The organism is Actinophytocola gossypii (assembly GCF_025165815.1).
Classification (GTDB): Bacteria; Actinomycetota; Actinomycetes; order Mycobacteriales; family Pseudonocardiaceae; genus Actinophytocola; species Actinophytocola gossypii.
Window position 1 is genome coordinate 1 of record NZ_JAFFZE010000004.1, and the last position, 461,373, is coordinate 461,373.

Here is a 461,373-nt window from a genome sequence, read left to right on the forward strand (position 1 = left end):
GGTCCCGGGGTGGTGCGCCGGTGGCCACCCCGGTGTGTGGTGGGGGGGGCGCCGCACCCCCCGCCCCCCCCCGACCGGGTCAGACCCCGCTGGCGAACAGGTGGGCGAAGTTCGCCTCGTAGGCTTCGTAGAGGTTCTCGATGTTGGTCTGGATCATCGCCTCGTCGTTGCGGCGCAACGAGGTGTGGTTCCAGTTGGGGCTCCCGGTGAACACCCAGCGCGCGTCCCGCTCACCGTCGAACTCGGCGTTGATCAGGAAGTACTTCGAGTGGATGCGCCCCGGCAGCGCGGCGGAGTTCTCCAGCGCGCGCAGCTCGATGCTCGGGTCGGCCGACAGCGTGTCGAGCACCTCGGCGTCCATCAGGCCGTGCACGATCCGCACCTCGCAGCCCTGGCCGGACAGCGCGACCAGCCGCCGCGCGATCCCGATCCGGTAGGTGTCCCACTCGGACATTCCGATGTCGATGGTCGAGCCGTCGTCGCAGGAGACCTTGCCGAGGATCTCCAGCACGTGGTCGCCTTCCGCGCGCGGGAAGAAGTACGCCCGCACGGCGCCGCCCGGCATGCCGGTGCTGGTCGTGCGGTAGTAGTCGTCGGTGGCGCGCTCGGCCGCCAGGTCCTCGAAGTAGGCATCGTAGGCGCGGTAGAGCTTTCGGTTGCCCACCAGGGTGGTCGCGTTGTTCCAGTAGGTCCGCGAGTTCAGGTCGGTGAAGTTCGCCGAGGACTGGACGACCACGTCCGACGCGCCACCGGTGCGGGAGAACAGGTAGAACTTGTTGTGCTGGCCCTTGGTGCCGATGCAGGACGAGGTGTTGCCCTCCGGCGAGACCCGTGAGCAGACGTGCATCCACGAGTCCCGTGACTTGTCGGTGCCCAGCTCGGCACGCAGCGCCTCGGCGGCGGGGGTGGTGTCCTGCCAGCCGTCGAGCACGAGCTGTACGTCCACACCACGACGGTGCGCGGCGACCAGTTCGGTGGCGAAGTCCATGCCGGCGTCACCGGAGACCACGAAGTGGGCGATACGGATCCGCGAACCGCTCGGCGCCTGGTGGACCAGGTCGCAGATCTGCCGCACGATCGCCGTCGGGTCACCGCCGACCGGGTCGTTGAACACCGCGCCGGTGCGTACCGGCTCGGTCGGGGCGTCCCGGCAGGGGCGCGGGTCCTCCTCGGCGCCGGCGGAACCGGCGGCGGGCACCGTCGCCAGCGTCGCGACCAGCGCAATCGATAACAGCAAACCTTTGACACGCATGAGTTTTCCTTCCGTCCGGGCATACGACCGTCGGAGTAGGTGTGGTTGGTGCGCGCGAAGGCTCGCGCGATCGTTGAACACTCAAGTTAACGTTACTTGAGGTGATTGTGAGCACGTTACGTCCGCCGTCGTGACGGCGTCAAGGGCCGTGGGTTGTCGGTACCGGTTCAGTCCGAAGTGGTCTTTGACAGGGTCGCAATCGGGAGTTAACGTTCACGGCACTTCAATTAGCGCTCACGTGAACGTTCATCCCGTGGCGCCCCTATCTTCATCAGGAGCTGACACCCTTGGGTAGTCCCACCACTGACGCGGACACGGCCATCGCCGGTCATCTGCGCCGGGCGATGCTCGACGCGGACCCGGCGTTGTCCCGGTACAACCCGCTGTCCCGGATCCTCGTGTTCGACCAGTTCAACAGCGGAACCCATGGCTGGACCGAACTGATCGGCAACCACGACGGCGAGGGCAACCTGGACACCGTCGACGACCACATGCGTGATTTCCGGCCGCCGCAGCTGAGCTCGTGCACGTTCTTCGACGTCGGCACGCACGGCGCGATGACCGGCACCTACGCGCTCAAGGTCGCCACGCGTCCGGTCACCGGCCACACCGCGGTGGCGATCCGCCGGCTCACCATGGCCAAGAAGGGTCGCGTGCAGTTCGAGACCTACTTCACTTACAAGGCGGAGGCGGCCTCCGAGGAGAACGGGGCATCGACCCAGGCCGGTGCCGGTGAGTGGGACGGCAATATCCACCCCTCCGAGCAGCAGTTCGGCGCGTTCACCATCGCCACCGACATCTGCGACGACCGCGGCGAGCGCTACCACACGGTGATGCGGTACCAGAACACCGATCTGGACAACAGGTTCACCCGCCGCTGGATGTACCCGGTGGTGCCGGAGCCGACTCCGCGCGAGCACCTCGAGGGCAAGGTGAAGCTCGGTCCGACCGACGACTTCACCGCACCGAACCCGCAGGACTGGAAGCCGGTCGGCGAGTCGCAGTCCTTCTGCTACAACGAGGTGCCGACCAAGGTCAACTGGCACTACCTGCGCTGGCAGATCGACACCGAGGCACGGAAGAACATCGAGCTCCAGGTCAACGACCGCGTGTACGACCTGCGCGACGTCCCGGTGCCGGTGTACGAGGAGCGTTACGACTCCCTGGACAACCTCCTCAACTTCTACGTCAGTGCCCGTACCCACACCGGAGTCCGGAACTTCCTGTTCCTGGACTCGGTGCTCGTCTCGGTGGATTGGTAGGTCCTCATGCGACAGTCGCAAGCCGCGGTGCTCGAACGATACACCGTTCTGAACGGGGACTTCAGGACCGAGCCGTACGAGACCGGTTGGGCCACCGAGGCGCGGTGGTTCGTGCGGGTGCTGGAGGCGTCCACACCGGATACCAAGGTGGTGCTCACCACTCAGGTGTCCCCGGACGGCCTGCACTGGTGCGACGCCGAGTGCCCGGAACAGGTTTCCGAAGGCGAGGGAATGGTGTCCTGGCCCGTACGCGAGTTCGGGCAGTGGTTGCGGATCCGGGGATCCGTCGAGGGGGCCGACCGATCAGTGAAGGTACTGATCTACCTAACGCTCAAAGACTGAGCATTGGAGACTCAAAGTGACCAGGTACGACCGGCGTAGCTTCCTGAAGATCAGCGGCATGGGCCTGGCAGGCGCATACCTGGCCGCCTGCAGTGTCGGCGGTGGCGACGAGACCGCCGCCAAGTCGGCCCTGCGGGCGGCGTTCAGCCAGCCCATCAACGACCTCGACCCCCACGGTCCATCCAGTGTGGACGAGGCGACGTTGCTCGCCGGCCGGCTCATCTACGACACCCTGGTGCGCCGCAACGGCGAGAAGCTGGAGCCGGCGGTCGCCAAGTCGTGGGAGCAGCCGGACGACAACACGTGGGTGTTCGCCCTTCGCGACGACGTGAAGTTCCATGACGGGACGGCGCTCACGGCCAACGACGTCAAGGCCTCGCTGGAGCGGGTGAAGGCCGCCAACACCGCGCAGTCCACGCTGTGGGCCACGGTGACCTCGGTCGAGGCCACCGACGAGACCACGCTCACGATCACCACCGAGCGGCCGCTCGGCACGATGTTGGTCAACCTCTCGCTGATGTTCATCCTGCCCTCGGCCAAGATGAACACCGAGGGCTTCTTCGCCAAGCCGATCGGCAGCGGGCCGTTCAAGGTCGAGTCGTTCACCCCGGCCGACGAGCTGGCGCTGACCTCGACGGACCACTGGAGCGGCACGCCGAAGCTCAAGGAGGTCTCGCTGCCCTACCTGCCGGAAACCTCCAGCCAGATCACCGCGCTGCGCACCGGCGACCTGGACATCCTGTGGCCGGTCCCCCCGGACCAGCTGCGTGAGCTCGAGGGCGTCGAGGGCATCAAGCTGGAGACGGTGCCGAGCTACGTCTACTACTTCAACTGGTTCAACTGCGGCAAGCCGCCGTTCGACGACCCCAGGGTCCGCCGGGCGATGTGGCGTGCGGTCGACGTCGCGGGGATCGTGCGGAACCTTTTCGGCGAGGGCGCCGAGGTGATGACCGCACCGATCCCGTCGACCGTGTTCGGTCACGCCGAGCAGGAGCCCTACACCCACGACCCGGACGCGGCCAAGCGGGACCTGGCCGCGGCCGGGCTCGGCAGTGGCTTCAGCACGTCGCTGATGTGGTTCAGCGACACCGGACCGCTGGCCGACGGTCTCGCCCAGGCGATGATCTCCGACTGGGCCAAGGTCGGCGTCACGGTGGAGCCGCGGAACCTGGAGAAGGCGGAGTGGTTGCGCCGGCTCAACGAGAAGGAGTTCGACATGGAACTCCAGACCAACACGGTCACCACGGGGGACGCGGACTTCACCATCGGCCGGCTCTACGACTCGGCGGCCGACCGGATGGGCTACCGCAACCCGGCGCTGGACGGCATCCTGCACCAGGCACACGAGAGCTCCGAGGAGAGCACCCGCAGCGACCTCTACGCCCAGGCATGCAAGATCGTCTGGGATGACGCCGTCGGTATCTTTCCGGCAGCACTGATCAGCACCTACGGTCTGCGCAGTACGGTGCAGAACTTCGAGCCTGCCCCGAGCAACCAGCCTGACCTGCGCGGCGTCACCGTCGGCTGAGAAAACGGAACGAGGGAGGGTCAATGGTCGATTCTCGGCGGGTCACGCTCAAGGACATCGCGCTGTCGCTCGGGGTGTCCGTGAACACGGTATCCCGGGCGCTGACCGGCAAGGACAGCGTCAGCGAGGCCACCAGAACACGGATCAAGGCCGAGGCCGAGCGTCTCGGCTACGTGCCAAACCCCATGGCCCGCTCCCTCGTCCTCGGCTCGGCGATGACCATCGGCCTGGTCATCACCAACCCGTCGAACCCCTTCTACGCCAGGCTGATCAGCGCGATCGAGCACCGCGGCCGGGGGCATGGCTACTCGCTCATGCTGCTGGTCACCGAGGAGAGCCCGGACGGCGACCAGATCGCCGCCCAGACCCTGCTGCGGTGGGGCGTGGACGGTGCGCTGATCGTGCCGGCGGTCCAGGGCGACGGCGAGCACTGGGAGCGGCTGCCGGAGTCCGGCATCCCGCTGGTCTGCCTCAACCGGGACCTGCCCGAACTGGACCTCGACTGCATCGGCGTCGACTACGAGCAGGGCGCGTACACGGCAGCGCGCCACCTCGTGGACTCCGGCGCGCGGACGTTGTGCCTGCTGGAGGAGGACCTGCCGATCTCGCCGGTGGCCGACCGGACGGCCGGTTTCCTCCGCGCGCTCACCGAGACCGGTCTCGCCGGCGGACCCGACCGGGTGCACGCGGTGCCCACCCGGCGCCGCGAGTCGTTGGCCCTGCCGTGGGAACCGGCCGACGCCTACCACCTCGCGCAGGAGATCGTGCGCGGCGGCCGGCTGCCCGACGCGATCATGGTCGGCAACGACTACTTCGCGCTCGGGGTGTACCGCGCGCTCACCGAGGCCGGCCTGCGGGTCGGTGCGGACGTACTGGTCGGCGGGTTCGGTGACCACCCGTTCGCCGCCTACCTGAACCCGTCCCTGACCACCGTGGCGCTGCCGGCGGCGGAGATCGGCACGACGGCCGTCGACCTGTTGCTGCGACGGATGAGAGGACACGACGACCATGACCGGGCGGACAAACGACGACTCCCCGCCGAGCTCGTCGTGCGCACGTCGAGCCGGCGGGGCGAACAGGTGCTGGTGACATGATCCACTACCTCGTACGCCGGCTGGCGCAGAGCGTGCTCCTGCTGTTCGGCGCCATCACCATCGTGTTCCTCGTGCTGCGGGTCATCCCCGGCGACCCAGCCGCGCTGATCCTCGGCAGCCAGGCGACCCAGGCCGACCTGGCCGCCAAGCGCGCGGAGCTCGGCCTGGGCGATCCGCTGCTCCTGCAGTACGTGCGGCACCTCGGCGACGTCGTACGGCTGGACTTCGGTGACTCGTGGCGCCTCGGCGGCGACGCGTTCGCCGCGGTGATCGACCGGCTGCCCGCGACGATCACCCTCGCCGGGTTCGCCCTCGGGTTCACCCTGGCACTCGGCTTCCCGCTGGGCGTGTACGCCGCGCGGCACAAGGGAAAGCTGGCCGACCGGGCGGTGTCGTACTTCTCGCTGACCGGACAGGCGCTGCCCGCGTTCTGGGTCGGCATCATGCTGGTGCTGATCTTCTCCAGGACGCTGAACCTGTTGCCCGCCACCGCGGACGGCTCGGCGGTCGCGCTGGTGCTGCCGGCGTTCACGCTCGCCCTGCCGTTTCTCGGGTGGCTGGCGCGGCTGGTGCGCAACGGAACGCTGGAGGAGCTCGGCCGCGACTACGTCCGTACGGCGCGGGCCAAGGGGCTCTCCGAGCGGGTGGTGTTCAACATCCACGTGCTGCGCAACACGCTCACCCCGGTGGTCACCGTGCTCGGGCTGATCCTCGGCCACTTCATCGCGGACGCGGTGATCATCGAGCAGGTGTTCGCGTGGCCGGGCATCGGCTCGCTGATGATCGAGTCGATCCAGAACCGGGACTACGCGGTGGCCGAGGCGGCGATCATCCTGATCGCGGTGTTCTACATCGGACTTAACCTCCTGGTCGACCTGCTCTACTTCGCCCTCGACCCGCGCGTCACGCTGGAGACGGTATGACACCTGTGACCTCCAAGCCCTCCGTGCTGCGGCGGTTCGGGGTCGGCCCGGTCGTGGCCGCGACCGTGCTCGTGCTGTTCGTGCTGATCGCCGTGTTCGGCCCGATGCTGTTGCCCTACGACAGCGTGACCACCAGGGTCGGTGACCGGCTGCTGCCGCCGTTCAGCACCGCATCCGACGGCACGTTCGCGTTGCTGGGCACCGACCAGAACGGCCGGGACGTGCTGCGCCAGGTGATCGCCGGCTCGCGGGTGTCGCTGCTGGTGGGGATCACCGTGGTGGTCGTCGGAGGCCTGATCGGTCTGGTACTCGGACTGGTCGCCGGCTACTACGGCCGCTGGCTCGACGCGGTGATCTCCCGGATAGGCGACATGCAGCTCGCGTTTCCCAGCATCCTGCTGGCGATCCTGCTCGCCGGGGCGCTCGGACCCAGTCTCACCAACGTGATCGTGGCGCTCGCGGTGACCCGCTGGGTGATCTTCGCACGGGTGGTGCGCGGCTCGGTGCTCACCACCCGAGGCCGGGAGTTCGTCGAGTCCGCGAAGGTCATGGGAGCCGGTGACCTACGGATCCTTCTGCGCTACATCCTGCCCTCGTGCATGCAGCCGCTGCTGGTGGCCGCGACCGTGCAGGTAGGACTGACCATGGTCGCCGAGGCGGCGCTGAGCTTCCTCGGACTCGGTGTCCCGCTGGACCAGGCATCGTGGGGGTCGACGATCGCCAACGGCCGCGACTACCTGGCGAACGCGTGGTGGATCGCCGCCGTTCCCGGCCTCGCGTTGACGCTCGTGGTCATCTGCATCGGCCTGCTCGGCGACCGAGCCGGCGACGAGTCCGACCCGGCCAGGGAAGTGGTGGCCCGATGAGTGAACGTGCGAGCGAGTCGATGTCAGACGGTGCGCTGCTCGAGGTGTCGGAGCTCGCCGTGGCGTTCGGCGACCTTCGTGCGGTCCGGGGAGTCTCCCTGACCGTCGAGAAAGGACAGACGCTGGCCATCGTCGGCGAGTCCGGCAGCGGCAAGAGCATCACCTCGCTCGCGGTCATGGGACTGCTGCCCGCGCAGGCGAAGGTGGTCGGCGGCGGCATCACTCTCGACGGGGTGAGCCTGCTCGACCTCGCCCCCGACGAGCTGCGCCGGCTCCGGGGCGAGGAGCTGGCGATGATCTTCCAGGACCCGCTCAGCGCGTTGAACCCGTCGCTGACCGTCGGCTACCAGATCGCCGAGATGTTCCGCCGGCGGCGCGGCGCCTCCCGCGCGGCGGCGAACGAGCGCGCGGTCGAGGCGATGGCCGAGGTCGGCATCCCGGACGCGGCCGGTCGTGCCCGGTCCTACCCGCACGAGTTCTCCGGCGGCATGCGCCAACGGATCATGATCGCGATGGCGCTGGCGCTGGAACCCCGGCTGCTGATCGCCGACGAGCCGACCACCGCGCTGGACGTGACCGTGCAGGCGCAGATCCTTCGACTGCTCCGCGAACGGCAGCGCGCCGGCCTGGCGATGATCATCATCAGTCACGACCTCGGCGTGGTGGCCCGCACGGCGCAGTCGGTGATCGTGATGTACGCGGGGCAGGCCGTCGAGTCCGGCACGGTCGCCGAGGTCTACGACGCGCCCGCCCACCCGTACACGCTCGGCCTGATGGCCGCCAGCCCGTCGGCGCGGACCAGCCGGCGGGGAATCCGCCCCATCGACGGCAACCCGCCGGACCAGGCCGCGTTGCCGACCGGGTGCGCGTTCCACCCGCGCTGCCCGTTCGCGCGCGAGCGGTGCCGCACCGAGACGCCGCCGCTGCGCCGGCTCCCGTCGGGGCGGGCCAGCGCATGCCACTTCGCGGAGGAGGTGCTCGCCCATGACCGAACAGCCGGTGCTTGAGCTCGTCGACCTGGTCGCCGGATACCGCACGCGCCACGGCCTGCTCGGCAAACGCGGCCTGGTCCGCGCGGTGGACGGGGTGAACCTGACCGTCGGCGCCGGGGAGACGGTGTGCCTGGTCGGCGAGTCCGGCTGCGGGAAGTCCACTGTGGCCAGAGCGGTGGTGAACCTGCTGCGCCCGGTGTCCGGCGAGGTCCGCTTCGCCGGCCGGTCGCTCGCCGGCATGGACCGCCGCGAGCTGCGGGCGATGCGCCGTGAGGTGCAGTTGGTCTTCCAGGACCCGTACGCGTCGCTCAACCCGCGGATGACCGTGCGCGAGCTGATCACCGAGGCCTGGCGGATCCATCCCGGCATCGTGCCGCGTGAGCGGTGGGACGCCGAGGTCGCCGAGCTGCTGGAGCGGGTCGGGCTCAACCCGGCGCACGCCGCGCGTTACCCGCACCAGTTCTCCGGCGGGCAGCGGCAGCGGATCTGCATCGCGCGGGCGCTGTCGGTGCGGCCGAGGCTGATCGTGTGCGACGAGGCCGTGTCCGCGCTCGACGTGTCGATCCAGGCCCAGATCCTGGCGCTGCTCGGCAAGCTGCGCGACGAGCTCGGGGTGGCGTACCTGTTCATCACGCACGACCTCGGCGTGGTGCGCCACTTCGCCGACCGGGTCGCGGTGATGCACCTCGGCAAGATCGTGGAGACCGGCGAGACCGAACAGATCTACTCCTCCCCCGCCCACCCGTACACCCAGGCACTGATCTCGGCCGCGCCCAGCGTCGACGACTGGCGCGACCGCGGCGACGACGAGATCATGCTGCGCGGTGACGTCCCGTCGCCGTCGAACCCACCGGCCGGCTGCCGGTTCCACACGCGCTGCTGGAAGGCCGACGAGCGGTGCCACACCGACGAACCGGCGCTCGAACAGCGCGGTGTCGGTCACCCGGTCGCCTGTCACTACGCCTCGGTGGACACCGGGCTGAAGGCCGAGACCCGGCCCCGGTGAACCCGGCACCCGCTTGCGGAACAGGTTTGCCGGGACCACCAACTCCGCGGCGGTCGGTGTCGGATGTGCAGGTTCGGCCACGAACGACGCGATCTCGTCGAGGGATGGACGGGGCAGGAGCGGAATGGTCAGTTCGTTCGCCACCGCCCGGAGCTAAGCCAGGATCTGTCGAAACGACACCGAGCTATTCGCTCATGCGAACAGCATTGCGGTTCCTGAGCCGGGAACGGTCAGGGGTAGCGTTCCCGGCATGGCACCCGCACCCCGGCTCACGCTCGGCGAGCTACCGCCAGCTGCGCAGGCGATCGCGTCGGCGACGACCGACGCGGTCGAGGCCGCGCAGGCCGGCGACACGGCCGCGTTCGACGACGCCAGCAGCCGCCTCCTCCTCGGCGACCCCGAGCACGCGCGGGTCATCCTCGGCGACACCGTTCGGCTGCTGCTGGAGGAGGTCCTCCCGGACGGCGTGGACGGCGACGACCTCCGCGACATCATCGGCCGCAGTGCCCGGTCGGCGGCGCCGTGGTTCCCCAGCGTCGACCCAGGGGTGATGGTCGTCGTCCTCAGCGGCGCGCTCGGGATCCATCCGGACACCCCGCCAGGCCCCGGCACCGGGGAGGATCGGCCGCCGGAACCGGACGACCCGTGGGACGCGGTCCCACCGCGACCATCGGCAGCCGCGGTCACACAGCACGCCGTCGTCCTCCTCGCCGACCTGCTATCTGTGCGCGGCCGCCCGCTACGCGGCTATCTGGAGGCCGCGTTCACCGAGATGGCGCGGCGGGAGACTGTCGAGCAGCCCTGAGCGACACCGGGCGCCACTGTCGGCGTCGGGGGTCAGGACGCCGACCAGCCACGGCACCAACGCCTCCCCTAGGCGTTTCATGCCCGGCAGGGCGTCCGCGTCGTCCTTCGCGCTGTCGACACCGACTCAGACCGCAGTCATCCGGCACGTCTCGTCACGGAGCCCCTCCCGCGGCGGCAGCGCGGCTCCAGCACCGGCACCTGCCACTGCGCGGCCGTCAGGTCGCGTCGTGCTCCAACACACGCCGCGCCGGCACAGGCATGGCTGACCTGTAGTTGATCACGCCGTTCTGGTGCAGGTGATGTCGCCGCAACCTCGCCGCGGCCTGGCCAAAGCCGCTTCCGCGTCGCGGCGAGCTGATGGAAGCCCTCGCCGGGCTGGTTCTGACGCCGCGACGGTCTCGTCACGGTTCTCCGGCGCGAACAGCTACACGCCCTTCCGGAATCGCGCGACCTGCATCCTCCGGTCGCAAGGATCGCAACGAATCAGACCACGCAATGCGTGCGCTCCAGCTTGGCTCGCCCTCGTATCCCACCAGCCGTGCGTGACCGGCGGAGCAACTGCACCTGGGTGAAGTCATCGACCGGCACAATCTCCGGATGGGTCTGTCGGCGGGGACGGACGATTCGATCTGGAGCGGATTCGCGGAACCGGATCACGTGTCCGGTGCCACGTCATCCGGGATGTTCGACGGGACCGCCTAGCCGTGGTGCGAGGTCGGCTGTCACGGGTGATGTGTGCGGCGTCACGTCGCGTGCTGTCACGTTCGGCGAGTCCGCGGTGTCTTGGGAGGCATGTCCGCACACAGCACACCATCACACCAAGGTTGTCGTGATCGGCGGTGGCTACGCCGGAACACTCGCGGCCAACCGGCTGCGGATGCGCTCCGATGTGGACATCACGTTGGTCAATGCTCAGCGACGAGGTCCGCCTGGTCGTCGACAGCGCGGCGCGAATCGAGGGCCCGCCGCCGGTGGAGTTGGCGTCCGGGCGTGGGCTGGCCTACGACTACGTCATCTACCCGGTCGTTGCTGGCGAAGGACGTCACGTTCACGGCGGACGGTGGCGGCAAGACCCCTGCGGCACCCATCCCGGTGGTTGGCGCGGAACCGGTGGCCGCCCACGCTGGCCGTCTACCGAGAAGACCGCCTGGACGACGTGTTCCTGATCGAGATCGCCGACGACGAGATCACCAACCTGTACGTCTCCGCAACCCGGACACGCTTCGCACGGCACGGGTGCCACGCCGGATCAGCCGCGGGCTCCCGAGCTGTAACCGAGAACCACGCTACGAACAGGAAGCACGATGTCGACCGTTGATGTCCACACTAGACTCCGGATTCGCTCCATTGCCTTCTGGTGCGCCACTTTCGTCGTCGTCTTCGAACTGATTGCCGGAGCGGCGTGGAACCTCTGGACGATCGAGTGGATCGAGGTCCAGTTGAGCCACCTCGGCTACCCGGACTACTTCGCCTACGTGCTGGGCGTGTGCCATGTCGGTGCCGCCGTCACGATCGCCGTGCCCGGGTTCCCACTGCTCAAGGAATGGGCGTACGCGGGGGTCGCGTTCATGTGGTCGGGTGCCGTGGTGTCGCACCTGGCACGGGGTGACGGCCCGGAGTCGTGGGGTGCGCCGCTGATGTTCCTGGCGTTCGCCGTCGTGTCGTGGGCGTTGCGCCCCGCCGAGCGCCGTCTCCCGGATACCAGGCTCCGGCAGGGGCGTTCGGACCGGGACGAGACGCAACGGCGGGCTGTCCGTCCGCGCGCCTGGGCAGTGTCGATCGGGCTCGTCGTCGTCCTGTCCGCCTTCTCGCTCCTCACGCTTCCCGCGGCGGAGGAGCTCACTAGCGAGTGGGCGGTCGAGCGCGGCTGGGTCGAGGAACAACCCTGAAGAACACCGAAACACGAGGAATGCCATGAGCACCAACAAAACACGCACCAGGACAGCGTCCATCGCGGTTGCCGCCGTGGCGATCGCCACCGCGACACTCGGCGGCTGCGCCGCCGCCCGTGGCGAGTCGCGGGGAACGGCGGGAGAGCGGGTCGAAATCCTCGAGCTCAAGGTCGAGAACACCCATTATCAGGCAGTCGATCTCGCTCCGCCCGGGGTGAGCCTCGGCGACCTGGACGTCTTCGCGGGCACCGCGCGGAAGGACGGGCGCGAGGTCGGGCGGGGCGGCGGCTCGTGCCAGACCATCCACGTCGAGGGCGACGACGTCTCGATGCAGTGCGTCCTCACGATGGAGCTCGAGCGCGGCTCCGTGACGATGCAGTCCGTCTGGACACGAGGCGAGAACCCGCTCGACATGGCCATCACCGGCGGCACGGGTGACTATCGCACCGCGCGGGGCATCGTTCGCTTCTGGGACATCGCGACGCCGAACGAACGAGTGCGTGCCGAGATCATCCGTTGAGGCCGCAGGGTGCGGCGGTAGAGCCGGGAACATCGCGATCCTGCGCCCGCAGGAGACGCTGTCCAACGCAGAGTTGTCGCCCGCGATGATGAAGGACTGCGAATCGGCGCTGGGGCGGCGAACCGGGTGGAGCGGTGGTGGTGGGTGGGGAGGGGCGCCGGGAACGTTAGGCCCTGGAACGTGGGCCAGGCCTCGACGAGGACCGGAGTGGCACCGAGCCGGAAGTCGCTCCGGAAACAGGCTGGTCGCGCCCGTGACCAGCACGACACACCAGCCAGTCGTTGTCGCGCCGGTGGGCAGGCCGCCGCCGTGACCGACCACGTCACGGGCGAGTGATACACGAAAGGAGGATGCCCGGCAGACGCTGGAGTCCGGTTGGCGGCCGACTTCCCCCATCGGTATCCTCTGCTCACTTGAACATGGATGTCATTCCGCTTATCTCCTGGAGCACCTGACCGTGAAGATCGCCTTCGTCGGCAAGGGCGGCAGCGGCAAGACCACGTTGTCCTCGTTGTTCGTCCGTCACCTCGCCGACCGTGGACTGCCGATGCTGGCAATCGACGCCGACATCAACCAGCATCTGGCCACCGCGCTCGGTGCCAGTGCCGAGCGGGCCGCCGCGTTGCCTACGCTCAGCGCCCACCTGCCGCTGATCAAGGACTACCTGCGCGGGGACAACCCGCTGATCACCTCGACCGAGGCCATGGTCAAGACCACGCCGCCGGGCACCGGTTCGCGGCTGCTGACCGTGACCGGCGAGAACCCGATCTACGCGGCGTGCGTGCGCGACGTCGGCGGGTGCCGGCTGGCGGTCACCGGTCCGTTCACCGAGGAGGACCTGGGGGTGGCCTGCTACCACTCGAAGGTCGGCGCGGCCGAGCTGCTGCTCAACCACATGGTCGACGGGGCGGGCGAGTACGTGGTCATGGACATGACGGCGGGCGCGGACTCGTTCGCGTCGGGCCTGTTCACCCGGTTCGACCTGACCGTGCTGGTGTGCGAGCCGACGATGCGCAGCGTGGGGGTGTACCGCCAGTACCAGAGCTACGCGGCCGACCACGGCGTGCGGATCGCGGTCGTGGGCAACAAGGTCTGCGACGCCGAGGACCTGACCTTTCTGCGTGCCCAGCTCGGCGAGGACCTGCTGTGCTGGGTCGGCCGGTCGGACTTCGTGCGCGCGTCGGAACGCGGGGAGGGCCGGCCGTTCGAAGAGCTCGAACCCGACACCGCCGCGGCTCTGCACACCATCCAGCACGAGTTGGACGCCGTCACCAGGGACTGGGACGCCTACCAGGCGCAGGCCGTCGCCTTCCACCTGCGCAACGCCCGCGCGTGGGCCAACGACCGGGTCGGCGAGGATCTGGCGCGCCAGGTCGATCCCGGGTTCGTGCCGCGCCCGCCCGTGCCCGCGAACGTCGGGTGACCACCGGCCTCCGGCTCGGGATCTTCCTGCTGGCGGGGCGGTTCCCCGGCCAGGACGACGGGGCCGCGCTGCGGCGTGCGCGGGACGCGGTGGTGTGCGCCGAGGCGGCGGGCTTCGACGACGCGTGGATCGCCGAGCACCACTTCATGTCGTACGGCACGTGCCCGTCCGCGGTCACGTTCGCCGCGCACGCGCTCGGGGCGACCTCGCGCATCGGGTTGGGCACGGCGGTCAGCGTGCTGTCGACCACGCACCCGGTGGCGCTCGCCGAGCAGGTCGCCCTGCTCGACCACCTCTCCGACGGCCGGCTGTGGCTCGGGGTCGGGCGCGGCGGCCCCTGGGTGGACCTGGAGGTCCTGGACACCGGGCTCGCACGGTACGAACACGGATTCGCCGAGGGCCTGGACCTGCTGGTGCGCGCCCTGACCCAGCCACGTGTCGCGGCCGACGGCGACCACTTCGCCTTCCGCGAGGTGACCATGGTGCCGCGCCCGCGAACCCGGCCCCGGCCGCCGGTCGTCGTGGCCGCCACCTCCGCGCCGACCGTGCGGCTCGCCGCGGAGCGTGGCCTGCCGATGCTGCTCGGCCTGCACATGACCGACGACGAGAAGGCCGCGATGGTCGAGCAGTACGACGCCGCGGCGCGCGATGCCGGACGCGAACCGGCTTTCGTGCCGCACATCTCGGCGATGCTCGCGCAGGTCGCGGACGACCGCGAGCGGGCACGAGCCCAGGTACGCGCCGCGCTGCCCGGCTGGCTCGCCGACGGCCTGGCCGGGTACCTGCCGATCAACGGCAAGCCCCGGCCACGCCGCGACCCGGTTGCCTACACCGACCTCCTCTGCGACCTGCACGCGCTGGGCGCACCCGCCGAGTGCGCGCGGCGGGTCCACGACAGCGCGGACCGCACCGGCATCCGCCACGTCATCCTCATGGTCGAGGCACGCGGCGACCACGCGGCGACCATGGAGAACATCACCCGCCTCGGCGCCGAGGTGCTCCCACTCCTGCGCGGTTGACCTCAGCAGTCACGCAGCTCCGGGCTCTGGTTGAGCAGCTGCCCCCTCGGCGAGACGAACGCCCGGTACCGGTCGCTGTCCACCGCGACCGGTGTGAACGCGGCGACCCGGTGGCAGTTCTGGAACGCCAGCTTGACCCCGTGGTGCCGCTCGAGACCGCCGCGGATGGCGTCCGAGGCCAGCGCCCGCAGCAGCTGACCGCGCTCGGCCTCACTGGGCGGCGGAATCTCGTTGTCCGCGAAGTCACCGCCCCCGGCCCGCAGATCGGCCACCACCGCGTCGATCACCTTCCACGCATACGGGAGGGAGTCACGCACGCACGCGACGAACTCGGCGTCGGCGACCTCACCACGCTCGGCACGTTCCAGGAGCTCCGCAGGTACATCGAGCGACATGACAACGACCTCCACAATCTGTCAGACGACTACTTCCAGTGCTACTTCTCGTCGCCACCCGCGACAAGGAACCAGGCGCAGGATCACCGGTATGGCCCAGCGCCCGCCCACCAACCGCAAGTGAGAACGATTATCATAACGGTTATGGCCGCTGAACCCCGCCAGGACGGCACCCGCCGCGCGTTCGACGACGCCGGCACCGACTTCACCGCACTCGGACACCACCTCTGGAACCCCATCGGCGCCGCGACGGTGGCCGTGGCTCGACTCCGTCCCAGGTCCTCGACGCGTGTTGCGGCACCGGCGCCTCGGCGATCCCCGCAGCGGAACTGGTCGGTACGGCCGGGCCACGGCGCCATGTCTCGGCCTGATCGATGACCCACGCCGGTGTCGCGTTGGGACTCCCGTGAGGGGCTCGGGAGCGGTCTTGAAAGCCGGCATCGCCGTGGCGCCGCCACCGGTTGACCCACTTCGGCGCGCAGGCGCGGGAGATGCCCATTTCTGCTGCGACGTGAGCGATCGGTCGAGTTCTGCACCTGTCGACCAGTCGCCGTCGGCCCTCCACCCTGAGGGGCGCGTTTCCGTGTGTCCCACCTTGTTCTTCTCGCTTGCCATAGATTGAACTATGGTACAACTAGTACGATAGTTCAACTACTGGTGGTGAGGTGTGACGAGCATGGGACAGCCGGCGCGCGCAGGGGGGCGCGAGTGGATTGGTCTTGCGCTGTTGGCGCTACCGACCATGCTGCTGGGGCTCGATGTGACGGCGCTCTACCTCGTCGTTCCGAGCCTGGCCACGGACCTGAATCCGACCGCGACGGAGACGCTGTGGATCATGGATGCCTACGGCTTCTTCATCGCGGGCTTCCTGATCACGATGGGGACACTGGGCGACCGGATCGGACGGCGCCGGTTGCTGATGATCGGGGTGGCGGCATTCGGCGCGACGTCGGCCTTTGCGGCTTTCGCCCCCAGCGCCCCATGGCTGATTGTGGCGCGGGCCTTGCTCGGAGTGGCCGGCGCAACGCTCATGCCCTCGACGCTGTCGCTGATCAGCACCATGTTCACCAACGGTCGGCAACGGGCGTTGGCGATCGGCGTGTGGGCAACGATGTTTGCCCTGGGGATGGCCGCCGGGCCGGTCGCGGGCGGGGCACTGGTCGCCGGCTTCTGGTGGGGCGCAGTCTTCCTCATCGCCGTGCCGGTTGCGGTGCTGGTGCTGGCTGCTGCGCCGGCGCTGCTGCCGGAGTATCGGACCCCTGCCGGCCGTCTCGACCTGCCGAGCGTTGGGTTGTCCCTCGCGGCGATGCTGCCGATCATCTACGCGATCAAGCATGCGGCCGCCCACGGCATCGACATCCAGGCATCGGCCGCCGTCCTCGTCGGTGGCAGCGCCGCAGTCGCGTTCGTCCGTCGTCAGCTGCGCCTGAGCGAGCCGCTGCTGGACATCAAGCTCTTCACCAGCCGGGCCTTCTCCGCAGCCCTGTCCGTCTTGTTGATCGGCCTGGTCGGTTTTGGCGGGGTGATGTTCCTGGTCACCCAGTATCTGCAGCTCGTCGCGGGCCTCTCGCCGACGACGGCCGGGCTGTGGATGGGTCCGCCCGCACTGGCCATGTTCATCGGAGCCATCGGAGCCCCGCTCATGGCCGGTCGCGCGGCACCTGGCGTCATCATGTCGGCCACCTTGGCGCTGTCGCTGTCCGGATACGCCCTGCTCGCCCTCGCAGGGACCGACAGCAAGCTGAGCGTGATCGCTGGATTCGCCTTCGTCTACCTCGGACTCGGGGTCATCGCCGCACTCGGTACCGACATCGTCGTGGGGGCGGCACCAGCGGAGAAGTCCGGATCAGCGGCCGCACTCTCCGAGACCGTTCAAGAACTTGGCATCGCGGTAGGGGTTGCACTCCTGGGAAGCCTCACCACCGTGATCTACCGAAGCAAGGCCGAGGCCCCGTCCGAGCTGTCCCCATCCGCGGCCGATACCTACAGCGACAGTCTCTCCGGAGCCTCATCCCTCGCGCACCAGTTGCCGGCCTGGGCTCTCGACCACGCACGAGCCGCGTTCACCAGCGGACTCAACACCGCCGCCGCGGTAGCCGGCATCGCCGTAATGGCTGCTGCGCTGGCCTGCTTTACGACACTGCGACACCTCCGGCCCCTCGGCGACGCCGACCGTGCGGCGGAGCCGGTAGCCTGCGACGAGCAGGAGCGGCGATGACTGTTGAGCAGGAAGATGACGGCTGAACACGACACTGGCGATGGGCGCAAACTGCGCGGTCAACGTCGCCGGGCCCAGATTATCGAGGCGACGCTCGCGATCGTGCGCCGCGACGGCGCCACCGGGGTCACTCACCGCACCGTCGCCAAGGAGGCGGGGATCACCACCAGTCTGACCCTGTACTACTTCGCGACCCTAGACGACCTGCTGGTCGCCGCCCTGACCAGCGTCACGGACGAGTACACCCACCGCATCCGCCAACTCATCGAGTCCGAGGACGAGCCACTCGACGGCCTCGCCCACCTCATCGCCGAATCCGCCGGCCCGGGCCGGGAGCGGGCGCTCGCCGAGCGGGAGCTGTCGACCCTGGCGGCCCGCCGGCCCGCCCTGCGCCCCGTAGCGCGACGCTGGCGCGACAACGTCGCGGAGCTTGCCCGGACACAGACCGACGACCCCGATGCGGTTGAAGCCGTCGTCGCCCTGTCCGACGGCCTGTGCGCAGCCATCCTCCTCAACGACGAGGAGGCCGACCCGAACCACATCCGCGCTATCCTCGGCAAAGCACTACGGCGAACTCGCCAATAACCTGTTGCTGCCACCAGCGAGTCCCCACCGGCGTCAAGAACGTCCTGCCCCGCAACAGCTAGCCGCCAGAGCCACTGCCGTTCACGTGTTGGTAGCCACGGTGATCACATACTTCCGCTGGTGCTGCCTTTACATTGAATTTTCCAGAGCCAGCAGGTCACTCGTTCGGAGGCACCTTGTGACGAATCGGACATGCAGCATGAACACCGTTCGACGAAAACTGGGGGCTAGTTTGGTTGCCGTTCGTCGACATTGAGTCGAACCGGCAGTTGCGGGCGCCCGAATGGGGGCACATAGTCGCGCTAGTGCCGCATGTGAATTTCGGTATCACCGTTGCTAACCCTAACGAAAGAGCAGGGATAGAATCCCAAGGAGTCAGCAGGGACGCCGTAGGTCCTTCGGCGCAATTGGAGCAGCGATTACCGCACTGTCCCTCTGCGTAACGATCATTTCACCGGCGTCCGCTCGGACTGACCAGATAACTCACCGCACGTCGAAGGCGTCCGAAACCGCAACAACTTCCCAGGTGCCGAACGTGCCGCGGTGCACCGGATTCGAATGGCGTCGAGTGAGCAGCACAACGATCAGGATCTGGGCGTCCCACGACGTCATCGACGGGTTCCGGCCAGCAGATGATACTGGTGGCGAGGGTGAGGAAGCCGTGGTGGATGTCGGTGCGGCGCTCCCAGCGTTCGGCGAGGCGCCGGAACTGGTGGAGCAGGGCCAGGGTCTGCTCCACGACCCAGCTGACCGGTTGGTTGTTGTCGCGGGTGCCGCGCCTGCTGATCAACGGCCGGATGCCGCGTTGGCGGAGCAGGCGGCGGTATTTGAGGAATACCAGCGGGGGAAAGCACGTTCCCAGCATCGACGAAAGGGGAACGGACATGACCGAGCAGGCAGTGGACTTCAACACCCAGGTGATCGACACGTTCCGCGCCAACGGCGGCGTTGTCGGGGGGCCCTTCGAGGGCAAGCGGCTGGTGCTGATGCATCACGTCGGCCGCGTCTCCGGCCGCGAGCGGGTCGCACCGCTGGTCGCCGCCAGCGACGGGGACGCCTACCTCGTGTGCGGCTCCATGGGCGGCGCCCCGCAGGACCCGGCCTGGGTCGCCAACATCGAGGCCGGACCAGGCACGACGACCATCGAACTCGGCGACCAGACGCTGCGGGCGCGCACCACCGTCGTGCGGCCGACGTCGGCGGACTGGCCTCGGCTCTACGGCATCTGGTCGGCGTACTGGCCCGACGCCGCGGAGTACGAGACTCGCACGTCCCGCAAGTTCCCCATTGTCCGGCTCGAGCCGGTGGACCCGTCGTAGAACTCGGTGCGGTCCGCCGCTCTTGACGTCTCCCGTCGACAGCGGGCTATGGTGGGATGCCTTCCCTCGAACACGACCGGCGGCGTGCGCGCGGGTATTTGGGAGCGCTCCCGAGGGAGGGTCATCTGTTCGTTTCTGACCGCGAGGGGAACGACATGGCACGTGTACTGGTTCTGACCGGCGACGCCGCCGAGGAGCTCGACTCGATGTACCCGGTCTTCCGCCTGCGCGAGGGCGGTCACCAGGCGGTCGTCTCCGCCCCGACGACCCGGCCGGTGAAACTGGTTGTGCACGACTTCGAGCCGGACTGCGACGCCTACACCGAGAAGCCCGGCCACCTGCTGCCCGTGGACCTGGCGTTCGCCGACGTGGCGCCGGAGGACTACGACGCGCTCGTCATCCCGGGCGGGCGCGCGCCGGAGTACCTCCGCACCGACGCCGACGTGGCACGGATCGTCCGGCACTTCTTCGACCGAGGGCTCCCGGTCGGCACGATCTGCCACGGCCCGCAGGTGCCGGCCGCGCTGGGTCTCCTGCGGGGCCGGACCACGGCCGCCTTCCCGCCGCTGAAGGCGGATGTGGAGTTCGCGGGCGCCATCTTCGTCGACGGGCCGGACGTCGTGGACGGGAACATGGTGTCGTGCAGGGGCTGGCCGGATCTGCCCGAGTGGTCGCGTGCCTTCATGGCGGTGCTGGAGAAGGCGGCGCTGGCGACCTGACGGCGCGGTGATCGACAACCGGACGCCGGCCCGTCGTCGGGCCGGCGTCCGGCGCCGTTGGGGGAAGGAGCGTCAGGCGACCGTGCAGGACGCGCCGTTCAGCGTGAACGACGCCGGCTCACCGGTGTCGCCGGTGTGGCTGGCCTGGAAGCCGTGCTGACCGACGCGCCGGGCGCGATGCCCGGGTTGTGCGTCACGTTCCTCGCCGTCACCTGTACGGACGTGGGTGAGTAGTTCGCGTTCCACCCGGAGGTGATCGTCTGGCCGGCCGGGAGGGTGAAGATCAGCGACCACCCGTTCACCGCGCTGGTGCCGGTGTTGGTGATCGTGATCTCCGAGGTGAGGCGCCGTTCCAGGCGTTGACCGTGTCGGTGACCCGGCAGGCGCCCGGCTCGGGGTCGGGATCCGGGTCGGGGTCGGTGGTCTGGAACTGGGTAATGAGCCGCCACACCTCGCCGGAGGCCCACGTCTGCCAGCCTTGGCCGCCACCGGCGATCGGGGCCGGGTCGCCGCCGCCGAAGCTGAACTGGTTGCGGTTGGCCGACGCGCCGAGCGTGTCCGCTGCGCTCGCTGGTGTCGCGGACAGCACGAGCCCGGCCGCCGCGACGCCCGCGGTGGCCAAGGCCGTTGTGACCGCTGTCGTGATGGCGGCGGCGACGGCTCTGACCCGTCCGTGCCGCGCGGGTTTCCGGTGGTCATGGCAATCCTCTTTCGCCGTGGTCGTTAGTAGGGCGAGTTGGTTCCCGCGCCGTGTTCCGCGCGGTCCGCGGCCGGGATCTGGGTTGATGCACCCGGTCACCGCCCCGTCCGCACCACTGCCCGGACGGGTGAGATGCCGGAAGGGGCCAGCCAACTTCCTCCTCGGCGCTTGGGTGCGCGATGCGGCGGCTACCAGGCCCACATTGGGCGCGTTCCACAGCGTTACCGACTGATTACCATGTGTCATCACACGGGCGTTGCGTCGCTGGATGGGCTGGTCCGGGCTTTGCCAGGTGGGATTCACGGGCGAGAGGGAAGCCTCGTCGTGCGATGACAAAGGGCGGTTGCTGAAACCGTGGTGACAGGGAGGGAATCTCAAGGTGCGCGGAAAACTGTGCGGATCATCGACATGAACTCCTACGGCACTTTCGGCCGCCAGCTACGGCTTCAACGCCTGCACAAGCACACCGACGAACGACTGTTCATCGTGCCGATGGACCACTCGGTCACCACCGGGCCGATCAGCGGAGGGGGCGGGCTGAGCGCGCTGGTCCGTCAGATATCCGCGAACGGCGCGGACGCCGTGGTACTGCACAAGGGCACCGCGCGGCAGGTGGACCACCGGTGGTTCGCGGGCACCTCGCTGATCGTGCATCTCAGCGCCAGCACCGTGTGCGCCGCCGACCCCGACGCGAAGTACCTGGTCGCCTCGGTGGAGGAATCGGTTCGTCTCGGCGCGGACGCGGTCAGTGTCCACGTCAACCTCGGCTCGCGGGACGAGCGGCAGCAGATCAGCGACCTCGCGCTGGTCGCCGATCAATCCGACCGCTGGGGCGTGCCCCTGCTGGCGATGATGTACCCCAGGGGGCCGAAGATCGACGACCCGGGCAACCCCGAGCTGATAGCGCACGCCGCGACCGTGGCGGCCGACCTCGGAGCCGACATCGTCAAGCTCCCCCCGCCCAACTCCGTCTCCGACCTGGCCGACGTGGTGGACGCCTGTCCGATTCCGGTCGTCGTCGCCGGCGGCGCCCCGCGCGGTGATCTCGACCAGCTCGTGTCCTACGTCGACGGCGTGATGATGACCGGCGCCAGCGGAGTCGCCGTCGGCCGCAACATATTCCAGGCACCGGACGCCACGGCCGCCACGCGCCGGGTCGCCGAGTCGGTGCACCGGGTCGCGGAGGCCATTCCGCCGGCCCGCATGGCTTCATTGCAGACCAACATCGGGTGATTATCCGTACGCACGAGGAGCACTTGCCGTGAAACTCTGTTGGCTCGACGTCCGCCCACTTGCCGAGGCGAAGGCCGCCGTCATCCAGGAGGCGCTGCACCACCGGTTCGACGCGGTCCTCAGCGACGACCCGGCGGACCTGGTGCCCCTGCCGCCCACCGTGCGGCGGGTGTTGTTCGCCGCACGCGGTGACATCCATCGACAGCTCGACGACGTCGACCTCGATGCGATCGACGTCGTCGTGGTCGACCCTGGGCGGCACGGTACGACCGCCGCACTTGCCCAGCGGTACCCGGCGGTGCGGTTCGGCGTCTTCGTCGAGATCGTGGACGCACCATCGCTCGAACTGGCGTGCCAGGCGGCGCGCACCGAGCAGTGGAGCGTGCTGCGATTCCGCGACCCGACGAAGATCCCGTTGGAGATCGTCATCGCCGCGGCCGCGGGCGCCGAGGGCAGCATCATCACCGTGGCTGAGGACGTCATGGAGGCGGAGATCATCTACGGCGTCCTCGAACACGGTTCCGACGGTGTGCTGCTGGCCCCGGACGCCGTAGGCCAGGCCGCCGCCCTCAAGGCCGCCGCACAGGACGCGCCGAGCGAACTGAAACTGGTCGAACTGCGGGTGACCTCGACCAGCCACGTGGGCATGGGCGAGCGGGCCTGCGTGGACACCTGCACCTACCTGCGCCAGGACGAGGGAATCCTGGTCGGTTCGCACTCCAAGGGAATGGTGCTGTGCGTGAGCGAGACCCATCCCCTGCCGTACATGCCGACCCGGCCGTTTCGGGTGAACGCGGGTGCCATCCACTCCTACACGCTCGGCAACGACAGCAGGACCAACTACCTCAGCGAACTACGCGCGGGATCGAAGGTTCTCGCGGTCGATGTCCAGGGCCAGACCAGGCTGGTCACCGTGGGCCGGGTCAAGATCGAGTCCCGGCCGCTGCTCGCCATCGACGCGGTGGCCGCGGACGGCACCGAGGTCAACCTGATCGTCCAGGACGACTGGCATGTCCGTGTGCTGGGTCCTGGTGGGAAGGTGTTCAACTCCACCGAACTGGAGCCCGGGGACATCCTGCTGGGTTACCTGCCCACGCAGGACCGGCACGTGGGATACGCCATCGACGAGTTCTGCGTGGAACAATGACCGGGGCGCCACAACAGGTCTTCGACTTCCACGTCCGCCTGCTGCCGTCCGAGGGTGCACTCGAACGTCTGCTGAACGCCTTGGACCGCAACGGAATCGACCGCGCCGTGGCCTGCGCCGCCGGCATGATCCGCCCGGATGTGCTGTCCCGGCAGCTGATCGAGGGAGGCCATGTCCGGACCAGCGCGAACAACGACGCGGTGCTCGCCGGCTGCGCCGCGTCCAACGGGCGGTTGGTGCCGTTCTACTTCGCCAACCCGCACGACCCGGTCGAGCTGTACCAGGCCCGCGCCGCGGAGTTCCGAGGTCTGGAGATCTCACCCGCGGTGCACGGCGTCGAGCTGACCGACCAGCGGGTCCACCAGTTGGTCGAGGTCGCGGCGGCACACCGCCATCCGGTGTACGCGGTCGGCGTCCAGCGCGCCGGGTGCGGCGTGGCCGAGTTCGCCAAGCTCGCACGCCAGTTTCCCGACCTGCCGTTCGTGCTGGGCCATCTCGGTATCGGCCAGATCGACTTCCACGGCGTGAACCTGATTCGCGACGTGGACAACGCGCTGGTCGAGACCTCCGGCGGCTATTCGAGTGTGGCCATGGCCGCCGTCGAGCGACTGGGCGCCCACCGAGTGCTGTTCGGCAGCGAGTACCCGATGCAGGATCCGAGCCTGGAACTGCTCAAGATCCAGGTGCTCGGACTCGATCAGCCGCAGTTGGAGCTGGTGATGTCCGGCAACGCCCGCCGGCTGCTGGGAGAGGAACAGCCGTGACGACACAGGAGTTCGCGACCACGTCCCCCGACGACCTCGATCCGCTGCCGCCCGGCCTGGGCGGGTGGGACTCGGCGGAGGCGTTGGTCGCCCAACAGGACGAGCAGTTGGCGGTAGCCCTGGAGTGGGCCGCCCGTTCACCGTTCTACCAGGCGAGGTTCGACGCCGGGGTGACCCCGCGCAACCGGGTCGACCTGGCGGCATTGCCACTGACGACCAAACAGGACCTGCGCGACAACTATCCATTCGGGATGCTCGCGGTTCCCATGCGGCGGTTGGCGACCTACCACGAGTCCAGCGGGAGCGCGGGGACTCCGACCGCGTCCTACTACACGGCCGAGGACTGGGTCGACGTCGGGGACCGCTACGCCCGCAAATGGGTCGGCATCACCGCCGCGGACATGCTGCTGGTGCGCACTCCCTACGCACTCATGATCACCGGCCACATGGCCCAGGAGGGGGCACGCGGCAGAGGCGCGACCGTGGTTCCCGCCGACAACCGGTCGTTGCTCATGCCCACCTCCAGGGTGCTGCGTCTGCTGCACGACCTGCCGGTCACGCTGACCTGGTCACTGCCGACCGCGACCCTCATGTGGGCACGCGCGGCCGGGCTCGCCGGGCTGCGGCCCGACACGGACTTTCCCGAACTGCGTGCGTTGTTCGTCGGCGGCGAACCACTCAGCAGCGCTCGGCAGGCCAGGATCAGCCAGCTGTGGGGCGTTCCGGTCGTCAACGACTACGGATCCACCGAGACCGGGCCGCTGGCCGGACAGTGCCGGCACGGCACGCTGCACCTGTGGGCCGACCGGGCGATCTTCGAGGTGTACGACCCGGTCAGCGGACGGATCACCGCGCAGGGCCGAGGGCAGCTCGTGGTCACCCCGCTCTACCGCCAGGCGATGCCGTTGCTCCGGTACAACGTCGCCGACCAGGTCGAGATCTCCTACGAGGACTGCCCGTGCGGCTGGCGGCTGCCGTCGGTGCGGGTGCTGGGCCGGGCCGGTTTCGGGTACCGCGTCGGCGGCCGGCTCGTTCAGCAGGTGGACATCGAGCAAGCGGTGTTCACGTTGCCCGCGCGGCACGAGGTCATGTTCTGGCGGGCACGTGTGGTGCCCACCGGCCTCGAGGTCCAGATCGAGGTTCCCGACCGCGAGCGCGAAGCCGCCCGCGCGGCGCTGCGGACCGTTCTGGAGCGTGACCTCGGTGTTCCGGCCCAGGTCGACGGTTGTCCGCCCGGCACGTTGGTGTCCGACCGCGTGTTGACCGAGATCGAACGAACAGCCAAGCCACGCGCGTTGTTCGACAACGGCGAGGACTGGGATGAAGCGCTGCAGTAGCCGACACCGACGGGAGATTTCGCGTGACCACGACAAGCTCCGCTCCTGGGCACCTGAACTTCGAGGAGCTGTACCAGAACGACTCGGCGGCGAACGGCGACATTCCGTGGGACATCGGGCGCCCGCAGCCGGTGCTGGTCGACATCGTCGAAGCCGGGGAGGTGCGGGGAGACGTGCTCGACATCGGCTGCGGCCTGGGCGACAACTCGATCTTCCTCGCCGCCCGGGGCTACCGGGTCACCGGAGTGGACGTCGCGCCGAGCGCGCTGGCCAAGGCGCGGGAGCGGGCCGGGGAGCTGGACATCGACTTCCGGGTCGGTGACGCCACCGAGCTGGCGGGGCTGGAAAACCGGTTCGACACCGTCATCGACAGTGCGCTCTACCACTGCCTGACCGAGGAGGACCGGCACAGGTACCTCGATGCGCTGTACCGCGCGGCGCGGCCTGGCGCGGTCCTGCACGTGTTCTGCTTCTCGGAGGCCCTGCCGGCCTCGATTCCGGGTCCGTTCCGGATCAGCGAGCGGAACCTGCGGGAGACGGTCGGTCGCAGGTGGACGATCACGCGCCTGCGACCGGCCTTCTACGACACGTCGCCCCCTCAGGAGGCGTTCGCCAGGGTGGTGGACGCGGCGTTGCCGGACGCCAGGTCGCGGGCGGACGCGCTGGCCAAGGTGCCGACGGACGGCCACGGCGGCACGCGGAAGCCCATCTGGCAGCTGGCCGCCACGCGCGGGTGAAACGTCGCCGAGAGCGCCGCTGTCCCCCGTGAGGACTACAGAAGTGTCCACGCCAAGGGGATTCGTGGCGCCACGGTCTCCTCATAGGTTTCGTCGTCGTCGCCGGGCGACGACGACAGGGCGTCGCCGGCACGCCGAGAACCTGGAGGGCGAGGGCGTTGAAGACGATGCAACGGTCAGCGGGAACCGGTATCCCCCGGAGGTCCGCCAAGGTGGTGATCGCGGTGGCGCTCACCGTCGCCGCGGTGGCCGCCTGTGACGTCGCCGCGGAGGAGGACGCGGCTAGTGAGGACGCACCACCGGTCGTCGACGAGGCGGCCGACGCGCCGCGCGTCAGTTGGGGCACGTGCCCGGAGTTGGCCGAGGGCGCCAGTCGCGACCCCCGGCTCACCTGCGGAACGGTGGAGGTTCCGCTGGACTACCGCAACCCCGGTGGCGAGAAGATCGAGGTGGCCGTCTCGAAGCTGCCGGCGGCGAAGTCCCGCGACCGCCGCGGTGTCCTGCTGCTGAACCCGGGCGGCCCGGCGTTGCCCGGGCTGGACACACCGGGTGCCGTGGCGCCGACCCTGCCGCCGTCGGTGCTGGCGGCCTACGACCTGATCGGCTTCGACCCGCGCGGGGTCGGGCACAGCACCCCGCAGAGCTGCGGCCTCGACGACCCGTCGCTCGCCGGCCTCTTCCCGTACCCGGCCGCGGACGGCTCGATCACCGCGAACGTCGACGCCGCCCGCACCGGCGCCGAACGGTGCGCGACGAACGCCGGCGAGAAGCTCCGGTACTTCACCACCGCCAACACGGCCAGGGACATGGACCGCATCCGCGCGGCGCTCGGTGCGGAGAAGATCTCCTACTGGGGTCAGTCCTACGGCACCTACCTCGGCGCCGTCTACGCCGCACTGTTCCCGGATCGCGCCGACCGGGTGGTGCTCGAGGGCAACGTCGACCCCACGAAGGTCTGGGCCAACGCGAAGGACAACTGGGGCAAGGCCATGTCGGAACGCTTCCCCGACGCGGCCGAGGTCGCCGCGGCGCAGCACGCCACGCTCGGGCTGGGCGACACCGTCGACGAGGTCACCCAGACCTACCTCGCACTCGCCGACCGCCTCGACCGCACCCCCGCACCCGTCCCCGACACCCCACTGGCCCTGACGGGTTCGATGCTGCGCACCGTCACCTACAGCCTCCTGCTGAACAACGAGAGCCTCCCGATGCTCGCGCAGTTCTGGAAGGCCGCCGTCGGGCTGGCCGACGGCACGCTCACCGAGGCGGACGGCCAGGTGTTGGAGCAGGTGTTCGCCTCGCCGCCGCCGACCCCGGGCGTGCCGGCCGACAACCAGGCCACCATGTTCCTGGCACTGACCTGTGGCGACGCGCGGTGGTCCGACGACGTCGACGAGTACGCCCGCCGCACCGCCGAGGACCGCGCGGCCTGGCCGCTCACCGCGGGGATGCCCGCCAACATCTGGGCGTGCGCGTTCTGGCCGAAGCCGATCGAAGAACCCGTCCGCGTGACCGACGAGGGACCGCGCAACACGCTGATCCTGCAGAACCGCAGGGACAACGCCACACCGTGGGAGGACGGCCTCGGGCTGTACGAGGTCCTCGGCGAGCGAGCGGCGTTCGTCGGCGCGGACAACGGCGGGCACTACGTCTACAACGAAGGCTCCACGTGCGTGGACGAGGCGACGGTGACGTTCCTGACCACCGGCCAGCTCCCGGACGAGAAGGTCTACTGCACCGACGTCGCCCCTCGGTGACCTTGGTCGCTGGACGGGGAACTCCTGGTGGCTCGGCCGAGCCACCAGGAGTTCCGCCAGCATCAGGCGCCGGGACGGCGACGGGCCGGCCGGGGGCGGCGGGCCGGTTCGTCCTCAGGCACGAAGTAGTCCGGGTAGCGCTCCTCGAACGCCTCAAGGTGGTCGAGGACCAGGCGGAGGTGCCGGACGAGCACGGCCTCCGCGGAGCCGCGTTCCCCGGTCAGCGCCCCGTCCACGAGCCGCATGGTCGTGTTCACCCCTTCACCGCGCCGGTCAGGCCGCTGATGATTCGGCGTTGGAAGATGGAGAAGAAGACGAGCGCGGGGATCATCGACAACGAGACGAACGCCAGCACGCGCGCGGTGTCCACCGAGTACTGCGTCGCGAACGCCTGCACTCCCAGTGGGAGGGTGTACAAATCGTTGTCGCTGAGCAGGAACAGTGGCAGCAGGTAGCTGTTCCAGCTCGCCACGAAGGCCAGGATCCCTACGGTCGTCACGCCGGGCAGGGACAGTGGAACCACCATCCGGACGAAGAAGCCGAGGCGGCTCGCGCCGTCGATGAGTGCGGCCTCCTCCAACTCCTTCGGGATGGCTCGGAGAAACGGCACCAGGATGATCACGGTGGTCGGCATGGCGAACGCGATCTGCGGCAGGATGACCCCGGCCAACGTGTCGGTCAGTCCGAGGTCGCGCACCATGATGTAGAGCGGGGTGATCGCCACCGTGACGGGGAACATGAGCCCCGCGGCGAAGAGCGAGTACATCAGGTGCTTGGCCTTGAACGGGTAGCGGGCGATCACGAAGCTGGCCATGAGACCGAGCACGACGACCCCGACCGTGGTGCCGACCGCCGCGATCACCGAGTTGGCGAGCTGCTGCCAGAAGACCTCGCCGGTCAGCACGCCGATGTAGTTGCCGATCTCCCAGGGGTCTGGCAGGCCGGCCGGCGACCGGATGATCTGGGAGTTCGTCCGGAACCCACCCAGAATGATGTAGACGGCGGGCGCCAGACAGAGGCCGACCAGGGCGAACGCCACCAGGTAGGCGGCCAGGCTCCCTCGCCCGCTCACCGCCGGGTGGTCGTCACCGCGAGTGCGGGATGCGACAGCAGTGGACATCAGGCCACGCCTTCGGTCAGCGCGCCCTCGGTGTCACGGCGCAGCACGTATCGCTGATAGACGAGCGCGATCACGAGCGAGATCAGGAAGATCACCACGGCGACGGCGCTGCCGTAGCCGTACTCGCCGGAGATCCGGCCGTTGGCCACCATGTACGTCGCCATCGTCGACGTCCCCGCGATGTCGGCCACGTACTGGCCCCAGATCACGTACACCAGGTCGAACACCTGCAGTGAGCCGATGATGGACAGGAACGCCCAGATCCTGATGGTCGGACCGAGCAGCGGCAGCGTGATGTGCCACTGCGTCCGCCAGTACGACGCGCCGTCGATCGCGGCCGCCTCGCGTAGCTCGTCGGGGATCCCCTGCAGGCCGGCGAGCATGAGGATGACCGCGAACCCGATGTACTTCCACACCAGGATCAGCATCAGCGACCAGATCGCGACGTCCGGATCGGCGAGCCAGTCCATCGCCAGGCCACCGAGGCCGATCCGGTCGAGCACGTCGTTGACCGCCCCGGTGGGGTGCAGCATGAGGCTGAACCCGATCGCGACGATGACCTCCGAGATCACGTACGGAACGAAGATCAACACTCGGATGAGGTCGCGCCCGCGCATCTTCCGGTTCAGCAGCAGGGCGATCCCGATCGCCGCCGGCCCCTGCAGGATCAGCGACATGACCAGGATGAACCCGTTGTGCCACATCGCCTCCAGGAACGCGTTGTCGGTGAGGATCAGCTCGTAGTTGCGCAGGCCGACGAACTCGGTGGGGATCCCGTAGCCGCTCCAGTCGAAGAAGCCGTAGTACCCGGCCATGAGGACGGGCACGATCACGAACGTGACGAAGACGACGACCCCTGGGCCGGCGAGCAGCGCGATCTCCGCCCACCGGCGCCAGGGCACCCGACTCCGAGCCGACCTCCTGGTCACGTGGTCGTCCCTATTCCCGCTCGGCCGCCGCGGTGATCGCCGCGACCAACCCAGCGGGATCCGTCTCCCCGGTCAGCAGCTCCACGACCGCCTGGTTCAGCACGGTGCCGACCTGCTGGCCATAGTTGGTGTCCAGGAAGTCCGACACGTAGGTCGCCTCGTTCAGGGCTTCGATCATCTGCTTGTCGTAGTCGTTCCGCACCACGTCCTGGGCGTCGACGTGCAGCGGTATCGAACCGAACGCGGTGTAGAAGCTCTCCTGGTTCTTCTCCGAGTTCATCAGCGCGAGGAACTCGGCGCACAGCGTCTTCGGCGCACCGGCCGAGCAGGAGAATCCACCCTTGCCACCCATGAGCGCCGTCGCGTCACCGTGGCCGGACTGCACCTGCGGGAACGGGAACCAACCCAGGTCGGGAAGCGGTTCCTGGTTCGGGGTGAGGTCCTTGACGACGCCGGGCTCCCAGGAGCCCATGAGCTCCATGGCGGCCTTGTGGTTGGCGAGCAGGCCGGCCGAACTGCTGGCGCCCTGCTGCGCGGACGTGTTCAGGAAGCCCTCGTTGAACGGTTCGAGGGCAGCCAGGTCGACGACGTCCTCGGCCGCGTTCTCGTAGCACGGGTCGGAGAAGTCCAGCGACTCGTTCGTCGCCTCCAGGGTGTCCGCCGAGCACTCGCGCAGCGCGAAGAAGTAGTACCAGTGTGCGGCGGGCCAGGCGTCCTTGCCACCGAGCGCGATCGGGGTGATACCCGCGCCCTTGAGCTTCTGGATCGCGTCGGCAAGGTCGTCGACCGTCTTCGGCGTCTCGGTGATGCCCGCCTGCCGGAACAGGTCCTTGCTGTACCAGATGCCACCGGGCTGCACCAGCTGCGGTGCGGCCAGCAACCTGCCGTCGAGGGTGAGCGCTTCGTACGGTGCGTCGCCGAGCTTCTCGCGCAGCTCGGCGGAATCGACCGCGCTGCCGGTGAGGTCGAGGAGCTGGTTCGCCTCGGCCATGTCCCGCATCTTGCCGCCGCCGCGCTGCAGGAAGACGTCCGGTGCGTCACCGGAGTTCAACGCCGTCTGGAGCTTGCCGTCCAGTTCCTCGTTCTGGATGTGCTGGGCCTCGACGGTGACGTTCTCGTGCGTGGCCTCGAACTCCTCGGCCACGCCGTCGAACCAGGCCAGACCGGCCTCGCCGGTGTAGTTGGTCCAGACGGTGAGGGTGTACGGATCGCCCTCCTGGTAGTCGCTGGCTTCCGGACCTGTCGAACAGGCCGACAGCGCGAGGGCTGCCGCGACCGTGCCTGCCAGAACGACCTGCGTCCCGGAGCGGTACCTGCGTGGCATCATTGACGACTCCCTTGTTGTCGCGGCGATCAGGTCAGCTGGAGTTCAGCTGCGAGGTAGGAGTGCGGCGGCAACTCGACGAGCAGGCCGCGCGGATGCTCGCGCACGCCGTCGAACACGACGGGTGCCACGGCGGACGGACTGTGCGGGGTGTTGTGCGACGCCGGCGTCGGTGCGGTGAGAATCCGTGCGCCTCGACACCGTGCGGTGCGTCCGCGCAGGTCGAGCACGACCTCGACCGGGGAGCCGATGTCCAGGTTGGCCAGCGAGACGAGCGCGCTGTCGTCTCTGGTCGAGGCCGTGACGGAGACGAGGTCGAGCTGTCGCCCGTCCGACTCGACGGTCGGCACGTCGCGCAGGTGGACGTCCAACGACGCCGCGTCGTGGTGGCCCGTGCTCATCTCGAACACGTGGTAGGTGGGCGTGCGCACGAGCACGCCGGACTCCGGATCGGTGAGCAGCACCGCCTGGAGCACGTTGACCGTCTGGGCGATGTTGGCCATGACCACCCGGTCGGCGTGCCGGTGGAAGGCGTCGAAGTGCACCGCGGCCACCAGGGCGTCGCGCAGCGTGTTCTGCTGGTACAGGAACGCCGGATCGGTGCCCGGCTCGACGTTCCACCAGGTGCCCCATTCGTCGACCACGAGCCCGACCTTGCGGTGCGGGTCGTAGCGGTCCATCACCGTGCTGTGCCGAGTGAGGTACTCCGCCATGACCGAGGCGCGGGACAACGCGACGTACCATTCGTCGTCGGTGAAGCGGGTCGCCGCGCCCTTGTCCGACCAGGAACCGGTCATCGTGTAGTAGTGCAGCGACAGCGCCTGGAACGGCCCCGCCGGCGCGTCCGGGTCGGCGGCCAGGTCGTCGAACGAGCGCATCATGGTCTCGGTCCACTCGTAGTCGCCGTCGCTCGGGCCGACGGCGATCCGGTAGACCTTGTTGTCGCCCTGGTCGCGCACGAACGTCGAGTAGTGGCGGGCCAGGGACGCGTACTGTTCGGCGCGCATGTTGCCGCCACACCCCCAGGCCTCGTTGCCGATTCCCCAGAACGGGACGCGCCACGGCTCGTCCCGCCCGTGTGCCCGGCGCGACGCGGCCATCGGCGAGTCGTCGGCGCGGGTGAGGTATTCGACCCACTCCGCCAGCTCGCGTACCGAGCCGGAGCCGACGTTGCCCGACACGTACGGCTCCGCGCCCAGCTGCTCACAGAGATCGAGGAACTCGTGGGTGCCGAAGGAGTTGTCCTCGACGACGTCGCCCCAGTGGCCGTTCACCATCCGCGGCCGCCGCTCGCGTGGCCCGACGCCGTCGCGCCAGTGGTAGGTGTCGGCGAAGCAGCCCCCCGGCCACCGCAGGTTCGGGATCCGCAGTGCCCGTAGCGCCTCGACGACGTCCGAACGGACGCCGCGGACGTTCGAAACTTTCGGATCCTCGCCAACCCAGAACCCGCCGTGGACGCACCTGCCGAGGTGCTCGGCGAAGTGACCGTACACGTGCCGGGAGATGACCCGACCAGGCAAGTCCAGATTGATGATCGCCGTAGTCGTCATGTCGCCTTCCGGTGGGGACAGGGGCCGCGACGCACTTCGAAAGTTTCGCTAGTTTATCGTTATACTTTCGACGGAACAGAGTCGCGACTAAACACCCCGTCGTCAAGCCGGGGACCGCACATCGTCGCCGTTTCGTGACTGATCGACATACGCTCCAGCACCCGGGCTGAGAGAGTGACCGTCATGGGACGACGCACCGTCACGATGAACGACGTGGCACGCGAGGCCGGCGTGTCGGTGATGACCGTGTCGAACGTGCTCAACGACCGGTCGAACGTCGGGCCCGAGACTCGGCAGCACGTACTGGAAGTCGTCGACCGGCTCGGCTACGAGGTCAACCTGACCGCCCGACGCCTCCGATCGGGGCGGACCGGCACGGTCGGCCTGATCGTGCCCAGGTTCGACCTGCACTACTACGGCGAGTTGGCGTCCCTGATCTCGGACGCGCTGGCGGCGGACCGGATGCACCTCGTCGTCGAACAGTCGGGCGCGAGCCGGGAACGCGAGCTCTCCGCGCTCTCGCTCGCCCGGCTCCAGCAGTACGACGGCGTCCTGCTCAGCGCCGTCGGGCTGGACATGGCCGACCTGGACCGGATCCACCCGGATCTGCCGATCGTGCTGCTCGGCGAGCAGGACGTGCCGGACCGCTACCACCGCGTCCACATGCGCAACGTCCCCGGAGCGCGACTGGCCACCGAACACCTGATCACCCGCGGCGCGCGCCGAATCGCGGTGCTGGGCGGCAAACTCACCGCGCCTCGCCAGGAGATGGCGACCCATCGCGCGAACGGCTGGTCCGACGCGCTCGCCGACGCGGGTCTTGATCCCCGCCCCGACCTCGTGATCCCACTCCAGGACTATTCGATCGCGGAGGCGCGAGCCAGGATCACCGATGTGCTGGCCGCCGGGCTGGAGATCGACGGCGTCTTCGCCGTGACGGACGAGGTCGCGATCGGCGCCCTGGCCGGCCTCCACGATGCCGGGTTGCGGGTTCCGGATGACGTCCAGCTCGTCGGGTTCGACAACCTCGACATCTCCGCGCACCTCACCCCCGGCCTGACGACCATCGACCCCGATCGCCCCACGATGGTGGCCGAGTCACTGCGCCTGCTGCGCCGACAGCTCGAGGACAAGAACGCCGCCCCGGAACACGTCGTCGGCACCGTCTCGCTCGTGATCCGGGGCAGCACCAGGAACTAGGCCGGCGGGTCGGTCATGCGTACACGTCGGGGAGCCGGCCGAGGACCCGTTCGAGCGCGGGTCCGATGACCTCCAGCTCGGCGTCGGTGAGCGCGTCGATGAAGTAGCGCCGAACGGCGGCGACGTGCGCGGGAGCGGCGGCGACGATCGACGCCCGGCCCGCGTCGGTGAGCCGGACCATCGACCCGCGGGCGTCCTCGCCGCACTCCTCACGGGCGACCAGTCCGCGCTTCTCCATCCGGCTGACCTGGTGGGAAACCCGGCTGCGCTCCCAGCCGACCATCCGGCCGAGGTCACGCGCGCGCACCACCCCGTCCGGGGCCTCCGACAGCGGCACCAACAGCGTGTACTCGGCCCCGGACAGCCCCGCGTCCCGAACCAACTCTCGCTCCAGCGCGGCGATCAGCCGCTGCAGCACGCCGATCACCCCGCGCCACGCACGCGCCTCCCGCTCGTCGAGCCAACGCGTCTCAGCCATCCGCGAAGGCTACCAGGGATGTTGACATGTCATCGAAAGTCGCATAGACGTAGACACGTCAACAAAATGAGGAGCAACCCGATGAGCGACCTCGTGCTCGGCCTCGACACCTTCGGTGACGTGCCGGAACAGGCCGAGGCGATCCGTCAGGTCGTCACCGAGCCGACCCTCGCCGACGAGGTCCGCGCCGTGCTCGCGCGTTTCCCCGGCTCCCCGCGCGGCCGCACCGTCGCGCGCGCTCGCGACCGGCCGGTCGCGAGCCGGTAGTCCAACCACCGACCACAACGACCGCCACGAAGGACGTGCGAACGATGACCAGCCCTCCGACGACGAGTTGGCCGAGCCTGCGGGTATCGGACTGGACCCCCACCCGCGAAACCTTGCACATGTGGACCCAGATCGTGGGCAAGATCCGCATGGCCCACGCTCCGCTGGTCAACCACTGGTGGCAGGTGACCCTGTACGTCAGCCCGCGCGGGTTGACGACCTCGGCCATCCCGCACCGCGCGGGGGCCTTCGAGATCGAGTTCGACTTCCTCGGCCACCAGCTCGAGATCCGCGACAGCGACAGCGGCACGCGGAGCCTTCCGCTTCGGCCGATGCCGGTCGCCGAGTTCTACGCCCGGGTCCTCGACATGCTCGACCGGCTCGGGATCGAGGCACCGATCCGGCCGCACCCCAACGAGGTCGAGCCGGCGATCCCGTTCGCCGAGGACCACGAACACACCGCCTACGACGGCGAGGCGGCCGCGCTGTTCTGGCGACAGCTGCTGCAGGCGAACCGGGTGATCGGCGAGTTCCGGTCGCACTTCGTCGGCAAGGCCAGTCCGGTGCACTTCTTCTGGGGAGCGATGGACCTCGCCTGCACCCGCTTCTCCGGGCGGCCGGCCCCGCCGCACCCCGGCGGCGTGCCCAACTGCGGGGACTGGGTCATGGTTGAGGGCTACTCCCGGGAACTGTCCAGCTGCGGGTTCTGGCCCGGCGGTGGCGATGAAGGCGCCTTCTACTCCTACGCCTACCCCGAACCCGACGGGTTCGCCGACCAGCCGATCGGCCCGGAAGGCGCGTACTTCAGTACCGAGTTCCAGCAGTTCCTGCTGCCCTACGAGGTCGCCCGCGCCGCGCCCGACCCCGACCGCGCCGTCGCCGAGTTCCTCCACACCACCTACGAAGCCGCCGCGAACCGCGGCCGCTGGGACCGCTCCGCGCTGGAGGACGACCCCTTCCGGTGGCGGCGTCCAGAACCCGCGATCGACTGACGCCACCACCGGCCACCGATGGCCGGTTCGTGGCCTGGCGTCACGTACTCCCCGGACTCGATCATGCGGCTCGGGTCGCCGGCGCGCGGCGACGTCGGGAAGGGGAGCCAGGAGTGAGTACCAATGGGCCGGGCGGGGTTTCCGGCTCGGGTGAGGCGTGGGCCGGTGGGGTCGTGCGCGTTCTGTCCATCGACCTCGGAACGTCCAACACCGTGGCGGTGCTGTCCGCCCACGGCAGGCCGCCTCGGGTGGTCGATGTGGACGGTGCCTCGACGATGCCGTCCGCGGTGTTCGCCGCGGACGGGGGACGGCTGGTGGCCGGCCGGGAGGCGCTCCGCCTGGCGAGAACGGCGCCCGCCCGGTTCGAGCCCAACCCCAAGCGCCGCATCGACGAGGGGAACCTCCTGCTCGGCGACGCCGTGGTGCCGGTGGCGACCGCGCTCGCCGCGGTGCTCGGCAAGGTCGTCGCCGAAACCGGTCGCCAACTCGGCGGGAGCATGCCCGACCAGGTTCGGCTCACCCACCCCGCCCAGTGGGGCTCCGCGCGCCGCGCCGTCCTGCTCGACGCCGCCCGGCAGGCCGGCATCGACACCGATCTCCGCCTGGTGCCGGAGCCGGTCGCGGCGGCGGCGCACTTCGCGTCGGTGACCGGGCGGGTGCTCGTGCCGGGGCAGGCGCTCGCGGTCTACGACCTCGGCGCCGGCACGTTCGACGTGGCGGTGGTCGGTGCCGGGCAGCAGGGGCTGACGGTGCTGGCCGAGTCCGGGTTGACCGACCTCGGCGGCCGGGACATCGACCAGGCGCTGCTCGACCACCTCGGCCGGCAGGTGGTCGAGCGGGACCCGGACGGGTGGCAGCGGCTCGTCACCCCGCGGTCGGCGGAGGACCGGCGGGCGGCGCTCGTGTTGCGCGATGACGTCCGGGTCGCCAAGGAGGTGCTGTCCGAGCATCCGCAGACCGAGGTCGCGTTGCCGGAGCCGTTCGGTTCCGTGCTGATCACGCGGACCGAGTTGGAGACGCTGATCCGGCCGGGCCTGTGGCGCAGCGTCGAGCTGTTGGGGGCGACCACTCGCGGCGCCGGCCTGGACGTGCACTGGCTGACCGGCGTGTACCTGGTCGGCGGGTCGAGCCGGGTCCCGCTCGTCGCCACGCTCATGGCGGAGCGACTGGGGGTCGTCCCGACTGCCCTCGACCAGCCGGAGACCGCCGTCGCGCTCGGTGCGCACCAGGTCGACCTCAGCGGTGGCGGGCCGTTCACGCGGCCGACCGCCGCCACTCGTCTCCCCCAGGCTCATCAGCACGGGCTGGCGAACCCGGCGTTCAGGCGCGGGCCGCGCCGGGCCGCCGTGGTCGGCGCGCTGACCACGGTGATCGTCGCCGCGGTCGTCGCGGTCATCGTGCTGGCGCCGTGGCGGTCCGACTCCTCGTCGTCGACCCCGGACCCGTCCGCGCAGGACGCCGGCCCCAACGGGAAGTTCGGTTTCCACTGGTCACTGACCATGGAGGAGGCCGGGATCTTCGAGAGTCTGTGGGTGACGGACAGCAGTGTGGTGTTCGGACACTGGCAGGGCCTGACCGCCTACGACGTCGAATCCGGCACGGAACTCTGGTCCTGGGACTTCCCCGAGGGCGGCCACATGTGCAACATGAGCCAGTCCGTCACCGAGAACGGGCTCGGCGCCGTCATCTACGGGCCGAGCGGGGAGGACGGCGAGGACCTCTGCCACAACCTGCAGACCATCTCGCTGGAGACCGGTGAGCCCAACTGGGACGAACCCGTCTCCCTGGTGGCCGAGGGTTCCGACGCGACACTGGACAAGCTCGGCGGCATGGCGCTGTCCATCAACAGCGACATCGTCACCGCGCCCTACGCCGGCACCGCGTCCGAAACCGAGAACAGCACGGATGTGACCTGGGTCGACACGGAGAGCGGCGAACGCCTCGGGGCGACCGACGACGGCATCGCGCACCTGGACATCGGGTGCGGGCTGTCCGGCTACGCACACGCCTCGCCGGAGGGCATCATCGCGATCGCGACGTGCCCCAACGGCACGCCGATGGTGATGCAGCGGAAGACCGACGACCCGCGGTGGGTGGCCGCGACGAGGCTGGACGGCTGCGGCGAGATCTCGAACCGCACCGAAAGTGCCTTCATCCGCCAGGGCGGCTCGGAAGGTGACCTGGTGGTCGGTTGCTACCGGGGCGGATCCGTCCTGGGACACCTCACCCGGAGCATCGACGGCAGCGTCTTCCGGCCGGTCCCCCTCGACGGCCTGGCCACCGGCACGATCGTGAGCGCGGGCGGCGCGGCGCATCCACTGCAGAACCTCGTGACCGGGAAAGGCAGCGTGTACCTGCCCAGGGGCGAGGGCAGCACCAGCGACGGGGTGGTCGCGGTGACCGAGAACCACTCCTCGTGGGAGTACGCGTTCCGGGACACGACCGAGGTGCGGCTGATGGGCGTCGACCAGGACGCGGTGACGGTCATGGTGGTCACGCCGGGTCCGGCCGCGTTGTACACGATCTCGGGGCCGAACGAGATGGCGGAGGCTCCCGAACTGGCTCCCGACGTGGCCGACGAACTCGTCGACGCGGAGCGTTCCTACCGGGTCGGCGACTACCTCGTCTGTGGCTTCCGCGACCTCAGCAACGACCATCCGGTCATCGGCGTGGTGCGCATGGTGGAGTGATTTCGTGATCGAGGTCACACCGGGACTCAAGGTGCACTCCAGTGGTCATGGTGCAAAATTGCACCATGACCGGGATGGTGCAATGAACCTGCGCGAGGAGCGGATGGCCTCGACCGCTACCCGGCTCGCCACCCTGGCCCGGCAGCTGACCGTCGAGCACGGGCTGTCGGGGTTCACCGTCGACGAGGTGTGCGAGCGGGCCGGCGTGTCGCGGCGGACGTTCTTCAACTACTTCGCCAGCAAGGACGACGCCGTCCTGGGGCTGTCGGCGCGTGGGGACACCGCGGCGAAGGAGGAGCGCGAGACACGGTTCCTGGCGGGTGGGGACCCGACGAGCGACCGGACCTCGGCTCGGCTGCTGGACGACCTCGCCGAGTTGGCCATCGACCGGTGGACCAGTGCGGAGGTCACGGTCGAGCACGTTCGTGAAGTGCAGGCGGTCGTGGAGCGGGAACCACGGCTGCTGACCCGGTGCATCGAGCGGGTGCTGGCCGACGAACGGGTCGACATCGAGCTCGTCGAGCGCCGGGAAGGGCTTCCTGCCGGCGACCTGCGGGCCGCTACCGCCGTGTCGATCATGAACGCGCTGGCCGGGGCGACGTTCCGGGAGTTCCTCGCACCGGCCAACACCGACAGCCTCGCCGACATCCTCGCCCGTCGCCTCGCGGCGGCACGCGCACTGCTCAGCCACGACCTCGAACGGACGTCATGACCACCACCGAACCCGCACCGCTGCTGCTGACCCAGCGGCGCATCTGGATCATCTTCAGCGCGCTGATCGCGGGCATGCTCCTCGCCAGCCTCGACCAGACGATCGTGTCGACGGCGATGCCGACGCTGGTCGGGCAGCTCGGCGGGGTCGAGCACCAGGTGTGGATCACCACTGCCTATCTGCTCGCGACCACGATCGTGATGCCGATCTACGGCAAGTTCGGCGACGTGCTCGGCAGGCGGCGGCTGTTCCTCGTCGCCATCGCGCTGTTCACGCTGGCCTCGGTCGGGTGCGCGTTCGCCGACGACTTCTGGACGTTCGTCGTCTTCCGCGCGCTGCAGGGGCTGGGCGGCGGCGGGCTGATGATCCTGTCGCAGGCGATCATCGCCGACATCGTGCCCGCCAACGAGCGCGGCAAGTACCTCGGCCCGCTCGGTGCCATCTTCGGGCTGGCCGCGGTCGGCGGACCGCTGCTCGGCGGGTTCTTCGTCGACCACCTCACCTGGCGCTGGGCGTTCTACATCAACATCCCGATCGGGATCGCCGCCTTCGTCATCGCGTTCGTGGCGTTGACGCTGCCGGACAAGAAGGCCACCAAGCCGATCGACGTCCTCGGGGTCGTCTTCCTGTCCATCGCCACGACGTGCCTGATCTTCTTCACCGACTTCGGTGGCGACAACGCGCACGGGTGGAGCGCGCTGTCGACGTGGTCGTGGGGCACGGGTCTGGTGGTCGCGGCGGTCGCGTTCGTGCTGACCGAGCGGCGGGCGGCGGATCCGATCATCCCGCTGAGCCTGTTCCGGAACCGGATCTTCGTGAACGCCACGGCGATCGGTCTCGCGCTGGGGCTCGGCATGTTCGCCGCGATCAGCTTCGTGCCGACGTTCCTGCAGATGTCCTCCGGCACCTCGGCGGCGGCGTCGGGTCTGTTGCTCCTGCCGATGATGGTCGGCCTCATCATCACGTCGGTGCTCTCCGGCGCGTTGATCACCAAGACCGGCCGGTACCGGATGTACCCGATCCTCGGCACGGTCGTCACCGCGGCCGCCATGATCGCGATGACGTCACTCGCCGCGGACACGCCGATCTGGCTGGTCTGCTCGTACCTGTTCGTGTTCGGCGCCGGGCTCGGCCTGATCATCCAGGTCGTGGTGCTGGTCGTGCAGAACGCGGTGCCCGCGTCCGAGATCGGCACCGCGACGAGCACGAACAACTACTTCCGCGAGGTCGGCGGCGCGCTCGGCGTGGCGGTCTTCGGCACGATCTTCACCACGCGCCTGACCGAGAACCTCACCAGCGCGTTCACCGAGGCGGGTGCCTCGGCGAGCGACGCCGCGTCGGCCACGGCGACCCTCGACCCGACGGTGCTGAACCAGCTGCCGGAACCGGTGCGCGACCAGGTCGTCACGGCATACGCCGACGCGCTCGCACCGGTCTTCTGGTACCTGCTGCCGTTCATCGGGGTGGCGTTCCTGCTGTCGTTGTTCCTCAAGCAGATCCCGCTGTCGGACGTGGCCGGCCTGGTCGCCCGCGGCGAGGCCATCGGCGGCGAGGAGGCCGAGCGCAGGGAGGCCGAGATCCGCACGGAGACCACGAGGTAGGTTTCACTTCCGACCGACGGGAGCTGGGTGGCGTGGCACGTCTTCATGTCGGCTGCGCGATGTGGACCCACAAGGCGTGGCCAGGGCGGTTCCTGCCGCGGTCGCTGCCGGCCGGGGAGCGCCTGCGGGCCTACGCCGGCTGGTGCAACGCGGTCGAGGGCAACACCACCTTCTACGCGACCCCCGCCAGAGACACCGTCGCGGCCTGGGCACGGCAGACCGACCCCGGCTTCCGGTTCGTGGTCAAACTGCCCAAGGCCGTCACGCACGAGCGCCGGTTCACCGGTGTCGAGACCGAGATGCGGGCGTTCCTGGACGCGATCGAACCCCTCGGCGACCGGGCGGTCCTGTGGGTGCAGGTGCCCGGCTCGTTCGGCCCCTCGGACGTCGACGCCCTCGGCCGCTTCCTGCGCCGGCTCCCCGCCGGCCGCCGGCGCGCCGTGGAGGTGCGCCACCCCGGGTTCTTCACCGACGCCGCCTCGACGTCGCTGCTGGAACGAACGGTCGCCGACGCGGACGCCGAGTGGGTGCCGTTCGACACCACGGTCTTCTTCCGAAGCCCACCGACCAGCGACGCCGAGCAGGACGCCTGGGCGAAGAAACCGCGACTGCCGCGACGCACGCGGGCGCTGACCGACCGGCCGATCGTCCGGTACCTGGGCCGGGACTCGGTCGAGGAGACCGTCGAGGGGTGGCGCCCGTGGACCGAAGTGGTCGCCGCCTGGCTGCGCGAGGGCCGCTCGCCGACGGTCTTCGTACACACCCCCGACAACGACGACGCCCCGGCACTCGCCCGCCACTTCCACGACGACGTGCGAGCACTGGTACCCGGCCTCGACGCACTGCCCGAACCGGAACCGCTCGAGCCGGCGACCCTGTTCTGAACGTCCCGCTGTCCTGGTGGGCGCGGGGAAACCGCCGACGACGGGGGTGGCGCCCGCCGCCCGCGTCGATGACGCCGGTGAGCCGCGCCTGGCGGTGCGGAGCCGATCCACGCGATCCTGGCTCGTACCACCGAGGCGACCGCGAAGGGGTCACACCGATGACGGTTTCTTTCCTTCTGTCTCCGGAGCAGGAACAGCTCAAGGCGGCCGCCCGCGGCTTCGCCCGGGAGCGGCTGCGAGACCTCGCCGCGGCAACGCGGGCCGAGCGTGATCCACGGACTCGGGCGCTGCTGTCCCGACCGGTGTTCGAGAACGCCGTCGCGGCGGGATTCCTCAAGGGCCTGATCCCGGTTCCGTTCGGCGGGAACGCGGCCGGTGGTGTCGACGCCGCCATCCTCATCGAGGAGTGGGCGGCGGAGAGCCCCGACTTCGTCATCTCGATGGCCGGCCCGCTGATCGCGCTGGCGCCCGTCTACCAGGTGGGCACCCCGGCACAGGTCAAGCGCTTCGTACGCCCCTTCCTGGTCGACTCCGGCGCGCCACTGGCGGCCATGGCCTTCAGCGAGCCGGACGGCAGCGCGAACTTCGACGCCGAGGGACGCTGCCAAGGGATACGCACCACCGCGGTCCCCGACGGCGACGAGTGGGTCGTCAACGGGCGCAAGGCCTGGGCGTCGCACCTGTGCGGCTGGGACGGCGACGGCCCGGACGTGATGACCATCGTCTGCCGCACCCCCGGCGGCGTATCGCTCGTCGTCGCCGAACGCGAACACCTGGCCGGCCGGATCGAGGTGGAGGAGTACTACGACCTGCCCGGCCTCAAGGGCTGTCTGACCACCCGCGTCCGGCTCACCGACGTGCGCGTTCCGCTGGGCAACCTCCTCGGCGAGGAAGGACAGGGAGTGGACCTGACCCGGGACGCGTTCCTTCCCAGCGGCGCGTCGATCGGCGTCTTCGCCACCGCCGCCATGCGGCAGGCCTTCGACGTCGCCCACCGGTTCGCCAGCACCGAGCGGCGCGGCGGCCCGGTGCCGATCATCGAGTACCAGGCCGTGTCCGACGTCCTCGCCGATGCCAAGGGGAAGATCGAAGCCGTCCGGTTGCTGGCCTGGCGAGCGCTGGACGCGGTGCTGTCCGGGCATCCCAGCGGCCCAGAACTCGCCCTGCACGCCAAGGTCTTCGGCTCCGAGACCGGCGTCGCGGTCGTCAACGACCTCGTCAAGGTCATCGGCGTTACCGCGTACGACGAGGGGTTCCCGATCGTCCGCCACCTGATGGACGCCCTGTCGTACCCGGTCATCGAAGGGAGCAACGTCGGCGTGCGGCGCAGGCAGTTGCAGACGCTGTTCCGCACCCCGGGCTACGACCCACTCGCCGCCTCGGGCATGGCCTGAACGCCGCGCACGATGTCCACCTGGCCTTCCGCCACGGCTACCGCGTGGCCAGGCGGCGTTCACCCGCCCGTGCCTATGATCCGGCCGACCCGGGAGGTTGGCGGTGGAGTTGCGGCACCTGAACGCGTTCCTGGCCGTCGCCGAGGAGTTGCACTTCGGGCGGGCGGCCGCCCGGTTGCACGTCGCGCAGCCGTCGCTGTCCGCGCACCTGCAGCGGCTGGAGCGTGATGTCGGGGTACGGCTCGTGGCCCGCAACTCCCATGACGTGCGGCTCACGCCGGCGGGGACGGCGTTCCTGCCGCTCGCCAGGGACGTGGTGGACCGGCTGGCGCGGGCCGCGGAGACCGCGCGGGCGGTGGACGCCGGGCGGGTCGGCACGGTCCGCGTCGGCTACAACTTCCCGGCCGGCCAGCGGATCCTGCCCGACCTGCTCGCCACGCTGGGCAGGCGGTACCCGGCGGTCGACGTCGACCTGGTCGAGCTGCGGACCGGTCCGCAGCTCGCCGCGTTGATGGACGGCCGGCTGGACGTCGCGATGGTGTACGGCCGGCCCGCGGGCACCGAACTGGCCAGCAGGCTGCTGCTGCGGGTGCCGCTGGTCGCCGTGGTCGGCACCGGACACCGGTGGGCTGGGCGGGAGCGGGTGCCGTTCGGCGAGCTGGCGACCGAGACGTGCGTGTTGTTCCGCCGCGCCCAGTCCTCGGCCATGTACGACGCCATCCAGTCCGCGGCGAGGACCAGCGGCATCCGGCTGACCGTGGCCGAGGAGGTCGACGACCCCGGCGCCACCGCGATCCTGGTCGCGGCGAAGCCGATCGTCGGGTTCGCCTCGGCGTTGCGCGGCCGGCTCGCTCCTGGTGCGCGGACCGCGGCGGTCGCGCTGTACGACCCGGTGCCGATCCTGGAGCTGCACGCGGTGTGGCGCACCGACCGTGGTCCGGCGGTCGACGCGTTCGTCGACTGCCTGCCGCCGTCACTTCAGCCCTGACCGGACGAACGCCTGCACGATGTGCCGCTGCAGCACCAGGTACAGCACGAACACCGGCAGGCACGCGAGCCCGGCGGTCGCCATCAGCGGACCCCAGTCGTTGCCCTCGGTGCCCATGAAGCTCCGCAGCCCCAGCTGCACGACCGCGTTGCCGCGCTGCAACACCATGGCCGGCCAGAAGTACTCGTTCCACGCCGTGATCACCAGCAGGATGCCCAGTGCCGCGAGGGCGGGCCGGATCACCGGCACCACGACCGTCCACAGGATGTTCCAGGACGAGCGGCCGTCCATCCTGGCCGCGTCGAGCAGTTCCTTGGGGAAGCCGGCCAGGTGTTCCCGCAGCAGGAGCACCCCCAGCGCGGAGCACAGGTTCGGGATGATCACGCCGGCGAGCGTCTCGAGCAGCCCGAGGCGGGCGAGCAGGACGTAGTTCGGCAGCATCGTCGCCTGGAACGGCACCAGCCAGGTGCCGACGAACATCAGGTACAGCGTGCGCCGCAGCGGAAAGGTCCACGCGGCGAACGCGTACGCGGCGAGCAGCCCGACCAGCAGCTGACCCGCGGCGCTCAGCAGCGCGACGATCGCCGTGTTGGCCAGCATGCGGGCGACGTCGTTGTTCGCGAACGCGGCCGCGTAGTTCGCCGTGGACAGTGGCCACGGCAGGATCGTGAGCGAGTGCACGTCGCCCGGCGCGCGCAGCGAGGTGGCGTAGAGCCAGTAGATCGGGAACGCGCACGCGATGCTCAGCACCGTGAGCACGACGTGGCCGGTGATCCGCCGCAGGCGGGTGTCAGTCGTCATGGTGCGTCAGCCGATCCGCGAGCCGGGTCAGCAACGCGGCCACCACGATGAAGCCGACGAAGAACAGCACGCCAGCCGCGGCCGCGAGCCCGGCGTCGTGGCTGCGGAAACCCAGCTCCCACAACAGGTAGTACACGTTCGTGGTCGCGCCGACCGGGCCGCCCTGGGTGAGCGTGTCGATCAGCGGGAACGTCCACTGCGCGGAGAGGAGCACGGTCATCAGGCCGAGGAACGCCAGCGTGGGCGACAGCAGCGGCAACGTCACCCACCGCGTCACCTGGCCGGGCGTCGCGCCGTCGACCCGGGCCGCGTCGCCGTAGTCCGGGTTGATGCCCGTCATCCCGGCCCACACGACCAGCACCGCGAACCCGACGACGTGCCAGCCGGTGATCACGATCAGCGACAGCTGCGCGGTCGAGGTGGTGTTGAGCCAGTTCAGGTCGGTGCCGAGCACCCGGTTCACCGCACCGGCCGACGGGTCGAGCAGCCACTGCCACACGGCCGCGCCGGCGACCGGGGCGACGAGCATCGGCGCGAACACCAGCGCCCGGTACACGGCCTGCGCCCGGCCGCGGATCCGGCGGACCAGCAACGCGACCACGACGGGGATCGCCACGGTGAACGGCAACATCCCGGCGATCACCTCGACCGTGTGCCACACCGCCTCGCCGAGTTCGCCGGTGGTGAGCAGCCGCTCGTAGTTGGCGGTGCCGACGGCGGCCATCGGTGAGGTGGGAACCAGGTTCCACGAGTGGAACGACAGGTACGCCGTCTGCGCGAGCGGCTGGTAGGTCCACACGACCAGCAACGCGACCGCGGGCGCGAGGTAGGCGTACGGCACGATCCCGCGGCGCAGCCGGTGCCACCCGGAGAGCCGGACGGCGGGCACCGTCCGGCTCACGGGCCGGGTGACGACCTCGAAGGTGCCGGTCACCATGTGGCGATGACCTCGCGCATGTACCGGAGTCGTTCCGCCGAGGACACGTCGTACACCGTCGTGGCCCGCGAGACCGGCACCGCGGTGGCGACGATCTGGTCGCCGAACACGTCGATGCGGGTGAAAGCCGAGTCGGCGGCCGCGCGCAGCCTGCCGCGCGGCGGAACGGGGGCCACGCCGTAGGCGAGCGCCGGGCCGACCCACACCGGGATCCCGGCGAGCGCGCCGGCGCCCGTGTGGTGGGCGTGGCCGGTGACGACGAGCCGCACGTCGGTGCCCGTGAGCACGGCGGCGAGGTTCTCCGCGTTCCGCAGGCGAAGCAGGTCGACGGACGGCACCGGGGACCGCAGCGGCGGGTGGTGGCAGACCAGGACGCTGCCGCGCTCCGCCGGTTCGGCCAGTTCGGCGGCGAGCCGGTCGAGTTGGCCGGTGGACAGGTGCCCGTCGTGGCGTCCCGGCTCGCTCGTGTCGAGCACGACCACCCGCAGCCCGCCGATCGTGACGACCGTGTCGTGTTCCGCCGTGGACGGTGCGGTACCGAGCAGTTCGGTGTGGAAGGCGGCGCGGTCGTCGTGGTTGCCCATCACGTACACGACCTCGGCGCCGACGCTTGCCGCCGCCGGTTCGACCAGGCCACGCAGCCGTCGGTACGCGGCCGGGTCGCCGTTGTCGGTGAGGTCACCGGTCAGCAGGAACGCCGAGGCCGGCAGCGCGGCGGCCTCGATCGTGTCGAGCGCGGCCGCCAGGTGCGCGGTGGTGTCGACCACGTCGTGCATGAGCACGCCATCGGGGAGGATGTGCGGGTCCGACAGCTGGACGAGGGTGAGGTCGGGGCCGGTCACCGGTCACCGTCCGGCAGCAGGTCGGACACCTCGTCCTGCTTGGCCCGCAGGGACTCCGCCGGGTCGGCGCCGTGGAAGACCGCGTTCTCGACGGCCTCCATCATGCCGTCGCGGATCTGCAGGTAGCTCGTGCCCGGCATGGACACCCACGGCTCCATGCGGTCGAGCTGGGCCAGGTTCGGCCGCAGGTAGGGGTTCTCCTCCGCCCACGACTTCAGCCCGTCCGGGTCGTCGACCAGGCCGGTGCGCAGCGGGAGGTACCCGATCTTCTCGGCGATCGTGGTGTACGCGCGTTCGCTGGTGAGGAAGGTGATCAGCTCCCACGCGGCCCGCTGCTTCGCGGGGTCGGACGCGAACACGAACAGCGCCGCACCGGAGTTCGTGGGCACGGCCTCCCTGCCCGTGAAGCTCGGCATCGCGGCGGCGCCCAGGTCCCACTTTCCGGTCGCGCCCTTGAGGAACGTGCCCTGGATGGCGCTCGACTCGAGGATCATGCCGAGGTCTCCCCGGGAGAACGCCTCGACGGCCTGCGTCTGGGTGAGGTTCGGCATGAGGCCGTCGGTGACGAGACCCTTCATGGTGGTGACGGCGTCCACCGCGGGCTGCTCGGCGAACGTGAGCCGCGTGCGGTCCTCGGAGATGACGCGGCCGCCGTTCGACCGGACCAGGGCCTGGAAGCACCAGTCCTTGGCGGCCTTGGTGAGGCAGTCGACGTAGGCGCCGCCCTTGCCCGTCGCGTCCGTCACGGCCTTCGCGGCGGTGGCCACCTCGTCCCAGGTGGACGGTGCGCGCTCCTGGTCGAGACCGGCCTCGGCGAAGAGGGTCTTGTTGTAGTACAGCATCGGCGTGGAGAACACGAACGGCACGCCGTACGTCTTGCCGTTCCAGTCACCGAGGGTGCGGGCCGAGTCGGCGTAGGGGTGGGTGTCGCCGTCGAAGTTGGCCCGCACGGCGTCCGTGCCGACGAGGTCGTCCAGCGGGGCCGCGTTCAGCTCGTTGATCGCGAAGTCCAGGTCGGAGAAGCCGAGCTGGACCACGTCCGGCGCGTGTCCGGCGGTGAGCTGGCTCTGCAGGCTGGAGATCGTGTCGGTTGCCGGGTTCGCGCTGTTGCCCTGCGGCTTCTGCGCGGTCACGTCGATGTTCGGGTGCGCCTGCTCGAAGGCGTCGATCAGCTCGGTGAACGTGTCGGTCCACGGTCCGGCCTGCCCGAAGTTGTAGCTCTCGAGCACGATCGACACCTGCTGGTCGGATGCCAGTTCCGGCACGCGGTCGACGGGTGCGGCCGGGTCGGTGCCGCCGATGCCGCAGCCCGCGACGACGAGCGTGGCGGCGACGCACAGGGTTCTCTTCACGCGAAGTTCCTTTCCGGTGTGGCGATGTCGGCGGTCCGCCAGACGAGGCGGCCGCCGGTGCCGGGGTCGAAGAGGTGGAGGTGTTCGGGGCGGGCGGTGAGGCCCACACGGTCGCCCGCGGCGAGGCGCAGCGGTCGCGGGCCGCGGACGGCCAGCGTGTGCGTGCCGGCGCGGCAGTGGGCGACCTCGTCCCCGCCGAGGTTCTCGACGGCGGTGACCACGGCCCGGATGCCGGGTTCGCCGGTGAGCGTGAGGTGCTCCGGGCGGACACCGAGCAGCACGTCGCGTCCCGGGGTCGTCGCGTCGATGCCGAGTGGCAGGTCGAGGTCGGTGGCCCGGACGGTCAGGCCGCCGTCGGTGGCGACGACCGTGGCGGGGACGATGTTCATCGCCGGTGCGCCGAGGAACGTCGCGACGAACACCGACGCTGGTTCGTCGTACACCTCGGCCGGCGTGCCGGCCTGCTCGACCCGGCCCTGGTCGAGCACCGCGACGCGGGTGGCCATCGTCATGGCCTCGACCTGGTCGTGGGTGACGTAGACGATGGTGGCGCCGAGCGCGCGGTGCAGTTCGGCGATCTCCGCGCGGGTCGTGGCCCGTAGCCGGGCGTCCAGGTTGGACAGCGGCTCGTCCATGAGGAACGCGCCGGGGTCGCGGACCAGCGCGCGGCCGAGCGCGACGCGTTGCCGTTGCCCGCCGGACAGCTCCCTCGGCTTGCGGTCCAGCAGCGCCGAGAGGTCCAGCGCGCCGGCGACCTCGGTGACCTTCCGCCGGATGTCGGCCCGTGACCGGCGGCGGGCGCGCAGCGGGAAGCCGATGTTGCCCGCGACCGAGAGGTGCGGGTACAGCGCGTAGCTCTGGAAGACCATCGCCACGTCCCGCCGCTGTGGTGGCACGGTGGTGACGTCGGTGTCGTCGAGCAGCACCCGGCCGGCCGTCGGCGGCAGCAGACCGGCGATCATCCGCAACAGCGTCGACTTGCCGCAACCGCTCGGGCCGAGCAGCACCAGCAGTTCGCCGTCGGCCACGTCCAGCCAAACATCGTCAACGGCGGTGACCGACCCGAACCGCCGGGTCAGTCCCTGCAGTCGCACACGGCTCACGGCCCACCTCGTCTCCTCCGGGATCGAACGGGCTCCACCGCACCAGCGGCCGGTGGCCACGTGATGAACAGCGGGAGCCTGCTACCCGTGGACACGGCCTCACCTGCGGCGATAGGAAACGGCGATCGGAAAAGCCGATCGCCCGATCCGGCTAGCGCACCGCGTAGGCGGCGGTCACGGAGGCGGAGCCCGACAGCCGGACGACGAGGTGGTGGTCGTCGATGCCGATCAGGTCACCGGGGAGGTCGTCGGACAGGCCCGGGCCGTTCCGGTCGACGGCCCACGTGACGCGGTTGTCGGTCACGAAGACGTGGTCGCGCCAGACCGCCCGCGCGGTCGTGGCGCCGTTCTCGGGGCCTGGTGGCTTTCCCGAGTGCGGACGTCGAAGGCGATCACGGTGCTGTGGTCTGTCGTGCAGGAGGACCGGGCGCCCCAGTCCCAGCCCAGGCGGGTGTTCTCCGTGCCGGTCGACACGTCGATCATGATGGCCGCGTCGCGGTCGGCGCCCGGGCGTACACGAGCGTGACGTCACCTGTCGGCCCGTGGCGGCGTCGAGCCCGACGACAGCCGAATCGGCGGCGTCCTGGTCGGGTGACAGCGCGCTGATCTCGCCGAGGACCCGGTCGCCGGCCACGAACCGGGGCCAGGCGTCCTGGGCGTCCCACCGGAGCGCGGGAGCTATTGGTCCTGGCGAGGCGGGCCGGGGCTTCCGACCGCGCGGTCGACGGGTTCCTTCGCTGACTTCCGCCGGGACCGGACCAGCAGCAACAGGGCCACCGCGACCATGGCGCCACCAACCCACAGCACCACGGCGTCGGACGCGCCGAGGAGCTTGAGCGCCGACGCCGCCAGCACGATCAGCAGGGCCGACCGGATCAGTCCGGCGGGTGCTCGGGACGACAACCGCGCGCCGAGGTAGACGGCGGGCAGGGCGCCCAGCAGGAGTGCCCCGGTCAGGTGGAACTCGACGTCACCGAACAGCAGGTGGCCCAGCGCGGCCGCGCCCACCAGGGGGATGGCCTGCATCAGATCCGTGCCGACCAGCCGTGCCATGGTCAGGCCGGGGTAGAGCAGCATCAGGGCGACGATGATCAGGGAGCCGGAGCCGACGCTGGTGACCCCGACCACCAACCCACCCACCACCCCCACGAGGACGGTGGGCACCGGCCGGACGGTGACGGCGGCCGGCTCGCGCACGCGGACCCGTTCGATGATCGCCCGCACCACCACCGTCGACACGGCGAGCAGCAGCGCTACGGCCAGACCGGCGCGGATCACGGACTGCAACGACGCCGGATCGGTCAGCACGCGCAGCAGGAGCACCGAGCAGAACGCCGCCGGCACCGAGCCGTAACACAGCAGTCGCACCAGGCGCATGTCGACGGTGCCGCGCCGCTGGTGGACGGCCGCGCCGACCGGCTTCATCGCCACCGAGGCCAGTAGGTCGCTGGACACCGCCGTGAGCGGGTCGACCTTGAAGAACAACACCAGGATGGGCGTCATCAACGCTCCACCGCCCATGCCGGTGAGCCCGACGACGAAGCCGACCAGGACGCCGGCGAGCACGAGGTGCCAGTCCATCACGCACCCGCGCCGGCGTTCGGGCGTTCAACCTGGGTCGACATGGTTGACCAAGCTAACTCACGACGCCGCGGGGGGCGGCGGCGGGCGACCCGGCCAGGTTTCTTGCCGCACGGGCTCCGGGTGCGCTATAGGTTGAGGCGACGGGAAGTGCGGGCGACCCTGGTAGGCCGAGGTTCCCATGCCATCACTGGTGCTGGTTCACGGTTTCTGGCACGGCTCCTGGTGCTGGAGCCAGGTCCTCGCCCACGTGGTGGCCACCGGTCACCGGGCCGTCGCGGTCGACCTCGCCGGGCACGGGCTGTATGCCCGCCGCCCACGCTGGTTCACCGCACGGCGGTACGACGCGGCGGCGGTCGACACCGAGGTGTCACCGCTGGCCGGGGTGAGCCTGGACGACGCGGCCGCGTTGTTGACCTCGCAGCTCGGGCTGGTCGGGGGTGGCGAGCCGGTCACGGTGGTCGCGCACAGTGCGGCTGGTCCCGTGCTGACGCGGGTGGCCCAGCGGAGGCCGGACCTCGTCGCGCATGCGGTGTACGTCTCGGCCTACATGCCGGCGTCGGAGGTGCCCGCGGCGGCCTACACGCGGGTACCCGAGGCCGCCGACGGCCGGGTCGCCCCGTTGTTGCGCGGCGACCCCGCCCGGACCGGCGCGCTGCGGCTGGACCTCGCCACCGACGACGCCGACTACCGGAAGCGGCTCCGGGAGGCGTTCTACGGCGACGTGAACCCGGCCCTCGCCGAGGCCGCCACCGGCCTGCTGACGCCGGACGGGCCGATGGGCGTCATGCTCGGCACCACCACCCTCACCCGCGACGGCTGGGGGTCCGTGCCGCGCACCTACCTGGTCTGCACCGGCGATGTGGCGCTCGGACCGGCGCTGCAGACGAGGTTCGTCGCCGAGGCCGACGCGGCCTTCCCGGACAACCCGACCTGCACCGTCAAGCTCGACGCGTCCCACTCGCCGTTCCTGTCCGTGCCTGAGGAGCTGGCCGACGTCCTGGCCTCTCTCGGCTGACCCGGACCGGCGGTCAGGCGTCGTCGGAGGCGAGTTTGGCCAGCAGCTCCAGCAGGATGCCGTGTTCGCCCGGCGTCAGGGCGGCCGTGTCGCGCACGGACAGGGTCGCCAGCAGGGTGCGGGCCAGCTCGGGGACGGCGGTCGCGGCGTCGCCCGGCACCTCGGACTCGTGGAGCACCGCGGCGTACACGGCGTCGCGCATGCGGTCCGCCAGTCCCGCGGTTCGTGGGCCCTCAGGCGTGGACAGCAGGCTGAGGGTGGTGCCGACGGAGGCGGTGTGGATCATCGTGGCGGCCTGTTCCGGGGGCATCCGGAGGCGGCCCGCCTCGGCCAGGCGTTCGAGGATGCCGACGAGGATGCGGTCGCCCTCGCGGGCCGCCGGTCGTTCCTCGGCGTTCGGGGTGCCGTACATCAGGCGGTAGAACGCGGGGTGTTCCAGGCCGAAACCGACGTGGTCCGCCCAGCCTCGGCGGAGGTCGGCGAGGGGGTCCGCCGACGGCTCGCGGCTGCGCTTGGTCTCGAGGTAGCGCCGGAAGCCGTCCGCCGCGACGGCCTCGAGCAGGGCCTTCTTGTCGCCGAAGTGGTGGTAGACGGTCGGTGCGGTGATCCCGGCCGCCTGGCACACGTCCCTGATCGAGAACCGCTCCGCGCCGGTGTGTTCCAGCAGCTTGGCGGCGGCGTCGAGGATCTCCTGCCGGGTGTCGGTCATGTAGTGACCATATAGAACCCCCTTGCCTTCGCTGTAACCGTGTTATATACCTAACGACGATATAGCGATTCATGTAACGGCGATACCCCAGTCGGCAGGAGACGTCGGTGACAGACGAACCAGCACCCGAGAGTTCGGCGCACACGCGCCGTACCGTCCTGAAGTCCACCGCGGCGGCCGCGGCCGGAACGGTCGTCGCCTCCCACCACACCTCCGTCGCCTCGGCCGAGACCGCGCACACGGGCGGGGCGCGGACGCGGGTCACCCTGTCGGTCAACGGGGAGCGGCACCGGATCGCGATCGAACCGAGGGTGACGCTGCTCGACGCGCTGCGGGACCGGCTCGGCCTCACCGGCACCAAGAAGGGCTGCGACCGGGGCGAGTGCGGCGCGTGCACGGTGCTGGCCGACGGCGAGCGGATCAAGTCCTGCCTGACCCTGGCCGTGATGCGGCAGGGCGCCGAGATCACCACCGTGGAAGGGCTGACCAGGGGCGACGACCTGCACCCGGTGCAGGAGGCCTTCATCCGGCACGACGCGTTCCAGTGCGGTGCCTGCACCCCCGGCCAGATCATGTCCGCCGTGGCCTGCATCGACGAGGGCCACGCGGGCTCCGAGGCGGAGATCCGCGAGTGGATGAGCGGCAACCTCTGCCGCTGCGCGGCCTACCAGAACATCGTGGCCGCCGTCGCCGACGCGGCCGAGGAGGGGCGGCGATGAGGAACTTCGGCTACACGGTCGCGCGGACACCGGCGGACGCGGTGCGCACCGCCGCCGGCATCGCGAACTCGACGTTCGTGGCGGGCGGGACGGACCTGCTGAACCTGATGCGGGACGGCGCGGAGACCCACGACCACCTGGTGGACCTGAACCGGCTCGACCTGGACGACGTCACCCTCGACGGGCAGACGTTGCGGATCGGGGCGCTGGCCAGGATGCGCGGCGTCGCCGAGCATCCCCGGGTGCGGCGCGAGTTCCCGGTGCTGTCCGAGGCGCTGCTCGCCTCGGCGTCCCCGCAGGTGCGCAACATGGCCTCGATCGGCGGGAACCTGTCGCAGCGGACCAGGTGCGGGTACTTCCGCGACCCGGGATCGGCGTGCAACAAGCGTGACCCAGGGAGCGGCTGCCCGGCGGTCACCGGACGCAACCGCGGTCACGCGATCCTCGGCGGCGGCGACCACTGCATCGCCACCCATCCCTCGGACCTCGCGGTGGCGCTGACCGCGCTGGACGCGACAGTGCGCCTGCTCGGCCCGGACGGCGCCCGGTCGGTCCCGATCGCCGACTTCTACCTCCTCCCGGGAACCACCCCGGACCGGGAGACCGCGGCGCGTCCGGGCGAGCTGATCACCCGGGTGGACGTGCCGCGCACCCGGGTCGCCGCCGACTCGCGGTACCTGAAGCTGCGCGACCGGGCCACCTTCGAGTTCGCCGTCGTGTCGGTGGCGGCGGCGCTGCGGACGAGGGGCCGCGTCGTGCGGGACGTGCGGCTGGCGTTCGGTGGCATCGGTACCCGCCCATGGCGGGACACCCGGGTCGAGGCCGCTCTGCTCGGCCGGCCGCTGACCGAGGCGGCGATCGGCGAGGCGGGGCGCGTTCTGGTGCGGGACGCCGATCCGCGCACGGAGAACGGGTTCAAGGTCGAGCTCGTCCAGCGCGCGCTGGCGAGCGTCCTCAACGAGCTGGGAGGCAAGCGATGACCGGGCTGGTCGGTCGGGGTGTGGCGCGGGTGGACGGCCGGGCGAAGGTCACCGGCGCGGCCCGCTACGCCGCGGACCACGAGATCCCCGGAATGCTGCACGGCCACCTGGTGCTCAGCACGGTGGCGCGCGGGGAGATCACCGAACTGGACACGAGCGCGGCGCTGGCGCTGCCCGGCGTCGTCGCGGTGCTCACCCACCGGGACCTGCCGCCGCTGCGGGTGCCGTCCTTCCCGTACCTCAAGGGTTTCGTGCCGATGCAGGACACCCGGGTACACCACAGCGGCCAGCCGGTCGCCCACGTGGTGGCCGAAACCCCGGAACAGGCGCGGGAGGCGGCGAACCTGGTGCGGGTGCGGTACCGCGCCGAGCGGCCGACCGCGCACCTCGCCCACGCGCTCGACGAGGCGTTCCTGCCGCCGCTGTTCCGGGACGAGCCGAACGAGTTCGTCCGGGGTGACGCCGGCGCGGCGCTCGAGGCGGCGGCGGTGCGCGTCGAGCAGGACTACAGCAGCCCGATGATGCACCACAACCCGATCGAGCCGCACAGCTCCACCGCGGTCTGGGACGGGAACTCGCTGACGCTGTACGAGAGCGCGCAGGGCATCGTCTTCACCCGCCGGGTCGTGTCGATCGCGTTCGACCTGCCGGAGGCGAACATCCGGATCATCTCCCCCTACCTCGGCGGTGGCTTCGGCGCCAAGGGCCCCACCTGGTCGCACACGCTGCTCAACGCGGCGGTCGCGCGGGAGGTCGGCCGGCCGGTGCGGGTCACGCTGACCCGCGCGCAGATGTACACGATGAACGGCCACCGCGCCGAGTACCGCAGGAACCTGCGGCTCGGCGCCACCCGGGAGGGCAGGCTGACCGCGATCGTCGACACCAGCACGGCCCAGCTGACCCGCACCGACCACGGTGTCTACAACACCAGCGAGTCCACGCTCCGCCTGTACGACTGCCCGAACGTCCACGTGCGACAGCTGGGGGTCCGGCTGGACCTGCCGTCGTCGAGCTACATGCGCTCACCGGAGACGACCGCCCACTTCGGACTCGAGACCGCGCTGGACGAGCTGGCCCACGAACTCGGCGTCGATCCGGTGGAACTCCGGATCCGCAACCACGCCTCGGCCGACCCGCACTCCGGCGAACCGTACTCCAGCAAGCACCTGCTGGACTGCTACCGGATCGCGGCCAGGGCGTTCGGCTGGGCGCGGCGGGACCCGCGGCCGGGGTCCATGCGGGACGGCAACGTCCGCGTCGGCTGGGGCATGGCCACCGAGACGCACACGTTCTCCGCGATCCAGTCCAACGTCGAACTCACCGTCGACGTGGACGGGCGGGCGACGCTGCGCGCCGCCACCCAGGAGATCGGCACCGGCACGTACACGGTGATCACCCAGGTCGCCGCCGACGAGCTCGGCATGCCGCTCGAACACGTCACGACGCTGCTCGGCGACACGGCCTACCCCGACGCGGCCCTGTCCGCCGCGTCGGCGACGGTCGCCAGCGTGATCGGCCCGGTGTCCCAGGCGGCGCAGGACGCCCGGAAGGCCGTGATCGCGCTCGCCGTCGCCGACCCGCGCTCCCCGCTGCACGGGGTGCCGGCCGAGGACGTGGTGGCCGAACGCGGGTACCTGTTCGCCCGAGGCGACCGCGGCCGCCGGGACAGCTACCGCGGCGCCCTGGCCCGCCACGGCCGCCCGGTCATCGTGACCGGCAGCCGGCTGAACAGCTCTGGGCACTCGTACGGCGCGGTGTTCGTCGAGGTCCGGTTCGATCCGCGACTCGCGACCCTGCGGGTGAGCCGGGTGGTCACCGCCTACGACCCGGGCCGGGTGCTCAACCACCGGACCGCGCACGGGCAGGTGATCGGCGGCGTGACCTGGGGCATCGGCTTCGCGTTGATGGAGCACACGATGGTGGACCCGCACACGGCCCGGGTCGTCAACCCGAACCTGTCCACCTACCTGGTGCCGGTCTCCGCCGACACACCCTCGGTGGAGTCGTTCTTCGTGGACCGGCCGGACAAGGGCAGCACCGCGCTCGGCGCCCGCGGCTTCGGCGAGACCCCGGGAACCGGGGTGCCCGCCGCGATCGGCAACGCGATCTTCCACGCCACGGGCCGCCGACTACGCGACGTCCCGTTCACCAGGGACAAGCTGCTGTGACCGTCCGGTAGGTCACCCGACGGGTTCGGCCACGATGAGCTGGAACCGCTCGAAGGTCAGCTTCACGGTGTTGTGCCGGGCGTCGACGGTGCCGAGCGAGGCGTCGGTGAACGGGTCGGTCAGGCGGTACCTGCCCCGGCCAAGACCGCGCAGTTCGACCTCGCCGTCCCACTGGTCGGCGTAGAACGCGTAGTGCAGGGCGCGGTCCTTGGCCACGACGTGGGCTTCGGGCTTGTCGAAGCCGATGTCGTACAGCTCGCCCCGGTACTCGCCGGTGGACAGCATGTTCTTCCGGTACAGGTCCACCCACTTGCGCCAGCGCACCTCCTTCTCCGGGGTGAGCACGTACGGGTCGTCCGGTGACGCCGCCGGGTAGGTGAACTTGGTCGACAGCACCGCTCCGACGCCGTAGCTGGACGCGAAGTCGTCTCCCCCGTCGCTCAGCTCGACGTGGTCGCCGGAGTAGCTGCTGCCCGCACCCATCAGCGCCTTCATCGTCTTGCCCTTGGTGCGGACCTGGTACGACGACAGCGGATCCGAGGACGGGTACTGGTCGACATAGGGCAGGTTGTGGAAGGCGAACGCCGTACCGCACGGACACAACTCGACGACGGCGTTCCGGTCCGCCTCGTGCACGGCCTCGTACACCAGCTTCCAGAACCGGGCCACGCCCTCGGTCGACTCCTCCGGCCGGGCGTGACCGTGCGCGGGGTTGTGGCAGGGCACGACGGCGTTGAGGTGCTGGCCGTCGATCTTGAGGCCTTCGTAGCCCCAGTCGCGGATGAACGTCCTGGCCTGCCGGACGAAGTGGTCGATCGTGGGCTGGTACGCCGGGCACAGGGTCCAGGCGTCCCACCAGGTCACCTTCTGCTTCTCGCCCTCGCTGTCCAGCAGCAGCATGTCCGGGCGCTCCCGGTACAGGTCGCTGTGCGGATCGGCCGCCAGCGGTGCCCACCACAGCCGCGGACGCAGACCGGCGTCCCGGATCTGCTTGGTGAAGGCCCGCATGTCCTGCTCGCCGCGCGGGAACTTCTCCTCGTTGATGTCCCAGTCGCCCTCGTTGGTCTGCCAGCCGTCGTCGAGCACGGCCCATTCGAGGCCGACCGCACGCACCTTGGGCAGCGTGCCGACGACCTGCTCGACGGTGAAGTCGCGTTCGTAGCCCCAGGCGCACCAGATCGGGGCCACCGCGGACCTCGGGGACTCGGGGGCGCGCTGGTCGATGTCGGCCATGTACTGCCGATAACGCTGGAGCGGCACGAAGTGGTCCCGATGGCCGGCCGTGAGGAATGTGGTGTCGGTGGTGAGCCGCCGGCCCGGGCGCAGCGTAAGACGGGTGTCGCCCTCGACGGCGATGCTGGCGCCGGCGGCCGTCCGGCGCACGGGCATCCGCAGGATCCGCGCCACCGGTTCGACGTGCCCGACGGACAGGCCGGCGCCCCGGCGCCAGACGGTCGCCAGCGGAGTGCCGCCGCCGTAGTCGGAGGACACCATGCCCAGCGAGTTCTCCTGGGCGAAGTCGTCGGTCACCGGCTGCACCCAGTCGCGGCGGTCCTCGTGGGTGGTGCCGGAGAAGGTGTAGAAGCCGCCCTGCCGTTCCAGCAGCTCGTGTGCGCCGTTGCGCCAGCCGGTCACGTTCAGCTCGTCGCCGGACAGGTTGGTGTAGGTCACCGTCATCACGATCATGCCGGGCAGGCGCCGGTACGAGGTCAGCTCGACGGTCTTGCGCACGCGGTCGGCGGAGTCGCCCCGGATCGTCACCCGGACCGCGGCGCCGTGCCGGGGGTGCCAGGTCCGGTGGGTCCGGTGGCCGCGGTAGCTGAACGCGTCGATCGTGGTGTCGCCGAGTAACAGGGCCTCGCTCGCGTCGAAGCGCGTGACGGCCGTGCCCTCCAGGGCGACCCGGCTGCGCAGCTGGTCGTCGAACTCCAGGGTGATGGAGGTGTCGCCGACGCCGACGAGGTCGGGCTCGTGATCCGGGGTCGCGGCCGCTGCCCCGGCGCCGGTCAGGGCCGGAAAAGCGGCCAGGCCGGCTCCGCCGAGCGCCACCTTCAGTACGGTTCGCCGGTTCAAGTCGGCCATGTCAGGCTCCCTTCGTTGTCGCCGGATACGTCTCGCCGGGCACGTCCGCCAGTTCGTCCGCGCCCTTCCGCTCGTCGCTGTAGATCATCAGGGTCGAGCCGCCGATCGCGAGCACGATGCCGATCGCGGCGTAGATCGACGGCAGGGTCTGGTAGATGGCCAGGGAGAGAACGACGGTGAGCACCGGGGCCAGTGCGTTCGTCGTCGGCGCGACGATCGTCGCCTTGCCCCGGCTCAGTGCCATGACCAGGAACAGCGCGCCGATCGCGTTCAGCACCTGCGTCCCGGCGGTGAGCGCGGGCGCCTGCCAGGGGAAGCCGCCGGGGAACCCGCCCATCATCAGGAGCGCCACCGGGATCAGCAGCAGTCCGCTGATGGTCATGTAGGCGAAGGTCGTCCCGTCGTTGACGCCGACCGTGGCGGCCTTCTTCATGTAGTAGGCCTGGACGCCCCAGGCGACGAGGATGCCGATCGCCAGCAGCAGCCAGGGGCCGGTGGAGACGTCGCCGCTCACGTCCGAGACGTTGAACAGCACGAGTGCCGCCAGCGCGGCGAGCAGCCCGATCACCGACAGCGTCGTGAGTCGCTCGCGGAGCATGGCGATGGCCATCAACGCGGTGACGGCCGGGGACAGCGCGATGATCGGGAAGATCAGGTAGGCGGGGCCGATGGTGAGCGCCTGGAAGAGGGCCAGTTGGCCGCCCGCCCCGGTCAGTCCGACGATCAGCCCGTAGAAGGCGGCGATGGGCCGGCGGTCGAAGGTGACGCCACGGAGACCGAAGTAGGCGGGGATGAGCATGGTCAGTGCCCAGATGATGTAGACCATCTCGTCCGGGTAGCCGTACTCGGAGGTCGGCAGGCTGGACAGCGCGCCCCACGTGCCCCAGAAGGCCACCAACAGGCCGGCATAGACTATCCAGCTTCTACTGTTCTTCATCGTCTTCTCCCAACGACGGGCTGGGTGCGGATCGCAGGCGCAGCAGCGCGGTGTCGCCGAGCGGTTCGGCGCTCAGCTTCGCGGCGTAGATCGCGGCGCCGATGTGGGGTGGGTGGAGCGGGTCGCGCGGTTCGTACGCGGCGTGCCGCCCTTCGAGTTCCTTGTGGAAGGTGTCCACGATGGACGATCCGGCGGTGAACACGCCGCCGGAGTGGGAGACCGGCACCGGCCGGTCATCGGGGAAGCCGAGCCGCACACGGGCGGTGTCCACCGTGTCGACCAGTTCCCGCGCGGCCTCGGCGAGGATCTCGCCGGCGTGCCGGTCGCCCTGATCGGCCGCGGCGACGACCACCCGGCTGAGCGCGGCGATCCGGCTGCGGTCGCCCTGCCAGCGGTTGAGCACCACGTCGACCAGGTCGAGGTCGTCGTGCAGGTCGAGGTGCTCGCGGACCAGGGTGTGCAGCGGGCCGGGGGCGAGGCGTCCGTCGCTCATCTTCGAGAAGCGGGCGAGCCCGCGGATCCCGATCCAGTAGGCGGAGCCCTCGTCGCCGAACAGCTCTCCCCAGCCGCCGACGCGGGCGGTGCGGCCGTCGTGCTCGCCGTAGGCGATGGACCCGGTGCCGCTGACGACGTTGATCCCGTCGGCGCCACCGAGCGAGCCGGCCCAGCCGCAGACCATGTCGTTGCCGCAGGTGTAGCGGTCGTGGCCGAGGGCGTCGCGGGCGGCCGTCTGGAGGGTGGGGATGTCGCCGCTGGCCTCGCCGTAGGTTGGCAGCCCGAAGAAGGCGTGCCGGACGCCGTCGGGCGTCGTGCCGGCCTCGGCGCACAGTGCCGCGACGCCGTCGCGGAGGACGCGGCCGACGAGGTCGATGCCGACCGAGAAGTAGTCGGTGGACGGACCCCGTACCTGCGCGGCCACCTCCCCGCCCTCGGTCACGAGGCAGAAGGCGGTCTTCGTGCCGCCCCCGTCGACTCCGAGGAACATGGTCACTCCCCTCCCGCGGACACGAGGTCGGCCGGCTCAGTCGAGTGGATGGATGGTGACGCCTCGCACCACACGGTTCACCTCCTGCGCGGGGAACGGGTTGTCCGGCGTGTGTCCGAGGTGGAGGGAGGCGTGCAGCGCGATCGTCTGCGGGAAGAGGGCGTAACAGAGCGCCGACGTCGCGTCGTCCAACCCGTCGAGCCCTGGCAGGTGCCAGAGCGACGAACCGTCCACAGCGGACAGTGCGACGACCTCGGCCGGCGCGGCCGCGCGGCGCAGCTCGTCGACCAGGTCGAGGTCGTAGCGCCGGGTGTAGGGGTCGCTGGAGACGTAGACCACGGCGAGCGTGCGGTCGTTCAGCACGGCCTTGGGCCCGTGCCGGAAGCCGAGGGACGACTCGGCGTGCGTCTGCACCTGGCCCGCGGTCAGCTCGAGCAGCTTGAGCGCCGACTCGCGGGCGAGGCTCCGCAGCGGGCCGCTGCCGAGGTAGACGAAGCGCTCGTAGCCCGCCGTGACCAGCGACCGTGCCCGGTCGGCGATGCCGGGCAGCGCGCGCTCGGCGGCGGTGGCGAGCTGGTGGACGGTCTCGTCGGCCGTGCCGCCGGTGAGCACGAGCTGGATGGCGAGCGCCATGCTCGTGAAGCTCGACGTCATCGCGAAGCCCTGGTCGTTGGCGGCGGCGGGCATCAGGAGCACCAGCGAGGACGGCGCGTCCGCGTGCTCCCGGGCCAGCTGGCCATCGGGGTTGCAGGTGACGACGAGGTGGTGGCACTCGGTCAGCACCTGGTCCGCGAGCCGGGTGGCGGCGATCGCCTCCGGGCTGTCCCCCGAGCGGGAGAGCGAGACCAGCAGCGTCGGCACGTCGTCGCCGAAGCAGCCGTGCGGGTCGGCGACCAGGTCCGTGCTGGCGACGGGCTCGACGCGGTGGCCGAGCCGGCGGCGCAGGGCCGGCGCCACCACCTCGCCGGCGTACGCGGACGTGCCGGCGCCGGCGAGCACGATCCGCAGGTCGCGGCGGTCGAGCAGCGGGCGGAGGAAGGCGGCGTGGTCCTCGGCGAGGGTCGAGGCCGTCTTCGCGACCTCGCGCCAGAGGGCGGGCTGTTGGGCGATCTCGCGGGCGGTCCAGCCCGCTCCTCGGCTGTCGAACTCGCCGGGTGAGTAGCCCAGGATCTGCTCCATGGAGATCGCGTTCCTCCTCGCCGCACTGCGGGATGGTCTACTCGGCGAACGTAAGCGGTATGAAAGTGGCTTGTCAATGGGCCACATCCGGTATGACCTGGTTCTCCGTGAGTGACCGAACGGACAACCGGTATGGTTCTGGTATGACCGTTGCGAGGACGCCGCTCCCCCGTGGCCTGTTCGCCGACGACGCGCTTCCGCTGTACGAGCGCACCGCCGCGCAGCTGCTCGACGACCTGCGCGCCACCTCGGCCCGGGCCGGCGACCGGCTGCCGTCCGAGCGGGCGCTGGCGACCCGGTACGGGGTGTCCCGGGTGACGCTGCGGGCCGCCCTCGCCGAGCTGGAGGCGCGTGGTTTCGTGCGGCCGACGTCGTCGCGCGGGTGGTTCGTCGTCGAGCTCGACCAGACCGCCGAACCGCCGGTGGCACCCGCCGCGACCCCCCAGGTCCAGGGCTTCGCCGACTACGCCCAGGTCAACGGGTTGACGGCGAGCAGCCGCGTGCTCTCCGCGACAGTTCGCCCGGCGACGGTGCCCGAGTCCGAACACCTCCGCGTCGCCCCCGGCGCCGACCTGTTCGACCTGCACCGGCTGCGGTTCCTCGACGACCTGGTGGTCGTGCTCGAGCACAACCGGCTGCCGCTGACGGTCTGCCCGGCCCTGGCCGACACCGACTTCAACGCCGCCTCGCTGTACGCGACCCTGCGTGCGGCGGACCCGCCGCAGCTGCCCAGGGTCGCCGACTACTCGGTCGAGGCCCGCCACCCGACGCCGAGGGAGATGGAGCTGCTCGAGACCGGCGACACGATGCCGATGCTCGTCGCGACCCAGCTGACGTTCAACCAGGAGGACCGGCCGATCGAGCTGACCGTCCAGGTCTACCGGGGGGACCGCTACCGGTTCCGGGCCTCCATCACCAACCCGAGCTGATCCCCTCCGCGTGGCATGATGATCATCGATATCGACCGGAGGGAAACCACAGTGAAGCGAGTTCTGACCACGGGTGCGGTCGCGTCGGCCGCGCTCGGCATGCTGCTGGCCGGGGCGGGCACGGCGTCCGCGCAGGACCCGTACGCCAAGTACGCCACCGAGTCCGCGTGCTCGACCGCGGGCTTCCAGTACGTGCTGTCCGGCAAGGCGACCCGGTACGACTGCACCGGCCCGCACGCCGGCCCGGCGAGCCAGAAGTACTGGCTCTACCTGCTCTGATCGCGCGTCGGGTCACCGCTCGCCCGGCAGGCCGCGGTCGCCGGGCGGGCGCGGCGCGTTCAGCTTGAGGACGACACCGAGCATCCGGATCGCGAAGCAGATCGCGGCCGCGACCAGCGCCGCCGGCAGCCCGTAGATCCCCAGGTGGATGGCGGCGACCGTGAGCGCCGCGGCGACCAGGGCCGGGATCGCGTACAGGTCGCTGCGCAACACGGTCGGAACCTGCCGGACCAGGGTGTCCCGGATCGTCCCCCCGCCCACCCCGGTCACGGCGCCCAGGATGATCGCCGGACCCACCCCGAGCCCGAACGCGACGGCCTTGCTGGCCCCGATCACCGCGAACACGCTCAACCCGATCGCGTCCAGCACGTTGATCGGTGTCTCCAGCCGGTCCAGCCACTGGCTGAGCGCGAACGCCACCAGCCCACCCGCCACGGCCAGCGCCAGATACCGCCAGTCCCGGAAGGTGGCCGGCGGCACGTCGCCGACCAGCACGTCGCGGATGATCCCCCCACCCATCGCGGTGATCACCCCGAGCGTGACCACCCCGACGATGTCGAGCTGGGCGGCCCGCACCGCGGTCAGCGCACCGTTCAGCCCGAAGGCGAAGGTGCCGACCAGGTCCAGCACCAGCAACAACGGCAGTTCGGTCGTCATGGCCATCGGTCACCCCTCCGGATCGCTCCGGCACAGCATCGCGTCGCGGCGAGACCCGGAGGGGGTTGACACGCCCGGTGGCTCAACCGCCGCCGCGGTTGCCCGGGGCGCCAGGACGGCCGGGGCCCGGTCGGCCGGTAACCACGAATGGCGCCGACGGCTCCGACCACTCCGACCACTCGCCGCCGCCCTCGGCGCGGACGAAGGCCCGGTACCGGCGGGGGCGGACGTCCTCGAACACCGCCGAGAGCCGGTCGGGGCCGACCGTGGTCGAGGCCGCCCGGCGTCCGGCGCTGTCGCGCAGCACCACCTCGTACCGTTCGACCCGGCCGCCCGTCTCCGGCGCGGACCAGGTGACCGTCACCGTCTGCCCGTCCACCCGACCGACGACGTCGGTGGGTGCGCCGGGCACCGCCGGGACCTCGACGGAGAAGACCTTCGGAGCGCTGCGGGTCACGTTGCCCGCCGCGTCCTCGAGCACGACGTACCACTCGTACGCGACCCCCGGCGACACGCGGGTCATCGTCACGCTCACCGGGTCGTCGCCAGTCGTCCGCCGAGTGTCGCCGACCTGCGTTGGCGTGCCGGCGGCGACGGTGAACGAGCTGGTGGTGAGCGTCCGCGTGGTGCGGCCGCCGAGGTCGAGCTCGAGCACGTAGTTCTCGGTGTCGTGGCCGTGCAGGCCGGGCACCGCACCCGGAGCGAGGTCGTGGTGCCACGGCCCGTCCGAGGAGGTCGCGTCGAGCAGCGGCGAGTAGGTGTTGAAGTACATCAGCCCGTTCTCGGCGTCGACGCTGACGTGCTTGAGGAACTCCTGCCCGCCGTAGACGCGGCCCTGGTAGTCGGTGAGGACCCCGTAGGAGGTGCCGCCGGGCGCGTTCTCCGTCGCCGCCACGCCGGTTCCGGTGACGTGGCCGCCGAGCGTCAGCACGACGTTGCCGTACGGCTTGACGAGCTGGTCGAGCACGTGCGGGTTCGACCAGTTGTTCGCGCCGAGGTTCACCGAGTTGTGGATGGCCAGGATGACCGTCGAGTCCGGGTGGGACTCGATGACGTCCTTGGCCCACGCGATCGCCGGCTCGTCGCCGTTGTCGATCGAGAAGTACCCGACGGTGAGGAACAGCAGCTTCGCGCCGTGCACCTCGCCCTCGTAGAAGTAGTTGTCGATGTCGTGGCTGCCGCCGAAGGTGAACGGGCTGCCATCGAGGCTCGCGGCCAACCGCTCCATCGGGTAGTACTCCGGCAGCAGCACGCGGTTGTTCCTGGCGTCGTCGTAGTCGTGGTTGCCCCAGGAGATCAGGTACGGGATCTCCGCGTCCTCCCAGGCCCGGACCGCCGGCTCGGCGTTCGCGAACTGGTACTCCTGGGACAGGTATGGCCGGTTCACCAGGTCGCCTGCCTGCACGACGATCTCGGTCTTGCGCTTCTTCGCGACGTCGGCGACGTACTCGAACTGGTCGACCATCAGCTCGGGCGTCGCCTGCGCGTACAGCTGGGTGTCCGGCACGTGGTCGAACGCCCAGTCGTAGTCGCCCGCGTCCGGCAGCGCGGTGAAGTCGTGGTCGTCGCCGGTCGGCATCTCGGTGAGGCCGCGCCAGACGAGGATGTGCATCCTGCGCTGCTCCACCGCGTGTTCGTCGGCCCGCGCGGTCACGTCGAGGGTCACCTCGCCGCCCTCGGCGTTCGACCCGGAGTCCTTCAGCAGCCACCGGCCGGCGCCGTGGTCGTAGACCCAGGCCGACACCGTGCGGGTGTCGCCGGTACCGCGCCAGGTGACGTGGAACGACTTCGCCTCGGCCTGCCGGCCGGTGAGCGAGACCGCGTAGATCTGGAACGGGTTCTCGTCGTCGCCGACGGTCGTCGGCGACAGGTCACCGGTGGTCTCGCCGCTGGTCGGCGTGAGTGCCTCCGGCGTGCGGTCGGTCGTCGATCCGGTGCGCACGACCGTGTTCGACTCGTCCAGCGTGAGGAGTTCGTGGGCGTGGAACGTCGCGTCGACCACCTCGCGATCGCCGGTCCGCGGGGTCGCGGTCAGGGTCACGTCGCCGCCCGCGGCGCTGTCGGCGTCGTCGCTCAGCTCGGGTTGCGCGGGAGCGGAGGTGTCGGTGACGGTCAGGCGCGTCTCGGCCGAGGCCGTGCCGCCGTCCTCGGCGGTCGCGGTGAACGCCACCGTCCGCTCGCCGAGGGCGTTGACCGGCACCTCGACGGAGAACGCGCCCGCGGCGACGCTCGTGCCGAACACCTCCTCGCCCGCGACCGTCGCCACCAGGGTGGAGCGCTCGCTCACCGTGCCGGTGACCGGCACGAGACCGGCGTCGAGCTCGGTGCCGGCGGTCGGGGTGCCGATGACCAGCGACACGGGGTCCTCGGCCCGGTCGGCCAGCGCGCCGACGCGCACCGCGTCGCCGAAGAGGTTGTCGTAGCGGAACTTCTCGAAGTCGGGGGTGAACGCCTTCCCCGAGATCTGCACCTCGTCGATCGAGCCGGAGAACGGTGCCGCGAGGCTGCCGTCGGCGGTCGCGTAGTCGCCGATGGTCGTCGGCACGTCCGGGTCGGAGTAGGTGGTGCGGTACTCCAGGAACTGGCTGTGCACCTCCTGGCCGTCGACGAACACCGAGTAGGTCATCCCGTCGTAGGTCTGGGTGACCAGGTGCTGCTTCCCCGGGGCCGGCAGCTCGGCGCGCGGCCCGACGTCGAACGGGCTGAACTCGAAGCTGTTGCCGGCCAGGCGGTTGCCGAGCTGCTTCGTCTCGGGCACGACGCCCTGCCAGAACGTCGTCCGGCCGGTGCCGTCGGCGTTCTCCTTCGCCACCATCGGGCTGTTGCCGGTCAGCGCGGCGAGCTGGTCCTCGGTGAGGCTGTAGAGGGTGCTGACGGTGAACCGGTCGTGGTCGCCGCCGACGTCGCCGGGGTACTGGATCCGCGCGTCGCCGAACACCGATCCGGTGGTGCCCGCGCCGGTCGTCGTGGTCTCCAGCCGACCGCCGATCACCGTTCCGGTGTGCCGGCCCGTCGAGTCCGGGACGCGGTCGCCGCCCTCGCTCGCCGTGTCGAGGTGCTCGACGAGCGCGTACCCGTCGCTCCACACGTCGGCCGGGTCGTTGGTGTCGTCGCCGCCGCCGAAGTACGCCCAGACGGTGGTCGCCGACCGCGCCGGGAGCGCGGGCAGCTTCACCCAGAGGACGGACGTGCCGCCGGGTCGCCAGGTCTCCACCTCGTGGGACAGCGGGGCGCCGTTCTCACCGGCGACGGTGAGCTGGTCGGCGGCGACGTCGGGGGTCGCGTCGAGCGTGACGCGGACCGGGGTGTCGGTGAGGTCGCCGCGGGTGTCGTTGTTCACCGTGATCGGCTGCCGGAACTCGGCCTCGGCGTCGGCCCAGGCGATCGCCGAGCCGTCGGTGGTCACCAGGCCGCCGAGCTCGCGCAGGCGGTGTTCGAGCGCGGTGAGCTTGGCCAGGTTCGAGACCGCGGTGCGCTGCGCCTCGGTCAACGAGTCGACGTCGGCACGGGCGCGGGCGACCCGTTCGGCGTCCCCTCGGGTCACCTGCTCGACCGAGGGCAGCGCGTCGATCCTGGCGACGACCGGCGAGATCTGCCGGTCGATGCCGAAGCTCTCGAACACGCGCGGAGATCCCTCGTCGCGGATGTCGTAGAGGTCGACGGTCAGGCGGCCGTCGGTGACCGAGACGGCGGCGAAGTTCTCGGTGGCCCGCTCGCCGGTGCGCTCGAACAGATTGAGATAGGCCTCGAGGTCGATCCCGCCGCCGACCTCGGTCGCCTGCCGGTAGTGCTTGGCCCCGGCGGTGTTGGGCAGGAAGAAGATCGTGCCGTCGGGGTCGACGGAGTACTCGATCCGCTTGCCGTTGACGATCTCGGTGATCACCTCGGTCTCCGCCGGCCGTGCGCCCTCGACGCCGTTCGGGTCGGAGACCAGGGCCTTGGTGCGGCTGATCACGTGGTCGTGGCCCTGCAGCACGAGGTCGATGTCCAGCTCGTCGACGAGCGGCACGAGCACGTCGCGCATGGCGATGATCTCGCGGTCGTCGAGGTGGGTCGCCGTGGTGTAGGCGCCCTTGTGCATGCTGAGGATGATCCAGTCGGCGCCGTTCTTCCTGGCCTGGCGGACGTCGGTTCGCAGCCAGTCCAGCTGCGCGTCGGACACCGCCTGGTCCGGGTCCTCGTTGGTGTTCAGCACCGCGAAGTGGGCGTCGTTGTAGTCGAACGAGTAGTACGCCCCGTGGGCGGTGTCCTGCCTGTTCGGGGTGGCGAGCGAGAAGTGGTCGACGAACGCGTCCTGCGCCTCGTCGTGGTTGCCGGCGGTCGGCGCGAAGGTCGTCGACAGCAGCGTCTCCTCCGCCGCGGTCATGATGTCGACCCAGTCCTGCTCGACACCACCGCGCTCGACGAGGTCGCCGCCGTGCAGGATGAACTCGGCGCCGGGCACGTACTCCAGCGACTTGGCCATGGTCGCGGCGGACAGCCCCGCCTCGTCCTCGTTCTGCGACTGGGTGTCGGTCAGGTCGACGAAGGTGAAGTCGTCCTCGCCGTCGCTGGTCTGGAAGGTGCCGGTCGGGCTCCAGATCTGCGCGTCCGGGCTGCCGAGCCGGTAGTAGTACCGCGTCTCCGGGTCGAGTCCGGTCGCGACCGCCTTGAGCAGCTGCTCACCCGAGCGGCTGCGCGACGCCTCGGCCGGGAACTCCAGCGTCTCGCCGTCCGGAAACTCGCGGTCCGCGCTCACCCGCACGACCGCGTCGCCATCGACCGAGGAGTACCAGCTGAAGCCGCGCCGGGTCTTGCTGTCGCCGTGGAACGTGGTCGCGATCCGGTTCGGCGCCTGGTCGTCGGTGACGAACTTCGGCACCGGGTGCCCGAGGGCGGCGTCGAACGTCCAGTCCGAGCCGAAGTCCCAGTCGACGCCCTCGTAGGTGGCCTGCTCGCCGAGTGCGGCGGCGGTCGTGTCCGCGCCGTTCTGGTCGTCCGCCCGACCGGTGACCGTCGCGCCGCCGACCCGGATGGTGTCGAGGGCGAGGTTGTCGGCCAGCGAGGCGACCCGGTAGGGGTCCCCGCCGACGTAGCCGAGGATCCGGCCGGCGAAGTTCGCGGTCTCGCCCTCGTAGGCGATGCCACCCGCGAAGGCCACGTTGCGTTCCACGACGATCTCGTTGCCGTTGCCCGGATACGCGACCACGAGGGCGGCGTTCACCCCGCGCACCCCGCCGGGCTGGTCGACGGAGAGCTCGGCGGCGACGAGGTTCTCGGTGACCTCGGTCGTGCCCGTCGCGTACGCCACGACACCCGCCGGCATCTTGTCGGCGCTCATCGACCCGTCGACCCAGTTGTTGCGGATCGTGCTGGCACCGTGCGCCTCCGCGGTGATGCCGGCGACCTTCTCCGCGGCCCGCGCGGTGAGCCGGGCGTCGACGACGCTCACGCCCTCGACGGTGCTGTCCCGGAGGACGACCGCGACGGCGGCGACGAAGCCGGTGCCCTCCCCCGCGTCGGCGGTGACGCCGGCGAGCGTCAGGTCGCGGATCGCGGCGCCGTTCGCCGTGCGGATCAGGCCGAGCCGGTCGGCGTGCTCGGCGCCCGCGGTGCTCGGCGCGTAGCTGAGCCCGGTGATCGTGTGGCCGGCGCCGTCCAACTCGCCCTCGAACAGGTCGATGCCTCCGAACGGCTCCCGGCCGGTGAAGTCGAGGTCGGTGGTCAGCCGGTAGGAGCGGTCGCCGGTGTACTTCGGGTTGCCCGTGTTGAGCTCGGTCGCGAGGAACTCCAGGTCCGCCTCGCTGCCGAGTTCGTAGGGCACCTCGGGCGTGCCGGCGCCGAACAGGCTGTAGGCGTCGCTGGGCACCGGGTGCCCGAGCGTGTCGTCCCACTGCCACTCGTTGCGGAAGTCGAAGCCGAGGGCCTCGTAGGTGGCCTGCTGGGCGAGCTTCGCGGCGGTGACGTCCGTGCCGTGCTGGTTGCGGACGCCGGGGCCGGTGACGGTGGCGCCGCCGACGGTGATCGCGGCGTTCGCGAGGTTGTTCTCGGCGGTCCAGCCCCCGTAGGCGGTGTAGCCGACGATGCGGCCGAGGAACCCGTCGACGCGGCCCTCCCCGGTGATCGACCCGGAGAGGGCGACGTTGCCGGTGAACGTGCCGCTGTTCGGGGTGCCGGGGTAGGCGACGACGAACCCGGCGTTGTTGCCCTTGGTGCCGTCCGCGCCGCCACCGGTGCGCATGGTGAGGTCGACGGCGACGAGGTTGTTGGCGAAGAGGGTGTCGCCCTTCGCGTAGGCGGCGAGGCCGCCGGGCATCTCGTTGGCCGTGATGTCGCCGGTCACCCGGTTGTCGGTCACGGTGCCGCCGTTCAGCTCGGCGAGCAGCCCGCCCGCCTTCTCCGCGCCCGCCGCGGTGAGGTCGGCGTCGAGGACGCTGGTGCCGGTGATCGTCGCGTTCACGCCGTAGACGACCAGCCCGGACACGAAGCCCGCGTCGTCGCCGTTGTCGGCGACCGGCCGTTCGACGACGAGGTCGCGGATGGTGCCGTCGGTCAGGTCGCGCACCAGGGCGCGGGTGTTCCGGTTGGTCTGCCCGTCGTCCGGATGGGTGCCGTAGACGATGTCGCTGATCGTGTGGCCCGCGCCGTCGAGGGTTCCGGTGAGCGTGTTGATACCGGGGAACTCGGCGCCGCCGAAGTCGATGTCGGCGGTCAGCACGTAGCTCGCCGAGGCGTACGACCCCGGGTCCTCGTTGATCGCGGTCGCGGCCGCGAGCAGGTCGTCGCGGGTGGCGATCCGGTACGGGTCGCGGTTGCTGCCGGACCCGTCCAGCTCCAGTTCGGCGGCCGAGGCGGTCGGGGTGACGCCGACGACGATGAGCCCGAGTACGGCCAGAACCGTGACTAACGGACGGACGAGACGGTCGGAACGGGTGGGCATGACCATCCAGGAGGTAGTCGGTCGCGTCGCGACCCGGAGACAAGGGCCTCCACAGACAAGTTGTCCACTGTGAACCGGCGCGAGCGGGACGGTGAACGTCGGCGCTACCGCTGGTGAACGTCGGTCAGGTGGCGGACTCCCCCGTCCTGATGTCCTCGCCGCTGCGCCAGAACTGTGTGCGGGCCCACAGGCCGAAGACGGTCCACCAGCACCCGTCCGGTCGGGGTTCAGGCCGTGCAGGCGCGCCTGCGGCAGCTGTCGAAGACGTCGACGGCGTTGTCGCCGAAGTCCTCCCAAGGCCGGCCGGACGCGTCGGTGCCCAGCTGGGTGAACAGTGGCACGGCCTCGGCGCCCCGGTCGGCGCTCACCAGGCCGTACGCCGCCCAGCGCTTGTCGCTGTTCGCGTACACCCCACCGCCGCCCGCCGGAGTGGCCAGCCAGCGCTGGATCACGTCGAGCGCGCGGTGGACCCTCTGGTCCTTCCAGATCTTCTCGTTGTAGTCCTCGTAGTCGTACGCGGCCTGGACGACCAGGAAGGCGAGCGACGGGGACGCGGCGGCGGCCCGCTCGGCGAAGGCGAACAACGCGTCGTACGAGCCGGGCCCGTCCGGTGACAGGTACATCAGCGCGAACTCGTGTCCGGTGCGGTGCAGCGGGTCGCGGGCCTGCAGCTCACGCCAGATCGTGCCGAACGCGTTGTTGTCGTACCCCCGGCCACGCGCGAGCGTGACCAGCGTGCACCACGGGGTCGGGTCGTCCGGCGCCAGCTCGGTCGCCTTCAACGCCGCCGCCTCGGACCGCAGCACCATCTGGTTGAACGCGTCGTGCTGGTCGGCCCGCGTCTGCTCGCCCGGCCTGTTGCCGCGCAGTTTCCAGGCCAGCCAGAAGAGCCCGTGCGCCTCGACGACCGCCAGGTGCCGGTCGCCACCGGTCTGGGCGCGCCACGCCTCGAGCCAGGTGCCGTCGTCGGCGGCGGCCTCGCCGAGGGCGTGCACCGCGGCGGCGCGCATCGCCCAGTCGCCGTAGGAGCGGTTGAGCAGTTCGGCGGCCGGGCGCCAGTCGCGGGCTCTCGCCGCGGCGACCGCCGAGGCGATCACCGGGACCGGCCTGCTGAGGTCGGTGCTCAGCGCGTTCTTGGGCGGCATCCCCCACCGGGTGACGTCAACGGCCGGCAGGTCGGGTAGGCCGGGCACCATCTCGGCCGGGTTGACCGTGGGGTCCACCTGGTGGATCAACGCGATCAGGTCCTCGTGGGGCGCGCCCTCGATGTACGCCTTGACCGACAGGCCATGGCGCTTCGCCTCCTTGCGGAATGCCATCAGGACGCGAGTCCTCGTTCCGAGTAGCAGTGCCACGATGTCCTTGCCTTCCGTGTGGTCGTCCCGCCGAGTCCAGTAGTGCGCGCAGGCCGGCCGTGTCGGGCCGGTCGGCGACCGCCGCGTCGACCAGGTCCGGCAGCGGAACCCGGTACCGCTCGTCCAGGCGCATCTCGCCGACGGACGGCCACGACTCCCGCCACACGACGGCGCCCGCGTCGGTGAGGGTCGTGACGACCGCGCCGAACAGTCCTTCCCGGACGATCAGCCTGGCTCGCTCGCGACGAACCCTGGGGGCCTCGGGCTGATCCGTCGGACACAGCTCGGTCAGCAGGCCGGCGTCGAGCGCGTCGAGCAGCGTGTGCGGGGACGGCGGTCGCCCGGTCAGCCGGGCCGCGGTGGCCAGCACCTGGCCGGTGTGCTCGGTCAGCGAGGCGATGCCGCCGACGCGGACCAGGGTCGGCCAGTCGACGCGCCGCTTGGTGCGTGCCTCGGGCACCAGGGCGTCCAGGAGCGCGGCGTCGAGCAGCGGCAGCGGGTCGCGCAGCAGGCCGAGCGCGCTGCCGGCCGGAACCCGCATCGTGCCGGGGGCGCGCAGCGCGTCGATGGCCGCGATCCGCTCGCTCATCGGCGGGTGCGTGTCGTCCGGGTCCGCCTCGTGCGGCGGGTTGGCGCGCAGTTTGGCCAGCTCGTCGTGCAGCGAGGCACGCAGCCTGCCGTAGCCGCCGAACGGGTCGGCCGGCAGGTAGCCGGCGGCCCAGCCGGCGACCAGGTGGTTGTTCAGGAACGCGTCCCACGAGCCGGCGATCGGCGCCAGCTCACGGAAGGCCGCGACGGTGGCGGCCGAACCGACCGCGACGGCCGCCGCCTGGTCCGCCGCGATCTCCTGGCGCCTGCTCAGGGATCTGGACGCGCGCAGTGCCCGCGCGGCGGCGTGCCGGAGCAGGAAGTGCAGTGCCCGCTGGAGGTAGTCGTTCCGGTTCACCGTGTTCATGGTGTGCGCGAAGGCACGCCGGCTGCGGTAGGCGACACCGGCGAACCGGGTGTCCCGGTTGCTGTAGTGCGCGAGCTCGTGGGTCAGCACCGCGGCGAACTGGGCGGCGCTCAACCCGGCGAGCAGCGGGGCGCCGATGAACAGGTGTCGCCGGGTGGAGATCAGCCCGAGCAGCCGGGTGTCCTCCACGACCCCGGCGTTCGCCTCCGCGGTCAGGTGGATGTCGTCCGGCGGTGCGGTGCCGGCCGCGGCGGCGAACCGGCGGACCAGCGCCCACAGCTCCGGTTGCTCGTGCTCGCGCACCGGCACGCCGTGCACCGGGGTGTCGATCTTCGCGGCCAACACCCACAGGCCGCGGCCGAGCACCAGCACGGTCGGCACCACGCCGATCGCGATCTTCACCGCGGTGACCGGCGAGACGGTGAACGCGTAGACGTTGAACGCGACCAACGCGCCCATGACGAGCAGCATCGCCGCCGGAACGACGCTCACCAGCAGCACCCACGACACGGTGCGCGACAACAGTTTCACAGTGGCTCCTCCGCGGCCGCCGGCAGCGTGGCAGCGCCCGGTACACGGCCGGCACACGTGCGGAATACGAGCGGCGGCGCTCCTTGACGTGGCGCGCACCACCCACTTAACCTGTCGCCCTGCGCAGGGTTGCAGGATACCGCGAAGGGGCGGACACCATGAGCCTTCGGGACGTAGCTCGGCAGTTGGACGGCGTGTTGTCGGAGTCGAGCCGGCGCGCGCTCAACCTGCTGCTCGCCGACCCGCACGAGATGGCCAAGCTGTCGGCGGCCAAGGTCGCCGAGCGCCTGGGAGTGCACGAGACGACGGTGATCCGGCTGGCCCGCCAGCTCGGCTACAGCGGTTACCGGCAGCTGCGCGACGACCTCAACCGCAGCGCCGAGGACGACGCCCGCCGCGACCTCGCCGCGCTCACCAGTGCCGACCGGGCACGGTCCCGCGGCGAGACCGCGTACACGCTGGCGTCGCTGGTGAGCGACGAGGTGGCCGCCCTGCAGCGCCTCGTCCGGCTGGTCCCGCAGGAGCAGGTCGACGCGCTCGCGAGCGCGATCATCGCCGCCGGGCGCACCTACCTGTTCGGGCCGCCCTACGCGCGGTCCACGATGGAGATCCTCGAGCGCAGGCTGCGCAGGCTCGGCGTCGCCGTGGTCTCGCTGCCGATGAGCGGCAGGCTGCTGGCCGAGCACCTCACCGCGCTCGGCCAGAACGACCTGGTGCTCTCCTTCGTCTACCGCCTGCCCTCCCCCCGGCTGGACCGGATCAACGGGTACGCGGCCAGCGTGCGCGCCACCACCGCGGTGATCGCCGACGAGGACGGGCTGTCCTACCAGCCCCGGCCCGACCACCTGATCGTCGCGCCGCGCGGGCCGAGGGACAGCCAGCGGTCGCAGGTCGTGCCGATCGTGCTGTCCTACGCGCTGCAGGCCGCCCTGCACCACCTCGCCGCCGACCGGGTCGAGGACACGCTCCTGCTCCTCGACGACATCGCGAAGGTGGTGGGCGACGATGAGCCGTCCCACGGTGCCTGACGGTCCGGGCGCGGTCGAGTCGATCCGCGCGGCGATGGAGTCGGCGGAGCACCTCGACGAGCCGGCCCGGTGGAGTCCACGGGGGTTCCGCCTGGCCAACCTCCTCGGCGCGGGCGTGCTCACCGCGTTCTCGGCGTGGCTGCTCTTGGCCTCCCTGTCCTACGCGTTCCAGGTCGGCGGGCAGCCGGGGCCGGGGTTCTTCCCCCGGCTGGTCGCCGGTCTGCTGCTGGTACTCGGACTCGTGTGGTTCGGCACGACGCTGGTCCGCGCGCCGGACGTCACGGGGGTTTCCGAGGGACCGCCGGACCGGCCGACGCTCGTGCGGGTCGTGGCCGCGCTGGCCGTCGTGACCGCCGCGGCCTTCGCGCTGATGACGCTCGGCTACCCACTGACGATCGCGGCCGCGGTCGCCGCGCTGGCCCTGCTCGCCGCGGCCACCGTCCGGACCGCGGTGGTGACCGGGGTGCTGTTCGCCGTGACCTCGTTCCTGCTGGTCACCACGCTCCTCGGCATCCAGCTGCCGCTCGGCGTGCTCCGGCCGTTCCTGGTCTTCCTGCTCTGACCCGCCACCAAGAGGGATATCACCGTGGATACCTTCGCACAGCTGCTCGACGGCCTCGGCGCCGTCCTGCAACCGGGCAACCTCCTCTTCGCACTGGCGGGCTGCCTGATGGGCATGGTCGTCGGGATCCTGCCCGGCTTCGGCCCGCCCGCCGCGATGGCCCTGCTCCTGCCGGTGACCTACGTGGTCGGCCCGGTGCCGGGGATCATCATGATCGCGGCCATCCTGTACGGCGGCATGTACGGCGGCACGATCACCGCCGTGCTGATGAACGTCCCCGGTGAGCCGTCCTCGGTGGCGACCACACTGGACGGTTACCCGATGGCGAGACAGGGGCGCGGCGGCGTGGCGCTGGTGATCGCCGCCGCCGGGTCGTTCGTCGGCGCGACCATCGGCATCATCGGGATGGTCCTGGCCGCTCCGCTCGCCACCGCCGCGCTGTCACTCGGCGCGCGGGACTACTTCGCCGTCGCGGTGGCCGGGCTGGCGCTCGTCGTCGGGCTCGCGGGCCGGAGCCTGGTCAAGGGCCTGGCCTGCGCGGTGATCGGGCTCGTCATCGGACTGGTCGGGCTCGACCCCGTGCTCGGCACGCCCCGCTTCACCGGCGGCGTGCCAGAGCTGTTCGACGGGTTCGACATGATCGCGGTGGTCATGGGACTGTTCGGCCTCTCCGAGATGCTGGTGGGGCTGGAGAAACGGGTGACCGGCGGGCGGGTCGCCGAACTGGGGCGGATCGCGCCGACCCGCGAGGACTGGCGGCGCTCGGCCGGGCCGTCCCTGCGCGGCAGCGTCATCGGCTTCTTCGTCGGCCTGCTGCCCGGGTCGCCGGGCACGGCCGCCACGTTCAGCTCGTACGTGCTGGAGCAGCGACTGTCCAAACGGCACCGCAAGGAGTTCGGCTCCGGTGCGGTGGAAGGGGTAGCCGGTCCGGAGTCGGCCAACAACTCGCTCGGCATCGCCACGATGGTGCCGATGTTCACCCTCGGCATCCCGTCCTCGGTGACGATGGCGATCATGATGGGCGCGTTCGTCGTGCACGGCCTCACCCCGGGACCGCTGCTGTTCCGCGACCACCCGGACATCGCGTGGGCGATCATCGCCAGCCTGCTGGTGGGCAACGTGATCCTGCTGGTGCTGAACATCCCGCTGATCCGAGTGTGGCTGCTGATCCTGCGCATCCCGTTCCCGGTGCTGTTCCCGATCGTGGTCGGGCTGATGGTGCTGGGCTGCTACGTGGTCACCGGCACCGCGGCCAACATCCTCGTACTGGTCGGCGCCGGAGTACTGGGGTACTGCCTGCGCAAGCTCGACATCCCGTTGGCGCCGATCGCGCTGACCATGGTGCTCGGGCCGATTCTCGAGTCCAACCTGTCCCGCGCGTTGCTGCTGTCCGACGGCGACGTCACCACTCTGGTCGGCAGCCCGTTCTCGGCCACGCTGCTCGCGCTGGCCGTGGTGGCGGTGCTGGCCCCGGCGGTGCTGCGCACGGTGCGGCGGGCCCGTCCGGCCGCGCCGGAGACGACCGAACGACAGAAGGAGCCGCGATGAGGCGGATCGTCGCGTTGGTGCTCGCCGTCGTGCTGACCTGCGGCGGGTGTGCCGCGCTGCGGGGCAGCACCGTCGGCTACGGCGACCCGGCCGACTTCCCGCGGGACCAGCCGGTGACGATCCTGTTGCCGTTCACCGCGGGCGGCTCGTCGGACCTGCTGGTGCGGGCGCTGGCCCCGTTCCTCGCCGAGGAGCTGGGCGTCGAGGTGATCGTGGAGAACCGGGTGGGCGCCGGCGGCCAGGTGGCGATCACCCAGCTGTCGATCGCCCCCGCCGACGGGTACACCATCGGCCTGACGAACCTGCCGTCCACTTTGGCCTACCTCAACCCGGACAAGGTCGCCTCCTACGACCGGTCGAGCTTCACCCCCCTGGCCGGCGTCAACCGCTTCCGGGGCATGCTGACCGTCGCGGGCGACGGCGGGTGGCGGACGATGGCCGACCTCGTGCGGTCGGCGAAGGAGCGCCCCGGCGAGCTGACCGTCGGGGTGGACGGGCTGACCGGCGACGACCACATCGCCGCGCTCGAACTGGAGCATGCCATCGGCGCCGACCTGAAGATCGTGCCGTTCGACAGCGGCAGCGAGAAACTGATCGCGCTCGTCGGCGGCGAGGTCGACCTCTCGCTCGGCACCGTGCCCACGTTCGAGGCGCAGCTGTCCACCGGTGAGCTGCGGGCCCTCGCCGCGCTGGACGACGAGCCGATCCCCGGCTACGAGGACGTGCCGACCGCCATCGACGCCGGCTACGACCTCGTCTGGGACTCCTACAACGTGCTGTCCGCACCGGCCGGGCTCGATCCGGTCGTCGCCGACCGGTTGGAGTCGGCGATCGAGGCGGCGAGCGCGGCCGCCCTGGCGGATCCCGCCTTCGTCGACCAGATGGAAGCGGGCGGGTACGTGTTCGGGTTCCGGCCGGCCGACGAGGTCGCCGGTTTGTGGGCCGACCTCGAGGACAAGTGGGACGACCTCATCCCGCTCGCCCGCGCACAGTCATGATCTCTCCACGGGAAGGAACGATGTTGTCGGCACGTATCACGACCGAGCTGCTCGAGCTGGGCGCCAGCACGGTGTACGAGGGTTCCGGCCTCGACTGCTGGGTTGATCCCGGGCTGCGGCCCGTGTGGCGCGGCGCCCGCCTGGCCGGGCCCGCCTTCACCGTCCGCGCCGCCCCCGGCGACAACCTCGCGGTGCAGCTCGGGGTCCGCGCGGCGCCCGCGGGTTCGGTGCTCGTGGTGGACGGCGCCGGCGAGCGGGTCGGCTACTGGGGTGAGATCCTGACCGAGATCGCCGTCCAGCGTGGACTGGCCGGGCTGGTCATCGACGGCACCGTCCGGGACGTCGACGAGATCGAGCGGACCGGCTTCCCCGTGTTCAGCCGGGGCGTCGCGATGCGGCACGCCGCGAAGCGCGACCGGGGCGAGCTGGGTGGCGTGCTCGACCTGGCGGGCCGGCGGGTCCGCCCGGGTGATGTCGTGGTGGCCGACACCGACGGCGTCGCGGTGGTCCCGCACGAGCAGCTGGACGCCGTGCTCGCCGGGGCGCGGACCCGCGCCGAGAAGGAACGGACCCGGATCGCCACGATCCGTTCGGGGGTCATCCCCGAGACGACCGCCGAGGAGGGGTACTGATGGCGACACCGCTCGACCGTGGCCTGTGGGGGATCCTCGCGACCCCGTTCCTCGACGGCCGCGTTGACGACGCGTCGCTGCGCCGCGAGGTGGAGCTGTTCACGTCGATCCCGGCCGCCGGGATCGTCGCGCTGGGCGTGTTCGGCGAGGGGGCGTCGCTCGACTCGGCCGAGCAGCGCCACGTCGTCGCCACCGTCGTCGAGGCGGCGGGCGGGCTGCCGGTCGTGGCCGGGGTCTCCGCGCTGCGCACCGCGCCGGTCGTCGAGCAGGCCCGCACGGCGGTCGACGCGGCCGGCGGGCGGCTGGCCGCGCTGATGGTGCAGGCGAACTCGCCGAAGGCGGACGTGCTGACCGCGCACCTGCGTGCCGTGCACGACGCCACCGGCGCCGGCATCGTCCTGCAGGACTACCCGGTCAGCAGCGGGGTCACGGTGCCGACGCCGGTGCTGCTCGACGTCGTGGCCGCGTGCCCGTTCGTCGTCGCGGTGAAGGCGGAGTCGCCACCCGTCTCGGCCGCGATCGCCGCGATCGCCCCGCACGTGGCGGTGCCGGTCTTCGGCGGCCTTGGCGGGGTGGGGCTGCTGGACGAGCTGGCCGTCGGCGCGGCGGGCGCGATGACCGGCTTCTCCCGCCCGGAGGCCCTCGCCGCGGCGATCGGGGCGTGGGACACCGGCGGCATGCCGGCGGCCGAGGCGGCGTTCGCCCGCTGGCTGCCGCTCGCGAACTTCGAGGCACAGGCCGGGATCGGGCTCGCGCTGCGCAAGGAGGCGTTGCGGTTGCGGGGGATCTTCACCTCGTCGGAGGTCCGCGCCCCCGCACCGGCGATGCCGGACGCCCTGCGGCCGGTACTGGACATGCACCTCGCCAACCTCACGGAGGAGACGGCCTGATGGACCTCGGACTGAACGGACGCGCCGCGCTGGTGCTCGGCTCCACCTCCGGCCTCGGCCGCGCGGTGGGCGAGGCGCTGGCCGGGGAGGGCGCCAGGGTCGCGTTCTGCGGCCGGCGCGCCGCGCTGGCGCGGGAGACCGCGGCGGCGCACGAGGAGGCGGTCGGCATCGAGACCGACCTGACCGACGCGGACTCGGTGCGCGCCGCGCTCGCGAGCGCCGAGCGGGAGCTGGGTCCGGTGGACGTGCTGGTGCTCAACTCCGGCGGGCCGCCGCCCGGCAGGGCCGAGGACCTGACGGCGGAGGCGTTGACCGCCGCGTTCACGTCGATGCTGCTGCGGCAGGTCGAGCTGGTGAACGCCGTGCTGCCCGGGATGCGGGCGCGCGGCTGGGGCCGGATCGTGGGCATCGGGTCCAGCGGGGTGCAGGCCCCCATCCCCGGGCTGGCGCTGTCGAACACCCTGCGCGGCGGCTTGGCGGGGTACCTGAAGACCCTCGCCGGCGAGGTCGCGGGCGACGGGGTGACCGTCAACATGGTGCTGCCCGGCCGGATCGACACCGACCGGGTCGCGAGCCTGGACCGCGCGGCCGCGGATCGGCAGCGGCTCGACGTCGACGTCGTGCGGGAGCGGTCCCAGGCGCTGATCCCGGTCGGCCGCTACGGCCGGCCGGAGGAGTTCGCCGCGGCGGTCACGTTCCTCTGCGGGAACCCCGCGTCCTACATCACCGGAGAACAACTGCGATGCGACGGAGGCCTCGTTGCCGGCTACTGACCTGAAGATCCAGCTGGGCACCGCCCGGACCGACGACACCCGCGGCACCCGCGCGGTGGTGGTGAGCCCGCGCGGGCTGACGGCGGTGGCCGACCTGGCGCCGGGCACGTTCGCCGACGCCCGGGACGTGATCGAGCGGTTCGGCGCGGCCGAGCTGGCGGAGCTGACGGCCGCCGCCCCGGAGTCGGCGTTCACCGAGGTGGGCGCGACGGTGTTCACCGCGCCGATCCCCCGCCCTCGGATGATCTGGGGTATCGGCCTGAACTACCGCGAGCACGCCACGGACCTGTCGGAGGTCGCGCCGAGCGAGGAGCCGGCGTCGTTCATCAAGGGCGACCACACGGTCATCGGTCCCGGTGACCCGATTCCGCTGCCGTGGCAGAGCGAACGGGTGACCGCGGAGGCAGAGCTGGGCCTGGTGATCGGTTCGCTGTGCCGGGACGCGAGCGTCGAGGACGCGCTGGACCACGTCTGGGGCGTGACCACGGTCCTCGACCAGACCGCGGAGGACATCCTGGCCAGGAACCCGCGTTATCTGACGAGGTCGAAGAACTTCCCCGGCTTCTTCTCGTTCGGCCCGCTGATCACCCCGACCGCCGACGTGGGCGACATCCTGGAGGTCGAGGTCCGCACCCTGGTCAACGGGAACCTCCACCGCGCCAACACGACGGCGAACATGATGTTCCCGCCGGCGGAGCTGGTGAGCTTCCACAGCCAGGTCATGCCCCTGTTCCCTGGCGACATCCTGTCGACGGGCACGCCGGGGGCGGTCCGGATCGAGCCGGGCGACGTCGCGGGCTGTGTGATTCCCGGGGTCGGCGAGCTGTACAACCCGGTCGTGGGGCGCCGATGACAAGCGAACATTGGCGCAATTCTGCGTGATATTCCGTGCTAAGAACTCGTTCACGGCGATGAAAGCCCGGCGAAAATCGCCGGGCTTTCTTTTTTGCCCTTCACGGAATTAATCGAATTTTTCGTTCCGGAAAGGGTTGCCATGACAGAACCGGGCTGCTTCCAAGATCCGATGCTAGTCGCGCGGGCCTGCCAGGACCAGGCCGACGGCCACCGGTACCGCCCCGACCGCTCCGGCTTCGTCGCGATGGCCTGGCACCTGCGAAGAAGTCGGACGGCTGGGACCTCAACACCGGCGACTTCCACTCCTACTCGCACAAGTCCTGGCTCGACAGCCTGCACGACCTGCTGCCCGGCGACGCCCTGCTCAAGAGCGGCCACATGGATTCGAGAAGTGGGTCAACCCGAACGACCACACCGACGGCGCCTGGGTCCACTCCGAGAACACCCACGGCCAGAAGACCAACCACAACATCAACTCCTGGTCGGAGATGACGACCTACCGTGGCATCCGCTACGACAAGATCGTCGACGAACCGACCGGGATCGCCTCGGTGTACGGTGCTGGACGACGGCCGGTTGACATACTCGGGCCGTCGACGTGAGCGATGGGGATCGGACCCAGCGCACGGTCACCTCGACCGGCACGCTCGGGTTCGTGCCGGTGGCGATGGCCACGCTGAACTTCAACACCGTCGTGGTCATCGCCCCGAACGGGCGGCTGTACCGAGTGGACATCAGATCCAACAAGACCGATCTGCGATTCGACCCACCGGTGTTCATCAAACGCCAACGACATGAAGGGATCCACCACCGTCGACACCCGAGGCTGGGTCCAAACCCTCCTCTCCACCCAGCCCGGCACGGTCACCTGATCGGTACCGGGGTGAGCGGGGCCGCACCGGCGAGCACCGCGCACACGTTCTCCGCGGCCCGCATCGCCATGGCGGTGCGGGTCTCGGTGGTGGCCGAGCCGAGGTGGGGGGCCAGCGCCACGTTGTCCCGCTCCAGCAGGCCGGGGTGCACGTCCGGTTCGTGCTCGAAGACGTCGAGCGCCGCTCCGGCGATGACCCCGTCGGCCAGCGCGGTCGCCAGCGCCGCCTCGTCCACGACCGGGCCGCGGGTGGTGTTGACCAGGAACGCGGTCGGCTTCATCGTGGCCAGGGCGTCCGCGTCGATGAGGTGGCGGGTTCCTTCGGTGAGCGGGCAGTGCAGGGACACGACGTCGGCGGTGGCCAGCAGGTCGGCCAGCGGCAGCCGGGTGGCCGACAGCTCCCGCTCGACCGGAGCCGGTGCGGGATTCCGTCCGGTGTAGACCACACGCATCCCGAAGGCGAGCGCGCGCCGGGCCACCGCGCGGCCGATCTGGCCGAGGCCGACGATGCCGAGGGTCTTGCCCTGCAGACCGGAGCCGAGCATGAACCCGAGTTGGAAGGACCACGGCGTCCGCGCACGCAGCAGCCGCTCCCCCTCCCCCAGCCTGCGGGTCACCGCGAGCAGCAGGCCGAACGTCAGGTCGGCGGTGGCGTCGGTGAGCACGCCGGGGGTGTTGGTCACCTCGACGCCCCGGGCACGCAGCGCCGGAACGTCGAGGTTGTCGAAGCCGACGGCCACGTTCGCCACCACCCGCAGGCCGGGACCGGCCGCGTCGGCGACCTCGGCGTCGATCCGGTCGTTGAGCGTCGCCACGATCGCCGCCGCGCCGGGTACCGAGGTGAGCAGCGCGCCTCGGTCGAGCGGGCCCGGGTCCGGCGGGGTCCACACCGGGCCGGCCGTTCGCAGCCGGTCCAGCACCGGGTCGGGCAGGGTGGTGGTCACGACGACCGGTCCGTTCATCGGGGCGCCGCCGGACGGAGGTAGCCGACCTTGGTCCTGGTGTAGAACTCCTTGGCCGTGTCGCCGTTGGAGAACGCGCCCATGCCGCTGCCGCCGATCCCGCCGAACGGCACGTGCGGTTCGCTGGCGGTGCCGTGGTTGACGTGCACCATGCCGGTGTCCGCCCCGCGCAGGAAGGTCAGCGCGACCTCGAGGTCCGTGCTGAACACCGACGCGGCCAGCGCGTACTCGCTGTCGTTGACCACCGCGACGGCCTGCTCGACGCCGCTGACCCGGAGCACCGACAGGACGGGCCCGAAGATCTCCTCCTGGGCCACCACCATGTCCGGCGTGACCCGGTCGAGCACCACCGGCACGTGGTACGGGCCGTCGGCGGGCACCGGACGGTCCGCGCTGACCCGGACCGCGCCCTCCTCGATCCCCCGTCGCACGTAGTCGGCGACGATGTCGCGTTGGCGGTCGCTCACCAGCGGGCCGACGGCGGTGCCCGGATCGGTGCCGGGACCGACGGTCAGCGCGTCCACTCTGGACACCAGCGCGGCGACCAGCTCGTCGGCGACCGCGTCCTCGACGACGACCCGGCTGATCGCCGTGCACCGCTGCCCGCTGCACTGCATGGCGGCCGACACGATGTCCCCGGCCACCGCGCCCAGGTCGTCGGCGCTGTGCACGTAGGCGGCGTTCTTGCCGCCGAGCTCCAACTGCACCGGGGTGAGGTTCCGGCCGGCCAGCTCGGCGATTCCCCGGCCGACCGACGTCGACCCGGTGAAGCTCACGCCCCGGACGCCGGGGTGCGCCACGAGCGCGGCGCCGACCACGGATCCGCTGCCGCACACCACGTTCACCGTGCCGGCGGGCACGCCCGCCTCGATCAGCAGCGCGACCACGGCGAGCGCGGACAGCGGGGACTCCCCCGCCGGCTTGACCACCACCGTGTCCCCCGCGGCGAGCGCGGGCGCGATCTTGCGGACCGGTGCGACGATCGGGAAGTTCCACGGGGTGATCGCGGCCACCACCCCGACCGGCACCCGCTCGGTCACCACCAGCGAGCCGGGCTGGTCGCCGGGAATGGTCTGGCCGGACATGCGCGGGGCGTCGCCGGCCGAGTACTCGATCTCGGCGGCGGCCCGTTCGACCTCGCCCCGGGACTCGCCGATCGGCTTGCCCATCTCGGCGGTGGCGAGCGCCGCGAGGCGTTCCTTGTGCTCCCGCAGCAGCGCCGCCCAGCGCAGCAGCACGGACCCGCGCTGCCGGCCGGACGTGCCAGCCCAGGCCGGACCGGCGGCGGTGGCGGCCGCGACCGCCGCGTCCACCTCGGCCGGGCCGGCGTCCGGTACGGCGGCCACCACCGCGCCGGTGGCCGGGTCGGTCACCTCGGTGGTGGCGCCGGTGACCACCGCCTCGCCGCCGATGAGCAGTGCGGGTCCGCCGCCGGCGGTCGGCAGGAGATCGAGGAAGCCGGTGCTCGTGGTCAGGTCGGTCAGGTCGGTCATGTCAGGAGTCCTCTCGCTCGACGTGCCGGACGGTGATCGCGTCGACCCACGGCCGCTGCCAGGTGTCGGCGGCGATGGCGGCCATGGAGCGCTTCTCGTTGGCTTCGATGGCCGCCGCGCCCTCGATCGCCCGCGCCACCTCGCCGCGGGGAACGAACACCACGCCGTCCCGGTCGCCGACCACGACGTCGCCGGTGTCCACACTGGTGCCCCGGATCGAGACGTGCCCGCCGATCGCACCCGGCCCGTCCTTGTAGGGGCCCTGGTGCGACACGTCCAGCACGAAGATCGGCAGCTCCAGCTCGGACAGCTCGTCGAGGTCACGCGCCGCGCCGTCGAGCACGATGCCACCGAGCCCGCGCTTGACCGCGTAGTGGCAGGCGAGGCCGCCGATCAACGCGCGCTCCCGGTCGCCGCCGCCGGCGATCACCAGGATCTCCCCCGGCTGCGCGACGTCGAGGGCCAGGTGCACGGCCAGGTTGTCGCCCGGCCGGGTGTGCACGGTGAGCGCGGTGCCGAGCAGGGTCGGCACCTTGCTGATCGGCCGCAGTCCCGGTGCGCCGCCGACCCGGCCCTGGCCGTCCGAGATGGCGGCGGTGGGGAACCTCCCCAGCGCTGCGACCTGGTCGTCCGGCACGGCCGTGCGCGGCCGGGAGTAGAGCACGCACTCCGACATGCGTTGTCCTCCTTCGTCGAGGGGTCAGGTGAGCACGAGGCTCAGTTGCGGCCAGAAGGTGATCACCACGAGCGCCACCAGCGCGGCCGTGAGGAACGGCAGGTTGGCCCTGGCGACGGTCATCGCCGGGAGCCGGGCGATGCTCGACGCGATGAACAGCGAGATGCCGATCGGCGGGGTGACCAGCCCGACCATCAGGTTGAACACCAGGACGACGCCGAAGTGGACAGGATCGATGCCCAGTGCCATTGCGGTGGGCAGCAGCAGCGGGGTGAAGATGATGATCGCCGCGTTGCTCTCCAGGAACATGCCGAACACCAGCAGGATCACGTTGACCAGGATCAGGAACGCCACCGGACCGAGGTCGCCCAGCGTCGCGGTGAGCGCGGTGGGGAAGCCGGTCCGCACGAACACCTGCCCGAGCACGGCCGCCGCCGCGACGATGAACAGGATCACCGCCGAGTTCAGCGCGGCGCCCGCGAACACCGCCGGCAGCCTGCGCAGGTTCAGCTCCCGGTAGAACACGGTGGACACCACGAGCGCGTAGAGCACGGCGACGGCCGCCGACTCGGTCGCGGTGAACCAGCCGGTCATGATGCCCGCGATGATGATGACCGGCATGAGCAGGGCGGCGATCGAGTCGCGCACCGCGAGCAGCGCCGCGCGGGCGGGCACCCTGTCCTGCTTCGGGTACTTCCGCCGGATCGCGAGCACCACGACCATGCCGGCGAGGACCAGGGCGAGCAGCAGGCCGGGCAGGATGCCGGCCACGAGCAGCGGCTTGATCTTCTGGTTCGCCGCGATCGCGTAGACCACCAGCGGGATGGACGGCGGGATGATCGGGCCGAGGATCGACGCGGTCGAGGTGAGCGCCGCGCTGAACGACCGGGGGTAGCCCTGCGCGGTCATGCCGGGGATCATCGCCTTGCCGATCGCCGAGGCCTCGGCCGCCGCCGACCCGGAGATGCCGGAGAAGAGCACGTTCGTGCCGATGTTCACCACGCCGAGCCCACCGGGCATCCGGCCGAACAGCAGCGACGCGAAGTCGATCAGTCGCCGGGTGATGCCGCCCGCGTTCATCAGGGACCCCGCGAGCAGGAACAGCGGGATCGCGGTCAGCGGGATCGAGTCCGCGCCCGCCGTGGTCGTCTGCGCGAGCAACGCGGCGGACGGCACGTCCAGGGCGAAGAACACGAACACGAGCCCGGCACCGAGGAACGCGTAGGCGACCGGGACGCCGAGCAGGATCATGGCGAACAGGACGACGAGGAGCAGGATTCCGCTGGTCACGAAGCACTCCTCTCCGCACCGGACCGGCCGAACCACTCGGCGACGGCACTGGCGAGCACGATGGCGCCGGAGAGCGGCGCGGGCAGGAACAGCACGGCCATCGGCAGCTCCAGCGCCGGGGTCAGGTGCCCCGCGGTGGCGACGAGCACGATCACGCCGCCGATCAGCAGGGCCGCGCAGCTGACCACCACGACCGCCTGGATGACGACGTTCATCACCGCGGCCCGCCGGTGCCCGCCGCGCCTGCGCACGGCGTCGAGCACGGTGGTGATGCCGATGTGGCTACGGGTCCGGTAGGCCAGCGCGGCGCCGACGAAGGTCAGCCACACCATGAGGATCCGGGTGACCTCGTCGGCCCACACGAACGGGCTGCGGAAGGCGTAGCGCATCAGCACCTGCAGCAGCAGGACGAGGGTGATGCCACCGAGCGCGGCGGCCACGAAGGTGCCGAGCGTGCGGTTCACCCAGCCGGTGAAGGTCGCCTCGTCGTCCTCGAAACCTCCGCGGGGCGTCTGCTTCTCGTCGCTCATCGGGACACCACCCGCCGGTAGAGGTCCTCGACGACCGGGCCGGCCTCGGCGGCGAGGCTGGCGGTGCGTTCGCGGAACGCCTGGCGGTCGGGTTCGACGACGGTCATGCCGTCCTCGGCGAGCTTGTCCACCAGCAGCTTCTCCTGCGACCGCACGTAGTCGAGCAGCCCGGTCCGCACCGCGCCGGACGCGGCGGTGGTGAGGATGTCGCGCTGCTCGCCGGTCAGCCGGTCCCACGCGTCGTCGCCGATGGACACCGCGGTCGGCTCGATCACGTGCCCGGTGAGGATCAGCGTGGACTGCGCCACGGACAGGCCGGCGGAGTCGATCGTGGTGAGCGGGTTCTCCTGTCCCTCCAGCGCGCCCTGCTCCAGCGCGGTCAGCACGTCACCGAAGGCCATCGGGGTCGGGCTCGCGCCGAGCTCCGCCCAGGTGCGCAGGATCATCGGGTTCTCCGGCACGCGGATGCGCAGGCCGGCGATGTCGGCCGGGGTGGTCGCGCGCTCGTTGAGGGTCAGGTGCCGGGCCCCGCGTGGCCACCACGAGACGACCCTGGTGCCGGTGTCGGCGGTGATCCGGTCGGCCACCCGCTCGCCGAGGTCACCGGTGTAGACGTCCATCGCCTCGTCGATGTCGTCGAAGAGGTAGGGCAGGACCAGGAACTGGCCCACCGGGGTCATCTGGCTGTAGACGCCGGACCCGCCGACCCACATGTCGACGGTGCCGAGCCCGAGTCCTTCCAGCGCCTCCGCGTCGTCGCCGAGCTGTCCGCTGGGGTAGACCTCGACGCGCAGCGAGCCGTCGCTGGCCTCGGCGATCTCGTCGGCGAAGTCCTGCACGGCGACCGCGTTGGCGTCGGTGGCCGACCAGGCGTGGCCGAGGACGAGGGTCGTCGGGGTGTTCCCGTCCGCCGTCCCGCACGCCGAGGCGGCGAGTACCGCCGTGGCGAGCAGGACGGCTGGTATGGCTTGCCGTTTCCTGAACATCGTCGTTCCTTACCGGGGGCAGAGCTAGGGAGCGGGCGTCGCGACGCCGAGGTCGGCGGCGAGCGCCGCGAGTGAGGACCAGGTCGACGTGCTGATCGGCACGCCGTGCCGGTCCGCCAGGCGTGCCGCGCGTTCCTCGGGTTGGCCGGGGAGCGACACGGCGTCGAAGCCCTCCGCGGTCGGCAGCTCGCCGACCCACCCGAGGAACTGTTCGAGCGCCTGACCGTGACGGTCGATTCGGTCGGTGAACCGCGAGGCGAAGAACGCGTGTCCGACGTTCTGCGGGCGGTCCCAGTGCAGGTACATGTCGCCGATGTCCGGACCGGACGCCCCACCGGCGAGCACCCCGCAGAGCAGGTCGATCACGAGCGCCAGCCCGGAGCCCTTGGGGCCGGCGAAGGGCAGCACCGCGCCGTCGAGCGCTTCGGCGGCGACGGTGGTCGGCCGACCCTCGGTGTCGACGCCCCAGCCGAGCGGGATCGGCTCGTTCCTGCTGTCGGCGAGAATGATCTTGCCTCGGGCCACCGCGCTGGAGGCGATGTCGAGCACCACCGGCTCGCCGCCGGGTCGCGGCACCGCGATGGCCACCGGGTTCGTGCCGACCGCGCGGGTGCGCCCGCCGTGGTAGGTCATGGTGACCGGCGCGTTGGACATGGCCACGGCCAGGTAGCCGTCGCGGGCGGCGCGGCGCGCGTAGAAGGCCATGGTGCCGCAGTGGTTGCTGTGGTGGGCCGTGGCGCTGCCGATGCCGTACTCGTCGGCCAGCGCGCACGCGGCGTCCATCCCGGCGGTCGCCACGTAGGCGCCCATCGCGTTCCGACCGTCCACTGTGGCGCGTGCGCCTTCGGTGCGCACGACCGGGTCGGCGAGCGGGTCCACCATGCCCTCGCGGACCCGCCGTACGTAGATGGGCAGCCGGATCAACCCGTGCGACGCGACGCCGTGCCGGTCGGCGTCGACCAGGTTCTCGGCGACGAGCCGCGCCGCGCGCTCGGCGAGGCCGGCCGCGCGCAGGATGGCGACGGCGTAGGCGACCAGGTCCGGCGCGGGCAGGCGGACGGAGGTGGGGTCGGCGCTCACGCCGCCGCCCGCAGCAGGTCGGTCAGCTCGGCGGCGGTCGCGATCCTGGGGTTGGCGCGGGTGTTGTCGCTGCCGAGCGCGATCTCCACGATCGGCGCGAAGTCGTGCTCGCCGACCTGCCAGTCCCGCAGCCGGGTGGTGAGCCCGACGTCGGCGCGCAGCGTGCGGACCGCGTCGGACAGGCGGGTCGAGCCGGGGGCGAGGCACCGGGCCAGCTCGGCGTGCCGGGCGGGCTCGACCTCCTCGTTGAACGCGCACATCTCGGGCAGCATGTGCGCGACCGCGACGCCGTGCGGGATACCGTGCGCGGCGCCGAGTGGCACGGCGAGCGCGTGGGCGAGGCCCAGCCTGGTGTAGTTGGCCGCGAGCTCGGCGATGCAGCTCGCCGCGAGCATGCCCATCCTGGCGTCGAGGTCGGCCGGGTCGGTGACGGCGGCGCGCAGGTGGGTGCCGATCAGGGTCACCGCATGTCGTGCGTGCCCTTCGGAGATGGGGTTGTTCCACACGCTGCCGTAGGACTCGATGGCGTGGCCGAGCGCGTCGAAGCCGGTGGCCGCGGTGATCGCGGGCGGCAGTCCGACGGTCAGCTCGGGGTCGAGGACGGCCAGGGTCGGCATGACCCGCAGGGAGGCGATGCTCACCTTGCGGCGGCTTTCCGGGTCGCTGAGCACGCAGAACCGGGTGACCTCGCTGCCGGTGCCGGCCGTGGTGGGGATCGCGATCACCGGCACCGGCTGACTGTCCACCTTGTCGGGTCCGACGAGGTCGAGCACCGGGCGTCCCGCGGTGGCGGTGGCCGCGGCCGCCTTGGCCGCGTCGAGCACACTGCCGCCGCCCAGCGCGACCACCACGTCGTGCCTGCCGGCGCGGATCGCCTCGGCCGCCAGGTCCACCGAGGTGGTGGTCGGGTCGGACACGATTCCGTCGAACACCACGGTGGACGCGCCGCCCGGGAGCGTGGCGAGGACTGTGTCGACGATCCCGGCGGTCCGCAGACCCGCGTCGGTCACGAGGATCGGGTTGGTCACGTCGTAGCGGTCGAGTTCGGCGGCGAGCCCGGCGATCGCGCCCGCACCGCCGACGATCCTGGTCGGCAGCTCGTAGTCGAACCTCCGCGACGACGAGCGTTCGCGCAGCACTGAGCTGTTCATCGGAGCTCCTCAACTCTCGACGGGCAGGGGGTACCCGGCCGACACGTGTCCGGCCCGGTTTCGTATGAGTTTTGTCCTTTATGGACTTATGGCCTACCCGACGTCGGACGCGAAGCGGCCCGCCGCGCGCTCGGCCTTGATGTGTTCGACCATCAGTTCCTCGCCCCGCTGGAGGTGGTGGACGAGTGCGTCGATAGCGCCGTCGACGTCGCGCCTGCCGATCGCGGCGGCCACCGCCTTGTGCTCGGCGAGGTTCTCCTCGATCCGTCCTTTGTAGCCGGTCGAGAGGAAGTGCCTGCCCCGGTCGATCTGCCGCTCGACGATGCCGTAGAAGCCGATCACCCTGCTGTTCCCGGTGCAGGCCACGATTTTCTTGTGGAACTCGTTGTCGCGCTGGAAGTACCTTGGGTAGTCGGCGACCTCGATCGGGTCGTCGAAGCCGTCGAAGAAACCGGCCAGCTCACGCACGGAGTCGGCGTCGTCCCCGGCGAACAGCTGACGCAGGCCCATCGGCTCGAGCGCCTTGCGCAGTTCGAACAGCTCGCGCAGGTCGTGCTCGTCGAACCCGGCGATCTCCCACCCGGTGCCCCGGTCGCGCGGCGTGACCAGTCCCGACGCGGCGAGCCGCTGCAACGCCTCGCGCACCGGGGTCCGGCTCACGTCGAGCCGGGCGCTCAGCGTGCGGTCGGTGACCACCTCGCCGGGCTTCAGCTCACACCGCACGATGGCGTCCTCCAACGCCTCGAACACGCGGTCGGTCAGGCTCACCACCCGCTGCGGCTTGATCGACAGTCCGTCCTGCATAGGGCCAGTATGCACGAATACTGGTATACCAACAAGCCCGGATCCGGAATGGACATGACCTGTCCTGCGACGATGGCCCACCGATCGGAGCGACCGAAAGCCGACGGCACTTCCAACCGTCGCCCAGCTGCTCGTGGCCAACCCCTGGTCGCGCCGCGACGAGTACAGTTCGTCCGACGACGCCGCGGAGGCGCGCCGGCCGGATGGAGGTCTCCACCACGGAACAGGTCCGCGAGCCGCCGGTCCGACTCGTCGCCGCCGACATCGTCGAGCAGGTCGTCGTGGACCCGGGTGATCGCACCCAGCACACCGAGGTCGACCCGAAGGGGAAAGCCCGCCATCCGCGCGTACCCGGCGATGAGAAAACACAGTTCCGTCCCGGCCGAGCGCAGCGCTCCGCCCACGTGCGTCCGCCGGACCGGATCGTCCACACTGGGCTCCACGGTCGGCGCGATGATTGCGTCGTAGGTCGCGACATATGTGCTCGCCCGGAACGCACCCGAGGAATCCGTCCGGCGAACCCGACGGACCGCGGCAGAGCGCGCAGGTCGTGACCGGCGCGGGTGGCGGCGGATCGTCGTTCACCTCGTCGTGGCTATCAGGGTACGTGCCGTCCGCCTCCGGCGGTTCACTCCGACGAACCGGTTCGGGCGCGCCGGAACGGGTAGTGCGGCCCGAACGGGTTCCTGGTTCGCTCACTGGCGGTCACGACGATCATGGAGGTGAGTGGTTCTCCGAATCCGGTGGCTGAACCTCGGCTTCCGGTCTCACCTCGTCCGCGTACCGGCGGTTAGCTTCGTTGTACGAAGTGGACACCGGAATTTCGGGAGATGGTGGGAAACTTGTGGGACGTCGTGGTCGTCGGCGCAGGTCCGTGCGGGGCGAGTGCGGCGCGGGTGGCCGCCGAGGCGGGGTGCCGGGTGCTGTTGCTCGAACGCGCCGAGATCCCGCGCTACAAGACCTGCGGCGGCGGGCTGATCGGGTGTTCGCAGCGGTTCCTGCCGGCGAACCTGAAGGTCACGGTCCACGACGAGATCGAGGCGGTCACGTTCGGCCTGCGGGGCCGGTGGGAGCGCACGATGAGCTCCACGGGCGCGGCGCGGTGCCGGATGGTGTTCCGTGACGAGCTCGACGCCGCGTTGACCACCGCGGCGGCCGAGGCGGGCGCCACGGTGCGGGACCGGACGCCGGTGCTGGCGGTCGAGGACGAGGACGGCGCGGTCGCCGTGCGCACCGGTGACGGTGTGCTGCGCACGCGCGTGCTCGTCGGGGCCGACGGGAGCGCGAGCCGGGTCGGCAGGCACCTCGGTGTGCGGTGCGAGCAGGTGGATCTGGCCCTCGAGGTCGAGGTGCCGGTCGACCGGTGGACGGCGTCGCGGTGGCGGGGCCGGATGCTGCTGGAGTGGGGGCCGCTGCCTGGCTCGTTCGGCTGGGTGTTCCCGAAGGGCGACATCTGCACGGCCGGCGTGGTGGCCGCCAGGGGGCGGGGCGAGGCGACGAAGTCCTACCTGCGTGAGTTCCTCGCCCGCCACCGGCTCGACCACGTCACTCCCGTGCACGACACCGGGCACCTGACGCGGTGTCGTGCCGTCGACTCGCCGCTCGCGCGGCACCGGGTCCTGGTCGCCGGGGACGCCGCCGGGCTGTGCGACCCGTGGTCACGGGAGGGGATCTCCTTCGCGCTGCGATCCGGGGTGCGCTCCGGCGAGGCCGCGGTGCGGGTCGCGCGGGCCGAGACCGACGCGGACCTGGCGGAGGCACGCGACGGGTACGGGGCCGCGATCCACCGCACGCTCGGTGCGGAGATGCGCGCCTCCCGGCAGGTCATGGACATCTTCACCCGGCATCCCGGCTTCCTGCACACCGCGCTGACCGCCGTTCCGCCGGTGTGGCGCGGGGTCGACGCCTATCTGACCGGCACCACCTCGATCCCCGAGCTGCTGGGCACCCGCACGGCCCGCGCCGCGCTGACCGCCGTCCGCGCCATCCCCTGAGGAAGGAACGCCAGCCATGGCAACACAGTCCGACCGCCGCACCCAGACGCCGGTGGCGATCATCGGCACCGGGTGCCGGGCGCCCGGCGGGGTGACGTCCGCGCAGGAGCTGTGGCAGTTGCTGCTCGACGGCCGGGACGTGGTGCCGGGTTCGGACCCCGGCCGCCGCTGGCGCGACGACGAGCGGGTGGTGCCGGCCGACCTCGCCGGCGCGGACGCGTTGCGCGGCGGCTCGTTCCTCGACGACGTCGACCTGTTCGACCCGGGGTTCTTCGGGATCCCGGTGCAGGAGGCGCCGAGCGTCGACCCGCAGCACCGGCTGCTGATGGAGACGACCTGGGAGGCGCTGGAGGACGCCGGCGTACCGCCGCGATCGCTGGCCGGGTCGCGTACCGGGCTGTTCGTCGGCATCTCCGGCGCCGACTACGCCAAGCGGTTCACCCTCGCTGACTTCAACATCTACCACGGCATCTCCGCGATCCCGTCCGGCGCGCCCGGCCGGATCTCCTACATCCTCGACGTGAACGGCCCGTCGATCGCGGTCGACGGTGCGTGCGCGTCCTCGCTGATCGCCGTGCACCTGGCCTGCCGCGCGCTGCACGACGGGGACACCGACCTCGCGCTGGCCGGCGGGGTGACCGTGCAGCTGGAATGGGGCGGGCTGATCGGGTTCGCCCGGGCAGGTGCGTTGTCCGCGCGCGGACGGTGCGCCGCCTTCGACGCGGCCGCGGACGGGTTCGTGCGCGGTGAGGGGTGCGGCATGCTCGCGCTCAAGCGGCTGGCCGACGCCCAGCGCGACGGCGACCGGGTACTGGCCGTCATCGAGGGCACCGCGATCAACCACGCCGGGCGGGTCCAGGGCGTCACCCAGCCGTCGCGGCCGGCACAGCGCGCGGTGGTCACGGCGGCGATGGACGTCGCCGGCGTCACCCCGGACGCCATCGGATACGTGGAGGCGCACGGCACCGGAACGCCCGTGGGGGATCCGATCGAGTTCGGCGCGTTGTCGGACGCGCACGGCTCGTCGACCACGCCGTGCGCGCTGGGAGCGCTCAAGACCAACATCGGACACCCGGAGAGCGCGGCCGGCGTGCTCGGCCTGATCAAGGCGGCGCTCGCGGTGCGGAACGGGCTCATCCCGGCGAACCTGCACTTCACCCGGTGGAACCCGGAGATCGACGCGGAGCGCACCCGGTTCTACGTGCCCACCGCCACCACGCCCTGGGCCGGCGGCGGGCGGCCGCGCCGCGCCGCGGTGTCGGCGTTCGGGGTGACCGGCGCGAACGCGCACGCCATCGTGGCGGAGGCACCGCCGGCGCCGGAGCGGACCGACCACCGACCGGCGCCCGAGCGGCCGGTCGTGCACGCGGTGTCGGCGGCCTCCCGGGGCGGGCTGGCGGCCACCTCGGGCAGGCTCGCCGAGCACGTCGGGTCGGCGCTCCCCCGGCCCGAGGACGTCGCGCACACGCTGGCCACCCGCCGGAGTCACCTGTCGACCCGTGCCTGTGTGGTCGCCACCGGCCGGGCGGAGCTGGTGGACGGCCTGCGCGCGCTCGCCGAGGGGCGGGAGCACCCGGCCGTCGTCGGCGGGGACACCGGCGCGTCCGGCATGCCGGCGTGGGTGTTCTCCGGCCACGGTGGACAGTGGGCCGGCATGGCGCGTGACCTGCTCGACCGCGACGCCGCGTTCACCGGTGTGGTCGACCGGCTCGACCCGGTGGCCGTGGCGGCGGGTGTGCCGGTGCGGCGGCTGCTGGAGTCCGGCACGCACCTCGAGCAGATGGACGTGGTGCAGCCGGTGGTGTTCACCGTGCAGACCGCGCTCGCCGCGATGTGGCGGGCGTGGGGGCTGCGGCCGGCCGCCGTGGTGGGGCACTCGATGGGCGAGGCGGCGGCCGCCGTCACGGCGGGCATCCTGTCGCCTGAGGACGGCATGCGCATCACCCTGCTCCGGTCGTCCCTGCTGCAGCGGGTGGCCGGCGGGTGCATGGTCGCGGTGGCGTTGCCGGTGGACGAGGTGGAGCGCGACATCGCGGACGTCGCGGGGGTGTCGGTGGCCGTGGTGACCGCGCCCGCGTCCACCGTGGTGGCCGGTGACCAGGAGACGGTCGGGGAGCTGGTGCGGGGGTGGCAGGACCGGGGTGTGTTCTGCAAGCGGATCGCCGTCGTGGTCGCGGCGCACTCGCCGCAGGTGGACCCGATCATCGACGAGATCGCCGCGCGGACGTCCTGGCTGGCGGGTGCCGAGCCGGAGGTGCCGTACTACTCGACGTCCGCGGACCCGCGCGCGCCGGTCCTGTTCGACGGCGCGTACTGGGCGCGGAACCTGCGCGCGCCGGTCCGGTTCGACCTGGCGTGCCGGGCCATGGTCGAGGACGGGCACCGGGTGTTCCTGGAGCTGTCCCCGCACCCGCTGCTGACCCAGGCGGTCGAGGAGACCGCGTCGGCGCTGCGCGCGCCGGTGACCACGGTGCCGTCCCTGCTGCGCGACGAGCCCGGACTCGCGGCGATGTGCCGGTCGGCGGCGGCACTGCACGTCACGGGTGTGCCGGTGGACCTCGACGCGGTCAACGGTGGCGGCCTGCCGACGACGCTGCCGCCGACCGCGTTCGACCGGTCCCGGTACTGGCAGGAGCAGCCGCGTGGGTCCAGGGGCACGGTCGGACACATGTGGCTGGGTGAGCGCACCGCCGTCCCGGACCAGGACGCCGAGGACCGGACCCGGCACGTGTGGAGCGCCGACCTCGGCACCGACCGCGTCGACTGGCTGCGCCAGCACACCCTGCGCGGCACACCGCTGGTGCCCGGTGCCGCGCACGTCGAGCTGGTCCTGGCGGCGGCGACCGAGCTGCTGGAGTGCGCGGTGGACGAGGTCTGCCTGACCGATCTCCGCTTCGAGGGGATGTTGCCGGTGACCGGCTCGGTGCCGCTGCGGGTCACCGCGACCCGGACCGGGCGGCGGGTCGCGGTGGAGGTCGTGCAGCACGGCGGTGGCGGCTGGGACCGGGTCGCCGCCGCGACCGCCACCCGGTGCGAGGAGGCGGCCGAGTCCCGGCCCGCGCTGGAGGTTCCCGAGGCCACGCGGGGGCCCGAGGACCTGTACGAGGGTTTCCGCTGCATCGGGCTCGACACCGGGCCGGCGTTCCACTCCATCACAGCCGTCGCCGGCGACGGGGTGACGCGGCTGTGCGTGCCGGAGGAGGCGACGGTCCGCACGGGCGCGCCGAGGGTGCACCCGGTGCTGTTCGACGGCTGTGTGCTGTCGGTGGCCGCGCTGCTGTTCCAGGACGACGACTTCCTCGCCGACAACGTGGACATGCCGTGGCTGCCGGTGCGGATCGCCGAGGTCGTGTTCGCCGGGGATCCCGGTCGGGTCGTGTGGGTCCGGGCGTCGCTGCGCCGGGACGGCTCGGACGCCGCGACCGGACGCGCCGACCTGCACGACGAGACCGGGCGGTGGCTCGGCGCGCTGGAAGGCGTCGAGCTCGTCCGGAGCACCGGCGGGCGGTCGCCGGTGAACGACACGCTGTTCGAGATCACCTGGCAGGTCGCCGAGCGGGCCGACGTGCCAGCCGGGACCGGCGACTGGGTGCTGGTGCGCGAACCGGGTGACCGGGTGGGCATGGCGGACGGGCTCGCCGCCGCGCTGTCGGACCTCGGGCGGCGGGTCGTCGTCCGGGACGACGCCGACGATCCGGCCGCCACCGACGTCGTCTGGTGCGCCACCGGGGACCTCGGGGACCTCGAGCGGGTGAACCGGGTCGCGACGATGCTGCGTGAGCACGCCCAGCGGGCCGAACCGCCCAGGGTCTGGCTGGTCAGCGTCGACGCGCGGCCGGTACTGGACGGCGACCAGGTCGCGCCGGGGGTGTGCGCGCTGCGCGGGCTGCTGCGCGTGGCGGCCATCGAACAGCCGCAGTCCGCGGTGACGTGGATCGACGGGACGGTCACCGACCTCACCGACGTCGCGGCCGAGTTGGCGGCCGGGTCGCCGGAGACGGAGGTCGCCTGGCGGGCGGGCCTGCGGTACGTGGCCCGGATGACGCGCGCCCCGCTGCCACCCCGGCCACCGCGCACCGCCGGGGAGGTCGACGCGGTCGCGGGCGAGGGCGAGTACGTGCTGAACGCCGACGAGGACGGCGGCCTCGAACGGGTCCGGCTGGTCGGCGTCGAGGCACGGCCCGCGCCCGGACCGGGGCAGGTGCTCGTGCGCGCCGAGGCGGTCACCATCCACTTCCGGGACGTCCTGATCGCGCTCGGCATCTACCCCACCGACGACGGGTCGCTGCCCCGGCTCGGGTCGGACGTGGGTGGTGTGGTGGCCGCGGTGGGCGCGGGGGTCGAGGACCTCCGGCCGGGCGACCGCGTGGTCGGCGTGGTGCCCGAGGGGACCGGCACGATGGCGTCGCACTGCCTCACCGCGGCCGACCTGACCGTGCGCGTCCCGGACTCGCTCGCGACGGTCGACCTCACCCCGTCCGTGCTGACCTACGTGACGGCCTGGCACGCGCTGCACGACCTCGCGCGGCTCCGCGCGGGCGAGACCGTGCTGGTGCACTCGGCCGCCGGCGGCACCGGGCTGGCCGCGGTCGCGGTGGCCCGGCTGCTCGGCGCCACCGTCATCGGCACCGCTGGCACCGAGGCCAAGCGGCGCCACCTGCGCGAGCACGGTGTCCGGCACGTGTTCGACTCCCGCACCCTGGACTTCGCCGAACAGGTGCCCGAGGTGACCGGCGGGCGCGGCGTCGACGTCGTGCTCAACTCCCTGACCGGCGCGGCCATGCGGGCGTCGCTCGGCCTGCTCGCCCCCACCGGGCGCTTCGTCGAGATCGGCAAGCGCGACCTGTACGACGGCGCACGTGTCGACCTCGGCACGTTCCGGCACGGCATCACCTACTCGGCACTCGACCTGGTGCTCACCGCCACCGAGCAGCGACCGGTGTTCCTGGCGGCGATCCACCGGGTCGTCGCCGAGCTCGCGGCGGGTCGGCTGCCGCTGCTGCCCAGCACCGTCGTGCCGGTGACCGAGGCCGCCGACGGGTTCAAGCAGCTCGCGTCGGGCGCCCACATCGGACGGATCGTGCTCGAGTTCCCGCCGGCCGGGCACCGGATGCGGGTGCACGCACCCGCCAGGGACGACGCCGTCCGCCCCGGCGGCGCCTACGTCGTCACCGGCGGCACCCGCGGTCTCGGGCTGGAGGCGGTCAGGTGGCTCGCGGCCGGCGGCGCGGGGCGGGTCGTCATCGGCGGCCGCGGTGACCCCGCCCCCGAGGCCGCCGACGCCATCCGCGCCGCGGCGGCCGCCGGGTGCGTGGTGGAGGTGGTCCGAGGTGACCTCGCCGACCCGGACACCGCACGCCGGCTGGTCGCCGCGGCCGGCCCGGACCTGCGCGGCGTCCTGCACACCGCCGTGGTGCTCGACGACGCCCCGCTCACCGAGCTGACAGCGGACCGGTTCGAACGCGTGTGGCACCCCAAGGTGACCGGCCTGGTGAACCTGCACGAGGCGACCAGGGACCACGCGCTGGACTGGTTGGTCGTGTTCTCCTCGATGACCGCGATGCTGGGCAACGCCGGTCAGGCGAACTACGCCGCCGCCGGCGCGTGGGTGGACGCCTTCGCCCGGTGGCGCCACGACCGTGGACTGCCCACCCTGTCGGTGGACTGGGGCGCCTGGGGCGAGGCCGGCCGGGCGACCCACCTCGCCGCCAGGGGACTCGACACGATCGGCACCGCGGAGGGGTTCGCCACGCTCGAGACGCTCCTGCGGCACCAGCGCGTGCACACCGGGGTGTTCTCCTACCAGCCGGACGCGCTCTTCCGCGCCTTCCCGCACGCGGCGGACAGCCCGCTGCTGGCCGAGCTGACCAGCGGCACGACCGCGCGGGGCGCCGGCACGCCGGCCTTCAGCCTGCACACGGAGGAACCGGGACCGGCCAGGGCACAGCTCGTGCAGGAGGCGGTGGTGCACACGCTGGCCGTGCTGCTGGGCACCCAGCCCTCCGCCGTGCCCGCGCACGCGAAGTTCACCGACCTCGGCCTGGACTCGCTCCTCGCGGTGGCCCTGACCCGGCGGGCGAAGACCGACCTGGACATCGTGCTGACCCCGGCCGAGGTGTGGGCGCACCCGTCGCCGGCCGAGCTGGCCGCGCACATCGACTCGACGCTCCAGGGTTGAGCCGCCGTCAGACGGCTCGGCAGAGCAGGGCGTCCGGGGTCTTCCAGGAGCCGATCCGCCCGGTGTAGGCGACGCCGGCGACGTACTCGTCCTTGGCGCACTGGCCCTTGTAGTGGCCGGACGCGAACTCGCCGCCCGGGTCACCCGCCGGGCGGTTGTCGCCCCGGTCGAACCAGACCGTGCGGCCGGACCGGCCGAGCGGGGTGGCGGACTTCCCGCACAGCGCCGAGGAGAACGCGGCGCCGCGCACGCCGTACCCGACGAGGTAGTGGTCGGCCGGGCACTCGACCTTGGTGTACCCGGGCGCCCAGTCGCCGTCCACATGGGACTGGTCGCGGACCACCGTGTACCCGGTCGGCGCGGGCCAGGATCCCGTGCAGAGCCCCCGGTTCCCGGTGTGCGCGAGACCGATCAGCCGTTGGCCGTCCGGGCAGGCTCCCTTGCGGGCGCCGGAGTCCCAGTCCGGCATCGCGCGCACCGCCCTCGACTGCTGGAAGTCGGCGTGGTCCAGGTTCAGCATCGACCAGTTCTCCCCCGCCGGCACCGGCCCGGTGCGACCGGGTGCGGTGACCAGGCGGGTCCAGGCGTCGCCGCGCCAGTCGTCGTACACGTCGATGCGGTTGCCCTCGGTGTCCCACGCGAGCAGCGACCAGCCGTCGCCGGAGCCGCCGGTGTGGAAGCCGACCGCCGGCCAGTAGGCGAAGCCGGTGTCGGTCGCCACCAGGTAGTCGACGAAGGTCTCGAACCAGGCGCGGTCCTTGGCGTTGGTGGTGTTGCGGCCGACGCCGAACTCACTGATCCACAGCGGCGCGGTGAAGTGCTCGCCGGTCTCGGCCGAGACGTAGAACGCCTGCCGGTACAGCACGTCCCGCAGCTCGTCCGGGCCGAGGTCCCGGTACCGGGGGTCGGTGGTCTCGCCGATGCCGGTCGCGCCCGAGTGGTTGGGGCCGGTGTAGCCGTAGAAGTGCGCGGAGTAGACCAGCTTGCCGGAGTCGACGAGCGTGTGGGACAGCGTGCGGGCCGGCTCCAGGGTCGGCCTGCCGTGCGGGAACCCGTCCACCGGGATGCCCGTCCAGTTGATGCCCTCCACGATGATCAGCAGGTCCGGGTTGGCCTCGATGAGGATCCGGTCGCCGAGCTGTTGACTCGCGCGCTGCCAGTCCTTGTCGTTGCCCCAGCCCCAGTTCGGGTCGTCGAGGATGTCGCGCCGCACCTCGTTGTACAGGTCCGCGCCGACCACCCGGTCGTTGTCGGCGTAGCGGCGGACCATGAACAGCCAGTCCTCCTGCCACTGCCGCTCGGACTGGCTCGTGTTCCACCGCTCGTTGCCGTCGAGGCCGCAGCACCAGCGGGACGTCGTCGTGTGGTTGTTCAGGATCACCGCGAAGCCCCGCGCGGTCAGCCGCTCGACCACGGCGTCGTACACCCGCAGCGGGGTCAGCCCGCTCAGCGCGGGGTTGGCCGGCAGGTCCGGCACCGGACCGGTGTCGTGGATCATCTCGTTGGAGAACGGCAGCCGCACGCTGTTGAGCCCCAGCTCGACGAACCCGTCGATGATCGTGTCCAGCGGGACGCGGTCGAGGCCGAGCGGAGTCTGGAAGGCCTGCTCGCCGGCGTGGTGGTTCGCGGGGTCGCGCACGTCGCCGGACCCGGTCCAGGTGCCGCTCGCGCCGTGCCAGTTGGCGGATCTGAGCTTGAACCGGTCGCCGTTCGCGTCCACCACGTACCGGCCCCGGGTGCTCAACGGACCGACCCAGGTGAGGTCGGTGTCGGCGACGGCTGGGGCGGGGAATGCGAGGACTCCTGAGGACAGCAGGACGGCGAGCAGCGCGCTGGCGAACCTCACGCTCCGAGCGTATCGGGGTGCGGTGCGTGATTCGAGCCCGTCACCCGAAGTTCCTGGCCCGCCCGGTTACACTCCCCCGCGAGTGCCTGGCTCGACGACGTTCTGAGCTACCCCGTGTCAGCCGGCACCCGGCAGTCGGGGTTGCATGCACGTCCGCGTGCGCGGATGTGGCGGAGCGGCGTCCACGTGCCGGGCATGCGCGCGTGGCGAACTGGGAGGTTGGTCAGGCGTGTCGTGGCAGGAGGGGCTTCGCGAACTCGACGAAGCCCTCGCATCAGGACGGATCTCCGCGGACGAGTACCGGGTCCGCCGCGACAAGCTGCTCACCTCGGCCGTCACCCCCGGCGACGAGACCGAACGGACCCAGCAGGTCGGCCGCTGGCAGGCGAACCACCCCGGTACCACACCCGGTTCGACAGCAGCGGACGGCGAGGAGACGCAGGTCGTTCCCGGGGTGCCGACGCAGTCCGGGCTCGGCGGGCAGCCGCCGCGGCCCGCGCCCGGCGGGTACCCGGGCCAGTACGGGTCACCGCCCTGGGACCAGGACCAGTCCCCACCGTGGGGCGGGCAGGAGTTCCCGCCGCTCGCCCCGACCACGAGCCCGGACTGGATCCGGCAGGGGCCCGAGGTGTTCGCGCCCGAGACCGGGTCCAAGGGCGGCCGCGTCCTGCTGCTCACGGCCCTGATCGTGGTGCTGGTCGCCGGTCTCGGGGTCGGCGCGTACTTCATGTTCTTCGCCGGCGGTGGCCAGGAGCAGGCCGGCCCCGGCACGACCGGTGGACAGACCACGACCGCGCCGACCACGACGCAGCCGCCGAAGGACGACCTGTCCACCGCCGAGCTGCCCGGCAAGACGGAGGACCACAGCGGCATCACCACGTTCGCGGACGCGGCGGCCAGCAACTTCCTGACCGACGACGAGATCGCGATCTACCAGGAGGCCGGGGCGGGCAAGAGCCGGTTGGTCGCCTCGACCACCGACGACGAGGTCCACACGCTGATCTTCACCACGCAGGCGTCGTCGGCGGACGCGGCCGAGACGGCCAGCGGGAAGCTCGCCGAACAGCAGATCGTCTACGGCATGACCGAGTACGCCGACGCGCCGGCCAACGTCGAGGTCGGCGAGTTCCCGGGGAACGACACGACGCCGGCGACGATCCGCGCGCACTACCAGTTCCGGGAGACGATCGTCCGGATCCAGGTCAACGGTGCCGAACTGGACGCCGTCACCGCCGTGTTCGAGGACCTCGTCACCGCCCAGCTCGAGGTGCTCGATGCGAACGACTGAACCGACCCGCTCGGTCGCGTGCACCATCGTCGCCCGCAACTTCATCCCGGCCGCGAAGGTGCTCGCCAGGTCCTATCTGGAGCACCACCCCGGGGCGGAGTTCGTGGTGGCCGTCATCGACGGCGTGCGGGACACCGACGCCGAACCGGGCGTGCGCTTCGTCGGCCCCGACTTCCTCGACCTGGACCGGTCAGAGTTCCTGCGGATGGCGACGTCCTACACCCTCGGCGAGCTGGCCGGTGCGGTCAAACCCCTGCTGTTGCGCAGGCTCCTCGACCAGGCGTCGGCCGTCGTGTTCCTGCAGCCGGACATCCAGGTGTTCGCCCCGCTGACCGACGTCGAACAGCTCGCGGCCGACCACCACATCGTCCTGACGCCCCGGTTCACCGAGCCGCTCCCCCGCGACGGCAAGGAACCGAACGAGGCCGCGGTCATGGGCGCCGGCATGTTCGACCTCGGGTTCATCGCGGTCGGTCCCGGCGCGAAGCCGTTCCTGGACTTCTGGAAGGACCGCACCCGCCAGGACTCCATCGACGACCCCGGCGCGCAGCTGTTCGTCGACCAGCGCTGGGTCGACCAGGTTCCGACCCTGTTCGAGCACACGATCCTGCGCGACCCCGGTGTCAACGTCGCGTACTGGAACCTGCACGAGCGGCCGCTGACCCGCGGCACCGACGGGCGCTACCACGTGGGCGCGGATCCGTTGCGGCTGTTCCACTTCAGCGGCTACCGGCCGGACCGGCCCTGGCTGCTCACCCAGCACTGCCAGGACCGGCCGCGCATCCTGCTGTCCGAGCACCCGGAGGTCAGCCGGCTCTGCGACGCCTACCGAGGGGAGCTGCTGGCGGCCGGCTACGAGAGCCCCGAGGACGCCGAGCCGTACGGCTACGACCGGCTCGCGGACGGCACCCGCGTCACCACGCCGATGCGGCGGCTGTTCCGCAACACCTGGCTGGCCGCCGAGCTCCCGGACGCCGAGCACACCCTGTTCCGGCGGGCGACCGACGAGGTGCCGCCCCATCCGTTCGGGGAGGACGGCGGCGCGGCGTTCCGGCGCTGGCTGAGCTCACCCAGCTCTCCGCCGGAGGTGGCGACCGGCCTCAACCGGCTGACCATGCTGGTGTGGGCGCACCGGCCGGACCTGCAACGTGCCTTCCCGTGGCCGTGCAACGCCGACGCCGCCGCGTTCCGGACGTGGTGCCACACCTACGGGGTCGAAGAGGAGGTCATCCCGGACTGGGCGCTGCCCACCAGCCCGACCCCGGTCCGGGCACCCGACGACGTGTTCGGGGTGAACGTCGCCGGCTACCTGACCGCCGAGCTGGGCCTCGGCGAGATGGGGCGGATCATCCACGACGCCGTCGTCGACGCGGGCGTCCCGGTGGCCTCGGTGGTGGAGGACCACTCGCTGGCCTGCCGCAGCGACCTGCCGCCGCCGGACACCGCCGGCCGGCCGCGGTTCCCGGTCAGCCTGATGACGGTGAACTCCGACCAGACCGAGCTGCTGCTGGCGAGCTATCCGGAGGTGGGCCACGAGCGCTACCGCATCGGCCTGTGGGCCTGGGAGCTCGACCAGCTGCCGACCTGGCAGCGCGGCGGGTTCGAGTACGTCGACGAGGTCTGGACGATCAGCGAGTTCTGCCGGGAGGCGTTCGCCAGGCACTCGCCGGTGCCGGTCAAGGTCGTGCCGGTGCCGGTGCCGGATCCGGGCGTCCCGGAGCGCGGGCCGCGGCCGGCGGGCAAGCCGACCCAGTTCTTCTTCGCCTTCGACTTCAACAGCACGGCGCAGCGCAAGAACCCGTGGGGCGCGGTCGCGGCGTTCCAGCAGGCGTTCCCCGGCCGGGACGACGTGCGGCTGGTCATCAAGACGACCAACGGCAGGCTGCACCGGCCGGCGATGGAGCGGCTCGTCCGGACCGTCCAGGGTGATCCCCGGATCGAGGTGTTCGACCGCTACCTCGGCGTCGCCGAGCTGGCCGCGCTGTACCGCGACAGCGACTGCTACGTCTCCCTGCACCGCAGCGAGGGTTTCGGCCTGACCGTCGCGGAGGCGATGGTGCGGGGCATGCCGGTGATCGCGACGGACTACTCGGGCACGACGGAGTTCTTCACCGGCGAGGTCGGCTGGTCCATCCCGTACCGGACGGTGGACGTGGGGCCGGGCTGGTTCCCGTACCCCGAGGACGCCACCTGGGCCGAGCCCGACCTCGCCGCGGCGGCCGCGGCCATGCGGGTGGTCGCGGACAACCCGGCCGAGGCGCGGCGGCGGGGCGTGGCGGCCAGGGAGCACATCCTGCGCACCAGGTCGGTCGCGGCGGCCGCGTCCTGGATCCGAACCGAGCTGACGAACGCCTACGAGACCTGGCGCGCCGACCACGTCGCGCCGGACGACACCGCCACCACCGGGAAGTACACATTGGACACGGCACGAGCGGCACTGCACTGGCGGGCCGACCCCGAGGTGGCGTCGCGGACACCGCTGGCGCCCGCGCTGCGGCGGGTCGTGCTGCGGGCCGTCGACCACTACGACGCGCACCAGCGCACGATGCTCGCCGCCGTCGTCGACGACACCCAGGACGCGATCAACCAGGTCGGCGAGGACGTCGAGCGGTCGCTGACCCGGCACGACGAGCGGATCGACGGCCTGCGGGCCCAACTCGACCAGGTCGCCCGGATCGTCGACGGTCTGGTGCGCCGCTCCGGCCAGCCGAGGGAGGGGTCGACGTGACAGAGCTGGAGGCGGTCCGCACCACCTGGGAGCAGCTCGGCTCGACCAACCCGTACTGGGCGGTGCTGACCGAGAACGACTTCCACGAGGGCGAGGCACGGGCGGAGTTCTTCGCCACCGGCCGCACCGAGGTGCGGGAGATGCTGCGGCTGCTCGAGGACCGGGGCCACCGGCCGGGTGGCCACGCGGTCGACTTCGGCTGCGGGGTCGGCCGGCTGAGCTTCGCGCTGGCCGAGCACGTCGACGAGGTGACCGGTGTCGACGTGGCCAGGTCGATGCTCGACGAGGCGGTCACCAACAACCCGTTCGGCGACCGGGTCCGGTTCGTGCACAACGAGAGCCACGACCTGCCGTTCCCGGACGACTCGGTGGACCTGGTGGTCAGCTCGATCACCCTGCAGCACATTCCGCCGAGCCTGAGCATCCGCTACCTGATGGAGATGGTGCGGATCACCCGGCCCGGCGGACACCTGCTGTTCCAGCAGCCGAGCCACATCCCCGCTCCGGTGCCGATCCCCGCCGAGCAGTGCCGCGCCACGCTCGCCGTCGTCAGGGCTCCCGGCACGCTGGTCGCCGACGAGTGCGGGTACGTCCGGGTGTCGGTGCGCAACGACGGGACCGAGACCTGGCCGGCCGGGCAGCTGCTGAACGTGGGCAACCACTGGTACCGCGACGACATCGCCGTGCGGTGGGACGACGGGCGGGCGAGCGTGCCGTGCCCGCTGGCTCCCGGGGAGTCCGGCGAGGTCACGCTCCAGGTGACCGCGCCGAGCGCCGGGGGCGACTACCAGCTCGGTGTCGACGTGGTCCAGGAACACGTGGCCTGGTGGTCGGACCGCGGCACCCGGATCGTGCGGCACCCGGTCACCGTCGAGGCGTCCACGGCCCCACCGCCCCCGCGACCGGAGGCGCCGGGAGCCGCGGAGCAGGTGGCGCCCGCGCCGAAGGTGAGCGGCATGCAGATGCACGGCGTGCGCACGGAGCTGGTGTGCGGGCTGCTCCGGCAACTCGGCTGCACGGTGCTCGACGCGCTGCCGGACCGGCGGGCCGGTGACAACTGGGCGAGTTACTTCTACGTGGTCGAGGTCGGCGAGTACCGCCTCGAAGTCGACCCGTAGCGGCCATGGCCGAGGGACCGACCGGAGGGAACGACGTCCGGGGCGTCCTCCCGCCGGTCCACGAGTCGCTGCTGCCCTCCGCGCATCCGCTCTACCGCCCGAGGCACGCCGGCCGGCAGCTGCTCGCCCTGGTCTGCGCCGCCGTGTTCTTCACCGCGCCGGTACTGGCGATGGCTCTCGGCGCCCGGCAGGCGGAGTTCGAGAACCGGAAGCTGACCGAGTTCCCCGGCCTGGCCCAGGGCTGGGGGTTCCTCACCGGCCTGACGCCGTGGGCCGCGGACAACCTGCCGTTCCGCGCGGACGCGCTCGCCGCGGCCGACTGGGTGAGCCGCGAGCTCTTCGGTGAGCCACCGGCGTTCGACCGGGCCGGCCCCGACGTCGGCGTTCTGCCGCCTGCGGGGCCGGGCGAGCGGGAGGACCCGGAGGCGCTCGCCGTCCCGGACGTGATCGAGGGCGACGACGGCTGGCTGTACCTGGGCGACGACATCGTCAGCCGGTGCGACCAGGCTCAGCCGGTCGACGAGACCATCGCGCGGCTGCGCGCGCTGCGCGACGGTGTCGAGCGGTCCGGTCGTCGGTTCGTGCTGATCGTGGGGCCGGACAAGACCACGGTCGTGCCCGAGTACCTGCCGGACCACTACGTCGGGCAGGCGTGCGCCGAGGAGGTCGCCGACGAGTTGTGGCGGCGGCTGACCGAACTCGACGCGGTCGACCTGCGCGACGAGCTGCGTGCCTGGGGCGAGCGACTGGGCAGGCCGGTCTATCCGAGGCTCGACGCGCACTGGTCGGACGAGGGCGGGATCGTGCTGACCAACCGGCTGGCCCAGGCCGTCGAGCCCGGGGTGAGCGAGGGCTGGAAGATCGACCCGGTCGGCTCCTGGGAGACCTCGGCGGACCTGCCGCCGCTGATCGGCCGCTCGGGCCTCGCCCAGGGCCACACCTACGCGCTGCGCCCCGACGGCCGGACCGACCTGACCAGGGACCTTCCGTTCGAGTTCGCCAGCCCGGTGCGGATGGACACGGCGTCCGGGCCCGGCACCGTGGACACGTCCGTCGGCTACCTCGGGGACTCGTTCACGCTGCGCGCGCTGCGGTACCTGGCCGCGGTGTTCGGCGACCTGACCGCCCTGCACTACGGGGAGGTGGGGCGGGACGCCGGGCGCTCGGCCGGCCGGATGCTGGCCGAGCACGAGGTGGTCGCGGTCCAGATCGTCGAACGGACGCTGGCCTCCGGCAACAGTGTGCTGCTCGACCCAGAGGTGGTGGACGGCATCACCGCCGAGCTGGCCGCCCGGCCCCTGCGCTGACAGTCGTGGTCAGCCCTGCCAGGGAAGGACGTTGCCCCAGCCCCACTCCGGCATCGGCTCGTCCTGGTTCGGCTTCGCGCCGGGGCGGGAGAAGATCACCGCCATCCGGGTGCCCCATTCCAGGTAGCCGACGAACGCCGAGCGGAACTCCGGATCGTCCGGCAGGCCCACCTCGTCGGCGGTCTCCTGCAGCAGCGCCACCCACCGCCGGCGCTGCTGCTCGGTGATGCCCCGGCCGAGGTGCTTGGCGACCATGTGCGGGTGGCCGCCGCGGTGCTCGGAGTACACGCGCGGGCCGCCGAAGACCTCGCCGACCCAGGCCGCGACGTGCTTGGCGTGGTCGGGGTCCATGCCGGCGAACAGCGGCGCCAGCAGTTCGTCCTGTGGCACGCGCTCGTAGAACACCTGAAACAGCTTCTCGATCGCGTCCGCGCCGCCGGCCCACTCGTACAGCGTCGGGACCGCGTCACCGATCTCCACCGGCGTGTAGTGGCGCATCTCCTGGATGTCGTCGACGAAGCCGCGGATCTGGGCGAAGAACGGCGGGAAGTTCGGGCCCTTGCGGAAGCCATCCAGGTGGTCGTGGGTGGAGGTCCAGGTCAGCCGGACCACGTAGCTCTCCGGCTCCTCCTCGCAGCGGGTCAACTCGATGCCACGGCACTCCGGCGCCGCGGCCAGGTGCGCGGCCGCGCGGCGGTAGGCGTCCTCGAACTCCGCGGAACGGTCCGCGGGAACCCGGTATCGGATGTACTCGATCGTCACCTTCGCAGTCGAGCACCGGGGGTCTCGTTCGGCAAGTGTGCGGTCCGTGAACGTTGTGCGAACACCGCCCGCCAGGCCGCGACGACCACGACGAGCAGCACGAGGCCGAGGATCACCACCGTGACCGGGCGGCCGAGCACGTACCCGGGATCGCCCGCCGAGTAGGCCAGGGTCTGCCGCAGCGACACCTCGAGCGTGGGCTGCAGGACGACCGCGAGCACGAACGGGGCCATGCCGAATCCCGACCGGCGGAGCAGGAATCCGAGCAGTCCGGCGACCAGCATCACCACCACGTCGAACATCGAGTTGCTCTCGGCGTACACGCCCACGACGCACAGTCCGATCACGAACGGCATCAACGCCTGGGGCGGCACGGACAGCAGGCGGGTGAACAGCCCCACCAGCGGCAGGTTGAGCACCAGCAGCATCAGGTTGGCGATGTACATCGCCGCGATCACGGTCCAGAACAGCTCGGGCTGGTCGTTGACGAACGTCGGGCCGGGGACGATTCCGTTGAGCAGCAACGCGGCGAGCACCAGCGCCATGGTCGGCGCGAACGGGATTCCGAGCGCCAGCAACGGAACGAACGCCGCGCCGGCGGCCGCGTTGTTGGCCGCCTCGGGACCGGCGACGCCCTGCACGGCCCCCTTGCCGAAGGTCTCGGGTCTTTTGGCGAGCTTCCGCTCCGCGACGTAGGAGGTGAACGTGGACAGCACCGCGGCCGGACCCGGCACGAGGCCGAGCAGGAAGCCGATCACCGATCCGCGCAGCGCCGCGGGCGCCGCCTCGCGGGACTCCCGCCTGCTGGGCAACAGTTCCCTGAGCTTCGGGGCGCGCACGGGTTCGGGTCGCCACCGCCGGCCGGCCACCGTGAGCGCCTCCGCGACCCCGAACACGCCCATGATCAGCGCGATGAAGCTGAATCCCTCGGCCAGGGTGCTCGAGCCCATGGTGAACCGCAGGTCGCCGGCGGCCGGGTCGATGCCGACCGTGCCGACCGCCAGGCCGGCGCAGATCATCACCACGGACTTCGCGGTGGAACCGGTGGACAGCGCGGCCAGCAGCACCAGCCCGGCCACGCACAGCGCCAGGTACTCCGGCGGGCCGAGCTCGACCGCGACCTCGCTCAGCCACGGCGCGAACAGCATCAGCCCGACGATCGCCATGGTGCCGGCCACGAACGACGACACCGCCGCGATCGTCAGCGCGGGGCCCGCCCTCCCCCGCTTGGTCAGCTGGTGCCCGTCGAGCGCGGTGACCACCGAGGACGCCTCGCCGGGCACGTTGAGCAGGATCGAGGTCGTCGACCCGCCGTAGGTGGAGCCGAAGTAGATGCCGGCGAACAGGATCAGCGACCCGGCCGGGCCGAGTTGCGTGGTCATCCCGAGCAGCACCGACATCGCGCCGATCGGCCCGATCCCGGGGAGGACGCCGACCAGCGTGCCGAGCACCACCCCGACGACCGCGAGGACGAGATAGGTGGGGTCGGCGAACGCGGCGAAGCCCGCGCCGAGGTTGTCGAACATCTCGCCCATGTGTCGTCCTCTCTCGCTCAGACCAGACCGAGCGTCCCGGCCGGCAGCGGCACCCACAGCCAGCGCACGAAGATCAACCAGGTGGCCGCCCCGAAGGCGACGCCGAGGAGCACGGCTCTGCTCCACCGCCGTACGCCCATGACCTTGGCGATCAGGACCAGTGAGACCGACAGCGTCACGACCATCCCCACCGTGTCGGCCAGCAGCGGCACGAGCAGCGCCGCGAGCAGCACGCCGCCGACCCGCCACCAGCTCACGTCGGCGTCGGGGTCGGGCTCGGGTTCGTTCTCGGGTTCCTCGTCGGGCGTGGCGGCCCGGCGGTGCCCGACGAGGACCGTGACGCTGGCGAGGACGAGCACGATCGCCACGACGAACGGGAAGAAGCCGGCTCCGCTCTCCGCCGGGGTGCCGAGCCCCTCGTCGAGGGCCAGCACCCCGTACAGCACGCCGAGCACCAGCAGCGCACCGGCCGCCAGCACGTCCTGGCTCATCCTGGGGAACCGCATGCGCTCAGGGGGCGAGCAGGTCGGCCGCCTCGGCCGCCTTGTCGGTCAGGCGTTTCTTCGCCGTCTCCCCGTCGGCGCCGCTGACGACCAGGCCGAGGTCGGTGGCCGCGGCGGTGAACTCGGGGCTCTGGATGGCTGCGCTGAACACGTCGCTGAGCTTGGTCCGCACGTCGTCCGGCAGGTCCGGCGGGGCCACCACCACGTTGTAGGCCTCCCACTCCAGGTCGACGCCCTGGTCGGTGAAGGTGCGGATGTCGGGGGCCAACTCGACCGACTCGGCGGTGGCGATGCCCAGCGCGCGCAGCTTCCCGGACTCCAGCTGCGCGACCGCCCCCGCCAGCTGCATGACGCCCACGTCGAGGTTGTCGCCGAGCAGCGCGGTGGTGGTCGCCTGGTCGCCGTCGAACTTGACGTGCCGGAACCTGGTCCCGGTCAGCTGCTCGAACTTCTCGGCCGGGATCGCGTAGTTCAGCGGGCCGTCGCCCATGGTGATGGACTCGGGGTTGGCCTTGGCGGCGGCGACCAGGTCCTCGATCCCCTGGTACGGGGAGGAGGCCGGCACCACGAACATGATCGGCGACGTGGTGACCTCGCCGAGCACGGTGACCGTCTCCGGGTCGTAGGAGACCTCCTCGGTGTGCGGGATCAGGGTGAGCGGCCCGTCCGGCACGATGCCGACGGTGTGGCCGTCCGCGTTGGCGTTGAGCACCGCCGTGGTGCCGACCGAGCCCGCTCCCCCTTCCCGGTTCACGACCTGGACGCGCCGGCCGAGCTCGTTCTGGTCGTTGACGACCTCGACCAGCGCGCGGGTGGTGGTGTCGATGCTGCTGCCGGCCGGGTACGGAACGATGACCTGCACGTCGCGCGTCGGGAAGGTCCCGCCGCCCGGCGGTCCGCCGCACGCGGCCACGACGAGCGCGCCCGCCGCGACGACCGAGCACAGCGCGACGCGGCGCGGCACTGGACGAGTTGTCATGAGACACCTCCTGGGTGCTGTTCGGCGTCCGCCGCGATGGCGGCCGCCGCGATGATCGGGTCGTGCCAGTCGGAGTCGCCGAAGTCGTAGGCGTCCCGGTGGAGCCGTTTGAAGTACCGGTGGGCGCTGTGCTCCCAGCTGAAGCCGGTCGCGCCGTGGAACTGGACCACCGCCGCCGCCGTCTCGCGGGCCAGGTCCGCGGCGCGGCTCTTGACCACCGAGGTCATCAGCGCGGCGTCGGGGCGTCCTGCGTCGTGGCTGTCGGCGGTGTACCAGACGGCGTCGGTGATCGTGGTCCACGCGACGTGCAGCTCGGCGAGCTCGTGCTGGACGGCCTGGAAGGAGCCGATCGCCCGGCCGAACTGACGGCGCAGGCGGAGGTGGTCGAGGGTGGTGCGCAGGGCGGCGCCCGCGGCGCCGACGAGGTCGGCGGCCACCAGCACGGTGAGCCGGTGCACGATCCGTTCGAAGGTGGCGTCGTCGTCCCAGCGCACCCGCTCGGCCGGCACGTCCGTCAGGGTCACCTCGGCCGCGCGCATTGCCGGGTCGACGGGCTCGACGCCGTGGGTCGACACCCCCGCCTGGGCGGTTTCGACGACGAACACGGCGGGGCCGTCGCCGGTGCCGGCCGCGACCAGGAGGACGTCCGCGTCCTCGGCGTGGTCGACGATGCCGGCGTCGCCGTCGAGCCGGCCGCCGGCCGTGGCGGTGACCCCGATGCCGTGCCGGTCCCACGACCCACCCTCGGCGCGCAGGGCGGTGCTGCCGACGAGTTCGCCCGCGACCATGGGCGCGAGCCAGCGGGCACGTTGTTCCGGGTCGGCCGAGGTCGCGACGACGTCGCACGCGGCAACCGCCGTCCCGATGCTCGCCGGGGCCAGGCCCGCCCCCAGCGCCTCGGCCACGACGGCCTGGTCGAGCAGGCCGAGCCCGAGGCCGCCGTCGCCCACCGGGGCCGTCACGCCGAGCCACCCGAGGCCGGCGGCCGCGCGGCACAGGGCACCGGGCGCCGGGCGGGGGTCGCCGGCGTGGTCGGTCAGCCACCGCCGCACGGCGACACCCATCGCCACCTGCTCGTCCGTGAGCTCGAAGTCCATTACGCACCGGTCCGCTCCGTGGGGTGCCACACAGTCCACAACGGACCGACCCAGTACGTCAAAGACGTGAAGCCAACCGGACCCATTGCGTTCCACAATGAGTCGATCCTGGCCGATACATTGACGAACGCAATGGATCGTGCTTCGTTTTGCTCTTTGACGCACTACGACACCGGTGCACAGGATGTGCCGCATGGATCTTCGATACTCGTCGGCGGCCGAGAAGTTCCGGCGCGAGATCCGTCGCTGGCTGGCCGAGTCCGTTCCGGCGGAGTGGCGCAGGCCGGGCTTCTGGATCGGTCTGGACGGCGGCGACGAGTCCGTCGACCTGCGACGCCGCTGGGAGCGGAGCCGGTTCGAGAACGGCTTCGCCGGCGTCGACTGGCCGGTCGAGTTCGGTGGGCGCGGCGCCGACCAGGAGTTCCGCGCGGTGCACGACGAGGAGATGGCCAGGGCCCGGGCACCGATCGGGCCGTTCCTGGGCCTGACCTACCTCGGCACGACGCTGCTGGGGCCCACCCTGCTGCGCTACGGCACCGAGGAGCAGAAACGCCGGCTCCTCCCCTCGATCCTGTCCGGCGCGACGATCTGGTGCCAGGGCTTCTCCGAGCCGGAGAGCGGGAGCGACCTCGCGAGCCTGTCCACCACGGCCCGCCGCGACGGCGACGACCTGGTGGTCTCCGGGCAGAAGGTCTGGACGTCGATGGCGGGGGTGGCCGACGCGCTGTTCGCGCTGGTCCGCACCGATCCCGCGGCCGAGCGGCACCGCGGCATCACCTTCCTGCTGATCGACCTGACCCTGCCGGGGGTCGAGGTCCGGCCGATCCGGCAGATGTCCGGGTCGTGGGAGTTCGGGCAGGAGTTCCTCGACGACGTCCGCGTCCCGGTCAGCGGGAACGTGGTCGGGCGGATCGACGACGGGTGGACGGTGGCCGGGTACCTGCTCTCGGTCGAGCGCAACGCCTCACCGGTCAGCCACTACGCGGAGTTCCGCCACGAGCTGGACGACGTGGTCGCCGCGGCCAAGGTCATCCGCAAGGACGGCAGACCGGCCGTGGAGCACCCGTCGATCCGGGCCGGCATCGCCCGCTGCCGGGCCGACCTGGAGCTGCTCCGCGTGCGCGGCTACCACACGATGACCAGGGTGGCCAGGGGCGAGGACCTCGGCGCGGAGGCGTCGGTCACCAAGCTGCTGTGGTCGCGGACCAGGCTGGCGATCGCCGACCTCGGGGCCGACGTCCTGGCCGCCGGCGGACAGCGGGGCGCCGGCGAGGCCTTCGCGCACCTGCGCTGGCGGCACCTGCACGTACGCGGCCAGCGGATCGCCGGCGGCACCGCCCAGATCCAGCGCACGATCGTCGCCCGCCAACTGCTGGACCTGCCCCGATGAGCGGCACCGAGGTCGGCTCGGGCACCGTGCTGTTCGACCTGGTCGACGGGGTCGGCACGGTGACGCTCAACCGGCCGGAGCGGCGGAACGCGATCTCCTGGCAGCTCGTCGAGGACCTGCTCGCCGCCCTCGACCGGGCCGGCTCGGCGCGCGGCCTGCGGGTCCTGGTCGTCACCGGCGCCGGCTCCGACTTCTGCGTCGGCGCCGACCTCGCCCGGGTCGGCTCGGACCACCAGGGCGACCAGGAGACCCGCACGCTGCGCGGCCGCTCGGCGGAGGACGACCTCGCGCGGCTGACCCACGCCTCGACCATCGTCGAGCTGCTCACGTCGTTCCCCCGGCCGACGATCGCCGCCGTCGACGGGGCGTGCGCGGGTGCCGGGCTGTCCCTCGCGCTGGCCGCCGACTTCCGGATCGCGGCCGAGCGCGCCGTGTTCAACACCGCGTTCGTCAGCGCCGGGGTGTCCGGCGACCTGGGCAGTGCCTGGCTGCTGACCCGCGCCGTCGGCGGCGCCCGCGCCAGGGCGCTCCTGCTCGACCCGGGGAAGCTGACCGCCGCGCGAGCCGCCGACGTCGGCATCGTGACCGAGGTCGTGGCCGACCTGCGGACCAGGGTCGACGAGCTGGCCGGCAAGCTCGCCACGCAGGCGCCGAGGGCGATGCGGTACGCGAAGCAGAACCTGGCCGACGCCGCGCTCGCCCCGCTGTCCGACTACCTGGGCCGGGAGGCGCCCCGCATGGTCGACTGTGCCCGCGGCGCCGACGCGCGGCTGGCCGCACGGGCGTTCATGGAGGGGCGCAGGCCGGTCTTCACCGAGGAGTAGGAGCAGCATGACCAGCCCACTGGCGGGAGTCCGCGTCGTCGAGTTCGGCCACTACATCGCGGCGCCCGCGGCCACCCAGCTGCTGTCCGACCTGGGCGCCGAGGTGGTCAAGGTGGAGCCGCCGACCGGTGACCAGGCGCGCGGCATCGGCGCATACGGGGAGGGCATCGTCCTCGCCTACAACCGGGGCAAGCGGTCGGTGGTGCTCGACCTCAAGCTGGCCGAGGACCGCGACGCCGCCCTGGAGCTGGTCATGGCGGCCGACGTCGTCGTGCAGAACCTGCGCGCCGGGACCATGGCCCGCCACGGGCTCGGCCCGGACGACGTGCTGCCCGCGCACCCCCGGCTGGTGTACGTCTCGGTCAGCGGGTTCAGTTCCAGGAGCCCGTCGGCGCGCCGACCCGGCCTGGACATCGCCGCGCAGGCCGAGAGCGGCCTCATGTCGGTCACCGGGGAGCAGGACGGTGATCCGCTCCGGGTCGGGATCCCGATCGCCGACGTCGCCGCCGGGCACGCGGTCGTGCAGGCCGTGCTGGCCGCGCTGCTGCGCCGCGAGCGCACCGGCCGGGGCGGGTTCGCCGAGGTGTCCCTGCTGGACGCCGCGATCCACCTGCAGTCGGCGATGTGGGGCGAGTGGCACGTCACCGGCCAGGAGCCGCGGCGCAAGGGGAACGGCCAGGCGACCGTGGCCCCGGCCGCGGACCTGGTGCACACCGCGGACGGGTGCATCGTGCTGTCGGCCTACACCCCGGAGCACTTCGCGCGGCTGTGCCGGTTCATCGGCAAGGAGTGGATGACCGGGGACCCCCGGTTCGCCGACAACCCGGCCAGGGTCGCGCACCGGGCGGTGCTGCTGGCCGAGATCCAGCAGGTGCTCGGCACCATGCCGACCACGGAGTGCCTCGCCCGGCTCGCCGACCACGGCCTGGTCGCCGCCGCCGTGCGCGGGTACCAGGAGGTGGCCGCCGCCGAGGACGTGCGCGCCAGCGGCGTGCTGACCACGGGGATCGCCCCGGACGGCACGCGCTACCCCGTCCCGTCACTGCCGTTCCGCCTCGACGGGGTCGAGCCGGCGGCGGACCGGGCGGTGCCCCGGCTCGGCGCGGACACCGACACGCTCCCCGGGCGCTCGCCTTGACCGGGCAGGCGAGGCGGGCCTTGGATCGCGCCATGAACGTGCGCGAGCTGGAGTGCTTCCTCGCCGTCGTGGACCACGGCAGCATCACCCGGGCCGCCGCCGCGCTCTACCTGGCGCAGCCGTCGCTGTCGCAGGTCATCCGCAGGCTGGAGGCCGACCTCGGCGTCGAGTTGTTCCGCCGGGTCGGGCGCGGCCTGACGCTCGCCCCGGCCGGCGAGGCACTGGTCGGGCCGGCCCGCCAGGTCCTCCGCGACCTGCACCAGGCGCGCCAGGTCGCGGAGGGCTACCGCGGCCTCGAGCGCGGCCGGGTCGACGTGGCGATCTCCGCGTCGCTCACGTCGAGCTTCCTGGCCGCGTGGGTGGGGCACTTCCGCCGCCGGCACCCCGGGCTGACGGTCCGGCTCATCCAGCACGACGGCGACTCCGACGACATCGTCGCGCTGATCCGGTCCGGTGAGGCCGAGCTGGCCTACACCGTCTCGCCGGTGTCGCGCCAGGGCATCGACTGCGTGCACATCGGGGAGGGCGAGGTCGTGCTCGCGCTGCCACCCGGCTGGCGCACCGAGTTCCCGGACCCGGTCCCGGTCGCGCTGCTCGACGGCCTGCCGATGATCGTCGACCGCGGGTTCGGGCGCACCTACCTGGAGTCCGTCCGCGACACCCGGGGGGTCGAGCCGGCCGTGGTCGTCGACGTCGCCGAGCCGGCCGGGCTGGTACCGCTGGTCATCGCCGGCGCGGGCGCGGCCCTGCTGCCGATGCGCCAGGCGCTGGACGCGCGGCGCCGGGGCGCGAACCTACGCATGATCGACCCGCTGACCTCGCGGATGATCTACGCGATCACGCCCGCCTCGCCGCTGTCCGCGCCGGCCAGGAGGTTCCTCGACCTGAGCAGGGAGAACCTGGACCGGTGGCGCCGCGCGGTCGCGACCCGCACGGCCAGGGGCATGACGCTGCTCGAGGCGGCGGTCGACGCCGACGGCGTGATCGAGGCCGCCTACCAGCGCCTCACCGAGACGCCGGTGGCGCCCGGCTGACGGGTCACCGGTCGAGGTCCGCCCGAGGGCCGTTCGGCTGGCGCTGGCGGCCGTCGACGACCTGGCGGGCGACGGCGGCGACCTCGTCGGTGGGCAGCTCGCGCTCCCCCTCGGCGGTCACCAGGTGCACCAGCGGGTAGATCCCGCGGGCGAGGTCGGGGCCCATGGTCGCGATGTCGGTGTCGGCCGCGTCGTACAGCGCCTCCAGGGCGACGGTGATCGCGTCCTGCTCGCTGAGGTCGTCGCGGTGCATCTTCTTCAGGCACCCGGTGGCGAACAGCGAGCCGGAGCCGATGGAGTGGAAACCCTCGTGCTCCTCGGTCAGGCCGCCGAGCGGGTCGTAGCTGTAGATGCGCCCGATGCCGGCCTCCGGGTCGAAGCCGGCGTACACCGGGACGACGGTGAAGCCCTGCATGGCCATCGTGATGTTCTGCTTGACCATGGCGCCGAGCTTGTTCGCCTTGGCCTGCAGGGAGAGGCGGACGCCCTCCAGCTTCTCGTAGTGCAGCAGCTCGACCTGGAACAGCCGGGCCATCTCGTAGGCGAGCGACGCGGTGCCGGCGATGCCGACGCAGGAGTACTCGTCCGCGGAGTAGACCTTCTCGGCGTACCGGTAGCCGACCGTGGTGCCGCTGGTCGCCTGGCGGTCGCCGGCCATGATCACGCCGCCGTCGAAGCGCATCGCCACGACCGTGGTGCCGTGCGGCACCTGCTCGACGAGGTCCGGTCGAGGGCCGACCTGACGGGTCCAGGGCAGGACGTCGGGCTGGATCCTGCTCGCCAGATCGGTGAAGGACGAGGTGGACATCGACATCAGGTCCCTGATCTGGTCACGCCGGTCGTTGGCCCCTGCCGCCATGTGCCTACCTCTCCCACGAAAACCTGCCGTCACCTCACATTATCGGAGATCGCTCCGGCTGCCCAACGTCCGGGAGCGCGATCCGCCAGGATGGAGCGCATGAGCGTAGTGAAGATCAACGCGTTGACGGTCCCCGACGAGATGCGCGAGACGCTGGAGCAGCGGTTCGCCGCCCGCGCCGGCACCGTGGAGAGCGCCGACGGCTTCGAGTGGTTCGAGCTGCTGCGCCCGGTGGCCGGCACGGACCAGTACCTGGTCTACACCCGCTGGCGCAGCGAGGAGGACTTCGAGAACTGGATGGCGGGCATGGGCCAGGCCGCCCACCGCGGCGGCGGGCAGCCGGCCGCCGCCGACTCCTCCGCGTGGACCTTCGAGGTCGTCGAGCAGACTGGCCCGAAGAAGGCGTAGGCAGCTCACCTTGGGGGCGCACGTGCCGTTCGGCACCGACGGAGCACACCGCCGGATCGAGAGGGCTCGCGACGAGGGGCACACGTCGCTCGACCTCGGGAACCTGTGGCTCACCCAGGTGCCACCGGAGCTGGCGGAGTTACCGGACCTGGCCGAGCTGCACCTCAACGGCAACCGGCTCGCCGAGGTGCCCGCGTGGCTCGGCGACCTCACCGGGCTCAGCACCCTCGACCTGAACGACAACCGGCTCTCCGCGCTGCCGCCGGAGCTCGGTCGGCTGCCGCTGGCCGACCTCCGGCTGAACGGCAACCGGCTCACCGAGCTGCCCGACAGCCTCGCCACGGCGACCGGCCTGACCAGACTCGACCTGGACAACAACCGGTTCGACGGGGTACCCGACTGGCTGGGCGGGCTGACCAACCTCCGCCGTCTCGACCTCGGGCGGTGCCGCCTCACCCGGGTACCCGACTGGTTGCGTGGCCTGCGACAGCTCACCGAGCTGTGGCTCAACCACAACCGGCTCACCGACCTGCCCGACTGGGTCGGCGAACTCACCACCCTCACCAGCTTCCACCTGAACGACAACCGGTTCGCGATCCTGCCGCCGAAGCTCGGTGACCTGACCGGCCTCACGATGCTCGGCCTCCAGGGCTGCGGTCTGGAATCGGTCCCCGAGTGGGTGGCCGGGCTCACCGGCCTGCGAGAGCTGGGGTTGGCGGACAACCGGCTCGTCGAGCTACCACCGTGGTTCGGCGACCTCACCGCGCTCACCACGGTCGAACTGCACAACAACCGGTTCGAGGTGGTCCCGCCGCAGCTGGCGGCACTGCCCCAACTGTCCAACCTCGACCTCGGCTGGAACCGCCTCACCGAGCTACCCGACTGGTTCGCCTGCCTCACCCACCTCACCGAGCTGCACCTGCGCTACAACAGGTTCAGGGAGGTCCCGGCGGCCGTCCGTGCCCTGACCGGGCTCACCACGCTGAGCCTCAACGGCTGCCGGATCGACACGTTGCCGGACTGGCTGACCGACCTCACCGGGCTGAAGACGCTGTGGCTCAACAACAACGACCTTTCCGCACTACCCGACCGGATCGGCCGGCTCACCAACCTCGACCACCTGTCCGTCGGCAACAACCGGCTCACCGACCTGCCGGAGGGCATGGCCTCCCTGAGCGAGCTGACGCGGCTGTGGGTCGACGGCAACCGGCTCACCGAGGTGCCCGGCTGTGTCGCCGCGCTCACCGGGCTGACCTCCCTCGGTATCGGTGGCAACCGGATCACCGCGCTTCCGGAGTGGCTGGGTGGTCTCACCGAACTCGACCTGCTGCGACTCGACGGCTGTCAGCTCGTCGAGGTGCCGGAATGGGTGCGTGGCCTGCGTCGGCTCACCAAACTGCACCTCGCCAACAACGCACTGACCGAGCTGCCGGAGTGGATCGGCGACCTGTCCGGCCTGACCCACCTGTGGCTCGACGGCAACCCCCTGTCCGCGCTGCCGGACGGACTCGCCGAGTTGTCCGGGTTGACCAGTCTCTCCGTGCGGAACTGCCAGCTCACCGAGGTGCCGCGCTGGCTGCCCGGTATGACCGGTCTCGACCAGCTGACCCTCGACAACAACCCCTTGGGCACGTTGCCGGACACACTGGGTGAGCTGGTCGGGTTGACCGCGCTCGACCTCACCGAGTGCGGCCTGACCGAGGTGCCCGCGTGGTTGCGACGGCTGACCGGCCTCACCGCGCTGACGCTGAGCAGGAACTCCCTGACCGAGCTGCCGGAGTGGATCTCCGAACTGAGCGGCCTCGTGGCCCTGGTCGTCGATGGCAACGAGCTGTCCTCGCTACCGAGGTCGATCACGGCGCTCACCGAGTTGACCATGGTGTGGTTCGACGACTGCACGGGTGTCGAGCGGCTCTCCGGCCTCCCCAAGCTCCACTCGCTGAGCCTCGCGCGATGCGGTCTCACGGAGCTGCCGGAGTGGACGCGATCCCTGACCGACCTCACCACCCTGTTCCTGCACGAGAACTCGCTCACCGAGCTGCCGGAGTGGATCTCCGAACTCGACGGGCTCTCCACGCTGTGGCTCAACGAGAACCAGCTGACCGGTCTGCCCGACCGCATCGGCGACCTGACCGGCCTCACCTCGCTCCGTCTCGACGACAACCGGCTGTCCAGCCTGCCGGGGAGCTTCGGTGCGCTCACCGGTCTGAACGAACTGCCGCTCGACAACAACCGGCTCGTCGCGCTGCCGGACAGCGTCGGCGATCTCTCCGGTCTGACCACGGTGAACGTGAACGGCAACCAGCTGACCGAGCTGCCGGACGGGCTCAGCGCGCTGACCAGGCTGCGGGTGTTGCACGCCAACAACAACCAGCTGCGGACCCTGCCCGACTGGCTGCCGGAGCTGCCGAACCTGACCCAGGTCTCGGTCAGCGCCAACCCGCTGGTGAGCCCGCCACCGGAGATCGCGACCGCCGGGTCGGAGTCGCTGATGGCGTTCATCCGGGCACGCCAGGAGGGCAGCGCCGAACAGTGGCTGTCCAAACTGCTCGTCGTTGGCGAGGGCGGGGTCGGCAAGACGTCCGCGGTGCGTGCCCTGGCCGGTGACCCGCACGACCCGGACGAGCCGTCCACCCACGGCCTGATGGTCAAGGAACTGACCGTCCCGCACCCCGACCACCCGGACGTCCACATGCGACTGAGCGCGTGGGACTTCGGCGGCCAGCAGATCTACCACGCCACCCACCAGTTCTTCCTGACCAACCGCTCGCTGTTCCTACTGCTCTGGAACTCCCGGCTCGGCTGGGAGCAGGGCAAGCTCCGCTACTGGCTCGACATCATCGCCGCCCGCGCGCCCGCGTCGCCCGTCGTGCTGGTGGCCACCCACCTCACCGACCGGCCGGTGGACCTGCCGCTGTCCGAGCTGCGGCAGGAGTACCCGAACATCGTGGACAGCCTCGCGCTGGACAACGCGACCCGCGCCGGCGTCGACGCGTTGGGTGCCAGGCTGGCCGAGTGCGCCGCCCGGTTGCCGCTGATGGGGTCGCAGTGGCCGGTCTCCTGGCTCGCGGCGGCCGACGCGGTCCGGGGCGCGGAGGAGAACCACGTCACGCCCGATCGGATGTGGGAGCTGATGGCCGGTGCCGGTGTCCGCGACCCCGACCAGCAGCGGTACCTCGCGGTCGCCCTGCACGAGCTGGGCGACATCCTGTACTACAGCGACGATCCCGAGCTGTCGCAGATCGTCGTACTGCGGCCGGAGTGGGTCAACGACCACATCAGCAGGGTGCTGGACAGCGACCGGGTCGCCGCCGGGCACGGGCTGCTGACCCGGCGCCACCTCGACGAGCTGTGGTCCGGGCTGGACCGGGGGTTGCGGGACCACTTCCTCGGCATGATGGACAAGTACGACCTGTCCTACCGGATCGAGGGTGGTCGGACCGGCGACGTCAGCCTCGTCGTCGAGCGGCTGCAGTGGGACCCGCCGGACTACCAGCCCGAATGGGACGAGATCGGGCGGCGCGACAACACCCGCGAGATCCGCGTCCTGTACCGGCTGAACACGATGCCGCCCGGGATTCCCACCTGGTTCATCGCCCGCTCGCACCGGTTCAGCCGGGCCATGCACTGGCGGACCGGCGCGCTCCTCGGCCACGGCGACGGTCAGCACCTCGCGCTGGTCCGGGCGAACCGGCACCGCAACACCGTCGAGCTGGCCGTGCGCGGTCCGTCGCCGGTCGGGTTCTTCTCCATCCTCGACGACGGTCTCAACCTGACCCTGGAACGGTTCCCCGGCCTGCACATCACCCGCCAGGTGCCGTGCCCGTGCCGGGACCACGAGCCGGTGCCGTGCCAGGAGCTGTTCGACTACGAGGACCTCCGCACCCGGATGAACCGCACGCCGCCCCGGGACGAGATCGAGTGCCGGAAGTCCTACGAGTTCGTGTCGGTGCCGCAACTGCTGCTCGGGCTCGCACCGTCCGAACGGGACGTCGCGCGGACGGGTCTGGAGCAGATCACCGCGGCGCTGGCGCGGATCGACGACAAGCTCGACGCCCAGGGCATCTACGTGCAGCGGATGTTCCTCAAGCTGCAGCGGCTGGCCCAGACCCAGCAGGAGGCACGCTGTCCCAGCGTCTTCGCCATCGTGCCGACCGGGAAGCGGAAGCTCGCCGGGTCGGCGTACGAGATCCGGCTGTACTGCGAGGAACCGGGTGCCTGGCACCGCCTCCCCGACCGCGCGGGCTGCTACCCGATCACCCAGCCGGCGGAGTGGTTCCGGAAGGTCGGCCCCTACCTGCAGCACCTGATGGTCGCGCTCAAGCACGTGGCCCCGCTGGCCGGCCCGGTGCTGGGCGTCACCGTCGACAAGCTCGACGAGCAGGTCAAGGCCGACTGCGACCTGATGAAGGAGCTGGTGTCCCAGCTACCCGACGAGATCCGGCACGAGCCGGAGCTGTCCATCATGGACGCCGTGCAGACCGGCCCGGCGGCCAGGGCGGTGCACGACGCCGACTTCCGCGCCCTCCAGGCGATGCTGACCAGGCTCGACCCGGACCAGGAGTGGGGCGGCCTGTCCCGCACGACGACCCCCGAGGGCCTGACCCTGTACCTGTGCGCCGACCACGTCGCCGGCTACCACCAGACCGGTCGGTGAGTACCGGTTTCGCTCGGAGCGGAAACCGGCGTCGCCGGTGGCGCGGCGGTGCCAGGATGGGCGCATGGCCGACATCCTGCCCTTTCGCCGGGAGCGCGATCCCGAACCGGCGTCCGACCCGCTGTGGCGCGAGGCGCTCGGCGCGACCCTGCGCGCGGCCAGGGAGGAGCAGGGCGGGCGGCTGGTCGACGTCGGTGAGCGGGCCGGCGTCTCGCCGCAGTACCTGTCCGAGATCGAGCGCGGGCGCAAGGAGCCGTCCAGTGAGATGATCGCCGCGGTGACCGGTGCGCTCGGGCTCACCCTGGACGACCTGCTCCTCGACATCGCCACGGACGTGCGGCGGCGCCGGGCCGCCCGGCTCGCGCTCCGGCGCCGTCCCACGAGGACGACCGGGCCGGAGCTGCTCGCCGCGTGAGGGGTCAGGCCCGCTGGTCGAGGACGTGGTCGGCGAGCCCGTAGGCGACGGCGCCGGCCGCGTCGAACACGCGGTCCCGGTCGGTGTCGTGCCGCAGGTCCGTGACGCTCCGACCGGTGTGGGCGGACAGGATCTCCTCCAGCTGCGTGCGCACCCGCACCACCTCGTCGGCCTGCAGGATGAGGTCGGGGATGGTGCCCCGGCCCTGCGCGGCGGGCTGGTGCAGCACGACCCTGGTGTGCGGCAGCACGGCCCTGCGCCCGGACTCGCCAGCCGCGAGCAGCACCGCCCCGGCCGCGACGGCCTGGCCGACGCACGTCGTCGCCACCGGCGCCTTGATGTAGCGCATGGTGTCGTACAGCGCGAGCATCGCGGACGGGTCGCCGCCCTCGGAGTTGATGTACATGTCGATCTGCTGCTCCGGGTTCTCCGCCTCCAGGTGCAGCAGCTGGGCGATCAGCGCGTTCGCCACGCCGGAGTCGATCCCGGTGCCGAGGTAGACGATCCGCGAGGACAGCAGGTGCGAGTAGACGTCCATGATCCGCTCGCCGCCGACGGTGCGGGTGATGACGTTCGGGATGGTGTAGGTGCTCATGCGGTGACTCCCAGTCCCAGCTCGTGCGTGCGCACCGGCAGGACCTGCGCGAGGTCGCTGACGATGTGGTCGATGAACCCGTACTCGCGGGCCTGCTCGGTGGTGAACCAGCGGTCGTGCAGCGAGTCGGCGAACACCCGGTCGATCGGCTGCCCGGTGTCCTCGGCGATGATCCCGAGCACGGTGTCCCTGGTGTGCCGCAGGTCGTCGGCCTGCACCTCCACCTCGACCGCGGAGCCGCCGATGCCCGCGGAGCCCTGGTGCATCAGGACGCGGGCGTGCGGGAGCGCGTACCGCTTGCCCGGCGTGCCGGCGGACAGCAGGAACTGCCCCGCGCTGCACGCCAGCCCGAGCGCGAGCGTCGCCACGTCGCACGGCACGAGCCGCATGACGTCGCGGATCGCCAGCATCGACGGCACCGACCCGCCCGGCGAGTGGATCCACAGTGCGACGTCCTTCTTGGGGTCCTCGCCGGCGAGGGAGAGCAGCTGGGTGGCGAGGACCGTGCCGTTGTCGTCGTCGAGTACGCCGTCGAGCACCAGCACACGCTGGCTGAGGAACCGTTCCCGCAGGCGGTGGTCGAACAGCGGGGGCCTGTCGTCGTTCGTCATGGCCCCGACCCTGCCGTCGGGGCGCGGTCGTGCGCCGCTCGTGCTGCTGTGAGCGGATCCGCCCACAGCGGACCGAGGTCTTGACGGCCTGTCCGACACTCGGTTCAAGTGGACTAGTGGTTCAGCCATTTCGGCCTACCGAAACGAGGTCCCCATGGAAGGCACCGAGCACCGTCCCTCCGGAATCCGTCGGCTGCTCGCCGTGTTGGCCGTCAGCGCCACGCTGATGGCCGGCCTGGCGGCACCGGCGAGCGCGGCGGCCGAGCGGCACCACCGGCCGTGGTTCACGTCGTGGGCGCAGTCGCAGCAGCGGCTGTCCGACACGGTGTTGCGGAACCAGTCCGTCCGGATGGTCACGCACCTCAGCCAGGGCGGCAGGGCGCTGCGCGTCCGGATCCAGAACACGTTCGGCACGACACCACTCACGGTCGACGCCGCCACCGTCGCGCGCAGCGACAACGGGCCGGCGCTCGTGGGTCGTGCCCACGACGTGACCTTCGACGGCCGCCGGGCGGTCGTGGTGCCCGCCGGTGGCGAGGTGTGGAGCGACCCGGTCCGCCTGGTCACCGAGGCGCAGGACGACGTGGCGGTGTCGATGTTCGTCGCCGGCGAGGCCAGGCCGGGTGAGCACGTCAGCGCGTTCCGGCGGAACTACCTCACTCCGGCGGGCGCGGGCGACCACACGTCCGACCCGTCGGGCGCCGCGTACACCCGGACGGTCGAGTCCACGTACCTGGTCAGCGCGGTCGACGTGGCCGACCCGAGGCTCAGGGGCACGCTCGTCGCCTACGGCAGCTCGGTGGTCGACGGCACCGGCAGCACGAACTGCGGTCCCGGCTGCACCGAGCTGGGCACCAACCGCCGGTGGACCGACGAGCTGGCCCGCCGGATCACCGCCGAGTTGCCCCGGCACGGCCGGTTCACCGTCGCCAACGCGGGCATCGGCGGCACGACCAGCTCCGCCGAGTGCTCGTCGACCCCCGACGACGTCGACGGGCTGGACGCCGTCAGCCGGCTGGAACGCGACGTGCTCGCCCTGCACGGCGTGACCGGCGTCCTGTACTACTACGGCACCAACGACCTCGCCCACGACTGCACCGCCGAGCAGATCGTGGACAGCTACCGGGACGTGTTCGCCCGCCTGCACCGGGAGGGCATCGACGTGTACGTCACGCCGATCACGCCGCGGCCCGGCTACACCGACCAGCAGAACGTCCACCGGCACGGGGTCGGCGGGTTCGTCCGGCACGGCGGCGACTGCACCGGCACCTGTGACGGCGTGCTCGACTTCGACCAGGTGCTCATGGACCCGGTCCGGCCGAACAGCATCTACCCGCCCTACGACACCGGCGACGGCATACACGCCAACATCGCCGGCCAGCAGGCGATCGCGGACTACGTCTCGCTGCCGATGATCACCGGCTGACGCGCCCGGTCAGGGCTTCTTCGGCAGGCGGGGGCCGGGGCGGCCGAGGCGGGCGTAGGCGTCGGCGACCGAGGTGAGGCCCTGCACGGCGACCTCCTCGGCGTGGGTGAAGTCCGCCTCGGTGCCGGCCCTGGCGAGCAGGGCGCCGGTGGTGAGCCAGCGTTCCCGCGCGGTGCGCAGCAGGGCCGCCGCCTGCTCGTCGTCGACCTGGTCGGGGGTGACGACGGTGTCCTCGACGTAGTGGCCGAGCTGGTGGTAGCGGGACCGCGCGGCCACTTCCTCGTCGTTGCTGCGCAGCGCGCGCCTGCGGCGGCCGGTCAGCACCGGCGTCAGCGCGCCGGCGGCGACCAGCAGGACGGCGAGTGCGATCCAGACCCAGGTCATCGGGCCGCCTCCTCCAGTTCGGTGAGCTCGCGTTCGACCTCGGTCAGATCGGCCGGGGTGCGGGCCGACTCGACCTCGCCCAGCAGCAGAACGTACCGCTCGGCCAGGTCGGCCTGCCTGCGAGCGGCGGCCGCGTCGGGCGGGCGCTCGGGGTGCAGCACGGTGTCGGCCAGGCGGTTGAGGCGGGCGTTGACCTTCTCCGTGCGGGTCCTGGCCTCGGCGGCCCGCGTTCCCTTCCGCCCGGCGAGGCCACCGGCCGCGCGCAGCAGCACGAACAACGCGACAGCGCCGGCGATGATCCCGCCGAGCGCCAGGGCGACCTGCCACGCCTGCAGCGCGTCGGGGGTGGGCGGCGGGGGCACGACCACGCCGCGGCGCGGCACGCCGTTCGGGCTGTCGCGCATCGTGTACTGGTCGAAGGCGTACACGTACTCCTCGACCTCGGCGAACCGGTCGGTGTCGGTGACCCGGAAGTGCGTGCCGAGGTGGACCGCGCCGACCACGCCGGACACGTAGTCCTCCTCCTCGACCGGGTTGTCGGCGTTGACGAACTCCGGGCCGACGCAGTACTCGGCGGCGTAGTCACCGTCGTCGTCGAAGGCGTAGAGGATGACCACGGAGGTGGCGACCAGGTCGGCGATCGCGGCGCACCGCTCCGCGCGCGGGTCGGTCCTGGCGGTCCGGTCGTCGCGGATCTCGCCGGCGAGCAGCACGAGGACGATGGCGCGGTCGCCGATCAGGTCGCGGGCGAGTTCCGCGTCGATGATCCCCGGCGCGCCCGGCTCCTCGTACACCGAGGTGTCGCGCAGTCCGGCCACGACCTTGCTGACCTCGTCGGGCACCGGCTCGGGTGGCTTCGCGGCGCCGAACACCAGGAAGCAGACCGCGACGCCGAGCGCGACCGCGGCGTAGAGCCAGCGCGGGACGCCCAGCCAGCGTTTCGCCCTCATCGGGCCTTCTTCCGGGTGGCACGGCGACGTTTGCCCTTGCGTTCGGTGTCGGCGGGAGGCGCGACGGGTTCCGGTTCGGTCAGCGCCAGGCCCTCCTCGGCGATCCGGCGGACCTCGACCATCGCCGCCGAGGTGTGCGCCTGGTCGTAGAGCAGCCGCGCGCTGGCGTGCCGCTCCGCCGCCGCGGGATCGACCGCGCCGGCGTCGCTGATCGCCGCCATGGCCGACGCGCTCTCCGCGCGCAGCGCCCGTTCCTCGGCGGCGGCCATGGCGGCGGCGCGGGTGCGGTGGCGCAGCATGCCGGCGCCGCCGAGCACGACGGCCGAGCCGACGAGCACCCAGGGGGCCAGCGCGGAGACCGCGCGCTGGACGTCGAAGGGTTGGGGACGTGGTTGGGGTGGCGGCTGCGGGTGGCCCCAGGCGGTTTCGGTGAGCAGCAGGTCCAGCCGCTCGACCGTGCGGGCCAGTACGCGGTTGCCGTTGCCGGCGGCGGTGAGCATGGACAGGTCGGCGTCGCCGTAGACGAACGCCCGGGCGGCGAGCGCCTTGCGCTGGTCGGGGGCGACGATGTCGAGCCAGTCGCCGTGCAGCACCAGCACCACCTCGTCGGGGAACGCCTTGCCGAGCGGGGTGGCGTAGTCGACCACCGGCCGGCCGGGGGCGAGGCCGGGGAACGCGGCGATCCGGACGTTCAGGTCGTGCTCGTCGGCGGCGTCCTCCGCGACCCAGTCCTCGATGGGCTCCTCCCGGCCGGGCGCGTTGTGGATCCGGTCCTTCCGCAACGCCGCGATCAGCTCGGCCACCCGGCCCGGGGGCGCCGGCACCGGGTCGGGGTGGTGGTACTCGACGTTCTCGGCGGCGTCCGGCGAGTACCCGCGGCCGAGGCGGGCGAACACGACCAGGCGTTCGGTGATGACCCGGGTGGCGACCGTGGTGCGCAGCTCGGCCAGGTCGGCGGGCAGCCGGTGGTCGAGTGTGGCCCCGCCGCCGAACATGGTGACGTCCAGGCCGGTGACGAGGACGACGGGGACCTCCCGGTCCAGCGCCCAGTCCAGGATTGGTTCGCGGACCAGCTCGTAGTACCGGCTCTCGTCGTTCTCGTCCCGGTAGAGCTCGTAGTCGACGTAGGGCAGCACGACGAGGCGGCCGTCGGTGCCCAGCTCGGCGCGCACGCGTGCCTCGTCGAAGCGGGCGACGGTCCCGGGTGCGCGGATGATCCGCTCCCCGGCGTTCAGCGCCGTGATGATCGGCTCGACGTCGAGCCTGCCGTCCGGCTGGGCGGCCGCGGTGGCCGGCCCGAGGCCGAGGGCCACGAGCAGGCAGGCGATGGTTCCGGTCACGCGCACGGGCGAAGCATGCCAAACGGCACGGGCGCGGTGATCACGCAGTCCGGGTGTCCCGCCGCAGGTCGGCGAGCGCGGTGCGCACCAGGTCGACGGCGGTGGGGCCGGTCGAGGCGTGCGGGGACAGCCGCACCTGGTCCGGTCGGACGGTGGCCGCGATGTCCACGCGCGCCAGCGCGGCCGCCACGTCCTCGACGGGGTGTCCGGGAAGGCGGAAGGACAGGATGCCGGCCCGCCGGTCGGTCGCGGACACGATCTCGGCGCCGGCCGACCGCAGCACGTCGTCCAGCTCGGCCACCCGGTCGGCGATCCGGCGGGAGACCACGGCCGGCCCGAGCTCCTCGACCAGTTCCAGCGCCCTGGCCAGCGCGCCGGCGTTGACCAGGCTGAGGTTGGTCACCGACCAGGACCGCGCGCCCGGGGCCGGCTCGTGCACCTCGTCGTCGAACACGGCCGGGTCGCGGACGCCGGTCCAGCCGGAGAGCAGCGGGTTCATCCGGTTCAGGGCCCGGTCGGACAACACCGCGAAGCCGGTCCCCCAGCCGGCGCGCAGCCACTTCTGGCCCCCGCACACGAGCACGTCCGCGACCGCCCACGGCTCGTCGACGACCCCGACCCCCTGGATCCCGTCCACCACCAGCAGCCGGTCGCCAACGACCTCGCGCAGCGCGGCGAGGTCCGCCCGGTACCCGGTGCGGAAGTCGACCGCGCTCACCGACACGACGGTGGTGTCCTCGGTCAGCGCGGCGGCGACCGCCTCCGGCGTCATCCGGCCGCGTGGCGGGCGCAGCCGGCGCACGGTCAGCCTGCCCGCCTGCTCGGCCCGCACCCAGGGGTAGGTGTTGGCCGGGAACTCGGCCGCCGACACCAGTACCTCGCCGGCCGGGACGGCGAACGCCGCCTGGAACAGGCCCTGGCTGGTGTGCGGGAGCAACGCCACCCGGTCGTCGGCGGCACCGCACAGCCGGGCCACCGCCCGCCGGGCCCGCAGGTCCTGGGTGGTCAGGTCGTCCACGGTGGACGGTCCGGCGCTCGCCATCCGGCCGAGCAACGCCGCGCTCTCCTCGAGCACCGCCCGCGACGGCGGCCCGACCCGCGCGAAGTCGAGGTACCCGGGCGCCTCGTCGAACTGCTCCCGCCAGACGTCACCCACGCCGAGGAACCCTAGCGAGGGGTCACCACGGCGACGGGGCACGGGGCGTGGTACATCGCCGCGTGGCTGACGGAGCCGAGCAGCGCCCGGTGGACGCGGCCGTGCCCCCGGTCGCCGACGACGAGCAGGCGGGCCCGTTCGGAGCGTTCCACCAGCGCCCGCGCCGGCCGGTCGCCGACAATGTCGGTGCGCACCGGGACGTCCGGGTGCCGCCGTCCGCCGAGGAGCCGATCGGTGACGTCGTCGGTGACCGGTTCCTGGTCGGGTGCGCGGTCCCAGACGCCGGCGGCGGCGAGCACGTCGAGCGGCCGGTCGGACCGCGCGTGCACGGCGTGCAGCGGGCACCGGTGCCGGGCGGCGAAGTCGAACGCGAACTCGACGGCCGCGTCGCTCGCCCCGGTGCCGTCCACGCCGACGACGACGGGCGCGTCGGCCGGCGGCGCGGGGGCCTGCTCGGTCGCGGCCGCGTGGCGGACCACGATCACCGGCCGGTCGGTCTCGTGCACCAGTTCGGCGGCGGTGGAGCCGAGCAGCATGCGCGGCAGCGCGCCAAGGCCGGTCGCACCGAGCACCAGGAGGGCCGCGTCGCGGTCGGCGGCCGTCTCGGCCAGGGCGGTCGCCGGGCGACCGTCCTGGTAGGACGTGGCGACGGTGATCCCGGGGACGCCCGCGCGCAGTTCCTCGCCGAGCGCGCTCAGCCGTTCCTCGGTGTGCTGGCGGACCCGCTCGTCGCTGAGCAGGACCGCCGGGTCCCACGCGGTGACCATCGGGGTGCCCCAGCTGGGCGCGGTGACCGGTCCCCAGCCGTGGGCGACGGTCGCGACCGGCAGCGGCTCGGCCTGCAGGACCAGCAGCGGACAGCGGCGGGTGGCGGCCTCGGCGGCGGCCCACCACACCGCCTCGCGGGCCTGGTCCGAACCGTCGAAGCCGGCGACCACGCCGCCTCGTTCGTCCTGTGCAGCCATCGGCGTTCCTCCGCTCGGGGCCTGCCTACCCACTACGCGACGGAGGAAACCCCGGGTTCACCCCCGGCACGACCCCGGCCGGTCAGGTGAACCGTGCGCGGACGTGCTCCGCACGCGCACGTCGCCGGGCCGCGATGTCCCGTTCCCGCACGCCGGTCTCCGTGAGAACCGCCTTCGTCCGCTGCTCGATGCCGTCGAGCCTGGGTTTCGTCAGCTCGTGGTTGCCCAGTCCCCGGATGGCGTCGAGGCCGACGGACTGGTGAGCCGGGAGCATCCGGTTCACGTCGAGGCCGCACGACCGGACCCGGCGGAGCGCCTTGGCCACGTCCCCGTTCGACTTCGCGCCGATCAGTCTCCGCGCCGTGCTGATCGCGTTGAGCAGCCGCCGGCACGAGCGCCGGAGGTGCTTCTCGCGCCGAAGGCTCGCCGACATCGACCGGTACTCGGCGTCACCCCGTTTCAGTCCCTTGTGGACAACGGCCGTCAGCTTGGCCTCCACCCTGGGTGTCCGTCGCTCGATCCGCTTGACGGCGCGGGAACACCGCCGGAGTTCCCGCCACAGCGGGGCCTTCCGCTCGAAGGTCACCGCGTCGCCGTTCAGCAGCGAGTTGACGAACCTGCTCCGGTCCCGCCTCCGGGGAGTGCCGCCGAGGTCGGCCTCGGCGCGCTCCCGGCGGAGCCGTGCCTCGGCGAGGTCCTCGCGCAGCTCGTTGAGCTGGTCCCGCAGGCGCCGCGCCGCGAGTTCGTACCGCGCCTCCATGTGACCTCCTCGACGGCGTCCCGCGTCACGGGTCGACGAGTGATCCCGCCGGGCGGGGTGGCGAGCCCGGCAGCGGGGTGCTGTCAACGTACCGGACCTCGTACACCCGCTCGACGAACTTCCAGCCGTCCGGACTGCGCCGGTACCGGTCGTGGTAGAGCGCGTGGTTGGCGTGTGAGGCGCCGTCGTGCAAGCGGCCGAACTCGACCACGAACACCCGGCCGGTGGCGGTGTCGCCGTCGATCCGCAGCGCGCCGGGGTGCACGGTCTGCACGAAGAACTCCCAACGCGCCTGGGCCCGCTCGATCCCGGCGCGGATGGTCTCCCGGCCGACGAACTCGATGCCGGCGTGCGGGATCCGCCAGGCTCCGTCCCGGGTGAACAGCGACGCGAAGCGGTCGTAGTCGTGCGTCATGCCGGCGTCGGTGAACTCCGCACGCAGGGCCTCCAGCTCGACGCGGTCGGCCACGGCCTGGAAGTGGTCCACGGGAACGTCCTCCTCGGTGTCGTCTCCTCGGTGTCGTCTCACCGGTACGACGGCGCGGGCCCGCGGACTGTGAGCCGGTACCGGTTCCGGGGCCGGCCGATACAGGGCCGCCCACCTGCCGCGCTGCCGCGAGTTCACCAGAACACGAGCCGATTCTTGTAGGTTTCCACCGTGGCGGTTCTGACGGCCATGTCGAGTACGCTCCGTTCGCACCTGCCCTGGTCAGGTGCGTGCTGATCAAGGAGGAGGGCTTCGTCGCGTGTTCAGTCGTGTCGCCATCGTCAACCGTGGTGAGTCCGCGATGCGGCTCATCCACGCCGTCCGGGAGCTGGCCGCGCAGACCGGGTCACGGATCGAGACCGTCGCGCTGCACACCGATGTCGACCGCACCGCCACCTTCGTGCGCGAGGCCGACATCGCCTACGACCTCGGCCCGGCCTCGGCACGCCCGTACCTCGACCTGAAGGCCCTGGAGCGGGCGCTGGTGGACACCGGCGCCGACGCCGCCTGGGTCGGCTGGGGCTTCGTCGCGGAGGACCCGGCGTTCGCGGAGCTGTGCGAGCGGGTCGGGGTCACGTTCGTCGGGCCGAGCGCCACGGCCATGCGCAAGCTCGGCGACAAGATCGGCGCGAAGCTGATCGCCGAGGAGGTCGGCGTGCCGGTCGCGCCGTGGAGCCGCGGCGCGGTCGAGACCCTGGAGGACGCCACGCGGGCGGCGGCCGAGATCGGCTACCCGCTGATGCTGAAGGCGACCGCCGGCGGCGGCGGGCGCGGTATCCGGGTGATCACCAGCGAGGCCGAACTGGCGGACGCCTACGAGCGGACCAGCCAGGAGGCGGCGCGGGCGTTCGGCAGCGGCGTCGTGTTCCTGGAGCGCCTGGTCACCGGCGCCCGGCACGTCGAGGTCCAGGTGATCGCCGACGGCACCACCGCGTGGGCGCTCGGTGTCCGGGACTGCTCGGTGCAGCGGCGCAACCAGAAGGTCGTCGAGGAGTCCGCGTCGCCGGTGCTCAGCCGCGAGCAGGCGGACGAGCTGAAGGCGTCGGCCGAGCGGCTGGCGGTCGCGGTCGGCTACCGGGGCGCGGCGACCGTCGAGTTCCTCTACCACCCCGGCGACCGGCTGTTCGCGTTCCTGGAGGTCAACACCCGCCTGCAGGTCGAGCACCCGATCACCGAGGCGACCACCGGGTTCGACCTGGTCAAGGCGCAGCTGCACGTGGCGTCCGGCGGCCGGCTCGACGGCGAGCCGCCGGTCGAGCGCGGGCACGCCATCGAGGCCCGGCTCAACGCCGAGGACCCCGACCGGGACTTCGCGCCCTCCCCCGGCCGCATCGCCCGGCTCGACCTGCCGGCCGGGCCGGGCATCCGGGTGGACACCGGGGTCAGCGAGGGCGACACCATCCCCGCCGACTTCGACTCGATGATCGCGAAGATCATCGCTTACGGCCGGGACCGCGACGAAGCGCTCGGCAGGCTGCGCCGGGCGATGGCCCAGACCAGGGTGATCATCGAGGGCGGCGCGACGAACAAGAGCTTCGTGCTCGACCTGCTCGACCAGCCCGAGGTGATCGACGCCAGCGCGGACACCGGCTGGATCGACCGGGTCCGCGCCGAGGGCAGGCTCGTCTCGCACAGACACACGGCGGTCGCGCTGGCCGCGGCCGCCATCGACGCGTACGAGGAGGAGGAACGCGCCGAGCGGCAGCGGCTGCTGTCCACCGCGTTCGGCGGGCGCCCCCAGGTACGGCACGAGAGTGGCCGGCCGCTGGACCTCAAGCTGCGCGGGACCGGCTACCGGGTGCGGGTGGCACGGGTCGGCGCGCACCGGTTCCGCATCGGCGTCGAGGCGGGCGACGTGGTGCGCACCGCCGACGTCGAGCTGGACCGGGTCGACCGGCACACCGGGCAGATCGCGGTCAACGGCGCCAGGTACCGGCTGGTCACCGGCACGCACGGGCCGATCCACCTGGTCGAGGTGGACGGTGTGACGCACCGGGTCAGCCGGGACGAGGGCGGCGTGGTCCGCTCCCCGGCGCCCGCGCTGGTCGTCGCCACCCCGCTGGAGGTGGGCGCCGAGGTCGAGGCGGGCGCGCCGGTGCTGGTGCTGGAGAGCATGAAGATGGAGACGGTGCTGCGGGCGCCGTTCAAGGCACGCCTCAAGGAATGCGTCGTGTCCGTCGGCAGCCAGGTGGAGACCGGCGCGGCGCTGCTGCGGCTGGAGCCGCTCGCCGACGAGACCGACGCCGAGGACGACACCTCGGCCGGGTCGGTCCAGCTGGACCTGCCCGCCGAGCCGGCGGAGGTACCGGCGGTCGAGCGCGTGGCGCGCGGCCAGGAGGACCTGCGCGGCCTGCTGCTCGGCTTCGACGTCGACCCGCACGACGAACGCCGGGCACTCGACGACTACCTCGCCGCGCGCCGCGCCGCCACCGAGGACGGTCAGCGGCCGCTGGCCGAGGAACTCGGGCTGATCGACGTGTTCGCCGACCTCACGGAGCTGAGCCGCAACCGGCCGGCGGGCGAGGACGGCGGCGACAGCCACGTGCACAGCGCGCGGGAGCTGTTCCACACCTACCTGCAGAGCCTCGACGTGGAGCGGGCCGGGCTGCCGGAGGCGTTCCAGGCCAAGCTCGCCACCGCGCTCGGGCACTACGGCGTCACCGAGCTGGACCGCACGCCCGAGCTCGAGGCCGCGGTGTTCCGGATCTTCCTCGCCCAGCAGCGGGCGGCCGCCGACGCGGGGGTCGTCGCGGCGCTGCTGCGCGCCTGGCTGCGGGAGCCGCCGCCGGACGAGGCGCTGCGCGAGCCGGCCGGACTCGCCCTGGAACGGCTGGTGGCCGCGACACAGGTCCGGTTCCCGGTGGTCGCCGACCTGGCGCGCGGCGTGGTGTTCGCCTGGTTCGGCCAGCCGCTGCTTCGCCGCGAACGCGCCCGCGTCTACACCCAGGTCCGCAAACACCTGCGGCACCTGGACGCGCACCCGGACGCACCGGACCGCGCCGAGCGGATCGCCGAGATGGTGCGCAGCACCGAGCCGCTGGTCCGGCTGCTCGGCCAGCGGCTGGTGCGCGGCGGCACGGACAACGCCCGGGACAACTCCGTCATGCTCGAGGTGCTGACCCGCCGGTACTACGGCAACAAGGGCCTCACCGGCGTGCGCACCGCGGAGGTCGCCGGGTGCGTGTTCGTGGTCGCCGAGCGCGCCGGTTCGCGGCTGGTGTCCGCCGCGGTGAGTTTCGACGCGCTGGGCGACGCGCTGCGCGGGCTGGCGGAGCTGGCCGGCGGCGAGGACGCGATCGACGCCGACATCTACCTCGCCTGGGAGCGGCAGCCGGAGGACTTCGACGCGATGGCGGCCGCGCTGCACGAGGTCATCGGCGCCGTGCCGCTGCCGAACCAGGTGCGCAGGCTGACCGCCACCGTCGCGGGCAGCGGCGGCGCGGTCATGCACCACCACTTCACGTTCCGCCCGTCGACGGTCGGGATGACCGAGGAGCGGCTGATCCGCGGCCTGCACCCGTACATCGCGCAGCGGATGCAGCTGGAGCGGCTGGGCAAGTTCGACCTCACCCGGCTGCCGTCGTCGGACGAGGAGATCTACCTGTTCCGGTGCGTGGCGCGGGAGAACCGGTCCGACGAGCGGCTGGTCGCGTTCGCGCAGGTGCGGAACCTGACCGAGCTGCGTGAGCACGACGGCCGGCTGGTCGCGCTGCCCACGGCCGAGGACGCCATCGCCACCTGTCTCGACTCGATCCGCCGGGCGCAGGCCGGCCGGCCGTCGCGGAAACGGTTCAACACCAACCGGATCGTGGTCTACGTGTGGCCGCCGAGCGACATCACCCGCGCGGAGCTGGAGATGATCGCCGACCGCGTGCTGCCGACGACCGCGGGCGCCGGGCTGGAGGAGATGCTGTTCATCGCCCGGCAGCGCGACCGGCGGACCGGGGAGCTGACCAAGGTCGCCGTGCGAATCTCCTTCGACGCCACCGGCGGCACCGAGCTGACCGTCGGCGAGCCGTCCGACGAGCCGGTCGAGCCGCTGGACGACTACCGGCTGAAGGTGCTGCGCGCGAGCAGCCGCAACACGGTGTACCCGTACGAGCTGACCGGTCGGCTCGGTGAGTTCGTCGAGCACGACCTGGACGAGAACCACGCGCTGGTGCCCGTCGACCGGCCGAAGGGCCGCAACACCGCGGCGATCGTCGCCGGTGTGGTGACCACGCCGACGCCGAGGCACCCGCAGGGCGTCACCCGGGTCGTGCTCCTCGGCGACCCGACGAAGTCGCTCGGCGCGCTGTCCGAGCCGGAGTGCCGCCGGGTGATCGCCGCGCTGGACCTGGCCGAGCGGATGAGCGTGCCGCTGGAGTGGTACTCGCTGTCCGCGGGCGCCCGGATCTCCATGGACTCCGGCACCGAGAACATGGACTGGGTGGCCGCGGCGCTCAAGCGGATCGTCGAGTTCACCCAGGACGGCGGCGAGATCAACATCGTGGTCGCCGGCATCAACGTCGGCGCGCAGCCGTACTGGAACGCCGAGGCGACGATGCTCATGCACACCAAGGGTGTGCTGGTGATGACGCCGGACTCGGCGATGGTGCTGACCGGCAAGCAGTCGCTGGACTTCTCCGGCGGAGTGTCGGCCGAGGACAACTTCGGCATCGGCGGCTACGACCGGGTGATGGGCCCGAACGGGCAGGCGCAGTACTGGGCGCCGACGCTGACCGCGGCCCGGGACGTGCTGATGGCGCACTACGACCACACCTACGTCGCGCCGGGCGAGGAGGCGCCCCGGCCGGCGCCGAGCACCGACCCGGCGGACCGCGACATCTCCGACTTCCCGCACGCGACCGGCGACTTCACCACCGTCGGCGAGATCTTCTCCGCCGCGCACAACCCGGACCGCAAGAAGCCGTTCGACATCCGGACCGTGATGCGCGCGCTGGCCGACCAGGACCACCCGGTGCTGGAGCGCTGGGCCGGCATGGCCGACGCGGAGACCGCGGTCGTCCAGGACGTGCACCTCGGCGGGATGCCGGTGTGCCTGCTGGGCATCGAGTCGCGGTCGGTGCCCAGGCGTGGGTTCCCGCCCACCGACGGCCCGGACACCTACACCGCTGGCACGCTGTTCCCCCGGTCGTCGAAGAAGGCGGCGCGGGCGATCAACGCGGCGAGCGGGAACCGGCCGCTGGTGGTGCTGGCGAACCTGTCCGGCTTCGACGGCTCGCCGGAGTCGATGCGCAAGCTGCAGCTGGAGTACGGCGCCGAGATCGGCCGGGCCATCGTGAACTTCCGAGGGCCGATCGTGTTCTGCGTGATCTCGCGGTACCACGGCGGGGCGTTCGTGGTGTTCTCCAAGGCGCTGAACCCGAACATGACCGTGCTCGCGCTGGAGGGCTCGTTCGCCTCGGTGCTCGGCGGCGCCCCGGCGGCGGCGGTGGTGTTCTCCGGTGACGTGGACACCCGCACGGCGGCCGACCCGAGGGTGCGGGACCTGGAGGCGCGGGTCGCGACGGCGGCCGGCACGGACCGGGCGACGCTCGCCGCCGAGCTGGACGAGCTGCGCGCGTCGGTGCGGGCGGAGAAGCTCGGCGAGGTGGCCACGGAGTTCGACCGGGTGCACAGCATCCGGCGCGCGGTCGAGGTCGGCTCGGTCGACGCGGTCGTCAGCGTGGCCGAGCTGCGTCCACGCGTCATCGACGCGATTTCCGGAACTCCTGCCACGGAGGCGTGACCAAAGACGACGAGGTCGGTCCTGTTCCGGTTCGGCAAGAGCCAGGACCAGGACCGACACCCGCATGCTCGCCAACGTATTTCCGGAAGATCACTGAAACTTTTTGACAACTCCACGGAGTCAAACCCATACTCCTCGCGACCGAAAGATGACCGAAGGGTGCGGCCTCGACGAGGAGGAAGCATGACGAAGGGCAAACCCGCCACGAACCCGCTGAGCCGCAGGAGCTTCATCGTCGGTGCCGGGACCGTGGCACTGACCGCGTCCTCGGTGATGCTGCCCGGCATCGCCCACGCCCAGACGATCCGGGACAACCAGACCGGCAACCACAACGGCTACTTCTACTCGTTCTGGACCGACGCCAACGGCACCGTCTCGATGACGCTCGGCGGTGGCGGCAACTACAGCACCTCGTGGCGCAACACCGGGAACTTCGTGTGCGGCAAGGGTTGGAGCAACGGCAGCCGCCGGAACGTGAACTACTCGGGCAGCTTCAACCCCTCCGGCAACGGCTACCTGTGCCTCTACGGCTGGACGTCGAACCCGCTGGTCGAGTACTACATCGTCGACAGCTGGGGCAACTACCGGCCGACCGGTGAGCACCGGGGCACGGTCAGCAGCGACGGCGGCACCTACGACATCTACCGGACGATGCGGTACAACGCCCCGTCGGTCGAGGGCACCAAGACGTTCCCGCAGTTCTGGAGCGTCCGGCAGCAGAAGCGGGTCGGCGGGAACATCAACACCGGCACGCACTTCGACGCGTGGAGCCGGGCCGGGATGGGCCTGGGGAACTTCGCCTACTACATGATCATGGCGACCGAGGGGTACCAGAGCAGCGGGAATTCCAACATCACCGTTCGGTGATCCCGCTGCCGTGAAACGGGCCCGGTGCGGAGATCCCGCGCCGGGCCCGATCCCTGTCCGCGTCGCGGTCAGCCGGTGAGGACCGGGGTCTCCCAGTCCCGCCACTCCCCCAGGTTCCCCGCCTTGCCGCTCGCGATCCGGAACGTGCCCGGCGCGCTGCCGGTGCCGAACAGGAACTTCTGGATGCTCTGCCGCAACGGTCCGCGCCACTCCGACCGGGCGGCGCAGTGGGTGCCGTCCTGGACGTCGGACCAGTAACTGATGTTCTCGCCCGCGCCGAGCGCCTGGTAGACCTCCGCGCCGCCCAGCGCGGCGACGCTGCCCGACCTGGCCGCCAGCCAGTCGATGTGCGGGTTCTCCATCACGAACAGCCCGCGCGGCGCGATCATCCCCACGACCTCGTGCGTGTCCACGGGAAGCGCGGCCGGGTTGTCGGTGTAGGAGCCGAACGCGTCGCCCAGCCACGGCTGCTCGCCGTACGCGCTGCTCAGCGGCTGCGCCCCGGACTCGCCGGGGATGCCGCGGAAGATGGGCAGCCCCGCGCTCCCGGACTCGATCGGCATGGTCAGGTCGATCCGCTGGTCGAACGCACCGGCCACGAACGCGCCCTTGCCGTACCGGGAACACCCGGTGACGCCCATCGCGTCGGCGCGCAGGACGGCGCCGCCCGACTGCTCGACGACGTCGATGATCCGGCTCACGCCCCAACCCCACGCGGCGAGCAGGCCGGTGCCGCTGGTGGAGCCGTAGAGGTCGTAGAACGCGCCCTGCTTGTTGTTCCGGGGCGTGCCCTCGCGGCCGACTGCGAGCGGGTCGTAGCTGATCACGGCGGCGCCCGCGTCCCGGATGGTCGCCGTGTCCGCGCCGAACCCACCCACGACGACCACGGCCGGGAACGGACCGGAACCGCCGGGCAGCTGGACGCCGGCCGAGAAGCCGGCGGTGCGGCCGTTGTGCGACACGTTCACGGTGATGCTGGTGCTCGAGACGGTCCCGGTGACGCTGGTGGGTCTGCCCGGCTTGTCGCCGTAGACGTGGCGCTCGGCGAGCTCCCGGATCTCCGCGCGCCGGCAGGTCCACTCGGACTTCGCGGTGACGCGGGTGCCGTCGAGCTTGGTGAACGGATCGGGAAGCCGCGCGTCGGCGGGGAACGAGCCGGGCAACGTCACCTGGCAGTCGGCGCCGTCGTCCTCACCGGGCCAGGCCGGTGCCGCCGAGGACGACCCCGTCCCGGTGACCGCGAACGCGGTCACGGCCACCACCCCGACGAGCGCCGAACGAATCGTGGAACGGCGCGATCTCCTGATCATCAGGAACTCCTTTCCGAGTATCCGCACCGTGTTCTCCGAAATTTCCGGCATATACCGAGAATTGTAGGGCGACCTGCGCCGAACGGACTTTCGCCGACGGGTTCGGAACTTTCCCGGAACTGGTTCTTCAGTGTTCGCCGACCGGAGGGGGTGTTGTTCAGGTTTGTCCGGAAGGGTCGCTTCGGCCGGCCACGGCGGCCGGCGCCCACTCCCCGACGACCATCGGAGAACAGGCATGTCGAAAACGCGAGAAGGCAGGACCCGCCGCGGCACGCTCGCGGCCGTCGCGGCCCTCGCCGGGGCGGCGGCACTCGTCACCGTCCCCGGCGCGGCGGCGAGCACCACCGCCGCGCCCACGTGGCACCAGAGCTGGAACGAGACCGCCTACCGCGGCCAGGTCGAGGTCGTCCGCACCCCGCGCGGGCCCGCCGACCCCGACGTCCTGACCGGCACCGTCTTCGTCGACCACGACCGGGACAGCGCCAGCGACCGGCGGGAGCGCGGCCTGGCCGGCGTCGAGGTCTCCAACGGCCGCGACGTCGTCACCACCGACCGGCACGGCCGGTACCGGCTTCCCGTGTACGACAACATGACGGTGTTCATCACCCAGCCGGCCGGCTACCAGGTCCCGGTGGACGAGCACAACGTCGCCCAGTTCCACTACAACCACCTGCCGGCCGGCTCGCCCCCGCTGCGCTACGGCGGCATCGCCCCCACCGGGCCGGTGCCCGACGCGGTCAACTTCCCGCTCGTCCGCAGCCGCGACACCGGCTCCCGCGAGCAGCACTGCGTCATCGCCGGTGATCTGCAGACCTACGACCGGACCGAGGTCGAGTACGCCCGCCGCGGCGCCATCCGCGACCTGTCCCGGCGCCACGACTACGAGGGCTGCGGCAGCCTGTTCATCGGCGACGTCGTCGGCGACGACCTGTCGCTGTACCCGGACGTGAAGGGCCTCACGGCGCTCACCAACGGGCCGGCCCGGTTCCTGCCCGGCAACCACGACCTCGACTTCGACGCCGCCACCGCCGAGCACTCCTTCGACACGTTCCGCGCGGAGCTCGCGCCGGCGTACTACTCCTACGACGTCGGCGACGTGCACGTCGTCGCGCTGAACACCGTGCGCTACCCGTGCACCCCGGACGTCGACAACGCCGACGGCCTGCGCCCCGGCTGCGACGACCCGGTGAACGACCCCAGCTACAACGGCCGCCTCGACGAGGACCAGCTGCGGTGGCTGGAGCGCGACCTCGCGAAGGTCGACGACGACAAGCTCGTCCTGGTCGCGAGCCACATCGGCCTGCTGAACTTCGCCGACGAGGGCAGCGCCATCCACCAGGTCGACCAGGTCCGCGAGGTGTACGACCTGCTCGCCGGGCGGAAGGCGGTGGCCGTGTCCGGACACAGCCACTCGATCGAGAACATGCGCACCGGCGACCTGGTCAAGGGCTGGCAGGACCTGTTCGGCGTCGACGGGCTCCCGTTCCCGCACATCACCGCCGGCGCGATCTCCGGCGACTGGTACTCCGGCGAGCTCACCGAGGACGGCTACCCCACCGCCATCGGCCGGGACGGCGGGCGACCCGGCGTGGTCACCCTCGACATCCGGGGCGACGAGTTCCGCGAGCGGTACTCGGTGACCGGCGAGCGCGACCGGGTGCAGACCCAGCTCGGCATCAACAGCCCCACCTACCGCGACTGGTACGTCGAGCGGCAGGCGTGGAACGACGACCGGGAGGGCCCGGCGCCGGAGCTGACCGATCCGCTGGTGGTGGACCGGGCCGACCTAGCCGGTCGGACCTGGCTCACCACGAACTTCTGGATGGGCTCCACCGGCGCCGAGGTCAAGGTCCGCCTCGACCACGACCGCCCCCGCGAGGCGGTGCGCACCCAGCCGATGCGCGGTGAGGACCAGCGCATCGGCCCCGAGTGGTCCGACCCGCACGCGGTGGCCCAGCAGCTCGTGCACGGCGGCAGCCTCGCCGACCGCTCCATGCACCTGTGGCGGTTCGAGCTGCCCGCCGACCTCGCTCCAGGCGGGCACCGCGCGGTGGTCACCGCCACCGACATGCACGGCCGGACGTTCGTCGACGTCCTGCGCTTCCAGGTCGTCGAGCAGCGGTAGAAGGCGTCTCCGGTGCGGTGGTGCGGCAGGATCCTGTCGCACCACCGCACCGAGCCGTCGCGGGTACCTACGCTCACCGCATGGTCGGACGTGTGGTGGTAGGTGTGGTGGCGGCGCTGACGCTGACCGCGTGTGGCGACGATCCCCTGCCGGCGGCCGCCGACGGCACCGACCTCGCCGCGTGCTCGGACGGAAGCTGCGAGGTCCTGGTCGACTCCGGCGACGTCCTCGACATCACCGAGTTCGGTCGAGTCGAGATCACGATCGAGGACGACATGCTCGAAGTCGCGAACCGCACCGACGACGGCCAGGGGAACCGGTCGGAACTGTCCGCCGGCGGCGCCGAAGGCCGACAGCTCCAGCTGAACAACCAGATGTTCACCGTGGTCGCCGTCAAGGACAGCCAAGGCGTCCTACGCGTCGGTGGCTGACCGGCCGGATCTCCTGTCCCCGCCGTCGGGTCCCCTTGCTCCTACGCTACCGCCGGAGTTCCTGCCGCTGCCGCTGCCCTTTGCTCCTGGCTCCTTGCCGCCACCTCCTTGCCGCCGCCCTCTTGCCGCCGCCTCCTTGCCGCCGCCTCCTTGCCGCCGCCCTCTTGCCGCCGCCCTCTTGCCACCGCCCTCTTGCCACCGCCCCCTAGCCGCCGCCCCCTAGCCGCCGCCCTCTTGCCACCGCCCTCTTGCCGCCACCCCCTAGCCGCCTAGCCGCCACCCTGGCCACCTGTCCCCTGTCCCTGGCCCTGCCCTCGGTCCCCTTCCCTGCCCTTGTTCCGTGTTCCTCCTGCGGCGTCCCAGCGGAAGCCGCGCGCAACTCCCGAGCGATAAAATCGGACATCAATATAGTTACTAATTACTACTTCATCCGGGCACCGGCGATGTTCGACCCGTTGGCGATAAGCTCGCGGTGAGTCCGTGAGGTACCGCCGCCCGGGCTCTCGGCTTGTCCCGAACGAGGACGCTGGGCCACACCCGTTCCGTCGGGCCAAACCGAGAGAGTGGGCGACCACCGCATGACCGACCTGATCATCGCCGTCGCGCTGTGTGTGGCGTGTTCCATCGCCTACGCGGCGGCGGCGCTCATCCAGGCGCGCTACGCCCGGCTCACCGTCGTCGAACTCGTGCGCGTGCCCCAGGTCTGGATCGCGTTCGGGCTCAACGGGCTCGGCGCGGCGCTGCACGTCACCTCGCTGGCGTTCGGGCCGCTGTCGTTGATCCAGCCGCTCGGCGTCCTGACCCTCGTCATCGCGGTTCCGCTCGCGGCGATGACGGCCAAGCGCCGGGTGACCCGGCTCGAGCTGAGCGGCATGGCCAGCACGGTGGTCGGGCTCGCCGGGCTCACGCTGATCATCACCACCGCGGGTGACGCCGAGACGCTCACCTCCACCGAACTCGTCGGGCTCCTGGTCGCCACGACCGTCGTCGTGGGGGCGCTCGGGCTGCGCGGGCGCCGACCGGGGGCGTCCGGGCTGTGGGAGGCGGTCGCGGGCGGCATGGCGTACTCCGTCTGCTCCGCGCTGTGCCAGACCGTCGTGGTGACCGTGGGCGACGACGGCGCGGGCGTCCTGCTCCGGCCGATCACGATCCTCGCGATGGTCGGCATCGCCGTGTTCGCGGTCGTCGCGACGCTGCTCACCCAGCGCTCGTACCGGCACGGGCTCGGCGCTCCCCTTGCGGTGACCAACCTCGTGAACCCCGCCACCGCCACCACCATCGGCGTGGTGCTCCTCGGCGAGACCCTCGCCACCAGCGAGGTGGAGCTCGTCCTCGCCGTCGCCTGCGCGCTGCTCAGCGCCTACGGGGTGGCGCAGCTGGCCCGTGCCCGGGACGTCACCGCCGTCCCCTCGCCGGCACCGGTACCGGAGATCGTCCCCACGGAGGTTGTCGGCCGTCCGTGACGGAACTGTCACGAACCCGCCGGGTCGCCCGCATACGGTCACGTCGCCACACAACGTGACCGGAAGGACGTTCGATGCTCCGTGGATTCGCCGTTGCCGCCTGCGCGGGTGTGCTCGTGCTGGGGCTGGTCGCCGCACCGGTGAGACCGGCCACCGCCGGCACACACTCGGTCGGCACGGTCGTCTACACCCTCGGCGACACCGCGTTCCAGGTGCCCGAGTTCCACACCCTCGACCCCGAGACCGGCATGCCGGGCGAGGTGGCCGACCTCGAGCTGACCGCCGTCGTGCACTACCCGAAGCACCTGCGCGGCCAGCACCCGCTCGTCGTGCTGTCCCACGGCATGTGGGAGACCTGCGCCGACCGCGCGGCCGGCGAGGCGTGGGACGACGCGTTCCGCCAGGTCACCGGATCCGACGCGGTCGAGGACCCGGTGGAGCTCGAACGGCTCTACGCCATCATGGGCGAGGCCCAGGAAAGCCTGACCCGGTGGCCCTGCGAGCCGGGCACCCCGCCGATGCCCAGCTACCGGGGCTACGACTACCTCGGCCGCGCCCTCGCTCGCCAGGGCATCGTCGCCGTGTCGATCAGCGCCAACGGCGTCAACGCGGGCGAGCTGGGCCAGCCGGCCGACATCGCCAGGGCCGAGCTGATCGACGAGCACCTGCGGATGTGGCGCGACCTGGTCGCCACCGGCGGCGGGGAGCTCGCCGGCCGCTTCACCGACCCCGACACCGGACGGCCGGCGCACGTCGACTTCACCGGGCGGATCGACCTGACCAACGTGGGCACGGTCGGGCACTCCCGGGGCGGCCGCGGCGTGATGCGGCACGCCGCCGACAAGCACCGCGCGGACTGGCCGGCGGGCGTCGAGGTCAAGGGGGTCGTGCCGCTGGCGCCCGCCTCGTACTACGCGCCGGACCCGGACGCGCCGGAGAACCTCGACTACCGGGTGACCGACATCCCGTTCGCCGCGATGACCGGCGGCTGCGACTACTCCACCTACGGCGGCCCCGACTACGTGGACAACGCGCGCGGCCGCAACACCGTCCCGATCTACCTGTGGGACGTGCACGGCGCGAGCCACAACTTCCTCAACACGCAGTGGTCGCCGAGCAGCGGGCAGGTGATGGCCTACGACGACGTGCAGCGGGCCGACGACTCGCTGAGCCCGTCCAGGCCGCGGCCGGGCCACTGCCTGGCCGACGGGGACCGGGTGGACCGGCAGCTCACCGAACGCCAGCAGCGGCTGGTCACCGCCGCCTACGTGACCGCCTTCTTCCGCCGCCACCTCCTCGGCGACACCCGGTTCGACCCGATGCTCACCGGCCGGGAGCACCCGCTGGACCGGATCACGCCGGTCGACGTCGAGGCCGTGCCGCCGCGCTGACGCCTCATCCGCCGACCAGGCCGGCCTCCCGGGCGAGGAGGCCGGCCTGGGTCCGGTTGCGACAGTCCACCTTCACCAGCATCCGGGACACGTAGCTCTTGACCGTCGACTCCGACAGGTGCAGCTCACCCGCGATGTCCGCATTGGACATACCCCGGCCGAGACAGGCCAGCACGCCCAGCTCGCGGTCGGTCAGCCCACGCAGCCTGGACCGGGCGTCCTCGTCCCGCCGCCGCCCGGCGACCGACGCGTCCACCAGCCTCGCGGCGGCGGCCGGCGACAGCACCGTGTGCCCGGCCGCCGCCACCCGGACCAGCTCGACCAGGTCCTCCGGCGGCGTCGACTTCAGCAGGAAACCCGCCGCGCCGGAGCCCAGGGCACGCAGTACGTAGCTGTCCGCGTCGAACGTGGTCAGCGCGACCACCCGCGGCGGCGACGGCAACGTCGCGATCCGGTCGATGGCGGCCAGGCCGTCCACACCGGGCATCCGCAGGTCCATGAGCACCACGTCCGGGCGGTGCCGGACGACGGCCTCCACGCCCTCCGCGCCGTCGTGCGCCTCGGCGACCACCTCGACGTCGGCCGCCGCACCGAGGATCACCCGCAGGTGCGCGCACACCATCGGCTCGTCGTCGACGACGACCACGCGGATCATCTGGCGTCCTCCCGCGTCGGTACGTAGGCCGGCAGTGTCGCATCGACCTGGTAGCCGCCGCCCGGTTCGCGGCCGGCGCGCAGCGTCCCGCCGACCAGCTCGACCCGGTGGGCGAGGCCGAGCAGGCCGGCGCCGGAGCCGCTGGCGGCCAGCGCGGGGTCGGGCGGGCGGCGGGCGGCGTCGTTCCCGACGCGCACGGTGACGCCGTCGCCCCGGTAGGCCAGCGCCACCGTCACCCGCGCTCCCGGCGCGTGCTTGCGGGCGTTGGTCAGCGACTCCTGCACCACCCGGTACACGGTTCGGAGCACGGTCGGCGAGATCTGGTCCGGGTCGCCGTCGGCGGTGTGCGACACCTGCTGGCCGGCCGCGCGGGCCTCGGCGACCAGCGTCGCCGGATCGGGTGCGGCGGGTTCCTCCGGCCGGTCGGCGCGGGCCTCCCCCGCCTCCCGGAGCACCCCGACCAGGTCACGCAGCTCGGCCAGCGCCTGGGTGCCGGCCCGCCGGATGTCCTCGGCGGCGTCGCGCACCGCGGGTTCGGTGGACGTGGTGCCGAGCGCCCCGGCGTGCAGGACCACCAGGCTCAGCCGGTGGGTGACCACGTCGTGCATCTCCTCGGCGAGCCGCCGCCGTTCGGCCGCCCTGGCCCGCTCGGCGAGCAGCAGCTGTTCGCGCTCGGCCCGCTCGGCGCGCTCGCGCAGGGAGTCCACCAGCTCGCGGCGCGCGTTCAGGTACAGCACGGCCAGTGCCGGCAGCACCGTGTTGACCACCCCGAGCGGCGTGACGTCCCAGCTCGGGTCCCATGGCCGGGTGCCGAGCAGGGTGAGCAGGGCGATCAGCCCGAACGCGCGGCGGCGGTCGGTCAGCCGGACCAGGTTCACGATGATCGCCGGCGTGGCGAACGGCAGCGCCGAGTACACCGCCGAGGTGTCCGACACCAGCATGGCCACCGCCACGGCCACCGCCCACGACGCGACCCATACCGGGAAGCGGGCGAGGAACAGCAGCGACACGTCCACCGACAGCCCCAGCAGCAACGTCCACCCGGCGTCCGCCGGGCCGAGACCGTGGACGAGCAGGTCCAGGGCGCCGAAGATCACGACAGCCGCGATCAGCCAGAACCCGTCGCGGCGGGTCCGCCACAGCGGAAAGGCCCAGCTCCGGTCGTCCACGTCCGACACGCTAGCGGCGGTCGAGGCGTGCAACCTTCGTGGATCCCGGTGTCCACCTTCGCCGGTTCCGCCGGGACGGCGCCGTGCGGTGCACTCGGGGCCATGACGAACTACTCCAGGCGAACCGCGTTGCTCGCGGGCACGATCGGCGCCACGGCGGGCGGGCTCACGCTGGCCGGCGGCGGCGCACAGGCGGGCCGCGGCCGGCGCGGCACCACGACGTTCGTCGTCGTCACCGGCGCGAGCGGCACCCCGGGCGGCGTCGACGAGCTGTCGCTGCGCGGGCACCGCACCGTCGGCGTCGGCCTGCCGGGGCACGGCGCCACCGACGCCCAGTTCGCGCACGACTACCAGTGCCCGCAGGACCCGGCGTCGCTGGCGACCCGGCCGTCGCCGATGGCCGGCGTCGGACTGGACGCGTACACGGCGGCGGCGGTGGAGGTGGTCCGCACGGTCGCCGAGTACGGCCCGGTGGTCCTCTACGGCGGCAGCATGGGCGGCGCCACGCTGAACCGGGTCGGCAACGCGGTGCCGCACCTGGTCGACCGGATCGTGTACGACGCGGCGTTCTGCTGCGTCGACCTGGCGTCCCCGGACGAGTACCTGGCCACTCCCGAGGGGTCGACCAGCCTGGCCGGCAACCTCGCCGCCCTGGTGGTCGCCGACCCCACGGTGATCGGCGCGCTGCGGGTCAACTACCGCACGGCGGACCGGGAGGCGCTGGCCGGCCTGAAGGAGACGATGATGGCCGGCGCGAGCGACGCCGAGTTCTACGCGATGCTCGCGTCCCTGCAGCCCGACGAGTCACTGACCGTGGGCGCGGAGGACTCCCGGGTCGAGGCCCACACCTGGGGCCGGATCCCGCGTACCTTCATCCGGCACACCGCCGACCGGATGATCCCGCTCGCGCTGCAGGACCGGATGATCGCCGAGGCGGACCGGCTGACCCCGCACAACCGGTTCGACGTGCACACCGTCGACGCCCCGCACGCGGCGACCGCGGCTCAGTTCGCCCGGATCGTGGACATCCTGGACAGGCTCCCGGAGTGCCGCCGCTGAGCCGCTACCCGACCCGCCGCGGGCGGTCCGACGCGGGCCACACGTACGGCAGGTCGTCCGGAACGTCGGGGAACAGCGGCCGGTAGTGCTCGGGTGCCTTGCGCACCAGGGCCGACCGGTGGCTGCGGTGCAGTGCGGGGTCGCCGAGCCAGGGCGGCAGCTCGCCCGCCTCGGCCAGCTCGGCCTGGGTGCGCACGACGTCCGAACCGAGGTCGCGGCGCAGTGTGACCGCGCAGGTGTCGGCGTGTCCGCGCGCGGTCCAGCCGGCACAGATCACGAGGCCGTAGCGGACCAGGGCCTCCTCGTAGCCCGCCCACATGGCCGCCGCCGGGTGGTGCCGCCAGCCGTAACCGGGCACGGTCAGCGCGCGCAGCACCTGGATCGCCTCGACCCGCTGCTTGCCGAGCCGGAGCTGGTCGAGGGCACCGGCGGTGTCCGCGAAGTCCGGGTACGGCAGGAACGTCTGCACGTCACCGCGCCGGTGGCTGGCCCCAGCCGGGGCGGGGCGGAACGCGCGGGCCGATCACGGCGCCGACGACCGACAGGGCGGTCCCCGCCACCACCAGCCACGGGCCGGCGGCGAGCTCGTCGAGGTGCTCGCCGCTGTCGGTCAGGACGAGGAGGCTGATCACGTGGTAGAGCAGGCAGAGTCCGGCGAGGACGGCGATCAGCGCCCTGGTCGGGCCGGTTCTGCCCTCGCCGAGGCTCTTCCTGGTCAGTCCACCCCGCCGGCGGACGCTGTCCCGGTCGCGGAGAGTGCCGAGCGCCCACATCGACGGGGCGATCACGGCGAGCGCCAGCGCGATGAAACCGCCGGGGCTGAAGTAGAGGTCGAGCCACCGCTGCTCGCCGGTCAGCTCGGTCGCGCTCGCCGCCCCCATCGACTCGCTGAAGTCGAAGAAGGTCACCTCTCCGAACCAGGGCAGCGCGAGCAGGCCGACCGCGGCCAGGATCGCCCCGAGCAGGGCCGGGATCGCCCCCCAGCCGGGCAGCGTCAGCGGCGGCTCCGGGAGGGGTGGCTGCGGAAGGGGCGGCGTGAACGGCCCCACCTGGTACTGGCCCTGCGGCTGCCCCGGCCACGGCTGCTGGCCACCGGGCTGGGCGGGCCGCCAGCCGGGCTGTTGTCCTGGATGTCCCTGACCCCCGTACGTCACGACCTCGAACCTAGCCCCTCCCGGAACCGGGCGCCCGTAGGCTGGCGGCGTGCGCCGTTCCGTCCGCTCCCCGCTGCCGCAGCGCCACGGGCTCGACGCGGCGCGGCTGCGGCTGCCCGAGGACGGGCCGTGGCCGACGGTCCGGGCGTACCTGGTGGCGCGGCTGCCCAGGGTCGACCCCGCGCGGATCGACGCGATGCTGGCCGAGCGGCGGTTCGTCGGCGCCGACGGGCCGGTGGGCGCCGACACCGCGTACGCGCCTGGCACGTTCGTGTGGTTCCACCGGGACCTGCCCGACGAGGTACCCGTGCCGTTCGAGGTCGGGATCGTGTACCGGGACGAGCACATCGTGGTCGCCGACAAGCCGCACTTCCTGTCCACGATCCCCCGCGGCCGGCACGTCACCGAGACCGCGCTGGTGCGGCTGCGCCGCCGGTTGGAGCTGCCGGCGCTCGTGCCGGCGCACCGCCTCGACCGCCCGACCGCCGGGCTCGTGCTGTTCGTCGCGCGGCCCGAGCTGCGCGGCAGGTACCAGACGCTGTTCCGCGACCGGCGGGTCAGCAAGGAGTACGAGGCGGTCGCGGCGCACCGTCCCGAGCTGACGCTGCCGACGGTGGTGCGCAGCCGGATCGTCAAGGAGCGTGGCGTGCTCACCGCCCAGGAGGTACCGGGCGAACCGAACGCCGAGACCCGCGTCGAGTTGCTCGACCAGCGCGGCGGCCTGGCCCGGTACCGGCTGCTGCCGACCACCGGGCGCACCCACCAGCTGCGGCTGCACCTCAACGGCCTCGGCATCCCGATCCTCGGCGACACCTTCTACCCGGCCCTGCTCGACCGGCCGCTGGACGACTTCACCCGCCCGCTGCAGCTGCTCGCGAAGGTGCTGGAGTTCGACGACCCGCTGACCGGGGAACGGCGCCGCTTCGAGAGCCGCCTGCGGCTCGCCGCCTGGCACTCCCCCGCCGACTGGTAGGCGGACCGCCGTCGTCACGTCCGGTCGGTGGTGAGCACGGTGGTCCGAACGTCCGGCCGCGCCTCGGCCGGGACGGCGGGCCGGGCCTCGCGGGACTCGTCCGTTGCGCAGGAGCACACCAGCACCGGGCCGCTCGACGACCGGATCCGCAGCGAGCCGTCCGCGGTGACGCTGACCACGACGGTCGCCGTGCGCTCCGGCTGCTGGCGCGGCACGGACGGGTCCTGGCGGCCGATGTGGTCGCGGGTGCGGCGGTGGAACGCGACCAGGCCGATCAGCGCGGCACCGGCCAGCCACAGCATCCCGAGCAGGAAGTAGCCGAGCGACAGGTCACCGGTGAACGCGGCGCCGACCGAGTTCTGCATGGCGCCGTAGGTCGGCAGCAGGCTGAAGCCGTCCACCCCGGTCGACGGGGTGATGATCGGGTTCTGCACCATCACGTCCACCAGGCTGATCATGATGATGAGGAACATCCCGGCCAGCTCGGTGCGGAACACCACGCCGAGGAGGATGCCGATGCCGCCGTAGGTCAGCCCGCTCAGCACCAGGCTCAGGTAGAACGGGACGAGCAGCTCCGGCATCCAGAACAGCATCAGCACGCTCGTCGCGTACAGCGACACGACGGCGGCGGCCAGCCCGAGCGCGAGGAGCTTCGCCACGAGCAGCGCCGACCGCGCGTAGCCGGCGAGCACCAGGCGCCGGTCGAAGTCGCTGGACCGGCGCACGGCCGAGAACATCATGAACCCGATGATCAGCGTCACCGCGTTCATCGCCCCGGAGATCATCGACAGCTGGTTCGCGTCGAGCTCCACGACCCGGCCGGTCACGTCGTGGTGGAACGCGATCGGGCCGCTGGGGATGATCATGTGCACCAGGGTCAGCCAGATCGGGATGAACGCGACCACCAGCGCCAGCGCGACGCGGTTGCGCCCGTGCTGGGCGATCTCGTACCGGGTGGCGTCGCCGAGCGAGTCGTTCCAGCTCATCCCGCGGTCACCACCGTGGCCGGCACCGTGCCGTTGAGCGTGGACTCGGTGATCGCCGGTTCGGCGAGCTGCCCGTTCCGCAGCCGGCGCAGCCGGTCGAACCGGTCGATGTCGTGGGCGATGTGCGAGATGATCAGCACCGTCCGGCCCTGGTCGCGCAGCTCCTCGGCGATGGACCAGAAGTTGAGGTAGTTGTCCCAGTCGAATCCCTGGTACGGCTCGTCCATCAGCACGACGTCCGGGTCGTGCATGAGCGCGATCACCAAGTTCAGCTTCTGCCTGGTGCCGCCGGACAGCAGGCCGGCGCGGGTGCCGCGGTGCTGGTCGAACCCCAGCCGCTCCACCAGTTCGTGCGCGCGCAGCAGTCCCGGTCGCCGGTAGGCGCGCTGGAAGAACCGCAGGTGCTGTTCGACGGTGAGCTCGTCGTTCAGCACGATCTTCTGCGGGCAGTAGCCGAGCGTGCCGCCGTAGATGATGTCGCCCCGGTCGGCCGCCAGCTCACCGGCGAGGATCCGGAGCAGGGTCGACTTGCCGGCACCGTTCTCGCCGATGATCCCGAACAGCTCGCCGGTGCGCAGCTCGAACTCGACACCGGTGAGTACCGGCCGGCCGCGGAACGCTTTGTGCAGGTCCACCACCCGCAGTGGGTTCATGCTCAACTCCCTGGAAGTCTCGGAAAGGTACGGGTCGGTCAGTACAGGGCCAGGCACCGCAGCCAGCCGCGGTCGCCGCCCTCGGCGGTGAGCAGGGCGGCGAGCACGCCGGTCGCACCGCACAGCAGGTCCGGGCCGAGCCGGGCGACGTCGTCGAGCCGCTCGCGCAGGTACCGGCACAGGTCGTCGCGCAGTGTCGCGGCCTCCGGCAGGCCGGCGTGCCGCGCGAACGCGTCCGCCACGAGCAGCACCCCGGCCGCGCCGTGACAGATGCCGAGCGGATCGTGGTCGAGGTGGAGGTCCGGGTCGTACCGCTCGCACAGCGTCCGCATCGCCGCCTCGGCGTAGGCGCTCACCGCGAGGCCGCCATCGCCGCCGCCATCGCCGCCGCCGTAGCCGCCGTAGCCGCCATCGCCGGCTTGGCCGGCGTCGAGCAACGCGCGGCCGGCCACCCACAGCGCCCAGCTCACGCCCGGCGTCCCGTAGCACCAGCCATGCCGGCGCGCGGTCCGGACCGGCATGGCTGGTGCCCGGCGTGGCCAGGACACGATGCCCTGGTCGTCGGGCGCTCCCCCGGCGGCGAGCCACGTGGCCAGCCGGTGGACGGCGTCGGCGGTCCGGTCACCGGGTGGTAGGTGCGGCAGGGCGAGGCCGAGTGCGGCGAGTGGCCCGGCGACGCCGTGGGCGAGGCCGGTGACCACGCCGCCCTGCGCCCAGCCGACCAGCGGGTGCCCGGCGTGCGCGCCGATCCGGAAGCCGTCCGGGCCGGTGGCGGCGAGGGCGACGAGGTGCGCCAGCGGCGGCGCGAGCCGCTCCCGGTCGACCGGGCCGGTGCCGGCGAGGTGGGCGAGCAGGACCCCCGCCGGGCCGCCGACCAGGTCGTAGTCGGCGAGCCCGACGTTCGTCGTGCGCCACCGGTGGGTGGCGCGGGCGATCGACGAGCCGGCCCGGTCGGCGGCGCCGGCCGCGCCCGGGTACCGGTCGGCGACGAGTCGTAGCCCGGCGAGCAGGGTGCCCGTTCCGCCGAACAGGCCGAGCCCGCCGCCGCAGCGGGTGCCCCGGCGCAGCCAGGCGTCCACGGCCGGGGTGTCGCCGACGAGCGTCGCGAGCACGACCGGCCCCAGGTCGGGGCCGGCCGTGTCCGCGTCGGCACTGGCCGTCCAGGGAGCGAGCACCAGTTCGGCGGCATCTGTGAGATCCGACGTCGGTCCCGTCCGTACCGGCATGACCCGCTCCCCTTCCGGCTCAGCTCAGCAGTGCCAGTACCAGGAGTGGTTGCCGCAGCCGAAACTGCACAACAGCAGCGACGGCGTCTGGGCTTCGGACGTCATCTCGGTCTCGCTGATCCGGGTGTCCAGGTGCGACACCAACTCCTCGAGCTCGTTCAGCTCCATCGTGGGCTGCATGGTGATCTCCTTTCGGGGGTTGCGGTAACACCAACCACCGGGTCTCCCGGTGGCGCTTCTCGGGATCAGCGCGCGGCCACGGCCGGCGCTCCTGGTGGTGCGGTGGAACGGGACCGCGCCGGGCTCCAGGCCCTGGCCACCTCGTCGGCGAGCCGGGCCGGGCCTGCCGCGTGCGGCAGCCGGAGGAGGAGCTGCGCGGCGACGCCCGCGCCGTCGCGGTCGCGTACCGGCAGGTGTTCCGGGGCGGGCAGCATCTCCTCCAGCACGACCGAGGTGACCGCGGGGTCGGCGAGCAGCCGGTCCAGCGCGCGCAGCGCGGCGATGCCGTCCAGGTCGACCGGCCGCGCCCGGCCGGCGCCGTCGGCACGCAGGAAGTTCCAGCGTGGGGCGCCGGTGGCGGTCCGCAGCCGGGCGAGTTCGCGCACCCGCGCGGCGAACGGCAGGTCGGCGCGCGGCAGCCGGTCCCGCGCGACCACCACCGACCGGGGCGCGAGCACGAGGCCGCCGTCGACGACGATCCGCGGCACCCGTTCGCGGCCGGGGAACGCGGTGGTGTGGTCGGCGGCCACGAACGGGGACGCCAGCTCACCGACCGGTGCCGCCGAGGTCAGCAACGCCAGCACCACGTCCCAGGGCGACGGCGGCACCCGGGTGGCGTGGCAGACCGGCCACAGTGGACGGCCGGCCGGATCCTCGGCGACCATCCGTCCGCCGTCGCGGCGCACGGTGATCTGCCCGAGCGGCAGGAACCGCCCGCCCGCGACGTCGCCGGCGAGGTAGGTCGACAGATCGGCGTCGCCGGTCCAGTTCGGGGTGTAACGGGGGCGGCGAACGGTGTTCGCGCCCCGGGCGCCCTGCGGCGGCACGAGCACCTCGACCAGCTCGACGCCGCAGCGCGCGGCCACCTCGTCCGCAAAGGACCGATAGTCGTCCACATGGGACATGTCGGCGTGCAGGGCGCGCAGCGCGTCGGCGAACCGGGCGTCAGCGACACCGGCCGGGAGCACCGCCTCCAGCACGGCGAACGGCTTGCCGTCCGGCAGCGGCCGCACGAGACAGTCGACCGGCCACGGGCGGGGCGCGGCGGCCGGGGCGCCGATCCGGTCGAGGACGGCGGCGGTGATGTCGACCTCCTCGTGCCCGGCGTGCTCGCCGAGCCAGTCGCACAGCCGCTGGTACGCGGTGCCGGGTTCGGGTTCCGGCCAGGCCGGGTGGCGCCGGTCCGGCTGGCTCGGATGGCGTCCGTCGAGGAACCGGGCGACCAGCTCGGTGACCGGGCGCGGGTGGGCGTCGACGAGGTCGAGCACCGGGTGCGCCGCCACGGGCCGGGTGAGCAGCGCCTGCACCCGGCCGGCCTGCGCGACCAGGTCACCGAGCCGGCCGAGCGCGGCGACCGGGACGTGCCCGCCGCCGCGCCGGTACACGTCCACGAAGCCGGACCGTTCCGGCTGGGGTCGCGCTTTCGGCTCGGCCGTCCACCCGAGCAGGCGGGCGGTGGGCCGGGTGGAGGCCTGCACGATCCCGAGCCGCACCAGGTGGTGCAGGAAGTCACGGGCGACGTCCGTCCGCGACTCGTCGCCGGCGGCGAGCAGGGCGACGACCTCCCTGGTCCGCACCGCGCCGGTGCCGAGCGCGTGCCGGACCGCCTCGACGGCCGGGGTGCGGCGCACCCGGACGCACCGGGTGCCGACCGGGTTGTCCGGGTCGGGCACCCAGCAGCACAGCCGGTCGTCGCTGACCCAGTGCAGCGGGGTCATGGACAGCGAGGCGTCGGGGAGGGCGTCGCCCGCGGCCAGGTCGCGGCGGTGCGCGCCGATGTTGTCGACGACGTGCACGGCGTGGTCCCCGACCCGCGCGTCGACCAGCAGCCGGTCGGCCGCGCCCGGTCCGGCCTGGACCAGCGCCACGTGTCCGAACCAGCCGCGCGGGGTGGTCTTGCCGGCGGCGCGGGCGAGCAGCCGCAGCAGGTAGTCGGCGCGTTGCCGCATCCGCTTGCCGGCCCAGGCCGGGTCGTCGACGAGCCGCGTGGCGATCTCGGCCGGCAGGTGCGGGGCGGCGTCGGTGACCGCCCGCAGCGCGGCCGGGCAGCCGGTGACCAGGTCCCAGGGCAGGGTGGCGAGCCGGGCGCGTTCGGCGGTGAGCGCGTTGTCCAGGCGCCGGTCCTCGGCGCGCAGGTCCCGGGACCAGGCGGCGGCGCGCAGCAGCTCGCCGGTGAGCCCGTCTGGTCCGTCGAGCGCGGCGTTGACGACGGCCAGGCGGCGGCAGGCGGCCTCGTCGACGGGATGCCCGCGCAGCAGCGTCCGCCGGGTGGCGACCGCGAGACCGCGCACCGGGCCGGGCAGCTCCGGGTGCGGCACCAGTTCCCCGGTCAGCCGCGCGGCGAGGCGGGCGGCGAACGCGATGTAGTCCACCTCGGACCGCTGCCGGTCGCGGATCCGGTCGAACAGGTCCGGGTTCCCCGCCCTGGCGAGGACAGCGGCGGGGACGGCGGCGACCCGCAGCAGCCCGGCGGGTCCGGCCGGTTGGCCGTCAGCACGCATCGCCGTGCACCCGTTCGCCGGCCAGCAGGGCTTCGGTCAGCATGGCCTGCCGGCCGAAGCCGAGGGTCGCCCGGTTCCAGTGGAACACCACGTACCAGGCGGCGGCCTCGGGCAGGGCGCGGACGTCACCCGTCTCGTCGATCACGGCGGCGGCCCACGCCGGGGCGAGGGGGGTGACCTCGGCGGCGTGCCGCTCGGCGAGCGCCCGGTCCTCGTCCGGCAGCGCGGCGAGCAGCTCGTCCGGGTGCCGCCACCGGCGGCGCAGGTCGCGGCGCAGGTCCTCGTCGGCCGGCGTGCGTTCGACGTCGGGCGGGACGAGCCGGCCGGCCGCGGCCACCCCGGCCCACACCTCCCGCTCGGCGCCGAGCAGGCCGAGCCCGTCGAGCACCGGGCGCAGCATGGCCAGCGACAGCGCCCACGCGGGCGCCGGGCAGGCCAGGGCGTGCCGGTCGAGCCAGGTCGTCGCGTCGGCGGTGAACAGCCGGTGCACGTGGTCCATGGCCGCCGCGCCGCCGAACCGGTGCGTCTCCGGCACGTAGGTTCCCGGTTCGGCGCCGCCGACCAGGCCGTCCGCACGCCAGGCGGGCACCAGGCGGTTCAGCTCGGACCGGACGAACGCCGCCCGGCCGGGCGTCGGCGCGAACCGGACGCGCAGGCCGGGCGGCTTGTGCATGAAGAAGAAGTCCTCGACGATCCGCCGGTCACGCCAGTCCCGCACGAGCGCGGCCAGCTCGGTGTGGAGCTCGCGGTGCGGCGCTCGGCCCGGCGCGAGCCCGAGCTGCACCCAGCGGTCGGCCGCCGGGCCGTGCCGCCACGGCGGGCGGCGCGCGAACAGCTCGTCCACGGGTACCGACATCTCGTCCTCCAGCACGCGGGTCGGGTCAGGGGGTGTTCGGGTTCTGGACCATCAGCCAGCCGCTGTCGCACATCCAGGTGCCCGGTGTCAGCGCGCCCATCTGCTGCCCGGCCATGCCGGCCTGGTTGCAGTGGAGCTGGGTGCCGAAGTAGAAGACCGGGACCCACTGTGGTTGCGGCGCGGCGGTCGCGGTGGTGGCGGCGCCGACGGTCAGCAGGCAGGCGAGCGCGGACGTGACGATGGTCTTCCGGAGCATGTGCTTCCTCCTTGTCGTGTTTCTCGGTCCTTCTCAGTGCTCGCGCGAGCAGACGAGCTCGGCGAGGTCCGTCAGCACCTGACGGACGTCGGGGGGCACCGGCGCGATGAACAGGGCGGCGATCGCCTGCTCGGCGCGGGTGCGGAGCAGGCGCTCGACCGAGGCGTCGGCGCCCGTGGACCGGATGATGTCGCGCAGCACGGCACCGCCCGCCTCGTCGAGGTGCGGGTCGCCGTGCAGGTCGCGAAGCGTGTCCCGGTCGCGCCGGGCGGCCCGTTCCCAGGTGAGCGCCATCAGCACGGTCGGCTTGCCCTCGCGCAGGTCGTCCAGCACGGGCTTGCCGGTGCGGCCGGGGTCGCCGAACACGCCGAGCAGGTCGTCACGCAGCTGGAACGCCTCGCCGAGGGGGCGGCCGTAGGCGGTGCAGGAGCGCAGTACGGCCGGGTCGGCGCCGGCGAGGGTCGCGCCGACCTGCAGCGGGCGCTCGACGGTGTAGCCGGCGGTCTTGAGCCCGATGGTGCGCCAGGCGCGGGAGAGCCACTCGTCGTCGCCGGGACGTTCGAGGTCGAGGTACTGGCCGGCCATCACCTCGGTGCGCATGGTGTCGAGCACCGGCCGCGCCTCGGCCAGCCGGGCCGGCGGGAACCCGGCCGCGTGCAGCAGTTCGTCGGACCAGACCAGGCACAGGTCGCCGACGAGGATCGCGGCGTTGACGCCGAAGCGCTCGGCGGCCGTGCGGTCGACGCGCTCCCGGTACAGCTCGGCGAGCCTGCGGTGCATGGCCGGGCGGCCGCGGCGCAGGTCGGAGGCGTCCATGATGTCGTCGTGGATCAGGGTGAAGGAGTGGAACAGCTCCAGCGCGGCGCCCGCCCGCGCGATCGGGGGCGCGTCGGGGTCGCCGCCGCCGGCGAGCCAGCCGCAGTGGCAGAACACCGGCCGGAGCCGCTTGCCGCCGGACAGGGACTCGCGGACGGCCGCGACGACCGGGGGCAGGCACTGGTCGGGAGCACCGGTCTCCTTCGCAGCGAGGAACTCGGCGAGCACCGCGTCGACCCGGGTTCGGACGGAGCCGGTTATCCGTTCGGCGGCCGCGATGTCGGGACCGGGCACGGTGCTCGTCATCATTCCTCCGTATTCGTTCCGCCATTTCCGCAAACGAACGTAACACCGGGTTGACGACGGACGGAGAACGAATACGGATCAGGTGCCGATGCCCATCATTAGCGGGGCGGTAATCACCGGAAAGAGCTGTGGATGCGAGTACTCGGCACTCTCCGTGTCAGCCGGGAACCCCCGGACGTGAGTGTTCACTGAGCGCCACCCGGGTAGTCTCTCTGCGTGACAAGTCCTCGTCAGCCTGGTGAGGACCAGGCACCCGAAGCGAGCCGCCCCACCCTCCGAGTGAACATGGCCGGGTCGCACGCATTACCCCTTGAGCACCCTCCGGCGACCATTCAACAATTGCCGCCACAGCTATTCACGACGTATTCCGTCGATTCCCGAAAATTCGGAGGCACCCGCGCGATGACCGCCCCTCTCCCGCCGCCCCACCCCACCACTCTGACCCGGGTGCGTGACCTGGCCGACCTGCGCGAGCTGGCGGCCGAGGACCTCCCCGGGCTCGCCGAGGAGATCCGCGAGCTGCTGGTCGCCACGGTCACCCGCACCGGCGGGCACCTCGGCCCCAACCTCGGGGTGGTCGAGCTGACCATCGCGCTGCACCGCGTGTTCGACTCGCCGGACGACGCCGTCGTGTTCGACACCGGCCACCAGAGCTACGTGCACAAGATCCTCACCGGCCGGCACCCCGAGTTCGCGCTGCTGCGCCAGCCCGGCGGCCTGTCCGGCTACCCGAGCCGCGCGGAGTCGCCGCACGACCTGGTGGAGAACTCGCACGCCGCGACCGCGCTGTCCTACGCAGACGGACTGTCCAGGGCGTTCGCCAGGGGCACCGGGCACCGCCGGCACGTGGTGGCCGTGGTCGGCGACGGCGCGCTCACCGGGGGCATGTGCTGGGAGGCGCTGAACAACATCGCCACCGAGGGCCACCCGGTGGTCGTGGTGCTCAACGACAACGGGCGCTCGTACGCGCCGACGGTGGGCGCGTTCGGCCGGCACCTCGCCGACCTGCGCGGCGACACCGGCAGGTTCCGGCTGTCGGTGTTCGAGAACCTCGGCCTCGGCTACGTCGGCCCGGTCGACGGGCACGACCTGGACGAGCTGGAACGGGCGCTGCGCAAGGCGCGGGCGCTGTGCCGGCCGGTGGTCGTGCACTGCGTGACCAGCAAGGGCCGGGGGTACGAGCCGGCGGAGACCGACGAGGTGGACCGGATGCACGCGGTGTCCCCGGCGGCCACCGCTCCCCCGGCGGAGCAGGCCCGGCCGAGCTGGACGTCGGTGTTCGCCGACGCGATCGTCGAGCTCGGCGGGCGGCGGCCGGACCTGGCCTGCCTCACCGCGGCCATGCTGGCGCCCACCGGCCTGCACCGGTTCGCCGAGGCGTTCCCGGACCGCGCCTTCGACGTCGGCATCGCCGAGCCGCACGCCGTCACCTGCGCCGCCGGGCTCGCCATGGGCGGGATGCACCCGGTCGTGGCGGTGTACTCGACGTTCCTCACCCGCGCCATCGACCAGGTGCTGATGGACGTGGCGCTGCACGAACTGCCGGTGACGTTCGTCCTCGACCGCGCCGGGGTGACCGGCGACGACGGCCCGAGCCACCACGGCATGTGGGACCTGTCCCTGCTCCAGGCGGTGCCCGGGCTCCGGGTGGCCGCGCCGCGCGACGCCGCCCGGCTACGCGGGCTGCTCGCCGAGGCCGTGGCCGTCGACGGGCCGACCGCGCTGCGCTTCCCGCGCGGGCGCACCGGTCAGGACGTGCCGGCGCTGCGCGAGGTGGACGGCGTCGACGTGCTCTACGAGTCCGACCGGGCCGACGTCCTGCTGGTCACCGTGGGGCCGATGGCCGCGGCCGGGGTTCGGGCCGCGCTCAAGCTCGCCGACCAGTGCGTCGGGGTGACCGTGTGCGATCCGCGCTGGGTGAGCCCGCCGAACCCGGTGCTCGTCGACCTGGCCGCTCGGCACCGGCTGGTCGTGTCCGTCGAGGACAACCTGCGGGTCGGCGGGGTGGGCACGCGGCTCGCCCAGGCGATCGCCTCGGCCGGGGTGCGCACGCCGGTGCACGCGCACGGCCTGCCGCCCGAGTTCCTTCCGCACGGCCCGCGCGCGGACATCCTGCGCCACCACCGGCTCGACCCGGCGGGTCTGACCAGGATCGTGGCCGGGCTGCTGGACGGCGCCCACGACGGGGTGCCCTGGGTCCCGTCGCAGCGCGACCGGGAACGCGCGGTCCGGGGCTGAGACTCAGAGCGAGCGGTCCCACCACCACGAGAACGCGGGGAACGGCAGTGGGGCGGGGTTCGGGTCGTTCGGCTGGTCCCGGACGGAGGTCGCCGGCGTGCCGGGTGCGCCCGCCAGGTAGCGGGGCACGGTGGCGGCCCAGTCGATGTTGCCCCGGATGGCGTGGCCGAGACCGTCGAGGTAGGTGCGCAGTTCCTCGCTCGCACCGGTCCGCGCCCGCTCGCGCAGGTCGAGCAGGCGGAGCAGCACGCGGTCGCGGATCGACACCGCGGCGTCGAGCGCGGCGGCCGGATCGAGCCGGTCGTGGTGGCACAGGACGGTGATGATGTTCTGGTCGGTGTGCGTCTCGGTCATCTCCTTGTGGAACGACTGCAGGTCGTTGTCCAGCGCGGCGACCAACTGGGTCATCTCGGTGACCGCGCGGACCGCGGGCGAATCCATTTCCGGGGGCGGAACCTCGATCGCGTTGGCGATTTCCAGCAATGCGGTCGTGGGCGGACCGCCGGAACTTCCCAACCGCATCGTCAGGTATTCCGGAAGGGTGGGCATCCGGCCGGCGGCCCGGTTTCCGACCTGCCACGCCACGTTCTGCAGCCAGTGCCGGTGGGCGTCGGTGAAGCGCCGCGTCACGGTGCCGGAGACCTGGTCGCGCATGCGGGTGACGATCGTGTGCAGGGCGGCGGCGTAGGGCTCGGCCGGCGCCGCGCCGGACTCCACCGTCCGTTGCACCTGGCCGGCCATCGGCAGGAACCGGGACGGGTCGTCACTGCACGGGCCGTCGTCGCACCAGGCGTCGTCGAAGGCGAAACCCCAGTACACCCACAGGACGGCGGTCAGCACGTGCTCGGTGGGGCCGGTTGGGGCGAACCTGGCGTAGAACTCAGCGCTGTTGCTGCCGATCAGCCGGGCACGCTCGCGGGCGGTCCGGTGCACGCGGACGTCGTCGATCCACTCGATCGCCCGCCGTTCCAGTTCCTCGGCATCCGGGTGCACGGCCTCGGGAAAAGGACAGAAGAATGGCGGCGGGACGACGTCGGCGTGCATTACGGTCACGGCATGCTCCATTTCCGTTCGGTTGGTGGTGGTGCCATGCTAGGCAGGATCGGAGCACGCAGCAGTGCTGTCACTCGAAGACATGACCGCTGCCGCGCGGATAGTCGCGGGACGTGACGCGAATTCGCCCCGCCGGTGGCTGTAATCACCGGCGGGTGTATTTTCTCGGAGGTGAAGTACATGCTGCTGATCTACGACTGCGACAGTGCGCCTGGCCCGGGCGACCCCGGGTTCGCCGACGCCGCGGCGCGGGTGGTCGCGTTCGCCGACGAGTGCCGCCGGCGCGGTGTGTTCGTCGCCGGGGACCCGTTGCGCGGCGAGGACACCGCCACCACCGTCAGCGTGCGCGAGGGCCGCGTCATGGTCACCGACGGGCCGTTCGCGGAGACCCACGAGCACCTCGGCGGCTTCTACGTCCTCGACTGCGCCGACCTCGACGAGGTTCTGGAGCTGGCCGCGCGGTGCCCGTTCGCCGAGTGGGGCTCGATCGAGGTCCGGCCGCTCGCGGTGGGGCCCGGTTCGTGACCTCACCGGCGCACCCGGTGGAGCGGGTGTTCCGCGAGCACCGCGCCCGGCTGCTCGCCGCCCTGGCGCGCGTGCTGGGCGACGTCGAGCTCGCCGAGGACGCGCTGCAGGACGCCTGCGCCCTCGCGCTGCGCCACTGGACCCCGGCCGTGCCGGACGACCCGGTCGCGTGGCTGCTCACCGCGGCCCGCAACCGGGCGGTCGACCGCCTGCGCCGGGATCGGGTCGGCCGGCGGAAGGAGGGCGAGCACCCGGCCGAACCGGTGCCGCCCACCCTGCCGGGAGACCGGCTGGTCGAGGTCGGCGACGAGCGGCTCAGCCTGGTCTTCACCTGCTGCCACCCCGCGCTGGCCACCGAGGCGCGGGTCGCGCTCACCCTGAACGCGGTCGTCGGCCTGACCGCGGCCGAGATCGCCAGGATGTTCCTGGTCCCGGAGGCGACGCTGGCGCAGCGGCTCGTGCGGGCCAAGCGCAAGATCCGCGACGCCGGCATCAGCCTCGCCGTGCCGGCCGACCACCTGCTGCCCGAACGGCTCGCCGGCGTCCTCGCCGTCGTCTACCTGATCTTCACCCGGGGCTACACCGCCGGCACCGACGAGCGGCTGCGCGCCGAGGCGATCCGGCTCGCCAGGCTGGTCGCCACCCTGATGCCCGACGAGCCGGAGGCGCTGGGGCTGGTCGCGCTGCTGCTGTTCCACGACTCCCGCGCCGCCACCCGGCACGACCCGGCCGGCGACGTGGTGCTGCTCGCCGACCAGGACCGCGAGCGCTGGGACCACGCCGAGATCGCCGAGGCCATGCGGCTGCTCGACCTGGCGCTGCGGCACGAGTCGGTCGGCCCCTACCAGCTGCAGGCGATGATCGCCGCACTGCACGCCGCGGCACCGACAGCGGCGGCCACCGACTGGCCCCGCATCGCCGCCCTCTACGCCGAACTGCTCGCGGTGGCCCCGTCGCCGGTGGTGGCGCTCAACCACGCGGTCGCCGTCGCCATGACCGACGGCCCGGCGGCAGGCCTGGCACTGATCGACCGGATCGACAACCTCGACGGCTACCACCTGCTGCACGCCGCCCGCGCCGACCTGCTCGCCCGGCTCGACCGCCGCGAGGAGGCCGCCGCCGCGTACCGGCGCGCGCTCGAACTGGCCGCCGACCCGGCCGACCGCCGGTTCCTCGACGGTCGGCTCGGGGCGTTGCGTGCTCAGGCCGGCACCGGCTCCCAGGACGCCCGGCCGAGGTAGGCCAGCATCCTGGTCTGCTCGTCGGCGTCCTCGGGCGGCGTGCGCTCCGGCCCGAAGAACCCCGGACGGCGCACCACGTGCGCCCGCGCCCAGTCGAACGCGACCGCCACCAGCACCGGGTCCAGCTCGACCCGGGCGCCGACCGCGTGGCCGACGTCCCAGGTGTGCGCCACGGTGTCGGTCAGCAGCAGCGTCACCACCGCCGCCAGCGGCACCTCGCCGATCCCGGTGATCGACGTGACCCGGGCCAGCGCCGCCGGGGTCAGCGCCGGCACCGACTCCGCCCGCGCGGCCCGCCACGTGCCGACCGGGTCGGTCCCGGCGAGCACGCCGGGGCGCGGCGAGCCGGGTGCCCCGGTCCGTTCGGGGTCGGGCGATTCGGTTGCCCACGCCCGCATCTGGCGCTGCCCCCACACGACGTGCCCGACCACGTCCCGCACGGTCCACTCGGCACACGCCGACGGCGCGTCCCACCGGTCGGCCGGCACCGCCGCCACCACCGCGTCGAACCCGTCCTGCGCCAGCCGGTACTGCTCCAACAACTCCACTGTGATCCCTTCCTCGAGAACCGACGTTCCGAGGACGAACGACGACCGCCGGACTCGACAGCGGCGGGTAGAGTTTTTTTCCGAGCCGGGTCGGGGCCGACGCTCTGGGGGATCCGTGCGCGCCGAGGACTACTCTCCCGCCAGGAAACGCCTGATCCTCGCGGTCGCCGGCGTTCTGGTGGTGGTGATCACCACGCTCGGGGTGCTGCGGCTCATGCCGTCGGCGGACACCCCCGCGCCCGCCGCGGCCGACGAACCGCCGCTCACCTCGGCCGGGGTGGCCGACGACTTCCTGACCGAGTTCGCGTCCGGGCGGGCCACCGCCGCCGGCGCGCTGACCGACGACCCCGAGGCCGCGGCCACCCAGCTCGCGCACGTGTGGCGCACGCTCGCGCCGGACTCGGTCGAGGCCGAACTCACGGCGGCGGTGGACCAGGCGGGCATCGCGCGGTTCACGCTCACCTGGCACCTCGGCCCCGGCCGCGACTGGACCTACGAGAACGTGCTGCACCTGGTCGCGCACGGCGACACCTGGCGCGTCCGGTGGGCCCCGGCGGTCGTGCACCCCCGGCTGCCCGCCGGGCACGGCCTGGTGGTCCACGACCGTACCGGCGCCCCCTCGGTGCGCGACCGGACCGGGAAGCCGCTGCTGACCTGGACCGACGACGGGCCCGCCGCGGTCCGTCCCGCGGTGGCGCCGCTCCTGCTGCCCGGCATGGGCCGGGTCGCGAACGGCCGCGGCGGCGGGCAGGCGTGGTACGTGGCGGTGGTGAACCAGCGGGGCGACGAGGTCGCCGTCGTGCACGGACGCCGCACCCGCGCGCTCACCGCCACCCTGAGCCGGCGGGTGCAGCGGGCGGCGCAGGCCGCAGTGGACGCGCGCTCGCTGCCCGCCATGCTCGTCGCCATCCAGCCGTCCACCGGGGACGTGCTCGCCGTGGCGCAGAACGGGGCCGCCGGCGACGCGCCGGTCGCGCTGAACGGGCTCTACCCGCCCGGCTCGACGTTCAAGGTCGCGACGGCCGCCGCGATCCTCGAGTCCGGGGCGGCCGGTCCGGACACGGTGCTGCCGTGCCCCGGCGAGGTGACCGTGGGCCAGCGGACGGTGCACAACGCCGACTTCGCGCTCGGCGACGTGCCCCTGCGCACGGCGTTCGCGCACTCGTGCAACACCACGTTCGCCGCGCTGGCGGCGGACCTGCCGCCGTCCTCGCTCGCCGGGGCCGCCGACCGGCTCGGGCTCGGCGCCGACTTCGGCATCCCCGGCATCACCACCGAGGCCGGCAGCGTGCGGCCGGCGGCCGGCGGCGCCGAGCGGGTGGAGAACAGCATCGGGCAGGGCACGGTGCGGGTCAGCTGCTTCGGGCTCGCCGTGCTGACCGCCACCGTCGCGTCCGGACAGGCGGTGACCCCGAGGCTCTGGCGCGAGCTGGACACCAGCGTCAACGCCGGCTACCAGGCGCCGTCGCCGGACGTGGTCGCCGCGCTGCGGGCGATGATGCGGGAGGTCGTGAGCGCCGGCACGGGTTCGGCGCTGGCCGGGTACGGAGAGGTGGCCGGCAAGACCGGCACCGCGCAGGTCGGCGACGGGTCGCGGGCGCACGGCTGGTTCGTCGGCTACCGGGGCGACCTCGCGTTCGCCACGCTCGTGCTCGACGCGTCGACGTCGGCGCCCGCGCTCGAGGTCACCGGAGCGTTCCTCGCCGCGACCGGCTGACGCGGCGGATCTGGTGTGGAATGGAGCCATGGCGCTCATCCCGCGGCTCCCGCACCCCGTCGAGATCGTCCGCGCGACGGTCCAGGTCGCCGGGACGGCCGTGTCCGTGCCGGGTCGGCTGCTGGCGTTGCTGACCGCGGCCGAGGAACTGGTGGCCCGCGCGAACCAGGCCGTCACCGACACCGAGGACGCCGTCGCGCACGCCCGCCGGGTGATCGTCGCGGCCGAGACCCAGGCGACCGCGATCGACCCGGTGCTGGCCTTCGCCAGGGAGTTCAGCGAACACGAGGTGCACGCGGCGATCAAGCTGGTCGACGAGCTACCCCGCCTGGCCCGCCACCTGAACGAGGACGTGCTGCCGATCCTCACCACCCTCGGCCAGATCGGCCCCGACATGCACGAGCTGCTGGAGGTCGCCAACGACATGCGCCAGGCCATCCTCGGCATCCCCGGGTTCGACTACCTCCGCCGCCGCGGCGAGGACAAGGACGAGGCGAAGGACGAGGCACAGGAGTAGCTCGCTGCCGGCCGGGTAGCCGGGACGGCATGGGAACGCGTGCGGTGGTGATCTCCGAGTTCGGCGGGCCCGAGGTGCTGGAGCTCCGGGACGTCGAGCGGCGGTCGCCGGGGCCCGGGGAGGTGCTGGTGCGGGTGCACGCCTCCGGGACCAACCCGGTGGAGGCGAAGATCCGGCAGGGGGTCGCGATCCCGGGCCTGCCGCTGCCCACCGTGCTCGGGGGTGACGTGTCGGGGGTGGTCGAGGAGGTCGGCGACGGGGTCTCGGACCTCGACCCGGGGGACGAGGTGTACTACACGCCGGAGCTGACCTCGGGGTCCGGGAGCTACGCCGAGTACGCGGTGGCGTCCGCGGCGATCGTGGCGCCGAAGCCGGCGAACCTGAGCCACGTCGAGGCGGCCGCGATCCCGCTCGCCGGGGGGACGGCGTGGGAGGCGATCGTGCGGCGGTTGGCGGTGCGGCCGGGCGAGACCGTGCTGGTGCACGCCGGCGCGGGCGGTGTCGGGTCGTTCGCGGTGCAGTTCGCGGTGGCGGCGGGGGCTCGGGTGCTCGCCACCGCGGGGCCGGACAACCAGGGGCTGCTGCGTGAGCTCGGCGCGGTGCCGATCGACTACACCAGGGCCGACCCGGTCGAGGTGGCGCTGGAGCACACCGACGGCGGCGGGGTCGACGCCGTGCTCGACCTGCTCGGTGGGGAGAACGTGGTCGCGAGCGCGACGGCCACCCGGCCGTTCGGGCGGATCGCGACCGTGCTGGCGCCGTCGGGTGAGCTGGCGCCGCTGTACCAGCGCAACCAGACGCTGCACGGGATCATGCTGACCCGCGAACGGGAGCGGCTGACCGAGATGGCACCGCTGTTCGAACGCGGCAAGGTCCGGTCGATCGTGGCCGACGTCCTGCCGCTCGACGACGTTCGGCGCGCCCACGAGCGGCTGGACTCCGGCCACGGCGCCGGGAAGACCATCCTGCGCATCGGCTGATCGGCCATTCAGCCCTTCCCGTTCCCAGTTTGTTGATTGTCTTCCCACTGTTCGCGTTTGCTCAGGGTGTAGTCCTCACACCGTGTGCGGCCTCCCGGAGGGCGGGGTGCCGCACGCGCCCTGCACCCGAGGAGACTCGTCATGCATCCGAGATGGGCAAAAAAGCTCGTCAGACCCGCCCTGACCGTCGCGGCGGCCGCCGCCGTCGGTCTCGGGTTCGCCGCTCCGGCCAGCGCGGCCGAGGGGAAGGTTCTCGGCACCGACGCGCCCGGCGTGATCGAGAACAGCTACATCGTGGTCCTCGAGGACACCGCCGAACCGGCGGCCGTCGCCGCGAAGCACGACGCGCGGGTGACCCACACCTTCGAGGCCGCGCTGCACGGGTACGCGGCCACGATGAGCGAGGCCGACGCCAAGCGCACCGCGGCCGACCCCGCCGTGGCCTACGTCGAGCAGAACCGCGTGGTGGCCGCGCTGGAGACCCAGCCCAACCCGCCGTCCTGGGGCCTGGACCGCGTCGACCAGCGGTCGCTGCCGCTCGACAACAGCTACACCTACCCGAACACGGCGTCGAACGTCACCGCGTACATCATCGACACCGGCATCCGGACCTCGCACCAGGACTTCGGCGGCCGCGCCAGCTGGGGCACCAACACCGTCGACTCGAACGACACCGACTGCAACGGGCACGGCACGCACGTCGCCGGCACCGTCGGCGGCTCCGCCCACGGCATCGCCAAAGAGGTCGACCTGGTCGCGGTCAAGGTGCTGAACTGCCAGGGCTCCGGCACCCTCGCCGGCGTCACGGCCGGGGTCGACTGGGTGACCCAGAACGCGCAGCTCCCCGCGGTGGCGAACATGAGCCTCGGCGCCCAGGGCAGCAACGCGTCGCTGGAGAACGCCGTGCGCAACTCGATCAACGCCGGCGTGACCTACGCGCTGGCGTCCGGCAACTCCTCGGCCAACGCCTGCAACTTCACCCCGGCCCGCACCCCGGAGGCGATCACGGTCAACGCGACCACCTCCACCGACGCACGGGCGTCGTTCTCCAACTACGGCACGTGCACCGACATCTTCGCCCCCGGCCAGGGCATCACCTCGGCCTGGAACACCAGCGACAGCTCGACCAACACCATCAGCGGCACCTCGATGGCGGCCCCGCACGTCGCCGGTGCCGCGGCGGTCCACCTGGGCGCGAACCCGTCGGCCACTCCGGCGCAGGTGCAGGCGGCGCTGAAGGACGGCGCGACCAAGGGCGACGTCACCAACCCGGGCAGCGGGTCGCCGAACAACCTGCTGTTCGTCGGTGCGGGCACCGACCCCGACCCCGGCGACCCGGACGAGCCGGGTGAGCCGGAGCCGTGCGAGGGCACGACCGCGTGGAGCGCCACCTCGCTGTACTTCTTCGGCGACCAGGTGAGCTACGGCGGCCACCTGTGGATGCTCAGCACGTTCTTCTCCTACGGTGAGGCGCCGGGCAGCGGCAACGCCTGGTTCGACCTGGGAGCCTGCTGATCCGAGCCGGCCACGGCGGGCGCTGGACTCCGGTCCGGCGCCCGTCGTCGTCGGTCATGGGCCGTGCGCGAGGATGGGCGCATGATCGAGACGCTGGCCCTGGTACTCGGTGGACTGGTCGTGGTGATGGCGACCCACGCGCTGGCGAACCGGACCGGATTGCCGTCATCGGTACTGCTGGTGCTGGCCGGGATCGCGTACGGATACCTGCCGTTGCCCGGCGCGAACCTCGCCCTCGACCCGCACGTCGTGCTCTACCTGCTCATCCCGCCGCTGCTGTACGCGGCCGCCCTGCAGTCGAGCCTGCTGGAGCTGCGGAAGAACGCGCGGACGGTCGTCGGGCTGTCCGTGTTCCTCGTGGCGGTGACCGCGTTGGCCGTCGGGGTCGGGCTCAGCGCGGTGGTGACCGCGATCCCGCTGGCCGTCGCGATCGCGATCGGCGCCGCGGTCGCGCCGCCGGACCCGGTGGCGGCGCTGTCGATCGGCAGGCGGGCGGGGCTGCCGCCGCGCCTGATCACCATCGTCGAGGGCGAGGGGCTGCTCAACGACGCGACGGCGCTGACCATCCTGCAGGTCGCGGTGGCGGCCTCGGTGAGCCACACGTTCTCGCTGGGCGGGGCAACCGGCGAGTTCCTGTTCGTCGCGGCGGGCGGGTTGGCCGTCGGCGCCGTGATGGCGCTGATCGTCGCGCAGCTGCGGCGGTGGACCACGGACACGCTGATCGACAACGCGCTGTCGCTCGGCACGCCGTTCGCGACGTTCCTGATCGCCGAACAGCTGCACGTGTCGGGCGTGCTCGCGGTCGTGGTGGCCGGGCTGTGGCTCAGCCACCGCAACCCGTACCTCCAGTCCGGCGGCGCGCGGCTGCAGAACCGCGCGGTGTGGCGGTTCGTGGAGTTCCTGCTCGAGGGGTACGTGTTCGTCCTCATCGGCCAGCAGCTGCCCGCGGTGGTGCGCGGGCTCAGCGAGTACAGCCCGGGCACCGTGGTCGTCGCCGCGGCCGTGACCGTCGGGGTGGTGCTGCTGGTGCGGCCGCTGTGGCTGCTGGTCAGCGCGCACCTGCCGGCACGCATGCACGCGCGGCTCGGCGGGGACCCGAAGCCGGGTAACCCGTCGCTGTCCGGGCGGGAGCTGCTCGCGTTGAGCTGGGCCGGCACCCGCGGGGTGATCACGCTGGCGGCGGCGTTCTCCCTGCCGGCGGACACACCCGCGCGTGACCTGCTGCTGTTCTGCGCGTACGTGGTGGTCATGATGACGCTGATCGGTCAGGGCCTGACGTTCGCGCCGCTGCTGCGTCGGCTGCGTCTTCCCGGAACCTCGGCCGCCCGCGCCCTGGTCCGCAACCAGGCCAGGACGGCGGCCCTGCGCGCGGCACTGGTCCGCCTGGACGACCTGGTCGAGAACGATCCGGACCTGGGCCGGGCCGCGATGCCGCTGCGCCGGGCGGCGGAGCTGCGGCTGGAGCGGTACGAGGAACGGGTGACGCTGCTGTCCGAACTGGAGGACGACGAGCTCCCGGTCGACAACGACTACCGCCGGGGCCTGCGCCTCCGCCGCGAGATGATCACCGCGGAACGCGAGGAACTCCTGTCCTGGCGCGAATCGGGCCAGCTGCCGGACGCCGACCTGCGGATCCTGGAACGCGAGCTGGACCACCAGGAGAGCATCCTGCCGCCGGGGGAACCCGGCCACTGAGCGTGTCTCCTCCGGTTCGCACTGTTGACGGCGGGCACCGCTTCGTCGACTATTGGCGAGCACTTACCTACTCGTGAGTAGTGTGCGCACGCCGTCAACGATGCCGGGAGAGAACCATGCCTCGCCGTCTGCTCGCCGCCGTGACCGCCACCCTGACCGCCGCCCTGACCGTGGTCACCGGGTCCTCGGTCGCGGTGGCCGCCGAACCGCCGTTGGACTACGTCGCCCTCGGGGACTCCTACAGCGCCGCCTCGGGCGTCCTGCCGCCCGATCCGACCGCGCCGCTGGTCTGCCTCCGCTCCAACCGCAACTACCCGCACGTGATCGCGGCGGAGACCGGCGCACGGCTCACCGACGTCACCTGCGGGGCCGCGGAGACGCGGCACTTCACCACCGCGCAGTACCCCGGCGTCGCCCCGCAGCTCGACGCCGTGGACGCGGACACCGATCTGGTCACCATGACCATCGGCGGCAACGACAGCGGCGTGTTCATCGGCGCGATCCTGGCCTGCGGGGCGGCGGGAGTGGTCACCCTCGGGCACGGCAGCCCGTGCGCCGACCGCTACGGCTCCTCCTTCGAGGACACCGTCCGCACCACGACCTACCCGGCGCTCGTGTCGGCGCTCCGGGCTGTCCGGGACAAGGCGCCCGACGCGGAGGTCGCCATCCTCGGGTACCCGTGGATCCTGCCGGAGACCGGCGGCTGCTTCCTCAGGATGCCCGTCGCCCGAGGGGACGTGCCGTACCTGCGCTCGCTGCAGGCGACCCTGAACGACGCGGTCGCGCGCGCGGCGGCCGCGACCGGCGCCACCTACGTCGACCTCGCGGCCGCGTCCGACGGGCACGACGCGTGCCAGCCGCTCGGGGTCCGCTGGATCGAGCCGGTACTGCTGGGGACGAACCCGGTCGTCGTGCACCCGAACGCGCTGGGCGAGGCGCGGATGGCCGCCGAGGCGATGCGGGTGCTCGGGCTGGGGTGACGCCGGCTCAGCCGGGCCGGCCGTGCGAAGGCAGGTGCCGGACGGTGACCAGGGCGACGTCGTCGCCGGGGGGTTCGGAGCCGATCAGGGCGGCCATGATCCGGCTGCACACCTTCTCCGGATCCCCGGCGAACACGTGCTCGCGCAGTCGCTCCAGCTGGGCGTCCAGGTCCACGTTCCGGCGTTCGATCAGCCCGTCGGTGTAGAAGGCGAGCAGCGCACCGGGCGGCACGTCGAAGGTCGCGGTCAGCCGACCGGTGACGGCCAGGTCGTAGCCGACCGGCGGGCCGACCGGGGCCGTCAGGAAGGCGGGCGGCGCGTCGGGCATCGCGACCACCGGCGGCAGGTGCCCGGCCAGGGACAGCTCCATGCGGTGGGTCACGGTGTCGATGACCGCGTAGGCGACCGTCGCCATCGTGCGGTTCTCGAAGTAGCTGGCCTTGCGGTCGAGCTTGCCGAGCACCTCCCCCGGGTCGTCGAACTCCAGCGCGTACGCGCGCAGGGCGCTGCGCAGGCGACCCATCACGATCGCGGCACGCAGTCCGTTGCCGACCACGTCCCCGATCACCACGCCGAGCCGGTCCCCGGGCAGCCGGAACACGTCGTACCAGTCACCGCCGACCCCGCTCTGCGGGCTCGGGACGTAGCGGGCGGCGAACAACCAGTCCCCTGTGGATGGCAGGCGGCTCGGCAGGAGGCTCTCCTGCAGCATGACCGTCGCCGCCCGTTCGGCGCGGGCGTGGTGCGCGTGCACGTCCATCGCGAGGCGGTCGGCCACCAGCTGCAGCAGCTCCACGTCCTCGTCGGTGAACGGCCTCGACGTGGTGCGGCCGACGTGCAGCACGCCAAGCACATCGCCGTGCGCCACGATCGGCGCGCCGGCCATCACCCGCAGCCCGTGCTCCCAGAGCAGGGGGTTGGTGACCGTGGACTCGTCGACCCGCTCGATCCGCACCGGCCGCCGCTCGTGCGCCACGCGACCGGCGAACCCGGCGCCGATCGGCACGTGCACGCCCTGGAAGACCTCCGCCTCCAGGCCGACCGTCGCCCTGGCGACCAACTGGTCCCCACTCGCGTCGACCAGCAGGACGGTGACCGTGTCGGCCTCGAACAGCTCACGGACCCGCCAGAGCAGGACCGCGAGGAGCTTGTCCAGGTCGAGTTCCATCAGGGTGCTGTCGGTGATCGCCTCCAGCACCAGAACACGGCGCTCGGCGACCTGACCGGCTTCCATGTCGTCGTCCATTAGCCACCCCTCGATCACGCGATGCCCCGATGCCGCGGAAACGGGGGTACCGGAACGATACCGCCATGGCTCAGACCCGGCGGCTCAGCGCCACGGTGAGCACGCCGGCGACCACCACTCCGAGCAGGCCGACCCGCAGGCTCGACAGGTCGGCGATCAGCCCGACGAGCGGCGGCGAGGCCAGGAAGCCGACCCGCAGCAGCCAGCTCACCACGGTCAGCCCGAGCCCGTCCGGCAGGCCGGGCAGCTCGTCGGCCGAGTGCATCGCGGCCGGGATCAGGGTGGCGACGCCGAGACCGGCCAGCGCGAAGCCGGCCAGCGCGGTCCCGATCGACGGGAACCCCAGCGCGACCCCCATCCCCGTCGCGGTGAGCAGCCCACCGACCCGCACCACGGTCCGCTGGCCGAACCGGTCCACCGCGCGGTCCCCGGTGAGTCTGCCGACGGTCATCGCGCCCTGCAACGCGACGAACGCCAGCCCGGCGGTGGCCGCGGAGGCGTTCAGCCCGGTCAGGTAGAGCGCGCCCCAGGACGCTCCGGCGTCCTCCACGATCGCGCCGCACATGGCGAGTACGCCCAGCGCGGCGAGCATGCGCACGGCGGTCCCGCGCAGCGACCGGCCGCCGGTGGTGGTGGCCGGGGTCGCCGGCGCCGGCTCGCGTTCGGCGTCCTCCGGGCCGGGCAGCATGAACCGGAGCGCGACCACGGCGACCGCGCTGAACAGCACCGCCGTGCTCGCGAGGTGGACACCGAGCGGCAGCCGCAGCCCGGCGGCGGCCGAGCCGAGTAGGCCGCCGAGGACAGCGCCGACGCTCCACAGGCCGTGGAACGAGTTCACGATCGACCGGCCGTAGCTGCGCTGCACCCGCAGCCCGTGCGCGTTCTGCGCCACGTCGATCACCGCGTCGAGCGCGCCGAGGACGAACATCACCGCCGCGAGGGCGAACCAGGTCGGCGCGACCGCGACCAGGGTGGTCGCCGCGGCGAACAGCACGATGCCCATCGTCGCGACCCGCGAGGACCGGAACCGGCGGATGGCCGCGGAGGCGAACAGCCCGGCCACCAGCGCGCCGAGCGGCATCGCGGCGACCACCGTGCCGAGCACAGCGTTGCTCATCCCCAGCTCGGTCTTGAGCTGCGGGTAGCGCGGGACGACGTTGGCGAACAGCGCGCCGTTGGTGAGGAACACGGCGGCGACCGCGACGCGCGCCCGGCGGGCCGCGGGCGCCGGCGGGCGTCGGGGGGCGGACTCGGTGGTCGACAACGCGGTCCCGTCTGACGGTGGGCGGAGCGGGCCAGGCGGGGCCCCGACCAGGGTATGGGTTCTCCGCCGGATTGGGCTGTGGTCCGGGTCTCACCGCCGCTTCTGGCGGGTACACCCGGATCACTCCGTCGGGCCGGGCCAGCGGGCGCTGAGCAGTTCGGGCACGGGGACCGGACCGGGCAGCGCCCGCGCGCGCGTTGGCGTGAGGCCGTTCAGTGCCACGGTGATGAGTCTCCGGCGGGCCGAGTACGCGGCTTCGAGGAGGTCCGGGTCGTCGAGGTCGCGAAGTTGCTCGACCGGCGGCGATCGGGCGAGTTGCTCGATGAGCAGGATGACGTCCACGCCCGTCACCTCCGGCCGGAGTACGCCCGTGCGGTGCGCCTCGGCGATGATCGCCGGAACTCCGCGTCGGCACGGCTCGTGATCGCGGCCAGCGACGGCGGCGGGGTGATCAACTTGCCGAGCGCGGAGCGTTTCCTTCCGCTCTAACCTGATTCTGCGGAACGATTCACTCCGCACAAAGCCGGAGGAGAGGGATCGATGTCAGCCGATCGAACGGTGCTCGTCACGGGCGCGACGGGGAACCAGGGCGGTGGCGGAGTAGCGCTGGCGCTGCCCGCCGGCCGGCCGGCGGGCATTCGGCGATGAGGGCGGTGATCGCCGATCGTCCGGGAGGGCCGGAGGTGCTCCGCTTCGACCCCGAGCTGCCCGATCCGGAGCCGGGCACCGGGCAGGTCCGCATCGCGGTCGAGTACGCCGCCATCACGTTCATCGACACCCAGCGGCGCGCCGGTCGTGCTCCTGGACCCGCTGCGACGTTCCCCGCGGTACTCGGCAACGGTGTCGGCGGGTTCGTCGAACGACTCGGACCCGGCACCGATCCGTCCTGGGCGGGCGCTCGCGTGGTGAGCACCACGGGCGGCGCTGGCGGGTACGCCAGCCTCGCCCTCGCCGACATCGCCGACCTGCACCGTGTTCCCGAACCGCTCGACCTCGCCGACGCGACCGCATTGCTCGCCGACGGCCGGACCGCGCTCGCCCTCCACGACGCCGCCCGCGTCCGCGCGGAGGAGACCGTCGTCATCACGGCTGCCGCGGGAGGCGTGGGCGGCATCCTGGTCCAGCTCGCCACGTCGGCCGGCGCCGTCGTGATCGCCCTCGCGAGCCCCGACAAACTCGACCGTGCCCGCGGCCACGGCGCACCCATCGCCATCGACTACCGCGAGCCCGGCTGGCCCACCGACCTCCGGGCCGCGGCCCCGCACGGCGTCGATGTGGTCTTCGACGGCGTCGGCGCCAGCACCACGGACGCCCTCTTCCCGCTCGTGCGCGCGGGCGGCCGCTACCTCGCCCACGGGGCGGCGAGCGGCACCTGGGGCGCGATCGAACCCGACCGCGCCACCGCCCGAGGAGTCGGCGTCATTCCACTCGCGGCGATCGGAGGCGGTCCGGACGACATGTTCGCCTATACGGAGCGAGCACTCGACCTCGCCGCCCACGGCACCATCCACGCCACCATCGGCCAGACCTTTCCCCTCGGTCAGGCCGCCGAGGCGCATGCGGCGATCGAGGCACGCACCACCATCGGCAAGACACTGCTCCTACCGAACGCCTGATCGGTCCCGCCCGAAGGCCCGCGACCGGCGATCCCGCCCGCTATGGTATGCGCCGTGGGGGAGATCGTGGTGGTCGTCCGGGACACCGGAACGACGTGGGTGGCGCAGACCGCCGAGACGATCCGCGCGGCCGGGTGTCTGGCCGGCATGGTCACCGGGCCGGTCGCCGACGCCGAACGGGCGCTGCTGTCCGGGCTCGTCGACCGGCTCGCGGTCGTCGACGATCCGACCGATCCGACACAGCTGGCCGACGCGGCGCGGGAGATCGCGGCCGGGCACCGGCTCGGCGCGCTGTACTCCTCCTCCGACGGTGCGGTCGTGGCCGCGGTGCGGGCCGCGGAGCTGCTCGGGATCGGGCGCACCCCGTCGGCGGGACTGGCCACCGCCCGCAACAAGTACGCCGCCCGCCGCGCCATGGCCGAGGCCGGGCTGCCGACGCCGCGGTTCGCGTTGATCCACGACGCGTCCGAGGCCGAGACCGTCGCCGAGGCGGTGTCGCTGCCGGCGGTGGTCAAGCCGGTCACCGGCGCGGGCAGCCACCTGGTCGAGCGGGTGTCGACGGTTGCCGAACTGGCCGCCGTGTACCGGACGATCGCCGACCGGCTGCTCGACGTCCCACAGCTGCGCCACCTCTACACCGCCCCGGTCGACGGGCTCGACCCCAGGACCACGTTCCTGGTGGAGGGGATGCTGCGCGGCCACGAGTACTGCCGGGACCTCGTGGTCCGGGACGGCGAGGTCGAGCTGCTCCCGCTGGTGGACAAGTTCCTGGTCGACGAGCGGTTCTTCGAGCGCGGGTTCATCAGCCCGCCGCTCGGCCTCGACCCCGGTCTGGAGCGGGACATCGACGCGGCGGTGACCGACGCGGTGCTGGCGATCGGGCTGGACAACACGGTCGCGTGTGTCGAGGTCATCGTGGACGAGGTGCTCGGTCCGACCGTGGTGGAGGTCAACTGCCGGCCGGGCGGGCAGTTGATGGGCACGCTCTACGACCTGCGTACCGGCGTGAACACCGCGGCCGAGGTGATCGGGCTGGCGCGTGGCGTGCCGGCGGCGCGCACCGAGCCGAAGCTGCCGATCCCGCTCGGCACCCTCACGTTCTTCCCCGAGGGCACCGGGCGGCTGCGCGCGGTGCACGGGCTCGACGACCTCGCCGAGCTGCCCGACGTGATCCGGGTCGTGTCGTCGGTCGCGCCGGGTGACCTGATCACCGACGACTACGAGATCTTCGCGGTCAACGTCGTCGTCGCGGGGTTCGCCGACGAGGACGACCTGGCCGGCGTGTACGCCGAGGCCGCGAAGCTCGTCCGGTTCGACCTCGACCCGCTGTAACGGATCGGCGTGAATCCTTGCCGCCGAGCGCCGTCGCGCGGTTAGAGTGCGCGGGCGGACCGGCTCCACTGGCGGAGCCGGCTGGGGCGGGAGGTCTGAAGAGGTGCACGGTTTATCGACTCCGGAGCGGCTGCGGATCGCCGCCCACGTCGCACTGCTGCACCGCTCGACCGGCAAGGACTCCCTCGCCGTCGCCGTCCGGGACCACGTCGTCCGGGTGACGCTCGACGCCGGGACGACGTTCGACGCCCTGCTCACCCAGATCACCGAGAGCGACCCGAGCGGGCACGTCGACGACCGGGTGCCGGAGGAGCCGACCGACCGGCACCAGGTGCTGCTCGACGCCGCGCTCGCCGCGCCGGGCACCCCGCTGGCCGCGCTGCCGCTGCTCACCGGCGACGAGCGGGCGACGGTGACCGCGTGGAGCACCGGCGGCGACCCGGGATCGCTGCGCACCGCGCCGTTCGTCCCGGTCCACCGGCTGGCCGCCGAGCGCGCCGCCGCCACCCCGGACCGACCGGCCGCCGTCGACGCCGACCGACGCCTCACCCACGCCGAGCTGCACCGGGCGGCCGGACGGTTCGCCACCCGGCTGCGGGCCGCCGGGGTGCGGCCGGGTGACCCGGTGGCCGTGGTGCTCCCCCGCGGCGTCGACCTCGTGGTCACCCAGCTCGCGATCCTGCGGGCCGGCGCGACGATCGTGCCGCTCGACCCGGTCAACCCGGCCGCGCGGCTCGCCAGGATGCTCACCGTCGCCGGCGCCCGGCTGGTCGTCACCACCGACCAGGACCGGCTCCCCGCCGGGGTGACGCCGCTGCCGCCCGATCCGGGTGACGGGCCGGAGGTCGAGGACGTGCCGGTACATCCGGACCAGCTCGCCTACGTCACGTTCACCTCGGGGTCCACCGGGGAGCCGAAGGGCGTCGCGCTCCCCCACCGCGCGCTGACCAGCACTGTCGCCTGGGCGCGCCGCGAGTTCGCGCTGACCGGCGAGGACCGGGTCGGGATGACCGCCTCCCCCGGCTTCGACGTCAGCGTCCTGGACACGTTCGCCGCGCTCACCGCGGGCGCCGCCGTGCACGCGCCGCACGCCGAGCTGCTCACCTCCCCCGCCGACCTGCGGGCCTGGCTGGTGGGTGAGCGCATCACGGTCACGTTCCTGCCGACCCCGATCGGCGAGAGCGCGGTCGACCTGACGTGGCCGGCCGGGACGGCGCTGCGGCTGGTGCACACCGGCGGCGCCGCGCTGCACCGGCACCCACCGGCCGGGCTGCCGTTCACGCTGGTCAACCTGTACGGGCTGACCGAGGTCGGGGTGTGGAGCACCAGCACGGTGGTCGAGCCGGGCGTCGAGGGCGTCCCGGCGGTCGGCTCCCCGATCGACCGGTCGGACGTGCTCGTGCTGGACGCGGCCGGGGAACCGGTGCCGGCCGGGGTGCTCGGCGAGGTGCACGTCGGCGGGATCGGGGTGGCGCGCGGCTACCTCGGCCGGCCGGGGCTGACCGCGGACCGGTTCGTGCCGCACCCGTGGCGGCCGGGCGAGCGGGTGTACCGGACCGGCGACCGCGCCAGGTGGCGTGCGGACGGCGCGCTGGAGTACGTGGGACGCACCGACCACCAGGTGCAGAGCAGCGGCGGGGTGCGGGTCGAGCTGGGTGAGATCGAGGCGGCGCTGGTCGCGCACCCGGACGTCGGTCAGGCGGTCGCCGCGCAGGTCGACGGGCGGATCGTCGGGTACGTGACGGGCGCGGTGGACGCGGCCGGGCTGCGCGAGCACCTGACCGGGCGACTGCCGAGGTACATGGTGCCGGCCGAGCTGGTCGTGCTCGACCGGCTGCCGCTGACCCCGACCGGCAAGATCGACCGGCAGGCGCTGCCGGCGTCCGGGACCAGGGCGCCCGGCGCCGGGTTCGAGCCGCCGCGCACCGAGCTGGAGCGGCAGCTGGCCGACATCTGGCGGACCGTGCTCGGCACCGAGCAGGTGGGCGTGCACGACACGTTCTTCGACATCGGCGGCAGCTCGACCGCGTTGATCCAGGTCTACGGGCACCTGGTGCGGGTGACCTCGCGCGAGGTGTCGCTGCAGGAGCTGTACGAGCACCCGACGATCGCCGCGTTCGCCCGGCATCTCGGGGACGAACCGGAACCCGTGCCGGAACCCGCGCCCGTGGTCGGGCGGGACCGGGCGCGGCTCGCGCGGATGCGGCGCGGCCGGGTGGAGGGAAGCCGGTGACCGACCGCGAGACACATCTGGCCGTGGTGGGGATGGCCGGCCGGTTCGCCGGCGCGCCGGACCTGGACGCGTACTGGCGGCTGCTGGCCGGCGGCGGGTGCGCGGTTCGGGAGCTGGACCGCGACGAGCTGCTGGCGGCCGGCGAGGACCCGGCCCGGATGTCCGATCCGGCCTACGTGCGCCGGTACGGGCGGCTGGACCGGCCGGAGTGGTTCGACGCGGACTTCTTCGGCTACGCGCCGGTGGACGCCACGCTGACCGACCCGCAGCACCGCGTGTTCCTGGAGACCTGCTGGCAGGCGCTGGAGGACGCCGGCTACCCGCCGTCGGACACCGGGTCGGTGGTCGGGGTGTACGCGGGCTGTTCGCCGTCGCGGTACTGGTCGCTGGTCGGGCGGGACGCGGACCGGTTCACCGGGCTGGACGACGTGCGGATGGCGATGGTCACCGGCGCGGACCACCTGTGCCTGCGGGTGTCGCACAAGCTGGGGCTGACCGGCCCGAGCATGACGGTGCTGTCGACCTGCTCCACCGGGCTCGTCGCCGTGCACCAGGCGGCGCAGGCGCTGCTGTTCGGCGACTGCGACCTGGCGCTGGCCGGTGCGGTGTCGGTGCGGATGCCGGCACTCGGCGCGCTGGCCAGGGCGGGCAGCGTGCTGTCCGCGGACGGGGTGTGCCGGGCGTTCGACGCGAAGGCCGACGGCACGGTGTTCGGCGACGGCGCGGGCGTGGTGGTGCTCAAGCGGTACGCCGACGCGGTGGCCGACGGCGACCACGTGCACGCGGTCGTCCGGGGCTCGGCGGTGAACAACGACGGCCGCGACCGGGTCGGCTACGGCGCGCCGGGGGTGTCCGGGCAGACCGCGGTGATCCGCGCCGCGCTCGCCGCCGCGGACGTCGACCCGGCGGACGTCGGCTACGTGGAGTCCCACGGCACCGGCACCCCGGTCGGCGACCCGATCGAGGTGACCGCGCTGACCAGGGCGTTCGGCGACGTGCCGCGCGGGGGCACCGTGCTGGGCACGCTGAAGCCGAACATCGGGCACACCGACGCGGCCGCCGGGATCGCCGGGCTGCTCAAGGTGATCCTCGCGCTGCGGCACCGGGAGCTGCCGCCGTCGATCAACGTGGAGCAGCCGAACCCGGCCATCGACTTCGCCGCCACCCCGTTCACGCTGCGGTCCGAGCCGACGCCGTGGTCGCCGCGCGGTGGGGCGCGGATCGCCGGGGTCAGCTCGTTCGGCATCGGCGCCACCAACGCGCACGTGGTCGTGGAGGAACCGCCCGCGCGGCCGGCCGGGGCTCCTCCGGCGGAACGCAGGCTGCTGGTGCTGTCCGCGCGCACCCCGGCCGCGTTGGACGAGGTCACCGCCGACCTGGCCGGGCACCTGGCCGAGCGTCCGGAGCTGTCGCTGGACGACGTGGCGCACACGCTGCGGGTCGGGCGGGTCGCGTTCCCGTACCGGCGGTTCGCGGTGGTCACCGACCACGCCGACGCGGTCCGGGTGCTCCGCGGTGCCGACCCCGACCGGCTGGTCACCGGCACCGGCCCGGTGCACGACGCCCCCGGCGAGCCGGCCGGTGGGGAGCTGGCCGAGGTGGGCCGCCGGTGGGTCGCCGGGCAGCCGGTGCGGTGGCCGGACGGCACCGGGCGGTACCGGGTGCCGCTGCCGACGTATCCGTTCCAGCGGCAGCGGTTCGTCGCCGGCCTGCGCGAGCCGGTGCGACCGGCACCCGCGCCGGAGCCGGTGGCCGCCGCCCAGTCGGAGTGGAGCCACGACGAGATCGTCGAGACCATCGCGCTGCTGTTCGCCGAGGTGCTGCTGGTACCCGAGGTCGGCCAGGACGACGACTTCTTCGAGCTGGGCGGGGACTCGCTGATCGCGGTCGGCCTGATCGCCCGGTTCGAGGAGTCCTTCGGCGTGTCGCCGCCGCCGGAGGACCTGTTCGCGTCGCCCACCCCCGCCGAGTTCGCCCGCGCGGTCGCCCAGCTGTTGGAGGAGTCCCAGTGAGCAGCGTTCTGTCGTTCCCCCAGCAACGGCTGTGGTTCCTCGACCAGCTGCTGCCCGGCAACACCGCCTACACGGTGAGCTGGGCGGCCCGGCTGCGCGGCGCGCTCGACCTGGACGCGCTGACCTGGAGCCTCGGGCGGATCGTCGAGCGGCACGAGACGCTCCGCACCCGGTTCCCCGCCACCGACGGCGAACCGGCCCAGGTGGTCGAGCCGCCCGCCCCGGTCGACCTCCCGGTGGTCGAGTGCGCCGGCGACCGGGTCCGCGACCTGATCGCCGAGGACATCGGCACCCCGTTCGACCTCCGCACGGCGCCGCCGCTGCGGATGCGGCTGTACCGGCTCGGGCCGGACGAGCACGTGCTCAGCGTCGTCGTGCACCACATCCTGGTCGACGGCTGGTCCACCGGACTGTTCTTCGGCGAGCTGGCCGCGCTCTACACCGCCCGCGCCACCGGCCAGCCGGACCCGCTCGCGCCGCTGCCCGCGCAGTACCGGGACATGGCGCGCTGGCAGCACGAACAGCTCGACGGCGGATCACTCGCCGCCACGCTGGACTGGTGGCGCGAGCACCTGGACGGCGCGCCCGCGCTGCTCAGCCTGCCGACCGACCGGCCCCGCCCCACGGTCCAGACCTTCGACGGCAGCACCCACCAGCTCACCCTGCCCGCCGAACTGTGGCGCGCGATCACCGAGGCCGGCCGGCCGCACCGGGCGACCCCGTTCATGGTGCTGCACGCGGCGCTGTCCGCGCTGTTGCACCGGCTGACCGGTGCGACCGACCTGGTGATCGGCAGCCCGATGGCCGGCCGCACCCGCCCCGAGCACGAGCGGCTCATCGGCATGTTCACCACCACCCTGCCGATGCGGGTCGGCCTCGACGGCGACCCGACCGTCGCGGAGCTGCTGGCCCGGACCCGCACGACCGCGCTCGGCGCGTTCGCGCACGCGGACCTGCCGTTCGAGAAGCTCGTCGACGAGCTGCGGCCGGAGCGGGTGATGAGCCACAACCCGCTGGTGCAGGTGATGCTGACGCTGCAGAACACCCAGGCGCGCGGCGGGGTCGACACCGGTGACACCGCCGCCGGACTGTCCATCGAGCACTTCCCGATGGACCTGGACGCCGCGTTCGTGGACCTGTGGCTGGAGGTCCGGCCCCCGACCGCGCCGGGCGGCGACGCGCTGGCGCGGTTCACCTACAAGTCGGACCTGTTCGACGCGGAGACGGTCGCCCGCGTCGCCGCCCGGTACGAGACGCTGCTGCGCGACCTCACCGAGCACCCGGACACGCCGGTCTCGCGGCTGCGGCTGCTGTCCGACGCCGAACACGCGCTGGTCGTCGACGAGTTCGGTGCCCCGGCGCCGGAGCCGGTGGTGACCGACACCCTGGCGGACGTGTTCGCCCGGCAGGCCGCACGCACCCCGGACGCGGTCGCGGCGTCGTGCGGGGACCGCCGGGTCACCTACGCCGAGCTGAACCGGGCGGCGAACCGGTTGGCGCACCGGCTGCGTGCGCTCGGGGTCGGCCAGGACGTGCTGGTGGCGGTCTGCGCGAACCGTGACCTGGAGCTGCTGGCCGGCACGCTCGCGGTACTGAAGGCGGGCGGCGCCTACGTGCCGCTCGACCCGACGAACCCCGACGAGCGGCTGCGGTTCGTGCTCGGCGACACCGGCGCTCGGCTGATGCTCACCGAGGCGGCGTTGGCCGACCGGTTCACCGAGTTCGCCGGCGAGGTCGTCGAGCTGGACGGCTGCCTGTCCGAACAGGACGGTGACGACACCGATCCCCCGGTGACCGCCGGTCCGGACAACCTGGCGTACGTCATCTACACGTCCGGGTCCACCGGGCGGCCCAAGGGCGTGATGATCGCCCAGCGGCAGGTCGTGCGGCTGATGACCTCGGCCGCCGAGCACTACGACACCGGCGCCGACGACGTGTGGTCGATGGTGCACTCGCACGCGTTCGACGTGTCGGTGTGGGAGATGTGGGGCGCGTTCTCCTCCGGTGGGCGGCTGGTCGTGGTGCCGGGCGAGACGGTCCGCGACCAGGACGCGCTGGCCGACCTGCTGCGCGCCGAGCGGGTCACCGTGCTGAGCCAGACCCCGCCGGCGTTCCGGGCGCTGCGGGCGTCGATGACCGCGTCCGGGCGGTCCTTCCGGGACCTGGCGGTGCGGACCGTCGTGTTCGGCGGCGACGCGCTGCACGTGCGGGAGTTCGAGGACTGGTTCGCCGAGCACGGCGACGCGGTGCCGGTGCTGGTCAACATGTACGGCATCACCGAGACCACGGTCCACACCACCTACAAGCGACTGACCACAGTGGACCTAGACGGCGCGGCGTCGTCCCCGGTCGGGCGCGCGCTGGGCGATCTGTACCTGTACGTGCTGGACCGGCACCTGCGGCCGGTGCCGGTGGGGGTGCCGGGCGAGCTGTTCGTCGCCGGCCCCGGGCTGGCGCGCGGCTACCTGAACCGGCCGGGCCTGACCGCCGACCGGTTCCTGCCGGAGCCGTTCAGCGGGCGGCCCGGTGCGCGGATGTACCGCAGCGGCGACCTGGTGCGGTGGCTGCCGGACGGCGCCCTGGACTACCTGGGCCGGGCGGACCGGCAGGTGAAGATCCGCGGGTACCGGATCGAGCCGGGCGAGATCGAGTCGGTGCTGCTGGAGCACCCGGTGGTCGGCGAGGCCGTGGTCGTGCCGCGCACCGACCAGCACGGGCAGCAGGACCTCGTCGGCTACCTCGCGCCCCGGGCGGGCAGCGAGCAGCTGGGCGACCTGGTGGACCGGTCGAGCGGCGAGGCGGTCGAGGGCTGGAACGAGGTGTTCGACCTGGCGTTCGGCGGCGAGTCGGATCCGTTCGCCGGCTGGAACTCCAGCTACACCGGGCAGCCGATCGAGCGGGACGCGATGACCGCGTGGCTGGACGACGCGGTGGAGCGGGTGCGGGCGCTGCGGCCGAGGCGCGTGCTGGACGTGGGCTGCGGCACCGGGCTGTTCCTGGACAAGCTCGCCGGCGAGTGCGAGCACTACGTCGGCACGGACTTCTCCGGCGCCGCGCTGGCCGCCGCGCGCAAGCGGGCGGAGGACGCCGGGCTGGGACCGGACCGGGTGGAGCTGCGCCGGCTCGCCGCCGACGAGCTTGGCAAGCTGGGTGACCAGCGGTTCGACGTGGTGCTGCTGGACTCGGTGGCGCAGTACTTCCCGTCGGTCGACTACCTGCTGGGGGTGCTCGACGGGATCGTGGAGCTGGTCGCGCCGGGCGGGCACGTGTTCGTCGGCGACGTGCGGCATCTGGGGCTGCTGGAGGCGTTCCACACCTCGGTCGAGCGGTACCGCGCGGCGGACACCGACCCGACCGCCGACCTGCGTACGCGGGTGGCGCAACGGGTCGGCGACGAGAACGAGCTGCTGGTGGATCCGGCGCTGTTCCGCGCGTTGCCGGGCCGGTTGCCCCGGGTGGCGGGTGTGGACGTGCTGTTGCAGCGCGGGCGGTACGGCACGGAGATGGAGCGGTTCCGGTACGACGTGCTGCTGCGGGTCGAGCCCGCCGGGTCCGCGACGCCCGCGGAGTCGGTGGCCTGGTCGGACGTCGAGGGGTTCCGGCGGTGGCTGGCCGAGCACCGGCCGGCGGCGGCGACCGTGCGCGGGATCCCGAACGCGCGGGTGGCCGAGGAGCTGCGCGCGGTGTCGGTGCTGGCCGGCGGGTCGGCGCCGCGCACGGTCGGTGAGCTGGCCGCGGTGCTCGCCGACACCCCGGGCGTCGACCCGGAGGATCTGGCGGAGGCCGCCGAGGCGCTGGGTTACCGGGTGTGGCCGAGGTGGTCCGGCGACCCGGGCCTGTTCGACCTGACCGTCGCGGCCGAGGGCGTCGAGCCGCCCGCCGAGCCGGTGGAGCCGCCCAGCGAACGGGTGGACTGGACGCGGTTCGCGAACTTCTGCCTGCGGGACCGGTGGGAGGCCGAGGTCGTGCCGGCGCTGCGCGAGCACCTGGCCGAGCGGCTGCCCGGCCACATGATTCCGGCGCGGTTCGTGGTGCTGGACCGGCTGCCGCTCAACCGCAGCGGCAAGGTCGACCGTGACCGGTTGCCGCCGACGACCGCGACCCGCGTCGAGGACGAGACGTTCGTTGCGCCGCGCGACGAGACCGAGCGGCTGCTGGCGAGTGTGTGGGCGGAGGTGCTCGGCCTCACCAGGGTCGGCGTGACCGACGACTTCTTCGCCGTCGGCGGTGACTCGCTGCGGAGCGTGCAGGTCGTCGGGCGGGCACGCGCGGAGGGCCTGGAGCTGAGCGCGCGGCAGCTGTTCGAGCACCCGACGATCGAGCGGCTCGCGGAGGTCGCCCGCCCGGCGGAGACCGCGCCGACAGTGGTGGCGGCCACCCCGGCGCAACTCCTGCTGGCCGCCGAACCCGTGGCCACCGTGGACGTCGCCGTGACCGACCCGGTCGACCCGGGGCTGCTGGACGCCGCGCTCGCGTTCCTCGCCCGCCGGCACGACGTGCTCCGCCTCGGCCGGGACGTCGGCGGCACGTGGTCGCCCCGACCGGTCGAGCCGGCCGTCCGCTGGCTGGCGGCGGCCGACCAGGAGACCCTGCGCACGGCGGCGGTCGACGCGCTCGACCCGGCGCTCGGGGTGGTGGCGTTCGCCGGGACCGGCGCGGACTCCCCCACGCCGCGGCTGGCGCTCGCCGTGCACCGCCCCGCGCTGGACGAGCACGGGATCGGAGTGCTGCTGGCGGAGTTGGGGGTCGCGTACCGGCAGCTCGCCGACGGCGCCGCCGTCCGCCTGCCTGGCCGGCCCGCCGGGTTCGCCGCCTGGGCCGGCGACCAGCCGACCCCGGTTGTCGAGCCGTTCACACCCGAGCCGGGTCCGGTCGTCGAGGTCGCCGTTCCGTCGGAGCAGGTCGCGGCCGTCACCGGACGGCTCGCCGCCGCCCACCGGATGTCGCCGGTCGAGGCGCTGCTCACCGCCACCGTCCTCACCGCCCGCGGCGACGGTCCCGTGTGGGTCCGCCACCGCGACCACGCGGCGGACGGTCTCGGCCGGTTCGACGTCGTACACGCGCTGTCCGCCGCCGGCGACCTGTCCGACCTCAAGGAGGACCTGCGCGCCGGGCACCCCGCGCCGCTCACCGAACGGCCGGCGATCATGGTGCACGCCGTGACCACCCGGCGCGCGGACGAGGACGCCATGCTGCGCCCGGAGCCGGGCCCGGTCCTGGTCGACCGGATCGCGTCCCGCGCGGACGTCCTGGTCCGGTTCGACGGCGACACCGCGACCGTGCACGTCGCCGGACCCGAGGCCGTCGACGTCGCCGAGCGGGTCCGGGCCGGGCTGGCAGAGCTCGCCGCCCGCCCCGACGAGGGTTCCTGCACGCCGTCGGACTTCCCGCTCGCCGGCCTGGATCGCGCGACCCTGCGCGCGGTGTTCGGCGACGGCCGCGACGTCGAGGACGTGTACCCGGTCGGCCCGCAGCAGGACTGGATGCTCGGCCGCTACCAGGAGCTGGCCGACCGCAGCCTCTACGGCTTCGACCTCACGTGGGCCGGCGACGACATCGACCCGGACCTGTGGCTGCGCGCGTGGGAGATCGTCACCGCCAGGCAGCCGGCGTTGCGCGCCGGGTTCGTCACCGAGGGGGTGCCGCGCCCGCTGCTCGCGGTGCGCCGGGAGGTGCCGGTGCGCTTCCACTTCGAGGACTGGCGCCACCTGGACGCCGAGGAGCAGGGCCGCCGCTGGTACGAGCACATGGATCGGCTCTACACCGAGGGTTTCGACCTGACCGAGCCGGGCCAGTTCCGGCACGCGCTGTTCCAGGTCGGGCCGCGCACGTACTGGTGGACGTGGTTCGTCAACTACCTGATGCTCGACGGCATCTCGTTCTACCGCGCGTTCCACGAGGCGGAGACGGTGTACCGGGCGCTGGTCGCCGGCCGCGAGCCGGAGCTGCCGCCCCTGGTGGCGCCAACCAGGTACGTCGACTGGTTCGAACGCCGCGACCTGACCGAGGACCTGTCGCACTGGCGGGACCGCCTGGCCGGTTTCACCGAGGTCACCCCGCTGGCCGCCGGCCTGGGCGCGCACCCCGACGCGCCGGCGCGCCCGCAACGCACCGGGCGGGCGTCGATGCTCAACCGGAAGCTGAGCACCGCCCTGCGGGTGACCGCGCGGCGCCACCAGCTCACGCTGTACTCCCTGTTCCAGGCGGCGTGGTCGCTCCTGCTGCACGACGCGACGGGTCGAGAGGACATCCTGTTCGGCAACGTCGTCGCCGGCCGCCCCGACGAGGTCCCCGGCGCCGAGAGGGTGATCGGCTACTGCAACCTGCACCTGCCCGCGCGGGTCGCCGTCACCCCCGAAGCCCCGCTCCTCCGCTGGCTACGCGCTCTGCAGGCCGAACAGGTCGACGACCGCGCCCACCAGTGGGTCCCCCTCCGCCGCATCAGGGAGACCAGCGAACTCCCGGGCGACGGCCACCTGTACGAGTCGTGCCTGTTCTTCATGGACGGTCCGCTCCGCGCCGCCCCCACGTCCGGGACGTGGCGCCGCGTCATCGGCGCCGCCAACACCGAACACCCGCTCCGCGTGGTCATCGGCCCGGCCGAGTCGATCTCGATGAGCCTCGTCTACAACCCGGGCACCTTCGACGACGACCGCATGGACCTGGTGCTGCGCAAGGTGACCGCCGCCCTGGTGACCATGTCCCGCTCCCTCGACGGCACCGTCGCCGACCTCCTCGCCGCGATGGCCGACCCGCCCGAGGTCCCGATCATCTCGCGGGAGAACCAACTCCTGTTCAACCAGGCGAGCCCCGCCACCAACCCCACCCTCGACCTCACCGGCGGGTGATCCAGACAAAACGCACCGGAGCGATCGCGTTGCTCGCCATCCTGCCCGGCACCACGAAACGCCCGGGGCCGGTCGTCCCCGCGCTGGCCACCGGCCTCATGCTGGAGTCCTTCTTCAGCCTGTTCGTGATTCTGGACGGCGTCGAACTGGCCGCCGGCGGCATCCTGGCCATCATCTTCAACGTGATCATGGCGTCGCTCGCGATCACCGGCTACCTGCTCGACGTCCGGGCCGCCCGTGGCGTGCCGGCCCCGCCGGTCGCCCATCCGGCCGTCTACCCGGCTACCGGAACCGTTCCGGTCGCGCCGGCTCCCCCAGCTGACGGCAGGACGTAGGCGCGGTGCTGGCGCCGACCGTCCCGGCGTGCGGTGTCGGCGGGGTGTCGGCGATGCTGTGGGCGTGGAGTACGTGTCCAGAGTGCCGCGACCGCCGCTGGACGGGCTGATCGACGACCTCTACTACCTGGAGGGTGCGCGGCCCTACGCCCGGCTCATGCTGCCGCCGACACCGTCGGCGTTGCTCATCGTCAACCTCGGGGCGCCGTTCCGCATCCGCGGCGGCACCGACGTCGAGGCGGCCGAGTACGCCGACGGCTGCGTGGTCAGCACGCCCACCCGCGCGTTCGAGTTCGGCTACCCACTCCGGACCCGGTCCGTCGGCGTGCACTTCAAGCCGTGGGGGCTGGCGCCGTTCCTGCCGATGCCCGCGGCCGAGCTGTGTGACCGGCCGGTGGACGGTGGAGCAGGTTTGGGGCCGGCCCGCCATCGCCGAGCTGCGAGACCGGCTGGCCACGGCGCCCGGACCGCACGAGATGCTGACGGTGCTCGAGGACGAGCTGATGCGACGACTGTGCGAGACCGCCGGCCTGGGGCTGGTCCGCCATACGAGCGGCGTCATCGCGGCGGCCAGGGGGGCGGTGGCGATCGGCGACCTGAGCGCGGCGGCCGGTGTCAGCAGCACTCATCTGGCAGGGCGGTTCAAGGAGCTCATCGGCGTCACGCCGAAGCGGCTGGCCCGCACCTACCGCTTCGCCGCCACCGTGTTCGCGATCAACCTCGCCGGACCGATCGACTGGGGCGACCTCGCCGGTGGCGCGGGCTACTTCGACCAGGCCCACTTCGGCCACGAGTTCCGGGCGTTCACCGGGCTCACGCCGACCCGGTACGTCGAAGTCCGGCGGCGCTTCCTGCGCGAACATCCCGGTCACGCGCTGGACAGCTGGCCACTCCCAGCCGATTGATTTCTTACAAGAGCGACAGCTCACGAGACGCTAATTTGGGGCACCCCAAAGCAAAGGAGCGCATCGTGGGCAAGGTTGTCATGTACAGCTCGGTGTCGGTGGACGGCTTCGTCGCGGACGAGAACGACCAGCCCGGACCGCTGTTCGACTGGTTGTCCAGCGGTGACGTCCCGTTGGACGAGAGCGGCGAGCTGAAGGTGTCGCAGACGTCCTACGACCACACCCGGTCGTACTGGGACCAGATCGGAGCGACGCTCGTCGGCCGCCACGTCTTCGACATCACGAACGGTTGGGGCGGGAAGCCTCCGGGCGGGATCGACCACGTGGTCGTCGTGACGCACCGGCCGAAGCCCGAGGACTGGGACCCCGAGGCGCCGTTCCACTTCGTCGACGGCGTCGAGGCAGCCCTGGCCAAGGCGCAGGAGCTTGCGGATGACCGCATCGTCGAGGTCGCCGCCGGCGACGTCGGTGGCCAGGTGCTCGCCGCGGGGCTGGTCGACGAGGTGCGCATGGACGTCGTACCCGTCTTGTTCGGGTCCGGCAAGCGCTACTTCGGATCGGTCCACGCGCAGCACCTGTTGGAGGATCCTGACGTGGTGATACGGGGCAACCGCGTGCTTCACCTGCGCTATCGGGTGCGCCGTTGACCGAAGGACGGCCGACGCCAAGCCTGTCTCACGTCATGGAGACCAGGACCCTGCGGGAGCCGGTGAAGGGCTGGCGGCCGTGCAGGGCGAGCATGTTCTCCACGATCATCACGTCGCCTCGGTGCCACGGGTGGGCCAACTCGTGGCGCTTCGCCGCGGCGCGTACGGCGTCGAGGTCCGACGCCGGGATCGGGGAGCCGTCGCCGTAGGTGGCGGAGTGCGGAAGGTCGGCCTCGTCGTCGTAGAGGTCGAGGAGGGCCTCGCGTTCGGCCGGGGGCAGGTTGGTCGGGTGCCACTGGTCGGCCTGGTTGAACCAGACCGTCTCGCCGGTGGTGGGGGCGGTGCGGACGGCGGGGCGGGTCGACGCGGTGCGGAGGCCGCCGTCGTCGGTCCAGGAGAACTCGAGGCCCGCTTCGGTGAGGAAGGACTCGACCTCGGAACGGTCCTCGGTCTCGAAGGTCTGCTGCCAGGACTTGCCGAGGCCGAAGCCGCCGTGGAGGTGTTGGCGGTACGTCACGCCTCGGGTCACGAACCGGTCGCGTACCTCCGGGTCCAACGCGCCCAGCAGGGCTCGGCCGTCGCACACCGGGGTGGCGCCGCCGGTCGCCGGTTCCAGCAGGCAGGAGAAGAACAGGCGACGGGGCCATTCGCCGGCGTAGGACAGTTCGTTGTGGAGGGAGATCTCGTACTCGGGCGGGTACTCCGTGGACGTGAAGACGCCGTCGGCCACTTTGGACCGTGGCGTGTTGCCGCCTCGGTAGCTGGTGAGCGGGTCGCCGAAGTGGGCCACCACCTCGTGGAAGCGTTCGGGGGTCTCCACGCCCAGGCCGCGCAGGAGGACCACGCCGGTGTCGGCCAGGACCTTGTCCACCTGGTCCCGCAGCTCCGACACGGGGCCGGCCACGTCGAAGGCCACCATGGTGGTGTCGCCGGCGGTGATGCGCTCGTTCATGCTTTCCTCGTCTCCGGCGCCCATGCGGCCGCCTCCTCTTCGCTCGGCAGCTCCCTGATCCCGGGGATCACCGAGGTCGCGTACACCAGCACCGGCGCCAGGGCACCGATCGACGCCGCCCACAGGACCGGTTCCACGCCGAACACGTCGGCCAGCACCCCACCGAGCAGCGCGCCGACCGGGACCATCGCCAGCGACATCGCGCGCAGGCTCGCCACCACCCGGCCCTGCATGTCGTCGGGGGTCAGGACCTGGCGCAGGGTCGTCTGGATCACCGTGCCGATCTGGGAGAACATGCCGTAACCGAACTGGGACGCGGCCAGCAGGAGGATGATCAACCACTGGGCGTCGACGAAGCCGGAGAGGGGGACCAGCAGCAGCACCGCCGTCGCGGCGCCGACGCCCCAGACCACGGCGCGGCCCAGTCCGAGCCGTTTCATCACGGCGATCGACATCCAGGAACCGACCATCGCGCCAGGACCGGCGGCGGCGAAGATCGCGGCCACCCAACCGGCCGGCACGCTCAGGTCGCGCACCAGGTACAGCACGTACAACGCCTGCAGCGCGCTGTAGAAGAACCAGAACACCGCGGTGGCGGTGGTGATCGTGCGCAGCACCGGGTGGCGCAGGACCCAGCTCAGACCGGCGCCGATGGCCTTGAACGCGTTCGGGCGGTCCTGCGGGCCGGGCGGCGCCTCGTCCGGCCTGCGGATGAACCACAGGAGCACGGCGGACGCCACGTACGTGAGCGTGCTCGCCACCAGCACCATCGCGGAGGCGACGGCGTTGACCGCCAGACCCGCGATGCCGGGGCCGGCGAACTGGGCCGTGGAGCGGCTCAGTTCGAGCTTCTGGTTGCCCTCGGCGACGAACTCGCGGCCGACCAGCGCGGGCAGGTACGCGTGGTACGCGGTCTCGAACATCACGCCGAGCACGCCGATCACGAAGATGACCACCCACAGCACCTGGATGGTCAGCCAGTCCGCCAGGTACAGCACCGGGATCAGGCCGAGCAGCGCGAACCGGCCGAGGTCGGTCCAGATCATGGCCTGGCGGCGGCGCACCCGGTCGGCCCAGACGCCGGCGAACAGGAACAGCAGGAACGGCAGCTGGGACAGCGACGACAGGACGCCCATCTCGGTCGCGGACGCGTCGAGCAGGATCACCGCGACCAGCGGCAGCACCGTGCGCACGATCTGCGCGCCGAACATGGCGAGGGTCTGGCCCGCCCACAGCTTCACGAAGTCCGCGTGTTTCCACAGGGTCGGGGGCGGTTGGGTGTCAGTCGTCATCGGCCGGCCCCTTCCCGAGCTGGGCCAGCGGGGCGTCCGGGTCGGCGACGGCGGCGGCGAGCAGTGCGGTGTACTCGTCGGTCATGCCGCGCACCGTGGACTCGTCGAACAGCTCGGGGCGGTACTCGGCGACGCCGGTCAGGCCGTCCGGGCGGCGCCACAGGTAGAGGAACAGGTCGAACTTGGCCGCCGGCTGGCCGAGCGGCTCGAAGTCCATCCGCACGCCGCCGAGGTCCACCGGCAGCGCGCGGCGGTCGTCGGCGAGCATGAACATGGTCTGTACCAACGGAGTGACACTCGGGTCGCGGGCCACGCCGAGTTCCTCGACCAGTGCCTCGAACGGCACGTCGGCGTTGGTGTACGCCTCGATCGTGCGCTGCCGCACCCGGCGCACCAGCTCCCGGACGGTCGGGCCCCCGTCGGTGTCGACGCGCAGGACCAGGGTGTTGACGAAGAAGCCGATCAGCGGCTCGAGCTCGGGGCGCGGGCGGGTGATCATCGGTACGCCGATCGCCAGGTCTGCCTGGCCGGTGCGGCGGCGCAGCAGTTCGGCGTAGCAGGCGACGGTCACCATGAACAGGGTGGCGCCCTCGGCGCCGCCCAGTGCCCGCAGGCCGTCGGCGACCTCGGGGGGCACGGCGAACCGCAGGTGCGCGCCGGTGGCGTCGAGTCGGGGCGGGCGGGGGCGGTCGGTGGGCAGCGCGAGCCGGTCGGGCAGGCCGGTGAGGCGGTCGCGCCAGTACGGGAGTTGGGTGTCGGCGAGCTGTGTGACCGAGGATCGCTGCCAGGCGGCGAAGTCGGCGTAGCGCACCGGCAGCTCGGGCAGGCTCGGGGTGCGGCCGTCGCGCAGTGCCGGGTACAGCTCGGCCAGTTCGGCGGACAGCACCTCGACCGAGGGGCCGTCGAACACGGCGTGGTGGACGGTGAGCAGCAGCTGGTGCGACTCGGGGGCGAGCCGGACCAGCAGCATCCGCAGCGGCAGCTCCGTGGTCAGCTGGAACGGGCGGGCGGCGCGCTCGTCGAACAGGCGCTCGCGTTCCGCGTCGTCGCGGCCGGTGAGGTCGACGAACTCCAGGGGCAGGTCGGGGTCGTCGTCGACGGCGCGGACCAGGCCGTCCGGGGTGACGGCGAACCGGGTGCGCAGCACCTCGTGCCGGCGGATGATCGTGTGCAGGGCGCGTTCCAGGACGTCCGGGTCGAGCGGGCCGGTGAGCCGGCGGAGGAACTGGACGTTGTGCAGCGGGACGCCGGGGTTGAGCTGGTCGAGGAACCACAGCCGCTGCTCGCCGTAGGACGCGGGCGCGGGGTCGGGCGCCGGCTCGATCGGCGGGAGGTCCCCGGTGCGCAGGCGGCCGGCGACGGCGGCGGCGAGCGCGGCGACGGTCGGCTGCTCGAACACCACCGGCAGCGGGAGCGCGACGCCGAACGTCTTGCGGATCCTGGTCATCAGCTGGATCGCGAGCAGCGAGTGCCCGCCGATGGCCATGAAGTCGTCGGTGCGGCCGACTGTGTCGCGGCGGAGCAGGGTGCGGAACAGGCCGGCGACGACCTCCTCCAACTCGCCGACGGGGGCGTCGTGGTCTGGTTCCGGCTGAGGTGGTGCGGGTTCGGGGAGGCGGGCGCGGTCGAGCTTGCCGTGCGGGGTGAGCGGCAACGCGTCGAGCACCACGATGCCCGCCGGCAGCATGTGCTCGGGCAGGGTGGCGGCGGCGTGCTCGCGCACGGTGGCCGGATCCAGGCGGCGGCCGGCGGCGGGCACCAGGTACGCGGTCAGCTCGACAGAGCCGGCGCCGATGGCGGCACCAGTCACGGTGGCGGCGGCGGCGCCAGTCACGGCGGTGGCGGTGGCGGTCACGGCGGCGGTCGCGGCGGCGGTCGCGGCGGTGGCGACGGTGGTGGTGGCGGTCACGGCGCTGGCGACCACAGCGCAGTCGGCCACGTCCGGGTGGGCCGCCAGGACGGCGCGGACCTCCCCCGGTTCGACCCGGAAGCCGCGGATCTTCACCTGGTCGTCGGCGCGGCCGAGGAACTCGATCGATCCGTCGGCGAGGCGCCGTACCCGGTCGCCGGTGCGGTAGAGCCGGGCGCCGGGACGGCCGAACGGGTCGGGCACGAACCGGTCGGCGGTGAGGCCGGGGCGGCCGAGATAGCCGCGGGCGACCGTGTCGCCGCCGACGCACAGCTCGCCGATCACCCCGTCGGGCACCGGCTGGCCGTGCGCGTCCAGCACGTGTGCGCTGGCGTGGGTCAGCGGCCAGCCGATCGGGGTGACCTGGCCGAGCGGGCGCGGTTCACGCTCGGCGGGCAGTGCGAGCACGCCGACCGTCGTCTCGGTGGGGCCGTAGTGGTTGACCACCGCGCCCCGCGCGCGCAGGTCGCGCACGAGGTCGACGCGGGAGCCCTCACCGCCGAGCAGGAGCGCCCGCGCCGGCCGGAGCGCGGCCGGGTCGGGAAGGGCGTCGAGCAGCGCGGTCAGGTGTGACGGGGTGAGCTTGAGGTACTCGATCCCGTCCCGGGCCAGGTGGTCGGCCAGCCAGGCGGCGTCGGTGGCGTGTTCGCGGGCGACGACGTGCAGGGTGCCGGCGGCGGCGAGCGCGCCGAAGAACGCGGTGAGGCCGAAGTCGTAGGTGAGCGGCTGCGTGAGTGTCCACACCGGACGTTCCGGGTGGCCGAGCAGGTCGGCGAGACCGTCGAGGTAGGCGGTCAGGTTGCGGTGGGTGACCCCGACGGCCTTGGGGCGGCCGGTCGAGCCGGAGGTGTGGATCAGGTACGCGAGGGTGTCGGGCAGTACCGGCACACCAGGACCCGTCGCGGCTTCGGTTCCGTCCGGAACCAGCACGGGCAAACCGGAGACCCGGTCGGCGTGCGGCGCGGCGGCGACCACGGTGACGGCACCGGTGTCGGCGAGCAGCGCGTGCAGCCGCTCGGTGGGGTGCTCGGGGTCCAGTGGCAGGTAGGGCGCGCCCGAGGTGAGCACGCCGAGCACGCCGACGGCGAGGTCGGCGGTGTTGTCCAGCAGCAGTCCCACCGGGCGCTCCGATCCCGCACCAGCGGCGGCGAGCCGGTGCGCCAGGGCGTTCGCCCGGCCGAGCAGCTCGCGGTAGGTGAGGCGGACTCCGGTCGAGTCGGCGACGGCGAGGGTGTCGGCCGGCGTGATGCGGTCGAGGACGGTGTCACCGGCCGGCTCGTGCACGGTGGTGGGGGCGGCGGCCGCGCGCAGCCGGGAGTCCTCGCCGGGCAGCAGGAGCGGGAGCCGGTGCAGCGGGGTGTCCGGGGCGGCGACGGCGGCACGCAGCAGACCGGTGAACCGCTCGGTCAGCGCGCGGGCGGTGGCCTCGTCGAACAGATCGGTGGCGTACTCCAGGCGGCCGTTGAGCACGCCGTCGGGGGCGCCGGCGAGGTCGAGGATCAGGTCGACCTTCGCGGTGCCGTTGCCGGTCTGGCCGGCGGCGATCGTGGGGATCAGGTTCAGCACGACCTGGTACAGCGGCGCGCGGCTGGCGTCGCGGTTCGGGGCCAGCACCTCCACCAGCCGGTCGAACGGCAGCTCGGCGTGCCGCAGCGCGGAGCGCACGGTGTCGGTGGTCCTGGACACCAGCTCGCGGAACGTCGGCTCGCCGGCGCAGTCGGTGCGCAGTACGAGCTGGTTGACGAACATGCCGAGCAGCGGCGCCACCTCGTCCGGCTCCCGGCCGGCGACCGGGCAGCCGACGACCACGTCGGTCTGGCCGGACAGGCGGTGCAGCACGGTGACGAACGCGGCGAGCAGCACGGCGTAGTCGGTGGTGGCGGCCGAGCGGGCGAAGCGGGTGACCGCGTGGTGGTCCTCGGCGGGCACGGTGAACCACAGGTCGGCGCCGCGGTGGCTGGCGCGCGGCGGGCGCGGCCGGTCGGTCGGCAGCCCGATCTCCGGCGGCAGGCCGGCGAGGCGGTCGCGCCAGTAGTCCAGGTCGCCGTCGAGTTCGCCGGAGTCGAGGCGGCCGCGTTGCCAGGCGGCGAAGTCGGCGTACTGGATGGGCAGTTCCGGCAGCCGGGGCGCGCGGTCCTCGGACGCGGCGCGGTACAGCTCGGTCAGCTCCGCCACCAGGTTCGACACCGACTGGGCGTCGAACATCGCGTGGTGCACGACGAACCCGAACACCCACCGCCCGCCGGGCCAGTGCACGACCCGGCCCCGCCACAGGGGTGCGCGGCCGAGGTCGAACGGGCGGGCGCCGTCCTCGGCGAGCAGCCGGTCCAGGTGCTCCCGGACCTCGGCCTCGGGCAGGTGCGCGTGGTCGGTCTCGGCCAGCTCGAACGTGACCCGGTCGTGCACCAGCTGGCACACGGCGCCGTCGCGGGCGGCGAGCGCCGAGCGCAGCGTCTCGTGCCGGTCGACCAGCCGGCGCAGCACCAGGTCGAACCGGTCCGGGTCGTGGCTGCCGGGCATCGCGACCGGGAACACGATGTTGTACACCGCGACGTCGGGCACCAGCTCGGTGGCGAACCACAGGCGCTCCTGCGCGAACGACGCCGGCAGTTCCTCGGGTGCCGCTGGCTCGAGTGGTGCCTCGGTGGGTTGGGCGGTCATCTCAGCCCTGCTCCCCCGCCATGGCTTCGCGGAGGCTGCGCGGGCGCATGTCGGTCCACACCTCGTCGACGTGCGCGACGCAGTCCTCGCGGGTACCGGTGAAGCCGGTGGTGTGCCAGCCGGCCGGGCAGGGGCGGTCGGCCGGCCAGATCGAGTACTGCTCCTCGTCGTTGACCACCACGGCGAACTCGTTCGACATTCGTTCCTCCACTCAGGACTTCGCGCGCCGGGCCAGCTTGGGGATGGTGCTCCCCTGATCGTCGGACTCCTTGGCACGTAACTGTTCGACGCGCGCGGCGAGACCGGCGACGGTGGGTTGTTCGAAGAGGCTGCGCATCGGCAGCCGGACCCCGACCGCCTTGCGCAGCTGGGCGATCAGCTGCACGGCGACCAGCGAGTTGCCGCCGAGGTCGAAGAAGTCGTCGTCGACCTCGACGCGCTCCACGCCGAGCATCCGCGACCAGACGCCGGCGATCGTGGCCTCCAGCTCGGTGGCCGCAGGGGCCGACTCGACCGGCTCGGCCGGCGCCTCGTCGGCGATGGATTCCGTTGTGGTGCTGCGAATGCGCGCCATCAGGTCGTCGACGGTCTCGGTGTTGACGACGACCTGCGGGCCGAGGTCGGCGGCCAGCACGCGGCGGAACGCCTCGGCGCCGTCGGCCGGGCGGATCCCGCGCTCGTCGGCTGGCGCGGCCTCGGTCGTCTCCGGCGCGGCGGTGACGCCGGCGGACACGGCGCCGGTGTCGACCCGGCGCAGCACGAAGTCGGCGACCGACACCAGCTCGGTGCCGTGCTCGTCACACAGCGACAGGTCGGCGGTGAGCACCCCGGTCTCGCCCGCGTCGCCGGTGTACCGGAGGTGGCTGACGAATCGCGCGGGCAGCCGGCCGTGCACGGTGACCCGGCCGTAGCTGAGCGGCAGGTACGAGCCCTCGCCCCGGCTGCCGAACGAAGTGGCCACGTCCAGCAGCGCCGGGTGCAGCACCCAGCGGTCCAGGTCGGCGAGCGCGGCCTCGGGTGCGCGCACCTCGGCGAGTTCCTCGTCCGGGCCGACCCTGGTCTCACCGAGCGCCGCCCAGCGGGGGCCGAAGGTGAGCATGCTGGTGCGCCCGCCGGACCGGAACGCGTTGTCGCCGCCGACCGGGGTGAGCCGGCCGCGGATCGCGTCCAGGTCGACCCGGGCCGGCGCGGCGGCCGGGACCCAGCGTCCGGTGCCGCGCACGTGCTCGCGGCGCACCCCGTCCCGCCTGCTGGTCACGGTGAACTGCGCGTCCGACACCTCGACGCGGTACTCGGCGACCGCACCGTCCGGCACGGACAACGGCTCCAGGAACGCCACGTCGGACAGCTCGATCACCGCGTCCCCGTCTGGCGCGGGCAGGCACGCGGCGAGGGCGACGCGGGCGCAGTCCAGGTGGCCGGTGCCGGGAACGACGCCGACACCGGCGATGCGGTGCTCGTCGAGCAGCCACAGGGTCTCCGGGTCGATGGTGCCCCAACAGGACCGTGCGCCTCGGTGGCGCAGCACCGGGTGGTCGAGGGTGCCGAGCGCGACCAGGTCGGGTTCGGCCGGCCCGCCGGTCTCGACCGCCATGCCGACCTCCAGCCAGCCACCCCAGTCCAGCGACACGACCCGGCCGTTCCAGCCGTGACCGGCGCGGGCATGAGCGTCGAGGAACGCGTTGGCGGCGCAGTAGTCGACCTGGCCGAAGCCACCGGCGACACCGGTGACCGAGGAGCACAGCGCGACGAAGTCCAGTGGCAGGTCGCCGAACGCCTGCCGCAGCGCGAGCGTGCCGGCGAGCTTGGGCGCGAGCACACCGGCCGCGACCGACCGTTCCTTGATCTCGGCCATGCCGCCGCCGGGGACGCCGGCCGCGTGCACGATGCCGTCCAGGCCGCCCAGCTCGCCGACCACCCGGTCACGGACCGCCCGCAGCGCGTCGGGGTTCGTGACGTCGGCGGCCTCGACGAGCACCGTCGCGCCGGCCGCCTCCATCCGCCGGATCGCCGTGATCGCCCGCCCGGACCGGCTGGTCGGGCCGTGCGCGGCGAGGTGGCGGTCCCACTCGGACCGGTCCGGGAGCCCGGACCGGGACAGCAGCACGAGCCTGGCCCGGTGCCGGGCCGCGAGGTCCTCGGCGAGCGAGATCCCGACGCCGCCGAGCCCGCCGGTGACCAGGTACCGGCCGCCGTCGCGGATCCCGCCGTCCCGGTCGGCGTCGAGGGTGACCGGCTGGTACTCGACGCTCCACCGGCGTCCGCCGCGCAGCGCGACGGTGTCGTCGCCGGCGCACAGCTCGGCGGCCACCTGGGCGGCGGTGGCGTGGCCGGCCGGGGCGTCGACGCGGCGCACGGTCAGCCACGGCAGCTCCAGCGGCAGCACCCGCGCGATCCCGTCGAGGGTTGCCTGCTCGGGGTGGGTGAGGTCGCCGCCGAGGACGTCCTCGGTGCCGGCGGAGAGCACGTCCAGCCGCACCGGCGCGGGGGTGTCCCGGCCGGCGAGGGCCTGGGCGAGCGCGAGCAGGGCGAAGAACCCGGTGTCCTGCGCGCGCCAGGCCGCGTCGAGGTCGGCCGCCGGGTCGGCGTCGAGCGCGGCGGCGTGCACGATCCGCGCCGGCACGCCCTCGGCGACCAGGGCCTCGCCGGACTCCCGGTCGGCGAGCCGGGCCGCCGGGACCTCGGTCACGGCACCGCCCAGGGTCCGCAGCGCGTCGGCGAGTTCGGTGCCGCGTGGGCCGTCGGCGACCACCAGCCACTCCCCCGTGGCGACCGCGGGGCCGGGCAGCGGGGCGAGCTGGCGCCACGCCGGCACGGCGAACCACTCGTCCAGCGGCAGCGGCCCGCGCCGAGGAGCCGGGGTAGCGACCACCGAGGTACCGAACGGGTCGGGCTCCACCCAGTAGCGGACGCGCTGGTACGGGTAGGTGGGCAGCGGGACGCGGCGGCCGGGCGGGCCGGGCAGGTCCAGCTCGACGCCGCCGACCCAGAGCTGGCCTGCGCCTGCGTAGAGGGTGGCGACGTCGCCGGCCCGCTCGCTGCCGCCGGGCAGGGAGTGCACCACGAGGCCGTCCTTCGGCAGCTGCTTGCGGGCGAGGCCGGCGAGCTGGCGGCCCGGCCCGCACTCGACCAGCGCCCAGGTGCCGTTCGCGAGCAGGGTGGTCACGCAGTCGCCGAACCGGACCGGGCGGCGCAGGTGCTCGGCCCAGTACGCGGGGTCGGTGGCCTGCTCGTCGGTGATCCAGTCGCCGGTCACGTTGGACAGGAACCGGATACCCGGCGCCCGGCGCGGCACCGCGGCGACCGCGGCGGCGAACTCGTCCAGGACCGGGTCCATCATCGCCGAGTGGAAGGCGTGCGAGGTGCGCAGCCGCCGCCCGGAGATTCCGCGCGCGGACAGGGCGTCGGCGACCTCGGCGATCCCCTCGGCCGGCCCGGCGACCACGCAGGTGCCCGGGGCGTTGACGGTGGCGACGGTGACGCCGGTGCCGGCCAGCAGCGGCTCGACCGCGGTCTCGTCGAGCTGCACGGCCAGCATCTCGCCCGGCGGCATCGACCCCATCAGCCGGCCGCGGGTGGCGACCAGCCGCAGCGCGTCCGGCAGCGTGAACACCCCGGCGATCGTGGCGGCGACGTACTCGCCGACCGAGTGCCCGATCATCGCCGCCGGCTCGACGCCCCGGTCGCGCCACAGCGCGGCGAGCGCGTACTCCAGGGTGAACAGCGCCGGCTGCGCGACCTCGGTCTGCCGCAGCCGCTCGTCGGCCACCTCCCACTCCTCGTCCGGGGCGAACATCAGCGGGCGCGGGTCCAGGTCGGGGCCGAGCAGTTCGGCGCACTCGTCGACGGCGGCGCGGAACACCGGCTCCGTCCGGTACAGCTCGGCGCCCATCCCGGCGTACTGGGAACCCTGCCCGGAGAACAGCAGCGCCACCTCCGGCGGCACGTCGCCGATCCGGCCGGAGCGCAGTCGCCGGTCGCGCAGCGCGTCGGCCGCCGCCTCCGGGTCACGGGCCACCACCATCGCGCGGTGCGGGTGCGCGGTGCGGCCGACCCGCAGGGTGTGCGCCACGTCCGCGAGGTCGGCGTCCGGGTTGCCCTCCAGGTGCCCGGCCAGCCGCTCGCAGGCGGCGGTGAGCGCGTCGGTGTCGTGCGCGGACACCGCGAGCAGGTGCGCGGGGTGGGTGTCGGCGGGGCGGACGCGCGGCTCCGGTGCCTCCTGCAGTACCAGGTGCGCGTTGGTGCCGCCGATGCCGAACGAGCTGACCCCGGCCCGGCGTGGTGTGCCGTCGGTCTGCCACTTCGACAGGGCGGTGGCGATGTGGAACGGGCTGTTCGCCAGGTCGATCGCCGGGTTCGGGGTGTCGAAGTTGATCGTCGGCGGGATCAGCCGGTGCTCCAGCGCCAGCACCGCCTTGATCAGCCCGACCACGCCGGCGGCCTGGCTGAGGTGCCCGAGGTTCGACTTCACCGACCCGAGCCCGCACCACTGCCGGTCGGTGACGCCGTGGCCGTAGGCGGCGGACAGCGCGGTGACCTCGATCGGGTCGCCGAGCGCGGTGCCGGTGCCGTGCGCCTCGACGTAGCCGACGGTGCGCGGGTCGACGCCGGCGACCGCGAGGGCCTGGGCGACGCACTCGATCTGGCCCTCGACGCTGGGCGCGGAGAACGCCACCTTGTCCGAGCCGTCGTTGTTGATCGCGTTGCCGAGGATCAGGCCGTGCACGGTGTCGCCGTCGGCGACCGCGTCGGACAGCCGCTTGAGGACCACGACACCGGCGCCGCTGCCCCACAGGGTGCCGTCGGCACGCGCGTCGAACGGCCGGCAGTGCCCGTCCGGCGAGGTGTAGCCCTCCAGGCCCTGGTAGCCGCGCCCGTGCGGCAGCTCGACGCACACGCCGCCGCCCAGCGCCACGTCGCACTCGGCGTTGCGCAGCGACTCGACCGCCAGGTGCACCGCGACCAGCGAGGTGGAGCAGGCGGTGTGCACGGTGAGGCTGGGGCCGCGCAGGTTCAGCTTGTACGAGACCAGGGTGGCCACGTAGTCCGGCGAGTTGGAGCTGGAGATGCCGAGGTTGCCCGCGGCGGCGTCCCACAGCGCGGCGTTGCGGGCCAGGTTCGTCCACTGGTAGTGGTCGGCGCCGGTGCCCGCGTACACGCCGACCGAGCCGGTGTGCGTGGTCGGGTCGTAGCCGGCGTGTTCGAGGGCGGTGTGCGCCACCTCGAGGAACAGCCGGTGCTGCGGGTTGGTCAGCTCCGCCTCGCGGGCGGTCATGCCGAACAGGCCCGCGTCGAAGTACTCCATCCGGTCCACGACCGGCGCGGCCGACACCCAGCTGGGGTCGTCCATCTCGTCCTCGGTGACGCCGAGCGCGAGCTGTTCCTCCTTGCTGTAGAAGGTGATCGACTCGACGCCGTCGACGAGGTTGTGCCAGAACTGGTCGAGGTCGTTCGCGCCGGGCACGCGGGCGGCCATGCCGACGATCGCGATCGGCTCCACCCCGTCCGCGCCGGTGTCGGTTCCCTCGTGGTTCATGCCTGGATCTCCTGTTCGGCGGCGTGGGTTCCGGTGTGCGTACCGGTGCGGGCGGTGCGGCGGCGGGCGCGGTCACGGCGGGCGGCGGCGCGCTGGGTCGCCCTGGCGAGCTGGGCGTCCCCGCCGCCGGTGTCGCCGTCGAGGTGGGCGGCCAGGCCGCGGACGTTCGGGAAGTGGAAGAGGTCGACGACGCTGACCGTGCGGCCGAGGCGTTCGGCGACGAGGGCCTGGACTGTCACCATCATCAGCGAGTGCCCGCCGACGTCGAAGAAGTTGTCCAGCGGGCCGACCGAGCCGACGCCGATCACCTCGCACCAGATCGCGGCGACCGCGTGCTCGGTCGGCGTGGCCAGCCGCGCGGTGCGGTTCGCCTGCGCGACCGGGACCGGGACCCGCACCAGCTCCGGGTCGGGAGCGCCGCGCCAGCGGTCGGCGGGGCAGTCGGCGGCGACGGCGTCGGCCGGGGCGTTCCGCTCGGCGGCGAGCGCGCCGAGCAGTCGCAGGTAGTCGGCGAGCAGCGCGTCGATCCTGGCCGCGTCGAACAGGTCGGGGTTGTACACCACGTCGAGGCAGAACCGGCCGTCGCGTTCCAGCAGATAGACGGTGAGGTCGAACGGGGAGCCGGGAACGGGCACCGGAACCGGCTCGGCCGCCACGTCCGGGAGGCGGAGCCGGGGCTCGGCGAAGTTGAACACGTTGAACAGCACCTGCACCAGCGCCGACCGGGACGGGTCGCGCGGCACCCCGGCGTCGCGCACGATCCGCTCCAGCGGCGCCGCGGGGTGCGCGGTGACGTCGAGGAACTCGTCCCGGCAGGCCAGGACGCCCTCGGCGAACGCGAGGTGCCCGTCGGTGCGCAGCCGCACCGGCACGATGTCGACGAAGAAGCCGACGAGGTCGGCGAACGCCGGCTCGGCGCGGTCGGCGACGACCACACCGACGACGTTGTCGCCCCGGCCGGTGAGCCGGCGCAGCACCTCACCGAACCCGGCGAGCAGCACCAGCGACGGGGTGGCACCGAGGTCGGCGGCCAGCGCGCGGACCGCGGCGTCCAGGTCGGCGGGGAACGGCGCGCTCGCGGTCCGGCCGGCGTAGGTCTGCACGGGCGGGCGGGGCCGGTCCCGTGGCAGGTCGACGGAGGTGGGCGCACCGGCCAGGTGGTCGCGCCACCACGCCCGGTCGGCCTCGCCGTCACGGGCGTCGCGGCTGTCGCGCCAGACCGCGTAGTCGGCGTACCCGGTCGGGAGCGCGGGCAGGGGCTTGCCGGTGTACGCGGCCGCGAGGTCGTCGTACAGGACGGACTGGGACCAGCCGTCGGCGACCGCGTGGTGCAGCACGAGCCCGAGCACGTGGTCGTCGGGGCCGAGCCGGTACAGCACCGCGCGCCACACCGGCCCGGTGGCGAGGTCGATCGGGCGGCCGGCGTCGGCACCGAGCCGCGCGGCCAGGTCGTGCTCGGCGACGTCGACCACCGACAGCGGCACCTCGCCGGGCGGGACCACGTGCGCCACCGGGGTGCCCCGGTCGTCGCGGACGCGCCAGCGCAGCACCTCGTGCCGTTCGGCGACCGTGGTGAGCGCGTGGCGCAGCGCGGCGACGTCGAGCGGTCCGCGCAGCCGCTCGGCGAACGCGATGTTGTAGGCGGCGCTGTCCGGGGCGAGCCGGTCCAGGAACCACATCCGCCGCTGGGACGGCGACAGCGTGGGCGGGCTGCCGGTGGGCAGGTCGGGGCCGGGCAGCGGGGCGGCCCGCTCGACCCGTTCGGCCAGGCCGGCGAGCGTGCGGCCGTCGAACACGTCGACCGCGCGCACGTCGCGGCGCAGCTCGTCGCGAATGGCGGCGACCAGGCGCATGACCGCGATCGAGTGCCCGCCGGCGACGAAGAAGTCGGCGTCCGGGCCGGGCGGTGGGCCGCCGAGCACGCGTTGCCATACCCCGGCCAGGTCCCGCCCGGCCGGCGCGGCGTCGGGCTCGGCGTCGGCCGGCGCGGCGAGCTCGCGCAGGCCGGCGCGGTCGATCTTGCCGGTGGCCTGGTTGACCGGCAGCGCGTCGGAGCGGAACACCCTGGCCGGCACCATCGCGGGGGTGAGCCGGGCGGCGCACCAGTCGCGCACGGCTTCGTCGGTGAGGTCGTCCGGCACGTGACCGGCGACGAACGCGACCACCTCCGGTCCGGCCGCCGCCGGCACGACCTCGACCACCGCCTGGTCGACGTCCGGGTGCTCGCGCAGCACCGCCTCGATCTCGCCGAGCTCCACCCGCTGGCCGCGGATCTTGACCTGACCGTCGCGCCGGCCGAGGAACCCGATCCGCCCGTCCGGGAGCAGCCGGCAGACGTCGCCGGTGCGGTACAACCGGGCGCCGGGCTCGCCGGAGAACGGGTCGGGCACGAACCGGTCCGCGGTCAGCCCCGGCCGGTCCAGGTAGCCGAGCGCGACCCCGGGCCCGCCGATCAGCAGCTCACCCGGCTCCCCCGGCGGCACCGGGTCGAGGTTCTCGTCGACGACGTGCGCGTGGTGCCCGGGCGTGGGGCGGCCGAGCGGCAGCGGGTCGGTCCACCGGCCGGTCAGCTCGTCGACCACCACGAACGTGGTCGTCTCGGTGGGGCCGTAGACGTGCCGGAACGTGCGGCCCGACGGGACGGTCCAGGGCTCGACGAGCCCGGGTTCGACGAGGTCGCCGCCGACGATCACGGTGTGCCAGTGCGGCAGCCGGGCGGGGTCGAGCACGCGCAGCACGGCCGGGGTGACGATGCCGATGTCCACCCGGTGCTCGGTGACGAACCGCTCCAGCAGCGCCGGGTCGGCCCGGTCGGTGTCGCCGACCAGCGCCACGGTGCCGCCGACCGAGAGCGGCGCGTACACGTCGAAGGTGAACGCGTCGAAGGACGGCGAGGAGAAGCAGAGCACGGTGCTGCCGGCTTGCGCCCCCATCGCCGGTGCGGTGCCGGTGACGAACGCGACCGCGTTGCGGTGGGTGGTGAGCACGCCCTTCGGCCTGCCGGTGGAGCCGGACGTGTAGATCAGGTGCGCCAGGTCGTCCCCGCCGGCCCGCCCGCCGACCGGTTCGGCGACGCGCTCCGGCACGGTCAGCTCCGGTACCCCGAGGTCGAGGGACGCACCACTGGTGATCACGGCGACCAGGGCGGCGTCGTCGGCGATGGTGGCGAGGCGGCGGCGCGGGTAGGTCGGGTCGAGCGGCACGTACGCGGCGCCGGAGAGCAGCACGCCGAGCAGCGCGACCAACAGTTCGGGGCTCCGGTCGTGGCACACGCCGACGGTGGTGCCGCGGCCGGCGCCGGCCGCGCGCAGGTCCTCGGCGAGCGCGGCGGCCCGGCCGGTCAGCTCCCGGTAGGTGAGGCCGCGGTCCCACTGGACGACGGCGACGGCGTCGGGGGTACGGCGTGCCTGGGCCAGCACCAGGTCGGCAAGACCGGGGTTCATGGTGCCTCCACCGAGTCGAGGAGCTGGAGCCGCAGCTCGCTGGAGTAGCGGCGGCCGTCGGCGTCGGTCAGCCAGTGCTCGTCCGCGTCGGGCAGCACCTCGGAGACGGTGACCGCGTCGGCCCGCCCGGCGTTCAGCGCGGAACGGACCATGGCGCACAGCGAGCCGGCGAACACCGGGCTGGTCAGGTCCACGTAGACCGGTTTGGTCTCGGTGGCGAGCTTGACGAACACCCGGTCGGGCAGGCCGAGCGCACGCCGCCACCGCCGCACCGCGAGGTAGCGGCCGCGGTCGCCGCTCGCGGTGCCGAGGCCGGTCTCAGCGAGCGTGGTCCGCCAGGTCTCGCGGGCGACGACGAGCCGGTCGACGGTGATCCGCGGGGTGTGCGCGGCGGCGCCGACGAGCTTGAAGCCGTCGACCGCGTGCATGGCCAGCAGCGCGGAGAACATCTCGACCAGCGGCCAGGTCCTCCCGTCGGGGCCGACGGCGACCAGCTGCCCGTCCGCGCGCTGGACGGTGACCGAGGTCGCCGGGAGCAGCCGGTCGGGGTCGGCGCCGGGGGCGGCGGTGAAGCCGAGCTGGTGGTCGGTGCGGCCGTCCAGGGTGTGCGCGACGCGGCCGGAGTACCTGGGCCAGCTGGTCGGGTACAGCGGGCGGACCCGGTGCTCGCCGAGGTCGGCGGCGAGCGCGTCCCGCAGCCGGTCGGGGTCGGGGTGCCAGCGGGTGAACACCGCGCAGTCGAACGTCGGCCAGGCGGCGTGCAGTTCGCCGAGCACCACGAGGTAGTCGCCGCGTTCGACCGCTTCCGGGCCGGCGGCGCAGAGCTGCAGGTCCGGGCTGTGCAAGCGCCCCGCGGACCAGCCGGGCCGGTCGGCGGGGAACGCGGCCTCGGCGGCGACGGTCAGCTCGGCGGCGGTGCGGTGCACCGGTCCGGACGTGTGCTCGTCCAGGCCGAACAGGGTGGCCCAGCGGCGGACGAACTCGGCGGCGACCGCGTCCACCGGCCGCTCCCCCGCGCCGAACAGCGCGCCCTGGGCGAGGAACCACAGGTCGGCGAACGACACCTCCCCGGCACCGTCGGCGGCCAGCTCGTCGTACAGGTCGGCGAGTGCGGTGCCGTAGGCGGCGGCCAGCTCGGCGGTGAGCCAGCGGGCGGCGCGCAGCAGCGGCGCGAGCGGCGCGGCCAGGTCGGCGAGGAACCGGCCACCGAACACCACCGACACGTCCCGGCGGGCCTCCAGGTAGCAGACACCGCGGCCGGCATAGGTCTGGCCGGCGCGCCGGTGCGGGTCGGTGCCGGTCAGCGCGGTGAACTCGGCGCCGACGTGCGCGAGCGCGGCGGTGGTCCGGTCGGCGTCGCCCGCCGCGTCGGCGACGGCGTCGCGGGCGGCGGTGAGCCGGTCGAGGCCGGCGAGCGCGCGGGCCCGCGCGTCGTCGTCGCCGACGGTGTCGAGCAGCGCGCGCAGGGCGGCGTCCGCGCGCGGGTGCTGGGGCGGTTCGGCGGCCCACACCAGCAGGCCGCGCTCGACCAGCCGGTCGACCAGCAGCCACCCGTCGTCCTCGGCGCGCAGGTGCCCGGCCGCGGTGAGCGCGGCGACCACGTCGCGGGCGGGTGCTGGGCCGGCGGTCAGCGCGGCGACCTCGGCCGGGGTCACGGTCACCGGCGGGTGCGCGGGCCGCAGCACGCGGCGGCCGTCGGCGTCGACGGTGAGGTGCGGGGCGAGGGCGACCGGCAGCCAGCCGCGCACCTCGGGGTCGGCGACGAGGACGCGCGCGTACTCGGCCAGCGTCCAGTGCTCCAGCTCGACGGTCCGCTCGGCGATCACCTCGGGGCCGGGGGTGACGGTGAGCGCCGGCGCGGCCGGGTCGACGGTGGCCCAGGCGGCGGGGCCGAAGAAGCCGACGGTCTCGTTCTTGGCGCTGTACCGCTGCCAGTAGCGGGCCACCACCTGTTCGCGTTCCCGCTGCTTCTTCCGTTTCCTGGTGCCGCGCAGCAGCCCGTCGAGCGCCTCGCGGACCGTGGGGCTCTGCCAGCTGACCGCCTCCCGGAACACCGGGTCGGCCGAGATCCGTCGGCACGCGGCCGACCCGGACTCCAGTGCCAGCTCCAGTTCCTTGCCGAACACGTCCTCGTCCCCGGTGCCGGCGAGCAGGGCGTCGGCGGCGGCGGCGCAGTTCGGCGCGGTGAACGGCGCGAGCCCGTCGGCGGGGAAGCCGGTGCTGCGCAGCACGGCGTCCCGCCACACCGACCAGCCGGTGTCGCCCAGCGGCACGAGATGAGTCACGAGCCCACCTCGATCCAGTGCCGCACGGGTCGCAGCGGGTGGTGCGGCAGCGGCACCACGCGGGCGCCGGCCGGGTCCACGAACAGGTCCACGTCCGCGCCGCCGACCCACGCGGCGGCCGGCCCGTCCACCGGGGGCGGGTCACCGGCGGCGACCCGCCGGAGCCCGGCGACCGCGGTCGCGTGGTCGGTGCACGGCACGATCGCCCGGTGCGGCTCGGCGGCGCGGCCGGTGGCGAGGGTGCGGGCCACGTCGTCGAGCCGGGGTGGGCCGTCGGCGTCGTGGTCGTCGGTGTCGAGGTGGTCGGCCAGGCGGTCCGCCAGGTCGCGCAGGGCGTCGGGGGTTCTGGCCGACACGGCGAGCAGGAACGGGCCGGTCGCGGGTGGACGCGGGGCGGGGGCGGGGGCCTCCTCGACGATCACGTGCGCGTTGGTGCCGCCGAGCCCGAACGAACTGACCCCGGCACGCCTCGGCCGGGCGTCCGATGGCCAGTCGACGGTCTTGACCGGGACGAAGAACGGGGTGGCCGGCAGGTTCAGGTCCGGGTTGGGCTCCTGGTGGTGCGGGGTCGCCGGCACCACGCCGGCACGGACGGCGAGTACCGCCTTCACCAGCCCGGCGGCGCCGGCGGCGGCGTCGAGGTTGCCGAGGTTGGCCTTGACCGAGCCGAGCGCGCAGGCCTCGGTGCGGGTGTCCCCGGCGGCGCGGTACGCCCTGGTCAGCGCGGCGACCTCGAGCGCGTCGCCGACGGGGGTGCCGCTGCCGTGCGCCTCGACCATGCCGATCGAGGCCGGGTCGATCCGCGCACCGGCCAGCGCCTCGGTGACCACGCCGGCCTGTCCGGCGAGGCCGGGCGCGGCGAACCCGGCGCGGTCGGCGCCGTCGTTGTTCACCGCCCAGCCGCGCAGCACCGCGTGCACCCGGTCGCCGTGCTCCAGCGCGTCCTCGAGCCGGGCGAGGACGAACACCGCGACGCCGTTGCCGAACCCGCTGCCCTGCCCGGCGGCGTCGAAGGCACGGCACCGGCCGTCCGGTGACACCAGGCCGCCCTCGGTGTGCCGGAACCGCGGCTCGGTGACGCTCACGCCGCCGGCCAGCGCGAGGTCGCAGCGGAAGTCCAGCAGGCTCTGCGCCGCCGTGCACACCGCGACAAGCGAACTCGAGCACGCGGTCTGCACCGCCACCGCCGGCCCGGTCAGCCCGAGCCGGTAGGCGACCTGGGTGGGCAGGTAGTCCGGGGACCAGCGGGTCGCGAGGCGCGCCTCCCAGTCGGCGGCCGGGTCCTGTTCGAGCAGCCGGAACAGGAAGTACCGGTTGGGCGACGCGCCGGCGAACACCCCGACCGCGCGTTCGTCACGGGCCGGGTCGACCCCGGCGTCCTGCAGCGCCACCCAGGACTGCTCCAGGAACAGCCGCTGCTGCGGGTCCATCGCTGCGGCCTCGTCGTCGGGCACGCCGAAGAACCGGGCGTCGAAGTCGGCGACGCCGTCGAGCCTGCCGTGCCCGCGCACCAGTGCCGGGTCGGCGATCAGCTCCGGCCGCAGACCGAGCGCGCGCAGCTCGTCGTCGGTGTGGTCGTGCACCGCGTCCACGCCGTCACGCAGCGCGCGCCACAGCTCCGGCACGTCCGCCGCGCCGGGGAACCGCCCGGCCAGGCCGACGACGGCGATCTCGTCCCCCGTGTACTCCACCCGCTCCCCCTGCCGTGCTGTTCAGACGCGTACCGACGCCGCGACGTCCTCGACCGAGGCCACCTCGGTGGTCGCGGCGGACTCCAGCGGCTCGTAGTCCGCGGTGGTGTAGCTGCCGGAGGCGTGCACGACGATGTCGCGGCCCTCCTCGACCAGTCCCCGGTCGACGGCGTTCAGCACGCCGGTCGCCGCCATCGCCAGCGACCACTCGCGCAGCGTGCGCAGGTCGGCGGGCAGGTGGTCGCCGAGCATGCCGCGCAGCAGCGGGTACCGGTCGACGCACTCGGCGAGCGAGACGACCACGCCGTCGCCGCCGAACGTGCCGATCAGCTCGTTCATCGCCGGGGAGGTGACCGGGCCTCGGGTGTAGAACGTCGGGTCCAGCACCTCCTCGGGGTCGTAGGTGACCTCGGGGAACCTCGGGTCGGCGGCCTGCCGGAACAGCCCGGTCGCCGGGTCGGCCGCGTAGGCGGGCCGGTGCGCCGGGTCGAAGTCGCCGTGCCGCAGGTTGATCACCATGTCGGGGGTGCCGAGGTGCTGCACGAGCAGGCTCGCCGGCCGGGTGGCGCGGCTCGCGTCGCCGCGTTCCTCCAGCAGCGCGCGGCCCTCGTGGTAGCCGAGCAGGCCGAACGCGCTGGACACGGCGTGCGCGTGCAGCCGGGGCCTGGCGCCGGGGGCGTCGGTCGGATCAGCGCGGTGCTCGAAGAACGCGCGCGCGGTGTCGGCGACCAGGTAGTTCCGCAGTTCCAGGGTGAACCACAGGTTGACGCCCCGGGCGCGCAGCGCGGCGGCGTGCTCGTCGACGTAGGCCCGGCCGAGTGCCTTCACGCTGTCGGCCCTGGCGCCGCGGTGCAGCAGCATCGGGTTGAGCGCGCGCAGGTCGGGGTCGGTGGACAGCCGGCTGGCGCGGAGCTTGTGCCGCGCGGACACCGGCGCCAGCACCACGATCCGGAGCTGGTCGGGGGTGACCAGGCCGGCGTCGATCGCCCGCAGCACGGCGTCCCGCAGTGCGACGCCCTTGTTGGCCGAGGTGGGCGAGACGATCACGACCGGCTCGCCGGTGCGGCGGACGTACTCGACCGCGCGAGCCACGATCAGCAGCGACGCGAACGTCTTGGTGGTGCCGGTGCCGGGGTTGCCGGTGAGGTCCAGCAGGGACAGCCGGTGCCCGGCGTACTCGCCGAGCGGTCGCCAGCTCGCGGTGGCGACGGCGAGGAACTCCCGCACCGCCGGGTCCAGTTCCGGCAGCGCGAAGCCCGGGGAGAACGCGGCCGGGTCGTCGAGCACCGGGCCGGGGTCCGGCACGCAGCGGGCGATCGCGTGCGGCAGCAGGTCGTAGAAGTCGGTGAGCAGGTTGGCCGTGTCCTCGGCCACTCCCGGCTGGTCGGTCGGCTGTTCGGTGACGGTCACCCCGGTACCCCTTGTGGTCGTCCGGCTGGTTCGGCGCGCAGCCGGTCGCGCAGCGCGCCGAGCTCGGCGGTCGCCGAGTCGAGATCGGCCACCGGGAACCCGGTGGCGAGGTCCGGGACGAGCTGGTCCAGCTCGCCCGCGGCGTCCGGTGCGAACGTCACGCGGCCGGCATCCACCACGACGCCGTCGGCCGCGGCGGCCAGCTGGTTGAACGCCACGGCCGCCGGCTCGTCGAGCGCGGCCGGCAGGCGCAGCGTGAGTTCGGTGCCGTGCAGGCGCACCGGGTAGCCGCCAGGCAGGCCGTTCGGGCCCGGCAGGTGGGTGTCCAGCGGGGTATCGGCGAGCAGCGCGGTGATCAGCAGCGCGGCGGTGTGCCCGGTGACGTGGTTGAGCTCGGCGCGATCGGTGGCGCGCTGGGCGGCGAGCAGTGCGCCGGGGTCGGCGACCGGCGTGTCGTCGCACCAGGCCAGTGCCTCGGCGACGCCGGGCGCGGGGGTGTGCAGGTGGACGTGGTGGGCGAGCATCCGCAGCCGGGACTGGTCCGGCAGGCCGAGCGCGGCCTGGGCGCTGGCGGCGAGCAGACCGACGTTGCCGATGCCGGCGAGCACCGGCACGCCGAGCGCGGCGAGCAGCGGGTTCACCGCGTCCGGGAAGCAGGCGTTGAGCAGCCACGGCCGTGGGGTGCGGGCGGCGAGCGCGCGGCCGGCTCGCAGCGCCGGGGCGGCCTGGAACGGGAGCGTGAGGCCGAATCCGGCGCGGGCGAGCAGCTCGGTCCACGCCGACGGTCGGGTGCGCCGCTCCCACGGCGACTGGCTGGACGCGCAGACCAGGACCCCGTCCAGGTCTGGTTCGGCGAGCAGGGCGTCGAGGTCGCCGGTGCGGGGTTCGAACCGGACGGGACGCCCGGACGCGGCCGCGCGGGTGCTGGCGACGAAGCAGACGGCCGCGGCGTTGTCCGCCGTTCGGCCGAGTACCAACACCTCCACCGGAACCGCGCACTCGACCGCGAGCGAGTAGCAGACGGACCTGGCCAGCCGACCGGTACCCACGACGGCGATCCGTCTACCGCTCGATAACAAAACAGGGTCCTCCGCAAGCGATCGGTGGTTGCCAGGCGGCAGGATGCTAACCACGGAGAAGTCCAAATGGGAAGCTTTCGCCAAGTTCGCTCCTGGTCCGTGACTGCCGGGTTATCGTGTCCGGCACGTGGACCGAGGAGCCCGATTGACCGCAACCACCAAGGACGCCGCCGAGCGGTGGCTGAGCCGCGCCGTTCCCCGACCGGACGCCGAGGTCGAGCTGTTCTGCCTGCCCTACGCCGGCGCGGGGGCCAGCGCCTACCGGGAGTGGCCGGCCGCGTTCGGACCGGAGATCGAGGTGACGGCCCTTCGACTGCCCGGCCGGGAGAACCGGATCCGGGAGCGGCCCGAGGTCGATCCGGTCGCCGTCGCCTCGGTGATCGCCTCGGTCGTCGGTGCCGGCCGGCCGTACGCGCTGTTCGGGCACTCGATGGGCGGACGGCTCGGGTTCGAGGTGATCCGCGAGCTGCGCCGCGCCGGCCGGCCGCTGCCGGTGCGGCTGTATCCGAGCGGGATCATCCCGCCCGACCAGCGGTCACGCAGCGTGCTGGACGGCGTGTCCCGGGTCCCGGACGACGAGTTGGTCGAGCGGCTGACCGCGGGCGGCGGGATGCCCGAGGTACTGCTCGCCGAACCGGACCTGCTCGACCTGTTCCTGCCGGTGCTGCGGGCGGACCTGACCTGGCTGGACGACTACGAGTACGTGCCAGGGGACCCGATCCCGGTGCCGGTGGTGGCGTTCGCCGGCGAGTCCGACCCGGTCGCGCCGCTGTCCAAGATGGATGGATGGACGGCGCACACCAGCGCCGGCTTCACCCTGCACACACTGCCCGGTGGCCACTTCTTCCTGCACGAGCAGGTCGACCGGATCGCCGGCGTCATCATGGCCGACCTGCTCGGCACGCGGACACCGTGACCGAGGACCCCACCGTTGTCGCCGCGACGGCGGTGCTGCGCTGCTACAGCGGTGTCGCCTCGGTCCGCGTGCTCACCGACGAGTCCGAACCGGACTTCCCGGGACCACTGCCACTGAGCGGAGTTCCGGCGGTCGCTCGACTGTCCGTGGTGGACGGACAGGCCAGGCTGGAGTTCCCGGGCACCACGCTGCCCGCCGAGGTGGTGCGCTGTATCGCCGAGGACCTCGACGCCGCGCTCGCCCGGCTGCGCGCCGCCCCGGACACCCCGCCCGAGGCGCTGCTGCCCGAACCGGCGACCGAACACCTCGGGCCGCGCCCGGTCGAGCCGGCGGGCGGCGTCGACCACTCGATCCCCGAGCTGTTCTGGGCCGGCGTCGCCGCGCACCCGGACCGGGTCGCCGTGCTCGACCACGGTGTCCCGCTGACCTACGGCGAACTCGGCGCGCGGGTCGCGGCCCTGGCGCACCTGCTCGTCGACGTCCACAGTGGACAGCGGGTGGGGCTGCTGCTCGACCACGGCGCCGGCACGATAGCCGGGATCCTCGCCACGCTGACCGTCGGCGGCGTGTACGTGCCGCTCGACCCGCGCTACCCCACGCCCCGGCTGGCCGCGATGAGCACCCAGGCCGGGGTGTCCGCCGTGCTGACCACCGCCGCGCACCGCGCGCTGGCCGAGGCGCTGGCCCCCGAGGCGCGGGTGCTGGACGTGGCGGACGCGCCGGAGCGCGCCGACCGGCCGAACCGGCCGCTGCCCGGGCCGGACGCGGCGGCGTACGTGCTGCACACCAGCGGCTCCACCGGGCTGCCCAAGGGCGTGGTGCAGCGGCACCGGAACGTGCTGCACCAGGTTCGCCTGCACCGCACCAACTTCGGCCTCACCCAGAACGACCGGCTCAGCGTGGTGTCCTCGTTCGGCTTCGACATGGCGGTCACCGACACGTTCTCCGCGCTGCTGTCCGGCGCGTGCTGTGTGCCGGTGGACGTGCGCGAGGTCGGCCTGGCCGGGCTCGCCGATGCGCTGCGGCGGGACCGGGTGAGCGTGTACCACTCGACGCCGACGGTGTTCCGGTACCTGTTCGACGGGCTCACCGAGCCGCTGCCGGACCTGCGGGCGGTGCTGCTCGGCGGCGAGGCGGTGACGGTCGCCGACCTGGAACGCTGCCGCCGGCACCTGCCGGCGCACGGGGTGCTGGTGAACGGCTACGGCGCGACCGAGATCAGCTTCGCCGCGCAGCACCCGGTCCCGGTGGCCACCGGGGACACCCCGACGGTGGTGCCGATCGGCCGGCCGCTGCACGGGATCCGGGTCGGCCTGCTCGCCGAGGACGGCACCCCGTCGGCGCTGGCCGGCGAGATGGCGGTGAGCAGCGAGTTCCTCGCCGGCTACTGGGCGCCGGCCGAGGAGGCGGCCGCGCGGTTCGACACCGACCACGCGGGCGTTCCCCGGTACCGCACCGGTGACCTCGCGCGCCGGCGCCCGGACGGGAGCCTGGAGTACCTGGGCCGCCGGGACCGGCAGGTCAAGGTACGCGGCTACCGGGTGGAACCGGGCGAGGTCGAGGTGGCACTCGGCGCGCTGCCCGGGGTGGCGCGCTGCGCCGTCGTGCCGGACCGGCGGGGCGAGGAGCAGTTGCTGCGCGCGTTCGTCGTGCCGGACGGTGTGGACCTGACGCAGGCGGCCGTGCGGGCCCGGCTCGGCGAGCGGCTGCCCGACCACCTGGTGCCGGAGACCGTCGAGACCGTGCCGGACCTGCCGCTCACGCCGACCGGCAAGGTGGACGCGGCCGCGCTGCTGGCCGGTCGTCCGCCGCCCGCCCCGGCCGCCGTCGAGGTGGCCGGCGGCACCTCGGTGGCCGACGTCGTCGCCGGGGTGTGGGCGGACGTTCTCGGTCGCGCCGACATCGGCCGGCACGACCGGTTCTTCGACCTGGGCGGCCATTCGCTGCTCGTGGCGACCGTGCACCGGAGGCTGCGGGCCGCTCTGGACCGGGACTTCCCGCTGACCGCGATCTACGAGCATCCGACGGTCGCGGCCCTCGCCGCGCACCTGGACCCGGTCGCGGAGCGGGTGGAGGTGGATCGGGTCACCGAGCGGATGGCGCGCCGGGCCCGCCGGCGCGCCATCCGCTGAGCGTCAGCGCCGTCCGCTCCGGTAGATGGTCAGCTCGGACATGTTGGTGTAGCTCACCGCCGCGAAGTCCAGGGACTGGGCGGGGGCCTCGCTGCCACCGGGTGCGCCGTCGTGCTCCCAGTTGGCGTGGTGGAAGTCCTGCTCGCCGATGGTCTGGAAGAACTGCTGGAAGTTGATGTCGCCCACGCCGAGCGGCACCATGTCGTAGCCGTTCCCCGCCTCGGGGTTCTTGTCGCCGTCCTTGGCGTGGAACAGCGGGAACCGGGTGGTGCGCGGCGCGACGGTCAGGATCGGGTCGAACAGGTCGGTGCGCTCCCTGCCCCAGCGGTCGATGTAGGTCTGGTGCTTGAACCGGGCCACATAGGCCCAGAAGATGTCCATCTCGAAGAACACGTAGCGCGGGTCGGTCCGCTCGAAGAAGTACTCGAGCCGCCGGCGGCCGGAGGATCGGGTCGGCCTGCCCTCGCCGTCGCGCGGTCCGGTGTCGAGCATGAAGCTGTAGGCGCTGTCGTGGTTGTGCGTGTAGAGCCGCAGGCCGCGGCGGCGGGCGCGGCGGCCGAGCTCGTTCCAGGTGTCGGCGGCTTCGTCCCAGTCGGACTCGTAGGCGCTGTTGGTCGGGTCGGCGCCGGTGCCGATGTTGCGCATGCCGAGTTCCTCGGCGATGTCCATCTGCTGTTCGAACGTCTCCGGGTTGATCTGGGTGTGCGTCCCGTTGGCGACCAGGCCGTTGTCGTCGAGGATCCGGCGGATCTCGCGCGGCGTGATCTGCCGGCCGAGGATCTCGGTGCTCTGCGTGTAGCCGGCGAACTCGATCTCCTTGTAGCCGATCTCGGCCAGCCGGGCGAGGACCCGCTCGAAGCCGTACGGCACCCCGCTGTCGTCCGGCGCCGCGGTGATCCGGTCGCGCACGCTGTAGAGGATGATGCCGCGGTTGCGGCTGGGGATCAGCGGCTCGACGCGCAACCGATCCCGGTCGTGGTGGCCGTGATGTCCGCCGTGGCCGCCATCGTGGCCGCGCCCCCGCTCGGCGAGAGCGGGGGTGGCGGTGGCCAGCACGGGCAGGCCGGCCGCGCCGAGCACGGCGGCGGCGCCGGCGGAGGCCCGGAACACGTCACGCCGGGTGAACGGGGCGCGGCGCTGCGGGTCGGAGTCGGTGTCGTGTTCCATCGAAGATGCGCACCTTTCTGTCGCCAAGGGCGCGCCGCGGCCGTCCGCGGGGCGGACCTGGGAGCGACTTTCGCCAGGAGTATGGCACGCTTTATTCAAAATTGAACATACTTTTGTCGATCGAATGCAAAACTCCGCGTGCCCGGTCACAGAGCGCTGCTCACCGGTGTTCGGTCCCTCGCGTATCCACCGTCCGGCGCGGGTATCCGTCCTCCTCCCCGAGGGAAGGAGGACGCGGTGTTCGTCGACGAGGACGTGCGGATCCCGCTGGACACCGGCCCGCTCGACGCCCACCTCGCGCTGCCCGGCCGCAACAGCGGCGTCGTCGTGTTCGCGCACGGCAGCGGCAGCGGCCGGCACAGTCCGAGGAACCGGAGCGTGGCCGGGGCGCTGCACGACGGCGGGCTCGGCACCGTGCTGCTCGACCTGCTCACCGCCGAGGACGAGCGGCGCGGGGACTTCCGGTTCGACATCCCGCTACTCGCCGGCCGGCTCGCCGCGACCGTGGACTGGCTCGCCGACCAGCCCGCGACGCGGAACAACCCGCTCGGCCTGTTCGGCGCGAGCACCGGCGCGGCGGCGGCGCTCGTCGCCGCGGCGGAACGCCCGGCCGCGGTGCACGCGGTCGTCTCCCGGGGCGGGCGCCCGGACCTGGCCGGGGACGCGCTCACCCGGGTCCAGGCTCCGACGCTGCTGGTCGTCGGCGGGCTCGACGAGCAGGTGCTGGAGCTCAACGAGGCCGCGATGAGCCGGCTGGGCGCGAGCAAGCACCTGGAGATCGTGCCGGGGGCCACTCACCTGTTCGAGGAACCGGGTGCGCTGGACCGGGTCGCCGGACTCGCCACCGACTGGTTCGGACGGCACCTGGCGCCGGGCGGAGCGACATGAGTCATCGGGACCACGTGGTCGCCGGCCAGCGCCGGCGCCGGCGCGTCATGGCGGCGTAGGTCGCGGCGGTGACCCAGCCGTAGGCGAGGTGCGGCACGACGTCGGACATCCAGTCGGACGCCGACCACTTCCTCGGGTCGGTCACGCCCATCACGGTCATCGGCGCGGCCGAGCCGACGATGGCGCCGATCGTGGTCGCCGCGGCGGCCGTCGCGGTACCCGGCCGCCAGCCCGCCGCCCTGGCCACGCCGTACCCGGCGCCGACGGCCAGGCCGGACAGGATGCCGAGCAGCGCGCCGGCACCGGAGACCCGGTTCTCCCGGCCCTCCTCCGGAATCGGAACGCCCGTGGTGTCGGCGAGCCGTCGCACGCTCTCCTCCGGGGTGGTGCTCGCCGGCCGGCCGCGCAGGACCATGTCGAGGTAGGTGGCCGCGTGCAGCGCCGTGGTGCCGGCGGCACCGGCGGCCACGCCGCGCAGAACGGATCGCATCATGTCGGCGGGTGCCCGGCGGGGCCACACCGAAACGCCCGGATCACCCCGCTGATTCGTTGACCGTGCGGTAGCGGGGGCTCGTGGCGTGCCGTTGCAGCTCCGGGGACGCCACCGGGTGCGGGTTCTGGTGCGCCCGCTGGAAGTCGCGGGCGATCTCGTTGTGCGGGTCGACCGTCAGCTCGGTGGCCTCCTCGATCGAGCAGTCCCGGTCGCCGTGCTGGCAGGTTGTCGACATGTCCGGTATCCGCCAGTATCCAGGACCATGCTGGAGGCACTGGGCGTCACCGAGTTCGCCGAGGTCGTGTATCGGGCGCTGCTCGCGTCGCCGGGACGGACCGCGCCCGCGCTCGCCCGGCAGCTGGACCGGTCCGAGCGGGCGGCCCGGCGGGCGGTGGCCGAACTGGAGGAGCTCGGCCTGGTCAGCCGGTTGCCCGGGCGCCCGGTCCGGCTCACCGCGGCCCGCCCGGACACCGCGATCGACCTGCTGGTCGCCCGCCGCCGCACCGAGCTGGACACGGTCGCGCGGGACGCCCGCGCGCTGGCCGCGGAGGTGGCCGAGCGTGGGCAGCAGCCGGACGAGCTGCTGGAGATCCTGGTCGGCCAGCAGGCGGTGGCCGACCGGTTCACCCAGCTGGTGCGGGGCTGTGAGCGGGAGCTGATGGTGTTCGACCGGCCGCCCTACGCCGCCGACGGGCCCCGGTCGGAGGAGGACGTGTCGACCAGGCTGCGTGAGCACCTGGCGGTGCGGGGGCTGTACGCGCCCGAGTCACTGGAGTACCCGGGCGCGCTGGCGGCCGCCCGCCGCGCGGTCGAGCACGGCGAGCAGTCGCGGATGCACCCGAGGGTGCCGATGAAGCTCGCGATCGCCGACCGGAGGGTGGCGCTGCTGCCGCTGGTGCTCGAGGACATGGTGGCGAGCGCTCTGGTGATCCGCCCGTGCGCACTGCTGGACGCGCTGGTGGCGCTGTTCGAGCTGTTGTGGGAGCAGGGCACCCCGCTGATCCCGGAGCCGGACGGCGACGCCCCGTCCGACCCGGGCCTGCTGGCGCTGCTGGCCGCCGGCGTGAAGGACGAGACGATCGCCCGCGAGCTGGGCGTCAGCACGCGCACGGTGACCCGCCGGGTGGGCGAGCTGCTCGACGAGCTGGGCGCCCGGACCCGCTTCCAGGCCGGCGCGCTCGCCCAGCGCCGTGGCTGGCTCGCGCGCTAGCCGAACGTCACCGTGTCCCCGGCGACGAGCGGCATCCGGGCGTCCGGGGTGACCTCGTCGCCGTTGAGTTCGACGACGCCACGGCCCAGGGCGACCCCGGCGTGGTCGGCGGCCGCGCCGAGGGTCGCGGCCGGGACCGTGCCGGCGCCCCCGACACCGATCTCGGGCGGCTCGCGGTCGCGGGCGGCCCGGTAGTCCTCGGGGGTGTTGACGTTCAGCACCGAGTCCAGGTCCGGGTCGAGCCGGGCGAGCGCGGGGTCGGCGAGCAGGTCGGCGTCCGCGAGCCGGGTGACCGCGCAGCGCTCGAAGACCATGCCCGGCCGGGCGTCGCCCCCGGCGGCGAGCCGGGCGGCCAGGCCGGCCAGTCCGGTGCGGTAGGCGGCGGCGAGCGGCTGGCGGTACCCGTGCGCCACCGGCAGCACCACGTCGACCGAGGCGTCCAGCTCCCGGAGTACCCGCCGCACGAACGCGGGGTGCAGGAACGGCAGGTCGGTCGAGCACACGAACGCGGCGTCGGCCCGGTCGGCCACCGCGGCGAGCCCGACGGCGAGCCCCTGCACCGGTCCGCGTCCCTCGACCGGGTCCTCGACCACGGCGACACCGCCGGGCAGTTCCGGCACGGCCTGACCGGGCGCGGCCACCACGACGACCGGACCCGCGACCGTGCGCGCGAGGATCGCGGCGGCCCGGTACAGCAGGGTCGAGCCGTGCCACTCCAGGGCGGCCTTGGGCTCCCCCATCCGGCTGGACCGCCCGCCGGCCAGCACCACGCCCGCCGCCGTCACGTCCGTGATCCTAGTTGGCACGATTCCGCTCGTCCGGCGCTGAGCCCGCCATCGACCTCCGCCTCGACGAAGTAGGTGACCGCCGGCCGGACGAACGGGTGACGAACCGGCGGTCGGCCGACGCGGCGTCCACCGCGACGAGGGTGTCCAGGATGCGGGCGGCGCTGTCGGCGCGCTGTACCGGAACCGCGCCATGACGGTATGTGCCGGAGGGTTGACGGAATGTCCGTTCTCGTGCAGAGTTTTGCGGGAAGATGTTCGTTGTTGTTGAACCGCGTTTGCGGAGGCTGGGCCGTCCCCACCGGTCTCAGGTGCCCGCACGCGCACGAAACTCGGAGTCGCCAACGATGACAACCCGTGTGACACGCCTCGCCGCGGCCGCGGTGGCCGCCCTGTTCGTGTGCGGAACCGTTCTCCCCTCGGCCGCCGCTGACCGCGGGGTTCCGGACTACACCACCTCCGAGGCGGGCAACCCGATCTTCGACGGCTACTACGCCGACCCGGACGTGGCGATCTACGACGGCACCTACTGGGTCTTCCCGACGACCTCGAAGGTCTACGCCGAACAGACCTACCTCGACGCCTTCTCCTCCACCGACCTGGTGAACTGGACCAAGCACGAGAAGGTGCTCAGCACCGAGGACGTCTCCTGGGCCGAGTACGCCGTCTGGGCGCCCGCGCCGATCGAGCGGAACGGCAAGTACTACCTGTACTTCGCCGCGAACGACATCCAGAGCGACGACGCGCTCGGCGGGATCGGCGTCGCCGTGTCCGACCGGCCGGAGGGCCCCTACCGCGACGCGCTCGGCCACCCGCTGATCGCCCAGTTCCACAACGGCGCCCAGCCGATCGACCAGGACGTCTTCATCGACGACGACGGTCAGGCGTACATGTACTACGGCGGTTGGGGACACGCCAACGTCGTCAAGCTCAACGAGGACATGACCAGCCTTGGCACGTTCGACGACGGCACCACGTTCCGCGAGATCACGCCCGCGCCCGAGTACGTCGAGGGCTCGCAGATGTTCAAGCGGGACGGCCGGTACTACCTGATGTGGTCCGAGGGCGGCTGGACCGGCCCGGACTACTCGGTGTCCTACGCGATCGCCGACTCGCCGGTCGGGCCGTTCACCAAGGAGGCCGAGGTGCTCGCACAGGACCCGGCGGTCGCGCGCGGCTCCGGCCACAACTCGGTGATCAACGTGCCCGGCACCGACATCTGGTACATCCTCTACCACCGCAGGCCGCTGAGCGAGACCGACGGCAACGTCCGGCAGGTGGCCTACGACCGCATGCACTTCACCGAGGACGGCAGGATCGCCCCGGTCACGATGAAGGTCCAGGACAACTTCGCCGACCGGAACACGCTGGGCTGGCACACCTACGGCGGGAACTGGTCGGCCAGGTCCGAGCGGCTTGGCGCCCACCGGTCGACCGGCGGGAAGGCGTTGCTGGACACCAACTTCGGCGACTTCACCCAGGACGTCGACGTCCGTCTCACCTCGCACCGGGGTGACGCGGGCGTGGTCTTCCGTGCCACCGACCCGGCCGTGGGCGCCGACAGCTACTCCGGCTACTACGCGGGCATCGGCGCGAACGACCGGGTCGTCCTCGGCCGCGCCGACGGCGGCTGGACGGAACTCGCCTCCGAGCGGGTCCGCGTCTCCCCCGGCCGGACCCACCACCTCCGCGTCACCGCGGTCGGCGACCGGATCGAGGTGTACGTCGACGACATGCGCACCCCGAGGATCAGCGTCACCGACGACACCTACGCGACGGGTGCGAACGGGGTACGGGTCTTCGACACCGGCGCCACGTTCGACGACTTCTCGGTCCGCCCGGCCGACCGCTAGGCGACGGAGGTCAGCTCGTCGGCTTGGCCGGCGCCGGGGTGGTCGCCTCGGCGCCGCCGCCGGTCGCGATGTAGAGCCAGCGGTCCTGGTACTCGACGAAGATCAGGTAGTGCCGCTCGTTCTCCGGCATGCCGGGCAGGCGGTAGTCGACCGCCCGGGTGCCTGGCTCGGCGCCCGGGCGGGCCGGGGTGAACTCGGCGTAGCCGAACCGGCTGCCGATCTCCCGCACGTTGTCGGCGATGACCTTCTTGGCGGCGCTGATCTGCTCGGGGTTGGCGCCGCCGCCGTGTTCGGCCGCGCAGCCGTTGTCCCCCAGGCAGGTCACGGCGAGCAGGCCGTCGACGTCGCCGGCGGCAGCGGCCTGGGCGAACGCCTCGGCCGCGCCCTCCGGCGTGGTCAGGTCAGTCGGCCGAGGCTCGTCCTCGCCGCCGCGCAGCAGGGCCACCGCGACGATCACCACCAGTACGGCGCCGGCGCCGAGGAGCCAGGCCGGCGGGCGGCGACGGGCACGCGGGCGGGCGTCCGTTTCGGTGCCCGGCCCGGTGTCCGGTTCGGTGTCTCCGTGGGTGTCCTTTTCGGTCTCGGGCGGCTGGGGATCGGTCGACGCGGTCACGGGGCCTCCAGTGTGTTGGGACAGCGGCGACACACGGTAGTTCCCGTTACGGAGCGGATTTCGTCATCCATGTGAGGGACACCCGTACGAGGACACGCCCGGTCACCTCGTGGACCGTCGAGTGGAACGCCGGCGCCAGGTCCGAACCTCGTACCGATACGGAGCGCGGCAACGATTCCGTGCCGAGTTGCCCCGCGCGGGAAGGACCTACGCCGGCGCGACGACCAGCGCCGTGGTCTCCACCGGCAGGTCGAACCGCGTCTCGACGCGCAGGCCGGCCCGGTCCAGCAGGTCGCTCAGATGTTCCATGGACCGGTGCCGCCCACCCGTGGTCATCAGCAGGTGCAGGTCCCACAACGCGGGCAACACGGTCGGGTTCTCCTCGACCACCAGCCGGTCGAGCATCAGCAGCCGCGCCCGGGGCCCGGAGAAACCGGCGCGGATACGCTCGAACACGGCGACCACGTCGTCGTCGGAGTGGCCGGCGAGCACCCGGCACAGCAGGTAGACGTCGCCACCGGACGGCAGCGACACGGTCATGTCACCACCCACGACGACCGTCCGGTCCGCCATCCCGTTGGCGCTCAGGTTCGCCCTCGCCGTCTCGACCGTGTTCTCCCGGTCGAACAGCGTGCCGCACGCGGTGGGGTGTGCGGCGAGGATCTCGGCCAGCAGTTGACCGTTGCCGCCACCGATGTCGATGACGTGCTTGCCCGCGAAGTCGAACACCGACGGCACCTGCGCGAAGAACAGGTTGCCCGCCCTCATCGCGCGCTGGAAGCGGTCAGAGAACTCTGGGTGCCGGGCGTTGTGGGTGTAGAGCGCGGTGCCGAAAGCGATCTCGAAACCGGCGGCGGCGGTCCTGATCGCCTCCGCCGCGTGGCCCCAGGCGGTGTAGAACTCCTCGCCGTAGAGGAGGACCATGTCCCGCTGCGAGCCGGGCTCGTCCAGCAGGAGCCGGCTCAGGTCGGTGTTGCGGTAGCCGGTCGTGCCGTCGCCGGAGAACACCGACATCGCCACCAGCAGCCGCATCAGCCGGTGCACGCCGTCCTGTTTCGCCCCGGTGGCCGCGGCCAGGTCGGCGTCGGTCACCCGTCCCGCGGCGACGTGATCGGCGATGCCGAGTGTGGCGGCGGTGTGCACGGCCTGAGCCCGCCAGCCACCGGTGATCAGCTCGACCATGGCCCGCGCGGTTCCCTGTTCGGCTGGTTGTCGTACCTGGGAAGAGGGTGAGGGGTGATCCACGTGTGGTCCCTTGGTGTCAGGTTGGGATGCCGCCGCGTTTGATGGTTGGGACCTCGATGCCCAGTGCGCGCAGTTGGTTGAACGGGTTCATGAACTCGCGTTGGGTGACGATCTTCCCGTCCCGCAGCTCGAACGAGTGCAGGAAGTGGTTCTCGTAGTAGCCGGGCTCGTAGTGGGGGTAGCGGATCTGGCCCTTGCCGTCACACTCGGCCCAGAGGTGGTTCGGATCCTGTGTCTCGAAGACGTGGATGTTGTACCAACGCCAGTCCGGGAACATCCTCAGCGACCACTCGCCGTGTGCCCGGAGCGTGTCCAGGCCACGGGACACCACCGGATCCTGGGTGTCAGCCGTATAGAGCCCGGCGCTGCCGTCCTCGGTGAACAGCAGGTAGCGGGTGCGGCGGTTCTCCCCGTACCGGCTGAGGTAGTCCTCGACGGTGGCCCGATTCCGGCGGCGGAGGTCCAGGTCATCGGTGAAGGGGGACTGCTCGGCGGTCTCGGTCATCGGCTCCTCGCAGACGTGAGGGTGAGTCGGACACCGGTGGTCAGTGTCCTTCGCCCTCGGTTGGAGGGTCAAACGTCCAACCACCGCCCGATCTCCACTTGGACACCTCGTGGACGCCGGGTCGGGAGCCGTAGCGTCGCCCGGGTGTACCGATACGTGGTCGCCGACGTGTTCACCGATACCGCGCTGCGGGGCAATCCGGTCGCGGTGTACCTGGACGCGCGAGGTCTGGACAAGGTGACCATGCAGCGGATCGCCCGGGAGATGAACCTCTCCGAGACCTTGTTCGTGCTGCCCGCCGAGGCCGACGGAGACGTGTGGGTGCGGATCTTCACCCCGGTCAACGAGTTGCCGTTCGCGGGCCATCCGACCCTGGGGACCGCCGTGGTGCTCGGCGAGACCCACCGCGGCGACGTGCTGCGGATGGAGACGGCGATGGGAACCGTGCCGTTCACGCTGAGTCGGGACGGCGGCGGCCGGGTCGAGATGGTGACCATGGAGCAGCCCATCCCCGAGTGGTCGCCCTATCCGGAAGCCGACCATCTGCTCGCCGCGCTCGGCGTCGAGGAGTCCACCCTGCCGGTTGAGGTGTACCGGAACGGACCCCGCCATGTCTACATCGGACTTCCGACGGCGGCTGACCTGTCCGCGCTGCGGCCAGATCAGCGGGAGCTGGCCGAACACCTGGACCTGGCGGCGAACTGCTTCGCGCCGTGGGACGGACGGTGGCGCACTCGAATGTTCTCCCCCGCCTACGGGGTGGCCGAGGACGCGGCGACGGGGTCCGCGGCCGGCCCGCTGGCGATCCATCTGGCGCGACATGGGCTGGCGGAGTGGGACCGGGAGATCGTGATCCACCAGGGTGTGGAGATGGGCAGGCACTCGGTGATGCGGGCACGGGCGGTCCGCGGCGAGACCGGGGTGAACCGGGTCGCGGTGTCGGGGTCGGCGGTCGTCGTGGCGCGCGGCGAATTGGACCTCGGCGAAACGTGAGCGATCGACGGTGGGTGCCGCCCGCGAGCCGGTGCTCCCCGACGCGGTCACCGGCCGGGGAGCACGGGGCGGTCATGGCCAGAGGCGAACCACGGACGCCGGCCAGGGAATACCGGACGGTCCACCCGGAGACGAACACCGACGCCGGCCACGCACCGGACGGTCACGGCTGAAGGCGGACGTGGTCCCAGCCCGTGTCTGTGCGGTCGTAGCGCAGTCGCCGGTGCAGCCGGTCCGGGGCGCTCTGCCAGAACTCCACTGTGGTCGGGGTGAGGTGGTAGCCCAGCCACCGCTCGGGCCGTGGCAGGGCCCGTGCCGGCTCGGCCAGGCGCTCGGCCTCCGCCCGCAGCTTCTCCTCGTCGTCGAGCGGGGCGCTCTGCTCGGCCGCTACCGACATCGGGTGGGTTCCGATCGGCCGCGCGTACCAGAGCCGGTCCGACTCGTCCGCCGACAGCGGGGCGGTTGGGCCGGTCAGGATGACCTGCCGGCCGGACTCGCGCCAGTACAGCACGCCGGAGGACCAGCCGGTGGCCTCGATGTCCCTGCCTTTCCCGCTGCCGGCATGGCTGGTGAAGACCAAGCCCTCGCCGGTGATCCGAATGGTTTGCACGATCCGGTTGGACACCCGGCCCGCGCGGTCCGCGGTGGCCAACGCCAGCACGCCCGGCTCGCGCGCGCCAGTGGCCCTGGCGTCCTCGAACCACTCGGCGATCGTGGCCAGCGGCTCGGCCGGTGGGTTCGTGAAGGGCGTCATGCCGCACCTCCCGCGGACCCGACACCGAGTCCGGACAGCCGCGGGTCGGTGAACCGGCCCTCGACCGTGGCCTCCACGTCGAAGCGCACCCGTTCTGTCGGGGGATGGCCGATAAGCTCCATCGCCCGGTGCGGCGGCAGTTCCTGTCCGGCACCGAAGTCGTCCGACTCCCAGATCATGACCGCACCCCACCTGTTGCCGACGGGGTCGGCGATCCACAGCTTCAGCCGCAGGCCCTCGACCCGCTCCCACGGCTCCACCGCGCCGTCGCGGAGGTAGTCGCGCAGCGACTCGATGGTCTGGGTCGACTCGGACAGGTCCCACCAGGTGATTGACGCCTTCATGCGGCCAGTACCTCTCTGATCCGGGCGGCCAGGATGCGGGGGCCGTTCTCGGTGAGCACGGACTCCGCGTGGAACTGCATCGAGGTGAAGTGCTGACCGCGCAGCGCGTGCACCTCGCCGGTCTCCCGGTCCCTGCTGATCTCGACCACGCCGAGGTCCGGGAAGTCGATCTTGTCGTCGTCGCTGTGCGCGGCGAACGAGTTGTAGAAGCCGACCAGCTCCACGTCGCCGAACAGCTCGACGGCGCGTTGCCTACCCTGGTTGGAGGTCGAGCAGCGGCGTACCGGCAGACCGAGCAGGCCACACAGCACCTGATGGCTCAGGCACACCGCCAGGAACGGGTGCCGGTCGCGCAGCAGCCGGTCGACGGTCTCGTACAAGGCCGCGATCCGCGGGTGTGAGCGGTCGGCCGGGTCTCCCGGGCCGGGCCCCATCACCACCAGTTCATAGTCCTCCGCCACGTACTCGTCGGCGAAGCCACGCACGGTCACCGCAAGCCCCATGGCGCGCAGCTGGTGGGCGATCATCGCGGTGAACGTGTCCTCGGCGTCCACCACCAGCACCCGGCGACCGGTCAGCCCGAAAACGTCAGGGGTGTCGCCACCGCGCAGCCAGAACCCGGACAGCCCGGTGTTGCGATCGGCCAGCGTCGCCCGTACCGCGGGATGCCCGGCCAGCGGCACCGGACGGTGGTCGTCGAAGGCGGCCAGCAGACCCGCGGCCTTGGCGCGGGTCTCGGCGGCCTCGGAGCGCGGGTCGGAATGGCGCACGACGGTGGCGCCGACCGAGATCCGCACCCGTCCGGCCGCGTCGATGTCGGCGGTGCGGATCATGATGGCCGAGTCCAGCACCGGCGCGCCCCGCCCGTCGCGACCCAGCAGGGCCACCACGCCGCTGTAGTAGCCGCGGCCCGCCGGCTCGTAGCGGGCGATCACCCGACACGCGCTCTCCAGCGGACTGCCGGTCACGGTGGGCGCGAACAGGGTGCGCCGCAGGATCTCCCTCGGGTCGAGGGTGGCCCGGCCCTCGATCAGGTACTCGGTGTGCGCGAGCCGCGCCATCTCCTTCAGGTACGGCCCGTCGACCCGGCATCCGCTGTCGCACACCGTGGCCATCATCTTCAGTTCCTCGTCGACCACCATGCGCAGCTCGTCGCGCTCCTTGACGTCGTGCAGGAACTCCAGGACCCCGGCCAGAGTGGAGCCGGTGACCGGGAACCGGTAGGTGCCGCTGATCGGGTTCATCACCGCCACCCCCGCGCGCAGGCTGATGTGCCGCTCCGGGCTGGCCCCGACGAACGTGCGGTCGCCGGTGTGCACGACGAAGGTCCAGTGCGCGCCGGTCTCGTGAGTACACAGCCGGCGGAAGACGGCGAGCGCGTGCGCGACCGTGTAGCCGGTGATGTCGGACAGCCAGGTTCGCTTGAGCACGAAGTTGGCGCCGGTGCCCTGACCGATCTCGTCGTCGACGACGGCGCGCACGGTGTCGGCGTAGTCGTCGTCAGGAACGTCGAAATGGCCGCCCGTGGTCCGCACCGGCACCTCCGGGATCCGGGCCATGGCCTCGGCCAGACCGATCTCCTCCTGGGCGGTGACCCGGAGCGCCAGCAGCGGAGCCCCGTCGTCCACCCGTGCGAAGCCGCGCTCGCCGACCTGGCGGTAGGGCACCAGCACCAGCACGTCGTGACCGGTCGCGTTCTCGTCGAGCCGCACCTCGGCGAGGGTCGCGGGTGACGTCACCTCCCCAACGATCACGTCGAGCCGGTCGGGGCCGTGCTCGCCCGGCCGGTGCAGCAGCGCGAACGGCGACGGCCGTGGCGCCAGCACCTGACCGAGCACGTCGGCTCCGGTCACCGGAGTGCCTCCGTGGTCGGCACGACGACGGCGCAGCGCTCGGCCGCGTACTCGATGGCCAGCCGGTGGTACCGGGCGGAGAAGTCGGCCACGGCATCGGCCACGAGGAACGCCTCGATGTCGTTGGTGAACGCCTCCATCGCGGTCATCAGCACACCGACGTGGGCGTACACCCCGCACACGACGAGTTGGTCGCGACCGGTCGCGCGCAACCGCGCCAACAGGTCGGAACGGAAGAACGCGCTGTACCGCCACTTGGTGAACACCCAGTCGTGCTCCGCCGGGGCGAGCGGCTCGACGAACGCGCGGTCCCGCTCGCTCGCTCGCATCCCGGGGCCCCAGTAGTCCGCGAGCAGGCCACGCTGCGCCTCGGTCATGTCGCCGGGCTGGGCGGTGTAGGCGATCGGGACGCCGAGCGCGCGGGCCCGGTCGCGCAGAGCGCCGACGTTGTCGACCAGTGGGACGCGCACGGCGTCCGGCAGCGGGCGCAGGAAGAACCGTTGCAGGTCGTGGATGAGCAGGACCGCCCGGCTGGGGTCGATCTTCCAGGTCGCCGTGTTCCGCGGCAGGTCGAGCGGCGTCGGTAGCGGATAGGGCTCGATCGCGGGGATGCCAACCACTCTCGTCGTCCTCTCATCGGGGCGGCGCGGGACTCACTCCGGGCTGTGCCGGCGTTCCAGCTGTTCGGCGAAGGTGCGCCAGGCGTGTGCGATCTCCACGGCGACGGCGGCGACGACGGGTCCGCAGTGTGCGGGCACCCCGTCGGCGAGGGACTCCCAGCGTCCGTCGCCGGCCGCGTGCAGCTCCAGCAGCCGCAGCAGTGCGCGGCCGGGCTCGGTGAAACGCAGCGACGGGTCGGCACGCAGGCGGCGGACCCGGGTGATCAGGTCGGGTCCGGGTGGCGGGACGTGCCTCGGCCCGGAAGGCCCGCACCGGCCCACCGGATCCGCACCGCGGGCCAGCCGCGCCTTGACCGAACGGGCGGTCTCCGGCGAGATGCCCGCGAGTCCGGCCACCTGGCGGAGCGACAGCGCCGGGTCCTCCCGCAGCAGCGCGGCGGCTCTCCGTCGCCGCTCGGCGGCGTCGGTCGGCCGTGCCCTGCCGTCACGACCGGTACGCACGGCGCAGGCGGTGGTGCGCGCGGCGCCGACGGTCTTGGGTGAGAGGCCGACCACGTCCGCGATCAGCCGGTCCGACCAGTGCGGGTGGCTGCGCAGGATCGTGGTGGCCGCGGCCTTGCGGTCACCCAGACTCAGCGGCAGGCCGTGGGTGGTGTTGGCGCGCACCGCGGCCACGAACACGTCGGCGTCCGCACCGTCGAGGAGTTGGGCCCGCACCGCGGTACGGCCGAGCGAACGGGCCGCGTGGACGCGGTGCACCCCGTCGAGGACGCGCAGCGTGCCGCGGTGCACCAGGATCGGCGGCACGCTGTCGATGACCTCGGCGAGCGCCCGTACGTGCCGCTCGTCCACCCCGGTCGACCGCGGCGACCCGGCGACGCGTAGCAGGCGCAGCTCCACGGTGGTGGCGTCGTCGGCCAGCGCGGCCAGCCGCCTGACCGGGCCGTACTCGGCGAGAGTTGACATGTGCGACCCTCCATACCCGACTACCCCGGCCGACGGTAGGCGGCGCCGTGCAACAACCGCGCAACCAGGATTCTTCACACCCCATGACGTGAATATTTCCCTACTGGCACACGCCCGCCGCCGATAGCGTTCCGGAATACCCCATGGAACGCGCAAGGGAGTGGCAGCAGTGACGGTAACCAGTGACCCGGGCGTCAACGGCTTCAGCCCACCGACCCCCGAGGACATCGGGACCAACTATGACAAGTTGGGCTCCTTCCACGGCATGATCGCGAGTGATGTCGGCCTACATATCGGAATGTGGACCCTGCCCGGTGAAAGGAAGCCCGCGTCCACACTTCTCGAACTGTCCAACCGGTCCCAGGAGCGGGCGAACGACTACCACTACGAGACCCTCGGCCTGACGTCGACCGACCACGTGCTGGACATCGGCTGCCGCAGCGGCGGGACGGCGATCCAGCTGGCCCGGCGCAGCGGCGGACGGGCCACCGGGATCGATGTCAGCCGCGGTCAGCTCGCCGAGGCCGTCGCCAGCGCCCAGTCGGCCGGCATCTCCGACCGTGTCTCGTTCCAGTACGGCAACGCCATGGCCCTCGAGTTCGAGGACGAGTCGTTCGACGCGGCCGTGGCGCTCGAGGTGTTCCCGCACCTGTCCGACCGGCAGCGGGGATACCACGAGGCGTTCCGGGTTCTGCGGCCCGGCGGCCACTTCCTGGTGAGCGAGTTCGACCTGCGCAACGGGAAGCCGTCCGACGAGGAGCTGAACGCGTTCCTGCAGACCTGGCAGATCATGCCCCCGACCTCGCCGGCGAAGACCCTGGAGCGGGCGGCCAACGCGGGCTTCGACCTGGTCAAGGTCGAGGACATGAGCCAGAACGTCGCCTTCAGCGGCGAGGGGATGGCGTACCTCTACGCCGACCGGCGCGACGACATCGTCCAGGCCTACGGCGCCGAGGCCGCCGACCACATGGACCACGTGATGCCGCTGATTCGCTCCTTCTTCAACCACCACCTCGGCTCCCACCTGTACCTCCTGCGGAAGCCGCGGAAGGCGTGAATTCCTGACGAGGTTCGAAACCACCGGTCTCCGCACCCGGGCGGCACGACATGGTGAGATCCGGGCGAGGAGGGCGACCGCGCGCCGGTCGCCCTCCTCGAGCTCGTACCGGACATCGAGATCGTCTCCGAGGTCACGATCGCCGGAAACAGAAACACGACACCAGATAGGGGGCAGATGAGCACCACAACCGATCCCACGGTCCACTCCCTGCAGGACGTGGTGACCACTCACTCGAAATCCGGTCGGCTGACCGGACTCGTGCACGGCACGGCCACGGTGACCGTCGGTCTCATCGCGGGCACCTTCTTCGACTGGTCGGTCTCCATCATGCCGGCGCTGGCCACGTCGGATGACCGCACCTACGTCACCGTCATGCAGGAAACCATCAGGGTGATGAACAGAGGGCCGCTGTTCGTCGGCACGTTCATCGGCGCGTTCGTGTTCACCGGCGCCGCGCTGGTACTCCAACGACGGATGGGCGCACGGGCGGCCGTGCGATGGATCCTCGCCGGGCTTCTGCTCTACCTGGCGACGCTGCTGATCACCTTCGGGATCCACTTCCCGCTCAACGACACCCTGGACCGGGCCGGCGACCCGGACACGATCGCCGACCTCGCCGCCCTCCGCGCGGAAACCGAGCAGGCGTGGGTGAACGCCCACACCGTCCGGACCATCGCCACGGCGCTCGCCACGGCGTGCCTGTGCCGGTCCCTGTGGGTTCGCCGCGGGTGACGGTCGAGCCGACGCGACAGCGGCCGGGCGACTCCACGATCGTGCTGGAGTCGCCCGGCCGCTGTCGTATCTGCTACACCGGCTCCCAGACACCGGTCGGCGCCGTGGCCCGGACGACGTCGCCGAAGTCCCTCGGCGACCGGCCGAGAGCCTCCGGCACCCCGTCCGCGAGCTGGGCGTTGCGCCCGTCGAGCGTTTCGGTGAACAGGCCGATCAGCAGGTCGACGCGGGCCGGCGGCACACCGCGCGCCACGGCGTCGGTCCGGTACCGATCCCTGGTCACCGGCACGTAGGTGATCTCCCGACCGGTGGCCTCGCCGATCTCCCGGACGGTGTCGGCGAAGGTGAGCAGTCGAGGCCCGGTGACCTCGTAGAGCCTGCCGATGTGCCGATCGTCGGTCAGCGCGGCGACCACCACATCGGCGATGTCGTCGACGTCGACGAACGGCTCGGCGACGTCACCGGCCGGCAAGGCGACGACACCGCCGCGGACGGCGTCGACCAGGAAACCCTCACTGAAGTTCTGCGTGAACCACGCGGACCGCACGATCGTCCAGTCCGCACCGCTTTCCCGGAGGATCTTTTCGCACTTCTCCGCCTCGTGCTCGCCCCGGCCGGACAGCAGCACCAGGCGGTCGACCCCGTTGCGCCGGGCCAGGTCGACGAACGAGACGATGCGGTCCGCGGCACCGGGATAGGCGATGTCGGGATGGTAGACGACGAACGCCGCGTCCGCGCCGGCCACGGTGGCGGGCCAGGTGTCCGGTTCGCCCCAGTCGAACGGTGGGGTGCTGGCGCGGGACGCGCCGCGGACCGAGACGTCGTGCGCCATCAGCCGCGAGACGACCCGCCGCCCGGTCTTTCCGTTGGGTTGGAGTACCAGGATTTCCCTGGCCATACTGGCCCACCTTTCGGATCGCGGATGTGCCGGGCTCGACCGCGTCATCGGTTGGCGCGTGCGCGTGCCCGCGAGCGCCGCACGCGCGCCGGTCGCCGGTGCAGCCACCAGTACGCGACAGCGAGGTTCACCATCCAACCGAGCCAGAAGCCAGCGAGCGGATGGATGACCTCGGGGGCGTGCGGCACACCCGGGATCGCCGGCACCGCGAGGAACAGCACCCGGCCGGTCACGATCCCCATGGCGGCGGCGAAGCTGTAGAGCATCCACCGACGGTGGTCGCGGGTGTGCCGTGCCCGGCCCGCCGCGTACCCGCGCAGCGTGGTGACGAGCCCGATCACCGCCCAGACGCTCGCGCCGATCGCGCCAAGCGGGTTCAACTCGCCCAGCGGCACCACGGCCAGGGCGAGCGCACAGGACGGCAGCATGCCGGCGAACACGTAGGTACGACCGCTGATCCGGTGCGCCTTCGGATGGGTTCGGCGTAGCCACGGCCACAGCTGCACACACACGGTGGCCAGGGTGATCGTGCCGAACAGTATGTGCCCCAACAACATCGGATAGTGCAGCGCCACCCGGACGTTGATCGGCACCAGCGAGTTCGCCGGGTCGAGCGTGACGTACGGAGGCAACGAGACGGCCAGGAAGGCCACGATCAGCACGACCAGCGCGATGAGTCCACGTGGGCGCCTGCGCCGGCGGACCGGCCTCGATTGGCGAACTCGCGGCGGCCGGTGGTTCAGGGTATTCGACACGAGAGGCTCCTCGCGGGCCTGGTCAACGTTGCGCGGTGGGGGTTCCACGCATTTCGCCAAGACTCCCCTGATCGCCGCACCCGAACCAGGGAGCAGGCCATGCCCGGAAGGTGAATAATTCCTATGGGTGGACCGAAGCGACTCGGGCATAATGTCCGGTATGGCGGCGCGGGCGCCGTCCATGGCGGAATGTCATGGCCCAAGCGGGGCACGAGCGATCGAAACCAGCGCACGAGGAGTGATAATGGACACAGTTCGGCTCGTCGCACTCGTTGTGGCGACGGTGAGCAGCGGTCTCATCGCCGGCCTGTTCTTCGGCTACCACGCCGCGGTGGTCACCGCGTTGCGCGCAATGGACGATCAAACTTACGTGAATGTAAACCGGAACGTCAACAAGCACATCCAGAACGGCCGCTTCTTCCTGACCTTTTTCGGCTCGGCGTTGTTCAGTGCGGTGGCCGCCGTACTTCTGCTCGGCGGTGGCCGCGGCTCGGTGCTGTTGCCGACCGGTCTCGCGTTCCTGTTCAACATGGCCGCGATCGTGGTCACCATCGGCGGCAACATCCCGATCAACAACGCGGTCGATCGGTCCACTCCCGACCAGGCCAGCGCGACACGGGAGCGGTACGAGACGCGGTGGAACCGGTTCAACGCCATCCGCAGCTGGCTGCACGGCCTCGGGTTCGGGTGCCTGTGCTGGGCGCTGGTCGCGTTCGGGGCGCTGTAGTCACCAGCGCCCCGAACGCTGGGGGCGGTTCTCAGGACATCGCCGGGAACCAGTCCACCGACGGCTCGGTGCGCTTCGGGAGCCATCCGGTCGCCTCGGTGAGCGCCGCCGAACTCACCCGCTGGGACCGGGCCAGGATCGCGAGGAACCCGCGGGTGAGCGGCCGGGGCAGACTCCGTGCCCGACGCGCGCCGGCCGCCGCGGCGATCACCGTCCCGAAGTCCCGCTTGCGCACCGGGGTGGCACCGAGGTTGTACACCCCGGTCGGGGCGGCCAGGGCGGCCACCACACCGGACGCCGCGTCGAACGGGTGGATCGCGGTCAGCCAGCCGTCCGGGTCGCCGAAGTACGCCGGGCCGCCGCGGCGCGCGCCCCGCAGCATCCACCGGCTTATCGCGTCGTCCCCGTGCAGGGTGGCGATCCGCAGGAACACGGCGGTCCGTCCCTCGCCGGCGAAGGACTCCGCGTTGACGTGGGCGGTCACCGACGCGACGGTCGGACCGGCCGGGTCCAGGCGCGCCCGCTCATCGAGCTGGGTGTCACCGCCGTCCGCGTAGACCAGGGACACGCCCTCCTGCACCAGTATCCCGACCCCGGCCGCGCGCGCGGCCATGGCGACCGTCCGACTGCCCTCGGCGCGCAGCCGGTCGTTGTCCGCCCAGTTGCGGCCGCGCAGCATCGCCCGCCCGACCGGGATCCTGGTCGCCAGGTTGACCACGGCGTCGTGCCCTCGGCACACCGCCGTCAGCGCGTCGACATCGAACATGTCCGCGACCGCCGGGGTGGCGCCGAGCGCCTCGACCGCCGCGACCCGGTCCACGCTACTGGCCAAGCCCGTCACTCGGTGCCCCTCGGTCAGCAGCGTCGGGACCGTCTCGCGGCCGAGCACACCGGTCGCTCCCATCAGCAACACGCGCATCGCCGTCACCTCTCACTTCTCGGACCGCGTCAGGCGGCCGGTAGGTCAGCTCGGTCGCCGACGAGGCGTCCGTGATCGAGCACGCCGATCCGGTCGCACACCGACAGCACGTCGTCGGCGCGGCGGCCCGCGTAGAGCACGGCGGTCCCGTACTCGCGCAGGCGGCGCACCGTGGCGTGCAGCCAGTCGGTGTCCGCCCGGTCCAGTCCGCCGGCCGGCTCGTCGAGCACGAGCAGCGGCGGATCGGGCAGCAGTGCCACCGCCAGGCCGAGCGCCCGGCGCACGGCGGCCGAGCAGCGGTCGACGGCGACGTCGGCGTACTCCCCCAGTCGGACCGCCGGCACGACGTGGCCGACCCGGTCCCGTCCGAGGACGCGCGCCCAGAAACTCAGGTTCTCGATCACGGTCGCCGACGGCAGGATCACCGCGTCCCCCACGGCGTGCCCCACCAGCCTGGTACGCGCCGAGACGTCGAGCCGGTCGAGGCGGTGTCCGCCGAGCACTACCGTCCCGGCGTCGGCGGACACCAGGCCGCTCACGGCTCGCAGGACGGTGCTCTTGCCGGCGCCCTCGGCCCCGACCAGTCCGTAGATCTCGCCGGCACGCACGTCGAAGCACAGGTCGTCGACCAGCACCGTGCGACCGGCGGTCACGCGCAGTCCCTGGCAGGACAGAACGATCCGCGGGCGGCCGGTCCGCCCGAGTCTGTCGGCGACCGCGGGTACCGTCATGCGAGCACCTCCGGGATGGTTCGGCTGATACGAAACACGTACCGGACACAGCCTTACAGGAACCCGGTGCCGGCGACAGGGAGCCGAACACGGTCGGTGGTGTGAAATCGTCATGCCGCGATGACGGCGACCAGCAGACCGTCCGCAGCGGTCCAGCGGCCGGCGAACCGGGCGGGGCCGGGACGGCCGGCACGGAGTCGCACCGTGTACGCGCCGCCCGCCGCGAACTCGACGGTCGCGTCGCGAAAGGCCAGCCACTCTCCTGCCGTCGGGAACCATGCCTTGTACACGGCCTCCTTGACACAGAACAGCAGGCGGTCCCAACTGACATGCGGGGCGGTGCGCGCCAACTCGGCATACTGGTCGCGCTCGGCCGGCACGGAGACCAGTCCGTGGACACCGGTGGGCAGCGGCAGATCCGGCTCGGCGTCGATCCCGAGCGCGTCCAGGTCGCCCGCCCTGCCCACGGCGGCCGCCCGGTACCCGGCGCAGTGGGTCATGCTGCCCACGACGCCGGCGGGCCACACCGGCGCGCCACCGGCTCCACGCGGCAGTGGGCCCGGCGGGATCCCGAGCTCCGCGAGGGCGAGCCGGGCGCAGCGGCGTGCCGTCGCGAACTCGGCACGCCGCTTGGGGCTCGCGCCGGCCAGTGACATCTCCTCGGCGGCGAACAGTGGCGCCGGGGCCAGGTCGTCGAAGGTCTCGACCGAGCTGACCCCCGCGGGAAGGATCCCGGAGATCACTACGGTGCCTACGCCGGACCGAGCTCGGCAATCACGTCGGCGACCCGGCCGGGGGACTCCAGGGGCAGCATGTGCCCGGTGTCGGCCACCTGCTCGTACCGGGCGTTCGGCAGCGTCTCCGCCACCACCCGGCCCAGCCCCGGGTCGATCACGGTGTCGGCCGTGCCTGCCAGGACGATCGCCGGTATGTCCACCGAGGACAGTCCGGCGCGGAGGTCCATCCCGCGCGACGAGCGGAAGAAGTCCGCGCGCACGCGACGCGGGGTCGCCGCGAACAGCCGGCGGTTGGTCTCCAACGCCGACGCCGTGGGCTTCGGACCCATGGTCGAGCGCAGCATCCGCCGGCCGAGGGGACCTCGGGACACCGCCCAGCTGAACACCGGGTTGCCCATCAGGCGCACCTCGCTGTCGGGGGTCTCCCGGTCATGGGCGGCGGTGCCGAGCAGGACCAGGCCGCGCACCCGCTCGGCCGCGTCGTCCGCGTGCTCGATCACGTAGGACATGGCCGCGAACCCGCCGCCGGAGTGCCCGGCGAGCACCGCGTCCCGCGCGTCCACGGCGGCGAGCACCGCGGCCAGGTCGTCGCCGAGCCGCCGCACACCGACCGGCTCGGAGCCCAGGGTCGACTCGCCGTGTCCCCGCTGGTCGTAGCTGACGACGGTGTACCCCAGCCCCGCCAGCCGGCCGGCCACGCCCAGCCACGCCTTGCGGCCCGCCGCCCAGCCGTGCGACAGCACTGCCGTGCCGGTGCCGGAGCCGACCGGTGGGCCGAGCACGGAGACGGCGAGCCGGGCCCCGTCGCTGGTGCGCACGGTGCGCACGTGGGCGTCACCGCCGGCGGCCGGCTCGCGCTCGCTCCCGCCGACCAGCTGGTTGAGCCGGCCGAAGGCGGCCTGGGTGCCCTGCGAGTGCTGCAACCCGATGTCCGCGAGCTTGCCGAGGACCCGTGCGATGCCGCGGGGGGTCGCCCGGAAGTGCATCGACAGGCGGGTGCGCCGACCACCGGCCGCCGGTTCGAGGAGGTACTCGCAGGTGCCGGCGAACGCACCGGACACGTAGTCGGCCGCCAGCCGCCGCCCCGGCTCCACCTCGGTGGTGCGAGCGACGAACCGCAGCTTCGGACCACCCTTGTCGACGCCCTTGGGGTGCACGGTCACCTCGGTCTCGCCACCCGGCTTGTCGGGCCCGACCGGACCGGGCCGGAAGGTGTTCTTCGGCACCCACCAGCCGGCGCCCCCGTTGAGCTCGGCGACGAGCTCCTTCCACACGACGTCCGGCGAGGTGTCGATGAACGCCGTGTCCACGATGTCGAAGCCGTCGAAGGCCATAGCGGCTACCTCCTCCAGTTCCGGCGCCGGTCGAAGAAGCCCTGGCCGGGGGTCAGCACGTGGTCCGGGTCGTAGCGGTGCTTGGCCGCGACCAACCGCCACCAGTCGGCGCCGAAGTGGCGGCGCCACTCCCGCTGGTTCATGTCGGGGATGGCACCGATCAGGTACCGCATCCCCCCGAGCGAGACGGCGAGGTCGTAGAGCCGCCGGTTCTGCTCGAGCATGCCGGCGATTCCCTGGTCACCGGGTGGCGGCAGCCGCAACAGGTCGAACAGGTAGCCCACCGGCTCGTCGGGTGTCCGGAACATCGGCCGGTTCACCTTCGAGGTGTCGAACGGATACAGCAACGCGAACCCCATGCCGACGTCGGCCGGGGTCAGCTCGGCCGCCAGCTGCCGGGTGAACTCGGCGACGGTCGAGGCGGGCAGCACCAACGACAGCCACGGGTGCGGCTGGTGCCAGAACCCGTTCTCCTTCAACACCACCTCCAGCGGGTCCATCCGGAACACCCAGTCGCGGAACGGAAGGTCGGCCACGGTCGCCGAGGCGCGATCGTCCCGCAGCCCGGCGAGCAGCGCGGCCCTGTCCGGCGGGTTCCCCCCGTACTGGTACGCGCCGGCGTCGATCTGGTACCGCCACCCGGTGTCGGTGGCGTTGCGGGCCAGGGCACCGACCTGGAAGTCGAACCGGCCGTCGCGCAGGATCCGCTGTTGGTCGGCCAGATAGGTACCGAGGTCGTCGTAGAACAGGCTGAACGTGGTGACCCTGCCCGGCGCGGGAACCAGGTCGACCCTGGCCTTGGTGATGATCCCGACCTGCCCACCGCCGGCGAGCGCGGTGAAGAACAGGTCCGCGTTCTCGCGGGCGGATGCCCGCACCACGTAGCCCCGGCCGGTGACGATCTCGATCTCGGAGACCGTGTCGGCCTGCACGCCGTACTTCTGCACCTGGCCACCGATCCCACCGACGCTGATCGTGCCGCCGATCGACAGGTGCTGGTAGTCGGTGTGCGACGGCGGCATCTTTCCCTCCGCCATCGCCGCGTCCATCAACTGAGCCCAGGTCACGCCCGCGTCGACCCAGGCGCTGTCCCGGTCGATCCGGTGGATCGTGGACAGGCTCTTCGCGTCGATCGAGATCCCGCCCGGCACCGCGGCCTGGCCGTAGTTCGAGTGCGACTCCAGGTCGTCGGCGCTGCTGCCGCTCTGGCCGTTCATCGCGATCGTCAGGCCGTTGCACCGCGCGTACCGGACCATCTCGACGATGTCGCCAACCGAGCCCGGCCGCAGCACGGCCCCCGGTACCGCGTCGACCAGGTGGCCGAAGTCGGCGGAGAACCGGGACAGCACCTCGGGTGCGGTCTCCAGGGTGCCGTCCAGCCGCGGCAGACGGGCCACGCCGGTGGTGTCGGCACCGGCCACCGCCCACGAGCCGCTCGTCGTGCTCCAGCCGACCACGGCCGCGCCGACGGTGATCCGCTTGAGGACGCTGCGCCGGGTGAGGGCGCTGTTCGTCAGGTTCTTCATCTCTTCATCAGCTCCGTATCCCGGCGGCCCGACCGACGTGCTCGATGCCTGAAATCGTGGTGACCTGATAGGCGGACAGATCGAAACGCTTGAGTTGCTTGCGGAACTTCCAGGTGAAGCTCGGCCAGATCGACGGATTGCGGCCGTGCTCATCGAGGTACCAGCTGGCGCACTGCCCGGCGTTCCACACCGTGGTCGACAGCTTCCGCTGAACCGTCTCGTTGTAGGCGGTCTGCGCGTCCTCGTGCACCGAGACACTGGCCAGTCCGCGCTTGTCCATCTGGTCGAGCGCGTCGACGATGTAGGCGACCTGCGCCTCGATCATCACCGTCTGCGAGGAGTGGCCGAGGGTCGTGTTCGGACCGAGGAGCATGAACAGGTTGGGGAAGCCGGACACCGTGGTGCCCCGATAGGCCGTCATGCCGTCGGCCGCCCAGGTCCGCGCGAGCGAGTCGCCCCGGTCGTTCCACACCCGCCGCGCGATCGGCCGGTCGGTGGCGTGGAACCCGGTGCCCAGGATGATCGCGTCGACCTCCCGCTCACGGCCGTCGGCGGTGACCACGGAGTTCCCCTGAACCCGCACGATACTGTCGGTGACCAGCTCGACGTTGGGCTGCTGGATCGCTGGGTAGTAGGTGTTGGAGAACAGCATCCGCTTACAGCCGATGGTGAAGTCCGGGGTGAGCTTGGCCCGCAGCTCCGGGTCCGGCACGCTCTTGGTGAGGTGCTTGACGAACATGCCCTGTACGCTCTTCGCCGCGATCTTCGGGCGGCCGAGCAGGAACGCGAGCACCTCACGACCCCACTGGTTGTAGCCGCGGCGGAAACCGCGGTACCCGGGGATGTTGCGGAACAGCCATTGCCGGAACCGGCCGTTGGGCTTGTCGTTCTTGGGCGCGATCCACGCCGGCGTCCGCTGGTAGAGGTCCATCCGGCCGACCTCGGGCTGGATCTTCGGCACGAACTGCAACGCGGAGGCGCCGCTGCCGATCACAGCGACCCGCTTGCCGGACAGGTCGAAGTCGTGGTCCCAGCGGGACGAGTGGAACACGGTGCCGCCGAAGTCCGCGAGGCCGGGGATGTCCGGGATCACCGGGTCGCTCAGGTAACCGCTGCCGGTCACCAGTACCTGGGCGGTGTAGTCGCCCTGGCTGGTCTCCAGGTGCCAGCGCCGCACCGTCTCGTCCCAGCGCGCGGACAGTAGCTCGTGGTGGAACCGGATGTGCGGGCGCACGCCGAACCGGTCGGCGCAGTCGTTCAGGTACGCGTACAGCTCCGGCTGCTTGCCGTAGGTGCTCTGCCAGTCCGAGCGCTGCGCATAGCTGTAGGAGTAGAGCAGGGCGGCCACGTCGCACTCGGCGCCGGGGTAGGTGTTGTCGCGCCAGGTGCCGCCGACCTGCCCGGCGCGTTCGAAGATCAGGAAGTCGTCCTCTTCGGACTTCAGCAGGCGGATGGCCAGGCCGAGGCCGGAGAACCCGGCGCCGATGATGGCCACCCGCACGTGCGGGACTGGCTGCCCGCCGGTCTCGTCCTGGCGCACGTCGCCCGTGGTGGAGTCGGTGATCGTCATAGGTCCGCCTCCTCAGGCGTGGTGCCGGCTCGCGTCGACCTCGGGTTTCACCGGCTTGTTCTGGACCGTGGTCATTCTCGCCTCGTCTCGTCGTTCGCAGGGCCTGGTGACCTCATGCCGCGACGAGGTAACCGCGTCGGCCGCAAGAGGTCCGCAAGTGCACGCGGCGTTGCGTTCGCGTTGCGCCGGTCGTCTTTCCTGGGCACCACGACAGGCACACGACAGGCACAGTCGAGAGGAGCCAACGCTCATGGAACTGCCCACCGTCGAGGAACTGGCGGACCAGCTGCAGGACGTGTCCGGTGCGGAATCGATCGACGTCGACGCTCCGCTTCAGAAGATCTCGGACGTCGACTCGCTCGACCTGATGGAGTGGCTGTACAACTTCCAGTCCGAGTACCCGCACATCCCGGCCGACGAGTCGTTGTTCAGCGACATGGACGACACGACAACCCTGCGTACCGTGCACGGCCGGATCGTGGCGCTGGTCGCGCAGCCGGCCGCACAGAACTAGGGCCGCCCGTGACTGGCTTCGACATCACCGGCTGGGGCATGTCCGTGCCCGGGCGCGTGGTGACCAGCGTCGAGATCGCCGACCGGTTCGGGGTCACCGAGGACTGGGTCGTCAGCAGGTGCGGGATCCGCGAGCGGCGGTTCGTCTCCCCCGGGGAGACGACCGCCAGCCTCGCGGTGGAGGCCGGTCGCGCCGCGCTCGAACGCGCGGGGCTGACCGGCGCGGACATCGCGCACCTCATCGTGGCCTCGGCCACTCCCGAGCAGCTCTCCCCCGCCACCTCGGTGTTCGTGCAGCACGAACTCGGCGTCGCGGGGAGCGCGCACGACGTCAACGCGGAGTGCTCCGGGTTCGTCTACGGGCTCGTGACCGCGGCCGGCCTGATGGCGCTGGACCCACGGCCGATCCTGCTGATCGGCTCGGACACCCACTCGCTCACGATCAACCCGGCCGACCGCGACCTCAGCATCCTGGCCGGGGACGGCGCCGGCGCGATCGTGCTCACGCCGAGCCCGAACAACTGGATGCTGGCCTGGAACCTCGGGGCGGACGGTTCCCGCGCGGACAGCCTGAAGATCCAGGCCGGCGGGAGCCGGATGCCGACCACCGAGGAGACCGTCCGGAAAGGACTGCACTACTCGGAGATCAAGGGCAACGAGATCTACCTCAACGCCGTGCGGTACACCGTCCGAACGGTACGCGCCACGCTGGAGTCGGCCAAGGTCGAGCCGGGCGAGGTGGACCACATCCTGCCGCACCAGGCGAACATCCGCATCATCAACTCGATCCTCAACCACACCGGACTTCCCGCGGACCGGCTGATCACGAACCTCGAGCGCTACGGCAACACCGCGTCGGCGTCCATGCCGATCGCGCTGACCGAGGCACTCGACGACGGCCGCGTCTCCGACGGCGAGCTGCTCCTGCTCGCCGGGTTCGGCGCCGGCATGACCTGGGGATCGGTACTCCTGAAATGGGGTGGCGAACCCACATGAGTCAGAAGAACACCGCCGGCGTCCGTCCCGCGCAGCCGGTCGCTCTCGTCACGGGAGCGTCCGGCGGGCTCGGTCAGGCGTTGGCCATGGAGCTCGACGCGCTCGGCTGCCGGGTCGCGGTGCACTACAACAGATCGGTCGACGCGGCCCGCGCCGTCGCCGGCAAACTGGACAACCCCTCGATCGTGGTCGGTGGCGACATCGGCTCGTGGGACGCGGTCGGGACGATGTTCGAGGAGATCCAGGAGGGACTCGGCCCGGTCGACGTGCTGGTGAACAACGGCGGGATCCGCCGCGACGCGCTGATGGCGATGCAGTCGCCGCAGGACTGGCACGAGGTGATCCGGACGAACCTGCTCGGCACCTTCCACACGACCCGCGCCGCGGTCGGGGGCATGCTGCGGCGCCGTTGGGGTCGGGTGATCAACATCGTCTCGCCGTCCGGTCTGATCGCGTCCTCCGGTCAGACCGCGTACTCCGCCTCGAAGGCCGGGATCATCGGGCTCACCCGGTCCCTGGCCGCCGAGGTCGGCCGCCGCGGGGTGACCGTCAACGCGCTCTCCCCCGGGTTCATGGAGACCCCCATGACCAGTGGCCTGTCCGATGCCGTCGTCGACGGGATCCGCGAGAAGTCCCCCATCCCGCGGTTCCCAACCCCGGAGGAGGTGGCCGTGGCCATGCGTCTGTTCCTCGACAGCGACTGCGTCACCGGCCAGGTCGTCAGTGTGGACGGTGGTGTGTCGATCACCTGATCGATGGGCCAGACGACGACCTCCCACGAACGGCGGGTCCGCGCACGGCGGGGTGCGCGGACCCGCCGTTCGGCTGTCCTAGGCCGCGTCCACACCGCTGTGCGTAAGCCGGGACACGAGCTGGTCGCGCATCCGCGCCGGGATCGTCGCGGCGAAACGCCGCAGGTACTGGGCCAGGTGCGCCTCGCTCTCGAGGAAGGGCAGGTCGAACACCAGCAGCCGGCGAACCGCCAACAGCGGACTCGGCGAACGCAGCGGCCGGAACGTCCTGCTCCACAGGCCAGGCTCCGGGCAGACCGGGTGGAACTGGCCGATCATCAGACCATCGGCGACGAACTCGTCCTTGGCCTTACGTTGCAGCTCGTCCAACTCGGTCGAGTCCTCGTGGTCGAGATCGGGCAGCACCACCAGCAGGGCGAGCAGCTCCTGGTCCTCCTGGCTCAGGTCGGCGGACAGCCGCCCGTGCCAGTCCCGCAGCTGGGCGACCATCGACGGCAGGTCCACCCCGCTGCCGTCGTCGACCGGAACCCCGAGGAAGTACAGGTCCTTGCGCAGCGACGGCGCCGTGTACGGACAGACCGGACCGGTACGGCCGAGTTCGGGGTGCGAGGACATCAGGAACTCCCTGCTCCAACGCAGGATCTCGCCCAGCGGCCCGCGGTGCGGCTCGGGCACCTCGCCGCGGGCGACCTCGCTCGCCGGCCAGAGCTGGAGCCGGTCGTCGCACAGTACCGCACTCATCGCGGCGCCCTCCACATCGGACGCAGCACGGGACCGTCCGGCAGTACGATGTCTTCTCCCACCGGGAGAAAACCCATTCGCCGGCTGAGCCCGGCGCCGCCGGCGGAGCTGGTCTCGGTGTACATCCCGACCTCCTCCCGGTCCGCGCGCTCGGTCAGCGTCTCGGCGAGGGACCGCCCGGCGCCGCGGCGCTGGGCGCTCGGAGCGACCCCGCCGAAGGACACGTAGTAGTGGCGTCCGGTTGGGTGGCGTTCGGCCTGTCGCGCCATGACCGCCAGCAGCGCGTCGCGGTACTCGCCGGCGATCTCGCCGAACCGCTCGGTCAGCTCCGCCTCCCGTGCCGCCACCTTCTCCTGCGCGCCGGGCGGTAGGAACAGCAGCACGGCGTCGCGGTCGGCGGTGGTGAACACGCCGTCGTAGTCGAGTGAGAGGTCCACGTGGGCCCGGAAGAACTCGGGCAGGATCTCGGCGCGCCGCACCGGGTCGGGGAACAACCAGACCGCGACGGGGTCCGAGTGGAAGGAGCCGGCGAGTACCTCCACCAGCCGGTCGGTGTCGGTGGCCGACCTCATGGTGTCGGCCTGGGACGTCTCGGGGATGCCGTCGGGTCGCACAACGTCTCCGTCCGTCGTGGGGTCCGGGTACCGCTCCGCCGCCGGGTCGGCGCCGGCGGCGAGTTCGTGCACCCGGTCGTGCAGGTGGTCGAGGTAGCTCTCCGCCTCTGGCTTGAGCAGGACGCTGCGCAGCACGTGCGCCGATGCGGCGTCGCGGGCGAGGTCGGGGTGTCGGCGCCGGAGCGCGTCGGCATCGACCCGCACCACACTCAGGAACACCGGGTCGTCCGTCGCGGTCATGCCCGTGCGAAGCACCCGGTTCGAGGCCGTGTCGACCGCGCTCACGGTCGCCGCGCCGGTCGTCGGGAAGTAGGTGACGATGTCCAGCTCCGGGCGCTGGTACAGGCGCAGCCGTGGCCCGTCGTCGATCAGGTCCGCCCAGCGCAGCGCGGCCCGCCGGCTGGCCGACAGGGTGGCCCCGAAGCCCTCCGGTGTCAGCGGGAGCAGCTTCAGCGTCAACCACAGCGCCGCCGCGGCCGCGCCGGCCCGGGAGCACTCCAGGCTGATCTCGCCGAGGTGCAGTTCGGCGTCGGTGAAGTACGTGTACGGCGAGTCGTGGGCGAAGAACCTGCCGACATCGGGGTCCGCGAACAGGACCGCGCCGCACCCGTAGGGCTGGAGCCCGTGCTTGTGCGGGTCGACGACCACCGAGTCGCACTCGGCGATGGCCCGCCACGGCCGGGGGTCCAGCCGCTCCTCGGCGCCCGGCCGTGCGAGCAGGGCGAAGAACCCCCCGTAGGCGGCGTCCACGTGCACCCGGGCGCCGTGGCGGCGGGCCAGCGGCAGCACCTCGTGCACCGGATCGACAGCGCCGAGACCGGTGGTGCCGGCGGTGACCACGACGGTGCCGACACGCCCGGTGGCCAGCTCCCGCTCCAGGGCGTCGACCTCAAGTCGGCCGGCGGAGTCGACCGGCAGCGGGTACGCCGGCATGCCGAGCACGTGACACATCCGCCGGTGGGTGTAGTGCGCCTCGGAGCTGAACGCCACCCCACGCCCGGGGTGCGACTGGCGGGCCACGTACAGCGCCTCCAGGTTGCCGATGGTGCCGCTGGAGGTCAGGTGCCCGGTGGCGGAGCGCAGGCCGAACATCGCGGCCAGCGACGCCACGCACTCCCGCTCCATCTCGGTGGTGGCCGGGCCGCCCTCGGCCGCGTGGTTGTTGGGGTTGTGGAGCATCGCGGTGAGGTAGCCGACGATCGCCGCCGGATGCGGCGGTCTGACCATCTGGCCGGCATAGCGGGGATGGAAGAACGGGTAGTTGTTCCTCATTCGCTCGGCGAAGGCGGTGAACGCGGGCGCGAACGCGGCGTCGTCGACCAGCTGGGCCGGATGCCGGGTATAGGGGCCGAACCGATCGCCCCACCGCTCGACCACGTCGACCGCGTGGGAAAGCCAGTACCTCAGGTCCATGTGGCTCCCACTTCCGTTGTCACCTCTGGTATACGGTCAGCTACGCAACAGCGGCGCAAACCCTCACCGTTCGGCCGGCGCGGTGACCAGGTGCCGCAGACCGACACCGGCCAGTGCCGAGTTCGCCTCGGCGAACAGCGCGCGTGCCGAACTCCGGTCACCTCGGCCGGCCCGGCCGGCGAAGGCCCGTGCCAGCGCCTGCTTGGCCAGCGCGATCCATGGCCACGCCTCCCGTTCGGTGAGCCAGGACAGGGCCGAGGTCAGCTGGCTCTCCGCCTCGTCCCAGTCCCCGGCGACCACGGCGAGCCGACCGAGGTGGAACGAGACCGGGCCGACGAAGGTCCGGTAGCCGACACCGCAGACCAGCCCGGCGTGCCGCGCCAACCGCGTCCGCAGCGCGTCGGCCGTCATCGGGTCGCCCAGCTCGACCGCGCCGAGCGCGAGCACGCCCATCAGGTGTGGCCACTCGTCGCCGGGCGGGAGAGGTTCGGCACCGGTCGCGAAGGCCCGCACGGTGAGGTGTGGTCCTCCCCTGGCTCCACCGGCGAGCGCCAGCAGGGAGCGTTCGGCGGCCTCGAGCCCGGTCACCGGCGACCTGACGGCGGCCGGCTGGAGGCTGGTGCGCAGCAGTCCGGCGACCAGCAGCTGCCGTTCCGCGAGACTGCCCGGCGCCGGGCTGACCGCCGACGAGCCGTCCACGGCGGTCGCCGCCGCCGGCGAAGCGGCCCGGTCGCCGTGCCCGGTGAAGACCGCGGCGGCCCTGGCGGTGAGCGCGGCGTCGGTGAACCTGCCATGGGTGACGGCCGTCGCCACCGCGTGCTCGAGCAGCAGGGCGTCGCCGAACCGGCCGGCGTCGTGCGCCGCGGCCACCAGTGCGGCCAGCGCGTCGCTCCGGGCGCCGAGGTCGCCACGCAGCTCCGCGGCCATGGCCTGGTGGTGCGCGGCGACCAGCCGCGCGTCAGCGTCGTCCACCGCGGTCGCGACCGCGAGCAGTTCACCGGCGAGGGTGTGCCGCCAGGCCACCGCCTCCATGTCGCCGACGAGCAGGCCGAGCTCCCTGGTCAGCGCGACGAGCGCCGCGTCGGCCAGCGATCCCGCGACGACCGTGGACCCGAGCCGGACCTGCCTGGCCAGCAGCCGACCGAGGATCACCCCGTCGATCCCACCGGCGCCCGGTCCCGGCGCGTGCTCGCGGACCTCCTGCACCAGCAGCTCGATCAGGGCCGCGGCCTCACCGCGCAGCTCGGGTCGGGTGCCGACGGCGTCGGCGAGACCGAGTGCGGCCCGCGCGGCCACCGGCAGGCGCTCGCTGTGCACCGCGTGCAGCGCGCCGTCGAGCAGGGTCTGCTCGCACCCCGGGTGGCCGGCGGCGAGCTGTGCCAGTCCGAGGTTGGTGATCGCCTCGGCGTGCAACCTGCTGTCGGCGCTCGGCACGTGGCGCAGCGCGTCGCGGTGGAGGCGCACCGCGTCCTCCGCCGCGCCGTCCGCGCCGGCCCGCGCCGCGGCCCGCCACAACCACCGCACGGCCCGCTGGTCCCCGCCCTCGGTCGCGCCGGCTGAACGGTGATGGGCCAGTGCGCGGGTGTAGCCGGCGAGGTCGCCGGCGCGCCGACTTTCGATCACGTCCGCCAGCCGGGAGTGCAGGCCCCGGCGGCGGACCGTGCTGAGCCGCGCGTAGACGGACCGGCGCAGCACGTCGTGGGTGAAGCGGTACCGGCCGGAGCGTGCCGCCCCGGCCTCGGAGAGGATCCCGGCCGCCAGCAACAGGTCCAGGGCGTCCATGGCACGGCCGGAATCCAGTTCGGCCACCTCGACGACCAGGTCGAGCTCGAAGACCCGGCCCGCCGCGGCCGCGGCGCGCAGCAGGCGGCGGGGCTCTGGCGCGAGCCAGGCGAGCTGGGCGGCCGCGTAGTCGTGGATGGCCGGGGACAGCTCCTCACCCGAGTCGCCGTCCCGCTCGCACGGCCACTGGAGCAGTTCGAGCAACAGGTAGGCGTTGCCGGCCGTGTCGGCGACCAGCCGGCGTGTGCTCGGCAGCTCCGCGAGGAACTCCTCCGGCACGACCTCGGTGACCAGGGCCGCCACGTCCCGTTCGGTGAGACCGGGCAGGGAGAGGCGGTACAGCCAGCCGTCCTGGTCGACCGCCTGGACGGCGGCCAACAGCCGGTCCGGACGCCGCGCCGCCGGCCCCGCGGTCGCCACGACCAGCAGCGACGCCTCGTGCCGGCGCCGGAACACCTGGCGCAGCACCGCGAGGGTGTCCTCACCGGCGAGGTCCAGCTCGTCCAGGAACAGCAGTACCGGCCGGTCGCGGGAGACCCGCACCACCAGGTCGACGACCGCCGCCGGATGTTCGGACGCGGTGGGATCGGCGGCCAGTGCGGCCAGCACCGCCCTGGCCCGGGCGTCGTCCTGGTCGTCGAGCCCGGCGGTGAGCAGCTCACCGATGGCCTCCGCGAACGGCTGGTACGGCACGGACGGATCCCGGTCACAGCGCCCGTGCGCCACCAGCCCCCCGCTGAGGCTGATCCGGTGGGCCGCCTCGGTCACCAGCCGGGTCCGGCCGACGCCGGCCTCGCCGGTGACCAGGACCATGTGGCTGGTCCCGCGCTCCGCCCGGGACCAGGCTCGTGCCAGCGCGGCCAGCTCACCGACCCGCCCGACGAACGGGGCGGGCGAGCGGGGCCCCCGCTGGGACGGGTCCTCCTTGTCGTCGGGCGCCGGCCCGCCGAGCAACGCGACGTAGGCCGCCTGGCTCTCCGGTGACGGATCGATCCCCAGTTCGTCGGCCAGGGTGCGCCGCAGCTCGTGGTAGGTGCGCATGGCCTCGGCGCAGTTACCGGCGGCGACGTGCGCGGTCATCCTGGCCCGGTACGCGCTCTCCCGCAGTGGCGCGTGCCGGACCACCTCGTCGGCGAGCCGCAGCGCGGCCACCCCGTCACCGGCCGCCGACGCCGCGAGGCTCGCGGTCTCCAGCGCGGTCGCGAGCAGTTCCGCCAGCCGCGCCCGCACCTCGTTGACCCAGTCGCCGTCGTGCTCGGGCAACAGCGGCCGCCGCAGGCAGGTGAGCGCAGACTCGGCCAGCCGCCGCGCGTCGGCGGACGCCCCCTCGGCGTGCGCGGCGACCGCCTCGGCGACCTCCTGTTGGGCGCGTTCGAGGTCGATCACGGCGCCGGGTGGCAGCCGCAGCAGGTACCGCCCGCCCTGGGCCACCACCGGGACGCCGTCGTCGGTCGTCGCGCCCGCGACGAACGAGCGGACCCGGCTCACCACGCTGCGCAGCGCCGAGGCCCAGGTGTCGGGCAGTCCGTCCGGCCAGATGGTGTCCGCGAGCTGGTCCCGGCCGGTACCGCCGGGGCCGTCCAGCGCCATCCGGACAAAGGCGACCCGCGCCTGCGCGCTCGACAGGTGGTGCGACCCGGTCGACTCGCACTCGATCGCCACGAGCCCGGTGAGCCGAACCAGCACGCCGGGGTTCGGTGGCGGATCCGGTAAGTCAGGCAGCATCGTTCCTCCTCCACCTAGACCCTGCGGCCGACCGTTCGCGGACCGGTCACGTCCGGCTTGGGCAGCGCACGGTGTTGCGCCCCGGTTGCGCGTCCCCCCGTAGAAATCCCAGGTGCCATGACCGTGGTTAGTGGGTGAGGAGACGCACGTGAACGCTTCAGCTGCCTGGCAACACCTCGAGCCGAAAGTTGCGGCGATCAACCGGCGAATCGACGAGCTCGAGTGGGAACCCAGTCGCCGCAACAACTTCGTCTCCTACCGGCCGGAGATGGACAGTCCCTACGTCGAGGTCGACGGCGAGCGCCTGTTGATGATGTCCGGCTACGGCTACATCGGGCTCGGCGGCGACGAGCGCGTCGCCGCCGCCGCGAAGGCCGCGATCGACCAGTACGGCACCGGCACCCCCGGCGTCCGCGCGCTCGCCGGCACCATCCCGCTGCACGAGGAGCTCGAGGCCGAGGTGGCCCGGTTCACCGGCCGGGAGAACGCCCTGGTGTTCAGCTCGGGCTACGCCGCGAACGTCGGCACGGTCGGCGCTCTGGCCGGTGCGGGCGACACGGTTCTGCTGGACAAACTGGACCACGCGAGCATCGTGGACGGCGCCCAGCTCAGCGGCGCCACCGTCACCCGTTTCCGGCACAACGATCCGCGCCACCTGGACCTCCGGCTGGCCGCGACCAACCCGTCCGGCACCCGGCTGGTCGTGGTCGACAGCGTGTACTCGATGGACGGCGACATCGCACCGCTGCCGGAGCTGCGTGAGGTGTGCGACAAGCACGGCGCGCTGCTCATGGTGGACGAGGCGCACGCGCTCGGTGTCATCGGCGCCACCGGACGCGGCATCGAGGAGCACTTCGGCGGCGAGGTCAAGGCCGACATCAAGGTCGGCACGCTGTCCAAGGCGGTGCCCTCCAACGGCGGCTGGATCGTCGGCTCCGCGGACTTCCTCCAGTACCTCAAGCGGCACGCCCGGCCGTTCCTGTTCTCCGCCGCGCTCGCCCCGGCCCAGGCCGGCGCCGCGCTGGAATCGTTGCGGATCCTGGACCGGGAGCCGGAGCGGGTGACCTACGCGCAGCGGGAGTCGGCCAGGTTCCGCCAGGTGATGTCCGACGCCGGGATGAACACCGGTGCCAGCCAGAGCGCGGTAGTGCCGCTGATCGTCGGCTCCGACGAGAACGCCTGGGAGTTCGCGACCGCCTGCCGCAAGGCCGGCGTGGTCGGGCTGCCGGTGATCACCCCGGCCGTGCCGCCCGGTCTCGCCCGGCTGCGGATCGCGATCACCGCCAAGCACAGCCGGGCCGACATCGACTTCGCGATCGACGCCTTCCTCACCGCGGCGCGCCAGTGCCACCTGATCGGGGAGTGACGGCGATGGCGCGCACATCGACGAGGACGCCGATCGCGATCACCGGACTCGGCGTCGTCACTCCCGCCGGTTCCACGGTGGACGACTTCTGGGCGACGCTGCTCGCCGGGCGCTCCACGGCGGCGCCGCTGGAGACCGACGTGGACAGTGGCGAACTCGGCGTCCGCTTCGGCTGCGCGGTCCGCGGGCTCGCGGACGTCGGGCTCATCCCGCCGAAGGAGTCCCGGCGGATGGACCCGTTCGCGCGCTTCGGCGTCACCGCGGCGCTGAGCGCCTACCGCGACGCCGGGTCGCCGAGCCCCGACCCCCGGCGCACGGCGATCGTGGTCGGCAACGCCGTCGGCGGCCGGCAGACCACCGACGCGGAAAGCGGCAACTACTTCCGGCACGGTCCGCAACGGGTGAACCCGCTGCTGCCGCTGGTGAGCATGCCCAACGCGGCGGCCGCGCTGCTGGCGATGCGGCTGGGCTGGCACGGACCGGCGCTCACCATCGCCACCACCTGCGCCAGCGGCGTGGACGCCATCGGGCACGCGATGCTGATGCTGCGCGACCACCGCGCGGACGTGGTGATCGCGGGCGGAGCCGAGTCGACGCTCAGCCCCGTGACCCTGGCCGCGTTCGCCAACCTCAACGCGGTCTCCGCCCGCTTCGAGGAACCGGAGCTGGCCAGCCGGCCGTTCGACGTGGACCGGGACGGGTTCGTCATGGGCGAGGGTGCCGGCTTCGTCGTCCTGGAACGCGCCGACGACGCGCGGGCCAGGGGCGCGCGAACCTACGGCCTGGTCGCCGGCTACGGCAGTACCGCCGACGCGCACCACCTCGCGATGCCGCTGCCGGACGGCTCCGCGGCGGTCACCGCGATGCAGGAGGCGATCGCCGACGCCGGCCTCGACCCGAGCGATATCGCGCACGTCAACGCGCACGGCACCTCCACCCAGCAGAACGACCGCGCGGAGGCGAACGCGCTGACCAAGGTGTTCGGTCCGGGCGGACCACCGGTCACCTCGACCAAGAGCGTGATCGGCCACCTGATCGGCGCGGCCGGTGCGGTGGAGGCGATCGCCGCGGTGTTGACCAACCAGCACGCGGTCGTGCCGCCGACCGCCAACCACGAACGGCTGGAGCCGGGAATGGAGATCGACGTGGTGCACCGCGAACCACGATCCATCACGCCGGGGCCGGCGCTGTCGAACTCGTTCGGCTTCGGCGGGCACAACGCCTGTCTGGTGGTGACCCCCTGATGACGACCAGCGCTCCTCCCCCACCGTCGGGCGGCCAGGCGGTCGCCACGCTCGTCCGCGCCGTCACCGCCGGCGAGCTGGCCGGCTACCGCGACGCGGTCCGCACGGTGCTCGACTCGCCGGCGCCGGGTGGCGGCACTCCCACGCCGTCGCCGGTGCACCCGTTCGTCCTCGCGCACCAGGCGTTCGAGCTGGCGTTCGGCAAGATCGGCGCGACCAGGGCGGACGGCACCGAGCCGACGCGGGTCCACCTGAGCCAGGAGATCCGCGTCGACCGGCCACTTCGGCCAGACGAGCGGGTCACCGTCGAGGTCGACCTGCTCGGCGCCCGCCGCGAGGCCGGCGGGGTACGGGTGGCCCTGCGCGCCATGCTTGTCGGGGCGGACGGGACGCAGTTCGCCGAGCTGGTCACAGGGGCTCTGCTCGGCGGCGCGGTCACGCCGGCACCGTTCGGCGAGCTTCCGCCGTTTCCGGCGCACCGCGGCAAGGCCACCGGCACCGTCCTGAGCCGACAGTTGACCCGGGACAGCGTACGGCGGTACGCGGAGGTGTCCGGCGACGACAACCCGATCCACCTCGACGACGCGGCCGCCGAGGCCGCCGGCTTCGACGGGGTCATCGCGCACGGCATGAGCGTGCTCGCCATGGTCTGCGAGGAGGTCGTCGACCGGCACGCCGGCGGAGACGCCACGCTGGTACGGGAGATCGGTGTCCGGTTCTCCACCCCGGTCCGGCCGGGCGAGCCCGTCGACATCACGCTCCAGCCGGCCGGCGACACCGTCTGCTTCAGCTGCCGGACCCCACACGGGCTGGCGTTGAAGGGCGGCTGGGTGACCCTGGGCGAGCCGCCCCTGTTATCCGCGACCGAAGGCACGATTGCGAGCACCTGATGGCAGACCTGTTACCGGCCCCCGGTTTCCACGAAGCGTTCCTCGCCCAGGTCGACACCCGGCCGAACGACGTCGCGCTGGTGTGGCACAGACAGGAGACGACCTACCGCGAGCTGTACGAGATGGCGAGCAAGGCCGGCGCGCAGCTGGTCGGGCTCGACCTCGGCCCGGACGAGCCGGTCGGCGTGCTGGCCAAGAAGTCCCCCGCCGCGGTCGCGCTGGTGCTGGCCTGCCTGCTGGCCGGCAGACGGTTCCTACTGCCCTCACCCGCGCTCGCCGAACGCACCCTGACCACCCTGTTCGCCCGCGCGGACTGCCGGTACGCGCTGGTGCCGGACAGCGACCCGATCCCGATTCCGCCCGCGTCGGGTCCACCCGCGCTGCGGGTGGTCGACCAGACCGACGTCTCGTTCATGCTGACCACGTCCGGGTCGACCGGGCTGCCCAAGATCGTCCCGCTCAGCCAGTCCGGTGTGGACAGGTTCGTGGCGTGGGCGGCGGACGCCTTCGACATCGGGCCGGGCCGGTCGGTGCTCAACTACGCCCCGCTCAACTTCGACCTGTGCCTGCTGGACGTGTGGACCACGCTGGCGCACGGCGGGCGGGTGGTCATGATCGACCCGGCGTACGCGGCCAACGGGTACCACCTGCTCGATCAGCTGACCCGACACGAGGTGCACGTCGTGCAGGCGGTGCCGATGTTCTACAGCCTGCTGATCTACGGCGTGGTGACCCGCGACCCCGAGCGGGTGTTCCCGTCGGTGGAGCACGTGATGTCCACCGGCGACGCCATCCCCGACTGCACGCTCGAACAGCTGCCTGCGCTGTTCCCGTCGGCGCGGCTGCACAGCATCTACGGCTGTACCGAGACCAACGACAGCTTCGTGCACGAGGTGGACCGGGACACGGCCGGCAAGTCGGGCCCCATCCCGCTCGGCGTCCCGGTGTCCGGGTCGAAGGCCGAGATCGTCGGCGCGGACGGCGCGGTGCTGGACGGCTCCGGGATGGGCGAGCTGTACGTGTCCACCCCGTTCCAGACCACCGGCTACCTCAGCCGACCCGACCAGGACCACCGCTTCGTCCCCCATCCGCACGGCTGGGATGACCGGCGCTACTTCCGCACCGGCGACCTGGTCCGCCGGGACGACAACGGCCGGATGTTCCTGGTGGGGCGCAGCGACTTCCAGGTCAAGGTTCGCGGGGTCGCGGTCAACACCGCTGAGGTGGAGCGGGTGCTGCTCGACCACCCCGAGGTCGACGAGGCCGCGGTGGTCGCCACGCCGGACGACCTCGCCGGGAGCGTCCTGCGGTGCGTGGTGCGGCGCACGCCGGGCAGCCGCCTGAACAGCCTCACCCTGCGCGGCCACTGCGCGAAGAACCTCCCGCAGGCCGCGATCCCCACGGTGCTGCGCATCGGCGACGAGCCGCTGCCCAAGACCCCCACCGGCAAGGTCGACCGCAACGCCGTCAGTTTTCCCGATGTATCGCCGACCGCACGAGGAAGGGTGTCATGAGCAACATCGACGCAATCAAGAAGTTCCTGATCGACGAGTTCCTCCCGGACGTCAGCGCCAGCGAGCTCGACGTCGACCACGACCTGCTGGCCGACGGGCTCATCGACAGCCTCGGGGTGCTGAAGCTGATCGCGTGGATCGAGGAGCGGTTCGCCCTCACGGTGACCGACACCGAGCTGGACCCGGACAACTTCCGCAGCATCTCGGCGATCGACGCGTTCGTCGAGGACTCGCGCAAGCCGACCGCGGCCGGGGCCTGAGACCGATGGGCGGGGTACTGGAAGGGCTGATGGCCGGGCAGGCCGACGTCCCGCTCGAGGACTGGCGGTCCTTCTGGGACCGGCTGGAGGCCGGTGGGGTCGACCGGGGCGAGGCCGTCGCCCTGCTGTCCTCACTGGCCACCCGGCTCCCGGACCACGGCACGCTGTGCGGCCTGCTCGCCTCGTTCGACGAGCGGCGGCCGGCGGCGCCCCGGCACTGGGCGAACGCGGTCAACATCGTCGGCACCGGCGGCGGGCCGCGTACGTTCAACATCTCCACCGCGTCGGCGTTCGTGGCCGCCGCGGCGGGGGTGCCGGTGGTGAAGACCGGGTCCCGCGCCTACACCAGCAAGGTCGGCTCGATCGACCTGCTGGAGCGGCTCGGGATCGGGCTGACCAAGTCGCACGCGGACACCGAGGAGTCGCTGGACCGCTTCGGGCTCGCGTTCGCCGGCCAGTTCGTCTACCCCACGGTGCTCACCCGGCTGGCCAGGACCATCCTGCCGACCAGCATGCGGTGGTTCGGCCGCTTCCTGAACACCGTCGGGCCGTTCCTCGCCGGACTGCCGGTGGCCGCGCAGGTCACCGGCGTCTCGGCCGCCGCCCCGCTGGCCCGGCTGCGGCAGCTGACCGGCGAGGTCGAGAACCGCGCGATCTGGTTGTGCACCAACGACGTCGGAGCGGACGAGCTGCTGGGGTTCGCGAACAACGTGATCCACACCGGCGGCGGCGAGATCTGGCTGCCGCGCGGAAAGCACACCTCCGGCACCGGCACGCTGGCCGCGGTGGCCTCGGGCGAGGGCGACCCGGTGGCCGGGTTCCTCGACGTCCTGGCCGGCACGGCGGGCGAGGTCGCGACGGAGACGGTCTGCCTGAACGCCGCCGCGATGGCCGTGGCGTCCGGGCTGGTCGACAGCTGGGAGCAGGCCATCGCGGACGCCCTGCGGGCCGTGCGCGACGGCGCCGCGCTCGACCTGGTGGAGCGCATGCGGTCGCCGCGCCGGCGGGCGGCACCGGTACGGGCGGTGGCGAATGGCTGAGTTCTTCCCGCGCCGCGGCGACGGCGGGTACGGCCTGGCGTTGTTCCTCAACGCGGGCGACCCGCCGTTGCCGGTGCTCGAGGACCTCGTGCACATGCTCGACGAACGCGGCGTGGAGTGCCTGGAGCTGGCGGTGCCGTTCCCCGACTCGGTCACCGACGGGCCGACGATCCGCCGGTCGGCCCGGCGGGCGCTGGACGCGGGCGTGGAGCTGGCGGACGTGCTCGCGTTCGTCGAGCGGGTGCGGCCCGGTCTGCACCGGCTGCGGATCGCGCTGCTCGCCGACTGGAGCCACTCGGTGAAGCCCCGGCCGCTGGCCGACGTCGTCGGCGAGGTCGCCGGGTCCGGGGTGGACGGGCTGCTGCTGCACGCGCTGCCGCCGCGGCTGCGTACCGACTACCACGCGGCCGCCGCCGACGCCGGGCTGCCGATCGTGACCACCTGCTACCACGGCGTCTCGTCGCCGCGGGTGCTGGACGAGGCGGCCGCCAACGCCTCGGCCTACCTGTACCTCGTGGCGCACTACGGCCGGAGCGGCACGTCGGCGGCGCCCGACCTGGCCGGGCTCGCCGGCACCGTCGCCACGCTGCGCGAGCGCACCGCGGTGCCCATCGCCGTCGGGTTCGGCGTGCGCACCAGGCAGGACGCCGAGTCGGTCGCCGGGTGCGGCGCCGACGCGGTGATCGTCGGTTCGGCCGGCGTCGCGCGGGTGGAGAACGCGCTCTCCGCCGGCCGGGACGTGGTCGCCGACTTCGAGGACTTCGTCTCGTCCATCGCGGCACGGGACGGGGAGTACACCCAGATCAGGACCGGAGGTTGATCATGATCGTCCGCAACATCGACAACGTGCCCACGGTGGAGTGGGGCAACGGCCTGAGCCGCCGCTTCCTGGTCGCCGACGACGGCGTCGGCTACACCGTGACCGACACCCTCGTCCGCGCGGGCACCAAGTCCCGCCTGGAGTACCGCAACCACCTGGAGGCCTGCTACTGCATCGAGGGTTCCGGCGAGGTGGTGGAGCTGGACGGGACCTCGCACCCGCTGACGCCCGGCACGCTCTACGCCCTCGACGAGCACGACGCGCACTTCCTGGTGGCCAGCCCGCACGAGGACCTGCGCCTGGTGTGCGTGTTCACCCCGGCGCTGCGCGGCGACGAGGTGCACAGCCTCGACGAGCACGTTTCCTCGGCGTACTAGAAGGCGGTTGTCGTGAACAGGTGGAACGCGGACCAGCGCGCGCTGCGCGAGGGGCTGGCCCGCTGGCAGGACGACCTCAGCGACGGGCACGTCGAGCGGGACGAGGAGGGCGGCTTTCCCTGGGACAAGTGGAAGCTGATCAAGGAGACCGGGATCCTCAGCCTGCCGTTCGACGAGCGCTGGGGCGGGCTCGGCCAGGACGTCATCACCACGATGTACGTCCTGGAGGGTCTCGGCGAGGGGTGCCGCGACGGCGGGCTGAGCTTCTCGGTGACCACGAGCATCTGCAGCACCGGCGTTCCACTCGAACAGTTCGGCACCGACGAGCAGAAGAGCCGGTACCTCCCGCGGATCTGCTCCGGCGAGTCGATCGGGGCGCACGCCATCACCGAGGCCGGGGGCGGGTCCGACGCGATGCGGATGCTGACCAGGGCCGAACGTGACGGCGACGAGTACGTGCTGAACGGGAGCAAGACGTTCGTCAGCAACGGGCCCGTCGCGGACGTGTTCGTCGTCTACGCGCGTACCCGCCCGGACGCCGGAGCGCTGGGCATCACGGCGTTCCTGGTCGACCGGGACACCCCCGGCCTGTCGACCGGCGGCCCGCTGAAGAAGATGGGGCTGCGGACCTCGCCGCTGTCGGAGCTGTTCTTCGACGACTGCCGGGTGCCGGCGGCCAACGTGCTCGGCCGGGTCGGCGGCGGGTTCATGGTGATGGACTACGTGATGAAGCGGGAGATCCTGTTCTCGTTCATCGTCAACGTCGGCGAGATGCAGCACCGGCTCGACCGCTGCGTCGAGTACGCGAAGACCCGGGTCCAGTTCGGCAAGCCGATCGGGTCCCACCAGTCGATCGCGAACAAGATCGTCGACATGAAGATCCGGTTGGAGACGTCCAGGAAATGGCTCTACGACACGGCTGAGCGGCTGATGGCCGGCGAGAACGTCACCGTCGACCTCGCCATCGCGAAGCTGCTCACCAGCGAGAGCAACGTGGAGTCGAGCCTGTCCGCCGTGCAGATCTTCGGCGGGCACGGCTACATGGCCGAGCACGGGCTGGAGAAGGACGTGCGCAACTCGGTCGCCGGGACGATCTACTCGGGGTCGACGGAGATCCAGTACAACCGGGTGGCGGCGATGATGGGACTCGGGAAGTGACCGGCACCGGCGCGCCGCTGCTCAAGGTGTGCGGGGCGACGTCCACGGCGGATGTCGCCCTGCTCGCCGAGTCCGGCGCGGACCTCGTCGGGTTGTGGCACGGGATCCCCGGCGGGCACGCGGAGCTGTCCCCGCCCGACGCCGCGGCGCTGGCCGACGCGACCAGGGCGGCCGGCGCCGAGCCGGTGCTGGTGACCTTCTCCGGTGACGTCCCCGCGCTGGCCGCGGTGCTGCGGCTGACCGGGATCCGGTGGGTGCAGCTGCACGCCTACCAGCTCCCGGCGACCGTGGCGGCCCTGCGCGCGGCCGTGCCGGACGGGCTCACCGTGGTGAAGGTCCTGCACATCCGGTCCGGCACCTGCCTGGAACGCCCCCTGCTCGGCGCGTACGAGCGGGCCGGCACCGACCTGTTCCTGCTCGACGCGCTCACCGACGACGGCCGGGTCGGCAGCACCGGCCAAGTGCTCGACGCCGCCGACGTGCTCGCCGCCGTCGAGCACACCGACCGCCCGTTCCTGCTGGCCGGCGGCCTGTCCGAGGCCAACCGGGTGGACTTCGACGCGGTCGTCGCCCACCCGCGCTACGCGGGCATCGACGTGGACACCGCCGCCAGGGACGCAGGCGGGCGCTTCACCGGCCGCGCGATCCGCGGCATCGCGCGGGCCTGGCACACCGCGCGCCACCCCCGAGACGAGGTCGCATGAGTCGGTTCATCGAGTCCCTGCGCGCCGCCCGTCGCCCGCTGGTCATGGAGATCAAGCGGCACGACGGCGACGGCGCCGACCTGCTCGGCGGCCGGTCGGTCGCCGAGGTGCTGGCCGCCTACGAGGCGGTGGACGCACCCTGCGTCTCGGTCGTCACCGGGCGGTGGTTCGGCGGCACCGAGGACATGCTGCGCGAGGTCGCCGAGCGCACCGACCGCCCGGTGCTGCAGAAGGACTTCATCACCCGGCGCGACCAGGTCGCCAGGGCCGCGGACCTCGGCGCGTCGGCCGTACTGCTCACCGCGGGGCTGCTGCCCAGGACGAGCATGCCGGTCCTGGTGGAGGCCTGCCTGTCCGCCGGGCTCACCCCGTTCGTCGAGGTCACCGGCGAGGCCGAGATCGACGCCGTGCCGCACGCCGACGAGTGCGTGATCGCGGTGAACAACAAGGACATCCGGACCAGGGAACGCGACGCGGGTGACATCGGCCGCAGCCTGCGGCTCCTGCCCGCGCTGGTCCGCGGCGGCACCCGGTGCCCGGTCAGCGCGAGCGGGATCGGCGGCCCGGCGGTCGCGGCCCGGCTGCTCGACGCCGGCTACGCGGGCCTGCTGGTCGGGACCTCGTTGCTGCGCACCGGGAACCTCGACGACTACCTGTCCGAACTGGACGGCCGGCTGGCCGACGCGACCGCCGTGGAGGGCACCCCATGAGTTGGATCCGGCAGTTCCGGGACGCGCCCGGTACGTCGCACCGGCTGGTGTGCTTCCCGTACGCGGGCGGCACGGCCAAGTACTTCCTGCCCTACGCGAGGGCGCTGCACGCGCGCGCCGAGGTGCTGGCCGTGCAGTACCCCGGCCGGCAGGAGCGCCGGCACGAGCCACCCGTCGACGACCTGGACGAGTTGGCCCGGCTGGTCGTCGACGAGGTGCTGCCGCTGACCGACCGGCCGCTGACGTTCTTCGGGCACAGCATGGGCGCCGCGCTCGCGTTCGAGGTGGCCCGGCTGCTGGAGGGCAAGGGGATCGTGCTCACCGGCCTGTTCGCCTCCGGCCGGCGCGCGCCGTCGCGGCACCGGGTGGAGCGCACCCACCTGCTCGACGACGGACGGCTGCTCGGCTCGGTCCGCGACCTCGCCGGGGCCAGCGCCCGGCTGCCGGGGTTCGACACGTTCGCCCGCGGCGCCCTGCCGCTGATCCGGGCCGACTACCGGGCCGCCGAGACCTACGAATACGTCCCGGGGCCCGCCCTGTCCTGCCCGGTCTTCGCGCTCACCGGCGACGACGACCCGCTGGCGTCGGTCGAGGAGGTCGCGTCCTGGCGCGACCACACCACCGACCGGTTCGAGCTGCGGGTGTTCGGCGGCGGCCACTTCTACCTCGACGAGCACCGGGCCGGCGTGATCGAGCTGCTCGCCGGCCACCTCTCCCGAGCCTAGGACGCGGTCAGCAGCTGGCCGCTGGTGTGCTGGCGGTGCAGCACCGGGTCGGCGTTGAGGATCGCGCGCTGCAGCCGCTGGATCCACACCGACGGCTCCAGCCCGAGCTCGTCGACCATCGTGGTGCGCAGGTCACGGAAGATCTCCAGCGACCGCCACTGCCGGCCGGACCGGTACTGCGCGATCATGAACTGCGCGCACAGCCGCTCGTTCATCGGGAACCGCGCGGTCAGCTCGGCCAGCTCGCTGAGCAGGACGTGGTGGCGCCCCAGGCACAGGTCGGCGTCGACGCAGTCCTCCAGTACACCGAGCCGGCTCTCCTCGAGCCGGTTCACGTGCACGCTGAGCGGGTGCCCGGTCGGCACGTCCACCAGCGCCGGCCCGCGCCACATCTCCAGCGCCCGGCGCAGGGTGTCCGACGCCGCCCGGTAGTCCTCGCGCGCCATGTCCCGCCTGCCCTGGTGGGCGAGCTGCTCGTACCGGCAGGCGTCCAGGTCCTGCGGACCGATCCGCAGCGTGTACCCGGTGTGCTGGGTGACCAGCACCGTCTTGCTCACCTCGGTCTTCGACATCCCGAGCGCGGTGCCGATGCGCTGTCGTAAGTGGAAGATGTAGGTCTGCAGGGTCTGTTGCGAGGTCTCCGGGGGCCGGGTGCCCCAGAGTTCCTCCAGCAGGACCCGGACCGACACCACCTCGTTGGCGTGCAACGCGAGCAGCGCGAGCACCTGCCGGTGCTTGGCCGCACTCGGGGTCATCGCGCGGCCGTCGACGTACGCCTCCAACGGTCCCAGGACGTTGATCTGCATGGCCCTTACCTCCCAAGCTCGGACTGGCCGGAGCACCTGGGAGAACGCTCGCAGAACGATCAGCCGGCCGGCAGTGAGCAGGGCACGATCGGAGATGTGAAATGTCGCGCGGCGCGGTATGACGAAAACACACCCGAGCGGTGAGGCGAGCACTGGCCGGCGCGGGCGCTGGTCTCGACACTTCTCATTACAAGGCCACGAGGTCGAAAGCCACTCGAGTCCAGAGGGAGTCAGCATGCCCGCCGCCGCAACCTCCAACGTCATCACCCGGCTGGCCGCGTTCAGCGCCGACGCCGGGCAGCCCGACCTCCGCCCCGTCGTGGAGATCGAGCGATTCGATCACTGGCACAACCAGCCGGACTCCTTACTGGCCCCCACGTCCATCACCTGGGTGGACCAGCCCGTGCCCACCGGGCGCGCGGCATGACCGGCACCGAGATCGGCTCCGGACTCGGTCCTGAGCTTGTCGGGTTCAAACGACATCTGCGGGCCGAGGTCGGCAACGGGGTGACCTACCTGTTCTCCGAGCGGGGTATGACGACCCTGCGCGGCGCCGAGGTCTCCGCGCTCACCCCGCTGCTCGACGGCACCCGCAGCATGGACGAGTTGCTCGATGTCGCGGAGGACCTGCCGAGGGAGAAGGTCGAGGCCGTGGTGGCCCAGCTGAACGAGGCCGGGCTGCTCTCCCTGCGCAAGCCGGACGTCGAGCTGACCGCGGACGAGCCGACCCTCGCCTACTGGGACACCGTCGGGCTCGACGCCGTGGAGGCGGTGTCCGGCACGGTCACCAAGTCGATCGCGGTGTTCACCGTCGGCGAGGTCGACACGGTCTCCGCCTGGTCGGCGTTCCGGGCGGCCGGGCTCGCGGTGACCGCCGGGCTCCCGCTCGACCCGGCGCACCTGGACGTCGACCTCCCGGTCGTGCTCTGCGACGACTACCTCAACCCGTGCCTCGGCGAGATGTCCGAGGCGCTGCGGGTGGCCGGGATCCCGTGGCTGCTGGCCAAGCCGGCCGGCGCCCAGGTGTGGATCGGACCGTTCTTCGAGCCGGCCACGACCGGCTGCTGGTACTGCCTGGCGAACCGGCTCCAGCAGCACCGGCTCGCCGAGTCCTGCGCGGTCGACGAGCTGGGCCGCCCCGGCCCGATCCAGGCCCCGATCGCCTCGGTGTCGCCGCTTGCCGGGGCCGCGATGGACCTGGTGGTCCTGGAGGCCACCAAGTGGCTGGCCGGCCAGCGTTACGTGGGCCAGCGCAGTGTCTGGGTGATGGACAGCGTCGACCTGTCGTCGCGGCACCACGAGCTGCGCGGCCGCCCGCAGTGCGAGCACTGCGGCGACCCCGACCTGGTGCGCCACCAGGCACGCCGCCCGGTGGTGCTCGGCTCCCGGCCGAAGGCGCCCGGCGGGTCGCACCGGGCGATGACGCCGGAGGAGACCCTGGCCCGCTACCGGCACCTGGTCAGCCCGGTCGCCGGGGTGGTCAAGGAGATCCACCGCGACCGGCGCGGGCCCGCGCTGTTCAACTCGTACCGCTCCGGGCAGAACGCCGCGCAGGGCACCCGTTCGCTGGACACGCTGCGCGCCACGCTGCGGATGGAGAACGGCGGCAAGGGCGTCACCGCGCTCGAAGCCGAGGTCGGTGCGCTGTGCGAGGCGGTCGAGCGCTACAGCGGCACCTACCAGGGCGACGAGCAGCGGATCAGGGGCAGCCTGCGCTCGCTCGGGGACAGCGCGATCGACCCGAGCACCTGCCAGCTGTTCCACGACCGCCAGTACCGCGACCGCACCGGCTGGAACACCACGCACTCGGCGTTCCAGCACGTGTGCGACCCGTTCGACGACGAGGCGGAGCTGGACTGGACGCCGGTGTGGTCGATGACCGGGCAGACGCACCGCCTGCTGCCCACCGGGATGCTCTACTTCGGCACGCCGGTGGAGTCGGGCCCGCGCTTCGTGCAGGCCGACTCGAACGGCAACGCGGCGGGCAGCAGCCTGGAGGACGCGACGCTGCAGGCGATGCTGGAGCTGGTCGAGCGGGACGCGGTGGCGCTGTGGTGGTACAACCGCACGCCGATGCCGGGGATCGACCTCGGCGCGTTCCGCGACCCGTGGGTGGACGAGGTGCTGGCCGCGTACGCCGGGGTCGGCCGCGCGGTGTGGGTCCTGGACGTCACCTCGGACCTCGGCATCCCCGCGATGGCGGCGGTGTCCGGCCGGACGGACGGCGAGCGCGAGGACATCATGTTCGGGTTCGGCGCGCACCTCGACCCGAGGGTCGCGCTGCGCCGCGCGCTCACCGAGCTCAACCAGCTGATGCCGGCGATGGTCGCCAAGGGCGACGGCGACCGCTACGAGTGCGACGACCCGGACGCGGTGCGGTGGTGGCGGGAGGCCACGGTGGCCAACCAGCCGTACCTGCTGCCCGACCCGGCGGTGCCGGCGCGGACGCCGGCCGACTGGAGCCGGCCGCCGTCCGCGGACCTGTACGACGACGTGCGGCGGGTCCACGACGCCATCGCCGGACAGGGCATGGAGGTGCTGGTCCTCGACCAGACCCGGCCCGACGTCGGGCTGCCGGTGGTCAAGGTGGTCGTGCCGGGGATGCGGCACTTCTGGGCGCGGTTCGGTCCAGGCCGCCTCTACGACGTCCCGGTCCGGCTCGGCCGCCTGACCGAGCCGACGCCCTACACCGAGCTGAACCCGTACCCCATGTTCATGTGACCAGCTGACGCACCGCACGTGGCACCCGGCGGCAGCGGCCGCCGGGTGCCACTTCGTGGAGGAGTTCCCATGCCCTTCGAGCACGACGAGCCGCTCCACGCCAGGAGCCACCTGCGCTCGCTGAGCGAGGATGTCCTGGTCGAGCGGCCGGACGAGCAGGACACCCGGCTGCGGGTGGTGACCCGCTGGGGGGAGTTCGTCTTCGACGACGTGACCCCGGGCGTCCGCGTGGCCATGGAACGGATGAGCATGGGCCCGAACTCCGTCGCGAACATCGAGCCGGCGAGCCGGGAGGAACGGGCGGAGCTGCGCCGGATGCTGGACCTGCTGAGCGGATCCGTGGTGCACACGCTGCGCCTCGACGACGACGGCGGCGCGCTGCTGTCGGTGGTCCCGGTGGCCGAGCACGCCCGCTTCGCGGTGGCCGACATCAAGCCGGACCAACCGGTGCGGCTGTCCCGCTTCGCCGCGATCCGCGCCGGACGCGAGGAGCTGGTGCTGGACTCCGCGGTGGCCCCGTTCCAGGTGGTGCTGCACCGCGCGCTCACCTACCGGGCGGTGTTCTCGCTCGGCCGGACGACGACCGTCGCCGAGCTCGCGGGCGTGCTGCGCGCCGCCCCGCCGGTCGTCGCGGACCTCGTGGGGTACCTGGTCGCCGCGGGCGTGGTGCTGCGCGAACCCGACGGCGCTGACGACCACTCGACGCTCGCCGGCTGGTCGCACCACGACCTGATGTTCCACGCCCGCACCAGGATCGGGCGTGACCTGCTCACCCCGGCGGTGTCCCGCGACGGGCCGGCACCGCCGGTGACCAGGCCGCTGCCACCCGGTCCCCGGTTTCCGCTGTACCGCCCGGAAAGCGACGACCTGGTGGACTCCGGTCCGTCGCTGACCCGGGTCATCGAGACCGACCGGCTACGCCGGATCGTCTCCGACCGGCCGCTGGACGCCAAGCAGCTCGGCGAGCTGCTCTACCGCGCCGCCCGCGTCCGCTCGGTGTCGGCGGTGTCCCCCGCGGACCACTCGGGGGTCAGCTACGAGACGTCGGACCGGCCGTACCTGAGCATCGCCGGCCTGTACGAGCTGGAGCTGTACGTCACGATCAACCGCTGCGCCGAGCTGCCGCGCGGGATCTACCACTACGACCCGGCCGGGCACGCCCTCACGCTGGTCAACGACTCCCCCGCCGACCTGTCCGCGCTGCTGGACAACGCGCGCATCGCGGCGGGCCGCCGCGAGCACCCGCCCGCGCTGATCACCGTCACCGCACGGGCGGACCGGCTGCTGTGGCTGATGAGCGGCACCGGGTACGCGACGACGCTGATGCACCTCGGTGCGCTGCAACAGACCCTGCACCTGGTGGCCGCCGCGGCGGGCCTCGCGACGTACCCGCTGGCGCTGGACACCACCGACACCACCGAGCGGGCGCTCCGACTGGACTGGCCGGCGGAGGTGGGCATCGGCGAATGCGTCGTCGGATACCGCCATCCGTTGCCCTGACGAACGGACCGGCGGTGCGCATTTCAGATGCGAAAATTTTTGCTAGACTCCACACACAGTGTCGTCCCTGCTTTACGACTTGAGGAACCTCCATGATGGACGGGTCTGCGCCGAGAGCCGGTGACGGATCTCCCGTACGTCATTCGCCGAGCATTGCCCCGTTACTCGCGAATACTGTTCTGATAACCGTTTCCGTCGGATTCTGCGTCGTTTCCTCGATCGGCATCGTGAGCCAGCAGACCGACACGCTGTCGATCGTGCTGTCCTTCGTCTACACCGTGGCGCTGCTGGTGCTGCAGCTGGCGTACTTCAGCCGGCCGCACCGCCGCCCCCGGCCCCCGCTCAGCTACGTGGCGCTGGTGGTCCAGGCGGGCCTGGTGTACCTGCCGCTGCTCCAGTACGGGGAGGCATGGGTGAGCCGGCCGGGGTTCCTGGCCGGGAGCCTCCTGCTCACCCTGCACGCCGCGGCGGGGGTGCCGCTGTTCCTGCTGGTCGTGGCCAGTATGGCGTGGGTGCAGGCCGGGCTGGGCGGGTCGGCCGCGGACATCGCGTACACGTCGGTGTCCACGGTGATCACCGGCCTGGTCGTGTTCGGCCTGACCCGGCTGACGAACCTGGTCACCGAGCTGCACGCGGCACGCAACGAGCTGGCCCAGCTGGCGGTGGCCAAGGAACGGCTGCGGTTCGCCAGGGACCTGCACGACCTGCTCGGGATGAGCCTGTCGGCGATCACGCTGAAGAGCGAGCTGACCAGCAGGCTGATCGCCGACCATCCGACCAGGGCCAGCGAGGAGCTCACCGCGATCCTGACCGTGTCCAGGCAGGCGCTCGCCGACGTCCGGTCGGTGGCCAGCGGCTACCGGGAGCTGTCCCTGGACGACGAGTGCGACTCGGCCGAGTCGGTGTTGGCCACCGCCGACGTGGAGGTCGTGCTGCGACGCGACTACGGCGAGGTGTCCCCGATGACCGGCACGCTGCTCGCCACCGTCCTGCGCGAGGGCGTCACCAACGTGCTGCGGCACAGCAAGGCGGAGCGCTGCGACATCGACATCAGGCGGACCGGCGACGCGGTGGTCATCGAGATGGTCAACGACGGCGCGTCCGGCGAGCCGGGGCCGTGCCCGGACGGCGGGGTGAGCGGCAGCGGGCTGCGCAACCTGTGCGAGCGGCTGCGCGCGGTGCACGGGGTGCTCGTCATCGAGAACCTGCCGGACCAGCGGTTTCGGCTGTGCGCGACGATCCCGCTGCCGGCGTCGGCCGAGTCCTCGGCGGACACCGTCACAACCATCCGGCATCCTTGGCGATTCGGATCGCGTCGACACGATTCCGTGCGTTGAGCTTGGTGACGATCGTGGTCAGGTAGTTGCGGACGGTCCCGGCGGACAGGAACAGCCGGGAGGCGATGTCCACGGCGTTGGCCCCGCTCTCGGTCATCCGGAGGACCTCGAGCTCGCGGCTGGTCAGCGGGCAGTCCTCGGTGTCCCAGGCCGCGAGCGCGAGCTCGCCGTCGATGACCCGTCTGCCGACGGAGATCTCGCGGATGGCGTTGGCCAGCTTCTCGGCGGGTGCGTCCTTGAGGATGAAGCCGTTGACCCGGGCGGCGAGCGCCCGGCGGAGCGTGCCGGGACGGCCGAGGCTGGTCAGGATCAGCGTGCGGCAGTCGGGCAGGTGCTCGTGCAGCTCGGCGGCGGCGGAGAGCCCGTCCTTGCCGGGCAGGTCGATGTCGATGACGGCGACGTCGGGCCGGTGTTCGAGTGCCGTGGGCAGGATCGCGGTGCCGTGGGCGACATCGGCCACGACATCGATATCCGGCTCGAGGACCAGCAACGCGACCAACGCGCCACGGACCATGTGCATGTCCTCGGCCAGTAAAACCCTGATCACCACAGCCCCTTGCACACGAAACCACATTCCCGGCCGAACAGTCCCGACAGTACAACCAGGCCGCGCGAGGCGAATGCCGCGTTTGCCGCGTCGCGGTGCGGCATTCAGACCAGTCCGGATCACCCGCGGGCGGGGATCCGCACCGTCGACCCGCCACGTGGCCGGTACCCGGGGCGGTCGACGGTGTCCATCACCGTCCTGTGGCGAACAAGTTAGCAGTCTCGATCGAGTGAATGTCGAACTCGTTCCGGTCGTGTTTTACCAACTATCGACACACAGAGCAAGAGAAAGCGCTGCAACCTATCCTTCGGTCGTGTAATCGGTATTCAGGTCGTAGCCTTCTGCACCGCAGCCGCGAAAAGCGCTGCCATTTCGAGTGTTCAGGGGGTGTCGACGCGTGCCGGGTCAGGTCGAGCTCGCGGTGTCCACGGTCGCGTACGCCACCGGAATCGTGGTGCAGACCGTCGCCGCTCGACGCGCGTACCGGGACCGGGGCGGCGCGGGGCTGGGGCTGCTCGCCCGGCTCGCCGCGGATCCGCTGTACCTGCTGGGGTTCGCCGGGCAGGCCACCGGGTTCGCGTTCGCGTTCCTCGCCAGGGCCGAGCTGCCGCTGTACCTGGTGCAGGCGGCCACCTGCGGCGCGGTCGGGCTGGCCACCGCGTTCGGCGCGCTGGCCCTGGGGTGGCGGGTGCGGACCAGCGAGCTGCTGATGCTGGTGGTGCTCGCGGCCGGCATCGTGCTGCTCGCGTCGGCCTCGGCGCCCGCCATCGCGCACGACATCCCGGTCGGACCGGGCCTGGCGCTGCTCGGGTTGCCGCTGCTGGTCGGCGTCGCGGTGGTGCGGGCCGGCCGGACCGGGTCGCCGGTCTCCCTCGCGGTGCTGGCCGGCGCGGCGTTCGCGGTGGTGGCGATCAGCAGCCGGTCGATCGCCGACGAGCCGCTGACCACCCTGCCGCTGAACCCCTTGGCGTGGTTGACGATCCTGGCCGCGCTGCTCGGCCAGGCCTGCCTGGCCACCGCCCTCGCGCGGGGTTCGGCGACCTCGACGGTCGCCACCATGGACGCGGTCACCATGGTCGTGACGTCCGTGGTCGGCATCCTCGCGCTCGGCGACCGGATCGTGCCCGGCCGCGAGTGGGAGGTCGGCCTCGGCCTCGGGCTCGTGGTGGCCGGTGTGCTCGTACTCGGCTTCGCCCCGCGGTTCGCCGTGGCCGGCGAAGCCCGGTCGGCCCGCGAGGCGGCATGAACGGCCCGCTCACCGCGAGTGTGTCGGTGGACCTGGACAACCTCTGGGCCTACCTCAAGACCCACGGCGACGCCGACTGGGAGCGGATGCCGAGCTTCCTGCCCACCGCCGTGCCCCGGCTGCTCGACGTGCTCGGCGAGCACGGCGTCACCGCGACGGCGTTCGCGGTGGGCGCGGACGCCGTCCGGGACGACGGGGCCGCCGCCGTGGCCGCGTTCGCCGCGCGCGGGCACGAGATCGGCAACCACTCCTACCACCACGAGCCCTGGCTGCACCGGTACTCCCGCGCCGAGCTGGTCGACGAGCTGACCAGGACCGAGGAGGCGGTGGTCGCCGCGGGCGCGCCCGTTCCGGTCGGCTTCCGCGGGCCCGGGTACAGCGTCTCCCCCACGCTGCTGGAGGTGCTAGCCGAGCGCGGCTACCGCTACGACGCGTCCACGCTGCCGACCTGGATCGGGCCGATCGCGCGGGCCGTGCACAACCGGACCGCGCCGGCGTCCGACGAGCGCGCCGAGCTGTTCGGCGGGTTCTCCCGGGTGTTCGCGCCGAACACCGCGCACCGCCCTCGGGTCGGCGACGGTCTGGTCGAGCTGCCGGTGACGACGATGCCGCTGCTCCGGGTGCCGATCCACGGCGCGTACGCGCTGATGCTGTACCGGATCTCCCCCCGGCTCGCCCGCGGCTACGTCGGCACGGCGCTGCGGCTGTGCCGGGCGTTCGGGGTCGGCCCGTCGCTGCTGGTGCACCCGACCGACGTGCTCGGCCCCGGCGAGGCGCCCGGCATGGAGTTCTTCCCCGGCATGGACGTTCCGGCGGCGGACAAGGTCGCCCTGCTCGCCTGGACGCTGGCGGCGGCGCGGGCCCGGTTCGACGTCGTGGGCACCGGCGCGCACGCGGCGCGCGTGACCGTACCGCCCCGCCTCCGGGAGAACCGGTGAACCACGCGGACCCGGCCACCTCCACAACCGTCACCTCAGGGGAACGTGACCAGGCCGAACCATCCCTGCCCGACGTGACCAACACGGAAAAGCTCTGGGCGGCGGCACTGCGGGTGCTCGCCTGCGCGACGGTCGGGCTGGCGCCGCTGGAGGGGTACCTGGCGTCGGTGCACCCCCAGCTGGGCAAGGTGCCGGCCGGGCTGCTGGTGCTCGGGTGGGTGGCGGTGCGGGTGCGGCACCGGCGGTTGCCGGCGTTCCACCCGGTGCATCCGCTGCTCGGCGGGTTGGCGGCGCTGCTGCTGGCCTCGGCCGCGGTGCACGCGGGTGGGCCGTTCACCGCCGAGTACACCGTGCGGTGGCTGCCGTTCCTCGCGCTGACCGTGGTCCTGGCGGACCTGGCCGCGCGGGAGGTCGGGGTCCGGCCGCTGCTGGTGGCGTCGGTCGCCGGGTCGGTGGTGGCGGGAGCCGGCGCGCTGTACAGCGTCCAGGCGGGCGCGGCGCGGGCGACCGGGCCGATGTCCGACCCGAACGACCTGGCCTTCGTGCTCGTCGTCGCGGTACCGCTGCTGGTCGCGGTGACGCCGTCCCGACCGCCCACTCGGCACAAGGTACTGGTGGCGGTGGCGGCGGCGTTGTTGCTGGCCGGGGCCGCGGCGACGTTCTCCCGGGGCGGGGCGATCGCGCTGGCGTGCGCGGTGGGCTGGCTGCTGGCCCGGCGCGCGCTGTCGCCCAGGGTGCTCGCGGCGGCGGTGGGCGCGGCGGTGGTCGCCGCCGCCGGGACCGTGCTGGTCGCGGGGTCACGGCTGGCGCGGTCGTTGCGGGAGAAGAGCTTCATCGCCGAGACCAATGTGGACACCCGGGAGCTGCGGTGGCGGGCGGCGGCGCGGATGCTCGGCGAGAACCCGGTGCTCGGTGTCGGGCCGGGCGGGTTCCGCAGCGAGTACGTCGCCGCGTCGCACAACGCGGAGCTGGCCGAACAGACCCCGGTGGCGCACAACATGTTCCTCGAGGTCGCCGCCGAGCTGGGGCTGCCGGCGCTGCTGCTGTTCCTCGGGCTGGTCGCCGTGGCGTTGTTCGCCACCGAGGACGCGGTGCGGCGCGGGCGGGACCGGAACACCGTGGTCGCCGTGCAGGCGAGCCTGGTCGCGGTGCTGGTCGGCGCCACGTTCCTGTCCGAGCAGTACTACCTGCCGCTGTGGCTGCTGGTCGCGGTGGCCGTTGGCCTGGGTTCGCGAGAACGCGTCGAGAAGGAGGGAGCGGTCCGTGCGGGTGCTCCACATGATCAGTGAGTTGGGCAGCGGCGGCGCGGAGACGCTCGTCGCGGGGATGGCCCTCGCCGGGGACTCGGTCGGCTGGCGGACGGCGGTGGCCGGTGGCGGCGGGCACCGGGCCGACGCGCTGCGGGCCGCCGGGGTACCGGTGTACGACGTGCCGGTCCCCCGCCGCCGGGCCACCGGGGTGCTGCGGGCGGCGCGGGCTGCCCGGGCGGCGGTGCGGCGGTTCCGGCCGGACGTGGTGCTGGCGCACAACGTGTCGGCGAGTGTGGTGGCGCGGCTGGCGGTTGCCGGGCGGCGGGTTCCGGTGGTGACCGTGTTCCACGGCGTCGCCGAGGCCGACCACGCCGGTGCGGCGCGGATCCTGCGCCGCACGTCGCGCGCGGTGGTGGCGGTCGCGGACGCGGCGGCGGACCGGTTGCGGGCGGCGGGGCTGCCCGATCCGGTGGTGGTGCCGAACGCGGTGTTCTCGTGGACTCCCCGGGCGGGGCGGGCGGCGGTGCGCGCGGCGCTCGGGCTCGACGAGGACGTGCCGGTGGCGCTGTGCGTCGCGCGGCTGGAACCGCAGAAGCGGCACGACGTGCTGCTGGCCGCGTGGGCGCTGCTCGACGACGCCGTGCTGCTGCTGGCGGGCGACGGCAGCCGGCGCGCGGCGCTGAAGGCCAGGTGCGCCGAGCTCGGGCTCGGTGAGCGGGTGCGGTTCCTCGGCAACCGCGAGGACGTGCCCGACCTGCTGGCCGCCGCGGACCTGACCGTGCTCACCAGTGACTGGGAGGGCATGCCGATCGCGGTCCTGGAGTCGATGGCCGCCGGCCGCCCGGTGGTGGCGTCCGATGTGGACGGTGTGCGGGAGGCGCTGGCCGGTGGGGGCGGGCTGCTGGTGCCGCCCGGCGAGCCGGTGGCGACCGCGGACGCGTTGCGCGCGCTGCTGTTCGACCCGGCGGCCCGCGAGGCGGCCGCCTCGGCCGGGCTGGCGTCGGTCCACACCGGACACGACCCGGCGCGGCTGATGAAGACCTACGACGAGCTTCTGCGCACCGTGACACGAGGAGGACGGCGATGAACGCGGCCACCAGAACGCCGGCGAAACCGGCGAAGAAGACCACCCGCAAGGCGGCACCGAAGGCCGCCCGGAACGCGGTACGGAAGCCGGCGCAGAAGGTGACAACCGAGGAGACCCTGCGGAGCCGGCTGGTCGCGGCCTGGCCGCGGGTGACCAGGCGGCTCGGCCGGCCGGTGACCGCGGGTGTCGTCGCGGCCGTGCTCGCGGGCGGGGGCGTGCTGCTCGCGACCGCACTGGCCGGCGAGGAGTACGAGGGCAGGGTCAGCCTGGTCGCCACGCCGGTCGGGGGCGCGAGCGGAGCGCAGTACGGCGAGGTCGTCGCGCTCACCCTCCCGGCGCTGGTGGAGCTGGCCCGCGGCCCGTCGGTGCTGGCGGCCGCGGCCGGTGCGACCGGCACGGACGCCGAGACCATCGGTGAGGGTGTGTCGGTGGAGTTGGTGCCCGCGTCCGGGGTCGCACGGCTGGCGGTACTCGCCCCGTCCGCCGACCAGGCGGGGGCCGTCGCCACCGCGATCGCGAGGGCCGTGGTCGACGCCGATCTGCTCGCCCCGGCCGCGGCGCTGCGGCTGCTCGACGAGCGCCCGGACGTCATCCAGGTGTCGCCCGACCGGCCGCTCGGCGTCGGGCTCGCCCTTGGCGGCGCCGCGCTGGCCGGCGTGACCGTCGGCGGGCTGCGTCACCTGCGCCGCACGTCCGACGTGGCGGCGGTGCGCGCCGCGGTGGGGTCCTGGCACCCGGTGCTGACGCTGCGCGCGGACGAGCCGGACCTGCCGGAGCGGCTGACCCGGCTGTGCGACGCGGCCGGCCGCACGCCCCGGGTCGTCCCGGTGGCCGAGGAGCTGGCCCCGGCCGCGCGGTCCATCGAGGACCGGCTGCCCGAGCGGGCCGGCGACGGCGACGCGGTGATCCTGGTGACCTCCGGCGGCCGGCGGCAGGAGCAGCTGGCGGCGGTGGCCCGTGTGCTGCCGGTCTCGTCGACGGTGGTGGCGGTGGTGCTGGCGTGAGGGGCATCCGGCTGGCGGTGGTGGCCGGGGTGGCGTGGGTGGTCGCGGGTTTCGGGGCGTGGTGGGCGCTGCGGCCGTCGTGGCAGGTGCCGCTGCCGACCGGGGCGAACAGGGCCGAGGTGCGGATGCAGGACTTCCGCGACGCGCTCTACTACCCGGTCCAGGAGTTCCTCGCCGGCGGAAACCCGTACGACCCGGCCGCGATGTTCGCGCACTGGCCGGTCCGGCAGAGCTTCAACCTCTACCAGCCCTACCACCTGGCGCTGCACCTGCCGTTCGGGCTGCCGGACTACCGCACCGGGGCCGTCCTGTTCGGACTGACCGCGCTGGTGCTGCTCGTGGTGCTCGCCGGCATGGCGGCGAGCCGGATCCGCACCCGCGTTCCGGTGCCGCTCGCGGCCGGGACCGCGGTGATCGCCGCGCTGCTGGTGCTCAGCCAGGTCGGCAAGGCGCAGCTCTACCTGGGACAGGTGAACCCACTCGTCGCGGTCGGCGCGGCGGGGGCGCTGCTGCTGCGTTCCAGTCATCCCAGGATCGCCGTGCTGGCGCTCGCGGTCGCCTGGCTCAAGCCCCAGTTCGGGTTGCCGCTGGCGGTGCTGCTGTTCGCCAGGGGCTCCCGGGGGGTCGCGCTCGGCGGGACGGCGGTGGCCGCGGTCGCCAGCCTGCCGGTGGTGGCGCTGCTGGTCGTGCGCGGCGGCGGGGTCGGGCCGTTCCTCGACGTGCTGGCCGCGAACCTCGCGCACGCCACGAACACCGGCTACGGCGCGGTCGACTCGCTCACCGCGCAGCGCGTCGACCTGCCCGCCGTGCTGTTCCGGCTCACCGAGTGGCTGCCGCCTGCGGCGGAGCCGGTCGCGTTGCTCGCGGTGCTCGGGGTGACCGTGCCGCTGGTGCGGCGCCTGGACCGCTCGACCGACCCGGACGGGCCGGTGGTCGCCGACCTGCTGACCTGCCTTGCCGTGACGGTGGCGGTGGTGCACCAGCCGGGTGACGTGCTGTTCGCGGTGCCGGCGGCGGCGCTGGCCGCGGTGGCGTGGTGGCGGCGCCGGCGGGAAAGCGGGTGGCTCCCGCTGGGGCTCGCGGTCGCGGCGCTCGCGGTTCCGTTCGCGCACCTGCACGCGGTGGACTCGGTGGTCCGGGCGGTGCTCGGCGAGCGCGCGTCGGTCACCGTGGACGGGGTGGCGGTGGTCGCGGCGTGGGCGCTGCTCGTGGCGTTCGCCGTCCGCACCCCCGTGCCGAGGCCGGAACCCGTGGCGGCGCCGTCGTGACGGACGTGCTCGGGGCGGGCGCGGTCCGCGGGACGCTGTGGCTCGGGCTGGTGAACCTGGTCAGCAAGGGCAGCCAGGTGGTGGTCACCCTGACGCTGGCGGCGTTCCTGACCGAGGACGGGCTCGGCGCGGTGGCGCTCGCGGTGGCGGTGGTGAACATCGGCCAGGTCGTGCAGGCGATGGGCGTGTACGACGTGATCGGGCGGACCGCCGGGGATCCGGACCGGGTGGCGGCCACGGTGCTGACGCTGAGCGTGGCCGCCGGGGTCGCGCTCGCCGCGGTGCTCGCGCTCGCCGCCGGGCCGCTGGCCGCGCTGCTCGGCAGCCCGGACGCCGCGCCGCTGTTGCGGTTGGCCGCGCTGAGCCTGCCGTTCACCGCGGCGGGCGGCGTGCAGATGGCGCTGATGCACCGCCGCCTGGACTTCCGCCGCCGGATGCTGCCGGACGCGGGCAGCGCGGTGCTCGGCGCGGCGTTGACGGTGGTACTCGCCGCGGGCGGCACCGGCCCGGTGTCGCTGGTCGCCGGACTGCTGTGCACCGCGGTCGCGCAGCCGCTGCTCGGCGCGGTCGTCGGGGTGCGGCCCCTGGCCGGCTGGGACGCGGCGGCGGCCGGGGAGGCGCTGCGCTGGATCGCGGTGGTCGGCCCGGCGGCGGTGGTGGCGATCCTGTTGGTGAACGTGGACTACCTGGCCATCGGGCACGTGCTCGGACCGGCCGAGGTCGGGGTGTACTCGCTGGCGTTCCGGATCGCCTGGGTGCCGTACGTGGTGGTGGCGGTGGTGCTGGCCGCGGTCGCGTTCCCGGTGTACGCGCGGCTGGTCCGGGCGGACGAGGAACTTCCGGCCGCGGTGGCCCGGTTCACCCGGGCCGCGCTGGTCGTGTGCGGCGGGCTGTACCTGGTGGCCGGGCTGCTCGCCGACCACGTGGTGCTGCTCGGGTCGCGGTGGGCGCCGGCGGCCCCGGCGCTGGTGCTGCTGTGCGCCTACGGGCTGGGGCTCGGCCTGCTGCACACCTGGTACCAGGCGCTCAAGGCGGCCGGGTACGCGCGCCGGTACCTGCTGCTGGAGGTCACCCACCTGGTCACGCTGGCCGGCGCGCTCGTCGTGGTCACCCGGCACGGCGTGGTCGCGGTCGCCGCCGCGCAGGCCGTGGTCGCCTGGGTGCTGGTCGCGGTGGCCTGGCGCGCGCTGGCCCGCCGGGGGCTCGCCTTCCCGGGGGCCGAGCTGGCCGGGATGGCCGGCGGTGTGCTCGGCGCGGCGGTGCCGTGTGTGGCGGTCGCGTTGCTCGCCGACCGGCTGCTCGGCCCGCCCGCCTCGGTGCCCGCGACGGTCGCCGAGGCACTGCTGCTGGCGGCGACCTACGCCGGCGCGTCCCTGCTCACCCAGCGCGCCGCCGTCCGCGAGCTGCGCGCACTGTCGGGAGGTACGCGGTGAGGGTTGTGCACGTGACCCAGCCGGTGACGGCCGGCGTGGCCGAGGTGGTGCGCCAGTTCGCCGTCGCGCAGCGGGACCGCGGCTGGTCGGTCACCGTGGTGTGCCCGCCGACCGGCTGGCTCCCCGAGCGGTGCCGCGCGGCTGGCGTCGACGTGTGCGCGTGGCCCGCCACCCGGAACCCCGGCCCGCGCGTGGCCGGCGAGGTGCTGCGGCTGCGCCGGATCCTGCGCCGGCTCGACCCGGACGCGGTGCACCTGCACAGCTCGAAGGCCGGGCTCGCCGGCCGGCTCGCGGTGCGCGGCCGGCGGCCCACGGTGTTCCAGCCCCACATGTGGTCCTTCCAGGTCTCCCCCGCCGCCGTGGCGTGGGAGCGGTTCGCGGCCCGCTGGACGCACCAGCTGGTGTGCGTCAGCGACGACGAGCTGGAGGTGGGCCGCGCGGCGCGGATCGGCACGCCCGCGGAGGTGGTGTGCAACGGCGTGGACACCGAGCGGCTGCGCCCGGCGGACCGGGTCGCCGCCCGGCGCCGGCTGGGGCTGCCGCTGGACTCGCCGGTCGCGGTGTGCGTCGGCCGCCTGGCGCCGCTCAAGGGCCAGGACCAGCTGCTGTCCGCGTGGCCGGCGGTGCTGGCCGAGGTGCCGGACGCCCGGCTGGTCCTCGTCGGCGACGGCCCGATGACCGAGCCGTGGCGGGCAGGGCACCCGGTCGCCCGGCACGGTTCGGTCGTGTGGTGGGGCCACAGCGACGACGTCGCCACGCACTACGCCGCCGCGGACGTGGTGGTGCTCCCGTCCCGCGCGGAGGGCATGGCGCTGGTGCCGCTGGAGGCGATGGCGTGCGGCCGCTCGGTGGTGGCGTTCGACGTGGGCGGGGTCCGGCAGAGCCTGGCCGGCGGCGGTGCCGTGCTGCCGGCGGGCGACGTGCCCGCCCTGGCCGAGGCCCTCGCCGGCCGCCTGGCCTACCCGGTACTCGCCGACCACGAGGGCCGCCTGGGCCGCCGCCGCGCCGTCGACCTGTTCGGCGCCGACCGGGCCGGCGACCGGGTGGCCACCCTGCTCGAGAAGCTGGTGACCGGGTGACCCGAACCCATGCGATGAGTCCGCGGGTGGCGTTCGTGCTCACGCAGGACAGTGGGGGCCCGGTGGACGTGACGGTGGCGCTGGCGGCGGCGTTGGTCGAGGCGGGTGTCGAGGTGCGGGTGTTCGGGCCGGAGCCGAGGCGCGGCGCCGAACGGATCGCGGGCCGGCACGAGGACGTCGTGGTGGCGCGGAAGGGTGACGTGCGCGGCGCGCGGCGGGTGCGGGCGGCGGTACGGGCCTGGCGGCCGGACGTCGTGCACGCCCAGGACCGCCGGGCCGGGCTGGTGGCGGCGGGGCTGCGCCGGGAGCTGCCCGTCGTGCACACCTACCACGGCGTGCCGGACGACGTCACCGAGCCGTGGTTCCGCGGCCGCACCGGCGCTCCACCACCCTCGGCCTACACCAGGACCGTGCTGGCGGCGGACGCCGTCGTCGCCCGGCTCGTGGCTCGTACCGTCGTGCCGGCCGACGCCATGGGCGCGTTCCTCCGGCGCCGCCTCCGGGTTCCGGCCGACCGCGTCGTCCACCTCGACAACGCCGTCGAGCTGCCCGACCCGGCACCGCCGTCGGGGGCCGTGCGGCGCCTGGTGTTCGTCGGCCTGCTCGTGGAGCGGAAGGGGCTGCGCACGCTGCTGGACGCGCTCGCCATCCCGGGCACCATGCCGCCGGACGCCACGCTGACCGTCGTCGGCGACGGCCCGGAGCGGGCCGCCGCGGAACGCTCCGCCACGCGCCGGGAGCTCGCCGGGCGGGTGCGGTTCCTCGGGTTCCGCACCGACGTCCCCCGACTGCTGCGCGAGCACGACGCCCTGGTCCTTCCCTCCACGATGGAGCAGCAACCGCTGGTCGTCGCCGAGGCCATGGCCGCCGGGAAGCCCGTGCTGGCCACCGAGACCGGCGGCGTGGCCGACATGCTCGGCGCGCACGCGCGGCTCGCCGCCCCTGGCGACGTCGCCGGGCTCGCGGCGGGGCTGCGGGAGCTGTTCGCCGAGCCCGATCCGGGCCGCGCGGGGCGGCTGCTCGCCGCCGCCGCGCGGGAGCGGTTCGCGCCGGAGGTCAGCGCCCGCCGTCACCTCGCGTTGTACCGGCGGCTGATCCCCGCTCCGGCTTCACCAGCACCACCCCGTCGGCGGCGGCCAGCTCGACCTGGGTGACGGGCGCGCCCTTCAGGTCGACCAGGCCGCCGGGCGGCTTCACCGTGGCCGCCGTGGCGGTGGGGTTCACCGCGACCCAGCCGCCGGTGTACGTGCGGGTCCACACGCCGTTGGTGTGCCGCGTGGCCCGGTCGACGGCCTCGCCGAGCCCGGTGTCCTGCAGGTGCGACCACTCCGGGTCCAGGTAGGTCTCGGTGGTGGCCCTGGTCCAGCACGTGTGCGGGCCGGCGAGCAGCGCGGCGCTCGCGTACCCGGCGCGTTCCTGGCGGTCGTCGGTGGTCTTGGTGATCAGCAGCAGCCAGGACTCGCCGAGCGCGGCCTGCGCGCGCAGTTCCTCCCACTCGTTGCCGCGGAACGTGATCAGCCCGCCGGTGCCGCCGTCGTCGCGGAAGCCGAAGTTCTCCTCCATCGCCCCGCTGAACCGGCCGTGCGCGGTCCACCGGCCCGGGATCAGGTGCGTCTCGGACACGTTGGGCACGAACATCTTCCCGGCCTTCTCCAGTGCCGTACCGGCCACGGCGAGGAACGCGTCGAGCCCGTCGCGGAGCTTGCGGTCGGTCTGCTGGGCGTTCGCGGTGCCCTCGAGGATCGCGGACGAGTAGTGGGAGAGGGTGTTGAAGTCGTTGTCGGCGAGCACCCCGTCCCAGCCCTCGCGGGTGACCTCCTCGGTGACGGCCTTCGCCCACGCCTTCTGGTAGGCGGGGTCCCACACGGTCATCTGCCAGTGCTTCGGGTAGCCGTTCCACTCGATGCGCTTGCCCGCGGTGTCCAGGGCGAACCACTGCGGGTTGTTGCGCTGCGCGTCGAAGTAGCCGATGCCGCTGGGCAGCCAGGTGGCGTCGGTGTCGCCGTGCACGGCTCCCGGGTAGTTGCGGGTGCTGGACAGATCCTTGTAGACCAGCACCTTCACCTTCGGGTTGAGCTCGTGCAGCGTGCGCATCGCCTCGGTCTCGGTGGCGTTGAGCACGACGACGTCGTAGCGCTTCGCCGCGAGCTCGAGGTCCTCGTCGGTCGGTGGTTCGCCGATGCCGTACCACCAGGCGCAGGGCGCGAGCGGTCGCGGCGGCGGGGCGGTCGCCCAGCCTGGCGCGCAGGACGCGGCGAGCAGCGTGGCCGCACACGCCGTGGCGAGCATCCGGATCATCGGCCCCTCCTGAACAGCAGTTCGCCCACGGTCAACACGATGATCTTCAGGTCGAGCCAGAGCGACCAGTTCGCGATGTAGTAGTTGTCGTACCTGGCCCGTTCGGCGATCGAGGTGTCCCCGCGCAGCCCGTGCACCTGGGCCAGGCCGGTCAGCCCGGTCGGCACGCGGTGCCTGGCCCAGTACAGCTCGTGGATGCTGGAGAACCGGCGGACGAACCCGGGCCGCTCCGGCCGGGGCCCGACGACGGACATGTCGCCGCGCAGGATGTTCCACAGCTGCGGCAGCTCGTCGAGTGAGGTGCGGCGCAGGAACCGGCCGACCGGGCCGACCCGCGCGTCCCCGGCGACCGACCACCGGCTCTGCGAGTCGTCCACGGCGCCCTGGCGCACGCTGCGGAGCTTGTAGAGCAGGAAGGTGCGGTCGTCCATGCCGACCCGCACCTGGCGGAAGATCACCGGCCGCCCGCTCTCCACCAGCACCGCGAGCGCGCACAGGCCGATCACGGGCGCCAGTGCGACCAGCGCGGCCCCGGCCAGCACCACGTCCAGGGCGCGCTTGACCCACCAGCTCGGGCGGCTGGTCGGCGCGGTGCTCAGCCGGATCAGCGGGTAGCTGCACACCCGCTCGATGTCGGGGCCGTCCTGGTACAGCTCGTACATCCGGGGCACCACGAGGACCGTGCAGCCGAGCCGGTGCGCGGCGATGGCGGCGTCCACCACCGGCGACTCGCGGGCGTGGGAGAACGCGAGGACCACGGTGCCGACCCGCAGCCGGACGATCGCGCCGGACAGGTCGCCGGTGAGCAGTTCCATCGGCAGGTCGGCCGGGTCGAGGCTGGGCTCGGCGTCGACGAAGCCCACCGGCCGCAGCCCGAACTCGGGGTGCCTCGCCATGGTGCCGGCGAGGTCGACCCCCACCTTGCCGGCGCCGACGACGATCGTCCGGTCGCACCGGCCGAGCCGCCGCCGGCACCACCGGCCGAGCGCGAAGACCGCGAGGCGCACCGGCTCACCGATCGCCGCGGCGAGCACCACCGTCCACTGCACGGCCCTGGTGGTCGCCTCGTCCTGGCCGCTGACCAGCGCGGCACAGGTGAGGAGCGCGAACGCGATCGCCGTCGCGCCGGCCGACCGGGGCAGGTCGTGCAGCCAGGAGAGCATCAGGCGGCGCCGGTAGAGCCGGCTCGTGGCCCGCACCGCGAGGAACACGGCCGCGGTCGCGGCGGCCCACAGCACCGGCGAGGGCACTCCCGCCCACACCTGGACCGGCGCGGCCGGCTCCATCCAGGCGCCCGGCGCCACAGGCACAGGCGGCGCCGTCGGCACGGCCGGCACCGCCGGCGTGGCCGCCATCGTCGGGGCGATGGTCAGGCCGGCGGCGAGGGCGCCGAGGTCGACCGCGAGGAGCAGCACGGCGACGGCGTTGACCCGGCTGAGCAGTTCCCGGCGCGGGACGTGCTCGTTGCGCGCGCCGGGCAGCCAGGTGGGCCGGCGGCGGACCGCCGGCGGTGTCTCGGTCAGCATCGTTCACCTTTTCGGGGGACGGCCGGCCACACCGCGCCACCCCCACTACGTTCACCCATTCAAATCCACCCGAAAGAGGTCGCCAAAGCGTTCACGAATATCTCTGCGTTAGAAGGAGCACGTTCAACCGTCGCTATTCACCCCATCGAGGACCTGCATCTTCACTCCTTCAGGCAACTGACTGCCGTTCGTGTCACCGCATTGTCCGACCATTGCTCGATTTTCACGGAACCGGCCGAAAAATGCCGAGGGACGCGCCAGCAAAGAGACCGAACAGGGCGATAATTCTGCTGCTTCCCGAAGTCGATCATTGGTGAGGGGTACGAGTGGCAGTCGAAGAGGTCCAGGTGCTCGACGCGCCGGCACCGGAGGTCCAACCCGCGGCGCGCGCCACCCGCATCCGGTCCAGGGGCCGCGCGCACGTCGTGCTGCCCGCCTACAACGAGGCGGCCGCGCTCCCCTCCCTGCTGGACCGGCTCGCCGCGCAGGCCAGCACCGAGCAGCTCACCGTCTGGGTGGTCGACGACGGCTCCGTCGACGACACCGCCGCCGTCGCCGAGGCGGGCGTGCCGGGCCTCGACGTGCGCCTGGTGCGCCACGACGCCAACGCCGGGCTCGGCCAGGCGCTGCGCACCGGTCTGCACGCCGTGCTCGACGTGGCGGGCGACGACGACGTCGCGGTCGTCATGGACGCCGACGACACCCACGACCCCGCGCTGCTGCGTCCGCTGCTCGACCAGATCCAGGCCGGCGCGGACATCGCGATCTGCTCCCGGTTCGTCCCCGGCGGCGACGACAGCACCGCCCCGCCGCTGCGCAGGCTGCTGTCCCGGGCCGCCGCGCTGCTGTTCCGCCGCGTGCTGCGGGTCGACGGCGTGCGCGACTTCACCAGCGGCTACCGCGCCTACCGGGTCGACCTGCTGGAACGGGCGACGCTGCACTGGGGCGAACGGCTGGTCGAGGAACGCGGCTTCGCCTGCATGGTGGAGCTGCTGCTCAAGCTCAGGCACTGCGACCCGGTGGTCGCCGAGGTCCCGCTGCCGCTGCGCTACGACCGCAAACCCGGCGCCAGCAAGCTCGCCCTGCGCCGCACCGTCGGCCAGTACCTCCTGCTGCTGCTGCGTACGCGGCTCACGCCGCCGCCGCACCGGGAGCTGTGATGGGCACCGGCTCCGTCACGGTCGTCGGCGGCGGCATCTGCGGCCTCGCGGTCGCGCACCGGCTCGCCCGCAGCGGGCACCGGGTGACCCTGCTCGAGGGCAGCGACCAACTCGGCGGGCTCGGCACGTTCTTCCCGTGGCGGGACGGCTGGGTCGAGCGCTTCTACCACTGCGTGATGCCCTCCGACGACGACCTGCTCGGCCTGCTCGACGAGCTGGGCCTGCGCGACACGGTCGGCTGGCGGCGCACGAGCATGGGCATGGTCGTCGGTGGGCGGCACCACCCGTTCAACACCGCGGCCGACCTGCTCCGGTTCTCCCCGCTGCGCCCGTTGGACCGCGTCCGCTTCGGCGTGGTGTCGCTGCTGCTGCGGCAGCTGGGTCGCGGCCGGGACCTCGACCGCACCCGCACCGAGGACTGGCTGCGTGGCCTGTACGGCGACGCCGTCTGGGAGACCCTGCTGGCGCCGATGTTCGGCGCGAAGTTCGGCCGGTCCTTCCCGGACGTGCCCGCGCTGTACCTGTGGCAGCGGCTCGGCCGCGAGCGCAACGTCGCCACCCGGGGCTACCCGGCGGGCGGCTACAAGTCGATCATCGACGCGCTGCGTGCCGCGCTCGAGGCACGCGGCGCCACGGTCCGCGTCTCGACCCCGGTCGAGCGGATGTCCGTCCTGGACGCCGGCATGCGGGTCACGCTGCCCGGCGGCGAGACGCTCGACGCCGACCGGGTGGTGTCCACGCTGCCGCTGCCGCAGCTGCGCAGGGTCGCCGACGACGACCTCGCCGCGCGGCTGCCCGCCGTCGAGGTGCCCTACCAGGGTGTGGTGAACGCGTTGTTCTTCCTGCGCCGCCCGCTCGCCGGGCACTACTGGACGCCGGTGGTGCGCTCGGGCACCGACTTCGACGGTCTGGTGGAGATGTCCGCGCTGGCCGGCGTCGCGCCCTACGACGGCCGGCACCTGGCGTACGCGATGCGTTACGTCGACCGCGACGACCCGCTGTTCCACGAGGACGACGCCGGCATCGCCGCGCGGTGGACCGAGCAGCTGTGCACCCTCTACTCAGGACTCCCGCTGCGCGCGGCGGACGTCGACGAGGTGCGGGTGTTCAAGGCGCCGTTCGTGGAACCGGTGTACCCGCTGGGATATCTGGCGCGGCGGCCGCCGGTGGAGGTGGCCGGGACCTCGCTCCTGCTGGCGACCACCGCGCACGTGTACCCGGCGGTCACCAGCTGGAACTCGAGCGTGCGCCTGGCGAATCAGGTCGCCGCGGCCATCGGCACCGCCACGGCCGCCCGCGACTCCGCCGGGGACTCCGCCGGCGATCCCGACCCGGCCAGCAGCCGCCGCACCGCCGCCGCGATCCGCGCCGACGGCGACCCGGTGCCGTAGGGCGACGGGATCGCGGCCAGCCGCGCGCGGTGGCCCGGCACGTCGTCCAGCCAGCGCAGGACCTCGTGCCGGACCCGCGGCCCCGGCGGGACGAGGGTGCCGAAAGTGCCCTCGATCTCCGGACGTTCGGTGCTGCGGCGCACCACGACGACCGGGCGCTTGAGCACGCTCACCTCCTCCTGGATGCCGCCGGAGTCGGACACCACGACCGCGGCGCCGGACACCAGTGCCAGGAACGCCGGGTAGGCCTGCGGCTCGATCACGCGCAGCTCGGCGAGCAGCGCGTCCAGGCCGAACTCCTCGACCCGCCTGGCCATCCTGGGGTGCAGCGGAACGACGACCGGCAGCGGCAGCCGGTTCAGCACGCGCAGGATCAGTTCCAGGTTGTGCCGGTCGTCCACGTTCTCCGGGCGGTGGATGGTGGCCACCAGGTAGCCGTCCGGCGCGAGCCCGAGTCCGGCCAGCACCCGGTCCCGGGCGGCGGTGTCGGGTGCCGCCGCGCGCAGCGCCTCGACGACCGTGTTGCCGGTGACCGCGACCCGGTGCGGCGGGATCTGCTCGGCGAGGAGGTTCTCCCGGTTCAGCGCGGTCGGCGCGCAGCACAGGTCGGCGAGGTGGTCGATCAGCACCCGGTTGTGTTCCTCTGGCATCGCGCGGTCGAAGCTACGCAGCCCGGCCTCGACGTGCACGAGTGGCACGGAGTTGGCGTTCGCGGCGAGCGCGCCGGCCAGCGCGGACGTGGTGTCGCCCTGCACGAGCACGGCGGAGGTGGGATGCGCGGCGAGGACCTGGTCGACGGCGGCGACCGCGGCGCCGAGCTGCCGGCCGCGGCTGGTGCGGTCGACGGCGAGTTCGTGGAACGATCCCGGCATGGCGATGTCGCGCCGGATCTGGTCGTACATGGCGGAGTCGTAGTGCTGTCCGGTGTAGACGACCGAAGCGCGTTCGCCGAAGTAGCGGATCAGCGGCCCGCACTTGATGAGTTCCGGCCGGGTGCCGCAGACGACCGTGATGGTGTCCGATGTGGACTCCGCGTCGAGGCGCAGCTCGACCGGCCTGCGGCGGCCGGAGGCGAGGAAACCCTCGTAGGGCTCCTTGAACGCGGTGAACGGCACCCAGGTGCGGGTTCCTGGGCAGGACGTGAGATCGGCCGAGCCCTGGAAGTCGGCGGGAACGACGTGCCGCGACACGGTGGCGTTGCTCTGTCCCGCGCCGAGATCGTTGACCAGCGTCAGCCGGGAGCCGTGCGCGTAGACGAGCCCGACCTGGCGACCGCACCGCCCGCTGTCGCACCCGCACCGCAGCACGATCGCGATCTCGACGACTCTGTCCTCATCACCGTTGTCCGCCAACGGAACCCCCACTGTGCGACTCATCTCCGGGTTCGACGGTGCGAACGTACTTCCCGACGGGGTCGGCGACCGGTCATGTACGTCCATCGGGTGACAACCGGCGTGGCGCGCGGATCATCCGTCCCCGGAGGCGCAACTGGCCCGGCCGGGGCAACTGCGCAGCAGCCGCACCTCCGGCGGCGCGGTGATCACCTCCGGCGTGGTACGCGCGCCGCCCGGCCACCGCAGCGAGATCGCGACCGACGAGGAGTTGTTGGCGTAGTCGGTTTCCAGCAGCGTGCGGTCGGCGTTCACGGTGTTCACCAGGTCGTAGACGCCGGAGGGCACGGCGGTGATGTCGAGCCACTGGAAGTCGACGTCGTGGCGGTAGTCGTCGCCCTTGCCGACCGAGATGCCCAGTACGACGTCGCGGGCGAGCGGGTTGTGGTGCCCGCACATGTTGCCGCGCAGGTACCGCGCGAGCGCCACGGCGTCGCCGCGGTGCGGCAGCCCGGGCAGGGTGACGGCGTCGTGGGAGTCGTACCGGTCGCCGAGGCAGAACCCGTTCTTGCGGTCGGCCACGAGTTCCTGGCCACCCGGGGTGCGCAGCCGGTACCGCTCGAAACCCATCAGGTGCCAGTGCTGGTGGCTACGGGCGGGCTCGTAGTAGGCGTAGGTCGTGGTGTCGCGCTGGGCGGCGCCGAACGTGCGGGGAACGGACCCGTCCGCGCTGTTCTGGAACGCCTGCCGCACGGTCATCGTCGGCACGTCGGTGCCGTCGCGGTGGGCGTAGAGCAGCAGCGGCCCGTCCCCGACGTTGTCCTCCGACGAGGTGAACCGCAGCCGCACCGCCCCGATCCGCCCGGTCGTCACACACGGCCCGTTCGGCGCGGTGGCGTCCTCGACCATGCACACGTCCCAGTCGACGCACACCGCCGGGTCGCCGCCGTACCCGCCGGGACAGCCGACCGGCGCCTGTCGCAGGTCGGGCAACAGCCACCCATTGCCCGGCGTCTCGCCCGGCGTCGCGCTCGCCCCGGACACGAGCGTCGTCGCGGCCAGCACCGCGACCGCGGCCGCGACGTACCTCTTGATCATCACACCCACCCCCAGGGTCCACAGTGAACAGCGCCAACCTAGCGATCAGGTGGCGCCGGACCCGAATCCCACGACAAAGATCCAACCGATCGAGTGATGACATCCGCTGACCGGAAGCTGTCAGCGCGGTCCACGGGGAGCCGGCCGCGTGCGACCCTCGGGCGCATGGTGGGAACGCGACCGCCGGCGGAGATCGAGTTCCGCCTGCCGGGCGGGTGGGAGCCGGCCGGTGAACCGGCTCCGGACGGCACGTTCGCCGCGCTGCACGTGGCGAGCGCGGCGTCCGGGTTCACCGCCAACCTGACCGTGCACGCCACCAACCGGACCGACGGCGACACGCTGCCGGAGATCGCCGACGAGACGGTGTCCCGGCTGCGGGCCGAGTCGCCGGACCTGCGGATCATCGACCGCGGCGACTTCCCGGACGGGTTCGCCCAGCAGTTGCTGCTGACCGCCGAGGTCAACGGTCGGACCTGGGAGGTCACGCGGGCCGAGATCTACGCCGCGCGTGGCCGGGGCCGCACCCAGACCGTCCTGCGGGCCGTACTGACCTGCACGGTGGACCAGTTCGCCGAGGTCATCCCCGACTTCGACGCGTTCCTGGACACCCTGAGCTTCGTGGACGGCGAGTAGTCGATGCCCGTGTCCGAACCGTCCGGCCCGCTGTGGAGCGCGGTCAAGGCGATCTACGACCCGTGGCCGCTGGACCAGGAGGCGGCGGCGACCGCGCTCGCGGACGCCTGGCGCCAAGGCGGGGCGGCGATGGTCATGGGAGCGTCCCGCTCGATCAGCGCCGGCAACGCGGCACACGCCGCCTGGCAGGACCCGGCCGGTGGGGGCTTCGACACGACCGTCGCCGACCGGTCCAGGCCGATGGCCGACCTCCAGCCGCAGATGGAGCTGGCCGCCAGCCGCGGCGACGGCTACGCGGCCGAACTGGTCGCGGTGAAGAACGACATCGTCTCGACCATCGCGGCCAACAACGGTCTGTACACGCTGCTCGGCAACCCCCTGTTCGGCGCGCTCGGGGCGGCGCTGCAACAGCGGCTGGCCACGTCGATCGCCGGGAGCCTGCGGAGCATGGTCGAGGCGCGGGCCGCGGCCCTGAGCACCGGGGCGGCCGGGGCGGTGCCGCAACCCCCGCCTCCCCCACCCGCCCCACCGCCGCCGGCGCCCAGGAAGGACGACGGGAACTTCTGGTCCGACCTCGGCCACACCGCGCTGGACGTCATCGGGCTGGTGCCGGTGGTCGGCGAGGCGGCGGACGCGATCAACGCCGGCTGGTACGCCGCCGAGGGCGACTGGGTCAACGCCGGCCTCTCCCTCGCCGCCATGGTCCCGATCGCGGGCTGGGCCGCGACCGGAGGAAAGCTCGGCTACAAGGCGATCAACGAGGCGGTGCGGCTCCAGCCGGTCACCAGCCCCACCGCAGCACTGGCGTTCGTCAAGAACCGACCGCCGGGGGTACCACTGCGCGCGGAGACGCTGCCGTTCACGCCGACCAAGCGCTTCCCGGTCGGGACCAAGCACACGTGGACCGACCCGAAGCTCGGGCAGGTCACCCGGCACGCCCACGGGCTCGACACCAAACGCTTCGAGAAGGCCGCACAGAAGGGAGAGGACGTGGGGAACGCGGCCCGGGGCCCGGTCTACCGGATGCGGGTGGAGGACGGCTACTTCAAGGGTTACGCCGACGAAGCGGGCAACAGCCACCACATCAGCACGGTCCGGAAGGACGACGACATCGCGAACGCGACACACATTCCGGCCAGCAGGCACTACCCAGCGCCGGACGAGACCCACACCCGCGTCGCGGTGCCGAACGTCGCCGCGCTCGGGCCCAACGACTCCGACGGGGAGAGGAACTGACCCGATGACCCAGTTCCACATGGCGCCCGCCGAGGCCGGGCACGCGATGAACCAGCTCGACGCCGCCGGCGCGGACCTCACGACTGCCTGGTCCAGCGCGTCCTCGGCGATCAGGGCGGCCGCCGGGCAGCTGGGCCAGGGCGTGCTCGGGCAGGCGTTCCTCCAGGGCTACCAGCGCCACGCCGACGAGGTGTGCGCCGCGGCCGACACCTGCACGCGGGTGCCGGGTCAGCTCGCGGCGAGCGGCGACGCGTCCGTGGCGGCCTACGTCACCACGGACGCCGACAACGCCGCGCTGCTCACGTAGCCGAGTCAGCGCAGGTGGAGGCCGCCGTTGGCGTCCCAGCAGGCGCCGGTGACCGACGCGGCGCCGGGGGACGCGAGCAGGGCGACCATCTCGGCGATGAAGGCCGGGTCGCCGAGCCGGCCGACGGGGATGGTGCCGGCGAACGCGTCGAGGTTCTCCTCGCCGACGATCTCACGGACCATCGGGGTGTCCAGCGGGCCCGGCGAGACCGCGTTGACCGTGACGCCCCGGGACGCGAGCTCGCGGGCGAACACCTTGGTCGCCGACAGGACCGCGCCCTTGGACGACGCGTAGTGGCCGCCGGTCGCCGTGCCGCCGTTCTGGCCGGCCAGCGACGCGAGGTTCACGATCCGGCCGTAGCCGCGCTCCGCGAGGTGGGCGCCGAACACCTGGCAGGCGTGGAACGTCCCGCCGAGGTTCACCGCGAGCACCGCGGCCAGCTCGTCGGGGGTGATCTCCAGCAGCGGCTTGGCCTGGGTGCGGGCGGCGTTGTTCACCAGGACGTGCACGTCGCCGAAGTCGGCCAGTACGTCGGCCAGCAGCCGTTCGAGCGCCGCCCGGTCGCTCACGTCCACCGGGTAGCCGCGGGCGTCGCCGCCGAGCGTGGTCGCGAGCGCCGTCGCGGCAGCGCCGTCCAGGTCGGCGACGGCGACGCGGTAACCGCCGGTGCGCAGTCTGCGCGCGATGTGCTCCCCCAGCCCACGCGCACCGCCGGTGACGACCGCGACCTGACCGGCGGTCATTCCGCCGCGCCGGGGAGGGTGACGTCGTCGCGGACGGTGAGCGCGCGGCCGATGCGGGCCTCGATCTTGGCGAACCGCCAGAGCTTCACGTCACCGTCGACATCGCCACCGCCGACCTGCGTGGTGCGGAACAGGTTGCACGCGGCCTTGACGGTCTCCTGGGTGTCCACGTCGGCGAGGATGTAGCAGGTCCACGGCCAGCCGTCGGACGGGCCGACCATGTGCGAGTCGTCGTCCATGTCGCCGATGAAGTGCACTCCGGGCAGGGCCTTGAGCTGGTCCATCATCGACACGAACGCCTGCCAGACGTGCCCGCCCGTGATTCCGTCGGTTGGCAGGTCGAAGAAGTTCTGGTTGATGCCGATGCAGAACAGCACCCGGAGCATGTCGTCTCCTAGCGGTGGGTCAGCGGAAGCCGGGGGTGGTGGGCGGCAGTCCCATCAGGACGGCGCCGGCCGCGTCGTACATCGCCGGGCCGAGGAAGGCGTGCTGCTTGGGCACGAGCGCGTCGCCGAGCAGCAGCTGCAGCGGGTGCGTGCTGCCGATCGGCGCGGTGCCGGAGATCTCGACGAGGCTGCCGACCACGTCCGAGGACGTCCTGGCCAGGTGCGCGGAGGACAGCCGCAGGTGGGCGTTCTGCTCGTCGGTGGCCGGGTCGCCGGCGACGACGGTCTCCCACACCTCGTGGCTGACCTCGTAGAACCAGGCCCTGGCCGAGCGCAGCGCGGCCTCGGCGCGGGCGATCTCGGCGCGGTAGTACGGGCGGTCGGCGAGCTTGGGCGCGCCGGTCACCCCGGCGTACCCGGCGCCGACCTCCTCGGCGTAGTCCAGCGCGGCCCGCGCGACACCGGCGCCGACGACGGCGAGCACCTGCGCGGCGTAGGCGATCGTCGGGTAGCGGTAGAGCGGCTCGTCCACGGTCGGCGACCCGCCGCGGATGAACGTCCACTCCCTCGGCACCTCGACCCCGCGCACGACGAGGTCGAAGGACCCGGTGCCGCGCATGCCGACGACGTCCCAGTCCCGCACGATCTCGACGTCCTCCGGACGCAGCACCGCGACCCTCGGCTTGCCGTCCGCGGCCTCGGCGTCGCGGATGCCCACGCCGATGACGTCGGCGGCGACACAGCCGCTGGCGAACTTCCAGTGCCCGTCGACGGTGTAGCCGCGCTCGGTCGGCGCGGCGGCCTGGACCGGGAACAGGCCGCCGGCGAACACGACGTCCGGGCCGTCCCGGTACAGCTCGGCCTGGGTCTCCACCGGCAGGGCGGCGAGGTAGATGAGCGCGGAGCCGAAGCTGGCGACCCAGCCGGTGGAGCCGTCGACGACCGAGATCCGCTCGATCCGGTCGAGGAAGTCGGCGGGTGGCAGCGGCTCGCCGCCGAACTTGGCGGGGGTGGCGGCCCGGTAGAGCCCGAGCTCCTTGAGCCGGTCGACGAAGTCCCTCGGCACGTAACGCTGCTCGCGGAACTCCACGCGCCGCTCGGCGAGCTCCGCCAGCACGCCGTCGAATGTGGTCATCTGCGCTCCTCGGTCCTGGCTGCCCGCGACGGTACGAGGTCGTGGCGGGCGGCCGGAATCGGTATTGCCCCTGCCGGCGTAGGGGATTCCTTCAGTGCGTGCGCCGGGGCGGCCCGACCTACCCTGACGGGATGCAGGTCGACCCCCGTGCACCCGAGCTCGTCACGGACGACTTCGTCGCCATGATGAACGCCACCCGGCTGTGTGTGCTCGTGCACGACGCTCCCACCAAGGACATCCTCTGGGCCAACCCGGCGGCGTGCGAGATGCTCGAGTGGAGCGTCACCGAGCTGCGGCCGCTCAAGGCCAACGACATGAGCAGCTCCGCGCAACAGTACAGCCGGGTGATCGGCCGGGCGTGGCTGCAGGAGGCCGTCGAGAAGGGCGCCAGCAGCATCGAGTGGCACTACCGGGCGAAGTCGGGCCGGGTGATCCCGACCGACGCGCTCGCGGTGCGGGTGGAGCTGGCGCAGGGGCCGGCGGTGATGGTGCAGTTCCGCGACATCGAGCGGGAGCAGGAGATCGAGCGGGAGCTGCGGCTGACCACGTCCTACGTCGACGCGCTCGCCCGGCACACCTCGACGGTCGCCCTGATGCTCGACGCCACCGGTGCGCTGCGCTTCGCCACCGACACGGCCGTTGAACTGCTCGGCGCCCGGGTGAACGAGCCGCTCGGCGAGCTGACGAGCTACGGGCGGCTGCGGGTCGCCGGCCGGCAGGCGACCTGGGCGGAGGCGCTGGAGCGGGCCGACCCGGTGGTCGCGGTCCAGCTGGAGGTCCCCCGCCCGGACGGTGATCCGGTGTGGCTGGAGGGTGGCCTGGAGCGGCTGCGGGAGGACGACGGCGGGCTGCTGATGATCCTGCACGACGTGTCCGACCGGGTGCAGGACGCGGTGCGCCGGGAGCGGGAGCTGCACCGGGAGAACTACCTGGCCCGCTACAACGCGATGGGCGACATGGCGATGGCGATCGCGCACGAGCTGGGTCAGCCGCTCGCCGCGGCGGGGAACTTCCTCGCCGGGGTGCGGGCCCGCGCGCCGGAGGACGAGCGGCTGGCGTACGGGGTGGACAGCGCGGTGCGGCAGATCGAGCGGGCGAGCACGATCGTGGGGTCGGTGCGCGCGTTCGTGGGTCACCTCGAGCACGTGCGGCAGGTGGTGGACCTCAACGACGTGGTCGAGGAGTGTCTGTGGTTCGTCCGGCTGCGGGCGGACCCGGCCGGCGTCGAGGTGGTCGTGCACCGGCACCCGGACCCGGTCCCGGTCCGGTGCGAACGGGTGCTCACCGGGCAGGTGGTGCTCAACCTGTGCTTCAACGCCATCGACGAGATGGCCGCCTGCGCCCCGGACCGGCGGCGGCTCACCATCACCACCGGGATCGGCGACGGCGTCGGCGTGCTCACCGTCGACGACCAGGGCCGGGGCCTGCCGCGCGACCCGTTCGAGGAGTCGTTCACCGCCAAGGAGCACGGCAGCGGCATCGGCCTGGCGCTGAGCTACCGCATCATCACCCGCCAGCACGGCACCATCTGGGCCGACCGCCTGGAGGAGGGCGGTTCCCGGTTCGGCTTCGCGCTGCCGCTGGCCGAGACGTAGGGGAAACCTTCAGCGGAGCCGGTGGAAGTCTCGATTCCCGCACCGTGACCACGCGCGTACGGTCGGGACATGACCCGGGCCCAACGCGAGTTCCGTGCCGCGATGGCGAACCTGTCCGCCGCGGTGAACGTCGTCACCACCGACGGACCGGGCGGCCGGGCCGGGATGACGGTGAGCGCGGCCTGCTCGGTGACCGACTCGCCGCCGACCGTGCTGGTCTGCGTGAACCGGTCCTCCCGCTCGCACGACATCCTGCTCGCCAACGGCCGGATCTGCCTGAACGTGCTCGGCGCGGACCAGGAGGAGCTGGCCGCCCGGTTCGCCGGCGCCACCGCGGTGCCGCACGCGGAGCGGTTCGCCGAGGGGGCCTGGGACGACACCGAGGGCGTCCCGGTGCTGCGCGACGCGCTGTGCTCGGTGGTCGGCCGGATCGTCGCCGACCGGGCACACGGGTCGCACTCGGTGCTGTTCGTCGAGGTCGACCGGGTGACGACCGAGCGGGACAGCGGCGCGCTGGTGTACTTCCGGCGGCGCTACCACAATCTGGCGGCCTGCTAGACCGTCACCTGGTGCACCAGGACGTCGCGGACGAGCGCGCCGAGGCTGTCGGCGCCGGTCTTGGCCTTGATCCTGGCGCGGTGCACGTCGATGGTCTTCACGCTGGCGCCCAGCTCGCGGGCGATGTGCTGGCTGGGCAGCCCGTCGACGACGAGCCGCAGCACCTCGCGTTCCCGCTGGGTCAGGGTGTCGAGGCGGCGTAGCACGGCCCGGCGCTCGGCCTGGTCGGCGAACCGCCGGTGCGCCTCGCGCAGCTGCGCCTGGACGACCTCGAGCATCCGCTGCGGCTCGTAGGGCTTCTCCAGGAAGTCGACCGCGCCCTGTCGCAGCGCCCGGACGGACATCGGGATGTCGCCGTGGGCCGAGCAGAAGACGATCGGCGCCGGGTAGTCGCGCCAGCCGAGCTGTTCCTGCAGCTGGAAGCCGCTGACCCCGGGCATCCGCACGTCGACGATCACCACGGCCGGCTCGTCCGGGTCGAGCTCGGCGAGGAACGTGGCCGCGTCCGGGTAGGTGAACGCCTCGATGCCGACGCTCTCCAGGAGGAACACGAGCGACTGCCGGAGGTCCTCGTCGTCGTCGACGATGTGGACCACCGCCGTCCTCGCGCCGTCTCCGCCGCTGGTCATGGCGCGAGGATAGTCAGCCGGGCTGGTCAGCCGAGCACGGCCAGCGCGACGAACGAGGTCGCGCCGATCAGGATCGTGGACAGCAGGCCCAGCAGCAGCGCACGGCCGCCGGTGCGCACCAGCCTGCCGACCCGCACACCGCAGCCGAGCCCGAACAGCGCGCCGGCGAGCAGCAGCGTGCAGGCCACCTTCGCCACGTCGAGCACGGACGCCGGCAGCACCTCGACACTGCGCAGCCCGGTCATCGCCAGGAAACCCAGTACGAACAGCGGCACCAGCGGCGGCCGGGCGCCGTCGACCCGCCTGCTCGAGCGGCGGCGCTCCAGCACGCTCACCGACATCACCATCGGCGCCAGCAGCACGACCCGGCTCAGCTTGACCACCACCGCGACGGTGACCGCCGCCGCGCCCGCCGGGGTGGCGGCCGCGACGACCTGGGCCACCTCGTGCACGGCGAGGCCGGACCAGGCGCCGACGTCGGTGCCGGTGATCCCGAACCACTCCGCGAGCAGCGGAACGGCGGCGATGGCGAGCGCGCCGTAGCAGGTGACCAGCGCGATCGCGGTCGCCACGTCGGAGTCGTCGCGCTCGACGACGTCCTCCATGGCCGCCACCGCCGACGCGCCGCAGATCGAGAACCCCGTGCCGACCAGGACGGACAAGCCGTGGGACAGGCCGAGCAGCCGGCCGAGCAGGATCGTGCCGAAGAAGGTGACCACGACGGTCAGGACCACCGCGGCGATGACGCCGGGGCCGAGGTCGAGCACCGCTGGCAGGGCCAGCTGCAGGCCGAGCAGCACGACGCCGACCCGCAGCATCCGTTTGGTCAGCCGGGCCACCACCGCGCGGACGTCCTCGGACAGCACCGGCGTCGAGCCGGCGGCCACGCCGAGGATCACCGCGGCGGTCAGCGCGCTCACCACCGGCACGACGAGGTTGACCAGGTACGACACCGCGACCGCGGCGAGCGTCACGCCGAGCCCGGGGACCAGCGGGAGAACCTTGCGCACAAGAGTCGTCATCGGCGGCTCAACGGCCCCCGGTCGCCGCGACCACGAGCAGTGCCATTCCGCAGGCGAACACCAGGCCCGCCGCGGTGAGCAGCACGCCCCGCCAGGCCCGCCGCCGGCCGGGGCTGTAGTCGGCGATGACCGCCCACAGGCCGAGTACCGCGTGCAGCAGGGTCGCGGCCAGCATCAGGCCGTCCCAGCCGATCCACAGCGCCGAGGCCCACCGCTCGTCGATGAACCGCGAGTCGGTGTCGGCGACGTCCGTGGTGACGTGGGTGATCGCGAAGTGCCCGAGCACCAGCACGGTGAGCAGCAGGCCGGAGACCCGCAGCGTGACGTAGGCGGCGCGGCGGCGCCGGGCGGCTCCGGAGTCGGTGTCGGGGAGGACGGCGGTCATGCGAACACCGGTCCCAGGATGAACACCGAGCCGGCGAGTCCGCACGCCACGGTCGCGGCGAGCACTCCGTACAGCGCGCGGGTGGAGGCCGCCAGCCCGAGGTCGGCGACGTCCACCGCGACCAGCCGCAGCCCGTTGAAGGTGTGGAACAGCAGACCGAACAGCAGCCCCACCTCGGCGATCCGCATCGGCACGCTGCCGTACACGTGGTGCACCTCGTCGTAGAGGTCCTTGGAGATCACGTACAGGCTGACGTCGCCGACGTGCAGGCACAGGAACACGAACAGCCCGACGCCGCTGACCCGGTGCAGGTAGAACGCCCAGCGCTGCAGCTCTGCGCGGTCCCGGCCCGGCCTGGCGAGCCGCGCGACCAGCGCCCTGGACACGAACGGCCCGCCGTCGTCGAGCCGGGCGGTGCGCACCACGACCACCCCGAACGCGATGATCACCAGCGCGACCACGGCGAAGGCGCAGAAGAACAGGAACTGCGGAAGCGTCATGGCTGGTCCTCCGGGGCGAGACGGCTGAACTCGACTGCTCTGACCTCGGACGTGATGCCGCCGTAGGGTCCGTCCGCCCCGCGGCGTTGCACGAGGTAGCGCGGAGCGGCCTCGGTGTCGGGGCAGTCCGCCCGGGCGTGTGCCCCTCGGGTCTCGGTGCGCCAGGCCGCGGCGTGCGCGATCGTGCGTGCCACGATCACCTGGTTCGCCAGGTCCAGGGCCTCCTGCCAGGCGTAGTTCACCTCCGGCGGCCCGGGCACGGCGACCCGCTGCACGTCCTCGGCGAGCGCGTCCAGTTCCTTGTCGGCCTCGGCGAGCCCGGCCGCGTCCCGCACCACGCCGACGGACCGCCACATCAGCTCCTTGAGCCGGGTGGTCAGGTCGAACGGCCACGGGCCTTCCGTGCGCGCCAGTGGCCCGTACGCGCGTCCCAGCGACGCGGCCACCTCGTCGGCGGCGGGATCACGCAGCTCGCGTTCCGGTGCGAGCAGGGCGGCGGTGTCGCCGGCGCGCGCACCGAACACGGTCGACTCGGCGACCCCGTTGCCACCGAGCCGGTTGGCCCCGTGGGTTCCGCCGGAGTCCTCGCCGGCGACCAGCAGGCCGTCCAGCTCGGTGCGGCAGTCGACGTCGATGAGCACGCCGCCCATGTGGAAGTGCGCGGTCGGGGACACCCGCACCGGGCCACGGGCGAGGTCCTGGCCGATCTGCCTGGTGCGCGCGACCATCCCGGGGAACCGGCGCTCCACCTCCGCGACGCCGAGGTGCGAGATGTCGATCAACACCCCGCCCTCCTCGGTGCCTCGGCCGGCGGCGATCTCCAGGTAGCCTGCCCTGGCCACGACGTCCCGGGTGGACCGTTCCATGCGTTCCGGGTCGTAGCGGGCCATGTACCGCTCACCCGCCGCGTTGTAGAGGTGCGCCCCGGCGCCGCGCAGGCCCTCCTCGAGGACCGCGCCGGTCATCCTGGCGTTCCCGGCGAGCAGCCCGGTCGGGTGGAACTGCAGCATCTCCATGTCGCGCAGCGGCAGCCCGGCGCGCCAGCACATGGCGACGCCGTCGCCGGTCTTCTCCCGCGCCGGCGCGGCGACCCGGTACATGGTGGCGGAGCCGCCGGTGGCGACGACGACCACGCGGGCCCGCAGCACGAGCGGGCGTCCGGTGCGGACGTTCAGCGCGGTCAGGCCGGCGAGTTGCCCGTGCTCGTCGTGCAGCAGGTCGAGCGCCCGCACGTCCTCCAGCTCGCGGGGGCCGAGCCGGAACATCTGGTCCCGCAGCCTGCCCATGATCTCGATGCCGGTCAGGTCGCCCCGGTGCACGGTGCGGTCGAAGGACTGGCCGGCGAACGCCTTCTGGTGGATCCGGCCGTCCGGGCCACGGTCGAAGAAGCAGCCGACGCGTGTCTCCAGCTCGTTGATCACCCGGGGCGCGTCGTGCACCAGCGTCCAGGCCAGTGCCTGGTCGTTGAGGAACTTGCCGCCGTCCAGGGTGTCCCGGAAGTGCCGTTCGACGGAGTCGGCCGGGTCGAGCACGGCGTTGAACCCGCCCTGGACCATCCGGGTGCACCCGGAGCGGCCGACCGCGCCCTTGCTGACGACCGTCACGTCCAGGTCGGGGCGCGCGGTCAGTGCGTGCAGCACGCACATGAGCCCGGCACCGCCGCTGCCGACGACGGCGACGTCGGTGTCGAGTACGTCCGGCTCCGGCCAGAACTCAGTCCTTCCCACCGAACCTCCCCCTGCGCAGCCGGCGGATCGCGCGCGCCGGGTCGAGTCCCTTCGGGCACGCCGCCGTGCAGCCGTAGATGTAGTGGCAGCGGTCGACACCGGACCCGGCGCCGACCACGTCCATCCGGTGCGCGCCCGCGGCGTCCCGGCTGTCGGCGACCAGCACCATCGCGCGGTTGAGCGCGGCCGGTCCGAGGAAGTCGCGGCGCGCGCTGGCGATGCCGCAGCTGGAGAAGCAGGCGGCGCAGCCGATGCAGTCCAGCGAGGGGTCGATCGTCTCGCGTTCCGCGGAGTCCGGCGGGATCACCGCCGGCTCCGCGTCCATCCCGACCTCCTGGTCCTCGCCGGGCACCAGGTACGGGGTGACCGCGGCCCAGGCCCGCCAGAACGGCGCGGTGTCGACGACGAGGTCCCGCAGCACGGGGAGCCCGGCGAGCGGGTCGACCCGGATGTGCTCGGTGTCCTCGTCGATCTCGGTCTGGCAGGCCAGCACCGACCGGCCGTCCACCCGGACCGTGCAGGTCCCGCACATGCCTACGCGGCAGGAGAAGCGGAACCCGATGGCCGGGTCGTGGGTGCGCTGGATCGCGAGCAGGGCGTCCAGCACCATCATCGGCCGGATGCGCGGGACGGTGAACTCCGCCGGCGCGTCCGGGTCGCTGCGGGTGACGCTCACCCGCACGTCCTCACCGGGCACCGGCGGACTCCTTCAGGTACTCCGCGACCCGCTCGCCGAGCCGGTCGTGGGCCCGGTCGAGCCCGGACCGCGCGCGGTCCAGCCAGGCCCGGTGCTCGGCGACGGCGGCGCGGGCGCCGGCGAGCGCGTTCCGCACGGGTTCCGGTGCCGGACCGCCGGGAACGCGGTGCGCGGCGACGAAGCCGCGGGGATCCAGCGCGCCGCGCACCTGCTCGTCGGTGAGCGTGCCGTCGTGACCGAGCACGTCGCGCATGGCCTCGTTCAGCAGGGTGGCACCCACATCGGACGGCTGGATGTTCCGGGTGGTGGCGAGCAGGACGAGGTGGCCGACGACGCGATGCGCCGAGCGGTAGTCGAGGTCGGAGTTGCGGTGCAGTACCGCCGCCAGTTCGGTGGCGGTGGAGAACCCGGCGGCGGCGCGGTCGGCGCAGCGTTCCCGGTGGACGGTCAGGGTGCCGAGCGTGCCGCGCAGCAGCCGCAGGGAGGTCGCCATCTCGTCGCAGGCGCGGAAGATCGGCGGGACCATCTCCTCCTCGACGTCCTTGATGTCGCCGAAGTTCGTGTTGTGCAGGGCGCCGAACGCGGAGGTCATCTCGCCGACCGCCCGCGCGCAGCGTGCCCGCACGTACTCGAAGGGGTAGGCGTTCTTCTTCTGCGGCATCATGCTGCTCGAGCCGGAGAACGAGTCGCCGATCTCCACCAGCGCGAACTCGTCGGTGTGCCAGAGGTACAGGTCCTCGCACAGCCTGCTCAGCGTGACGGCGAGGTTGGCCACCGCCGCGCTGGTCTCCAGCCCGTAGTCGCCGGAGGCAACGCAGTCGATGGTGTTCTCGCGCACCTCGTCGAAGCCGAGCAGGTCGGCGACCAGCTGCCGGTCCACCGGGTAGGAGGTGCCGGCCAACGCACCGCAGCCGAGCGTGCACGCGTTGGTGGTGGTGTAGGCGGCGGCGAGCCGGCGGGCGTCCCGCCGCACGGCGTCGACCACGCCGAGCAGGTAGTGGCCGAAGGTGGACGGCTGGGCGGGCTGCATGTGCGTCCACTGTGGCATCACGGTGTCGGCCTCGCGGTCGGCGAGGTCGGCCAGCACGTCGACGAGCCCGAGGAGTTCCTCGGTCAGCCGGAGGATCCTGGTCCGCAGCGCCATCCGGGTGAGCGGTTCGGGCCGGGTGCGGCCGAGGTTGATCTCGCCGGCCGCCTGCGTGCCGGCGTACTCCGCGAGCCGCTGCTCGAGGTGGGAGTAGAAGTACTCGTAGGCGGGGTTGAACTCGGCGAACTCGCCGACGCCCTCGGCGGTCATCCGCTCCAGCGCGTCCACCAGGGACCGGACGTGGTCGGCGGGCACGATCCCGGTGTCGCCGAGCATCACCGCCCACGCCTTGTTGGTCTCGAGCAGCGAGTCGAAGTACTCGTCGAGCATGAACCGGAAACTCGGCTCCAGCACCGTCGACGTGTAGACCTCGCCAGGTGCTTCGGTCAACCGCTCCCGGGAGATCCGTTGCTCGGCCGGCATTCCTACCTCCAACTCCCCGCACGACCGGACGTTACCAGGTCAGTGCGCTGTGGTTTGACCTCTGCCCTTTACCCATCGGTACCGGAGACCTCCGAAGGGTGTCAACGCGCCTGTGAGAGCACCCACACGGATCACGCCGAGACGAGGGTGGCCACCCCGGCCGCCATCACCAGCACGCACGTCGCCACCCGGAACACGTCCGGCCGGATGCGCTGCCCCAGTCGCGTGCCGAGCCAGTTGGCCACCAGCGCGCCGGGCAGCCACCAGGCCAGCAGCACCAGGTCGGCGGACGCCACCCCGTCCCGCAACCCGAGGACCACGAGCCCGAAGATGTTGCTCAGCACGAAGTACACGGCCAGGTCGGCGATGAAGCTGCGCTGGTCCCGCGCGTCGGCGGCCAGGGTCAGCGCGACCGGGACGCCGTTCAGCGACGTCGTCGTACCCAGCGCACCACCGGCGAACCCGGCCATGGCGTACCGCGCCGGCGACTTGTCCCCCGGCTTCGGCTTGCGCACCATCAGCACCGGGGCGACCACGAGCACCAGCACGCCGGCCACGATCCGGATGCCCTGCGGATCGATCGCGCCGCCGACGAACGCGCCGAGCACGAGCCCAGGCACACTGCCGGCGGTCATCGGCAGCGCGCGGCGCCACCGGACGTACCGGCCGAGCCGGAGCACCACCGCGACGCGGGTGACCATGGCGATGGCCAGGTTGATGGCCACGGCCGAGGCCGGTTCCACCCCCAGCAACAACAGCAGTGGCGTGGACACCAGGTTGTAGCCGAAACCGGTCATCCCACCGAGGAACGCGGCCAGGAACACCGTTCCCACTCCGATGGCTATCACTGTGGACATCGTGCTCCTCGCAAGTGGTAAGACCTCTGTTGACTGAGTTCTAGGGGCTAGTGGTCTCTGTCACCAGCCACTATGGTGCGCCCATGGCTACAGAGGTCAACCAGGGCGCCGGACCCAAAGAAGCGACCGGCGGGACGGGCGGCGACGTCATGTCCGCGCTGTTGTCCGGCAGTACGTACCGCAGCCTCGGTGAGCAGGTGCTCTCCCCCGCCGAGGAGCGCATCGAAAGAATCCGCCGGACGGCCGGGTTCGTCATCGCACCGCTGGTCACCATCGTGTTCCTGCTGCTACCCACCGGACTGGAGAGTGACCAGCACAAGCTGGCCGCCGTCCTGCTCGGCGTCGTGGTGCTGTGGGTGTGCGAGCCCATCCCGATCCCGATGGGTGGGCTCCTCGGGGTCGCGGCGATCGTCATGCTCGGCGTGGTGCCGGCCGACGAGGCGCTCGCGCCGTTCGGTTCGTCCACAGTGTTCGTCTTCATCGGAGCGTTCATCCTCGCGCAGGCGATGCTGCGGCACGGGCTCGCCCGCCGGTTCGCGTTCCTGGTGCTGTCCCTGCCGGGCGTCGGCAAGACCACCAACCGCGTGGTGTGCGCGTTCGGACTCATCACCGCCGTCCTGTCCGCGTTCGTGTCCAACACCGCGACCGTGGCCATGCTGCTGCCAACGGCCGTCGGCATCCTGGCGGTCATCGCGGAGCTGGTGCGCGACCGGCTGCCGGACAAGGCCGGGTTCGACCCGCTGCGCCTGCGGATCGGTGTCGCGCTGATGCTGATGCTCGCGTACGGGTCCGGCGCGGGCGGCCTGCTCACCCCGATCGGCTCTGCGCCCAACCTCATCGGCCGCGAGTTCATCGAGGAGGCCACCGGCACGAACATCTCCTTCCTGGACTGGTTCCTCACCGCGCTGCCGATCTGCGCGGTGATGTTCGTGCTGCTCGCGGTGGTGCTCCTGCTGCTGAACCGACCCGAGATCAAGCACCTGAACGGGGTCGAGGAGTACGTCGCCGCCGAGCGGGCGAAGCTGGGCCGCATGTCCTGGGCGGAGCGCAACACGCTGATCGCCTTCGGCGTGACCGTGGTGCTGTGGATCGTGCCGGGCATCGTGGCGCTGGTGGCCGGCGACGGCTCGTCGGCCTACGAGACGGTCAGCGCCCATCTCGACGAGGGCGTGGTCGCGGTGCTCGGCGCCGCGCTGCTGTTCATCCTGCCGACCCGGTGGTCCAGGCGCGAGTTCACGATGACCTGGACGGACGCGTCGAAGATCGACTGGGGCACCATCCTGCTGTTCGGCTGCGGGATCATCTTCGGCACGCTGCTGGCCAGCACCGACCTGGCGGTGGCGATCGGCGAGGGAGCGGCGAACGCGCTCGGCCTGGGCAGCGAGGTCGCGATCCTGGTGTTCTCCGTGGTGCTCGCCGTGGTCGTGTCCGAGACGACGTCGAACACCGCCGCGGCGTCGGTCGTGGTGCCGATCCTGATCCCGGTGGCGACCGCGGCCCAGGTGGACCCGTTCATCCCGGCGCTGGCGGCCACGTTCGCCGCGTCTTTCGGCTTCATGCTGCCGGTGTCCACCCCGCAGAACGCGATCGTGTACGGCTCCGGCGCGGTGCCGATCACCAAGATGATCCGCTCCGGCTTCACCTTCGACATCGCCGGCATCCTGCTGGTGGTGCTGCTGATGCCGCTGGTCGTGGGAGCCGTGTTCTAGGTTCTAGCTCTCGACGTACCGCAGCGCGGCCGCGTGCGCACTCCGGATGTGAGCGCGCGCGGCCGCGCGGGCGGCCCGGGAGTCGCCGTCCTGGATCGCGTTCAGGATGGCGGCGTGCTCGCGCGCGGACTGCGCCAGGCGGCCGGGGTGGCGCAGCGTGGTCTCCATGCCGGCGACCATGATCTCGTTCAGCACGCCGAGGGTGCGCAGCAGGAACCGGTTGCCGGCGACCCGCACGACCGCCTCGTGGAAGCTGGCGTCCAGCCGTTGCAGCTCGTCCCAGTCCGCGTTCCGCGCGCCCGCCTCGGTGAGCAGGTCGTAGGCCTGCTTGAGCCGCTCGATCCCGGCCTCGTCGATGTTCTTGGCCGCCCAGCCGGCCGCCGGGACCTCGAGCACCTCGCGCATCGCGTACAGTTCGTCGACGGAGTGCTCGTCGGAGACCATGCTGCTGGTGAGCCGCTTGGTCAACGCGGGTTCCTCGACGAACACGCCCTGGCCGTGCCGGACCACCAGCCGGCCGCGGGCGGCGAGCGAGCGGATGGCCTCGCGCAGCGACGGTCGGCTCACGCCGAGCATGGCCGCCAGCTCCCGCTCCGGCGGCAGCTGGTCGCCCGGCTTGAGCTGCTCCTGGGTGAGCATGTCCTCGACTCGGGCGGCGATCCGGGCGGCCAGGGAGCCGGGCGGACGGATCGGCTCCCACAGGTTGGTGGCCACGTGTGCACTCCTCAGGTCAACTGGTCTAACCACTATACCTGGTGGCGCACACACCTCGGGGGACGTCACCGCACGCCGAGTCGCTCCGTCCAGGCGCGCAGGCCGTCCCAGGTCGCCGGTGCGAGGTCCACGGCCGTGTCGTCGTGGATCTCGGCCGGCCTGGCCCGGGCGGCACCGGGAATCCGGCCGCCCGCGTCGTCGACGTGGCCGGTGAGCGCGGCCAGTCGGTCCCCGGCGCCGTCGCCGAAGGCGTCCGGCCGCAGCGTGATCACCAGGTGGCTGATCCCCTGGGGTTTCGCGTCGTCGGCCCGGTCGAACATGTCCGGCACGTCGGCCGACAACAGCGGGCCGACCAGTCCGCCGGTGAGCCCCTCGACGAGCATGGCCAGCGCGTAGCCCTTGCCGCCGCCGAGCGGTGCGAGCATGCCGCGCAGCGCGGCGTGCGGGTCGGTGGTCGGCGCGCCGGCCGAGTCGAACGCCCAGCCCTCGGGCAGCGGCCGGTCCTGCTGGGCGTGCCAGGCGATCTTGCCGCGGGCCACCGCGCTGGTGGCCAGGTCGATCACGACCGGGCGCGGGGTGCTGGGCAGGCCGGCGGCGAGCGGGCTGGTGGACAGCACCGCCCGGTCGCCGCCCCACGGCGGCATCGCCGCTGGCCCGTTGCTGAACACGACGGTCGCCAGACCCGCGTCGAGCGCCGGGTAGACGTAGCTGCCGAGCGCGCCGCAGTGCGAGGAGTTCCGCACGGCCACCGCCGCGATCCCGGTCGACGCGCAGCGGTCCCGAGCGAGTTCCGCGGCGTCCCACAGCTGCCAGTGCCCGAGCCCGGCGTTGCCGTCGTGGACGAGGACGGCGCCGGCGTCGGACACGGGCGTCAGGTCGGCGTCCGCGCGGCAGCCGCCGGCCGCGAGCCGTTCCAGGTAGTGCGGCAGCCGCATCAGCCCGTGCGAGGCGATCCCCCAGGCGTCGGCCAGCACGAGGATGCCGGCCGTGCGCGCGGCACGCCCCTCGGGCACACCGGCGGCTTCGAGCAGCCGCCCGGCGAGTCCGCGCAGGTCCCCAGCCGTACTCATCGCGCCGCCCGGTGCGCGCCGACCGCGTGGCCGGCCTCGCCGCCGTCGAGCACCGCGGCGATGTCCTCGGCGAGCACGGACACGATGCGTTCCTGGCTCTCCACGGTGATGCCGGCGACGTGTGGGCTGAAGATGACCGACGGGAGGTCGTCGAGCGGACCGGGTTCCGGCGGTTCGACGGCGCGCACGTCCAGTGCCGCGCCGGCCAGCCGGCCGGAGGTCAGGGCACCGGCCAGGGCGTCCTCGTCGATCACCTCGCCGCGGCCGACGCTCACCAGGACCGCGCCGTCCTTGACGTTGTCGAGCAGGCGCGTGTCGAGCAGGTTCCTGGTCTCGTCGGTCGCCGGCAGGTGCACGCTGAGCACGTCGGACTCGGCGAGCACGGTGTCGATACCGCACACGGTGACGCCGGCCGCGCGCACCCGTTCGGCCGCCGGGTCGACGTAGGGGTCATGGGCGAGTACGCGCGTGCCGAAGCCGCGGAGCAGCTCGGCGACCGCGAGCCCGGTGGCGCCGAGGCCGAGCAGGCCCCAGGTCCGTCCGGACAGCTCCCGGCCGGGGCGGCGCTGCCAGGTGCCCGCCCGCACCGCGCGGTCGTGCTTCGGCAGGTCCCGCAGCAGCGCGAGGGCGAGCAGCAGCGTGTGCTCGGCGACGCTGACCGCGTTCGCCCCGAGGGCGGCGGAGACCACGACGCCCGCGCGGTCCGCGGCCGGCACGTCGATGTTGTCCAGCCCGGTGCCGGCGCGGGCGACGATCCGCAGGTCGGGGGCGGCGGCCAGCAGCTCGGCCGTGACCAGCGCGCGGTTGCGCACCACCACGGCGTCGGCTCCGGCGACCGCGTGGCGCAGCAGATCGGGGTCGATCCACGCGTCCGGCTCCCGGCGCACCTCGTGCGTCTCGGCGAGCTTCTCCAGGGCGTCACCCCAGACGTCCTCGACCACGACGATCGAACCCACCGCGTCCAGCCTTTCCTCGTCGACCCGGTCCTGGACCAAGGTTTGACCTCTGTCCTGATTCGCAAGTTAGTGCACGATCGAGCCGGATCGCGTGTGAGTCTCCGCACGCTCCCCCACCTGCCCCCGTTGACAGCCCTGGGTTCACCTCCTAACGTGCCGAACGAGAGGTAAGACCACTGACCTAACCGGAGCAGGTAATGGCATCATCAAGGCCGGACTTTCTGGCCCACCGCAGCGGCGACGCGGTCGCCGTCGCCGTCCGGGATCTCGAACCGGGGCTCGTACGGGGTGGGTATCTCGACGGCGACGCGACCGAGGAGGTGGACCTGAAGAACGACGTGCCGCTCGGCCACAAGGTCGCGCTGCGCGACATCCGCGCCGGCGAGGACGTCATCGAGTACGGCGTCCGGGTCGCCATCGCGTCCCAGGACATCAGCCGGGGGGACTACGTCCACACCCACAACGTGAGGAGCGCACGGTGGCAGAACAGCGTCGCCTGACCGGTTACCGCCGACCCGACGGCTCGGTGGGCGTGCGGAACCACGTCGCCATCCTGCCCGTCGACGACCTGTCGAACGCGGCCGCGGAGGGCATCGCGGCCCTGGTGCCCGGCACGCTCGCGCTGCCGCACGCGTTCGGCAGGCTGCAGTTCGGCGACGACCTCGACCTGACGTTCCGCACCCTGATCGGGGTGGGCGCGAACCCGAACGTCGCGGCGGTCATCGTCATCGGCATCGAGCCGAACTGGACCGACGTGGTCGCCGACGGCATCGCCAGCACCGGGAAGCCGGTCGAGCGCATCGCCATCGAGGGCCGGGGCGACCTGCGGGTGATCGAGCACGCCGCCCGGTACGCGAAGCAGTTCCTCCAGGACGCGAGCGAGATCGCCCGCGAGCCGGTGGAGCGCGGGGACATCGTGCTGTCCATGAAGGACGGTGAGTCCGACACCACGACCGGGCTGGGTTCCTGCCGCGTCACCGCGCACCTGGTCGACGAGTGGGTGGCCTCCGGCGGCACGATGATCTTCGGCGAGACCAGCGAACTGACCGGCGGCGAACACCTGATCGCCGAACGGTGCGTGGACGACGAGGTGCGCAAGCGGTTCCAGGGCTTCTACGACGACTACGTCGAGATGATCGAGCAGACCGGCGCGAACCTCCTCGGCTCCCAGCCGACGCAGGGCAACATCGCCGGCGGCCTGTCCACGATCGAGGAGAAGGCGATGGGGAACATCGTCAAGACGGGATCGGCGCCGATCGTCGGCGCGCTGGCGCCCGCGGAGGCGCCGACGAAGCCGGGCCTGTACTTCATGGACACGTCGTCGGCGGCGGCCGAGTGCGTCACCCTGATGACCGCCGGTCGCGGGGTGGTGAACCTGTTCCCCACCGGCCAGGGCAACGTGATCGGCAACCCGGTGCAGCCGGTGGTGAAGATCAGCGCCAACCCGAAGACCACGTCCGCGATGGCCGACCACATCGACGTGGACTGCTCGGACGTGCTGAGCCAGGAGTCGACTGTGGAGCAGGCGGGCCAGGCACTCATCGAGATCGTCGAGCGCACCATCAACGGCCGCATCACGGCCGCGGAGGCGCTCAACCACCGCGAGTTCACCCTCACCAAGCTGTACCGCAGCGCCTGAGACGGCGGGTGCCCGCACCACACGCCCGTGGTGCGGGCACCCGCTTTCACCGAACTCGGTGGCTCAGCGTGCGGGCTCCGGGATGTGGTCGATGGCGTAGACCACATGCACCGCGAGCTCGCGTGCGGCCTTGTCGTTGAGCGTCGCGTTCTTCTGGAGCACGTCCTGGACGAACGTGACCCGTTGCTCGTAACGGGACACGAAAGTGGTGTCGGTCATGTGGTTCTCCTCCGGGGTCGATAGTGGGTGTCGGGCGGGTGATGTCCTTCGGGCGCCGTTCGGTTGAGGTCGGCCACGCGTAGGCGGAACACCTGCAGGTCGGTGTCGAAGTACTTGGTGGTCTCGCCGACCCAGTGCATGCCGTTGTTCCGGACCGTGGCCGCGGCGCGGGCGTTGCCGGGCCGGACGACGGCGAAGATCTCGTAGACGTCCCGGCTGAAGGCCCAGGTGGCCAGGGCGTGGGTGGTTTCGGTGGCATAGCCGTTGCCCCAGGTGTCGGGACGCAGTTGCCAGCCGATCTCGAGGTCCTCGTTGCCTGGCGGCAGCGGAAGCAGGTTGGCGCCGCCGATCACGCGGTCGTCGGCATTGCGTTGGATCGCCCAGCGGCCGGAAGGTTCGGGCAGCCGAGCGTCTTCGGCGATCCACTGCTGCAGCAGCAGCCGCATGGCCGCCAGGCTCGGCACCCCGTCCATGTCGGGGCTGAGCCAGCGGGTCACCTCGGCATGCCCGTAGATGTCCAGCGCGGCCTGGGCGTCCTCGACGCGCCATAGTCGCAGGGTCAGCCGCTCGGTGGCGAGTTCGCGGGTGGTGGAGATCGGCGGGTATGCGCGCTTCGTCATTTCAGTCTCACCCTCTGGGACACAATCCATGCCCTCTACCGGTTACAACACCGTTTCGGGCCTGATGGTGCCGCATACCGAATACTCACAGCCGACTCTCAGCCACCGGTCAGCCGCGGTGTGCGTGATCGCCGAATGTGCACCCGGCCATGGGAAGCGCCGACCGGGCCGGTTCAGAGTGTGGAGGACGACCGCTTGAGGGCTTTGCGTCGGATGACGCCGATCACGGCGGTCCCGACGAACAGGACGACGCCGACGATGCCCAGCCAGATCAGTCCCTCCATGGCGAACCCCACTATCGAGACGATCAGCCACGCCACGAGTAGCACGACTACGAGAATGAGCATGTCTACCTCCAGGGTTCGCCGGGATTCCAGGTAGTGCGAATTCGATTCTTATCGGGCGGAGCCTGGGCGCGCGGCTGGGTTTCGGGCGGTGTTGCGGGCATAGCCGCCCTCGGCTTCCCGGCCCTGCTCAGGGATCGACTCCGTCGCTCCCGGCCGAACGGTCTCGGCAGGAACGCACGTCTCGAGTGGAACACCGTTGCTGGCCAGGATGTCCGCGACGGCGGCGGTGCTGTCCGCGTCGGCGGCGGATCGCAGCACAGCCCGGGCGACGCCGCCCGGGGTGTGGGGAGGCACGACCAGCAAACTCACCCGACGGCCGCTCGTCCCGATCACGGTCACCGTGTGAGGGTCGATGGCGTCGAGGCCCGCGTACCGGATCACCAGGCCATCCAGGGTCTGCTTGCGTGGAGCCGGCTCCCAGCGGCCGCGGTTGTAGGCGATTCGGCCGATCCGGCCGACCCAGGGGTGCAGTGCCGTGGCCAGCTCGGGAAAAGCCGTTGTCGGATCGAGCGACCGAGGCCACCAACCGCCGTCGACGCTGCCGGGGGCGGCGCCGGCGGGTTTCATCTCCAGGCGCGGTTCACGGCGTGTCATGTCGTCCTTGCCTCCGTGTCGTGTCGGAGTGGGGCGCTGACGGTACGCAGGTGGCGCAGGACGTAACCGTAGGAGCGCAGGAGGCCGCATTGGGCGTAGTCGATGCCGTGGCGGTCGCAGAAGCCCTGGACGATCGTCTGGGCGCGGCGCAGGTTGGGGCGCGGCATGGTGGGAAACAGGTGGTGTTCGATCTGGTAGTTGAGTCCACCGAGGACGAAGTCCACCCAACGGCCTCCGGACACGTTACGGGAGGTCAGGACCTGTTTGCGGAGGTAGTCCAGTCGGTGCCCCGGTGGCAGGGTCGGCATTCCCTTGTGGTTGGGCGCGAAGCAACATCCCATGTAGACCCCCCACAGGCACTGGTGCACGACGATGAACGCCGACCCGGTCAGGGGCGACAGCACGGTGAACACGACGGTCAGGTAGGCGACCAGATGTGCGATCAGCAAGCCCGCTTCGAGCCGGTGCGCCCTGCCGTCACCGCGCCACACGTGCTTGATGCTCGACCAGTGCAGGTTCAGCCCTTCCAACAGCAACAGCGGGAAGAACAGACCGGCTTGGTGCTTGGCCATCCAGCGCGGGAACCCTCGTTTGCTCCGCCCTTGGTCACGCGTGAAGGCCAGGACAGGGATGTGGAGGTCCGGATCGTCGTCCTCGTGGTTGGGATTGGCGTGATGCCGGGTGTGCTTACCCACCCACCAGTCGTAGCTGATCCCGACCAGGCCACCGTGCAGGTAGCCCACGGCGTCGTTGCCGCGGCGGCCGCGGAAGATCTGCTTGTGACCGGCGTCGTGGCCGATGAACGCGAGTTGGGTGAACATCACCGCGAAGAACGCCGCCGTGAACAGTTGCCACCACGAGTCGCCGATCACCACGAAAGCCGCCCAGCCGGCGGCGAACACAGCTAGGTTCAGGATGATTCTGACCAGGTAGTTAACGCGCCGCCGATCGAGCAGACCGGCATGCCGCACCTCTCTTGACAACGCTGCGAAATCATCGCCCCGGCTCCGCCGAGGCGATAGGGTCACCGAAGCCATCGTCGCTCCACTCCCAGTGATCCGTCTTGAGTTCGCTCGCTCCGCTGGAGTCCGCTCGGCGGGCGGATGCCCGTGAACCATCGCTCCCAAACGTGTGGTGTGCGCGAGAGCCACTGCTGTCCGTGATGTGTCCCGGCCTGACGTGGGTGCGGGACGGGATGGTGTCCTGTCGGTCAGGTGTGGGGTGGCACGCCCTGGCGAACATCATTGTCGTCGAACGTTCCGTCGCCGCACACCCGTCTGTCCCGTGGCTCACGCGTGCGCACGCGGCCGCAGCAGTGCGGAGCTGTTCGCCCCCGATCAACGCCAAGGACGAGGAGGCGCGGCTCGCGATCCACGAACGGGACGGCCTGGCGATCGGCCTGACCGGCACCACGTGCTACGGCGCTGCGGGGCGATGGCCGGCGGTCTGCTCAGCGCGATCAGGCACATCGACGGCACGACCGCCGAGCTCAGCCGGCGCCGGCCGGACGGCACCTGGCGGTTCGTCATCGACGATCCGATTTTCTGAAACCCGGTCGTGGGCCCCTCGAAGGGGGGTCCACGTCGACCTTCCATCCGGCGGATCGCTGTTATACATGGCGTGATCCGGCGACCATGGAGAAGACGATGACACTGCCTCCAGGCTCCGCTCTTCCCGCGATCGTGCAGACCGTGCGGTTCCTTCGCGATCCGACCCGCGTGTTGGAGGGCAACCGGCGGCGGTACGGGCCGGTGTTCCGGATGCGGCTCGTCGGGTTCCCGCCGGAGGTGTTCGTGGCCACGGCCGCGCACGCCGAGCGGATCTACCGGATGGACGCGAACGGCGGGCGTGCCGGGGAGGTGCGCCGCATGTTCCTGGAGCCGATCGTGGGCCAGCAGTCACTGCTCAGCCTCGACGGCGACCAGTGGATGCGGCACCGCAAGCTGGTCAACCGGCCACTGCACGGCCGCGCCATCGCCGGTTACCGGGACGAGATCGCCGACATCGCCGTCGCCGACATCGAGCGCTGGCCGCGCGGCGAGCCCATCGACCTGCGGAGCCGGATGCAGGACATCACCCTCGTGGTGATCCTGCGGTTGGTGTTCGGGATCCGGGACGCCGCGCGACTGGCCCGGCTCCGGAAGCTGCTTCCCGAACTCGCCGACGTCGCCGGGTCGGTCGCGCTCACGGTCCTGCCGCCGGGGCTGCGGTCACGGATGCAGGACTCGGCTCTGCTGCGCCGGGTCCGGTTCCTGCCGACGACCCGGTTCGTCCGGCTGCGGGCCGCCGTCGACGAGATCGTGTACGACGAGATCGCGCGCAGGCGGGCCACGCCGGACCCGGAGGCCACCGACGTGCTGTCCCGGCTGCTCGAGGCCCGCGACGAGGACGGCGAGCCGCTCAGCGATCTCGAACTGCGCGACGAGCTCATCGCCCTGCTCGAGGCCGGACACGAGACCACCGCGACGTCGCTCGCCTGGACGTTCGAGCGGTTGGTGCGCACCCCGGCGGTGTTCGACCGGCTGCGCGAGGAACTGGCGCGCGACGACGAGCAGTACCTGGACGCCGTGATCAAGGAGGCGCTGCGGGTGCGTCCGGTGGTCTTCGCCGCGACGCGGCTGCTGGACTCCCCGATCGAGCTCGGCGGGCACCAGGTCCCGGCGGGCTGGCTCGCCGCGCCGGTGATCTCCCTGGTTCACCGCGACCCGGACGTCTTCCCCGCGCCGGACGAGTTCCGGCCGGAACGGTTTCTCGGCGAGGACGCCGCGCGGACGCAGAAGTCGTGGATGCCGTTCGGCGGCGGCCGGCGTTACTGCGCGGGCGCCCAACTCGCGCTGCTGGAGATGCGGGTGATCATCCGCGAGGTGCTCGACCGGGTCACGCTCACCACGCACGACCCGGCACCCGAGGCGGAGCGGATCCGCCACGTCACGCTGGTGCCGGCTCGTGGCGGCCGCGTCGTCGCCCACGACCTCGCGCGGGCGACCTGCTGAACCGGCGTCAGGGCCGGTAGGGCTCGATCCCCTCGGTGACGGTGTCGGTGACGCCATCCACGGCGCCGGTCGCGGAGTCGGTGAGCGAACCGGTCACCGAGTCGACCGCGCCGGTGGCGGAGTCGACGGCCATGTCCCCCATTCCCTGCGCCGACTCGGTGACGGTGTCGGCGGACTGGGACAGTTGGTCGGCGGCGCCCTCCACGTTCGGCACCTCAGCACCGAGCCCGGACAGCAACTCGGCGGCTTTTTCCCTGGCAGCGTCGAACAAACCCATGAAGGCAGACCTTTCGGGCATAAGCACAAATGGTTACCGAACGGACACTACCCGCCATCGCTCCCGACCCGCAACGCGCGTCGCTTACCGTGGTCCCGTGGGCGAACGGCGTGCGCGTGGCGGTGGGCGGTCCTCGCTCGGCCGCGTGCAGGCCTACCTGGGGCGCTGCGGTGCCGACGAGGCGCTGGCGACACGGGAGCGGTTCGGCGGGGTGACCCTGCAGGGGCTCGGCGGGTTGAAGGTCGCGCGGGTGCTCGCGCGGGCGGGCGAACTCACCGGCGTGGACCTCGACCCGGCCACCTACCTGGCCCGTGGGAGGCCGAGGACACCCGTGGTCGAGGGTCAGCTGGGACTCGACCTGAACCTGCCGGTCTTCGACTGGGTGACGGCCCAGGCCGAGCTGGGGCTGCCGGTCGTGCGCACCCCCGGCCCGCGGCTGCGCGCCGGCCGGCTCGACGAGCTGAAGGCCGAACTGCACCGCGACCACGGGGACCACGGCGTCCCGGTCTCGGTGACGCTCGCGCTGGACGGGGGCTGGCTGTCCTCGAAGAACAGCGGCATCCTCGCCGAGCAGCTGCGCGCCGCCGACCGGGACGTGTCGCTGGTGCTCGCCGCGCCGTTCGACCCGGTGGACTCCGCCTACAAGGTCGCCGGGCTGCAACGGCTGCTGCGCTGGAGCACCAGGACCGGACGACGGCTGGAGCTGCTGCGCACCGGACCCGTCGGCATCCCATCGGTCGCCGCGGGCGCCCGGCTCGCGGCGATCGGGCTGTCCTCCTCCACCCGGCACCTCGGCGGACCCGTCGCGCGTCGCGCCGACGGCGTCCGGCCCCGGCGCAGCCCACAGGTGTTCGTGCCCCGCCTGCTGGGCTGGCAACGCGGCACCGACCTGCGCGGCAGCGCGGTCACCGACTGTGCCTGCGCCGCCTGTGCGCGGGCCGGGTCCGGGCTGCGGCGCTTCGACGTCGCCTTCGACGCCGCGGTGCCCGCCCCGGTGCGCGCGGCCGCCCGCGAACACGACTCACACGCCCTCGCCTCGGTCGTGCACGGGGTGCTCGGCGCGACCGACCCGCGCGAGGAGCTGACCCGGCTGCGCCAGGACGCCCAGGAGCTGGCCGCCGAGTTCGGGCTCGCCGTGCCCCGCTGGCTCAGCACCTGGGTCTGAGGGTGCCTCAGCACCGGTCCCGGGGCGGCAGGTCGGTACCCTCGGCGACCCGGTCGCGGTAGGTGCGCTCGACGAAGGCGACGAACCGGTCGAGGTCGTCGACGGTCGAGGCCAGGCCGAACGAGACGCGGAGCGCGCCGGCCGACGGCAGGCCGACCAGCGCCAGGTACTCGTCGAGGGTGTCCGGCCGGGCGTCGCGCAGGACCAGCAGCGCGTCCCGGCCGAGGCCGAACGCGTTCTCCCCTACCCCGGGGTTGCAGAAACACCCGGTGCGCAACGAGATCCCGGCCGCGGCGGTCTCGGCGGCGACCAGCCGCTCGTCCACGATCCGCCCGTGCCGGTCGCGCAGGTTGAACGCGACGGTGCCGCCGCGGGCCCGGGTGTCGACCGGCCCGTAGACCTCGACCATCGGGCTGCCGTCGCCGTGCCGCAGCGCCGTGAGCCGTTCCAGCAGCCAGCCGGTGAGGCACCGCACCCGGGTGCCGACCAGTTCGACGCCGATGCCGTCGAGCCAGTCGATCCCGACGTGCACGTCCGGGATGCACAGGAAGTTCAGCGTGCCGTCCTCGAACGCGGACTCGTCGGCGGTCATGGTGTGCCAGGGCAGGCCGACGCTCACGGCCTGGATCGTGCCGCCGGAGAACCACGGCCTGGCCAGCCTGGCCAGCGCCTCCCGCCGGGCCACCAGGCAACCGACGCCGGTCGGGTAGCCGAAGAGCTTGTACCAGCTGACCAGGACGAAGTCCGGCCGAACGGCCGTCAGGTCGAGCCGGGCGGTCGGCAGGTAGGCGGCGGCGTCGAGCAGCACGTCGTAGCCGAACCCGTGCGCGAGCTCGATCCAGTCGAGCGGATGGCGGACGCCGCTGAAGTTGCTCTGCGCGGGGAAGGCGAACAGCCCGCCGCCGTGCCGGGCCAGTTCGGCGGCCAGCACCTCGGTGTCCACCCGCAGCTCCGGCGGCTCGGTCGGCACGTAGCTGGTGGCCGCGTGGCCGCGGCGGGCGAACTCCCGCAACCCGTTGACCGAGTTGTGGTTGTCGAACGTCAGCACCAGGCGCGTCCGCCGCGAGAACGGGTACGCCTCGCCGACGAGCCGGGCCGCGCCGGTCGCGTTCGCGGTGAACACCGCGGCGTACTCGGCCGGGTCGGCGTTGAGATGGCGCAGCACCCTGGCCCTGGTCCGCTCCACCAGTTCGGTGGCGGCCTCGCTGGTCGGGTTGACCGAGTGCGGGTTGCCGAACAGCGTGCCGCCCAGGCGGTCGGCGTGCGCGCGGAGCTGCGCCCTGGCCGCGAGCCCCGCGCCGGTGTAGTCGAGGTACAGGTGACCCTGCTCGTCCAGGTACCCGTACTCGGTACGGCGCAACTCGTCCAGCCTGCCGGTCCGCCCGTACTCGGCCCGGACGTCGACGCCCGCGATCATCGCGGCGCCCGGTTTCCGTCAGCTGTTCCGAACCCGGCCATACCCGCCTCCCCAGCCGATGCGTCCCGTCCCGATCCTCCTCCCCGGGGCCGTGGATGCAAAGCCCGTCCTCAGCCGGCGCTGTCGGCGTCAGCCGTGCAGACACACCCCCGGCCGAGCTTCCCGACAGTGGTGGCGGTGCAGAAGCGGGCCGCGATCCGGTCGTGGTCGGGCCAGGGATGAGGGCAGGCGGCGCACGCGGTGGTGTCGGGGGTTTCGGAGCCATTCGGTGTCACGGCGACTTCCGGCATCTCTACTCGTTTCCCGTCCTCGCGCACGGCACGATCGCTCGGCTCGGTTCGACCGTGACGGTCGAGAGCAGTCGGTCGACCTCGTCGGTGTTGTCCCGGTCGGCCGCGGCGCGCAGGATCCGGTGCGCGGTCGCCTCGTCGGTTGCCGGTGGCAGGACCAGCAGGGTGAGGCGGGAGCCGTTCAGCCCGATCACGTCCAGAGTGCTCGGGTGCTGCGCGTGGAATCCGCCGAGGCGGACCCCCTGGCCGTTGACGACCAGCCGACCCGGGGCGAGGTCCCAGGCGCCGAGGTTGTAGCTCACCCGCTCGACGCGCCCCAGCCGAACCGCCAACGCCGCGAGCAGCGCCGGCAGTTCGGTGGACAGGTCTCGTGACCGCGCCCACCACGCTCCGTCGACATACCCCGTGGTGAGCGCCTTCGGCTTCAACGTCAACCGTCGTGTCCCCCGGGACGGCTCGGCGACCATGGTGGCCAGGGGGGTGGAAGTGCGGAGGTGTGGGCCCGACATCGTGCCGGTGCTCCCGTCCCCGGCCGCGAACGCGGCCGGCCTGGGTGACGCGTCGGGGACGACGCGGGCTTGGCCGCCCACGTGCGAAATGTCCTCGACAACCGCACCCTACACCTGTGCGGAAACGATCGGCCGGTTCCGATTCCAGGTCGTGCTAGCCTTCGCCTGGCTGCACTGTTCACCATCGCGATGGTCGTTGCTTCTCAGCCGACCTCCTGGTTTCGAACGTCCTTCCAAGGACCCCGCCGCCGGCCCGTCGCGGCCCGCGAGTGGTCCGCTTCTCCGAATCGGGTTTCGAATTCACACGAATTGTGGGGTAACGCTGAGTTGATCTCGTTCATCTGGTCACCTGGGAACGCCCTGCCCGCCGGCACCGGTGGGTCCGAGAACTACACCACCGGCCAGGTCCGAGAGCTGAACCGGCGGGGCGTCCCGGCGCAGGTGGTCACCGTCGGCCTGGGCGACGACGACGGCCGGCACGAGTTCACCGACGTCGCGTTCCGGTCCCTGTCGACGCTGTCCGAGGTCGGCGACCTCGACGGCACCGTCGTGTTCGTCAACGAGCCGCACACCGTGGCCACCAGGAACCCGGCCTACCTGATCCTGCACAACCCGCCGCCCATCAGGGCACGGCAGAAGGAGTTCGCCGTGCGCGGGACCATGGACCGCGCCCTGATCGCCACCAGCCGGTACGCGGCCGCGCTGTGGTCGGAGTACCTCGACGTCGACGTCGCGACGATCAACGTCGTGTACCCCTTCGCGGAGCCGTGCTTCGCCGCGGTACCCCGGCCGAGCAGGCCGCCGGGGAAGACACGTGTCCTGTTCGCCGGCCGGCTGAGCCCGGAGAAGGGCATCTACACCCTGTTGGAGACCCTGCACATCGACATCATCGAGCAGGACGTGGATCTCACGTTCACCGCGACGACCGCGGGCGCGGACAAGCGGCAGGGCAAGATCATCGAGCGGTTGCTCGGCGAGCATCCCGGCATCTCGGTCGTCCCCACCCGCAGGACACCGGCCGGGATGGCGGCGTTGATGACCGAGCACGACATCGTGGTGATGCCGTCCAACAGCCAGTACTGGCACGAGACCTTCGGCATCGTGTCGATCGAGGCGCAGCACTCGGGCTGTCGGGTGGTCGCGGCCGACGACGGCGGGCTCCCCGAGACCGACTGCGGCGGGGTCGTGTTCGTCGAACCCGACAACGCCGAGGCGCTCGCCTGGGGCATTCGCGCGGCCATCGACAGCGGCTCGTTCGTTCCGGGTGCACGGCGGCGCGCCGGAACGAGGTTCACCGTCGAGCAGTCCGTGGACGCGCTGCTGACCGTGTTCGCCCAGCCTCGGTCCATCCCGCCCGCGACCATCATCCGACAGCTGGAGGAACTCGTGCGGACGCCGTCGGTCCAGGCTCCGCACGACGTCGTGGACGACGGCCCGATCGAGGCGGGTCGCACCCAGCCGGCCATTCCGCGGCCACGCTGACCACACGAAACCGGCAGGCCCTGTCCGTTGGACGGGACCTGCCGGTGACAGGTGTAGCTGTTCCCGGGCCGCGCCCGGGAACACTCAGATGGTGGTGACGCCGGTCGCCTGCGGGCCCTTCTGACCCTGGCCGACATCGAACTGCACGCGCTGGTTCTCCTCGAGCGACTTGAAGCCGCCGCCCTGGATCTCCGAGTAGTGCACGAACACGTCGGCGGTACCGTCGTCGGGGGCGATGAAGCCGAACCCCTTCTCGGAGTTGAACCACTTCACAACGCCCTGAGCCATGTTTTCTCCTCAACAGGTGGATACGGACACCGCTGGTGCGGTGAGCCGGGTTATCTGCGACGGGACCCCGTTTGACCAACCTGGAGAAACGCGAACACCCGCTACAACGTTTCGCGAGCGCGCAGTGACACGAACACAAAACCAATGACCATGTTTCAGCATACACGGCATCGGCGATCGCGCCAGCCGGCCCCGCCTTCAGCGCCGGAGCGGGTGTTCCTCGGCCAGCACCTCGGGGGCGGCCAGCCGCCACGCCTCGTAGAGCAGTTCGGTGAGTTCGTCGGCGTCGATTCCGGCGAGGTGCACGACGACCCAGCCGAAGCCGCCCGCGGTGAACTGGACCTCGAAGACGTCCGGGCGTTCGAACACCAGCGCGGCCTGCTCGGACAGCGTCTGCTTCAGGCCGACCGTGCTCGTCCTCGGCCAGTGGTAGCCGAACCGCTTCCCCCGCACGCTGAAGGACGTGTAGTCCCTCGCCTCGGCCCGCTCGACCTCGGCGAGCCGGTCCACCATCCGCAAGAACTGCCCACTCCGTACGCCCACGCCGGCATTCTCGCGCATCCCACCGACAGTTCAGCCGAGCGCACGCACCACCGCGGCGCCCATCCGCTCGGTGGTGGCGGTGCCGCCGAGGTCGGGGGTGCGCTGGTCCGGGCGGGCGAGCACGCTGTCCACGGCCGCGCCGATCGCGTCGGCCGCCGCGGTCAGGCGCGGGTCGGCGTGCTGGTTGCCGAGCCACGCCACCAGCATCCGCACGGACATGATCATCGCGTAGGGGTTCGCGCGGCCGGTGCCGGCGATGTCCGGCGCGGAGCCGTGGGTGGCCTGCGCCATCGCGACCTCGTCGCCCGCGGACAGGCCGGGGGCCATCCCGAGGCCGCCGACCAGGCCGGCGGTCAGGTCGGACAGGATGTCGCCGAACATGTTCGTGCACAGCACCACGTCGAAGTCCGCCGGGTGGGTCACCAGGTGCAGCGCCGCGGTGTCGACCTGGTGGTCGTCGAGCCGGACGTCCGGGTAGTCGGCGGCCACCCGCTCCACCTCGCGCATGAACAGGCCGTCGGTGAGCCGGAACACCGTGCGCTTGTGGATCGCGGTGACGTGCCCGCGCCGCTGGCGGGCCAGCTCGAACCCGGCGCGGGCGATTCGGCCGGACTGCCGGGCGGTGATCACCCGGATGCTGTAGGCGTGGTCCTCGTCGGGCTGGAACTCCCCCGACCCGGCGAGCATGTTCCGGTCCGGCTGGAAGCCCTCGTTGTTCTCGCGCAGGACCACCAGGTCCACGTCGCGGTGCAGGCTCGGCAGGTCCGGGTAGGACCGCGCCGGCCGGTGATTGGCGTACAGGTCGAGCGTCCGGCGGATCACCGGGTGCGGGTTCACCGCCCCCGGCGGGTAGGCCGCGTGTCCGATCGGGCCGAGGATCACGCCGTGCATCGACGCGAGCGCATCACGGGTCCGGTCGGGGAAGGTCGTGCCGTGCTCGCCGAGCGCGGCGGCGCCGATCGGCAGCGGGTGCAGTACGACGTCGGTGACGCCGGCGCGGTCGAGCGCGGCGGTGAGCACCTCGACGGCGACCGGCACGATCTCCAGCCCGATGTCGTCGCCTTCCAGCACGGCGATGTCGTAGCTCACCGGACCACCGCCCCGGTCGTCAGGTCCGTCGGTGCCCCAGTTGGAGGGACAGCTCGTCGGCCGCGAGCATCGCGCGCGGTGCCAGCGCCTCCAGTTCGGCGACCCCGGCCCGCAGCGCCGGTGCGCTCACGCTCAGCGCGGCCACCACCGCACCCGTGTGGTCGCGCACCGGGACCGCCAGGCCGACCACGCCCGGGACGCGTTCCTCCAGCGACAGCGCGTGCCCGGACGCCCGGATCGTGGCCAGCTCGTCCCGCAGCTCCGCCGGGTCGATCCTGGCCAGGGTGATCGCCGAGCGCAGGTCGCCGCGCAGCACCTGTTCCTGCAGTTCCTCGTCGGCGAAGGCCAGCAGCACCTTGCCCGGCGCGCCCTGGTGCGGCGGCCGGGGCGACCCGATGTCGGTGTAGGTCCGCCGCAGCGCGTGCACGCTCTCCACCTGCGCGATCGTCCGCCGCGCCGGGGTGGCGTCCAGGATGTGCAGGGCCACCGTCTCGCCGGTGTGGTCGCGCAGCGCGGTCATCGCCGGCCCGGCGAGCAGTTCCAGCGACAGCCGTGCCCGCGCGGTCTCGGCCAGGCCGAGCAGGCGAGGGCCGAGGCAGTAGTCGGTACTGCGCGGCAGCTGGGTGACCAGCCCGTGGTTGGCCAGGCTCACCAGGATCCGGTGCACGGTGCTGCGCGACAGCGACGTCTGCTCCGCGATCTCCGACACCCCCGCCACCGGCCGGGCCCGCGAGAACACCGACATGATCGCGACCGCACGGTCGATCGCCTGCACCGACTGCCGCGCCGGCACGTCCTCCGCCATCTGCACCCCTCCGTCCAGGCAGCGACTGTACCGAGTGCTCACTCACAGCAGTTCCCCCAAGGTCCGGGCGGAGGGCACCTCGGGCAGGCGGGTGACCAGGTCGAGCACCTCGGCCGAGCGGTCGTGGCCGAGTACCGGGACGAGCAGGTCCAGTGACTTGTCCACCAGCTCCTGATGGCTCATCGGGTCGGCGACGGTGCCGCGTACGGCGTCGACGTGCCGGCGCAGGGTGGTGCCGTCGGCCATGGTCAGGGTCACCGTCGCGGTGCGGACGCCGCTGACCTCCTGGTCGGGGACGAGGGTGGTGCGGTCCATCAGGGCGACCACGTCCGGCGCGTGCATCCGGTCGGTGTCGTGGGCCATGGCGAAGGTGAAGCGGCGGTCCAGCAGCGAGCCGGCCACCAGGTACTGCACGTTGATGTCGGGCATCAGGCGCCGGTCGACGACCTGGGCGAGGTCGCCGGGGAGCACGATCTCGATCGCGGCGATGTCGGCCGGCGCGGGGTCGTCGGACGCGACGAGGTCGAGCACGGCCTGCACGGCGGCCTGCGCGGGCGAGCCGACGGCGAACTTCTTGATGTTGGTGTGCTGGACCTCGTAGCGCTCGCCGAGCCCGTCGGCCAACAGCACCGGGTTCGCCAGCGGGGACACCGCGTCGAGGAAGTTCGGGTGTCCGGTGAACGCGTCGTCCACGCCGTCGCAGCCGGAGGCGACCAGCGCGGCGGCGCGCACGCCGTTGGTGGCCGGCATGCCGCCGAACACGTACGCCTTCTCCACGTGGTTGCCGTCCCGCAGCCAGGTGGTGACGCCGCTGGCGCTCTGCGCGGCGTAGGACAGCGCGTGTCTGGCCCCGGTCTCGTCCAGGCCGTACAGCACCGCCGCGGCGGCGGCCGCGCCGAACTGGGCGGCGTAGGCGTGGGTGGAGTAGCTGCTCCGCTCGGTCAGCACCGGCGGACGGCCGAGGGCGAGCACCACCCTCGGCCCGACGTCGTAGCCGGCGACCACCGCGCGGACCAGGTCGGCGCCGGTGCTGTCCAGCTCCTCGGCGACCGCGAGCGCGGCGGGCACGACGCCGCAGCCGGGGTGGGACAGCGACGCCGGGTGCGAGTCGTCGGTCTCGTCGGCGTGCGCGGCCATTCCGTTGGCGAGCGCGGCGTCCACCGCCCTGGTCCTGGTGCCCGTTCCGACGACGGTGGCCGGGCCGCTGGGGTGCTGGGTGGCGGCGTAGGCGGCGCCGCGCACCCCGGCGGGCAGTCGCGACCCGGAGACCATGGCGGCGACGGTGTCCAGGATGTGCGCGCACGTCTTGGTCACCACCGCCGCCGGCAGGTCCGCCTTCGGCGCGGCCGCCAGGTACTCGGCGACCCGGCGGGTGTGCTCGCTGACCGTCACGCGTTTCCTCCCACGGGCTCGTTCTCCTTGTCCGGTACGGGTTCGGCGGACCGGCGGCGGCGGTACTGCCAGAACAGGTAGCCCGCGGCGGCCACCAGCAGCGCCCACAGCACGACCGCGGTGGTGGAGCCGAAGAAGTAGCCGACCGAGTTGTTGCCCAGCTCCAGCGAGCGCAGCAGGTTCTCCTCGGCGAGCGGGCCGAGCACCAGGCCGAGCACCAGCGGGATGACCGGATAGCCGTTGAGCCGCAGCACCAGGCCGAGCAGGCCGAACATGATCGCCACGCCGACGTCGAACAGCGAATAGCGGACGGCGAACGCGCCGGCGAAGCAGGCCAGCAGGACGATCGGCACCAGGTACTTGGCCGGCACCTTGGTCACCATCGCGAGCGGGCTGGCGAGCAGCACGCCGAGCGGCATGATCAGGATGCTGGCGACGATCAGCGCGAGGATCGCGGCGTACGCCTCGGCGCCGTGGCTGATCAGCACCTGCGGGCCGGGCTGGATCCCCTGCAGGTACAGGGAGGCGAGCACCACGGCCATGGTCGCCGAGCCGGGGATGCCCAGCGTCAGCGTCGGCACCAGGGTCGCCCCGACCGCGCTGGAGTCGCACGCCTCGGCGGCGATCACGCCCTCCGGGGTGCCCTTGCCGAACCGTTCCGGGGTCTTGGACCGGCGCTTGGCCAGCGAGTAGCTGACGAAGCTCGCGATGGTCGTGCCGATGCCGGGGATCAGCCCCAGCACCACGCCGAGCGCGTTCGACTGGCCGACGACCTTCTTGTGCCGCAACGTCTCCCGTGCGCCCCGGATGGCCGAGCGCAGCTCCTTGCCGAGCGACAGCGTCGGCACGTCGAGTTCCGGGCGGCCGTTGCGGCGGTGCCGGGCGACCAGGATCAGCATCTCGCTGACCGCGAACAGCCCGACCAGCGCGGGGATGAACGAGATGCCCTCGTACAGCTCCAGCACGCCGAAGGTGAACCGCTCCTGACCGGTGGTCGGTCCGCCGCCCACGGTGGCGAGCAGCAGCCCGAGCAGGCCGACCATGAGTCCTTTTCGGACGCTCTCGCCCATCAGCGAGGACGCGACCACGAAGCCGAGCAGGATCACCACGAACAGCTCGCGGGCGCCGAAGGTCAGCGCGAACTCGCCGAGCGGTCCGAGCAGCAGCAGCACGACCACGCCGCCGACCACCCCGCCGATCGCCGCCGCCATCCGGGCGATGCCGATGGCCAGGGCGGGTTCGCCGCGTTTGGTGAACTGGTAGCCGTCCAGCGCGGTGACCGCGGCGCCGGCCTCGCCTGGCACGTTCACCAGGATCGCCGGCACCGCGCCGCCGAACTGCGCGCCGGCGTAGATGCTGACGATCAGGATCAGCGAGGACTCGGTCGGCAGGCCGATGGCGAACGGCAGCAGCAGGGCGGCGGTGTTCGACGTGGACAGTCCGGGTAGGACACCGACGAGGAAGCCGAGACAGAGCCCGATGACCAGCCACATCAGTGGCATGGGTTGCAGTAACAGGCCGAAGCCGTCGGAGATGGTGTCGAGGTTCATCAGGTTATCCCCAGGAATCCGGGTGGGAACGGCACCACGAGCAGGCGCACGAAGACCAGGTAGGCGCAGCCGACGATGAGGGCGGTGGCGGCCGCGATCACCAGCGGCCGGCGCACGCCGAAGCAGACCAGGCCGCCGACCACCATCACGACCATGGCCGGGAAGAAGCCGGCCGGCTCCAGCAGCACGAGCGCGGCGAACAGCACCACGACGAACGCCAGCACCCGCAGCACGGCCGCGCGGGTGAGCGGGCCGTCGGTCTCGTCCGAGGAACGCGCGGTGGTGAGCAGGTCGCGGACCAGGTTGACCGCGCCGACGGCGAGCACGGCGATCGCGAGCACCACCGGGTAGGTGGCCTCGGGGCCGCTGATCCGGTCGGCGCGCAGCAGGAACACCGCGGCCAGCGCGAACGCGATCAGCGCGGGAACCGAGGCGAACGTGCGTTCGGCGACACCGGGACGGGTGACGGCGTCAGGGGCTGGTGGTGAAGGCATCGGGGTCATCCTCGAGAATCGAGCGGATCTCCTCGTCGCTGTCCCGGGCGACCGCGCCGAGCGCGTCCGGGTCCAGGTAGTCGAGTTTGGACTCCTCGCCGAGCTCGGCGAGGTCGGCGGCGAGCCCGGGGTCGGCCAGGGCCTCGCGCATCGCGCCGACCAGCGCCTCGTACCGCTTGGGGTAGTCGTCGCGGCAGGCGGTCGGCACCCAGGTGCTGTAGCGCGAGGAGTTCTCCGGCACCGCCTCCCCGTCCGGGCCGGCGAGCACGGGCGCGTCGCCGGTGACATCGCCCCACCGGTTCTCCGGCATCTGCACCCCGAGCACCTTCGTGGCGTCCTCGAGGCCGAGGCTGTTGAACACCCCGGCGTGGGTCGCGTCGACCTCGCCGGACAGCAGGGCGTTGCGGGACGGGCCGCCGCCGTCGTAGGCGATGATGTTGAACCGCACGTCGAAGGCGTCCTCGATGGCCCGCATGCCGACGTAGTTGTTGCTGGTGCGCAGGCTGACGCTGACCCGGATCTGGCCGGGCCGCTTCCGCGCGTCGGCGATCAGGTCCTGGAACGTGTCCCACGGCGCGTCGTCGGCCACCCGCAGCACGCCCGGCTCGATGCTGACGCCGGCGACCGGGGCGAGGTCCTCGAGCGAGTAGTCGACGTTCTGGGTGAGGTAGGAGAACGTCAGGTGCGGGATGCCGTGGAACAGCATGGTCATGCAGTTCTGCTCGGCGTTCAGGCCCGCGCTGGTGCCGATGGCGGTGGCCGCGCCGTCCAGGTTCTGCACGGCGATCGTCGCGTCCAGCCGCTCCTCCAGGTAGGGCTGGAGCTGGCGCAGGGTGGTGTCGAAACCGCCGCCGGCCGCGGTGGGCACGACGAAGCGGATGCGCTGCCCGGCGAAGTCGCCGATCCCGTTGTCCTCGGCGGGTGGGCGACCGCCCAGCCCGGAGGTCAGGGCCAGGGTCGTGGCGAGCGCGACCAGGCTCGCCACGCAGACCTTGGTGCCACGAGTGATCGTCATCCGGCCTCCTCGCACGGTGACGGCCGGCGAGCTATTCCGAATCGTGGAATGCTTGCCCGCGTTTGACCGGGCTCACACTAGGAAGACCACTCTTCCCTGTCAACAACTCGTCACCTAGCCTTGGCTTCGTGGTCACCAATCCCGCAATACGGAACATGTCGGGCGAGCTGGCCGCCGCGCTCCTCGCGGCGACCCTGCCGCCGCCCGCCCACGCCGAGACTCTGCGCACCGTGTTCAACGTGGTGCACACCGCGGTCGGCGCGGCTGGACACCCGATCATCGACGGCGTGGTGCGCACGCACCGGAGCGAGTCCGGGACCGTGCCCGTGCTCGGCCGCGGCGAACGGCTGGACCAGCACGCGGCCGCGCTGGCCGTCGGCACCGCCGCGCACCTCGACGACTACGACGACACCCACCTGGCGACGGTCATCCACCCGGGCGCCGCGTGCCTGGGCGCCGGACTCGCGGTCGGCTGGACCGGGGACGTGACCGGCGCGGACCTGGTGCGCGCGGTCGGGCTCGGGGTGGAGGCGCAGCTGCGGCTCGGGCTCGCGCTCACCGAGGCGCACTACGACGCGGGCTGGCACATCACCGGCACCTGCGGCGTGGTCGGCGCCGCGGTCACCGCCGGGCTGCTGGCCGGGCTGGACGAGAGCGGCCTGACCACCGCGATCGGGCTCGCGGTCAGCCAGACCGTCGGGCACCGCGAGGGCTTCGGCAGCGCGGTCAAGCCGGTCAACGCGGGCAAGGCGGCGGCGAACGGCGTGCTGTCGGTGCTGCTGGCCAGGGCCGGGTTCACCGCGCCGGCCACGAGCCTGGACGGCCCGCGCGGGTTCTTCGCGGTGCTCACCCCGGCCGCCGCGCCGGAGATCGTACTCGGCGACTTCGGCACCCGCTGGCACCTGCTGGACAACACGTACAAGCCCTATCCGTGCGGGATCGTGAGCCACCCGGCGATCGACGCCGCGGTCGAACTGCACCCCGAGCTGGCCGGCCGGCGGGTGACCGCCGCCGAGCTGCGCTGTCACCCGCTGGTGCCCGAGCTGACCGGCAACCCGGACCCGGTGAACGGCCTGCAGGCCCGGTTCAGCACCGTGCACGGCGTGGCCACCGGTCTGCTCGACGGCCAGGTCGGCCTGCCGCAGTACAGCGACGAGCGGGCGACCGCGCCGGAGGTCGCCGCGCTGCGGCACGCGATCACCGTCGTCCCGGACGCCGGCTGCCGGCGGGACGAGGCGACGCTGACCGTGACCCTCGACGACGGCAGCACCCACCGCGGCCACGTCGACCACGCCCGGGGCAGCCTCGCCCGGCCGCTGACCCCCGAGGAGCTGGCCGACAAGGGCCACCGCCTCGCCGAGCCGGTGCTGGGCGACCGCGCCGCCGGCCTGGCCGCCGCCGTGCACGCGTTGCCGGACGCGCCCACCCTGAAGTCCCTGATCGACGCCGCCACCCCGGAGCCGACCCCGTGACCAGCACCCTGAGCACCGACCTCTGCACCTTCGCGCACGACCTCCGGTTCGCCGACCTGCCGGCGAGCGCCCGCGAGGCCACCGCGACCACCACCGGCAACGCGCTGTGCCTGATGGCCGGCGCCGCCCGGCACCCGGCCGTCGAGACCGCGGTCACCGCGCTCGGGGCGCTGTCCGGGCCGGACGCCGTGCCGCTGCTCGGCCGGGGCTACCGGCTGGCCGGCACCTGGGCCGCGCTCGCGCACGGGATCGCCGGCCACGTCGAGGACTTCGACGACACGCACCCGCCGACGATCGTCCACCCGGGAGCGCCGGTGGTCGCCGCCGCACTGTCCTCGGCGGTGCGGACCGGGGCGTCCGGGGCGGACCTGCTGGCCGCGGTGGCCGCCGGGGTGGAGGTCGCGCTGCGGGTCGGGCTCGCGCTGGTGCCCGACGCGCTGGACCGCGGCTGGCACCTGACCGGCATCGCCGCTCCGGTGGGCGCCGCGGTCGCGGCCGGGCGCCTGCTCGGCCTGGATCCGGACCGGCAACGGGCGGCGATCGGGCTGGCCGCGACGCAGTCCGCGGGGCTGATCGAGGCGCTGGGCACGATGGCCAAGCCGCTGCAGCCCGGGAAGGCCGCGGCCGCCGGGTTCGAGGCGGCGGTGCTCGCCGAGCACGGGCTGGACGGGCCAGCGGCGCCGGTCGAGGGCCGCCGGGGGCTGCTCGCGCTGCACGCCGGCCGGGTCGACGGCGCCGCGGCCGCGCTCGACGGCCTCGGCGAGCGCTGGGAGCTGGAGCGCAACGAGATCAAGCCGTACGCGTGCGGGGTGGTCAGCCACGCGCTCATCGACGTCGCCGCCGAGGCGGGCCGCCGGTTCCCCGAGCCGCCGAGTGCGGTGCGGCTGACGGTCAACCCGTTCGTACTGGTCGCGATGGGGCGCACGGCCCCGGCGAACAGCCTGGCGGCGAAGTTCAGCGCGACGCACTGCTTCGCGGTCGGCTACCGGTACGGGCACGCCGACCCCGCCCAGTTCGCCGACGACGTGGTGACCGCTCCCGAGGTGGTGGCCCTGCGCGACCGGTGCGAGCTGGTGGCCGACGAGTCGGTGCCCCGGTACGGGGTGCGCGCGGAGGTCACCGCCGCGGACGGCGAGGTGTGGCGGGCCGAACGGGACCGCCCGGCCGTGCTGGACGCGGCCGGGGTACGCCGCAAGGCGCTGGCCCTGACCGAGCCGGTGCTGGGTGAGCGGGCCGCGGCCTTCGTCGACCTGGCGTTCGATCCGGCCGCCGGGTCGGTGGCCGGGCTGCTCGCCGCGGGCGTACCTGGCGCGTGAGCGACGCGGGCACCAGGGCGCGGTGGCTGCTCCCCGGCGAGCTGGTGGCCGCCGGGGCGGTCGGCGGCGTGCTGTTCGCGCTCACCGGGCAGGCGATCATCTGGGTGCTGGGCGGGGTGCTCGGCGCGGTGGTCGCCTGCCGGGTCACCCGTGCCGTGGGGGCGTCGGCGGCGCCGAGCGCGCGGATCCGCAAGCTCGGCCAGTTGCTGATCGGGGCCGCGATCGGGCCGGGGATCGCGGTGCAGGAGCTGTCGGTGTCGCCGGGGCAGCTCGCGCTGCTGGCCGGCGGGGTGCTGGCGATCCTGCTGGCCTCGATCGGGATCGCCCGGCTCTACGCGGGGCTCGGGCGGGTCGACGGGCTGACCGCTGGGATGGCGACACTGCCGGGTGGGATCGGCATCATGCCCTCGGTGGCGGCCGAGTACGGCAAGCCGGTCGGGCTGGTCGCCGTCGTGCAGTCGTTCCGGATGACGCTGGTGCTGGTGCTCGCGTTGCTGGTGTTCGCGCTGAGCGGCGAGCGGGCGGGCGGCGGGCACGCGGAGCCGAACCCGCTGCTGCCCGGCTCGGGGCCGGCATGGCTGTACGTGGCGGCGCTGCTCGGTGGGTCGGTGGTGGCGGCGTGGGCGGCGGGCAAGGTACGGATTCCGGTGCCGACGCTGCTGGGGCCGCTGCTGTACGGGTGCGTGCTGAGTATCGGCCTGCGTGCGCTCGGGGTGGCGCCGGACCTGCTGGCGGTGCCGTTCCTGCAGGAGGTCGTCGGGCAGGCGCTGCTCGGGATCACCGTCGGCGAGTACCTGGCGCAGCGCTACCGCGACGGGCTGGCCGCGCTGGCCGGCGGGCTCGCGGGGGTGGTGGCGACCTGCGGGGTGGCGTCGCTGATCGCGCTCGGGATCACCGCGGTGGGTCCGTGGTCGTTCCTGTCCGCGTTCCTGATGGTCGCGCCGGGCGGGGCGCCCGAGATGGTGGTGATCGCCTCGGCCACCGGAAGTGACCTGGCGTTCGTGCTGGCCGCGCAGACCGGCCGGCAGGTGATCGTGAACATCCTGATGCCGGTGTGGATCCGGCTGTTCACCCGGTTCGACCGACCTGGGAGGTCCTGATGACCCGTCCGACCGCGCTGGTGACCGGCGCGAGCCGCAACATCGGCCGCGCCACCGCGCTCGCCCTCGCCGGCGCCGGGCACGACCTCGCGCTGCTGGCCAGGACCGACCGCGCCGCCGAGTCGGTGGCCGCCGAGGTCGAGGCGGCGGGCGCGCGGGCGCACGTGGTGCTCGCCGACGTCCGGGACGGCGACGCCGTGCGGGCGGCCGTGGCCGAGGTGACCGAGGCGCTCGGTCCGGTGGCGGTGCTGGTGAACAACGCCGCCGTCCGCCGGGAGCAGCCGTTCAGCGACATCACCGACGAGGACTGGCGGGAGATCCTTGGTGTGGTGCTCGACGGCGCGTTCCACTGCTCGGCGGCGGTGCTGCCCGGGATGGTCGAGCGCGGCGGCGGGCGGATCGTGAACATCGCCGGGGTGACCGGGCAGACCGGCGCCGCGTCGCGCGCGCACGTCGTGACGGCGAAGGCCGGGATCATCGGTCTGACCAAGGCCCTCGCGGTCGAGTACGCCGCCGAGGGCGTCACGGTGAACGCGGTCTCCCCCGGCCTGATCGACACCGTCCGGGACGGCATCCCCCACCACCACAAGGGACGGCCGATTCCGGTCGGCCGGCCGGGCAGCCCGGACGAGGTGGCGGCGGCGGTCCGCTACCTGGCCTCGCCCGAGGCGGCGTTCGTCACCGGGCAGACCGTCAACGTCAACGGCGGCCTCTACCTGGGGTGAGGTTCACCCGCGCGGCGCAGCAGGCTCCTGGCGCGCAGCAGCACCGGGCGGTCGACCATCCGGCCGTCCACCGCGGCCGCCCCGCCGGCCGACCCGGCGGCGAGGACGCGGCGTGCCCAGTCCAGTTCCGCGTCGGACGGCCGGAGCGCGGCGTGCACCGGGTCGACCTGTCGAGGGTGGACGCACAGCTTGCCGGTGAACCCCAACTCGACCGCGTGCTCGGTGTCCCGGCGCAGGGCGTCCGGATCGTCGAGGGCGGTGGTCACGCCGTCCAGCGGGGGCGCGCAGCCGGCCGCCGCCGCGGCCAGGACGAGCGCGGACCGGGCGTGCAGCAGCGCGGTGTGCGAGTCCGGGTCGACGCCCAGCTCGACGGCGAGGTCGATGCTGCCGAACGCGGGCCGCGCGACGCCGGGCACCGAGCACACCTCGCGGGCGGCCGCGACGCCGACGGCGGTCTCCACCAGCGGGATCACCGGGACGTCCAGCCGTTCGACGTCCTCCGGGCGTTCCGCCTTGGGCAGGACGAACGCGGTGGCGAGCCCGGTGAGGGCGGCGACGTCGGCGGCGTGCCAGGGGGTGTCGGCGGCGTTGACCCGGACCAGCGCGGTGCCGCCGGCGGCGAGCCAGCGGCGGGCGTGGTCGCGCGCGGTGTCCTTGCCGGCCGGGGCGACCGCGTCCTCCAGGTCGATGATCACCCCGTCGGCGCCCGACGCGGCGGCCTTGGCGAACCGGTCCGGCCGGTCGCCGGGCACGAACAGCAACGTACGGGCGGGGATCATGCCGTCACCACCGTGAACCGCCAGTCCAGCACCGGTCGGGGGTCGGCGGTGCCGGCGCGGGCCTCGACCGTGGTCCGGAGGTGGAGCAGGCCGCCGGTGGCGAGCGGGTCGCGGGCGGTCACCTCGACCGTGCTGGTCAGCGAGTCGCCCTCGTGCACGGGGCCGGTGTGGTCGCAGCCGTCCCAGCTCGTGACGGTGACGATGTTCGGGATCGCGCGGCACACCTGGGCCAGCGCGACGCCGATGGTGTGCCCGCCGTACACCAGCCGGCGGCCGCCCGCGGACACCTCGTCGTGGTGGGCCATCGCGATGTTGGCGGTCAGCCGGGCCAGCTCCGGGGCGCTGGACACCACGTCCGCGCCGGCCACCCGCCAGGTCCGGCCCACCGGCAGGTCGGCGAAGTGCTCCCCCGGCGCCCGGTCGCGGAACGCGGCGAGGTCCCAGCCGTCGAGCGGGGGCGCGGGCGGGGTGGTCACGCCGAGGCCGGTGAGGTCGTCGCGGTGGCCGGTCTTCCGGTCCGGGTCGCGCAGCGGCAGCATCGCGCAGCGCCAGAAGTCCAGCACCGGCCGGTCGTGCTGGTCGACGGTGGTGATGCGCAGCGCGGCCAGACCGGTCGGCGCGCGGCCCGGCCGCCGGGTGTTCTCCCGCAGCCCGACCACCTCGGTGACCGTGCGCAGGGTGTCGCCGAGCACCGGGAAGCGGCGGAACGCGAGACCCCGGTAGAACAGGTTGGCCCGCACGTGCTGGGTGACCACTGTGGACTGCCCGATGGCGGTGTCCCAGACCAGTGCGGGATGCGCGAGCGGGCCGGCACCGGTGACCTCGGCGGCCAGCGCGTGGTCGAGCGGGAGCCGCAGCCGGTCGCCGAGCACCGCCTGGTGCGCGGCGGCGTGCCCGTCGGTGAGCGTCACCCCGGGCGCGCCGGTGAACCGGTCGCCGACGGACAGCTCGTCGAAGCAGGGGCCTTCTGATTTATCCGGCCATATCATGCAGGTCACCTTAGGCCGGGCTTGACAGCTCGGACAACGCGACGTGAGATTGGCCGTACATTTACTCGACGGATCCGGAGCGCCGATGACATCCACCGCGACATCCACCGCGGAAAGGCTGGCCGCCTGGGCGCACGACCTGCGGCCGACCGACGAGGACCGGGCGCTCGCGCGGCGCGCGCTGCTGGACACGGTCGCGGTGACCGCCGCCGCGCGCGGGAGCCGGATGGCGGCGCTCACCACCGGCCTCTCCCCCTCGGCCCGCTGGGCGGCCGTCGGCCACGTCCTCGACTTCGACGACCTGCACCTCCCGTCGACCGCGCACATCAGCGTGGTCTGCGTGCCGGCCGCGCTGGCCACCGGCGGCGGCGCGGACGCCTACCTCGCCGGCGCCGGGGTGCTGGCCAGACTCGGCACCGCGCTCGGCTGGTCCCACTACGCCCGCGGCTGGCACGTCACCTGCACCGCGGGGGCTCCGGCGGCCGCGGTGACCGCCGCGGTGGCGCTCGGGCTGTCGGCCGAGCGGACCGCGCACGCGATCGCGCTGGCCGTCCCGCAGGCCGGCGGCGTGCAGGCGGCGTTCGGCTCGGACGGCAAGGCGCTCCAGGTCGGGCTCGCCGCCGAGGCCGGGGTGCGCGCGGCCCGGCTCGCCGCGGCCGGCGCCACCGCCGACCCGGCCGCGCTCGACCAGTGGCTGGCGCTGGTCGGCGACGCGCCGGAGGTCGACCTGAGCGGCCCCGCGGTGCCGGGCGGGCTCGCGATCAAGCTGTTCCCCTGCTGCTACGCGCTGCAGCGCCCGATCGCCGCGCTCCGCGAGCAGCTGCCGAAGACCTCGGCCGAGGAGGTCGGGCGGATCGTCGTGCGCACCACCGCGTCCAGCGTGCAGCCGCTGCACCACCACCGCCCGGACACCGGGCTGCGAGGCAAGTTCAGCCTGGAGTACGCGCTGGCCGCCGCACTGCTCGACGACCACCCCGGCTTCGCGAGCTTCACCGACGAAGCGGTACGCCGCCCGGCGGCCCGGCGGCTGGTGGAGCTGGTAGAGGTGGTGCTCGAACCCGGTGGCGAGGGCCTGCTCAACGGCGAGGCCGACATCGAGCTGACCATGGCCGACGGCTCCCGGCCCCGCGCGCGGCTGGCCCTACCGCCAGGCGCGCCCCAGCGCCCGCCGACCGACACCGAACTCGCCGAGAAGCTCGCCGCCTGCGACGCCGCCGACCTGGTCGGCCTCGACTGGTCCGGCGCCGCCGCCTTCCTCGGCGACCTCCTGCCGGGAGAAGCCGCATGAGCGAGCTTGCGAGCGAATCAATGTCACAGGGCGACCGCGAGCGGCAGCACCGAGCCTGCGAGGGGCTGTCATGAGCGAGCTTGCGCGCGAATCAATGTCACAGGGCGACCGCGAGCGGCAGCACCGAGCCTGCGAGGGGCTGTCATGAGCGAGCTTGCGCGCGAATCAATGTCACAGGGCGACCGCGAGCGGCAGCACCGAGCCTGCGAGGGGCTGTCATGAGCGAGCTTGCGCGCGAATCAATGTCACAGGGCGACCGCGAGCGGCAGCACCGAGCCTGCGAGGGGCTGTCATGAGCGAGCTTGCGAGCGAATCAATGTCACAGGGCGACCGCGAGCGGCAGCACCGAGCCTGCGAGGGGCTGTCATGAGCGCGCCACTGGACGGCGTCACCGTCGTCAGCCTCGAGCAGGCGGTCGCCGCGCCGTACGCGACCCGGCAGCTCGCCGACCTCGGCGCCAGGGTGATCAAGGTGGAGCGGCCGGACGGCGGGGACTTCGCCCGCCGCTACGACGAGTCCGCGCTCGGCCAGTCCAGCTACTTCGTCTGGCTCAACCGGTCCAAGGAGTCGCTCACCCTCGACGTCAAGCACGAGGCGGGCGCGCGGGTACTGCACGAGCTGATCGCCGAGGCCGACGTGTTCGTGCACAACCTCGGGCCCGGCGCGGCCGAACGGCTCGGGGTGCACGCCGAGCCGCTGCGCGCCAGGAACCCGAGGCTGGTGCACTGCACGATCTCCGGCTACGGCACCAGCGGCCCGTGGTCCGACCGCAAGGCCTACGACCTCCTGGTGCAGTGCGAGACCGGGTTGGTGTCGCTCACCGGAACCCCAGAGGACACGGCGAAGGTCGGCATCTCGGTGGCCGACATCGCCGCCGGCATGTACGCCTACTCCGGCGTCCTCACCGGACTGCTGCGCCGGGCCAACACCGGCGAGGGCACCGCCGTCGAGGTGTCGCTGTTCGAGGCGCTCGCCGAGTGGATGGGCCAGCCCGCCTTCTACACCCGCTACGGCGGCACTCCACCCTCGCGGGTCGGCGCCCAGCACGCCACGATCGCGCCGTACGGCCCCTACACCAGCCGCGACGGCGACACCGTGGTGCTGGCCGTGCAGAACGAGCGTGAGTGGGTCGCGCTGTGCCGGATCCTGCTCGACGACGCGGGCCTGGCCGACGATCCTCGGTTCGCCACCGGATCGGCCAGGGTCGCCAACCGGGACGCGCTCAACGCGCTGATCGGCGCCCGGTTCGCCGAGCTGGACACCCCGAGCGCGCTGGCGCTGCTCGACCGGGCCGGAGTGGCGAACGGCCGGGTCAACACGGTGCCGGACTTCCTGGACCACCCGGTGCTCGCCGAACGCGGCCGGTGGCGCCGGGTCGGCAGCCCGAACGGCGAGCTGACCGCGCTCGCGCCACCGGTCGACCTGACCGGGGTCGAGCCGGTGCTGAACCCGGTGCCCGCCCTGGGCGAGCACACCGACGCCATCCTGCGCGACCTCGGCCGCACCGACACCGAGATCGCCGACCTCCGCGCCGCCGGCGCCGTCTGAGGGGAACCCATGCTCAGCCACGAGGAACAGGCCATCGTCGACACCGTGCGGGACTTCGTCGACCGCGAGGTCCGCCCGGTCGCGCGGGAGCTGGAGCACGCCGACACCTACCCGGAGAAGCTGATCGAGCAGATGAAGCGGCTCGGCGTCTTCGGGCTGGCGATCCCCGAGCCCTACGGCGAGGTCGCCGTCTCCACCGCCTGCTACGTGGCGGTCACCGAGCAGCTGGCACGGGGCTGGATGAGCCTGGCCGGCGCGATGGGCGGGCACACCGTGGTCGCCAAGCTGATCCACCGGTTCGGCACCGAGGAGCAGAAGCGGCACTACCTGCCGAGGATGGCCACCGGCGAGGTGCGCGCGACGATGGCGCTGACCGAACCGGGCGGCGGGTCGGACCTGCAGGCGCTCACCACCACCGCCCGCCGCGACGGCGACGAGTACGTGGTCAACGGCACCAAGACCTGGATCACGAACTCCCGCCGCTCCCAGGTGATCGCGCTGCTGTGCAAGACCGACCCGGCCGCGACGCCCCGGCACGCCGGCATCAGCATCCTGCTCGTCGAGCACGGCCCCGGCCTGACCGTCTCCCGCGACCTGCCGAAGCTGGGCTACAAGGGCGTGGAGAGCTGCGAGCTGTCCTTCGCCGACCACCGGGCGCCCGCCACCGCGCTGCTCGGCGAGCAGGAGGGCCGGGGGTTCGCGCAGATGATGACCGGGTTGGAGACCGGGCGGATCCAGGTGGCATCCCGGGCGCTCGGCGTCGCCCGCGCGGCCCTGGACGACTCGCTGCGCTACGCCCAGGAGCGGGAGTCGTTCGGCAAGCCGATCTGGCGCCACCAGTCGGTCGGCAACCTGCTGGCCGACATGGCGACCAAGTACACCGCGGCCCGCCAGCTCGTGCTGCTCGCCGCGGCCAGGCACGACGCGGGCGAGCGTGCCGACCTGGAGGCGGGCATGGCCAAGCTGTTCGCGTCCGAGGCGGCGATGGAGATCGCGCTGAACGCGGTCCGCGTGCACGGCGGCTACGGGTACTCCACCGAGTTCGACGTGGAGCGCTACTTCCGGGACGCGCCGCTGATGATCGTCGGCGAGGGCACCAACGAGATCCAGCGCAACGTGATCGCCTCCCAGCTCGTCGCCCGCGGCCTGCCCTAAGGTGCGGCCCATGGCGAACCGGCCCGAGGCGGCCTACCAGCGGCTGGGCCGCACCCTGCGCGACGCGATCCTGCGCGGCGGGTACGCCGGCGGGGTGCGGCTGCCGACCGAGGCGGAGCTGGCCGCCGAACACGGGGTCAGCCGGCAGACCGTGCGGCGCGCGTTCCACGACCTGGTCGCCGAGGGCCTGGTGCAGCGGGTGCCCGGCCGGGGCACGTTCGCCGCGCCGAGGCACGGCCAGTACCTGCGGCAGTTCGGCTCGGTGGAGGACCTGCTGGCGCTGTCCCTGGACACCCAGCTGCGGCTGGTGGACCCGCTGCGCCGGCAGGTCGACGTGGAGGCGGCCAGCAGGCTGCGGCTGGACGCCGACGCGGTGCACCGGGTGCGGTTCCGGCGCCTGCACCACGACGTTCCGTTCTGCCTGACGACGGTGTACCTGCCGCCGGACGTCGGCGACCGGCTGGCCGCCCTGCCCCAGCTCACCGAGGCGGGAGCGGTCAGCGACGTCACGGTGATCGGCCTGATCGACGAGCACACCGCGAAGCCGATCGCCGAGGCCGAGCAGAGCATCACCGCCGTCGCCGCGACCACCGCCGTCGCCGAGCACCTCGGCTGCGCGCCGGGCGACCCGCTGCTGCGGGTGGACCGCACCTACCTGACCACCGACGGCACCCCGGTCGAGCTGGCGATCAGCCACTTCCTGCCCGAGCACTACTCCTACCGGGTCCGGCTGCGGCGCGGGCCCCGGTGACTCAGAGCAGCGGCACGTCCAGGCGGGCGCGCAGCTCGGCGAGCGTGGTGCCGAACGTCTCGGTCACCCGCACGCCGTCCCCGGTCAGGTGGAACACGGCCCGGTCGGTGTAGACCCGGCTCACGCAGCGCAGCCCGGTGACCGGGTACGCGCACTCCGGGACCAGCTTCGGGGTGCCGTTCCTGTCGAACAGGGACATCATCACGAACACGTCCTTGGCGCCGACGGCGAGGTCCATGGCGCCGCCGACCGCGGGGATCGCGTCCGGGGCACCGGTGTGCCAGTTGGCCAGGGTGCCGTCCGCGGCGACCTGGAACGCGCCGAGCACGCACACGTCGAGGTGCCCGCCGCGCATCATCGCGAACGACAGGGCGTGGTCGAAGTAGGCGGCGCCGGGCAATTCGGTGACCGGGATCTTGCCGGCGTTCACCAGGTCCGGGTCGACGTCGTCGCCGTGCGCCATCGGGCCCATGCCGAGCATGCCGTTCTCGGTGTGCAGCACGACGTCGGAGTCCGGTCCGAAGTGGTCGGCGACCGCGGTCGGCTGGCCGATCCCGAGGTTCACGAACGACTTCCGCGGGATGTCCCCCGCTACCAGCCTCGCCAGCTCGTCGCGGTCCAGCGGCCCTCGGTCGGCGTGCTCGACGGTCATGGGGTCACCACCACCCGGTCGACGAAGATGCCCGGGGTGACGACGGCCTCCGGGTCGATGCCGCCGACCGGCACGACCCGGGTCACCTCGGCGACGGTCAGCCGCGCGGCGGTCGCCATGATCGGGCCGAAGTTGCGGCCGGTCTTGCGGTAGACGAGGTTGCCGGCGTGGTCGGCGGTGTGCGCGCGGATCAGCGCGACGTCGGCGTGGATCGGGTACTCCAGTACGTGCTCACGGCCGCCGATGACGCGGGTCTCCTTGCCCTCGGCGAGCATCGTGCCCGCGCCGGTCGGGGTGTAGAACGCGCCGATACCGGCGCCCGCCGCGCGGATCCGCTCGGCGAGGTTGCCCTGCGGGGCGACCTCCAGCTCGATCCGGCCCGCCCGGTACAGCTCCTCGAACACGAACGAGTCCACCTGCCGGGGGAACGAGCAGATGATCCGGCGGACCCGGCCGGTGGCGAGCAGCGCGGCGAGCCCGGTGGTGCCGTTGCCCGCGTTGTTGTTCACCACCGTCAGGTCGCCCGCCCCGCCACGCCGCAGGGCGTCGATGAGCGCGTACGGCTGCCCGGCCGCGCCGAACCCGCCGATCAGCACGGTCGAGCCGTCGGCGATCCCGCGGACGGCCGCGTCGGTGTCGGGTGCGATCTCCACCATGGCCGCTCAGGCCACGTCGACGTTCTCGAGGACGACGGCGAGCCCCTGGCCGACGCCGATGCAGATGGCGGCCACGCCCCAGCGCTGCCGCCGCTCCCGCAGCACCGCGGCGAGGGTGCCGAGGATCCGGCCGCCGGACGCGCCGAGCGGGTGACCGATCGCGATCGCGCCGCCCCGGGTGTTGACGATCTCCTGCTCGATCGGCCAGGCGTCCACGCAGGCGATGGACTGCACCGCGAACGCCTCGTTCAGCTCGACGGCGCCGATGTCCGACCAGCCGATCCCGGCGGCGGCGAGCGCCCGCTCGGCGGCCTGGACCGGCGCGTAGCCGAAGCTCTGCGGCTCGATCCCGGCCACCCCGCGCCCGGCGATCCTGGCGACCGGGTCCACGCCGATCGCGGTCGCGGCCGACTCGGACCCGATCAGCACGGCCGACGCGCCGTCGGACAGCGGGGAGGCGTTCCCGGCGGTGATCGTGCCGTCCGTGCGGAACGCCGGCTTCAGCCCGGCGAGCGTCTCGGTCGTGCAGTCCGGCCGGACGCCCTCGTCCCGGTCCAGGTCGGTGCCGGGGACGGCCAGCACCAGGTCGTCGTAGAAGCCGTCCGCCCAGGCCTTGGCCGCGAGTTGGTGGGAGCGCTCGGCGAACGCGTCCTGCCGCTCACGGCTGACGTCGAACCGGTCGGCGAGCTGTTCGCAGGCCTCGCCGTTGGACACCGTCCACTCCGGCTTCATCCTCGGGTTCACCAGCCGCCAGCCGAGCGCGGTGGACACCAGGGTGGCGTCGCCGGCCGGGAACGCCTTCGTCGGCTTGGGCAGCACCCACGGCGACCGGCTCATGCCCTCGACGCCGCCGGCGACGGTGATGTCCGCGTCGCCGGTCTCCACCGCGCGGGAGGCGATCATCGCGGCGTCCAGGCTCGACCCGCACAGCCGGTTGACGGTCGTGGCCGGCACCTCGACCGGGAGCCCGGCCAGCAGCACCGCCATCCGGCCGACGTCGCGGTTGTCCTCGCCGGCGCCGTTGGCGTTGCCGTACACGACGTCGGAGATCCGGGCCGGGTCGAGGTCCGGCGTCCTGGCGAGGAGTCCGGACAGGACGGTGGCGGCGAGGTCGTCGGTGCGGACCCCGGACAGGGCGCCGCCGTAGCGGCCGAACGGGGTACGCACGGCGGCGTAGACGAACGCGGAGGACGGTGACATGGGCTCCCTCATCAGGTCTGGGTGGACGCGGCCAGTTCGATGCTGCGGCGGGCGACCTCCGGCGGCGTGCCGTACGGCGCGACCCGCAGGTTGACCGTGGTGACGCCGAGGTCGGCGTAGCGGCGCAGCGCGTCGCCGACCTCGGCGGGCGTGCCGACCAGGGCGGGCACGGCCGGCTCCTGGTCGTCCCGGGTGGACTTCCACAGCCCGCGCCCGGTGTAGTAGTCGAGGACGGGCGCGAGGTGCCGCGCGGCGAGGTCGCGGGCGGTGTCGCCGTCCGGGTGGACCAGGCACAGCCGGTTCACCACGACGTCCCCGGTCGCGCGCTCCCGGTACGCCGCGGCCTGCCGGGCCAGCAGCCGGTCGGTGTAGTTGGTGGCGGCGTAGTAGCCGTCGGCCAGCTCCACCGCCCGCCGGACCGACGCGGCGGTACCGCCGCCGACCAGGATCCGGGGACCGCCGGAACCGGCCGGACCACCGGAACCGGCCGGACCACCGGAACCGGCCGGACCACCGGAACCGGCCGGACCACCGGAACCGGCCGGACCACCGGAACCGGCATGGCCGAACGGGCCGGGGACCACGCCGTCCGCCCAGGCGGCGCGCAGCTCGCGCAGGGTGCCGTCGAGGAGTGCGGCGCCCGGTCGGTCGCCGCACCCGAACCGATCGCCCAGTTCGGCGGGGCCGAGGCCGAGGCCGACGGTCAGCCGGCCCTCGACGAGCTGGTCCACCAGCGCGGTCTCGTAGGCGAGCCGGGCCGGGTCGTAGGCGCGGAGCAGCAGCACCCCGGTGCCGAGCCGCAGCGGGGTGAGCGCCGCGAGGTGCGCGAGCACGACCAGCGCGGCCGGCAGGTGGAACGGCTCCGGCCGCCGGTGGTAGCTCTCCCCCACCCACACGCCGTCCACCCCGGCCTCCGCCGCGGTGCGCAGCAGCGGCAGCGCGGCGGAGACCTGGCCGGCGACCGGAGCCGCCGACCCGAGGTCGAGTGCCAGACCGAGTCTCATGTGCCGGCCGTGGCCTGTTCGCGGATGTCGTCCTGGGAGAAGTCGTTGATCTTGTCGAGCAGGCTCGTGTTCACGATGCTGTCGACCTCCACCGGCTGGTCGATGAGCGCGGCCTCCTCGGCGAACTCGATCGTCCGCTTCACCCGCTCGGGGTCCATCACGCCCCACTGCGTCTGGCCCTCCTGGACGCCCAGGCCTTCGAGCCGGGTCTCCAGGACCTTGACCTGCTGTGCCAGGGCCTCCTCCTCGGACGTGCCGGCGCCGGGCGCGGTGTCCGGCTGGGCCTTCCACATGGTCCGGATCGCGGCCTCCGGGTTGGCCTGGGCGTACACGACGCCCTTGGCGATCGCCCGGCCGAACTTGACGAACGCGTCCGGGTTGGACTCCAGCTCGCTGCCCCTGGCGACGAACCCGCCGCCGAACATGCCGTCGAGCGACCGGGCGGACAGCTCGTTGATCGTGATGCCGGCGTTCCGGACGATCTGGTACTGGGTGTCCCACAACGCGAGCGCGTCGACCTGGTTGTCCTTGATGGCGGTGATCTGCTGGGCGCCGACGCCGATCGGCACGAACTCCGCGTCGTCGGGGTTGAGGCCGGCGAGCTGCATGGCGACCTTCGCGTAGGTGGCGCCGGAGCTGCTCACGTTGGTCACGCCGATCCGCTTGCCGGCGAGGTCGGCGACGTCGTCGATCGGCGAGCCATCGAGGGTGGCGAGCCCGTAGATCCAGTCGCCGTAGTAGTTGGCGAAGTAGGTGAGATCGGTGCCCTTGGTCGCGCCGATGACCACGGGTTCCGGGGTCACCAGGGCGATGTCGGCGCCGCCGCCGATCACCTGCTGGGCGGCCTGCGTGCCGGACGGCGGGAGGGTGAACTCGACCTCGATCCCCTCGTCCTCGAAGTACCCCTCGGCCTGGGAGACCAGCAGGGTGGCGAAGCCGGCGTTCCAGCTGGGGGTGGTGACGGCGACCGAGAGGGTCGACGAGTCCCCGCCGTCCGCGCCGCCGCAGGCGGTGAGGCCGGTGACGGCGGCGGTCGCGGCGGCGAGTGCGGTCAGCGCTCGTAACGGGTGCTTGGGCATGCGTTCCTCCTTGAACGCCCGGAGCCTCAGGGGGCGGGGTATTCCTCGGCGTTGAGGACCCATCCTGGTTTGGCCGAGAAGTCGGCGCGAGGCGGGCAGAAGATGTCGATGAGCTGGTTGGTCCCCTGACCGGTTGCCTGTGTCGTGTGGACGGTCGGCGGCGGGATCACCGCGACCGACGGACTGCCACACGCGTGGTGCACGTCCTCGCGCCAGTCGGCGAGGTCGGTCGTCCACGGCGTGCGGATGTGGTGGACGAACTCGCCGCCCACCGCGAGCGAGCACTGTTCGAAGTCGTCGTGGTGGTGCGGCGAGAGCTTCGACGGGTCGCGGGGGCCGACCCGCGGGTACAGGAAGTTCACCATGAACGTGCTGCACCGGAAGATCCGTCCGAACCGGCCCTGCTCCTCCGGGATGTCCGCGACCGGGTACACCCGAAGGTCGAAGCCGGCCGGCGGGTCGGGCCACGCGGCGAACGGCGCCACGTGCGGGTGCGGCTCGGCGTAGGAGTCGGCGTTGCCGCAGCGGGCGGCGAGGTCCTCGGACCGCGAGGTGAACAGCCGCACCAGGTCGCGGTCGGCGGTGGCGGTGACCGTGCTGTCGCCCGGTGGCACGACGATCACCGCGCGGCCGGTGACCGTCTCGGTGCGCCCGGCCGCGGTGACCTGGACGGCCGACTCGTCGTGCGGCAGCACCACGACGTACTCGTCGGGCTGTCCGGTTCGGACGAACTCCTCGCCCGCCACGGCGCTCGTGTAGGCGAGGACGAAGTTCTGGCCTCGGGTCAGCCAGGTCCGGCTGCCCGCCGCCGTGGTCTCCTGCGGCTCCTCGCGGTAGAAGTCGGCCAGCTCCGGCGCGGCGACCCGGCCCTTGGGGGCAGGTCCTGGCGCTGGTCCGGAAGCGGTGGCGAGCGTGGCGCGGGCGTCGGTCTTGTCGTACATCGGCCGCCTTCCTAGTCGTCTCAGTCGTCGAGGCCCAGCAGGAACCCGGGGTTGACGCAGGTCATCCGCCGGAGGTCGGTCTCGGGCAGGCCGAGGTCGAGCAGCGCGGCGGAGACCCGCAGCAGCGCGTCGACCGGGCGCGGCCGGCCGGCCTGGCCGAGGTCGGAGGAGAGCACGGTGTGCTCGGGGCCGATCTTCTCGATCCAGTCCAGGAGCTTGCGCGGGTCCCACTTGCGGTACCCCTCCGGGTCGTACATGCCGTACTCGTGCTCGACGTAGGCGCCGAGGCCGACCAGTTCCCGGCACTGCTCGGGGTCCGCGCCGATGACGAAGTCGGGGTGGCTGATGATCATCCGGCGCACCCCGCGTTCCTTGGCCGCGGTGAAGACCTGGGAGATCAGCGCGGGCTCCAGGTGCCCGCCGCTGAGCAGGGCGTCGGCCTCGCTGACGTAGTCGAGCACCTCGTACGCCTCGGGCAGCAGCTCGCCGGTGTCGTCGGTGACGTCGACCCGAGCGGACGGCACCGGCACCGCGGCGGTGGGGAAGCCGTCACCCTCGGGGTGGCAGGCGATGTGCCGCCCGGAGGAGAACGTCGGGAACCACACCGCGCGGCCACCCATCCGCAGCGCCATCGCGGCCGCGTACGGGTTGATGCCGCCGACCTGGCTGTTCAGCGCGATGCCGCCGTAGGCCGCGGTCTTGATGTCCGCGAGCCGGTCGCGCATCGCGAGCAGGTCCATGACCGTGCTGTGGTGGTGCGACTTGACCAGGATCGCCCGCATCTCCACGCGCTGCGCGTCCGCCGCGGCCTCCGCGTGGTCGAGTTCCCGGGGGAACGGGCTCGGGCCGGAGTGGCAGTGCAGGTCGACGGAACCGCGGAGCACGCGGACCAGTGCGTCGGATGGAGCCATGCGGAAGAACCCTCCTTTGATGTTCGTCATGCACACTCCATGTTCACCATGAGGCCTGTCAAGACCGAACTTGCGCCGACTCTTGCCGACATCAGCAGCGATCCTCTACATTCCTGCACACCGTGTTCGTCAGACGAACATTTGAGTAGGACGTAGAACACACAGAGTGGTGAAGGTGAGGACGACAATGACGTCACGTGCGCCCGAGACGGGTGCCGCGTCCAACGGCGACATCCAGGCCGTCTCCCGCACCGCGCAGATCCTGACCCTGTTCGGCCCGGAGACCCCCGAGATCACCGTCGCGGAGGCCGCGGAACGGCTCGGCCTCAACCGCACCACCGTGCACCGCTACTTCAACTCGCTGGAGGCGGCCGGGCTGCTGGAGCGCACCGAGCGCAACTCGGTGTTCACCCCCGGCCGGCTCCTGCTCCAACTCGGCGCGTTCGCGATCGGCAGGCGGCGGGTCATCCAGCTGGCCACCCCCTACATGCGCGACCTCTCCCGGGCGACCGGCCTGACGGTGGTGCTGAGCCTCTGGGGCCCGTCCGGGCCGGTGGTGTCCCATGTGGAGGACGACGAGTCGCACGGCACGATCGTCACCGTCCGGGTCGGCTCGCAGCTGCCGCTGGACACCGCGCAGGCACTGGTGTTCCTGGCCTTCCTGCCCGACCAGCTCACCGCCGACCGGCTGCTCGGCACACTGCCGGTCGACCAGCGGATGCACGTGCGGGAACGGGTGGCGCGGATCCGCGAGCAGGGCCTGTGCGATCCGACGGTCAACCCGAGGGGGATCAGCGTGATCGCCGCGCCGGTGTTCGACAAGTCGGCGATCTGCGCGACGCTCGCCTTCGTCGGCACCTCGCACATGCTCCCGGTCGACGCCGCGTCGCGGGAGAAGGCGCTGCTGCGCGAGGCCGCCGACCGGGTCACCGCGGAGATGGGCGGCGAGGCGAGGCGATCGACCACCGACGACCCGAGGGAGGCCCGTCATGGGTGACGCGAGCACGACGGTCGCGACCGAGCACGCGGTCGAGCTGCGACACGTCTACAAGCGGTACACGACCCGGAAGGCCAGGCGCGGTGCTCCCCGCGTGGTCGACGCGCTGCACGACGTCAGCCTGTCGGTCGCGCAGGGCGAGTTCGTCTCGATCGTCGGGCCGAGCGGCTGCGGGAAGAGCACGCTGCTCAAGGTCCTGCTCGGACTCACCAGGCGGACCGCGGGCGAGGTCGCCTTCTCCGGCACGGGCGACCACCAGCACCGGCTCGGCATGGTGTTCCAACAGCCGCTGCTGCTGCCCTGGCGGACGGTGACCAGGAACCTGTTGGTGTCCCAGGACATCAACCACCGGCTGCCGCCGGCCGAGGCCAACGAGCGCGCGGCCGGGATGCTGAAGATGCTGGGCCTGGAGGAGTTCGCCGACCGGTACCCGGCCGAGCTGTCCGGCGGGATGCAGCAGCGGGTCGGCATCGGCCGGGCGCTGATGCACGACCCGCAGATCCTGCTGATGGACGAGCCGTTCGGCGCGCTGGACGCGATGACCCGCGACCAGATGGGCATGGACCTGCTGCGCATCTGGGAACGGGACCGCAAGACCGTCCTGTTCGTCACCCACAGCATTCCCGAGTCGGTGCTGCTGTCCGACCGGGTCGTCGTGATGACCCCGAGGCCCGGGCGGATCGCCGACGTCATCGACGTCGACCTCCCCCGCCCGCGCGGCCTGGAGAACATCAACACCCCGGAGTTCGGCGAGATCGTCCGCCGCATCCGGACACTGCTCAACTCCGAGAACAGCGCCCACTAGTGGGAGGCACCATGACAACCGCTGTCGAATCCGAACCCGATCCCGTGGTCGGTGCGCCGCCGCCCGAGCGTGAGCGCCGCCAGGTGCCGGGGGCGGTGCTCACCGGGATCGTCCTGGTCGTCGTCCTGTCCGTCTGGCAGTTCATCGTGCGTGCCTTCGACGTTCCGATCGTGCTCGTTCCGGCGCCGACCGACGTGCTGGAGTCCCTTGTGGACGGCCTGACCGACGGCAGCCTGCTGGAGCACGCCTGGGTGACCCTGCAGGAGATCCTGATCGGTTTCGGCCTCGCCGTCGCCGCGGCCCTGCTGTGCGCGTTCCTCATCACCCAGTCGCACATCATCGACAAGGCGCTGTTCCCGCTGCTCGTGATGACCCAGACGATCCCCAAGGTCGCGATGGCGCCGCTGCTGATCGTCTGGTTCGGCACCGGCATCACGTCGAAGGTGCTGACCACGGCGCTGATCGCGTTCTTCCCGCTGCTGATCAACGCGATCCTCGGGTTGCGCTCCGCCGACCCGGACCAGATCGACATGCTGCGCTCGTTCGGCGCGAGCCGGATGCACGTGCTGCGCTACCTGCAGATCCCGTCCGCGCTGCCGCACATCTTCGCCGGGTTCGACGTGGCCGTCGTGCTGTCGGTCACCGGCGCGATCGTCGCCGAGTTCGTCGGCGCGACCTCCGGCCTCGGTTACGTCATCCAGGCGACGAACTTCACCCTGGACGTGTCGCGGACCTTCGCCGTCCTGGTGATCCTGTCCGCCATCGGCCTCGCACTGCACGGGATCGTGGTGCTGTGCAACCGGAAGATCGTGTTCTGGTCCGCGGAACACCGCACCACCACCGAACAGGCGTGATCCACATGGGACTCTTCGATCCGCGCACCGACCACACCGGACTCCCGCCGATCGGCACCTGGCTGAAGATGCCGGCGCCGGAGTCCGCGGAGATCGCCGCCTCGGCCGGGTTCGACTTCGTCGTCATCGACCTCGAACACACGATGCTGAGCCTGGAGACGGCGTACACGCTGATCACCGTCGCCTCCGCGCACGGCGTGGTGCCGCTGGTACGCGTGCCCGACCACCGGCCGTCCACGATCCAGCGGGTGCTGGACGGCGGCGCGGGCGGCGTGCTCGTGCCGCACGTGGACACACCGGAGCAGGCCGAGGCGGTCGCCCGCGCGACCCGGTTCCCGCCGCGCGGCACCCGAGGTTCCGGCGGCACCAGCCGGGCCGGCCGCTGGGGCAGGCTCCCGCGCGCGGACTACGTCGAGTTCGGCAACACCGAGGCGCTCTGCCTTCCCCAGCTCGAGAGCGCGGCCGCGATGCGGGACGCGGACCGGATCCTCGACACCGACGGTGTGGACGGCGTGCTCCTCGGCGCCGCCGACCTCGCCCTGGAGCTGGGCTGCTCCCCCACCGACCCCCGGCTGACCACCATGGTCGACGAGGCCCTCGCGGCGGCGGACGAGGCCGGCAAGCCGTGCGGGTTCGCGCTCGGCGCCGACGCCGCCCGCGCGCGGGAGCTGGCCGCGCGCGGGTTCGGCTTCCTCGTCATCGGCAACGACTCCTCGATGCTCGCCGCCGCCGCGTCGGCGGTGGTGGCGAACACCCGGCAGGCGTCCTGACCGGTCACCCGGCCGTCGTCGCGTGCTCGTCGGTGGCGGCCCACTCGGCGAGCCGGGGTTCCAGGGTCCGGTAGAAGTCGGGATGCAGCGCCATCGCGGTGTGGCTGCTGCTGATCTCGACCCAGTCGGCACCCGGGTCCTGGCACAGCTGCCACGGCGCGATCCGGTCGGACCGGGAGTAGATGGACACCGCGGGCACGTCGGGCGGCAGCGGGTCCGCGAGCGCGTCGGCGTTGGTGCGGTAGCAGGATCCGCTGAAGCAGTCCGCGTCGAGCAGCCCCGGCACGCCCATGGTGGACATCCGGGTGAGCCACCGGGCCGTCCGGACCACCTTGGGGTTGGCGCCGAGCGGGTCGAGCACGGGGCTGCCGGCCATCACCAGACCACGGACCAGGTCCGGCCGGCGGGCCGCCGCCAACCGGCCGAGCCAGCCGCCCCTGCTCTGTCCCACCAGGACGACCCGCCGCCCGGTCGCCTCGGCGTGCTCCTCGAGCCGCCGCACGATGCGGTCCACCAGGGTGGTGGTGCATCCCAGGTTCAGCCCGAGGCGCGCGCGGGCGGGCCGGTAGTTCCTGGCCCGCAACCAGGTCCGGGTGAGCGTCAGCGTGCGGTCCCCGCAGCCGAACCCGGGTACCAGCAGGACCCCCAGCCCGCCGCCCCGCCGCGCGCGCACCTCGCGCCACGCGGAGTGGCCGAGCAACCGGGGAACCATGCCGAGCGTCGCGAGCAGGATCCGCTCCTGCGACTCCATCCACCGTGAGCATCCACTGAGACTCCACATCGGCCCGCCTCCGTTCGCGCTCGTTCTCGCGGTGGTACCCGCCCTGCGGCGTCTGACACCCGAACCCGAGATCGCCGTCGGTCCGTCGCACGCCCGGCCAGGATCACCGTGGCACTCCTACGGAGCGCATCCGGTTGTCCACAGTGGCCCTTCCGGGGGAGGTTCCGCGCTCGATGGGGCGCCAATGTTGATCACGTTCGGTTGGCATGCCGTGACGGTTCGTAGCCCGATCGTCGGAATCCCGGTTCCTGTCGCGTCTCCCGGCCGTGTTCACGCAGCGCTGCCACGCGCTAGGCCGTTAGAGTGATTCCCGCAACCGGCGGTCGGGCGTGCCACAAGCGCGCCGAGCACGCCGGCCCCACGCCGCCCTACGCCGGGCCTCTCGCGTATTCCGCTCAGCGACGACTTTTCACCCACCGCCGGCTTTCCTCGACGCGTGACCAGGAGGCATCGTGGCCAGCTCGCTGATCAGGCCCACCACCCACTGCCGGTGGGCCTCCCTGAGATACGGCACCCGACTGGGGGTCCTCACACTGGTCGTCCTGCTCGCCGTGTCCCTCGCCCCGCAACGGCCGGCGGCGGCGCCGTATCCGCCGATGGTGCAGGTGTTCGTGGCAAACACGGGCTCGGACAGCGTCAGCGTGTACGACACCCGGCTGTCGGAGGTGATCGCCACGGTCCCGGTCGGCGACTCTCCCGTCGGCGCCGGCGCGGTGCCCGGTGGCGGCGAGGTCTACGTGACCAACGAACGCGCCGGCACCGTGTCGGCCATCGACACGCGGACGCACCGGGTCGTCGCCACCGTTCCGGTCGGCGCCAACCCGTTCGGCGTCGACGCCACGACCACCCACGCCTACGTCACCAACTTCGGTTCCGACACCGTGACCGTGATCGACGTCGAGCAGCACGAGCCGGTGCGGACGATCCCAGTTGGACGCTTCCCGCACACCCCGGCGGTCAGCCCGGACGGCTCCCGCGTCTACGTCAGCAACAACGGCTCCGGAACGGTCAGCGTCATCGACACCCGCGCGCAGGAGGTGGTCGGCACCATCCGCGTCGGTCGCTACCCGGCCGGCCTCGAGGTCGACCCGAGGGGCCGGCGGCTCTACGTGGCCAACACCGGCGCCGACTCGGTCACCGTCGTCAACCTCACCACCGGCAGGCCGACCGAGACCGTCCCGGTCGGCGAGGCTCCGATGGCCGTGGCGGTCACCGCCGACGCGCAGGTCCACGTGACCAACGCGGGCTCCGACACGGTCACGGTGATCGGCGGGACCACCGTGTCCCCGCTGGCCACGATCGCGGTGGGTGCCCAGCCGGAGGGGGTGGCCGTCGCCCCGGACGACAGCTTCGTCTACGTCACCAACAGCGCGGCGGACTCGATGTCGGTCGTCGACCCGCGAACCCACCGGACAGTCGCCACGGTCCCGGTCGGCCACCAGCCGGAAGGCGTCGCCGTGACGCCCTGACGGGACGCCGCCACCGGGATCCTCCCGGCGGCGTCCCTCGGGGTCCGGAGGACACCGCGCGGTGCGCGCACGTGCGGTCAGGCAGCCGGTACCCGCACTGCCGCGGCCTCGACCCGTGCGGTTCCCTCGTAGTCGTTCGACATCCGTTCGAGCGTGGTGTCCGCGGCGATGACGTAGAGGGTCCGCCGGTCGGCGCCACCGAGAGCGCAGGCGATGGCCAGCTGCCCGTCGGTGGCCACCCGGACCCGGTCGGTGACCTCGCCGCCGTCGATCACCCGGCGCACTTCCCCGAGGAAGGGACACGCGACCCAGACCGCCCCTTCGGCATCGACGCACAGTCCGTCCACGACCTCCTCGGAGCTCTCGAACTGGGCGAAGACCCGCTGGTTGGACAGTTCGCCCCGCTCGTCCACGTCGAACGCCGTCAGCCGTTGCGCGAAGGACTCGGCCACGACAAGGGTCTTTCCGTCCGACGTGAGTTGCACGCCGTTGGGGCACAGCAGGTCCTTGCCCGCGGTCCGGACGGTGCCGTCCGGGTCGACGACGACGAGGTGACTGCCTTTCGCCTCGCCGCCCCCGAACAGGTCGTAGCCGATCTGTCCGACGTAGGCGCGCCCCTGCGGGTCCACCCACATGTCGTTGGCGGCGAACGCCAGCTCGCTCATGTCCGCCACCACCTCCGTGTCACCGGACGGTGTGATCCGCCGCAGGCAGCAGTCATCCTGCGTGACGACGAGGGCAGTGCCGTCCGAAGTGAATCCGAGGCCCGAGGGGTGCTTGTGCACGGTGGCCGCGACCGCGAGCTCCCCGTCCGTCCCCATGCGGTACACCGTTCCGCGGGGGATGTCGGAGAACCACAGCTCGTCGTCGTGCCACCGGATTCCCTCGAGGTACTGGAAGCCGTCGCGAACCACCTCGGCAGTGCTGATCGCCATCTCGTACGCCCTTCGCATCGACACCGTCGCTGACCGGCGGTTCGGTGTGACCGTCGTTACAGCTTTACCGATAAGTGAATCATCGATAGGGTGCATTGGCAAGCGACGATGGTTCGGTGAGGCGTCGGGACAACGGAGGTTGTTGGTGGACGGGCACGCAAGGGTCGCCGGGGTGGGCATGGCCCCCTTCGAAACTCCCAGTAGGAGCGAGAGCTATGACGTACTGGCCGAGCTTGCGGTGTTGGCAGCACTCTCCGACGCCGGTCTGGACTACTCGGCGATCCAGCAGGTGTACGCCGGCTATGTGTATGGCGATTCGACATCGGGCCAAAAGGTTGCGTACCGGGTCGGGATGACTGGTGTGCCCGTGGTGAACGTGAACAACAACTGTTCCAGCGGTTCGTCCGCCCTCTGGCTCGCTCGGCAGGCAGTGGAAGGCGGCGCGGCCCAGTGCGTGCTGGCCGTCGGCTTCGAGCAGATGCGGCGCGGCGCGCTCACCGCGCAGTGGGACGACCGCCCGTCGCCGTTCGACCGGTTCGACGAGACCGCGCGGGCGGCGCAGGGCGAGGTCGACGCCGCCGTTCCGATGGCCGCCCGGTTCTTCGGCGGCGCCGGTGCGGACTACGCGCGGCGGTACGGGACCAAACCGGAGACCTTCGCCGCGATCTCGGTGAAGGCGCGCAAACACGCGGCGAACAACCCCTACGCGGTGTTCCGGGAACAGCTGACGGTCGCCGAGGTGCTGGACTCGCCGTCGATCTTCGGCCCGCTAACCCGGCTGCAGTGCTGCCCGCCGACGTGTGGTGCCGCCGCCGCGATCCTCTGCACGCCGGAGTTCGCCAGGAAGCACGGTCTCTCCGGCGGGGTGGAGATCGCGGCACAGGCGATGACCACCGACCGGCCCGGCACCTTCGACAGCGACGACCTGACCAAGCTGGTGGGGTACGACCTGACGGTGGACGCCGCCACGCAGGTGTACGAGGCCGCGGGGATCGGCCCGGAGGACGTTCCGGTGGTCGAGTTGCACGACTGCTTCACCACCAACGAGTTGCTCACCTACGAGGCGCTGGGGCTGACCCCGGAGGGCACGGGCGAGAAGTTCGTGCTCGACGGCGACAACACCTACGGCGGAACGGTGGTGACGAACCCGTCCGGGGGGCTGCTCTCCAAGGGGCATCCACTGGGAGCGACCGGGCTCGCGCAGTGCGCCGAGCTGGTGTGGCAGTTGCGCGGCCGGGCCGGGGCACGCCAGGTCGAGGGCGCCGAGATCGCGCTGCAGCACAACCTCGGCCTCGGTGGCGCCTGCGTGGTGTCGCTGTACCGGAAGGTGCGTTGACATGGCGATCGACACCGCGGCGATCGGACGGCGGCTGCCGGAGGTGACCGTCGACATCGAGCGCGGCAGGCTCCGGTTGTTCGCGAAGGCGATCGGCGAGACCGACCCGGTGTATGTGGACCTCGACGCCGCCCGGGCCGCCGGTCACCCGGACCTCCCGGTGCCGCCGACGTTCTTCTGCGCCCTGGGGCACGAGCAGCCCGATCCGTTCGGCTGGCTGGACGAACTCGGGGTGGACCTGCGTCAGGTGCTGCACGGGGAGCAGTCGTTCACCTATCACCTGGTGGCGTACGCCGGCGACCGGCTGACCGCGCGACCGAGGATCACCGACATCTACGCGAGGAAGGGCGGCGCCCTCGAGTTCGTCGTGCGCGAGACCGCGGTGACCCGCGCGGGCGGAGAACCCGTCGCCGAGCTCACCGACGTCGTCGTGGTACGCAACCGGGAGGTGACCGCGTGACCGCCCCGCGGCACGTCGAGGTGGGCGACGACCTGCCGCCGCTGCGGCTCCCGCCGATCTCGCGGACCACGCTCGCCCTGTTCGCCGGCGGGTCCGGCGACCACAACCCCATCCACATCGACCTCGATGTCGCCCGCTCGGCGGGAATGGACGACGTGTTCGCCCAGGGCATGCTCTCGATGGCCTACCTGGGCAGGCTGCTGACCGGTTGGGTCCCGCAGGAACGGATCAGGTCGGTCCAGGTCCGCTTCCGCGCGATCACCCCCGTGCACGGCCAACCGACCTGCACCGGACGAGTGACCGCGATCGAGCACACGGACCTCCCCGGCGGGCGGGTCGAGCGCAGAGCCCGGCTCGACCTCGCCGTCACGCTCGCCGACGGCACCACGACCCTGCAGGGCGACGCGGTCGTCGCCCTGCCCTGAACCCGCTGGTGAAAGGAACTCTCCGTGGGAAAACTCGACTCGTCCGTCGCCCTCGTCTCCGGGTCCGGCCGCGGTATCGGCAAGGAGATCGCCCGCAAGCTGGCCGCCGAAGGCGCCCGCGTCGTCGTCAACGATCTCGACCCGGAACCCGCCGGGGAAACCGTGGCGGCCATCGAGGCCGCGGGTGGAACGGCCGTGGCGTGCGTGGGCAGCGTCACCGAGGACGGCTTCGGGGAACGGTTCGTGGCCACCGCCGTGGACAACTTCGGCGGTGTCGACATCATCGTCAACAACGCCGGGTACACCTGGGACAACGTCGTGCAGAAGATGACCGACGAGCAGTGGGACGCCATCCTCGACGTGCACCTCAAGGCGCCGTTCCGGATTCTGCGCGCGGCCCAGCCGGTGATCTCGGCCGCGGTCAAGGCCGAGCGGGCCGCCGGGAAACCGGTACCGTGCCGCAAGGTGGTCAACATCTCCTCCATAGCGGGGCTGGGCGGTAACGCCGGGCAGGCGAACTACGCGGCGGCCAAGGCCGGGGTCACCGGGCTCACCAAGACCCTGGCGAAGGAGTGGGGACGGTACAACGTCACCGTCAACACGGTCGCTTTCGGACTGATCCACACCAGGCTGACCGACACTCCGGCCGGCGGTGACGGAAAGATCGACATTCAGGGCAGGCAGATCAGTGTCGGGGTGAATCCGGACCTGCTCGGCCAGATGGAGCGGATGATCCCGCTGGGGCGGGGCGGTACACCGGAAGAGGCCGCCGGTGCGGTCTACCTGCTGTGCACGCCGGAGTCCGACTACGTCAGCGCGCAGACACTGGTGTGCGGCGGCGGGTTCATGGTCTAGCTGCGACTGTTGGAGAGGAGGCAGCGTGGACTCGGACATCAGGCGATCCCGTCGGGCCGACTGGCTGACCGACGACCTCGTGCCGGTGCGGGAGCTGGCCCGAACCTTCTGCGAGAAGGAGCTCGCGCCGAACCTCGACCGGTGGCGGCAGCAGCACCACGTCGACCGCGAGCTGTGGACCAAGGCCGGTGAGGTGGGGCTGCTCTGCCTGTCGATCCCGGAGGAGTACGGCGGCGGTGGCGGGAGCTACGCCCACGACGTCGTACTGCTGGAGGAGCAGACGCGGGTGGGCGACAACGCGGGAAACATCGCCGTGCACAACGTGGTGGCCGCCCACTACCTGCTGGCCCACGGCACGCAGGAGCAGAAGACGGCCTGGCTGCCGCGGATGGCGTCGGGCGAGGTGGTCGCGGCGATCGCCATGACAGAACCCGGTACCGGCTCCGATCTGCGGGCCGTGCGCACCCGGGCGGTCCGGGACGGTGACGAGTACGTGATCAACGGCGCGAAGACGTTCATCTCCAACGGGGCGTTGGCCGATCTGGTGATCGTCGTCGCGAGAACCGGCGCCGGCACGGGAGGGTCGGAGAACATCTCGCTGGTCCTGGTGGAGGCCGAGCGGGCGGGCTTCCGCCGAGGGCGCGTTCTGGACAAGATCGGGCAGAACGCCCAGGACACCTCGGAGCTGGCGTTCGAGGACGTGCGCGTGCCGGTGACCAACCTGCTGGGCACGACCGAAGGCCAGGGCTTCCAGCAGCTCATGCGCCAACTGCCGCGGGAGCGGCTGACCATCGCGGTGACCGCGGCGGTGGCGATCGAGACCGCGCTGGAGCACACCGTGCGGTACACCAGGAGCCGCAGCGCGTTCGGCCGGCCCGTGTTCGACTTCCAGAACACCAGGTTCCGCCTGGCCGAGGTGGCGACGGTGGCCCGGGTGGTGCGCACCTTCGTGGACGACTGCGTGGATCGTCACCTGCGCGGCGAGCTGGACGCGCCGACCGCGGCGATGGCGAAGTGGTGGACCACCGACCGCGCGATGGACGCGATCGACGAGTGCCTGCAACTGCACGGCGGCTACGGCTACATGACCGAGTACCCGATCGCGCGGCTGTGGGCCGACCAGCGCGTGCAGAAGATCTACGGCGGTACCAACGAAATCATGAAGGAAGTCATCTCCCGGGTTCTTTGAGGAGCAGAGGAGCTACTCATGTACCTCACCCAGACCCTGCACCGCGCGTTGCAACAGGATCCCCGGCGTGAACTGACCGTCACCGGCGACCGGGTCCGGACGGTCGCCGAGTCGATCGATCGCGTCTCCCGGCTGGCCGGCGGCCTGCGTGAGCTCGGGGTCGGCCGGGGCGACCGGGTCGGCATGCTCAGCCTGAACTCGGATCGCTACCACGAATACCTGCTCGCGGTCCCGTGGGCGGATGCCGTGGTGCATCCGGTGAACACCCGGTGGAGTGCGGCCGAAGCCGCCTACGCGCTCGACGAGTCCGGTACCGAGATCCTGCTCGTCGACGACACGTTCGCCCCCCTCGCGGGCGACATCCGCGGGAGATGCCCGGGACTTCGCACCCTGGTGTTCTGCGGGGACGGGCCGTGCCCGGACGGCGCGGTCGGCTACGAGGAACTCATCGCCGGGAGCGACCCGATCCCGGATGCGCGGCGCGGCGGTGACGAGATGTTCGGGCTGTTCTACACCGGTGGTACGACCGGCACTCCCCGCGGGGTGATGCTCAGCCACGACAGCCTGATGCTGTCGGCTCTCGGCTGCCAGGCCAGTGGGGCCTTCATCAGCCGGGACGGCCGGCTGCTGCACGTCGCGCCGATGTTCCACCTCGCGGACATCGCGATCTGGACCTGCGGCTTGCTGGCGGGCAGTGCACACGTCACGCTGTCCGGGTTCACCCCGGAGGGCACGCTCGACGAGATCGTCGCGCGTGGTGTGACCGACGTGCTGCTGGTCCCGACGATGATCCAGTTGATGGTGGACCACCCGAACGCGGCCAGCGCCGACCTCAGCGGCGTCCGCCGGGTGCTCTACGGCACGTCACCGATCTCCGAGTCACTGCTGGCGCGCGCGGTGGAGCGCTTCTCCGGGGCCGGCTTCACCCAGGCCTACGGCATGACCGAGCTCGCGCCGGTGGCGACCATCCTCGAACCCGCCGACCACGAGGTTCCGGCACTGCGCAGGTCGGCGGGCCGCGCGGCGCCCCATGCCGAGGTACGCGTCGTCGGTCCCGACGACGTGGAGCTGCCGCGCGGCACGGTCGGCGAGATCGTGGTGCGCGGCGACAACGTGATGCTCGGCTACTGGCAGCGCGAGCAGGAGACCGAGACCGCGCTGCGCGGCGGATGGATGCACACCGGCGACGGCGGGTACATGGACGAGAACGGCTACGTGTTCGTCGTGGACCGGATGAAGGACATGATCATCAGCGGGGGTGAGAACGTCTACTCGGTCGAGGTGGAGAACGTGGTCGCGCGGCATCCCGCTGTCGCCGGGTGCGCGGTGATCGGCGTTCCCGACCAGCGGTGGGGCGAGCGGGTGCACGCCGTGGTGGTCCTGTTGCCCGGCCACGAGCTGACCGAGGCCGAGCTGCGGGACTTCTGCAGGGAGGACATCGCGGGCTACAAGTGTCCGCGCAGTGTGGAGTTCGTCGACCAGCTCCCGCTGTCCGGCACCGGCAAGATCCTCAAAAGGGAGCTCCGTAGGCGGTACTGGCCGGACGGTGAGCGCCAGGTACGGTGACTCGGTCGGGTTGCGGGAGGTGCCGATGGCGACGGGGACGGTGGGGGATGTCGTCCCACCCCGAGGTACCCGGCCGCGCAACCGGCGAGCCCTGATCATCGCCGCCGCGACGGATCTGTTCCACCAGAACGGCTACGAACAGGTCTCGATGAGCGACGTGGCCGACGCGGTGAACGTACGCCCCTCCGCCCTGTACCGGCATTTCGCCGGCAAACCGCAGCTGCTCGTCGCGACGATCGTCGAGGAGATGCGGCCGTTCCGCGAGGTTTTCACCGACCCGACGGTCGACGGCATCGACGACGTCCCCGAGCGGCTCGCGACCGCTGCCCTGGACCGGCGGCTGCTGGGCGAACTGTGGCAGCGCGAGGCGCGGAGCCTGCCGGACGACGAGTACGCGGTGCTGCGCGCCGAGGTCACCACGACGATCGGGATGCTCGCCGAAGTGGTGCGACGGAGCAGGCCGGAACTGCCGCCCGTCGTCGCGGACCTGCTCGCCCAGTGCGCGTGTTCGGTGCTTTCCGCCGTGTCGCAACGGAACGCCGCGCTGCCGAAGATGGTGCACGGCTCCGTGCTGCGAGCACTGCTGCACCAGGTCCTGCACGCCCCGCAGGCCACGGCGGCCGACCACGAACCCGGCCCGGGCCGGTTCGCTCCGGTCGCGCGCCGCGAGAGGGTGCTCGCTGCGGCGATCAGCCTGTTCGCCGCACGCGGCTTCGTGTCCGTGAGCATGGACGACATCGGAGCGCGAGCAGGCATCGCGGGCCCGAGTGTGTACCACCACTTCGAGTCGAAGCAGAGTCTGCTCGAAGCCGCGTTCACCAGAGGTAACGAATGGCTGCGGCACGACCTGCACCGCGCGCTCGCCAAGGCCGTGGACACCCGGGACGCGCTGCGCCGACTGCTGTCCTCCTACGTCGACTTCACGATGGAGAACAGCGAGCAGGTGGACCTGCTCGTCACCGAACAGCGCCACCTCGCCGCCGACGTGCGCGACCGGATCCGGCAGGCACAACGCGAGTACATCGGCGAGTGGTTGCACCTGCTGGGCGAGTGCTCCAGCGGGATGAGCGCCGAGGAAGCCAAGATTCGCGTGCACGCGGTGACCACGATGGTGAACGACGTCGCCCGCACGCGGCACCTGCGCGATCACCCGGCCACGGTGGAGACGGTGCGGCGTCTCGGCCGCACGATGCTGCTGTCGCCCGGCGAGCACGGTGCTCAGGTGGCCGGAAGCACCGCGACCGGGTGACTGGACACGCTCGGCTCCGGCAGGCGTTGGCGTCGAGACGCGAACACCGACCCAGGAACGGCCGGAGGGTGCGGGCAGCGGCCCAGCACTCTCCGGCCGTTCACGTGGCGGCCGCCGCGACGACGGCGTCGAGGGTGCGCATCCGGGCGGCGGCACCGGGGCGAGCCGCTGGCCGAGCGGCGACCCCGACCTACCTGCCGTGCGTCAGGATTCGAGCTCGACGACGTCGTTGCCCAGGCGACCGGCGGGCCGGCTCAGGTGCCGAGGTCGCCGGTTCGTGCCGTTCTGCTCGCGCCGGCCGACGCGGCGACCACGAGCAGCACCGCCAGCCACTGGACGGTGCCGAGGATCTCGTCGAGCACGACGAGGCCGACGAGTGCGGCCACCGCCGGTTCCAGGCTCATCAGCACGCCGAACACCTTCGGCGGGATCCGGCGGAGGGCCTCCAGCTCCAGCGAGTACGGGATCACCGAGGACAGCAGCGCCACGCCGAGCCCGACGAGCAGCACCCACGGCTCCAGCAGCGCGGTGCCGCTGTCCGCGATCCCGATCGGCGCGACCACGACCGTCGCCAGGGTCATGCCGATCGCGAGGCCGCCGCCGTCGGCGGTGTGCCGGCCCAGCGCCGCCCCGAGCAGGATGTAGGAGCCCCAGCACACGCCCGCGGCGAGTGCGAACAACAGACCGGCGAGGTGTATCTCGCCACGACCCTCGGCCAGCAGCACCACCCCACCGGCGGCGAGCAACGCCCACAGGCCGTCCAGCCAGCGTCGTGAGCCCGCGATGGCCACCGCGAGCGGGCCGAGGAACTCGATGGTCACCACGATGCCGAGCGGAACCGTCGCGAGCGCGAGGTAGAAGAACAGGTTCATCGCACCCAGGACCACGCCGTACCCGCAGACGACCAGCCACGCGCGCCGGCTCATCCGCGGCGAGGGCCGCCACACCAGCAGCAGCACGGCCGCGGCGAAGAACAACCGCAGCGCGACGGTCCCGGCACTGCCGACCGTGCCGAACAGCTGCTTGGCCAGCGCCGCTCCCACCTGGACACTGATGATCCCGGTCAGCACCTGCGCCGGCGGCGGCACCGCGCCGATCGTCCGTCCGGCCAGGGCGATCAGCCCGGCCCTCGGCAGTGGACCCGGCTGCGCCCGGTCGACGTACATGGTTGCCATGTCCCGCATTCTGCGACACGGTTCAACAGGGTTTCCGCAGCACCGCCCCCGAGGTACCCGGCAGGGACACCGACGTGACGGTCCGCGAGTCCTGGTCGACGTACTCGGCACCGAGGTCGACGGCCACCGGACCGGTGTCGGTCGGGTTCGCGTTCACCACCGCCGCGCCGCAGGCGAAGTCACGGCGGAAGACGTTCGTGCCAACCGAGCGGTACGGACCCGTGGGGGCGCCGAGGTCCCAGTCGTACTCGGGGTGCCACGGCGTCGGGTCGCCGTAGCCGTCGGTGCGGCCGATCTCGGCGAACGCGGCCAGGTCGCCGGCCGCCATCAGGTAGCTCGCGAGGGCGTAGCGGAACGGCTGTTCGGCGCCCTCGGTGAAGTGCGGCTGCACCCAGGTGATCTTGCCCCGGGCCTCGTTCGACGCGATCTGGGCGACCTGCCGGCTCCACCCCTCGCCGTACTCGGGGAGCATGTCGTCGTCGGCGAAGGTCAGCCACCACTCGTCGAAGGCGCCGTCCAGGTGCTCGGTGTAGGCGTCCCAGACGCCCTCGTGCAGCCGCGCGTTCGACAGGTTGGCGACGGTCTTCAGCCCGGCGGCGGTGAACTCGTCGCGGGTGCCGGCCAGCATGGAGACGTACGCCTCCCGCATCGCCTCGTCGGTCGGGTACTCCTCCGGGCAGACGCCCTCGTGGTAGGCGTCGCACGTCATCAGGGTGTTGTCCATGAACACGCCGTCGAAGCCGGCCTCGGTGCTGGCGGCGATCACGTTGTCCGCCCAGGCCTGCTGGTACGCGGGGTCGCCGACGTCCATCTGCCAGTGGCCCTCGTAGCCGCTGTACTCGAACCGCTGCCCGTCCGGGCCGCGCAGGAACCACTCGGGGTGGTGCTCGTCGGCGGCGCAGTAGCCGACGCCGGTGGGCAGGTGGGTGTCATCGACGCCGTCGCGGCAGGCGTAGCTGCGGGTGGAGGTCAGGTCCTTGTAGACGAACACCTGGACGTCCGGGTTCGCCGCCTTGAGCTCGCGGGCCAGGTCGCCCTCCCAGGCGTTCAGCACGACGTAGCCGCGCCGTTCGGCCTCGGTCTCCAGCATGTCGCCCGTGGTCGGGGTGCTGTTCATGTGCAGCCAGAACGATGACACCGTGCGCCCGGATCCGGCGGCGTCGGCACCGGTGGCGGGCAGCAGGACGGTCGTGGCCGCGAGTGCGGCGACGGCGGAAGCGAACAAGCGGATGGGGAACCGAGGCATGACGAACTCCCTCGTGCGACCGGGGGAAGTTTTCCTCGTGCCCGATGCACGGTTGGTGATTCACTTGGGGATGTGGCGAACGGCCAGGTTGTCGCGGCAGTAAAACCGCTGGTCAGCGCCCAAGTCAAGTAACGCACGTCACAAATGGACAGAAGGATTGGTGGGCCGATGTCCTCGAACCTGACCCGACGCGCGCTGCTCGCCGGCGCCTCCGCCGCCGGCCTGGCGCTCGCCCTGCCCGGCACCGCCACCGCCCAACGGCTCGGTTACGCGGCCTTCCGCGTCGTGCGCGTGCGCCCGGGCGAGCCTGCGCGGCCGGAGATCACGCTGCCCGACGGCTACGAGATCGTGCCCGGCGAGCGGTACTCCGTCGCCAGCCGCGCCGAGTTCTACACGTTCGTCCGCGGCCCGGTGACCGACGGCATCGACGTGCGCGTCTCGTGGCCGAGGGTGCCGGTCCGCGCGGTGGTGCACCAGGAGACCCGCCTCGGGCTGCGCCGCCACCGGGACGGTGTCGCGTTCACGCTGCCGATCACCGAGCCGTCGGCCGACGCGAACCAGCCGACGCTCCAGGTGTGGAGCCACCCGGACATCTCGCCCGGCGTGCACTTCCGCATCGAGCACAACGACCCGGACCGGGTTGCCGGCCCGTGGACGACGGTGGAGTGGCCGGCGGGCCAGGTGCGGTCGGTCGTGCACCAGCTGATCGCGGCCCACGTGATCTGCCGCGACTCCGGCCTGGCCGCCGTCGCCGCGGCGAAGGGACACCGGTTCGTGCTGATGGGGTTCGAGACCAACAACACCCTGCACGCGGACAACCCGCCGCACTGGCACATCTCGTACAACTCGGGCCCCGACTTCGGCGCGAAGACGCACAACCCGCACTTCTGGCTGGACGAGCAGGGCCGCACGTTCTACAACGGCATGGACGTCACCGGCCACGGCAGGTCCAAGCACTACGTCGGCGACCCGGCACCCGTCCACGACTTCGTCGGCGACGCCAACGGCGGGCGCGGCGACCTCGTCGTCACCTTCACCATCCGCGAGGACGGCGGCCTGACCATCGCCCCCGCGACCGGCCCGGCGTACGCGATCGCGGCCGGCCGCGACGGAACCCTGCTCGACGAGGTGACCGTACTGCGCGCGAACCGGCCCTGGCTGCGGATCACCACCCGGGACCTGGTGAAGCCGGGCCTGCTCCTGGTCAGGATCGACGGCCTCGAGAACCGGCACGAGTCCCGCCGGGAGGTGCTCCGCTACGACCCGCTGACCGGCGTGCTCCAGTGACCGCCCGGCGGAACCGGCTCAGCGCGGCAGCTCGCGGAGGTAGTCGGCGAAGCCCTCCAGGCCGTCGACGTTGCGGGGGCCGCTGATGCCCTCGTTGTAGTCGAGGATGTGGAAGCGGTCGTTCACCACGGCGGGCAGGGTCGCGGTCGTGGGCGAGGTCTTCAGGAAGTCGATCTTCTCCTGGGCGGGCTGGTCGCCGTAGTCGAGGATGATGATCACCTCGGGCTGGGCCCGGACGACCGACTCCCAGCCGACCTGGGTCCAGCGCTCGTCGAGGTCGGCGAAGATGTTGCGGCCGCCGGCGAAGGAGATGATCTCGTTGGGCGGCACCTGGTTGCCGGCGGTGAACGGCTGGTCGGTGCCCGAGTCGTACAGGAACACGGGCACCGGATCCCCTTGCGGCACCTGGGACTTCACCTTCTCGACCCGGTCCTTCAGGTCCGCGACCACCTGCCGCGCGCGGTCCTCGACGCCGAAGATCCGGCCCAGCCGCTCCAGGTCCGTGAAGAGGGCCTCGAACGGGGTGACCCGCTCGGGGTGGTTCGGGTAGTTGTAGCAGGACTCGGTGTGCATGAAGCTCTGGATGCCCAGCCCGTCCAGGATCTCCGGGGTGATGCCGCGCTCGTCGGAGAAGCCGGACCGCCAGCCGGCCACCACCAGGTCGGCGTTCGCCTCGACGACCACCTCCTTGTTGAGCAGGTCGTCGCCGAGGAACTCGACCTTCGCGTACTCCGCCGCCCACGGCGACTCCTCGACCGGCGGGTTCGCCGGCGGCATCACGTAGCCGTGCACGTGCTCGGTCAGCCCGAGCGCGAACAGCTTGTCCGCGCTGCCGCCCTCGTACGCCACCGCCCGCTCGGGCGTGGTGTACTCGACGTCCTCGCCGCAGCGGGGCACCGTGACGGTGGCCGCCTCCGGTTCCTCGGCGACCCGCGCCCCGCACGCCGCGAGCGGGATCATCGCGACGAGGAGCGCGGCGCGCCTACGCACGTTGACCATCGGGATCTACCTCCAATGTGGACAGTGAGTGGAGCAGTTGCGGCGCACCGTTCTCCGGGTGCCGGACGACGACCACGTCGACGCCGAACACCTCGCGCACGAGCTCCGGGGTGAGCACGTCCGCCGGTGTCCCGGACGCGACCAGCACGCCGCCGGCGAGCACCCCGATCCGGTCGCAGGCGACGGCGGCGAGGTTGAGGTCGTGCACCACGACGAGGACGGTGCGCCCCGAGTTCCGCAGCAGGGTGAGCAGTTCGACCTGGTGCCGGAGGTCGAGGTGGTTCGTCGGCTCGTCGAGCACCAGTACCTCGGGCTCCTGTGCGAGCGCGCGGGCGATCAGCACCCGCTGTCGCTCGCCGCCGGACAGCGACAGCACGCTCCGCTCCGCCAGGCGCAGCACGTCGAGCCGGGCCATCGCGTCCCGGCACACGTCGCGGTCGCGTGCGGACAACGACCGGTTGCCCGGCAGGTGCGGGGTACGCCCGAACGCGACGACCTCCGCCACGGTGAAGTCGAGGTCGACGCTGTTCTCCTGGGTGAGCGCGGCGATCCGCTTCGCGCTCTCCCGAGGGGTCAGCGTGGCCAGGTCGGTGGTGTCGAGGCGGACCGCTCCCCCGCTGGGCGCCATCGCCCGGTACACGCAGCGCAGCACGGTGGACTTCCCGGAACCGTTGGGGCCCACCAGACCGACGACCTCACCGGCCGGCACGTCCAGCCGCAGCTCGCGGACGATCGGGTGCTGGTCGACGGTCACCGACAGCTCGTCGAAGGTCAGCTCCGCCACGTCATCGTCCCCCGAACAGGTAGCCCCGGCGCCGCATCAGCACCACGAACACCGGCACGCCGACGAGCGCGGTGATCGCGCCCAACGGCAGCTCGCGCGGCGCGACGACGGTCCGCGACACCAGGTCGACCCACACCATCAGCACGGCCCCCACCAGCGGCGCGACGACCAGCACCCGCGCGTGCGCGGCACCGACCAGGATCCGCACCACGTGCGGCACCACCAGCCCGACGAACCCGATGGCGCCGCTCACCGCCACCATCGCGCCGGTGGCCACCGCGGCAAGTACGAACAGTCCTCTTCGGACCGAGGACGCGTCGACCCCGAGGCTCCCGGCCGTCTCGTCGCCGAGCGACAGCACGTCCAGCGCCCGGCCGTACCGGCGCAGCACCACGAGCACGGCCAGCACGACCACCGCCACCACCGGCAGCGAACCCCACGTCGCCGCGCCGAACCCGCCCATCGTCCAGAACAGCACCGCGCTCGTCGCCTCGCTGTCCGGGGCGAAGTAGATGATCACGCTGAGCACGGCCTGGAACCCGAACGCCATCGCGACGCCGGTCAGCACCAGCCGCAACGGCATGATCCCGGCGGCCGAGCGGGCCGCGAGGTAGACGAGCAGGGACGCGCCGAGCGCACCGAGGAACGCGCCGGCCGACACCGCGTAGATGCCGAGCCCGGCGAGTCCGCCGGACACGCTCACCCCGACCGCGCCCACCGAGGCGCCCGAGGAAACGCCGAGGATGAACGGGTCCGCCAACGCGTTGCGCACCAACGCCTGCACCACGACCCCGACCGCCGCGAGCCCGGCTCCGACGATCGCCGCCAGCAGCACCCGGGGCGTCCGGATCTGCCAGACGATCTGGTAGGTGGTCACCTCGTCCGAGCCGATCTCCCCACCCGTCAGCGCCGCCCACAGGTACCGCACGGTCTCCCCCGGCGCGATCACGGCCGGTCCCAGCCCGGCCGCCACCAGCACCGAGCCGACCAGGACGACGGACAGGGCGACCGCGAATCCGAGCACGGACCCGTCCACCCGTCGCCAACCTGTAGTGATTGTCATTGTCAAGAACTCTACCCCGGCGCGTTCGGGTGATCGACACCCGGCCACGCTGTGACCGGACGCTTCCGAACGAACACGATCGGGTGAGGTACCCGCGTGCTCAGGCCGCGCGGAAACGCGTGAGCGGATAGGAAGAGGCGAGTCGGGGAAGGGAGTCGCGGTGGAGTCCAGGGTGCTGCCGGCGGTGATCGCGGTGATCGGTGGCGTGCTGCTCGCCGTGCTGCTGCTGGTTCCGTTCATCTACCGCAGCTACCGGCGGCGCGGCGAGCTGGGCCTCGGCGGCGCGGTGGTCGCGTTCGCGTTCCTGGTCTACGCGATCGCGTTGATCGCCTACACGCTGCTGCCGCTGCCCTCGATCGACGAGTCCTGGTGCGCCGAGCACAGCCGGTTCGGCACCCCGCAGCTGGATCCGCTGCGGATCGTCGCCGACATCCGTGAGCACGCCGGGGTGCTCGGCAACGCGGCCGTGCAGCAGGGCATGTTCAACATCGCGCTGTTCGTCCCGCTTGGCGCGTTCCTGCGGGCGCACCTGCGGCGCCGGGGCGTGCCGACCGTCGTCCTCGCCGGGCTCGGGGTCTCGCTGCTGATCGAGTTCACCCAGCTCACCGGCAACTGGTTCCTGTTCCCCTGCCCGTACCGGCTGTTCGACGTGGACGACCTGATCGCGAACACGCTCGGCACCGCCATCGGCGTCCTCGCCGCGCCGATGATCCGGCGGCTGCAGGGCGACCCGCGGCTGCCAGCCGGCGCGCCGCGCCCGGTCACCACCGGCAGGCGGCTGCTCGGCATGCTCGTCGACCTGGTGTCGGTGTTCCTGCTCGGCGCGCTGATGAGCGTCGCGGCGAACCTCCTCACCTGGTACACCACCGGCGGCTACCTCAACGACAACCGGGTCGCCGGCACCGTGCTCACCACCTGGCTGCCCGCGGTGCTGCTGCTCGTGCTGCCGTCACTTGCCCCGGCCGGGGCCACCTTCGGCCAGCGCGCGGTACGCCTGCACCGGACCGGCCCGGACGGCGGACGGGCCGGCGTCCGGGTGCTCCCGGCCCTGCTGACCGGCACCTTCGGCTACTACGTCCTCGCCGGCCTCGACGGTTGGGTCCCCGCCGCCGGCACGCTGTCGCTCGTGCTGCTCGTGGCCGGCGGCGTGCTGGCCTGGCGGCCGCGCTCGCACCCCGGCCTGTCCGGCGTCGTGTCCGGGCTGCGGGTGGTCGACGCGCGCGCCGCGGACAGCCGGGAGCCGGTCAGGAGCGCCTGAGCACCACCAACTCCCCCGCGCTGCGGATCAGCGGCTCGCCGTAGCGCCCGCACACGGTGTAGCCGCGCCTGCCGAACTGCTCGACGATCAGGTCGGAGGTCACCGGGTCGACCACGCCGCCCTCGCCGCCGTCGGTGGCCCGCGGCTTGCCGTGCCGGGTGTTCAGCGACACCACGTACGTCACCCCGATGTCGGCCACCATCCCGACGTAGTGGTCGACCACGTGCGGCTCCATCTCCTGGAACGAGAAGGAGTTGACGAACACGTCGAACGGGCCGGACACGTTCGGCAGCCGCCAGTTCGGCAGGCAGGCGGAGGCCGGCAGCGAGAGCGGGCCCGGCTCGGCCGCGTCCGGGGTCAGCACCCGGTCGCCGAACAGCGTGGACAGGTAGTACGAGGCGACGGTCACCAGCGGCGGGATGTCCAGGTTCACGTAGCGCGCCCGCTGGTTCCGCTGCATGACGATCTCGCCGAGCACGCCGAAGCCCCCGCCGATCTCCAGGAAGCTCGACGGCGGCTCGTCGACGTGCCGGGACAGCGCGGCGAGGCACAGCAGGTAGTTCAGGTACGGCTTGCCCCACCGGACCTCGCGGTCGGTCAGCGCGTAGTGGTGCACCGGCCGGCCGACCGCGCTCTCACCGAAGCCCTCCAGGTCGAACGGCCAGCGGGACTGGTCCCAGGCGAACCGCGCCAGGTCGAAGTCCCGGATCGCCTCGCGGAAGCCGTTCAGCGACCGCAGCCACCAGCGCCTCGGCAGGCCGGGGTTGGCCTTGAGCGCCGGCTTGAAGGTCTTGGCCACGGTGTCCGGGGCCAACGGCCAGCCGTAGTTCGGGTAGAACCAGTAGCCGGCCGTCGGCCAGGACTTGAACGTCTCCACCCCGCGGGTCTCGAGGTCGGCGAGGATCTCCCGGAGCCCGGGTGTCCAGAAGTTCGTCGGACGGTAGATCGGTTCGCAGCCGTCGACGTCCGCGAGGAGCTGCTTGGTCATCCGGGTCCAGTCGGTCACGCCGACGACCCTACTGCCAGCGTCAGCCGGTCTGGTACACGGCGATGGTCGTCATGGTCGGGGTGTAGACCTCCGTCGGGAGTTGTTCGGTGAGGGCCACGCGGAGCCTCGTGGTCGTGACCGCGCCGAAGCCGGTCACCGTGAGGTCGTGGCCGATGCCGGTGTCGCGGGTCGCGAACGTGACCCACTGGCCGGTTCCCTCGTCCCAGCGCTGGAGCGCGAACGAGCGCACCCTCGGGTTGGTGCCCGAGTCGGTGTACTCGTCCAGGTAGACCTCGTCGAACGTGGTGTTCCGGCCGAAGTCGACGTCGAGCGTGATCGGGTAGGTCGCGTCGTCGGCGGCGGCCCAGCGGGTCGACAGGTCGCCGTCGGTCAGCTTGTCCGCGCCGAGGGTGCCGCCCGCGCCGGGGTGCGTGGAGCTCGCGGTGACCGGCTTGTCCAGTGCCAGGTCGACCCGGCTGTTCGGGTCCTCCTCGACCGGGTCGTCGTCCACCGGGTGCGGGACCTTCGGCCCGATCCGCCGCTCGGCCATGCCGATGTCCGGGGCGTCGCCGTAGTAGATGTGCGTGCCGAGGAAGTCCTCGGTGCCCAGGCTCGGGTTGTACCGGCCCGCGTCGATCAGCGGGGAGTCCTCGCGCAGGGCGAAGTGCGCTGCGGCGCGCCGGACGTCGTGCACGCCGATGCCGGTGACGTAGTCCGCCGGGTCGCCGACGAAGCGCGGGTCGGTGCGCAGGCCGCGCGGGTCGTCCGGTTCCTGGTCGGAGTGGACGCCGCCCGCCTCGTAGTAGGCGTTGTTCGAGAACACCGCGTTGCGCAGAGCGCCGTCCCGGCGGTACCAGGTCGTCGGGGTGTCCGAGGTGTTGTAGAAGACGTTGTTCAGGAAGTAGACCTTGCTCAGGAACGTCTCGTCGTGGAAGTAGTCGAGGTCGGCGCCGTCGTAGACGAAGGTGTTGTTCACGAAGTACGTCGGCGAGTAGTTGGACGACAGCATGTTCTTCACGAGCACGCCGTTGTCGTTGACGCTCAGGTTGTAGCGGGCGATCGAGTTGGAGCTGTTGCCCATGTAGGACATCCAGCCCGCGGCGTTGTCGTGCGAGTAGTTGAACTGGTAGGTGACGTTGAAGTTCGTGTACTCCAGGTCCCACGGCGTGCCGTCGAACTCGTTGTCCGGGCCGCCGTAGACCTCGTTGAACTGCATCACCGAGTCCGCGCCCGCCCACAGGTAGAGGGCCACCGACACCTGCGAGTAGCGCTCAAGGAACCCGTTCACCTCGTTGAACTCGACCAACATGTTCTTGGTGTTGGCGAGCTGGATCGCGCCCTGGCCGATGTTCTCCGCGTAGTTGTGCGCGATGTAGACGTCCCGGCTGTACAGGTCACGGGTGCGGACCCACAGCTGTTCCCAGCCCTCGTGGAACTTGCCGTTCTCGTCGTACTGGCCGGACTCGACACCCTCGGCGCCGAACCAGTTGAACGCGAACTGGATGGCGTGCAGCTCGACGTTCTCGAACGTGTTGTCGACGATCTCGACGTCCTTGAAGTAGTAGCCGCCGGTGCCGTACTCCTTGTAGTTGCGGCTGCCGAAGACCTGGAAGTTCACGCCGCCGTAGTGGATCCGCTGCCAGTGGCTCGGGCCGTCCAGGTGGTGGACGTACACGTTCGAGATCCGGAAGTGGTCCATGATGTTGTCCGCGCCCTCGGGCAGCAGGTCGGCGTTGATCGACACCGCGATGCCGTCCCGGACGTGGGACCCGGTGGTGATGTCGGTGGCGAAGTCGTCGTCGTTGGACAGCGCGACGTTGTCGATCTCCCAGTACTGCTGGTTGCGCAGCACGATCGCGCCGGTCAGCCCGACGGTGTCCGGGTTCTTCGAGCCGTCCTCGGCGAACGGGCTCGGCACGTTGCCGTTGGTCGCGATGTACGGGCGGTCGGCTCTCGGGTCGCCGTAGGCCGAGATGGTGATCGGCCGGCGTGCCTTGCCGGAGCCCTTCGGCCACAGCTGCTCGTCGTGCCACTCCTCGCCCGCCTTGAGCAGGATGCGGTCGCCCGGCCGGAACGTCGTCTCGCTGACCTTGCCCAGGCTGCGCCACGCCTTCGACGGCGCGGTCCCGGACGCCCGGTCACTGCCGTGGGTGGCGTCGACGTAGTAGTCGGTGCCGCCCTTCCGGTTGGGTAAGTTCCCCGGCCACCAGGTCCGGCCGCTGGTGTCCGCCCTGTCCGGCTCGGCGGCCGACGACACGGCGGGGAGCAGCGCCAACACGAGCAGCGCCGCGAGTACGGCGGTGAGTCCCGCCCGGACAGTTTTCATAGCCGCACATCCTCTTCGTCGATGGCGTCCAGCGCCGCGGTGTCGACCTCGAACTCGCCGTCGTCGACCCGACGCTGGAGCAACTGGGAGAACTTCTCGTCGACGAGGGAGATCCGGATCCGCTTGGCGTAGCCGGCGAACGCCGCGTCCTCGTCGACGGTCTTGCCGTCGAGCTGGTAGTAGGTGATGTGGTCCGCGCCGGCGACCGGGTCGGAGACCTCACCGGGGGCGAGGTTCCCGAGCACGGCCGTGAGCTGCTGGTCGTGGGCGTTGCGGCCGGTGGAGCCGCTGCCGCCGTAGGTGCCCGATGTGATCCGCGCGCCGGGCTCCCCCGGCGCCACGTCGGCCAGCCGGTCCGCCGCGGCCACCCGGCGTCGCAACGCGCTCGCGTAGTCGGGGGACGCGCCCTCGGGCACCGGGACGACGAGCGTGGAGTAGGTGTACGTGGTCGCGTTCGCGCTCCAGTCGGCCCGGTTGGTGTCGAACTCGTGCCGGACCTCGGCGTCGGTGACGTGCAGCGGATCGCCGGGGTTCGCGCTGAGCCGGTCCTTCAGGCTCGTGGCCAGCTCGGCGAGCCGTTTGGTGTAGAACTCCTCCGGCGAGAACTCGGTGACGCCGTAGACGGTCTTCCCGGCGGCCACGGCCTCGGCGCGGGCGTCGTTCTCGTCCGCCAGCTCGTCGAGGAAGGCCGTGTGGTCGACGGAGTCCACGAGCCCCTGGTCCCGCGCGAGCACGAGCAGGGTCTTGTCCCGCCGGATCTCCTCCAGCGCGCGGTCCGCGAGCACGCGCAGCGCGGTCGTGTCGCCGGCCCGCTGGTTCCAGTCGAACGTGTCACCGGCGTCCCGCAGCTCGTTCCGGACGGTCGGCGCGAGCCGTTCCATGTGGAAGAGCAGCTCGTCGCGGGTCACCGCGTGCCCGTCGACGGTGGCGATGTCGCCGGAGGGCTGGACGAGCACGACGCCGGTGACGACCAGCGCGGCGACGGCGGCCAGTACGCCGGCCAGCAACCCCCGCCTCACGGTGCCGCCTCGATCGCCGCGACCTGGGCGACGACCGGGGTGTCCCGGGTCTGCCGCACCTCCACCACGATGGCGTCGACCTCGACCGGCGGGAACGTCAGGACGCGCCGGTAGCCCACCGCGTTCGCCTCGGCGAGCGGCGTCAGCCGCCCGTCGACCCTGCCGCTGACGACGACGTGCTCGATGCGTTGACCCTGGGTGATGTCCTCGCCGACGACGACGGCTTCCACCCGCGCGGTCCGACCGAAGTCGAGGGTCAACCGGGGTTCGTGCGAGACCGTGGCCTCGAGCCGCCTGGCCCAGAAGTCCTCGATCCGCTGCCCGAGCCGGGTCAGCACGGTGACGTCGGCGTCGCGCACCAGGCCGTCCGCGGCGGGCGGGACGTTGAGCAGCAAGCAGGAGTTGCCGCCGACGGAGCGCAGGTAGATGGTGAACAGCTCGTCGACCGAGCGGACCTGCGTGTCCTCGGCGTCGTGGTGGAACCAACCGGGGCGGATCGAGGTGTTCACCTCGGCCGGGTACCAGACCAGGTCGTCCTCGTGCCCGGCGAGCGCGGCCCGGCTGCCAAGGTCGAGGTCGTCGCTGCGCACCAGCCGCGCGAACGTCCCGTCGTCCACCTGCTGCGACCGGTCCGCGATCCGCTCGGCGTCGCGCAGACCGGCGGGCACGACGCTCCACTCGTCGGGGCGGGTGTGGCCGGCCTCGTTCCCGCACCAGCGGACATCCGGCCCGCACACGCTGAGCACCGCGTCCGGCTGGAGTTCCCGGACCACCGCGTAGTACCGGTCCCAGTCGTAGACCTGGCGCTTGCCGTTCGGGCCCTCACCGTTCGCGCCGTCCATCCACACGGAGAACACCGGGCCGTACCGGGTGAGCAGTTCGGTGAGCTGGGCGACGTAGAAGTCGTCGTAGGCGGTGCCGGAGCCGTAGGACGCCTCGGCGCGGTCCCATGGCGACAGGTAGACGCCGAACCGCAGGCCGTGCCGGCGGGCCGCGTCGGCGACCTCGGCGACCACGTCGCCCTTCCCGTCCCGCCACGGTGACGCCGCGACGGTGTAGTCGGTGACGTCACTCGGCCACAGGCAGAACCCGTCGTGGTGCTTGCAGGTGAGGATCACGCCGGTCATCCCGGCGCTCTTGAGCGCGGCGACCCACTGGTCGGCGTCAAGTCCGGCCGGGTCGAAGAGGGCGGGGTCGTCGGTTCCCTCGCCCCACTCCCGACCGGTCATCGTGTTCATTCCGAAGTGGACGAACCCGTAGAACTCCAGCTCCTGCCAGGCGACCTGCCGGGCGCTCGGGCGGACCGCGGCCAGCGCGGGTGCCGGCGCGGTCACTGGAACCGCCGGTTGTACGTGGCGAGCAGGATCAGCAGGCCGCCGAGCGCGGCGAGCATGACCAGGAGGTTGCCCCAGCCGACCGTCGCGCGGGCGACGACGACCACCACCACGCACGCCACCGCGGCGACCGCTCTCGCGGTGACGAGCAGCGCCGTGCGCGTCGATTCCTTCATGCCGGCTCCTTCCGGTCAGCCCTTCACGCCACCGGCCGCCATGCCCTCGATGAGGCGGCGCTGGATGAACGCGTAGACGAGCAGGACGGGGACGATGACGATGACCATGCCCGCGTAGAGCCGCCCGTAGTCGGCGGCGGCCTTCTGCGCGGTGAACAGGTTGAGCAGGCCGACCTGGAGTGTCTTGCCGTCCCCCGGCATCAGGGTGAGCGAGATGATGAAGTCGTTCCAGTAGGCCAGGAAGTTGAACAGGATCACCACGGTGACCGCGGGCCGGGCCATCGGCAGCATGACCCTGGTCATGGTGGTGAGGCGGGACGCGCCGTCCAGGGCTGCGGCCTCCTCGTAGTCGCTCGGGATCGACCGGAAGTACGCGGTCAGCAGGTACACGGTGAACGGGATCGACGTCGCGGCGTAGACCAGCGACAGGACCACCGGGTTGTCGATGAAGAACCCCGACGGCATCAGCTCGCGGAGCGCGCGGTCCCAGCCGACCAGCATCAGGAAGATCGGCACCACGATGTAGTTGACGTTGACGAACAGTCCGGCGAGCAGCGCGGTCTCCACGATCCGCTTGCCTCGGAAGTCGAACCTGGCGATGACGTAGGCCGCCGGCACCGAGACCGCGAGCACGAACACCAGCGCGAGCGCGGTGACGAACACCGAGGTGAGGAAGTACGCGCCCATGTGCGCGTGCACGAACGCGTCGACGAAGTTCTGCAGGTGCAGGCCGTCCGGCAGCGTCCACGGGCTGCCGTAGAACTCGCTCTTGTCCTTGACCGAGGCCAGCAGCACCCACGCGACCGGCACCGCGATGGCGAGCGCGATCGCCACCACCAGGGCGTGGCTCGCCAACCGGCCGGCGCGCACGCGGGTTGAGCTGTGAACGGTCATCGTGGGGTCCTCAGAACTGGAGTGGTTCGCGCCGGGTCGTCCTGCTCACCAGGAGCGACACGAGGAACGAGAACACGAAGATCACGACGCCGATGGCCATGCCGTAGCCGTAGGTCGAGTTCGTGTACGCCTGCTTGTACATGTAGCTCAGCAGCACCTCGGACGAGCCGTCCGGCCCGCCGCCGGTCAGCGCGACCACCAGGACGAAGCTGAGGTTGACCGCGCTCATGATGAAGAACGTCAGCGTGGTGCGGAGGTTCTGCCAGATGAGCGGCAGCGTGATGGTGAAGAACTGGGTGACCGAGGACGCCCCGTCGAGCGCGGCGGCCTCGTACAGCTCCTCCGGCACGACCGACATGCTCGACATGTAGAGGACCATGTAGTAGCCGATCGACTGCCACACCATGGCGAAGGCCACCGAGTAGAGCACGATCTGCTGGTCGCCCAGCCAGACCTGCTCCAGGTTCTCCAGCGACAGCGCCTGGAGCGTGCCGTTGATCAGGCCGTTCTCCTGGTCGTAGACGGCGGAGAAGATCGCCGCGATCACCACGACGGACAGCACGCTCGGCACGTACAGGACGAACCGGTAGAAGGTCCGGCCCCGCATCCGCTGCCTGGTCATCACCGCGGCGAGGAACAGCGCGACGCCCATGGTCACGACGGTGACGACGACCAGGAGCGCGACGGTGTTCTGGAACGCGCGGATGAACTGCTGGTCGTCGAGGAGCCGGGCGAAGTTCTCGAACCCCACGAACCTCGGGTCCGGGGAGAACCCGCTCCACGCGTAGAGCGAGGTGCGGAACACGTTCACCGTCGGCACGATCATGAACACGACGAACAGCACCAGCGCGGGCAGCAGGCACAGGAACACGAAGCGCCCGCTGCCCCGTCCTCGGGTGCCGCCCGGCCGGGGGCGACGGGGCGCGGGCACCGGGGTGCCGACGTCCGTCGGTGGCGCGGAGATGGTCGTCACCTACGCGCCCGCCTGCCGCAGCTGCTCGCTGGCGTCGTGCAGTGCGGACTGCCACTGCGCCTTGGTCTTGTCGCCGCTGATGATGCTGTTCGCGGTGTCGAAGAGGGTGGCCTTGATGTCGACGCCGGGGACCGGCGCGGTGCTGGCGAACCCGCCGACGAGCGGCGAGACGGCCGGGTCCTCGTACACCTGGTAGAACTCGGCGTTCTCGCCGGACAGGGTGTCCGCGATGCCCTTGATCGGCTGGATCGCGTTGGCCTCGGCGAAGATCGCGGCCGCCTCGTCGGAGTAGAGGAAGGCGAGGAACTCCTTGGCGGTGTCCTTGTTCTCGGCGCCGCTGGGGATCCAGGCGGACTCGACGGAGGTGGTGATGTAGCGGTCGCCGCCCTCGCTGACCGCGGGCAGCGGGGTGAGGCCCCACTGGAAACCGTCGGCGCGCGGGGCGTCGGCCATCTCGCCGACGATCCAGGTGCCGTTCGGCATGAACAGCGCCTTGTTGTCGAGGATCAGCTGCTGGTTCTTGGTGAAGTCCTGCTCGTTGGCGTAGCCGACCGTGGCGGGTGCGGCGTAGTCGAGCAGGCGGGTGGTGATGTCGAGGACCTGCTGGGCCTCGTCGGTCTGCCAGACGCCTTCCTGGTAGGTCATCACGTCGTTGTAGAAGTCCTCGCCGCCGACGTCGGCCAGCAGGGAGAAGAAGAAGGAGTCGAGGTACCCGGCGGTCGGGTAGGTGAACAGGGCGATCCCCCGCGCCTTGGCCGTGTCGCCGAGCGCGAACATCTCGTCCCAGGTGGCCGGGACCTCCCACCCCTGCTGCGCGAACAGGCCCTTGTTGTAGAACAGGCCGGTCGGCGCGTAGTACATCGGCATCAGGTACGTCTGGTCCGTGCCGTAGGGGTTGGTGTTGAGGTTGCCGACGATCCCGTCGATGAGCTTGTCCCCCACGGTGGTGTCCTCGCCGGGGATCGTCGTGTCGAGCACGGGGGTGAGGTCCTCGAGGGCCTTGTCCTTGACCAGGGTCTCGGTGAGGGCGGCCTTGCGGCCCTGACCGAGCACCACGACGTCCGGAAACCGGCCGGCCTTCATGTTCGGGCTGATCTCGTCCTCGATGCTCTTCGAGATCCGCAGCTCGACGTCGACGTCCGGGTGCGCGGCCTCGAACGCCTCGATCACCTTGGTGTACATGTCCCTGCCGTAGCCGCCTTCGAGCGCGGCGACGCCGAGGGTCCCGCCGGAGCCGGAGTCACCACCGGTCGAGCAGCCGGCGACCAGCCCGAGTGCGGCGACGGCGGCGCTCGCCAGAACGAGTGTTCTCTTCATCATTTATGTTCCTTCCGTTCCAGCGAGGCTTACTTTGGCATCGATAACATGGATTCGCAAGACAGGTTTCAGTGACCGCGCGGTGGCGCCGTGGAGTCACGGACCGACAGGCTCGCCGGGACGAGCGAGTCGGCCGCACCCGCTCCCTCGAGCAGCAGCCCGACGGCCGCCGCGCCGAAGCGGTAGAAGTCCTGCCGGACGGTGGTCAGTGGCGGCGAGCAGTACGCGGCGAGGGCGATGTCGTCTACGCCCACGATGGACACGTCGTCCGGCACCGCCCGGCCCCGCTCCCGGAGCGCACGGACGACCCCGAATGCCATCTCGTCGCTGGCCGCGAAGATCGCGGTGACGTCCGGGATCATGGCCACGATCTGTCCCTGCCGGTAGCCGGACTCGGGTGACCAGTCGCCCTCCAGCGGCGGTGGCGGCTCGATCCCCGCGGCGGTGAGGCAGTCCTGCCAGCCCTGCCGCCGCTGGCGCGCCTCGATCCACTCGTCCGGTCCCGACACGTGCCAGACCTGCCGATGTCCCAGGTCGAGCAGGTGCTGGGTGGCGACCCGGCCGGCCTCCCGCTGGTCGATCCCGAGCACGCTGGCGCCCGCGGTGCGCGAGCCGTCGAGAGTGACGGTCGGGATGTCCCGGGTGATGTCCTCCATCCTCGGCGTGGCGAAGATGAGCGGCACGGCGATGACGATGCCCTCGACGCCCTGGTCGGCGAGCTTGGACAGGGACCGTTCCATCAGCCCGGTGTCGAGCGCCGCGATGGTCGCGATGCTGACCGCGTACCCGGCCTCACCGGCGGCCGCCTCGACACCCGCGGTGACCGCCGAACGTGAGTAGTACCCGCCGGACTGCAGCAGCACGAGCCCGATGGTGCGACTGCGCCCGGAGGAGAGCGTGCGGGCGGCGTTGTTGAAGCGGTAGCCGAGCTCGTCGACGGCCGCGAGCACCCGCCGCCGGGTGTCCGGGCTGACGTTCGGCGACTCGCGGAACACGCGGGAGACGGTCTGCGCAGACACGCCCGCGGCCCGCGCCACGTCCGCCATGCTCGGGTTACCCATGGCGGAATACTACCGCTCAAGTTATAGATGTCATCGATAACATCTATGCTGTGTTCGTGCACGAACTGCCCGATCCGGGGATCGTCCCGGCCACCAGCACGCTCACCTGGCAGAACCGCCGCCTTCATCGGAACGGCGTCCCGCACCGGATCCTGTCCGGCGCGCTGCACTACTTCCGCGTCCACCCCGGCCTGTGGCGGGACCGGATCCGGCGGCTGGCCGACCTCGGGCTGAACACGGTCGACACCTACGTTCCCTGGAACTTCCACCAGCCCCGCGAGTCCGAGGCCCCCCGCTTCGACGGCTGGCACGACGTGGAGCGGTTCATCCGCCTGGTCGGCGAGGAGGGCCTCGACGTCGTGGTGCGCCCTGGCCCGTACATCTGCGCGGAGTGGTCGAACGGCGGCCTGCCGAGCTGGCTCACCGCCCGGAACGTGGCCGTCCGCAGCTCCGACCCGGTGTTCACGGACGCCGTCGCGCGCTGGTTCGACCAGCTCGTCCCCCGCATCGCCGCCCTGCAGTCCGTCGTCGGCGGCCCCGTGGTCGCGGTCCAGGTGGAGAACGAGTTCGGCAGCTTCGGCGACGACCGGGAGTACCTGCGCTGGCTCCGCGACACCCTCACCGCGCGCGGGGTCCACGAGCTGCTGTTCACCGCCGACGGCCCCACGGATTTGATGCTCGACGCCGGCACCCTGCCCGACACGCTGACGGCGGTCACCCTTGGCTCGAAACCGGACGCCGCCCGCCGCCTCCTGGCCGAGCGTCGCCCGGACGAACCGTTCGTCGTGGCGGAGTTCTGGAACGGCTGGTTCGACCACTGGGGCGAGCACCACCACGTCCGCGGCGTCGAGAGTGCCGTCCGTACGCTGCGCGGCATAGTCGCCGACGGTGGCAGCGTGAGCATCTACATGGCCCACGGCGGCACCAACTTCGGCCTGTGGGCGGGCGCGAACGAACAGGACGGCCGGCTGCACCCGACGGTGACCAGCTACGACTCCGACGCCCCGGTGGCCGAGGACGGTTCGCTCACCGACAAGTTCTTCGCCATGCGCGAGGCGCTCGGCGCGCGTGGCCCCGTGCGCTCCCCCACCCGGCTGCCGGTACTCCCGCCGGCTCGCGTTCCGCTGGTCCCCCGCGCCGGCCTGATCCCCGGCCTGCGGGCGGTCCCCGCCCCGACGTCGCGCGCCCCGCGCCCCGCCACGTTCGAGCAACTCGGCCTGGACGCCGGCATGGTCCTGCACACCGCGCACCCCCGCGTCCCGGCAGGCGAACACCGTCTCGTGTTCACCGACGTCCGCGACCAAGCCGTGGTCCTGGTCGACGGCGCGGTGATCGGCACCGTCACCCCGCAGGCCCCGTCGCTGCCGGTGTCCGGAACCGGCGAGGTCGTCCGCCTGGACGTCCTGGTCGAGAACCTCGGCCGGGTGAACTACGGGCCCGGGTTGGGCGGCCACAAGGGCCTGCTCGGCCCGGTCCTGGTGGACCGCCGCATCGTGCACGGCTGGGACAGCGTGCCGATTGCCGTCCAGGAGTGGACCTCCACAGACCTGGCCGAAGCCGTCGCCGCGGGCGACCCGACCGTCCAAACAGGATTCGCCGAGGCGACCGTGTCGGTGGAGCAACCGGCGGACACGTTCCTGGCCCTACCCGGTTCGGGCCGAGGCCTGCTGTGGGTGAACGGTTTCCTGCTCGGCCGCTACTGGGAGATCGGCCCCCAGGTCACCCTGTACTGCCCGGCCCCGCTGCTCCGCGCCGGCACGAACACGGTCACCGTCCTGGAACTGGACCACCTCGGCGACGCCCTGGAACTCCGCGACCGCCCCGAGCTGGGTCCGCCCGAGGAGTACGTCGAGGAGTTCACGTGACGACGGGCACCGTCTCCTGGATCGTGCCGGTCACATCGGCGATGTCGACGACCCGGTCGGCGACCGCGGCCAGTAGGGGGCGGTCGTGGGAGATGGCGAGGACGCCGATGCCGTGGGTCCGTACGGCGGTCAGCAGGAGTCGCCAGACCGCGGCTTGGCTGATGGGGTCCAGGCTCGCGCTGATCTCGTCGGCGACGAGGTAGCGCGGGGCGGTCAGCAGGGCTCGGGCCAGGTTGACCCGCTGGGCCTCACCGCCGCTGATCTCGTGGGGGAAGCGGTCCAGGAGGTTCGGGGGGACCAGGGACGGGTCGACCTCGGCGGGTGCCGAGCCCGGGGCGGCTTCGGCGAGGATGGTGGTGATCTTCCACAGGGGGTCCATGGCCAGGTGGGCGTGCTGGTGCACGACCTGGACCGGGTTGGGGCGGCCGGTCCGGCGGTCCGGGTTCGGCGGGGTGCCGTCGGCCGACGTGCTTCCGCGCTGGGGGGTGAGCAGGCCGGCGAGGAGCTTGCCGAGGGTGCTCTTGCCGACACCGCTGGGGCCGTGCAGACCGACCACCTCACCGGGTTCGACGGCGAGTGACGCGCCGGACACCACCCACGGGTGGCGCCTGCCGTAGCGGAACCAGACGTTCTCGGCGACCAGGCTCACGAGTCCTCCGGCAGGTGGAAGCCGTTGGCGGGCAGGGCCAGCCACAGCGCGCGGGTGTACGGGTGCGACAACGCCTCGCCGTTGCCGGTGAAGTCCGCGGGGCGGACCTCGTCGATCGTGCGGCCGTCGTGGCAGATCACCACGCGGTCGGCGACCTCCAGGGCGGCGGGCAGGTCGTGTGTGATCAGGACGACCGCGCGGCCGTCGTCGGCGATCCGGCGGAGGTCGTGGAGGACGGCTCGGACGGCCTCGGCGGGGAGGCCGGGGGTCGGCTCGTCGGCGAGGACCAGGTCGGGGCTGCCCATCATGGCCATGGCGGTCAGCACCCGGCGCACCATGCCGCCGGACAGTTCGTGGGGGTAGCGGCCGGCGACTTCGGGACTCAGGCCGCGGTCGGTGAGGGCGGTGGCGGCGGCCGCTCGGGGGTCGGGGCGGCCGGCCAGGGCCGCCGAGCGGCGGAGTTGGCGGCCGACCGGTGTCACGGGGTCCAGGAACGTCACCGACTGGGGCAGCAGGGCGATGCCTCGACCGGCCCGAGCCCGGCGGGCAGGCGGGTCCAGCGGTTCGCCGTCGACGCGGATGTCGCCGGACTCCTCGGCGTTGGGTGGGAGCATGCCCAGGACGGCGTGCGCCAACAGGGTCTTGCCGGCGCCGCTCGCGCCGACCAGGGCCACCAGTTCGCCCCGGTCGGCGGTGAGGTCCATGGCGGACAGTGGCACCACCGTCCTGCGCCGCAGGCCGCGTTCGTACTGGTGGAACGACACGGCCAGGGACGACACCGCCAACAGGGCACTCACAGGTGGTGGCTCCTCGGGTTCAGCAGGGCTCGCAGGTTCTCCCCGATGCCGTCGACCGCCTTGACCACGACCAGCAGGCAGAGGCCGGGCAGCACCGCGAGCCACCAGGCGCCGGCGGACAGGTAGCGCATCGACTCGGCCAGGAGGACGCCGATGGACGGTTCCGCCGGGTCGACGCCGAGGCCGAGGAACGACAGCGCCGCCTCGTGCAGGATCGCGTGCGGGAACAGGAGCACCAGGCCGACCAGGAACTGCCCGGCCAGGTGACCGGTGACGTGCCGGCGCGCGATCCACCAGCGACCTCGGCCGAGGTGCGCGGACACGGACACGAAGTCCGCGGCGACCACCTCCTTGGCCCGGCCGCGTAGCACCCTGGTGAGCGTCGGCCAGTGGGTGACCGCGACGGCGACGATCACCGCCTCGGTGCCGCCGCCGAGGGCGAAGGCCAGCAGGATCAGGAGCACCAGGTGCGGCAGCGCCAGGAACAGGTCGACCAGCCAGCCGACGACGGCGTCGACGCGAGGGCCGCCGACGGTGGCCGCACTGGCGAGCACCAGCGCGATGAGTGCCGACAGCACCGCCGCCGACGTGCCGACCACCAGGCTCAGCCGGAGGCCGGCCAGTACCCGCGCCAGCACGTCGCGGCCGAGCCAGTCGGTGCCGAACCAGTGCCCGAGCGTCGGCGCCTCGTTGCGCGACGCCAGGCCGGTGGTCTGCGCCGCGTCAACGGCCAGGGTTCCGGCGACCAGGACCACCAGTACGACCAGCACCGACGCCGCCAACTGCGCCAGCGTGCGGCGGCGGCGGTCGGTCCCGCGCTCGACGGTCGTCACCGGCTCCTCCTGGCGTCGGCGAGTGCGGCTCTCGGGTCGACGCCCGCGTGCACCCGGTCGCCGATCGCGTTGCCGGTGAACACGAGCACCGTGGTGAACAGGGCGATGCCCAACAACAGCGGCACGTCCTGGTTGAGCGCGGCGGTCGTGGTGGCCGCGCCGAGACCCGGGTAGGAGAACACCTGCTCGGCCAGCACCGAGCCGCCGAACAGCTCCCCCAGCGAGCTGAACTGGAGCAGCAGTGCCGGCGCGGCCGCGTTGCGCACCACCCGGTGCCGGATCAGGCCGAAACCACGCTCACCCTGGGCCCTGGCGAACGCCACGTGGTCGCCGGCGAGCGCCTCGATCACCGCCTGCCGGGTGTGCAGCACGACCGGGGCGATGCCGACGACGCTGAGCGTGACCGCGGGCAGCACCAGGTGGTGCAGGCGGTCCAGCAGGGTCACGTCGGCCGCCGGCACGCCGATCGGCACCGCGCAGCAGACCGGTGCCCAGTTCAGCGACACCGCGAACACGTAGAGCAGCAGCAGGCCGACCCAGAACGTGGGGGCGCTGGCCAGCGTGTAGGCCCACCAGGTGATCACCCGGTCGGTGGCCCGGCCCTGCCGCGCGCCGGCCAGCAGGCCGAGGCCGAAGCCCAGCACCCCGGACAGCAGCCAGGCCAGCGCCATCAGCGCCAGGCTGGCCAGGAACTTGTCGCCGATGACCTCCAGCACCGGCTGGTTGAACGTCGCGGAGAACCCGAAGTCGCCCCGCACGAGGTTGCCGAGCCAGGCCAGGAACCGTTCGTGCGCCGGATCGTTCAGGCCCCAGCGCTCCTCGATGAGGGCCCGCTGCTCGGGGCCGAGCGACGCCACGTCCGCGCCGACGTACGCCGCGACCAGGTCGACCGGCGAGTTGACCATCAACGCGAACGACGCCACCGCGACCGCGACCAGCAGCAGCACCAGCCGCCCCAGCCGGCCGGCGAACCCGCGCAGCGCGGCCGGGACGCCCTCGGTCAGCACGTCCAGCGCCAGCCGGTGATGTTCCAGGTGATCGGCCAGCCGTGGCCGTGCGGCTCGACCTGCTCCTGGCCGACGTCCAGGCACGAGTCGACGAAGTAGGTGTGGTCGAGGTTGACCAGCCAGGCCCAGGCGGCGTCGGCGGCCGGGCCGAAGTGGCGCTGGGCCTCCTTCCAGTGCGCCGTCGCCTCCGCCGGGTCGGTGGCCGCCATGCCGGCGTCGAGGGCGGCGTCGACCTCGGGATCGCCGTAGTAGCCGGGGTTGTACAGCTCGATGCCGGCCTGCCCGGAGTGGTACAGGTTGTACATCTCGGTCGGGTCGTGGCTGCCCCAGCCGAACAGCACCGCGTCGGCGTGCATCCTGGTCTCGATGACCTCCCAGCTCTCGCCCTTGGCGGTGACCGCGACGCCGATGGGCTTCAGCATGTCGGCGACGGCGAGCGCGAGGCCCTGGCGCAGCGAGTCGGACGCGAGGTAGAGCAGGGTGAACTCGGCCCGGACGCCGTCGCGCTCGCGGACGCCGTCGCCGTCGGTGTCGCGCCACCCGGCCTCGTCGAGCAGCCGGGCGGCGGCGTCGGGGTCGGTGCCGGTGACCGCGGTGCTCGGGTCGTACCAGGGCAGGCCGTCGACCGGGCCGGTGGCGGGGCGCCCGTGGCCGTCCAGCACGCCGTCGACCAGGGCCTGCCGGTCGATGGCCAGGTTGATCGCCCGGCGCACCGCGACGTCCGAGGTGACGGGGTCGCCGATGGGCTCGCCGTCGGCGTTGGTGCGGCCGGTGGCCGGCTGGTACGGGAACGTGATGCCCCGGTTGTCGACGGACTCGATCGCGTGCAGCGTCATGCCCGGCATCTCGGTGGACGCCAGCGCGGACGGCAGCGCGGCCACGTCGACCTGCCCGGACCTGGCGGCGGCGAGCGAGGCGTCCTCGTCGGTGAAGACGAACACCACGCGCTCGAACGCGGGCTTGCCGCCGTAGTAGTCGTCGTTGCGCCGGACGATCAGCTGCTGGCCCTCGTCCCACTGCTCAAGGACGAAGGGCCCCGAGCCGACCGGGTCGCGGGCGTAGCCGGGGCCGTGGGCGTGTTCCGGCACGATGCCCAGCGACACGAGCCGGTTCACGAACGTGCTCCGTGGTTCGCGCAGCCGCAGCTCGACGGTGTCCTCGTCGACGGCGACTGCCTGGTCGAGCACGGTGACGTCGGTGAGCCCGCCGCTCGTCGCCGCGGTGTTGAAGGTGTAGGCGACGTCGCCCGGGGTGACCGGCTTTCCGTCGCTGAACGTCGCGTCGGAGCGGATGTCCACCGTCCACACCAGACCGTCCGGGCTGACGGAGTACCCGGTGGCGAGGTCGTTGGTGATCTTCAGGTCGGCGTCGCGGGTGAGCAGGGTGGACTGGAACAACGGGTTGCCGTAGCGGCCCCAGCCGAGCGTCGGGTCGTACCCGTCCTCCGCCTCGCCGCCGATGGCCAGCCGCAGCTCGGTGGGCTTCGCGCCGCTCACGGCGTCGCCGGTGGAGCAGGCCGTGGCGGCGCCCAGGGCGGCGGCCGCGAGTGCGACCGCGACCCAGCGGCGAGTTCGTACGCGCAACCCGATCACTCCCAGACGTTGCTGCCAGCGCTTGGCAACAAGCATAGATTGGCATCACCCGTTCGTGTGGCCTGGGTGACATCCGGGAACCAACTCGTTATCCCGGCCGACCAGCCCTCACGCGATCCGTGGCAACCTGGTCTGGGCGTCGCGCGGCCAGAACGACGAACGAGGAGAGTGAGAACCGGAATGGCACGCAGTTCCGGCAACCGGGTCCCGGCCCGGCGAGGCGTCTCCGGGAACGTGATCGCCACGGTGGCGATCGTCGTACTCGCGGTCGCCGTCATCGGCGGGATCCTGGTGTTCGGCGGCGACGGTGATGGTGGGGGTGACGGTGGGGACGGCGGCGACACGGCCGGCGAGATCCCCGCCGAGCTGCGCGCCGGTCCGGACAGCAACACGCTGACCGAGGCCGAGGGCGACGCGGTGACGATCGTCGAGTTCCTCGACTACCAGTGCCCGGCATGCGCGGCCTACTACACGAACGTCACCAAGCAGCTGGAGGAGGACTACGCGGACCGGGTCACCTTCGTCACCCGCAACTTCCCGCTGTCCATGCACCCGCTGGCCCAGCCGGCCGCCCGCGCCGCCGAGGCGGCCGCGGCGCAGGGCAGGTACCGCGAGATGTACCACCAGCTCTACGACAACTACCAGCAGTGGGCCGTCACCGAGGACGGGCAGCGGGTGAGCGACGACGAGCAGCGCGCCACCACCCTGTTCGACTCCTACGCCACCGAGATCGGCCTGGACCTCGACCGGTTCCACACGGACCTGGCCTCGGCCGAGATCCAGCGGCGCATCGACGCCGACGTGGCCGCCGGCGAGCGGGTCGGCGTGTCCAGCACCCCGACGATCTACGTGAACGGCGAGAAGTTCGAGTCGTCGGCCGAGTCCTTCGACGACGTGGCGGCCCAGCTGCGCGACCAGATCGACGAGGCCCTCGGATGAGCACGACCGCCACGCGGCCCGCTCGCGGGCTCGGCTGGCTCTACGCCGTCGGCGGCGCGCTCGGGCTGGCCGCCGCGGTCGCGCTGACGCTGGAGAAGATCGCGACGCTGACCGACCCGGACTACGTGCCGACGTGCTCGCTGAACCCGACCATCTCGTGCGGCTCGGTGATGGACAGCGACCAGGCGGCGGCGTTCGGGTTCCCCAACCCGCTCATCGGGATCGCCGCCTTCGCCGTCGTCACGACCGTCGGCGTCGTCCGGCTCGCCGGCTTCGCACCGCCGAGGTGGTTCCGCGTCGGCATGCAGGCCGGCGCGACGTTCGGGGTCGTGTTCGTGCACTGGCTCATCGCCGCGAGCCTGTACGACATCCACGCGCTGTGCCCGTACTGCATGCTGGTGTGGGCGGTCACGATCCCGATCTTCTGGTACACGACGCTCGACACGCTGCGGGCCTTCGACGCCACCCGGGACATCGGCGACCTGCTGGCGCGGGCGCACTCCGCCGTGCTCGCCGCCTGGTACGTGGCGATCGCGGTGCTCGTCCTGGTCGAGTTCTGGGATTACTGGCGCACGCTGTTCTGAGCGTCCACTCCGGACCGGACACGCCGCGCGCTCGTGATGACGTGCGGACGGCCGCTCTCCGGGTGCGGAACGACGTGCGCGCGGACCCGGAAGACGTCGTGCAGCAGCTCGGGGGTGAGGACCCGCTCGGGTGGGCCGTCGGTGACCACCGCGCCGTCGCGCAGCACGACGATGTGGTCGCAGTACTCGGCGGCGAGGTTGAGGTCGTGGATGGCGACGAGGCTGGTCCCGGTGTGCTCGTGGACGAGTTCGAGGAGCTGTTCCTGGTTGGCGAGGTCGAGGTGGTTGGTCGGTTCGTCGAGGACCAGGATCGGGGCGTCCTGCGCGAGCGCCCGGCCCAGCAGCGCGCGTTGGCGCTCCCCGCCGGACAGCGTCGCCGCGCTCCGGTGCCGCAGGTGCTCCACGTTCACCCGCCGCAGGCATTCGTCGATGATCCCCCGGTCGTGGTCCCGGTTCCGCGCGAAGGCACCCGTGTGCGGGATGCGACCGGCGGCCACGATGTCCTCGACGGTGAGGTCGAAGGCGAACGGGGTGTCCTGCGGAACGGCCGCGATCAGGCGGGCCAGCTCCCTGCGGGGCAGGGTGCGCAGCTCGCGTCCGTCGACGGTGATCTCGCCGCGCTGGTAGGCGATGTGCCGGTAGACGCAGCTGAGCAGCGTGGACTTGCCAGCGCCGTTGGGGCCGATGATGCCGACGACCTCGCCGCGGGGCACCGTGAACCCGACCTCGTGCAGGATTCGTCTGCCACCCAGTTCGACGGTGAGGTCCCGGATCTCCAGGGCGTGTTCGGGTGTCATGACTCTCCGAACCGGACGGTGCTGCGTGCCATCAGCAGCAGGAACGCGGGGGCGCCGAGCACGGCGGTGACCACCCCGACCGGAAGCTCCTCCGGCGGCATGACGGTCCGGCTGAGCAGGTCGACCGCGACCATGAACACCGCCCCGAGCGCGGCCGCGACGGGAACCAGCCCGCGGTGGTCGCTGCCGACGACCAGGCGCGCGGCGTGCGGCACGATCAGCCCGACGAACGCGATGACGCCGGACACGGCGACCGCCACACCGGTCAGGGCGGCCGCGACGACGTAGAGCAGCAGCCGGACGCGGTTCGGGTCGACTCCGAGCGCCGCCGCGGTGGCGTCGCCGAACAGCAGCGCGTTGAGCTGGCGGGACAGCAGCATCACCAGGACCACGCCGGTGACGAGGACGACGGTGGGCACCAGGAGCTGGTCCCACCGCGCGCCGGACAGGCTGCCGAGAATCCAGAACAGCGCGGTGTTGGTGGTGCCGACGTCCCGCGCCTGGAAGATCAGGAAGTTCGTGAGGCCGGTGAACCCCGCCCCGATCACGATGCCGGCGAGCACGAGGCGGCTGGACGAGAACGTTCCGGTGAACCGCACGAACGCGGCCACCGCGAACAACGCCAGCACCGCACCGGCGAACGCCGCGACGCCGACCGACACGCCACCGAAGGCCGCGGCCCCGAGCACGAGCCAGGCCACCGCGCCCAGCGCGGCGCCCGAGGAGATGCCGAGCACGTACGGGTCGGCGAGCGGGTTGCGCATCACCGCCTGCGCCACCACGCCGACCACCGAGAGCGCCGCGCCGACCAGGATCGCGAGCAGGACCCTCGGCAGGCGCAGGTTCCACACGATGTCGTCCTGGGTGAGGGTCCAGTGCGTCGGGTCCCCGAGCCCGGTGAGCCGGTACCCGAGGATCTCAGCGACCGTCGCCGGCGGGATGAACGCGCTGCCGATCCCGACCGCGACGACGCACAACGCGAGCCCGGCGACCACGAGGCCGCCCAGCACGAGCCCGGTGCGCCACGAACCCGATTTCCCGGTCACTCGGGGAACGCGTCCGGGTGCAGCGCCCTGGCGAGCACGTCGACCGCCTCGGCGTTGCGGGTGCCGCCGACGTAGTACGTCTCGGCCAGCACCGGGACGAACCGACGTTCCTTTACCGCGGTGACGTTGCGCAGGGCCGGGTCGCCGACGAAGAACCGCTCCGCCTCGGCGACGACCTGGTCGAACTCCGCCCGGGTCGGCTTGCCGAACACCTCGATGACGATCGCCTCCGGGTCGCGGGAGACGACCTCCTCCCAGCCGGCGTCGCCGAACACGGCGTCGGTGTCGGCGAAGATGTTCTCGCCGCCCGCCAGGGTGACGACCGCGTTGCCCAGGTGCTGGTTGCCCATCGCGTAGGCCTCGCCGCGGCCGTCCTCCCAGCTGTAGGAGAACACCTTCGGACGCGGGGCGTCCCCGACCGCGTCCCGTACCCGCGCGACGGTGTCCTTCATGCCGGACACCATCTCCTCCGCATCGTCCTCGATGTCGAAGACCGTGCCGTAGTTCTCGATGTCCTGGTACACGGCCGAAAGGTCCGTCACCGGGGCGTCCCGCTCGCACGTCACCGAGTACGCGTAGTACGACTTCAGGCCGCGCTCGGTCAGCTCGGCCTGCGACAGCGCCCCCTTCGTGGTGTCGAAGTTCGACGGCCACCCGCCGATCACGAAGTCCGGGTCCGCCGAGAGCAGCTGCTCCCGCTGCACCGGCACGAAGTTGCCCGGCACGTACTCGCCGCCCAGCTTCGGAAGCGCGTCCGCGATCCGCTGCAGCTCGGCGGGGAACGCCCCGGGCGCGACCGCCTGCACGCCGACGACCCTGTCCGCCAGGCCCAGCGCCAGCAGGAACTCCAGCACGCTCGTCGTCACCGTCGCGACCCGGGTCGGCGCGGACGTGAACGTCGACTCCGTTCCCGAGCAGTCCGTCACCGTCCGGGTCCCGTAGCCGGCGTCCGAACGCCCGTCCGACGCGCTGACCCCGCTCGGACCCCCGCAACCGGCGAGCACGCCCACCACCGCCACCGCGGCGACCGCCGCGACACGCCTGCGCACGAAGAAACTCCTCCCGGACCGACTGGTGGGGCGGCCTTCGCCGTTCCCGCCCACACAGTCGGATCGGCGCGTGGGAAAGTTCCCGGCTCCGGTTCGACCCGGTCGACGACGGGCCTCAGCCCGCGCCCTCGCGGCGGGTGTCGTCGGCGGCGAGCAGGTCCTCGCGTGCCCTGGCGACCCGGGACCGGACGGTGCCGAGCGGGACGTGGCAGATCTCGGCGACCTCGGCGTAGGGCAGGCCGAGCACCTGGGTGAGCACCAGCGCCTCGCGGCGGTCCGGGTCGAGCCGGTCGAGCAGCAGGTTGACCTCGACCAGGTCCTCGAAGCCCGCCGCCGCGCCTCGGGCCGCGGCCTGCCGGTCGGCGGCGGCGTTCCAGTCCACCGCGCCGGTGGTCCTCGGCCGGGACGTCGCGGTCCGGATGTGGTCCACCACCACCCGGCGGGCGATCGACAGCAGCCAGGTGCGGGCCGAGGACCGGGCGGCGAAGCGGGGCAGGCTGGGCAACGCACGCAGGTAGGTCTCCTGCGTCAGGTCGTCGGCCAGGCCCATGCCGGCGAGGTGGGCGACGAGGCGCCAGACGTCCCGCTGGGTGGCGCGGACGAACCGGTCCAGCGCCGCCCTGTCGCCCCTTCCCGCGGCCAACGCCAGCGCGGTCAGCTCATCCTCACCCGGGGTCACGGCATCGCAGCGTAAACGGTGCGGAACCCGTGGGGAACTCCGGCGCCCGCGCTGACGACAATTGTGGACATGGAGTGCTCCACGTGCCGCGAAGCCCTGTCCGCGAGGATGGACGGCGAGGTCGAACCGGTACCCGCGGCGTCGACCGACGAGCACCTCCGCGCGTGCCGGTCCTGCCGGGAGTGGCACGACCGAGCCATCGACCTGACCCGCTCGCTGCGGGTCAGGGAGGCGACCCCGGTCCCCGACCTGACCGGCGCGATCCTCGACGACGCCCCGGTGCTGGTGAGCAACCGCGGCTGGGGAACGCGGCTCGGGCTCGGCGTGGTCGCGGTCGCGCAGCTCGGGTTGGCGCTGTCCCAGCTGTTCGGAACGACGACCGCGGCGTCCCACGCCCAGCACGTGCCGATCGCGACCCACCTGTTCAACGAGGGCATCGCCTGGAACCTCGCGCTGGGCGTCGGGCTGTTCTGGGCCGCGTTCCACCCGAGGGCCACCGCCGGGATGATCCCGGTGCTCGGCGGGTTCGTGCTCGTGCTGCTCGCGTACTCCACCCACGACCTGATCACCGGCGCGGTCCCGGTCTCCCGGGTCGCCGGGCACGGGCTGCTGGTCGCCGGGCTGATCCTGCTCGTCCTGGTCAACCGGCGCACCCGCGACGACGAACCGCACGGCACCCGGCGGACCGGCACGGACAGCGCCACGGACATGGGGAGCACCGCACCCGGGCCTGCCGGGCGGTCCGGGCGTGGCCGGCCACCGCTGCGCCCCGCGAGCCGGCACCGGGCCGCCTGACCGCGCCTACTGGCCGGTGGGGCTGTTCCGCACCGGCCCCACCCAGCTGGCGAGCAGGCCCATCGCCTCGTGGGACGGGGTGCCGGGCTCGGTGGTGTAGACGAACAGGGTCTGGTCGCGGTCGCCGGGGGTGGTGAGGGTCTCGTACTGGACGGTGATGTCCCCGACGGTCGGGTGCCGCAGCCGCTTGCTGCCGAACGTGCGCTGGAAGACGCCGTGGTCCTCCCACCACTCGCGGAACCGCGGGTCGCGGTCGGCGAGCTCGGCGACCAGCTCGCGCGCGGCCAGGTCGTCCGGGTCGTCGCCGAGGTCGAGCCGCAGGTTCTCCACGCACGCCCTGGCCTGCGTGTCCCAGTCCACGAACAGCGTCCTGGCCGCGTCGTCGAGGAAGATCCAGCGGGCGTAGTTGCGGTCTCTCGGCCGCATCGCCTCGAAGTCGGCGAACAGCGCCCTGGCCAGGCGGTTGCTCGCCAGCACGTCGGTGCGCCTGCCCAGGATCAGCGCCGGGTGGCCGTCCAGGGTGTCCAGGAACTGGTGCAGGCCCGGCCGCACCCGCTGGACCGTCTGCGTACTCCGTCGCCGGCTGCCGGCCGGGGCGCCGACCAGGTCGCCCAGGTGCCGCCGGCCCGCCTCGTCGAGCCCCAGCGCGCGGGCGACCGCGTCGAGCACGCTGTCCGACGGGGTGATCCGGCGCCCCTGCTCCAGGCGTGCGTAGTAGTCGGTGGAGACCCCGGCCAGCAGCGCCACCTCCTCGCGCCGCAACCCGGGGACCCGACGGATCCGCCCGTCGTGCGGCAACCCGGCTCTGGCCGGGTCGATCCTGCTCCGCGCGCGGCGGAGGAAGTCGGCCAGCTCGCGGTTGACGCTCGTCACCCCACCATCGTGCCAAGACCCGCGCCGGGCCGCCTGGACCTGTGCGTCCCAGGTACGCGCGACCGAGGTCGCGGAGGGCCGATCGTGGGCCCCACGGACGCCCGCCGGACGCCAAGACTGGACGAGCCAACCCCCGGAAGGAGCATCACCATGTCCCGTACCTGGTTCGTCACCGGCACGTCACGCGGCCTCGGCCTCGAGCTCGTCAGGCAGCTGCTGCGGCGCGGCGACGACGTCGCGGCCACCACCCGCTCGACCGACCGGCTCACCGCCGCGCTCGCGGACACCGACACGTCCCGGCTGCTGGCCCTCGAGGTCGACCTGGCCGACGAGCGCGCGGTGGCCGGCGCGGTCGCCCGCGCCACCGAACGCTTCGGCGGCCTCGACGTCGTCGTGAACAACGCGGGCTACGGCTTCATCGCCGCGGTCGAGGAGACCACCGACGCCGAGGCCCGCGCCATGTTCGACATCCAGGTGTTCGGCGCATGGAACGTGCTCCGCGCCGCGCTGCCGGTGCTGCGCCGGCAGCGTCGGGGGCACGTCGTGAACGTCTCGTCGATCCTCGGGCTCACCGCCTTCCCCGGCTGGGGCCTGTACTGCGCCGGCAAGTTCGCCTTGGAAGGCATGAGCGAGGCGCTCGCGGCCGAGGTCGCCGACCTCGGGATCAGGGTCACGCTCGTGGAGCCCGGGTACTTCCGCACCGACTTCCTGACCACCGGCTCCCTCGCCCTGCCGGCCGAGACCGCGGACGGCTACCCGGGCATCCGCGAGATGACCCGGGACCACCTGGCCCTGCAGGGCAGCCAGCTCGGCGACCCGGTCCGGGGCGCCGCCGCGATCGTCGAGGTCGTCGAGGCGGGTGACGGCCCGCTGCGCCGGCTCCTCGGCTCGGACGCCCACGCCTACGCCACCGCGAAGGTCAAGGCCCTCACCGAGGACATCGACGCCGGCCGCGAGCTGGCGCACTCGACCGACCACGACCCGGTCTGATCCCGGTCGTCAGGCCCGCATGACGACGAGGTCGCCGTGGCCGCCGTAACCGAGGACGGGTTCGGCGTACTGGGTGCCGTCGAAGGTGACCATCCACCAGGAGCCGTCCGAGCGCACGATCATCGGGTGCGGGATGTTGGTGCCGTATGGCGCGTCCAGGGTGCCGAGCCTGCGCATCTCCAGGTCGTACACCGGGTAGTTGCGCGCGTCGCCGTCGCTGGCCAGCACGTACCACTCGCGACCGACCCGCTGGATGATCGTGCCCTCGGTCTGGTCGACCGAGGTGTCCGCGCCGACCAGCTCCAGGCCATCGGCGTAGTCGGCGCCGCGGGGCCCGACGGCCAGCGCCGGGTGGAACACGAACGCCGGCTGCTGCGCCGGGCTCTCCACGAAGGCGACGTACCAGCGGCCGTTGATCTTCGTCAGCGCCGGGTCCCACGAGCTGACCGAGGTCGGCAGCGGAAGGCGCTCGGTCGGCAGCACGTGCACGCCGGACAGCACGTTCGCCCGGGTGACCGCGTGTCTGATGTGGACGCCGTCGAAGTCGAAGTCGCCCCAGGAGCTCATCGTCACGATGAACCGGTCCTCGGCGTCGTCGTAGACGAGATGGCCGGCGTGGTCGCCGACCACCACACCGTCGCGGGCGAAGAACAGCGTCGCGACCTGTTCCAGCTTCGAGGGGTCGGCGAGGTCGAGGGTCCACACGCCCCAGTGCGCCTGCTGGAAGAACCCGAGGCCGGCCTGGGTGAACGTGAGGTACAGCTTGCCGTCCCGGACCAACGGCCTGCCGTCGACGTGCTGCACCACGTGTGGGTCGCGCACGCCCGCCTGGCCGAAGTAGCCGGCACGCACCCGGCCGAGCGTGGCCGACCCGTCGCCCCGGCCGCCGTAGGCGTAGCTCATCGTGCCGAGCGTGTCGGGCACCCGCAGGTCGATGAGCGCGCGCACGCCGTCCCGTTCGGTGATCAGCGGGTGCCAGCCGGTCCCGGTGCCGGTGGGGTCGGCCAGCACGGTGACGGCGTTCTCGTTCACCACGGTGGCGAGCTGGAACGGCGCCCGCAGCGACGCGGGGGCGGACTTCACCACGGTCGTGGTGCCGCCGGTGGTGACCTCGATGCTCACCCGGCCGGCGCCGGCGTCGTACACGCCGAGCACGGACGCCGACGCCCCGGCGAGACCGGCGACCACGCCCGCGGCGCCGTCGACCCGCTGGACCTCGACGGTGACGGTGCCGTACGGCGCGCGCGGGCGGACGTTCGTGGTGATCAGCGTGCCGCCGGCGAGCGTGCTCGGCCGGGGCGTCAGCGCGGTGTCGAACTGGACGAACCGGGGTGCGATCAACGCGAACGGCCGGGACTTGTGGGTGACCGAGAAGTGCAGGTCGAAGGGCGTGGTGCGGGCGGACGGCGCGGCGTTCGCCGTGGCCGGGCCGAGCATGCTCGCGGCAGCGCCGGTGGCGCCGAGCAGGCCGAGCCCGCGTAAGACGGTCCGGCGGTTCGCCTCGTGCTGGTTCACTGCGGGGCCTCCTGTCGTGGCGGCGCGCTCAGGACGCGCCCATGACCAGTCCTTCGATGGTGTGTTTCTGCGTGATCGGTCGCAGGGTGTCGACGATCGGGCAGTCCAGGTGCGCGCGCAGCGACTCGGGCAGCGTCGCCCAGAACCGCGAGGTGACCGCCAGGTCGTGCCGCTCGCCGTTGATCGCGCCCGGGCCGTCGACGCCGAGCACGAGCACCGGCCGGGACTTCCGCGAGTGGTTCTCGGTGCCGCGGTGGACGGTCAGCGCGGAGCGGATGGAGATGTCGCCCATCCGCGGGTACCTGCGGCTCGCCCGCTCCTGGTAGCGCGGGTAGGCGGACTTCGGCGGGAACATGCCGTGCTCGAAGTCCGTGCCGTCGTCGAACTGGGTGCCGGGCGCGATCTCGAACGGGCCCATGTCCTCTTCGGTGTCCACAGTGGTCACGTTGATGGCCAGCGAGTCGAGCGTGCCGGTGTCGCGGGTGACGTCGGGCATCGGGAAGTCGCGGTGCCACGGCTGGTCGACCGCGCCCGGCAGCGGCACGTCGAAGCCGACCTCGACGATCCGGTAGTCGGGACCGAGCACGGACTCGCACACCGCGCTGATCCACGGGTGCGTGGCGAGTTCGACGAACCCGCGCAGCTGTTCGGGGTGGATCTCCACGTAGTAGCGGTTCGGGCCGCGGCCGACGGCGCCGTCGGCCCGGTCGAGCGCGTCGGCGAACGCGACGTCCACGTCCTCGCCGAGGCGCTGGACCCACGACCGGTCGAACGCCCCCGGTAGGCCGATCACCCCGTCCCGGTAGAGCCGCGCGTGCAGTTCCTCGACCTCGGGTGCGCTGAACGGGGCGACAGTGGCCCCGTGAGCGGTCTCGTGCGGAGTCATCCGGACCTCCTCGGCGACGACGACGGGAAGCGCCTTCGAGTTTGCAACGTGGCATGCGACGTTGCAAGGGGTAGAATGGAGCAAACCCCGAGGAGGCGGAGATGCCCGCGAGACTGCGGGACGTCGCGGAGCACGCCGGCGTGTCCGTGCGCACGGTGTCCAATGTGGTGAACGGTTTCCGGTACGTGGCGCCGGAGACGCGGGCCAGGGTGCAGGCGAGCATCGACGAGCTTGGCTACCGGCCCAACCTCGCCGCGCGCACGCTGCGCCGCAGCCGCACGGGCTTGGTGTCACTCGTGGTGCCCGAGATCGACTCGCCGTACTTCGCCGAGCTGGCCGCCCGCACGGTCCGCGTGGCGCAGCGCCGGGGGCTGACCGTCCTGATCGACCAGACCGACGGCGACCCCGAGCGCGAACGCCTGCTGCTGCACGGGAAGCGCAGCCAGCTCGTGGACGGCGTGCTGTTCAGCCCGTGGACGGTCGCGCCGGCGGACGTCGCCGCGCGCACCGACACCGTGCCACTGGTCCTGCTCGGCGAACACGACTCCCCCGACCAGTTGCGTGTCGACCACGTGGCGATCGACAACGTGGCCGCGGCCCGGGCGGCGACCGCGCACCTGCTGGCCACCGGCCGCCGCCGGATCGCCGCGCTCGGGGTGCAGCCGAGCATCTTCAACGCCACCGCCCGGCAACGCCTGCTCGGCTACCACCAGGCGCTGTCCTCAGCCGGCGTCCCGGTGGCCCCGGAGCTCGAACGCCCGGTCCGCACCCTGCACCGCGCCGACGGCCACCGGGCGATGCTGGAGCTGCTTGACCTGCCCGAGCCGCCGGACGCGGTGTTCTGCTTCACCGACGAACTGGCCCTCGGCGCGATGCGCGCGGCCGCGGACCGCGACGTGCGGGTGCCCGACGCCGTGTCCGTCGTCGGCTTCGACGACATCGAGGACGGCCGGTACAGCGTCCCCGCGCTGAGCACCGTCTCCCCCGACAAGGACGGCATCGCCGAGCTGGCCCTGGACTGCCTCGCCACCCAGCCCGACGACCCGCACACCGGCCGGTCGATCGTTGCACCGCACCGGCTACTGGTCCGCGCCACCAGCTGACCGGCACGGCCTCGGGCGCCCCGGCTAGATTGCGCACGTTCCGTTCGATCTTTCACCCCATGGGGCCCACTCGACATGTCATCACGAAGATTCCTGCCCTCGGTCCTCGTCACCGTTGTGCTCGCCGCCGGTTGCGCCGAGGTCGACACGTCACCCGCGACGCCTCCGTCAACCACACAGTCGAGCGCTTCGACCACCGCAGCCGACGACGACGCATACACCGCGATCCCCCGGACCAGGGTTTCGCTGCGGATACCGCACGGCATGACGGTCGACGAGACCATCACGGGAGTCGGTCGTCCTGGCACGAGAACAAGCATCGTGGTACTCAGCAGTCCCTTGGGCGGGACGAAGACCCCGCAGGAGGTGCTGGACGAGGTCGCCACGGGCTTGGTCGGTCCACAGGCCGCCCAACAGGGGTTGGATCTGGGCGCCGTCCGTGAGCTGGAGGTCGCGGGCCACCCCGCGATCGCAACGACTGGCACCCAGCTGGCGGCGGGCACGACGTACCAGAAGGCGGTCGCGGTGCTGGTCGCGGACAACACTTATGTGCATATCACGGGAACGGCCGAACCCGGTGACCCCTTGTCCGCCGACGACATGCTGGACGTCATCACCGACGCGCGCTGGAACACGGACACCGCGCCCGGCGACGTCGGTCTCGACATCACTGTCGCCACCGGCTACGAACGCGTGCTGGACACCAGCGCGGGAATTCTCGCCACCCTCGGCGGCGAGTCGGGCATGGACGTCCCCAAGCTCATCGCCACCCCGTCGCTCGGGCAGAGCCCGATCGGGGAGGAACGGCGCCGCTCGTTCGCCACGGAACGGTTCGAGAAGCTGCCGCACGAGCCCACGATCGAGACGATCACCGAGGTCGACATCGCCGACCTGCCCGGGTTCGAACTGACCGGCCACAACAGCGACGGCCACGTGGTCTACGCCGCGGTGCTGTTCACCGACAGCGGCTACGTCGTGATCAGCGGAAACTTCGACCCGAACCGGCACTCCGACCAGCTTCCCGCGTTCAAGGACATGGCACGTTCTCTCGAACTCACCTGACCCCGGGGCGCCGGCCGATGTGACGGGCCTAAACTTGATTTGTTCCAGACTAGCGGCATAGGGTGCGGACATGACGTCCGACTTCGAGGCTCAGCTGCGGGCGGCCTCGTTGCGCGTGACCCGGCCCAGGTTGGCGGTGCTCACCGCGCTGCGCGACCACCCGCACGTCGACACCCACAGGTTGATCGCCCTGGTGCGGGACGATCATCCCACGGTCTCCCACCAGGCGATCTACGACGTGCTGCGGGCACTGACCGACGCCGGTCTGGTACGGCGCATCCAGCCGGCTGGCGCTACCGCGCGCTACGAGTCCCGGGTCGGGGACAACCACCACCACATCGTCTGCCGCTCCTGCGGTGCGATCGCGGACGTCGAATGCGCCGTCGGGCACACGCCCTGTCTCACCGCCTCGGACGACCACGGGTTCGTGGTGGACGAGGCGGAGGTCGTCTACTGGGGCACCTGCCCCGACTGCGCGGCCACTCCCACCCCCCAATGATCCGCCAGTTCGGAAGGAAGTAGATGAGCGACACCAACGGCCCCTCCAGCGCGCAGGGCGTGGACGAGAAGGCCGCGGCCGGCTGCCCGGTCGCGCACGACTCCGTGACCGCGCACGGCAGCGAGAGCGAGAACCCCGCGATCGACTCGCCGACCTCGAAGACCGGCGGCCGTCCGCGCACGAACCGGGACTGGTGGCCCAACCAGCTCGACCTCTCGGTGCTGCACGCCCACTCGTCGAAGAGCAACCCGCTCGGCGAGAACTTCAGCTACGCCGAGGAGTTCGCCAAGCTCGACGTCGAGGCCCTCAAGCGGGACATCGCCGAGACCCTCACCACCTCGCAGGACTGGTGGCCGGCCGACTTCGGCCACTACGGCGGCCTGATGATCCGGATGAGCTGGCACGCCGCCGGCACCTACCGCATCCACGACGGCCGAGGCGGCGCGGGCGACGGCGGTCAGCGGTTCGCCCCGCTGAACAGCTGGCCGGACAACGCCAACCTGGACAAGGCGCGCCGGCTGCTGTGGCCGGTCAAGCAGAAGTACGGCCAGAAGATCTCCTGGGCCGACCTGCTGGTGCTCGCCGGCAACGTCGCCCTGGAGTCGATGGGCTTCAAGACCTTCGGCTTCGGCTTCGGCCGGGAGGACGTCTGGGAGCCGGAGGAGATCTTCTGGGGTCCGGAGGACGCCTGGCTGGGTGACGAGCGCTACGTCACCGACTCGGAGATGGTGCCCGACCTCGGCGCGACCGAGATGGGCCTGATCTACGTCAACCCCGAGGGCCCGCGCGGCAGCGCCGACTACATGGCCGCTGCCCACTTCATCCGGGAGACCTTCGGCCGGATGGCGATGAACGACGAGGAGACCGTCGCCCTCATCGCCGGCGGCCACACCTTCGGCAAGACCCACGGCGCCGGCACCGCCGACGACCACGTCGGCGCGGAGCCCGAGGGCGCCCCGCTGGAGGCGCAGGGCCTCGGCTGGCTCTCCACCCACGGCAGTGGCAAGGGTGCGGACACCATCACCAGCGGGCTCGAGGTGACCTGGACCGACGTGCCGACGAAGTGGAGCAACCGCTTCTTCGAGATCCTCTTCGGCTACGAGTGGGAGCTGACCACCAGCCCCGGTGGCGGCAAGCAGTGGGTCGCCAAGGACGCCGAGGAGATCATCCCGGACGCCCACGACCCGGCCAAGAAGCACCGGCCGACGATGCTCACCACCGACCTGTCGCTGCGCTTCGACCCCATCTACGGGCCGATCTCCCGCCGCTTCATGGAGAACCCGGACGAGTTCGCGCTGGCGTTCGCCAAGGCCTGGTACAAGCTGCTGCACCGCGACATGGGTCCGGTCAGCCGCTTCCTCGGGCCGTGGGTGGCCGAGCCCCAGCTGTGGCAGGACCCGGTGCCGGCCGTCGACCACGAGCTCGTGGGTGACGCCGACATCGCCGCCCTCAAGGCGAAGGTCCTCGAGTCCGGCGTCCCGACCGACCAGCTGGTCGCCACCGCGTGGGCCTCGGCCGCGAGCTTCCGGTCCACCGACAAGCGCGGCGGCGCCAACGGCGCGCGGATCCGCCTCGAGCCGCAGCGCGGGTGGGAGGTCAACCAGCCGGAGCGGCTCGCGACCGTCCTGGAGACCCTCGAGGGCATCCAGCGGGAGTTCAACGCTTCGGGCGGCGCGAAGATCTCGCTCGCCGATCTCATCGTGCTGGCCGGCTCGGCCGCGGTCGAGAAGGCGGCGGCCGACGCGGGCGTCGAGGTGACCGTGCCCTTCCGCCCTGGTCGCACCGACGCCAGCCAGGAGGACACCGACGTCGAGTCGTTCGCGGTCCTCGAGCCGCGTGCCGACGGGTTCCGCAACTACCTGCGTGCCGGCGAGAAGCTCCAGCCGGAGGTGCTGCTGGTCGACCGCGCCTACATGCTGAACCTCACCGCGCCGGAGATGACCGTGCTCGTCGGCGGCCTGCGCGCCCTCGGGGCCAACGCCGGCGACAGCCGGCACGGCGTGCTCACCGACCGGCCGGGCGCGCTCACCAACGACTTCTTCGCCAACCTGCTCTCGCCGGGTACCCGGTGGAAGGCGTCGGAGTCCGAGGAGCACGTGTACGAGATCCGCGACGCGGCGACCGACGAGCTGAAGTGGACCGCCACGGCGGTCGACCTCATCTTCGGCTCCAACTCGCAGCTGCGTGCCCTCGCCGAGGTCTACGCCAGCGATGACGCCCGCGAGAAGTTCGTACGGGACTTCGTCGCGGCCTGGACGAAGGTCATGGAGCTGGATCGCTTCGACCTCGCCTGATCGGCGTCCACACCGACGAGCCCGGTCGATCCCCGTGATCGGCCGGGCTCGTTCGTGTGCGGAATAGTCCACACACTCACCCCCCGCTGGTCGTTGAGGGCCGCGTGTTCTCTCGGTTACGCTGAGAAATCGATATGGGAGCGCTCCCAGAGAAACGAATCGCCGGAGAATGGAGTCCTCACCCATGCGTACGCGCACCACGAGGCGGCGTGGCATCGTGGCACTGGTCGTCGCCACCATGGCCTGCCTGTTCGTCTTCACCCCGACGGCCTCGGCACACGGAACGATCGTCGGTCCGCCCACCCGGGCCTACCAGTGTTGGGACGACTGGGGCAGCGACCACATGAATCCCGACATGCAGCAGCAGGATCCCATGTGCTACCAGGCCTTCCAGGCCAACCCGGACACGATGTGGAACTGGATGAGCGCGCTGCGGGACGGCCTCGGCGGGAACTTCCAGGGATCGACCCCCGACGGTCAGCTGTGCAGCAACGGCCTGTCCCGCAACAACTCGCTGAACCTCGCGGGGCCGTGGAAGACCACCACCATCAACGACAACTTCACGATGCACCTGCACGACCAGGCCGCCCACGGGGCGGACTTCTTCCGGGTCTACGTCAGCAAGCAGGGGTTCGACCCGACCACCCGGAGCCTCGGTTGGGGCGATCTCGACTTCATCACCCAGACCGGCAGCTACCCGCCGGCGAACGACATCACGTTCAACGTCCAGACCTCCGGCTACTCCGGACACCACGTCATCTTCACGATCTGGCAGGCATCCCACCTCGACCAGACCTACATGTGGTGCAGTGACGTGATCTTCAACTGAGTGGAACCGGACGGCGGGGCCCGGCGCGAACCGGGCCCCGCCGTTCGCCTCAGCTCAGCGGCTGGATCCAGATGTCGCGGAACTGCACGGCGTTCCCGTGGTCCTGCAACCGGATCGCGCCGGTCGACGGGCCCTCGGGGATGCTGCCGCCGGTGACGCCGGGGATGGCGAAGTTCCGGTGCACCACCTCGCCGTTCCACACCACCGTGACCCGGGCGTCCTCGACCTTGGTCCCCGCCTCGTCGTAGCGGGCGGCGCGGAACCAGATGTCGTAGGTCTGCCACGTCTCCGGTGGCTTCGCCGCGTTGACGTCCGGCGCCTTCCGCGTGTAGATCGCGCCGGCCTCGTTGTCGGCGAGCGTGGTGTCGCCGTACGAGTCGAGGATCTGGACCTCGTAGCGCTCCTGCAGGTAGACGCCGCTGTTGCCGCGGTCCTGGCCGGTCACGTCCGGCGGCAGTTGCGGCACCTTGAACTCGACGTGCAGCCGGAAGTCGCCGAACGCGTCCTTGGTCCGCAGGTCACCGCCGTTGACCTCCATCGCGTTCCGGCCGACCATGGGCCAGCTCGCGAGCCGGCCGTCGGTGTGTCGCCATTCGTCGGTGTCCCCGCCGTCGAACAGGACGATCCGCTCCCCCGGCTTCCTGACCGAGATCAGGTCGAGGTTGACGTGCCCGGTGTCGCCCTCGTCCACCTTGTACTGGATCGTGTTGTGTCCTCGGCGCAGCCACACCTGTTCGGTCTTGGTTGCCCACTGTTCCCAGGTGACGGTGGTCGGCAGGACGGTCTGCCGCACCTTCCTGCCGTTGACGTACAGGCTCACGGACTTGTCGCCGGAGAAGGGGTTGGGCCCGTTCGAGTAGCGCAGCCCGATGTCGTGGCGACCCGTGCGGTACGCGGTGACGTGCATCGTGGTGGACGCGCCCTGCTCGCCGAACCTGTCGACGAACCCGATGCCGGTGTAGCCGGAGTGGTCGGTGTTCACGCCCGCCCCGCCCTCGCGGTGACCCTCCTCGGCCTCGTAGAACACCTGGCGCTCGTGCCGGCCGGGGATCGCGTTGAGCGTGTACCAGGCCTCGGTGCTCCACAGCTCCTCGCCACCCTCGGCGGCGAACGGACGCGGCGAGCGCAGGTGCACGACGCGGTCGGTCCTGAGCCCCGGGATCTCCAGGACGACGGTCCTGCGGTCGCGCGTGACGTGCGCGGAGGTGACGGCCAGCTCCTCCTCGTCGACCTTCGGGCCGCCGTACTGCTCGGTCGCGGCGTAGCGCCACTGGTTCACCTCGTACGCCGCGGCGGCGTCCTCGGCGATCTTCGTGACGGTGTCGTCGGACAGCGGTCGGGTGTAGGTGATCCGGAAGCCGTCCCTGGTGGCCTTCATCGACTTCATGTCGAAGGTGTTGGCGCCGTTCGGGGTCAGCTTCTGCAGGCCGAACTTGAGCTTTCCCTCCTGGCCCCAGTTGCCGTCCGCGCCGAGACCGCCGACGTAGATCGCGCCGTCCGGCCCGATCGTCGTCTCGGTGAGGCCGACCTCCAGGCCCTGGGTGTGCCGGAACACCGCGCCCTGGTACTCGCCGTGCACCTTCTCCAGGTACGCGCGCTGCAGGCCGCCGTAGGTGACGTCGCCGATCAGCAGCTGGCCCCGGAACGGGCCGGACCGCATGGTCACCGGGGTGCTCGGCGAGTTCGCGATCTCGTTCTGCGGCAGCCACAGCACCGGCTTGGTCACCGGCTTGTGGTCGAACCGGCCGTCGGGGTTGGTGTAGTGGTTGAAGAAGCGGCCCGGCTCGACGTGCACCAGCTTGGACGCCGGCAGCCAGCCGCCCTGGTTGTCGGTCACGAAGACCTCGCCCTTGGGGCCCCAGCCGATGCCGTGCGGCGTGCGCAGGCCGCCCGCCAGGTAGGTGACCTTCCCGGTCCAGCGGTTCACCGCGATCGTGGTGCCGCGGTCGGCCGCGGGCTGCGGGTCGGTGGTCGCGCCGCCGTAGTCGATCGCGACCGACAGGTTCAGGTAGAAGTGGCCGTCACGGTAGAGCAGGCCGAACGCGAACTCGTGGAAGTTCCCGCTGAACGGCCAGGTGGCGACCGTGCGCTGCTCGTCGATCACGTCGTCGCCGTCGGTGTCGCGCAGCTCGGTGAGCTCGTGCTTCTGCGAGACGTAGATCCGCCCGTCGAGGACCTTGAGCCCCATCGGCTCCCGCAGTCCGGTGGCGATCTTCTTGTAGGTCACCTGGGACGGGTCGGTGTCGCCGGTGACGCCGTCGAGGACGTAGACCTCGCCGAGGGTGTTGAGGCTGCCGCCCCAGGTGGCGATGACGAGCCTGCCGTCCTCGGTCCAGTCCATCGCGGACACCTGCGGCTCGAAGCCGTCCGGGCGCAGGTCGGTGAGCGTGTAGTCGGGGTTCACCGAGTTCAGCGGCAGGCCGTCGCCGGGGCTGTCGGTGATGCCCTCGCATTCCTTGCGCCCCGGCGCGGTCACCCGCACCACGTCGGCGTCGGTGGACAGGACCGAGTTCGGCACCACGGCGAAGTCCGTGGCACCCGGCGGCCGCCAGCCGAGCCGGAGCACCTGCTCGCCACCCGCCTCGAAGTACTCGACCCGCAGCGAGTGGTAGCCGGCGGTCAGGGTGACGGTGCCGTCCTTGGGCTCCTCGCCGTGCAGGCCGTCGTGGTCGATGACGAGTTGGTCGTCGATGTAGAGACGGGAGCCGTCGTCACTGGTCAGCCGGAACGTGTAGTCGCCCGCCTCGGCCACGTTGATGTTGCCGATGGCGTGGGTGACGAAGTTGCTCTCGAAGCCGAAGTCGGCCTGGGTGGTCCAGTCGATCGTCGGCATCAGCTTGTCGACGTTCGGGGTCTGGCCGGTCTTGAGGGTGCAGATCTCGCTCAACGGCACCTGCACGTCGAAGGTGCGCAGCGTGACGCCGGGCTCCTGGGGCGGCAGGTCCGCGGGCTGGGCGGCCGCGGCGGGCGCGGTCAGCGCCACGATCGAACCGAGGACGCCGGCACAGAGAAGACCGGCCAGCCCTCTTCTGCGATGACTTCCGCGATGACGCTCGGACGGTAAGAACACTCTTCCTCCTTGAAGATCACCCGAGCCGGAGCTCGGCCGTCCCCCTCGGAGGATCTTTCCGCCTGATCAGCAAAAGTGGAAGCAACTTTTGATTACCTCCCACCTTCTTTTAGAGTTAATATGCAAAAGAACTACACACGGTCACCTTCTCATCAGATCTTCCCGAAACGACATTCGTTGTCAATTGACCGCCGGCCTGATAGACATCGGGCATGGCTGATCCGGAGACCCGCGGCGCCCTGGTCCACCTGGTGTTCGGCACGATGGCCGCGCAGGCCGTCCGCGCCGCCGTCCGGCTCGGCGTGCCGAACGCGCTCGCCGGCCGGGAACGCACCGCGCCGGAGGTGGCGGCCGACTGCGCGACCGACCCGGACGCGACCCGGCGGCTGCTGCGCGCGCTCGCCGCGCTCGATCTGCTGACCGAGACCGGCCCCGACACGTTCGCCCTCACCCCCGCCGGCGCCCTGCTGCGCAGCGACCAGCCCGGCTCGCTGCACGCGTTCGCCGAGATGTTCACCGACGAGACGATAACGGGCGCCTGGCAACGGCTCGACCACGCCGTGCGGACCGGGAACACCACGTTCGCCGACGTGTTCGGCACCGACTTCTTCGCACACCTCAAGTCCCGGCCCGAACTGTCGGCCACGTTCAACGCATCGATGAGCCAGGGCACCGCGCTGGTCGCGGAGACGCTGCCGGCGCGCTACCCGTTCGAGCGGTTCCACACCGTCGCCGACATCGGCGGCGGGGACGGCACGCTGCTGGCCGCGATCCTCCGCGCGCACCCGCACCTGCGCGGCATCCTGTACGACACCGAGGAGGGCCAGGCCGAGGCCGGCGCCACCCTCGGCCCGGTCGCCGATCGCGTCGACCGGGCGACCGGCGACTTCTTCACCGGCGTCCCCGCCGGCGCCGACGTCTACCTGCTGAAGAGCGTCATCCACGACTGGCCGGACGACGCCTGCGCGACCATCCTCGACCACTGCCGCCGGGTCGTCCCCGCCGACGGCCGCCTGCTGATCGTCGAGCCGATCCTGCCCGACGTCGTCGACGAGGCGGCCCCGCCGGTGATGTACCTGAGCGACCTCAACATGCTCGTCAACCTCGGCGGCCGGGAACGCACCCGTGCCGACTTCGACGCCCTGTGCCGCCGCTGCGGCTTCGCGCTCACCGACGTCGTCGACCTGCCCCCGGCGGCCTTCCGCATCATCGAGGCCACTCCCGTCCAGCAGTGATCAACCGCCGTTCAGCGGCAGCCAGGCGGTCTCCGGCGGCAGCGGCGCCCGCCCGCGGTTCGCGTCGGTGATCGCGGTGCGGAACGCGGCGGCGGCGGGCGACAGTGGTCGGTGCGGCACCTCGACCACCGCGATCCGGCGTTCCATCCTCGGGTCGCCGAGGGGGCGGTGGGCCAGACCGGCGAACCCGACCAGCGGCAGCACCAGGCCGGGTACCGCCGACACGCCGAGTCCGGCGGCGACCAGCCCGGCCACCGCGCTGATGTTGCGTGCCTCGACCGCGTTGCGGGGCGCGGTGCCCGACTCGGCGAACGCCCGGTCGAGGTGCTGGCGGATGCTGGTCGTGCGGTCGAACGCGATGAACGCCTCCCCCGCGAGGTCCGACCAGGACACCTCGGCGGCCGAGGCGAACGCGTGCCCCGGCGGGAACACGACACAGAACCGGTCCCGCGCCACCGGTGTCACGTCCAGGTCGTCGAGCGGCTCGCCGGTCGCGGACACCACGGTGATGGCGAAGTCGACCACCCCGGAGCGCACCCGGTCCAGCACCTCGGTGGCCAGGGCGTCCTCGATGGACAGTGCGACGCCCGGGTGCGCGCGCTGGTAGCCGGACACGATCGAGGGCAGCAGGATCGCCGCGAGCGAGGGCAGCGTCGCCACCCGCACCCGGCCGCGCCCGCCGTCGAGGAAGCCGGCGAAGTGCCGCAGGTTGGCGTCGAAGGTGGCGACCGTGGTGCGGGCGACGGCGACAAACTCCCGTCCGGCCGCGGTCGGTTCGAGGCGGCGCGTGGTCCGCCGGAACAGCGGCACGCCGAGCCTGCGCTCGACCTCCAGCACGGTCCGCGAGAGCGACGACTGGGCGGTCAGCAGCGTCTCGGCGGCGGCGGTGAAGCTGCCGGCGTCGTGCACGGCGACGACGACGCGCAGCTGCTGGACGGTCAGATCCATGCGCACGACGCATCAATCTATCGGATACTGATGCTTGCCTGCGATGGCCAGTAGCCGGGATGGTGTGGTCCGGATCGCAGGAGGTCAAAGATGCTCGCCGCGAGTGGTTTCGTCACGATCGCCCTGTTCCTGGTCGCGGTGCTGTCCCGCCGGGTCTCGGTGCTCATCGCGCTCACCGCGCTCCCGGTGCTGGTCGCACTGGTCACCGGGCACGGCGGGCAGCTGGGCACACTGATCGCCGACGGCCTGGTCACGGTCGCCCCGGTCGCGATCATGATCACCTTCGCGGTGCTGTACTTCAGCCTGATGGTCGACGCCGGGCTGTTCGACCCGGCCGTCGCTCGGGTGCTGCGCTGGGCGAAGGGCGACCCGCTGAAGATCACCATCGGCACGGCGGTGCTGACGCTGCTCGTGGCACTGGACGGCGACGGCGCGTCCACGTTCCTGATCACCGTGTCCGCGCTGCTGCCGATCTACAAACGGCTCGGCATGCGCCGGCTCGTGCTCGCCGGCGTGATCTGCCTCGGCGCCGGCGTGATGAACCTGGTGCCGTGGGGCGGGCCGACCGCGCGGGCGATGGCTGCGCTGGACCTGTCCGCCGGCGAGGTGTTCGTGCCGGCGCTCCCCGCGATGGTGGCCGGCATCCTGTGGGTGCTCGTCGCGTCGTTCCTCATCGGACGGTCGGAGCGCAAACGGCTGGGCGTGATCGAGCTGGACGAGATCGTGCCGGCACCGCAACCCCGCGCGGGCTGGGACAGGTTCCGGTTCTGGTTCAACGTGGTGCTGACGCTCGCGCTGGTCGGCGTGCTGTTGGCCCAGCTGATGGACCTCGAGGTCGTGTTCGTGCTGGCGTTCGTCGTCGCGGTGATCGTGAACCGTCCTTCGTGGACCCAGCAGCAGGACCTGTTCGCCCGGCACGGCAACAACGTCGTGCTGGTCACCACGATGATCTTCGCGGCCGGGGTGTTCACCGGGATCCTCAACGGCGCCGGCATGATCGAGGCGATGGCGCGGTGGCTGGTCGGCGTCATCCCGGACGGTGCCGGTGGCGCGCTCCCGGTGCTCGTCGCGGTGACCAGCATGCCGCTGTCGCTGGTCTTCACGCCCGACGCGTACTACTTCGGGGTGCTGCCGGTGCTGGCGGAGACCACGACCGCCCTGGGCGGCGACCCGGCCGAGGTCGCGACCGCGGCCATCCTCGGGCAGATGACGACCGGCTTCCCGTTGTCGCCGCTGACCGCGTCCACGTTCATCCTGGTCGGCATGAGCGGGGTCGACCTGGGGGCGCACCAGCGGTTCATCTTCAAGTGGGCGTTCGGCACGACGCTGGTGATGACCGCCGTCGCGCTCGTGACCGGCGCCATCTCGTTCTAGGGGGACGTGTGCGGACCACCAGGATCGGCAGCGGGGCCGGCTTCTCCGGCGACCGGATCGAGCCGGCGGAGGACCTCCTGCGCCGGGCCGGGCTGGCGGACCTGGTGCTGGAGTGCCTCGGCGAGCGGACCGTCGCCCAGGCGCAGCAACGCAGGCTCGCCGACCCGTCGCTGGGCTACGAGCGGCGCCTGCCCGCCCGGTTCACCCGGCTGCTGCCGCTCGCGGCAGCGCACGGCGTGCGGGTGATCACGAACATGGGTGCGGCGAACCCGTTGGCGGCCGGGCGGGTCACGGTGTCCATCATGGACTCGCTCGGTCTGCGTGGCCGGGTCGCGGTGGTCACCGGCGACGACGTGCTGCCCGTCCTCGACCTGGACGCGCCCGCGTGGGAGACCGGCCGGCCGCTGCGCGAGCACGGTGAGATCGTGTCGGCGAACGCGTACCTCGGTGCGGACGCGCTGCTGCCCGCGCTGGCCGCGGACGTGGTGCTCACCGGCCGGGTGGCCGACCCGTCGCTGTTCCTCGCGCCGCTGGCGGACCGGCTCGGCTGGGACCTGGCCGACGTGCCCCTGGCCGCGGCGGGCACGCTGGTCGGGCACCTGCTGGAGTGCGCGGGCCAGCTCACCGGGGGCTACTTCGCCGACCCCGGTTTCCAGGACGTGCCGGACCTGGCCGAGCTGGGGTTCCCGTACGCGGACGTCGCCGCCGACGGCACCGCGGCGTTCGGCAAGCTCCCCGGCACCGGCGGGCTGCTGTCCCGGGCGACCGTGCGGGAGCAGCTGCTGTACGAGATCACCGACCCCGCCGCGTACCTGACCCCGGACGTCACGCTGGACGTGCGGGGCGTGCGGGTCACCGACGACGTGCGGGTCTCCGGCGCGCGCGGCGCCGCGCGCCCGGACACGCTGAAGGTGAGCGTCGGCTACCGCGCCGGGTCCAAGGTGGAGGCCGAGATCTCCTACGTCGGCCCGAACGCGGCCGCCCGCGGCGCGCTCGCCGCCGACATCGTCGCGCGCCGGCTGGCCGGCATGCCGGTGCGGGCCGAGGTGCTCGGCGGCGAGACCGACTGCCGGCTGCGGGTTGCGGCCATCGGCCACGACGGGTCGCTGCTGGACCGGGTCGCCGACGAGGTGGAGTCCCTGTACACCAACGGTCCCGCCGGCGGCGGCGGGTTCCGGGCACACGTCACCGAGGTCATCGGCATCGCGTCCACCACGATCCCGCGCGCGGCCACCCACCCCGAGGTCACCTTCCTGGAGGCGCCCGATGCTGCTGCATGAGCTGGCCCACTGCCGCGCGGGCGACAAGGGCAACACGGCCACCCTGTCGGTCTTCCCCCGCGCGGACGCCGACTACGCGCTGCTCGCCCGAGTCCTCACCGCGGAGCGGGTCCGGGCGCACCTGGCGGAGTTCGTCGCCGGCGAGGTCGTCCGGCACGAGCTGCCGGACCTGTGCGCCCTGCACTTCGTGTGCCACGAGATCGTCGACGGCGGGGTCACCACCTCGCTCGCGCTCGACACCCACGGCAAGTCGGTCAGTTCCCGCCTGCTCGCACTGGAGATCCAATGAAGGCGCTCGCGCTGGTGATGACGGCGACCCTGCTCACGCCGCCCACCCCGGCGGACGGTCCCGCCCCGCCCGACGACCCGTTCTTCGGCTACGACCGGCCGGCGACCTACGAGGTCCACGTCGCGCGGACCGAGGTGCCGGTGCGGGACGGCAGCCATCTGGCGTGCGACCTCCACCGGCCGGCGGACGCGGACGGAACGCCGGCGACCGGCCGGTTCCCGGTCATCGTCTACGACTACACCGCCTACGACGCGCTCGAACAGCTGGGTGAGGCGGCCCGGTTCTACGTGACCCGCGGGTACGTGGCGGCGGTGTGCAACGCGCGCGGCTCCGGCGACTCCCCCGGCCACCTCGACCCGTTCGGCCCACAGGAGCAGCGCGACAACTACGACCTCATCGAATGGCTCGGCGTCCAGCCGTGGTCGAACGGCCGGGTCGGGCAGATGGGTCTGAGCTACGGCGGCCACTCGACGCTCCTGGTCGCGGTGAACAAGCCGCCGCACCTGGCCGCGATCATCCCGGTCGACGGGATCAGCGACTGGTACGAGAACACCATCTACCGTGGCGGCATCTACTCCGCGCGCATCCGGGAGTGGCAACGGAACACCGCGCCGGACACGCTCGTCACGTACGCGGAGCACCCGCTGTACGACGACTTCTGGCGCGCCAGGAGCGTCAAGGCGCGGTGGTCGGACCTCGACGTGCCGACGCTCGAGGTCGCCGGCTGGTACGACCGGTACCGCGACGGCATGGTGCGGAACTTCCTGGCCCGCCAGGACAACGTGTGGCTGGTGGCCGGGCCGTGGGAGCACGGCTGGCCGGCCGGTCAGTACGCGGACATCGGCACCGGCGGGTTCCTGGCGTGGTGGGACCACTGGCTCGCCGGGCGGCCTGCTCCCCTGCCCGCCAAGAAGGTCACGTCGTTCGAGACCCCCGACGGCGGCTGGCACCAGTACGACGAATGGCCGCCCGGCGACACCCGCCGGCTGTCGTTCGCCAGGGACGGTGAGCTGAAGCCGGGCGGCATCCGCCCGATCCGGGCCAGCTACGAGGTGAACACCGACGAGGGCCCGCGCACGCCCGGCGAGGGGCTCGAGTTCCGCACCCGCCCGCTGCGGCACGACCTGGTCCTGGCGGGCGGCGTCGAGGCGACGATCCGCGCGGCCTTCCCGGCGACCGACGGCGCGCTCGCCGTGATCGTCGACGACGTCGCCCCGGACGGCACCCGGACGCGGGTCACCAACGGCTGGTTGAGGGCAAGCCACCGGTTCGGCCACGAACGAGCGGTTCCCGTCCGCCCTGGCGTCGGCTACGAGCTGGACGTCCACCTGTGGCCCACCCACCGCCGCGTGGCCGCCGGCCACCACCTGGAGGTCACCGTCGCGAGCGACGACTACCCGGAGATCGACTCCGACGCCCCACCCGGACGGGTCACGATCACCGGCGGCACGATCGAGATCACGACCACACGGTGAGGCGCCGGGGCCGGCGGGTGGTGCCGCCGGCCCCGGTTCGCTCAGTCGAGCTGGTACGCCCGGACGATCGTCTGCGTCAGGGTGTTGCCGTCCACATCGGACACCTTGGTCCGCAGGGAGGCGTAGCCGTCCCGAGGGTGGCGCACGGTGACCCGCCAGTGGTCGTGGTCGCGCCGGACCTTCGCCGGACGCCACGTCGCGCCGTCGTCGTAGGACACCTCCACCGCCACCGAAGTCACCTCGGTCGGGCCGTCCTGCCGCTCCACGTACACCGGGAAGGAGAACCGCCGGCCACCTGGCGCCCGGTTGCGCACGTCCACCGCCGGGTCGAAGCGGGCGGTCAGCATCGGCAGCGCCTTGCCCTCACCGGCCGACGAGGAGCGGAACGCCCACTCCGCGGTGACCACCGTGGACAGCGGCCAGGTGTCGCCGGACTGCCGCGCGTCGGCCACCACCCGGTAGGACGACGGCTCGTCCGGCACCGGGTACTCGACGAAATCGGTGACCGGGGAGGTGCCGAGCGCCGTGCCGTCCCGGTACACGGTGACCGAACCGGTGGCGTCGCTGAACGTGTCGACCATCCGTGGCCGGCCGGCCGCGTCACCGTACATCGGCACCTTGGCGCTGAGCAGCCCGTCGTCGCGCCAGGACCACGGGTGCGGGTCCTCGAGCAGATTGTTCCGCGTGGTGCCGCGCAGGGTCGGCCCGACCACGGCCTTGTTCCAGACGATCCGGGTGGGCGGCCGGTTGGCGGCGAGAGTCGCGGTGTCGGTCAGGTTGTACGGACCGGTGGTCCACAGCAGGTTCCAGTCCCCTGGGGTGAAGTACTCCACCCGTGCCTGCTGGGACGCCGTCCGCGCGACCAACCCGGTGCCGACCCAGGTGCCGAACAGTTCGCCGAACGCGCTGAACCCGGCCACGTTCGGCGCGTTGTCGTGGTAGACGGCACGCATGGTGGCGAGATCCTCGGTCCTCGGCCGGTAGGTGACCGGGCCGGTGACCTGTCGCTGGACGCCGTGGACCAGCTCGTAGCGCAGGTCGGTCGTCTCACGGCTGGCGTAGTCGACCACGGTCTCGCCGCGCTTGACCAGTTCGACCAGCCGGTCCACGGTGCCGTCGCCGTCGGCGTAGAAGGCCGGCACCGGCTCCTCTTCGACCGGGTCGGGTGGCAGCGGTTCGGCGCCCTGGTCGACGAACCGGATCATGGCCAGCTTGCCGCCCGCCTCGGCGATGTTGACGCCGCGCCGCAGCCACTCGTCCCGGCCGAGGTGCGGGTCGAACTCGATCACCACGAGCTTGCCCTCGGCGTCGATCTTCGCGAGGTCCTCGGGGGTGCCCGAGCCGCCGTAGACCGCGGTGAGCGCGGTCTGCTCGGTCGGCGGCGTGCCGTACAGCACCTGGAGGTTGACGTCGAACGGCTCACCGTCGTCGGCCACCAGCTCCAGCGCGGGCTCGGTGGCCCGGCGGCCGTGCGCGAGTGCGTAGTCGTCCGACGCGGTGCCCGGCAGGGTCGCCGCGTATATCGCCTCGAACCGCGCGTCACCACTGACGCCGAGCCCGGTCGTGCAGTCGCACGCCGCCACCCGGGACAGGACGTCGATCGCGTGGGACCCGCCACTCGCGTCCGGGTCGTCCGGTTCGGCGACGACCGGGTGACCGATCCGGGCGTCGAACACCTGGGTGACGTCCCGGTCCAGGGTCAGCTCGGGGTGGCTGATCACCGAGTACGACGGACTCTCGCCCGGAACCGCCGTGTTGATCGCGGCGTGTACGGCGTACCGGCCACGGGGCAGGGAGACCGACACGGCCACGAACCCGAAGTACACCTCACCGGACTCCAGGTCGACGACGATCAGGAGGGTTCGCCCGTCCTGCGCGGGTACGGCACCGGTGCGGTCCAGCATCGTCGCCGAGAGCGTGTACCGCTCCTCCTGCTGGTACACCGAGATCGCGGTCCGGGTGCGGACCGCGCCGGCGGCGTCGGCGGCGTCGGCGGCGACGAGCACGCCGGAGTAGGTCCCGGTCCGGTCCTGCGCGGTGACCGTGACCTCGACCGGCACGCTCCCGCCGGCCGGCACGGTCACGCCGTCCTCGGCCAGGGTGAGCAGTCCGGCCGGGGCGGGCTCGCCGTTCTCGTCGACCAGGTCGGCGCGCAACGCGAGGGTGACCGGGGTGTCGCCGGTGTTGGTCCAGGTGACCGTCCGGCGCTCCTGCGACCCGCTGTTCGGCCAGGGCAGGTACGCAGACACGGCGGCGGTGGCGACGACCGGGGTCGCGGTCGCCCGGTCCAGGTCGAGCCGGCCGGCGCCGACCTGGTACACCCCGGCGTCCGGTACCTCCCGCGCGCTGCTGACCAGGGCCGACTTCAGGGTGGACCCGGTCCAGTCCGGGTGCCGCTGGGCCAGGACCGCCGCCGCCGCGGCCACGTGCGGAGCCGCCATCGACGTGCCGTCGAGACTCTGGTAGCCGTCGCCGACCGGCTCGCCCAGGGGCGGCACACCGGCGGGCCGGGCCGCCACGATCGCCCCGCCCGGCGCGCTGATCTCGGGCTTGGCCGCCCCGTCCCCGAGGCGCGGGCCGCGGCTGGAGAACGGGCTCGGCTCGTCGCTCTTGGAGACGCTGCCGACGGTGAGCGCGTCGTCCGCGGTCGCCGGGGAGGCCACCGTCCGGTCCCCGCCGAAGTTGCCGGCGGCGATCACGAACAGCGTCCCGTACTCGCGGCTGAGCGTGTTCACCGCGAGCGACATCGGGTCCTGGCCGTCGGTGGGGTCGCTGCCCAGGCTCATGTTGACGACCTTCGCGCCGGATTCCGCCGCCGCCCAGCGCATCCCGGCGAGCACGCCGTCGGCGGTGCCCCAGCCGGTGTCGTCGAGCACCTTGCCGACCGCGAGTTCGACGTCCGGCGCCACGCCCCGGTACCGCCCGCCCGAGGCGGCGCCGGTACCGGTGATGATCGACGCGACGTGGGTGCCGTGCCCGTGCCCGTCCTCGACCCCGCCCGTTCCGGTGAAGTCCTTGCCGACCACGGTCTTGCCGGCCAGGTCAGGGTGGTCGGTGTCGATCCCGGAGTCCAGCACGGCGACCCGCACCCCGGACCCGGTCAGCCCGCGCTCCCAGGCCGCCGGCGCGCCGACCTGCGGCACGCTCTGCTCCAGGGTGGCGCGGACCCGCTTGTTCAACCAGACCCGGCGCACCCCGGCCGCGCCGCGGGCGGTGGGCTCGGTCAGCTCGTCGAAGAAGACCGAGGTGTCGTCCTTGTCCTGGTCCAGCGCCGTCAGGTCGAGGTCCGGCAGCGTCCGGCGCACCGTGGCGCCCGGCACCTCGGCCATGACACCGGCACTGGCGCCGGTGTACTCGACCAGCAGCGGCACCTCGTCGGTGTGCGCGTCGTCGTAGCGCTGCCGGACCAGCCCGGTGACGTTGAACAGTTCGCGGTCCAGCACGCCCCTGCTCAGCAGCGGGGCGGCGTCGCCTGGCACGACGTACCAGTCGCCGTCGTGCCAGTACTTCTGGAACGGCACAGCGTGGCCGCGCGGCGCGGGCTCGATCCGCAGCGGAGCCGACGGGCCGCTCCCCCACAGCTCCACCCGGTCCCCGCTGACCAGCGTCACCGAGACGGGCTCACCCCGGCCCGCGGTGGCGTCCGGTTGGGCCACCGCCCCCGGACCCACCGCGGTGACCATGCTCGCGGCCAGTGCGGCCGCCAGTACGGCCACCGCTCCACCACGCCGGAAATGTCGTCGCCCCACCAGATCTCCTTCGAGTCGGGAATGCCGACCCTCCTACGCGGCGAGCCCGGCCCGCGTTGCGTGCCCGCGCGAATTTGACAGCACGCACAGATAACCGTTATCCATATGCCGTGCAGGACGTCGTGCTGGCCATGCTGGCGAAGGAGCCGGCGCACGGGTACGAGCTGCGCGGCCGGATGCGGGCCGCGCTCGGCCCGCTCGGCGAGACGATGAACGCCGGGCAGATCTACGTGACGCTGACCCGGCTGGCGAAGGCGGGACTAATCACCTCGGAACGGGCCGATGGCCTGCCGGACCGGCCGGACCGCCGGGTCCACGCACTGACCCCGGCCGGGCAGGAACGGGTCACGTCCTGGTTGACCGAGGTGAGTTGGCCGAAGCCGGACCTGACGGAGTTCCACCTCAAGCTGGTGGCCGCCGCCACCGCCCGGCTGGCCGATCCCGTGGCACTGGTCGACGCCCAGCGGCGCGAGGTCATGCGCCGGCTGCGGGACGCCCAGCGGACCGCGCTGGACAGGTCGATGGACCCGGTCGCCGGGTTGCTGATGGAGGGCGTGGTGCTGCGGTTGCGGGCCGACCTGGAGTGGCTGGAGGCGTGCGAGCGCATGTGGACCACGCGGAAGGCGGGCGGGTGACCGAGTCGGTGCTCCGCGCACGGGGACTGACCAGGCGGTACGGCCGGGGTAGCGGAATGGTGCGTGCGGTCGACGAGGTCGACCTGTCCGTGCCGGCCGGAGAGTCGTTGGCGATCATGGGCCCGAGCGGCTGCGGCAAGTCCACCCTGCTGCACCTGCTGGGCGGCCTGCAACGTCCCACCGCGGGACGGGTGTGGCTGGCGGGCCGCCGGCTCGACACGATGAGCGAACGGTCCCTGGCCCGGCTGCGGCGGGACAGCGTCGGGTTCGTCTTCCAGTCCTTCCACCTCATGGACGAGCTGACCGCGGTGGAGAACGTCGAACTGGCCGCGTTGCTGGCCGGGCGGTCACCCCGCCAGGCCCGGCGCCGTGCCGGCTACCTGCTGGACCGGGTCGGGCTCGCCGACCGCGCCGACCACCTGCCCTCGGCGCTGTCCGGTGGCCAACGTCAGCGGGTGGCCGTCGCCCGCGCGCTGAGCAACGAGCCGCTCGTCGTGCTGGCCGACGAACCCACCGGCAACCTGGACAGCGCCGCCACGCTGGAGATCCTGCGGCTGTTCGAGGACCTGCGCACCGAGGGACAGACCCTCGTGGTGGTCACCCACGACAGCCGCATCGCCGCGATCGCCGACCGGATGATCACCATGCGGGACGGGGCGTTCGCCGACGACAGCCGGCTCGCCGTCACCGCCCCCGTGCACGGCGGATGGCGTTGACGTGGCCGGTCGCCTGCTGCTCGTGTGCCGGCTGCTGGTGCGGGACCTGCGCCGACGCCCGATCGAGACGATCCTGCTGGTGGTCGCCATCTCCGCCGCGACCGGCACGTTGACCCTCGGCCTCGCCCTCAACGACGTCGCCGACCGGCCGTACGAGCGGACCCGGGCCGCCACCGCCGGGCCGGACGTGGTGGCGCGGCCGCACACCACCGGTCAGCGGGCGCTGGCCGCCCTCGCACCGCTGACCACCTCGGCCGGCGTCACCGGCCACAGTGGACCGTATCCGGTGGCGTTCCTGGTGATGACGGCCCACGGCAGGACCGTGCACACCGTCGTCGAGGGCCGGGACACCGCGCCGGCGCGGGTCGACCGGCCCGTGGTGACCGAAGGCACCTGGGTCCGCCCCGGCGGCGTGGTCGTCGAACGCGCCTTCGCCGACGCCCTCGGCGTGCGCGCAGGCGACGAGGTCGGCGTCGACGGCCGCCGGCTGCGGGTGCTCGGCACCGCGGTCACCACCGCCCGGCCCACGTATCCGTACGCGGGATGGATCGACCCGGACAGCGCGCTGGTCGAACGCGGCGGCCTGGTCTGGGTCCACCGCGCGGACATCGCAACACTCGCCGGTGCGCGGCCGCTGTCGTACACCCTGAACCTCGAGCTGGCCGACCCGGACGCCGGTGCGGCGTTCGTCGACTCGGCGACCACGCTCCACGCCGGCGAGCTCAGCACCTGGCAGGGCATCGCCGAGCAGGACGGCAGGCTGGTCGCCGACGCGCGGGAGGCGTTGCTGGTCGGCAGCTGGCTGCTCGCCGCCCTCTCGATCGCCGGCGTCACCGGCGTCGTCGCGGGCCGGGTGGTCGGCAGGCGCCGCCGGGTCGGGTTGCTCAAGGCCGTCGGCGCCGGGCCCGCCATGGTCGCCGTCGTCCACCTCGCCGAGTACCTGGTGATCGGGCTCGCCGCCGCCGGCATCGGACTGGCCGCCGGCCTGCTCGCCGCACCCGCGCTGATCCGGCCCAGCGCCGGGCTCCTCGGCGTCGTCGACACCCGACCGCCCGCGTTGTCCACGGTGGTGGCGGCGGTGTCGCTCGCCGTCGTGATCGCCACGGCGGCGACCCTGGTCCCGGTGGTGCGGGCCGCCTTCGCCAGTACCATCCACGCGCTGGCCGACGCCGCCACGCCGCCGAGACGCCGCCGGTGGCGCGTCCGGCTGTCCCGCCGGCTGCCCGTCACCCTGCTGATCGGGATCCGGGTCAACGCCCGCAGGCCGCGCCGCGCCAGGCTGGTCACGGTGAACACCCTGATCACCACGACCGTGCTCGTCGCCGTGCTGATGAACCACGCGCAGGACGAGCCGTTCGATCTCGGCTACACCGACCTCGTCGACCCCAGGGCCGAACGGACCGACCAGGCACTGCTCGTCCTCACCGTCGTGCTGGGCGTCCTCGCGCTCCTCAACGCCGTCGTCACCACCTGGACGGCGGTCCTCGACGCCCGGCGGCCGCTGGCCGTCGCGCGCACGCTCGGCGCCACGCCCGCGCAGGCCGGTCTGGGCCTCGGCGTGGCGCAACTGCTCCCCGCCATCCCCGGCGTCGCCGCCGGGATCCCGGTCGGCCTCGGGCTGTACACGATCGTCGGTCCCGGCGAACTCCGGTACCCACCCGACTCCTGGTTGCTCGCCACCGCACTCGGGGTCCTGCTCGTCGGCGCCGCGCTCACCGCGGTCCCCGCGATGGTCGCCGCACGACGTCCGGTCGCGGACGCCCTGGGGTCCACGCCGGCCTGACTCACAGCACGCGGTGGTCGAACACGCGCTGGGTCTTGCGTTCGCTCCTCGGCAGCGAGCCGGGCTCGACGACCTCGACGCCGATCCGCAGGCCGACCTTGTCGCGCAGCCTGCGTTCCAGCTCGCCGGCGACGCTCCGGTCGTCGGCCTCCACCCGGACGGTGAGGCTGTCCCGGCCCGCGGCGTCCCGGTCCACGTGCGCCTGGAACTCCGGGCCGACACCCTCCAGGTCGGCCAGCACGGTGTCGACCTGCATCGGCAGGAAGATGACGCCGCGGACCTTGATCTGGTCGTCGGACCGGCCGCGGATCCGTCCGATGCGCGGGTACGGGCTGCCGCAGGGGCAGGGCTCCGCGTACAGGTGGGTCAGGTCCCGGGTGCGGTACCGGATCAGCGGGGTGGCCTCCTTGTACGGCGTGGTCACCACCAGCTCGCCCGGGGTGCCGGCGGGCACCGGCTCGAGCGTGTCCGGGTCGATGACCTCCACGTGGAAGTGGTCGGTCCAGACGTGGATGCCGTCGTGCCGTTCGCATTCCACGCCGACGCCGCCGCCCCACAGCTCGGTCAGCCCGTACAGGTCGAACGTCCGCACGCCGAGCAGCGACTCGATCCGCGTGCGGGTGGCCTCACCCCACCGTTCCGAGCCGGTGAGCGCGACCCGCAACGACAGCTCGGAGCGCAGGTCGCGCCGGGCGACCAGTTCCGCGAGCAGCACGGCGAACGAGGAGGTGGCCCACAGCACGGTGCCGTCCAGCTCCCGCAACAGGTCAAGCTGCGTCTCGGTGTTGCCCGGACCGGTCGGCACGACCATCGCGCCCAGCCGCTCGATGCCGGACTGGAACCCGGTGCCGGCGGCCCACATCCCGTAGCCGACCGCGACCTGCACCCGGTCGTGCGGGGTCACCCCGGCGTACCGCAGGCACCGGGCCACCATCTCGGTCCAGTCCTCGACGTCGCGGGCGGTGTACGCGCAGATGGTGCGGCGTCCGGTGGTGCCGGTGGAGGCGTGCACCCGCACGACCCGCTCGGCCGGCACGGCGGCGTAGTCCAGTACCGGCGTCTCCCTGATCTCGGCCTTGGTGGTGAACGGCAGCTTGGCCAGGTCCTCCGGTTCGGCGATGTCCGCCGGCCGCACGCCGGCCGCGTCGAGCTTGTCGCGCAGGTACGCCGATCCGGACGTGACCCGCTCGAGCATCGCGCGCAGGGCGGCGGGATCCACCGGTGCCGTCATCTGTCCACCATCCCGTTCGTCGGTAGTCGCGCGGTCACGATACGCAGTCCCCGTGGCCGCGCGGTCCGGAGCAGCGCGCTGCGCCGGATGACGCAGTGGCTCAGTCGCCCACCCGCCCGGGGACGCCCTCGAGCCACCGGTCGGCGAACCGGTCGGCGGTCGCCTGGTCCCGGAAGCCGTAGGTCTTGAGCAGCCAGCGGGTCCTGGCTCGTTCCGGGTCGTTGATCTCGACGTGCTCGCGGCTGTGCAGCCCGTCCTGGTTGGCGAAGGTGAACAGGTCGCCGGTGCGGATGCGGTGCCGGACCTTCTCGGTACGCACCAACGCGTTCTTCAGTGCGATCAACGCGTCCTTGGCCTCCGGCGGGGCGTCCTCGGTGACCGTGGTGTGCGTGTCGACGTACCGCACGCTGTGCTCGCCGTAGAAGACGGCGTGGTTGTCCGAGACGGTCAGCGCGTTGTTCCGGTCCCGGGACAGCACGTCGAACGGGGTGTAGAAGTACGGCTGGCGCAGCGTGTGCCGTTCCCGCTCGGTGAGCGCCGCGAGCAGGTCCGGCCCGGACACGAATCCGGTGTAGGTGATGTCCTCTTCCGGACAGCGCATGCCGAGCAGGGTGATGTAGTCGGCGCGCACCGGGTGGGCGGTGCGGTCGTTGTGGAAGGCCAGTTCCCCGTCGCTGTAGCCGGTCTGCTTTCCCCGGTACCGGTCGATCGCGATCACGTCGATGAAGAAGTCGCCGTTGAACCGCGACCCGTAGGACAGCAGCGGCGTGCCGACCAGGTGCCCGAAGAGTTGGAGGAACGACTCGGCGACGAACGTGGTCTTCTTGGCGTACTTGTCCGCGAGCGGGTCGCGTTGGTCCAGAAGAGGGATGTTCTCGTCGAGAGGGCAGTTGCGCAACGCGTGGGCGAACGCGGCGCCGGTCTCGCGTTCCTTGCGAATCCGGTCGGTCACCTCGATCAGCGCACTCGGCACCTCCTCGCGGCGAACCAACCCGGCGACCTCGCCGGAGAAGGCGATCGGGTCTCGGTAGGGGTGGGCGCCCACCGTGCGCAGCAGCGCGCTCAGCTCGTCGCGTTCGGCGTCGGTGAAGGCGTGTGACAGCAACATGCGACCTCGGGGGGATGTCGAAGTGTCCTGGCTGACCGAGAGGGAAAGTTAGTGGAGTACCAACGGTTTGTCATAGGCCCGATCGCAGTATTGACTCCGGTCGCGCCGGCACGTTTTGATTCTGCGCGGTCGAGCCGGACCAGCCGAGAGGATCATGGTGTCGGACACACTGCCCGAGGCGCTACCGACCATGCCCCCCGACGTCGAGGTGATCGACTGCACGTTGCGGGACGGTGAACAGACACCCGGGGTCTGGTTCACCGTCGAGGAGAAGGTCCGGCTCGCGGAGCTGCTGGCGGACGCCGGGATCGGCGTGCTGGACGCCGGTTTCCCCGGCGCGTCCGGCGCGGATCTCGAGGCGATGCAGGAGATGCGCCGCACCGGCGTGTCCGCCCGGATCGGCGCGACCGCGCGCCCGCTGCTCCAGGACATCGCCGCGGCGCACAAGGCGGGAGCCGACGAGGTCTTCCTGTTCATGCCGACCAGTGACCTGCGACTGCGGGAAACCCTTGGCATCACCCGGGACCAGGCCGCGCACCTGATGCGCTCCGGGGTGGACGAGGTGCTCGGCGACGGCATGGGACTCAACGTGGTGTTCGAGGACTCCACCAGGGCCGACCCAGCACACCTGGTCCGGTTGGTCGACGAGCTGTGCGTGCCCGGCACCGTGTCCCGGTTGGTTCTCGCCGACTCGGTCGGCTGCGCGCGCCCGGCCAGCATGCGCGCGCTGGTTCGTGCCCTGGCCGAACGGCTGGACCCGGACATCGCGATCTGCACCCACGCCCACAACGACTACGGCCTGGCGACGGCGAACACGCTGGCCGCCGTCGAGGCCGGCGCCCGGTCGATCACCTGCACGGTCAACGGGATCGGCGAACGGGCCGGCAACGCCGACCTCGCCGAGTGCCTGGCCGCGTTGACCCACCTGTACGGCGTGCGGCACGGCGTACTGGCCGACCGGCTGCCAGGACTGGCCGCCTTCGTCGAGCGGGCAAGCGGGATCCACATGAGCGCGACCAAGCCGGTCACCGGGTACAACGTGTACCGCCACGAGTCCGGGGTGCACGTGGACAGCATGCTCAAGGACACCCGCAGCTACGAGGTGCTGCCGCCGGCCTGGACCGGGCGTGAGCGTGCCTACGTGGTCGGCAAACACAGTGGCGCGTCGGTGATCCGGCACATCCTCAGCCAGGCGGACCCGCCGCGCGACGTCGACGAGGACACCGCGCGGCTACTGGTCGACCTGGTGAAGCGGACCGTCGAGAACGGGGACAAGTCCCAGCACGAGCTGGCGTACGCCGCGCGGGAGGCGTTCACCGCGGCCGCGCTGGCCGGCGTGCCACCGCACGTGGTGGTCTCCGAGTACGACCGCATTTCCTTGGGAGGAAACAGGTGAGGCGTGCCCAGCCGACCACCGCCAAAACCGTCACCTCAGGGGAACGTGACGCGACCCGGCCACAAATACGTGATCAAGCCGAACTTGCGCTTCCCAGCGCGACCAACAGGAAAAAATCCGGGGAGGCGGGGCGGACGCTGAGCGACAAGGTGATCGAGGCGCACGCCTGCGACGAGGACGACACGGCGCTCTACCGTCGGGTGAACGTCGACGCCGTGCTCGGCCACGACGCCACGACGGCGCTGCTCATCGACGACTTCGAGCGCCGCGGTCTGTCCATCTGGGACCGTGACCGGGTGCTGTTGGCCAACGACCACTTCTCGCCGCCCGCGACCGCCGAGCGGGCGGACATCTCCAACCGGTTCCTCGCCTTCGCACGCGAGCGGGAGATCCCGAACCTCATGCTGGACCGGGGGATCTGCCACCAGCTGCTGGTGGAGCACCAGCTGTGCCAGGCGGGCGGGCTGGTCGTCGGCGCGGACAGCCACACGATCATGGCCGGCGGCATCGGGGTGTGCGCGACCGGGATGGGCGCGACCGACATCCTGTTCACGCTGGCGACCGGGACCACCTGGCTGCGCAGGCCGGAGACCATCGCGGTCCGGTTCCACGGCGCGCTGCCGCCCGGATCGGGTGGCCGGGACGTCGTGCTGGCGCTGCTCGCGATCCTCGGGGAGAGCGGGGCGCAGTACCGGTCCCTGGAGTTCCACGACGAGTCCACGTCGCGGCTGTGCCAGGACGACCGGTTCGCCATCGCCAACATGGCGGTCGAGATCGGCGCCAAGTTCGGGGTGTTCGTGCCGGACGAGGTCACCGTCGACTACTACCGGAAACGGGACGGCGAACTGCTCGGCACCCTGGTCCGGCCGGACCAGGACGCGGTGTACGAACGGGTGATCGACCTGGATCTGTCCGAACTGGACCCTCGGGTGGCCAAGCCGTGGTCGCCGGCCAACGTGGTGCCGCTGCGGGAACTGGAGCCGACCCCGATCACCACCGCGTTCCTCGGTTCCTGCGCGAGCGGGCGGCTGTCCGACCTCCGGGACGCCGCCGCGGAGCTGACCGACCGGAAGGTGCACCCGGACGTCCGGTTCGTGGTGATCCCGGCGTCGGTGGAGGTGTTCAAGCAGGCGCTGCGGGCCGGCTACGTGGAGACCCTGACCGAGGCCGGCGCGATCGTGAACCACTCCAGCTGCGGCGCGTGCGGCGGCATCGACAAGGGCGTGCTCGGCGCGGACGACGTGTGCGTGTCCACCTCCAACCGCAACTTCCGCGGCCGGATGGGGCACTGGGACAGCCGCACCTACCTGGCCAGTGCGCGCACGGTGGCCCGCGCGGCCGCGCGGGGCGTGCTCGCGCCCGACCTGTACGGCGAGCGGAGGAACGGATGACCGCGATCGAGGGTCGCGTCTGGCTGTTCGGCGACGACGTGAACACCGACGTGATCCATCCGCCCGCGTTCTACAGCCTGGACCCGGACAAGGTCCGGCGCGGGCTGTTCCACGGCTACGATCCCGACCTCCAGCCCAGCCTGCGGCCGGGCGACGTGCTGGTCGCCGGGCGGAACTTCGGCTGCGGGTCGAGCCGGGAGACCTCGATCCGTTCGATCAGGCTCAACGAGGTCGGCGCGATCGTCGCGGTCGACTTCGCCCGGATCTTCTTCCGCAACGCGACCAACAACGGTCTGCCCTGCCTCACCTTCGCCGACGCCGGCGACCTGGCCCGGCTGCGTCAGGGGCAGCGGATCACGGTCGACCCGGACACGGCCGTCCTGCACACCGAGGACGGAAGCGTCCCGCTCACTCCCCCTGGCGCGTTCGTCCGCCGGATCTGGTCCGCGGGCGGCCTGCTGGAGCTGTTGGCACCCGGGTGACGCAGCGCCGGATGACGTCGAGGGCCTCGTCGACGTGTTCGGCGTGCGACCGGTGGCTGAGCACGCACATCCGGATCACGGTGTGGCCGTCGAGGCTGGTGCTGGACAGCAGCACCCGGCCGGAGGAGTTGATCCGGTCGAGCAGGCGTCGCGTCGCCTCATCGCCCGCCACGTGCCGGAAGACCACTGTGGATAGTTCGGGGCGTAGCGGCAGGTGCACTTCGGGAACGCGCCGCAGTTCGTCGTAGGCGTGGGCGGCGAGGTCCAGCTTCTCGTCCAGCGCGTCGCGGAACGCGGCGACGCCGTGCAGGTGCAGCGGCAGCCACAGCCGCAGGCCGCGGAACTCACGGGTCAGCTCGGCGCCGAGGTCGCCGTAGTTCGGCGGGACGTCGGTGGTGCCGAGGTCGTGCAGGTAGGGCGCCTCGTCCACGTGGGCAGCGCGCAACGCCCCGGGGTCGCGCACCAGCAGCACCCCGGTGCCGTGCGGCTGGAACAGGCTCTTGTGCGGGTCGAGGGTGATCGAGTCGGCCGAGGCGATGCCGGCGAGGCGGTCCCGCCCGCGCTCGGTGAGCTGGAAGAAGCCGCCGTAGGCCGCGTCCACGTGCAGCCACAGGTCCTCCCGGCGGGCGAGGGCGGCGATGTCCGGCAGCGGGTCGACGGTGCCGGTGGCGGTGCTGCCGGCCGTGCCGACGATCAGGAAGGGCCGTCGCCCGGCGGCCCGGTCGGCGGCGATCACCCGGGCCGCGGCGGCGACGTCCATGCGCAGGTCCCGCGTGGTCGGCACCACGCGCATGTTCTCCGGCGCGATGCCGGCGATCCTGGCCGCCTTCGCCACGCAGAAGTGGGTGTGCTCGGTGACGTACACCGTGCCGTCGCCGAACGCCTGGCCGAGGTGGTGGTGGCGGGCGGCGACCACGGCCGACAGCGTGCCCATCGACGCCCCGGTCGTGATCACTCCCCCGGACCCGGCCGGCAGGCCGAACTCGGCGCACAGCCAGCGCAGCACGCCCTCCTCCATGGCGACCAGGCCCGGTGCCGCCCAGGCCAGCGCGGTCTGCCGGTTCACCGCCCTGGCCAGCAGCTCGGCGATCGCGGCCGACGGCAGCCCGCCGGTGGGGATGTAGGCGAAGAACCGGGGCCCGGCCGTCTCCAACGCGTACCGGCCGGCGTCGCCGAACGTCGCCAGCAGCTCGTCGAACCGGCCGGCGTGCTCCGCCGGCGGCGTCCCGAACTCCTCCGCCGCCCGCGCGGGCAGCTCCGGCCCGTTCGCCGGCGCGTCGTGCACCCCGTCGAGGAACGAGACGACGAACCGGCCGGCGGCGTCGATCCACTCGGCGAGCGTGTCCTGGTCCGGATCGAGCGCGTCACCGGAGGTAGCGGTCACGCGCCGCCGTCCAGGTCGGTGCGCAGGATGCCCAGGAGCACCATGTCGCGGCGCCGGCCGTCCCGCACCTGCGCGCCGCGGACCACCCCGTCCCGCCGGAAGCCTGCCTTCTCCAGGGCACGCAGCTCGGCCACGTTGTCCACGTCGGTGCCGGCCTCCACCCGGTCCAGCCCGGTGGTGGCGAACAGGTGCTCGACGAGCAGCCGTTGCGCCGTGGTCCCCACCCCGCGGCCCCGCGCGTCGGGAACCAGTTCGATGCCGATGTTCCAGGCCGAGCAGCCGAACGTGCCGCCGTAGCCCACCGCGTGCCAGCTGACCACGCCGAGCAGGCGACCGGTCTCCGCGTCCAGCACGGCGCCGCGGAACGGCGTCCGCGGCGTCTGCGGGGACAGCCGGTCGTCGCGGTCGAGCCCGAAGGCACCGTCGGAGGCCTTCGCCACCGCCCGCCGGTCACCGGGGATGGCACGCGCGAGCACGACGCCGTCCCGCCGGGCGAGAACCTCCCGTTCGCCGTCGACGGCTCGGTCGATGGCCTCGAGGTCGGAGCGCAGCAAGCTGTACAGCACCATGTCGGTGCTCTCGCCGCCGCGCCGCGAGATCCCGCGGAGCACGCCCTCCAGGTGGAAGCCCGCGCTGTCGAGCCCGCGCCGCGCCGGCACGTTGTCCACGGCGGTCACCGCCTGGATCCGGTCGACCTCGGTGGTCGCGAACAGGTGCCTGGCCAGCAGCCTGCCCCCGCGCCCGCTCAGCCCCCGGCCCTGGGCCTCCGGCAGCAGGTGGAAGCCCTGGTTCCAGCCGATGCCGGACAGCACGGCGAGGTGGGGAACCGGGCGCCAGCTCATCGTGCCGAGCAGCTCACCGCTCTCCAGGTGAACCAGCCCGGCCCAGAACCGGGGGACGTCGAGGGGGATCGGCCGGTCGTCCGGATCACCGTCGAACGTCCGCTCGCACCGCGCGAGGATCGCCTCCGGCTCCCCCTCGCGCAGCTCCACGAGGGCGACGACGCCGTCACTCGCCAGCACCGTCCGCTCGGCCGGTCCGGCATCGATCCCGCTCATACACCACCACCGATTCAGCCGTGTGAACGCAAGTCCCGGCGGATGGTAGTGCCGATCGCCCGGGACGGGTCAGTGCCGTTCGCGGAGTGGGGCGCCGACCTCGTGCAGGTGGCGGAGTGCCTGTGCGTAGGAGTCGAACAGTCCGGTCTCCGCGTAGGGCACGCCCAGTTCGGCGCAGTAGTCGCGCACGATCGGCTGGGCGCGGCGCAGGTGCGGGGACGGCATGCTGGGGAACAGGTGGTGCTCGATCTGGTAGTTCAGGCCGCCGAGCGCGTTGTCCACGAACCAGTTGCCGCGCACATTGCGGGAGGTCAGCACCTGCCGGCGCAGGAAGTCCGGGCGCTCGTCGCCGGTCAGCGTGGGCATTCCCTTGTGGTTGGGCGCGAAGATCGAACCCATGTACACGCCCCACAGCGCCTGGTGCACGACCAGGAACAGCACCGCCTTGCCCGGGGACAGCACCACGAACAGCGCGCCGAGGTAGCCGGCGAAGTGCGTGAACAGCAGCACGGCCTCCAGGCCACGCCGCTTCACCACCGGGTTCCACAGCGCACGCACGCTGGAGACGTGCAGGTTCAGGCCCTCCAGGGTGAGCAGCGGGAAGAACAGGAACGCCTGCCACCGCCCGATGAAACTCGGCAGCCCGCGGCTGGCCCGCGCCTGGTCGTCCGACCACACGAGGATGTCCGGCGCCACGTCCGGGTCCAACTCCTCGTGGTTGGGGTTCGCGTGGTGCCGGGTGTGCTTGTCCATCCACCAGCCGTAGCTCATCCCGACACCCAGGTTGCCCGCGACGAACCCGCCGATCTCCGACCACCGCCGGGTGCGGAACACCTGCCGGTGCGCGATGTCGTGCGAGACCAGCGCGACCTGCCCGAACATCACGGCGAAGAACACCGCGACGAGCAGCTGCCACCAGGAGTCCCCCAGCGCGATGAAACCCGCCAGGCCACCGAGATAGCACACCGCGAGCAGTCCCAGCCGCACCACGTAGTACCCCGGACGCCGGTCCAGCAGCCCGGCGTCCTTGACGCGCCGGGCCAGCCGGGAGAAGTCGCTACCGGTCGACGAGGGAACCGACGGAGCGGTATCAGTTGTCATACGCACACTGTTCAGCATCGCCGGTGGGCGCGGGACCCCGGTGGCACCCGAATCGCTACGGGGGGCAGCCCTATTGTGCCGCCGCGGGCACCTCGGCAGCTGACTCAGCGTGGACCAGTACCCGCTTGCTGTCACCGTCGGACAGGAACGCCGCGAGCTCCTGCCCGTGCTCGGCGACGGCGGTGTGCTCGGCGCGGGAGAGGCGGCGCAGCGGGGTGACGACCACGGTGCCCGTGTCGACGGTCCACGTGGCGGCGACCCGGCCGTCGACCAGTGCCACGCGGGCGCCGGCGACCGACAGGCCGCGGTGGTCGTCGTCGATGATCCGGCCGCGGTCGTGGTAGCCGAGGATCGCGTTGTCGAACGCGGGCAGGAACCGCACCGGGGCGGGCGTGTCGGGGTCGGGGCGCGGCGCGTCGGGGAGGTCGACCAGCTCCCGGCCACGCTCGTCGCGGAAGGACACCAGCTCCTCGCGGATCGCGGCCACCGCGCCGGGGAGCCCGGCCAGACCGCACCAGGCGCGGAGATCGGCGACGGCGGCCGGCCCGTAGGCGGCCAGGTAGCGCCTGACCAGCGCCTCGCCGACCGGGTCGGAACCGTCCGGGGCGGGCGGGTCGATCTCCCGGCCGAGCCACGAGGCGAGCGCGACGTTCCGCACCGCTCGTTTGGTCCGCCACAGCCCGCGCGGCGGGAGCTGCACGACCGGGACGGCGGCCGCGACCGCCATCTCCCCCAGTGCCCGCGGCCCGCTCGCCGGCCAGCGCACGGCGAGCGCCCGGCCGATCTCGGCCATCGAGCGGGGTTCCTCGTCGGCCAGCAACGCCCGGACCGCCGCGGCGAACTCGTCGAGGTCCACCCCGTCGAACTCGCGGCGGTACACCCCGAGCACCCGTTGCCGGAGCATGGCGTCGTGCCGCGCCCGCCAGGCCAGCGCGTCGTCGGCCGGGACGAGGTGGATCGTGCGGCGCATGAGGTGGGTGCGGACCACGCGCCTGCCGGTCAGCAGCTCGTCGAGGGCGGCCGGTTCGAAGGCCCGCAACCGGGACCAGAGGCCGACGAACGGTTCCTGTGGTTCCTGGGCCTGCATACCGCACAGGTGTGCGACGGCGTCGAGCACCGGCAGGTCGGCGCGCTCCAGCAGCAACTGCCGGGCGAGCGTCGCGCGGTTGAGTGCCCTGGCGTCCAGCACGGTCATGGGGCAACCGTCGCACACGAAGCGGTCAGCGCGTGTCCTTTTCCCGGCTACCCGACCCTGCCGTGCAGAGCCGGGGACACATCAGCGGCGTCCGAGCCGGCGCAGGCGGACAGCAGGAGTCTGGTCGAGCGGTCGTGGTGGTGGCGTGCCAGGGCGTGGTCGCCGCGCGCGGTGGCCACGTCCCCGAGGGTCTGCCAGCGGGCCGCCTCGTCGGTGCGGTCGCCGTTGCGGTGGAAGACCGCCGCGGCGCGTTCGAGTACGCCGGTGCCCGCCAGCGTCCCGGCCGCCGCCCGGATCTGGCCGATGGTGGCCATGCCGGCGACCGCCAGGCCCTCGCCGCGCCGGTCACCCAGCCGCTCGAACAGTGTCCGCGCGTGCACCGGGTAGGCGCTTGCCCGGTCCAGTTCGTCCCGGTAGATGGTCACCTGGGCGAGACCGCGGAGCAGTTCCGCCTCTCCCCGCACGTTGCCGTGCTCGCGGACCGCGTCGAGGGCCAGCCGGTGCCCGTGCCGCCATTCCTCGTACAGGCCGCGGTGGTCGAAGTAGGGCGCCACGACCGCGGCCAGCTCCCAGGCGAGTTCGTCGAGCCCCCACCGCACGGCGAGCTCGATCGCCAGCAGAGCCGTGGACCGCTCGGCATCGAGCCAGGTCAGCGGATCGTCGACCGGCCGTGCGGCGACCGGCACCCCGCGCCTGGTCCGATCCTGCGCTGCACCGAGAGTTCGGGTGAGGGGAAGCCGTGCACGCCGGCGACCAGCCCCGACACCGACGGGGGAACGTTCGAGTACCACGCCGGACCGGTCGGCGTCACCAAGACCTCGAACCGCTGCGTCTGGGCCGGCGGCTACATCAACTGGAAGGGCACCACGTACAGCATCAGCAGCGGGCGACAGGGCTGCCCGAACTGATCCGTTCACGACGATGCCGCCCCCGACCGGAGGGCGGCATCGTCGCGTGGTCAGCCGGCGGAGAAGGCCCGAACCAGTTCCGGGACCTCGCGGAGGTGGGTCTCGATGATGCCGACGCCGCGCTCGCCGTCGTGCTCGTCGAGGGCCGCGACCAGCTCCCGGTGCTCCCGCTCGATCAGCGGCAGGCGCTCGGGGCTCGAGTGCAGGTTCTTGACGGCGAGGCGGATCTGGCGCGGGCGCAGTGAATCGTAGATGTCCGCCATCACCGCGTTGCCGGTGTGGCGGACGATCGAGGCGTGGTAGAGCTGGTCCAGGCGGGCCAGCTCGTCCCAGTTCTGGTCCCGCCGCGCCCGCTCCATCCCCTCGACCAGCTCGTGCGACTCGGGCGGCGCGCCGAGCCTGCGCGCACAGATCTTCGTCAGCGCGTCGGCCTCGATGACGAACCTGGTCTGGTAGATCTGCCGCATCTCGGTGACCGTGACGACCCGGACCTGTGCGCCCTTGCGCGGAACCAGGTCCACGAAGCGTTCCGCCTGGAGCCGGTGCAGGGCCTCCCGGATCGGCGTTCGGGACGTGCCCACCTCCCTGGCCAGCGCGACCTCGTCGAGGAACTGCCCTTCGGAGAAGGTCCCGGACAGGATCGCCTGCGCGATCCAGCCGTAGGCACGCTCACGCGCGGACGGAGGCGGGGCGTCGACTGGCTTCGGCGGCATCCGCCAAGCATACCTTTACACCTCACGTACACACCATGTATACATGGCGTCCACAGGAGCCCGGGTGGAGGGAGTCGCGTGAGCGGGCAGGGTGCGAAAAGGCATGGCGTCTGGCTGTCCGAGCCGTCCGCCGCCGCCGTCGAGATGGGTCACCAGGCGGGCTACGGCACGGTCGTGCTGGACATCGAACACGGAACGTTCGATCTCGCGGCGCTGGACTGGCTGATCCCGTTCGTCCGGGCCAAGGGCATGTACCTGATCGCCAAGGTGCTCGGTCCGGAACGCGGGCCCATCCAGCAGGCCCTGGACCTCGGCGCGGACGCCGTCGCGATCCCGCACATCGAGTCGGCCGAGCACGCGCGGCGGGTGTGCGGGTACGCCAAGTTCCCCCCGCTCGGCGACCGCTCCTTCGCGGGCGGGCGCACCTCCGCGTACGGCGGGTTCACCGACGAGTGGGTCACCGAGCAGGACACGGGCACGCGGTGCTTCCCGATGATCGAGGACGCCTCGGCGTTCGAGTCCGTCGAGGACATCCTCCGGCTGCCGGTGGTCGACGGCGTCTTCGTCGGCCCGTCCGACCTGTCGCTGCGCCGGGGACGCGGCGCCTACGGGGTCGAGGCCGACGACCTCGCCGACATCCGGCACGTCGCGCGGGCGGCCAGGGCCGCCGGCAAGCCGTGGATCCTGCCCGCCTGGAGCGAGCCGGAGCAGCGGCTCGCCGTCGAGGAGCGGGCCGAGACGATCGTCGTGACAATGCAGTACGCGGCCCTGCTGTCGGGATTCACCGGAAAGCTCCGCGCCCTGCGCGAGATCGAGAACGAACAGAGGAGCCGTTGATGACCCTGACCGTGGCGGTCGGCCAGTTCGCGCCGACCGAGGACAAGGCCGCCAACCTCGCGGCCATCGAAGGGATGCTGCGCGAGGCGGCCGACCGCGGCGCCCGCCTCGTCGTCCTGCCCGAGTACTCGGTGTTCACCGCGCCCCGGATGGACGACCGGTTCGTCGACAGTGCCGAACCGCTCGACGGTCCGACCGTCTCCCGGCTCTGCGCCCTGACCGAGCGGAGCGGCGTGACCGCGATCGTCGGGGTGAACGAGACCGCGGGCGACGGCCGGATCCACAACGCGCTGGTCGGCATCCAGCAGGGCGAGGTCCGGGCGGTCTACCGCAAGGTCCACCTGTACGACGCCTTCGGGTACCAGGAGTCGGACCGGGTGCTCGCCGCCGACCCGTCCGCGCCGGAGCTGCTCGAGGTGGACGGCTACCGGGTGGGCATGCAGACCTGCTACGACCTGCGGTTCCCCGAGACGTCCCGCACGCTCGTGGACGCCGGGGCGGACGTCATCGCGCTGCCCGCCGAGTGGGTGCCCGGCCCGCTCAAGGAGCAGCACTGGAACACCCTGATCCGGGCCAGGGCGATCGAGAACACCGTCTACGTCGCCGCGGCCGACCAGTGCGCGCCAACCGGCTCTGGCCACAGCGCGCTGATCGACCCGATGGGCATCACGGTGGCGGCGCTCGGCGAAGGTCCCGGCCTGGCGACCGCGGTCGTGGAGCGCGCCCGGCTCGACCACGTCCGGCAGGTCAACCCGGCCCTGTCCCTGCGACGCTACCGAGTGACTCCCGCCGGAGCGTGATCACATGACGTATCAGGCGACCCGTGGCGTGGCGGCGCGAGCGCGGCTTCTCCGGCCGGTGGCCATCGCCGCGGCCGTGACGATCGGGGCGGCGGGACTCGCCGCCTGCGGCCCGGCCGGCGAGGACGACACCTTCGTCCTGCACTACACGACGTACTCGAGCCCGACCTCCGACCAGTCGAAGGCGGTGCAGCGCTGGGCCGAGGAGGTGGAGCAGCGCACCGACGGCGGTGTCACCGTCCGCTTCCACTACTCGGAGAGTCTGGTGGACGCCGACGAGGCGGTGCGGGCCTCCCAGGACGGGCGCGCCGACCTGGCGCAGGTCGGCTCCATCTACGCGGCGTCTGACCTGTCGATGTTCACCGTCATCGAGCTGCCGTTCGAGACGAACAACCCCGAGGTGCAGATGACGGCCATCATGCGCCTGTACGAGGAGAACCAGACCTACCGGGAGGACTTCGAACGGCAGGGCGTCCGGTTCCTGTTCCCCATCCCGCTCGGCAACGCCGTCCTCGGCACGAACCGGCCGGTGGAGAGCGTCGACGATCTGCGCGGGCGCAGCATCCGGTCCGGTGGCCTGATGTCCGAGGTCATGCTCGCGGTCGGCGCCAACCCGGTCGCGATGACCGCGAACGACATCTACGAGTCGTTGGAGCGGGGTGTCGTCGACGGCTACACCGCGCTCGCCGTGGCCAACCTGTCGACCTTCGGGCTCGCCAAGACGACGCGGTACCTGACCGACCCGGGCGTCGGTGCGTACTCCTCGTCGATCGTGGTGGTCAACGAAGAGGTCTACCAGTCGATGCCGGACCGGTACCAGCAGGCGTTGCAGGCGGCGTCCGACAACTCCATCGCCAACGGTCTCGAGGAGATGGACGCCGCCGCCGGCACCGCCTGCGCGGAGCTGAAGGCCGCCGGCACCGAGTTCGGTGCGTTCCCCGAGGACCAGGTCGCCGACTGGAAGGAGCGGGCCGACATCGCCGAGAGCTGGGTGGCCCGCTACGAGCAGAAGGGCTACGACGCCCGCTCGGTGCTCGAGGACTACCGGCGGATCATCGACGAGGAGACCCCGCGCTCGGACTACCGCGCACCGCTCGCGGCCTGCATGAAGGGCGAAGTCCGATGAAACACCTTCTGTCAACCACCTTCGCAGCGGTCACCTCAGGGGAACGTGACGCAAGCCGGCCACAAGTACGTGACCAGGCCGAACCCGCGTTCTCCAACGCGACCAACAGGGATGAATGCGGGGAGGCGGAACAGTGAGCGCGGGGCGGTTGTCGCGGGTCGCGCGGGTCAGCGCCACGGTCTTCGGCCTGACGGCCGGGGTGTTCCTGCTCGCCCTCGTCCTGCTCACCGTCGCCGACGTCGGCGGCCGGTCGCTGTGGAACCAGTCGGTTCTCGGTACGGTCGACATCTCGACGTTGCTGCTCGTGGCGATCGCGTTCCTCGGGCTGGCGTCCGCGGAGCTGGACGGGCGCCACGTGTCCGTCGCGATGCTGGAGGAACGGCTCAGCCGCAAGCGGCGCGTGGTGCTCTCCGCCGTCCGGGCGGTGCTGCTGGCCGGGATCGGCCTGCTGCTCGTCTGGGGTCTCGCCGACGTCCTGTTCAGCGCGGTCGACCGGGGTGAGACCACCAACGACATCCTCCGGCTGCCGACGTGGCCGGCGAAGCTCGTGCTGTTCGTGTCGTTCGCCGCGTTCTTCGTCGCCGCCGTCGCCAAGGAGATCCAGGAGCTGCGGGCCCTCCGCCGGAACCAGGACCAGGAGGCGAACCGATGACCACGATGACGCTCATCGCCCTTGTCGTCGTCGTCGTGTTGTTCCTGACGCTGCTGGCGATCAGGTTCCACGTCGGGCTGTCGCTCATGCTGGCCGGCCTGGTCGGGGTCGTGCTGCTCCGCGGCTCGGACGCCGCGGTCAGCACGGTGTCCAACCAGCCCTTCTCGACCGCGGCCGACTACTCGTTGACGATCGTGCCCCTGTTCATCCTGATGGGTGTGCTGGCGGTGAACGCGCGGCTCGCGCAGGCCGGGTTCGACCTCGCGTCGCGGGTGCTGCGCAAGCTGCCGGGCGGCACCGCGCTGGCGTCGCTGAGCGGGTCCGCGCTCTTCGCCGCGGTGACCGGGTCCAGCGTCGCCACCGTGGCCACCATGGCCAGGGTGTCCACCGATGCGATCGTCAAGGCGGGCAACGGGATCAGGCTCGCCGCCGGCGTCGTCTGCGCCGGCGGAACGCTCGGGGTGCTGATCCCGCCGTCGATCGTCCTCGTGCTGTACGGGGTCGTGACGGACGAGAACATCGGGCACCTGCTGCTGGCCGGGATCGGGCCGGGACTGCTGACCGTGCTCGCCTACGCGGTCACCGTCGTCGTGGTCGCGACGCGGGAACGCAGGCGGGCGCCGGTGCCGGCCGGTACGGCGGGTGGCGCCGTGGACGGGAGCGACCGGGAACCGGTGACGCCGCCCAAGCTGGACCTCACCGGTTTCGGGTTCCTGGTCGTGATCTTCCTGGTCTCGATCGGCACGATCTACTTCGGCGTCGCCACGCCCACCGAGGCGGCCTCGTTCGGTGCCATGGCCGCGCTGGTCATCCTGCTGATCCGCACCAGGCCGCCGCGCTGGCTGAGCTCGATCAAGAACTCGATCGTCGAGGCCGTCGGCCTGACCGCCATGACGTTCCTGCTGATGACCGGCGCCGGGGTGTTCACCTACTTCCTCGCGCTGTCCGGCGCGAGCACGGCCCTGGTGAACGCCGTCCTCGCCGCGGACCTGGCGCCGTACCTGGTGCTCGGGCTGTGTCTCGTGCTGTTGCTGCCGCTCGGGATGTTCCTCGACGGGATCTCGATGATCCTGATCGCGGCGCCGCTGCTGCACCCGATCCTGGTCGGGTACGGCTTCGACGGGATCTGGCTCGGCGTCCTGATCGTCAAGGTCGCCGAGATGGCGCTGATCACCCCACCGGTCGGGATGAACGCGTTCGTCTACTCCGGATCGGTGCCGGAGGCCGGGCTGGGCCGGATCTTCCGCGGCATCGTGCCGTTCATCGTCGCGGACATCGTCGTCGTGGCACTGCTCGTGCTGCTGCCGGACATCGTCACGTTCCTGCCGTACCTCTCCAGCGCGTGACAACCCTCCATCTCAGAAGAAAGGACACCATGTTCGTCGTCAACGACATGCCGGAACCGATCGACGACCGGATCGTCAGCGAGCTGTCGACGGTGTGCGTCTCGACGCTCGGGCACATGCGCGACCACGGGTTCGCGCTCGGGTTGGTACCCAACCGCAGGCCCGTCCGGTTCGTCGGCACCGCCGTCACCGTCCGGATCCCGCACCTGGACTCGACGGCGGTGCACCTGGCCGTGGACATGCTCCGGCCGGGTGACGTGCTGGTGGTCGACCAGTCCGGTGACCACCAGCGCTCCTGCTTCGGCGGCCTGGTCTCCTTCACGGCCAAGGCCAGGGGTGCCGTCGGCGCCGTACTCGACGGCTCGATCAACGACCACGACGAGACGCTCGCCTACGACTTCCCCGTCTTCTCCCGCGGGTTCAGCCCGCTGACCACGCGCATCGCGGGCGTGGAGGGCGCGATCAACGTCCCGGTCACCGTGGCCGGCGCCGTGGTCAACCCCGGTGACGTCGTCTTCGCGGACTCCGACGGGGTCGCCTTCCTGCGGCCCGCCGACGCGGTCGGCCTCGGCGCCCAGCTCGCGGCGAAGGAGAACGCCGAGATCCCGGCCCGCGAGTCGATCGCGAACGGCGGGAGCATCGCCGAGTTCTCCGGGGCGGCCGCGTACCGCCCGTGACGCCTCACATCGCCGTCCGGTAGAGCGCGGCGAGGGCGCCGTCGACGGGGTGCGGCAGCGGCCGACCCGAGGAGCCGAGCCGGTTCCACCGCTGCAGGTTCAGCGCGACGGCCATCCGCCGTGCCCCGTCGGCGCGGGTCATGGCCATCGTGCCGCCGCCCCAGACGGTGCCACCGTGACCCCAGAACGCGGTACCCGGCTCCATCGGGTGCAGGCCGAGGCCGTAGTCGATCACCTCGCCCTCCTGGGAGACCACCCGGACGGTGCGGCGCATCTCCGCGAGCGAGGACTCCGCGACGATCTCGCCGGCGAGCAGCAGGCCGTAGAAGCGGTTGAGGTCCGCGACGGTCGAGACCAGCGCGGCCGCCGGGCCGACCCAGGACATGTCGTAGACGCTGTAGTCGCGCGGGGGGTCGATCATGCCGAACCACGACTCGTAGAGCCGTGAATGTGGCCCCCGCACCTCCGGCCGGGTGGGGAACCCGGTGTCGCGGAGACCGGCGCGCTCGATGACGTCCTGGGTGATGTACTCCTCGGCCGGGGTGCCGGTCACCCGCTCCAGCAGCTCGCCGAGGAGCAGGTAGTTGGTGTTGGAGTACACCCCGGGGGTCCCGCCCGGGGTGCCCGTGGCCGGCGCGCCGACCCCCATCGCGATCAGTTCGACCGGGTCGAACCGGGTGAACCGGTTGTCGTCGAAGCTGTCCGGGGTCGTCTCGGCCAGGTCGGGGAACGCCTTCAGTGAGGGGAAGGCGTACGGCAGGTACTCGGCGAGGCCACTGGTGTGGTTGAGCAGCATCCGGACCGTGACCGAGTCGCCGCGTTCGCCGGGAACCAGCCTCGGCAGGTAACGGCCGATCGGGTCGTCCAGCCCGATCTCACCCGCCTCGACCTGCCGCAGCACCGCGGCCGAGGTGAAGGTCTTGGTGACGCTGCCGACGCGGTGCCGCAGGTCCGGGGTGACCGGTCGGCCGGTGTCGAGGTCGGCGACCCCGGCGGCACCGCGCCAGACCTGGTCGCCGTCACACACCTCGGCGAAGACGCCGGGCACCCCCGCGCGGTGAACCTCGTCCAGGGCGGCGTTCAGGGCGTCGGGGTTCAGTGGGTTGATCAAGGCAAGGTCCTTTCGAGCCAGCTTTGTCCTCATTATGCACGCGGTGCGTGCAACAGCAAGTGCATGGGCTATGCTGAGCGTCGTCGAGAGGAGTGGGATGACGGGCCGAAGGCGTTGGTCGACCGAGGAGATCCTGGACAGCGCGGCCGAGTTGCTGCGCACGGGCGACGCGGACTCGTTCAGCGTGCGCAAGCTCGCCGCCGCGCTGGGCACCGACTCCTCCAGCCTCTACCGGCACTTCCGCAGCAAGACCGAGCTGCTGCGCGCGGTCGCGGACCGGATCCTCGCCGCCGCCATGGACGGCCACCGGCCGGAAGGCGACTGGAAGGAGCGCATCACCGGCACGGCCCTACGCCTGCGCGAGGCGTTCGGGCGGCAACCGGAGCTCGCCGTGATCTGGGGCCGCTACGCGTCCAGCGGCGCCGGTTCCCGCGCCGTGATGGAGGAGGTGCTGCGGGACCTGCGCGCGTCCGGCCTGCCCGACGAGCAGGTTCCCGCCCAGTACCACCGGCTCGCGGTCCTGATCGCCGCACTGATCGCCTCCGACGCCGCGATCAGCACCCGCGCCCCGGCCGAACACGAGCAGGGCATGGAGATGTTCCGCGTCGCCGTACTTGGCGCGGATCCGGACCGCTTCCCCGCCCTGGCCCACTTCGCCCGCGACCTCCAGCCCCTCGGAGCCGACCGCCGCGACGCGTTCGAGGAGATCCTCGCCGCCCAACTCGCGCACATCGAGGCCGCGATCCCCTGACCGCGGCTACGTCGTCTCGTAGACGGCCAGGAGGTCGGCCATGCTTTCGATGGCCGAGCGCAGCTGGTCCGGGGTGACGGGGCCGAGGTGGCGTGCGGCGTGCAGTAGGCCGAGGGTGGTGCTGGACAGGGCGAGGGCGAGCCCCTCCGGGTCGACCTCGCGGACGAACGCGCCGCGCCGCCGGAGCGCGGTGATCCGGTCGACGACCGTTCGGTGGCGCAGGCGGAAGCGGTCGTCGGTGACGGAGTCGAGGTAGGAGCCGAGCACGCTCCGGTCGTCGAGGAAGGCCGCGGTCATCAGGGGGTCGTCGAGGAGGACTCGCGCGCTGACGGCGAAGGCCCGGCTCAGGGGTGGGTGTTCCTCGTTCCCGAGGAGTTCCTGGGCGGCCAGGGTCATGCGTTCCGACGCGCGGCGCAGGACCGCGTCGATGATGTCGTTCTTGCTGGCGAACTCCCGGTAGACGGCCCCCTTGGCGATGCCGACGCGCTCGGCGATGCGCTGCACGCTCATCGCGTCGAAGCCGTGTTCGAGGACCAGTTCCTCGGCGGCGTCGAGGATGCGGCGCCCGCGCTCGGGGATCAGTGGTCGCGGCACGGGCTCACCAGTCCAGGCGGTCGAGGAACTCGGTCATGGCCCGCACCGTGAGGTCGGGGGCGTCGCGCTGTACCCAGTGGCCGGCGCCCGGTGCGATCACCAGCCGTGCGTCGGGGATCAGGTCCGCGGGACTGTGGCCGTACCCGGGGTGGTCCGGGGCGACCACGCTGTACCCGGCCGCGGCCAGCCGCGGGCCGACTCCACCCCACGACAGGGAGGCGCTGTCGGTGCCGCCGCCGTGCAGGAGCAGCACGGTGCGCTCCCGCGCCGACGGCCGTGGGCCCCAGCGGAGCGCGGAGACCAGCCCCCAGCCGAGGTCCGTGTCGAACCGGTCCGCCGTCACCGCATCCATCCCGTTGTGACCGATCTTGCCATCTCGGTCACAACGTAGCACGTGCCGTCGCCGCCGAGTTCACGATTTCGGTGCACGGGGTCACTCGGCACGGTTGCCGGCGAGTGGTGCGGCGGCGCACAACGTGAGGTATCGACGACATCCGACTCTCGCGTGCGCCCTTTCGAGTGGTCGCGAAAACTCGCCTCGCCGTCCAGAACGGCGTGTGTTTAGACTCCAAGGGTCGGTATCGATACGCCGATCTGAAAAGCATTTCGTACCCCCAAGGGCATCGAAAAAAACTCGCGACATCGGAATTACTCGAACAATTCCGGGATAGGGGAAACGTATGACCGCGTCCATGTCGAAACCGAATGTGCAGGATCGGCTGCAACGTCGTTTTCAGCGGTGGGACTCCGACGACAGCGGCAGCCTGGAACGGTCCGACTTCGAACGCGAAGCGGCTTCCATCGCCCAGCGCATGGGGGTGAGCACGCAGCAGGCCGCTCCGCTGAAGAAGGCCCTCACCGCCATGTTCGACGACATCGCGAGGGACGGTGGCGCCAACCCGGCCGGCCCGATCTCCCGGGCGGAGTACGACCGGGCCGCGGAGGTGTGGATGGGCCACGACGAGAACGTCATCCGCCAGCGCATGCGGCCGATGGTCGAAGCGATCGTCAGCATGGCGGACAAGGACGGCAGCGGCACCATCGACCGCAAGGAGTTCGTGGCCTGGATCTCCGCGGTCGGCGCGGGCGACGGTCAGGCGGGCGACGCGTTCGACAGCATCGACACGAACGGCAACGGCAGTCTGAGCGCCGACGAGGTTCTGCAGGCCTGTGTCGACTTCCACCTCGGCAGGAGCACGTTCGAACTGCTCTGATCACACCCAGTTCACCGGAACGATCGGTGCTTCCCAATGACGGGGAAGCACCGATCGTCGTGACGTGTTCGGAGCCAGGTATGACCGAGTTCGGCGGGCCGAGAAACGGCCGGATCTGGCTCCGGGCCGGACTGCTGACCTTCGCGGTGATCCAGGGTGTACCCGCGGTGTGGGCGGCGTGCTGGCCGAATTCGTTCTACACCGGCTTCCCGACCACCGGCCGGGCGTGGCTGACGTTGTTCCCGCCGTACAACGACCACCTGGTGCGCGATTTCGGCCTGATGGCCCTCCAACTCACCGCGATGTTCGTGTACTCGGCGATAACCCTGGAGTTCCGCCTGGTGCGGGCGATCCTGCTGGCGGCGCTGCTGTTCTACGTTCCGCACCTCGTCTACCACCAGTCGCACGTCGTGCTGGGCACGGACACGCTCGTCCAGCTGGCCTCCCAGGTCGTGCCCGTCGTGCTACTGGTCGCGCTGCTGGTCGTCAACCACCGCAGCGCCCGCCGAACACGTCGGCCTTCCCGTCCCCGGTGAAGTCGGCGATCGCGAGGCTCGTGGCCGGGCAGGTCGCGCGGGCGAGCGGCTGCCAGGACGTCCGGCCACCCGAGGAGAAGTACCACTGCCGGCCGTCGCTGCGGAACACGTCCGTGCGGCCGTCCCCGTCGAGGTCGCCGAACCTCAGTGCCGGAACCGCGTACCCGGACGTCGCCAGCGGTGACCAGAGCTCGCTGCCGCCGGAGGAGAACCGCCACTGGCCGTCGACCTGCGCGAACACGTCGGTGCGGCCGTCGCCGTCGAAGTCACCGAAGCCCAGCTCGTCGACCGGCATGGTGGCGCGCGCGAGCGGCTGCCACGCCGTCCGCCCGCCCGAGGAGAAGTACCACTGGCTGCCGTTCGTACGGAACACGTCCGTGCGGCCGTCACCGTCGAAGTCACCGAACCGCAGGTCCGCCAACCCGATGCCGGACGTGTTCAGGGTCTGCCAGCCGCCGCTGGCCGCAGGCGAGAACCGCCACTCCCCGTTCGACGCGGTGAACACATCGGTACGCCCGTCACCGTCGAAGTCGCCGAACCGGATCGCCTGCCGGGTGATGCCGGACTTCGCCCCGGCGACCCAGCGGCCCTCCCCCGCCGGCGAGTAGTACCAGCGGTACCCGGTCGCCCGGAACACGTCGATGCGGCCGTCGCCGTCGAAGTCGCCGAAGCCGACCTCCGACACGTCGAAGGTGTACGGCGCGAGCGGCTGCCACGACGCGGTGCCGCCGCTGGACAGCCGCCAGGCCACCAGCCGGCGCGAGCCCTGCACGTGGCAGTCGCCGGTGGTGGTGCCGTAGGTGTTGGCACCGACGTGGAAGTTGCCGGAGAAGTGCACCTGGCGGACCGCGGACGAGCCACTGGAGTGGGCGAAGCAGTTCCGCTCGATCCAGGCACCGGTGGCCGGCCTGCCCCGGACCGCGATCGCCGACTGCGCGGCCGACCGGAAGCTGTTGTGCTTGATGTGGATGACGTCCCCGGCGTACGGCGCCCCGTTGTCCAGGGCCTCGTTCTCGCCGTGCATGTCGAAGCCGTGCGACCGGGCGTTGTCCACCACCAGGTTGTACCGGGCGTCGTAGCGCTGGGTCCGCAGCCCGTTGCCGGCGATGGCGTGCCGGTTCTGCTCGAACCTGTTGAACTCGATGACCGCGCTGGAACTGTTGTACAGCACGACGCCGTAGCCGAGCCCGGTGCGCCGGTTGTGGTGGATGTGGTTGTCCCGGACCAGTGCCTCCATCGTGTTCCCGAGGTAGACCGCGCCGTGCGACCACGCGGAGAGCTCGTTGTTGTCCACGACCAGGTCCGACGCGTCGAGCGCCTCGATGCCGCGGGAGTTGTCGTACTGGTAGGCGTTGTCCCGGATCTCCGGGTCCGGCCCGCGCAGCCGCAGCCCGGTGATCCGCACGCCACTCCCCCTCGGCGAGAACTGCGCCCACACCTCGCGCTCGCCCGCGTCGAGTTCGGTGTTGTAGAGCAGCGCGCCCGGCGAGCCGTTCCGGCCCCGGTCACTGGCCAGGGTGACGCCGGCCGGGATCACGATCCGCTTGTACCCGGTCAGATCGATCGACGCGGAGCCGTCGACGAACACGGTGTCCCCCGCCGTCGCGCCGGCCAACGCGGCCAGCAGCTCGTCCCTCGTGTCCACCGTGACGTCCGCCGCCGCCGCGGGAACCGGGGACATCGCCAGCAGAACCGCGCCGAGAACCACACCTAACCGTCGCATGATCGCCTCCTGGCACCAGGTGTACCGGAGAACGGGCGGTGGGCACAGCCGCCGGTTGTCCTCTCACGGTTCACCCGGGTGGTCGCCGTCGCGCTGGGCGCGGCGGTGGGCTGCGCGGGCGATCGCGTGGCCGGACACCGGCGAGGTGAGCGCGACGAACACGATCGCGAGCGCGGCGAAGGACATGATCGCGGCGTCCTCGGTCGCGATCGAGGACGCCAGGATCGCGATCACCCCTGGTCCGGTGGCCAGGCCCTGGGCGTGCAGCTGCCCGTAGGTGCCGCGCATCCGCAGGACGCCGACCAGGCTGACCGTGAGCAGCACCAGGCCGAGCAGGAGCAGCGCGCCACCCACCACGTCGAGCACGACCGAGATCATCCGAACGGGCCTCCCTGGTCGAGGTACCTGGCCGCCGCCACGGTGGCGACGAAGGACAGCAGGGCGAGCGCCACGGCGGCGTCGAAGTAGTAGGCCTGTCCCCGCAGGTAGGACAGCAGGGCCAGCAGCGCGATGACGATCACCGCGAGGAGGTCGAGCGCGACGACCCGCTGGAGCACGTCGCGGGCCCTGATCAGCACCAGGCCACCGGCGACCAGCAGCAGCGTCACCCAGACCATGCCGATGACGACGACGAAGGCCGGCATCAGGGGAAGACCCGGCGCTGGCGCCGCTCGTAGAGGTCGTGCTGGGCGGCGACCACGGCCTCGGGGTCACGCGCGTCCAGCACGTGCAGCAGCATCCGGCCCGCCTGCTCGTCGATCTCGACGACGACGGTGTCCGGTACGAAGCCGACGCGGACTCCCCAGGCCGCCGCACCGGCCCGCGCGCAGGGCCGGATCGGCACCTCGACGAGCCCGCCGTGCACCGGACCCCGCCCGCAGAGGCAGACCGCCGTGTCCCAGGTGCCGCGCACCAGGTCCACCAGGGTCCCGCCGACCAGCGCCGGGACACCCGCGAGCCGGCGCAGCAGCGGACCGGACGCGGCGGCCTCGGCCGGCCGGAGCCGCCTGGCCACGACGACGAGCACCGTCGCCAGCACGAGCCCGGTGAGCACGTCCCCCGGGCGCAGGCTCGTCAGCACCAGCAGGTAGATCGCGGTGAGCACGACGACGCGGAGCACCAGCGCGAGCATTCCAACCTCCATTCACCGCCACGGGTCATCCGGGACCCACCGCCAGCAGCATGTCCACGGCGTGGCCGCTGAGCGCGATCAGCGGCTCCGGCCACAGTCCCGCGGCGAGCACCAGCAACGCCAGCGCGGCCGTGACCAACCGCTGCGGCAGCGGGCTGACCACGCCGCCGGACGCCGGGTCCGCGCGCCAGAAGCGGCGCTGGTAGACCTGGAACAGGTAGACGAGCGAGAGCGCGCTGCCCACCACGAGCAGCACGACGAGCGCGGCGCTGCCGGCCGCGACCCCGGTGCGGAACAGCTCGAGCTTCCCGACGAACCCCATCGCCGGCGGTACCCCGGCCACACTGAGCGCCCCGACCGCGAACGCGCCGGCGACCAGCGTGCCCCGCAGCCCCGACGCCAGGAACAGCAGTGCCTTGTTCAGCGCGTTGACCACGCTGTAGAGCACCGCCGTGGTCAGCGCGACCGGGCCGCCGACGCCCACCGCGACCAGCACGTACCCGACCTGCCCGATCGCGGAGTAGGCCAGCATCTCCGCGGTGTCGCCCCGGGCCACCGCCAGCACCCCGCCGTAGACGATCGACGCGGCGCCCAGCACGACGAGCGCGATGCCGGCGTGCCGCAGCTGCTCGGGAAACAGGCCGGCACCGAAGCGGAGCAGTCCGTAGGCGCCGATGTTCGCCACCGCCCCGCTGAGGATCGCGGCGACCGCGGGCCGGGCCCCCGCGTAGACCGTCGGCAGCCAGAAGTGGAACGGGAACAGCCCGAGCTTGACGCAGAACGCGATGAAGAACCCGGTCGCGATGAGGAGCGCCGCGTTCGGGTTGACGTCGAGCATGCGCCCGGCCACCTGGTCCATCGAGAGGGTCCCGGTCACCCGGTACACCCCGGCCACCGACAGCAGGAAGATGAACGAGCCCAGCAGGTTGACCGCGGCGAACACCAGTGCCGCCCGCAGCTGGCGCCGCTTGCCGCCGTAGGCGCTGAGCGCGTACGAGGCGGTCATGGCCAGTTCGAAGAAGACGTAGAAGGAGAACACGTCGCCGGTGACGAACAGGCCGGTCAACCCGGCGGCGAGCAGGACGACCAGCCCGGGGAAGGTCCTGGACCGCGCCCCGCCGCTCGCCTCGTGGACGGCCGCGGCGAGCAGCACCAGCACCGAGAGCAGGGCGAAGGCGACGGCCAGGGCGTCGGCGCGCAGCGTGATGCCGACACCCTCCGGCCAGTCGCCGGTGCGGACCCGCCTGGCACCGCCGGTGAACACCTGGGCGGCGAGCACGGCCAGCAGCACGAGGGTCGCCGCGAGCGATCCGACGCCGAGCCACGCGATCACCCGCCGCCTGCCGTCCAGGGCGACGAGCAGTACCCCGGTCACCCAGGGCACGAGCAGCGCGGTCGACAGCAGCATCAGGGGGCCCGCTCGCCGTCCGGGTCGCTCTCGATCTCCTCGCGGTCGGCCTGCCGCCGCCGTTCCAGCCCGGCCTCGTGCTCGGCCTCGGTCGCGGCCAGCTCGTCCTGCTCGGCGGTCCGGAAGACCACGATGGCCCGGTGCACCAGGGCGAGCAGCAGCGCCACCGTGGCCAGCCCGATGACCAGCGCGGTCAGCGCCAGCGCCTGCGGCAGCGGGTCGCTCACCCGCTCGCCCGGCGCCACGTCGATCGCCGCCCGCCCCCGGCTCAGGCTCGCGGCGATGATCGTGACGACACCGCTCTGCGAGATCAAGATGATGCCCGCGACCATCCTGATCAGGTCCTGCTTGAGCAGCAGGTAGGCCCCGGAGCCGAACAGGACCGCCGCGGCGACGGCGAAGGCGAGGATCACCGGGCCGCCTCCTCACGCGACCGCGCGAGGTGGTGCAACAGCACCGTCAGCACGCCGATGACGAGCAGGAACACCCCGAGGTCGAACAGCAGCGGGGTGAACAGCTCCAGGGTGCCGATCGTGGTGACGTGCTCGCCGGGGCCGGGGCGGTGGGTCACCGGCGGGTCGCCGAGCAGGAGCGGGAAGAACCCGCTGGCGAGCGCGAGGAGCAGCCCGCCGACCGCGGCCTTCGGGGCGTGCCGCAGTGCCGGCAGCGCCGCCTCGGCCCCCGCCGCCCCGAGCGCCACGTAGGCCAGCGCGACCGCCAGCGCGACGATCACCCCGGCGGCGAACCCGTCGCCCACCTCGGCGTAGCCCTTGGCGATCAGGCCGGCCGCGAACATCAGGCTCGGGCCGGGCAGCAGGCGGGCGATGACCCGGACCACCGAGCCCGGATCCCCGCTCCGGTCGGCACGGCGGTCGTCGGGCCTCACCACAACCGCCCCCGCCGGACCAGGGTCGCCACCCCGACGACCGCGACCAGCAGCACGGTGATCTCGACCAGGGTGTCCAGCCCGCGGAAGTCGGCGACGATCACCGTGACGACGTCGCCGCCGTGCGCGGACGGGGTGAGCCGGAGGTGCTCGTCGGACACGCTGTCCGCCGCGGGCTGGGACAGGAACCCCCACAGGGCGACGAAGGCGGCGAGCCCGGCGAGGAGAGCGGCGAACACGTCCCGCCTGCGCCGGACCGGGTCGCCGGGAACGAACCGGTCCGGGTCCTCCCTCGGCAGCCGGGACAACGCCGCGACGAACACCAGGGTCAGCATGGTCTCGACCACGACCGCCACCAACGCGACGTCCGGGGCGCCGACGAGCGCGTACAGCGCGGCCAGCGCGAAGCCGACCACCGCCAGGGCGAGCGCCACGACCAGCCGGACCCTGGCGCGGGCGGTCACCACGGTCGCGACGACGACCAGCGCCAGCAGCGGCAGGATCACCCAGTCGGCCCCCTCGACGATGCCGACCATGTACGCGCCGGCGGTCGGCGTGGCGACGAACGCGACGCCGATCAACAGCCCGGCCGGCACCAGCACCGCCGCGATGCTGCCGCGCAGGTCGCGGACCTCCCGGTCGTGCACCGCGGCCGATACGCGGTCCAGCGCGCGCAACGTGCCGTCGTAGGCCCGCCGGGGCCCGAACCGCTCCCCCGCCGCGGCGAAGGCCCGCGACAACCCGTCCGTCAGCCTCGGCAGCACGAGCAGCAGCCCGCCCAGCGCCCAGGCGGCGACCGCCATCAGGTTCTCCGGGCGGGCGTCGAGGTGGTAGCCGGGGGACATCGTGACCGGTTCGCCCGCCGACACCGTGGCCGCGTCCTCGGCCAGCCGCGCGAACGGCTCCACGACGACGCCGCCGAGCACCGCGACCGCGGCCAGGACCACGACCGGGGCGACGAGCAGTGTGGAGGCCGCACCCACCGACCCGCGCGCGGGTCCGAGGAACAGCCCGATCCAGAAGCGTCCGATGTAGGCGAACGTCAGGGTCGCCGCGACGACCGCCAGCACCACGGTCACCGGGCCGCGCTCGACCGCCGCGGCGAACAACAGCTCGTCCTTGAAGAACCCCACGGTGAGCGGCAGCGCGGCCAGCGTCGCCGATGCGGCCCCGGCGGCCACCGCGAGCACCGGCACGCGGCGGCCGAGGCCGCCCAGGCGGGACAGCCGGTCCTCGCCGGTGGCCATCGTCACCGCCCCCGCGGTCATGAACAGTGCGCTCTTGGCGATCCCGTGCGCCAGCACGTAGAACGCGGCCGCGCCGTTGGCCGCCGCTCCCCCGATCCCGTAGAGCATCACCATGTACCCGTACTGCGAGATCGTGGAGTAGGCGAGCACCTGCTTGAGCACGTCCCGGCGCAGCGCGAGCACCCCGCCGACCACCACCGAGGCCGCCCCGACGACCACCAGCCCGGTCAGCACCGCCTCGCTGCGGGCCAGCAGCGGGTGCACCCGCCCGAGCACCAGCACGCCGGCCGCGACCATGGCCGCCGAGTGCAGGTACGCCGAGACCGGGGTCGGCGCCGCCATCGCTTTCGGGAGCCAGAAGTGCAGCGGCACCTGCGCGCTCTTGGCCAGCGCGGCCACGGCCAGCAACGCGGCGGCGAGCGTGGTCGTGGTCGATGGCTCGGCCCGGTCCAGCAGTTCGGGAATGGCGAACGTCCCGTGCTCCGCGTGCAGGAGCACGGCGGCGACCAGCATCGCCACCGCGGCGACGACCGTGACCAGCAACGCCATCAACGCCGACCTGCGTGCCTCCCGCTCGGCCCGGTCGAAGCCGATGAGGAAGTACGAGCACACCGCGGTCAGGTCGAAGAACACGAACACCAGCACGAGGTCCTGCGCGGTGGCCAGCCCCACCATGGACACCGCGAACAACGTCATCCACGGCCAGAACCGCCACCGCTCCACCGCCGGGCGGCGCTGGTGCTCCAGGTGCAGGGTCAGGTAGCGGGTGCCGTAGGCGAAGACGAGCGCGCCGACACCGGTGGCCAGCAGCCCGTAGAGCACGGCGAGCCCGTCGAGCGCGAAGGCCAGCCGCAGGTCCAGGCTCGGCGCCCACGGCAGCGAGAACCCCGCGCCGCCGGCGAACAGGCACAGCGCGAAGCCCGCGACCGCGATCACGCAGGCCGACCATCCCGGCCGGTCCGCGGTGGGCCGCGTCCCGCCGCGATCGACAGCCACGGCAACTCCTCGGACAGGCAGCGGGCCAAACCGAACGGTAATTGATCCGGACCTGGCTCGCAGGGCGTCGAACCGCCGGTACCGATGTTGCTCCCGCCGGGTGCCTGTGCCACTGTCGGGCCATGGACGTCGAGGTGCGCAGGCGTGATCTGCCGGGTCTTGGCAAGCAGTTCGAGATCGGCTGCGACAAGGGCGGCCGGGTCGCCGTCGTCGTGCAGAACAACGGCGCGCGCCACCTCTACACCTTCGAGCCGGCCGAGGACGCGGCCAGCACCGCGCTCACGCTCGACGAGGACCAGGCACGGACGCTCGGCGCCATTCTGGCGGGTGTCTTCTTCCAGCCCGTCGGCGCGGACCACGACGCCCCGGCCGTGTTCGGTGCGGTGGCGATCGACTGGTTGACCGTGGACGTGCCGGCGACGGTGGTCGGTGACGTCGTGCCCGTCGACCATCCCTCGGCCACGCTGGTCGCCATCGTGCGCGACGAGCACACCGTCATGAAGCCGGGTCCTCGGGAGCCACTGCACGCGGGTGACCAGCTCCTGGTCACCGGTCACCGCTCGGACATCGCCACCGTCCGCGCGCAGCTCACCGGCACCGCGGCGGGCTGACGCCGGGTCGGACGCTCAGCCGGTCGCGAAGTCCTCGTGGCCCAGCACGGCGAGCAGGCGGATCTTGTCCTCCGCCTCGCTGCCCGGTGCGGGCGTGAGCACCAGCAGAGCCTGGGACTGGTCCTCGGTGAACAGCGCCTGGCAGTCGATGTCGATCCGGCCGACCTGGGGGTGCACCAGGGTCTTGTGGTCCGCGAACCGCTGCGCGACCTCGTGCCGCTCCCAGAGCGCGCGGAACTCCTCGGACCCGGCCAGCAGCGTGCGAACCAGTTCGCCGGCCCTGGACCGCTCCCCCGCCGCCCCGTAGACCGCCCGCAGGGAGGCGACCAGGCTGCGCGCCTGCCGGTCGTGGTCCTCTGGCGGGTAGACGTTCCGCGACGCCGGATCGGTGAACCACCGGTACACGTCGCAGCGCGCCCAGCCGGTCAGCCGGGACCGGTCGCCGAAGATCATCGTCGCGAGCCGGTTCGCCACCAGCGTCTCGCCGAGGGAGGACAGGATCAGCGCCGGGCTGTCCTCCAGCCGGTCCAGCACCCGCAGCAGCGCGGGCGCCACGTGGGCGTCCGCCGGGGTGCGTCGCGGCACGTTGTGCCCGGCCAGCCGGTAGAGGTGGTCGCGTTCGTCGGCGGTGAGGCGCAGTGCCCTGGCCAGGGACGCCAGCATCTGCTCGGACGGCTGCGGACCGCGCTGCTGTTCGAGGCGCACGTAGTAGTCGACCGACATCCCGGTCAGGCCGGCGACCTCCTCGCGCCGCAGTCCCGGTGTCCGGCGGCGTGGCCCTGGCACCAGCCCGACGTCGGACGGGCGCAACGCCTCCCGGCGGCGGCGCAGGAAGTCGGCGAGAGCGACACGGTTCATGCCTCCATGGTGCGCCGGTCCGGCGAGCCCAGCCAGGGATCCCCGGTCCCCCGACAACGGGCCCCTCCCGCGCCGGGCGCGGCCGACGCACAGTGGGGCCATGGACATCACCGGCAACACGATCTTCGTTCCCGGCGCCACCTCCGGCATCGGTCTCGCCCTCGCCCTGCGCCTGCGGGACAGGGGCAACACCGTGATCATCGGCGGCAGGCGCACCGACGTACTGGAGACGCTGGCCGCCGAGCACGGCTTCGGCACCGTCCGCATCGACACCACCGACCCGGCGTCGATCAGCGAGGCGACCGCCGACGTGGTGCGGCGTTACCCCGACCTGAACGTGCTGGTCGCCATGGCCGGCATCATGCGGATCGAGGACTGGACGACGCCCGGTTTCCTGGCCGACGCCGAGGAGATCGTCATCACCAACGTCCTCGGCCCGATCCGGCTGATCGCCGCGCTCACCGAGCACCTGCGGACCCGCCCCGGCGCCGCCGTCGTCACCGTCTCCTCCGGACTCGCACACACCCCGCTGCGCCCCACCCCCACCTACAACGCCACCAAGGCCGCGATCCACATGCTCAGCGAGACGCTGCGCCTGCAGTTCGCGGACATCGGCGTCCAGGTGATCGAGCTCGTGCCGCCCGCGGTGCGCACGACGCTCCTGCCGGGCCAGGAGACGTCGGAGGTCGCCATGCCCCTGGACGACTTCGCCGACGAGGTCGTGGATCTCCTCGAGAAGGACCCCGACGCCCACGAGATCCTCGTCGAGCGGGTGAAGTTCCTCCGCTTCGGCGAGGTCCGCGGCGACTACGACCAGGTCGTCGCCACCCTCAACTCCGCCGACCCGCACGCCGGCTGACCACGGAAGCAGGAGACCATGCCCTACGCCAACCTGAAGATCCCCGCCGGCACCCTCACCGACGAGTCCAAGAAGAAGCTCCGGGACGCCGTCACCGACGCCTTCGCCACGGTCTACGGCGAACGCGCCCGACCGAACACCCTCGTGATCCTCGAGGAAGTGCCCGACGGCGGCTGGAGCCTCGGCGGCACCGTCCTCAACGAGGGAAACCTCGGCCGCGTGTGACGGCGACACGTCCTTGTCCGCCGCTGTCCGGGTGACTTATGTTTGTCCCCCGGTCGGGGGGTGAGGGGCCCACGGTGGCTGTTCGGATCCAGGTGTTGGGTTCGTTGCGAGTATGGCGTGACGGTGGGGAACTCGACCTCGGCCCGCCCGCCCGGCGCGCGGTGCTGGGGTTGCTGGTGCTCGGCGGCGGCGAGACGGTGACCACCCGCGCGCTGGTCGACGCGCTGTGGGGCGACCAACCGCCGCGCAGCGCGGTGAACGTGGTGCAGACCCACGTCAAACACCTGCGCCGGCTGCTGGAACCCGACCGGCCGTCGCGCACCGGCAGCGTGCTGCTGCCACACGTCAACGGCGGCTACGCGCTCAACCAGGACGCCGTCGACGTCGACCTGGCCCGGGTCCGCCGCCTGCTCGCCGAGGCCGACCACGACGGGGACCGGGCCGCGGCGTCGCTCGGCGAGGCGTTGCGGCTGTGGCACGGGCCGCCGCTGGCCGACATCCCGATGCTCGCCACCCAGCCGAAGGTCGTCGCACTGGTCGCCGAGCGGCGGAAGGTACTCGCCAGGTACGGCGACGTGATGATCGCGAACGGCGCCGCCACGGAGGTCCTGCCCGACATCGCCGCGGCGGCCGCCGAGCAACCGTTCGACGAACCGGCGCAGGCTCGGCTCATCCGCGCCTACCACGCGGTCGGGCTGCGGGCCACGGCTTTCCAGGTCTACCACGACGTTCGTGACCGGCTCGTCGAGGAGCTCGGGATCGACCCCGGCCCTGAGCTGCGCGCGGCGCACACGGCGCTGCTGCACCCCGACGCCGGTCCGGCCACCGATCCCCTGCCGGCCCCGAGGGTGCCGAGGCAACTGCCGGCCGAGCCGCCGGGGTTCACCGGCCGGGTCGACCAACTGTCCGTTCTGGACCGGCTGCTGCCGAGGTCCGGCACCGGCGGGGCGGTGACGATCGCCGCGATCTCCGGCACCGCTGGCGTGGGCAAGACCGCGCTCGCCGTGCACTGGGCACACCGCGTCCGGGACCGTTTCCCCGACGGGGAGCTCTACGCGAACCTGCGTGGGCACGCGCACGGCCCACCGGCGCGGCCGATCGAGATCCTCACCCAGTTCCTGCTCGCCCTCGGCATCCCCGCCGAACGCGCTCCCGCCGACCTGGAGACCGCCTCCGCCCTCTACCGCACCATGATGACCGGCCGGAAGACGTTGGTACTGCTGGACAACGTCGCCGGGCCGGACCAGGTCCGGCCGCTGCTGCCGGCCGGCGCGGGCAGCATGGTCGTGGTGACCGGCCGGGACCAGCTGTCCGGGCTGGTCGCCACCCACGGCGCGCACCAGCTCACGCTCACCGTGCTGAGCCCGGACGACGCGCTGGAGCTGCTGGCCCGCGTACTGGGCGCCGAGCGGGTGCTGGCCGAACCCGAGCCGGCCGCCGAGTTCGCCAAGCTGTGCGTCTACCTGCCGCTCGCGCTGCGGATCGCCGCGGCCAACCTGGCCGACCACCCGTGGCTCGGGATCGAGGACCACGTCCTGGAGCTGCGCGACGGCAACCTGCTGGCCGCGCTCGCGGTGCAGGGCGACGAGCAGACGGCGGTGCGTACGGCGTTCGACCTCTCCTACGCCGCGTTGCCGGACGCCGCGCGGCGGGTGTTCCGCCTGCTGAGCCTGGTCCCGGGCACCGACGTCAGCACCGAGGCGGTCGCCGCGCTCGCCAGCACGGACCCCCGGGAGGCCGGTGCGCTGCTGCACCAGCTCGCCGGTGCCCACCTCGTCGAGCACTACGCACCGGGCCGGTACCGCTTCCACGACCTACTCCGCCGGTACGCGGCCGAGCAGCCGGAACCCGAGCGGGACACGGCACTGGACCGGCTGTACGACTGGTACCTGCACGCGGTGGACGCCGCCGCCCGGCTGCTGTACCCGCACATGCTGCGGCTGCCGGTGCCGGTCACCGAGACACGGGCACCCTCGGCCGTCACGGATCCGGCCACGGCGTCGGGCTGGCTGGACACCGAACGCGGGAACCTCGTCGCCGCGATCCAGCACGCCGGGTCGCGCCCGGTGGCGTGGCTGCTCGCCGACGCCCTGCGCGGCTACTTCTGGATGTGCGCGCGCAAGGTCGACTGGCAGACCGCGGCCGAGGCGGGCCTGGCCGCGGCCGAAGCGGCCGGGGACCCGATGGCACTGGCCGCCGCCCGGCTCAGCCTGGCCGACCTGAACTTCCGGCAGGGCAGGGCGCGGCTGGCCGTCCGGCACCACACCCACGCGCTGCTGTACGCCCGGCGAGCCGGTTGGCCGGAGGCCCAGGCGGCGGTGCAGGGCAACCTCGGCCTCGTCCACCGCCGGTCCGGTCGGCTCACCAGCGCCGCGGCCCGGTTCGGGCGGGGACTGACGCTGAGCCGCGCGATCGGCCAGACCGCGGGTGAGGCGGTGGCACTGGGCAACCTCGGCCTGGTGCACTGGGAGATGGGCCGGCTGGCGCTCGCGGCCGACCACCACGCCCAGGCGCTGCGCGGGCACCGGCGCGTCGGCTCGCGCTACGGCGAGGCGCTCAGCCTGAGCCACCTCGGTCAGGCGCAGCGCTCACGCGGCCTGCTGACCGAGGCGGCCGACGTGCTCACCAGGGCGGTCGAGCTGTACCGCGAGGCCGGCGCCCGCGCCGGCGAGGCGGAGGCCCGCGGCCGACTGGCCGCGACCCACGCCGACCTCGGCCGCCGGGCGGCGGCCCTCGACCACGCGCGGGCCGCGTTCGAGCTGGCCAGGGAGACCGGCGACCCGAGGGCCACCGCGGAGACACTGGCCACGCTCGCCGCCGTGCACCACGGTCTCGGGAACCGGCCGGAGGCCGTCGGCCGGTACCGGCAGGCACTCGACCTGATCCGCGAGACCGGTGACCGGTACCCGGAGGTCGACGCGCTCATCGGCCTTGCGGTGGCGGCCGGGGAGGTCGGGACCGCCCGGCACGCCCTCGTCCTCGCCGAGCACGCCGGCTTCCGCGCGTTGCGGGGCCTCGCGCTGACCGCCCTCGCCGAGCTCCACCTGACCCGCCACGAGCCGGCCGACGCGGCCGAGTACGCCCGCCAGGCGCTCACCGAGCACCGGGAGACCGGCCACCGCCTCGGCGCGGAACGCACCGAGGCGGTGCTGGCACGCGCTCCGCGAGCCGGCTAGCGCGTCACCGCGGCTCATGCCGCCACCGCGCCGCCGTCGACGGGCAGGATCGCCCCGTGGATGTAGGAACTCTCCCCCGATGCGAGGAAGGCGACGGCCGCGGCGACCTCGTCCGGCAGGCCCAGCCGCCGAGCGGGGAGCAGTGCCGCGACCTGGTCGAGGCCCGCGCCGTCGTTGGTGCCTTCGGTACGGATGGGACCGGGGCTCACGGCGTTGACCCGCACCCCCACCGGGCCGAACTCGGCCGCCCACGCCTTGGTGAGCAGCATCATGGCGGCCTTCGTCGAGCCGTACAGGCCGGCCGCCGGTGTGCACGGCCACGAGGGCTACGAGTGGCTCTACGTGCTCAACGGACGCCTCCGGCTCGTGCTGGGAGGCGAGAGCATCGACCTGGTCACCGGAGAGGCGGCCGAGTTCGACACCCGCATCCCCCACTGGTTCGGTGCGTCAGGCTCCGAGCCGGTCGAGATCCTCGCTCTCCTCGGCACGCAGGGCGAGCGCGCACACCTGCGGACGACAACCCCGACGAGTGGCGGGGCCCGCGCGGAAGCGTGAAGGCCCCACCCGTCACTGTGCCTCAGATGTTCGGCGAGGATCCGAGCCCGACGTTGTTCGCGACGCCAACCGCACGGGTGGCACCGGGATAGGCGATGGTCTTTCCGAAGCACACGGACCACGAATTCGCCGCGACCCCGGAGTCCTCGCAGAACCACTTGTCCACCTGCGCGCCGGACGGCCTGTGCAGGGACACCGATGCGTCCGTCATGAAGAGGCCGACTCGGTTGTTGTTGCGCACGATCACCGCCCCCTGCATGTCGTCCCCCCTAGCCGACCTCACCATGCAGACCTGCGCGAGCACGGAGTACGCGACGGTCTTGGTACTCCCGCACTTCCAGGTGCTGGAACTGGACGTGATCGGGTTCGTGTTCCCGTAGGCGCGCCAGGAGCCGTCCGCGGCCGCGGCGGTGCCGACGGTCGTCAGACCGAGCCCGAGGGTGACGGCGGTGATCGCCGCCAGTCCCGCGAGCGCTCTTCGGATGGAGTGCATCGATGTCATCCCTTCGTCGACCATGAGTCCGGACCGATCATGCGGGGCCGGGCTTTCACGCCACTTTCCCGGCGGAGAAAGTCGGTCGGACTTCTGGCGACTCGGGGCTAGGCCGTGCCCTGGGCCTGGATGGCGCTGGTGCCGTCCGGCCGCACGTGGATGATCCCCCACGGGTAGTCGTCCGGTGCCTCCGCACCGTTCGGGCAGGAGAACCGGCCCATGGCGAAACCCAACCACGATCCGCCGCCCGGAATCGCCTCCAGGGATTCCTCGTGCGTTCCCGTCCAGGAGCAGTCGCTGCTGTCCGGCAGGACCGGAACGACGTCCGGAACCGCCCAGGTGATCTGGTTTTCCTCGACGCACCAGATGAGCCGGTAGAGGAACGCCCACTCCCCCTCGCTGAACTCGAGCACCACGTCGGACCGCTGCGGGTTCCCCTGGCACGGCGGCAGTTCCGGCTCCGCGGCCGCGGTGCCCGCGGTCGCCGACGTCACGACGGCGACAACGACCGCGATGATCGTGACGATTCGTTTCATAATCATGGTATCTCCCCGTCGACGTGTTTTCAGCCCCACAACTCTGTGGCAGGACTCAAGTCGCCGCAATACGCCGAAACGCGTACTCCAATCCTCGTCCAATCGATGTCCAGTGCGGCGAAATAGCGTGGCGGCGACACCACAGCCGGCTCACCGGAAGGGGAAAACAGGATGAAGGCACGAACCAGGAGATGGCTCGCCGCGGCGGCCGCGACCGTGGCGGCGTCGACGGCGGTCCTCCTCGGGAACACGGGCGGGGCCACGGCGGCGGCGCCGAGCCTGCCGGTGTTCGGGCTCATCGGCGACGGCACGACCATGTGCGCGTTCAGCAGCACCGCGCCCGGCACCCTCAACTGGGTCAAGGACGTACAGGGGTTCGCCGGCAACGACACCCGACTGGTCGGGATCGACTTCCGGCCGAAGAACGGCCTGCTGTACGCGGTCGCCAACCACGGGGGCATCTACACCATCCCGGTGGTCGACCCGGACGACCCGTACGTCGCCCTCCACAAGGTCGGGCAGCTGTCCGTCGCGCTGAACGGCACGAGCTTCGGCGTCGACTTCAACCCGGCCGTCGACCGCCTGCGGATCATCAGTGACCACGGCCAGAACCTGCGGCACGACGTCGACGGCAACCACACGATCAAGGACATGCCGCTGACCGTCAACGGCGCGCCCGCCACCGGGGTCACCGCCGCCGCGTACACGAACAACGACGCCAGCGCCGCCACCGGGACGACGTTGTTCGACATCGACACCCGCAACGACCAGGTCGCCATCCAGGCACCGGCCAACAACGGCACGCTGAACCCGACCGGCGCCGTCGGCCTGGACGCCGGCCTCGCCGCCGGCGCCGACATCTTCAGCGACGTGGCCAACGGCAGAACGGTCGCGAACACCGCCTTCGCCACCCTCCTGCCCGCCGGCGGACGGCAGTCCTTCTACACCGTGGACGTGCTCACCGGCGCCGCGACCCTGGTCGGGACGTTCCCGTCGATCGCCCCCGTGACCGACGTGGCCGTGACACTCGACACGAACTGACAGCAGGACCCGAGCCCGCTCCAGCCGACCTGGCCGGAGCGGGCTCGTCCGTCCACATGGGCCGGCCAGCACCGCACACCGCCGATCCTTGACCTGGTTCCCCCCTCCCGGCAGGCTCTGGCCGTGGGCGGGATCGGACCAGGTGAGCCGGGCGGGCGGGTGATCGCACCGGGCATGGTGGGACGGGCGACAGAGCTGGCCGCGCTGTCCGCCGCGCTCTCGGCACCGCCGTCGGTCGTGTCGGTGGAGGGCGAGGCAGGGGTCGGCAAGAGCAGGCTGGTCACCGAGGCCCTGCGTGGTCCGGCCGGCCGGGGCCGCCGGGTCCTGATCGGACGCTGTCATCCGATCCGCGAGTCGTTCCCACTCGGGCCGCTGGTCGAGGCGCTGGGGACGGTCGGCGACGGGCTGGCCGGCGCCAGGTTGTCCTCTGTGGCCGGCGCGCTGCGGCCGTTGCTGCCGGAGCTGACGCCATGGCTGCCGCCGGTACCGGCGCCGCTGGACGACGCCGTGGCCCAGCGCCACCGGGTGTTCCGGGGCCTCGCCGAGGCGCTGACGGCGGTGTCGCCCTCGGTCCTGGTGCTGGAGGACCTGCACTGGATGGACGAGCAGACCGGCGACTTCCTGACCTACCTGCTCCACGGCGCGCCGGCCGGCCTCGCCGTGGTGCTCACCTACCGGGGTGAGGAGGCCGGGACGGCGCTGCGGGCGTTGACCGCGCGGCCACCGGCCGGCGCCGCACTCGCCCACGTGCCTCTCGCCCCACTGGACGAGGCGCGCACGGGTGGTCTCGCCGCCGCGATCCTGGGGCTGGAGCGGGTGTCCGACGAGTTCGCCCGGTACCTGTGGGAACGCACGTCGGGGCTGCCGTTCGCGATCGAGGAGGTGCTCGCGCTGGTCCGCGAACGCGGCCTCGTGGTGCGGCGCGGTGACCGGTGGGCCAGGCGCGCGCTGGACCGGCTCGAGGTGCCCCGGGGCATCCGCGACTCCACCCTGGCGCGGGTGGCGCGGTTGTCCGCCGACGCGCGGCGGCTGGTGGCGGCGGTCTCGGTCGTCCGGACGCCCGCCACGCAACCGGCGCTGGTGGCGATGACCGGCATCGACGACCCGCTGGAGGCGCTGGTCGAGGCGGTCGACCGGGGCGTGCTCGCCGAAGCGGACGGCGGGTTCGGGTTCCGGCACGCGCTCGCCGCGCAGGCGGTCTACGAGGACCTCAACCCGGCCCGCCGGATGGCGCTGCACGGGCGGGCGGCCGAGGTGCTCGGCGCGATGGCGCCGACCCCCCTCGGCCAGGTCGCCCACCACCTGCGGCACGCGGGCCGACCGGCCGAGTGGGCGGTGGCAGCCGAACGCGCGGCCGCCCAGGCGGCGTCGCTCGGCGACGAGGACGAGGCGGTCCGCCTGCTCGCCGAGGTGCTGCGGACCGCGGCACCGCCGCCGGAGCGGCGGGCGGCGATCGCGATCGCGCTCGGCTGGGCGGCGCTGGACACCCTGCACGCGCGCGAGGTCACCGAGCCGCTGCGCGCCGCCATCGACCTGGATGTGCCGGCCGCGCTCCGCGGTGAGCTCCGGTTCCTGCTCGGGGTGATCCTCGGCCAGGCAGGCGAGGACTCGCCGATGCAACGGCGCCTGTTCCTCGACGCGCTGCCGGACCTGCGGCACCGGCCCGACCTGTGTGCCTGGGCGATGGTGGGGCTGGGCGTCACGATCCCGTCCGACACTCCGGTGGCGGAGGGGTTGCGCTGGATGATCGAGGCGGTGGCGCTGGCCGACGGCATCGACGACCGGTTGCTCGCGGTGTTCGTCCTCGGCAAGGCGGGGGGCGCGCTGATGGAGAACGGCGACCGCACCTGGCGCACCGTCGTCGGGCGGGTGGAAGAGCTGACCGGCGGCACGCCACGACAGCGGCGGGAGGCGAACGCCTACTACTCCATCGGGATCGCCGCCTGCTACACGGGCCATCTGCCGACCGCGACGACGATGCTCGACGCCGCGTCGCGCGCCGACGCGGTCCAGCAGAACCGCAGACTGGCGGTGATGATCCGCGCGGGGCTCGCGCTCGCCCACCACGGCACCGGCCGCTGGGACGGGCTGGCCGCGACCGTCGAGGAACTCCTGGCCGACGCCGCCGAGTACGCACCCGCCCGGATGGACCTCGAACTGGTCGCGAGTGGACTCGCCCTCGCGACGGGCGACCTCGACCGCGCGGCGGCGACCGCGCGCCGGGTCACCGAGTTCGCCGTCGAGATCGGCGCGTACGAGGTGGTGCCCACCGCGGCCGCGACCTGGGCGCGCGCCGCCCTCGCCCTCGGCGACCCCGCCGGCGCCGTCACCGCGGTGCGGACCCTGCTCGCCCAGCTGGACGCGAAGGGGGTGTGGGCGCCCGCGTGTTGGGCGGTGCCCGCCGTCGTCGACGTCCTGGTCGCCGCGGACGAGCGGGCGGCGGCGCGACGGTTCGCCGGCCAGGCGGCCACCGCGCTGCGTGACCTGGACGCCCCACTGGCCGGCGCGGCACTGGCCTACCTGCGCGGTGTCCTGGACGACCGGCCGGAGGAGCTGGTGACCGCGGCGGTGGAGTTCGAACGGCTGTCCGCGGCCATCGAGGCCGGCCGGGCGCACGAGGCCGCGGCGGGGAGGTGGCTGGCGTCGGGCGACGAGCGCGGCGCCGGATCGCTGCGCGCCGCCGTCGCGGTGTACGAACGCCTCGGCGCCTCGTGGGACGCCGGCCGGGCGGCGGCACTGGCCAGAAGGCACGGGGTGGCGCTGCCCGCCCGCCATCGCAACGGCCGCCGCGGCTACGGCACCGAACTGTCCCCGAGGGAGCGGCAGGTGGCCGAGCTGGCCGTCGGCGGGCGGACCAACCGGGAGATCGCCGAGGCGCTGTTCGTGTCGCCGAACACCGTCGGCAAGCACATGGCGGCGGTGATGCGGAAGCTCAGCGCGCGGTCCCGGACCGAGCTGGTGCGGCTGCTGGTGAACGCGGACGAGGATGGTGCGTTCTCGCCGTAGCTCCCGTCTCGGGTCACGCGGCGCGGACGAAGTCGGGCGGCAGGACGAGCAGCCGGTCGTCGCCGGCGCGCGGGGTGCCGACCCCGTCGGTGTTGCTGGTGAGCAGCCACAGCGCGCCGCCGGGCGCGGCCGCGACGGCACGGATCCGCCCGTACGTCCCGACGAAGTGCGGGACCGGCGTGCCGGGACGGCCGCCCGCGCCGAGCGGGACCTCCCAGAGTCGTTCGCCGCCCAGCGCGGCGACCCACAGCGAACCACCGGCGAACGCGACGCCGGACGGGGACGCCTCCCCCGTACGCCAGGTCAGCTCGGGGTCGGTGAAGCGCGGGTCGGCCGACGGGCCCTCGGCGTGCGGCCACCCGTAGTTGTGGCCCCGCCTGATCCTGTTCAGCTCGTCGAGCCTGGCGGCGCCGAACTCGGTCGCGTAGGCCCTGCCGAGGGCGTCCCAGGCGATGCCCTCGATGTTGCGGTGGCCCAGCGTCCACACCACCGAACCCGGGAACGGGTTGCCCGGCGCCGGCCGGCCGTCCGGTGTCATCCGCAGGATCTTCCCGCCCAACGAGGCCGGGTCCTGCGGGAACTCGAGCCGGAAGTTGTAGCCGGTGGTCGCGTACAGCATCCCGTCCGGGCCGAACTTCAGCCGGCCGCCGTTGGCGTCGTCGGCCACGGGAATGCCGGCGAGCACCGTCTCGACCTTCCCGATGCCCTTGTCGTAACGGAACCGGACGATCCGGTTGTCCCGGGCGGCGGAGACGTACGCGTAGACGGTCCGGTCGACGGTGAACCGAGGCGACACCGCCACCCCGAGCAACCCGCCCTGCGAGCGGGGCACCACGCCCGGCACCACCCCGACCACGGACACCGCGCCGGCCGGCGTCACCCGCAGCAGGCGGGCGGTGTCCCGTTCGGTCACCAGCGCGTCCCCGCCGGGAAGGAACGCGATCGCCCACGGACCGCGCAGCCCGTCGACGATCGTCCGCACCGGCGTGTCCGCCAGCGCCACCGACCCGCCACCGGGCGGCGACGAGAGGAGCACGCACACCAGCGCCGCGACAATCCGACGAAACCTCATGGCGCGCATCGTTTCAGCCGCGTTCGGCGACCCCGGCCGGAAAACGCGGAGGTACACCCGATCCGGTGACGGCCTCAGCCGCTCCGGGGTGCGTACATGATGATCGCCATGCCGGCCACGCAGACCAGCGCCCCGATGATGTCGAACCGGTCCGGGCGGTAGCCGTCGGCGACCATGCCCCAGGCGATCGACCCGGCGACGAAGATCCCGCCGTAGGCGGCGAGGATGCGCCCGAAGTGGGCGTCGGGCTGAAAGGTGGCCACGACCCCGTACAGGCCGAGCGCGATCGTTCCGGCGCCGATCCAGATCCAGCCCCGGTGCTCCCGGATGCCCTGCCAGACCAGCCACGCGCCGCCGATCTCGAACAGGGCCGCGACCACGAACAACGCGACCGAATGGACGATCCGCACAGACCAGGCCCCTTCTCGTGACGTGGGCGAACGGTGCTCAGTCTGGTGCGTCGAACAGCTCGGCGAGCAGACCGGCCCCCTCGGCGGGCACCCGCACCTCCAGGTGCACCACCCGGCCGTCGAACCGAAGGCGGAAGTCGAAGAACGCACAGCACCGCTGCTCGGCCGCCGCCAGCGTCGCCACGGCCCCGGCCCGGTCGGCCGGCATCGTCAGCCGGAGACCATCGGCGATCTCCGTCCGAACCGCGCCGTCGACCGCCTCGCGCCACGCGCGGACACGATCGTCCAGGTCGTCGCCGCCCAGCGAGCACGCCACCGGGGCCGAACGCCACCGCTCCTCGCCCGGCTCGACGTCCCCGCCGGCGTCGTGCCGTGCGGCCGGAGTGAGAAAGCCGCACTCCGGATCGCAGGGGCCGTCGCGGTCCGGCAGCGCGTCCAGGTGCGCCACGGCGTCGTGCAGCGACGCCGTGAACGCGGTCAACTCCGCCACCCGACGTTCGGCCTCCGCCAGGCGCGCGGCGATGCGTGGCCGCAGGTCGGCCTTCACCTCCGCGCACACCCCCGCCTCCCACACCGCGAGCAGCTCGCCGACCTCCTCGAGCGGCAGGCCGAGATGCTTCGCCGCCCCGATGAACGCCAGCCGGTCGACCGCGTCCTCGCCGTAGACCCGGTAACCCGACGGGGTCCGGTCCGCGGGCAGCAGGCCCGTCGACTCGTAGAACCGCAACGTGGTCGCCGGAACCCGCGACCGCTCGGCCAGCTGTGAGATCCGCATCCTGCTCATGCCAGGACGGTAGACCTTCGACCCGACTCGAAGGTCAAGGCCGCGCGGCCGCCGTACCGGTTCCCACGACGATCGTGGTCGGCCGCCCGGGGCCCGCGGCTTGGGCTGTGGGGATGACCGGCCGACGGCCGAGCGCGAGCGTGGTCCGGACCAGCTCACCGGTGCTGGTCGGTCGGGACAAGGAGTTGCGGGCCCTGCTCGCCACCGTCACCACCCGGTCCACCGTGGTGCTGATCGAGGGCGAGGCGGGTGTCGGCAAGACCCGGCTGGTCCGCGAACTGCTCGCGCACCCCAGGGTCGCGCACCTGCACGCCATGGTCGGACACTGCCACCAGCCGCCGTGCTCGGCGTGCCGTCGCGGATCGAGCAGCTGGCAGCGGTCGCCGGGATCGGCGCCCGCGCCGCGCGGCGGTTCGTGGAGTACCTGGGCGGCAACACCGGCCGGTACGCGGCGGTGCGCCCGGACGAGGCGTTCGAGGAGTTGCTGGCCGAGCGCCAGCGCGAGTTCGAAGCCGCGCGCGCTGCCGTGGCCGGGCTGCTCGCCGGCTACACACCGGCCTGAGCGGAAGGCTAGAGGTCGACGACCTCGACCGACACCCTCGCGACGTCACCCGGCTCGAGGTCCTCGGCGGTACGGACGGCGCGTTTCACCGGCAGCACGTAACACCCGCTGGCGCCTTCGGGGAAGATCGACGTCGTCCAGACGCTGCCGCCGAGCACGACCCGCACCCGCACGGAGCCGAACCCCCTGGCTCGCCCGCCGACCAGTTCCCGGATGTCCTCGGACTCCGCGACGGGCAGCCGCACGAAGGTCCACGTCTCGTTCCGCCTGGCGTCCCACACCCACAACTCGGCGTCGAAGTCGATGACCACGTCCGCAGCATCGCACGCTCACGGGCGGGAGAGCCGGTCGGCCAGCACGGCGCGGAAGTCGGCGTCCCAGGCCGCGACGGTCGCCTCGGTAAAGAGGTCCGTTGAGTACTCCCAGTGGATCCGGTCTCCCTCGATCCGCACGTACAGCTCGGCGCGGGCCCCGCCGGGCACCGCCAGCCCGTGGATCTCGGACTCCACACCGGGAAGTGCCAGCCGGGGCGGTGGCGTGGTGACCACGGTCAACCGCACCGTCGGGAAGTGGCCGTCGGCGTGTTCGGGTGCCACCTCGGCGACCACGTCGTCGAGCGGCAGGTCCTGGTGATCCAGCCCGCCGAAGAGGCCGGCCGAGAACTCCCGCACCGGCTCCTCGGCACCCGGCCGGACCCGGACGAGCACGGCGTCCCCGACGATCCCCACCACCCGCTCGTGCTCGGGCCGGCTCCGGTTCGCGCTGGACACCGCCAGCACCACCGCGTCGGTGCCGCACGCACGGGCGAGCCAGGTCGCGAACGCCGTGGCGAGCACCGCGTACGGGGTGCCACCCAGCTCGGCGGCCGCCGCCTCGATGCCGTCGACGATCTCGCGGGGCAGAACCGAGTCGTACGACGAGCCTCGCCCGGAGAGCGCCGCCGGCCGGGGCCGGTCCGCCGGCAACGCCGGCATGACGTCGACACCGGACAGCGCGCCGCGCCAGTACCGCACCAGTTCCGCCCGGCGGGACGGCGACGGGCCGGTGTGCTCCCACCGCGCGTAGTCGGTGTGCGGCACGGCGGGCGTCAGGTCGGCGTCCCGGTTCTCCCTGGCCGCCGCGTACAACTCGGCCAGCTCCTGCCACAGGATCGCCAGCGACGCACCGTCGCACACCATGTGGTGCAGCACCACGGCCAGCACCCACCGACGGTGGCCCAGCCGGCCGAGCCGGAACCGGCGCGGTGGCGGGCCGTCCAGCACGAACGGCGCTCCGGCCAGGTCCGCGCACCACCGGGTGACGGCCGCGTCGTCCAGGTCGCCGAGGTCGTCGACCGGAAGCGGTACCGGCTCCGGCGCGAGCACCTCCTGCACCAGCACGCCGTCCCGCTCGGCGACCCGCGTCCGCAGCGCGGCGTGCCGGTGCACCAGCCCCTCGACCGCGCGGCGCAACGCGTCCTCGTCGAGGTCGCCGGCGAGGTCGACCCGGTGCGCCACGTTGTACACGGCCGGCCGCGAGGTCGCGTGGTGCCGCCGCCACAGCCTGCGCTGCAGCGTGGTGAGCGGCGCGGTATCGACGACGTCACCGGTGAGGAGCCGGGCGAGTGCGCGGATCGTGGGTGCGCGGAAGAACTCCGTCATCGACGGGGTCCGGCCGAAGGCCTCGCCGACGCGGTTGAGCAGGCGCACCGCGGACAGCGAGTGCCCGCCGAGCGCGAAGAACGACCGGTCCACCGGCGCCGAGGTGCGGCCGGTCTCGGCGCACCACAGCTCGTGCAGGGTCACCTCGGCCGGGGTTTCCGGCGCGGCGTCCGCCGTACCGGGTTCGAGCGGGTCCGGCAGCCGCTCGCGGTCGAGCTTTCCGTTGGGGTTGACGGGAAGCCGCTCCATGGCGACCCAGTGGTGCGGCACCAGGTAGTGCGGCAGCAGCGTGCCGAGCCGGTCCGCGAGCGAGTCCGGCTGGACACCGTCGTCGAGCACGACGTGGGCGACCAGCTCCTGCTCGCCGCCGGACGTCCTCCGTGCCACGACCGCCGCGTCCCGCACACCGGGCAGGTCGGCGAGCACCCGCTGGGTCTCCCCCGGCTCCGCCCGGAAGCCGCGGATCTTGACCTGGTCGTCACGCCGGCCGAGGAACTCGATCGTGCCGTCCGCGCGCCACCGGCCGAGGTCGCCGGTGCGGTACCGCCTGCCGTCCGGGCCCTCGACGAACACCGCCGCGGTCTCGTCGTCGCGGCCGAGGTACCCGTCGGCGACGGCGAGCCCGCCGATGACGATCTCGCCGACGGCGCCGAGCGGTGCCGGCTCGCCGTGCGGGTCGAGCACGTCGACGGTGACGCCGTCGATCGGCGCGCCGATCGACGGCGTGGTGTCCCGTACCGGGTCCACCTCGGTGGACGTGACGATGATCGAGCCCTCGGTCGGGCCGTACTGGTTGTACAGCAGGCAGTCCGGGTGCTCGGCGAAGAACCGGCGCACCGCGTCCGTCAGCACCAGCGGCTCACCCGCGGAGACCACCGCGCGCAGGTCCGGCAGGTTCGGCCGGCTCTCCAGCAGGTACCTCAGCGGCGTGTACGGCATGTGGATCCGCTCGACCCGGTCGGCGCGGGCGATGGCGGCCACGGCGGCCGGGTCGTGGCGCACGTCGTCGCCGACGAGCACGAGGCAGGCGCCCGCGGCGAGGGTGCCGAAGATCTCCTGCACACTCACGTCGAACGTGGGTGAGGTCCACTGCAGCGTCCGCAGCGCCGGGTGGTGCGCCAGTTGCCAGCGGACGACGTTGGCCGGACCGCGGTGTGGCACGAGCACGCCCTTGGGCCGGCCCGACGAGCCGGACGTGTAGAGGCAGTAGGCGAGGTCGGCCGGGTCGACGTGGTTCGACGGCCGGGACGCCGAGCCGAGGTCGGCGGCCGGGGGCAGGGTCCGCGCGGTCAGCGACAACGCGGCGCCGCTGTCGGCCAGGACGAGGTCGACGCGTGCCCGGGGCAGCTGGGGGTCGAGCGGGAGGTAGGCCGCCCCGGACTTCAGCACGGCGAGCAGGGCGACGACGAGGTCGGCTCCCCGGTCGAGCCGCACGGCGACGAGGTCGCCGCGGCCGATGCCCCGCGCGCCGAGCCAGTTCGCGAGCTGGTTGGCGCGCTCGTCCAGCTCGCGGAAGGTCAGCTCGGTCTCCCCGTCGATCACGGCGGTGCCGTCGGGGGTCCGGTCGACCTGCCGCTCGACGAGGTGGTGCAGGCACGGCGGCGCGGGCAGGGTCTCGCCCTGCCGGGCCGCCCGGCGGGTGCGTTCCTCGTCGGTGGCCGAGGTGAGCGCCGACAGCGGCGCGGACGGGTCGGCGACCGCTCGCCGCAGGGTGGTCTCGAAGTGGGTGAGCAGCCCGCGCACGGTGCCCTCGGTGAACAGGTCGGTGTCGTACTCGACGGAGATCCGCAGCCCGTGCGCGTGCCGCGTGAGGTAGAGCGAGAGGTCGAAGGGCGCCCGGTCGGCCGGCACGTCGAGGATCCTGGCGGCGATCTCTGGCGTGAACCCCACCGCCGACTCGTGCTCGAACTCGACCATCACGGTGAACAGCGGGTTGCGGCCGGCGTCGCGGACCGGGTTGAGCGCACCGACGAGCTCGTCGAACGGCACGCGGTGGTCGTAGGCGTCGACGGTGGTCTCGCGGACGCGGGCGATGAGCTCGGTGAAGGTGGGGTCGCCGGACAGGTCGACGCGCAGCGGGACGGTGTCGAGGAACAGGCCGATGTGATCGGCGGCGTCGCGTGGCCGGTTGTCGACGGCGGTGCCGAGCACCACGTCGTCCTGGCCGGCGAACCGGCCGAGCACGGCGGCGACGGTGCCGAGCGCGGCCATGAAGAGCGTGGCCCCACCCGCCTGGGTGATCGTGGTGAGCCGGTCGAGGAGGGCGCCGTCGAGCTCGTGGTTGAGCGCGGCGCCGTCGCCGGAGCGGGTCGACCGGCGTGGGTGGTCGGTGGGCAGGAGGAGCTCCGGCGCGCCGGCGAGCCGGGCACGCCAGAACTCGACGTCCGCCGCGGCGGCGTGGTCGTCCGCGCCGGCTTCGAGCGGGGGCAGCGCCGGAAGACCGGCCCGGGTTCGGTAGCACTCGGCGAGGTCGCGGACGAGCACGGCGGTCGAGGCGGAGTCGAACACGATGTGGTGCGCGGACAGGAACAGCAGGTGGTGCCGGTCGGACAGCCGCACGAGCCGGGCGGTGACCAGGGGGCCGTCCGCGAGGTCGAACACGGTTCGCCCGGAGGTGTGCAGGGCGTCGTGCAGTGCCTCGTCCTCGGTGGCGCCGGGCAGGTCGACGAGCGGGCAGTCGACCGTGGCGTCCGGGAGCACGAGGCGGTACGGCTCCCCGTCGCCGTCCCTGTCGCCGTCGCGGAAGACCGTGCGCAGTGCTGGCTGACGTTCCACCACGTGCCGCAGTGCCCGTTGGAGCGCGGCCGCGTCGAGCGGTCCGGTGAGGCGGATCGCCTTCGGCTCGTGGTAGATGCGCTGGTCGGGGTAGAGCCGGTCGAGGAACCAGATGCGCCGCTCGGCGTCGGTCAGTGGCCGCCGTCCCGGCGCGAACGCCGCGCGCAGAGTGTCCAATGTGGGCAGTGCGGCGAGCACGCTGTCCTTCTGGACGCCGAAGTCGACGAAGCACGCGATCTCGTCAGCTCCCGCGTCGAGCAGTTGGCGGACGACCGCCGAGGAGCTGTCGACCGTGCCGATGAGCGCGCGGGACTCGCAGTACCGCCGGTAGGCCTGGCCGAGAAGGAACTCGACGTCGTCCTCCGGGGTGGTGGCGAGGTCGATGTCGACGCCGAGGCTGGTGGTGACCTGGTCGAAGAGGGACAGGGAGGAGCGCAGGTAGGCGCAGAAGGGTTCGAAGGCCTCCTGGCGCACGCGGTCCAGGTCGTCGCCGAGGTAGGTGTGCACGAGGACGACGACGCGGCCCGCGTCGGGGTCGAGCCCGTGCTCGGCGCGGGTGCGGCGGTAGAGCGCCACGTTGGCGGCGAGGGCGTCGACGGTCTGGGCCATCAGGTTGGTGACCACGCCGAGGTCCTCGGCGGCGGCCCGCCGGTAGCTGTCCGGGTTCCCGACGACCGCGACGTACATGGGCGGCATGTCCTGGACCGGGCGTGGGTGGCTGCGGACCCGGACGACGTCGCCGGAGCCGGAGGTGGCCTCGACGTCCTCGCCGGCCCACAGCCGCCGGACGGTGTCGAGGTGGGTGTACATCAGTTCGCGGTGCTCGCCGAAGTTGTCGGGCGCGAGCACGAAGTCGGTGGCGTGCCAGCCGCTGGCCGCACAGATCCCCACCCGTCCGCCGGAGAGGTTGTCCACGACGGACCACTCCTCCGCGACCCGGACCGGGTGGTGCAGCGGTAGGACGACCGATCCGGCGTGCAACCGGACGCGCTCGGTCTGGGCGGCGAGTGCCGCGGCGAGCACGGACGGGTTGGGGAACAAGGCGCCGAAGGAGTGGAAGTGCCGCTCGGGCAGCCACAACGCGTGGAAGCCGTGCTCGTCGGCGAACCGGGCGGCGGAGGTGATGAGGGCGTACTTGTCGGTCTGCTGCTCGTCCGGGTAGTCCCCGAAGAAGTAGAGACTGAAGTCGGCGCTGCTCCGCCGCTCACCCGGCGCCGAGGGCGGCGGAGCGGGTAAGGGCGGCTTGGATAACGGCGGCTTGGATAAGGGCGGGGTCGATAAGGGCGGGGTCGATAAGGGCGGCGTGCCGCTCGGTGCCGTCATGCTGGCCCGCAGGGCGGTCAGCTGCTCGGACATCAGGTCGGTGACACGCTCGATCATCCGTTCGGTGACGGCCAGCTGCCGCTCCACGAGCGCCGACAGGTCCCCGCCGTCGGCGCCGTCGACACCGCGCTCGACGTCGCCGCCACCAACGCCGTCACCAACGCCGTCACTCTCCGGTTCCGACCGTGCGGGTGGCGGCTCGCTCGCCTCGGGTGCGCCGGGCGAGGTGGTCGTCTCGGGCGTCGCGGCCGGGGGTCGCGGTCCGATCAGCTCGGCCAGCTTCCTCGGCGTGTCCGCGTCGCCGAACAATGCTCTGATCGGCACCCGTACGCCGAACCGCTCCTCGAGGTCCCGGGTCAGGTTCATCAGCGACAGCGAGTCGCCGCCGAGGTGCACGAACGTGTCGTCCGGATCGACCTGCCGCTCGGTCGTGCCGAGCAGCCGCGCGGTCAGCTCCCGCACCTCGCGCAACGGACCCGCCTGGCTCGGACCGTTCGATCCGAACGGGTGGCCGGGCAACGGGATCCGTCGGCCCGGCGTGGTCGACCCGGTCATCGCACTCCATTCGATCCGCCTGCCTCGCCGGTACAGCTCGCCGACGGCGCGCAGCAGCGCCACCGGCACGTCCCCGGTTCCCGCGAGCGTGGGCCGCCACCGCGCACCAGCGCGCCTCGCCAGCCTGGTCAGTGCCTCGCCCGGGCCCACCTCGAGCACGTCCTCGCCGGCCACCGCGGCGAGCACCTGGTCGAACCGGACGGTGCCGCGGGCGTGCCGGCGCACGTAGTCACCGTCCGGCACGTGTCCGGCCGGCAGCACCCGCCCGTCCAGGCCGCTCACCATCGGCACCCGCAGCGGTCGCCAGCCGACGCGGGCGGCGTGCCGCGCCAGCTCGTCCAGCACGGGCTCCACCAGGCTCGTGTGGAACGCCCGGTCGGTGCCCAACCGCACGCACGCGATCCGCCGCCGCTCCGCCAGATCGGCCGCCCTCGCCACCGAGTCCACCGAGCCGCTCAGCACGTGCGTTGTCGCGCCGTTCACCGCGGCCAGCTCGGTGCCGCTGGCCGCCGCCAGCTCCGCCGTGACCGTCGCGTCCGCGTTCACCACCAGCATCCCGCCAGGTGCGGTCGCGCCCAGCAGCTCACCGCGCGCCGTCGTCAACACCAGTCCGTCCTCGATGGACAGCGCGCCCGCCGCGTACATCGCCGCGTACTCGCCGTGGCTGTGGCCCGCCACCAGGTCCGGCCCCACCCCCACCGACCGCCAGAACGCCACCAGCGCCACCTGGAACGCGAACAGCACCGACTGCGGCTCGCGCACCGCGGCGCCGCGCAGCTGAGCCAGCAGCCCCGGCCGCACGCGCTCACACTCGTCCAGCACCGCGCGCACCGCCGGGAACGCGTCGTACAGTTCGGTCGCCATGCCGGGGCGAACACCGTCCTGGCCGGAGAACGCGAACACGAGCCGGCCGATGGGGGCCGGCTCGTGCTCCAGGGCGTGCTCCAGGGCGTTGTCCAGGGCGCCGGCGAGTTCGGCGACCGTGCGACCGGCGACCGCGAGCCGGCACCGGAGATGCTCGCGCCCCAGGGCCAACGTCGTCGCGACGTCCGCTGCGGACAGGTCCGGGTGAGACCGCAGGTGGTCCACCAGCCTGCCCGCGAGTACGGTCAGCGACTCGTCGTCCTTGGCCGACACCGGCACCAGGACGGCCTCCCGGGACGGTCCGCGCTCCGGCCGCGCGGGCGGCTCCTCCAGCACCACGTGCGCGTTCGTGCCGCCCACGCCCAACGCGGTCACCCCGGCCCGGAGCGGCCGTCCCCCGGCCGTCCACGGGCGACGTTCGGTCGCGAGCGTGAACGGGCTGCCCGCCAGCGGCAGCGCGGGGTTCGGCGTGCGCAGGTGCACGGTCGGGACCAGCTCCCGGTGCCGCAGCATCAGCACCACCTTCAGCAGTCCCGCCATGCCCGCGCAGCTGTCCAGGTGCCCCACGTTCGGTTTGACCGAACCCACCGCGCACGAACCGGCTGGCACGCCGTCGAACGCCTCGCACAGCGCGTCGAACTCCACCGGGTCGCCCAGCTCGGTGCCGGTGCCGTGTGCCTCCACATAGGACACCGTCCCGGCGTCGGCCCCGGCGCGTCGCAACGCCTCGCGGATCACGCCGACCTGGCCGGTCACGCTCGGCGCGCTGAACCCGACCTTGTCCGTCCCGTCGTTGTTGATCGCCGAACCGAGGATCACCGCGTGCACGGTGTCGCCGTCCGCGAGGGCCGCCTCCAGCGGTTTCAGCAGTACGGCCGCCACGCCGTTCCCGCCGACCGTGCCGTCGGCGTCCGCGTCGAAGGCACGACACCGACCGGTCGGCGACAGGATCGACCCGGGATGGTGGCGGTAGCCCGCCTCCTGCGGCAGCCGCACCGCGGCCGCGCCCGCGAGGGCCAGGTCGGCCTCCCCGGACAGCACCGCCCGCGCCGCCAGGTGCACCGCCACCAGCGACGTCGAGCACGCCGTCCTGACCCCGACGGCCGGCCCGGTCAGCCCGAGCCGGTACGCGACTCTCGACGCGAGGAAGTCCGGCTCGGCGCCGATGGTCGTCCGCATCGCGGTGGCGCCGTCCTCGTCGCCTTCCTCGTCGCCGTTCGGCCGCGGGTCCTGGTGCCCGTACAGGTTCATGCCGTCGCCGGCGAACACCGCGACCCGCTGGCCGCGGACCGCGTACCCGGCGTGCTCCATGGCCTGGTGGCAGCACTCGAGGAACAGGCGGTGCGCCGGCGCGGTCAGCTCGGCCTCCCGGGGGCTGATGCCGAAGAAGCCGTGGTCGAACTCCGACACGTCGTCGAGCGCCCCGGCGACCGGTTGGAACGCGGGGTCGGCCGCGACCCGCGCGGGCACCCCGGCGGCCGCGACCTCCTCGGCCGAGAAGCGCCGCACGCTGTCGACGCCGTCCCGGAGGTTCGCCCAGAACTCGTCGGGGGTCCGCGCGCCGGGGAACCGCAGGGCCATCCCGACGATCGCGACCTTGCCGCTGGTGGACGCGGCGCCGCTGGTGTCCCGGCTCGTGGCCAGTCCGCCCGCCAGGTGAGCGGCGAGCGCGGCCGCCGTCGGGTACCGGTACATCGCGGTCCGGGCGATCTCCCGGTCGAGCTCGCGGGACAGCGCGGTCCGGGCCCGGATCAGGTCCACGGAGGTCAGACCGAGGTCGTGGAACGGAGTGTCGGCGTCCACGTCCCGGCCGAGGACGGACGCGAGCACCGCGCGCACCCGGTCGGCGACCTCGACGTCCGGCCGTGCCGCTCCGGCCCGAACCAGGTCGGGCAACGCGTTCCGGCGTACCTTGCCGCTCGGTGTCCTGGGGAAGTCCCGCCTCGGCACGGCGACGACCTCGCCGGTGAGGCCCAACCGCTCGAACAGCGCCGCGCGGACCTCGGCGACGAGCCGATCCGTGCCGGTCTCGTCGGTGCCGACGACGACGTGCAGTCGCTCGGTGCCGGACCGCTCGTCCGGGATGCCGCACGCGCCGACCCAGCCGCTCACCACACCGGCCACGCCACCGGCGACGTCCTCGAT

General features: G+C 72.4%; 399 protein-coding genes and 6 pseudogenes (1 of these 405 only partly in view). 196 read left to right on the forward strand and 209 right to left on the reverse strand.

Features of this window, described 5'->3' with window-relative positions:
* Positions 1-79: 79 nt before the first annotated feature.
* On the reverse strand, positions 80-1,252 hold the full coding sequence (locus JT362_RS01415) for a phospholipase D-like domain-containing protein (protein WP_260189136.1): 1,173 nt from the start codon (positions 1,250-1,252) through the stop codon (positions 80-82).
* A 287-nt stretch (positions 1,253-1,539) separates the two neighbouring features.
* Here JT362_RS01415 and JT362_RS01420 point away from each other — a divergent pair, with 287 nt between their 5' ends.
* From JT362_RS01420 to JT362_RS01480, 13 genes are all read left to right on the forward strand, one after another.
* Positions 1,540-2,514 (forward strand): DUF6772 family protein, encoded by a 975-nt coding sequence (locus JT362_RS01420; RefSeq protein ID WP_260189137.1) that lies wholly within the window; start codon positions 1,540-1,542, stop codon positions 2,512-2,514.
* Between the two features lie 6 nt (positions 2,515-2,520).
* Positions 2,521-2,856: a hypothetical protein gene (locus tag JT362_RS01425; protein ID WP_260189138.1), complete on the forward strand. Its 336-nt coding sequence runs from the start codon at positions 2,521-2,523 to the stop codon at positions 2,854-2,856.
* 16 nt (positions 2,857-2,872) lie between these two features.
* Entirely contained in the window at positions 2,873-4,384 is a 1,512-nt protein-coding gene (locus JT362_RS01430) for an ABC transporter substrate-binding protein (RefSeq protein ID WP_260189139.1), read from the forward strand.
* A gap of 23 nt (positions 4,385-4,407) precedes the next feature.
* On the forward strand, positions 4,408-5,478 hold the full coding sequence (locus JT362_RS01435) for a LacI family DNA-binding transcriptional regulator (RefSeq protein WP_260189140.1): 1,071 nt from the start codon (positions 4,408-4,410) through the stop codon (positions 5,476-5,478).
* Complete coding sequence (locus tag JT362_RS01440; protein ID WP_260189141.1) at positions 5,475-6,401, forward strand: ABC transporter permease; 927 nt, start codon at positions 5,475-5,477, stop codon at positions 6,399-6,401. The genes JT362_RS01435 and JT362_RS01440 overlap by 4 nt, the downstream gene beginning before the upstream one ends.
* Complete coding sequence (locus JT362_RS01445) at positions 6,398-7,267, forward strand: ABC transporter permease (protein ID WP_260189142.1); 870 nt, start codon at positions 6,398-6,400, stop codon at positions 7,265-7,267. Before JT362_RS01440 ends, JT362_RS01445 begins: the two co-directional genes overlap by 4 nt.
* Complete coding sequence (locus tag JT362_RS01450; RefSeq protein WP_260189143.1) at positions 7,264-8,274, forward strand: ABC transporter ATP-binding protein; 1,011 nt, start codon at positions 7,264-7,266, stop codon at positions 8,272-8,274. The genes JT362_RS01445 and JT362_RS01450 overlap by 4 nt, the downstream gene beginning before the upstream one ends.
* On the forward strand, positions 8,252-9,265 hold the full coding sequence (locus JT362_RS01455) for an ABC transporter ATP-binding protein (protein WP_260189144.1): 1,014 nt from the start codon (positions 8,252-8,254) through the stop codon (positions 9,263-9,265). The genes JT362_RS01450 and JT362_RS01455 overlap by 23 nt, the downstream gene beginning before the upstream one ends.
* Positions 9,266-9,515: 250 nt before the next feature.
* Positions 9,516-10,070, forward strand: a complete 555-nt coding sequence (locus tag JT362_RS01460) for a hypothetical protein (RefSeq protein ID WP_260189145.1) — start codon at positions 9,516-9,518, stop codon at positions 10,068-10,070.
* Positions 10,071-11,376: 1,306 nt separating this feature from the next.
* A complete protein-coding gene (locus JT362_RS01465) occupies positions 11,377-11,961 on the forward strand; it encodes a DoxX family protein (protein ID WP_260189146.1) in 585 nt (194 codons plus the stop codon).
* Between the two features lie 25 nt (positions 11,962-11,986).
* Positions 11,987-12,484 (forward strand): allene oxide cyclase barrel-like domain-containing protein, encoded by a 498-nt coding sequence (locus tag JT362_RS01470; protein ID WP_260189147.1) that lies wholly within the window; start codon positions 11,987-11,989, stop codon positions 12,482-12,484.
* 457 nt (positions 12,485-12,941) lie between these two features.
* Positions 12,942-13,907 carry an ATP-binding protein gene (locus JT362_RS01475; RefSeq protein WP_260189148.1) on the forward strand — a complete coding sequence of 322 codons (966 nt, stop codon included), beginning with the start codon at positions 12,942-12,944 and terminating at the stop codon, positions 13,905-13,907.
* Entirely contained in the window at positions 13,904-14,926 is a 1,023-nt protein-coding gene (locus tag JT362_RS01480) for an LLM class flavin-dependent oxidoreductase (protein ID WP_260189149.1), read from the forward strand. Before JT362_RS01475 ends, JT362_RS01480 begins: the two co-directional genes overlap by 4 nt.
* A gap of 2 nt (positions 14,927-14,928) precedes the next feature.
* On the opposite strand, the gene JT362_RS01485 is transcribed toward JT362_RS01480, so the two are convergent.
* Entirely contained in the window at positions 14,929-15,321 is a 393-nt protein-coding gene (locus JT362_RS01485; protein WP_260189150.1) for an SCO5389 family protein, read from the reverse strand.
* 349 nt (positions 15,322-15,670) lie between these two features.
* A pseudogene (locus JT362_RS01490) lies at positions 15,671-15,940 on the reverse strand (helix-turn-helix domain-containing protein); the annotation flags it as partial.
* 57 nt (positions 15,941-15,997) lie between these two features.
* Here JT362_RS01490 and JT362_RS01495 point away from each other — a divergent pair.
* On the forward strand, positions 15,998-17,539 hold the full coding sequence (locus tag JT362_RS01495) for an MFS transporter (RefSeq protein WP_260189151.1): 1,542 nt from the start codon (positions 15,998-16,000) through the stop codon (positions 17,537-17,539).
* Between the two features lie 15 nt (positions 17,540-17,554).
* Entirely contained in the window at positions 17,555-18,124 is a 570-nt protein-coding gene (locus JT362_RS01500; protein WP_260189152.1) for a TetR/AcrR family transcriptional regulator, read from the forward strand.
* A 451-nt stretch (positions 18,125-18,575) separates the two neighbouring features.
* Here JT362_RS01500 and JT362_RS35535 read toward each other — a convergent pair whose 3' ends face one another.
* Positions 18,576-19,010 (reverse strand): hypothetical protein, encoded by a 435-nt coding sequence (locus tag JT362_RS35535; RefSeq protein ID WP_375546431.1) that lies wholly within the window; start codon positions 19,008-19,010, stop codon positions 18,576-18,578.
* Between JT362_RS35535 and JT362_RS01510 the strand changes: the two genes are divergently transcribed.
* Both JT362_RS01510 and JT362_RS01515 read left to right on the forward strand, forming a co-directional pair.
* On the forward strand, positions 19,009-19,443 hold the full coding sequence (locus tag JT362_RS01510; RefSeq protein ID WP_260189153.1) for a nitroreductase/quinone reductase family protein: 435 nt from the start codon (positions 19,009-19,011) through the stop codon (positions 19,441-19,443). The two genes, JT362_RS35535 and JT362_RS01510, sit on opposite strands and share 2 nt — an antisense overlap.
* 155 nt (positions 19,444-19,598) lie before the next feature.
* Positions 19,599-20,162, forward strand: a complete 564-nt coding sequence (locus JT362_RS01515; RefSeq protein WP_260189154.1) for a DJ-1/PfpI family protein — start codon at positions 19,599-19,601, stop codon at positions 20,160-20,162.
* Positions 20,163-20,260: 98 nt separating this feature from the next.
* Here JT362_RS01515 and JT362_RS01520 read toward each other — a convergent pair whose 3' ends face one another.
* Both JT362_RS01520 and JT362_RS01525 read right to left on the reverse strand, forming a co-directional pair.
* Positions 20,261-20,464, reverse strand: coding sequence for a cellulose binding domain-containing protein (locus JT362_RS01520; protein WP_260189155.1), 204 nt, complete (start codon positions 20,462-20,464; stop codon positions 20,261-20,263).
* The gene (locus tag JT362_RS01525; protein WP_260189156.1) at positions 20,461-20,784 is read right to left on the reverse strand and encodes a hypothetical protein; all 324 of its coding nucleotides are present in this window, start codon (positions 20,782-20,784) and stop codon (positions 20,461-20,463) included. Before JT362_RS01525 ends, JT362_RS01520 begins: the two co-directional genes overlap by 4 nt.
* 471 nt (positions 20,785-21,255) lie before the next feature.
* Here JT362_RS01525 and JT362_RS01530 point away from each other — a divergent pair, with 471 nt between their 5' ends.
* From JT362_RS01530 to JT362_RS01555, 6 genes are all read left to right on the forward strand, one after another.
* Positions 21,256-22,095, forward strand: a complete 840-nt coding sequence (locus JT362_RS01530) for a 2-amino-3,7-dideoxy-D-threo-hept-6-ulosonate synthase (RefSeq protein ID WP_311202652.1) — start codon at positions 21,256-21,258, stop codon at positions 22,093-22,095.
* A 28-nt stretch (positions 22,096-22,123) separates the two neighbouring features.
* On the forward strand, positions 22,124-23,242 hold the full coding sequence (locus JT362_RS01535; RefSeq protein WP_260189157.1) for a 3-dehydroquinate synthase II: 1,119 nt from the start codon (positions 22,124-22,126) through the stop codon (positions 23,240-23,242).
* The gene (locus tag JT362_RS01540; protein WP_260189158.1) at positions 23,239-24,006 is read left to right on the forward strand and encodes an amidohydrolase family protein; all 768 of its coding nucleotides are present in this window, start codon (positions 23,239-23,241) and stop codon (positions 24,004-24,006) included. The genes JT362_RS01535 and JT362_RS01540 overlap by 4 nt, the downstream gene beginning before the upstream one ends.
* On the forward strand, positions 24,003-25,343 hold the full coding sequence (locus JT362_RS01545) for an AMP-binding protein (RefSeq protein WP_260189159.1): 1,341 nt from the start codon (positions 24,003-24,005) through the stop codon (positions 25,341-25,343). Before JT362_RS01540 ends, JT362_RS01545 begins: the two co-directional genes overlap by 4 nt.
* Before the next feature lie 23 nt (positions 25,344-25,366).
* Entirely contained in the window at positions 25,367-26,080 is a 714-nt protein-coding gene (locus JT362_RS01550; protein ID WP_260189160.1) for a class I SAM-dependent methyltransferase, read from the forward strand.
* Between the two features lie 212 nt (positions 26,081-26,292).
* Positions 26,293-27,837, forward strand: a complete 1,545-nt coding sequence (locus tag JT362_RS01555) for an alpha/beta hydrolase (protein WP_260189161.1) — start codon at positions 26,293-26,295, stop codon at positions 27,835-27,837.
* A 62-nt stretch (positions 27,838-27,899) separates the two neighbouring features.
* Here JT362_RS01555 and JT362_RS01560 read toward each other — a convergent pair whose 3' ends face one another.
* Genes JT362_RS01560 through JT362_RS01580 form a run of 5 tightly spaced genes read right to left on the reverse strand, consistent with a single transcriptional unit; the run spans position 27,900 to position 32,730 of the window.
* Positions 27,900-28,094: a hypothetical protein gene (locus JT362_RS01560; protein WP_260189162.1), complete on the reverse strand. Its 195-nt coding sequence runs from the start codon at positions 28,092-28,094 to the stop codon at positions 27,900-27,902.
* Positions 28,091-28,957, reverse strand: coding sequence for a carbohydrate ABC transporter permease (locus JT362_RS01565; RefSeq protein WP_260189163.1), 867 nt, complete (start codon positions 28,955-28,957; stop codon positions 28,091-28,093). Before JT362_RS01565 ends, JT362_RS01560 begins: the two co-directional genes overlap by 4 nt.
* Positions 28,957-29,859: a carbohydrate ABC transporter permease gene (locus JT362_RS01570; RefSeq protein WP_260189164.1), complete on the reverse strand. Its 903-nt coding sequence runs from the start codon at positions 29,857-29,859 to the stop codon at positions 28,957-28,959. Before JT362_RS01570 ends, JT362_RS01565 begins: the two co-directional genes overlap by 1 nt.
* A gap of 37 nt (positions 29,860-29,896) precedes the next feature.
* Complete coding sequence (locus tag JT362_RS01575; RefSeq protein WP_260189165.1) at positions 29,897-31,213, reverse strand: ABC transporter substrate-binding protein; 1,317 nt, start codon at positions 31,211-31,213, stop codon at positions 29,897-29,899.
* A 26-nt stretch (positions 31,214-31,239) separates the two neighbouring features.
* Positions 31,240-32,730 (reverse strand): alpha-N-arabinofuranosidase, encoded by a 1,491-nt coding sequence (locus tag JT362_RS01580; RefSeq protein WP_260189166.1) that lies wholly within the window; start codon positions 32,728-32,730, stop codon positions 31,240-31,242.
* A 213-nt stretch (positions 32,731-32,943) separates the two neighbouring features.
* Between JT362_RS01580 and JT362_RS01585 the strand changes: the two genes are divergently transcribed.
* Positions 32,944-33,960, forward strand: coding sequence for a LacI family DNA-binding transcriptional regulator (locus tag JT362_RS01585; protein ID WP_260189167.1), 1,017 nt, complete (start codon positions 32,944-32,946; stop codon positions 33,958-33,960).
* Between the two features lie 13 nt (positions 33,961-33,973).
* Here JT362_RS01585 and JT362_RS01590 read toward each other — a convergent pair whose 3' ends face one another.
* On the reverse strand, positions 33,974-34,438 hold the full coding sequence (locus tag JT362_RS01590; protein ID WP_260189168.1) for a MarR family winged helix-turn-helix transcriptional regulator: 465 nt from the start codon (positions 34,436-34,438) through the stop codon (positions 33,974-33,976).
* A gap of 81 nt (positions 34,439-34,519) precedes the next feature.
* Between JT362_RS01590 and JT362_RS01595 the strand changes: the two genes are divergently transcribed.
* The 8 genes and pseudogenes from JT362_RS01595 to JT362_RS01630 all read left to right on the forward strand — a co-directional run bounded on the left by JT362_RS01595 (position 34,520) and on the right by JT362_RS01630 (position 43,966).
* Positions 34,520-34,705 carry a hypothetical protein gene (locus tag JT362_RS01595; RefSeq protein ID WP_260189169.1) on the forward strand — a complete coding sequence of 62 codons (186 nt, stop codon included), beginning with the start codon at positions 34,520-34,522 and terminating at the stop codon, positions 34,703-34,705.
* Positions 34,706-34,749: 44 nt separating this feature from the next.
* Positions 34,750-35,697 (forward strand): DUF5996 family protein, encoded by a 948-nt coding sequence (locus JT362_RS01600; RefSeq protein WP_260189170.1) that lies wholly within the window; start codon positions 34,750-34,752, stop codon positions 35,695-35,697.
* 173 nt (positions 35,698-35,870) lie between these two features.
* Positions 35,871-37,139: pseudogene (locus tag JT362_RS01605) on the forward strand (Hsp70 family protein); the annotation flags it as partial.
* A gap of 1,330 nt (positions 37,140-38,469) precedes the next feature.
* Positions 38,470-39,099: a TetR/AcrR family transcriptional regulator gene (locus tag JT362_RS01610; RefSeq protein ID WP_260189171.1), complete on the forward strand. Its 630-nt coding sequence runs from the start codon at positions 38,470-38,472 to the stop codon at positions 39,097-39,099.
* Positions 39,096-40,700 carry an MDR family MFS transporter gene (locus tag JT362_RS01615; RefSeq protein WP_260189172.1) on the forward strand — a complete coding sequence of 535 codons (1,605 nt, stop codon included), beginning with the start codon at positions 39,096-39,098 and terminating at the stop codon, positions 40,698-40,700. The genes JT362_RS01610 and JT362_RS01615 overlap by 4 nt, the downstream gene beginning before the upstream one ends.
* Before the next feature lie 32 nt (positions 40,701-40,732).
* Positions 40,733-41,584, forward strand: a complete 852-nt coding sequence (locus JT362_RS01620) for a DUF72 domain-containing protein (RefSeq protein ID WP_511261443.1) — start codon at positions 40,733-40,735, stop codon at positions 41,582-41,584.
* 158 nt (positions 41,585-41,742) lie between these two features.
* Entirely contained in the window at positions 41,743-42,978 is a 1,236-nt protein-coding gene (locus JT362_RS01625; protein WP_260189173.1) for an acyl-CoA dehydrogenase family protein, read from the forward strand.
* A gap of 103 nt (positions 42,979-43,081) precedes the next feature.
* Positions 43,082-43,966 carry a LysR family transcriptional regulator gene (locus JT362_RS01630; RefSeq protein WP_260189174.1) on the forward strand — a complete coding sequence of 295 codons (885 nt, stop codon included), beginning with the start codon at positions 43,082-43,084 and terminating at the stop codon, positions 43,964-43,966.
* Here JT362_RS01630 and JT362_RS01635 read toward each other — a convergent pair.
* The 7 genes from JT362_RS01635 to JT362_RS01665 all read right to left on the reverse strand — a co-directional run bounded on the left by JT362_RS01635 (position 43,952) and on the right by JT362_RS01665 (position 50,582).
* Positions 43,952-44,767 (reverse strand): carbohydrate ABC transporter permease, encoded by an 816-nt coding sequence (locus JT362_RS01635; protein ID WP_260189175.1) that lies wholly within the window; start codon positions 44,765-44,767, stop codon positions 43,952-43,954. The two genes, JT362_RS01630 and JT362_RS01635, sit on opposite strands and share 15 nt — an antisense overlap.
* Positions 44,757-45,704 carry a carbohydrate ABC transporter permease gene (locus tag JT362_RS01640; RefSeq protein WP_260189176.1) on the reverse strand — a complete coding sequence of 316 codons (948 nt, stop codon included), beginning with the start codon at positions 45,702-45,704 and terminating at the stop codon, positions 44,757-44,759. Before JT362_RS01640 ends, JT362_RS01635 begins: the two co-directional genes overlap by 11 nt.
* Positions 45,698-46,546, reverse strand: a complete 849-nt coding sequence (locus JT362_RS01645; RefSeq protein WP_260189177.1) for a metallophosphoesterase family protein — start codon at positions 46,544-46,546, stop codon at positions 45,698-45,700. Before JT362_RS01645 ends, JT362_RS01640 begins: the two co-directional genes overlap by 7 nt.
* On the reverse strand, positions 46,543-47,898 hold the full coding sequence (locus tag JT362_RS01650; RefSeq protein WP_260189178.1) for an ABC transporter substrate-binding protein: 1,356 nt from the start codon (positions 47,896-47,898) through the stop codon (positions 46,543-46,545). Before JT362_RS01650 ends, JT362_RS01645 begins: the two co-directional genes overlap by 4 nt.
* Positions 47,895-49,001: an ABC transporter ATP-binding protein gene (locus JT362_RS01655; protein ID WP_260189179.1), complete on the reverse strand. Its 1,107-nt coding sequence runs from the start codon at positions 48,999-49,001 to the stop codon at positions 47,895-47,897. The genes JT362_RS01650 and JT362_RS01655 overlap by 4 nt, the downstream gene beginning before the upstream one ends.
* Positions 49,002-49,152: 151 nt before the next feature.
* On the reverse strand, positions 49,153-49,305 hold the full coding sequence (locus JT362_RS01660; protein ID WP_260189180.1) for a hypothetical protein: 153 nt from the start codon (positions 49,303-49,305) through the stop codon (positions 49,153-49,155).
* Between the two features lie 374 nt (positions 49,306-49,679).
* The gene (locus tag JT362_RS01665) at positions 49,680-50,582 is read right to left on the reverse strand and encodes a sulfite exporter TauE/SafE family protein (protein ID WP_260189181.1); all 903 of its coding nucleotides are present in this window, start codon (positions 50,580-50,582) and stop codon (positions 49,680-49,682) included.
* 181 nt (positions 50,583-50,763) lie between these two features.
* Here JT362_RS01665 and JT362_RS01670 point away from each other — a divergent pair, with 181 nt between their 5' ends.
* Positions 50,764-51,600, forward strand: coding sequence for an alpha/beta fold hydrolase (locus JT362_RS01670; protein ID WP_260189182.1), 837 nt, complete (start codon positions 50,764-50,766; stop codon positions 51,598-51,600).
* A 13-nt stretch (positions 51,601-51,613) separates the two neighbouring features.
* Here JT362_RS01670 and JT362_RS01675 read toward each other — a convergent pair whose 3' ends face one another.
* Positions 51,614-52,309, reverse strand: coding sequence for a TetR/AcrR family transcriptional regulator (locus JT362_RS01675; protein ID WP_260189183.1), 696 nt, complete (start codon positions 52,307-52,309; stop codon positions 51,614-51,616).
* A 107-nt stretch (positions 52,310-52,416) separates the two neighbouring features.
* On the opposite strand from JT362_RS01675, the gene JT362_RS01680 reads away from it, so the two are divergent.
* From JT362_RS01680 to JT362_RS01690, 3 genes are read left to right on the forward strand one after another with little or no spacing between them, the layout of a single operon-like run.
* Positions 52,417-53,028, forward strand: coding sequence for a (2Fe-2S)-binding protein (locus JT362_RS01680; RefSeq protein WP_311202653.1), 612 nt, complete (start codon positions 52,417-52,419; stop codon positions 53,026-53,028).
* Positions 53,025-54,008 (forward strand): FAD binding domain-containing protein, encoded by a 984-nt coding sequence (locus tag JT362_RS01685; protein WP_260189184.1) that lies wholly within the window; start codon positions 53,025-53,027, stop codon positions 54,006-54,008. Before JT362_RS01680 ends, JT362_RS01685 begins: the two co-directional genes overlap by 4 nt.
* Complete coding sequence (locus JT362_RS01690) at positions 54,005-56,176, forward strand: xanthine dehydrogenase family protein molybdopterin-binding subunit (protein WP_260189185.1); 2,172 nt, start codon at positions 54,005-54,007, stop codon at positions 56,174-56,176. The genes JT362_RS01685 and JT362_RS01690 overlap by 4 nt, the downstream gene beginning before the upstream one ends.
* Before the next feature lie 12 nt (positions 56,177-56,188).
* Here the strand turns inward: JT362_RS01690 and JT362_RS01695 are convergent, their stop codons facing one another.
* The 4 genes from JT362_RS01695 to JT362_RS01710 are packed head-to-tail and all read right to left on the reverse strand — an operon-like array spanning position 56,189 to position 61,359.
* Positions 56,189-58,258, reverse strand: coding sequence for a glycoside hydrolase family 36 protein (locus JT362_RS01695; protein ID WP_260189186.1), 2,070 nt, complete (start codon positions 58,256-58,258; stop codon positions 56,189-56,191).
* 1 nt (position 58,259) lies between these two features.
* On the reverse strand, positions 58,260-59,195 hold the full coding sequence (locus JT362_RS01700; protein WP_260189187.1) for a DMT family transporter: 936 nt from the start codon (positions 59,193-59,195) through the stop codon (positions 58,260-58,262).
* Entirely contained in the window at positions 59,182-60,180 is a 999-nt protein-coding gene (locus JT362_RS01705) for an N-acetylglucosamine kinase (RefSeq protein ID WP_260189188.1), read from the reverse strand. The genes JT362_RS01700 and JT362_RS01705 overlap by 14 nt, the downstream gene beginning before the upstream one ends.
* Before the next feature lie 36 nt (positions 60,181-60,216).
* Positions 60,217-61,359 (reverse strand): SIS domain-containing protein, encoded by a 1,143-nt coding sequence (locus JT362_RS01710; protein ID WP_260189189.1) that lies wholly within the window; start codon positions 61,357-61,359, stop codon positions 60,217-60,219.
* 143 nt (positions 61,360-61,502) lie between these two features.
* On the opposite strand from JT362_RS01710, the gene JT362_RS01715 reads away from it, so the two are divergent.
* Positions 61,503-62,288, forward strand: a complete 786-nt coding sequence (locus JT362_RS01715; RefSeq protein ID WP_260189190.1) for a GntR family transcriptional regulator — start codon at positions 61,503-61,505, stop codon at positions 62,286-62,288.
* A gap of 51 nt (positions 62,289-62,339) precedes the next feature.
* Positions 62,340-62,567, forward strand: coding sequence for a hypothetical protein (locus JT362_RS01720; protein WP_260189191.1), 228 nt, complete (start codon positions 62,340-62,342; stop codon positions 62,565-62,567).
* A 12-nt stretch (positions 62,568-62,579) separates the two neighbouring features.
* On the opposite strand, the gene JT362_RS01725 is transcribed toward JT362_RS01720, so the two are convergent.
* From JT362_RS01725 to JT362_RS01740, 4 genes are all read right to left on the reverse strand, one after another.
* Positions 62,580-63,224 (reverse strand): trimeric intracellular cation channel family protein, encoded by a 645-nt coding sequence (locus tag JT362_RS01725; protein ID WP_260189192.1) that lies wholly within the window; start codon positions 63,222-63,224, stop codon positions 62,580-62,582.
* Between the two features lie 82 nt (positions 63,225-63,306).
* Entirely contained in the window at positions 63,307-70,143 is a 6,837-nt protein-coding gene (locus JT362_RS01730) for a metallophosphoesterase (RefSeq protein WP_260189193.1), read from the reverse strand.
* Positions 70,144-70,370: 227 nt separating this feature from the next.
* Positions 70,371-71,366, reverse strand: a complete 996-nt coding sequence (locus tag JT362_RS01735) for a DUF4034 domain-containing protein (protein ID WP_260189194.1) — start codon at positions 71,364-71,366, stop codon at positions 70,371-70,373.
* Entirely contained in the window at positions 71,305-72,984 is a 1,680-nt protein-coding gene (locus JT362_RS01740; protein ID WP_260189195.1) for a M48 family metallopeptidase, read from the reverse strand. Before JT362_RS01740 ends, JT362_RS01735 begins: the two co-directional genes overlap by 62 nt.
* 158 nt (positions 72,985-73,142) lie before the next feature.
* Between JT362_RS01740 and JT362_RS01745 the strand changes: the two genes are divergently transcribed.
* Genes JT362_RS01745 through JT362_RS01780 form a run of 8 tightly spaced genes read left to right on the forward strand, consistent with a single transcriptional unit; the run spans position 73,143 to position 80,268 of the window.
* Positions 73,143-74,012 (forward strand): MurR/RpiR family transcriptional regulator, encoded by an 870-nt coding sequence (locus tag JT362_RS01745; RefSeq protein ID WP_260189196.1) that lies wholly within the window; start codon positions 73,143-73,145, stop codon positions 74,010-74,012.
* On the forward strand, positions 73,990-74,574 hold the full coding sequence (locus tag JT362_RS01750) for a tripartite tricarboxylate transporter TctB family protein (RefSeq protein ID WP_260189197.1): 585 nt from the start codon (positions 73,990-73,992) through the stop codon (positions 74,572-74,574). Before JT362_RS01745 ends, JT362_RS01750 begins: the two co-directional genes overlap by 23 nt.
* Before the next feature lie 24 nt (positions 74,575-74,598).
* Positions 74,599-76,122 carry a tripartite tricarboxylate transporter permease gene (locus tag JT362_RS01755; protein ID WP_260189198.1) on the forward strand — a complete coding sequence of 508 codons (1,524 nt, stop codon included), beginning with the start codon at positions 74,599-74,601 and terminating at the stop codon, positions 76,120-76,122.
* Positions 76,119-77,120 (forward strand): tripartite tricarboxylate transporter substrate binding protein, encoded by a 1,002-nt coding sequence (locus JT362_RS01760; protein WP_260189199.1) that lies wholly within the window; start codon positions 76,119-76,121, stop codon positions 77,118-77,120. Before JT362_RS01755 ends, JT362_RS01760 begins: the two co-directional genes overlap by 4 nt.
* Positions 77,121-77,140: 20 nt before the next feature.
* Complete coding sequence (locus tag JT362_RS01765) at positions 77,141-77,752, forward strand: RraA family protein (protein ID WP_260189200.1); 612 nt, start codon at positions 77,141-77,143, stop codon at positions 77,750-77,752.
* Complete coding sequence (locus JT362_RS01770) at positions 77,752-78,642, forward strand: dihydrodipicolinate synthase family protein (protein WP_260189201.1); 891 nt, start codon at positions 77,752-77,754, stop codon at positions 78,640-78,642. Before JT362_RS01765 ends, JT362_RS01770 begins: the two co-directional genes overlap by 1 nt.
* Positions 78,642-79,415, forward strand: coding sequence for an SDR family oxidoreductase (locus tag JT362_RS01775; RefSeq protein ID WP_260189202.1), 774 nt, complete (start codon positions 78,642-78,644; stop codon positions 79,413-79,415). The genes JT362_RS01770 and JT362_RS01775 overlap by 1 nt, the downstream gene beginning before the upstream one ends.
* Positions 79,402-80,268 (forward strand): fumarylacetoacetate hydrolase family protein, encoded by an 867-nt coding sequence (locus JT362_RS01780; RefSeq protein WP_260189203.1) that lies wholly within the window; start codon positions 79,402-79,404, stop codon positions 80,266-80,268. Before JT362_RS01775 ends, JT362_RS01780 begins: the two co-directional genes overlap by 14 nt.
* An 866-nt stretch (positions 80,269-81,134) precedes the next feature.
* Here the strand turns inward: JT362_RS01780 and JT362_RS01785 are convergent.
* The 9 genes from JT362_RS01785 to JT362_RS01825 form a co-directional block, all read right to left on the reverse strand.
* On the reverse strand, positions 81,135-82,103 hold the full coding sequence (locus tag JT362_RS01785; protein ID WP_260189204.1) for a 2-hydroxyacid dehydrogenase: 969 nt from the start codon (positions 82,101-82,103) through the stop codon (positions 81,135-81,137).
* Positions 82,100-83,596, reverse strand: coding sequence for an aldehyde dehydrogenase family protein (locus tag JT362_RS01790; RefSeq protein ID WP_260189205.1), 1,497 nt, complete (start codon positions 83,594-83,596; stop codon positions 82,100-82,102). Before JT362_RS01790 ends, JT362_RS01785 begins: the two co-directional genes overlap by 4 nt.
* Position 83,597: 1 nt before the next feature.
* On the reverse strand, positions 83,598-84,272 hold the full coding sequence (locus JT362_RS01795; RefSeq protein ID WP_260189206.1) for an RraA family protein: 675 nt from the start codon (positions 84,270-84,272) through the stop codon (positions 83,598-83,600).
* 24 nt (positions 84,273-84,296) lie between these two features.
* Positions 84,297-85,562 (reverse strand): TRAP transporter large permease, encoded by a 1,266-nt coding sequence (locus tag JT362_RS01800; RefSeq protein ID WP_260189207.1) that lies wholly within the window; start codon positions 85,560-85,562, stop codon positions 84,297-84,299.
* Positions 85,559-86,092: a TRAP transporter small permease gene (locus JT362_RS01805; protein ID WP_260189208.1), complete on the reverse strand. Its 534-nt coding sequence runs from the start codon at positions 86,090-86,092 to the stop codon at positions 85,559-85,561. The genes JT362_RS01800 and JT362_RS01805 overlap by 4 nt, the downstream gene beginning before the upstream one ends.
* Positions 86,089-87,078, reverse strand: a complete 990-nt coding sequence (locus JT362_RS01810) for a TRAP transporter substrate-binding protein (protein WP_260189209.1) — start codon at positions 87,076-87,078, stop codon at positions 86,089-86,091. The genes JT362_RS01805 and JT362_RS01810 overlap by 4 nt, the downstream gene beginning before the upstream one ends.
* A 24-nt stretch (positions 87,079-87,102) precedes the next feature.
* A complete protein-coding gene (locus JT362_RS01815) occupies positions 87,103-88,158 on the reverse strand; it encodes an Ldh family oxidoreductase (protein WP_260189210.1) in 1,056 nt (351 codons plus the stop codon).
* Positions 88,155-89,309, reverse strand: a complete 1,155-nt coding sequence (locus JT362_RS01820) for an iron-containing alcohol dehydrogenase family protein (RefSeq protein WP_260189211.1) — start codon at positions 89,307-89,309, stop codon at positions 88,155-88,157. The genes JT362_RS01815 and JT362_RS01820 overlap by 4 nt, the downstream gene beginning before the upstream one ends.
* Positions 89,310-89,402: 93 nt before the next feature.
* Complete coding sequence (locus JT362_RS01825; RefSeq protein ID WP_260189212.1) at positions 89,403-90,113, reverse strand: GntR family transcriptional regulator; 711 nt, start codon at positions 90,111-90,113, stop codon at positions 89,403-89,405.
* A gap of 830 nt (positions 90,114-90,943) precedes the next feature.
* Here JT362_RS01825 and JT362_RS01830 point away from each other — a divergent pair.
* Together JT362_RS01830 and JT362_RS01835 are read left to right on the forward strand one after the other, a co-directional pair.
* A complete protein-coding gene (locus JT362_RS01830) occupies positions 90,944-92,107 on the forward strand; it encodes a geranylgeranyl reductase family protein (protein WP_260189213.1) in 1,164 nt (387 codons plus the stop codon).
* Between the two features lie 16 nt (positions 92,108-92,123).
* Entirely contained in the window at positions 92,124-98,285 is a 6,162-nt protein-coding gene (locus tag JT362_RS01835) for a type I polyketide synthase (protein ID WP_260189214.1), read from the forward strand.
* A gap of 7 nt (positions 98,286-98,292) precedes the next feature.
* On the opposite strand, the gene JT362_RS01840 is transcribed toward JT362_RS01835, so the two are convergent.
* Positions 98,293-100,131 (reverse strand): glycoside hydrolase family 5 protein, encoded by a 1,839-nt coding sequence (locus JT362_RS01840; RefSeq protein ID WP_260189215.1) that lies wholly within the window; start codon positions 100,129-100,131, stop codon positions 98,293-98,295.
* Between the two features lie 229 nt (positions 100,132-100,360).
* Between JT362_RS01840 and JT362_RS01845 the strand changes: the two genes are divergently transcribed.
* The 4 genes from JT362_RS01845 to JT362_RS01860 are packed head-to-tail and all read left to right on the forward strand — an operon-like array spanning position 100,361 to position 106,572.
* Positions 100,361-101,419, forward strand: a complete 1,059-nt coding sequence (locus JT362_RS01845; RefSeq protein WP_260189216.1) for a flagellar basal body protein FliL — start codon at positions 100,361-100,363, stop codon at positions 101,417-101,419.
* Complete coding sequence (locus tag JT362_RS01850) at positions 101,406-104,147, forward strand: glycosyltransferase (RefSeq protein WP_260189217.1); 2,742 nt, start codon at positions 101,406-101,408, stop codon at positions 104,145-104,147. Before JT362_RS01845 ends, JT362_RS01850 begins: the two co-directional genes overlap by 14 nt.
* A complete protein-coding gene (locus tag JT362_RS01855) occupies positions 104,144-105,265 on the forward strand; it encodes a methyltransferase domain-containing protein (RefSeq protein WP_260189218.1) in 1,122 nt (373 codons plus the stop codon). The genes JT362_RS01850 and JT362_RS01855 overlap by 4 nt, the downstream gene beginning before the upstream one ends.
* Before the next feature lie 5 nt (positions 105,266-105,270).
* Positions 105,271-106,572 (forward strand): alginate O-acetyltransferase AlgX-related protein, encoded by a 1,302-nt coding sequence (locus tag JT362_RS01860; RefSeq protein WP_260189219.1) that lies wholly within the window; start codon positions 105,271-105,273, stop codon positions 106,570-106,572.
* 9 nt (positions 106,573-106,581) lie between these two features.
* Here JT362_RS01860 and JT362_RS01865 read toward each other — a convergent pair whose 3' ends face one another.
* The 5 genes from JT362_RS01865 to JT362_RS01885 are packed head-to-tail and all read right to left on the reverse strand — an operon-like array spanning position 106,582 to position 111,448.
* Positions 106,582-107,334 (reverse strand): group II truncated hemoglobin, encoded by a 753-nt coding sequence (locus JT362_RS01865; protein ID WP_260189220.1) that lies wholly within the window; start codon positions 107,332-107,334, stop codon positions 106,582-106,584.
* Positions 107,331-108,869 carry a tripartite tricarboxylate transporter permease gene (locus JT362_RS01870; RefSeq protein WP_260189221.1) on the reverse strand — a complete coding sequence of 513 codons (1,539 nt, stop codon included), beginning with the start codon at positions 108,867-108,869 and terminating at the stop codon, positions 107,331-107,333. Before JT362_RS01870 ends, JT362_RS01865 begins: the two co-directional genes overlap by 4 nt.
* Before the next feature lie 17 nt (positions 108,870-108,886).
* Positions 108,887-109,375 carry a tripartite tricarboxylate transporter TctB family protein gene (locus tag JT362_RS01875; protein WP_260189222.1) on the reverse strand — a complete coding sequence of 163 codons (489 nt, stop codon included), beginning with the start codon at positions 109,373-109,375 and terminating at the stop codon, positions 108,887-108,889.
* Between the two features lie 4 nt (positions 109,376-109,379).
* Positions 109,380-110,351: a tripartite tricarboxylate transporter substrate binding protein gene (locus tag JT362_RS01880; RefSeq protein ID WP_260189223.1), complete on the reverse strand. Its 972-nt coding sequence runs from the start codon at positions 110,349-110,351 to the stop codon at positions 109,380-109,382.
* Positions 110,348-111,448, reverse strand: coding sequence for an acyl-CoA dehydrogenase family protein (locus JT362_RS01885; protein WP_260189224.1), 1,101 nt, complete (start codon positions 111,446-111,448; stop codon positions 110,348-110,350). The genes JT362_RS01880 and JT362_RS01885 overlap by 4 nt, the downstream gene beginning before the upstream one ends.
* A gap of 193 nt (positions 111,449-111,641) precedes the next feature.
* Between JT362_RS01885 and JT362_RS01890 the strand changes: the two genes are divergently transcribed.
* Genes JT362_RS01890 through JT362_RS01910 form a run of 4 tightly spaced genes read left to right on the forward strand, consistent with a single transcriptional unit; the run spans position 111,642 to position 115,834 of the window.
* Positions 111,642-112,838 (forward strand): acyl-CoA dehydrogenase family protein, encoded by a 1,197-nt coding sequence (locus JT362_RS01890; RefSeq protein WP_260189225.1) that lies wholly within the window; start codon positions 111,642-111,644, stop codon positions 112,836-112,838.
* Positions 112,835-113,662 carry an enoyl-CoA hydratase/isomerase family protein gene (locus tag JT362_RS01895; RefSeq protein ID WP_260189226.1) on the forward strand — a complete coding sequence of 276 codons (828 nt, stop codon included), beginning with the start codon at positions 112,835-112,837 and terminating at the stop codon, positions 113,660-113,662. The genes JT362_RS01890 and JT362_RS01895 overlap by 4 nt, the downstream gene beginning before the upstream one ends.
* A gap of 7 nt (positions 113,663-113,669) precedes the next feature.
* Positions 113,670-114,800 carry a CaiB/BaiF CoA transferase family protein gene (locus tag JT362_RS01900; protein WP_260189227.1) on the forward strand — a complete coding sequence of 377 codons (1,131 nt, stop codon included), beginning with the start codon at positions 113,670-113,672 and terminating at the stop codon, positions 114,798-114,800.
* A gap of 32 nt (positions 114,801-114,832) precedes the next feature.
* On the forward strand, positions 114,833-115,834 hold the full coding sequence (locus JT362_RS01910) for a LysR family transcriptional regulator (RefSeq protein WP_311202654.1): 1,002 nt from the start codon (positions 114,833-114,835) through the stop codon (positions 115,832-115,834).
* A gap of 4 nt (positions 115,835-115,838) precedes the next feature.
* Here the strand turns inward: JT362_RS01910 and prcB are convergent, their stop codons facing one another.
* The gene (gene prcB / locus JT362_RS01915) at positions 115,839-116,693 is read right to left on the reverse strand and encodes a proteasome subunit beta (RefSeq protein WP_260189228.1); all 855 of its coding nucleotides are present in this window, start codon (positions 116,691-116,693) and stop codon (positions 115,839-115,841) included.
* 99 nt (positions 116,694-116,792) lie between these two features.
* On the opposite strand from prcB, the gene JT362_RS01920 reads away from it, so the two are divergent.
* The 3 genes from JT362_RS01920 (at position 116,793) to JT362_RS01930 (ending at position 122,173) form a co-directional block, all read left to right on the forward strand.
* A complete protein-coding gene (locus JT362_RS01920) occupies positions 116,793-117,101 on the forward strand; it encodes an antibiotic biosynthesis monooxygenase family protein (protein ID WP_260189229.1) in 309 nt (102 codons plus the stop codon).
* Positions 117,102-117,111: 10 nt separating this feature from the next.
* Positions 117,112-121,758: a leucine-rich repeat domain-containing protein gene (locus tag JT362_RS01925; protein WP_260189230.1), complete on the forward strand. Its 4,647-nt coding sequence runs from the start codon at positions 117,112-117,114 to the stop codon at positions 121,756-121,758.
* 64 nt (positions 121,759-121,822) lie between these two features.
* A complete protein-coding gene (locus tag JT362_RS01930; RefSeq protein WP_260189231.1) occupies positions 121,823-122,173 on the forward strand; it encodes a helix-turn-helix domain-containing protein in 351 nt (116 codons plus the stop codon).
* A gap of 4 nt (positions 122,174-122,177) precedes the next feature.
* Here JT362_RS01930 and JT362_RS01935 read toward each other — a convergent pair whose 3' ends face one another.
* A complete protein-coding gene (locus tag JT362_RS01935) occupies positions 122,178-122,768 on the reverse strand; it encodes a ClpP family protease (RefSeq protein ID WP_260189232.1) in 591 nt (196 codons plus the stop codon).
* A complete protein-coding gene (locus tag JT362_RS01940) occupies positions 122,765-123,379 on the reverse strand; it encodes a ClpP family protease (protein WP_260189233.1) in 615 nt (204 codons plus the stop codon). Before JT362_RS01940 ends, JT362_RS01935 begins: the two co-directional genes overlap by 4 nt.
* A 154-nt stretch (positions 123,380-123,533) precedes the next feature.
* On the opposite strand from JT362_RS01940, the gene JT362_RS01945 reads away from it, so the two are divergent.
* Positions 123,534-124,805: a GDSL-type esterase/lipase family protein gene (locus JT362_RS01945; protein ID WP_260189234.1), complete on the forward strand. Its 1,272-nt coding sequence runs from the start codon at positions 123,534-123,536 to the stop codon at positions 124,803-124,805.
* 9 nt (positions 124,806-124,814) lie between these two features.
* On the opposite strand, the gene JT362_RS01950 is transcribed toward JT362_RS01945, so the two are convergent.
* The 7 genes and pseudogenes from JT362_RS01950 to JT362_RS01980 form a co-directional block, all read right to left on the reverse strand.
* Positions 124,815-125,189: a hypothetical protein gene (locus JT362_RS01950; protein WP_260189235.1), complete on the reverse strand. Its 375-nt coding sequence runs from the start codon at positions 125,187-125,189 to the stop codon at positions 124,815-124,817.
* Positions 125,186-126,139 carry a hypothetical protein gene (locus JT362_RS01955; protein ID WP_260189236.1) on the reverse strand — a complete coding sequence of 318 codons (954 nt, stop codon included), beginning with the start codon at positions 126,137-126,139 and terminating at the stop codon, positions 125,186-125,188. Before JT362_RS01955 ends, JT362_RS01950 begins: the two co-directional genes overlap by 4 nt.
* Positions 126,136-127,485: a hypothetical protein gene (locus JT362_RS01960; protein ID WP_260189237.1), complete on the reverse strand. Its 1,350-nt coding sequence runs from the start codon at positions 127,483-127,485 to the stop codon at positions 126,136-126,138. The genes JT362_RS01955 and JT362_RS01960 overlap by 4 nt, the downstream gene beginning before the upstream one ends.
* Positions 127,486-127,537: 52 nt before the next feature.
* Positions 127,538-128,635, reverse strand: a pseudogene (locus JT362_RS01965) (aminotransferase class V-fold PLP-dependent enzyme); the annotation flags it as partial.
* An 11-nt stretch (positions 128,636-128,646) separates the two neighbouring features.
* Entirely contained in the window at positions 128,647-129,600 is a 954-nt protein-coding gene (locus tag JT362_RS01970; RefSeq protein ID WP_260189238.1) for a universal stress protein, read from the reverse strand.
* Between the two features lie 82 nt (positions 129,601-129,682).
* Positions 129,683-130,360, reverse strand: a complete 678-nt coding sequence (locus JT362_RS01975) for a hypothetical protein (protein ID WP_260189239.1) — start codon at positions 130,358-130,360, stop codon at positions 129,683-129,685.
* 25 nt (positions 130,361-130,385) lie between these two features.
* Positions 130,386-130,889: a nuclear transport factor 2 family protein gene (locus JT362_RS01980; RefSeq protein ID WP_260189240.1), complete on the reverse strand. Its 504-nt coding sequence runs from the start codon at positions 130,887-130,889 to the stop codon at positions 130,386-130,388.
* Positions 130,890-131,106: 217 nt separating this feature from the next.
* Between JT362_RS01980 and JT362_RS01985 the strand changes: the two genes are divergently transcribed.
* The gene (locus tag JT362_RS01985) at positions 131,107-136,578 is read left to right on the forward strand and encodes an ATP-binding protein (RefSeq protein WP_260189241.1); all 5,472 of its coding nucleotides are present in this window, start codon (positions 131,107-131,109) and stop codon (positions 136,576-136,578) included.
* Between the two features lie 183 nt (positions 136,579-136,761).
* The gene (xynA, locus tag JT362_RS01990; protein WP_260189242.1) at positions 136,762-137,445 is read left to right on the forward strand and encodes an endo-1,4-beta-xylanase XynA; all 684 of its coding nucleotides are present in this window, start codon (positions 136,762-136,764) and stop codon (positions 137,443-137,445) included.
* Positions 137,446-137,513: 68 nt separating this feature from the next.
* Here xynA and JT362_RS01995 read toward each other — a convergent pair whose 3' ends face one another.
* Positions 137,514-138,755 (reverse strand): glucuronyl esterase domain-containing protein, encoded by a 1,242-nt coding sequence (locus JT362_RS01995; protein WP_260189243.1) that lies wholly within the window; start codon positions 138,753-138,755, stop codon positions 137,514-137,516.
* 235 nt (positions 138,756-138,990) lie between these two features.
* Here JT362_RS01995 and JT362_RS02000 point away from each other — a divergent pair, with 235 nt between their 5' ends.
* The 4 genes from JT362_RS02000 (at position 138,991) to JT362_RS02015 (ending at position 144,165) form a co-directional block, all read left to right on the forward strand.
* On the forward strand, positions 138,991-140,880 hold the full coding sequence (locus tag JT362_RS02000; RefSeq protein WP_260189244.1) for a calcineurin-like phosphoesterase C-terminal domain-containing protein: 1,890 nt from the start codon (positions 138,991-138,993) through the stop codon (positions 140,878-140,880).
* Positions 140,881-140,960: 80 nt separating this feature from the next.
* Positions 140,961-141,311, forward strand: coding sequence for a hypothetical protein (locus JT362_RS02005; RefSeq protein WP_260189245.1), 351 nt, complete (start codon positions 140,961-140,963; stop codon positions 141,309-141,311).
* Positions 141,312-141,889: 578 nt separating this feature from the next.
* Positions 141,890-142,774 carry a DMT family protein gene (locus JT362_RS02010; protein ID WP_260189246.1) on the forward strand — a complete coding sequence of 295 codons (885 nt, stop codon included), beginning with the start codon at positions 141,890-141,892 and terminating at the stop codon, positions 142,772-142,774.
* Between the two features lie 74 nt (positions 142,775-142,848).
* Positions 142,849-144,165 (forward strand): alpha/beta hydrolase, encoded by a 1,317-nt coding sequence (locus tag JT362_RS02015; protein ID WP_260189247.1) that lies wholly within the window; start codon positions 142,849-142,851, stop codon positions 144,163-144,165.
* A 4-nt stretch (positions 144,166-144,169) separates the two neighbouring features.
* On the opposite strand, the gene JT362_RS02020 is transcribed toward JT362_RS02015, so the two are convergent.
* Together JT362_RS02020 and JT362_RS02025 are read right to left on the reverse strand one after the other, a co-directional pair.
* Positions 144,170-144,820, reverse strand: coding sequence for a response regulator (locus JT362_RS02020; protein WP_260189248.1), 651 nt, complete (start codon positions 144,818-144,820; stop codon positions 144,170-144,172).
* Positions 144,817-145,989 carry a sensor histidine kinase gene (locus tag JT362_RS02025; protein WP_260189249.1) on the reverse strand — a complete coding sequence of 391 codons (1,173 nt, stop codon included), beginning with the start codon at positions 145,987-145,989 and terminating at the stop codon, positions 144,817-144,819. The genes JT362_RS02020 and JT362_RS02025 overlap by 4 nt, the downstream gene beginning before the upstream one ends.
* A gap of 102 nt (positions 145,990-146,091) precedes the next feature.
* Here JT362_RS02025 and JT362_RS02030 point away from each other — a divergent pair, with 102 nt between their 5' ends.
* Entirely contained in the window at positions 146,092-147,048 is a 957-nt protein-coding gene (locus JT362_RS02030) for an alpha/beta fold hydrolase (RefSeq protein ID WP_260189250.1), read from the forward strand.
* Between the two features lie 4 nt (positions 147,049-147,052).
* Here the strand turns inward: JT362_RS02030 and JT362_RS02035 are convergent, their stop codons facing one another.
* Together JT362_RS02035 and JT362_RS02040 are read right to left on the reverse strand one after the other, a co-directional pair.
* Positions 147,053-147,517 (reverse strand): MSMEG_6728 family protein, encoded by a 465-nt coding sequence (locus JT362_RS02035; protein WP_260189251.1) that lies wholly within the window; start codon positions 147,515-147,517, stop codon positions 147,053-147,055.
* 1 nt (position 147,518) lies between these two features.
* Positions 147,519-148,202, reverse strand: coding sequence for a hypothetical protein (locus JT362_RS02040; protein WP_260189252.1), 684 nt, complete (start codon positions 148,200-148,202; stop codon positions 147,519-147,521).
* Positions 148,203-148,251: 49 nt separating this feature from the next.
* Here JT362_RS02040 and JT362_RS02045 point away from each other — a divergent pair, with 49 nt between their 5' ends.
* A complete protein-coding gene (locus JT362_RS02045) occupies positions 148,252-149,175 on the forward strand; it encodes a pseudouridine synthase (protein ID WP_260189253.1) in 924 nt (307 codons plus the stop codon).
* Positions 149,176-149,189: 14 nt separating this feature from the next.
* On the opposite strand, the gene JT362_RS02050 is transcribed toward JT362_RS02045, so the two are convergent.
* From JT362_RS02050 to JT362_RS02085, 8 genes are all read right to left on the reverse strand, one after another.
* Positions 149,190-150,161, reverse strand: a complete 972-nt coding sequence (locus JT362_RS02050; RefSeq protein ID WP_260189254.1) for an ABC transporter permease — start codon at positions 150,159-150,161, stop codon at positions 149,190-149,192.
* The gene (locus JT362_RS02055; protein WP_260189255.1) at positions 150,158-150,814 is read right to left on the reverse strand and encodes an ABC transporter ATP-binding protein; all 657 of its coding nucleotides are present in this window, start codon (positions 150,812-150,814) and stop codon (positions 150,158-150,160) included. Before JT362_RS02055 ends, JT362_RS02050 begins: the two co-directional genes overlap by 4 nt.
* Before the next feature lie 38 nt (positions 150,815-150,852).
* Entirely contained in the window at positions 150,853-152,040 is a 1,188-nt protein-coding gene (locus JT362_RS02060; RefSeq protein ID WP_260189256.1) for a lanthionine synthetase LanC family protein, read from the reverse strand.
* 24 nt (positions 152,041-152,064) lie between these two features.
* Positions 152,065-152,220, reverse strand: coding sequence for a hypothetical protein (locus JT362_RS02065; protein ID WP_260189257.1), 156 nt, complete (start codon positions 152,218-152,220; stop codon positions 152,065-152,067).
* 65 nt (positions 152,221-152,285) lie between these two features.
* On the reverse strand, positions 152,286-154,760 hold the full coding sequence (locus JT362_RS02070) for a lantibiotic dehydratase family protein (protein WP_260189258.1): 2,475 nt from the start codon (positions 154,758-154,760) through the stop codon (positions 152,286-152,288).
* The gene (locus JT362_RS02075) at positions 154,750-155,616 is read right to left on the reverse strand and encodes a thiopeptide-type bacteriocin biosynthesis protein (protein ID WP_260189259.1); all 867 of its coding nucleotides are present in this window, start codon (positions 155,614-155,616) and stop codon (positions 154,750-154,752) included. Before JT362_RS02075 ends, JT362_RS02070 begins: the two co-directional genes overlap by 11 nt.
* A 25-nt stretch (positions 155,617-155,641) precedes the next feature.
* Entirely contained in the window at positions 155,642-155,872 is a 231-nt protein-coding gene (locus tag JT362_RS02080) for a hypothetical protein (protein ID WP_260189260.1), read from the reverse strand.
* 33 nt (positions 155,873-155,905) lie between these two features.
* Positions 155,906-156,994: a polyprenyl synthetase family protein gene (locus tag JT362_RS02085; RefSeq protein ID WP_260189261.1), complete on the reverse strand. Its 1,089-nt coding sequence runs from the start codon at positions 156,992-156,994 to the stop codon at positions 155,906-155,908.
* 402 nt (positions 156,995-157,396) lie between these two features.
* Here JT362_RS02085 and JT362_RS02090 point away from each other — a divergent pair, with 402 nt between their 5' ends.
* A complete protein-coding gene (locus JT362_RS02090; RefSeq protein WP_260189262.1) occupies positions 157,397-159,232 on the forward strand; it encodes a 1-deoxy-D-xylulose-5-phosphate synthase in 1,836 nt (611 codons plus the stop codon).
* Positions 159,233-159,235: 3 nt separating this feature from the next.
* Here the strand turns inward: JT362_RS02090 and JT362_RS02095 are convergent, their stop codons facing one another.
* Positions 159,236-160,276 (reverse strand): terpene synthase family protein, encoded by a 1,041-nt coding sequence (locus JT362_RS02095; RefSeq protein WP_260189680.1) that lies wholly within the window; start codon positions 160,274-160,276, stop codon positions 159,236-159,238.
* Between the two features lie 180 nt (positions 160,277-160,456).
* Between JT362_RS02095 and JT362_RS02100 the strand changes: the two genes are divergently transcribed.
* Positions 160,457-160,810: a YciI family protein gene (locus tag JT362_RS02100; RefSeq protein ID WP_260189263.1), complete on the forward strand. Its 354-nt coding sequence runs from the start codon at positions 160,457-160,459 to the stop codon at positions 160,808-160,810.
* Positions 160,807-162,051 (forward strand): RNA polymerase sigma factor, encoded by a 1,245-nt coding sequence (locus tag JT362_RS02105; protein ID WP_260189264.1) that lies wholly within the window; start codon positions 160,807-160,809, stop codon positions 162,049-162,051. The genes JT362_RS02100 and JT362_RS02105 overlap by 4 nt, the downstream gene beginning before the upstream one ends.
* Here JT362_RS02105 and JT362_RS02110 read toward each other — a convergent pair.
* Positions 162,012-162,599, reverse strand: a complete 588-nt coding sequence (locus JT362_RS02110; RefSeq protein ID WP_260189265.1) for a TIGR03086 family metal-binding protein — start codon at positions 162,597-162,599, stop codon at positions 162,012-162,014. The two genes, JT362_RS02105 and JT362_RS02110, sit on opposite strands and share 40 nt — an antisense overlap.
* A 115-nt stretch (positions 162,600-162,714) precedes the next feature.
* On the opposite strand from JT362_RS02110, the gene JT362_RS02115 reads away from it, so the two are divergent.
* The 6 genes from JT362_RS02115 to JT362_RS02140 all read left to right on the forward strand — a co-directional run bounded on the left by JT362_RS02115 (position 162,715) and on the right by JT362_RS02140 (position 170,003).
* Entirely contained in the window at positions 162,715-164,316 is a 1,602-nt protein-coding gene (locus JT362_RS02115; RefSeq protein ID WP_260189266.1) for a penicillin-binding transpeptidase domain-containing protein, read from the forward strand.
* 28 nt (positions 164,317-164,344) lie between these two features.
* Positions 164,345-164,833 (forward strand): hypothetical protein, encoded by a 489-nt coding sequence (locus JT362_RS02120; protein WP_260189267.1) that lies wholly within the window; start codon positions 164,345-164,347, stop codon positions 164,831-164,833.
* 29 nt (positions 164,834-164,862) lie between these two features.
* A complete protein-coding gene (locus JT362_RS02125) occupies positions 164,863-165,813 on the forward strand; it encodes a zinc-binding dehydrogenase (protein ID WP_260189268.1) in 951 nt (316 codons plus the stop codon).
* Between the two features lie 141 nt (positions 165,814-165,954).
* Positions 165,955-167,328 carry a S8 family peptidase gene (locus tag JT362_RS02130; RefSeq protein ID WP_260189269.1) on the forward strand — a complete coding sequence of 458 codons (1,374 nt, stop codon included), beginning with the start codon at positions 165,955-165,957 and terminating at the stop codon, positions 167,326-167,328.
* An 81-nt stretch (positions 167,329-167,409) separates the two neighbouring features.
* Complete coding sequence (locus tag JT362_RS02135; RefSeq protein WP_260189270.1) at positions 167,410-169,023, forward strand: Na+/H+ antiporter; 1,614 nt, start codon at positions 167,410-167,412, stop codon at positions 169,021-169,023.
* A 116-nt stretch (positions 169,024-169,139) separates the two neighbouring features.
* Positions 169,140-170,003, forward strand: coding sequence for an SGNH/GDSL hydrolase family protein (locus JT362_RS02140; RefSeq protein ID WP_260189271.1), 864 nt, complete (start codon positions 169,140-169,142; stop codon positions 170,001-170,003).
* A 7-nt stretch (positions 170,004-170,010) separates the two neighbouring features.
* On the opposite strand, the gene JT362_RS02145 is transcribed toward JT362_RS02140, so the two are convergent.
* The 3 genes from JT362_RS02145 to JT362_RS02155 all read right to left on the reverse strand — a co-directional run bounded on the left by JT362_RS02145 (position 170,011) and on the right by JT362_RS02155 (position 172,855).
* Entirely contained in the window at positions 170,011-171,249 is a 1,239-nt protein-coding gene (locus JT362_RS02145; protein WP_260189272.1) for a PP2C family protein-serine/threonine phosphatase, read from the reverse strand.
* 70 nt (positions 171,250-171,319) lie between these two features.
* A complete protein-coding gene (locus JT362_RS02150; RefSeq protein WP_260189273.1) occupies positions 171,320-172,513 on the reverse strand; it encodes an MFS transporter in 1,194 nt (397 codons plus the stop codon).
* Positions 172,514-172,633: 120 nt separating this feature from the next.
* Entirely contained in the window at positions 172,634-172,855 is a 222-nt protein-coding gene (locus JT362_RS02155; protein ID WP_260189274.1) for a hypothetical protein, read from the reverse strand.
* A 341-nt stretch (positions 172,856-173,196) separates the two neighbouring features.
* Between JT362_RS02155 and JT362_RS02160 the strand changes: the two genes are divergently transcribed.
* From JT362_RS02160 to JT362_RS02195, 8 genes and pseudogenes are all read left to right on the forward strand, one after another.
* Positions 173,197-174,129: a zinc-binding dehydrogenase gene (locus JT362_RS02160; RefSeq protein WP_311202655.1), complete on the forward strand. Its 933-nt coding sequence runs from the start codon at positions 173,197-173,199 to the stop codon at positions 174,127-174,129.
* A gap of 54 nt (positions 174,130-174,183) precedes the next feature.
* Positions 174,184-175,461: an ATP-grasp domain-containing protein gene (locus JT362_RS02165; RefSeq protein ID WP_260189276.1), complete on the forward strand. Its 1,278-nt coding sequence runs from the start codon at positions 174,184-174,186 to the stop codon at positions 175,459-175,461.
* 103 nt (positions 175,462-175,564) lie between these two features.
* Entirely contained in the window at positions 175,565-177,694 is a 2,130-nt protein-coding gene (locus JT362_RS02170) for a non-ribosomal peptide synthetase (RefSeq protein ID WP_260189277.1), read from the forward strand.
* A complete protein-coding gene (locus JT362_RS02175; protein ID WP_260189278.1) occupies positions 177,691-179,706 on the forward strand; it encodes a beta-ketoacyl synthase N-terminal-like domain-containing protein in 2,016 nt (671 codons plus the stop codon). The genes JT362_RS02170 and JT362_RS02175 overlap by 4 nt, the downstream gene beginning before the upstream one ends.
* Positions 179,703-186,554 carry a non-ribosomal peptide synthetase gene (locus JT362_RS02180; protein ID WP_260189279.1) on the forward strand — a complete coding sequence of 2,284 codons (6,852 nt, stop codon included), beginning with the start codon at positions 179,703-179,705 and terminating at the stop codon, positions 186,552-186,554. Before JT362_RS02175 ends, JT362_RS02180 begins: the two co-directional genes overlap by 4 nt.
* Positions 186,551-186,889, forward strand: a complete 339-nt coding sequence (locus JT362_RS02185; RefSeq protein ID WP_260189280.1) for a DUF5336 domain-containing protein — start codon at positions 186,551-186,553, stop codon at positions 186,887-186,889. The genes JT362_RS02180 and JT362_RS02185 overlap by 4 nt, the downstream gene beginning before the upstream one ends.
* Positions 186,890-186,971: 82 nt before the next feature.
* Positions 186,972-187,794: pseudogene (locus JT362_RS02190) on the forward strand (helix-turn-helix domain-containing protein).
* A gap of 65 nt (positions 187,795-187,859) precedes the next feature.
* Entirely contained in the window at positions 187,860-188,441 is a 582-nt protein-coding gene (locus JT362_RS02195; protein ID WP_260189281.1) for a dihydrofolate reductase family protein, read from the forward strand.
* Positions 188,442-188,469: 28 nt separating this feature from the next.
* Here JT362_RS02195 and JT362_RS02200 read toward each other — a convergent pair whose 3' ends face one another.
* The 10 genes from JT362_RS02200 to JT362_RS02245 are packed head-to-tail and all read right to left on the reverse strand — an operon-like array spanning position 188,470 to position 210,669.
* A complete protein-coding gene (locus JT362_RS02200) occupies positions 188,470-189,393 on the reverse strand; it encodes a TauD/TfdA family dioxygenase (protein ID WP_260189282.1) in 924 nt (307 codons plus the stop codon).
* Positions 189,390-190,685 (reverse strand): MFS transporter, encoded by a 1,296-nt coding sequence (locus tag JT362_RS02205; RefSeq protein WP_260189283.1) that lies wholly within the window; start codon positions 190,683-190,685, stop codon positions 189,390-189,392. The genes JT362_RS02200 and JT362_RS02205 overlap by 4 nt, the downstream gene beginning before the upstream one ends.
* A complete protein-coding gene (locus JT362_RS02210) occupies positions 190,675-195,255 on the reverse strand; it encodes a non-ribosomal peptide synthetase (protein ID WP_260189284.1) in 4,581 nt (1,526 codons plus the stop codon). The genes JT362_RS02205 and JT362_RS02210 overlap by 11 nt, the downstream gene beginning before the upstream one ends.
* Position 195,256: 1 nt before the next feature.
* On the reverse strand, positions 195,257-195,454 hold the full coding sequence (locus tag JT362_RS02215) for an MbtH family protein (RefSeq protein ID WP_260189285.1): 198 nt from the start codon (positions 195,452-195,454) through the stop codon (positions 195,257-195,259).
* Positions 195,455-195,466: 12 nt separating this feature from the next.
* Positions 195,467-200,791 (reverse strand): type I polyketide synthase, encoded by a 5,325-nt coding sequence (locus tag JT362_RS02220; protein ID WP_260189286.1) that lies wholly within the window; start codon positions 200,789-200,791, stop codon positions 195,467-195,469.
* Entirely contained in the window at positions 200,788-204,234 is a 3,447-nt protein-coding gene (locus tag JT362_RS02225; protein WP_260189287.1) for a non-ribosomal peptide synthetase, read from the reverse strand. The genes JT362_RS02220 and JT362_RS02225 overlap by 4 nt, the downstream gene beginning before the upstream one ends.
* Positions 204,231-206,519: a lantibiotic dehydratase gene (locus JT362_RS02230; protein WP_260189288.1), complete on the reverse strand. Its 2,289-nt coding sequence runs from the start codon at positions 206,517-206,519 to the stop codon at positions 204,231-204,233. The genes JT362_RS02225 and JT362_RS02230 overlap by 4 nt, the downstream gene beginning before the upstream one ends.
* Positions 206,516-208,210, reverse strand: coding sequence for a beta-ketoacyl synthase N-terminal-like domain-containing protein (locus tag JT362_RS02235; RefSeq protein WP_260189289.1), 1,695 nt, complete (start codon positions 208,208-208,210; stop codon positions 206,516-206,518). The genes JT362_RS02230 and JT362_RS02235 overlap by 4 nt, the downstream gene beginning before the upstream one ends.
* Positions 208,211-208,231: 21 nt before the next feature.
* Positions 208,232-209,620 (reverse strand): DUF6002 family protein, encoded by a 1,389-nt coding sequence (locus JT362_RS02240; RefSeq protein ID WP_260189290.1) that lies wholly within the window; start codon positions 209,618-209,620, stop codon positions 208,232-208,234.
* Positions 209,617-210,669 (reverse strand): hypothetical protein, encoded by a 1,053-nt coding sequence (locus JT362_RS02245; protein ID WP_260189291.1) that lies wholly within the window; start codon positions 210,667-210,669, stop codon positions 209,617-209,619. The genes JT362_RS02240 and JT362_RS02245 overlap by 4 nt, the downstream gene beginning before the upstream one ends.
* A gap of 175 nt (positions 210,670-210,844) precedes the next feature.
* On the opposite strand from JT362_RS02245, the gene JT362_RS02250 reads away from it, so the two are divergent.
* A complete protein-coding gene (locus JT362_RS02250; protein WP_260189292.1) occupies positions 210,845-211,615 on the forward strand; it encodes a thioesterase II family protein in 771 nt (256 codons plus the stop codon).
* Positions 211,612-213,747, forward strand: coding sequence for a non-ribosomal peptide synthetase (locus tag JT362_RS02255; RefSeq protein ID WP_260189293.1), 2,136 nt, complete (start codon positions 211,612-211,614; stop codon positions 213,745-213,747). Before JT362_RS02250 ends, JT362_RS02255 begins: the two co-directional genes overlap by 4 nt.
* 3 nt (positions 213,748-213,750) lie before the next feature.
* On the opposite strand, the gene JT362_RS02260 is transcribed toward JT362_RS02255, so the two are convergent.
* Entirely contained in the window at positions 213,751-214,914 is a 1,164-nt protein-coding gene (locus JT362_RS02260; RefSeq protein ID WP_260189294.1) for a sugar phosphate isomerase/epimerase family protein, read from the reverse strand.
* A 237-nt stretch (positions 214,915-215,151) separates the two neighbouring features.
* Between JT362_RS02260 and JT362_RS02265 the strand changes: the two genes are divergently transcribed.
* Entirely contained in the window at positions 215,152-215,802 is a 651-nt protein-coding gene (locus JT362_RS02265; RefSeq protein WP_260189295.1) for a dienelactone hydrolase family protein, read from the forward strand.
* 1 nt (position 215,803) lies between these two features.
* Here JT362_RS02265 and JT362_RS02270 read toward each other — a convergent pair whose 3' ends face one another.
* Both JT362_RS02270 and JT362_RS02275 read right to left on the reverse strand, forming a co-directional pair.
* Complete coding sequence (locus JT362_RS02270) at positions 215,804-216,295, reverse strand: hypothetical protein (RefSeq protein ID WP_260189296.1); 492 nt, start codon at positions 216,293-216,295, stop codon at positions 215,804-215,806.
* Positions 216,296-216,335: 40 nt separating this feature from the next.
* Positions 216,336-216,530, reverse strand: a complete 195-nt coding sequence (locus JT362_RS02275; RefSeq protein ID WP_260189297.1) for a hypothetical protein — start codon at positions 216,528-216,530, stop codon at positions 216,336-216,338.
* A 27-nt stretch (positions 216,531-216,557) separates the two neighbouring features.
* Here JT362_RS02275 and JT362_RS02280 point away from each other — a divergent pair, with 27 nt between their 5' ends.
* Positions 216,558-217,505, forward strand: a complete 948-nt coding sequence (locus JT362_RS02280; protein WP_260189298.1) for a helix-turn-helix domain-containing protein — start codon at positions 216,558-216,560, stop codon at positions 217,503-217,505.
* On the opposite strand, the gene mobA is transcribed toward JT362_RS02280, so the two are convergent.
* On the reverse strand, positions 217,502-218,311 hold the full coding sequence (gene mobA / locus JT362_RS02285) for a molybdenum cofactor guanylyltransferase (RefSeq protein WP_260189299.1): 810 nt from the start codon (positions 218,309-218,311) through the stop codon (positions 217,502-217,504). The two genes, JT362_RS02280 and mobA, sit on opposite strands and share 4 nt — an antisense overlap.
* Before the next feature lie 326 nt (positions 218,312-218,637).
* Between mobA and JT362_RS02290 the strand changes: the two genes are divergently transcribed.
* On the forward strand, positions 218,638-220,143 hold the full coding sequence (locus JT362_RS02290; RefSeq protein WP_260189300.1) for a family 43 glycosylhydrolase: 1,506 nt from the start codon (positions 218,638-218,640) through the stop codon (positions 220,141-220,143).
* A 10-nt stretch (positions 220,144-220,153) separates the two neighbouring features.
* Here JT362_RS02290 and JT362_RS02295 read toward each other — a convergent pair whose 3' ends face one another.
* The 3 genes from JT362_RS02295 to JT362_RS02305 all read right to left on the reverse strand — a co-directional run bounded on the left by JT362_RS02295 (position 220,154) and on the right by JT362_RS02305 (position 222,506).
* Complete coding sequence (locus JT362_RS02295) at positions 220,154-220,756, reverse strand: hypothetical protein (RefSeq protein WP_260189301.1); 603 nt, start codon at positions 220,754-220,756, stop codon at positions 220,154-220,156.
* Positions 220,757-220,963: 207 nt separating this feature from the next.
* The gene (locus JT362_RS02300; protein WP_260189302.1) at positions 220,964-221,938 is read right to left on the reverse strand and encodes a methyltransferase; all 975 of its coding nucleotides are present in this window, start codon (positions 221,936-221,938) and stop codon (positions 220,964-220,966) included.
* A 79-nt stretch (positions 221,939-222,017) separates the two neighbouring features.
* Entirely contained in the window at positions 222,018-222,506 is a 489-nt protein-coding gene (locus tag JT362_RS02305) for a PhzA/PhzB family protein (protein ID WP_260189303.1), read from the reverse strand.
* Positions 222,507-222,650: 144 nt separating this feature from the next.
* On the opposite strand from JT362_RS02305, the gene JT362_RS02310 reads away from it, so the two are divergent.
* Complete coding sequence (locus tag JT362_RS02310) at positions 222,651-223,499, forward strand: PhzF family protein (RefSeq protein WP_311202656.1); 849 nt, start codon at positions 222,651-222,653, stop codon at positions 223,497-223,499.
* 163 nt (positions 223,500-223,662) lie between these two features.
* Here the strand turns inward: JT362_RS02310 and phzG are convergent, their stop codons facing one another.
* The 5 genes from phzG to JT362_RS02335 are packed head-to-tail and all read right to left on the reverse strand — an operon-like array spanning position 223,663 to position 228,036.
* Positions 223,663-224,253 carry a phenazine biosynthesis FMN-dependent oxidase PhzG gene (gene phzG / locus JT362_RS02315; RefSeq protein WP_260189304.1) on the reverse strand — a complete coding sequence of 197 codons (591 nt, stop codon included), beginning with the start codon at positions 224,251-224,253 and terminating at the stop codon, positions 223,663-223,665.
* Complete coding sequence (locus tag JT362_RS02320; protein WP_260189305.1) at positions 224,250-224,597, reverse strand: hypothetical protein; 348 nt, start codon at positions 224,595-224,597, stop codon at positions 224,250-224,252. Before JT362_RS02320 ends, phzG begins: the two co-directional genes overlap by 4 nt.
* Positions 224,594-226,450, reverse strand: coding sequence for an anthranilate synthase family protein (locus JT362_RS02325; RefSeq protein WP_260189306.1), 1,857 nt, complete (start codon positions 226,448-226,450; stop codon positions 224,594-224,596). The genes JT362_RS02320 and JT362_RS02325 overlap by 4 nt, the downstream gene beginning before the upstream one ends.
* Complete coding sequence (locus tag JT362_RS02330) at positions 226,447-227,070, reverse strand: isochorismatase family protein (RefSeq protein WP_260189307.1); 624 nt, start codon at positions 227,068-227,070, stop codon at positions 226,447-226,449. Before JT362_RS02330 ends, JT362_RS02325 begins: the two co-directional genes overlap by 4 nt.
* Before the next feature lie 33 nt (positions 227,071-227,103).
* Positions 227,104-228,036, reverse strand: coding sequence for a ParB N-terminal domain-containing protein (locus tag JT362_RS02335; RefSeq protein ID WP_260189308.1), 933 nt, complete (start codon positions 228,034-228,036; stop codon positions 227,104-227,106).
* Between the two features lie 169 nt (positions 228,037-228,205).
* On the opposite strand from JT362_RS02335, the gene JT362_RS02340 reads away from it, so the two are divergent.
* Both JT362_RS02340 and JT362_RS02345 read left to right on the forward strand, forming a co-directional pair.
* A complete protein-coding gene (locus JT362_RS02340) occupies positions 228,206-229,093 on the forward strand; it encodes a class I SAM-dependent methyltransferase (protein ID WP_260189309.1) in 888 nt (295 codons plus the stop codon).
* 177 nt (positions 229,094-229,270) lie between these two features.
* Positions 229,271-229,828, forward strand: a complete 558-nt coding sequence (locus tag JT362_RS02345; RefSeq protein ID WP_260189310.1) for an anthrone oxygenase family protein — start codon at positions 229,271-229,273, stop codon at positions 229,826-229,828.
* 73 nt (positions 229,829-229,901) lie between these two features.
* On the opposite strand, the gene JT362_RS02350 is transcribed toward JT362_RS02345, so the two are convergent.
* Together JT362_RS02350 and JT362_RS02355 are read right to left on the reverse strand one after the other, a co-directional pair.
* A complete protein-coding gene (locus JT362_RS02350; protein WP_260189311.1) occupies positions 229,902-230,726 on the reverse strand; it encodes an NAD(P)H-binding protein in 825 nt (274 codons plus the stop codon).
* Positions 230,727-230,770: 44 nt separating this feature from the next.
* Positions 230,771-231,388 (reverse strand): DUF2306 domain-containing protein, encoded by a 618-nt coding sequence (locus tag JT362_RS02355; protein WP_260189312.1) that lies wholly within the window; start codon positions 231,386-231,388, stop codon positions 230,771-230,773.
* 337 nt (positions 231,389-231,725) lie between these two features.
* On the opposite strand from JT362_RS02355, the gene JT362_RS02360 reads away from it, so the two are divergent.
* Positions 231,726-232,208: an anthrone oxygenase family protein gene (locus tag JT362_RS02360; RefSeq protein ID WP_260189313.1), complete on the forward strand. Its 483-nt coding sequence runs from the start codon at positions 231,726-231,728 to the stop codon at positions 232,206-232,208.
* Positions 232,209-232,239: 31 nt separating this feature from the next.
* Here the strand turns inward: JT362_RS02360 and JT362_RS02365 are convergent, their stop codons facing one another.
* From JT362_RS02365 to JT362_RS02390, 6 genes are all read right to left on the reverse strand, one after another.
* The gene (locus tag JT362_RS02365) at positions 232,240-233,127 is read right to left on the reverse strand and encodes an NAD-dependent epimerase/dehydratase family protein (protein ID WP_260189314.1); all 888 of its coding nucleotides are present in this window, start codon (positions 233,125-233,127) and stop codon (positions 232,240-232,242) included.
* Between the two features lie 29 nt (positions 233,128-233,156).
* Positions 233,157-233,858 (reverse strand): ATP-binding cassette domain-containing protein, encoded by a 702-nt coding sequence (locus tag JT362_RS02370; RefSeq protein WP_260189315.1) that lies wholly within the window; start codon positions 233,856-233,858, stop codon positions 233,157-233,159.
* 110 nt (positions 233,859-233,968) lie between these two features.
* Positions 233,969-234,601, reverse strand: a complete 633-nt coding sequence (locus JT362_RS02375) for a 4'-phosphopantetheinyl transferase family protein (protein ID WP_260189316.1) — start codon at positions 234,599-234,601, stop codon at positions 233,969-233,971.
* A gap of 8 nt (positions 234,602-234,609) precedes the next feature.
* Positions 234,610-235,929 (reverse strand): alpha/beta fold hydrolase, encoded by a 1,320-nt coding sequence (locus JT362_RS02380; RefSeq protein WP_260189317.1) that lies wholly within the window; start codon positions 235,927-235,929, stop codon positions 234,610-234,612.
* A gap of 5 nt (positions 235,930-235,934) precedes the next feature.
* Positions 235,935-237,455 carry an FAD-binding protein gene (locus JT362_RS02385; protein ID WP_260189318.1) on the reverse strand — a complete coding sequence of 507 codons (1,521 nt, stop codon included), beginning with the start codon at positions 237,453-237,455 and terminating at the stop codon, positions 235,935-235,937.
* A 7-nt stretch (positions 237,456-237,462) separates the two neighbouring features.
* Positions 237,463-239,025 carry a flavin-containing monooxygenase gene (locus JT362_RS02390; protein WP_260189319.1) on the reverse strand — a complete coding sequence of 521 codons (1,563 nt, stop codon included), beginning with the start codon at positions 239,023-239,025 and terminating at the stop codon, positions 237,463-237,465.
* Positions 239,026-239,275: 250 nt separating this feature from the next.
* Between JT362_RS02390 and JT362_RS02395 the strand changes: the two genes are divergently transcribed.
* From JT362_RS02395 to JT362_RS02405, 3 genes are read left to right on the forward strand one after another with little or no spacing between them, the layout of a single operon-like run.
* Positions 239,276-239,539 (forward strand): hypothetical protein, encoded by a 264-nt coding sequence (locus tag JT362_RS02395; RefSeq protein ID WP_260189320.1) that lies wholly within the window; start codon positions 239,276-239,278, stop codon positions 239,537-239,539.
* Positions 239,540-239,547: 8 nt separating this feature from the next.
* Entirely contained in the window at positions 239,548-240,534 is a 987-nt protein-coding gene (locus JT362_RS02400; protein ID WP_260189321.1) for a 3-oxoacyl-ACP synthase III family protein, read from the forward strand.
* A complete protein-coding gene (locus tag JT362_RS02405) occupies positions 240,531-241,286 on the forward strand; it encodes an SDR family NAD(P)-dependent oxidoreductase (RefSeq protein ID WP_260189322.1) in 756 nt (251 codons plus the stop codon). Before JT362_RS02400 ends, JT362_RS02405 begins: the two co-directional genes overlap by 4 nt.
* Before the next feature lie 78 nt (positions 241,287-241,364).
* On the opposite strand, the gene JT362_RS02410 is transcribed toward JT362_RS02405, so the two are convergent.
* The 3 genes from JT362_RS02410 to JT362_RS02420 all read right to left on the reverse strand — a co-directional run bounded on the left by JT362_RS02410 (position 241,365) and on the right by JT362_RS02420 (position 247,561).
* Positions 241,365-242,027, reverse strand: a complete 663-nt coding sequence (locus JT362_RS02410; RefSeq protein ID WP_260189323.1) for a DUF6875 domain-containing protein — start codon at positions 242,025-242,027, stop codon at positions 241,365-241,367.
* A complete protein-coding gene (locus JT362_RS02415; protein WP_260189324.1) occupies positions 242,024-244,054 on the reverse strand; it encodes an aminotransferase class V-fold PLP-dependent enzyme in 2,031 nt (676 codons plus the stop codon). The genes JT362_RS02410 and JT362_RS02415 overlap by 4 nt, the downstream gene beginning before the upstream one ends.
* Before the next feature lie 63 nt (positions 244,055-244,117).
* On the reverse strand, positions 244,118-247,561 hold the full coding sequence (locus JT362_RS02420) for an ATP-binding protein (RefSeq protein WP_260189325.1): 3,444 nt from the start codon (positions 247,559-247,561) through the stop codon (positions 244,118-244,120).
* Between the two features lie 148 nt (positions 247,562-247,709).
* Between JT362_RS02420 and JT362_RS02425 the strand changes: the two genes are divergently transcribed.
* The 12 genes from JT362_RS02425 to JT362_RS02480 are packed head-to-tail and all read left to right on the forward strand — an operon-like array spanning position 247,710 to position 258,369.
* On the forward strand, positions 247,710-248,927 hold the full coding sequence (locus JT362_RS02425; protein WP_260189326.1) for an aminotransferase class I/II-fold pyridoxal phosphate-dependent enzyme: 1,218 nt from the start codon (positions 247,710-247,712) through the stop codon (positions 248,925-248,927).
* A 5-nt stretch (positions 248,928-248,932) separates the two neighbouring features.
* Positions 248,933-250,171 (forward strand): beta-ketoacyl-[acyl-carrier-protein] synthase family protein, encoded by a 1,239-nt coding sequence (locus JT362_RS02430; RefSeq protein ID WP_260189327.1) that lies wholly within the window; start codon positions 248,933-248,935, stop codon positions 250,169-250,171.
* Positions 250,171-251,061: a MaoC family dehydratase gene (locus JT362_RS02435; RefSeq protein ID WP_260189328.1), complete on the forward strand. Its 891-nt coding sequence runs from the start codon at positions 250,171-250,173 to the stop codon at positions 251,059-251,061. Before JT362_RS02430 ends, JT362_RS02435 begins: the two co-directional genes overlap by 1 nt.
* On the forward strand, positions 251,061-252,575 hold the full coding sequence (locus JT362_RS02440; protein WP_260189329.1) for an AMP-binding protein: 1,515 nt from the start codon (positions 251,061-251,063) through the stop codon (positions 252,573-252,575). The genes JT362_RS02435 and JT362_RS02440 overlap by 1 nt, the downstream gene beginning before the upstream one ends.
* Positions 252,572-252,835, forward strand: a complete 264-nt coding sequence (locus tag JT362_RS02445) for a phosphopantetheine-binding protein (protein WP_260189330.1) — start codon at positions 252,572-252,574, stop codon at positions 252,833-252,835. Before JT362_RS02440 ends, JT362_RS02445 begins: the two co-directional genes overlap by 4 nt.
* Positions 252,836-252,840: 5 nt before the next feature.
* The gene (locus JT362_RS02450; RefSeq protein ID WP_260189331.1) at positions 252,841-253,875 is read left to right on the forward strand and encodes a hypothetical protein; all 1,035 of its coding nucleotides are present in this window, start codon (positions 252,841-252,843) and stop codon (positions 253,873-253,875) included.
* Positions 253,868-254,695: a tryptophan synthase subunit alpha gene (gene trpA, locus JT362_RS02455; RefSeq protein WP_260189332.1), complete on the forward strand. Its 828-nt coding sequence runs from the start codon at positions 253,868-253,870 to the stop codon at positions 254,693-254,695. The genes JT362_RS02450 and trpA overlap by 8 nt, the downstream gene beginning before the upstream one ends.
* A 2-nt stretch (positions 254,696-254,697) precedes the next feature.
* Entirely contained in the window at positions 254,698-255,072 is a 375-nt protein-coding gene (locus JT362_RS02460) for an ectoine synthase (RefSeq protein WP_260189333.1), read from the forward strand.
* 12 nt (positions 255,073-255,084) lie between these two features.
* Entirely contained in the window at positions 255,085-256,230 is a 1,146-nt protein-coding gene (locus JT362_RS02465) for an acyl-CoA dehydrogenase family protein (protein WP_260189334.1), read from the forward strand.
* A complete protein-coding gene (locus JT362_RS02470) occupies positions 256,227-256,934 on the forward strand; it encodes a phosphoribosylanthranilate isomerase (protein ID WP_260189335.1) in 708 nt (235 codons plus the stop codon). Before JT362_RS02465 ends, JT362_RS02470 begins: the two co-directional genes overlap by 4 nt.
* Complete coding sequence (locus JT362_RS02475; RefSeq protein WP_260189336.1) at positions 256,931-257,644, forward strand: beta/alpha barrel domain-containing protein; 714 nt, start codon at positions 256,931-256,933, stop codon at positions 257,642-257,644. The genes JT362_RS02470 and JT362_RS02475 overlap by 4 nt, the downstream gene beginning before the upstream one ends.
* Entirely contained in the window at positions 257,641-258,369 is a 729-nt protein-coding gene (locus tag JT362_RS02480) for a thioesterase II family protein (RefSeq protein ID WP_260189337.1), read from the forward strand. Before JT362_RS02475 ends, JT362_RS02480 begins: the two co-directional genes overlap by 4 nt.
* On the opposite strand, the gene JT362_RS02485 is transcribed toward JT362_RS02480, so the two are convergent.
* Positions 258,366-259,175 carry an AfsR/SARP family transcriptional regulator gene (locus JT362_RS02485; RefSeq protein WP_260189338.1) on the reverse strand — a complete coding sequence of 270 codons (810 nt, stop codon included), beginning with the start codon at positions 259,173-259,175 and terminating at the stop codon, positions 258,366-258,368. The two genes, JT362_RS02480 and JT362_RS02485, sit on opposite strands and share 4 nt — an antisense overlap.
* A 235-nt stretch (positions 259,176-259,410) precedes the next feature.
* Between JT362_RS02485 and JT362_RS02490 the strand changes: the two genes are divergently transcribed.
* From JT362_RS02490 to JT362_RS02505, 4 genes are all read left to right on the forward strand, one after another.
* Complete coding sequence (locus tag JT362_RS02490; RefSeq protein ID WP_260189339.1) at positions 259,411-259,602, forward strand: hypothetical protein; 192 nt, start codon at positions 259,411-259,413, stop codon at positions 259,600-259,602.
* Positions 259,599-261,896 (forward strand): TOMM precursor leader peptide-binding protein, encoded by a 2,298-nt coding sequence (locus JT362_RS02495; protein ID WP_260189340.1) that lies wholly within the window; start codon positions 259,599-259,601, stop codon positions 261,894-261,896. The genes JT362_RS02490 and JT362_RS02495 overlap by 4 nt, the downstream gene beginning before the upstream one ends.
* A gap of 69 nt (positions 261,897-261,965) precedes the next feature.
* Entirely contained in the window at positions 261,966-263,396 is a 1,431-nt protein-coding gene (locus JT362_RS02500; RefSeq protein WP_260189341.1) for a SagB family peptide dehydrogenase, read from the forward strand.
* A gap of 227 nt (positions 263,397-263,623) precedes the next feature.
* Positions 263,624-264,733: a sensor histidine kinase gene (locus tag JT362_RS02505; RefSeq protein ID WP_260189342.1), complete on the forward strand. Its 1,110-nt coding sequence runs from the start codon at positions 263,624-263,626 to the stop codon at positions 264,731-264,733.
* Here the strand turns inward: JT362_RS02505 and JT362_RS02510 are convergent.
* Positions 264,675-265,280: a response regulator transcription factor gene (locus tag JT362_RS02510; RefSeq protein ID WP_260189343.1), complete on the reverse strand. Its 606-nt coding sequence runs from the start codon at positions 265,278-265,280 to the stop codon at positions 264,675-264,677. The genes JT362_RS02505 and JT362_RS02510 overlap by 59 nt on opposite strands.
* 397 nt (positions 265,281-265,677) lie before the next feature.
* Between JT362_RS02510 and JT362_RS02515 the strand changes: the two genes are divergently transcribed.
* The 9 genes from JT362_RS02515 to JT362_RS02555 all read left to right on the forward strand — a co-directional run bounded on the left by JT362_RS02515 (position 265,678) and on the right by JT362_RS02555 (position 275,739).
* Positions 265,678-266,526: a hypothetical protein gene (locus tag JT362_RS02515; RefSeq protein WP_260189344.1), complete on the forward strand. Its 849-nt coding sequence runs from the start codon at positions 265,678-265,680 to the stop codon at positions 266,524-266,526.
* Positions 266,523-267,464, forward strand: coding sequence for a polysaccharide deacetylase family protein (locus JT362_RS02520; RefSeq protein ID WP_260189345.1), 942 nt, complete (start codon positions 266,523-266,525; stop codon positions 267,462-267,464). Before JT362_RS02515 ends, JT362_RS02520 begins: the two co-directional genes overlap by 4 nt.
* Positions 267,465-267,538: 74 nt before the next feature.
* Positions 267,539-268,753, forward strand: coding sequence for an O-antigen ligase family protein (locus JT362_RS02525; RefSeq protein WP_260189346.1), 1,215 nt, complete (start codon positions 267,539-267,541; stop codon positions 268,751-268,753).
* Positions 268,743-269,801 (forward strand): glycosyltransferase, encoded by a 1,059-nt coding sequence (locus JT362_RS02530; RefSeq protein WP_260189347.1) that lies wholly within the window; start codon positions 268,743-268,745, stop codon positions 269,799-269,801. The genes JT362_RS02525 and JT362_RS02530 overlap by 11 nt, the downstream gene beginning before the upstream one ends.
* Positions 269,798-270,805: a hypothetical protein gene (locus JT362_RS02535; RefSeq protein ID WP_260189348.1), complete on the forward strand. Its 1,008-nt coding sequence runs from the start codon at positions 269,798-269,800 to the stop codon at positions 270,803-270,805. The genes JT362_RS02530 and JT362_RS02535 overlap by 4 nt, the downstream gene beginning before the upstream one ends.
* On the forward strand, positions 270,802-272,073 hold the full coding sequence (locus JT362_RS02540) for a glycosyltransferase family 87 protein (protein ID WP_260189349.1): 1,272 nt from the start codon (positions 270,802-270,804) through the stop codon (positions 272,071-272,073). The genes JT362_RS02535 and JT362_RS02540 overlap by 4 nt, the downstream gene beginning before the upstream one ends.
* The gene (locus JT362_RS02545; RefSeq protein WP_311202657.1) at positions 272,070-273,506 is read left to right on the forward strand and encodes an oligosaccharide flippase family protein; all 1,437 of its coding nucleotides are present in this window, start codon (positions 272,070-272,072) and stop codon (positions 273,504-273,506) included. Before JT362_RS02540 ends, JT362_RS02545 begins: the two co-directional genes overlap by 4 nt.
* An 11-nt stretch (positions 273,507-273,517) precedes the next feature.
* Positions 273,518-274,585, forward strand: a complete 1,068-nt coding sequence (locus tag JT362_RS02550; protein ID WP_260189350.1) for a glycosyltransferase family 4 protein — start codon at positions 273,518-273,520, stop codon at positions 274,583-274,585.
* The gene (locus tag JT362_RS02555) at positions 274,582-275,739 is read left to right on the forward strand and encodes a glycosyltransferase family 4 protein (protein ID WP_260189351.1); all 1,158 of its coding nucleotides are present in this window, start codon (positions 274,582-274,584) and stop codon (positions 275,737-275,739) included. The genes JT362_RS02550 and JT362_RS02555 overlap by 4 nt, the downstream gene beginning before the upstream one ends.
* On the opposite strand, the gene JT362_RS02560 is transcribed toward JT362_RS02555, so the two are convergent.
* Together JT362_RS02560 and JT362_RS02565 are read right to left on the reverse strand one after the other, a co-directional pair.
* Positions 275,642-276,883 (reverse strand): putative glycoside hydrolase family 15 protein, encoded by a 1,242-nt coding sequence (locus tag JT362_RS02560; RefSeq protein ID WP_260189352.1) that lies wholly within the window; start codon positions 276,881-276,883, stop codon positions 275,642-275,644. The two genes, JT362_RS02555 and JT362_RS02560, sit on opposite strands and share 98 nt — an antisense overlap.
* A complete protein-coding gene (locus JT362_RS02565; protein ID WP_260189353.1) occupies positions 276,880-278,409 on the reverse strand; it encodes a sugar transferase in 1,530 nt (509 codons plus the stop codon). Before JT362_RS02565 ends, JT362_RS02560 begins: the two co-directional genes overlap by 4 nt.
* A gap of 326 nt (positions 278,410-278,735) precedes the next feature.
* Between JT362_RS02565 and JT362_RS02570 the strand changes: the two genes are divergently transcribed.
* Both JT362_RS02570 and JT362_RS02575 read left to right on the forward strand, forming a co-directional pair.
* Positions 278,736-279,569, forward strand: a complete 834-nt coding sequence (locus JT362_RS02570; protein WP_260189354.1) for a glycosyltransferase — start codon at positions 278,736-278,738, stop codon at positions 279,567-279,569.
* Positions 279,569-280,960, forward strand: coding sequence for an FAD-dependent oxidoreductase (locus tag JT362_RS02575; protein WP_260189355.1), 1,392 nt, complete (start codon positions 279,569-279,571; stop codon positions 280,958-280,960). The genes JT362_RS02570 and JT362_RS02575 overlap by 1 nt, the downstream gene beginning before the upstream one ends.
* Positions 280,961-280,971: 11 nt before the next feature.
* Here JT362_RS02575 and wecB read toward each other — a convergent pair.
* Both wecB and JT362_RS02585 read right to left on the reverse strand, forming a co-directional pair.
* A pseudogene (gene wecB, locus JT362_RS02580) lies at positions 280,972-282,399 on the reverse strand (non-hydrolyzing UDP-N-acetylglucosamine 2-epimerase); the annotation flags it as partial.
* 27 nt (positions 282,400-282,426) lie between these two features.
* Positions 282,427-283,389 carry a lysyl oxidase family protein gene (locus JT362_RS02585; protein WP_260189356.1) on the reverse strand — a complete coding sequence of 321 codons (963 nt, stop codon included), beginning with the start codon at positions 283,387-283,389 and terminating at the stop codon, positions 282,427-282,429.
* Positions 283,390-283,554: 165 nt separating this feature from the next.
* Between JT362_RS02585 and JT362_RS02590 the strand changes: the two genes are divergently transcribed.
* Genes JT362_RS02590 through JT362_RS02600 form a run of 3 tightly spaced genes read left to right on the forward strand, consistent with a single transcriptional unit; the run spans position 283,555 to position 285,565 of the window.
* The gene (locus JT362_RS02590) at positions 283,555-284,022 is read left to right on the forward strand and encodes a hypothetical protein (protein ID WP_260189357.1); all 468 of its coding nucleotides are present in this window, start codon (positions 283,555-283,557) and stop codon (positions 284,020-284,022) included.
* Between the two features lie 3 nt (positions 284,023-284,025).
* Positions 284,026-285,258, forward strand: coding sequence for a WXG100-like domain-containing protein (locus JT362_RS02595; protein WP_260189358.1), 1,233 nt, complete (start codon positions 284,026-284,028; stop codon positions 285,256-285,258).
* Positions 285,259-285,262: 4 nt separating this feature from the next.
* The gene (locus JT362_RS02600) at positions 285,263-285,565 is read left to right on the forward strand and encodes a hypothetical protein (protein ID WP_260189359.1); all 303 of its coding nucleotides are present in this window, start codon (positions 285,263-285,265) and stop codon (positions 285,563-285,565) included.
* Positions 285,566-285,570: 5 nt separating this feature from the next.
* On the opposite strand, the gene JT362_RS02605 is transcribed toward JT362_RS02600, so the two are convergent.
* From JT362_RS02605 to JT362_RS02615, 3 genes are read right to left on the reverse strand one after another with little or no spacing between them, the layout of a single operon-like run.
* Positions 285,571-286,308, reverse strand: coding sequence for an SDR family NAD(P)-dependent oxidoreductase (locus JT362_RS02605; protein WP_260189360.1), 738 nt, complete (start codon positions 286,306-286,308; stop codon positions 285,571-285,573).
* Positions 286,305-286,694 carry a hypothetical protein gene (locus JT362_RS02610; RefSeq protein ID WP_260189361.1) on the reverse strand — a complete coding sequence of 130 codons (390 nt, stop codon included), beginning with the start codon at positions 286,692-286,694 and terminating at the stop codon, positions 286,305-286,307. Before JT362_RS02610 ends, JT362_RS02605 begins: the two co-directional genes overlap by 4 nt.
* A gap of 19 nt (positions 286,695-286,713) precedes the next feature.
* Entirely contained in the window at positions 286,714-287,829 is a 1,116-nt protein-coding gene (locus JT362_RS02615) for an acyl-CoA dehydrogenase family protein (RefSeq protein WP_260189362.1), read from the reverse strand.
* 131 nt (positions 287,830-287,960) lie between these two features.
* Between JT362_RS02615 and JT362_RS35340 the strand changes: the two genes are divergently transcribed.
* On the forward strand, positions 287,961-289,424 hold the full coding sequence (locus JT362_RS35340; RefSeq protein ID WP_311202658.1) for a sensor histidine kinase: 1,464 nt from the start codon (positions 287,961-287,963) through the stop codon (positions 289,422-289,424).
* A gap of 69 nt (positions 289,425-289,493) precedes the next feature.
* Entirely contained in the window at positions 289,494-289,982 is a 489-nt protein-coding gene (locus tag JT362_RS02625) for a flavin reductase (protein ID WP_260189363.1), read from the forward strand.
* Here JT362_RS02625 and JT362_RS02630 read toward each other — a convergent pair.
* The 8 genes from JT362_RS02630 to JT362_RS02665 all read right to left on the reverse strand — a co-directional run bounded on the left by JT362_RS02630 (position 289,979) and on the right by JT362_RS02665 (position 297,309).
* Positions 289,979-290,611 carry a response regulator transcription factor gene (locus JT362_RS02630; protein WP_260189364.1) on the reverse strand — a complete coding sequence of 211 codons (633 nt, stop codon included), beginning with the start codon at positions 290,609-290,611 and terminating at the stop codon, positions 289,979-289,981. The genes JT362_RS02625 and JT362_RS02630 overlap by 4 nt on opposite strands.
* Positions 290,612-290,637: 26 nt before the next feature.
* A complete protein-coding gene (locus JT362_RS02635; protein WP_260189365.1) occupies positions 290,638-291,633 on the reverse strand; it encodes a YeiH family protein in 996 nt (331 codons plus the stop codon).
* 7 nt (positions 291,634-291,640) lie between these two features.
* On the reverse strand, positions 291,641-292,018 hold the full coding sequence (locus JT362_RS02640; RefSeq protein ID WP_260189366.1) for a succinate dehydrogenase/fumarate reductase transmembrane subunit: 378 nt from the start codon (positions 292,016-292,018) through the stop codon (positions 291,641-291,643).
* A complete protein-coding gene (gene sdhC / locus JT362_RS02645; RefSeq protein ID WP_260189367.1) occupies positions 292,015-292,518 on the reverse strand; it encodes a succinate dehydrogenase, cytochrome b556 subunit in 504 nt (167 codons plus the stop codon). Before sdhC ends, JT362_RS02640 begins: the two co-directional genes overlap by 4 nt.
* A complete protein-coding gene (locus JT362_RS02650) occupies positions 292,515-294,245 on the reverse strand; it encodes an FAD-binding protein (protein ID WP_260189368.1) in 1,731 nt (576 codons plus the stop codon). The genes sdhC and JT362_RS02650 overlap by 4 nt, the downstream gene beginning before the upstream one ends.
* Positions 294,232-294,942 carry a succinate dehydrogenase/fumarate reductase iron-sulfur subunit gene (locus JT362_RS02655; protein WP_260189369.1) on the reverse strand — a complete coding sequence of 237 codons (711 nt, stop codon included), beginning with the start codon at positions 294,940-294,942 and terminating at the stop codon, positions 294,232-294,234. Before JT362_RS02655 ends, JT362_RS02650 begins: the two co-directional genes overlap by 14 nt.
* A complete protein-coding gene (argH, locus tag JT362_RS02660) occupies positions 294,932-296,452 on the reverse strand; it encodes an argininosuccinate lyase (protein WP_260189370.1) in 1,521 nt (506 codons plus the stop codon). Before argH ends, JT362_RS02655 begins: the two co-directional genes overlap by 11 nt.
* Positions 296,453-296,583: 131 nt before the next feature.
* On the reverse strand, positions 296,584-297,309 hold the full coding sequence (locus JT362_RS02665) for a sulfite exporter TauE/SafE family protein (protein WP_260189371.1): 726 nt from the start codon (positions 297,307-297,309) through the stop codon (positions 296,584-296,586).
* Between the two features lie 83 nt (positions 297,310-297,392).
* Here JT362_RS02665 and JT362_RS02670 point away from each other — a divergent pair, with 83 nt between their 5' ends.
* Positions 297,393-299,018 carry an SLC13 family permease gene (locus JT362_RS02670; RefSeq protein ID WP_260189372.1) on the forward strand — a complete coding sequence of 542 codons (1,626 nt, stop codon included), beginning with the start codon at positions 297,393-297,395 and terminating at the stop codon, positions 299,016-299,018.
* A 3-nt stretch (positions 299,019-299,021) separates the two neighbouring features.
* Here JT362_RS02670 and JT362_RS02675 read toward each other — a convergent pair whose 3' ends face one another.
* The 3 genes from JT362_RS02675 to JT362_RS02685 form a co-directional block, all read right to left on the reverse strand.
* Complete coding sequence (locus tag JT362_RS02675) at positions 299,022-299,732, reverse strand: FadR/GntR family transcriptional regulator (RefSeq protein ID WP_260189373.1); 711 nt, start codon at positions 299,730-299,732, stop codon at positions 299,022-299,024.
* A gap of 65 nt (positions 299,733-299,797) precedes the next feature.
* Positions 299,798-300,802 carry an Ldh family oxidoreductase gene (locus JT362_RS02680; RefSeq protein WP_260189374.1) on the reverse strand — a complete coding sequence of 335 codons (1,005 nt, stop codon included), beginning with the start codon at positions 300,800-300,802 and terminating at the stop codon, positions 299,798-299,800.
* Positions 300,799-301,797, reverse strand: coding sequence for an NAD(P)-dependent oxidoreductase (locus JT362_RS02685; RefSeq protein ID WP_260189375.1), 999 nt, complete (start codon positions 301,795-301,797; stop codon positions 300,799-300,801). Before JT362_RS02685 ends, JT362_RS02680 begins: the two co-directional genes overlap by 4 nt.
* A gap of 158 nt (positions 301,798-301,955) precedes the next feature.
* Here JT362_RS02685 and JT362_RS02690 point away from each other — a divergent pair, with 158 nt between their 5' ends.
* Together JT362_RS02690 and JT362_RS02695 are read left to right on the forward strand one after the other, a co-directional pair.
* Positions 301,956-302,258 carry a UxaA family hydrolase gene (locus tag JT362_RS02690; protein ID WP_260189376.1) on the forward strand — a complete coding sequence of 101 codons (303 nt, stop codon included), beginning with the start codon at positions 301,956-301,958 and terminating at the stop codon, positions 302,256-302,258.
* Positions 302,237-303,397 (forward strand): UxaA family hydrolase, encoded by a 1,161-nt coding sequence (locus JT362_RS02695; RefSeq protein ID WP_260189377.1) that lies wholly within the window; start codon positions 302,237-302,239, stop codon positions 303,395-303,397. The genes JT362_RS02690 and JT362_RS02695 overlap by 22 nt, the downstream gene beginning before the upstream one ends.
* 63 nt (positions 303,398-303,460) lie before the next feature.
* Here the strand turns inward: JT362_RS02695 and JT362_RS02700 are convergent, their stop codons facing one another.
* From JT362_RS02700 to JT362_RS02720, 5 genes are all read right to left on the reverse strand, one after another.
* A complete protein-coding gene (locus tag JT362_RS02700; RefSeq protein ID WP_260189378.1) occupies positions 303,461-303,616 on the reverse strand; it encodes a DUF6307 family protein in 156 nt (51 codons plus the stop codon).
* On the reverse strand, positions 303,613-304,236 hold the full coding sequence (locus tag JT362_RS02705) for a GNAT family N-acetyltransferase (RefSeq protein WP_260189379.1): 624 nt from the start codon (positions 304,234-304,236) through the stop codon (positions 303,613-303,615). Before JT362_RS02705 ends, JT362_RS02700 begins: the two co-directional genes overlap by 4 nt.
* A gap of 173 nt (positions 304,237-304,409) precedes the next feature.
* Positions 304,410-304,583 (reverse strand): hypothetical protein, encoded by a 174-nt coding sequence (locus JT362_RS02710; RefSeq protein WP_260189380.1) that lies wholly within the window; start codon positions 304,581-304,583, stop codon positions 304,410-304,412.
* Positions 304,584-304,631: 48 nt separating this feature from the next.
* Complete coding sequence (locus tag JT362_RS02715) at positions 304,632-305,177, reverse strand: DUF5994 family protein (protein ID WP_260189381.1); 546 nt, start codon at positions 305,175-305,177, stop codon at positions 304,632-304,634.
* Positions 305,174-306,214, reverse strand: coding sequence for a fatty acid desaturase family protein (locus tag JT362_RS02720; RefSeq protein WP_260189382.1), 1,041 nt, complete (start codon positions 306,212-306,214; stop codon positions 305,174-305,176). The genes JT362_RS02715 and JT362_RS02720 overlap by 4 nt, the downstream gene beginning before the upstream one ends.
* A 609-nt stretch (positions 306,215-306,823) precedes the next feature.
* Here JT362_RS02720 and JT362_RS02725 point away from each other — a divergent pair.
* A complete protein-coding gene (locus tag JT362_RS02725; RefSeq protein ID WP_260189383.1) occupies positions 306,824-308,170 on the forward strand; it encodes a cytochrome P450 in 1,347 nt (448 codons plus the stop codon).
* A 7-nt stretch (positions 308,171-308,177) separates the two neighbouring features.
* Here JT362_RS02725 and JT362_RS02730 read toward each other — a convergent pair whose 3' ends face one another.
* On the reverse strand, positions 308,178-308,447 hold the full coding sequence (locus tag JT362_RS02730; protein WP_260189384.1) for a hypothetical protein: 270 nt from the start codon (positions 308,445-308,447) through the stop codon (positions 308,178-308,180).
* Positions 308,448-308,544: 97 nt separating this feature from the next.
* On the opposite strand from JT362_RS02730, the gene JT362_RS02735 reads away from it, so the two are divergent.
* Positions 308,545-309,612 (forward strand): hypothetical protein, encoded by a 1,068-nt coding sequence (locus JT362_RS02735; RefSeq protein ID WP_260189385.1) that lies wholly within the window; start codon positions 308,545-308,547, stop codon positions 309,610-309,612.
* A 7-nt stretch (positions 309,613-309,619) separates the two neighbouring features.
* On the opposite strand, the gene JT362_RS02740 is transcribed toward JT362_RS02735, so the two are convergent.
* The 3 genes from JT362_RS02740 to JT362_RS02750 form a co-directional block, all read right to left on the reverse strand.
* Positions 309,620-311,029, reverse strand: coding sequence for an aminotransferase class V-fold PLP-dependent enzyme (locus tag JT362_RS02740; RefSeq protein ID WP_260189386.1), 1,410 nt, complete (start codon positions 311,027-311,029; stop codon positions 309,620-309,622).
* Between the two features lie 110 nt (positions 311,030-311,139).
* Positions 311,140-311,319, reverse strand: coding sequence for an RGCVC family protein (locus tag JT362_RS02745; RefSeq protein ID WP_260189387.1), 180 nt, complete (start codon positions 311,317-311,319; stop codon positions 311,140-311,142).
* 2 nt (positions 311,320-311,321) lie between these two features.
* Positions 311,322-311,753, reverse strand: a complete 432-nt coding sequence (locus JT362_RS02750; RefSeq protein WP_260189388.1) for a DUF5994 family protein — start codon at positions 311,751-311,753, stop codon at positions 311,322-311,324.
* Positions 311,754-312,155: 402 nt separating this feature from the next.
* Here JT362_RS02750 and JT362_RS02755 point away from each other — a divergent pair, with 402 nt between their 5' ends.
* A complete protein-coding gene (locus JT362_RS02755) occupies positions 312,156-313,310 on the forward strand; it encodes a glycosyltransferase family 4 protein (RefSeq protein ID WP_260189389.1) in 1,155 nt (384 codons plus the stop codon).
* An 84-nt stretch (positions 313,311-313,394) separates the two neighbouring features.
* On the opposite strand, the gene JT362_RS02760 is transcribed toward JT362_RS02755, so the two are convergent.
* The 8 genes from JT362_RS02760 to JT362_RS02795 all read right to left on the reverse strand — a co-directional run bounded on the left by JT362_RS02760 (position 313,395) and on the right by JT362_RS02795 (position 320,486).
* Positions 313,395-313,598, reverse strand: coding sequence for a cold-shock protein (locus JT362_RS02760; RefSeq protein WP_260189390.1), 204 nt, complete (start codon positions 313,596-313,598; stop codon positions 313,395-313,397).
* A 198-nt stretch (positions 313,599-313,796) separates the two neighbouring features.
* Entirely contained in the window at positions 313,797-314,159 is a 363-nt protein-coding gene (locus JT362_RS02765; RefSeq protein WP_375546432.1) for an MmcQ/YjbR family DNA-binding protein, read from the reverse strand.
* A 12-nt stretch (positions 314,160-314,171) separates the two neighbouring features.
* On the reverse strand, positions 314,172-315,230 hold the full coding sequence (locus JT362_RS02770) for an isocitrate/isopropylmalate dehydrogenase family protein (protein ID WP_260189392.1): 1,059 nt from the start codon (positions 315,228-315,230) through the stop codon (positions 314,172-314,174).
* A gap of 19 nt (positions 315,231-315,249) precedes the next feature.
* The gene (locus JT362_RS02775; RefSeq protein ID WP_260189393.1) at positions 315,250-316,035 is read right to left on the reverse strand and encodes an IclR family transcriptional regulator; all 786 of its coding nucleotides are present in this window, start codon (positions 316,033-316,035) and stop codon (positions 315,250-315,252) included.
* Between the two features lie 42 nt (positions 316,036-316,077).
* Positions 316,078-317,427 carry an MmgE/PrpD family protein gene (locus tag JT362_RS02780; RefSeq protein ID WP_260189394.1) on the reverse strand — a complete coding sequence of 450 codons (1,350 nt, stop codon included), beginning with the start codon at positions 317,425-317,427 and terminating at the stop codon, positions 316,078-316,080.
* Positions 317,424-318,977 carry a tripartite tricarboxylate transporter permease gene (locus JT362_RS02785; protein ID WP_260189395.1) on the reverse strand — a complete coding sequence of 518 codons (1,554 nt, stop codon included), beginning with the start codon at positions 318,975-318,977 and terminating at the stop codon, positions 317,424-317,426. Before JT362_RS02785 ends, JT362_RS02780 begins: the two co-directional genes overlap by 4 nt.
* Positions 318,977-319,471, reverse strand: coding sequence for a tripartite tricarboxylate transporter TctB family protein (locus tag JT362_RS02790; RefSeq protein ID WP_260189396.1), 495 nt, complete (start codon positions 319,469-319,471; stop codon positions 318,977-318,979). Before JT362_RS02790 ends, JT362_RS02785 begins: the two co-directional genes overlap by 1 nt.
* Positions 319,449-320,486, reverse strand: coding sequence for a Bug family tripartite tricarboxylate transporter substrate binding protein (locus JT362_RS02795; protein ID WP_260189397.1), 1,038 nt, complete (start codon positions 320,484-320,486; stop codon positions 319,449-319,451). Before JT362_RS02795 ends, JT362_RS02790 begins: the two co-directional genes overlap by 23 nt.
* 128 nt (positions 320,487-320,614) lie before the next feature.
* On the opposite strand from JT362_RS02795, the gene JT362_RS02800 reads away from it, so the two are divergent.
* The 4 genes from JT362_RS02800 to fabG are packed head-to-tail and all read left to right on the forward strand — an operon-like array spanning position 320,615 to position 325,099.
* Positions 320,615-321,958 carry an MmgE/PrpD family protein gene (locus JT362_RS02800; protein WP_260189398.1) on the forward strand — a complete coding sequence of 448 codons (1,344 nt, stop codon included), beginning with the start codon at positions 320,615-320,617 and terminating at the stop codon, positions 321,956-321,958.
* Entirely contained in the window at positions 321,955-323,274 is a 1,320-nt protein-coding gene (locus tag JT362_RS02805; protein WP_260189399.1) for an MmgE/PrpD family protein, read from the forward strand. The genes JT362_RS02800 and JT362_RS02805 overlap by 4 nt, the downstream gene beginning before the upstream one ends.
* Positions 323,271-324,374, forward strand: coding sequence for an AbrB family protein (locus tag JT362_RS02810; protein WP_260189400.1), 1,104 nt, complete (start codon positions 323,271-323,273; stop codon positions 324,372-324,374). Before JT362_RS02805 ends, JT362_RS02810 begins: the two co-directional genes overlap by 4 nt.
* Positions 324,374-325,099 carry a 3-oxoacyl-ACP reductase FabG gene (gene fabG / locus JT362_RS02815; protein ID WP_260189401.1) on the forward strand — a complete coding sequence of 242 codons (726 nt, stop codon included), beginning with the start codon at positions 324,374-324,376 and terminating at the stop codon, positions 325,097-325,099. Before JT362_RS02810 ends, fabG begins: the two co-directional genes overlap by 1 nt.
* Here fabG and JT362_RS02820 read toward each other — a convergent pair.
* Positions 325,087-325,878, reverse strand: coding sequence for an HpcH/HpaI aldolase/citrate lyase family protein (locus tag JT362_RS02820; RefSeq protein ID WP_260189402.1), 792 nt, complete (start codon positions 325,876-325,878; stop codon positions 325,087-325,089). The two genes, fabG and JT362_RS02820, sit on opposite strands and share 13 nt — an antisense overlap.
* Positions 325,875-326,867, reverse strand: coding sequence for a MaoC family dehydratase (locus JT362_RS02825; protein WP_260189403.1), 993 nt, complete (start codon positions 326,865-326,867; stop codon positions 325,875-325,877). Before JT362_RS02825 ends, JT362_RS02820 begins: the two co-directional genes overlap by 4 nt.
* 85 nt (positions 326,868-326,952) lie before the next feature.
* Between JT362_RS02825 and JT362_RS02830 the strand changes: the two genes are divergently transcribed.
* The 4 genes from JT362_RS02830 to JT362_RS02845 all read left to right on the forward strand — a co-directional run bounded on the left by JT362_RS02830 (position 326,953) and on the right by JT362_RS02845 (position 331,609).
* Positions 326,953-328,155 carry an MmgE/PrpD family protein gene (locus JT362_RS02830; protein WP_260189404.1) on the forward strand — a complete coding sequence of 401 codons (1,203 nt, stop codon included), beginning with the start codon at positions 326,953-326,955 and terminating at the stop codon, positions 328,153-328,155.
* A 366-nt stretch (positions 328,156-328,521) separates the two neighbouring features.
* On the forward strand, positions 328,522-329,703 hold the full coding sequence (locus JT362_RS02835; RefSeq protein ID WP_260189405.1) for a CaiB/BaiF CoA transferase family protein: 1,182 nt from the start codon (positions 328,522-328,524) through the stop codon (positions 329,701-329,703).
* A 9-nt stretch (positions 329,704-329,712) separates the two neighbouring features.
* Positions 329,713-330,858 (forward strand): acyl-CoA dehydrogenase family protein, encoded by a 1,146-nt coding sequence (locus JT362_RS02840; RefSeq protein WP_260189406.1) that lies wholly within the window; start codon positions 329,713-329,715, stop codon positions 330,856-330,858.
* Positions 330,859-330,868: 10 nt separating this feature from the next.
* Positions 330,869-331,609: a GntR family transcriptional regulator gene (locus tag JT362_RS02845; RefSeq protein ID WP_260189407.1), complete on the forward strand. Its 741-nt coding sequence runs from the start codon at positions 330,869-330,871 to the stop codon at positions 331,607-331,609.
* Between the two features lies 1 nt (position 331,610).
* On the opposite strand, the gene JT362_RS02850 is transcribed toward JT362_RS02845, so the two are convergent.
* From JT362_RS02850 to JT362_RS02880, 7 genes are read right to left on the reverse strand one after another with little or no spacing between them, the layout of a single operon-like run.
* Complete coding sequence (locus tag JT362_RS02850; RefSeq protein ID WP_260189408.1) at positions 331,611-332,261, reverse strand: 3-oxoacid CoA-transferase subunit B; 651 nt, start codon at positions 332,259-332,261, stop codon at positions 331,611-331,613.
* Positions 332,258-332,917: a 3-oxoacid CoA-transferase subunit A gene (locus JT362_RS02855; RefSeq protein ID WP_260189409.1), complete on the reverse strand. Its 660-nt coding sequence runs from the start codon at positions 332,915-332,917 to the stop codon at positions 332,258-332,260. Before JT362_RS02855 ends, JT362_RS02850 begins: the two co-directional genes overlap by 4 nt.
* A 6-nt stretch (positions 332,918-332,923) precedes the next feature.
* Positions 332,924-334,117, reverse strand: a complete 1,194-nt coding sequence (locus tag JT362_RS02860) for a thiolase family protein (RefSeq protein ID WP_260189410.1) — start codon at positions 334,115-334,117, stop codon at positions 332,924-332,926.
* An 11-nt stretch (positions 334,118-334,128) separates the two neighbouring features.
* A complete protein-coding gene (locus JT362_RS02865) occupies positions 334,129-335,121 on the reverse strand; it encodes an LLM class flavin-dependent oxidoreductase (protein ID WP_260189411.1) in 993 nt (330 codons plus the stop codon).
* Complete coding sequence (locus JT362_RS02870) at positions 335,118-336,200, reverse strand: ABC transporter substrate-binding protein (protein ID WP_260189412.1); 1,083 nt, start codon at positions 336,198-336,200, stop codon at positions 335,118-335,120. The genes JT362_RS02865 and JT362_RS02870 overlap by 4 nt, the downstream gene beginning before the upstream one ends.
* A gap of 26 nt (positions 336,201-336,226) precedes the next feature.
* Entirely contained in the window at positions 336,227-337,141 is a 915-nt protein-coding gene (locus tag JT362_RS02875; RefSeq protein ID WP_260189413.1) for a cupin domain-containing protein, read from the reverse strand.
* A gap of 20 nt (positions 337,142-337,161) precedes the next feature.
* Complete coding sequence (locus JT362_RS02880) at positions 337,162-338,052, reverse strand: DUF6282 family protein (protein WP_260189414.1); 891 nt, start codon at positions 338,050-338,052, stop codon at positions 337,162-337,164.
* 187 nt (positions 338,053-338,239) lie between these two features.
* Here JT362_RS02880 and JT362_RS02885 point away from each other — a divergent pair, with 187 nt between their 5' ends.
* The 4 genes from JT362_RS02885 to JT362_RS02900 are packed head-to-tail and all read left to right on the forward strand — an operon-like array spanning position 338,240 to position 341,478.
* Positions 338,240-339,049: an IclR family transcriptional regulator gene (locus JT362_RS02885; RefSeq protein WP_260189415.1), complete on the forward strand. Its 810-nt coding sequence runs from the start codon at positions 338,240-338,242 to the stop codon at positions 339,047-339,049.
* Positions 339,042-339,854 carry an ABC transporter ATP-binding protein gene (locus JT362_RS02890; protein WP_260189416.1) on the forward strand — a complete coding sequence of 271 codons (813 nt, stop codon included), beginning with the start codon at positions 339,042-339,044 and terminating at the stop codon, positions 339,852-339,854. Before JT362_RS02885 ends, JT362_RS02890 begins: the two co-directional genes overlap by 8 nt.
* A gap of 11 nt (positions 339,855-339,865) precedes the next feature.
* Positions 339,866-340,708: an ABC transporter permease gene (locus JT362_RS02895; protein ID WP_260189417.1), complete on the forward strand. Its 843-nt coding sequence runs from the start codon at positions 339,866-339,868 to the stop codon at positions 340,706-340,708.
* Positions 340,709-340,713: 5 nt separating this feature from the next.
* Positions 340,714-341,478 (forward strand): HpcH/HpaI aldolase family protein, encoded by a 765-nt coding sequence (locus JT362_RS02900; protein WP_260189418.1) that lies wholly within the window; start codon positions 340,714-340,716, stop codon positions 341,476-341,478.
* Positions 341,479-341,482: 4 nt separating this feature from the next.
* On the opposite strand, the gene JT362_RS02905 is transcribed toward JT362_RS02900, so the two are convergent.
* A complete protein-coding gene (locus JT362_RS02905) occupies positions 341,483-342,229 on the reverse strand; it encodes an alpha/beta hydrolase (RefSeq protein WP_260189419.1) in 747 nt (248 codons plus the stop codon).
* Positions 342,230-342,711: 482 nt separating this feature from the next.
* Here JT362_RS02905 and JT362_RS02910 point away from each other — a divergent pair, with 482 nt between their 5' ends.
* Positions 342,712-343,728 carry a YncE family protein gene (locus JT362_RS02910; RefSeq protein WP_260189420.1) on the forward strand — a complete coding sequence of 339 codons (1,017 nt, stop codon included), beginning with the start codon at positions 342,712-342,714 and terminating at the stop codon, positions 343,726-343,728.
* A gap of 77 nt (positions 343,729-343,805) precedes the next feature.
* Here JT362_RS02910 and JT362_RS02915 read toward each other — a convergent pair whose 3' ends face one another.
* On the reverse strand, positions 343,806-344,759 hold the full coding sequence (locus tag JT362_RS02915) for an SMP-30/gluconolactonase/LRE family protein (protein ID WP_260189421.1): 954 nt from the start codon (positions 344,757-344,759) through the stop codon (positions 343,806-343,808).
* Positions 344,760-344,808: 49 nt separating this feature from the next.
* Between JT362_RS02915 and JT362_RS02920 the strand changes: the two genes are divergently transcribed.
* From JT362_RS02920 to JT362_RS02950, 7 genes are read left to right on the forward strand one after another with little or no spacing between them, the layout of a single operon-like run.
* Positions 344,809-345,999 (forward strand): lipid-transfer protein, encoded by a 1,191-nt coding sequence (locus JT362_RS02920; protein WP_260189422.1) that lies wholly within the window; start codon positions 344,809-344,811, stop codon positions 345,997-345,999.
* 1 nt (position 346,000) lies between these two features.
* On the forward strand, positions 346,001-346,459 hold the full coding sequence (locus JT362_RS02925) for a MaoC family dehydratase N-terminal domain-containing protein (RefSeq protein WP_260189423.1): 459 nt from the start codon (positions 346,001-346,003) through the stop codon (positions 346,457-346,459).
* Positions 346,456-346,884, forward strand: coding sequence for a MaoC/PaaZ C-terminal domain-containing protein (locus JT362_RS02930; protein WP_260189424.1), 429 nt, complete (start codon positions 346,456-346,458; stop codon positions 346,882-346,884). Before JT362_RS02925 ends, JT362_RS02930 begins: the two co-directional genes overlap by 4 nt.
* A 24-nt stretch (positions 346,885-346,908) precedes the next feature.
* Positions 346,909-347,739, forward strand: coding sequence for an SDR family NAD(P)-dependent oxidoreductase (locus JT362_RS02935; protein WP_260189425.1), 831 nt, complete (start codon positions 346,909-346,911; stop codon positions 347,737-347,739).
* A gap of 25 nt (positions 347,740-347,764) precedes the next feature.
* Positions 347,765-348,928, forward strand: coding sequence for an acyl-CoA dehydrogenase family protein (locus tag JT362_RS02940; protein ID WP_260189426.1), 1,164 nt, complete (start codon positions 347,765-347,767; stop codon positions 348,926-348,928).
* Positions 348,929-348,946: 18 nt separating this feature from the next.
* The gene (locus JT362_RS02945) at positions 348,947-350,494 is read left to right on the forward strand and encodes a long-chain-fatty-acid--CoA ligase (RefSeq protein WP_260189427.1); all 1,548 of its coding nucleotides are present in this window, start codon (positions 348,947-348,949) and stop codon (positions 350,492-350,494) included.
* Entirely contained in the window at positions 350,475-351,743 is a 1,269-nt protein-coding gene (locus JT362_RS02950) for a TetR/AcrR family transcriptional regulator (RefSeq protein WP_260189428.1), read from the forward strand. Before JT362_RS02945 ends, JT362_RS02950 begins: the two co-directional genes overlap by 20 nt.
* A 254-nt stretch (positions 351,744-351,997) precedes the next feature.
* On the opposite strand, the gene JT362_RS02955 is transcribed toward JT362_RS02950, so the two are convergent.
* Positions 351,998-352,918, reverse strand: coding sequence for an EamA family transporter (locus JT362_RS02955; RefSeq protein ID WP_260189429.1), 921 nt, complete (start codon positions 352,916-352,918; stop codon positions 351,998-352,000).
* A gap of 22 nt (positions 352,919-352,940) precedes the next feature.
* Entirely contained in the window at positions 352,941-354,164 is a 1,224-nt protein-coding gene (locus JT362_RS02960; RefSeq protein ID WP_260189430.1) for a putative glycoside hydrolase, read from the reverse strand.
* 168 nt (positions 354,165-354,332) lie between these two features.
* Between JT362_RS02960 and JT362_RS02965 the strand changes: the two genes are divergently transcribed.
* Positions 354,333-355,451, forward strand: a complete 1,119-nt coding sequence (locus tag JT362_RS02965) for a hypothetical protein (RefSeq protein ID WP_260189431.1) — start codon at positions 354,333-354,335, stop codon at positions 355,449-355,451.
* 18 nt (positions 355,452-355,469) lie between these two features.
* Here JT362_RS02965 and JT362_RS02970 read toward each other — a convergent pair whose 3' ends face one another.
* From JT362_RS02970 to JT362_RS02980, 3 genes are read right to left on the reverse strand one after another with little or no spacing between them, the layout of a single operon-like run.
* A complete protein-coding gene (locus JT362_RS02970; RefSeq protein ID WP_260189432.1) occupies positions 355,470-356,450 on the reverse strand; it encodes an ABC transporter substrate-binding protein in 981 nt (326 codons plus the stop codon).
* Complete coding sequence (locus tag JT362_RS02975; RefSeq protein ID WP_260189433.1) at positions 356,434-357,234, reverse strand: ABC transporter ATP-binding protein; 801 nt, start codon at positions 357,232-357,234, stop codon at positions 356,434-356,436. Before JT362_RS02975 ends, JT362_RS02970 begins: the two co-directional genes overlap by 17 nt.
* Position 357,235: 1 nt before the next feature.
* The gene (locus JT362_RS02980) at positions 357,236-358,297 is read right to left on the reverse strand and encodes a FecCD family ABC transporter permease (RefSeq protein ID WP_260189434.1); all 1,062 of its coding nucleotides are present in this window, start codon (positions 358,295-358,297) and stop codon (positions 357,236-357,238) included.
* Positions 358,298-358,457: 160 nt separating this feature from the next.
* Between JT362_RS02980 and JT362_RS02985 the strand changes: the two genes are divergently transcribed.
* The gene (locus tag JT362_RS02985; protein ID WP_260189435.1) at positions 358,458-359,555 is read left to right on the forward strand and encodes a VanZ family protein; all 1,098 of its coding nucleotides are present in this window, start codon (positions 358,458-358,460) and stop codon (positions 359,553-359,555) included.
* On the opposite strand, the gene JT362_RS02990 is transcribed toward JT362_RS02985, so the two are convergent.
* The 9 genes from JT362_RS02990 to JT362_RS03030 form a co-directional block, all read right to left on the reverse strand.
* Entirely contained in the window at positions 359,542-360,561 is a 1,020-nt protein-coding gene (locus tag JT362_RS02990) for a putative sugar O-methyltransferase (protein WP_260189436.1), read from the reverse strand. The genes JT362_RS02985 and JT362_RS02990 overlap by 14 nt on opposite strands.
* Positions 360,562-360,583: 22 nt before the next feature.
* The gene (locus tag JT362_RS02995) at positions 360,584-362,869 is read right to left on the reverse strand and encodes a discoidin domain-containing protein (protein ID WP_260189437.1); all 2,286 of its coding nucleotides are present in this window, start codon (positions 362,867-362,869) and stop codon (positions 360,584-360,586) included.
* Positions 362,866-363,888, reverse strand: a complete 1,023-nt coding sequence (locus JT362_RS03000; RefSeq protein WP_260189438.1) for a peptidyl-prolyl cis-trans isomerase — start codon at positions 363,886-363,888, stop codon at positions 362,866-362,868. The genes JT362_RS02995 and JT362_RS03000 overlap by 4 nt, the downstream gene beginning before the upstream one ends.
* Positions 363,885-365,222: an alpha-L-fucosidase gene (locus tag JT362_RS03005; protein ID WP_260189439.1), complete on the reverse strand. Its 1,338-nt coding sequence runs from the start codon at positions 365,220-365,222 to the stop codon at positions 363,885-363,887. Before JT362_RS03005 ends, JT362_RS03000 begins: the two co-directional genes overlap by 4 nt.
* Positions 365,219-365,398, reverse strand: coding sequence for a DUF6903 family protein (locus JT362_RS03010; RefSeq protein WP_260189440.1), 180 nt, complete (start codon positions 365,396-365,398; stop codon positions 365,219-365,221). Before JT362_RS03010 ends, JT362_RS03005 begins: the two co-directional genes overlap by 4 nt.
* A gap of 15 nt (positions 365,399-365,413) precedes the next feature.
* Positions 365,414-366,292, reverse strand: a complete 879-nt coding sequence (locus JT362_RS03015; RefSeq protein WP_260189441.1) for a carbohydrate ABC transporter permease — start codon at positions 366,290-366,292, stop codon at positions 365,414-365,416.
* Between the two features lie 10 nt (positions 366,293-366,302).
* Positions 366,303-367,265 carry a carbohydrate ABC transporter permease gene (locus JT362_RS03020; protein ID WP_260189442.1) on the reverse strand — a complete coding sequence of 321 codons (963 nt, stop codon included), beginning with the start codon at positions 367,263-367,265 and terminating at the stop codon, positions 366,303-366,305.
* The gene (locus JT362_RS03025) at positions 367,266-368,585 is read right to left on the reverse strand and encodes a carbohydrate ABC transporter substrate-binding protein (RefSeq protein ID WP_260189443.1); all 1,320 of its coding nucleotides are present in this window, start codon (positions 368,583-368,585) and stop codon (positions 367,266-367,268) included. It lies immediately after the preceding gene.
* Between the two features lie 65 nt (positions 368,586-368,650).
* Positions 368,651-369,643, reverse strand: coding sequence for a LacI family DNA-binding transcriptional regulator (locus JT362_RS03030; protein ID WP_260189444.1), 993 nt, complete (start codon positions 369,641-369,643; stop codon positions 368,651-368,653).
* 50 nt (positions 369,644-369,693) lie between these two features.
* On the opposite strand from JT362_RS03030, the gene JT362_RS35345 reads away from it, so the two are divergent.
* The gene (locus JT362_RS35345; protein WP_311202659.1) at positions 369,694-371,508 is read left to right on the forward strand and encodes a glycoside hydrolase family 35 protein; all 1,815 of its coding nucleotides are present in this window, start codon (positions 369,694-369,696) and stop codon (positions 371,506-371,508) included.
* Here JT362_RS35345 and JT362_RS03040 read toward each other — a convergent pair.
* The 5 genes from JT362_RS03040 to JT362_RS03060 are packed head-to-tail and all read right to left on the reverse strand — an operon-like array spanning position 371,501 to position 376,377.
* Complete coding sequence (locus tag JT362_RS03040) at positions 371,501-372,157, reverse strand: ABC transporter ATP-binding protein (RefSeq protein WP_260189445.1); 657 nt, start codon at positions 372,155-372,157, stop codon at positions 371,501-371,503. The two genes, JT362_RS35345 and JT362_RS03040, sit on opposite strands and share 8 nt — an antisense overlap.
* Entirely contained in the window at positions 372,154-372,954 is an 801-nt protein-coding gene (locus JT362_RS03045) for an ATP-binding cassette domain-containing protein (protein WP_260189446.1), read from the reverse strand. The genes JT362_RS03040 and JT362_RS03045 overlap by 4 nt, the downstream gene beginning before the upstream one ends.
* Positions 372,951-373,787, reverse strand: a complete 837-nt coding sequence (locus tag JT362_RS03050; protein WP_260189447.1) for an ABC transporter permease — start codon at positions 373,785-373,787, stop codon at positions 372,951-372,953. Before JT362_RS03050 ends, JT362_RS03045 begins: the two co-directional genes overlap by 4 nt.
* Positions 373,784-374,794, reverse strand: coding sequence for an ABC transporter permease (locus JT362_RS03055; protein ID WP_260189448.1), 1,011 nt, complete (start codon positions 374,792-374,794; stop codon positions 373,784-373,786). Before JT362_RS03055 ends, JT362_RS03050 begins: the two co-directional genes overlap by 4 nt.
* A complete protein-coding gene (locus JT362_RS03060; protein WP_260189449.1) occupies positions 374,788-376,377 on the reverse strand; it encodes an ABC transporter substrate-binding protein in 1,590 nt (529 codons plus the stop codon). Before JT362_RS03060 ends, JT362_RS03055 begins: the two co-directional genes overlap by 7 nt.
* A gap of 189 nt (positions 376,378-376,566) precedes the next feature.
* Here JT362_RS03060 and JT362_RS03065 point away from each other — a divergent pair, with 189 nt between their 5' ends.
* Together JT362_RS03065 and JT362_RS03070 are read left to right on the forward strand one after the other, a co-directional pair.
* Positions 376,567-377,325 carry a DsbA family protein gene (locus JT362_RS03065; protein ID WP_260189450.1) on the forward strand — a complete coding sequence of 253 codons (759 nt, stop codon included), beginning with the start codon at positions 376,567-376,569 and terminating at the stop codon, positions 377,323-377,325.
* The gene (locus JT362_RS03070; RefSeq protein ID WP_260189451.1) at positions 377,322-377,909 is read left to right on the forward strand and encodes a vitamin K epoxide reductase family protein; all 588 of its coding nucleotides are present in this window, start codon (positions 377,322-377,324) and stop codon (positions 377,907-377,909) included. The genes JT362_RS03065 and JT362_RS03070 overlap by 4 nt, the downstream gene beginning before the upstream one ends.
* On the opposite strand, the gene JT362_RS03075 is transcribed toward JT362_RS03070, so the two are convergent.
* The 4 genes from JT362_RS03075 to JT362_RS03090 all read right to left on the reverse strand — a co-directional run bounded on the left by JT362_RS03075 (position 377,888) and on the right by JT362_RS03090 (position 381,480).
* On the reverse strand, positions 377,888-378,706 hold the full coding sequence (locus tag JT362_RS03075) for an ABC transporter ATP-binding protein (protein WP_260189452.1): 819 nt from the start codon (positions 378,704-378,706) through the stop codon (positions 377,888-377,890). The genes JT362_RS03070 and JT362_RS03075 overlap by 22 nt on opposite strands.
* Complete coding sequence (locus tag JT362_RS03080; protein WP_260189453.1) at positions 378,703-379,752, reverse strand: FecCD family ABC transporter permease; 1,050 nt, start codon at positions 379,750-379,752, stop codon at positions 378,703-378,705. The genes JT362_RS03075 and JT362_RS03080 overlap by 4 nt, the downstream gene beginning before the upstream one ends.
* The gene (locus JT362_RS03085; protein WP_260189454.1) at positions 379,749-380,801 is read right to left on the reverse strand and encodes an ABC transporter substrate-binding protein; all 1,053 of its coding nucleotides are present in this window, start codon (positions 380,799-380,801) and stop codon (positions 379,749-379,751) included. Before JT362_RS03085 ends, JT362_RS03080 begins: the two co-directional genes overlap by 4 nt.
* A 115-nt stretch (positions 380,802-380,916) precedes the next feature.
* Positions 380,917-381,480, reverse strand: a complete 564-nt coding sequence (locus JT362_RS03090) for a sigma-70 family RNA polymerase sigma factor (RefSeq protein WP_260189455.1) — start codon at positions 381,478-381,480, stop codon at positions 380,917-380,919.
* A 69-nt stretch (positions 381,481-381,549) separates the two neighbouring features.
* Between JT362_RS03090 and JT362_RS03095 the strand changes: the two genes are divergently transcribed.
* Positions 381,550-382,275, forward strand: a complete 726-nt coding sequence (locus JT362_RS03095) for a zf-HC2 domain-containing protein (RefSeq protein WP_260189456.1) — start codon at positions 381,550-381,552, stop codon at positions 382,273-382,275.
* A gap of 6 nt (positions 382,276-382,281) precedes the next feature.
* Here the strand turns inward: JT362_RS03095 and JT362_RS03100 are convergent, their stop codons facing one another.
* The gene (locus JT362_RS03100) at positions 382,282-383,148 is read right to left on the reverse strand and encodes a helix-turn-helix transcriptional regulator (RefSeq protein WP_260189457.1); all 867 of its coding nucleotides are present in this window, start codon (positions 383,146-383,148) and stop codon (positions 382,282-382,284) included.
* 150 nt (positions 383,149-383,298) lie between these two features.
* Here JT362_RS03100 and JT362_RS03105 point away from each other — a divergent pair, with 150 nt between their 5' ends.
* On the forward strand, positions 383,299-384,138 hold the full coding sequence (locus tag JT362_RS03105) for an SDR family NAD(P)-dependent oxidoreductase (protein WP_260189458.1): 840 nt from the start codon (positions 383,299-383,301) through the stop codon (positions 384,136-384,138).
* Between the two features lie 9 nt (positions 384,139-384,147).
* On the opposite strand, the gene JT362_RS03110 is transcribed toward JT362_RS03105, so the two are convergent.
* Both JT362_RS03110 and JT362_RS03115 read right to left on the reverse strand, forming a co-directional pair.
* Entirely contained in the window at positions 384,148-385,653 is a 1,506-nt protein-coding gene (locus JT362_RS03110; RefSeq protein ID WP_260189459.1) for a glycoside hydrolase family protein, read from the reverse strand.
* A 28-nt stretch (positions 385,654-385,681) separates the two neighbouring features.
* Positions 385,682-386,539, reverse strand: a complete 858-nt coding sequence (locus JT362_RS03115) for a phytanoyl-CoA dioxygenase family protein (RefSeq protein WP_260189460.1) — start codon at positions 386,537-386,539, stop codon at positions 385,682-385,684.
* A 101-nt stretch (positions 386,540-386,640) separates the two neighbouring features.
* Between JT362_RS03115 and JT362_RS03120 the strand changes: the two genes are divergently transcribed.
* From JT362_RS03120 to JT362_RS03140, 5 genes are all read left to right on the forward strand, one after another.
* Positions 386,641-387,642, forward strand: a complete 1,002-nt coding sequence (locus tag JT362_RS03120; RefSeq protein WP_260189461.1) for a LacI family DNA-binding transcriptional regulator — start codon at positions 386,641-386,643, stop codon at positions 387,640-387,642.
* Between the two features lie 339 nt (positions 387,643-387,981).
* On the forward strand, positions 387,982-388,704 hold the full coding sequence (locus tag JT362_RS03125) for a hypothetical protein (RefSeq protein ID WP_260189462.1): 723 nt from the start codon (positions 387,982-387,984) through the stop codon (positions 388,702-388,704).
* 70 nt (positions 388,705-388,774) lie between these two features.
* Complete coding sequence (locus tag JT362_RS03130) at positions 388,775-389,203, forward strand: Fur family transcriptional regulator (RefSeq protein WP_260189463.1); 429 nt, start codon at positions 388,775-388,777, stop codon at positions 389,201-389,203.
* A gap of 23 nt (positions 389,204-389,226) precedes the next feature.
* The gene (gene katG / locus JT362_RS03135; protein ID WP_260189464.1) at positions 389,227-391,497 is read left to right on the forward strand and encodes a catalase/peroxidase HPI; all 2,271 of its coding nucleotides are present in this window, start codon (positions 389,227-389,229) and stop codon (positions 391,495-391,497) included.
* A 184-nt stretch (positions 391,498-391,681) separates the two neighbouring features.
* Positions 391,682-392,326: a lytic polysaccharide monooxygenase auxiliary activity family 9 protein gene (locus JT362_RS03140; RefSeq protein WP_260189465.1), complete on the forward strand. Its 645-nt coding sequence runs from the start codon at positions 391,682-391,684 to the stop codon at positions 392,324-392,326.
* 49 nt (positions 392,327-392,375) lie between these two features.
* On the opposite strand, the gene JT362_RS03145 is transcribed toward JT362_RS03140, so the two are convergent.
* Positions 392,376-395,312, reverse strand: coding sequence for a 3-keto-alpha-glucoside-1,2-lyase-like domain-containing protein (locus tag JT362_RS03145; RefSeq protein WP_260189683.1), 2,937 nt, complete (start codon positions 395,310-395,312; stop codon positions 392,376-392,378).
* Between the two features lie 296 nt (positions 395,313-395,608).
* Here JT362_RS03145 and JT362_RS03150 point away from each other — a divergent pair, with 296 nt between their 5' ends.
* On the forward strand, positions 395,609-396,631 hold the full coding sequence (locus tag JT362_RS03150; protein WP_260189466.1) for a methyltransferase: 1,023 nt from the start codon (positions 395,609-395,611) through the stop codon (positions 396,629-396,631).
* Here the strand turns inward: JT362_RS03150 and JT362_RS03155 are convergent, their stop codons facing one another.
* Positions 396,632-397,579 (reverse strand): LysR family transcriptional regulator, encoded by a 948-nt coding sequence (locus JT362_RS03155; RefSeq protein ID WP_260189684.1) that lies wholly within the window; start codon positions 397,577-397,579, stop codon positions 396,632-396,634.
* 90 nt (positions 397,580-397,669) lie between these two features.
* On the opposite strand from JT362_RS03155, the gene JT362_RS03160 reads away from it, so the two are divergent.
* Genes JT362_RS03160 through JT362_RS03175 form a run of 4 tightly spaced genes read left to right on the forward strand, consistent with a single transcriptional unit; the run spans position 397,670 to position 401,997 of the window.
* The gene (locus JT362_RS03160; RefSeq protein ID WP_260189467.1) at positions 397,670-398,953 is read left to right on the forward strand and encodes a CitMHS family transporter; all 1,284 of its coding nucleotides are present in this window, start codon (positions 397,670-397,672) and stop codon (positions 398,951-398,953) included.
* Positions 398,954-398,961: 8 nt separating this feature from the next.
* The gene (locus tag JT362_RS03165) at positions 398,962-400,233 is read left to right on the forward strand and encodes an acyclic terpene utilization AtuA family protein (protein ID WP_260189468.1); all 1,272 of its coding nucleotides are present in this window, start codon (positions 398,962-398,964) and stop codon (positions 400,231-400,233) included.
* A complete protein-coding gene (locus JT362_RS03170; RefSeq protein WP_260189469.1) occupies positions 400,220-400,522 on the forward strand; it encodes an AtuA-related protein in 303 nt (100 codons plus the stop codon). Before JT362_RS03165 ends, JT362_RS03170 begins: the two co-directional genes overlap by 14 nt.
* Positions 400,519-401,997, forward strand: coding sequence for a CocE/NonD family hydrolase (locus JT362_RS03175; protein WP_260189470.1), 1,479 nt, complete (start codon positions 400,519-400,521; stop codon positions 401,995-401,997). Before JT362_RS03170 ends, JT362_RS03175 begins: the two co-directional genes overlap by 4 nt.
* 41 nt (positions 401,998-402,038) lie before the next feature.
* On the opposite strand, the gene JT362_RS03180 is transcribed toward JT362_RS03175, so the two are convergent.
* Positions 402,039-405,746 carry a S8 family serine peptidase gene (locus JT362_RS03180; protein ID WP_260189471.1) on the reverse strand — a complete coding sequence of 1,236 codons (3,708 nt, stop codon included), beginning with the start codon at positions 405,744-405,746 and terminating at the stop codon, positions 402,039-402,041.
* Between the two features lie 110 nt (positions 405,747-405,856).
* Between JT362_RS03180 and JT362_RS03185 the strand changes: the two genes are divergently transcribed.
* Genes JT362_RS03185 through JT362_RS03195 form a run of 3 tightly spaced genes read left to right on the forward strand, consistent with a single transcriptional unit; the run spans position 405,857 to position 408,880 of the window.
* Complete coding sequence (locus JT362_RS03185) at positions 405,857-406,381, forward strand: PadR family transcriptional regulator (protein ID WP_260189472.1); 525 nt, start codon at positions 405,857-405,859, stop codon at positions 406,379-406,381.
* On the forward strand, positions 406,342-407,097 hold the full coding sequence (locus JT362_RS03190) for an ABC transporter ATP-binding protein (RefSeq protein ID WP_260189473.1): 756 nt from the start codon (positions 406,342-406,344) through the stop codon (positions 407,095-407,097). Before JT362_RS03185 ends, JT362_RS03190 begins: the two co-directional genes overlap by 40 nt.
* A 1-nt stretch (position 407,098) precedes the next feature.
* Positions 407,099-408,880, forward strand: a complete 1,782-nt coding sequence (locus JT362_RS03195; RefSeq protein ID WP_260189474.1) for an FtsX-like permease family protein — start codon at positions 407,099-407,101, stop codon at positions 408,878-408,880.
* A gap of 1 nt (position 408,881) precedes the next feature.
* Here JT362_RS03195 and JT362_RS03200 read toward each other — a convergent pair whose 3' ends face one another.
* Both JT362_RS03200 and JT362_RS03205 read right to left on the reverse strand, forming a co-directional pair.
* Entirely contained in the window at positions 408,882-410,111 is a 1,230-nt protein-coding gene (locus tag JT362_RS03200; RefSeq protein WP_260189475.1) for a phenylacetate--CoA ligase family protein, read from the reverse strand.
* 100 nt (positions 410,112-410,211) lie between these two features.
* A complete protein-coding gene (locus tag JT362_RS03205) occupies positions 410,212-411,219 on the reverse strand; it encodes a TauD/TfdA family dioxygenase (protein ID WP_260189476.1) in 1,008 nt (335 codons plus the stop codon).
* A gap of 154 nt (positions 411,220-411,373) precedes the next feature.
* Between JT362_RS03205 and JT362_RS03210 the strand changes: the two genes are divergently transcribed.
* The 3 genes from JT362_RS03210 to JT362_RS03220 are packed head-to-tail and all read left to right on the forward strand — an operon-like array spanning position 411,374 to position 414,488.
* On the forward strand, positions 411,374-412,615 hold the full coding sequence (locus tag JT362_RS03210; RefSeq protein ID WP_260189477.1) for a LeuA family protein: 1,242 nt from the start codon (positions 411,374-411,376) through the stop codon (positions 412,613-412,615).
* Positions 412,612-414,006: a 3-isopropylmalate dehydratase large subunit gene (locus JT362_RS03215; protein ID WP_260189478.1), complete on the forward strand. Its 1,395-nt coding sequence runs from the start codon at positions 412,612-412,614 to the stop codon at positions 414,004-414,006. The genes JT362_RS03210 and JT362_RS03215 overlap by 4 nt, the downstream gene beginning before the upstream one ends.
* Positions 414,003-414,488, forward strand: a complete 486-nt coding sequence (locus tag JT362_RS03220; protein ID WP_260189479.1) for a LeuD/DmdB family oxidoreductase small subunit — start codon at positions 414,003-414,005, stop codon at positions 414,486-414,488. Before JT362_RS03215 ends, JT362_RS03220 begins: the two co-directional genes overlap by 4 nt.
* Here the strand turns inward: JT362_RS03220 and JT362_RS03225 are convergent.
* From JT362_RS03225 to JT362_RS03250, 6 genes are all read right to left on the reverse strand, one after another.
* Complete coding sequence (locus JT362_RS03225; protein ID WP_260189480.1) at positions 414,415-415,872, reverse strand: pyridoxal phosphate-dependent decarboxylase family protein; 1,458 nt, start codon at positions 415,870-415,872, stop codon at positions 414,415-414,417. The two genes, JT362_RS03220 and JT362_RS03225, sit on opposite strands and share 74 nt — an antisense overlap.
* Positions 415,869-416,930 (reverse strand): GNAT family N-acetyltransferase, encoded by a 1,062-nt coding sequence (locus tag JT362_RS03230; protein ID WP_260189481.1) that lies wholly within the window; start codon positions 416,928-416,930, stop codon positions 415,869-415,871. Before JT362_RS03230 ends, JT362_RS03225 begins: the two co-directional genes overlap by 4 nt.
* A gap of 69 nt (positions 416,931-416,999) precedes the next feature.
* Positions 417,000-418,031 carry a fatty acid desaturase family protein gene (locus JT362_RS03235; RefSeq protein WP_260189482.1) on the reverse strand — a complete coding sequence of 344 codons (1,032 nt, stop codon included), beginning with the start codon at positions 418,029-418,031 and terminating at the stop codon, positions 417,000-417,002.
* A gap of 70 nt (positions 418,032-418,101) precedes the next feature.
* Positions 418,102-419,226, reverse strand: a complete 1,125-nt coding sequence (locus tag JT362_RS03240; protein ID WP_260189483.1) for a winged helix DNA-binding domain-containing protein — start codon at positions 419,224-419,226, stop codon at positions 418,102-418,104.
* 47 nt (positions 419,227-419,273) lie between these two features.
* A complete protein-coding gene (locus tag JT362_RS03245; RefSeq protein ID WP_260189484.1) occupies positions 419,274-419,912 on the reverse strand; it encodes a hypothetical protein in 639 nt (212 codons plus the stop codon).
* A gap of 272 nt (positions 419,913-420,184) precedes the next feature.
* The gene (locus JT362_RS03250) at positions 420,185-420,847 is read right to left on the reverse strand and encodes a GntR family transcriptional regulator (RefSeq protein WP_260189485.1); all 663 of its coding nucleotides are present in this window, start codon (positions 420,845-420,847) and stop codon (positions 420,185-420,187) included.
* Between the two features lie 78 nt (positions 420,848-420,925).
* Between JT362_RS03250 and JT362_RS03255 the strand changes: the two genes are divergently transcribed.
* From JT362_RS03255 to JT362_RS03280, 6 genes are all read left to right on the forward strand, one after another.
* Positions 420,926-421,684: an HpcH/HpaI aldolase family protein gene (locus JT362_RS03255; RefSeq protein ID WP_260189486.1), complete on the forward strand. Its 759-nt coding sequence runs from the start codon at positions 420,926-420,928 to the stop codon at positions 421,682-421,684.
* Positions 421,684-422,484 (forward strand): carbon-nitrogen hydrolase family protein, encoded by an 801-nt coding sequence (locus JT362_RS03260; protein WP_260189487.1) that lies wholly within the window; start codon positions 421,684-421,686, stop codon positions 422,482-422,484. Before JT362_RS03255 ends, JT362_RS03260 begins: the two co-directional genes overlap by 1 nt.
* 4 nt (positions 422,485-422,488) lie before the next feature.
* The gene (locus JT362_RS03265; protein WP_260189488.1) at positions 422,489-423,610 is read left to right on the forward strand and encodes a C4-dicarboxylate TRAP transporter substrate-binding protein; all 1,122 of its coding nucleotides are present in this window, start codon (positions 422,489-422,491) and stop codon (positions 423,608-423,610) included.
* 133 nt (positions 423,611-423,743) lie between these two features.
* Positions 423,744-424,262, forward strand: coding sequence for a TRAP transporter small permease subunit (locus tag JT362_RS03270; protein WP_260189489.1), 519 nt, complete (start codon positions 423,744-423,746; stop codon positions 424,260-424,262).
* Entirely contained in the window at positions 424,259-425,608 is a 1,350-nt protein-coding gene (locus tag JT362_RS03275) for a TRAP transporter large permease (protein ID WP_260189490.1), read from the forward strand. Before JT362_RS03270 ends, JT362_RS03275 begins: the two co-directional genes overlap by 4 nt.
* A 29-nt stretch (positions 425,609-425,637) precedes the next feature.
* Entirely contained in the window at positions 425,638-426,285 is a 648-nt protein-coding gene (locus JT362_RS03280) for an RraA family protein (protein ID WP_260189491.1), read from the forward strand.
* A 4-nt stretch (positions 426,286-426,289) separates the two neighbouring features.
* On the opposite strand, the gene JT362_RS03285 is transcribed toward JT362_RS03280, so the two are convergent.
* Positions 426,290-427,396, reverse strand: a complete 1,107-nt coding sequence (locus JT362_RS03285) for a serine hydrolase domain-containing protein (protein WP_260189492.1) — start codon at positions 427,394-427,396, stop codon at positions 426,290-426,292.
* A gap of 97 nt (positions 427,397-427,493) precedes the next feature.
* Here JT362_RS03285 and JT362_RS03290 point away from each other — a divergent pair, with 97 nt between their 5' ends.
* Positions 427,494-428,147 (forward strand): TetR/AcrR family transcriptional regulator, encoded by a 654-nt coding sequence (locus JT362_RS03290; protein ID WP_260189493.1) that lies wholly within the window; start codon positions 427,494-427,496, stop codon positions 428,145-428,147.
* Positions 428,148-428,153: 6 nt separating this feature from the next.
* Here JT362_RS03290 and JT362_RS03295 read toward each other — a convergent pair whose 3' ends face one another.
* Both JT362_RS03295 and JT362_RS03300 read right to left on the reverse strand, forming a co-directional pair.
* On the reverse strand, positions 428,154-428,741 hold the full coding sequence (locus JT362_RS03295) for a TetR family transcriptional regulator (protein WP_260189494.1): 588 nt from the start codon (positions 428,739-428,741) through the stop codon (positions 428,154-428,156).
* A 4-nt stretch (positions 428,742-428,745) separates the two neighbouring features.
* Positions 428,746-429,084, reverse strand: a complete 339-nt coding sequence (locus tag JT362_RS03300; RefSeq protein WP_260189495.1) for an alpha/beta fold hydrolase — start codon at positions 429,082-429,084, stop codon at positions 428,746-428,748.
* Between the two features lie 337 nt (positions 429,085-429,421).
* Between JT362_RS03300 and JT362_RS03305 the strand changes: the two genes are divergently transcribed.
* Complete coding sequence (locus JT362_RS03305; protein WP_260189496.1) at positions 429,422-429,955, forward strand: EF-hand domain-containing protein; 534 nt, start codon at positions 429,422-429,424, stop codon at positions 429,953-429,955.
* Between the two features lie 80 nt (positions 429,956-430,035).
* Positions 430,036-430,491: a hypothetical protein gene (locus tag JT362_RS03310; RefSeq protein ID WP_260189497.1), complete on the forward strand. Its 456-nt coding sequence runs from the start codon at positions 430,036-430,038 to the stop codon at positions 430,489-430,491.
* On the opposite strand, the gene JT362_RS03315 is transcribed toward JT362_RS03310, so the two are convergent.
* The 8 genes from JT362_RS03315 to mbhE form a co-directional block, all read right to left on the reverse strand.
* A complete protein-coding gene (locus JT362_RS03315) occupies positions 430,442-432,214 on the reverse strand; it encodes an FG-GAP-like repeat-containing protein (RefSeq protein ID WP_260189498.1) in 1,773 nt (590 codons plus the stop codon). The genes JT362_RS03310 and JT362_RS03315 overlap by 50 nt on opposite strands.
* A 63-nt stretch (positions 432,215-432,277) precedes the next feature.
* Entirely contained in the window at positions 432,278-432,592 is a 315-nt protein-coding gene (locus tag JT362_RS03320) for a monovalent cation/H(+) antiporter subunit G (RefSeq protein ID WP_260189499.1), read from the reverse strand.
* Positions 432,589-432,858: an MrpF/PhaF family protein gene (locus JT362_RS03325; RefSeq protein ID WP_260189500.1), complete on the reverse strand. Its 270-nt coding sequence runs from the start codon at positions 432,856-432,858 to the stop codon at positions 432,589-432,591. Before JT362_RS03325 ends, JT362_RS03320 begins: the two co-directional genes overlap by 4 nt.
* Positions 432,858-433,346, reverse strand: coding sequence for a Na+/H+ antiporter subunit E (locus JT362_RS03330; RefSeq protein WP_260189501.1), 489 nt, complete (start codon positions 433,344-433,346; stop codon positions 432,858-432,860). The genes JT362_RS03325 and JT362_RS03330 overlap by 1 nt, the downstream gene beginning before the upstream one ends.
* A 25-nt stretch (positions 433,347-433,371) precedes the next feature.
* Positions 433,372-434,754 (reverse strand): complex I subunit 5 family protein, encoded by a 1,383-nt coding sequence (locus JT362_RS03335; protein WP_260189502.1) that lies wholly within the window; start codon positions 434,752-434,754, stop codon positions 433,372-433,374.
* A complete protein-coding gene (locus JT362_RS03340; RefSeq protein WP_260189503.1) occupies positions 434,754-435,167 on the reverse strand; it encodes an NADH-quinone oxidoreductase subunit K in 414 nt (137 codons plus the stop codon). Before JT362_RS03340 ends, JT362_RS03335 begins: the two co-directional genes overlap by 1 nt.
* Positions 435,164-435,640 carry an MnhB domain-containing protein gene (locus JT362_RS03345; RefSeq protein ID WP_260189504.1) on the reverse strand — a complete coding sequence of 159 codons (477 nt, stop codon included), beginning with the start codon at positions 435,638-435,640 and terminating at the stop codon, positions 435,164-435,166. The genes JT362_RS03340 and JT362_RS03345 overlap by 4 nt, the downstream gene beginning before the upstream one ends.
* Positions 435,637-437,883: a hydrogen gas-evolving membrane-bound hydrogenase subunit E gene (mbhE, locus tag JT362_RS03350; RefSeq protein WP_260189505.1), complete on the reverse strand. Its 2,247-nt coding sequence runs from the start codon at positions 437,881-437,883 to the stop codon at positions 435,637-435,639. Before mbhE ends, JT362_RS03345 begins: the two co-directional genes overlap by 4 nt.
* Positions 437,884-438,005: 122 nt before the next feature.
* Here mbhE and JT362_RS03355 point away from each other — a divergent pair, with 122 nt between their 5' ends.
* Positions 438,006-438,494, forward strand: coding sequence for a TrkA C-terminal domain-containing protein (locus tag JT362_RS03355; protein WP_260189506.1), 489 nt, complete (start codon positions 438,006-438,008; stop codon positions 438,492-438,494).
* A 15-nt stretch (positions 438,495-438,509) separates the two neighbouring features.
* Here the strand turns inward: JT362_RS03355 and JT362_RS03360 are convergent, their stop codons facing one another.
* Positions 438,510-439,352, reverse strand: a complete 843-nt coding sequence (locus tag JT362_RS03360) for a helix-turn-helix transcriptional regulator (RefSeq protein WP_260189507.1) — start codon at positions 439,350-439,352, stop codon at positions 438,510-438,512.
* Positions 439,353-439,452: 100 nt separating this feature from the next.
* Here JT362_RS03360 and JT362_RS03365 point away from each other — a divergent pair, with 100 nt between their 5' ends.
* The 3 genes from JT362_RS03365 (at position 439,453) to JT362_RS03375 (ending at position 443,612) form a co-directional block, all read left to right on the forward strand.
* On the forward strand, positions 439,453-440,211 hold the full coding sequence (locus JT362_RS03365) for an SDR family oxidoreductase (RefSeq protein ID WP_260189508.1): 759 nt from the start codon (positions 439,453-439,455) through the stop codon (positions 440,209-440,211).
* An 18-nt stretch (positions 440,212-440,229) separates the two neighbouring features.
* Positions 440,230-440,436, forward strand: coding sequence for a tautomerase family protein (locus tag JT362_RS03370; RefSeq protein ID WP_260189509.1), 207 nt, complete (start codon positions 440,230-440,232; stop codon positions 440,434-440,436).
* A gap of 74 nt (positions 440,437-440,510) precedes the next feature.
* Positions 440,511-443,612 carry an AfsR/SARP family transcriptional regulator gene (locus JT362_RS03375; protein ID WP_260189510.1) on the forward strand — a complete coding sequence of 1,034 codons (3,102 nt, stop codon included), beginning with the start codon at positions 440,511-440,513 and terminating at the stop codon, positions 443,610-443,612.
* 14 nt (positions 443,613-443,626) lie between these two features.
* Here the strand turns inward: JT362_RS03375 and JT362_RS03380 are convergent, their stop codons facing one another.
* A complete protein-coding gene (locus tag JT362_RS03380) occupies positions 443,627-443,884 on the reverse strand; it encodes an SDR family oxidoreductase (protein ID WP_311202660.1) in 258 nt (85 codons plus the stop codon).
* Here JT362_RS03380 and JT362_RS03385 point away from each other — a divergent pair.
* On the forward strand, positions 443,883-444,167 hold the full coding sequence (locus tag JT362_RS03385; protein ID WP_375546433.1) for a cupin domain-containing protein: 285 nt from the start codon (positions 443,883-443,885) through the stop codon (positions 444,165-444,167). The two genes, JT362_RS03380 and JT362_RS03385, sit on opposite strands and share 2 nt — an antisense overlap.
* Positions 444,168-444,189: 22 nt before the next feature.
* Here JT362_RS03385 and JT362_RS03390 read toward each other — a convergent pair whose 3' ends face one another.
* Together JT362_RS03390 and JT362_RS03395 are read right to left on the reverse strand one after the other, a co-directional pair.
* Positions 444,190-444,660, reverse strand: coding sequence for a hypothetical protein (locus tag JT362_RS03390; RefSeq protein ID WP_260189511.1), 471 nt, complete (start codon positions 444,658-444,660; stop codon positions 444,190-444,192).
* A gap of 107 nt (positions 444,661-444,767) precedes the next feature.
* Positions 444,768-445,202 (reverse strand): hypothetical protein, encoded by a 435-nt coding sequence (locus tag JT362_RS03395; RefSeq protein ID WP_260189512.1) that lies wholly within the window; start codon positions 445,200-445,202, stop codon positions 444,768-444,770.
* A gap of 165 nt (positions 445,203-445,367) precedes the next feature.
* Between JT362_RS03395 and JT362_RS03400 the strand changes: the two genes are divergently transcribed.
* Both JT362_RS03400 and JT362_RS03405 read left to right on the forward strand, forming a co-directional pair.
* On the forward strand, positions 445,368-446,237 hold the full coding sequence (locus JT362_RS03400) for a DUF4394 domain-containing protein (RefSeq protein WP_260189513.1): 870 nt from the start codon (positions 445,368-445,370) through the stop codon (positions 446,235-446,237).
* Positions 446,238-446,360: 123 nt separating this feature from the next.
* Positions 446,361-449,243: a helix-turn-helix transcriptional regulator gene (locus JT362_RS03405; protein ID WP_260189514.1), complete on the forward strand. Its 2,883-nt coding sequence runs from the start codon at positions 446,361-446,363 to the stop codon at positions 449,241-449,243.
* 13 nt (positions 449,244-449,256) lie between these two features.
* Here JT362_RS03405 and JT362_RS03410 read toward each other — a convergent pair whose 3' ends face one another.
* From JT362_RS03410 to JT362_RS03420, 3 genes are all read right to left on the reverse strand, one after another.
* Positions 449,257-450,315, reverse strand: coding sequence for a PQQ-dependent sugar dehydrogenase (locus JT362_RS03410; protein ID WP_260189515.1), 1,059 nt, complete (start codon positions 450,313-450,315; stop codon positions 449,257-449,259).
* A gap of 74 nt (positions 450,316-450,389) precedes the next feature.
* Entirely contained in the window at positions 450,390-450,725 is a 336-nt protein-coding gene (locus JT362_RS03415; RefSeq protein WP_260189516.1) for a YnfA family protein, read from the reverse strand.
* Between the two features lie 37 nt (positions 450,726-450,762).
* Positions 450,763-451,509, reverse strand: coding sequence for a MerR family transcriptional regulator (locus tag JT362_RS03420; RefSeq protein WP_260189517.1), 747 nt, complete (start codon positions 451,507-451,509; stop codon positions 450,763-450,765).
* A 113-nt stretch (positions 451,510-451,622) separates the two neighbouring features.
* Here JT362_RS03420 and JT362_RS03425 point away from each other — a divergent pair.
* Positions 451,623-451,787 (forward strand): annotated as a pseudogene (locus JT362_RS03425) (AAA family ATPase); the annotation flags it as partial.
* 71 nt (positions 451,788-451,858) lie between these two features.
* Positions 451,859-452,071, forward strand: coding sequence for a hypothetical protein (locus tag JT362_RS03430; RefSeq protein ID WP_260189518.1), 213 nt, complete (start codon positions 451,859-451,861; stop codon positions 452,069-452,071).
* Positions 452,072-452,079: 8 nt separating this feature from the next.
* Here JT362_RS03430 and JT362_RS03435 read toward each other — a convergent pair whose 3' ends face one another.
* Positions 452,080-452,382, reverse strand: a complete 303-nt coding sequence (locus JT362_RS03435; RefSeq protein ID WP_260189519.1) for a DUF1905 domain-containing protein — start codon at positions 452,380-452,382, stop codon at positions 452,080-452,082.
* Positions 452,383-452,400: 18 nt separating this feature from the next.
* Positions 452,401-461,373: the 3' portion of a non-ribosomal peptide synthetase/type I polyketide synthase gene (locus JT362_RS03440; protein WP_260189520.1), read on the reverse strand. It continues 1,422 nt past the right edge of the window; 8,973 of the gene's 10,395 nt are visible here — the last part of the coding sequence; the start codon falls outside the window, past its right edge — the gene reads right to left on this strand; it ends in the stop codon at positions 452,401-452,403.

Excerpts from the sequence above, each read along its gene's own strand:
- JT362_RS01415 (WP_260189136.1), bottom strand. The coding sequence starts at position 1,252 with ATGCGTGTCAAAGGTTTGCTGTTATCGATTGCGCTGGTCGCGACGCTG.
- JT362_RS01425 (WP_260189138.1), top strand. The coding sequence starts at position 2,521 with ATGCGACAGTCGCAAGCCGCGGTGCTCGAACGATACACCGTTCTGAAC.
- JT362_RS01435 (WP_260189140.1), top strand. The coding sequence starts at position 4,408 with ATGGTCGATTCTCGGCGGGTCACGCTCAAGGACATCGCGCTGTCGCTC.
- JT362_RS01440 (WP_260189141.1), top strand. The coding sequence starts at position 5,475 with ATGATCCACTACCTCGTACGCCGGCTGGCGCAGAGCGTGCTCCTGCTG.
- JT362_RS01445 (WP_260189142.1), top strand. The coding sequence starts at position 6,398 with ATGACACCTGTGACCTCCAAGCCCTCCGTGCTGCGGCGGTTCGGGGTC.
- JT362_RS01450 (WP_260189143.1), top strand. The coding sequence starts at position 7,264 with ATGAGTGAACGTGCGAGCGAGTCGATGTCAGACGGTGCGCTGCTCGAG.
- JT362_RS01455 (WP_260189144.1), top strand. The coding sequence starts at position 8,252 with ATGACCGAACAGCCGGTGCTTGAGCTCGTCGACCTGGTCGCCGGATAC.
- JT362_RS01460 (WP_260189145.1), top strand. The coding sequence starts at position 9,516 with ATGGCACCCGCACCCCGGCTCACGCTCGGCGAGCTACCGCCAGCTGCG.
- JT362_RS01465 (WP_260189146.1), top strand. The coding sequence starts at position 11,377 with ATGTCGACCGTTGATGTCCACACTAGACTCCGGATTCGCTCCATTGCC.
- JT362_RS01470 (WP_260189147.1), top strand. The coding sequence starts at position 11,987 with ATGAGCACCAACAAAACACGCACCAGGACAGCGTCCATCGCGGTTGCC.
- JT362_RS01485 (WP_260189150.1), bottom strand. The coding sequence starts at position 15,321 with ATGTCGCTCGATGTACCTGCGGAGCTCCTGGAACGTGCCGAGCGTGGT.
- JT362_RS01495 (WP_260189151.1), top strand. The coding sequence starts at position 15,998 with ATGGGACAGCCGGCGCGCGCAGGGGGGCGCGAGTGGATTGGTCTTGCG.
- JT362_RS01500 (WP_260189152.1), top strand. The coding sequence starts at position 17,555 with ATGACGGCTGAACACGACACTGGCGATGGGCGCAAACTGCGCGGTCAA.
- JT362_RS01510 (WP_260189153.1), top strand. The coding sequence starts at position 19,009 with ATGACCGAGCAGGCAGTGGACTTCAACACCCAGGTGATCGACACGTTC.
- JT362_RS35535 (WP_375546431.1), bottom strand. The coding sequence starts at position 19,010 with ATGTCCGTTCCCCTTTCGTCGATGCTGGGAACGTGCTTTCCCCCGCTG.
- JT362_RS01515 (WP_260189154.1), top strand. The coding sequence starts at position 19,599 with ATGGCACGTGTACTGGTTCTGACCGGCGACGCCGCCGAGGAGCTCGAC.
- JT362_RS01540 (WP_260189158.1), top strand. The coding sequence starts at position 23,239 with ATGACCGGGGCGCCACAACAGGTCTTCGACTTCCACGTCCGCCTGCTG.
- JT362_RS01565 (WP_260189163.1), bottom strand. The coding sequence starts at position 28,957 with ATGTCCACTGCTGTCGCATCCCGCACTCGCGGTGACGACCACCCGGCG.
- JT362_RS01575 (WP_260189165.1), bottom strand. The coding sequence starts at position 31,213 with ATGATGCCACGCAGGTACCGCTCCGGGACGCAGGTCGTTCTGGCAGGC.
- JT362_RS01585 (WP_260189167.1), top strand. The coding sequence starts at position 32,944 with ATGGGACGACGCACCGTCACGATGAACGACGTGGCACGCGAGGCCGGC.
- JT362_RS01590 (WP_260189168.1), bottom strand. The coding sequence starts at position 34,438 with ATGGCTGAGACGCGTTGGCTCGACGAGCGGGAGGCGCGTGCGTGGCGC.
- JT362_RS01595 (WP_260189169.1), top strand. The coding sequence starts at position 34,520 with ATGAGCGACCTCGTGCTCGGCCTCGACACCTTCGGTGACGTGCCGGAA.
- JT362_RS01600 (WP_260189170.1), top strand. The coding sequence starts at position 34,750 with ATGACCAGCCCTCCGACGACGAGTTGGCCGAGCCTGCGGGTATCGGAC.
- JT362_RS01610 (WP_260189171.1), top strand. The coding sequence starts at position 38,470 with ATGAACCTGCGCGAGGAGCGGATGGCCTCGACCGCTACCCGGCTCGCC.
- JT362_RS01615 (WP_260189172.1), top strand. The coding sequence starts at position 39,096 with ATGACCACCACCGAACCCGCACCGCTGCTGCTGACCCAGCGGCGCATC.
- JT362_RS01625 (WP_260189173.1), top strand. The coding sequence starts at position 41,743 with ATGACGGTTTCTTTCCTTCTGTCTCCGGAGCAGGAACAGCTCAAGGCG.
- JT362_RS01635 (WP_260189175.1), bottom strand. The coding sequence starts at position 44,767 with ATGACGACTGACACCCGCCTGCGGCGGATCACCGGCCACGTCGTGCTC.
- JT362_RS01640 (WP_260189176.1), bottom strand. The coding sequence starts at position 45,704 with ATGGTGACCGGCACCTTCGAGGTCGTCACCCGGCCCGTGAGCCGGACG.
- JT362_RS01665 (WP_260189181.1), bottom strand. The coding sequence starts at position 50,582 with ATGGACTGGCACCTCGTGCTCGCCGGCGTCCTGGTCGGCTTCGTCGTC.
- JT362_RS01670 (WP_260189182.1), top strand. The coding sequence starts at position 50,764 with ATGCCATCACTGGTGCTGGTTCACGGTTTCTGGCACGGCTCCTGGTGC.
- JT362_RS01675 (WP_260189183.1), bottom strand. The coding sequence starts at position 52,309 with ATGACCGACACCCGGCAGGAGATCCTCGACGCCGCCGCCAAGCTGCTG.
- JT362_RS01685 (WP_260189184.1), top strand. The coding sequence starts at position 53,025 with ATGAGGAACTTCGGCTACACGGTCGCGCGGACACCGGCGGACGCGGTG.
- JT362_RS01690 (WP_260189185.1), top strand. The coding sequence starts at position 54,005 with ATGACCGGGCTGGTCGGTCGGGGTGTGGCGCGGGTGGACGGCCGGGCG.
- JT362_RS01695 (WP_260189186.1), bottom strand. The coding sequence starts at position 58,258 with ATGGCCGACTTGAACCGGCGAACCGTACTGAAGGTGGCGCTCGGCGGA.
- JT362_RS01700 (WP_260189187.1), bottom strand. The coding sequence starts at position 59,195 with ATGAAGAACAGTAGAAGCTGGATAGTCTATGCCGGCCTGTTGGTGGCC.
- JT362_RS01705 (WP_260189188.1), bottom strand. The coding sequence starts at position 60,180 with ATGTTCCTCGGAGTCGACGGGGGCGGCACGAAGACCGCCTTCTGCCTC.
- JT362_RS01710 (WP_260189189.1), bottom strand. The coding sequence starts at position 61,359 with ATGGAGCAGATCCTGGGCTACTCACCCGGCGAGTTCGACAGCCGAGGA.
- JT362_RS01715 (WP_260189190.1), top strand. The coding sequence starts at position 61,503 with ATGACCGTTGCGAGGACGCCGCTCCCCCGTGGCCTGTTCGCCGACGAC.
- JT362_RS01725 (WP_260189192.1), bottom strand. The coding sequence starts at position 63,224 with ATGACGACCGAACTGCCGTTGTTGCTGGTGCTGGACCTGGTCGGCACC.
- JT362_RS01730 (WP_260189193.1), bottom strand. The coding sequence starts at position 70,143 with ATGCCCACCCGTTCCGACCGTCTCGTCCGTCCGTTAGTCACGGTTCTG.
- JT362_RS01745 (WP_260189196.1), top strand. The coding sequence starts at position 73,143 with ATGAGCCTTCGGGACGTAGCTCGGCAGTTGGACGGCGTGTTGTCGGAG.
- JT362_RS01750 (WP_260189197.1), top strand. The coding sequence starts at position 73,990 with ATGAGCCGTCCCACGGTGCCTGACGGTCCGGGCGCGGTCGAGTCGATC.
- JT362_RS01760 (WP_260189199.1), top strand. The coding sequence starts at position 76,119 with ATGAGGCGGATCGTCGCGTTGGTGCTCGCCGTCGTGCTGACCTGCGGC.
- JT362_RS01765 (WP_260189200.1), top strand. The coding sequence starts at position 77,141 with ATGTTGTCGGCACGTATCACGACCGAGCTGCTCGAGCTGGGCGCCAGC.
- JT362_RS01770 (WP_260189201.1), top strand. The coding sequence starts at position 77,752 with ATGGCGACACCGCTCGACCGTGGCCTGTGGGGGATCCTCGCGACCCCG.
- JT362_RS01775 (WP_260189202.1), top strand. The coding sequence starts at position 78,642 with ATGGACCTCGGACTGAACGGACGCGCCGCGCTGGTGCTCGGCTCCACC.
- JT362_RS01785 (WP_260189204.1), bottom strand. The coding sequence starts at position 82,103 with ATGAACGGACCGGTCGTCGTGACCACCACCCTGCCCGACCCGGTGCTG.
- JT362_RS01790 (WP_260189205.1), bottom strand. The coding sequence starts at position 83,596 with ATGACCGACCTGACCGACCTGACCACGAGCACCGGCTTCCTCGATCTC.
- JT362_RS01795 (WP_260189206.1), bottom strand. The coding sequence starts at position 84,272 with ATGTCGGAGTGCGTGCTCTACTCCCGGCCGCGCACGGCCGTGCCGGAC.
- JT362_RS01805 (WP_260189208.1), bottom strand. The coding sequence starts at position 86,092 with ATGAGCGACGAGAAGCAGACGCCCCGCGGAGGTTTCGAGGACGACGAG.
- JT362_RS01810 (WP_260189209.1), bottom strand. The coding sequence starts at position 87,078 with ATGTTCAGGAAACGGCAAGCCATACCAGCCGTCCTGCTCGCCACGGCG.
- JT362_RS01820 (WP_260189211.1), bottom strand. The coding sequence starts at position 89,309 with ATGAACAGCTCAGTGCTGCGCGAACGCTCGTCGTCGCGGAGGTTCGAC.
- JT362_RS01825 (WP_260189212.1), bottom strand. The coding sequence starts at position 90,113 with ATGCAGGACGGACTGTCGATCAAGCCGCAGCGGGTGGTGAGCCTGACC.
- JT362_RS01830 (WP_260189213.1), top strand. The coding sequence starts at position 90,944 with ATGGTGGGAAACTTGTGGGACGTCGTGGTCGTCGGCGCAGGTCCGTGC.
- JT362_RS01835 (WP_260189214.1), top strand. The coding sequence starts at position 92,124 with ATGGCAACACAGTCCGACCGCCGCACCCAGACGCCGGTGGCGATCATC.
- JT362_RS01850 (WP_260189217.1), top strand. The coding sequence starts at position 101,406 with ATGCGAACGACTGAACCGACCCGCTCGGTCGCGTGCACCATCGTCGCC.
- JT362_RS01860 (WP_260189219.1), top strand. The coding sequence starts at position 105,271 with ATGGCCGAGGGACCGACCGGAGGGAACGACGTCCGGGGCGTCCTCCCG.
- JT362_RS01870 (WP_260189221.1), bottom strand. The coding sequence starts at position 108,869 with ATGGGCGAGATGTTCGACAACCTCGGCGCGGGCTTCGCCGCGTTCGCC.
- JT362_RS01875 (WP_260189222.1), bottom strand. The coding sequence starts at position 109,375 with ATGCGGTTCCCCAGGATGAGCCAGGACGTGCTGGCGGCCGGTGCGCTG.
- JT362_RS01880 (WP_260189223.1), bottom strand. The coding sequence starts at position 110,351 with ATGACAACTCGTCCAGTGCCGCGCCGCGTCGCGCTGTGCTCGGTCGTC.
- JT362_RS01885 (WP_260189224.1), bottom strand. The coding sequence starts at position 111,448 with ATGGACTTCGAGCTCACGGACGAGCAGGTGGCGATGGGTGTCGCCGTG.
- JT362_RS01890 (WP_260189225.1), top strand. The coding sequence starts at position 111,642 with ATGGATCTTCGATACTCGTCGGCGGCCGAGAAGTTCCGGCGCGAGATC.
- JT362_RS01895 (WP_260189226.1), top strand. The coding sequence starts at position 112,835 with ATGAGCGGCACCGAGGTCGGCTCGGGCACCGTGCTGTTCGACCTGGTC.
- JT362_RS01900 (WP_260189227.1), top strand. The coding sequence starts at position 113,670 with ATGACCAGCCCACTGGCGGGAGTCCGCGTCGTCGAGTTCGGCCACTAC.
- JT362_RS01910 (WP_311202654.1), top strand. The coding sequence starts at position 114,833 with ATGAACGTGCGCGAGCTGGAGTGCTTCCTCGCCGTCGTGGACCACGGC.
- prcB (WP_260189228.1), bottom strand. The coding sequence starts at position 116,693 with ATGGCGGCAGGGGCCAACGACCGGCGTGACCAGATCAGGGACCTGATG.
- JT362_RS01920 (WP_260189229.1), top strand. The coding sequence starts at position 116,793 with ATGAGCGTAGTGAAGATCAACGCGTTGACGGTCCCCGACGAGATGCGC.
- JT362_RS01930 (WP_260189231.1), top strand. The coding sequence starts at position 121,823 with ATGGCCGACATCCTGCCCTTTCGCCGGGAGCGCGATCCCGAACCGGCG.
- JT362_RS01935 (WP_260189232.1), bottom strand. The coding sequence starts at position 122,768 with ATGAGCACCTACACCATCCCGAACGTCATCACCCGCACCGTCGGCGGC.
- JT362_RS01940 (WP_260189233.1), bottom strand. The coding sequence starts at position 123,379 with ATGACGAACGACGACAGGCCCCCGCTGTTCGACCACCGCCTGCGGGAA.
- JT362_RS01945 (WP_260189234.1), top strand. The coding sequence starts at position 123,534 with ATGGAAGGCACCGAGCACCGTCCCTCCGGAATCCGTCGGCTGCTCGCC.
- JT362_RS01950 (WP_260189235.1), bottom strand. The coding sequence starts at position 125,189 with ATGACCTGGGTCTGGATCGCACTCGCCGTCCTGCTGGTCGCCGCCGGC.
- JT362_RS01955 (WP_260189236.1), bottom strand. The coding sequence starts at position 126,139 with ATGAGGGCGAAACGCTGGCTGGGCGTCCCGCGCTGGCTCTACGCCGCG.
- JT362_RS01970 (WP_260189238.1), bottom strand. The coding sequence starts at position 129,600 with ATGGCTGCACAGGACGAACGAGGCGGCGTGGTCGCCGGCTTCGACGGT.
- JT362_RS01975 (WP_260189239.1), bottom strand. The coding sequence starts at position 130,360 with ATGGAGGCGCGGTACGAACTCGCGGCGCGGCGCCTGCGGGACCAGCTC.
- xynA (WP_260189242.1), top strand. The coding sequence starts at position 136,762 with ATGACGAAGGGCAAACCCGCCACGAACCCGCTGAGCCGCAGGAGCTTC.
- JT362_RS01995 (WP_260189243.1), bottom strand. The coding sequence starts at position 138,755 with ATGATCAGGAGATCGCGCCGTTCCACGATTCGTTCGGCGCTCGTCGGG.
- JT362_RS02000 (WP_260189244.1), top strand. The coding sequence starts at position 138,991 with ATGTCGAAAACGCGAGAAGGCAGGACCCGCCGCGGCACGCTCGCGGCC.
- JT362_RS02005 (WP_260189245.1), top strand. The coding sequence starts at position 140,961 with ATGGTCGGACGTGTGGTGGTAGGTGTGGTGGCGGCGCTGACGCTGACC.
- JT362_RS02010 (WP_260189246.1), top strand. The coding sequence starts at position 141,890 with ATGACCGACCTGATCATCGCCGTCGCGCTGTGTGTGGCGTGTTCCATC.
- JT362_RS02015 (WP_260189247.1), top strand. The coding sequence starts at position 142,849 with ATGCTCCGTGGATTCGCCGTTGCCGCCTGCGCGGGTGTGCTCGTGCTG.
- JT362_RS02020 (WP_260189248.1), bottom strand. The coding sequence starts at position 144,820 with ATGATCCGCGTGGTCGTCGTCGACGACGAGCCGATGGTGTGCGCGCAC.
- JT362_RS02030 (WP_260189250.1), top strand. The coding sequence starts at position 146,092 with ATGACGAACTACTCCAGGCGAACCGCGTTGCTCGCGGGCACGATCGGC.
- JT362_RS02050 (WP_260189254.1), bottom strand. The coding sequence starts at position 150,161 with ATGAGCTGGAACGACTCGCTCGGCGACGCCACCCGGTACGAGATCGCC.
- JT362_RS02055 (WP_260189255.1), bottom strand. The coding sequence starts at position 150,814 with ATGAACCCACTGCGGGTGGTGGACCTGCACAAAGCGTTCCGCGGCCGG.
- JT362_RS02060 (WP_260189256.1), bottom strand. The coding sequence starts at position 152,040 with ATGCCGGTACGGACGGGACCGACGTCGGATCTCACAGATGCCGCCGAA.
- JT362_RS02065 (WP_260189257.1), bottom strand. The coding sequence starts at position 152,220 with ATGCAGCCCACGATGGAGCTGAACGAGCTCGAGGAGTTGGTGTCGCAC.
- JT362_RS02070 (WP_260189258.1), bottom strand. The coding sequence starts at position 154,760 with ATGCGTGCTGACGGCCAACCGGCCGGACCCGCCGGGCTGCTGCGGGTC.
- JT362_RS02075 (WP_260189259.1), bottom strand. The coding sequence starts at position 155,616 with ATGTCGGTACCCGTGGACGAGCTGTTCGCGCGCCGCCCGCCGTGGCGG.
- JT362_RS02080 (WP_260189260.1), bottom strand. The coding sequence starts at position 155,872 with ATGCTCCGGAAGACCATCGTCACGTCCGCGCTCGCCTGCCTGCTGACC.
- JT362_RS02085 (WP_260189261.1), bottom strand. The coding sequence starts at position 156,994 with ATGACGAGCACCGTGCCCGGTCCCGACATCGCGGCCGCCGAACGGATA.
- JT362_RS02090 (WP_260189262.1), top strand. The coding sequence starts at position 157,397 with ATGACCGCCCCTCTCCCGCCGCCCCACCCCACCACTCTGACCCGGGTG.
- JT362_RS02095 (WP_260189680.1), bottom strand. The coding sequence starts at position 160,276 with ATGCACGCCGACGTCGTCCCGCCGCCATTCTTCTGTCCTTTTCCCGAG.
- JT362_RS02120 (WP_260189267.1), top strand. The coding sequence starts at position 164,345 with ATGGCGCTCATCCCGCGGCTCCCGCACCCCGTCGAGATCGTCCGCGCG.
- JT362_RS02125 (WP_260189268.1), top strand. The coding sequence starts at position 164,863 with ATGGGAACGCGTGCGGTGGTGATCTCCGAGTTCGGCGGGCCCGAGGTG.
- JT362_RS02130 (WP_260189269.1), top strand. The coding sequence starts at position 165,955 with ATGCATCCGAGATGGGCAAAAAAGCTCGTCAGACCCGCCCTGACCGTC.
- JT362_RS02135 (WP_260189270.1), top strand. The coding sequence starts at position 167,410 with ATGATCGAGACGCTGGCCCTGGTACTCGGTGGACTGGTCGTGGTGATG.
- JT362_RS02140 (WP_260189271.1), top strand. The coding sequence starts at position 169,140 with ATGCCTCGCCGTCTGCTCGCCGCCGTGACCGCCACCCTGACCGCCGCC.
- JT362_RS02145 (WP_260189272.1), bottom strand. The coding sequence starts at position 171,249 with ATGGACGACGACATGGAAGCCGGTCAGGTCGCCGAGCGCCGTGTTCTG.
- JT362_RS02200 (WP_260189282.1), bottom strand. The coding sequence starts at position 189,393 with ATGAACGAGCGCATCACCGCCGGCGACACCACCATGGTGGCCTTCGAC.
- JT362_RS02205 (WP_260189283.1), bottom strand. The coding sequence starts at position 190,685 with ATGACGACTGACACCCAACCGCCCCCGACCCTGTGGAAACACGCGGAC.
- JT362_RS02210 (WP_260189284.1), bottom strand. The coding sequence starts at position 195,255 with ATGACCGCCCAACCCACCGAGGCACCACTCGAGCCAGCGGCACCCGAG.
- JT362_RS02215 (WP_260189285.1), bottom strand. The coding sequence starts at position 195,454 with ATGTCGAACGAGTTCGCCGTGGTGGTCAACGACGAGGAGCAGTACTCG.
- JT362_RS02220 (WP_260189286.1), bottom strand. The coding sequence starts at position 200,791 with ATGAACCACGAGGGAACCGACACCGGCGCGGACGGGGTGGAGCCGATC.
- JT362_RS02225 (WP_260189287.1), bottom strand. The coding sequence starts at position 204,234 with ATGAACCCCGGTCTTGCCGACCTGGTGCTGGCCCAGGCACGCCGTACC.
- JT362_RS02260 (WP_260189294.1), bottom strand. The coding sequence starts at position 214,914 with ATGGAACACGACACCGACTCCGACCCGCAGCGCCGCGCCCCGTTCACC.
- JT362_RS02270 (WP_260189296.1), bottom strand. The coding sequence starts at position 216,295 with ATGATGCGATCCGTTCTGCGCGGCGTGGCCGCCGGTGCCGCCGGCACC.
- JT362_RS02275 (WP_260189297.1), bottom strand. The coding sequence starts at position 216,530 with ATGTCGACAACCTGCCAGCACGGCGACCGGGACTGCTCGATCGAGGAG.
- JT362_RS02280 (WP_260189298.1), top strand. The coding sequence starts at position 216,558 with ATGCTGGAGGCACTGGGCGTCACCGAGTTCGCCGAGGTCGTGTATCGG.
- JT362_RS02290 (WP_260189300.1), top strand. The coding sequence starts at position 218,638 with ATGACAACCCGTGTGACACGCCTCGCCGCGGCCGCGGTGGCCGCCCTG.
- JT362_RS02300 (WP_260189302.1), bottom strand. The coding sequence starts at position 221,938 with ATGGTCGAGCTGATCACCGGTGGCTGGCGGGCTCAGGCCGTGCACACC.
- JT362_RS02305 (WP_260189303.1), bottom strand. The coding sequence starts at position 222,506 with ATGACCGAGACCGCCGAGCAGTCCCCCTTCACCGATGACCTGGACCTC.
- phzG (WP_260189304.1), bottom strand. The coding sequence starts at position 224,253 with ATGACGCCCTTCACGAACCCACCGGCCGAGCCGCTGGCCACGATCGCC.
- JT362_RS02320 (WP_260189305.1), bottom strand. The coding sequence starts at position 224,597 with ATGAAGGCGTCAATCACCTGGTGGGACCTGTCCGAGTCGACCCAGACC.
- JT362_RS02335 (WP_260189308.1), bottom strand. The coding sequence starts at position 228,036 with ATGTCAACTCTCGCCGAGTACGGCCCGGTCAGGCGGCTGGCCGCGCTG.
- JT362_RS02345 (WP_260189310.1), top strand. The coding sequence starts at position 229,271 with ATGAGCACCACAACCGATCCCACGGTCCACTCCCTGCAGGACGTGGTG.
- JT362_RS02350 (WP_260189311.1), bottom strand. The coding sequence starts at position 230,726 with ATGGCCAGGGAAATCCTGGTACTCCAACCCAACGGAAAGACCGGGCGG.
- JT362_RS02360 (WP_260189313.1), top strand. The coding sequence starts at position 231,726 with ATGGACACAGTTCGGCTCGTCGCACTCGTTGTGGCGACGGTGAGCAGC.
- JT362_RS02365 (WP_260189314.1), bottom strand. The coding sequence starts at position 233,127 with ATGCGCGTGTTGCTGATGGGAGCGACCGGTGTGCTCGGCCGCGAGACG.
- JT362_RS02370 (WP_260189315.1), bottom strand. The coding sequence starts at position 233,858 with ATGACGGTACCCGCGGTCGCCGACAGACTCGGGCGGACCGGCCGCCCG.
- JT362_RS02380 (WP_260189317.1), bottom strand. The coding sequence starts at position 235,929 with ATGGCCTTCGACGGCTTCGACATCGTGGACACGGCGTTCATCGACACC.
- JT362_RS02385 (WP_260189318.1), bottom strand. The coding sequence starts at position 237,455 with ATGAAGAACCTGACGAACAGCGCCCTCACCCGGCGCAGCGTCCTCAAG.
- JT362_RS02390 (WP_260189319.1), bottom strand. The coding sequence starts at position 239,025 with ATGACGATCACCGACTCCACCACGGGCGACGTGCGCCAGGACGAGACC.
- JT362_RS02395 (WP_260189320.1), top strand. The coding sequence starts at position 239,276 with ATGGAACTGCCCACCGTCGAGGAACTGGCGGACCAGCTGCAGGACGTG.
- JT362_RS02405 (WP_260189322.1), top strand. The coding sequence starts at position 240,531 with ATGAGTCAGAAGAACACCGCCGGCGTCCGTCCCGCGCAGCCGGTCGCT.
- JT362_RS02410 (WP_260189323.1), bottom strand. The coding sequence starts at position 242,027 with ATGAGTGCGGTACTGTGCGACGACCGGCTCCAGCTCTGGCCGGCGAGC.
- JT362_RS02415 (WP_260189324.1), bottom strand. The coding sequence starts at position 244,054 with ATGGACCTGAGGTACTGGCTTTCCCACGCGGTCGACGTGGTCGAGCGG.
- JT362_RS02420 (WP_260189325.1), bottom strand. The coding sequence starts at position 247,561 with ATGCTGCCTGACTTACCGGATCCGCCACCGAACCCCGGCGTGCTGGTT.
- JT362_RS02430 (WP_260189327.1), top strand. The coding sequence starts at position 248,933 with ATGGCGCGCACATCGACGAGGACGCCGATCGCGATCACCGGACTCGGC.
- JT362_RS02435 (WP_260189328.1), top strand. The coding sequence starts at position 250,171 with ATGACGACCAGCGCTCCTCCCCCACCGTCGGGCGGCCAGGCGGTCGCC.
- JT362_RS02440 (WP_260189329.1), top strand. The coding sequence starts at position 251,061 with ATGGCAGACCTGTTACCGGCCCCCGGTTTCCACGAAGCGTTCCTCGCC.
- JT362_RS02445 (WP_260189330.1), top strand. The coding sequence starts at position 252,572 with ATGAGCAACATCGACGCAATCAAGAAGTTCCTGATCGACGAGTTCCTC.
- JT362_RS02450 (WP_260189331.1), top strand. The coding sequence starts at position 252,841 with ATGGGCGGGGTACTGGAAGGGCTGATGGCCGGGCAGGCCGACGTCCCG.
- trpA (WP_260189332.1), top strand. The coding sequence starts at position 253,868 with ATGGCTGAGTTCTTCCCGCGCCGCGGCGACGGCGGGTACGGCCTGGCG.
- JT362_RS02460 (WP_260189333.1), top strand. The coding sequence starts at position 254,698 with ATGATCGTCCGCAACATCGACAACGTGCCCACGGTGGAGTGGGGCAAC.
- JT362_RS02475 (WP_260189336.1), top strand. The coding sequence starts at position 256,931 with ATGAGTCGGTTCATCGAGTCCCTGCGCGCCGCCCGTCGCCCGCTGGTC.
- JT362_RS02480 (WP_260189337.1), top strand. The coding sequence starts at position 257,641 with ATGAGTTGGATCCGGCAGTTCCGGGACGCGCCCGGTACGTCGCACCGG.
- JT362_RS02485 (WP_260189338.1), bottom strand. The coding sequence starts at position 259,175 with ATGCAGATCAACGTCCTGGGACCGTTGGAGGCGTACGTCGACGGCCGC.
- JT362_RS02490 (WP_260189339.1), top strand. The coding sequence starts at position 259,411 with ATGCCCGCCGCCGCAACCTCCAACGTCATCACCCGGCTGGCCGCGTTC.
- JT362_RS02495 (WP_260189340.1), top strand. The coding sequence starts at position 259,599 with ATGACCGGCACCGAGATCGGCTCCGGACTCGGTCCTGAGCTTGTCGGG.
- JT362_RS02500 (WP_260189341.1), top strand. The coding sequence starts at position 261,966 with ATGCCCTTCGAGCACGACGAGCCGCTCCACGCCAGGAGCCACCTGCGC.
- JT362_RS02520 (WP_260189345.1), top strand. The coding sequence starts at position 266,523 with ATGAACGGCCCGCTCACCGCGAGTGTGTCGGTGGACCTGGACAACCTC.
- JT362_RS02530 (WP_260189347.1), top strand. The coding sequence starts at position 268,743 with ATGATCAGTGAGTTGGGCAGCGGCGGCGCGGAGACGCTCGTCGCGGGG.
- JT362_RS02535 (WP_260189348.1), top strand. The coding sequence starts at position 269,798 with ATGAACGCGGCCACCAGAACGCCGGCGAAACCGGCGAAGAAGACCACC.
- JT362_RS02560 (WP_260189352.1), bottom strand. The coding sequence starts at position 276,883 with ATGATCCGGATGCTCGCCACGGCGTGTGCGGCCACGCTGCTCGCCGCG.
- JT362_RS02565 (WP_260189353.1), bottom strand. The coding sequence starts at position 278,409 with ATGCTGACCGAGACACCGCCGGCGGTCCGCCGCCGGCCCACCTGGCTG.
- JT362_RS02575 (WP_260189355.1), top strand. The coding sequence starts at position 279,569 with ATGGGCACCGGCTCCGTCACGGTCGTCGGCGGCGGCATCTGCGGCCTC.
- JT362_RS02585 (WP_260189356.1), bottom strand. The coding sequence starts at position 283,389 with ATGATCAAGAGGTACGTCGCGGCCGCGGTCGCGGTGCTGGCCGCGACG.
- JT362_RS02590 (WP_260189357.1), top strand. The coding sequence starts at position 283,555 with ATGGTGGGAACGCGACCGCCGGCGGAGATCGAGTTCCGCCTGCCGGGC.
- JT362_RS02595 (WP_260189358.1), top strand. The coding sequence starts at position 284,026 with ATGCCCGTGTCCGAACCGTCCGGCCCGCTGTGGAGCGCGGTCAAGGCG.
- JT362_RS02600 (WP_260189359.1), top strand. The coding sequence starts at position 285,263 with ATGACCCAGTTCCACATGGCGCCCGCCGAGGCCGGGCACGCGATGAAC.
- JT362_RS02605 (WP_260189360.1), bottom strand. The coding sequence starts at position 286,308 with ATGACCGCCGGTCAGGTCGCGGTCGTCACCGGCGGTGCGCGTGGGCTG.
- JT362_RS02610 (WP_260189361.1), bottom strand. The coding sequence starts at position 286,694 with ATGCTCCGGGTGCTGTTCTGCATCGGCATCAACCAGAACTTCTTCGAC.
- JT362_RS02615 (WP_260189362.1), bottom strand. The coding sequence starts at position 287,829 with ATGACCACATTCGACGGCGTGCTGGCGGAGCTCGCCGAGCGGCGCGTG.
- JT362_RS35340 (WP_311202658.1), top strand. The coding sequence starts at position 287,961 with ATGCAGGTCGACCCCCGTGCACCCGAGCTCGTCACGGACGACTTCGTC.
- JT362_RS02625 (WP_260189363.1), top strand. The coding sequence starts at position 289,494 with ATGACCCGGGCCCAACGCGAGTTCCGTGCCGCGATGGCGAACCTGTCC.
- JT362_RS02630 (WP_260189364.1), bottom strand. The coding sequence starts at position 290,611 with ATGACCAGCGGCGGAGACGGCGCGAGGACGGCGGTGGTCCACATCGTC.
- JT362_RS02635 (WP_260189365.1), bottom strand. The coding sequence starts at position 291,633 with ATGACGACTCTTGTGCGCAAGGTTCTCCCGCTGGTCCCCGGGCTCGGC.
- JT362_RS02640 (WP_260189366.1), bottom strand. The coding sequence starts at position 292,018 with ATGACCGCCGTCCTCCCCGACACCGACTCCGGAGCCGCCCGGCGCCGC.
- sdhC (WP_260189367.1), bottom strand. The coding sequence starts at position 292,518 with ATGACGCTTCCGCAGTTCCTGTTCTTCTGCGCCTTCGCCGTGGTCGCG.
- argH (WP_260189370.1), bottom strand. The coding sequence starts at position 296,452 with ATGCCGGCCGAGCAACGGATCTCCCGGGAGCGGTTGACCGAAGCACCT.
- JT362_RS02665 (WP_260189371.1), bottom strand. The coding sequence starts at position 297,309 with ATGTCCACAGTGATAGCCATCGGAGTGGGAACGGTGTTCCTGGCCGCG.
- JT362_RS02670 (WP_260189372.1), top strand. The coding sequence starts at position 297,393 with ATGGCTACAGAGGTCAACCAGGGCGCCGGACCCAAAGAAGCGACCGGC.
- JT362_RS02680 (WP_260189374.1), bottom strand. The coding sequence starts at position 300,802 with ATGAGTACGGCTGGGGACCTGCGCGGACTCGCCGGGCGGCTGCTCGAA.
- JT362_RS02690 (WP_260189376.1), top strand. The coding sequence starts at position 301,956 with ATGGCATCATCAAGGCCGGACTTTCTGGCCCACCGCAGCGGCGACGCG.
- JT362_RS02700 (WP_260189378.1), bottom strand. The coding sequence starts at position 303,616 with ATGACCGACACCACTTTCGTGTCCCGTTACGAGCAACGGGTCACGTTC.
- JT362_RS02705 (WP_260189379.1), bottom strand. The coding sequence starts at position 304,236 with ATGACGAAGCGCGCATACCCGCCGATCTCCACCACCCGCGAACTCGCC.
- JT362_RS02710 (WP_260189380.1), bottom strand. The coding sequence starts at position 304,583 with ATGCTCATTCTCGTAGTCGTGCTACTCGTGGCGTGGCTGATCGTCTCG.
- JT362_RS02715 (WP_260189381.1), bottom strand. The coding sequence starts at position 305,177 with ATGACACGCCGTGAACCGCGCCTGGAGATGAAACCCGCCGGCGCCGCC.
- JT362_RS02720 (WP_260189382.1), bottom strand. The coding sequence starts at position 306,214 with ATGGCTTCGGTGACCCTATCGCCTCGGCGGAGCCGGGGCGATGATTTC.
- JT362_RS02725 (WP_260189383.1), top strand. The coding sequence starts at position 306,824 with ATGACACTGCCTCCAGGCTCCGCTCTTCCCGCGATCGTGCAGACCGTG.
- JT362_RS02730 (WP_260189384.1), bottom strand. The coding sequence starts at position 308,447 with ATGGGTTTGTTCGACGCTGCCAGGGAAAAAGCCGCCGAGTTGCTGTCC.
- JT362_RS02740 (WP_260189386.1), bottom strand. The coding sequence starts at position 311,029 with ATGATCGCGGGCGTCGACGTCCGGGCCGAGTACGGGCGGACCGGCAGG.
- JT362_RS02745 (WP_260189387.1), bottom strand. The coding sequence starts at position 311,319 with ATGCCGGAAGTCGCCGTGACACCGAATGGCTCCGAAACCCCCGACACC.
- JT362_RS02760 (WP_260189390.1), bottom strand. The coding sequence starts at position 313,598 with ATGGCTCAGGGCGTTGTGAAGTGGTTCAACTCCGAGAAGGGGTTCGGC.
- JT362_RS02765 (WP_375546432.1), bottom strand. The coding sequence starts at position 314,159 with ATGCGCGAGAATGCCGGCGTGGGCGTACGGAGTGGGCAGTTCTTGCGG.
- JT362_RS02775 (WP_260189393.1), bottom strand. The coding sequence starts at position 316,035 with ATGGCGGAGGACGTGCCGGCGCGGCAGTCGGTGCAGGCGATCGACCGT.
- JT362_RS02785 (WP_260189395.1), bottom strand. The coding sequence starts at position 318,977 with ATGAACCTCGACACCATCTCCGACGGCTTCGGCCTGTTACTGCAACCC.
- JT362_RS02790 (WP_260189396.1), bottom strand. The coding sequence starts at position 319,471 with ATGCCTTCACCACCAGCCCCTGACGCCGTCACCCGTCCCGGTGTCGCC.
- JT362_RS02795 (WP_260189397.1), bottom strand. The coding sequence starts at position 320,486 with ATGACGATCACTCGTGGCACCAAGGTCTGCGTGGCGAGCCTGGTCGCG.
- fabG (WP_260189401.1), top strand. The coding sequence starts at position 324,374 with ATGACCCGTCCGACCGCGCTGGTGACCGGCGCGAGCCGCAACATCGGC.
- JT362_RS02820 (WP_260189402.1), bottom strand. The coding sequence starts at position 325,878 with ATGATCCCCGCCCGTACGTTGCTGTTCGTGCCCGGCGACCGGCCGGAC.
- JT362_RS02825 (WP_260189403.1), bottom strand. The coding sequence starts at position 326,867 with ATGATATGGCCGGATAAATCAGAAGGCCCCTGCTTCGACGAGCTGTCC.
- JT362_RS02830 (WP_260189404.1), top strand. The coding sequence starts at position 326,953 with ATGACATCCACCGCGACATCCACCGCGGAAAGGCTGGCCGCCTGGGCG.
- JT362_RS02835 (WP_260189405.1), top strand. The coding sequence starts at position 328,522 with ATGAGCGCGCCACTGGACGGCGTCACCGTCGTCAGCCTCGAGCAGGCG.
- JT362_RS02840 (WP_260189406.1), top strand. The coding sequence starts at position 329,713 with ATGCTCAGCCACGAGGAACAGGCCATCGTCGACACCGTGCGGGACTTC.
- JT362_RS02845 (WP_260189407.1), top strand. The coding sequence starts at position 330,869 with ATGGCGAACCGGCCCGAGGCGGCCTACCAGCGGCTGGGCCGCACCCTG.
- JT362_RS02850 (WP_260189408.1), bottom strand. The coding sequence starts at position 332,261 with ATGACCGTCGAGCACGCCGACCGAGGGCCGCTGGACCGCGACGAGCTG.
- JT362_RS02855 (WP_260189409.1), bottom strand. The coding sequence starts at position 332,917 with ATGGTGGAGATCGCACCCGACACCGACGCGGCCGTCCGCGGGATCGCC.
- JT362_RS02860 (WP_260189410.1), bottom strand. The coding sequence starts at position 334,117 with ATGTCACCGTCCTCCGCGTTCGTCTACGCCGCCGTGCGTACCCCGTTC.
- JT362_RS02865 (WP_260189411.1), bottom strand. The coding sequence starts at position 335,121 with ATGAGACTCGGTCTGGCACTCGACCTCGGGTCGGCGGCTCCGGTCGCC.
- JT362_RS02870 (WP_260189412.1), bottom strand. The coding sequence starts at position 336,200 with ATGCCCAAGCACCCGTTACGAGCGCTGACCGCACTCGCCGCCGCGACC.
- JT362_RS02875 (WP_260189413.1), bottom strand. The coding sequence starts at position 337,141 with ATGTACGACAAGACCGACGCCCGCGCCACGCTCGCCACCGCTTCCGGA.
- JT362_RS02880 (WP_260189414.1), bottom strand. The coding sequence starts at position 338,052 with ATGGCTCCATCCGACGCACTGGTCCGCGTGCTCCGCGGTTCCGTCGAC.
- JT362_RS02885 (WP_260189415.1), top strand. The coding sequence starts at position 338,240 with ATGACGTCACGTGCGCCCGAGACGGGTGCCGCGTCCAACGGCGACATC.
- JT362_RS02890 (WP_260189416.1), top strand. The coding sequence starts at position 339,042 with ATGGGTGACGCGAGCACGACGGTCGCGACCGAGCACGCGGTCGAGCTG.
- JT362_RS02895 (WP_260189417.1), top strand. The coding sequence starts at position 339,866 with ATGACAACCGCTGTCGAATCCGAACCCGATCCCGTGGTCGGTGCGCCG.
- JT362_RS02900 (WP_260189418.1), top strand. The coding sequence starts at position 340,714 with ATGGGACTCTTCGATCCGCGCACCGACCACACCGGACTCCCGCCGATC.
- JT362_RS02905 (WP_260189419.1), bottom strand. The coding sequence starts at position 342,229 with ATGGAGTCGCAGGAGCGGATCCTGCTCGCGACGCTCGGCATGGTTCCC.
- JT362_RS02915 (WP_260189421.1), bottom strand. The coding sequence starts at position 344,759 with ATGCACCCTATCGATGATTCACTTATCGGTAAAGCTGTAACGACGGTC.
- JT362_RS02925 (WP_260189423.1), top strand. The coding sequence starts at position 346,001 with ATGGCGATCGACACCGCGGCGATCGGACGGCGGCTGCCGGAGGTGACC.
- JT362_RS02945 (WP_260189427.1), top strand. The coding sequence starts at position 348,947 with ATGTACCTCACCCAGACCCTGCACCGCGCGTTGCAACAGGATCCCCGG.
- JT362_RS02955 (WP_260189429.1), bottom strand. The coding sequence starts at position 352,918 with ATGGCAACCATGTACGTCGACCGGGCGCAGCCGGGTCCACTGCCGAGG.
- JT362_RS02960 (WP_260189430.1), bottom strand. The coding sequence starts at position 354,164 with ATGCCTCGGTTCCCCATCCGCTTGTTCGCTTCCGCCGTCGCCGCACTC.
- JT362_RS02965 (WP_260189431.1), top strand. The coding sequence starts at position 354,333 with ATGTCCTCGAACCTGACCCGACGCGCGCTGCTCGCCGGCGCCTCCGCC.
- JT362_RS02970 (WP_260189432.1), bottom strand. The coding sequence starts at position 356,450 with ATGGTCAACGTGCGTAGGCGCGCCGCGCTCCTCGTCGCGATGATCCCG.
- JT362_RS02980 (WP_260189434.1), bottom strand. The coding sequence starts at position 358,297 with ATGACAATCACTACAGGTTGGCGACGGGTGGACGGGTCCGTGCTCGGA.
- JT362_RS02995 (WP_260189437.1), bottom strand. The coding sequence starts at position 362,869 with ATGAAAACTGTCCGGGCGGGACTCACCGCCGTACTCGCGGCGCTGCTC.
- JT362_RS03010 (WP_260189440.1), bottom strand. The coding sequence starts at position 365,398 with ATGAAGGAATCGACGCGCACGGCGCTGCTCGTCACCGCGAGAGCGGTC.
- JT362_RS03015 (WP_260189441.1), bottom strand. The coding sequence starts at position 366,292 with ATGACCGTTCACAGCTCAACCCGCGTGCGCGCCGGCCGGTTGGCGAGC.
- JT362_RS03025 (WP_260189443.1), bottom strand. The coding sequence starts at position 368,585 with ATGATGAAGAGAACACTCGTTCTGGCGAGCGCCGCCGTCGCCGCACTC.
- JT362_RS03030 (WP_260189444.1), bottom strand. The coding sequence starts at position 369,643 with ATGGGTAACCCGAGCATGGCGGACGTGGCGCGGGCCGCGGGCGTGTCT.
- JT362_RS03065 (WP_260189450.1), top strand. The coding sequence starts at position 376,567 with ATGGCACGCAGTTCCGGCAACCGGGTCCCGGCCCGGCGAGGCGTCTCC.
- JT362_RS03070 (WP_260189451.1), top strand. The coding sequence starts at position 377,322 with ATGAGCACGACCGCCACGCGGCCCGCTCGCGGGCTCGGCTGGCTCTAC.
- JT362_RS03075 (WP_260189452.1), bottom strand. The coding sequence starts at position 378,706 with ATGACACCCGAACACGCCCTGGAGATCCGGGACCTCACCGTCGAACTG.
- JT362_RS03095 (WP_260189456.1), top strand. The coding sequence starts at position 381,550 with ATGGAGTGCTCCACGTGCCGCGAAGCCCTGTCCGCGAGGATGGACGGC.
- JT362_RS03105 (WP_260189458.1), top strand. The coding sequence starts at position 383,299 with ATGTCCCGTACCTGGTTCGTCACCGGCACGTCACGCGGCCTCGGCCTC.
- JT362_RS03115 (WP_260189460.1), bottom strand. The coding sequence starts at position 386,539 with ATGACTCCGCACGAGACCGCTCACGGGGCCACTGTCGCCCCGTTCAGC.
- JT362_RS03120 (WP_260189461.1), top strand. The coding sequence starts at position 386,641 with ATGCCCGCGAGACTGCGGGACGTCGCGGAGCACGCCGGCGTGTCCGTG.
- JT362_RS03130 (WP_260189463.1), top strand. The coding sequence starts at position 388,775 with ATGACGTCCGACTTCGAGGCTCAGCTGCGGGCGGCCTCGTTGCGCGTG.
- katG (WP_260189464.1), top strand. The coding sequence starts at position 389,227 with ATGAGCGACACCAACGGCCCCTCCAGCGCGCAGGGCGTGGACGAGAAG.
- JT362_RS03140 (WP_260189465.1), top strand. The coding sequence starts at position 391,682 with ATGCGTACGCGCACCACGAGGCGGCGTGGCATCGTGGCACTGGTCGTC.
- JT362_RS03150 (WP_260189466.1), top strand. The coding sequence starts at position 395,609 with ATGGCTGATCCGGAGACCCGCGGCGCCCTGGTCCACCTGGTGTTCGGC.
- JT362_RS03155 (WP_260189684.1), bottom strand. The coding sequence starts at position 397,579 with ATGGATCTGACCGTCCAGCAGCTGCGCGTCGTCGTCGCCGTGCACGAC.
- JT362_RS03160 (WP_260189467.1), top strand. The coding sequence starts at position 397,670 with ATGCTCGCCGCGAGTGGTTTCGTCACGATCGCCCTGTTCCTGGTCGCG.
- JT362_RS03170 (WP_260189469.1), top strand. The coding sequence starts at position 400,220 with ATGCTGCTGCATGAGCTGGCCCACTGCCGCGCGGGCGACAAGGGCAAC.
- JT362_RS03175 (WP_260189470.1), top strand. The coding sequence starts at position 400,519 with ATGAAGGCGCTCGCGCTGGTGATGACGGCGACCCTGCTCACGCCGCCC.
- JT362_RS03200 (WP_260189475.1), bottom strand. The coding sequence starts at position 410,111 with ATGACGGCACCGGTGGATCCCGCCGCCCTGCGCGCGATGCTCGAGCGG.
- JT362_RS03205 (WP_260189476.1), bottom strand. The coding sequence starts at position 411,219 with ATGTTGCTGTCACACGCCTTCACCGACGCCGAACGCGACGAGCTGAGC.
- JT362_RS03210 (WP_260189477.1), top strand. The coding sequence starts at position 411,374 with ATGGTGTCGGACACACTGCCCGAGGCGCTACCGACCATGCCCCCCGAC.
- JT362_RS03220 (WP_260189479.1), top strand. The coding sequence starts at position 414,003 with ATGACCGCGATCGAGGGTCGCGTCTGGCTGTTCGGCGACGACGTGAAC.
- JT362_RS03230 (WP_260189481.1), bottom strand. The coding sequence starts at position 416,930 with ATGAGCGGGATCGATGCCGGACCGGCCGAGCGGACGGTGCTGGCGAGT.
- JT362_RS03235 (WP_260189482.1), bottom strand. The coding sequence starts at position 418,031 with ATGACAACTGATACCGCTCCGTCGGTTCCCTCGTCGACCGGTAGCGAC.
- JT362_RS03240 (WP_260189483.1), bottom strand. The coding sequence starts at position 419,226 with ATGACCGTGCTGGACGCCAGGGCACTCAACCGCGCGACGCTCGCCCGG.
- JT362_RS03250 (WP_260189485.1), bottom strand. The coding sequence starts at position 420,847 with ATGCCGCCGAAGCCAGTCGACGCCCCGCCTCCGTCCGCGCGTGAGCGT.
- JT362_RS03260 (WP_260189487.1), top strand. The coding sequence starts at position 421,684 with ATGACCCTGACCGTGGCGGTCGGCCAGTTCGCGCCGACCGAGGACAAG.
- JT362_RS03265 (WP_260189488.1), top strand. The coding sequence starts at position 422,489 with ATGACGTATCAGGCGACCCGTGGCGTGGCGGCGCGAGCGCGGCTTCTC.
- JT362_RS03275 (WP_260189490.1), top strand. The coding sequence starts at position 424,259 with ATGACCACGATGACGCTCATCGCCCTTGTCGTCGTCGTCGTGTTGTTC.
- JT362_RS03280 (WP_260189491.1), top strand. The coding sequence starts at position 425,638 with ATGTTCGTCGTCAACGACATGCCGGAACCGATCGACGACCGGATCGTC.
- JT362_RS03290 (WP_260189493.1), top strand. The coding sequence starts at position 427,494 with ATGACGGGCCGAAGGCGTTGGTCGACCGAGGAGATCCTGGACAGCGCG.
- JT362_RS03305 (WP_260189496.1), top strand. The coding sequence starts at position 429,422 with ATGACCGCGTCCATGTCGAAACCGAATGTGCAGGATCGGCTGCAACGT.
- JT362_RS03310 (WP_260189497.1), top strand. The coding sequence starts at position 430,036 with ATGACCGAGTTCGGCGGGCCGAGAAACGGCCGGATCTGGCTCCGGGCC.
- JT362_RS03315 (WP_260189498.1), bottom strand. The coding sequence starts at position 432,214 with ATGCGACGGTTAGGTGTGGTTCTCGGCGCGGTTCTGCTGGCGATGTCC.
- JT362_RS03320 (WP_260189499.1), bottom strand. The coding sequence starts at position 432,592 with ATGATCTCGGTCGTGCTCGACGTGGTGGGTGGCGCGCTGCTCCTGCTC.
- JT362_RS03325 (WP_260189500.1), bottom strand. The coding sequence starts at position 432,858 with ATGCCGGCCTTCGTCGTCGTCATCGGCATGGTCTGGGTGACGCTGCTG.
- JT362_RS03330 (WP_260189501.1), bottom strand. The coding sequence starts at position 433,346 with ATGCTCGCGCTGGTGCTCCGCGTCGTCGTGCTCACCGCGATCTACCTG.
- JT362_RS03335 (WP_260189502.1), bottom strand. The coding sequence starts at position 434,754 with ATGCTGCTGTCGACCGCGCTGCTCGTGCCCTGGGTGACCGGGGTACTG.
- JT362_RS03355 (WP_260189506.1), top strand. The coding sequence starts at position 438,006 with ATGGACGTCGAGGTGCGCAGGCGTGATCTGCCGGGTCTTGGCAAGCAG.
- JT362_RS03360 (WP_260189507.1), bottom strand. The coding sequence starts at position 439,352 with ATGAACCGTGTCGCTCTCGCCGACTTCCTGCGCCGCCGCCGGGAGGCG.
- JT362_RS03365 (WP_260189508.1), top strand. The coding sequence starts at position 439,453 with ATGGACATCACCGGCAACACGATCTTCGTTCCCGGCGCCACCTCCGGC.
- JT362_RS03370 (WP_260189509.1), top strand. The coding sequence starts at position 440,230 with ATGCCCTACGCCAACCTGAAGATCCCCGCCGGCACCCTCACCGACGAG.
- JT362_RS03385 (WP_375546433.1), top strand. The coding sequence starts at position 443,883 with ATGGCGGCCTTCGTCGAGCCGTACAGGCCGGCCGCCGGTGTGCACGGC.
- JT362_RS03380 (WP_311202660.1), bottom strand. The coding sequence starts at position 443,884 with ATGATGCTGCTCACCAAGGCGTGGGCGGCCGAGTTCGGCCCGGTGGGG.
- JT362_RS03390 (WP_260189511.1), bottom strand. The coding sequence starts at position 444,660 with ATGCACTCCATCCGAAGAGCGCTCGCGGGACTGGCGGCGATCACCGCC.
- JT362_RS03395 (WP_260189512.1), bottom strand. The coding sequence starts at position 445,202 with ATGATTATGAAACGAATCGTCACGATCATCGCGGTCGTTGTCGCCGTC.
- JT362_RS03400 (WP_260189513.1), top strand. The coding sequence starts at position 445,368 with ATGAAGGCACGAACCAGGAGATGGCTCGCCGCGGCGGCCGCGACCGTG.
- JT362_RS03410 (WP_260189515.1), bottom strand. The coding sequence starts at position 450,315 with ATGAGGTTTCGTCGGATTGTCGCGGCGCTGGTGTGCGTGCTCCTCTCG.
- JT362_RS03420 (WP_260189517.1), bottom strand. The coding sequence starts at position 451,509 with ATGAGCAGGATGCGGATCTCACAGCTGGCCGAGCGGTCGCGGGTTCCG.